This is a genomic window from Variovorax sp. YR750 (assembly GCF_900109805.1).
In the GTDB taxonomy this organism is placed as follows: Bacteria; Pseudomonadota; Gammaproteobacteria; order Burkholderiales; family Burkholderiaceae_C; genus Variovorax; species Variovorax gossypii.
On the sequence record NZ_FOBJ01000002.1, the window covers coordinates 1 to 446,987 of the forward strand.

The 446,987-nt window shown below is 68.0% G+C and carries 431 protein-coding genes, 1 tRNA gene, 1 pseudogene and 1 riboswitch (1 of these 434 running past the window's edge); of the genes and pseudogenes, 243 read left to right on the plus strand and 190 right to left on the minus strand.

Features of this window, described 5'->3' with window-relative positions:
• Positions 1-209 precede the first annotated feature (209 nt).
• Positions 210-752 carry a hypothetical protein gene (locus BMY35_RS03465; protein WP_093195621.1) on the minus strand — a complete coding sequence of 181 codons (543 nt, stop codon included), beginning with the start codon at positions 750-752 and terminating at the stop codon, positions 210-212.
• A 121-nt stretch (positions 753-873) separates the two neighbouring features.
• On the opposite strand from BMY35_RS03465, the gene BMY35_RS03470 reads away from it, so the two are divergent.
• Positions 874-1,854: a LysR family transcriptional regulator gene (locus BMY35_RS03470; RefSeq protein WP_093195622.1), complete on the plus strand. Its 981-nt coding sequence runs from the start codon at positions 874-876 to the stop codon at positions 1,852-1,854.
• A 16-nt stretch (positions 1,855-1,870) separates the two neighbouring features.
• Here BMY35_RS03470 and BMY35_RS03475 read toward each other — a convergent pair whose 3' ends face one another.
• On the minus strand, positions 1,871-2,089 hold the full coding sequence (locus tag BMY35_RS03475) for a hypothetical protein (protein WP_093195623.1): 219 nt from the start codon (positions 2,087-2,089) through the stop codon (positions 1,871-1,873).
• Between the two features lie 80 nt (positions 2,090-2,169).
• Here BMY35_RS03475 and BMY35_RS03480 point away from each other — a divergent pair, with 80 nt between their 5' ends.
• Complete coding sequence (locus BMY35_RS03480) at positions 2,170-2,985, plus strand: metallophosphoesterase (RefSeq protein WP_093195624.1); 816 nt, start codon at positions 2,170-2,172, stop codon at positions 2,983-2,985.
• Between the two features lie 72 nt (positions 2,986-3,057).
• Positions 3,058-4,566: an amidase gene (locus BMY35_RS03485; protein ID WP_093195625.1), complete on the plus strand. Its 1,509-nt coding sequence runs from the start codon at positions 3,058-3,060 to the stop codon at positions 4,564-4,566.
• 24 nt (positions 4,567-4,590) lie between these two features.
• On the opposite strand, the gene BMY35_RS03490 is transcribed toward BMY35_RS03485, so the two are convergent.
• Both BMY35_RS03490 and BMY35_RS03495 read right to left on the minus strand, forming a co-directional pair.
• Positions 4,591-5,208 carry a TetR/AcrR family transcriptional regulator gene (locus BMY35_RS03490; RefSeq protein ID WP_093195626.1) on the minus strand — a complete coding sequence of 206 codons (618 nt, stop codon included), beginning with the start codon at positions 5,206-5,208 and terminating at the stop codon, positions 4,591-4,593.
• Positions 5,209-5,317: 109 nt separating this feature from the next.
• Positions 5,318-6,052 (minus strand): GntR family transcriptional regulator, encoded by a 735-nt coding sequence (locus BMY35_RS03495; RefSeq protein ID WP_093195627.1) that lies wholly within the window; start codon positions 6,050-6,052, stop codon positions 5,318-5,320.
• A 262-nt stretch (positions 6,053-6,314) separates the two neighbouring features.
• Here BMY35_RS03495 and BMY35_RS03500 point away from each other — a divergent pair, with 262 nt between their 5' ends.
• The 8 genes from BMY35_RS03500 (at position 6,315) to BMY35_RS03535 (ending at position 14,221) form a co-directional block, all read left to right on the plus strand.
• The gene (locus BMY35_RS03500) at positions 6,315-7,652 is read left to right on the plus strand and encodes an aromatic ring-hydroxylating dioxygenase subunit alpha (RefSeq protein ID WP_093195628.1); all 1,338 of its coding nucleotides are present in this window, start codon (positions 6,315-6,317) and stop codon (positions 7,650-7,652) included.
• Between the two features lie 23 nt (positions 7,653-7,675).
• Complete coding sequence (locus BMY35_RS03505; protein WP_093195629.1) at positions 7,676-9,124, plus strand: glutamine synthetase family protein; 1,449 nt, start codon at positions 7,676-7,678, stop codon at positions 9,122-9,124.
• 118 nt (positions 9,125-9,242) lie between these two features.
• Positions 9,243-9,566: a 2Fe-2S iron-sulfur cluster-binding protein gene (locus tag BMY35_RS03510; RefSeq protein WP_093195630.1), complete on the plus strand. Its 324-nt coding sequence runs from the start codon at positions 9,243-9,245 to the stop codon at positions 9,564-9,566.
• 111 nt (positions 9,567-9,677) lie between these two features.
• Complete coding sequence (locus tag BMY35_RS03515) at positions 9,678-10,871, plus strand: ABC transporter substrate-binding protein (RefSeq protein WP_093195631.1); 1,194 nt, start codon at positions 9,678-9,680, stop codon at positions 10,869-10,871.
• A gap of 51 nt (positions 10,872-10,922) precedes the next feature.
• Positions 10,923-11,783, plus strand: a complete 861-nt coding sequence (locus tag BMY35_RS03520) for a branched-chain amino acid ABC transporter permease (protein WP_093195632.1) — start codon at positions 10,923-10,925, stop codon at positions 11,781-11,783.
• Positions 11,780-12,742, plus strand: coding sequence for a branched-chain amino acid ABC transporter permease (locus BMY35_RS03525; protein ID WP_093195633.1), 963 nt, complete (start codon positions 11,780-11,782; stop codon positions 12,740-12,742). Before BMY35_RS03520 ends, BMY35_RS03525 begins: the two co-directional genes overlap by 4 nt.
• On the plus strand, positions 12,739-13,524 hold the full coding sequence (locus BMY35_RS03530) for an ABC transporter ATP-binding protein (RefSeq protein WP_093195634.1): 786 nt from the start codon (positions 12,739-12,741) through the stop codon (positions 13,522-13,524). The genes BMY35_RS03525 and BMY35_RS03530 overlap by 4 nt, the downstream gene beginning before the upstream one ends.
• Positions 13,517-14,221, plus strand: a complete 705-nt coding sequence (locus tag BMY35_RS03535) for an ABC transporter ATP-binding protein (RefSeq protein WP_093195635.1) — start codon at positions 13,517-13,519, stop codon at positions 14,219-14,221. Before BMY35_RS03530 ends, BMY35_RS03535 begins: the two co-directional genes overlap by 8 nt.
• 106 nt (positions 14,222-14,327) lie before the next feature.
• On the opposite strand, the gene BMY35_RS03540 is transcribed toward BMY35_RS03535, so the two are convergent.
• From BMY35_RS03540 to BMY35_RS03555, 4 genes are all read right to left on the minus strand, one after another.
• Positions 14,328-15,488, minus strand: coding sequence for an ABC transporter substrate-binding protein (locus BMY35_RS03540; RefSeq protein WP_093195636.1), 1,161 nt, complete (start codon positions 15,486-15,488; stop codon positions 14,328-14,330).
• Positions 15,489-15,582: 94 nt separating this feature from the next.
• A complete protein-coding gene (locus tag BMY35_RS03545; protein WP_093195637.1) occupies positions 15,583-16,893 on the minus strand; it encodes a cytochrome-c peroxidase in 1,311 nt (436 codons plus the stop codon).
• A 2-nt stretch (positions 16,894-16,895) separates the two neighbouring features.
• Complete coding sequence (locus BMY35_RS03550; protein WP_176947422.1) at positions 16,896-18,464, minus strand: metallophosphoesterase; 1,569 nt, start codon at positions 18,462-18,464, stop codon at positions 16,896-16,898.
• A gap of 130 nt (positions 18,465-18,594) precedes the next feature.
• Positions 18,595-20,175 (minus strand): phospholipase D family protein, encoded by a 1,581-nt coding sequence (locus BMY35_RS03555; RefSeq protein WP_093195639.1) that lies wholly within the window; start codon positions 20,173-20,175, stop codon positions 18,595-18,597.
• A gap of 72 nt (positions 20,176-20,247) precedes the next feature.
• Between BMY35_RS03555 and BMY35_RS03560 the strand changes: the two genes are divergently transcribed.
• The gene (locus BMY35_RS03560; protein ID WP_093195640.1) at positions 20,248-21,477 is read left to right on the plus strand and encodes a nucleoside recognition domain-containing protein; all 1,230 of its coding nucleotides are present in this window, start codon (positions 20,248-20,250) and stop codon (positions 21,475-21,477) included.
• Here the strand turns inward: BMY35_RS03560 and BMY35_RS03565 are convergent.
• Positions 21,459-23,465: an alkyl/aryl-sulfatase gene (locus tag BMY35_RS03565; protein ID WP_093195641.1), complete on the minus strand. Its 2,007-nt coding sequence runs from the start codon at positions 23,463-23,465 to the stop codon at positions 21,459-21,461. The two genes, BMY35_RS03560 and BMY35_RS03565, sit on opposite strands and share 19 nt — an antisense overlap.
• Positions 23,466-23,538: 73 nt before the next feature.
• Between BMY35_RS03565 and BMY35_RS03570 the strand changes: the two genes are divergently transcribed.
• Genes BMY35_RS03570 through BMY35_RS03580 form a run of 3 tightly spaced genes read left to right on the plus strand, consistent with a single transcriptional unit; the run spans position 23,539 to position 25,523 of the window.
• Complete coding sequence (locus BMY35_RS03570) at positions 23,539-24,459, plus strand: LysR family transcriptional regulator (RefSeq protein ID WP_093195642.1); 921 nt, start codon at positions 23,539-23,541, stop codon at positions 24,457-24,459.
• A gap of 6 nt (positions 24,460-24,465) precedes the next feature.
• On the plus strand, positions 24,466-25,011 hold the full coding sequence (locus BMY35_RS03575; protein WP_176947421.1) for a flavin reductase family protein: 546 nt from the start codon (positions 24,466-24,468) through the stop codon (positions 25,009-25,011).
• Positions 25,008-25,523: a BON domain-containing protein gene (locus tag BMY35_RS03580; protein ID WP_093195644.1), complete on the plus strand. Its 516-nt coding sequence runs from the start codon at positions 25,008-25,010 to the stop codon at positions 25,521-25,523. The genes BMY35_RS03575 and BMY35_RS03580 overlap by 4 nt, the downstream gene beginning before the upstream one ends.
• 18 nt (positions 25,524-25,541) lie before the next feature.
• Here BMY35_RS03580 and BMY35_RS03585 read toward each other — a convergent pair whose 3' ends face one another.
• From BMY35_RS03585 to BMY35_RS03600, 4 genes are read right to left on the minus strand one after another with little or no spacing between them, the layout of a single operon-like run.
• Positions 25,542-26,345, minus strand: coding sequence for an ABC transporter permease (locus tag BMY35_RS03585; protein WP_093195645.1), 804 nt, complete (start codon positions 26,343-26,345; stop codon positions 25,542-25,544).
• A 10-nt stretch (positions 26,346-26,355) separates the two neighbouring features.
• The gene (locus BMY35_RS03590) at positions 26,356-27,129 is read right to left on the minus strand and encodes an ABC transporter ATP-binding protein (RefSeq protein ID WP_093195646.1); all 774 of its coding nucleotides are present in this window, start codon (positions 27,127-27,129) and stop codon (positions 26,356-26,358) included.
• On the minus strand, positions 27,126-28,088 hold the full coding sequence (locus BMY35_RS03595; protein WP_093195647.1) for an ABC transporter substrate-binding protein: 963 nt from the start codon (positions 28,086-28,088) through the stop codon (positions 27,126-27,128). The genes BMY35_RS03590 and BMY35_RS03595 overlap by 4 nt, the downstream gene beginning before the upstream one ends.
• Entirely contained in the window at positions 28,085-29,209 is a 1,125-nt protein-coding gene (locus tag BMY35_RS03600; RefSeq protein ID WP_093195648.1) for an aryl-sulfate sulfotransferase, read from the minus strand. Before BMY35_RS03600 ends, BMY35_RS03595 begins: the two co-directional genes overlap by 4 nt.
• A 112-nt stretch (positions 29,210-29,321) precedes the next feature.
• Here BMY35_RS03600 and BMY35_RS03605 point away from each other — a divergent pair, with 112 nt between their 5' ends.
• The 3 genes from BMY35_RS03605 to BMY35_RS03615 all read left to right on the plus strand — a co-directional run bounded on the left by BMY35_RS03605 (position 29,322) and on the right by BMY35_RS03615 (position 32,213).
• Positions 29,322-30,275, plus strand: coding sequence for a LysR family transcriptional regulator (locus tag BMY35_RS03605; RefSeq protein ID WP_093195649.1), 954 nt, complete (start codon positions 29,322-29,324; stop codon positions 30,273-30,275).
• Between the two features lie 88 nt (positions 30,276-30,363).
• Positions 30,364-31,272 carry a DMT family transporter gene (locus BMY35_RS03610; RefSeq protein WP_093195650.1) on the plus strand — a complete coding sequence of 303 codons (909 nt, stop codon included), beginning with the start codon at positions 30,364-30,366 and terminating at the stop codon, positions 31,270-31,272.
• Positions 31,269-32,213: a glutaminase gene (locus tag BMY35_RS03615; RefSeq protein ID WP_093195651.1), complete on the plus strand. Its 945-nt coding sequence runs from the start codon at positions 31,269-31,271 to the stop codon at positions 32,211-32,213. The genes BMY35_RS03610 and BMY35_RS03615 overlap by 4 nt, the downstream gene beginning before the upstream one ends.
• A gap of 10 nt (positions 32,214-32,223) precedes the next feature.
• On the opposite strand, the gene BMY35_RS03620 is transcribed toward BMY35_RS03615, so the two are convergent.
• Positions 32,224-33,222, minus strand: coding sequence for an NAD-dependent epimerase/dehydratase family protein (locus tag BMY35_RS03620; RefSeq protein WP_093195652.1), 999 nt, complete (start codon positions 33,220-33,222; stop codon positions 32,224-32,226).
• Between the two features lie 96 nt (positions 33,223-33,318).
• Between BMY35_RS03620 and BMY35_RS03625 the strand changes: the two genes are divergently transcribed.
• The 13 genes from BMY35_RS03625 to BMY35_RS03685 all read left to right on the plus strand — a co-directional run bounded on the left by BMY35_RS03625 (position 33,319) and on the right by BMY35_RS03685 (position 46,200).
• Positions 33,319-34,257: a LysR family transcriptional regulator gene (locus BMY35_RS03625; RefSeq protein WP_093195653.1), complete on the plus strand. Its 939-nt coding sequence runs from the start codon at positions 33,319-33,321 to the stop codon at positions 34,255-34,257.
• A complete protein-coding gene (locus tag BMY35_RS03630; protein WP_093195654.1) occupies positions 34,254-34,748 on the plus strand; it encodes a hypothetical protein in 495 nt (164 codons plus the stop codon). The genes BMY35_RS03625 and BMY35_RS03630 overlap by 4 nt, the downstream gene beginning before the upstream one ends.
• Before the next feature lie 379 nt (positions 34,749-35,127).
• Entirely contained in the window at positions 35,128-36,321 is a 1,194-nt protein-coding gene (urtA, locus tag BMY35_RS03635; RefSeq protein WP_093195655.1) for an urea ABC transporter substrate-binding protein, read from the plus strand.
• Positions 36,322-36,326: 5 nt separating this feature from the next.
• The gene (urtB, locus tag BMY35_RS03640) at positions 36,327-37,229 is read left to right on the plus strand and encodes an urea ABC transporter permease subunit UrtB (RefSeq protein ID WP_093195656.1); all 903 of its coding nucleotides are present in this window, start codon (positions 36,327-36,329) and stop codon (positions 37,227-37,229) included.
• 2 nt (positions 37,230-37,231) lie between these two features.
• Positions 37,232-38,287, plus strand: a complete 1,056-nt coding sequence (gene urtC, locus BMY35_RS03645) for an urea ABC transporter permease subunit UrtC (RefSeq protein WP_093195657.1) — start codon at positions 37,232-37,234, stop codon at positions 38,285-38,287.
• Positions 38,288-38,301: 14 nt separating this feature from the next.
• The gene (gene urtD / locus BMY35_RS03650; RefSeq protein WP_093196157.1) at positions 38,302-39,084 is read left to right on the plus strand and encodes an urea ABC transporter ATP-binding protein UrtD; all 783 of its coding nucleotides are present in this window, start codon (positions 38,302-38,304) and stop codon (positions 39,082-39,084) included.
• A 16-nt stretch (positions 39,085-39,100) separates the two neighbouring features.
• Positions 39,101-39,790, plus strand: a complete 690-nt coding sequence (gene urtE / locus BMY35_RS03655) for an urea ABC transporter ATP-binding subunit UrtE (RefSeq protein ID WP_093195658.1) — start codon at positions 39,101-39,103, stop codon at positions 39,788-39,790.
• 38 nt (positions 39,791-39,828) lie between these two features.
• Positions 39,829-40,866, plus strand: coding sequence for an aliphatic amidase (locus BMY35_RS03660; protein WP_093195659.1), 1,038 nt, complete (start codon positions 39,829-39,831; stop codon positions 40,864-40,866).
• Between the two features lie 11 nt (positions 40,867-40,877).
• The gene (locus BMY35_RS03665) at positions 40,878-41,888 is read left to right on the plus strand and encodes an alpha/beta fold hydrolase (RefSeq protein ID WP_093195660.1); all 1,011 of its coding nucleotides are present in this window, start codon (positions 40,878-40,880) and stop codon (positions 41,886-41,888) included.
• Positions 41,885-42,703, plus strand: a complete 819-nt coding sequence (locus BMY35_RS03670; RefSeq protein ID WP_093195661.1) for a CbbQ/NirQ/NorQ/GpvN family protein — start codon at positions 41,885-41,887, stop codon at positions 42,701-42,703. The genes BMY35_RS03665 and BMY35_RS03670 overlap by 4 nt, the downstream gene beginning before the upstream one ends.
• Positions 42,700-44,346, plus strand: coding sequence for a nitric oxide reductase activation protein NorD (locus BMY35_RS03675; protein WP_093195662.1), 1,647 nt, complete (start codon positions 42,700-42,702; stop codon positions 44,344-44,346). The genes BMY35_RS03670 and BMY35_RS03675 overlap by 4 nt, the downstream gene beginning before the upstream one ends.
• A gap of 49 nt (positions 44,347-44,395) precedes the next feature.
• Positions 44,396-45,550, plus strand: a complete 1,155-nt coding sequence (locus tag BMY35_RS03680; protein ID WP_093195663.1) for a transporter substrate-binding domain-containing protein — start codon at positions 44,396-44,398, stop codon at positions 45,548-45,550.
• A gap of 32 nt (positions 45,551-45,582) precedes the next feature.
• Positions 45,583-46,200 carry an ANTAR domain-containing response regulator gene (locus tag BMY35_RS03685; RefSeq protein WP_256228249.1) on the plus strand — a complete coding sequence of 206 codons (618 nt, stop codon included), beginning with the start codon at positions 45,583-45,585 and terminating at the stop codon, positions 46,198-46,200.
• An 18-nt stretch (positions 46,201-46,218) separates the two neighbouring features.
• Here the strand turns inward: BMY35_RS03685 and BMY35_RS03690 are convergent, their stop codons facing one another.
• Positions 46,219-47,112, minus strand: coding sequence for a LysR family transcriptional regulator (locus tag BMY35_RS03690; RefSeq protein WP_093195664.1), 894 nt, complete (start codon positions 47,110-47,112; stop codon positions 46,219-46,221).
• Between the two features lie 104 nt (positions 47,113-47,216).
• Here BMY35_RS03690 and BMY35_RS03695 point away from each other — a divergent pair, with 104 nt between their 5' ends.
• From BMY35_RS03695 to BMY35_RS03705, 3 genes are all read left to right on the plus strand, one after another.
• Complete coding sequence (locus BMY35_RS03695; RefSeq protein WP_093195665.1) at positions 47,217-47,411, plus strand: YjiS-like domain-containing protein; 195 nt, start codon at positions 47,217-47,219, stop codon at positions 47,409-47,411.
• A gap of 70 nt (positions 47,412-47,481) precedes the next feature.
• Positions 47,482-49,167: a hypothetical protein gene (locus BMY35_RS03700; RefSeq protein WP_093195666.1), complete on the plus strand. Its 1,686-nt coding sequence runs from the start codon at positions 47,482-47,484 to the stop codon at positions 49,165-49,167.
• 19 nt (positions 49,168-49,186) lie between these two features.
• Positions 49,187-49,513, plus strand: coding sequence for a hypothetical protein (locus tag BMY35_RS03705; protein ID WP_093195667.1), 327 nt, complete (start codon positions 49,187-49,189; stop codon positions 49,511-49,513).
• A gap of 12 nt (positions 49,514-49,525) precedes the next feature.
• Here BMY35_RS03705 and BMY35_RS03710 read toward each other — a convergent pair whose 3' ends face one another.
• Positions 49,526-50,566: a LacI family DNA-binding transcriptional regulator gene (locus BMY35_RS03710; RefSeq protein ID WP_093195668.1), complete on the minus strand. Its 1,041-nt coding sequence runs from the start codon at positions 50,564-50,566 to the stop codon at positions 49,526-49,528.
• Between the two features lie 130 nt (positions 50,567-50,696).
• Here BMY35_RS03710 and BMY35_RS03715 point away from each other — a divergent pair, with 130 nt between their 5' ends.
• From BMY35_RS03715 to BMY35_RS03745, 7 genes are all read left to right on the plus strand, one after another.
• Entirely contained in the window at positions 50,697-51,563 is an 867-nt protein-coding gene (locus tag BMY35_RS03715) for a dioxygenase family protein (protein WP_093195669.1), read from the plus strand.
• A 23-nt stretch (positions 51,564-51,586) separates the two neighbouring features.
• Complete coding sequence (locus BMY35_RS03720) at positions 51,587-52,351, plus strand: SDR family NAD(P)-dependent oxidoreductase (RefSeq protein ID WP_093195670.1); 765 nt, start codon at positions 51,587-51,589, stop codon at positions 52,349-52,351.
• Positions 52,348-53,238, plus strand: a complete 891-nt coding sequence (locus BMY35_RS03725) for a beta-keto acid cleavage family enzyme (RefSeq protein ID WP_093195671.1) — start codon at positions 52,348-52,350, stop codon at positions 53,236-53,238. The genes BMY35_RS03720 and BMY35_RS03725 overlap by 4 nt, the downstream gene beginning before the upstream one ends.
• A gap of 3 nt (positions 53,239-53,241) precedes the next feature.
• Entirely contained in the window at positions 53,242-54,249 is a 1,008-nt protein-coding gene (locus BMY35_RS03730) for a quinone oxidoreductase family protein (RefSeq protein WP_256228161.1), read from the plus strand.
• A 26-nt stretch (positions 54,250-54,275) separates the two neighbouring features.
• Entirely contained in the window at positions 54,276-54,632 is a 357-nt protein-coding gene (locus tag BMY35_RS03735; RefSeq protein WP_093195672.1) for a cupin domain-containing protein, read from the plus strand.
• Between the two features lie 67 nt (positions 54,633-54,699).
• Entirely contained in the window at positions 54,700-55,689 is a 990-nt protein-coding gene (locus BMY35_RS03740; RefSeq protein ID WP_093195673.1) for a tripartite tricarboxylate transporter substrate binding protein, read from the plus strand.
• Position 55,690: 1 nt separating this feature from the next.
• Complete coding sequence (locus BMY35_RS03745) at positions 55,691-57,367, plus strand: amidohydrolase (protein ID WP_093195674.1); 1,677 nt, start codon at positions 55,691-55,693, stop codon at positions 57,365-57,367.
• A 7-nt stretch (positions 57,368-57,374) separates the two neighbouring features.
• Here BMY35_RS03745 and BMY35_RS03750 read toward each other — a convergent pair whose 3' ends face one another.
• From BMY35_RS03750 to BMY35_RS03760, 3 genes are all read right to left on the minus strand, one after another.
• The gene (locus BMY35_RS03750; RefSeq protein ID WP_093195675.1) at positions 57,375-57,950 is read right to left on the minus strand and encodes a uracil-DNA glycosylase family protein; all 576 of its coding nucleotides are present in this window, start codon (positions 57,948-57,950) and stop codon (positions 57,375-57,377) included.
• Positions 57,951-57,954: 4 nt separating this feature from the next.
• Positions 57,955-58,782 (minus strand): isocitrate lyase/PEP mutase family protein, encoded by an 828-nt coding sequence (locus BMY35_RS03755; RefSeq protein WP_093195676.1) that lies wholly within the window; start codon positions 58,780-58,782, stop codon positions 57,955-57,957.
• Positions 58,783-58,843: 61 nt separating this feature from the next.
• Complete coding sequence (locus BMY35_RS03760) at positions 58,844-59,761, minus strand: LysR substrate-binding domain-containing protein (protein ID WP_093195677.1); 918 nt, start codon at positions 59,759-59,761, stop codon at positions 58,844-58,846.
• Between the two features lie 138 nt (positions 59,762-59,899).
• Between BMY35_RS03760 and BMY35_RS03765 the strand changes: the two genes are divergently transcribed.
• Both BMY35_RS03765 and BMY35_RS03770 read left to right on the plus strand, forming a co-directional pair.
• Positions 59,900-60,772 (plus strand): fumarylacetoacetate hydrolase family protein, encoded by an 873-nt coding sequence (locus BMY35_RS03765; protein ID WP_093195678.1) that lies wholly within the window; start codon positions 59,900-59,902, stop codon positions 60,770-60,772.
• A gap of 35 nt (positions 60,773-60,807) precedes the next feature.
• Positions 60,808-61,422 (plus strand): VOC family protein, encoded by a 615-nt coding sequence (locus BMY35_RS03770; RefSeq protein WP_093195679.1) that lies wholly within the window; start codon positions 60,808-60,810, stop codon positions 61,420-61,422.
• 22 nt (positions 61,423-61,444) lie between these two features.
• On the opposite strand, the gene BMY35_RS03775 is transcribed toward BMY35_RS03770, so the two are convergent.
• The 3 genes from BMY35_RS03775 to BMY35_RS03785 are packed head-to-tail and all read right to left on the minus strand — an operon-like array spanning position 61,445 to position 65,391.
• Positions 61,445-62,830, minus strand: a complete 1,386-nt coding sequence (locus BMY35_RS03775) for an L-serine ammonia-lyase (protein ID WP_177213580.1) — start codon at positions 62,828-62,830, stop codon at positions 61,445-61,447.
• On the minus strand, positions 62,827-64,017 hold the full coding sequence (locus tag BMY35_RS03780) for a M20 aminoacylase family protein (RefSeq protein WP_093195681.1): 1,191 nt from the start codon (positions 64,015-64,017) through the stop codon (positions 62,827-62,829). Before BMY35_RS03780 ends, BMY35_RS03775 begins: the two co-directional genes overlap by 4 nt.
• Positions 64,018-64,047: 30 nt before the next feature.
• Positions 64,048-65,391, minus strand: coding sequence for a DUF3100 domain-containing protein (locus BMY35_RS03785; RefSeq protein ID WP_093196160.1), 1,344 nt, complete (start codon positions 65,389-65,391; stop codon positions 64,048-64,050).
• Positions 65,392-65,519: 128 nt separating this feature from the next.
• On the opposite strand from BMY35_RS03785, the gene BMY35_RS03790 reads away from it, so the two are divergent.
• Positions 65,520-66,521 carry a LysR family transcriptional regulator gene (locus tag BMY35_RS03790; RefSeq protein WP_256228162.1) on the plus strand — a complete coding sequence of 334 codons (1,002 nt, stop codon included), beginning with the start codon at positions 65,520-65,522 and terminating at the stop codon, positions 66,519-66,521.
• A gap of 47 nt (positions 66,522-66,568) precedes the next feature.
• Positions 66,569-67,027 (plus strand): CopD family protein, encoded by a 459-nt coding sequence (locus tag BMY35_RS03795; RefSeq protein WP_093195682.1) that lies wholly within the window; start codon positions 66,569-66,571, stop codon positions 67,025-67,027.
• Here the strand turns inward: BMY35_RS03795 and BMY35_RS03800 are convergent.
• From BMY35_RS03800 to BMY35_RS03820, 5 genes are all read right to left on the minus strand, one after another.
• Complete coding sequence (locus BMY35_RS03800; protein ID WP_093195683.1) at positions 67,024-67,431, minus strand: hypothetical protein; 408 nt, start codon at positions 67,429-67,431, stop codon at positions 67,024-67,026. The two genes, BMY35_RS03795 and BMY35_RS03800, sit on opposite strands and share 4 nt — an antisense overlap.
• A gap of 270 nt (positions 67,432-67,701) precedes the next feature.
• Positions 67,702-68,115: an organic hydroperoxide resistance protein gene (locus BMY35_RS03805; protein WP_093195684.1), complete on the minus strand. Its 414-nt coding sequence runs from the start codon at positions 68,113-68,115 to the stop codon at positions 67,702-67,704.
• Between the two features lie 219 nt (positions 68,116-68,334).
• Positions 68,335-68,766 carry a VOC family protein gene (locus tag BMY35_RS03810; RefSeq protein ID WP_093195685.1) on the minus strand — a complete coding sequence of 144 codons (432 nt, stop codon included), beginning with the start codon at positions 68,764-68,766 and terminating at the stop codon, positions 68,335-68,337.
• 18 nt (positions 68,767-68,784) lie between these two features.
• Positions 68,785-70,023 (minus strand): CaiB/BaiF CoA transferase family protein, encoded by a 1,239-nt coding sequence (locus tag BMY35_RS03815; RefSeq protein ID WP_093195686.1) that lies wholly within the window; start codon positions 70,021-70,023, stop codon positions 68,785-68,787.
• Positions 70,024-70,030: 7 nt separating this feature from the next.
• Entirely contained in the window at positions 70,031-71,230 is a 1,200-nt protein-coding gene (locus BMY35_RS03820) for an acyl-CoA dehydrogenase (RefSeq protein ID WP_093195687.1), read from the minus strand.
• Positions 71,231-71,415: 185 nt separating this feature from the next.
• Here BMY35_RS03820 and BMY35_RS03825 point away from each other — a divergent pair, with 185 nt between their 5' ends.
• Together BMY35_RS03825 and BMY35_RS03830 are read left to right on the plus strand one after the other, a co-directional pair.
• Positions 71,416-72,318: a LysR substrate-binding domain-containing protein gene (locus BMY35_RS03825; protein ID WP_093195688.1), complete on the plus strand. Its 903-nt coding sequence runs from the start codon at positions 71,416-71,418 to the stop codon at positions 72,316-72,318.
• 7 nt (positions 72,319-72,325) lie between these two features.
• Entirely contained in the window at positions 72,326-73,246 is a 921-nt protein-coding gene (locus tag BMY35_RS03830) for an AraC family transcriptional regulator (protein WP_218152973.1), read from the plus strand.
• Positions 73,247-73,262: 16 nt separating this feature from the next.
• Here BMY35_RS03830 and BMY35_RS03835 read toward each other — a convergent pair whose 3' ends face one another.
• Genes BMY35_RS03835 through BMY35_RS03850 form a run of 4 tightly spaced genes read right to left on the minus strand, consistent with a single transcriptional unit; the run spans position 73,263 to position 75,740 of the window.
• Positions 73,263-74,063: a 2-keto-4-pentenoate hydratase gene (locus tag BMY35_RS03835; RefSeq protein WP_093196162.1), complete on the minus strand. Its 801-nt coding sequence runs from the start codon at positions 74,061-74,063 to the stop codon at positions 73,263-73,265.
• A gap of 5 nt (positions 74,064-74,068) precedes the next feature.
• Positions 74,069-74,575, minus strand: coding sequence for a GFA family protein (locus tag BMY35_RS03840; protein WP_093195689.1), 507 nt, complete (start codon positions 74,573-74,575; stop codon positions 74,069-74,071).
• Complete coding sequence (locus BMY35_RS03845) at positions 74,572-75,396, minus strand: zeta toxin family protein (RefSeq protein WP_093195690.1); 825 nt, start codon at positions 75,394-75,396, stop codon at positions 74,572-74,574. The genes BMY35_RS03840 and BMY35_RS03845 overlap by 4 nt, the downstream gene beginning before the upstream one ends.
• Positions 75,393-75,740, minus strand: a complete 348-nt coding sequence (locus BMY35_RS03850) for a hypothetical protein (RefSeq protein ID WP_256228163.1) — start codon at positions 75,738-75,740, stop codon at positions 75,393-75,395. Before BMY35_RS03850 ends, BMY35_RS03845 begins: the two co-directional genes overlap by 4 nt.
• A gap of 117 nt (positions 75,741-75,857) precedes the next feature.
• On the opposite strand from BMY35_RS03850, the gene BMY35_RS03855 reads away from it, so the two are divergent.
• Positions 75,858-76,571, plus strand: a complete 714-nt coding sequence (locus BMY35_RS03855; RefSeq protein ID WP_093195691.1) for a 2OG-Fe(II) oxygenase — start codon at positions 75,858-75,860, stop codon at positions 76,569-76,571.
• A gap of 222 nt (positions 76,572-76,793) precedes the next feature.
• Positions 76,794-78,746: an adenylate/guanylate cyclase domain-containing protein gene (locus tag BMY35_RS03860; protein ID WP_093195692.1), complete on the plus strand. Its 1,953-nt coding sequence runs from the start codon at positions 76,794-76,796 to the stop codon at positions 78,744-78,746.
• Between the two features lie 7 nt (positions 78,747-78,753).
• Here the strand turns inward: BMY35_RS03860 and BMY35_RS03865 are convergent, their stop codons facing one another.
• Both BMY35_RS03865 and BMY35_RS03870 read right to left on the minus strand, forming a co-directional pair.
• Positions 78,754-79,200, minus strand: a complete 447-nt coding sequence (locus BMY35_RS03865; RefSeq protein WP_256228164.1) for a YbaY family lipoprotein — start codon at positions 79,198-79,200, stop codon at positions 78,754-78,756.
• A gap of 8 nt (positions 79,201-79,208) precedes the next feature.
• Positions 79,209-81,212, minus strand: coding sequence for an acetoacetate--CoA ligase (locus BMY35_RS03870; RefSeq protein ID WP_093195694.1), 2,004 nt, complete (start codon positions 81,210-81,212; stop codon positions 79,209-79,211).
• 100 nt (positions 81,213-81,312) lie between these two features.
• On the opposite strand from BMY35_RS03870, the gene BMY35_RS03875 reads away from it, so the two are divergent.
• From BMY35_RS03875 to BMY35_RS03910, 9 genes are all read left to right on the plus strand, one after another.
• Entirely contained in the window at positions 81,313-82,065 is a 753-nt protein-coding gene (locus BMY35_RS03875) for a TetR/AcrR family transcriptional regulator (protein WP_093195695.1), read from the plus strand.
• Positions 82,062-83,006 (plus strand): ABC transporter substrate-binding protein, encoded by a 945-nt coding sequence (locus BMY35_RS03880; RefSeq protein ID WP_093195696.1) that lies wholly within the window; start codon positions 82,062-82,064, stop codon positions 83,004-83,006. The genes BMY35_RS03875 and BMY35_RS03880 overlap by 4 nt, the downstream gene beginning before the upstream one ends.
• On the plus strand, positions 83,003-83,860 hold the full coding sequence (locus BMY35_RS03885; protein WP_093195697.1) for an ABC transporter ATP-binding protein: 858 nt from the start codon (positions 83,003-83,005) through the stop codon (positions 83,858-83,860). Before BMY35_RS03880 ends, BMY35_RS03885 begins: the two co-directional genes overlap by 4 nt.
• On the plus strand, positions 83,853-84,623 hold the full coding sequence (locus BMY35_RS03890; protein ID WP_093195698.1) for an ABC transporter permease: 771 nt from the start codon (positions 83,853-83,855) through the stop codon (positions 84,621-84,623). The genes BMY35_RS03885 and BMY35_RS03890 overlap by 8 nt, the downstream gene beginning before the upstream one ends.
• Complete coding sequence (locus BMY35_RS03895; RefSeq protein WP_093195699.1) at positions 84,620-85,408, plus strand: ABC transporter permease; 789 nt, start codon at positions 84,620-84,622, stop codon at positions 85,406-85,408. The genes BMY35_RS03890 and BMY35_RS03895 overlap by 4 nt, the downstream gene beginning before the upstream one ends.
• A 54-nt stretch (positions 85,409-85,462) precedes the next feature.
• On the plus strand, positions 85,463-86,269 hold the full coding sequence (locus tag BMY35_RS03900; protein WP_093195700.1) for a cyclase family protein: 807 nt from the start codon (positions 85,463-85,465) through the stop codon (positions 86,267-86,269).
• 13 nt (positions 86,270-86,282) lie between these two features.
• The gene (gene fahA, locus BMY35_RS03905) at positions 86,283-87,608 is read left to right on the plus strand and encodes a fumarylacetoacetase (RefSeq protein ID WP_093195701.1); all 1,326 of its coding nucleotides are present in this window, start codon (positions 86,283-86,285) and stop codon (positions 87,606-87,608) included.
• Positions 87,609-87,703: 95 nt separating this feature from the next.
• Positions 87,704-87,844, plus strand: a complete 141-nt coding sequence (locus BMY35_RS38240) for a hypothetical protein (RefSeq protein WP_177213570.1) — start codon at positions 87,704-87,706, stop codon at positions 87,842-87,844.
• Positions 87,845-87,949: 105 nt separating this feature from the next.
• On the plus strand, positions 87,950-88,990 hold the full coding sequence (locus tag BMY35_RS03910) for an RNA ligase (ATP) (RefSeq protein ID WP_177213571.1): 1,041 nt from the start codon (positions 87,950-87,952) through the stop codon (positions 88,988-88,990).
• Between the two features lie 52 nt (positions 88,991-89,042).
• Here BMY35_RS03910 and BMY35_RS03915 read toward each other — a convergent pair.
• The 3 genes from BMY35_RS03915 to BMY35_RS03925 form a co-directional block, all read right to left on the minus strand.
• Positions 89,043-89,118, minus strand: a tRNA-Gly gene (locus BMY35_RS03915).
• Between the two features lie 72 nt (positions 89,119-89,190).
• On the minus strand, positions 89,191-90,096 hold the full coding sequence (locus BMY35_RS03920; protein ID WP_093195703.1) for an NAD(P)/FAD-dependent oxidoreductase: 906 nt from the start codon (positions 90,094-90,096) through the stop codon (positions 89,191-89,193).
• Entirely contained in the window at positions 90,086-90,547 is a 462-nt protein-coding gene (locus BMY35_RS03925) for an RrF2 family transcriptional regulator (protein ID WP_093195704.1), read from the minus strand. Before BMY35_RS03925 ends, BMY35_RS03920 begins: the two co-directional genes overlap by 11 nt.
• 283 nt (positions 90,548-90,830) lie before the next feature.
• Between BMY35_RS03925 and BMY35_RS03930 the strand changes: the two genes are divergently transcribed.
• Positions 90,831-91,295 carry an adhesin gene (locus BMY35_RS03930; RefSeq protein WP_093195705.1) on the plus strand — a complete coding sequence of 155 codons (465 nt, stop codon included), beginning with the start codon at positions 90,831-90,833 and terminating at the stop codon, positions 91,293-91,295.
• A gap of 87 nt (positions 91,296-91,382) precedes the next feature.
• Here BMY35_RS03930 and BMY35_RS03935 read toward each other — a convergent pair whose 3' ends face one another.
• The 5 genes from BMY35_RS03935 to BMY35_RS03955 all read right to left on the minus strand — a co-directional run bounded on the left by BMY35_RS03935 (position 91,383) and on the right by BMY35_RS03955 (position 97,599).
• On the minus strand, positions 91,383-91,826 hold the full coding sequence (locus tag BMY35_RS03935; protein WP_093195706.1) for a MaoC family dehydratase: 444 nt from the start codon (positions 91,824-91,826) through the stop codon (positions 91,383-91,385).
• Positions 91,827-91,836: 10 nt separating this feature from the next.
• Positions 91,837-93,129, minus strand: coding sequence for a benzoyl-CoA 2,3-epoxidase subunit BoxA (boxA, locus tag BMY35_RS03940; protein ID WP_093195707.1), 1,293 nt, complete (start codon positions 93,127-93,129; stop codon positions 91,837-91,839).
• Positions 93,130-93,259: 130 nt separating this feature from the next.
• Complete coding sequence (gene boxB / locus BMY35_RS03945) at positions 93,260-94,687, minus strand: benzoyl-CoA 2,3-epoxidase subunit BoxB (RefSeq protein ID WP_093195708.1); 1,428 nt, start codon at positions 94,685-94,687, stop codon at positions 93,260-93,262.
• A gap of 31 nt (positions 94,688-94,718) precedes the next feature.
• Positions 94,719-96,395 (minus strand): 2,3-epoxybenzoyl-CoA dihydrolase, encoded by a 1,677-nt coding sequence (gene boxC / locus BMY35_RS03950; RefSeq protein WP_093195709.1) that lies wholly within the window; start codon positions 96,393-96,395, stop codon positions 94,719-94,721.
• A gap of 259 nt (positions 96,396-96,654) precedes the next feature.
• Complete coding sequence (locus BMY35_RS03955; RefSeq protein WP_093195710.1) at positions 96,655-97,599, minus strand: helix-turn-helix transcriptional regulator; 945 nt, start codon at positions 97,597-97,599, stop codon at positions 96,655-96,657.
• Between the two features lie 163 nt (positions 97,600-97,762).
• Between BMY35_RS03955 and BMY35_RS03960 the strand changes: the two genes are divergently transcribed.
• The 11 genes from BMY35_RS03960 (at position 97,763) to BMY35_RS04010 (ending at position 110,135) form a co-directional block, all read left to right on the plus strand.
• On the plus strand, positions 97,763-98,257 hold the full coding sequence (locus BMY35_RS03960) for a 4-hydroxylaminobenzoate lyase (protein ID WP_093195711.1): 495 nt from the start codon (positions 97,763-97,765) through the stop codon (positions 98,255-98,257).
• 123 nt (positions 98,258-98,380) lie between these two features.
• Complete coding sequence (locus BMY35_RS03965) at positions 98,381-99,931, plus strand: 3,4-dehydroadipyl-CoA semialdehyde dehydrogenase (RefSeq protein ID WP_093195712.1); 1,551 nt, start codon at positions 98,381-98,383, stop codon at positions 99,929-99,931.
• A gap of 31 nt (positions 99,932-99,962) precedes the next feature.
• Positions 99,963-101,582 carry a benzoate-CoA ligase family protein gene (locus BMY35_RS03970; RefSeq protein WP_093195713.1) on the plus strand — a complete coding sequence of 540 codons (1,620 nt, stop codon included), beginning with the start codon at positions 99,963-99,965 and terminating at the stop codon, positions 101,580-101,582.
• 148 nt (positions 101,583-101,730) lie between these two features.
• The gene (locus BMY35_RS03975) at positions 101,731-102,534 is read left to right on the plus strand and encodes an alpha/beta fold hydrolase (protein ID WP_093195714.1); all 804 of its coding nucleotides are present in this window, start codon (positions 101,731-101,733) and stop codon (positions 102,532-102,534) included.
• Positions 102,531-103,712, plus strand: a complete 1,182-nt coding sequence (locus BMY35_RS03980; protein ID WP_093195715.1) for an ABC transporter substrate-binding protein — start codon at positions 102,531-102,533, stop codon at positions 103,710-103,712. The genes BMY35_RS03975 and BMY35_RS03980 overlap by 4 nt, the downstream gene beginning before the upstream one ends.
• 146 nt (positions 103,713-103,858) lie before the next feature.
• Positions 103,859-104,731 carry a branched-chain amino acid ABC transporter permease gene (locus BMY35_RS03985; protein ID WP_093195716.1) on the plus strand — a complete coding sequence of 291 codons (873 nt, stop codon included), beginning with the start codon at positions 103,859-103,861 and terminating at the stop codon, positions 104,729-104,731.
• A complete protein-coding gene (locus BMY35_RS03990) occupies positions 104,728-105,687 on the plus strand; it encodes a branched-chain amino acid ABC transporter permease (RefSeq protein ID WP_093195717.1) in 960 nt (319 codons plus the stop codon). Before BMY35_RS03985 ends, BMY35_RS03990 begins: the two co-directional genes overlap by 4 nt.
• Before the next feature lie 124 nt (positions 105,688-105,811).
• The gene (locus BMY35_RS03995) at positions 105,812-106,558 is read left to right on the plus strand and encodes an ABC transporter ATP-binding protein (RefSeq protein ID WP_093195718.1); all 747 of its coding nucleotides are present in this window, start codon (positions 105,812-105,814) and stop codon (positions 106,556-106,558) included.
• A 1-nt stretch (position 106,559) separates the two neighbouring features.
• On the plus strand, positions 106,560-107,261 hold the full coding sequence (locus BMY35_RS04000; RefSeq protein ID WP_093195719.1) for an ABC transporter ATP-binding protein: 702 nt from the start codon (positions 106,560-106,562) through the stop codon (positions 107,259-107,261).
• An 8-nt stretch (positions 107,262-107,269) separates the two neighbouring features.
• Complete coding sequence (locus BMY35_RS04005; protein ID WP_093195720.1) at positions 107,270-108,148, plus strand: helix-turn-helix domain-containing protein; 879 nt, start codon at positions 107,270-107,272, stop codon at positions 108,146-108,148.
• A gap of 106 nt (positions 108,149-108,254) precedes the next feature.
• On the plus strand, positions 108,255-110,135 hold the full coding sequence (locus tag BMY35_RS04010; protein ID WP_093195721.1) for a tannase/feruloyl esterase family alpha/beta hydrolase: 1,881 nt from the start codon (positions 108,255-108,257) through the stop codon (positions 110,133-110,135).
• A 66-nt stretch (positions 110,136-110,201) separates the two neighbouring features.
• On the opposite strand, the gene BMY35_RS04015 is transcribed toward BMY35_RS04010, so the two are convergent.
• Positions 110,202-110,597: a hypothetical protein gene (locus BMY35_RS04015; protein ID WP_093195722.1), complete on the minus strand. Its 396-nt coding sequence runs from the start codon at positions 110,595-110,597 to the stop codon at positions 110,202-110,204.
• A 13-nt stretch (positions 110,598-110,610) separates the two neighbouring features.
• Positions 110,611-111,024 (minus strand): hypothetical protein, encoded by a 414-nt coding sequence (locus tag BMY35_RS04020; protein ID WP_093195723.1) that lies wholly within the window; start codon positions 111,022-111,024, stop codon positions 110,611-110,613.
• Positions 111,025-111,185: 161 nt separating this feature from the next.
• Here BMY35_RS04020 and BMY35_RS04025 point away from each other — a divergent pair, with 161 nt between their 5' ends.
• Positions 111,186-113,117, plus strand: coding sequence for a sigma-54-dependent Fis family transcriptional regulator (locus tag BMY35_RS04025; protein WP_093195724.1), 1,932 nt, complete (start codon positions 111,186-111,188; stop codon positions 113,115-113,117).
• A gap of 11 nt (positions 113,118-113,128) precedes the next feature.
• Here the strand turns inward: BMY35_RS04025 and BMY35_RS04030 are convergent, their stop codons facing one another.
• Positions 113,129-114,349: a glycosyltransferase gene (locus tag BMY35_RS04030; protein WP_093195725.1), complete on the minus strand. Its 1,221-nt coding sequence runs from the start codon at positions 114,347-114,349 to the stop codon at positions 113,129-113,131.
• On the minus strand, positions 114,346-115,014 hold the full coding sequence (locus BMY35_RS04035; RefSeq protein ID WP_143080641.1) for a TetR/AcrR family transcriptional regulator: 669 nt from the start codon (positions 115,012-115,014) through the stop codon (positions 114,346-114,348). Before BMY35_RS04035 ends, BMY35_RS04030 begins: the two co-directional genes overlap by 4 nt.
• A 252-nt stretch (positions 115,015-115,266) precedes the next feature.
• Here BMY35_RS04035 and BMY35_RS04040 point away from each other — a divergent pair, with 252 nt between their 5' ends.
• The gene (locus tag BMY35_RS04040; RefSeq protein WP_093195727.1) at positions 115,267-117,069 is read left to right on the plus strand and encodes an NAD(P)/FAD-dependent oxidoreductase; all 1,803 of its coding nucleotides are present in this window, start codon (positions 115,267-115,269) and stop codon (positions 117,067-117,069) included.
• Between the two features lie 53 nt (positions 117,070-117,122).
• On the opposite strand, the gene BMY35_RS04045 is transcribed toward BMY35_RS04040, so the two are convergent.
• Positions 117,123-117,830, minus strand: coding sequence for a Crp/Fnr family transcriptional regulator (locus BMY35_RS04045; RefSeq protein ID WP_093195728.1), 708 nt, complete (start codon positions 117,828-117,830; stop codon positions 117,123-117,125).
• Positions 117,831-117,892: 62 nt separating this feature from the next.
• Entirely contained in the window at positions 117,893-118,276 is a 384-nt protein-coding gene (locus BMY35_RS04050; protein ID WP_093195729.1) for a DUF1090 domain-containing protein, read from the minus strand.
• Between the two features lie 152 nt (positions 118,277-118,428).
• On the opposite strand from BMY35_RS04050, the gene BMY35_RS04055 reads away from it, so the two are divergent.
• The 4 genes from BMY35_RS04055 to BMY35_RS04070 are packed head-to-tail and all read left to right on the plus strand — an operon-like array spanning position 118,429 to position 123,365.
• A complete protein-coding gene (locus tag BMY35_RS04055) occupies positions 118,429-119,349 on the plus strand; it encodes a beta-keto acid cleavage family enzyme (protein ID WP_093195730.1) in 921 nt (306 codons plus the stop codon).
• Between the two features lie 38 nt (positions 119,350-119,387).
• Complete coding sequence (locus BMY35_RS04060; RefSeq protein ID WP_093195731.1) at positions 119,388-120,599, plus strand: ABC transporter substrate-binding protein; 1,212 nt, start codon at positions 119,388-119,390, stop codon at positions 120,597-120,599.
• The gene (locus BMY35_RS04065) at positions 120,596-121,546 is read left to right on the plus strand and encodes a 3-hydroxyacyl-CoA dehydrogenase NAD-binding domain-containing protein (protein WP_093196164.1); all 951 of its coding nucleotides are present in this window, start codon (positions 120,596-120,598) and stop codon (positions 121,544-121,546) included. The genes BMY35_RS04060 and BMY35_RS04065 overlap by 4 nt, the downstream gene beginning before the upstream one ends.
• 1 nt (position 121,547) lies before the next feature.
• A complete protein-coding gene (locus BMY35_RS04070) occupies positions 121,548-123,365 on the plus strand; it encodes a feruloyl-CoA synthase (protein WP_093195732.1) in 1,818 nt (605 codons plus the stop codon).
• A gap of 21 nt (positions 123,366-123,386) precedes the next feature.
• On the opposite strand, the gene BMY35_RS04075 is transcribed toward BMY35_RS04070, so the two are convergent.
• Entirely contained in the window at positions 123,387-124,301 is a 915-nt protein-coding gene (locus tag BMY35_RS04075; protein WP_093195733.1) for a LysR family transcriptional regulator, read from the minus strand.
• Between the two features lie 150 nt (positions 124,302-124,451).
• Here BMY35_RS04075 and BMY35_RS04080 point away from each other — a divergent pair, with 150 nt between their 5' ends.
• The 3 genes from BMY35_RS04080 to BMY35_RS04090 are packed head-to-tail and all read left to right on the plus strand — an operon-like array spanning position 124,452 to position 127,610.
• Positions 124,452-125,819, plus strand: a complete 1,368-nt coding sequence (locus BMY35_RS04080) for an MFS transporter (RefSeq protein WP_093195734.1) — start codon at positions 124,452-124,454, stop codon at positions 125,817-125,819.
• Between the two features lie 16 nt (positions 125,820-125,835).
• A complete protein-coding gene (locus BMY35_RS04085) occupies positions 125,836-126,351 on the plus strand; it encodes a GAF domain-containing protein (RefSeq protein ID WP_093195735.1) in 516 nt (171 codons plus the stop codon).
• Positions 126,348-127,610, plus strand: a complete 1,263-nt coding sequence (locus tag BMY35_RS04090) for a metal-dependent hydrolase family protein (RefSeq protein WP_093195736.1) — start codon at positions 126,348-126,350, stop codon at positions 127,608-127,610. Before BMY35_RS04085 ends, BMY35_RS04090 begins: the two co-directional genes overlap by 4 nt.
• A 16-nt stretch (positions 127,611-127,626) precedes the next feature.
• On the opposite strand, the gene BMY35_RS04095 is transcribed toward BMY35_RS04090, so the two are convergent.
• Positions 127,627-128,409: a PaaX family transcriptional regulator gene (locus BMY35_RS04095; protein ID WP_256228172.1), complete on the minus strand. Its 783-nt coding sequence runs from the start codon at positions 128,407-128,409 to the stop codon at positions 127,627-127,629.
• An 82-nt stretch (positions 128,410-128,491) separates the two neighbouring features.
• Here BMY35_RS04095 and BMY35_RS04100 point away from each other — a divergent pair, with 82 nt between their 5' ends.
• A complete protein-coding gene (locus tag BMY35_RS04100) occupies positions 128,492-129,274 on the plus strand; it encodes a crotonase/enoyl-CoA hydratase family protein (RefSeq protein ID WP_093195738.1) in 783 nt (260 codons plus the stop codon).
• Positions 129,275-129,289: 15 nt separating this feature from the next.
• On the opposite strand, the gene BMY35_RS04105 is transcribed toward BMY35_RS04100, so the two are convergent.
• Positions 129,290-130,684, minus strand: coding sequence for an aminotransferase-like domain-containing protein (locus tag BMY35_RS04105; RefSeq protein WP_093195739.1), 1,395 nt, complete (start codon positions 130,682-130,684; stop codon positions 129,290-129,292).
• 157 nt (positions 130,685-130,841) lie between these two features.
• On the opposite strand from BMY35_RS04105, the gene BMY35_RS04110 reads away from it, so the two are divergent.
• Genes BMY35_RS04110 through BMY35_RS04120 form a run of 3 tightly spaced genes read left to right on the plus strand, consistent with a single transcriptional unit; the run spans position 130,842 to position 134,025 of the window.
• The gene (locus BMY35_RS04110) at positions 130,842-132,128 is read left to right on the plus strand and encodes a hydroxymethylglutaryl-CoA reductase, degradative (RefSeq protein ID WP_093195740.1); all 1,287 of its coding nucleotides are present in this window, start codon (positions 130,842-130,844) and stop codon (positions 132,126-132,128) included.
• Between the two features lie 59 nt (positions 132,129-132,187).
• Positions 132,188-132,640, plus strand: a complete 453-nt coding sequence (locus tag BMY35_RS04115) for a hypothetical protein (RefSeq protein ID WP_093195741.1) — start codon at positions 132,188-132,190, stop codon at positions 132,638-132,640.
• Positions 132,637-134,025 carry a tripartite tricarboxylate transporter permease gene (locus BMY35_RS04120; protein ID WP_093195742.1) on the plus strand — a complete coding sequence of 463 codons (1,389 nt, stop codon included), beginning with the start codon at positions 132,637-132,639 and terminating at the stop codon, positions 134,023-134,025. The genes BMY35_RS04115 and BMY35_RS04120 overlap by 4 nt, the downstream gene beginning before the upstream one ends.
• 7 nt (positions 134,026-134,032) lie before the next feature.
• Here the strand turns inward: BMY35_RS04120 and BMY35_RS04125 are convergent, their stop codons facing one another.
• Positions 134,033-135,406, minus strand: coding sequence for a hypothetical protein (locus tag BMY35_RS04125; RefSeq protein ID WP_256228177.1), 1,374 nt, complete (start codon positions 135,404-135,406; stop codon positions 134,033-134,035).
• A gap of 93 nt (positions 135,407-135,499) precedes the next feature.
• Between BMY35_RS04125 and BMY35_RS04130 the strand changes: the two genes are divergently transcribed.
• The 5 genes from BMY35_RS04130 to minE all read left to right on the plus strand — a co-directional run bounded on the left by BMY35_RS04130 (position 135,500) and on the right by minE (position 139,527).
• Entirely contained in the window at positions 135,500-135,922 is a 423-nt protein-coding gene (locus tag BMY35_RS04130; protein ID WP_093195743.1) for a hotdog fold thioesterase, read from the plus strand.
• Between the two features lie 165 nt (positions 135,923-136,087).
• Positions 136,088-137,371 (plus strand): solute carrier family 23 protein, encoded by a 1,284-nt coding sequence (locus BMY35_RS04135; protein WP_093195744.1) that lies wholly within the window; start codon positions 136,088-136,090, stop codon positions 137,369-137,371.
• 227 nt (positions 137,372-137,598) lie between these two features.
• On the plus strand, positions 137,599-138,357 hold the full coding sequence (gene minC / locus BMY35_RS04140) for a septum site-determining protein MinC (protein ID WP_093195745.1): 759 nt from the start codon (positions 137,599-137,601) through the stop codon (positions 138,355-138,357).
• A 72-nt stretch (positions 138,358-138,429) separates the two neighbouring features.
• Positions 138,430-139,245 carry a septum site-determining protein MinD gene (minD, locus tag BMY35_RS04145; RefSeq protein ID WP_093195746.1) on the plus strand — a complete coding sequence of 272 codons (816 nt, stop codon included), beginning with the start codon at positions 138,430-138,432 and terminating at the stop codon, positions 139,243-139,245.
• Positions 139,246-139,248: 3 nt separating this feature from the next.
• Complete coding sequence (minE, locus tag BMY35_RS04150; RefSeq protein WP_093195747.1) at positions 139,249-139,527, plus strand: cell division topological specificity factor MinE; 279 nt, start codon at positions 139,249-139,251, stop codon at positions 139,525-139,527.
• Here minE and BMY35_RS04155 read toward each other — a convergent pair.
• Positions 139,484-141,151: a rhodanese-like domain-containing protein gene (locus tag BMY35_RS04155; protein ID WP_093195748.1), complete on the minus strand. Its 1,668-nt coding sequence runs from the start codon at positions 141,149-141,151 to the stop codon at positions 139,484-139,486. The genes minE and BMY35_RS04155 overlap by 44 nt on opposite strands.
• 28 nt (positions 141,152-141,179) lie before the next feature.
• Positions 141,180-142,160 (minus strand): Bug family tripartite tricarboxylate transporter substrate binding protein, encoded by a 981-nt coding sequence (locus tag BMY35_RS04160; protein WP_093196166.1) that lies wholly within the window; start codon positions 142,158-142,160, stop codon positions 141,180-141,182.
• Positions 142,161-142,344: 184 nt separating this feature from the next.
• Here BMY35_RS04160 and BMY35_RS04165 point away from each other — a divergent pair, with 184 nt between their 5' ends.
• A complete protein-coding gene (locus BMY35_RS04165; protein WP_093195749.1) occupies positions 142,345-143,280 on the plus strand; it encodes a fatty acid desaturase in 936 nt (311 codons plus the stop codon).
• A 26-nt stretch (positions 143,281-143,306) separates the two neighbouring features.
• Here BMY35_RS04165 and BMY35_RS04170 read toward each other — a convergent pair whose 3' ends face one another.
• Both BMY35_RS04170 and BMY35_RS04175 read right to left on the minus strand, forming a co-directional pair.
• The gene (locus BMY35_RS04170; protein WP_093195750.1) at positions 143,307-144,224 is read right to left on the minus strand and encodes an alpha/beta hydrolase; all 918 of its coding nucleotides are present in this window, start codon (positions 144,222-144,224) and stop codon (positions 143,307-143,309) included.
• Positions 144,225-144,446: 222 nt separating this feature from the next.
• Positions 144,447-145,049: a TetR/AcrR family transcriptional regulator gene (locus tag BMY35_RS04175; RefSeq protein ID WP_093195751.1), complete on the minus strand. Its 603-nt coding sequence runs from the start codon at positions 145,047-145,049 to the stop codon at positions 144,447-144,449.
• A 180-nt stretch (positions 145,050-145,229) separates the two neighbouring features.
• Here BMY35_RS04175 and BMY35_RS04180 point away from each other — a divergent pair, with 180 nt between their 5' ends.
• Both BMY35_RS04180 and BMY35_RS04185 read left to right on the plus strand, forming a co-directional pair.
• Entirely contained in the window at positions 145,230-146,174 is a 945-nt protein-coding gene (locus BMY35_RS04180; protein WP_093196167.1) for a CysB family HTH-type transcriptional regulator, read from the plus strand.
• Between the two features lie 127 nt (positions 146,175-146,301).
• Positions 146,302-146,571 (plus strand): hypothetical protein, encoded by a 270-nt coding sequence (locus BMY35_RS04185; protein WP_093195752.1) that lies wholly within the window; start codon positions 146,302-146,304, stop codon positions 146,569-146,571.
• Positions 146,572-146,651: 80 nt separating this feature from the next.
• Here BMY35_RS04185 and BMY35_RS04190 read toward each other — a convergent pair whose 3' ends face one another.
• Both BMY35_RS04190 and BMY35_RS04195 read right to left on the minus strand, forming a co-directional pair.
• On the minus strand, positions 146,652-147,071 hold the full coding sequence (locus BMY35_RS04190; RefSeq protein ID WP_093195753.1) for an RcnB family protein: 420 nt from the start codon (positions 147,069-147,071) through the stop codon (positions 146,652-146,654).
• 127 nt (positions 147,072-147,198) lie between these two features.
• Entirely contained in the window at positions 147,199-147,789 is a 591-nt protein-coding gene (locus BMY35_RS04195; RefSeq protein WP_093195754.1) for a dihydrofolate reductase family protein, read from the minus strand.
• Between the two features lie 102 nt (positions 147,790-147,891).
• On the opposite strand from BMY35_RS04195, the gene BMY35_RS04200 reads away from it, so the two are divergent.
• Positions 147,892-148,314 (plus strand): winged helix-turn-helix transcriptional regulator, encoded by a 423-nt coding sequence (locus BMY35_RS04200; RefSeq protein WP_093195755.1) that lies wholly within the window; start codon positions 147,892-147,894, stop codon positions 148,312-148,314.
• 19 nt (positions 148,315-148,333) lie between these two features.
• Positions 148,334-148,738: a VOC family protein gene (locus BMY35_RS04205; RefSeq protein ID WP_143080642.1), complete on the plus strand. Its 405-nt coding sequence runs from the start codon at positions 148,334-148,336 to the stop codon at positions 148,736-148,738.
• A 17-nt stretch (positions 148,739-148,755) separates the two neighbouring features.
• Here the strand turns inward: BMY35_RS04205 and BMY35_RS04210 are convergent, their stop codons facing one another.
• The 6 genes from BMY35_RS04210 to BMY35_RS04235 form a co-directional block, all read right to left on the minus strand.
• Positions 148,756-149,676, minus strand: coding sequence for a VOC family protein (locus BMY35_RS04210; RefSeq protein ID WP_093195757.1), 921 nt, complete (start codon positions 149,674-149,676; stop codon positions 148,756-148,758).
• 42 nt (positions 149,677-149,718) lie between these two features.
• Complete coding sequence (locus BMY35_RS04215) at positions 149,719-150,573, minus strand: ABC transporter ATP-binding protein (RefSeq protein WP_256228179.1); 855 nt, start codon at positions 150,571-150,573, stop codon at positions 149,719-149,721.
• Complete coding sequence (locus BMY35_RS04220; protein WP_093195758.1) at positions 150,570-151,433, minus strand: ABC transporter ATP-binding protein; 864 nt, start codon at positions 151,431-151,433, stop codon at positions 150,570-150,572. Before BMY35_RS04220 ends, BMY35_RS04215 begins: the two co-directional genes overlap by 4 nt.
• A complete protein-coding gene (locus BMY35_RS04225) occupies positions 151,417-151,995 on the minus strand; it encodes an OsmC family protein (protein ID WP_093195759.1) in 579 nt (192 codons plus the stop codon). Before BMY35_RS04225 ends, BMY35_RS04220 begins: the two co-directional genes overlap by 17 nt.
• A 14-nt stretch (positions 151,996-152,009) precedes the next feature.
• The gene (locus tag BMY35_RS04230) at positions 152,010-153,839 is read right to left on the minus strand and encodes an ABC transporter permease (protein WP_093195760.1); all 1,830 of its coding nucleotides are present in this window, start codon (positions 153,837-153,839) and stop codon (positions 152,010-152,012) included.
• A 151-nt stretch (positions 153,840-153,990) separates the two neighbouring features.
• On the minus strand, positions 153,991-155,172 hold the full coding sequence (locus BMY35_RS04235) for an ABC transporter substrate-binding protein (protein WP_093195761.1): 1,182 nt from the start codon (positions 155,170-155,172) through the stop codon (positions 153,991-153,993).
• 185 nt (positions 155,173-155,357) lie between these two features.
• Between BMY35_RS04235 and BMY35_RS04240 the strand changes: the two genes are divergently transcribed.
• Entirely contained in the window at positions 155,358-155,996 is a 639-nt protein-coding gene (locus BMY35_RS04240; protein WP_093195762.1) for a GDSL-type esterase/lipase family protein, read from the plus strand.
• Here BMY35_RS04240 and BMY35_RS04245 read toward each other — a convergent pair.
• From BMY35_RS04245 to BMY35_RS04260, 4 genes are all read right to left on the minus strand, one after another.
• Complete coding sequence (locus BMY35_RS04245; protein ID WP_093195763.1) at positions 155,974-156,501, minus strand: class IV adenylate cyclase; 528 nt, start codon at positions 156,499-156,501, stop codon at positions 155,974-155,976. The two genes, BMY35_RS04240 and BMY35_RS04245, sit on opposite strands and share 23 nt — an antisense overlap.
• Positions 156,502-156,612: 111 nt before the next feature.
• On the minus strand, positions 156,613-156,978 hold the full coding sequence (locus tag BMY35_RS04250; RefSeq protein WP_093195764.1) for a hypothetical protein: 366 nt from the start codon (positions 156,976-156,978) through the stop codon (positions 156,613-156,615).
• Positions 156,975-157,559 carry a cob(I)yrinic acid a,c-diamide adenosyltransferase gene (locus BMY35_RS04255; protein WP_093195765.1) on the minus strand — a complete coding sequence of 195 codons (585 nt, stop codon included), beginning with the start codon at positions 157,557-157,559 and terminating at the stop codon, positions 156,975-156,977. The genes BMY35_RS04250 and BMY35_RS04255 overlap by 4 nt, the downstream gene beginning before the upstream one ends.
• A gap of 28 nt (positions 157,560-157,587) precedes the next feature.
• Positions 157,588-158,091: a DinB family protein gene (locus tag BMY35_RS04260; RefSeq protein ID WP_093195766.1), complete on the minus strand. Its 504-nt coding sequence runs from the start codon at positions 158,089-158,091 to the stop codon at positions 157,588-157,590.
• Positions 158,092-158,164: 73 nt separating this feature from the next.
• Here BMY35_RS04260 and BMY35_RS04265 point away from each other — a divergent pair, with 73 nt between their 5' ends.
• A complete protein-coding gene (locus tag BMY35_RS04265; protein ID WP_093195767.1) occupies positions 158,165-159,589 on the plus strand; it encodes an FAD-binding oxidoreductase in 1,425 nt (474 codons plus the stop codon).
• A gap of 88 nt (positions 159,590-159,677) precedes the next feature.
• On the opposite strand, the gene BMY35_RS04270 is transcribed toward BMY35_RS04265, so the two are convergent.
• From BMY35_RS04270 to BMY35_RS04310, 9 genes are all read right to left on the minus strand, one after another.
• Complete coding sequence (locus tag BMY35_RS04270; RefSeq protein ID WP_093195768.1) at positions 159,678-160,574, minus strand: CsgG/HfaB family protein; 897 nt, start codon at positions 160,572-160,574, stop codon at positions 159,678-159,680.
• A 115-nt stretch (positions 160,575-160,689) separates the two neighbouring features.
• A complete protein-coding gene (locus BMY35_RS04275; RefSeq protein WP_093195769.1) occupies positions 160,690-161,658 on the minus strand; it encodes a ParB/RepB/Spo0J family partition protein in 969 nt (322 codons plus the stop codon).
• Positions 161,658-162,203, minus strand: coding sequence for an RBBP9/YdeN family alpha/beta hydrolase (locus BMY35_RS04280; protein ID WP_093195770.1), 546 nt, complete (start codon positions 162,201-162,203; stop codon positions 161,658-161,660). Before BMY35_RS04280 ends, BMY35_RS04275 begins: the two co-directional genes overlap by 1 nt.
• A gap of 42 nt (positions 162,204-162,245) precedes the next feature.
• Positions 162,246-163,166, minus strand: a complete 921-nt coding sequence (locus BMY35_RS04285; RefSeq protein ID WP_093195771.1) for a ParA family protein — start codon at positions 163,164-163,166, stop codon at positions 162,246-162,248.
• A 22-nt stretch (positions 163,167-163,188) separates the two neighbouring features.
• Positions 163,189-163,803, minus strand: a complete 615-nt coding sequence (locus tag BMY35_RS04290; protein WP_093195772.1) for a LysE family transporter — start codon at positions 163,801-163,803, stop codon at positions 163,189-163,191.
• Positions 163,804-163,952: 149 nt separating this feature from the next.
• Entirely contained in the window at positions 163,953-164,594 is a 642-nt protein-coding gene (gene rsmG / locus BMY35_RS04295) for a 16S rRNA (guanine(527)-N(7))-methyltransferase RsmG (RefSeq protein ID WP_093195773.1), read from the minus strand.
• Positions 164,591-166,540 carry a tRNA uridine-5-carboxymethylaminomethyl(34) synthesis enzyme MnmG gene (mnmG, locus tag BMY35_RS04300; RefSeq protein ID WP_093195774.1) on the minus strand — a complete coding sequence of 650 codons (1,950 nt, stop codon included), beginning with the start codon at positions 166,538-166,540 and terminating at the stop codon, positions 164,591-164,593. Before mnmG ends, rsmG begins: the two co-directional genes overlap by 4 nt.
• A gap of 175 nt (positions 166,541-166,715) precedes the next feature.
• A complete protein-coding gene (locus BMY35_RS04305; RefSeq protein ID WP_093195775.1) occupies positions 166,716-167,603 on the minus strand; it encodes a transglutaminase-like domain-containing protein in 888 nt (295 codons plus the stop codon).
• Positions 167,603-167,788, minus strand: a complete 186-nt coding sequence (locus BMY35_RS04310; protein ID WP_056574793.1) for a DUF1328 family protein — start codon at positions 167,786-167,788, stop codon at positions 167,603-167,605. The genes BMY35_RS04305 and BMY35_RS04310 overlap by 1 nt, the downstream gene beginning before the upstream one ends.
• 188 nt (positions 167,789-167,976) lie before the next feature.
• Between BMY35_RS04310 and gstA the strand changes: the two genes are divergently transcribed.
• The 7 genes from gstA to BMY35_RS04345 all read left to right on the plus strand — a co-directional run bounded on the left by gstA (position 167,977) and on the right by BMY35_RS04345 (position 174,325).
• A complete protein-coding gene (gene gstA, locus BMY35_RS04315) occupies positions 167,977-168,585 on the plus strand; it encodes a glutathione transferase GstA (RefSeq protein ID WP_093195776.1) in 609 nt (202 codons plus the stop codon).
• A 165-nt stretch (positions 168,586-168,750) separates the two neighbouring features.
• On the plus strand, positions 168,751-169,536 hold the full coding sequence (locus BMY35_RS04320; protein WP_093195777.1) for an enoyl-CoA hydratase/isomerase family protein: 786 nt from the start codon (positions 168,751-168,753) through the stop codon (positions 169,534-169,536).
• Positions 169,533-171,359, plus strand: coding sequence for an acyclic terpene utilization AtuA family protein (locus BMY35_RS04325; RefSeq protein WP_093195778.1), 1,827 nt, complete (start codon positions 169,533-169,535; stop codon positions 171,357-171,359). The genes BMY35_RS04320 and BMY35_RS04325 overlap by 4 nt, the downstream gene beginning before the upstream one ends.
• Positions 171,360-171,444: 85 nt before the next feature.
• The gene (locus BMY35_RS04330; RefSeq protein WP_093195779.1) at positions 171,445-172,548 is read left to right on the plus strand and encodes an alkene reductase; all 1,104 of its coding nucleotides are present in this window, start codon (positions 171,445-171,447) and stop codon (positions 172,546-172,548) included.
• 75 nt (positions 172,549-172,623) lie between these two features.
• A complete protein-coding gene (locus BMY35_RS04335) occupies positions 172,624-173,109 on the plus strand; it encodes a RidA family protein (protein ID WP_093195780.1) in 486 nt (161 codons plus the stop codon).
• A complete protein-coding gene (locus BMY35_RS04340) occupies positions 173,106-173,561 on the plus strand; it encodes a GNAT family N-acetyltransferase (protein ID WP_093195781.1) in 456 nt (151 codons plus the stop codon). Before BMY35_RS04335 ends, BMY35_RS04340 begins: the two co-directional genes overlap by 4 nt.
• 8 nt (positions 173,562-173,569) lie before the next feature.
• On the plus strand, positions 173,570-174,325 hold the full coding sequence (locus BMY35_RS04345) for an SMU1112c/YaeR family gloxylase I-like metalloprotein (protein WP_093196169.1): 756 nt from the start codon (positions 173,570-173,572) through the stop codon (positions 174,323-174,325).
• Here the strand turns inward: BMY35_RS04345 and BMY35_RS04350 are convergent.
• The gene (locus BMY35_RS04350; RefSeq protein WP_093195782.1) at positions 174,322-175,725 is read right to left on the minus strand and encodes a sensor histidine kinase; all 1,404 of its coding nucleotides are present in this window, start codon (positions 175,723-175,725) and stop codon (positions 174,322-174,324) included. The genes BMY35_RS04345 and BMY35_RS04350 overlap by 4 nt on opposite strands.
• Before the next feature lie 7 nt (positions 175,726-175,732).
• Positions 175,733-176,422, minus strand: a complete 690-nt coding sequence (locus BMY35_RS04355; RefSeq protein ID WP_019653620.1) for a response regulator transcription factor — start codon at positions 176,420-176,422, stop codon at positions 175,733-175,735.
• Between the two features lie 137 nt (positions 176,423-176,559).
• Between BMY35_RS04355 and BMY35_RS04360 the strand changes: the two genes are divergently transcribed.
• The 5 genes from BMY35_RS04360 (at position 176,560) to BMY35_RS04380 (ending at position 180,808) form a co-directional block, all read left to right on the plus strand.
• Positions 176,560-177,420, plus strand: coding sequence for an alpha/beta hydrolase (locus BMY35_RS04360; protein ID WP_093195783.1), 861 nt, complete (start codon positions 176,560-176,562; stop codon positions 177,418-177,420).
• Between the two features lie 44 nt (positions 177,421-177,464).
• Positions 177,465-177,761: an acyl carrier protein gene (locus tag BMY35_RS04365; RefSeq protein WP_093195784.1), complete on the plus strand. Its 297-nt coding sequence runs from the start codon at positions 177,465-177,467 to the stop codon at positions 177,759-177,761.
• A gap of 61 nt (positions 177,762-177,822) precedes the next feature.
• Complete coding sequence (locus BMY35_RS04370; protein ID WP_093195785.1) at positions 177,823-179,106, plus strand: beta-ketoacyl-[acyl-carrier-protein] synthase family protein; 1,284 nt, start codon at positions 177,823-177,825, stop codon at positions 179,104-179,106.
• A 33-nt stretch (positions 179,107-179,139) separates the two neighbouring features.
• Positions 179,140-180,270: a sterol desaturase family protein gene (locus BMY35_RS04375; protein ID WP_093195786.1), complete on the plus strand. Its 1,131-nt coding sequence runs from the start codon at positions 179,140-179,142 to the stop codon at positions 180,268-180,270.
• A 10-nt stretch (positions 180,271-180,280) separates the two neighbouring features.
• A complete protein-coding gene (locus BMY35_RS04380; RefSeq protein ID WP_143080643.1) occupies positions 180,281-180,808 on the plus strand; it encodes a GNAT family N-acetyltransferase in 528 nt (175 codons plus the stop codon).
• 18 nt (positions 180,809-180,826) lie between these two features.
• On the opposite strand, the gene BMY35_RS04385 is transcribed toward BMY35_RS04380, so the two are convergent.
• Complete coding sequence (locus BMY35_RS04385) at positions 180,827-183,064, minus strand: heavy metal translocating P-type ATPase (protein ID WP_093195788.1); 2,238 nt, start codon at positions 183,062-183,064, stop codon at positions 180,827-180,829.
• Positions 183,065-183,196: 132 nt separating this feature from the next.
• Here BMY35_RS04385 and BMY35_RS04390 point away from each other — a divergent pair, with 132 nt between their 5' ends.
• Entirely contained in the window at positions 183,197-183,391 is a 195-nt protein-coding gene (locus BMY35_RS04390) for a heavy-metal-associated domain-containing protein (RefSeq protein WP_019653627.1), read from the plus strand.
• Positions 183,388-183,789: a Cu(I)-responsive transcriptional regulator gene (gene cueR, locus BMY35_RS04395; protein ID WP_093195789.1), complete on the plus strand. Its 402-nt coding sequence runs from the start codon at positions 183,388-183,390 to the stop codon at positions 183,787-183,789. The genes BMY35_RS04390 and cueR overlap by 4 nt, the downstream gene beginning before the upstream one ends.
• Before the next feature lie 114 nt (positions 183,790-183,903).
• Here cueR and BMY35_RS04400 read toward each other — a convergent pair whose 3' ends face one another.
• Positions 183,904-184,866 (minus strand): YcjF family protein, encoded by a 963-nt coding sequence (locus BMY35_RS04400; RefSeq protein WP_093195790.1) that lies wholly within the window; start codon positions 184,864-184,866, stop codon positions 183,904-183,906.
• 570 nt (positions 184,867-185,436) lie between these two features.
• Here BMY35_RS04400 and creB point away from each other — a divergent pair.
• Positions 185,437-186,228 carry a two-component system response regulator CreB gene (gene creB, locus BMY35_RS04405; protein WP_093195791.1) on the plus strand — a complete coding sequence of 264 codons (792 nt, stop codon included), beginning with the start codon at positions 185,437-185,439 and terminating at the stop codon, positions 186,226-186,228.
• Positions 186,229-186,352: 124 nt separating this feature from the next.
• On the plus strand, positions 186,353-187,792 hold the full coding sequence (gene creC / locus BMY35_RS04410) for a two-component system sensor histidine kinase CreC (RefSeq protein WP_093195792.1): 1,440 nt from the start codon (positions 186,353-186,355) through the stop codon (positions 187,790-187,792).
• 4 nt (positions 187,793-187,796) lie between these two features.
• Here creC and BMY35_RS04415 read toward each other — a convergent pair whose 3' ends face one another.
• From BMY35_RS04415 to creD, 4 genes are all read right to left on the minus strand, one after another.
• Positions 187,797-188,417 carry a hypothetical protein gene (locus BMY35_RS04415; RefSeq protein WP_093195793.1) on the minus strand — a complete coding sequence of 207 codons (621 nt, stop codon included), beginning with the start codon at positions 188,415-188,417 and terminating at the stop codon, positions 187,797-187,799.
• A 98-nt stretch (positions 188,418-188,515) separates the two neighbouring features.
• Complete coding sequence (locus tag BMY35_RS04420; RefSeq protein WP_093195794.1) at positions 188,516-190,921, minus strand: penicillin-binding protein 1A; 2,406 nt, start codon at positions 190,919-190,921, stop codon at positions 188,516-188,518.
• A gap of 17 nt (positions 190,922-190,938) precedes the next feature.
• Positions 190,939-192,231: a glycoside hydrolase family 3 N-terminal domain-containing protein gene (locus BMY35_RS04425; RefSeq protein ID WP_093195795.1), complete on the minus strand. Its 1,293-nt coding sequence runs from the start codon at positions 192,229-192,231 to the stop codon at positions 190,939-190,941.
• Entirely contained in the window at positions 192,228-193,706 is a 1,479-nt protein-coding gene (creD, locus tag BMY35_RS04430) for a cell envelope integrity protein CreD (protein ID WP_093195796.1), read from the minus strand. Before creD ends, BMY35_RS04425 begins: the two co-directional genes overlap by 4 nt.
• 204 nt (positions 193,707-193,910) lie before the next feature.
• Between creD and BMY35_RS04435 the strand changes: the two genes are divergently transcribed.
• The 8 genes from BMY35_RS04435 (at position 193,911) to BMY35_RS04470 (ending at position 202,456) form a co-directional block, all read left to right on the plus strand.
• Positions 193,911-195,971, plus strand: a complete 2,061-nt coding sequence (locus BMY35_RS04435; protein ID WP_093195797.1) for a VIT and vWA domain-containing protein — start codon at positions 193,911-193,913, stop codon at positions 195,969-195,971.
• A 24-nt stretch (positions 195,972-195,995) separates the two neighbouring features.
• Positions 195,996-196,925 (plus strand): exosortase Q, encoded by a 930-nt coding sequence (gene xrtQ, locus BMY35_RS04440; protein WP_093195798.1) that lies wholly within the window; start codon positions 195,996-195,998, stop codon positions 196,923-196,925.
• A complete protein-coding gene (locus BMY35_RS04445; protein ID WP_093195799.1) occupies positions 196,906-197,478 on the plus strand; it encodes a hypothetical protein in 573 nt (190 codons plus the stop codon). The genes xrtQ and BMY35_RS04445 overlap by 20 nt, the downstream gene beginning before the upstream one ends.
• 11 nt (positions 197,479-197,489) lie before the next feature.
• Entirely contained in the window at positions 197,490-198,758 is a 1,269-nt protein-coding gene (locus BMY35_RS04450) for a biosynthetic peptidoglycan transglycosylase (protein WP_093195800.1), read from the plus strand.
• Complete coding sequence (locus tag BMY35_RS04455) at positions 198,758-199,528, plus strand: GNAT family N-acetyltransferase (protein ID WP_093196170.1); 771 nt, start codon at positions 198,758-198,760, stop codon at positions 199,526-199,528. Before BMY35_RS04450 ends, BMY35_RS04455 begins: the two co-directional genes overlap by 1 nt.
• A gap of 84 nt (positions 199,529-199,612) precedes the next feature.
• On the plus strand, positions 199,613-200,509 hold the full coding sequence (locus BMY35_RS04460; protein WP_093195801.1) for a pirin family protein: 897 nt from the start codon (positions 199,613-199,615) through the stop codon (positions 200,507-200,509).
• 99 nt (positions 200,510-200,608) lie between these two features.
• A complete protein-coding gene (locus tag BMY35_RS04465) occupies positions 200,609-201,682 on the plus strand; it encodes a flavodoxin family protein (RefSeq protein WP_093195802.1) in 1,074 nt (357 codons plus the stop codon).
• Between the two features lie 204 nt (positions 201,683-201,886).
• On the plus strand, positions 201,887-202,456 hold the full coding sequence (locus BMY35_RS04470) for a Spy/CpxP family protein refolding chaperone (RefSeq protein ID WP_093195803.1): 570 nt from the start codon (positions 201,887-201,889) through the stop codon (positions 202,454-202,456).
• A gap of 89 nt (positions 202,457-202,545) precedes the next feature.
• On the opposite strand, the gene BMY35_RS04475 is transcribed toward BMY35_RS04470, so the two are convergent.
• Positions 202,546-202,977 (minus strand): serine/threonine protein kinase, encoded by a 432-nt coding sequence (locus BMY35_RS04475; protein WP_093195804.1) that lies wholly within the window; start codon positions 202,975-202,977, stop codon positions 202,546-202,548.
• Positions 202,978-203,209: 232 nt separating this feature from the next.
• Between BMY35_RS04475 and BMY35_RS04480 the strand changes: the two genes are divergently transcribed.
• The 3 genes from BMY35_RS04480 to BMY35_RS04490 are packed head-to-tail and all read left to right on the plus strand — an operon-like array spanning position 203,210 to position 206,323.
• A complete protein-coding gene (locus BMY35_RS04480) occupies positions 203,210-204,022 on the plus strand; it encodes an endonuclease/exonuclease/phosphatase family protein (RefSeq protein ID WP_093195805.1) in 813 nt (270 codons plus the stop codon).
• A gap of 11 nt (positions 204,023-204,033) precedes the next feature.
• Complete coding sequence (gene clsB, locus BMY35_RS04485; protein ID WP_093196171.1) at positions 204,034-205,338, plus strand: cardiolipin synthase ClsB; 1,305 nt, start codon at positions 204,034-204,036, stop codon at positions 205,336-205,338.
• A 19-nt stretch (positions 205,339-205,357) separates the two neighbouring features.
• Entirely contained in the window at positions 205,358-206,323 is a 966-nt protein-coding gene (locus BMY35_RS04490) for a lysylphosphatidylglycerol synthase domain-containing protein (protein WP_177213572.1), read from the plus strand.
• Positions 206,324-206,332: 9 nt separating this feature from the next.
• On the opposite strand, the gene BMY35_RS04495 is transcribed toward BMY35_RS04490, so the two are convergent.
• Entirely contained in the window at positions 206,333-206,911 is a 579-nt protein-coding gene (locus BMY35_RS04495) for an acyloxyacyl hydrolase (RefSeq protein ID WP_256228196.1), read from the minus strand.
• Between the two features lie 213 nt (positions 206,912-207,124).
• Here BMY35_RS04495 and BMY35_RS04500 point away from each other — a divergent pair, with 213 nt between their 5' ends.
• Complete coding sequence (locus BMY35_RS04500) at positions 207,125-207,625, plus strand: polyhydroxyalkanoate granule-associated phasin (protein WP_093195808.1); 501 nt, start codon at positions 207,125-207,127, stop codon at positions 207,623-207,625.
• A 6-nt stretch (positions 207,626-207,631) separates the two neighbouring features.
• On the opposite strand, the gene BMY35_RS04505 is transcribed toward BMY35_RS04500, so the two are convergent.
• From BMY35_RS04505 to BMY35_RS37560, 8 genes are all read right to left on the minus strand, one after another.
• The gene (locus BMY35_RS04505; RefSeq protein ID WP_177213573.1) at positions 207,632-208,822 is read right to left on the minus strand and encodes a metallophosphoesterase; all 1,191 of its coding nucleotides are present in this window, start codon (positions 208,820-208,822) and stop codon (positions 207,632-207,634) included.
• Between the two features lie 194 nt (positions 208,823-209,016).
• Entirely contained in the window at positions 209,017-209,508 is a 492-nt protein-coding gene (locus tag BMY35_RS04510; protein WP_093195809.1) for a hypothetical protein, read from the minus strand.
• 125 nt (positions 209,509-209,633) lie between these two features.
• Positions 209,634-210,155: a hypothetical protein gene (locus BMY35_RS04515; protein ID WP_093195810.1), complete on the minus strand. Its 522-nt coding sequence runs from the start codon at positions 210,153-210,155 to the stop codon at positions 209,634-209,636.
• Between the two features lie 766 nt (positions 210,156-210,921).
• The gene (locus tag BMY35_RS04520; protein ID WP_143080645.1) at positions 210,922-211,149 is read right to left on the minus strand and encodes a hypothetical protein; all 228 of its coding nucleotides are present in this window, start codon (positions 211,147-211,149) and stop codon (positions 210,922-210,924) included.
• A 26-nt stretch (positions 211,150-211,175) separates the two neighbouring features.
• Positions 211,176-212,390 (minus strand): radical SAM protein, encoded by a 1,215-nt coding sequence (locus tag BMY35_RS04525; protein ID WP_093195812.1) that lies wholly within the window; start codon positions 212,388-212,390, stop codon positions 211,176-211,178.
• The gene (locus BMY35_RS04530) at positions 212,387-213,598 is read right to left on the minus strand and encodes an MFS transporter (RefSeq protein WP_177213574.1); all 1,212 of its coding nucleotides are present in this window, start codon (positions 213,596-213,598) and stop codon (positions 212,387-212,389) included. The genes BMY35_RS04525 and BMY35_RS04530 overlap by 4 nt, the downstream gene beginning before the upstream one ends.
• Positions 213,595-214,542 carry a radical SAM protein gene (locus BMY35_RS04535; RefSeq protein WP_093195814.1) on the minus strand — a complete coding sequence of 316 codons (948 nt, stop codon included), beginning with the start codon at positions 214,540-214,542 and terminating at the stop codon, positions 213,595-213,597. The genes BMY35_RS04530 and BMY35_RS04535 overlap by 4 nt, the downstream gene beginning before the upstream one ends.
• A gap of 46 nt (positions 214,543-214,588) precedes the next feature.
• Positions 214,589-214,801, minus strand: coding sequence for a hypothetical protein (locus BMY35_RS37560; RefSeq protein ID WP_143080647.1), 213 nt, complete (start codon positions 214,799-214,801; stop codon positions 214,589-214,591).
• A 461-nt stretch (positions 214,802-215,262) separates the two neighbouring features.
• Between BMY35_RS37560 and BMY35_RS38680 the strand changes: the two genes are divergently transcribed.
• Positions 215,263-215,496 carry a hypothetical protein gene (locus tag BMY35_RS38680; RefSeq protein ID WP_256228198.1) on the plus strand — a complete coding sequence of 78 codons (234 nt, stop codon included), beginning with the start codon at positions 215,263-215,265 and terminating at the stop codon, positions 215,494-215,496.
• Between the two features lie 412 nt (positions 215,497-215,908).
• Here BMY35_RS38680 and gyrB read toward each other — a convergent pair whose 3' ends face one another.
• From gyrB to dnaA, 3 genes are all read right to left on the minus strand, one after another.
• Positions 215,909-218,515, minus strand: coding sequence for a DNA topoisomerase (ATP-hydrolyzing) subunit B (gene gyrB / locus BMY35_RS04545; protein WP_093195815.1), 2,607 nt, complete (start codon positions 218,513-218,515; stop codon positions 215,909-215,911).
• A 134-nt stretch (positions 218,516-218,649) separates the two neighbouring features.
• A complete protein-coding gene (gene dnaN / locus BMY35_RS04550; protein WP_093195816.1) occupies positions 218,650-219,756 on the minus strand; it encodes a DNA polymerase III subunit beta in 1,107 nt (368 codons plus the stop codon).
• A gap of 95 nt (positions 219,757-219,851) precedes the next feature.
• Entirely contained in the window at positions 219,852-221,231 is a 1,380-nt protein-coding gene (dnaA, locus tag BMY35_RS04555) for a chromosomal replication initiator protein DnaA (RefSeq protein ID WP_093195817.1), read from the minus strand.
• 317 nt (positions 221,232-221,548) lie between these two features.
• On the opposite strand from dnaA, the gene rpmH reads away from it, so the two are divergent.
• The 7 genes from rpmH to BMY35_RS04590 all read left to right on the plus strand — a co-directional run bounded on the left by rpmH (position 221,549) and on the right by BMY35_RS04590 (position 227,353).
• A complete protein-coding gene (gene rpmH / locus BMY35_RS04560) occupies positions 221,549-221,683 on the plus strand; it encodes a 50S ribosomal protein L34 (protein WP_007834827.1) in 135 nt (44 codons plus the stop codon).
• Between the two features lie 101 nt (positions 221,684-221,784).
• Positions 221,785-222,204, plus strand: coding sequence for a ribonuclease P protein component (locus BMY35_RS04565; RefSeq protein WP_093195818.1), 420 nt, complete (start codon positions 221,785-221,787; stop codon positions 222,202-222,204).
• On the plus strand, positions 222,201-222,488 hold the full coding sequence (gene yidD / locus BMY35_RS04570; RefSeq protein WP_093195819.1) for a membrane protein insertion efficiency factor YidD: 288 nt from the start codon (positions 222,201-222,203) through the stop codon (positions 222,486-222,488). Before BMY35_RS04565 ends, yidD begins: the two co-directional genes overlap by 4 nt.
• A complete protein-coding gene (gene yidC, locus BMY35_RS04575) occupies positions 222,485-224,179 on the plus strand; it encodes a membrane protein insertase YidC (protein WP_093195820.1) in 1,695 nt (564 codons plus the stop codon). The genes yidD and yidC overlap by 4 nt, the downstream gene beginning before the upstream one ends.
• A 72-nt stretch (positions 224,180-224,251) precedes the next feature.
• Positions 224,252-225,658 carry a tRNA uridine-5-carboxymethylaminomethyl(34) synthesis GTPase MnmE gene (mnmE, locus tag BMY35_RS04580; RefSeq protein WP_093195821.1) on the plus strand — a complete coding sequence of 469 codons (1,407 nt, stop codon included), beginning with the start codon at positions 224,252-224,254 and terminating at the stop codon, positions 225,656-225,658.
• Between the two features lie 100 nt (positions 225,659-225,758).
• On the plus strand, positions 225,759-226,220 hold the full coding sequence (locus BMY35_RS04585; RefSeq protein WP_093195822.1) for a Crp/Fnr family transcriptional regulator: 462 nt from the start codon (positions 225,759-225,761) through the stop codon (positions 226,218-226,220).
• 137 nt (positions 226,221-226,357) lie between these two features.
• The gene (locus tag BMY35_RS04590; protein WP_093195823.1) at positions 226,358-227,353 is read left to right on the plus strand and encodes a zinc ribbon domain-containing protein; all 996 of its coding nucleotides are present in this window, start codon (positions 226,358-226,360) and stop codon (positions 227,351-227,353) included.
• Positions 227,354-227,395: 42 nt separating this feature from the next.
• Here the strand turns inward: BMY35_RS04590 and BMY35_RS04595 are convergent, their stop codons facing one another.
• The gene (locus tag BMY35_RS04595; RefSeq protein WP_093195824.1) at positions 227,396-229,381 is read right to left on the minus strand and encodes a monovalent cation:proton antiporter family protein; all 1,986 of its coding nucleotides are present in this window, start codon (positions 229,379-229,381) and stop codon (positions 227,396-227,398) included.
• A 118-nt stretch (positions 229,382-229,499) separates the two neighbouring features.
• Here BMY35_RS04595 and BMY35_RS04600 point away from each other — a divergent pair, with 118 nt between their 5' ends.
• The 4 genes from BMY35_RS04600 to BMY35_RS04615 are packed head-to-tail and all read left to right on the plus strand — an operon-like array spanning position 229,500 to position 232,508.
• The gene (locus BMY35_RS04600; RefSeq protein ID WP_093195825.1) at positions 229,500-230,501 is read left to right on the plus strand and encodes a KpsF/GutQ family sugar-phosphate isomerase; all 1,002 of its coding nucleotides are present in this window, start codon (positions 229,500-229,502) and stop codon (positions 230,499-230,501) included.
• The gene (locus BMY35_RS04605) at positions 230,501-231,049 is read left to right on the plus strand and encodes a KdsC family phosphatase (protein WP_093195826.1); all 549 of its coding nucleotides are present in this window, start codon (positions 230,501-230,503) and stop codon (positions 231,047-231,049) included. The genes BMY35_RS04600 and BMY35_RS04605 overlap by 1 nt, the downstream gene beginning before the upstream one ends.
• Positions 231,046-231,708, plus strand: a complete 663-nt coding sequence (lptC, locus tag BMY35_RS04610) for an LPS export ABC transporter periplasmic protein LptC (protein ID WP_093195827.1) — start codon at positions 231,046-231,048, stop codon at positions 231,706-231,708. Before BMY35_RS04605 ends, lptC begins: the two co-directional genes overlap by 4 nt.
• Positions 231,709-231,722: 14 nt before the next feature.
• A complete protein-coding gene (locus tag BMY35_RS04615; protein WP_093195828.1) occupies positions 231,723-232,508 on the plus strand; it encodes an SDR family oxidoreductase in 786 nt (261 codons plus the stop codon).
• An 85-nt stretch (positions 232,509-232,593) separates the two neighbouring features.
• Here the strand turns inward: BMY35_RS04615 and BMY35_RS04620 are convergent, their stop codons facing one another.
• Positions 232,594-233,121 carry an RNA recognition motif domain-containing protein gene (locus tag BMY35_RS04620; protein WP_093195829.1) on the minus strand — a complete coding sequence of 176 codons (528 nt, stop codon included), beginning with the start codon at positions 233,119-233,121 and terminating at the stop codon, positions 232,594-232,596.
• Positions 233,122-233,394: 273 nt separating this feature from the next.
• Positions 233,395-233,572, plus strand: a riboswitch (yybP-ykoY riboswitch).
• Between the two features lie 17 nt (positions 233,573-233,589).
• On the opposite strand from BMY35_RS04620, the gene BMY35_RS04625 reads away from it, so the two are divergent.
• The 4 genes from BMY35_RS04625 (at position 233,590) to BMY35_RS04640 (ending at position 236,690) form a co-directional block, all read left to right on the plus strand.
• Positions 233,590-234,153 (plus strand): TMEM165/GDT1 family protein, encoded by a 564-nt coding sequence (locus BMY35_RS04625; protein ID WP_093195830.1) that lies wholly within the window; start codon positions 233,590-233,592, stop codon positions 234,151-234,153.
• 176 nt (positions 234,154-234,329) lie between these two features.
• Positions 234,330-235,493, plus strand: a complete 1,164-nt coding sequence (locus tag BMY35_RS04630; RefSeq protein WP_093195831.1) for a homoserine O-succinyltransferase MetX — start codon at positions 234,330-234,332, stop codon at positions 235,491-235,493.
• Entirely contained in the window at positions 235,490-236,080 is a 591-nt protein-coding gene (metW, locus tag BMY35_RS04635) for a methionine biosynthesis protein MetW (RefSeq protein ID WP_093195832.1), read from the plus strand. Before BMY35_RS04630 ends, metW begins: the two co-directional genes overlap by 4 nt.
• Positions 236,081-236,102: 22 nt before the next feature.
• Entirely contained in the window at positions 236,103-236,690 is a 588-nt protein-coding gene (locus tag BMY35_RS04640; RefSeq protein WP_093195833.1) for an IMPACT family protein, read from the plus strand.
• Here BMY35_RS04640 and BMY35_RS04645 read toward each other — a convergent pair.
• Entirely contained in the window at positions 236,635-237,576 is a 942-nt protein-coding gene (locus tag BMY35_RS04645) for an ion transporter (protein ID WP_093195834.1), read from the minus strand. The two genes, BMY35_RS04640 and BMY35_RS04645, sit on opposite strands and share 56 nt — an antisense overlap.
• Positions 237,577-237,691: 115 nt before the next feature.
• Between BMY35_RS04645 and BMY35_RS04650 the strand changes: the two genes are divergently transcribed.
• Positions 237,692-238,213, plus strand: a complete 522-nt coding sequence (locus BMY35_RS04650; protein ID WP_093195835.1) for a bactofilin family protein — start codon at positions 237,692-237,694, stop codon at positions 238,211-238,213.
• A gap of 110 nt (positions 238,214-238,323) precedes the next feature.
• Here the strand turns inward: BMY35_RS04650 and BMY35_RS04655 are convergent, their stop codons facing one another.
• Positions 238,324-239,094 carry a DUF72 domain-containing protein gene (locus tag BMY35_RS04655; RefSeq protein ID WP_093195836.1) on the minus strand — a complete coding sequence of 257 codons (771 nt, stop codon included), beginning with the start codon at positions 239,092-239,094 and terminating at the stop codon, positions 238,324-238,326.
• A gap of 95 nt (positions 239,095-239,189) precedes the next feature.
• Between BMY35_RS04655 and BMY35_RS04660 the strand changes: the two genes are divergently transcribed.
• Together BMY35_RS04660 and BMY35_RS04665 are read left to right on the plus strand one after the other, a co-directional pair.
• On the plus strand, positions 239,190-240,701 hold the full coding sequence (locus tag BMY35_RS04660) for a M20 family metallopeptidase (RefSeq protein WP_093195837.1): 1,512 nt from the start codon (positions 239,190-239,192) through the stop codon (positions 240,699-240,701).
• The gene (locus BMY35_RS04665) at positions 240,698-241,555 is read left to right on the plus strand and encodes an alpha/beta hydrolase (RefSeq protein WP_177213575.1); all 858 of its coding nucleotides are present in this window, start codon (positions 240,698-240,700) and stop codon (positions 241,553-241,555) included. Before BMY35_RS04660 ends, BMY35_RS04665 begins: the two co-directional genes overlap by 4 nt.
• On the opposite strand, the gene BMY35_RS04670 is transcribed toward BMY35_RS04665, so the two are convergent.
• From BMY35_RS04670 to BMY35_RS04695, 6 genes are all read right to left on the minus strand, one after another.
• On the minus strand, positions 241,527-242,711 hold the full coding sequence (locus BMY35_RS04670) for an MFS transporter (protein WP_093195838.1): 1,185 nt from the start codon (positions 242,709-242,711) through the stop codon (positions 241,527-241,529). The genes BMY35_RS04665 and BMY35_RS04670 overlap by 29 nt on opposite strands.
• A complete protein-coding gene (locus tag BMY35_RS39045) occupies positions 242,708-245,641 on the minus strand; it encodes a DUF4132 domain-containing protein (protein ID WP_093195839.1) in 2,934 nt (977 codons plus the stop codon). The genes BMY35_RS04670 and BMY35_RS39045 overlap by 4 nt, the downstream gene beginning before the upstream one ends.
• Positions 245,642-245,743: 102 nt before the next feature.
• On the minus strand, positions 245,744-246,205 hold the full coding sequence (locus BMY35_RS04680; RefSeq protein WP_206169463.1) for a YidB family protein: 462 nt from the start codon (positions 246,203-246,205) through the stop codon (positions 245,744-245,746).
• Between the two features lie 100 nt (positions 246,206-246,305).
• Entirely contained in the window at positions 246,306-247,664 is a 1,359-nt protein-coding gene (locus BMY35_RS04685) for a M20/M25/M40 family metallo-hydrolase (RefSeq protein ID WP_093195841.1), read from the minus strand.
• Positions 247,665-247,780: 116 nt separating this feature from the next.
• Positions 247,781-248,503 (minus strand): 16S rRNA (uracil(1498)-N(3))-methyltransferase, encoded by a 723-nt coding sequence (locus BMY35_RS04690; protein WP_093195842.1) that lies wholly within the window; start codon positions 248,501-248,503, stop codon positions 247,781-247,783.
• 69 nt (positions 248,504-248,572) lie between these two features.
• A complete protein-coding gene (locus tag BMY35_RS04695) occupies positions 248,573-249,757 on the minus strand; it encodes an aminoglycoside phosphotransferase family protein (RefSeq protein WP_093195843.1) in 1,185 nt (394 codons plus the stop codon).
• Between the two features lie 234 nt (positions 249,758-249,991).
• Here BMY35_RS04695 and BMY35_RS04700 point away from each other — a divergent pair, with 234 nt between their 5' ends.
• The 3 genes from BMY35_RS04700 to rsmA all read left to right on the plus strand — a co-directional run bounded on the left by BMY35_RS04700 (position 249,992) and on the right by rsmA (position 254,917).
• On the plus strand, positions 249,992-252,577 hold the full coding sequence (locus tag BMY35_RS04700) for an LPS-assembly protein LptD (RefSeq protein ID WP_093195844.1): 2,586 nt from the start codon (positions 249,992-249,994) through the stop codon (positions 252,575-252,577).
• Positions 252,578-252,598: 21 nt separating this feature from the next.
• On the plus strand, positions 252,599-254,008 hold the full coding sequence (locus BMY35_RS04705; protein WP_093195845.1) for a peptidylprolyl isomerase: 1,410 nt from the start codon (positions 252,599-252,601) through the stop codon (positions 254,006-254,008).
• Positions 254,009-254,149: 141 nt separating this feature from the next.
• On the plus strand, positions 254,150-254,917 hold the full coding sequence (rsmA, locus tag BMY35_RS04710) for a 16S rRNA (adenine(1518)-N(6)/adenine(1519)-N(6))-dimethyltransferase RsmA (protein WP_093195846.1): 768 nt from the start codon (positions 254,150-254,152) through the stop codon (positions 254,915-254,917).
• Positions 254,918-254,995: 78 nt separating this feature from the next.
• Here the strand turns inward: rsmA and BMY35_RS37570 are convergent, their stop codons facing one another.
• From BMY35_RS37570 to BMY35_RS04725, 4 genes are all read right to left on the minus strand, one after another.
• Entirely contained in the window at positions 254,996-255,238 is a 243-nt protein-coding gene (locus tag BMY35_RS37570) for a hypothetical protein (protein ID WP_143080648.1), read from the minus strand.
• Complete coding sequence (locus tag BMY35_RS04715) at positions 255,217-255,642, minus strand: barstar family protein (RefSeq protein ID WP_086011111.1); 426 nt, start codon at positions 255,640-255,642, stop codon at positions 255,217-255,219. The genes BMY35_RS37570 and BMY35_RS04715 overlap by 22 nt, the downstream gene beginning before the upstream one ends.
• Positions 255,643-255,692: 50 nt before the next feature.
• Positions 255,693-256,106: a guanyl-specific ribonuclease gene (locus BMY35_RS04720; protein WP_093195847.1), complete on the minus strand. Its 414-nt coding sequence runs from the start codon at positions 256,104-256,106 to the stop codon at positions 255,693-255,695.
• Between the two features lie 181 nt (positions 256,107-256,287).
• Positions 256,288-258,636: an NADP-dependent malic enzyme gene (locus BMY35_RS04725; protein WP_093195848.1), complete on the minus strand. Its 2,349-nt coding sequence runs from the start codon at positions 258,634-258,636 to the stop codon at positions 256,288-256,290.
• Between the two features lie 180 nt (positions 258,637-258,816).
• Here BMY35_RS04725 and BMY35_RS04730 point away from each other — a divergent pair, with 180 nt between their 5' ends.
• The 15 genes from BMY35_RS04730 to BMY35_RS04800 all read left to right on the plus strand — a co-directional run bounded on the left by BMY35_RS04730 (position 258,817) and on the right by BMY35_RS04800 (position 280,059).
• On the plus strand, positions 258,817-259,869 hold the full coding sequence (locus BMY35_RS04730) for an SPFH domain-containing protein (RefSeq protein ID WP_093195849.1): 1,053 nt from the start codon (positions 258,817-258,819) through the stop codon (positions 259,867-259,869).
• A gap of 106 nt (positions 259,870-259,975) precedes the next feature.
• Positions 259,976-261,457 carry a DUF4178 domain-containing protein gene (locus BMY35_RS04735; protein ID WP_093195850.1) on the plus strand — a complete coding sequence of 494 codons (1,482 nt, stop codon included), beginning with the start codon at positions 259,976-259,978 and terminating at the stop codon, positions 261,455-261,457.
• 51 nt (positions 261,458-261,508) lie between these two features.
• Positions 261,509-261,727 (plus strand): DUF350 domain-containing protein, encoded by a 219-nt coding sequence (locus BMY35_RS04740; protein ID WP_019653703.1) that lies wholly within the window; start codon positions 261,509-261,511, stop codon positions 261,725-261,727.
• Entirely contained in the window at positions 261,724-263,280 is a 1,557-nt protein-coding gene (locus tag BMY35_RS04745) for a polyamine aminopropyltransferase (RefSeq protein ID WP_371287130.1), read from the plus strand. Before BMY35_RS04740 ends, BMY35_RS04745 begins: the two co-directional genes overlap by 4 nt.
• A 128-nt stretch (positions 263,281-263,408) precedes the next feature.
• Positions 263,409-265,055, plus strand: coding sequence for an FAD-dependent oxidoreductase (locus BMY35_RS04750; protein ID WP_093195851.1), 1,647 nt, complete (start codon positions 263,409-263,411; stop codon positions 265,053-265,055).
• Positions 265,052-266,197 (plus strand): saccharopine dehydrogenase family protein, encoded by a 1,146-nt coding sequence (locus tag BMY35_RS04755; RefSeq protein ID WP_093195852.1) that lies wholly within the window; start codon positions 265,052-265,054, stop codon positions 266,195-266,197. The genes BMY35_RS04750 and BMY35_RS04755 overlap by 4 nt, the downstream gene beginning before the upstream one ends.
• Positions 266,178-266,684, plus strand: a complete 507-nt coding sequence (locus BMY35_RS04760; protein ID WP_093195853.1) for an SRPBCC family protein — start codon at positions 266,178-266,180, stop codon at positions 266,682-266,684. The genes BMY35_RS04755 and BMY35_RS04760 overlap by 20 nt, the downstream gene beginning before the upstream one ends.
• The gene (locus BMY35_RS04765; RefSeq protein ID WP_093195854.1) at positions 266,681-267,058 is read left to right on the plus strand and encodes a DoxX-like family protein; all 378 of its coding nucleotides are present in this window, start codon (positions 266,681-266,683) and stop codon (positions 267,056-267,058) included. The genes BMY35_RS04760 and BMY35_RS04765 overlap by 4 nt, the downstream gene beginning before the upstream one ends.
• Positions 267,055-267,525 carry a DUF2269 family protein gene (locus BMY35_RS04770; RefSeq protein ID WP_093195855.1) on the plus strand — a complete coding sequence of 157 codons (471 nt, stop codon included), beginning with the start codon at positions 267,055-267,057 and terminating at the stop codon, positions 267,523-267,525. Before BMY35_RS04765 ends, BMY35_RS04770 begins: the two co-directional genes overlap by 4 nt.
• 137 nt (positions 267,526-267,662) lie before the next feature.
• The gene (locus BMY35_RS04775; RefSeq protein WP_093195856.1) at positions 267,663-273,686 is read left to right on the plus strand and encodes an alpha-2-macroglobulin family protein; all 6,024 of its coding nucleotides are present in this window, start codon (positions 267,663-267,665) and stop codon (positions 273,684-273,686) included.
• A gap of 143 nt (positions 273,687-273,829) precedes the next feature.
• Positions 273,830-276,133, plus strand: a complete 2,304-nt coding sequence (gene pbpC, locus BMY35_RS04780) for a penicillin-binding protein 1C (RefSeq protein WP_093195857.1) — start codon at positions 273,830-273,832, stop codon at positions 276,131-276,133.
• 87 nt (positions 276,134-276,220) lie between these two features.
• Positions 276,221-277,573, plus strand: a complete 1,353-nt coding sequence (locus BMY35_RS04785; protein ID WP_093195858.1) for an esterase-like activity of phytase family protein — start codon at positions 276,221-276,223, stop codon at positions 277,571-277,573.
• A 148-nt stretch (positions 277,574-277,721) separates the two neighbouring features.
• Positions 277,722-278,039: a DUF3649 domain-containing protein gene (locus BMY35_RS04790; RefSeq protein ID WP_093195859.1), complete on the plus strand. Its 318-nt coding sequence runs from the start codon at positions 277,722-277,724 to the stop codon at positions 278,037-278,039.
• Entirely contained in the window at positions 278,036-279,700 is a 1,665-nt protein-coding gene (locus BMY35_RS04795) for a PepSY-associated TM helix domain-containing protein (protein ID WP_093195860.1), read from the plus strand. The genes BMY35_RS04790 and BMY35_RS04795 overlap by 4 nt, the downstream gene beginning before the upstream one ends.
• On the plus strand, positions 279,700-280,059 hold the full coding sequence (locus BMY35_RS04800) for a DUF3325 domain-containing protein (protein WP_093195861.1): 360 nt from the start codon (positions 279,700-279,702) through the stop codon (positions 280,057-280,059). Before BMY35_RS04795 ends, BMY35_RS04800 begins: the two co-directional genes overlap by 1 nt.
• On the opposite strand, the gene BMY35_RS04805 is transcribed toward BMY35_RS04800, so the two are convergent.
• Together BMY35_RS04805 and BMY35_RS04810 are read right to left on the minus strand one after the other, a co-directional pair.
• On the minus strand, positions 280,049-280,645 hold the full coding sequence (locus BMY35_RS04805) for a short chain dehydrogenase (RefSeq protein WP_093195862.1): 597 nt from the start codon (positions 280,643-280,645) through the stop codon (positions 280,049-280,051). The genes BMY35_RS04800 and BMY35_RS04805 overlap by 11 nt on opposite strands.
• Positions 280,642-281,709, minus strand: coding sequence for an aldo/keto reductase (locus tag BMY35_RS04810; protein ID WP_093195863.1), 1,068 nt, complete (start codon positions 281,707-281,709; stop codon positions 280,642-280,644). Before BMY35_RS04810 ends, BMY35_RS04805 begins: the two co-directional genes overlap by 4 nt.
• 141 nt (positions 281,710-281,850) lie before the next feature.
• On the opposite strand from BMY35_RS04810, the gene BMY35_RS04815 reads away from it, so the two are divergent.
• Complete coding sequence (locus BMY35_RS04815) at positions 281,851-282,849, plus strand: LysR family transcriptional regulator (RefSeq protein ID WP_093196174.1); 999 nt, start codon at positions 281,851-281,853, stop codon at positions 282,847-282,849.
• Here the strand turns inward: BMY35_RS04815 and BMY35_RS04820 are convergent.
• From BMY35_RS04820 to speD, 4 genes are read right to left on the minus strand one after another with little or no spacing between them, the layout of a single operon-like run.
• Positions 282,803-283,378, minus strand: coding sequence for a hypothetical protein (locus BMY35_RS04820; RefSeq protein ID WP_093195864.1), 576 nt, complete (start codon positions 283,376-283,378; stop codon positions 282,803-282,805). The genes BMY35_RS04815 and BMY35_RS04820 overlap by 47 nt on opposite strands.
• Before the next feature lie 13 nt (positions 283,379-283,391).
• Entirely contained in the window at positions 283,392-284,792 is a 1,401-nt protein-coding gene (locus BMY35_RS04825) for an aminopeptidase P N-terminal domain-containing protein (RefSeq protein WP_093195865.1), read from the minus strand.
• Positions 284,789-285,505, minus strand: a complete 717-nt coding sequence (locus BMY35_RS04830) for a nucleotidyltransferase family protein (RefSeq protein ID WP_093196175.1) — start codon at positions 285,503-285,505, stop codon at positions 284,789-284,791. The genes BMY35_RS04825 and BMY35_RS04830 overlap by 4 nt, the downstream gene beginning before the upstream one ends.
• Before the next feature lie 20 nt (positions 285,506-285,525).
• Entirely contained in the window at positions 285,526-285,906 is a 381-nt protein-coding gene (gene speD / locus BMY35_RS04835; RefSeq protein ID WP_093195866.1) for an adenosylmethionine decarboxylase, read from the minus strand.
• Positions 285,907-286,070: 164 nt separating this feature from the next.
• On the opposite strand from speD, the gene tkt reads away from it, so the two are divergent.
• The 3 genes from tkt to BMY35_RS04850 all read left to right on the plus strand — a co-directional run bounded on the left by tkt (position 286,071) and on the right by BMY35_RS04850 (position 289,905).
• Positions 286,071-288,125: a transketolase gene (gene tkt / locus BMY35_RS04840; RefSeq protein WP_093195867.1), complete on the plus strand. Its 2,055-nt coding sequence runs from the start codon at positions 286,071-286,073 to the stop codon at positions 288,123-288,125.
• Between the two features lie 64 nt (positions 288,126-288,189).
• On the plus strand, positions 288,190-289,191 hold the full coding sequence (gap, locus tag BMY35_RS04845; protein ID WP_093195868.1) for a type I glyceraldehyde-3-phosphate dehydrogenase: 1,002 nt from the start codon (positions 288,190-288,192) through the stop codon (positions 289,189-289,191).
• A gap of 114 nt (positions 289,192-289,305) precedes the next feature.
• A complete protein-coding gene (locus BMY35_RS04850; protein WP_093195869.1) occupies positions 289,306-289,905 on the plus strand; it encodes a hypothetical protein in 600 nt (199 codons plus the stop codon).
• A gap of 18 nt (positions 289,906-289,923) precedes the next feature.
• Here BMY35_RS04850 and BMY35_RS04855 read toward each other — a convergent pair whose 3' ends face one another.
• The 3 genes from BMY35_RS04855 to BMY35_RS04865 all read right to left on the minus strand — a co-directional run bounded on the left by BMY35_RS04855 (position 289,924) and on the right by BMY35_RS04865 (position 291,594).
• A complete protein-coding gene (locus BMY35_RS04855; RefSeq protein WP_093195870.1) occupies positions 289,924-290,514 on the minus strand; it encodes a hypothetical protein in 591 nt (196 codons plus the stop codon).
• Between the two features lie 25 nt (positions 290,515-290,539).
• Positions 290,540-291,133: a hypothetical protein gene (locus BMY35_RS04860; RefSeq protein ID WP_093195871.1), complete on the minus strand. Its 594-nt coding sequence runs from the start codon at positions 291,131-291,133 to the stop codon at positions 290,540-290,542.
• Positions 291,134-291,285: 152 nt separating this feature from the next.
• Positions 291,286-291,594: a putative quinol monooxygenase gene (locus BMY35_RS04865; RefSeq protein ID WP_093195872.1), complete on the minus strand. Its 309-nt coding sequence runs from the start codon at positions 291,592-291,594 to the stop codon at positions 291,286-291,288.
• 117 nt (positions 291,595-291,711) lie between these two features.
• On the opposite strand from BMY35_RS04865, the gene BMY35_RS04870 reads away from it, so the two are divergent.
• Entirely contained in the window at positions 291,712-293,040 is a 1,329-nt protein-coding gene (locus BMY35_RS04870) for an Nramp family divalent metal transporter (RefSeq protein WP_093195873.1), read from the plus strand.
• 3 nt (positions 293,041-293,043) lie between these two features.
• Here the strand turns inward: BMY35_RS04870 and BMY35_RS04875 are convergent, their stop codons facing one another.
• From BMY35_RS04875 to BMY35_RS04885, 3 genes are all read right to left on the minus strand, one after another.
• Positions 293,044-293,385 (minus strand): protealysin inhibitor emfourin, encoded by a 342-nt coding sequence (locus BMY35_RS04875; protein ID WP_093195874.1) that lies wholly within the window; start codon positions 293,383-293,385, stop codon positions 293,044-293,046.
• The gene (locus tag BMY35_RS04880; RefSeq protein ID WP_093195875.1) at positions 293,382-294,458 is read right to left on the minus strand and encodes a M4 family metallopeptidase; all 1,077 of its coding nucleotides are present in this window, start codon (positions 294,456-294,458) and stop codon (positions 293,382-293,384) included. Before BMY35_RS04880 ends, BMY35_RS04875 begins: the two co-directional genes overlap by 4 nt.
• An 89-nt stretch (positions 294,459-294,547) precedes the next feature.
• Complete coding sequence (locus tag BMY35_RS04885; RefSeq protein ID WP_093195876.1) at positions 294,548-295,477, minus strand: LysR family transcriptional regulator; 930 nt, start codon at positions 295,475-295,477, stop codon at positions 294,548-294,550.
• Positions 295,478-295,599: 122 nt separating this feature from the next.
• On the opposite strand from BMY35_RS04885, the gene BMY35_RS04890 reads away from it, so the two are divergent.
• The 3 genes from BMY35_RS04890 (at position 295,600) to BMY35_RS04900 (ending at position 298,219) form a co-directional block, all read left to right on the plus strand.
• The gene (locus BMY35_RS04890) at positions 295,600-296,691 is read left to right on the plus strand and encodes a tartrate dehydrogenase (RefSeq protein WP_093195877.1); all 1,092 of its coding nucleotides are present in this window, start codon (positions 295,600-295,602) and stop codon (positions 296,689-296,691) included.
• 83 nt (positions 296,692-296,774) lie between these two features.
• On the plus strand, positions 296,775-297,788 hold the full coding sequence (locus tag BMY35_RS04895) for a Bug family tripartite tricarboxylate transporter substrate binding protein (RefSeq protein WP_093195878.1): 1,014 nt from the start codon (positions 296,775-296,777) through the stop codon (positions 297,786-297,788).
• 140 nt (positions 297,789-297,928) lie between these two features.
• Entirely contained in the window at positions 297,929-298,219 is a 291-nt protein-coding gene (locus BMY35_RS04900) for a YciI family protein (RefSeq protein ID WP_093195879.1), read from the plus strand.
• A 4-nt stretch (positions 298,220-298,223) separates the two neighbouring features.
• Here the strand turns inward: BMY35_RS04900 and BMY35_RS04905 are convergent, their stop codons facing one another.
• Together BMY35_RS04905 and BMY35_RS04910 are read right to left on the minus strand one after the other, a co-directional pair.
• Positions 298,224-299,309 carry a pirin family protein gene (locus tag BMY35_RS04905; protein ID WP_176947414.1) on the minus strand — a complete coding sequence of 362 codons (1,086 nt, stop codon included), beginning with the start codon at positions 299,307-299,309 and terminating at the stop codon, positions 298,224-298,226.
• Between the two features lie 169 nt (positions 299,310-299,478).
• A complete protein-coding gene (locus tag BMY35_RS04910; RefSeq protein WP_093195881.1) occupies positions 299,479-299,895 on the minus strand; it encodes a VOC family protein in 417 nt (138 codons plus the stop codon).
• A 201-nt stretch (positions 299,896-300,096) separates the two neighbouring features.
• On the opposite strand from BMY35_RS04910, the gene BMY35_RS04915 reads away from it, so the two are divergent.
• Positions 300,097-301,680 carry a CYTH and CHAD domain-containing protein gene (locus tag BMY35_RS04915; protein WP_093195882.1) on the plus strand — a complete coding sequence of 528 codons (1,584 nt, stop codon included), beginning with the start codon at positions 300,097-300,099 and terminating at the stop codon, positions 301,678-301,680.
• Positions 301,681-301,720: 40 nt separating this feature from the next.
• Here BMY35_RS04915 and BMY35_RS04920 read toward each other — a convergent pair whose 3' ends face one another.
• Both BMY35_RS04920 and BMY35_RS04925 read right to left on the minus strand, forming a co-directional pair.
• Positions 301,721-302,197: an FKBP-type peptidyl-prolyl cis-trans isomerase gene (locus tag BMY35_RS04920; RefSeq protein WP_093195883.1), complete on the minus strand. Its 477-nt coding sequence runs from the start codon at positions 302,195-302,197 to the stop codon at positions 301,721-301,723.
• Between the two features lie 62 nt (positions 302,198-302,259).
• Positions 302,260-303,162 (minus strand): LysR family transcriptional regulator, encoded by a 903-nt coding sequence (locus BMY35_RS04925; protein WP_093195884.1) that lies wholly within the window; start codon positions 303,160-303,162, stop codon positions 302,260-302,262.
• A gap of 86 nt (positions 303,163-303,248) precedes the next feature.
• Here BMY35_RS04925 and BMY35_RS04930 point away from each other — a divergent pair, with 86 nt between their 5' ends.
• The 16 genes from BMY35_RS04930 (at position 303,249) to BMY35_RS05005 (ending at position 317,838) form a co-directional block, all read left to right on the plus strand.
• Entirely contained in the window at positions 303,249-303,635 is a 387-nt protein-coding gene (locus BMY35_RS04930) for a DoxX family protein (RefSeq protein ID WP_093195885.1), read from the plus strand.
• A 38-nt stretch (positions 303,636-303,673) separates the two neighbouring features.
• Positions 303,674-304,258, plus strand: coding sequence for an NADPH-dependent FMN reductase (locus BMY35_RS04935; protein ID WP_093195886.1), 585 nt, complete (start codon positions 303,674-303,676; stop codon positions 304,256-304,258).
• Complete coding sequence (locus BMY35_RS04940; protein WP_093195887.1) at positions 304,255-305,109, plus strand: pirin family protein; 855 nt, start codon at positions 304,255-304,257, stop codon at positions 305,107-305,109. The genes BMY35_RS04935 and BMY35_RS04940 overlap by 4 nt, the downstream gene beginning before the upstream one ends.
• An 80-nt stretch (positions 305,110-305,189) precedes the next feature.
• A complete protein-coding gene (locus BMY35_RS04945) occupies positions 305,190-306,395 on the plus strand; it encodes a M20 aminoacylase family protein (protein WP_093195888.1) in 1,206 nt (401 codons plus the stop codon).
• A 52-nt stretch (positions 306,396-306,447) separates the two neighbouring features.
• Positions 306,448-307,428 carry a tripartite tricarboxylate transporter substrate-binding protein gene (locus BMY35_RS04950; RefSeq protein ID WP_093195889.1) on the plus strand — a complete coding sequence of 327 codons (981 nt, stop codon included), beginning with the start codon at positions 306,448-306,450 and terminating at the stop codon, positions 307,426-307,428.
• A 94-nt stretch (positions 307,429-307,522) separates the two neighbouring features.
• Entirely contained in the window at positions 307,523-308,038 is a 516-nt protein-coding gene (locus BMY35_RS04955; protein WP_093195890.1) for a helix-turn-helix domain-containing protein, read from the plus strand.
• Between the two features lie 20 nt (positions 308,039-308,058).
• Positions 308,059-309,360, plus strand: coding sequence for a HipA domain-containing protein (locus BMY35_RS04960; RefSeq protein ID WP_093196176.1), 1,302 nt, complete (start codon positions 308,059-308,061; stop codon positions 309,358-309,360).
• A gap of 91 nt (positions 309,361-309,451) precedes the next feature.
• The gene (locus BMY35_RS04965; RefSeq protein WP_093195891.1) at positions 309,452-310,174 is read left to right on the plus strand and encodes a glycine zipper 2TM domain-containing protein; all 723 of its coding nucleotides are present in this window, start codon (positions 309,452-309,454) and stop codon (positions 310,172-310,174) included.
• A 173-nt stretch (positions 310,175-310,347) separates the two neighbouring features.
• Positions 310,348-311,262 carry a dihydrodipicolinate synthase family protein gene (locus BMY35_RS04970; protein ID WP_093195892.1) on the plus strand — a complete coding sequence of 305 codons (915 nt, stop codon included), beginning with the start codon at positions 310,348-310,350 and terminating at the stop codon, positions 311,260-311,262.
• A gap of 84 nt (positions 311,263-311,346) precedes the next feature.
• A complete protein-coding gene (locus BMY35_RS04975) occupies positions 311,347-312,486 on the plus strand; it encodes a branched-chain amino acid ABC transporter substrate-binding protein (protein WP_093195893.1) in 1,140 nt (379 codons plus the stop codon).
• A 31-nt stretch (positions 312,487-312,517) separates the two neighbouring features.
• Positions 312,518-313,456, plus strand: a complete 939-nt coding sequence (locus tag BMY35_RS04980; protein WP_093195894.1) for a 4-hydroxyproline epimerase — start codon at positions 312,518-312,520, stop codon at positions 313,454-313,456.
• 11 nt (positions 313,457-313,467) lie between these two features.
• Complete coding sequence (locus BMY35_RS04985; protein WP_093195895.1) at positions 313,468-314,571, plus strand: NAD(P)/FAD-dependent oxidoreductase; 1,104 nt, start codon at positions 313,468-313,470, stop codon at positions 314,569-314,571.
• Entirely contained in the window at positions 314,568-314,816 is a 249-nt protein-coding gene (locus BMY35_RS04990; RefSeq protein ID WP_093195896.1) for a (2Fe-2S)-binding protein, read from the plus strand. The genes BMY35_RS04985 and BMY35_RS04990 overlap by 4 nt, the downstream gene beginning before the upstream one ends.
• On the plus strand, positions 314,813-316,102 hold the full coding sequence (locus BMY35_RS04995) for an NAD(P)/FAD-dependent oxidoreductase (RefSeq protein ID WP_093195897.1): 1,290 nt from the start codon (positions 314,813-314,815) through the stop codon (positions 316,100-316,102). The genes BMY35_RS04990 and BMY35_RS04995 overlap by 4 nt, the downstream gene beginning before the upstream one ends.
• Positions 316,099-316,803 carry a GntR family transcriptional regulator gene (locus BMY35_RS05000; protein ID WP_176947413.1) on the plus strand — a complete coding sequence of 235 codons (705 nt, stop codon included), beginning with the start codon at positions 316,099-316,101 and terminating at the stop codon, positions 316,801-316,803. Before BMY35_RS04995 ends, BMY35_RS05000 begins: the two co-directional genes overlap by 4 nt.
• 105 nt (positions 316,804-316,908) lie before the next feature.
• Positions 316,909-317,838 (plus strand): fatty acid desaturase family protein, encoded by a 930-nt coding sequence (locus tag BMY35_RS05005; RefSeq protein ID WP_093195898.1) that lies wholly within the window; start codon positions 316,909-316,911, stop codon positions 317,836-317,838.
• Here BMY35_RS05005 and BMY35_RS05010 read toward each other — a convergent pair.
• Positions 317,835-318,725, minus strand: a complete 891-nt coding sequence (locus tag BMY35_RS05010; RefSeq protein ID WP_093195899.1) for an EamA family transporter — start codon at positions 318,723-318,725, stop codon at positions 317,835-317,837. The genes BMY35_RS05005 and BMY35_RS05010 overlap by 4 nt on opposite strands.
• Positions 318,726-318,806: 81 nt before the next feature.
• Between BMY35_RS05010 and BMY35_RS05015 the strand changes: the two genes are divergently transcribed.
• A complete protein-coding gene (locus BMY35_RS05015; RefSeq protein WP_093195900.1) occupies positions 318,807-319,694 on the plus strand; it encodes a LysR family transcriptional regulator in 888 nt (295 codons plus the stop codon).
• On the opposite strand, the gene BMY35_RS05020 is transcribed toward BMY35_RS05015, so the two are convergent.
• The 4 genes from BMY35_RS05020 to BMY35_RS38245 form a co-directional block, all read right to left on the minus strand.
• Complete coding sequence (locus BMY35_RS05020; RefSeq protein WP_093195901.1) at positions 319,631-320,848, minus strand: acyltransferase family protein; 1,218 nt, start codon at positions 320,846-320,848, stop codon at positions 319,631-319,633. The genes BMY35_RS05015 and BMY35_RS05020 overlap by 64 nt on opposite strands.
• A gap of 34 nt (positions 320,849-320,882) precedes the next feature.
• Positions 320,883-321,917, minus strand: a complete 1,035-nt coding sequence (locus BMY35_RS05025) for a MerR family transcriptional regulator (protein ID WP_093195902.1) — start codon at positions 321,915-321,917, stop codon at positions 320,883-320,885.
• A gap of 19 nt (positions 321,918-321,936) precedes the next feature.
• Complete coding sequence (locus tag BMY35_RS05030; protein WP_093195903.1) at positions 321,937-322,257, minus strand: hypothetical protein; 321 nt, start codon at positions 322,255-322,257, stop codon at positions 321,937-321,939.
• A gap of 105 nt (positions 322,258-322,362) precedes the next feature.
• Entirely contained in the window at positions 322,363-322,533 is a 171-nt protein-coding gene (locus tag BMY35_RS38245; RefSeq protein WP_164546861.1) for a hypothetical protein, read from the minus strand.
• Between the two features lie 59 nt (positions 322,534-322,592).
• Here BMY35_RS38245 and BMY35_RS05035 point away from each other — a divergent pair, with 59 nt between their 5' ends.
• The gene (locus BMY35_RS05035; RefSeq protein WP_093195904.1) at positions 322,593-324,038 is read left to right on the plus strand and encodes an MATE family efflux transporter; all 1,446 of its coding nucleotides are present in this window, start codon (positions 322,593-322,595) and stop codon (positions 324,036-324,038) included.
• Here the strand turns inward: BMY35_RS05035 and dbpA are convergent.
• The 3 genes from dbpA to BMY35_RS05050 all read right to left on the minus strand — a co-directional run bounded on the left by dbpA (position 324,013) and on the right by BMY35_RS05050 (position 327,429).
• Complete coding sequence (dbpA, locus tag BMY35_RS05040; protein WP_093195905.1) at positions 324,013-325,437, minus strand: ATP-dependent RNA helicase DbpA; 1,425 nt, start codon at positions 325,435-325,437, stop codon at positions 324,013-324,015. The two genes, BMY35_RS05035 and dbpA, sit on opposite strands and share 26 nt — an antisense overlap.
• A gap of 85 nt (positions 325,438-325,522) precedes the next feature.
• Positions 325,523-325,810, minus strand: a complete 288-nt coding sequence (gene infA / locus BMY35_RS05045) for a translation initiation factor IF-1 (protein ID WP_093195906.1) — start codon at positions 325,808-325,810, stop codon at positions 325,523-325,525.
• A gap of 362 nt (positions 325,811-326,172) precedes the next feature.
• A complete protein-coding gene (locus BMY35_RS05050; RefSeq protein WP_093195907.1) occupies positions 326,173-327,429 on the minus strand; it encodes an MFS transporter in 1,257 nt (418 codons plus the stop codon).
• 87 nt (positions 327,430-327,516) lie between these two features.
• Between BMY35_RS05050 and BMY35_RS05055 the strand changes: the two genes are divergently transcribed.
• The gene (locus BMY35_RS05055) at positions 327,517-328,977 is read left to right on the plus strand and encodes a MocR-like pyridoxine biosynthesis transcription factor PdxR (protein ID WP_093195908.1); all 1,461 of its coding nucleotides are present in this window, start codon (positions 327,517-327,519) and stop codon (positions 328,975-328,977) included.
• A 3-nt stretch (positions 328,978-328,980) separates the two neighbouring features.
• Here the strand turns inward: BMY35_RS05055 and BMY35_RS05060 are convergent, their stop codons facing one another.
• Positions 328,981-329,463 carry an Lrp/AsnC family transcriptional regulator gene (locus BMY35_RS05060; protein WP_164546862.1) on the minus strand — a complete coding sequence of 161 codons (483 nt, stop codon included), beginning with the start codon at positions 329,461-329,463 and terminating at the stop codon, positions 328,981-328,983.
• 120 nt (positions 329,464-329,583) lie between these two features.
• Here BMY35_RS05060 and BMY35_RS05065 point away from each other — a divergent pair, with 120 nt between their 5' ends.
• Complete coding sequence (locus tag BMY35_RS05065) at positions 329,584-330,882, plus strand: aspartate aminotransferase family protein (protein ID WP_093195910.1); 1,299 nt, start codon at positions 329,584-329,586, stop codon at positions 330,880-330,882.
• Here BMY35_RS05065 and BMY35_RS05070 read toward each other — a convergent pair.
• Positions 330,879-331,934, minus strand: a complete 1,056-nt coding sequence (locus tag BMY35_RS05070) for a sugar phosphate isomerase/epimerase family protein (protein ID WP_093195911.1) — start codon at positions 331,932-331,934, stop codon at positions 330,879-330,881. The two genes, BMY35_RS05065 and BMY35_RS05070, sit on opposite strands and share 4 nt — an antisense overlap.
• 140 nt (positions 331,935-332,074) lie before the next feature.
• Here BMY35_RS05070 and BMY35_RS05075 point away from each other — a divergent pair, with 140 nt between their 5' ends.
• A complete protein-coding gene (locus BMY35_RS05075) occupies positions 332,075-332,962 on the plus strand; it encodes a gamma-glutamyl-gamma-aminobutyrate hydrolase family protein (RefSeq protein WP_093196178.1) in 888 nt (295 codons plus the stop codon).
• A 16-nt stretch (positions 332,963-332,978) separates the two neighbouring features.
• On the opposite strand, the gene BMY35_RS05080 is transcribed toward BMY35_RS05075, so the two are convergent.
• The 3 genes from BMY35_RS05080 to BMY35_RS05090 are packed head-to-tail and all read right to left on the minus strand — an operon-like array spanning position 332,979 to position 336,101.
• A complete protein-coding gene (locus BMY35_RS05080; RefSeq protein ID WP_093195912.1) occupies positions 332,979-333,563 on the minus strand; it encodes a hypothetical protein in 585 nt (194 codons plus the stop codon).
• A 34-nt stretch (positions 333,564-333,597) separates the two neighbouring features.
• The gene (locus BMY35_RS05085) at positions 333,598-335,238 is read right to left on the minus strand and encodes an acyl-CoA dehydrogenase family protein (protein ID WP_093195913.1); all 1,641 of its coding nucleotides are present in this window, start codon (positions 335,236-335,238) and stop codon (positions 333,598-333,600) included.
• A gap of 23 nt (positions 335,239-335,261) precedes the next feature.
• Positions 335,262-336,101 (minus strand): thioesterase family protein, encoded by an 840-nt coding sequence (locus BMY35_RS05090; RefSeq protein ID WP_093195914.1) that lies wholly within the window; start codon positions 336,099-336,101, stop codon positions 335,262-335,264.
• Between the two features lie 75 nt (positions 336,102-336,176).
• On the opposite strand from BMY35_RS05090, the gene BMY35_RS05095 reads away from it, so the two are divergent.
• Complete coding sequence (locus BMY35_RS05095; protein ID WP_256228241.1) at positions 336,177-336,803, plus strand: TetR/AcrR family transcriptional regulator; 627 nt, start codon at positions 336,177-336,179, stop codon at positions 336,801-336,803.
• Positions 336,804-336,815: 12 nt separating this feature from the next.
• Here BMY35_RS05095 and BMY35_RS05100 read toward each other — a convergent pair whose 3' ends face one another.
• The 4 genes from BMY35_RS05100 to BMY35_RS05115 form a co-directional block, all read right to left on the minus strand.
• On the minus strand, positions 336,816-337,112 hold the full coding sequence (locus BMY35_RS05100) for a hypothetical protein (protein WP_093195916.1): 297 nt from the start codon (positions 337,110-337,112) through the stop codon (positions 336,816-336,818).
• Between the two features lie 95 nt (positions 337,113-337,207).
• Positions 337,208-337,399, minus strand: a complete 192-nt coding sequence (locus BMY35_RS05105) for a hypothetical protein (RefSeq protein ID WP_093195917.1) — start codon at positions 337,397-337,399, stop codon at positions 337,208-337,210.
• A gap of 112 nt (positions 337,400-337,511) precedes the next feature.
• Entirely contained in the window at positions 337,512-338,495 is a 984-nt protein-coding gene (locus tag BMY35_RS05110) for a Bug family tripartite tricarboxylate transporter substrate binding protein (RefSeq protein ID WP_093195918.1), read from the minus strand.
• A 3-nt stretch (positions 338,496-338,498) separates the two neighbouring features.
• A complete protein-coding gene (locus BMY35_RS05115; protein ID WP_093195919.1) occupies positions 338,499-341,462 on the minus strand; it encodes a DNA topoisomerase III in 2,964 nt (987 codons plus the stop codon).
• Between the two features lie 178 nt (positions 341,463-341,640).
• On the opposite strand from BMY35_RS05115, the gene BMY35_RS05120 reads away from it, so the two are divergent.
• The 3 genes from BMY35_RS05120 to BMY35_RS05130 are packed head-to-tail and all read left to right on the plus strand — an operon-like array spanning position 341,641 to position 343,365.
• Positions 341,641-342,339 (plus strand): SET domain-containing protein, encoded by a 699-nt coding sequence (locus BMY35_RS05120; protein WP_371287132.1) that lies wholly within the window; start codon positions 341,641-341,643, stop codon positions 342,337-342,339.
• 2 nt (positions 342,340-342,341) lie between these two features.
• Complete coding sequence (locus BMY35_RS05125; protein WP_093195921.1) at positions 342,342-343,160, plus strand: biotin--[acetyl-CoA-carboxylase] ligase; 819 nt, start codon at positions 342,342-342,344, stop codon at positions 343,158-343,160.
• A 4-nt stretch (positions 343,161-343,164) separates the two neighbouring features.
• Positions 343,165-343,365 (plus strand): sporulation protein, encoded by a 201-nt coding sequence (locus BMY35_RS05130; protein ID WP_093195922.1) that lies wholly within the window; start codon positions 343,165-343,167, stop codon positions 343,363-343,365.
• 28 nt (positions 343,366-343,393) lie between these two features.
• Here the strand turns inward: BMY35_RS05130 and BMY35_RS05135 are convergent, their stop codons facing one another.
• From BMY35_RS05135 to BMY35_RS05145, 3 genes are all read right to left on the minus strand, one after another.
• A complete protein-coding gene (locus tag BMY35_RS05135) occupies positions 343,394-344,836 on the minus strand; it encodes a sensor histidine kinase (protein WP_093195923.1) in 1,443 nt (480 codons plus the stop codon).
• 55 nt (positions 344,837-344,891) lie between these two features.
• Positions 344,892-345,563: a response regulator transcription factor gene (locus BMY35_RS05140; RefSeq protein ID WP_093195924.1), complete on the minus strand. Its 672-nt coding sequence runs from the start codon at positions 345,561-345,563 to the stop codon at positions 344,892-344,894.
• 73 nt (positions 345,564-345,636) lie between these two features.
• Positions 345,637-346,122, minus strand: coding sequence for a MarR family winged helix-turn-helix transcriptional regulator (locus tag BMY35_RS05145; protein ID WP_093195925.1), 486 nt, complete (start codon positions 346,120-346,122; stop codon positions 345,637-345,639).
• Between the two features lie 146 nt (positions 346,123-346,268).
• On the opposite strand from BMY35_RS05145, the gene recA reads away from it, so the two are divergent.
• Genes recA through BMY35_RS05160 form a run of 3 tightly spaced genes read left to right on the plus strand, consistent with a single transcriptional unit; the run spans position 346,269 to position 348,276 of the window.
• Positions 346,269-347,363: a recombinase RecA gene (recA, locus tag BMY35_RS05150; protein ID WP_093195926.1), complete on the plus strand. Its 1,095-nt coding sequence runs from the start codon at positions 346,269-346,271 to the stop codon at positions 347,361-347,363.
• 42 nt (positions 347,364-347,405) lie between these two features.
• Positions 347,406-347,864, plus strand: a complete 459-nt coding sequence (recX, locus tag BMY35_RS05155) for a recombination regulator RecX (protein ID WP_093195927.1) — start codon at positions 347,406-347,408, stop codon at positions 347,862-347,864.
• Positions 347,848-348,276 (plus strand): polyketide cyclase, encoded by a 429-nt coding sequence (locus BMY35_RS05160; protein ID WP_093195928.1) that lies wholly within the window; start codon positions 347,848-347,850, stop codon positions 348,274-348,276. The genes recX and BMY35_RS05160 overlap by 17 nt, the downstream gene beginning before the upstream one ends.
• 24 nt (positions 348,277-348,300) lie before the next feature.
• Here the strand turns inward: BMY35_RS05160 and BMY35_RS05165 are convergent, their stop codons facing one another.
• From BMY35_RS05165 to BMY35_RS05200, 8 genes are read right to left on the minus strand one after another with little or no spacing between them, the layout of a single operon-like run.
• Positions 348,301-349,410 (minus strand): mandelate racemase/muconate lactonizing enzyme family protein, encoded by a 1,110-nt coding sequence (locus tag BMY35_RS05165; protein ID WP_093195929.1) that lies wholly within the window; start codon positions 349,408-349,410, stop codon positions 348,301-348,303.
• 5 nt (positions 349,411-349,415) lie between these two features.
• Positions 349,416-350,243 (minus strand): transporter substrate-binding domain-containing protein, encoded by an 828-nt coding sequence (locus tag BMY35_RS05170; protein WP_093195930.1) that lies wholly within the window; start codon positions 350,241-350,243, stop codon positions 349,416-349,418.
• A 32-nt stretch (positions 350,244-350,275) separates the two neighbouring features.
• Entirely contained in the window at positions 350,276-351,004 is a 729-nt protein-coding gene (locus BMY35_RS05175) for an amino acid ABC transporter ATP-binding protein (protein WP_093195931.1), read from the minus strand.
• Positions 350,988-351,635 (minus strand): amino acid ABC transporter permease, encoded by a 648-nt coding sequence (locus BMY35_RS05180; RefSeq protein ID WP_093196179.1) that lies wholly within the window; start codon positions 351,633-351,635, stop codon positions 350,988-350,990. Before BMY35_RS05180 ends, BMY35_RS05175 begins: the two co-directional genes overlap by 17 nt.
• Positions 351,636-351,657: 22 nt before the next feature.
• Positions 351,658-352,341, minus strand: coding sequence for an amino acid ABC transporter permease (locus BMY35_RS05185; protein WP_093195932.1), 684 nt, complete (start codon positions 352,339-352,341; stop codon positions 351,658-351,660).
• Between the two features lie 59 nt (positions 352,342-352,400).
• The gene (locus BMY35_RS05190; RefSeq protein WP_093195933.1) at positions 352,401-353,633 is read right to left on the minus strand and encodes a UxaA family hydrolase; all 1,233 of its coding nucleotides are present in this window, start codon (positions 353,631-353,633) and stop codon (positions 352,401-352,403) included.
• Between the two features lie 14 nt (positions 353,634-353,647).
• Positions 353,648-353,974 carry a UxaA family hydrolase gene (locus BMY35_RS05195; protein WP_093195934.1) on the minus strand — a complete coding sequence of 109 codons (327 nt, stop codon included), beginning with the start codon at positions 353,972-353,974 and terminating at the stop codon, positions 353,648-353,650.
• Between the two features lie 10 nt (positions 353,975-353,984).
• Positions 353,985-354,656, minus strand: coding sequence for an RraA family protein (locus tag BMY35_RS05200; protein ID WP_093195935.1), 672 nt, complete (start codon positions 354,654-354,656; stop codon positions 353,985-353,987).
• 231 nt (positions 354,657-354,887) lie between these two features.
• Between BMY35_RS05200 and BMY35_RS05205 the strand changes: the two genes are divergently transcribed.
• Together BMY35_RS05205 and BMY35_RS05210 are read left to right on the plus strand one after the other, a co-directional pair.
• Positions 354,888-355,658 carry an SDR family oxidoreductase gene (locus BMY35_RS05205; RefSeq protein ID WP_093195936.1) on the plus strand — a complete coding sequence of 257 codons (771 nt, stop codon included), beginning with the start codon at positions 354,888-354,890 and terminating at the stop codon, positions 355,656-355,658.
• A gap of 10 nt (positions 355,659-355,668) precedes the next feature.
• A complete protein-coding gene (locus BMY35_RS05210; RefSeq protein ID WP_093195937.1) occupies positions 355,669-356,523 on the plus strand; it encodes an IclR family transcriptional regulator in 855 nt (284 codons plus the stop codon).
• Between the two features lie 39 nt (positions 356,524-356,562).
• On the opposite strand, the gene yiaA is transcribed toward BMY35_RS05210, so the two are convergent.
• Positions 356,563-357,000 (minus strand): inner membrane protein YiaA, encoded by a 438-nt coding sequence (gene yiaA / locus BMY35_RS05215; protein ID WP_093195938.1) that lies wholly within the window; start codon positions 356,998-357,000, stop codon positions 356,563-356,565.
• A 128-nt stretch (positions 357,001-357,128) separates the two neighbouring features.
• Between yiaA and BMY35_RS05220 the strand changes: the two genes are divergently transcribed.
• Complete coding sequence (locus tag BMY35_RS05220; protein ID WP_093195939.1) at positions 357,129-357,872, plus strand: hypothetical protein; 744 nt, start codon at positions 357,129-357,131, stop codon at positions 357,870-357,872.
• Positions 357,873-357,905: 33 nt separating this feature from the next.
• On the opposite strand, the gene argC is transcribed toward BMY35_RS05220, so the two are convergent.
• Positions 357,906-358,829, minus strand: a complete 924-nt coding sequence (gene argC / locus BMY35_RS05225) for an N-acetyl-gamma-glutamyl-phosphate reductase (RefSeq protein WP_093195940.1) — start codon at positions 358,827-358,829, stop codon at positions 357,906-357,908.
• A gap of 205 nt (positions 358,830-359,034) precedes the next feature.
• Here argC and sucC point away from each other — a divergent pair, with 205 nt between their 5' ends.
• The 10 genes and pseudogenes from sucC (at position 359,035) to BMY35_RS05280 (ending at position 369,749) form a co-directional block, all read left to right on the plus strand.
• Positions 359,035-360,201 carry an ADP-forming succinate--CoA ligase subunit beta gene (gene sucC, locus BMY35_RS05230; protein ID WP_019653821.1) on the plus strand — a complete coding sequence of 389 codons (1,167 nt, stop codon included), beginning with the start codon at positions 359,035-359,037 and terminating at the stop codon, positions 360,199-360,201.
• A gap of 10 nt (positions 360,202-360,211) precedes the next feature.
• On the plus strand, positions 360,212-361,105 hold the full coding sequence (gene sucD / locus BMY35_RS05235; protein WP_093195941.1) for a succinate--CoA ligase subunit alpha: 894 nt from the start codon (positions 360,212-360,214) through the stop codon (positions 361,103-361,105).
• A gap of 114 nt (positions 361,106-361,219) precedes the next feature.
• Entirely contained in the window at positions 361,220-361,903 is a 684-nt protein-coding gene (locus BMY35_RS05240; protein ID WP_093195942.1) for a TerC family protein, read from the plus strand.
• A gap of 31 nt (positions 361,904-361,934) precedes the next feature.
• On the plus strand, positions 361,935-362,744 hold the full coding sequence (locus BMY35_RS05245; protein WP_093195943.1) for a Stp1/IreP family PP2C-type Ser/Thr phosphatase: 810 nt from the start codon (positions 361,935-361,937) through the stop codon (positions 362,742-362,744).
• 66 nt (positions 362,745-362,810) lie between these two features.
• Positions 362,811-363,470 (plus strand): FHA domain-containing protein, encoded by a 660-nt coding sequence (locus BMY35_RS05250; protein ID WP_093195944.1) that lies wholly within the window; start codon positions 362,811-362,813, stop codon positions 363,468-363,470.
• A 51-nt stretch (positions 363,471-363,521) separates the two neighbouring features.
• On the plus strand, positions 363,522-365,780 hold the full coding sequence (locus tag BMY35_RS05255; protein ID WP_093195945.1) for a CHASE2 domain-containing protein: 2,259 nt from the start codon (positions 363,522-363,524) through the stop codon (positions 365,778-365,780).
• Positions 365,781-365,810: 30 nt separating this feature from the next.
• Positions 365,811-366,614: a 3',5'-cyclic-nucleotide phosphodiesterase gene (locus BMY35_RS05260; protein ID WP_093195946.1), complete on the plus strand. Its 804-nt coding sequence runs from the start codon at positions 365,811-365,813 to the stop codon at positions 366,612-366,614.
• Between the two features lie 207 nt (positions 366,615-366,821).
• A complete protein-coding gene (locus tag BMY35_RS05265; RefSeq protein WP_093195947.1) occupies positions 366,822-367,385 on the plus strand; it encodes a pilin in 564 nt (187 codons plus the stop codon).
• Positions 367,386-367,447: 62 nt separating this feature from the next.
• Positions 367,448-367,999 (plus strand): pilin, encoded by a 552-nt coding sequence (locus BMY35_RS05270; protein WP_093195948.1) that lies wholly within the window; start codon positions 367,448-367,450, stop codon positions 367,997-367,999.
• A gap of 600 nt (positions 368,000-368,599) precedes the next feature.
• Positions 368,600-369,749 (plus strand): annotated as a pseudogene (locus BMY35_RS05280) (IS3 family transposase).
• A 103-nt stretch (positions 369,750-369,852) separates the two neighbouring features.
• Here the strand turns inward: BMY35_RS05280 and BMY35_RS05285 are convergent.
• The 6 genes from BMY35_RS05285 to BMY35_RS05310 are packed head-to-tail and all read right to left on the minus strand — an operon-like array spanning position 369,853 to position 376,761.
• Positions 369,853-373,377, minus strand: a complete 3,525-nt coding sequence (locus tag BMY35_RS05285) for a pilus assembly protein (RefSeq protein ID WP_093195950.1) — start codon at positions 373,375-373,377, stop codon at positions 369,853-369,855.
• Between the two features lie 30 nt (positions 373,378-373,407).
• Positions 373,408-374,106 (minus strand): pilus assembly PilX family protein, encoded by a 699-nt coding sequence (locus BMY35_RS05290; protein WP_143080650.1) that lies wholly within the window; start codon positions 374,104-374,106, stop codon positions 373,408-373,410.
• The gene (locus BMY35_RS05295) at positions 374,103-375,239 is read right to left on the minus strand and encodes a PilW family protein (protein ID WP_093195952.1); all 1,137 of its coding nucleotides are present in this window, start codon (positions 375,237-375,239) and stop codon (positions 374,103-374,105) included. The genes BMY35_RS05290 and BMY35_RS05295 overlap by 4 nt, the downstream gene beginning before the upstream one ends.
• Positions 375,240-375,242: 3 nt before the next feature.
• A complete protein-coding gene (locus BMY35_RS05300; RefSeq protein WP_093195953.1) occupies positions 375,243-375,665 on the minus strand; it encodes a type IV pilus modification PilV family protein in 423 nt (140 codons plus the stop codon).
• Positions 375,666-375,721: 56 nt separating this feature from the next.
• Positions 375,722-376,309 carry a GspH/FimT family pseudopilin gene (locus tag BMY35_RS05305; protein ID WP_093195954.1) on the minus strand — a complete coding sequence of 196 codons (588 nt, stop codon included), beginning with the start codon at positions 376,307-376,309 and terminating at the stop codon, positions 375,722-375,724.
• Positions 376,306-376,761: a type IV pilin protein gene (locus BMY35_RS05310; protein WP_093195955.1), complete on the minus strand. Its 456-nt coding sequence runs from the start codon at positions 376,759-376,761 to the stop codon at positions 376,306-376,308. The genes BMY35_RS05305 and BMY35_RS05310 overlap by 4 nt, the downstream gene beginning before the upstream one ends.
• A 193-nt stretch (positions 376,762-376,954) precedes the next feature.
• On the opposite strand from BMY35_RS05310, the gene BMY35_RS05315 reads away from it, so the two are divergent.
• The 7 genes from BMY35_RS05315 to BMY35_RS05345 all read left to right on the plus strand — a co-directional run bounded on the left by BMY35_RS05315 (position 376,955) and on the right by BMY35_RS05345 (position 386,771).
• Positions 376,955-378,613 carry a PglL family O-oligosaccharyltransferase gene (locus BMY35_RS05315; protein WP_256228242.1) on the plus strand — a complete coding sequence of 553 codons (1,659 nt, stop codon included), beginning with the start codon at positions 376,955-376,957 and terminating at the stop codon, positions 378,611-378,613.
• Positions 378,614-378,833: 220 nt separating this feature from the next.
• Complete coding sequence (locus BMY35_RS05320) at positions 378,834-379,409, plus strand: GspH/FimT family pseudopilin (RefSeq protein WP_093196180.1); 576 nt, start codon at positions 378,834-378,836, stop codon at positions 379,407-379,409.
• A gap of 12 nt (positions 379,410-379,421) precedes the next feature.
• Positions 379,422-380,045 (plus strand): type IV pilus modification protein PilV, encoded by a 624-nt coding sequence (gene pilV / locus BMY35_RS05325; RefSeq protein ID WP_093195957.1) that lies wholly within the window; start codon positions 379,422-379,424, stop codon positions 380,043-380,045.
• Positions 380,042-381,046, plus strand: a complete 1,005-nt coding sequence (locus BMY35_RS05330) for a PulJ/GspJ family protein (protein WP_093196181.1) — start codon at positions 380,042-380,044, stop codon at positions 381,044-381,046. Before pilV ends, BMY35_RS05330 begins: the two co-directional genes overlap by 4 nt.
• 38 nt (positions 381,047-381,084) lie before the next feature.
• Positions 381,085-381,675: a pilus assembly PilX family protein gene (locus BMY35_RS05335; protein WP_218152974.1), complete on the plus strand. Its 591-nt coding sequence runs from the start codon at positions 381,085-381,087 to the stop codon at positions 381,673-381,675.
• Positions 381,676-381,678: 3 nt separating this feature from the next.
• The gene (locus BMY35_RS05340) at positions 381,679-386,295 is read left to right on the plus strand and encodes a pilus assembly protein (RefSeq protein ID WP_093195959.1); all 4,617 of its coding nucleotides are present in this window, start codon (positions 381,679-381,681) and stop codon (positions 386,293-386,295) included.
• The gene (locus tag BMY35_RS05345; protein ID WP_177213576.1) at positions 386,292-386,771 is read left to right on the plus strand and encodes a type IV pilin protein; all 480 of its coding nucleotides are present in this window, start codon (positions 386,292-386,294) and stop codon (positions 386,769-386,771) included. The genes BMY35_RS05340 and BMY35_RS05345 overlap by 4 nt, the downstream gene beginning before the upstream one ends.
• 34 nt (positions 386,772-386,805) lie before the next feature.
• Here the strand turns inward: BMY35_RS05345 and moaC are convergent, their stop codons facing one another.
• Complete coding sequence (moaC, locus tag BMY35_RS05350; RefSeq protein WP_019653841.1) at positions 386,806-387,288, minus strand: cyclic pyranopterin monophosphate synthase MoaC; 483 nt, start codon at positions 387,286-387,288, stop codon at positions 386,806-386,808.
• Positions 387,289-387,342: 54 nt separating this feature from the next.
• On the opposite strand from moaC, the gene BMY35_RS05355 reads away from it, so the two are divergent.
• Complete coding sequence (locus BMY35_RS05355; RefSeq protein WP_093195961.1) at positions 387,343-388,908, plus strand: M48 family metalloprotease; 1,566 nt, start codon at positions 387,343-387,345, stop codon at positions 388,906-388,908.
• A gap of 38 nt (positions 388,909-388,946) precedes the next feature.
• On the opposite strand, the gene BMY35_RS05360 is transcribed toward BMY35_RS05355, so the two are convergent.
• The 3 genes from BMY35_RS05360 to BMY35_RS05370 form a co-directional block, all read right to left on the minus strand.
• On the minus strand, positions 388,947-389,303 hold the full coding sequence (locus BMY35_RS05360) for a phage holin family protein (protein ID WP_093196182.1): 357 nt from the start codon (positions 389,301-389,303) through the stop codon (positions 388,947-388,949).
• A 96-nt stretch (positions 389,304-389,399) separates the two neighbouring features.
• Positions 389,400-389,864, minus strand: a complete 465-nt coding sequence (locus BMY35_RS05365) for a hypothetical protein (protein ID WP_093195962.1) — start codon at positions 389,862-389,864, stop codon at positions 389,400-389,402.
• A gap of 79 nt (positions 389,865-389,943) precedes the next feature.
• A complete protein-coding gene (locus BMY35_RS05370) occupies positions 389,944-390,693 on the minus strand; it encodes a TerC family protein (protein ID WP_093195963.1) in 750 nt (249 codons plus the stop codon).
• A 494-nt stretch (positions 390,694-391,187) separates the two neighbouring features.
• Here BMY35_RS05370 and BMY35_RS05375 point away from each other — a divergent pair, with 494 nt between their 5' ends.
• On the plus strand, positions 391,188-391,670 hold the full coding sequence (locus tag BMY35_RS05375) for a DUF3717 domain-containing protein (protein ID WP_093195964.1): 483 nt from the start codon (positions 391,188-391,190) through the stop codon (positions 391,668-391,670).
• 2 nt (positions 391,671-391,672) lie between these two features.
• Positions 391,673-391,978 carry a putative signal transducing protein gene (locus BMY35_RS05380; RefSeq protein WP_093195965.1) on the plus strand — a complete coding sequence of 102 codons (306 nt, stop codon included), beginning with the start codon at positions 391,673-391,675 and terminating at the stop codon, positions 391,976-391,978.
• A 20-nt stretch (positions 391,979-391,998) separates the two neighbouring features.
• Here BMY35_RS05380 and BMY35_RS05385 read toward each other — a convergent pair whose 3' ends face one another.
• The 4 genes from BMY35_RS05385 to purB form a co-directional block, all read right to left on the minus strand.
• Positions 391,999-392,559: a YaeQ family protein gene (locus BMY35_RS05385; RefSeq protein ID WP_093195966.1), complete on the minus strand. Its 561-nt coding sequence runs from the start codon at positions 392,557-392,559 to the stop codon at positions 391,999-392,001.
• Between the two features lie 50 nt (positions 392,560-392,609).
• Positions 392,610-394,745, minus strand: coding sequence for a TonB-dependent receptor family protein (locus BMY35_RS05390; RefSeq protein ID WP_177213577.1), 2,136 nt, complete (start codon positions 394,743-394,745; stop codon positions 392,610-392,612).
• A gap of 95 nt (positions 394,746-394,840) precedes the next feature.
• Positions 394,841-395,977: a PepSY-associated TM helix domain-containing protein gene (locus tag BMY35_RS05395; RefSeq protein WP_093195968.1), complete on the minus strand. Its 1,137-nt coding sequence runs from the start codon at positions 395,975-395,977 to the stop codon at positions 394,841-394,843.
• Between the two features lie 131 nt (positions 395,978-396,108).
• Positions 396,109-397,488 carry an adenylosuccinate lyase gene (purB, locus tag BMY35_RS05400; RefSeq protein WP_093195969.1) on the minus strand — a complete coding sequence of 460 codons (1,380 nt, stop codon included), beginning with the start codon at positions 397,486-397,488 and terminating at the stop codon, positions 396,109-396,111.
• Between the two features lie 129 nt (positions 397,489-397,617).
• On the opposite strand from purB, the gene BMY35_RS05405 reads away from it, so the two are divergent.
• Positions 397,618-398,229 (plus strand): glutathione S-transferase N-terminal domain-containing protein, encoded by a 612-nt coding sequence (locus BMY35_RS05405; RefSeq protein WP_093195970.1) that lies wholly within the window; start codon positions 397,618-397,620, stop codon positions 398,227-398,229.
• A 35-nt stretch (positions 398,230-398,264) separates the two neighbouring features.
• Here BMY35_RS05405 and BMY35_RS05410 read toward each other — a convergent pair whose 3' ends face one another.
• The 4 genes from BMY35_RS05410 to BMY35_RS05425 form a co-directional block, all read right to left on the minus strand.
• Complete coding sequence (locus BMY35_RS05410; RefSeq protein ID WP_093195971.1) at positions 398,265-399,485, minus strand: SAM-dependent methyltransferase; 1,221 nt, start codon at positions 399,483-399,485, stop codon at positions 398,265-398,267.
• Positions 399,482-400,291 (minus strand): DUF1365 domain-containing protein, encoded by an 810-nt coding sequence (locus BMY35_RS05415; protein WP_093195972.1) that lies wholly within the window; start codon positions 400,289-400,291, stop codon positions 399,482-399,484. Before BMY35_RS05415 ends, BMY35_RS05410 begins: the two co-directional genes overlap by 4 nt.
• Positions 400,288-401,634: an NAD(P)/FAD-dependent oxidoreductase gene (locus tag BMY35_RS05420; RefSeq protein WP_093195973.1), complete on the minus strand. Its 1,347-nt coding sequence runs from the start codon at positions 401,632-401,634 to the stop codon at positions 400,288-400,290. The genes BMY35_RS05415 and BMY35_RS05420 overlap by 4 nt, the downstream gene beginning before the upstream one ends.
• A 287-nt stretch (positions 401,635-401,921) precedes the next feature.
• Positions 401,922-402,542, minus strand: coding sequence for a glutathione peroxidase (locus BMY35_RS05425; RefSeq protein WP_093195974.1), 621 nt, complete (start codon positions 402,540-402,542; stop codon positions 401,922-401,924).
• Between the two features lie 128 nt (positions 402,543-402,670).
• Between BMY35_RS05425 and BMY35_RS05430 the strand changes: the two genes are divergently transcribed.
• The 3 genes from BMY35_RS05430 (at position 402,671) to BMY35_RS05440 (ending at position 405,071) form a co-directional block, all read left to right on the plus strand.
• Positions 402,671-403,528, plus strand: a complete 858-nt coding sequence (locus tag BMY35_RS05430; RefSeq protein WP_093195975.1) for a ferritin family protein — start codon at positions 402,671-402,673, stop codon at positions 403,526-403,528.
• Between the two features lie 93 nt (positions 403,529-403,621).
• Positions 403,622-404,512: an RNA polymerase sigma-70 factor gene (locus BMY35_RS05435; RefSeq protein ID WP_093195976.1), complete on the plus strand. Its 891-nt coding sequence runs from the start codon at positions 403,622-403,624 to the stop codon at positions 404,510-404,512.
• A 97-nt stretch (positions 404,513-404,609) separates the two neighbouring features.
• The gene (locus BMY35_RS05440) at positions 404,610-405,071 is read left to right on the plus strand and encodes a carboxymuconolactone decarboxylase family protein (protein ID WP_093195977.1); all 462 of its coding nucleotides are present in this window, start codon (positions 404,610-404,612) and stop codon (positions 405,069-405,071) included.
• 12 nt (positions 405,072-405,083) lie between these two features.
• On the opposite strand, the gene BMY35_RS05445 is transcribed toward BMY35_RS05440, so the two are convergent.
• Positions 405,084-406,286, minus strand: coding sequence for a septal ring lytic transglycosylase RlpA family protein (locus BMY35_RS05445; RefSeq protein ID WP_093195978.1), 1,203 nt, complete (start codon positions 406,284-406,286; stop codon positions 405,084-405,086).
• Positions 406,279-409,092: a bifunctional [glutamate--ammonia ligase]-adenylyl-L-tyrosine phosphorylase/[glutamate--ammonia-ligase] adenylyltransferase gene (gene glnE, locus BMY35_RS05450; RefSeq protein WP_093195979.1), complete on the minus strand. Its 2,814-nt coding sequence runs from the start codon at positions 409,090-409,092 to the stop codon at positions 406,279-406,281. Before glnE ends, BMY35_RS05445 begins: the two co-directional genes overlap by 8 nt.
• A 25-nt stretch (positions 409,093-409,117) precedes the next feature.
• On the opposite strand from glnE, the gene BMY35_RS05455 reads away from it, so the two are divergent.
• The 4 genes from BMY35_RS05455 (at position 409,118) to BMY35_RS05470 (ending at position 416,978) form a co-directional block, all read left to right on the plus strand.
• On the plus strand, positions 409,118-413,314 hold the full coding sequence (locus tag BMY35_RS05455) for a YhdP family protein (RefSeq protein ID WP_093195980.1): 4,197 nt from the start codon (positions 409,118-409,120) through the stop codon (positions 413,312-413,314).
• Positions 413,311-414,126: a carbon-nitrogen hydrolase family protein gene (locus BMY35_RS05460; RefSeq protein ID WP_093195981.1), complete on the plus strand. Its 816-nt coding sequence runs from the start codon at positions 413,311-413,313 to the stop codon at positions 414,124-414,126. The genes BMY35_RS05455 and BMY35_RS05460 overlap by 4 nt, the downstream gene beginning before the upstream one ends.
• A gap of 133 nt (positions 414,127-414,259) precedes the next feature.
• On the plus strand, positions 414,260-416,305 hold the full coding sequence (locus BMY35_RS05465; protein WP_093195982.1) for an ATP-binding protein: 2,046 nt from the start codon (positions 414,260-414,262) through the stop codon (positions 416,303-416,305).
• A 43-nt stretch (positions 416,306-416,348) separates the two neighbouring features.
• Positions 416,349-416,978 carry a response regulator transcription factor gene (locus BMY35_RS05470; RefSeq protein WP_093195983.1) on the plus strand — a complete coding sequence of 210 codons (630 nt, stop codon included), beginning with the start codon at positions 416,349-416,351 and terminating at the stop codon, positions 416,976-416,978.
• A 103-nt stretch (positions 416,979-417,081) separates the two neighbouring features.
• On the opposite strand, the gene BMY35_RS05475 is transcribed toward BMY35_RS05470, so the two are convergent.
• The 3 genes from BMY35_RS05475 to BMY35_RS38250 form a co-directional block, all read right to left on the minus strand.
• A complete protein-coding gene (locus BMY35_RS05475; protein ID WP_093195984.1) occupies positions 417,082-417,645 on the minus strand; it encodes an OmpA family protein in 564 nt (187 codons plus the stop codon).
• An 89-nt stretch (positions 417,646-417,734) separates the two neighbouring features.
• On the minus strand, positions 417,735-418,394 hold the full coding sequence (locus BMY35_RS05480; RefSeq protein ID WP_093195985.1) for a YiaD family glycine zipper/OmpA-like lipoprotein: 660 nt from the start codon (positions 418,392-418,394) through the stop codon (positions 417,735-417,737).
• Positions 418,395-418,591: 197 nt separating this feature from the next.
• Positions 418,592-418,756, minus strand: coding sequence for a hypothetical protein (locus BMY35_RS38250; protein ID WP_176947409.1), 165 nt, complete (start codon positions 418,754-418,756; stop codon positions 418,592-418,594).
• Between BMY35_RS38250 and BMY35_RS05485 the strand changes: the two genes are divergently transcribed.
• Positions 418,755-419,903 carry a murein transglycosylase A gene (locus BMY35_RS05485; RefSeq protein ID WP_093195986.1) on the plus strand — a complete coding sequence of 383 codons (1,149 nt, stop codon included), beginning with the start codon at positions 418,755-418,757 and terminating at the stop codon, positions 419,901-419,903. The genes BMY35_RS38250 and BMY35_RS05485 overlap by 2 nt on opposite strands.
• Positions 419,904-420,071: 168 nt before the next feature.
• On the plus strand, positions 420,072-422,324 hold the full coding sequence (locus BMY35_RS05490; RefSeq protein ID WP_093195987.1) for a PhoX family protein: 2,253 nt from the start codon (positions 420,072-420,074) through the stop codon (positions 422,322-422,324).
• Positions 422,325-422,461: 137 nt separating this feature from the next.
• On the opposite strand, the gene BMY35_RS05495 is transcribed toward BMY35_RS05490, so the two are convergent.
• The gene (locus tag BMY35_RS05495) at positions 422,462-422,935 is read right to left on the minus strand and encodes an Lrp/AsnC family transcriptional regulator (protein WP_093195988.1); all 474 of its coding nucleotides are present in this window, start codon (positions 422,933-422,935) and stop codon (positions 422,462-422,464) included.
• A gap of 105 nt (positions 422,936-423,040) precedes the next feature.
• Between BMY35_RS05495 and mdeB the strand changes: the two genes are divergently transcribed.
• From mdeB to BMY35_RS05550, 11 genes are all read left to right on the plus strand, one after another.
• Complete coding sequence (mdeB, locus tag BMY35_RS05500; protein ID WP_093195989.1) at positions 423,041-425,707, plus strand: alpha-ketoglutarate dehydrogenase; 2,667 nt, start codon at positions 423,041-423,043, stop codon at positions 425,705-425,707.
• 76 nt (positions 425,708-425,783) lie between these two features.
• The gene (locus BMY35_RS05505) at positions 425,784-426,560 is read left to right on the plus strand and encodes a FadR/GntR family transcriptional regulator (RefSeq protein WP_093195990.1); all 777 of its coding nucleotides are present in this window, start codon (positions 425,784-425,786) and stop codon (positions 426,558-426,560) included.
• A 124-nt stretch (positions 426,561-426,684) separates the two neighbouring features.
• Positions 426,685-428,010, plus strand: coding sequence for an MFS transporter (locus BMY35_RS05510; protein WP_093195991.1), 1,326 nt, complete (start codon positions 426,685-426,687; stop codon positions 428,008-428,010).
• Positions 428,011-428,034: 24 nt separating this feature from the next.
• Entirely contained in the window at positions 428,035-428,961 is a 927-nt protein-coding gene (ltnD, locus tag BMY35_RS05515) for an L-threonate dehydrogenase (RefSeq protein ID WP_093195992.1), read from the plus strand.
• Positions 428,958-429,854 (plus strand): alpha/beta fold hydrolase, encoded by an 897-nt coding sequence (locus BMY35_RS05520; RefSeq protein WP_093195993.1) that lies wholly within the window; start codon positions 428,958-428,960, stop codon positions 429,852-429,854. The genes ltnD and BMY35_RS05520 overlap by 4 nt, the downstream gene beginning before the upstream one ends.
• Positions 429,855-429,879: 25 nt before the next feature.
• Positions 429,880-430,896: a D-erythronate dehydrogenase gene (gene denD, locus BMY35_RS05525; protein WP_093195994.1), complete on the plus strand. Its 1,017-nt coding sequence runs from the start codon at positions 429,880-429,882 to the stop codon at positions 430,894-430,896.
• A gap of 16 nt (positions 430,897-430,912) precedes the next feature.
• Entirely contained in the window at positions 430,913-432,184 is a 1,272-nt protein-coding gene (gene otnK, locus BMY35_RS05530; protein WP_093195995.1) for a 3-oxo-tetronate kinase, read from the plus strand.
• Positions 432,181-432,846 carry a class II aldolase/adducin family protein gene (locus tag BMY35_RS05535; RefSeq protein ID WP_093195996.1) on the plus strand — a complete coding sequence of 222 codons (666 nt, stop codon included), beginning with the start codon at positions 432,181-432,183 and terminating at the stop codon, positions 432,844-432,846. Before otnK ends, BMY35_RS05535 begins: the two co-directional genes overlap by 4 nt.
• Positions 432,847-432,858: 12 nt before the next feature.
• The gene (gene otnI / locus BMY35_RS05540) at positions 432,859-433,689 is read left to right on the plus strand and encodes a 2-oxo-tetronate isomerase (protein ID WP_093195997.1); all 831 of its coding nucleotides are present in this window, start codon (positions 432,859-432,861) and stop codon (positions 433,687-433,689) included.
• A complete protein-coding gene (locus BMY35_RS05545; protein WP_093195998.1) occupies positions 433,686-434,885 on the plus strand; it encodes an amidohydrolase family protein in 1,200 nt (399 codons plus the stop codon). Before otnI ends, BMY35_RS05545 begins: the two co-directional genes overlap by 4 nt.
• Complete coding sequence (locus BMY35_RS05550) at positions 434,882-435,367, plus strand: RidA family protein (protein ID WP_093195999.1); 486 nt, start codon at positions 434,882-434,884, stop codon at positions 435,365-435,367. The genes BMY35_RS05545 and BMY35_RS05550 overlap by 4 nt, the downstream gene beginning before the upstream one ends.
• Here the strand turns inward: BMY35_RS05550 and BMY35_RS05555 are convergent.
• The 9 genes from BMY35_RS05555 to BMY35_RS05595 all read right to left on the minus strand — a co-directional run bounded on the left by BMY35_RS05555 (position 435,360) and on the right by BMY35_RS05595 (position 445,521).
• Complete coding sequence (locus tag BMY35_RS05555) at positions 435,360-436,028, minus strand: TetR family transcriptional regulator C-terminal domain-containing protein (protein ID WP_093196000.1); 669 nt, start codon at positions 436,026-436,028, stop codon at positions 435,360-435,362. The two genes, BMY35_RS05550 and BMY35_RS05555, sit on opposite strands and share 8 nt — an antisense overlap.
• Positions 436,025-436,990 carry a PDR/VanB family oxidoreductase gene (locus BMY35_RS05560; RefSeq protein ID WP_093196001.1) on the minus strand — a complete coding sequence of 322 codons (966 nt, stop codon included), beginning with the start codon at positions 436,988-436,990 and terminating at the stop codon, positions 436,025-436,027. Before BMY35_RS05560 ends, BMY35_RS05555 begins: the two co-directional genes overlap by 4 nt.
• 31 nt (positions 436,991-437,021) lie before the next feature.
• Positions 437,022-437,618: an NAD(P)H-dependent oxidoreductase gene (locus BMY35_RS05565; RefSeq protein ID WP_093196002.1), complete on the minus strand. Its 597-nt coding sequence runs from the start codon at positions 437,616-437,618 to the stop codon at positions 437,022-437,024.
• A gap of 157 nt (positions 437,619-437,775) precedes the next feature.
• Positions 437,776-438,804, minus strand: coding sequence for an ABC transporter substrate-binding protein (locus BMY35_RS05570; RefSeq protein ID WP_093196003.1), 1,029 nt, complete (start codon positions 438,802-438,804; stop codon positions 437,776-437,778).
• Positions 438,805-438,863: 59 nt separating this feature from the next.
• Complete coding sequence (locus tag BMY35_RS05575) at positions 438,864-440,249, minus strand: FAD-binding oxidoreductase (protein ID WP_093196004.1); 1,386 nt, start codon at positions 440,247-440,249, stop codon at positions 438,864-438,866.
• Entirely contained in the window at positions 440,239-441,126 is an 888-nt protein-coding gene (locus BMY35_RS05580; protein ID WP_176947407.1) for an ABC transporter permease, read from the minus strand. The genes BMY35_RS05575 and BMY35_RS05580 overlap by 11 nt, the downstream gene beginning before the upstream one ends.
• Entirely contained in the window at positions 441,104-441,919 is an 816-nt protein-coding gene (locus BMY35_RS05585) for an ABC transporter ATP-binding protein (protein WP_093196005.1), read from the minus strand. Before BMY35_RS05585 ends, BMY35_RS05580 begins: the two co-directional genes overlap by 23 nt.
• Complete coding sequence (locus BMY35_RS05590) at positions 441,916-442,737, minus strand: creatininase family protein (protein WP_093196006.1); 822 nt, start codon at positions 442,735-442,737, stop codon at positions 441,916-441,918. Before BMY35_RS05590 ends, BMY35_RS05585 begins: the two co-directional genes overlap by 4 nt.
• 171 nt (positions 442,738-442,908) lie before the next feature.
• Positions 442,909-445,521 carry an autotransporter family protein gene (locus BMY35_RS05595; protein ID WP_093196007.1) on the minus strand — a complete coding sequence of 871 codons (2,613 nt, stop codon included), beginning with the start codon at positions 445,519-445,521 and terminating at the stop codon, positions 442,909-442,911.
• Between the two features lie 248 nt (positions 445,522-445,769).
• Here BMY35_RS05595 and BMY35_RS05600 point away from each other — a divergent pair, with 248 nt between their 5' ends.
• Together BMY35_RS05600 and BMY35_RS05605 are read left to right on the plus strand one after the other, a co-directional pair.
• The gene (locus tag BMY35_RS05600; protein WP_093196008.1) at positions 445,770-446,294 is read left to right on the plus strand and encodes a DUF1269 domain-containing protein; all 525 of its coding nucleotides are present in this window, start codon (positions 445,770-445,772) and stop codon (positions 446,292-446,294) included.
• A gap of 42 nt (positions 446,295-446,336) precedes the next feature.
• On the plus strand, positions 446,337-446,987 hold the 5' portion of the coding sequence (locus tag BMY35_RS05605) for a cytochrome c oxidase subunit II (protein ID WP_093196009.1). Its footprint extends 510 nt past the window's final position; only the first 651 of its 1,161 coding nucleotides appear in the window; the start codon lies at positions 446,337-446,339; its stop codon lies beyond the right edge, outside the window.

Consider the following 446,987-nt stretch of genomic DNA (forward strand, 5'->3'; position numbering starts at 1 on the left):
TTTTCTTCACCCCCTCCAATCACCTCCGAAGAGACCGACTGGGCCTGAACACCAGGGGTATTCAGCAGCGAAGCCCACGAGTATATGACAGATTTTGAGGTCCCGTCTACTCTTGAGCACTTTTTTGCTCGGAGGCTCTACACACCTCCCCTCATAAATGAAGAAAGCCGCCCGAGGGCGGCTTTCTTCAGTCAGCGAGACGCTACTTATTAGTAGTAGCGCGAGCTGTTCATGCGACGCATGGCTTCGTACAGCGTGGGCATACGCACTTCTTGCGAACGGGCGCTCATGCGGGCCAGTGCGTCGATCTTGGCAGCCTCGGCCGCCGGGACAGCGCCTTCAGATTGCTGGCGCCACATCGCGGCTTGCAGATCCTGCATCACGCGCGGATCGTTCTTGGCGGTTTCCAGGAAGCGGGCATCGGCACGGGCAGCAGCGCGGCGTTGTGCGGCGGCGCGCCAGGCGGTACCGATGGCACCCTGGCTGATCGAACCTGCGAACAGCGCGAACAGGCCGATGGCCGCGACGCAGAACACGGTCCAGACAGCGAGCAGGCCGCCGTCGTTCCAGTTGGAAACGAGCGATTCGGTCACCACCAGGACAGCCGCCGCGATGGCGATGATCAGCAGGGCGATGAGCGGGCGGGCGCCATTGGCACCTGCGCGGGCGGCCTGGATCTGGCCGAACAGGACTTCGGCGCGACGTACGCCGGGGTGGACGGTAGGTTGGTCAACGTGAACGAAGCTGGTCATGATGCATCCCTCCTGGGACAGTGGTAATCAGTGGTGGCGAACAAGGCCGATGTGGTGATATTAGGGCTTACCCTAGTGTTTATCCACTTTATCTTTCTGATGTTTATCATTCACAAGACTGATGGATGTCAACTTTCGCACGCTAGATCTCAACCTGCTCCGCGTCTTCGACGAGGTGATGGCAGAACGCAACCTCACGCGCGCCGCCCGAAACCTGTCGATCACACAGCCGGCGGTAAGCAACGCACTGCGACGCCTGCGCGAGGTTCTTGGAGATGAGCTGGTGCGCCGCTCGGGCGCCGGCGTGGAGCCCACGCCGCGGGCGCTCGCCCTCTGGCCGACTGTGCGGGACTCCCTGCGCCAGCTGCAGCACACGCTGGCCCCCGGCGAGTTCGATGCCGGCGTCGCCGACACCACCTTCCTGCTGGCGATGGCCGACGCCACCGCGGCCGAGCTCATTCCGGGCCTGGTCCAGATCGCCGAACAGGAAGCTCCCGCCATTTCGCTGCGCGTGCTGCCGCTGACCACGCGCGATCCGCGTCGCATGCTGGAACAGGAAGAAGTCGACATGGCCGTCGGCTACTTCCCGGCGGTGATCGCGAGCCTCGCGGCGCGGGGGCAGTCGGGGGTGGGGGTGCCGTTCGAGACCCAGCGGCTCTACCTGGGTCAATATGTATGCGTGATGCGACGGGGCCATCCGCTGGCCAATGCGCCCCTCACGCTGGACGACTACTGCGCCGCCCGTCACCTGCTGGTGAGCTTCTCGGGGCGGCCCTACGGCTTCATCGACCAGACGCTGGGCGCCATGGGGCGCGAGCGGCGGATCGTGGTGACGGTGAACCAGTTCTTCACGGCGGGCCGGGTGGTCGCCAATTCAGACCTGCTGACCGTGCTGCCCCGTCACTTCGTGACCGTGACCGGCATCGACGACCAGCTGGTGCTGCGCGACCTGCCCTTCGATCAGCCCCCGGTGCACGTCGACGCCATCTGGCACCGGCGCGCCCAGCACGGGCACTCGCACGAATGGCTGCGCAATGCGCTGCTGCGCTCGGCGGCCGCGGCTTTCGCCGGGTCGGTCCTCGGGCAGAAGGTGCCCGGCTGACCGAACCAGGACTGGATCAGCGGACGACGCTGAGCCAGGCGCTGGCTGCAGCGCGCAGTTCCTGGGCGTGATGAGCGCCGCGGCCGGCGCGCATGTCGGCGCTTTCCATCAGCGCGGCGGCGTGGCTGGCCGGGGCATTGACGCTGGAGGAACGGAAGAAACGGGCCACTTGGGCGATGAGGCTGAACATGATGGTGCGCGGCTCGTGGCTGCGCTTGAGTGGTTGATGTTCCAAGAATAAGGGTTAACCCTAGCAAATCAACCTGGGCTTTATGCGCGTCATGCATGGGGCAATTCACCTAGACTGGCCCGACGATGAAGCTGCAACTGCTGTCCGACCTGCACCTGGAGTCCCATCCCCACTTCCGCGCCGAGCCGCTGCCGGGCGCAGACCTGCTGATACTTGCGGGCGACATCGGCTCCTACCAGCAGGGCTCCCGCCTGACCGACACCGATTTCGGCCTGGGCAGGTTCTCGCCCCGCAACGGCTGGCCGGTGCCGGTGATCTACGTGCCAGGCAACCACGAGTACGACAGCGTCGACTTCGACGAGACCCACCAGCGCCTGCGCGCGCTCTGCGACGAGCTAGACATCATCTGGCTGGAGCGCGAAACCCGGGTGATCGAAGGCGTCCGCTTCGTCGGCACCACGCTCTGGGCCGATTTCGACGCACTGGCCGAGCCGACCGACAGCCTGGCCGAGGCGCTCAAGAAACGCGGCAAGGCGATGCGCGCAGCCGATTTCTATCTTGAAAAAGCGGCCACCATGCGTAACGGCGAACTTTTCCTCGCCGCACAGCTGCGCGACCAGGCGCTGGCCTGCCAGACCTGGCTCGCGCAGGCGCTGGCCGAGCCTTTCGAGGGCACCACGGTGGCCATCACCCACTTCGCGCCCAGCCTCGAAAGCGCGGATCCGCGCTACGGATTGACACCGGGCACCGCCGGTTTCTGCAATGCGCTCGACGAACTGCTGCCCCGGGCCAGGCTGTGGCTGCACGGCCACCTGCACTGCCCGTCCGACTACGTCAAGAACGGCTGCCGCGTGGTCGCCAACCCGCTGGGCTACGCCCGCAACGGCGAACAGGAAGGCTACAAGCCCCAGCTGCTGATCGAGGTGCCCGGCACCCGGTAACGGTCGGCAACGCCTTGGCAGCCGTCGCTGTGTAGACTGGCCCGATTCCATCTGATCGATGGGGAGCGCGCCATGACGCAGCAGCAGACACAACAACGACGTAACTTCCTGCAGCAGACCGCCGGCGCAGCCGCGGCCACGGGCCTGCTCTCCCTATGGCCGAGGGCCTTTGCCCAAGGATCGACGGAGCCGGCCACCGGCAGGGCCATGGGCCAGCTCTCGATGACCGAGATGTCGCGCCGCCTCGCCGCCGGCAGCCTCAGCAGCAGCCAGCTGGTGGAAGAAGCGCTGGCCGCCATCCAGAACCCCGCCGGCGAAGGCGCGCGCACCTTCATCCGGGTGCACGCCGACTCGGCCCGCGCCACGGCGGCCCGGCTCGACGCCGAGCGCAAGAGCGGCCGCCCGGCCGCCTCGCCCATCGCCGGCATCCCGATCTCGCTGAAGGACCTGTTCGACGAAGCCGGCGTCACCACGCTCGGCGGCTCGATGGTGCTGGCCGGCCAGCCGCCCGCGGCGCGCGACGCCCTCGTGGTCGAGCGGCTGCGGCGTGCCGGCGCGATCGTCATCGGACGCAGCAACACGGTCGAGTTCGCCTACACAGGGCTGGGCATCAACCCGCACTACGGCACGCCGAAGAACGTCTACGACCGCGCGACGGGCCGCATTCCCGGAGGCTCGACCTCGGGCGGCGCGATCTCGGTGGCCGACGGCATGGCGGCCGGCGCCATCGGCACCGACACCGGCGGCTCGCTGCGGATCCCGGCCGCGCTCAACGGGCTGGTGGGCTTCAAGCCGACGCAGCGGCGCATTCCGCTCGACGGCGTGATGCCGCTGTCGACCTCCTTCGACTCTGCCGGCCCGATGGCCTGGACGGTCGAAGACTGCGCCCTGCTCGACGCCGTGCTGGCCGCCGAGCTGCAGCGGCCGCTGCGCGTGCTGCCGATGCGCGGGCTGCGCTTCGCGGTGCCCAAGACCTTCTTCCAGGACGAGCTCTCGCCGCCCGTGGCCGCGGCCTTCGCGTCGGCGCTGGCCAAGCTCTCGGCCGCCGGCGCCACCGTCACCGAGCTGCCGATGACGGAGTTCGCGAAGGCGCCGGCCATCAACCCGCGCGGCATGATCACCGCCGCCGAGGCCTTCACCTGGCACCGGGAGATCATCAAGACCGGCGCGGCCAAGTACGACCCGCGCGTGCTGGCTCGCATCAAGACCGGTGAAACCATCACCGCCCCCGACTACCTGCAGCTGCAGGCGCTGCGCCGCCAGTTCATCCGCTCGATCAACACGGCCGCCATCGGCTACGACGCGATGCTGATGCCCACCACGCCCGACATCGCCCCGCCGATCGCCGAGGTGCTGAAGGACGACGACACCTACTACCGCATCAACGCCCGCATGCTGCGCAACCCCTCGGTGGTGAACCTGTTCGACGGCTGCGCGCTCTCGGTACCCTGCCACGACGCGGGCACGGCGCCCGTCGGGCTGATGCTAGCCAGCATCGGCAATACCGATCACCGCCTGCTGGCAGTCGGCGCGGCGGTGGAGGCGGTGGTGGCCCCGCGGCGCGCGCTCGTCAGCAGCTGAGGGGGCTGCCTTCTCGCCAGCCGCTCAGCGCGCGGCCAGGCCGTCGAAACAGGTCGCGAGCACCAGTTCGACGATCTGCTCGTCGGTCTGCTGTCCGCCGGCCTTCAGGAAGCCCAGCACCGGATCGCAGGCGCGCGCGAACAGCGTGTAGAGCACGGCGATCGCCGGCAGCTTCGGGTCGAGCGAGCCGTCGGCCTGCGCCGCCTGGATCCAGCCGCCGAGCCGGTCGCTGATGGTCACGAGGCGGTCGAGGTAGCCCTTGTTGCCCATCAGCGTGGCGCGCAGGCTGGAGTTCTGGTGAGGCAGCAGGGGCATCTCGCCGGCCAGCTGCACTTCCATCGCCCAGCGCACCACGGCGCGCAGCTTGGCGGCCGGCTTGTCGTCGGCCGGAACGGAGGCCAGGAAATCGAGCGTGCGCTGCATGATGCGCACCATCGCGGCGGCGGCCAGGTCTTCCTTGCTCGGAAAGTGCTTGTAGAGGCTGGCCTTGGCGATGCCGACGGATGCGGCGACCTCGTCGACCGTCATCGATTCGAAGCCCTTCTCGGCAAGCAGGCGGTTGGCGGTCTGCACGATGGCCTCTTCGCGGGCCAGCAGCATCTGTTCCTTGAACGAGGTCTTGACGGGGGCGGTGGCGCTCATGCCGGAAATTCTAGTCTTGCCCGTCGCTGGGCAGACGGCACGGATGCCGAAATACCGGCCAGTCTATTAATTACCAACCGGTTGCCTTCACTCATCCTCAGCCTCAGCCTCAGCCGCCGCGCCCCTTGGACACCAGCTTGATGCCCGGCATCAGCTCGGCTGCCAGCTCGGGCCGCTCCAGCGCGTAGTCGAGGTTCATGCGCGCGATCTCGACGTGCTCCTCGCCCAGCGCCTGCGCCCGCGAGCCCTGCCCGCGCTCGATGGCCTGCACCATCGCATGGTGCGTGCGGTGCGCCTGCCGCATCCACTGCTGGCCCTCCTCCATCGACGACTGCATCGGCAGCATGGCGCTGGGGGCGGCGAAGGGCTGGCCGCCGAGCATGTCCATCACCCGCTTGAGCGCGAGGTTGCCGCAGCCTTCGATGATCAGCTTGTGGAAGCGGTCGTTCATCTCGACGTAGGCCGCGTAGTCGTCGAGTTCCATGCTCGGCTTGTTGACGGCGCGATCGCCGTCCTCGAGGCAGTCCTTGAGGTCGCGCAGCAGTTGGCGGGGCGCGCCGTCCTCGGCCAGCAGGCGTGCGGCGAAGCCTTCGATCACGCCGCGCACGCGGATGGCGTCGGCCACCTCCTGCGAGGTGAAGCGGCGCATCTGGTAGCCGCCGCTGGGCGACTGCTCGATCAGCCCTTCGTGCTCCAGGCTGGCCAGCGCCAGCCGCACCGGAGTGCGCGAAGCCTCGAGCTTCTCGGCCAGCGGGATCTCGGCCAGCCGCTCTCCGGGCACGAATTCGCCCTTGAGGATCATGTCGCGCAGTTGCACGAGCACGCGGGATTGTTGGGAGTCCATCGGCGAATTCTAGGAGACGAGGCCGGCATTGCACGCAGCGTATTTACGCTGGCTCAGTTGTTGCATGCACTGCTTCACAAGAAGTGTCAAAAACTGACGATACGCTCAGCGTTTACCCTGATTTTCGGCTTTCAAAGCCCCAGATCGGGGCGAAACGGCAGATGAAAGTTTGACCCGGATCGAGGATCACCAACAGAATGCATACAGTTGCATGCAATAGCTGCAGACCTCTTTCCACAGTCCCAACGATGGAGCCCGCACGATGATCAGCGCAGAGCAGAACGATTTCATCACCCGCGTCGGACCCGGCGCCCCCGCCGGCAAGCTGCTGCGCCGCTACTGGCAGCCGGTGGCCCTGGCCGACGAACTGGCCGGCCCGCGCCCAGTCAAGCCCGTGAAGCTCATGGGGCAGGACTTCGTCCTGTTCCGCGACGAGAGCGGCCAGCTCGGCATGCTCGACCGAGACTGCCCGCACCGCGGCGCCGACCTCGCCTTCGGCCGGCTCGAGAACGGCGGCATCCGCTGCGCCTTCCACGGCTGGCTGTTCGACGCCAAGGGCAACTGCCTCGAGACCCCCGCCGAGCCCGCCACCAGCAAGCTGTGCAGCCGCATCAAGCAGTCGGCCTACCCGGTGGTCGAAAAGAGCGGCGTGGTCTTCGCCTACATCGGCGAGGGCGAGCCCCCCGCCTTTCCCGAGTTCGACTGCTTCGTCGCGCCCGACACCCACACCTTCGCGTTCAAGGGCCTGTTCGAGTGCAACTGGCTGCAGGCGCTCGAAGTGGGCATCGACCCGGCGCACGCCTCTTACCTGCACCGCTTCTTCGAGGACGAGGACACCTCCGAGAGCTACGGCAAGCAGTTCCGCGGCGCCTCGGCCGACTCCGACATGCCCATCACCAAGGTGCTGCGCGAGTACGACCGGCCCGACATCAGCGTCGAGCCCACCGACTACGGCTTCCGCCTGAAGGCGCTGCGCAAGCTGTCGGAAGACACCACCCACGTGCGCGTGACCAACCTGGTGTTCCCGCAGGCCTTCGTGATCCCGATGAGCTCCGAGATGACCATCTCGCAGTGGCACGTGCCGGTGGACGACACGCACTGCTACTGGTACGCCATCTTCACCAGCTTCACCGGCCCGGTCGACAAGCAGCAGATGCGCGAGCAGCGCCTGAAGCTCTACGAGCTGCCCGACTACACCTCGCGCAAGAACAAGCGCAACAACTACGGCTACAGCATCGAGGAGCAGCTCACCGAGACCTACACCGGCATGGGCGACGACATCAACGTGCACGACCAGTGGGCGGTGGAGTCGCAGGGCCCCATCCAGGACCGCACGCGCGAGCACCTGGGCAGCACCGACAAGGGGATCATTGCCTACCGCCGCGTGCTGGTGAAGGCCATCGAGGCCACGCTGGCCGGCGAAGGCGCGCCGATGGTCATCGACGCCGCGCAGGCCGGCGCCATGACCGGCCCGCCCTCCATCGACGGCATCGGCCGCAACGTCGCCGACGAAGCCTCCACCGAGGCCTACTGGCAGGACGCCGACCGCGCCCGGCGCCTGAAGTCGGACTGGGCCTCCGCACGCCTGGCCGCTGCCTGACCCGCTCACAGGACGCACGCGCCATGAGCAGCCACACATTCGTCGACCGCTTCGGCCTCTGGAGCGAAGACCAGCACGCGCAGGCCAGGGAGCTGGTGCGCCGCATCGACAGCGGCGAGGTCGATCTCGTCCGCTTCGCCTGGCCCGACCAGCACGGCATCCTGCGCGGCAAGACGCTCGTCGCCGCCGAGGCGCGCTCGGCCCTCTGGGAGGGCGTGAACCTCACCTCCACCCTGCTGGCCAAGGACACCTCGCACAAGACCGTGTTTCCGGTGTTCACCCAGGGCGGGGGCTTCGCCGTCGAGGGCCTGCAAGGCGGCGCCGACTTCACCATCGTGGCCGACCCAGCCACATTCAAGGTCCTGCCGTGGTCGCCACGCACCGGCTGGGTGATGTGCGACGCCTACATGGCCGACGGCAAGCCCTGCCCCTTCGCAACGCGGCAGATCCTGCAGCGCGCGGTGCGCCAGCTCGACGAGCTGGGGCTGGACTTCATCGCCGGCCTCGAGGTCGAGTTCCACGTCTTCAAGCTCGACGACGCGCGCATGGGCCTGGCCGACTCGGGCCAGCCCGGCGAGCCGCCGCGCGTGTCGCTGCTCTCGCACGGCCACCAGTACCTCACCGAGCTGCGCTACGACCGCGTCGACGGGCTGATGGAGCTGCTGCGCTCGCAGCTCATGGCGCTCGGCCTGCCGCTGCGCTCGCTGGAAATCGAATTCGGCCCCAGCCAGTTCGAGCTGACCTTCGGTCCCACCGCCGGCGTCATGCCCGCCGACACCATGGTGCTGCTGCGCAGCGCCATCAAGCAGGTCTGCCAGCGCAACGGGCTGCATGCCACCTTCATGTGCCGGCCGAAGATCCCGAACGTGATGTCCAGCGGGTGGCACCTGCACCAGTCGCTGCGCCGCAAGAGCGACGGCGTCAACGCCTTCATGCCGGAAGCCGCAAGCGGCCAACCGCTGAGCGAGACCGGCATGCACTACCTCGGCGGCCTCAGGGCGCACGCCTGCGGCGCCGCGGCGCTGGCGAGCCCCACCATCAACGGCTACCGGCGCTACCGCCCCTTCTCGCTCGCGCCCGACCGCGCGATCTGGGCCAAGGACAACCGCGGCGCGATGCTGCGCGTGCTCGGCGGCCCGGGCCAGTCCGCCACGCGCATCGAGAACCGCGTGGGCGAGCCGACGGCCAACCCGTACCTGTATCTCGCATCCCAGCTCTTCTCGGGCCTGGACGGCATCCGCAACCGGATCGACCCCGGCCCCTCGGCCGACGCGCCCTACGAAACGCCGGCGGAACAGCTGCCGCGCTCGCTGGGCGACGCCCTCGCCTGCCTGCGCCGCGACGAAATGCTCAACGCGCAGATGGGCAAGACCTTCGTCGACTACCTCTGCCACATCAAGGAAGCGGAGATCGCCCGCTTCAACCTGGAAGTCAGCGAGTGGGAACACCGCGAGTACTTCGACATGTTCTAGAGCCATGAGCCTCCCGGCTTTTCACTCCGCTTCGCTGCATGTAACTCCACCCCCCCGAGGGGGAGGCGCGGCCCGCCTTGGGGCGGCCCGGCGACGGCTGCCATTTCCATTGAAACCCATGCCCACGATCCACTACATCCTCAAGGACGGCACCACGCGCGAGGTCGACGCCAAGGTCGGCGCCAGCGTGATGGAGACCGCCATCCGCGGCAACGTGCGCGGCATCGACGCCGAGTGCGGCGGCTGCTGCTCCTGCGCCACCTGCCACGTCTACGTGGACGACGCCTTCATCGACATGCTGCCGCCGCCCGACGACATGGAGAGCGCGCTGCTCGATGCCGTGGCGTCCGAGCGCAGGCCCGGCTCGCGCCTGAGCTGCCAGCTCAGCATCACCGCGGCCTTCGATGGCCTCACGGTGCGCGTGCCCGATACCCAGGTTTGACGCCCCCTCGGGCATCATCGCCCGCTTTGTTTGCACCCGGTTACACGACAGCGGCGCCCGATCGGCGCATCCACTCCACCTGAAAGGCCCTTTTCCATGACGCCAACGACGATGACCAAGAGAACCCTCCTCTCGACCCTGCTGCTGGCCGGCCTCGGCTTGGCGGGCGCCACGGCGCATGCGGCCGGCGAGCCGCTGCGCATCGGCCTCATCGCCACCTACTCGGGCCCGTACGCCGACTACGGCCGCCAGTTCGACGCCGGCATCGCGCTCTACCTGAAGGAGCATGGCGGCAAGGTGGGCGGCCGCACGGTCGAGATCATCAAGAAGGACACCGCCGGCCCCGCGCCCGACGCCGCCAAGCGAATCGCGCAGGAACTCATCGTGCGCGACAAGGTGAGCGTGCTCACCGGCCTGGACTTCAGCCCCAACGCGTATGCCGTGGGCGCCATCGCCACGCAGGCGAAGATCCCGACCATCGTGATGAACGCGGCCTCGTCGGCCATCACCACCAGCTCGCCCTACGTGGCGCGCCTGTCGTTCACCGTGCAGCAGGTCACCGACCCGATGGCGCGCTACATGCTCAAGGAAGGCATCAAGGACGCCTACATCGTGGTCGCCGACTACGCCTCGGGCGTCGACGCGGAAACCGCCTTCAAGAAGACCTTCACCGCCGGCGGCGGCAAGGTCTCGGGCGAAGTGCGCACGCCGATGAACAACCCCGACTTCTCGGCCTACGTGCAGCGCATCAAGGACGCCAAGCCCCAGGCCGTGTTCTTCTTCTTCCCCTCGGGCGTGATGCCGCCGGCCTTCCTCAAGGTGTGGAAGGAGCGCGGCATGGAGCAGGCCGGCATCAAGCTCTACGCCACCGGCGAAGCCACCGACGACAGCTACCTCGACGCCACCGGCGACGTGGCGCTGGGCCTGGTCACCAGCCACCACTACTCCTTCGCACACCCTTCGCCGAAGAACCAGAAGTTCGTGAAGGACTTCGCCGCCGACAACGGCACCAAGCTGCGCCCAAGCTACTTCGCCGTGACCGCCTACGACGCGATGGCCGCCATCGACCTCGCGCTGGCCAAGACCAAGGGCGACACCGCCGGCGACAAGTTCATGGACGCGCTCAAGGGCCTGAGCTTCGAGAGCCCGCGCGGCCCCGTGGAGATCGACCCGGCCACCCGCGACATCGTGCAGACCGTCTACATCCGCAAGACCGAGCGCGTGAACGGCCAGCTGGTGAACGTCGAGTTCGACAAGTTCGACCGCGTGAAGGACCCGGCCAAGGAAGGCGCCGCAGCCAAGTAGGCGCGCCTTCGTATCCATCGTTCAGCCAGCGAGTCAGCAAGCGGGAAATTCATGGGCATCGTGATCTTCGACGGAGTGGCCTACGGCATGCTCCTCTTTCTCATCGGCGTGGGCCTGTCCATCACGATGGGGCTCATGAATTTCGTCAACCTCGCGCACGGCAGCTTCGCGATGGTGGGCGGCTACGCCGCGAGCGTGCTCATGAACCAGCTCGGGCTGGGCTTCGGGCTTTCGCTGGTTGCCGCCTTCGTGGCGGCCGCGGTCACGGGCGCGGTGCTGGAGTTTCTGTTCTACCGGCGCCTCTACCGCGCGCATCCGCTCGACCAGGTGCTGCTGTCGATCGGCGTGGTGTTCGTGTCCATCGCCGCCTTCACCTACTTCTTCGGCCCGACGATGCAGCCCTTCACGCTGCCGCCGGCGCTCGACGGGCAGGTGTCACTGGCGGGCCTGGAAGTCGGCCGTTATCGCCTCTTCCTGATCGTCTGCGGCGTGCTCGTGCTGGCCGCGCTGCTGCTGGGCCTGGGCAAGACGCGCTACGGCGCCATGGTGCGCGCGGCGGTCGACAACCAGCGCGTGGCCGGCGGCACCGGTATCCACGTGCAGCGCCTCTTCTTCCTGACCTTCTCGCTGGGCTGCGGCCTCGCGGGGCTCGGCGGCGCGCTGAGCCTCGGCATGCTGGGGCTGGAGCCCTCGTTCCCGCTCAAGTACCTCGTCTACTTCCTGATGGTGGTCTGCGTCGGCGGCGCGGGCACCGTCACCGGGCCCTTCATCGCGGCGCTGCTGGTCGGCATCGTCGACGTGGCGGGCAAGTACTACCTGCCGGAGACCGGCGCATTTCTCATCTACGTCTTCATGATCGTCATGCTGCTCGTGCGGCCGAACGGCATCGTCGCGAAGAAGGGGCTCGCATGAGAGCCCTGAACCTTTCCCCCGCGCAAATGCGCATCGCCGAAGCCGCGTTCTGGCTGGCGCTCGCGTCGAGCTTCTTCCTGCTGCCCGACAAGCTCACGCTGATGAGCCAGGTCATGATCTTCGGCCTGTTCGCCGTGTCGCTCGACATGGCGCTGGGCTACGCGGGCATCCTCACCGTGGGCCACGCGGCCTTCTTTGGCGCCGGTGCCTACGCGGCCGGCCTGCTCGCGAAGTACGGCTGGAGCGAACCCTTCAGCGGCCTCGTGTTCGCGCTGGCGGTGTGCGGCGCGCTGGGCTACGTGCTGAGCTACCTCGTGGTGCGCGGCGCCGACCTCACGCGGCTGATGATCACCATCGGCGTGTGCGTGCTGCTGTACGAGCTGGCCAACCGGCTCTCGGGCATCACCGGCGGCACCGACGGGCTGCAGGGTGTGGCCATCGCGCCGGTGCTGGGCCTCTTCGAATTCGACCTCTACGGCAAGACCGCCTTCGGCTATGCCTTCGGCGTGGTGCTCGCGATGTTCCTGCTCGTGCGGCTGGTGCTGCGCTCGCCCTTCGGGCTGGCGCTGCGCGGCATCCACGACAGCCGCAAGCGCATGACGGCCATCGGCTCGCCGGTGGAGGCGCGGCTGCGCATGGCCTACGCCTTCTCGGCGGCGGTGGCTGGCGTGGCGGGCGCCCTGCTGGCGCAGACCACGCAGTTCGTCGGCATCGAGTCGATCGGCTTCAACCGCTCGGCCGAGGTGCTCATCATCCTGGTGCTCGGAGGCACGGGGCGGCTCTACGGCGGGATGATCGGCGCCATCGTCTACATGCTGGTGCACGACTGGTTCGCGGACATGAATCCGCAGTACTGGATGTTCTGGCTCGGCATCTTCCTGATCGCGGCCGTCATGCTGGGACGCGGCGGCATCATGGGCGCGCTCTCGCGCTTCGTGCGCACGGGGAAGGCGCGATGACGAACACCACGCACTCCCTGCGCACGCAGGGCCTCGGCGTGCGCTTCGGCGCCTTCCAGGCCGTGGGCGACGTCAACCTCTCGCTCGAGCCCGGCGCGCGGCAGGCGCTGATCGGCCCCAACGGCGCGGGCAAGACCACGCTCATCAACCTGCTGACCGGCGTTCTCAGGCCCACCAGCGGCAGCATCCACATGGGCGGGCTCGACATCACCCGCCTGCCGGGCGACAAGCGCGCGCGCATGGGGCTGGCGCGCACCTTCCAGATCAACACGCTGTTCCCCAGCCTCACGCCGCTGCTGTCGGTGGTGCTGGCGATCAGCGAGCGCGAAGGGCTTGGCGCCACCTGGTGGCGGCCGCTGAAGGGCTGCACCGCCGTGTTCGACGAGGCGCATGCGCTGCTGGGCACGCTGAAGCTCGACAGCCTCGCCGACGTGCCGGTGGCCGAGCTGGCCTACGGCAAGCAGCGGCTGCTCGAGATCGCGCTCGCGCTCGCGGCCAGGCCCCGCATCCTGCTGCTCGACGAGCCCGCCGCCGGCGTGCCGGAGGACGAGAGCGGCGAGCTGTTCGAGGCCATCGCGGCGCTGCCGCAGGACATCAGCGTGCTCTTCATCGAGCACGACATGAAGCTGGTCTTCCGCTTCGCGCGCCGCATCTCGGTGCTGGTGGGCGGCCGCATCCTCACCGAGGGCACGCCTTCGGAAATCGGCGCCGACCCGCGCGTGCGCGAGGTCTACCTGGGCAGCTCGCACCTCCATCACCACCCACACGACCAACATGCCTGAAGCACTCGCCTTCGACAACGTCACCGCCGGCTATGGCAACGCCGTGGTGCTCGACCGGCTGGCTTTCTCCCTGCAGCAGGGCGAAAGCCTCGCCATCCTCGGGCGCAACGGCGTGGGCAAGACCACGCTGCTCGAGACGCTGATGGGCAACACCCGCGTGATGCAGGGCGCGATCCGCTGGCAGGGCACGGACATCGTGCGCTGGCCCTCGCACCAGCGCGTGCGCGCCGGGCTGGGCTGGGTGCCGCAGGAGCGCGAGGTGTTCCCCTCGCTCACGGTCGAAGAGAACCTCACGGTGATCTCGCGCCTGGGCGGCTGGAACCTCAAGCGCGTCTACGACTTCTTCCCGCGCCTGCGCGAGCGGCGCGGCAACTACGGCAACCAGCTCTCGGGCGGCGAACAGCAGATGCTCGCCATCGGCCGCGCGCTGATGACCAACCCGAAGCTGCTGCTGCTCGACGAGCCCATGGAAGGCCTCGCGCCGATCATCGTGGAAGAGCTCGCCGCGGCGATCCGCCGGCTGTGCGAGTCCGAAGGGCTCGCCTCGATCGTGGTCGAGCAGCATCCGGTGCTCGCGCTGGAGATGACGCACAAGGCGATCGTGCTGGAGCGCGGCACGGTGGTGCACGCGGGGCCGAGCGCGGAGCTGGCGGCCGACCAGGAATTGCTGGAAGGCTTGCTGGGCGTCGGGGTCTGATTGCAGGACACCGCGGAACCGGCTTTGCCGGGCCGCAGGTGTCGCCCCCGGCGAGGGGGGCTGGCGAAGCGACACGAAGTGCGCGAAGCCTGGGGGAGCACCTGGCCTAGCTGAGCATCTGCCCGCGGCTGCCGATCACGGCCACGTCCACGAACTGACCGCCTTCGCGGTTCGTGCGCCCGTAGTTGATCTTCACGCCGCCAAGGTCGAAGTTCTCGATGCTCGCGAGGCCCGACATCACCGAGGCGCGCGTGAGCGAACTACCGGCGCGGCGCATGCCTTCGGCCAGCACGGCGGCGTTCAGGTAGCCCTCGAGGCTGGTGAGCGAGAACTCCTTGACGCCGTTGGCCGTCATGTCGGCCTGGTAGCGGCGCACGATCTCGAACTTGGTCGAGTACGGCGAGGGCACCACGATCACGAAGCCCAGGCCCTTGGCCAGGTCGCCCATGGCCGACAGCGCGCTGGCCGTGATCGACAGGCCGTAGGCCGAGCTGCTGTTGCCCGCCTCGCGCAGCGCCTTCAGGAATACCGGCGCAGTGCCGGCCAGCCCGACCACCACCACCTGCGGCTTGGCCTTGGCGATGGCTTCGGCGGCGGGGCCCACTTCCATGCTAGTGGTGTTGGGCGTGGTCGCGATCACCGCCGGCTCCAGCTTGGCCTTGGCCAGCGCGTTCTTGAAGGCGGCCAGCACCGACTGCCCCAGCGGGTCGTTCGAATGCACGAGGCCGATGCGGCTCTGGCCGAGCACGGCGGCGGTGCTCACCAGCTTCTCGACTTCCTGGTCGTAGTTGGCGCGCACCCAGAAGGTGTTGGGCGAATTCTTCTTGCGAAGCGAGATGGTGCCGGTGATGGGGCCCACCACGGCCATGCCGGGCACCGCGTCCATCACCTCGGCCGTCTGGCGCGTGCCCAGCGGGTGCACCAGCGCGAGCACGGAGCTGTCCTTCTCGAAGGCCAGCGCGTTGGCCTTGGCCACTTCGGGCTTGAAGGTGTCGTCGGCCATCACGAGCTCGACCTTGGTGCCGTTGATGCCGCCCGCCTTGTTCAGCGCGTTGAAGAAGGCGCTCGAACCCTGGTAGAGCCCCTGACCGTTGGCCTTCTCGACGCTGCTGTTGTCGAAGGTGGTCCCGATGCGCAGCGGCCGGTTCTGCGCGAGCGCCGGAAACCCGAGGCCTGCGGCGGCGGTTGCGGCGGCCAGCCCGGTCAGTGCGCGACGACGGCTGGTGGAAAGCGGCGCAATCGACTCGCGCGGCACGGGAACGGTCATGTCGAAGTCTCCAGAAGAAAGGCGTCTGTGACAAAAGTTCACAATCTCGGAGGAAATGTAACGCACCTTCCCTCGCTGGCGATGACCCAGGCAGCTACTTCGTCGCGGGCTTCGGCATGGCCGCCACATAGCGCGCGTCGGTCAGGGTGCCGAGGAAGGCGCTGATCTCGTCGATCTCCTCGTCGGTCAGCGCCGGCGTTGTGCCGGGGCGACGGTTCATCGGCGTGGAATTGACGTTGATGTTGCCGCGATAGGCCGACGGCACGTCGTCGAAGGTCGGCTTGCCGTGGTACCACTTCGCCGGGTCGGTAGAGCGCGTGGCGTAGAACGCGACCGCGTCGCGCAGCGTGGTGAACACGCCGTTGTGCATGAAGCTCTGGCGCACCGCCACGTTGCGCAGCCCCGGCGTGCGGAAGTAGCCGCACCACTGGTTGGGCTCCGGCCAGCGCAGCTGCGCGGCCGTGCGGCACAGGCCGTTGTCGAAGCGGCGCGGATCGCGGTTGGCGGGCAACGAGCGGTTGCGCGGCACGGCGATGGCGTCATAGCCGAAGTCGGTGAAGAGCGATCGCTCGGGCCGGCTCGCGGTGTCGGACAGCGTGTGGCACGACATGCAGTTGCCCTTGTCCGGGTTCTTGAACAGCGCCAAACCGCGCATCTCCAGCGGGCTCAGCGGCGTGCGGTTGCGCAGGTAGTCGTCGAAGCGCGAGCTGAAGGGCGCCATTTCGTCGCTCTGCAGGTAGGCCTGCAGCGCCTGGCCGATGCCCTTCACCGCCTGCTCGGGGTCGCGCAGCACGCGAGGCCCGAAGGCCAGCGACATCGCGGGCGCGAGGTCGGTGCCGCGCAGCTTGCGCAGCAGGCTTCGGGGCGAGGCGTTGTTCATCTCGTCGTGATCGAACAGCGGGCCGCGCGCCTGCTCGGCCAGCGTGTCGGCACGGCCGTCGGCGAAGAGGCCGCCGAAGGGCGAGGCGAAAGGCGCGTCGTCGTCCTGGTAGAAGTGCCGGCGCGGCACGTAGCGCACGTACAGCAGCGACGGCGCGGTGCGCGCGCTGAAGTGGCCGGGGCGGCTGCCCTGCGGCGTGCGCGGGCCGGCCAGCGAAGGGGCGCTCAGCGTCGATGTGAAGGCGCGCAGCGGATCGTGGCAGCTGGCGCATGAGGTGCCCTGCGGCTGCGACAGCCGCGTGTCGAAGAAGATGCGCTTGCCCAGCGCGGCCAGCGCCGGGTCGGGCTTGAAGGTGGCGGCTGTGGGATCGATGCGCGCAGAGATCTTCGGCGTGGCGCCGATGCGATCGATCACCACGCTCGGCGGGCCGCCGGGGTTGATCTCCGCCGTGGTCGCGGCAATGGCAACGGCCGCCGTGCCCGTCCAGGCCAGGCATGCGGCCGCCATCGCCAGCGCGGCGCGCATCGTCACGGCGTGAGGAAGCCCGTCTTGTCGCAGGCCAGCGTCCGGCCGGTCTGCTCGCAGGTGGCGAGCAGCTTGCCAGCCACCGTGTAGGCCTTGAAGGTCCAGCCCACGCCGGGCGCCGCCTTGCGCTCCATCATCATGAAGCCGAAGCTGCTGTGGTGCGTGATGCGGTCGACCGTCACGTCCGGCGCAGGCGTGGTGCCGGGCGGCAGCGGATCGGGCAGCGCCACGTCGAGGTTGTCGCCGCCGTTGCCCGTCACCAGCGTGGCGGGGTGGTCGGTAGCGAAGTTGAGCGCCTGGAAGTCGTGCACGTGGCCGTGCAGCGCGATGTGCACGCCGCTCGGGTAGTAGGCCTTGGGGTTGAGGTTGCCCATCACCGACTGCAGCGCGAGGTTGCCCGATGCCGGGGTGGAGCCCGCGATCGGCGCGAAGGCCAGGATCGGATGGTGGTTGGTGAACATGGTGGTCGTGATGCCGGCCTTGGCGGCCAGCGTCGCGACGGTCTGGAACTGCTTCTGGTAGGCGATGAACTGCGGGTCGTCCGTCTTCAGCGCCGCCTTGCCGGCCTTGGCCGAGTCGAACACGATGACCTGCGAGCCCGTGCCCAGTTGCACCGCGTACGGCTCGGAATAGTTGCCGGTGCTGTCGTTGGCCGGCTCGTTGCACGAGCGCTTGTCGGAGTACGGGCGCGGATCGAGGAAGCGCATCCAGCCCTGGCCGCCGCGCGCGCATTCCTCGTGGTTGCCGCGCACCAGGATCCACGGAGCCTTGGCCAGCAGCGGCGCCGCCGGCTTGAAGAAGTCGGCCTGCCAGGTGTCCCAGCCATAGCCCCAGGGGCTGCCCTTGCAGCCGGCAATGTCGTCGGGGCAGACGTTTTCGCGGTAGTGGTAGTCGCCGATGTGCAGCACCAGGTCGGGGTTGAAGCCCGCGCCGGTGGCGGCGAGCGGCGCGAACGGCCACACGCTGCTGTCGTTGCAGGGCTGATAGGCGTTGTCGGCCTTCTTCAGGCGGCAGCCGGTGTCGGCCAGCACGAGGACGCGCTGCGGCTCGGCCTTGGGCAGCGGCAGCGCGCGGCTGCCGATGGCGGCCTGCTTCGCGTCGGCGGGCAGCGTGGTTTCGCAGGACGACACGGGAAAGGCGGAAGGCTTGGAATCGGCCGGGTCGCTGGCCGTGGTGCGCAGCGCCATGGTGCCGGCGCCTGCGCGCAAGGTCATGCGCGTCGTCTTGCCGTCCACCGTGATCTGCGGGCATGCGGCGTTGGCGTCGGCCGTGGTGGCGGAGGCCGGCGCGGTGTAGCTGGTGATGGCACGCGCGATGGCCGCGTTGTTGTCGCCGATCTCCACCCAGGTGGCCTGCAGGTTGGCATCGGCGGTGGCGGCGTCGGCTTGGGGGGCGGGTGCCGGAGCGGGGGCTGGAGCCGGCGTGCCGGCGACCGGGCCGAGAACGATCGACTGACCGCTGCCGCCGCCGTTGCAACCCTGCAGCAGGGCGGAAGCGACGGCGAGTGCGGCGAGCCACCGCAGGTCGGGCATGGCTGGCGGTGCCGGCGGCACCGGGGGCGTGAGGCGCATCTGGAATCCCTCTGGTTGTTGTGTCGTGGGACGCCGCAATCTAGAGGGGCAGTGTGCAAGCCGTATTACACGGCCGCCGGCGCGCCGCGAGCGCGCGCAGTGGAGATGAAGGCGGAGGCGGAGGCGCCTGCTACAGCAGCTCTTCGCCCACGATGGGCAGCAGCAGCCAGTTCTTGAAGCGCAGCCAGAGGAACTCGCCGGGCTCGTCCTCGTGGACGATGTCGCCGCCCGCGTCGTCGTACTCCAGCCATTGCACGCGCCTGCCGTTGGGCCCGAGCCGCAGCCGGTAGCCGAGGTTCACGCGCTCGCCCGACATGAGCTTGTTGTAGTCCTGCACGAGCTCGGGGCTGTCGATGACCAGGCCGATCTCGGTGTTGACCGCGGCCGAGCGGTGGTCGAGGTTCATCGAGCCGACGAAGAAACGCTCGTTGTCGACGATCGCGAGCTTGGCGTGCAGCCGGCTGATCGACTTGCCGAAGTCGCCGAAGCGCCCCGATCGCCCGCTGAGCGTGGGCGCGATCTCGAAGATAGTGACGCCGATCTTCAGCATGTCGGCGCGGTAGCGCTCGTAGCCCGCGTAGGCCAGTGGTTCGTCGGTCGCGCCCAGCGAGTTGGTCACGACCGTGATGCGCCCGCCCTTGGCGATGCAGGCACGCATCTCCTCCATGCCCTTCGGACCCGGAATGAAGTACGGCGAGGCGATGACCACCTCGCGCCGCGTGGCGTTGATCACGCTGAGCGCGCCCTCGGTCACGCTGCCGATGTAGGCCTCGTCGGCCTTGCGCGTGATCTTGTCCGGGTCGTCGATGAACAGCGTCGACGGCGCCCAGTAGCGGTCGATCTTGCCGGTGATGAGCTGCTCGCCCACCGGCGACTTGTTGAGCACGTCGCGCGGGCGGATGGGCACGTCGGGCACGGCCGAGCGCGCGATCTCGTCGAAGCGGCGCTGCGCCGCCTCGCGCGTCAGTCCGTGCAGCGGCGCGATGCGCTCGATGGGCCATGCGTGCGAACTGTTCCAGTAGCGGTCGAAGCCCTCGGACATCTGCCGCACGACGGGGCCGCTGGAGATCACGTCCATGTCGATGAAGTTCGCGGCCGTGCTGCGCATGAAGTATTCGTTGCCGATGTTTCGCCCGCCCGAGACCGCGAAGCTGTTGTCGGCGATCAGCAGCTTGTTGTGCATGCGGTGGTTGATGCGGCCGAAGTCGGTCAGCGACAGCAGCAGCCGCGTGCCGAGCGAACTGGCGCGCGAGGGCAGCGGGTTGAAGAGCCGCACCTCCACGTTCGGGAAGGCGGCCAGCGTGCCGAAGAGCTCGTCCTCGCCGCCGGTGTAGAGGTCGTCCACCAGCAGCCGCACCCGCACGCCCCGCGCCGCGGCCTCGCGCAGTTCGCGCAGGAAGAGCAGGCCGATGTCGTCGCGCTGCACCAGGTAGTACTGCACGTCGAGCGACTTCTCGGCATGCCGCGCGAGCGAGATGCGCGCGTCGAACGCGAATGCCGCCTCCGGCAGCAGCCGGAAGCCCGAAAGCGCGGTGGAGCCCTCGGGCGCGCCCTTGGCCGCGAGCTGCCCGAGCTCGGTCTGCGCCACGTCGGTGATCGCCGTGACGGGCGTGTGCGGCACGGGCGGCGGCAGGCTGACACAACCGGCAAGCCATGCAGCCGCCACGACCCACAGGAAGGCGGCTAGGCGACGGGCGATGGAGGCGCGCATGGGCCGAACTGTAGCTCGCGGCGGGCCCGGATGGCGGCTCTATCATCGAAGCGAAACAAAAGGAAAAGAAGCGTGCTCAACGGCTTGTGGCTGGGTTTCTTCGGGGTGGCGGCGCTGGCGGCGCTGGGGCGGTGGCTCGTCGGGGGCGACCCGACCGTGTTCGCCGCGCTGGTGGAGGCGCTGTTCGCCATGGCGCGGCTGGCGGTCGAGGTGATGGTGCTGCTGTTCGGCACGCTCACGCTCTGGCTGGGCTTCCTGCGCATCGCCGAGGCTGCGGGGCTGGTGGGCTGGCTCGCGCGGCTACTGGGGCCGCTCTTCAGGCGGCTCATGCCGGGCGTGCCGGCGGGGCACCCGGCGCTGGGGCTCATCACCATGAACTTCGCGGCCAACGCGCTGGGGCTGGACAACGCCGCCACGCCCATCGGCCTGAAGGCGATGCGCGAGCTGCAGCGGCTGAACCCCGATCCAGTGACGGCCACCAACGCGCAGATCCTCTTTCTAGTACTCAATGCCTCGTCGCTGACGCTGCTGCCGGTCACGATCTTCATGTACCGCGCGCAGCAGGGCGCGAGCGACCCGACGCTGGTGTTCCTGCCGATCCTGCTGGCCACCAGCGCCTCCACGCTGGTGGGGCTGCTGTCGGTGGCGGTGGCACAGCGCCTGCGGCTGTGGGACCCGGTGGTGCTGGCCTACCTGGTGCCGGGCGCGCTGCTGCTGGGCGGCTTCATGGCGCTGCTGGGCACGCTGTCGGCAACCGCCATCGCCTCGCTGTCGTCGCTGCTGGGCAATCTCACGCTGTTCGGCGTGATCATCGTGTTCCTGCTGGCGGGCGCCGTCCGCCGCATCAAGGTGTACGAATGCTTCATCGAAGGAGCGAAGGAAGGCTTCGACATCGCGAAGAACCTGCTGCCGTACCTCGTCGCGATGCTGTGCGCCATCGGCGTGCTGCGCGCCTCGGGCGCGCTCGACTTCGCGCTCGACGGCCTGCGCCGGCTGGTGGGCGCGGTCGGCTTCGACACCCGCTTCGTCGACGCCATGCCCACCGCGCTGGTCAAGCCCTTCTCGGGCAGCGCGGCGCGCGCGATGCTGATCGAGACCATGAAGAGCCAGGGCGTCGACAGCTTCCCCGCGCTGGTGGCGGCCACCATCCAGGGCAGCACCGAGACCACCTTCTACGTGCTGGCCGTGTACTTCGGCGCGGTGGGCATCCAGCGCACGCGGCACGCGGTGTCCTGCGCGCTGCTGGCCGAGGTGGCGGGCGTGGTGGCCGCCATCGCGGTGTGCTACTGGTTCTTCGGCTGAGCCTTCGGTTCGACGATCGGGAACATCGGCTCGAATGTGTCGAGCATCGACATCAGCTCGGCCAGCTTCGCGCGGTCGCCGTCGATCTTCACCTTGCCGGTGAGCACCGCCGCCGGGAAGCTCGTCTCCTTCAGCGTGACCGCATCGAGCACGACCCGGCTCAGCGTCACCGTGGCGTCGGCCCCAGGCTGCTGGCCGGCAATGTGCGTGAGCGCCGAGTTCTCCAGCGTCAGCACGAACTGCTGATTGGAATCGGTGAAGTTCCAGTTGATGACCATCTTCCTGCCCTCGGCCTTGGCGGCGTCGAGCCGCACGCCGAGGAAGTCGAAGAACAAGTCGTTGCTCACGGCCTTCAGCGTGTCGGCGTTGGAGCTGTTGCCGCCCGGGATCTTCGGCACGCCGTTGCGCAGCTCCATCGCGCCCACGAGGTAGGCACTGCGCCAGGTGCCGGCCTCCGACTGGTAGCCCATCTGCTCGAGCGCATCGGCGCCCAGCTCGCGGGCCGCGCGGTTGGACGGGTCTGCGTACACGAGCTGGCTCATCGCGCTGGCCACCCAGCGGAACTCGCCCTTCCTGAAATCTTCCCGCGCACGCGCCAGCACGGCGTCGGCGCCGCCCATGTACTCGACCGTCTTCTTCGCATAGGCCACCGGCGGCAGCGGGTTCAGGTTGGCTGGGTTGGCGTCGTACCAGCCCAGGTACTTCTGGTAGACGGCCTTGGCGTTGTGCCGCAGCGTGCCGTAGTAGCCGCGCGCGGACCATTCCTGCTCCAGGCTCGCGGGCATGCGCAGCGTCTCGGCGATGTCGGCCGATGTGTAGCCCTGGTTGAGCAGGCGCAGCGACTGGTCGTTGATGAACTTGTACATGTCGCGCTGCTTCTTCAGCAGGTCGACGATGCGCTCCTGCCCGAAGGTCGGCCAGTGGTGCTGGGCGATCAGCACCTCGGCCTTGCCGCCGAAGGCCACGCGGGCCTCGTCGATGTACTTCGACCACAGGTTGCCGTCGCGCACCTCGGCACCGCGGATGGTGTAGAGGTTGTGCATGTTGTGCGTCACGTCCTCCGCCATGTTGAGCACGCGGAACTGCGGCAGGTACATGAGCATTTCCGACGGCGCCTCGGAGCCCGGCACCAGCCTGAAGACGAACTGCACACCGTCTATGGCGCGCTCTTCCGTCGGCTTGTCGATGGTCGACGTGGGCGCGATCAGCGACATGGTGCCGCGCGCCAGCGCCTTGCCCAGCCCCGTGTCGACCTGCCCGCGCGGGCCGGGCGGCAGCAGCGTGCCGAACTGGTACTGCGAGCGCCGGCTCATCGCGTTGCCCGCGAGGATGTTCTCGGCCACCGCCGTTTCCATGAAACCCGAGGGCGCGAGCACCTGCACCTTGCCGGCCTTCACGTCGGCCTCGTCGACCACGCCCTTCACGCCGCCGAAGTGGTCGGCATGGCCGTGGGTGTAGATCACCGTGCCCACCGGCTTGCGCGGGCGGTGCTGGTAGTAGAGCTCCAGCGCGGCGCGCGCGGTCTCGGCGGCCAGCAGCGGATCGATCACGATCAGCGAGCTGTCGCCTTCCACGATGGTCATGTTGGCGATGTCGAAGCCGCGCACCTGGTAGACGCGGTCGGTCACCTTGAAGAGGCCATGGATCGCGTTGAGCTGCGCCTGGCGCCACAGGCTCGGGTTGACGGTGTCGGCCGGCGCGTCGGCCTTGAGGAAGTCGTAGGGCTTCATGCTCCAGACCGGGCGAGCGCCGGAGCCCGGCACCAGCGCGTCGGGCACGGTGCCGACGAAGCCGTGCATCGCGTCCTCGAAGTCCTGCCGGTTGGCGAAGGGCAGCGTCTTCGCCATGTCGGCGTTGGCCTTGAGCGTGGAGGGCTCGGGCGCCTTGGGCGCTGCCTGCGCGAAGGAGGCCGAGGGCACGCCCAGCGCGCATGCAAGGGCGACGAGCGCAGCGGAGAAGGAGGAGGAAGCTGGCGAGGAAGAAGTCATCCGGCGATTCTGCGAAGCACCAGAATCATTGGCAAATGCAAAATATGCGCTTCCTTTTGAAGCAAAACGCAAAATGCAGCTTCGCCAGCTCCAGCATCTCGTCGCCCTGGCGGACCAGGGCAGCTTCGGCCGCGCGGCCCAGGCAGTGCATCTTTCGCAGCCTGCGCTTTCCCGCAGCATCGAGAACCTGGAAGAGAACCTGCAGGCCCGCCTGGTCGACCGCGCCTACGGCAGCGTGCGCTTCACCCAGGCCGGCGAACTGGTGCTGGCGCGCGCCCGCGAGCTGCTGGCCGACGCGCAGCAGATCGCGCGCGACGTGCTGCAGCTCGAAGGCCTCGCCATCGGCAGCCTTGCTGTGGGCTTCGGCCCCTTCGCCGCCGGCACGCTGGGCCGCGCGGCGCTGTCGCTCATGACGCAGCGCCACCCGCAGCTGCAGATGCGCATGGAGGTGGCCGACACCGCCACGCTGTGCGAGCGGCTGCACCGCCGCGAGCTCGACCTGTTCGTCGCCGACACGCGCGACCTGACGAAGCAGCAGCCCGGCCTGAAGCTCGCGCGGCTGCCCAACCTGCCGGTGTCTTTCTTCGTGCGAGCCAAGCACCCGCTGCTGAAGCCCAGGCAGCAGCCGGCGACGCTCGAGAAGCTCATGGCCTACCCCGTCGCCGGCCCGCGCCTGCCGGCGGAGGTGGCGATGCAGTTCGAGCGGGTGGCCCCGCGCGGCGACCGCGGCGTGTTCAACGTGACCTGCGACGACGCAGGCACGCTGCGGCACCTGGCGCTGACGGCCGACGCGGTGATCCTCGCGCCGGTCGCGCCCGTCCCAGGCCACGACACGGACACGCTCGTTCCCCTGCCGGTGGCGGGCCTGGAGCGCATGCAGACGCACTACAGCCTCGTCACGCTGGCGGGGCGAACGCCCTCCCCGGCCGCTGCCGTCTATACCCGGCTGGTAGCAGAGTTGATGGACCCGGCCGGGCAGGCCGGCGGGCGCTGAGCCAAAATGGCCCTCCGCCTCCAAGCCATTGCTTCCTTTCTTGTGACCACTCCCCGCCGGGCCCAGCCGCCCTCCTTTTCGTCCGACGAGTTTCGCGAAGCCCTCGGCATGTTCGCCACCGGCGTCACCGTCGTGACCGCGCGCGCGGCTGACGGCACGCTGGTCGGCCTCACGGCCAACTCCTTCAATTCGGTGTCGCTGACGCCGCCGCTGGTGCTGTGGAGCCTCTCTCGCGCGGCCGGCTCGATGCCCGCGCTGAGCGCCGGCTCGCACTACACGGTGAACATCCTGGCGGCCAACCAGAAGGCGCTGGCCGAACGCTTCGCCACCAAGAACATCGACCGCTGGGCCGACGTGGCCTTCACCGAGGGCCTGGGCGGCGCACCGGTGCTGGTGGGCGCGGCGGCCAGCTTCGAGTGCTTCAACCGCAGCCGCTACGACGAAGGCGACCACGTGATCTTCGTCGGCGAGGTGGAGCGCTGCTCCCACAACGCGGGCGCTTCGCCGCTGCTCTTCCACGGCGGGCGCTTCTACACAGAGCATCCCTTGTGACCCTCCGCCCTGCGCTCCTGCTCGTCCTGCTGCTCGCCGCGCAGACCGGCACGGCGCAGGAAGCCACGGCACCGCTCAAGCAGAACTGGTTCGACGACCCGTTCTTCCAGCTGTCGTCGGGCCTGCCGGCCTGCGCAGTGCCCGAGGGCCCGTTCTACACGACCGAGGAACGCCGCCTGCAGACCCACTCGCGGCTGGAACGCGGCACCACCTGCTGGCTGGCCGGCAAGTGCGCCGACAGCAACGCCTACCGCTACGACAAGCCGCTCGCACCCAAGGTGCGCGCCGCGCTGCTGGCCGTGCCGGGCGTGAAGAAGGGCAGCGTCTGGGTCATCATCCAGCGCCGCTGGGTGTACCTGCAGGGCTGCGTGCCGGACTCGGCGCTCGCGAAGAAGCTGGAGCGCGCCGCGCGCGCGGTGGCCGACGTGGAAACCGTCGTGCCCGACCTGATGACAGGCACGCGCGGCAAGCCGCCCTACCCCGTGGCCGCCGCGGCGAAACAGGCGAAATAGGCGAAATAGGCGGCCCGGCTAGCTCCCCAGCGCCGATTCGTGCCAGTGCCGCAGCAGCAGCCGTCCGATCGCACTCACCGCCAGGAAGAAGAGAAAGCCCAGCAGCGTCGCCGCAATCACCTCGGCGAACAGCAGCGCGGTGTACATGCGCCCCTGCGCGAAGACGATCTGCACGCCCAGCCCGCCTTCGGCATTGCCCGAGCCGATGATGAATTCGCCCACGATGGCGCCGATCACCGACAGCCCCGCCGAGATGCGCAGCCCCGCGAAGATGTGCGGCAGCGCGCCCGGCAGCCGCAGCTTCCAGAACGACACCAGCCCGCTCGCGCGGTGCAGCGCGAACAGCTCCGCGAGATTGCGCGAGGTGGAGCGCAGGCCCAGCATCGTGTTGTTGATGATCGGAAAGAGCGACATGATGAAGCTCACGATCACCACCGACAGCTCGTTGTAGCCGAACCAGAGCACGATGAGCGGCGCGATCGCCACCACCGGCACGGTCTGCAGCAGCACCGCGTACGGATACAGGCTGCGCTCCAGCAGCCGCGACTGCGCCAGCACCGCGGCGCCGGCGATGCCGACGACGATGGCCAGCGCGTAGCCCAGCAGCGCCTCCTTCAGCGTGGAGAGCGTGGCGCCCGCGAGCGTTGCGGCGTTCTCGGCGGTGGCCGCCGCCACTTCCTGCGGCGAGGGCAGCAGGTAGCCCTTGCCCTGGTAGACGGTGGCGCTCAACAGCCACCAGAGGCCGATGGCGAGCAGCGCGACCGCCACCACGGGCGCGGCGTTGCGCGCGAGGGCCAATGCAGGGGAAGAAGATCGGGTCATCTCCACTCCCTCAAGCCACGGCCTGCGCGTGATGCTGCGCGCGCAGCACCGACGTCACCTGCCCCGTGAGTGCGGCGAAGTCCGCGCTGGCGCGCAGCTCCGGCGCGCGCGGGAATGCGAAGGGCACGTCGATCACGTCCAGGATGCGCCCCGGCCGCGGCGACATCACCACCACGCGGTTCGAGAGGTACACCGCCTCGTGCACGTTGTGCGTCACCAGCACGCCGGTGAAGCCGGCCTGCCGCCACAGCGACGAGAGCTCTTCCTGCAGCACGTCGCGCGTGAGTTCGTCCACCGCCGCCAGCGGCTCGTCGAGCAGCAGCAGCCCGGGTCGCAGGGCCAGCGCGCGCGCCAGCGACAGCCGCATGCGCATGCCGCCCGAGAGCTGGTGCGGATACGACTTCTCGAAACCCGCGAGCCCCACCAGCTTCAGCGCCTCCGCCGCGCGCGGGCGGTAGCTGTCGGGCGAGTGGCCTTCGAGCTCCATCAGCAGCTGCGCGTTGCGCTCCACGTTGCGCCAGGGCAGCAGCGCGGCCTCCTGGAACACGAAGGCGGTCTCGACGCCGTCCGGCCACGTGCAGCGCCCGGTGCTCGGCGCGACCAGCCCCGCCATGATGCGCAGCAGCGTCGACTTGCCGCAGCCCGAGGGGCCGACGATGGAGACGAACTCGCCGGGACGCAGCGCGAAGTCGACCTTGTCCAGCGCCAGCAGCCCGCCATCCTTGCGCGTGTCGAAGCGCTTCGACACACCCTCCAGCCCGACGGCCGCGCCCTTGTCGCTCATGGGTTGCAGCCCGGCGCCAGCGTGCGGTCGTAGCCCTGCTTCGCGTCGAAGCCCGCCGGCAGGAAGCCGACGCTGCGCAGCTGGCCCGCCAGTTCGTTCCAGCGCGCATCCGTCATGCAGCCGATGCGGCCGAGGTCGTGCGAGATCAGCGTCTCGATCATTTCCTTGTTGGCCGCGTCGTAGATCTCGGGCGTCATCTGCTTGTTCATGCCGGTGATCAGCGGCTTGAGCCCCTGCGGGTTGCGCACGTAGCCGGCCCAGCCCTTCTGCACCGCCGCGATGGTGGCCTTCACCAGCGCGGGGTTCTTGCGGATCATGTCGTCGGTGGTGAAAAGCACGTTGTAGGGCTTGTAGCCCAGCGAGGCCAGCGTGATCTGCTGCACCTGCACGCCGGCCGCGGCCATGCGCGCGGGCAGGAAGAGCGAGTAGCCCTGCTGCACCATCTTCGGGTCGTTACGGAACAGGCTGAGGTCGCCGCTCACCGGGATCTCGCGCGTGCCGGCGAGCTTGTACTGCTTCTTCGTCCACTCCCAGTAGGCATTGCCGATGTTCACCGCGAAGGTGCGGCCCTGCAGGTCGGCGATGGACTTCACGGCCGGATCGGCGTGGTAGACCAGCGTGTAGGGCACGTAGTCGAGGTGCGCGAACACCGCGCGCACCGGCGCGCCGCGCAAGCGGGCCAGCAGCACGTCGTCGGCGTTGCCGATGCCGAACTCGGCCTGGCCCGAAGCCACCTGCGGAATGGTCTGGATCTTCGGGCCGCCCTGCAGCACGCTGATCTCGATGCCGGCCTCCTTGCCGAGCTTGTCCTGCTGGGCCTGCCAGTAGCCGGCCTGGTCGGGCTGGGCGAACCAGTTGCTGAGGATGCGCACAGGCTTGGGCGCATCGGCGGCCTGCGCCGCGAAGGGCAGCGCCATGACCAGCGGAAGGGCCAGTCGGCGAAGAGCGGAAGAAATCATGATGCGGAAACCTTGAGCCAGGGAAGTTGCGCCGCGCTGTAGCGGAAGGTCTGGAACACGCTGTTCTGGCGGCCGGGCACGTACTTGCGCGCGGCCTCGTCGGGGTACTCGGCGAACCAGGGAATCACGTACTCCCACACCACCTCGCCGGCCGGCGTGACCTCGAACAGGCGCCCCGTGGCCGACTCGGTGACGTGCGTGTTGCCGTTGGGCAGGCGCTGCGCGCTGCCCATGTAGGCGGTGTAGAAGGCGTTGACCAGCTCGTCCGCGTACTGCCACACGACCTCGTTGGAGGCCGGATCGATTTCGAGAACGCGCGAGAACGCCACATGCTTGCCGGTGCGGAAGTTGCCGTTGTCGAAAGCAAGAACGTTGCCGTTCTCCAGCGCGACCGGCGCGTGCTGGTGCGACAGCACCGAGGGCGGAATGTGCAGCTTCACGCCGCGCGTGGCGCGGTCGATGCCGACGATGCCCGAGGTGGTGCGCAGGCTCATGAGCACCAGCCCGTCGGCCGTCACGTCGAGCCCGTTCACCAGCGGCCAGTGGGTGCGGCCGAAGCCGGGGTGGATGGGGAAGTCTTCCGGCGCCAGGTGCTCCCAGGCCTTCCATTCCCATACGAGCTGGCCGCCGCGGTCGACCTCGCGGATCACGTCGCCGTACATGGTCTCGTCGGGGCCGTGGGCCGTGCCGCCGGGCACGCGTTCGGCGAAACCGGCAGGCACCGGCGCGCAGCCGGCGTACAGCAGGTGGCCGTTGGCCAGCCAGCGGGCGTCGTGGTGGTGCGTCGGGTCCTGGTAGCGCCAGACGATCTCGCCCTCGGGCGTGGCCTCGTAGAAATCGCCGCCGTGCCACAGCGACCAGGCCGGGTAGATCTCGGGCGAATCGGCGTGGTTGCCGTTGTAGCCGAGGTTGCCGTTGGGCAGGATCACGGCCGCGCGGCCCGGGCGCACCGGCATCTTCCACTGGTGCGCCACGCGGCCCTCGATGTCGACCAGGTAGACGTTGCCGTCGTCGGTCTGCGGCGCGATCAGGGTGTAGCCGCCGGCGCTCAGCGCCGGGTCGTGGGCGATCAGGCCGGTGCCGCGGCGGCGCTGGGTGATCTGGTCGACGGTGGTGGTCACGGGAACGAACCTCGGGAGATTGAAGAAGGTGCGAATCTAGGCCGCATCATCCGTCAGGAAAATCTGTTTGTTTCGTACGGCGCGTATAGAAAATCCATACACTTCCGCCACCATGCGCGCCATCTCCCAGACCTTCCGCTGTTTCGACGAAGTGGCCCGCCGCGGTTCGGTGCGCAAGGCGGCCGAGGCGCTGCACCTCACGGCCGCGGCCGTCCACCAGCAGGTGCTCAACCTCGAGGAGCAGGTGGGCACGCCCCTCTTCGACCGGCTGCCGCGCGGCATGCAGCTGACCACCGCGGGCGAGATCATGGTGGCGGCCGTCCGGCGCGGGCAGCGCGACTTCGACAACGCGCTGGCCCAGGTGGAAGACCTGCGCTCGCTGCGGCGCGGGCACATCAACCTGGCGGTGCCGCATTCGTCGGCCGAGCAGCTGGTGCCCGAGGTCATCGAGACCGCCATGAAGAACTACCCCGGCGTGACCTACGGCGTGCGCTCGGGCAGCGGCGAGAACATCCTGAAATGGGTGGCCAACGGCGAATCGGACATCGGCTTCTGCCTGCGCCGCAAGCCGCCGCCGGGCGTGGAGGAGATCCGCAGCTTTCCGCAGCACCTGGGGCTGGTCACGCCGCCGGGCCATCCGCTGGCGGCGCTGGGCAAGCTGCCGCGGCTGCGCGACTGCCTGGAGCACCCGCTGATCCTCATGACGCCCGACACCGAGCTGCGCGCCATGGTCGACCAGATCGACCACCGCGAGCACCGCAAGGTGCGCCCGCTGGTGGAGACCAGCTCGGTCGCGATGGTGCGGCGCCTCGTGGCCGGCGGCACCGGCATCGGCTTTCTCATTCCCGAGAACGTGGCCGAGGACGTGGAGCGCGGCACGCTGGTGTGGACCGGCCTGGCCGACGCGGGCGCGCGCTCGTTCAGCTGCCTCTACCAGCGCTCGGGCCAGACGACCACGGTGGCCATGGGCATGTTCCTGCAGTTCCTGGAGGCCGCGCTGCAGGCCATCGGCCAGCGCTTCGAGCGACAGGCGCCGCTGCCCGCGCTGGACGCCTTTGCCCAGTGAGCCCACGCGGAATGCGCGGGCGCGATACGATCATCGGATGAATCGAGCGGCCATCCGCCGCCGCCACCCGTTCGATCGACCGCCCCGAATGATCCAGCGCAAGACCCACCTCGACAGCCTCGCCATAGGCCTGCTCATCGCCTGCTGCGCCTTCTGGGGCCTGCAGCAGATCCTCATCAAGACCACCGTGGCCGAGGTGCCGCCGATGTGGCAGGCCTCGATCCGCATGGTCGGCGCGACCGTGCTGCTGTGGCTTTGGTGCGTGTGGCGGCGCGTGCCGCTCTTCGAGCGCGACGGCACGCTGTGGCCCGGGCTGCTGGCCGGCCTGCTGTTCTCGGGTGAATTCGCCGGCATCTACCTCGGGCTGCAGCACACCAGCGCCTCGCGGCTCACGGTGTTTCTCTACACCGCGCCCTTCTGGGTGTCGCTGCTGCTGCCGCGCTGGGTGCCGGCCGAGCGGCTGCGCGGCTTCCAGTGGCTGGGGCTCTTCATCGCGTTCTCGGGCGTGGTGCTGGCCTTCAGCGAGGGCTTCGCCCACATGAGCTCGTCGCAGCTCATCGGCGACGGCATGGCGCTGGCGGCCGGCATGCTCTGGGGCCTGACCACGCTCACGCTGCGCACCACGCGCCTGGCCACGGCCAGTGCCGAGAAGACGCTGTTCTACCAAGTGGCGGTGACTGCCGCGATGTGCCCGGTGCTGTCGCTGGGGCTCGGCGAGCACTGGGGCTTCTCGTACTCCGCCTGGGCCTGGACCTCCATCGGCCTGCAGACGGTGGTCGGCGCCTTCGCCAGCTACCTCGCGTGGATGTGGCTGCTGCGGCACTACCCGGCCACGCAGATGTCTTCCTTCACCTTCCTCACGCCGCTGTTCGCGCTGGTGTTCGGCGTGGCGCTGCTGAAGGAGCCGCTCACGGCGCAGCTGATCGTGGCGCTCATCGGCGTGGCGCTGGGCATCGTGCTGGTGAACCGGCGGCCTGCGGTACAACGCACCGCATGAGCAGCAAGACCAGCAAATTCCAGCCCGTCCTCGACGAGATCGTCGCCACCCTGCGCCCGCAGCTGGGCCAGGGCGGCACCGTGGCCAGCTACATCCCGGCGCTCGCGCGCGTCGATGCGCGGCAATTCGGCATCGCGCTGCGCACCTGCGAGGGCGAGGAGGCCGGCGCGGGCGACTTCGCGACGCCCTTTTCCATCCAAAGCGTGTCGAAGCTCTTCACGCTCACGCTCGCCATGCAGCGCATGGGTGACGCGCTGTGGGAGCGCATCGGCCGCGAGCCCTCGGGCAACCCGTTCAACTCGCTGGTGCAGCTGGAGAACGAACAGGGCAAGCCGCGCAACCCCTTCATCAATGCAGGCGCCATCGCGGTGGCCGACCGGCTCGTGAGCCAGGCCAGGGCCAGCGGCGGCAGCGCCAAGGCCGACATCCTCGCGCTCATGTCGAGCCTGTGCGGCGAGCCCATCGCCTTCGACGACGAGGTGGCCCGTTCGGAGGCCGACACGGGCTTTCGCAACATCGCGCTGGCCAACTTCATGAAGAGCTTCGGCAAGATCGACAACGACGTCGAGACCGTGCTCGACACCTACTTCAACCAGTGCGCGCTGCGCATGAGCTGCCGCCAGCTGGCGCGCGCCGCGGCCTTCCTGTGCCGCGACGGCGCGCATCCGATCGACGGAGAGCCCGAGGTCACCGGCGAGCGGCAGACGCGCCGCATCAACGCGCTGATGCTCACCTGCGGCACCTACGACGCGGCGGGCGACGTGGCCTTCTCGATCGGCCTGCCCTGCAAGAGCGGCGTGGGTGGCGGCATCGTCGCCGTGGTGCCCGACAGGCTCACGCTGTGCGTGTGGTCGCCGGCGCTCGACGCCACCGGCAATTCGCTGCTGGGCATGAAGGCGCTGGAACTCTTCGTGACGCGCACCGGGCTCTCGGTGTTCTGAGCGCCGCCGGTCAGGCCGGAGCGGCCACCGGCGCCGTGGCCAGGCAGCCCATGCCTTCGAGCGAGGCTTCCACCGCCTCCTCGAGCGGCGTGTGCGGTTCGCGGCCCAGGAAGGCCACCAGCTTCGCGTTGTCCATGCCCACGGGGGTGCGCCACAGGTAGCGCATCTCGCGCATTTCGCGGAAGGTGACGACGAAGGGCGAGGCCAGCGTCAGCAGCCACCACGGAAAGGCCGACACGCCGACCCTCGTGCCGATACGGCGCGCCACCACCTTGCGGATGGCGTCGCTCATGCGCGTGCCGTCGGCGTCCCAGTGGCCGGCCATGTGGAAGCGCGCGAAGGCATCGAGCCGGTCGCGCCGCGCCAGCAGCTCGACCATGGTGCGCGCCACGTCGGGCAGGTACGACCACTGGTGGCCGACGCCGGCGCTGCCGGGGTAGCTCACGGACCTGACGGGCTGCCCCGCCTTCACCAGCCCCTGCGAGAACCAGTTGTTGCCCGCCTTCGGGCCGAAGAAGTCGCCGGCGCGCACGATCAGCACCCGCGCGCCCTGGCGGCTGGCTTCCTCCAGGCACCGTTCCATCTCGACGCGGATCGCGCCCTTGCGGGTGAGCGGGCGCTGCGGCGAGTCCTCGGCCAGCAGCGGGAAGGCGTCGGGGCCGAAGTTGTAGACCGTGCCGGGCAGCACGACGGTCGCGCCCTCGGCCTTCGCGGCGGCGATGGTGTTGTCGAGCATCGGCAGCACCAGTTCCGACCAGTTGCGGTAGCCCGGCGGATTGACCGCATGCACGATGACCGAGCAGCCCTTCGCCGCCCGCCGCACGGCCTGCGCATCCATCGCGTCGCCGGCCAGCCAGGTGATGCCCTCGCGCTTTCCTTCCTGCGCATCGCGCTTCAGTGCGCGCACCTCCCAGCCCGCATCGCGCAGCTGGCGGGCCACCTCGCCGCCGATGCCGCCTGTTGCGCCGAGAACCAGGACCGTGTCGCCGCGTGTCGTGTCGTGTGCCATGAACTGCTCCAGAAGTTGTTGCCGATGGAAGAATTCTGGAACCGCGTCGGCTCCATTGGAATTGCCGAACATGAGCTATCGGCCATACATTTATGTATGACTTCGAACATCGGCTGGGAGCTCTACCGCACTTTCCTGAGCGTGCTGCGCGAGGGCTCGCTCTCGGGTGCGGCACGCGCCCTCGGCATCACCCAGCCCACGGTCGGGCGCCACGTGGCGGCGCTCGAGGAAGCGCTGGGCACCGTGCTTTTCACGCGCTCGCAGACGGGGCTGCTGCCCACCGAGGTTGCGCTGGCGCTGCGCACGCATGCGGAGGCCATGGAAAGCACCGCCGCCTCGCTGGAGCGCGCCGCCAGCAGCCAGGGCGAAGGCGTGCGCGGCGTGGTGCGCGTGTCGGCCAGCGAAGTCGTCTGCGCGGAAGTGCTGCCGCCCATCGTGGCGGGGCTTCGCGAGACGCACCCGGCGCTGAAGGTCGAGCTGGTGTCGACCAACCGCGTGCAGGACCTGCTGCGGCGCGAGGCCGACATCGCCGTGCGCATGGTGCGCCCCAGGCAGGAGCAGCTGGTGGCGCGCCGCATCGGCAACATCGAGCTGGGCTTTCATGCGCATCGCGACTACTTGGCGCGCCACGGCACGCCGCGCAAGCTGGAAGAGCTGGCCGCGCACTCGCTGATCGGCTACGACCAGCCCACGGCCTTCGTGCGCAACGCGGGCAAGGCGCTCAAGGGCTTCACGCGCGACGCCTTCTCGCTGCGCACCGACAGCGACCTCACGCAGCTGGCGCTGATTCGCGCCGGTGCCGGCATCGGCATCTGCCAGGTGGCGCTGGCCAGCCGCAACCCCGGGCTGGTCCGGCTGATACCGCGCGGTTTCTCTCTGAAGCTGGACACCTGGGTCACGATGCACGAGGACCTGCGCGGCAGCCCGCGCTGCCGCGCCACCTTCGATGCGCTGGCCGAGGGTCTCGCGCGCCACATCGGTGGCCCGGCGGCGGAGGCGAAAATGCCCCGCGCCAGACCGACACCTACCGAATGACCGAACCGACAACAGACTCCGACATCCTCCCCCTGCAGGAAGACCGCCTCTGGCGCGACGACCGCTGGACCGCCCGCGTCATCAAGAACGAGGAAGACGACGGCTGGGCCGTCGAGATGACTCGCCACGGCGACCCCGAGCCGGCCCTCGTCGGCCCCTGGACCATGGGCCGCGACAAGAAGAACCCGAAGCCGCTCGACGCTCCCGCCTTCTCCACGCTGGTGAAGACCGCCGCCGAAGTCATCCGCCGCCACGAGCAGCAGCTGCACGCCACGCTCAACAAGAGCGTGACCGTCACTGCGCGCGACGACCGGCGCGTGCGCGTGGCGCTTTCCATCGTGCCCGACGAGGACAACCCCACGGCCACGCTCACGGCCTACGACGACGCGGACGACAGCGAGCTCGCCAGCGTGAGCGTGTCGCCCGCGTTCAGGCTCACCGCCAGCAGTGCGAGCGCGTGGATCGAGTCGGACTACGCGCGCCCGCGCTGAGCGCGAATAACACATGCGCCGCGTTTTCGCCAATTAGCGAAACAGCGTATGTTCATGCCGGGGTGAGTTGAGAAGAATCCGCCCCAACGAGCAATCGTTACCAGTCATACGACACCCGCTGCCAGTGCTGCCAGCGAGGCGTCGGGCAATAAAGCCCGAATCGGTTTAACCACCGGTTCGGGCTTTTTTGTTTTCTCGGCCGCAAGAGTGCTTTTTCGAAACGGATGCGCCGCATCCGGTGGCGGAGCCTTGCCCGGAGAAAAGCGCACTGGCAACGCAGCGTTCGTTTGCAGGGCCGCGCCGCGGGAGGAGACACCCAACGCGCGGTTCCGAAGGTCGGATCTTCCTGATGACTCGCACAAATACGAAGGAATTTGACATGACGAACGTTTTCAACCGCCGCCAGATCGTGAAGACCGGCGGCTCGATGATCGTGCTGGGCGCCGCCGGCGGCGTGGCCGGCATCGCCTCGGCGCAGGACAGCGGCCCCGTGAAGCTGGGGCTGCTGCATTCGCTCTCGGGCACCATCGCCATCGCCGAGGCCTCGCTGGTCGATGCCGAGAAGCTGGCCATCGAGGAGATCAACGCGGCCGGCGGCGTGATGGGCCGGAAGATCGAGGCCGTGGTGGAAGACGGCGCGAGCGAGAACCCGGTGTTCGCCGAGAAGGCCCGCAAGCTGCTGGAGCGCGACAAGGTGGCCGCCATCATCGGCTGCTACACCTCGGCCTCGCGCAAGGCGCTGCTGCCGGTGCTCAACCAGGCCAAGGGCCTGCTGTTCTATCCGACCTACTATGAGGGCCAGGAGCAGGACAAGCGCGTGTTCTACCCCTCGCAGGAAGCCACGCAGTCGGTGATCGCGGCAGTCGAGTGGATGGCGCGCGAGAAGGGCAAGAGCTTCTTCCTCGTGGGCTCCGACTACATCTACCCGCGCACCTGCAACAAGATCGCCAAGCCGGCCATCGCCAAGGCCGGCGGCAAGGTGCTCGGCGAAGAGTACGCACCGCTGGGCCACACCGAGTTCTCGTCGATCATCAACAAGATCAAGGCCGCCAAGCCCGACTGCATCTACAGCACCGTGGTGGGCGGCTCCAACGTGGCCTTCTACAAGCAGCTGCGCGCGGCGGGCCTGGACGGTGCCAAGCAGGTGCTGCTGTCCACCGTGGTGTCGGAGAACGAGATCGACGGCATCGGCAAGGACAACGCCGCGGGCTACTACGCCTGCATGGGCTACTTCCAGAGCATCAAGTCGCCGGCCAACGAGAAGTTCGTGAGGGCCTTCAAGGCCAAGTACGGGCAGGACCGCGTGATCGGCGACCCGATGGAGGTGGCCTACAACAGCGTGTACCTCTGGAAGCTGGCGGTGGAGAAGGCCAAGTCCTTCGACGTCGACAAGGTCACGGCGGCTGCCGCGGGCGTGGAGATCGAGGCGCCCGAAGGCACGGTGCGCGTGCACGCCACCAACCACCACGTGTGGAAGAAGGTGCGCGTGGGCCGTGCGCGCCCCGACGGCCAGTTCGACATCGTGTGGGAATCGCCCCAGCTCGTCGAGCCCAACCCCTTCCCGAAGGTCTGAACGCGATGAACTTCGACATCGCGGTGATGCAGGTGTTCAACGGCGTGAGCCTGTTCACCATCCTGCTGCTGATGGCGATCGGGCTGGCCATCGTGTTCGGCCTGATGGGCGTCATCAACATGGCGCACGGCGAGCTGATGGCCCTCGGCGCCTACATGACCTACCTGGCCGCGCGCTTCTTCGAGCACTTCGCGCCGGGCTTCATGGACCTGTACCTGTTCGCCGCGATTCCGTTCGCGTTCGCCGTGACCTTCGCGTTCGGCTACGTGCTCGAGCGCGGCTTCATCCGCTTCTTCTACGACCGCCCGCTCGACACCCTGCTCGCCACCTGGGGCTTGAGCCTGATGCTGCAGCAGGCCTACCGCTCGATCTTCGGCGCGCAGGAGGTGAGCGTGCCGCTGGCCTCGTGGCTCGCGGGAGCGTGGGAGCCGACGGCGGGCATCCAGCTGCCGCTGAACCGCATCTTCATCGTGGGGCTCACCGCGCTGGTCGCGACCGGCGTCTACCTGCTGCTGTACCGCACCTCGTGGGGACTCAAGGTGCGCGCGGTGACGCAGAACCGCGCCATCGCCGGCGCGGTGGGCATCGACACGCACCGCGTCGACGCGATGACCTTCGCGCTGGGCTCCGGCCTCGCGGGCATCGCGGGCGCGGTGTTCACGATGATCGGCTCGACCAACCCCGGAACCGGCCAGCTCTACATCGTCGACTCCTTCATCGTGGTGGTGTTCGGCGGCGTGCAGAGCCTGGTGGGCACGGCCCTCTCGGGCTTCTCCATCGCGCAGTCGCAGACCTGGCTCGAGTACCTGATGAGCGGCTCCATGGCCAAGGCGACGATCCTGCTGCTGGTGATCGTGGTGCTGTACTTCCGGCCCAACGGGCTGTTCGCGATCCGTTCGAGGAGCTGAGCATGCTGTCGAAGCTCTCTTCACAACGCAGGCGCGACATCGGCTCGATGGCCGCCGTGCTCCTGCTGCTGGCCGTGGTGCTGCCGCTCGCGCTCGATGCCTTCCGCCTGAACCTCGTGGGCAAGTACCTGGCCTTCGCCTTCGTCGCGATCGGCGTGGTGCTGACCTGGGGCTACGGCGGCGTGCTGAGCCTGGGCCAGGGCATGTTCTTCGGCCTGGGCGGCTACATGATGGCCATGTTCCTCAAGCTCGAAGCCTCCGCGCCCGAGCTGCCCGACTTCATGGTGTGGAGCAGCGTGGAGCAGCTGCCCGCGTGGTGGCAGCCCTTCCATTCGCTGGGCTGGACCGTGGTCGGCATCCTCGTGGTTCCGGCGGTGCTGGCGTACGTGTTCTCGTACGCGATCTTCAAGCGGCGCGTGAGCGGCGTGTACTTCGCGATCGTCACGCTGTCGCTCGCGCTCACGCTCACCGTGGTGGTGATCGGGCAGCAGGGCGACACCGGCGGCGCCAACGGCATCACCGACTTCCGCACGCTGCTGGGCCTGGACATCGCGAGCGACGACGCGAAGCGCACGATCTACTTCGTCGAGGTGCTGGCCGTCGGGCTGGTGATGGCGCTCTCGCTGCTCGTCGTGCGCAGCCGCTTCGGCAAGATCCTCATCGCCATCCGCGACCGCGAAGACCGCGTGCGCTTCAGCGGCTACAACACGGCGCACATGAAGGCCTTCGTGTTCGCGGTGGCAGCAGTGCTTTCGTCCATCGGCGGAGCCTTCTACAGCCTGCAGGTCGGGCTGATCGCGCCGGGCGTGATCGGCGTGGTGGCATCGGTGGAGATGGTGATCTACGCGGCGGTCGGCGGGCGGCTTTCGATTCCGGGGGCGGTGATCGGCGCGCTGCTGATCGGCTTTCTCAAGTCGTACTTGTCGGAGACCTTTCCCGAAGGCTGGCTGTACTTCCTGGGCGCGGTGTTCATCCTCGTGGTCTGGGCCATGCCCAACGGCCTTGCGGGCCTGGGCGAGAAGCTGCTGCGCCGGCGCGGCGCGGAGGCCGTGCCATGAACGCGACGATGACGATGCCCAACGGCGGCCTGCCGCAGGCCGCTTCGGCGGCGCCGCCTTCCAGCGAGCAGATCCTGCGCGTGGAAGACCTCACCGTGTCCTTCGACGGCTTCAAGGCGGTGGACGGCCTGAGCCTTGCGGTCGAGCGCAACGAGCTGCGCGTGATCATCGGCCCGAACGGCGCGGGCAAGACCACGCTGCTCGACATGGTGTGCGGCAAGACCAAGCCGAGTTCGGGCCGCGTGCTCTTCAACGGCGCCGACCTCGCCCGCATGAACGAGCACGAGATCGTGCGCGCCGGCGTGGGCCGCAAGTTCCAGACGCCCTCGGTCTATGAAGACCTCACGGTGCTGGAGAACTTCGAGATCTCGCTGCCGCGCATGCACGGCCTGCTGCAGTCGCTGACCTTCCGCCGCACCGCGGCCCTGCGCGAACGCATCGACGCGATGGCGGCCGACGTGTTCCTGCTCGACCAGCTCGACCGCCGCGCGGGCCAGCTCAGCCACGGCCAGAAGCAATGGCTGGAGATCGGGATGCTGCTGATGCAGGAGCCCGAGCTGCTGCTGCTCGACGAGCCCGTGGCCGGCATGAGCCCGCGCGAGCGCGAGCAGACCGGCGACCTGCTGCGGCGCATCGCCTCGGGCAAGTCGCTGGTGGTGATCGAGCACGACATGGATTTCGTCAAGCGCATCGCGCACCGCGTGACCGTGCTGCACCAGGGCCGTCTCTTGAGCGAAGGCACCGCCGCCGAGGTGCAGGCCGACCCGCGCGTGATCGACGTCTACCTCGGCCACTGAACACAGGAGAAAACGGATGCTCGAAGTTTCCGGACTGAACGTGGCCTACGGTGAATCGCAGGTGATCCGCGACGTGTCGCTGCATGTGGCACCCGGCGAGGCTGTCGCCGTCATGGGCCGCAACGGCATGGGCAAGACCACGCTGCTGAAGTCGCTCATCGGCTTGCTGCCGGCGCGCGGAGGCCACATCCGCCTGGGCGGCGCCGACATCACGAAGCTGCCGAGCTACCAGCGCGTGGCGCAGGGGCTGGCCTTCGTGCCGCAGGGACGCATGGTGTTCCCGTTTCTCACGGTGGAGCAGAACATCCTCTCGGGCGCGGCGAAGTCGGGCCACCGCACGGTGCCCGAGTACCTCTACCGCTTCTTCCCGGTGCTCAAGGACATGAAGCAGCGCAAGGCCGGCAACCTCTCCGGCGGCCAGCAGCAGATGCTGGCCATCGCGCGCGCGCTGATCTCCGAGCCGAAGCTGCTGATCCTCGACGAGCCGACCGAGGGCATCCAGCCTTCGATCATCAAGGAGATCGCGCAAACGCTGAACGTGCTGCGCGCCGAGCGCGGCTTCGCCATCGTGGTGTCGGAGCAGGTGCTGAGCTTCGCGCTCGACCTGGCCGACCGCTTTCTCGTCATCGACCGCGGGCGCCTCGTGCACGACGAGGCGCGCGCGACGCTCGACCAGGACAAGGTCAGGTCGTTCCTGACCGTGTAGCCATCTTTTTCCTCAACCCCTCTTTCAGGAGCAGTCCCATGAGACACGGTGATATTTCGAGCAGCAACGATTGCGTTGGCGTCGCGGTCGTCAACTACAAGATGCCCCGCCTGCACACCAAGGCCGAGGTGCTGGACAACGCCCGCAAGATCGGCGAGATGCTGGTCGGCATGAAGAAGGGCCTGCCGGGCATGGACCTGGTGGTGTTCCCCGAGTACTCCACGCACGGGATCATGTACGACGCCAAGGAGATGTACGACACGGCCGCCACCGTGCCCGGCGAGGAGACGGCCATCTTCGCCGACGCCTGCCGCCGCGCGAACGTGTGGGGCGTGTTCTCGCTGACCGGCGAGCGCCACGAGGAGCACCCGAACAAGGCGCCCTACAACACGCTGATCCTCATGAACAACAAGGGCGAGATCGTCCAGAAGTACAGAAAGATCATGCCGTGGGTGCCCATCGAGGGCTGGTATCCGGGCGACTGCACCTACGTGAGCGAAGGCCCCAAGGGCATGAAGATCAGCCTGATCATCTGCGACGACGGCAACTACCCCGAAATCTGGCGCGACTGCGCGATGCGCGGCGCCGAGCTCATCATCCGCTGCCAGGGCTACATGTACCCGGCCAAGGAACAGCAGATCATGGTGTCGAAGGCCATGGCCTTCATGAACAACACCTACGTGGCGGTGGCCAACGCGGCGGGTTTCGACGGCGTGTACTCGTACTTCGGCCACTCGGCGCTCATCGGCTTCGACGGCCGCACGCTGGGCGAATGCGGCGAGGAGGAGATGGGCATCAACTACGCCGAGCTCTCGATGGGCCTGATCCGCGACGCACGCCGCAACGGTCAGTCGCAGAACCACCTGTTCAAGCTGGTGCACCGCGGCTACACCGGCACCATCAATTCCGGCGACGGCGACAAGGGCGTGGCGGCCTGCCCCTACAACTTCTACACGAAGTGGATCAACGACCCCGAGGGCACGCGCGAGATGGTGGAGTCGTTCACGCGCAGCACGGTGGGCACGCCCGAATGCCCGATCGAAGGCATTCCGAACGAGCCGGCCAAGCATCGCTGAGCCGCCGCGCCATGGACTACGAGATCTTCGAGCTCGGCGACGTCGTGCTGCAGCGGGGCGCCACCCTGCGCGGCGCGAAGCTCGCCTACAAGACCTACGGCACGCTCAACGCCGACAAGAGCAACGTCATCGTCTACCCCACCTGGTATTCGGGGCAGCACTACGACAACGAGTGGCTCATCGGCCCGGGCATGGCGCTCGACCCGGCGAAGTACTTCATCATCGTGCCCAACATGCTGGGCAACGGGCTGTCGTCCTCGCCGAGCAACACGCCGCAACCCTACGACCTCTCGCGCTTTCCGAACGTCACGCTCTACGACAACGTGACGCTGCAGCACCGGCTGGTAACGCAGAAGTTCGGCATCGAGCGCATCGCCCTGGTGGTGGGCTGGTCGATGGGCGCGCAGCAGACCAACCAGTGGGGCTGCCTGTACCCCGACATGGTCCGGCGCATCGCACCCTTCTGCGGCTCGGCGAAGACGGCGCCGCACAACATCGTGTTCCTCGAGGGCGTGAAGGCGGCGCTCACGGCCGATGCCGCGTGGAACGGCGGCTGGTACACCACGCCGCCCACAAGGGGCCTGCGCGCGGTGGGCCGCGTGTACGCCGGCTGGGGCCTGTCGCAGCCCTTCTACATGCAGGAGCTGTGGCGCGAGCTGGGCTTCAGTTCGCTCGAGGACTTCCTGGTCGGCTACTGGGAAGGCTTCTTCCTGAAGAAGGACGCGAACAACCTGCTGGCGATGCTGTGGTCGTGGCAGCACGGCGACATCAGCGACAACCCGGTGTTCAAGGGCGACTTCAAGAGAGCGCTCGGCGCCATCAAGGCCCGCGCCATCGTGATGCCGGCCGAGCGCGACCTGTACTTTCCCGCGGCCGACAACGAATGGGAGGTGTCGCACATGCCGAACGCCGAGTGCCGCCCGATCCCGGGCGTGTGGGGCCACTTCGCGGGCGGCGGCAGCAGCCCCGCCGACACCCGCTTCGTCGACGACGCGCTGAAGGAACTGCTCGCCACGCCATGAACGCACCCGTGCACGATCCGCTCGCGGCCTACCGCATCGAGTCCGAGCCCTTCTACCGGCCCGCGGGCAACGAGGTGGCGCTCTACCGGCAGGCCTACCGCCACCGCATGCCGCTGATCCTCAAGGGCCCGACCGGCTGCGGCAAGACGCGCTTCGTGGAGCACATGGCGTGGTCGCTGGGCCGGCCGCTCGTGACGCTGGCCTGCAACGAGGACATGACGGCCTCCGACCTCGTCGGGCGCTACCTGCTCGACGCCAACGGCACCGCCTGGCACGACGGACCGCTCACGCTCGCGGTGCGCCACGGCGGCATCTGCTACCTCGACGAGGTGGTGGAGGCGCGGCAGGACACGACCGTGGTGATCCACCCGCTGACGGACGCGCGCCGCATCCTGCCGCTGGACAAGAAAGGCGAGCTGGTGCATGCGCATCCCGACTTCCAGCTGGTGGTGTCGTACAACCCCGGCTACCAGAGCAGCGCGAAGGACATGAAGCCATCGACGCGCCAACGCTTCGCGGCGCTGGAGTTCGACTACCCCGCGAGCACGCTCGAGGCGGAGATCGTCGCGCACGAGGCCGGGGTCGAGCTCGAGCTCGCGGCGAAGCTGGTGGCCATCGCGCGCTGCTCGCGCGAGCTGAAGCACCGCGGGCTCGACGAGGGCGTGTCGACGCGCATGCTGATCTACGCGGGCGTGCTGATCCGCGACGGCGTGACGCCGCGCGAGAGCTGCGAGATGACGATGACGCGCGCGCTGACCGACGACCCCGACATGGCGAGCGCGCTGCAGGGTTTCGTCGAGGCGCAGTTCGGATGAGCGAAGGGCACGGCGGCCTCGGTGCGCTGGCGCTGCTCGCGCGCGGCCTGGCCGGCATCGACGTTGAAGTGCAGGCGCTGGCCGGCGCACGCGCCGTGCTCACCGGTCGCAAGCTGCTGCTGCCGGAGAGCGCCACCGGGCCGGGCCTTCGCCGCGCGATGGTCGCGCATGCGGTCGCGCACCTGCGCCACTCGCAGCCCGCGCGCCCGGCGCACGCGCTCAGGCCCATGGGCATCGCCATCGTCTCGGCCATCGAGGATGCACGCGTCGAGCGGCTGCTGTGCCGCGACTTCCCCGGCCTGCACGGCTGGTTCGCCGCGTCGCTGCCGCCGGTGCCCGACGCGCTCGACCTGGGCTTCGCCGCGCTCGTCTCGCGCATGGACCGCCTGCTGCTGCTGCCCACCTCGCAGGACGACAACCACTGGGTGAACAAGGCGCGCCGCCTGTTCGAGGAGACCGCCGCCGGCGCGGGCCTGGAGGACTACGACGCCTTCCGTGCCATCGCCTCGATCTTCGCGAACGACCTGGGCCAGATGCGCGTGCGCTTCGAGCCCCGCGACTACGTCGTGCCCGCGCCCTGGCGCGACGACAACAGCTACCTGTGGGATTTCGCCGAAACCGATGCGGCGCCCGACGAAGCCATCGCGCTGCAGCAAGCGGGCGCACGGCCGCCACCGTCGCCATCGCCTTCCGATGCGCCGGACGAAGGCAGCGTCCCTCCCCCGGAGGCCGTGGGCGACATCGAGCTCGGCCGCTACACGTATCCCGAATGGGACCGCAGGCTCGAACGCCTGCGCCCCGACTGGTGCACGGTGATCGAGAAGCTGCCGGCATGGCAGGGCCTGCTGCCGGCGCGCGAGCAGGCAGCGCCCGGCAGCGAGCGCATCGCCCCGCTCGCCCTGCCCCGCGCGCGGCACCTCGACCGCACGCACCGCCTGCGCCGGCAATGGGAAGGCGACGACATCGACCTGAATGCGGCCATCGAGGTGCTGGTCGACCGCCGCCTCCGGCTGCGGCCCGATGCGCGCCTGTTCATGCGCCCGGGCAAGGGCCCGCGCCCTTCGAGCGTGCTGGTGCTGCTGGACCTGTCGGCTTCCGCCAACGACCCGGGGCCGCATGCGGCTTCGCTGCTCGACATCGAGAAGCAGGCCGCGCTGATGCTGGCCGCGTCGAACGCGCGCGGCGTCGACCGGCTCGCGATCCACGGCTTCTCGTCGAACACGCGCGCCGAGGTTTACTACTACCGCCTGCTCGAATCGGGCATGCCGCTGGACGCGCCGGCGCGCGCCATGATCGGCGCGCTGCGCGGGCGCTACTCGACCCGCATGGGCGCCGCGCTGCGCCATGCCACGTCGCTGATGCGCGCCGAGCCGCCGGGCCAGCGCGCGGTGCTGCTGGTGACCGACGGCGCGCCCTCCGACATCGACGTGCACGACGCGCGCTACCTGATCGAGGATGCCCGCCAGGCCGTCGCCGAGGCACGCGATGCAGGCGTGCGCGCCGCCTGCGTCGCGGTGGACGGCGCGGCCGACGTCTATGTACGGCGCATCTTCGGCTGGCGCGACTATTGCATCGCCGACGACGCGCGCAGCCTGCCCGCCCGGCTCGCGCGCATGAGCGCACGGCTCGCCGCCGCCCACTGACACCGCCGACTGAAGACTATGATGACCCGACACCCCAGGAGACTTCAGCGTGGCTGACAAGGACCCCATACGCGTCGGCATCCTCTATTCGGAAACCGGCGTCACATCGACCATCGGACTCTCGCAGCTGCAGGGCGCGCTGCTCGGCATCGAGGAGATCAACGCGGCCGGCGGCGTGGACGGCCGCGAGATCGTGGCCGTGCGCTACGACCCGCAGTCCAACCCCGCGCGCTACGCCGTGCTGGCCGAGCGGCTGATCGTGCAGGACCGCGTGAACGTGATCTTCGGCTGCTACATGTCGAGCAGCCGCAAGGCCGTGATCCCGGTCATCGAGAAGTGGAACAAGCTGCTCTTCTACCCGACGCTCTACGAGGGCTTCGAGTACTCGGGCAACGTGATCTACACCGGCGCCGCGCCCAACCAGAACAGCGTGCAGCTGGCCGAGTTCATGACCACGAACTTCGGCGCGCGCGTGTACCTGATCGGCTCCGACTACATCTACCCCTACGAGTCGAACCGCATCATGGGCGAGCTGGTGATGCAGCGCCCCGGCAGCGAGAAGCTCGGCGAGCGCTACGTGGCGCTGGACGCGGGCGAGCGCGACTACCGGGCCATCATGGACGACATCCGCGACAAGCGGCCCGACTTCATCTTCTCGACCGTGGTGGGCGACTCCACCGCGAGCCTGTACCGCGCCTACGCCGAGGCCGGCTTCGACCCGAAGACCATGCCCATCGCCAGCCTCACGACCTCGGAGGCCGAGATCTCGCAGATGGGCCACGGCGTGGCGACCGGGCACTTCACGGCGGCGCCGTACTTCCAGTCGATCGACTCGGCCGCCAACCGGCGCTGCCTGGCGATGCTGCGCGCGCGCTTCGGCGACGGCTGCGTGCCCAACCTGTGCTGGGAGGCTTCGTACTTCCAGATGCACATCTTCGCCAATGCCTACCGGCAGGCGGGCAGCGATGGCATCGCGGAGATCCTTCCGCACATCCTGGGCAGCGAGTTCGACGCGCCGCAGGGGCTGGTGAAGATCGACCCGACCAACCACCACACCTGCCTGTACCCGCGCATCGGCCGGGTCGATGCGCACGGCCAGTTCACCATCGTGCGGCAAGCCACGCGGGCGGTGTACCCGGACCCCTATCTCGTCACCCATTCGCTGGGCGACTGGACCGCCAAGCTCGACACGCTGGAGGCCTGAGCGTGGAAGGCCCGGCTCCAAAACGGCACACCCTGCGCGTGACCCCGCCGCAGCTGAAGGAGCTGCGGCTGCTGAAGATCGCGGTGATCCACCCCGACGACAGCGACGGCCGCCAGCTCACGCAGCAGCTGCAGCGCATCGGCTGCCAGGTGCAGGCTTTCTGGCCGCCGGTGCAGGTGCTGCCGGAGGGCATCGACGTGGCCTTCATGGCGGTGCAGCCCGACTTCATCAACCTGCGCTTCGAGTGGACCCGCAGCGAGGACGCGCCGGCCATCATCGCGGTGGTGACCTACGAGAACCCGACGATCATCGAGGCGGTGCTGGAGATCGGCGCCAAGGCGGTGCTGCCGTCGCCGGTGCGCTCGTTCGGGCTGTTCTCGGCGCTGGTGGTGGCGCGCGAGGCGCACAAGGAGGCGCGCTCGCTGGCCAAGCGGCTGCGAAAGGTCGAGGCCAAGCTGCTGGGGCAGCGCCGCATCGCCGAGGCCAAGGCGATATTGATGAAGACGCACGACGTGTCGGAGGGCCAGGCCTACGACCTGATCCGCGACCAGGCCATGAGCAAGCGCACGACAACGGAAGAGATCGCCACTGCCATCGTCAACGCCAACGAGATCCTCTCGCTGGGCATGCGCAAGCCCGACGGGGCCTGACACCCGACAGGCCGCCGGTCAGGCCTGGCTGAAGGTCTTCAGCACCTCGAGCACGCTCAGCGTCGCGCCGTCGAGCAGCGCATGCTGGCGGTGCGCGATACCCACGCGGCGAGTGAGCTTCGGGCTCACCGGCAGGACCTGCATGCGGTCGTTGCCCGGCGCGATGTCGGTGGACTGCTGCAGCGGCAGCAGCGCCGCACCGTAGCCGGCCGCCACCAGGCTGCGCATGGCGGCGTCGTAGTTGAGCTCGATGCGCGCGCGCGGCGCGAAGCCGGCGGCGGCAAACCATTCCATGGTGAGGCGGTACATGTGCGTGGTCGCCTCGTTGAAGATCAGCGGCTGCGCCGCCAGCCACGCGGGCGTGACGCGCTTCGGCGCCTTCCAGCGGCGCGGCACGAAGGCCATCATGGGCTGCTCGCACCAAGGCGTGACGACGATGCCGCGCAGCGGCGGCTGCGGAATAGCGACCAGGCCGATGTCGAGCGTGCCCGCCGCCAGCCGCTCCATGGCCTCGTAGGAGCCGCGGATGCTCACCTCGACGTCGATGCCGGAGTGCTCCGCGCCCAGCGCCTCCAGCACCTGCGGCAGCAGGTCGACCAGCACGCCGGTGGATGTGCCCAGCCGCACGCGGCCGATGCGCCCCTCGGCCTGGCGCTTGACCGCCTCGACCGCGTCGTCGGTGTCGCGCAGCAGCTTGCGCCCGCGCTCCACCAGCGCGGCCCCTGCCGCCGTCGGCGTGATGCGCCGGTTGCCGCGCACCACCAGCGGCGCGCCCAGGCGCGATTCGAGCTCGCTGATGTGCAGGCTCACCGTGGGCTGAGCCAGGTGAAGCGCCTGGGCGGCGGCCGAGAAGGTGCCGAGGTCGACGATCGCGATGAGGGTGCGCAGTTGGTCGAGGTTGAGCTGTCGCATGGGCAGTGCTGGTATCAGGAAGCCTGATTGCCAGGCTCAGAATTCTCAACTTCCACAATATCACGCCCGGCGGGAAGATGAGCGCACCAACCAAGGAGCCCATCGTGAATGCGCCAAAGCCAACGTCCTTTCATCAACGCCTGATCCATGCCCTGCGCGGCTGGCGCCGCCGCGTGGTGAATCGCCGCCGCGCACGCGCCGATTCGCGGCACCTCGCCGGCATGAGCGAGCACGAGTTGCGCGACCTGGGCATCGGGCGCAGCGAAGTGCCCGGGCTGCTGGACGAGCACCGCTACTGAGCACGAAGCCTTTCCGTCGCCGGCATCTCTCTTCAGGTAACGCCCCCGTTTTGAGGTTCAAATCGGGGGCGTGCCCAAGCCAGCCCCACACGCAGATCACGTTTCCATAGAGCTCACCTCGCCGCAGTCGGTGAACGGCAGGCGCGCGGCCTTCCAGTCGCTGTGGCTGCTGGTGCGCATGCAGCACGCCCACGAGGCCGACGCCGGCGTCGTGCGGCTGGCCGACCTGCGCGGCGAGGTGTCCGACGCCAGCACGCTGCGCATGGTCGTGAGCCGTGCGTTTCGCGACTTCAAGACCTGGGGCATCGACGCCGGCTGGGGCGAGGACACGCAACGCGAGCCCCGCTTCCTGAACGCCGAGCGGCGCAGCCAGGGCCCCTTCTGGCTGCCCGCCGCCGAGGCGAAGCGCGTGCGCGTGCTGGTGGAAGGCCGCGCGGCCACCGCCACCGAGATCGCGTCCTTCCTCGGACTGCGCTCCCGCAGGCATCAGCAGGCTGCCGGTTCGCCGCCGCCCGATGCGGTGCACCTGCAGGACGCGGCTTTCTGGAAGCAGCTCGTCGCCTCGCAGCAGGCGGCACGACAGGGGCGGCTGATGGCGCCCGTCGCTGGCGAGAAGGCGGGCGAGAACCTGGGCGGCAGCGCCCTCGAATCGATCCGCCTCGCCGGCACGCTGGCGGCCACCGACTTCCAGCGCGCGCTGGTCACGCTCAACGAGGCCATGCTGTGGCGCCGGCTCGGCGACAACGAACAGGCGCGGCGGCGGCTGCAGGCGCTCAAGAAGCAGCGGCTCGCGCACCACGTGGCGGGCAGCGACTACCTCGGCGCGATGGAGTGCATCGTCTCCGCGTGGTGCGCCTACACCGCGCGCGACCTGCCGCTGGCGCAGTCGCTGCTGAGCGGCATGGCCGAAGACGCAGTGCGCGGACTGGTGCTGCGCCACCACCCCGACGTGCGCTTCGAGTGGTGCAACCTGTGGGCGCTGGCCTGCCGCTCGCGCGCGCTGACGCTGTCGGCAGACGACAAGCCCGCCGCTGCCGCGCTGGCCGAGGAGTCGCTGCAACGCTTCGGCGAGGCGCTGGCGGCAGCCTTCGAGTCGCACTCCTTCGACGCGGCGCAGCACGTGGCCGCCAACATGGGCATGGCCGCGTGGCTGTTCGACCGCGTGGGCCTCTCCGACCTGCCCGCGCTGGCGCACGACGGCAACACCGACACCACACGCCGCGCGGTGCAGTGGATCGCCTTCAGCGAATGGCTCTGCGGCCACACCGACGGCCAGGGCCGTTCGGCGTGGAACGCGATCTACCTGATGCGCATCGCGCGCGGCCATTGCCGGCCCGAGCAGCAGCCCACGCTCGCGCAGTTCCGCGCGCAGAAGCCGCTGGACCCGGCCGCCATCTCGAAGCTGGCCGGCCCGCTCGCCGATGCCTTCGATGCGACCAACTGGCCGACGCGCTGGGTGCAGGTGGCGCAGGCGCGGCTGGCCGACCACCAGGCCGGACGCCGCCGCTATCCGGGCCTGCAGCACTGCAGCCTGCTGTTCGAGCACGCCTGGTACGCGGCGCATGCCGGCGACCTGAAGGCGGCCGAGCAATCGCTGGCGCTGCTGCGCGAGGCGCTGCCCCAGCTGGTGCCCAGCGACCGCGCCTACTTCACCGAGTCGTGGAACGACACGCTGCCGGCCGAGCTGGTGCTGGAGGCGAAGCCGCCGCGCCGTCCCGCCGCGCGCAGGAAGGCCGCGCCGCGCGCTGTACGCTAGGGCCTGTTTTCATCCGAGCATGTCCGACAAGCCCAACGACCCCATCGACCTGGCCGCGCACCGCGAGCGCCGCGCGAGGCTGCAGCAGCAACGCGAGAGGCAGCAGCGCACGGGCGGCTCACCGCCGGAGCCCGGTCCGGACGAAGTGCCCTGCCCGCGCTGCAAGGAGCCGATCTACGGCAAGGTGCGGCAGTGCCCCCATTGCGGCGTGCACTTCGTCGGCAGCGCGGCGGACTTCGCGCCCAGGCCGAAGATGTCGCTGCACGCCAAGTGCATCGTCGCGCTGGTCACGCTGGTGCTGCTCTACATGGGGTTCAGCGACGACATCGCCCGCTGGTGGTGGTAGGCCCGCCGCGGCTCAGCGCGTGCCGGCCGGCGCGCCGGTCGACTTGCGCACCACCAGCTCGGGGCGCAGCACCACGGTCGAGGCCGACGTCGAATGGCCGTCGATCTCCTCGAACAGCATCTCGGCCGCGCGCCAGCCGAGTTCGCGGTGCGGCAGGCGGATGGTGGTGAGCGGCGGGTCGACCATGTCGACCAGCGGCATGTCGTTGTGGCCGGTGACTGAAATGTCCTGCGGCACGCGCAGGCCCGCCTCGCGCAGCGCGTCGTAGGCGCCCAGCGCGACCAGGTCGTTGCAGCACACCACGGCCTGCGGCGCGGCTCCGGCCGCGAGCATCTGCTTCATCGCCTCGGCACCGGCCTCGCGGCTGTAGCTCGCGCACTCGACCACGCGGAAGGGCTTCATGCGGTGGTCGCGCAAGGCCTGCTCCACGCCCAGTCGGCGGCCCACGCCGGTGGGAATGGTCTGCGGGCCCGCGAGATGCGCGATGCGCCTGTGGCCCAGCGCAACGAGATGATCGACCGCGAGCTTCATCGCGAGCCGGTCGTCGCTCACCACGGCCGGCAGGCGGCCGGTCTCGTCGGCACGGTTGACCAGCACGGCCGTCATGCCCGCCTTGGTGACGAAGTCGACCAGCGGATCGTCGCGCGTGGCGGTGGCCATGACCACGCCGTCGACGCGCTGCGCCAGCATGCGCTCCAGCACCGGCCGCGCGAGCGCGTGGTCGACCACGTTGGTGACGAACACGAAATACCCGCGCGCTGCGGCGCTGGCCTCTATGCCCTGCAGGATCGGCGGAAACACCGCGTTGGTGATGTCGGGCACCAGCACGCCGATGGTGTGGGTGCGCCCCGTGCGCAGCGCCGAGGCCGCGCGGTTGGGCCGGTAGCCCAGGCGCTGCGCCGCCTCCTCGACCACGCGCAGCACCTCCTCGCTGATCAGCGAGCGCTTCTCGGGGCTGAGCGCGCGCGAGACGGTGGACACATGCACGCCGGCGGCGCGGGCGACGTCGCGGATGGTGACGGGTGAGGACGGGGCGGGTTGGTTGGCGCTCATTGATGCAAACGATTGTCACCGGGTGCAGTGGCTTCAGGCGGCTTTCTGCCATTCAGACACCCCGGATTGCCGTCATTTTACTTTTCGGCGATTTGGACTAATATCGTGCAAACGATTGCAAAGACTTGCCATGAACATCGCCACCTCCCCCCACTCGGTGCTGGGCCACGTGCTCGACGCCATGAGACATACGCCCGACTCCAGGCTGCGCACCGTGATGGAAGCGGTCACGCGCCACCTGCACGCGCTGGTCCAGGAAGTGAAGCTGACGGAAGAAGAGTTCGAGCAGGCGCTCGAATTCATCGTCGCCATCGGCCAGGCCACCGGCGAGACCAAGAACGAGGTGGTGCTGGCGGCGGACATCCTGGGCGTGTCGACCGTGGTCGCGCTGCAGAACAACCAGGACCCGCAGGGCGAGTCGCCGGCCGCGCTGCTCGGGCCCTTCTGGCGCGCGAACGCGCCGGCCTGCGCGCAGGGCGAGAGCATCGCGCGCTCGGGCACGCCGGGCACCCCGCTCGAGGTGACGGGCACGGTGCGCGACCACGAGGGCCGGCCGGTGGCCGATGCCACCGTCGACGTGTGGCAGGCCTCGCCGGTCGGCCTCTACGAGAACCAGGACCCGTCGCAGGAAGACATGAACCTGCGCGGGCGCTTTTCCACCGACGCCGAGGGCCGCTTCCACTTCCGCAGCGTGCGCCCGGCCGGCTACCCGGTGCCGACCGACGGCCCCTGCGGCGTGCTGCTGCGCGCGCAGAAGCGCCACCCGAACCGGCCCGCGCACCTGCACTTCATGGTGAGCAAGCCGGGACACAAGGTGCTCATCACGCAGGTGTTCGCCGATGACGACGAGAACCTGGAGAGCGACCCGACCTTCGGCGTGACACGCCGCTTGATCGGCCGCTTCGCGCTCGCTCCTGACGGAAAGAGCGCCTCGCTGCACCACGACTTCGAACTCGAACCCGGCGAGATGAAGTTTCCCCGCCCACCCATTCCCTGAATCAACTCTTCCGCACCACACCCATGAGCTTCGACCCAGTCTCCAGACTAGACGGCAAGGTCGCCGTCATCACCGGCGGCCTAGGCGCCATCGGCTACGCCACCGCCACGCGCCTCGCCGCGCTGGGCGCCACCTGCGTGCTGCTGCACCGCAAGGGCGACGACGCCGCGGCCCGCGCGGCCGCCCTGCCCTCGGCCAGCGGCCAGCGCCATGCGGCGATCCGCGCCGACATCGTCGACACGCCGAGCCTCGTCGCCGCCGCGGCCGAGGTGAAGGCCATGCTCGGACGCTGCGACATCCTGGTCAACAGCGCGGGCCACACGAAACCGGTGCCGGCCGCCGACCTCGACGCGCTGACCGACGAGCTCATCGACGACATCGTCCGTTCCAACTTCCGCGGCGTGTTCGCCACCATCCGCGCCTTCGCGCCGCTGCTGAAGGCGAGCGGCGACGGCCTCGTGGCCAACATCTCGTCCATCGCGGGCTTCACGGGCGTGGGCAGCAACCTCGCCTACGTGGCGGCCAAAGCCGGGCTCGACGTGGTGGGCGATGCGCTGGCCAAGGCGCTGGCACCCGTCGTGCGCGTGGTGTCGGTCTCGCCGGGCGCGGTGGAATCGGGCTTCGTGCCGGGGCGCGGCGCGGAGTTCGCCAGCAAGATGGCCGGCACCACGCCGCTGGGCCGCATCGGCCAGCCCGAGGACGTGGCCGCCACGGTCGAGGCGCTGGCCACCACCATGCGCTTCGTGACCGGCACGCGCATCGTGGTTGACGGAGGGCGCCACCTGTGAGCACCACCAAGACACTCATCACCTGCGCCGTCACGGGCAACCTCGTGAAGCCGGAGCAGACGCCGCACCTGCCGATCACGCCGGTGCAGATCGCCGACGAATGCCTGGCCGCCGCCGAGGCCGGCGCGAGCCAGGTGCACATCCACGTGCGCAACCCCGAGACCGGCAGGCCCTCGATGGAAGTCGAGCTCTACCGCGAGGTGGTGGACCGCATCCGCCGCGGCAACCGCGAGCTGATCGTCAACCTCACGACCGGCCCCGGCGGGCGCTTCATTCCCAGCGAGGACGACCCGAAGATCGCCGCGCCCGGCACCACGCTGCTGCCGCCAGAGAAGCGCGTGGAGCACATCGCGCTCATCAGGCCCGACGTGTGCTCGCTCGACCTGAACACCATGAACTCCGGCCCCGACGTGGTCATCAACACGCCGAAGAACGTGCGGCGCATGGCGAAGGTGATGCGCGAGGCGGGCGTGAAGCCCGAGCTGGAGATCTTCGACTCGGGCGACATCAACCTCGCGCTCGACCTCATCGCCGACGGCACGCTCGAGGGCCCCGCCATGTGGACCTTCGTTCTCGGCGTGAAGTACGGCTTCGCGCCCACGCCCGAGACGCTGCTCTATGCGCGCAACATGCTGCCGCGCGGCGCCTTCTGGAGCGCCTTCGGCATCGGGCGCATGGAGTTCCCGATCGTCGCGCAGGCCTGGCTGCTGGGCGGCCACGTGCGCGTGGGAATGGAAGACAACATCTACCTTGAGAAAGGCGTGCTCGCCGAGAGCAATTCGCAGCTGGTGGCGAAGGCGCGCGACGTCCTCGTGAGCCTGGGCGGCGAAGTCGCCAACCCGCGCGAGGCCCGCGCGATGCTGGGCCTGCCCGATGCGAGGAGCTGAACGATGAGCGCAGCAGCCATGCACCCCGCCCACAGCTCGCGCGCACTGCGCGTGAACGAGAAAGCCGCCGACCTCGACGCGTTGCGGCTCGAAGCGGCGCCGCAGGCCGAGCCGGTGCCGCCGCCCGGCCATGCCGTGGTGCGCGTCGCGGCCGCCGCGGTGAACCCCAGCGACGTGAAGGCCACGCTGGGCATCATGCCGCAGGCGGTCTGGCCCCGGACGCCGGGCCGCGACTTCGCGGGCACCGTGGTCAGCGGCCCTTCGGAATGGATCGGCCGCGAGGTCTACGGCTCCGGCGGCGACGTGGGCATCACGCGCGACGGCTCGCATGCGCGCTACCTGGTGCTGCCCGAGCAGGCGCTGCGCGCCAAGCCCCGCGGCATCTCGATGGACGAGGCCGGCGCGGTCGGTGTGCCCTTCGTCACCGCCTACGAGGGTTTCCGACGCAGCGGCATGCCGCAGGCCGGCCAGACGGTGCTGGTGCTGGGCGCCAACGGCAAGGTCGGGCAGGCGGCGGTGCAACTCGCCTCCCAGGCCGGCGCGCGCGTGATCGCGGTGCACCGACACGCCGGCCCTTTCCAGGGCTTCGCGGCCGGGCCGGTGGACACGATCGACGCGCGCCACCACGCCGAAGTGGGCGCGCAGGTGCGCGAGCTCACCGACGGACGCGGCGCGAACATCGTCTACAACACCGTGGGCAGCGCCTACTTCGAGGCCGCCAACAAGGCGATGGCCAAGGGCGCGACGCAGATCTTCATCGCCACGCACGACCGCGCGGTGCCCTTCGACATCTTCGCGTTCTACCGGGGCATGCACACCTATGTGGGCATCGACTCGCTGGCGATGGACTGCATTGCCAGCACCGCGCAACTCGACGCGATGCGCGAGGGCTTCGAGCGCGGCACGCTGAAGCCCTTTCCGGTGGCGCGCCACTTCACGCTCGACGAGGCGCACGACGCCTACCGGCTGGTGCTCTCGGGCAGCACCGACCGCGTCGTGCTGCGCCCCTGAGTCCTTTCCTTTCCGGAGCACACCCCATGCACGTGACCCGCTTCAGCGAGGCGCCGCACTACGAGGCGCCCAACCATTTCGACATGCGCTGCCTGCGCCTGCAGGGCAAGGAAGCCGGCCCCTCCACGCAGATGTGGATGGGCATGAGCCAGATCCTGCCCGGCGGCCACACCGGCCTCGACGGCTCGCCGATGGAAAAGCTCTACCTCGTGCTCGAGGGCCAGCTGCACGTGGTCGGCGAGATCGACGGCACGCGCCAGGAAGAAGTGCTCGGCCCCTACGACAGCTGCCGCTTCGCGCCCGGCGAGAAGCGCCAGCTGGAGAACCGCGGCAACCGGCCGGTGCTGGTGGCGCTGGTGATGCCGAACGCGCCGCCGGCGTAGCACGGCCCCCTTCTCTTTTTCCCGGTCATTCATCGCTCAACCAAATAGATCAACGGAGACAAGACGCATGAAGAAGACTTTCAACCGGAGCCGCCGCCAGACGCTGGCGATGGCGGCAGCCCTCGCAGCCTGCGCGCTGACGGGCGCGCACGCGCAAGGGCCGTGGCCCGGCACGCAGGCGGTGAGGCTGGTCGTTCCTTTCACGGCAGGCAGCGGCACCGACATCGTCGCGCGCCTCGTGGCCGAGAAGCTCGGGCCCGCGCTGGGCACCAGCGTGATCGTGGACAACAAGCCCGGCGCGGGCGGCACGCTGGGTGCGGCCATCGTGGCCAAGTCGCCGGCCGACGGCTACACGCTGCTGGTGCACTCGGCCGGCCACCTAGTGAACCCGTGGATCTACAAGGGCCTGTCGTACGACACCATCAAGGACTTCACCGGTATCACGCCGATGGCCAGCCTGCCCAACGTGCTGGTGACGGCGCCCTCTCACTTCGCGGATGTGAAGGACCTCGTGGCCAAGGCGAAGGCCAAGCCAGGTGGCTTCAACTACGCCTCTGCCGGCAACGGTTCGGCCACGCACATGAACGCCGAGGTGTTCCGCCTCGCGGCCGGCGTCGACGCGCAGCACGTGCCCTTCCGCGGCACGCCCGAGGCCATGACCGAGGTGATGGCCGGGCGGGTCGACTGGTTCTTCGCGCCCATGGTGTCGGCCCTGCCGCTGATCCAGACCGGCAAGCTGCAGGCGCTGGCCGTGGGCACGGGCAAGCGCTCGTCGGCGCTGCCCAACGCGCCGACGACTGTGGAAGCCGGCGTACCGGGCTCCGAGTACCTGTTCTGGGTCGGCCTGTTCGCGCCCGCGAAGACACCACAGCCGGTGGTCGACCGGCTGCAGGCCGAGGTCGCGAAGATCATGGCGTCGCCCGATCTGAAGGAGCGGCTGGAGAAGCTGGGCGCCGAGCCGTTCACCATGCCTTCGGCGCAGTTCAACAAGTTCATCGTCGACGAGACGGCGAAGGCTCAACAGGTCGTGAAGGCCGCCAGCATCAAGGTCGACTGACATGGCACGCGCACTCCTTTCGGCGGCGGCCATCGCCGCCAGCCTGCTGCTGCCCGCTGCCGCGCAGGCACAACCAGCAGACCTCGTCGTCACCAACGCGAAGATCGCCACGCTCGACGCCGCTGGCACCATGGCGCAGGCCATCGCCGTACGCGACGGCCGCATCGTTGCCGTGGGCAGCGCGGCGCAGATGGGCGCTTTCACGAGCCCCGCGACACGCACGGTCGACGCGGGCGGCCGCACCGTCATTCCGGGCCTGATCGACTCGCACATGCACGCGGTGCGCGCTGCGCTGAGCTACTCGACCGAAGTCAACTGGATCGGCGCCGGCACCATCGCCGAGGCGATGGCGCGCATTCGCGTCGCCGCGGCGAACGCGCGTCCCGGCGGCTGGCTGATCGTGGCCGGCGGCTGGACCGAGCAGCAGTTCGCCGAACGCCGCCGCCCCACGCTGGCCGAGCTGCAGGAGGCCGCGCCGAACAACCCGGTGTACGTGCAGCTCTTCTACGAGGCGGTGGTGATGACACCCAAGGCGCTGGAAGCGCTGGGCGTCGCGCCCGGCACGCTGCCCGCGGGCATGAAGCCGACGCCCGACGGCGCGCCGGGCTGGATGAGCGGCGACATCGTCGGCATCTCGGCGCTCTTCGACAAGCTGCCCAAGCCCACCTACGACGACAACGTGGCCGGCACGCGCGCCTTTTTCACCGAGCTGAACCGCCTCGGCATCACCGGGCTGGTGGACCCGGGCGGCTTCAGCATCGCGCCATCGCAGTACGCGGCGCTGTTCGAGCTGTGGCGCGAGAAGGCCCTGACGCTGCGCGTGGCCTACAGCGTGTTCGCGCAGAAGCCGGGCGCCGAGCTGCAGGAGTTTCGCGATCTCACGCAGATGCTGCCGATGGGCTTCGGCGACGACATGCTCAAGTTCAACGGCCTGGGCGAACGCGTGACGCTCGCGATGTACAACAACAACTTTCCCGACGAGGCTGCGAAGGCGAAGTTCTACGAGCTCGTCAAATGGGCCGCGCAGCGCAAGCTGGCCGTCACCATCCACTGGCAGGAGAACGGCTCGGTCGACCACCTGCTGGGGCTGTACGAGAAGCTGAACGCCGAGGTGCCGATCAAGGACCTGCGCTGGTCCATCGCCCACCTGGACGACGCCTCGCCCCAGACGCTCGCGCGCATGAAGGCGCTGGGCATCGGCTGGACCATGCAGGACGCGATGTACTTCCAGGGCGACCGCGCGCTCGCCATGCGCGGCGAGGCCGCACGGCGCATGCCGCCCATAGGCACCGCGCTGCGCTCCGGCGTGAACGTGGGCGCCGGCACCGACGCGCACCGCGTGGCCTCGTACAACCCCTTCGTCGCGCTGCAGTGGATGCTCGACGGCAAGACGGTGAGCGGCAAGGCCATGCGCGGTGCCGACGAGACGCCCACACGCGAGCAGGCGCTGCGCCTCTACACACAAGGCAGCGCGTGGTTCAGCTTCGACGAGAACAGGCGCGGCACGCTCGAAGTGGGCAAGCTCGCAGACTTCGCGGTGCTCGATCAGGACTTCTTCGCCGTGCCGCTGGAGCGCATCGGCAAGACGACATCGCTGATGACGGTGGTGGGCGGGCGCGTCGTGTACGCGGCGCGGCCGTTCAGCGCCGCGGGTGCCTCGGTGGCTTCCGCGCCCTGAAGCTTGTTCAGATCCCCAGCGCGTGCCGCACCCGCTCGCGCAGCACCGGCAGCACATCGCTCTCGAACCACGGGTGGTGCTTGAGCCAGCCCGTGTTGCGCGGCGACGGATGCGGCAGCGGAATGAAGCGCGGCGCGTAGTCGGCGAAGGCCTGCACGGTCTCGGTGACACCGGCGTTCGCCTTCTTGCCCAGAAAGTGGCGCTGCGCGTACTGGCCGATGAGAAGCGTGAGCTCGACCTGCTTCATCTGCGCGAAGAGCCTGTCGTGCCAGAGCTCGGCGCACTCCCTGCGCGGCGGCAGGTCGCCGCTCTTGCCTCGCCCGGGGTAGCAGTAACCCATCGGCACGATGGCCACACGCGCGGCGTCGTAGAACACCTCGCGGTCGATGCCGAGCCAGCGGCGAAGCTGGTCGCCGCTCCTGTCGTTCCACGGCACGCCCGTCTGGTGCACCGTGAGGCTGGGCGCCTGCCCGACGATCAGCAGCCGGGCGCTCGTGCTGGCCTGCACCACCGGCCGCGGCCCCAGCGGCAGGTGCGCCTCGCACACGCGGCAGGCGCGCACCTCGGCGAGCAGCGCGTCCACGGCCTCAGCTGGCGAAGGGCTTGAAGAAGGCGTTGAGTTCTGCACCCGGTGCTGCGTCGGCGAAGCCGTCGAAGCGACCGTCGGCCAGCGTGCGTGCGGCGCGGATGAAGCCGCCCCAGGCCGCGCGCGCCAGGCCGCCGCCCACGCTCACGCGGCGCACGCCGAGTTCGGCGATGTCCTTCATCGTGAGTTCGCTGGGCGCGCCCACGAGCAGGTTGACCGGCTTGCCTCCGGCAGCGGCGACCACGGCGGCGATCTGCTCGCGGGTCTTGATGCCGGGCGCGTAGAGGCAATCGGCGCCCGCGCTCGCATAAGCCTTGAGCCGCGCGATGGCGTCGTCGAGGTCGGGCCGGCCCACGAAGAAGTTCTCGGCGCGGCCGACCAGCAGCACGTCGGCGCCCGATGCATCGATGGCCTTGCGCGCGGCGCGCAGGCGCTCGACAGCCACGTCGACGGGGAAGAGCGGATCGGCGGCATTGCCCGTCGAGTCCTCGATGGACAGGCCCGCCACGCCCATCTCGACGGCGAGGCTCACGCTCTCGGCCACGCCCCGCGCGTCGGCGGCAAAGCCGTTCTCGAAGTCGGCGTTCACCGGCAGGTCGGTGGCTTCCACGAGTTCGCGCAGGTGCGCCAGGATGTGCTCGCGCGACATCGCGCCGTCCGCATGCCCCTGCGACCAGGCGAAGCCCGAGCTGGTGGTGGCCAGCGCCTTGAATCCCAGCCCTTCGAGAAAGCGCGCGCTGCCCGTGTCCCAGGGGTTCGGAATGACGAAGCAGCCCTGTTCGTGGAGGGCACGGAAGTCGGCGCGTTTCTGGGCGATGGTGCGGGTCATGGCGGAGTTCGGCTTTCTTTCTTGTTGCGTGGGTGAGAAAACAGGACGGCGGGAAGGGCGGTCAGGATACGCCGGCCCCCGGTTCCGCAGCGCCCGGCGGGTTTTGCAGCAAGTGGTCGATGAAGGCGCGCACCGCCGGCAGCATGCCGCGGCGCGAGGCGAAGGCGGCCTGGATCTCGCTGGCCGCGCAAGCCCACTCGCCGCACAGGCGCAGCAGCCTGCCGTCGGCGAGGGCATCGCGGCACATGATCTCGGGCAGCAGCGCGAGCCCCATGCCCTGCTCCGCCAGGTGCCTCAGCGCGAACATGTCATCGGTCACGAAGTGCGGCGTGAAAGCGAAATCATGCGACTGGGCACCGCGCTCCAGTGCCCAGCGGTAGCGCTCGTTCTCCGCGGGCAGCGACAGCACGGGCCACGCAGCCAGGTCGGCGAGCGACTGCGGCATGCCCAGCCGCTCCACCAGCGCGGGGCTCGCCAGCAGCACGTCGACGGTGCCGCCCAGCGGGCGCGCGACCAGGCTCGAATCCTCGAAGGGCGGGCGCCGCACGCGCAGCACCACGTCGATGTTCTCCTGCAGCGGGTCGACGCGGCGGTTGCTCACCTCCAGCTGCAGCCGCACGCCGGGAAAGGTGCGCATGAAGGACGGAATCAGCGGCGTGAGCCAGAACTGCGCGAGCGTGAACGGGCAGCTCACGCGCAGCAGGCCCTGCGGCTGCGCGGTGGCCTGCCGCGCCACGTCGAAGGCTTCCTCGCCGGCCGCCACGGTCGCCTGGCAGCGCTCGTAGAACTGCCGGCCCACGCTGGTGAGCAGCAGCCGTCGCGAACTGCGCTGCAGCAGGCGCACGCCGATGCGCTCCTCGAGCAGCGAGACGCGCCGGCTCAGGCGCGACTTGGGAATGCCCAGGTGCCGGCTGGCGGCACTGAAGCCCTGCTGCTCGACCACGTGGGCGAAAAGGGCGAGGTCGTTGAAGTCTTCCATGTCTCTTCCGGTCTTTTCAGGTCTTCTTCGTTCTGCTGGCGGAACGATCCGTTCTTTCATGGCGAATTGTTCCGCGTTCGTTCCACCAGCATCATCGATCGACCACCTCCCGGTCAACCACCTGCCCGCGCACACGCCATGAAACTCGCCAGCTTCCACCACCGCGACACGCTTCGCTTCGGCGTGGTCCGAAACGACGATGAAGTCGCCGACCTGAGCGCACGGCCCGGCGCGCCCGCGGGGCTGCTCGAACTGCTCGCGCGCGGCGACGAAGGCATGGCCTGGCTGCGCGCGGCGCTGGCCGATGCGCCGCGCCTGGCCTTGTCCGAGGTGCGGCTGGCCGCGCCGATTCCCGCGCCGCGCAAGTTCCTCGGGCTCGGCGGCAACTACGCCTCGCACCTCGAGGAAGCCGCGAAGCTCGGCCTGACGCGGCCGCCGGGGCAGGTGTGGTTCAACAAGCAGGTCTCATGCGTGGCCGGCCCCTTCGACGCGGTGCACAAGCCGCGCGTGTCCGGGCAGTTCGACTACGAGGGCGAGCTGGGCGTGGTGATAGGCCGGCGCTGCCGCCATGTTCGCGCCGAGGACGCAATGGCGATGGTGGCCGGCTACGTGGTCGTGAACGACATGAGCGTGCGCGACTGGCAGATGCGCGCGCCGACGCACACGCTGGGCAAGTCCTTCGACACGCACGGGCCCTTTGGCCCCTGGCTGGTGACGCGCGACGAGATCGCCGATCCGCACGCGCTGCGGCTGCGCACCTGGGTCAACGGCGAGCTGCGCCAGGACGGCAACACGGCGCAGATGATCCACCGCATCGAGGCGATGCTGGTCGAGCTGAGCACCGCCTTCACGCTGGAGCCTGGCGACGTGCTGAGCACCGGCAGCCCCGCCGGCGTCGGCGGCCTGATGGACCCGCCGCGCTACCTGGTGCCGGGCGACGTGGTGCGCGTGGAGATCGAGGGCATCGGCCACATCGAGAACCGCGTGGTGGCCGAGCCCGACGCCACCTGAACGCACCGCCCTTCGAAGAAGAAAAGGAGACACCCATGAACGACGAACTCGCCCTGCCCGCGCGCCGCCCCCTGCCCGACTTCGCGCACGCCGCGCTGCGCCCAGTCAAGCTCGCGCACGTGGTGCTGCGCGTGGGCGAGCTCGAGCGCTCGCGCGACTGGTACCTGGAGGTGCTGCAAGCCCGCGTGGCCTTCGAGAACGAAATGCTGTGCTTCCTGAGCTACGACGACGAGCATCACCGCATCGGCCTGATCGCGCCGCCGGGGCTGAAGCACGAGGCCGACGCGAGCACGGGGCTGGAACACATCGCCTTCACCTACGGCTCGCTCGGCGAGCTGCTGGCCAACCACCGACGGCTGGCGGCCCGCGGCATCCTGCCCTACTGGTGCATCAACCACGGGCCGACGATCTCGATGTACTACCGCGACCCCGACGGCCACCGGCTGGAGCTGCAGCACGACGTGTTCGAGACGGCCGAGGAAGTCGACGCCTTCTTCGCGGGCGGCGCCTACGCCGAGAACTTCATGGGCGTGGTGTTCGACCCCGTCGAGCTGGCCGCGCGCTACGAGGCCGGCGAGCCGCTGGCTTCGCTCACCGCGCGGCCGCGGCTGCCGACAGGCAAGGGGCCGTGGGACATGTTCGTGCCCTGAGCCCGGCGCGACCTGAGGGCGCTCAGCACTCCACCACGTTCACCGCGAGGCCGCCGAGCGAGGTTTCCTTGTAGGTCGCCTTCATGTCCTCGCCGGTCTGCTTCATGGTGCGGATCACCGCGTCGAGCGACACGTAGTGGCTGCCGTCGCCGCGCAGCGCCATGCGCGCGGCGTTGATGGCCTTCACCGCGCCCATCGCGTTGCGCTCCACGCACGGTATCTGCACCATGCCGCCGACCGGGTCGCAGGTGAGGCCCAGGTTGTGCTCCATGCCGATCTCGGCCGCGTTCTCGACCTGCGCCGGCGTCGCGCCGAGCACCGCGGCCAGCGCGCCGGCCGCCATCGAGCAGGCCACGCCGACCTCGCCCTGGCAGCCGACCTCGGCGCCCGAGATGGAGGCGTTGGTCTTGTAGAGCATGCCGATGGCGGCGGCGGTGAGCAGGAAGTCGACGATGCCTTCGTCGCTCGCCTGCGGCACGAAGCGCTGGTAGTAGTGCATCACCGCGGGCACCACGCCGGCCGCGCCGTTGGTGGGCGCGGTGACCACGCGGCCGCCGGCGGCGTTCTCCTCGTTCACCGCCATCGCGAAGGCGTTGACCCAGTCCATCGCCGCGAGCGGATCGGCTGCGCCGGCCTGTGCGAGCAGCTCGCGGTGCAGTTCGGGCGCGCGGCGGCGCATGCGCAGCGGGCCGGGCAGCGCCTGCGCCGCCAGCGGGTTGTCGATGCCGAAGCCGCGCTGCACGCACTGCTGCATCACGCCCCAGATGCGCAGCAGGCCGCTGCGCACCTCGGGCTCGGGCCGCCACACGCATTCGTTGCGCATCACCAGCGCGGCCACCGACAGGCCGTTGTCGCGGCATTGCGCCATGAGCTCGTCACCGGTCGAGAAGGGATGCGGCACGGCGGCGGTGGCTGCCACCGTGGCGGCCACGGCCTGCCCGCCCTCGACGACGAAGCCGCCGCCGACCGAGAAGTACCTGCCCTCGGCCAGCGTGACGCCATCGGCCGCGAAGGCGGTGAAACACATGGCGTTCGGGTGCTCGGGCAGCGACTCCTCGCCGCGGAAGGCGATGTCGCGCACGCGGTCGAAGTCGATGGGCGTGGTGCCCAGAAGGCTCAGCCGGCCGGTGCGGCGCAACTCCTCCAGCCGGGGCTGCACGGTCTCGGGCCGCACTGTGTCGGGCGCGTCGCCGAAGAGGCCGAGGATCACGCCCTGGTCGGTCGCGTGGCCGTGGCCGGTGGCGCCTAGCGAACCGAACAGGTCCACATGCAGCCGTGCCACCTGGGCGAGCACGCCGCGCCGGTCGAGCGACTGCGCGAACATGAGCGCCGCGCGCATCGGCCCGACGGTGTGCGAGCTGGAGGGGCCGATGCCGATCTTGAAGATGTCGAAGACTGAGAGCATCAGCGCATCATGCTCTCATCTCTTGATGCAGGAAGCTGCTGTTTGACCAGTGCCACCCAGTAGGCCGCCCCCAGCGGCAGGATGTTGTCGTTGAAGTCGTAGTACGGGTTGTGCACGTTCGGGTCGTTCGGGCCCTCGCCCGCGCCGATGCCGATGTAGGCGCCCGGGCGCTTCTGCAGCATGAAGGCGAAGTCTTCCGAGCCCATGGCGGGCGGGATGTCGATGTGCACCTGCGCAAGCTCCACCAGGCTGGCTGCCGCGGCGATGGCGGCGTCGGTCTCGGCGGGCGTGTTGACCACGCCGGGGTAGCCGCGGCGGTAGTCGAGCGCCACCTTCGCGCCGTGCGTGGCGGCCACGCCGTCGCAAATCTGCTGCATGGCGGCCTGGGTCTGGTCCTGGATGCCGGGGTCGAGCGTGCGCACGGTGCCGCGCAGCACCACTGTCTCGGGGATCACGTTCCAGGTGTCGCCGCCGTGGATCTGCGTGACGCTCACCACGGCCGAATCGGTGGCGCCGGTGCGGCGGCTCACGATGGTCTGCAGCGCGTTGACGAGCTGGGCCGAGACCACCACCGAGTCGATGCCGGTTTCGGGCATTGCGCCGTGGCTGCCCTTGCCGGTGACGACGATCTCGAAGGTGTCGAGAAAGGCCGTCATCGTGCCCTTGCGGATAGCGAACCGGCCGCGCGGCAGGCTCGGGAAGTTGTGCATGCCGTAGACGGCGTCGGCCGGGAACTGCTCGAACAGGCCCTCGTCGACCATCACGCGGCCGCCACCCTCGTTCTCCTCGGCGGGCTGGAACACGAAGTGCACCGTGCCCTTGAAGGGCTTGTGGCGCGACAGGTGCTCGGCCGCGCCCAGCAGCATCGCGGTGTGGCCGTCGTGGCCGCAGGCGTGCATCTTGCCCACGCACTTCGAGGCGTGCGGCTGCGTGCCCAGCTCCTGCATGTTCAGCGCGTCGAGGTCGGCACGCAGCGCGATGCTCGGACCCTCGCCGTTCTTCAGCGTGCCGACCACGCCGGTGCCGGCCAGGCCGCGGTGCACGGACAGGCCCATCAGCATCAGCGCGTTGGCGACGACGTTGGCGGTGCGGTGCTCCTCGAAGGCGGTCTCGGGGTTGGCGTGGATGTCGCGGCGCCAGGCCAGCATGCGGGCGCGGGTGTCTTCGGCGATTTCGGGGTCGCGGTACATGGTTCTTTTCAGCTCTCTCGCGGAATGGGGTCAGTGGAAGAATTCGGCGATCACCGTGGCGCCGAGGAAGGTGCCGGCGGTGGCGGTAAGAGACACCACAACGATGCGCCAGCCCAGCTGGCGGAACACCGGCAGGTCCTTCGCGACCGAGAAGCCGGCCAGCGCGAGCACCGGCGTGGTGAAGGCCAGGAAATTGAGCTTGCCGGTGATCGCAATCAGCGCGTCGGAGAAAGGAAACAGCCCCGGAATGCCCGCCACCGTGGCCACCACCGACAGCACCAGCACCATCGGCAGGCGCGGCACGAGGCGCTTGATGCCCTCGACGATCAGTGCGATGACCACCACCGCAGCCAGGCCTTCGAGCGACACCAGCACCGGCACCTTGTAAGTCAGTGAATTGCCGATGAGCACGCCGCCGCCCACCACCGCCCAGGCGATGAGCGTGTCGCGCAGCGACATCGCGCCGCCATGGCCGACGCTGGCCTGCGAGACGGCCGCCGTGCCCGCGTCCTGCGAGCCGCGCTTCGAGAAGCGGCCCAACACCGGCTCCAGCTTGCCGTAGAGCCACGAGCACAGCGGCAGAGACAGGAACAGCGTGAAGTAGAAGCCCACCACTGTGGTCAGCAGGTTCGACGCGGCGGCAATGGCGGTGAGCTGCGGCAGCATCTCGGCCGGCTGCTGCGCGGCGATGGCGCCCAGCGCCGCCGCCATCAGGCTGCCCGAACCCACGCCGGCGCCCATGGCCAGCGAGCGCGGATCGAAGACGTGCAGGCTGGCGACGAAGCCCGCCAGCACCGCGATGAAGAGCGCGCCCAGCACGGTGCCGGTGATGTACTCGGCCAGCACGCCGCGACCCTCGGGCGAGGCCATGCCGTACTTCTCTCCGATGATCACGAGGTTGCCCTCACGGCCCACCGAGAAGGTGGCACCCACCGCCTCGCGCTTGATGCCCAGCAGCAGCGCCAGCGGCAGGCCCAGCGCCAGAGTGCCGAGCGCATGGCCGAACTCCTGGAACAGCAGCGCCCAGCCGGCCTGCTTCACTTGCGGCAGCGCGGCGCCGACCGTGAGGCCCAGCTTCACCACGAAGAGCAGCAGGCCCGCGTTCAGCAGGCCGCCGGCGAAGGACTGCTCGGCGGTCGCCACCCGCACCACGCCCGGCACGCGGCGGTGCGCGATGCCCCATGCGGCCGCAATCAGCAGCGCCCACAGCATCGGCAGCAGCGCCACCTTGCCCGGGCCGACGCTGAACTGCACCGGGCCGATCAGCTCGGCCGCGGCCACGACGGCCAGGGTGACGAGCGCGAGCCTGAGTTTTCCGGAAGCCGAGGAAGAAGGGGCAGCGGCGGCGAGCGTGGTGGAGGCGGCGGATGTCATCGCGTGGGGCATCGTGTGGCGCAGGACCTGCGGGGTGCCGGCGAGTTTGGGGTTGCCGGCCTCTTGCATCAATGACCGTGAATCGACATATTTGTTGCATTGAATGCAACACTCAGGAGACGAAGGCCATGGACGACAGGCTCGACACGCGCCGCGTGCGCTACTTCATGCAGGTACTCGAGAGCGGCTCCGTGCGCGGCGCCGCCGAGGTGCTCGACATGGACCCGTCGGCCGTGAGCCGGGCCATCGGCATCCTCGAGCAGGAGTGCGGGCTGCCGCTGCTGGAGCGCCACGGGCGCGGCGTGATCGCCACCGACGCGGGCCAGATGCTGGCCGGCTACGTGCGGCGCCAGAACAGCCAGAAGCAGCACCTGATGGCGCAGATGGACGGCATCCGCAAGATCGAGCGCGGCCACATCGACATCGTGGCCGGCGAGGGATACGTCGACTGGCTCATGCGCCACAGCCTGCGCGACTTCATGACCACGCACCCGCGGATCACCATCGACCTCGACGTGGCGAGCACCGACGAGATCGTGCAGCGGGTGGTGGAGGAGCGGGCCCACGTCGGCCTGCTGTTCCAGCCGCCCAAGGACGAGCGGCTGACCTCGCACCATTCGCACCCGCAGCCGATCCAGGCGCTGGTGCTGGCTTCGCATCCGCTCACGCAGCTGGGCCGCCCGCTCAAGCTGAGCGACCTGCTGCCCTACGCGGGCGCCACACTGCACCGAAGCTTCGGCGTGCGCCAGCACATCGAGGCCGCCGAGATCAGCGAAGGCGTGCGCCTGCCCTCGCTGCTGACCACCACCTCGTTCAGCGCGCTCGGGCACTTCGTGTCGGCGGGGCTGGGCTATGCGCTGGGCACGCGCATCTCGCTCACGCCCAACGCGAGCAATCCGGAACTGGTCGAGCTGCCGATGAAGAACCCGTTGCTGTCGCAGGGCCGCTCGCACATCGTGTCGCGCCACGGGCGCATGCTGTCGCCGGCGGCCGCGGAGCTGCTGCGCTGCGTGGTGGCCGACATGCGCCGCTATGCCTCCGGGGGCGGCGGCGAGGAGAAGCCGGAAGGGACGGGCAAGGCGGACAAGGTCGAAAAGGCGGCCAGGAAAACCGGGAAGCGCGGGGCATGAGGCACGACATTGCGCGCCACGCCCCTTCGGTGTTCTGATCGGGCCCCATGTCCTACGTCATCCCGCTCTTCATCCACCTGCTCTGCGCCGCCTTCTGGGTCGGCGGCATGGCGACCATGCACTTCGCGGTGCGCCCCTCGGCCGTCGCCACGCTGGAGCCGCCGCTGCGCCTGCGCATGATGGCCGCGACGCTGCGGCGCTTCTTCGTGGGGGTGGACGCATCGGTCACGCTGCTCTTCGCGACCGGCGTGGCGATGATCGTCGCGGGCGGCGGCTTCCGCGGCCTGCACTGGCGCATCGAGGCGATGATGAGCATCGCGATCGTGATGCTCGCCATCTACGTCTACATCCGCGCCTCGGTATTCAGGGCCATGCGGCGCGCGGTGGACGAAAGCGCCTGGCCAACGGCGGCCGCGCGGCTGAACACCGTGCGCAAGCTGGTGACGGTGAACCTCGTGCTGGGCGTGATCGTGTTTGGCGTGGCGACTATCGGGCGGGCAGCCTAGCTTTTGCGGTACTCCGGCTCAATCCGCGGCTCACCGATGCAAAGAACGGAGACGCATTCGGCCACGCTGGTCACCAGGTATTCACGGACATCGCCATAGAACAATCCGATGCAACTGCCAGGGCGAGTGGACTCCTGTGACAGCCACCCACCAGATTGAATTGAGAACACCGAGCAGTTCGGAGAAGAGCAGGCTGGCCAGTATTCGGCAAGATCGCGCTCATCCATGACCCTGTAGGCCACGACGTCGTCGAATCTGATACCGATCAACGTGTTGCTCTTGGGAGCCCGCGCGACGACTGTGAGCTTTCGCGCTGCATAGTCGATGCGCACGATCTCACTGACATCGTGGTCGTCGACCGCGACAGGCAACGCGACCGCCTCGACCTTTGTCGGCTGAGTCATGGCGCGGTCCGCTCCAACACGACGTGTATCGCACAAGAGCGTTCAGACATCGAAATCTCCCCAAGGACCGTTCTGCGCAATATGGCGCTCACCGATTCTCCGCCAGGCTCCGCGATGAAGGTGGCCGTCCAAGCGCATCACCAGCGCCAGGCTTTCAATGCCTACAGCGCTATCTTCAGCTCACCAAAAAGGGAGGTCGCTTGAGTTGCAGGGAAGCGCAATCCGTGCGCGAGCCTGCCTAGCGCCACTGGCGCCGGCAGGCCGCACCGCTCAGACCAAGTTCAACTCCACGTCGATGTTGCCGCGCGTGAGCTTCGAGTAGGGGCAGGTCTGGTGCGCGGTGTCGACCACGGCGCGCGCGGTTTCGCGGTCGAGGCCGGGCAGGCTGATGTTCAGGCGCGCCTGCAGGAAGTACTGGCCCTCCTGGAGCACGAGGTCGACCTCGGCGTCCACCGACAGGTCGGCCGGCAGCTTGACCTTCAGCGTGCCCGCAGCCTTGCCCATGGCGCCGATGAAGCAGGCCGACCAGCCGGCCGCGAACAGCTGCTCGGGGTTGGTGCCCGTGCCGTTGCCGCCGGGGGGCGAGAGCTGGATGTCCAGGTGGCCGTCGCTGCTGCGCGATGCGCCGAGGCGGCCGCCGGTGGTGTGGGTCTTGCCGGTGTAGAGGACTTGCTTGTCGGTCATGGAGATTCCTTTGGACTGGAAGGTGGTTCGAAAGACTTGGTTGTGGGCTCCATCGCCTCGTCTGCGTGCGCATCGTTGGCGATGCGGGAATTACATCGACGGGCTGTATCCGCGATGTGTCGAACCACCGGCCGGTTTGCATGCGCGTGTGTCCGCTGCGCCATGCAGACACAGTGGCGTACAAATCTCCGGACGGAGGGGATCAGGAAGAAGGAAGGCTCAGGCCGCAGGGCCCTTGAGCTCGACGCTGTTGCCGTCGGGATCGGCGATGTAGATCGAGGGGCCGTTGCCCTCGGCGCCGAAGTTGTTCTGCACCTCGCCGTGCACCGCGACGCCGTTCTGCGCCATTAGCGCGCGGATGGCCGCCTCGTCGAAGGGCTCGATGCGCAGGCAGAGGTGGTCGACGTTGCGGCCTTCGGTGCCGGCGAGCGCCCCGCCCTGCCTGCCCAGCGGGCCGTCGGGCGTGACGAGGTCGATCAGGCTGGCCCCGGCGCGCAGGTGCACGAGCCCCAGGTCGTCGCGGCGTTTCTCGACGGTGCAGCCCAGCACGCCGCAGTAGAAGGCGATGGAACGCTCGGCGTCCTTCACGCGCAGCACGACGTGGTCGATGCGCAGCACCGAGAACGGTGGCTGGCGCATCGGGTTCGTCATGCGGGCCTGCTCATCGGTTCAGACCACGCCGGCCGAACGCAGGGCCTCGAAGCGGGCCGCGTCGATGCCCATTTCCGCCAGCACCTCCTGCGTGTGCTGGCCCAGCGCCGGCGGTGCATGGCGCAGCACGGGCGGCGTGCCCGAAAGGCGCAGCGGGCTCGCCACGCCGGTGATGCTGGCGACGCCGTCGCCCGCGTCGCGCGGCAGCGTGACCGCGAGGCCTCGCGCCTTGACCTGCGCGTCGTCGAAGGCCTGCGCGATGTCGTTGATCGGGCCGCAGGGCACGGCCTTGTCTTCGAGCAGCGTGACCCACGCGGCGGTGGTGCGGGTGCGCGTGAGCTCTTCCATCATCGGAATGAGCACGCCGCGGTGCTTCACGCGCAGGGTGTTGGTGGCGAAGCGCGCGTCGGTCGCCCATTCGGGGTGGCCGCCGGCCTCGCAGAAGCGCGCGAACTGCCCGTTGTTGCCGATGGCCAGCAGCATCGCGCCGTCCTGCGTCGGGAAGTCCTGGTAGGGCGCGAGGCTGGGGTGCGTGTTGCCCTGGCGCCCGGGCGCCTTGCCGGTATTGAGGAAGGCGCTCGCCTGGTTGGCGAGGATGGCCATGCCCACGTCGAGCAGCGCCATGTCGATGTGCTGGCCTTCGCCGGTGCGATCGCGCACCTGCAGCGCGGCCAGGATGGCGGTGCTGGCGTAGACGCCGGTGAACAGGTCGGTCAGCGCCACGCCCACGCGCAGCGGGCCACCGCCGGGCACGTCGTCGGGACGGCCGGTGATGCTCATCATGCCGGTCATGGCCTGGATCATCAGGTCGTAGCCCGCGCGCTCGGCATACGGGCCGTCGTGGCCGAAGCCGGTCACGCTGCAGTAGATGAGGCGCGGGTTGGCCGCGCGCAGGCTCTCGTGGTCGAGGCCGTACTGCTTGAGGCCGCCGGTCTTGAAGTTCTCGACCACGATGTCGGCCTGCGCCGCCATCTGCTTCAACAGCGCCTGCCCGTCGGGTGTGGCCATGTCGACCGTGACCGAGCGCTTGTTGCGGTTGCAGGCGGTGAAGTAGCTGGCCTGGTCGGTGTCGTTGCCGTTCGCGTCCTTGATGAAGGGCGGGCCCCAGGTACGCGTGTCGTCGCCGACGCCGGGGCGCTCGATCTTGACGACGTCGGCGCCCAGGTCCGCGAGGATCTGCGTGCACCACGGGCCCGCGAGCACGCGGGAGAGGTCCAGAACCTTGATGCCGTCGAGTGCTGCGGGCTTGCCGGTCATGCGCGGATCAGTTCGAGAAGGCGGCGATGCCGGTGATGGCGCGGCCCAGGATCAGCGCGTGGATGTCGTGCGTGCCTTCGTAGGTGTTGACCACTTCGAGGTTCACCAGGTGGCGGGCCACGCCGAACTCGTCGCTGATGCCGTTGCCGCCCATCATGTCGCGCGCCATGCGGGCGATGTCGAGCGACTTGCCGCAGTTGTTGCGCTTCATGATCGAGGTGATTTCCACCGCGGCGATGCCCTCGTCCTTCATGCGGCCCAGGCGCAGGCTGCCCTGCAAGCCCAGCGTGATCTCGGTCTGCATGTCGGCCAGCTTCTTCTGGATGAGCTGGTTGGCGGCCAGCGGGCGGCCGAACTGCTTGCGGTCGAGCGTGTACTGGCGGGCGCGGTGCCAGCAGTCTTCGGCGGCGCCGAGCGCGCCCCACGAGATGCCGTAGCGGGCGCTGTTCAGGCAGGTGAAGGGACCCTTCAGGCCCTGCACTTCGGGGAAGGCGTTCTCTTCAGGGCAGAACACGCCGTCCATCACGATCTCGCCGGTGATGCTGGCGCGCAGGCCGACCTTGCCGTGGATGGCGGGGGCGCTCAGGCCCTTCATGCCCTTCTCGAGCACGAAGCCGCGGATCGGGCCGACGGCACCGCTCTCGCTGACTTCCTTGGCCCACACCACGAACACGTCGGCGATGGGGGAGTTGCTGATCCACATCTTCGAGCCGGTGAGCGAGTAGCCGCCCGGAACCTTCTTGGCGCGCGTGGCCATGCTGCCGGGGTCGGAGCCGTGGTCGGGCTCGGTCAGGCCGAAGCAGCCGATCCATTCGCCGGTAGCGAGCTTGGGCAGGAACTTCTGCTTCTGGCCCTCGGAGCCGAATTCGAAGATCGGCACCATCACCAGCGAGCTCTGCACGCTGGCCATCGAGCGGTAGCCGGAGTCGACGCGCTCGACTTCGCGGGCGATCAGGCCGTAGGCCACGTAGTTGAGGCCGGGGCCGCCGTACTGCTCGGGAATGGTCGGGCCCAGCAGGCCGAGGGCGCCCATTTCGCGAAAGATGGCGGGGTCGGTCTCGCCGGTGCGGAAGCCTTCGAGCACGCGGGGAGCCAGGCGCTCCTGGCAGTAGGCATTGGCCGCGTCGCGGATCATACGTTCTTCGTCGGTCAGCTGCTGGTCGAGAAGAAGGGGGTCGTCCCAGTGGAATTGCGCTTTGGCGGCCATGTGGCTGTCTCCGGAAAAGGGGAAAAAGAGAAAAGAGGGGGAATGGGGCGATGCTAGCCACGCGGGGGCCATGACGCAAACGAGGATTCCGCACCCAGATATGCGTTCGTAGAATGTCTTGCAAGATGTTCGACCGGCTTCTCCATTGACGAACCATCGAATCCATACATACAGCCGAGGCATACATGCGCCGCAAGATCCCGCCCCTGCAGACCCTCGTGTGCTTCGACGCCGCCGCGCGCCACGAGAGCTACACCCGCGCCGCGCAGGAGCTCGCCCTCACGCAGAGCGCGGTGTCGCGCCAGATCGGCACGCTCGAGGCCTTCCTGGGCGTGGCGCTGTTCCGCCGCACGCGGCACGGCGTGGCGCTCACGGCCAGCGGCACGGCCTACGCGCGGCAGACAGCCAAACGGCTGGAGGCGATGGAGCGCGACACGCTCGACGCCATGGCGCACCAGGGCGAAGGCGGTTCGCTCTCGCTCGCGGCCGTGCCCACCTTCGCCACCCGCTGGCTGATGCCGCGCCTGAAGGGCTTCGCGGCGCTGCAGCCCGACGTGGTGGTGCACATCGAGACGCGCACCCGGCCTTTTCTCTTCGCCGACGCGGAGTTCGACGCCGCGCTGTACGCCGGCACGCCCGCGCAGGTCGAGAACTGGGCCGGCACGCGCGCGCTGCTGCTGATGCACGAGGACGTGGTGCCGGTGTGCAGCCCCGCCCTGCTTCCGCGCGGCAAGGCCGTGACGCCCGCCGCCATCGCGAAGATGCCGCTGCTGCAGCAGAGCACGCGCCCCGACGGCTGGCGCCAGTGGTTCGACGCGCAGCAGATCGATGCGCCCAACGCGCGCGGCGGGCCACGCTACGAGCTGTTCTCCATCCTCGCCGCCGCCGCGTCGCACGGGCTCGGCGTGGCGCTGATGCCGACCATGCTGGTGGCCGACGAACTAGCGCGCGGCGAGCTGGTGGTGGCCTGCGCGCGGCCGCTTTCGGGCGAGCGCAACTACTACCTCGTGACGCCCGAGCGGGCCGACCAGCGGCCGCTGCTGAAGTTCTTCAGCGACTGGCTGCTGGAGCAGGCGCGGCAAGGCTGAGTACGCCATGAAGCGAGACAGCCGGTCCGAATACGAATGGCGCATGCACAAGGTGCTGACGCACATCGACGAACACCTGGACGAACCGCTCGAACTCGCCGAACTGGCCGACGTGGCGCATTTCTCGGCCTATCACTTCCACCGGCTGTTCGCGGCCTGGGCCGGCGAGACGCTGGGCGACTACGTGCGCCGCCGGCGCGTGGAAGTCGCCGCGTTGCGGCTCGCGACGCAGCCGCGCGTGTCGGTGCTCGACGCGGCGCTGTCGGTGGGCTTCGGTTCGGGCGAGGCGTTCTCGCGGGCGTTCCGCGCACGCTTCGGCAGCTCGCCAACGGCATGGCGCGCGGTGCACCGCTGGTCACCGGCCGACACGGAAAGCAATCCTGATCAGATCGCCTTGCACGGCTTCACGAAGAATGAGCCTTCACCGCGCGACACCGCGCCAACGGAGGCCATGCCCATGAACGTCGAACTCATCACCCGCCCGCCCGTCACCATCGCCTACCTGCGCTACGTGGGCCCGTTCGGCGCGCCCGTGGGCGTCTTCTGGGAAACGAAGGTGGCGCCGTGGATCGGCGCCCGCAAGCTGTGGTCGAACCCGCGCTACGGCATCAGCCACGACGACCCAAGCATCACGGCGCCGGAGCAGTCGCGCTACGACGCCGCCGTGGAAGTGCCCGAAGACTTCGTGCCGGACGGCGGCTTCCAGAAGACGGTGCTGCCCGGCGGGCGCTATGCGGCGATGAAGTTCAAGGGCCTGCCCCAGGAGATCAACGAAGCCTGGGCGAGGGTGCTGCGCGACTGGCTGCCAGCCAGCGGCTTCCAGATCGACAACCGGCCGGCGTTCGAGTACTACCCGCCGTGCGGTGCGTTCGACGAAAAGACCGGCGCCTTCGAATGCGACATCTGCATTCCGATCGCGCCGCTCTGAACGGCACGAGCCGTTGCTAGCGCAGCGTGATGCCGAGCGAATCGAAGGGCGCGTCGAACTCGGCGCGCCATGACTGGCCGGGCTCCAGCGGCCAGGCATCGGTCCAGGTGCCGGTGGTGACCACGTCGCCGGGCATCAGCGCCGGCGCGCCGGGGCAGCGCTGCAGTTCCTGGTTGAAGTGGTGCAGGGCATGCAGCGGGCCATCGAGCACGTTGGCGCCCTTGCCTTCTTCGATAAGTTCATCGCCGCGGTAGAGCCTCACGCGAGCGCGGCCAAGCAGTTCGTCGAGCGCATGGGCGCTGGTGGCGAAGCGGCCGACCGGCGTCTCGCGCCCGATCAGCAGGCGCGCATGCAGCCCGCCGTCGGCCACGGTGTCCGCGGCGGTGAACTTCCAGCCGGGCAGGTGCGACTGCACGATCTCGAAGCCCGGTGCGAGCCATGCGATGCAGCCGAACAGGTCTTCCAGCGTGGCGTCGCGCGGCGGCGTCGCGGCGATGCCGAAGACGACCTCCGGCTCCAGGCGCGGCTGGCAGAGCCTGTCGAGGCTCACTTTGCCCGTGCCGCCGCTGCTGCGCGCGAGCGTGGTGTGCCACACGGTGCCCCAGATGGGCGCATAGACCTCGTAGCGGGGCCAGATCGTGCGGTTGGTGAAGCCGATCTTGTAGCCCACGGGCCGTTCGCCGCGAGCGGTGCGCAGCGCGCGCAGGGCCAGCGCCTGCTGGTATGCGGCGTCGACGTCCGCCGCGATCGGGAGCGGGCGATCGGCGGGCCACAGCAGCCCCCGGTCGTAGTGGTCGAGAACGGCCTGGGGTGTCATGCGCATCACCTCTTCGCGGGCCGGACGCCTTCCCGGGCATAGGCCTCGACCAGCGCCGGAAAGGCGTCGAAGGCGGGCATGGTGCCGAAGCTGTGCTTCGCGGGCGTGGAGGCCCACGGCAGCTTCTCGTCGGCCCAGGTCTCGATGAAGGGCTCGACCCATTCATGCCGGTCGAGCATGCTGGGGCGCAGGTTGACGAAGTCGTCGAGCCCTTCGGCGCGCGTGAACATCCAGCTCTTGCAGTGCGGGCAGAAGTAGTGGTGCGAGTCGGCGCCGTGCAGGCCACCGATGACGGGCTCGCCCGACACCACCTCGAAGCCCGGCGTGGGAATGGCCAGCGAAAGCGAGAAGGCGCTCGCGCTCATGGCCTGGCAGCCGGTGCAGTGGCAGGCCATCGACAGCAGCGGCGGCGCGCTGATGCGCAGGCGCACCTGGCCGCAGCGGCAGCCGCCGGTCCAGGGAAGTTGCCAGTCGCCGGCGGCTTGATCGGAGGATGGGTTCGAGGTGCTCATGGGGTGCTGCGGTCCTTCTGCTGTTGCTTCGGTGCGGTCTCGGCGGTCTTCTTCGGCTGCGGGGCGCGCGCCGGCCTGAACGGCCCCGTGACCTTCTCGAGCCATGGGTCGCATACGGCACGCAGCTCGGGGTCCACGTCGAACTGCGGATCGCGCGCGTCGAAGAGAACCGATTTCTTCGCCTGCGCGCGCACCAGCGCGAAGGCGTTCTTCTCGGAGCGGCTGTTGTCGAACATCAGCGTCATGTTCGCGATCTGCGCCGCGTGGCCGACGGCCGCCTGCGTGCGGGGAAAGCGCTCGACGAGCTTCTTGCGGTCCACGTCGTGGCCGCCCTGCTGCTTTCGCGTGCTCACGCGGAAGACGGACATGTCCACAGAGACGAGGCCGACGAAGAGCAGCACGACGAAGTAGCCGGCCTCCTGCATCGCGCGGATGTCGTCGGCCTTCGACTCGTGGCCGCCGCCGGGCAGCGGCTTCCAGTGCGAGAAGACGGTCTCGAAGGCGAAGGGCATGCGCTGGTCCATCACCAGGCTCTTGAAGGCGCGCACGCCCTTCTGCGAGAGGATCTGCCAGCGCTCGTCGTCGTCGCGCAGGCGTTGGGCCCAGCCAGGGATGTGTCCGGTGGCGGGATTGGCGTCGGGCAGGATGGACATCATCATCCGGTCGGCATTGACCAGCGGCAGCCGCAGCGACGGCGCGAGGCGCGAATACCAGAGCGTCGATTTGCCGGAGCCGTTGTGGCCGGCCAGCACGAAGGCCACCGGACGCGGCCCCTGCGTCTGCTCCAGCAGCTTTTCGAGCTTCGGCGGCCGGCTGCTCACGCCTTGCTCGCGCGGAACCTGCCGTCGACCATGCGGCCGATGACCTTGGTGCCGTCGGCCGCTTCGCGCACGACCTTGGTCGGGTCCTGCGGATAGGCGGAGTAGGCGTAGACCTTGGCCGCGTTGGGCCCGCGGAAGACCACCGAACGGTCGATGCCGGGCTTGTTGAGCGCGCGTGCCGCCTTCTTCAGCAGCACGGTGGTGTTGTCCTCGGGGCGCACCGCCGGACGCGGCGCCTTGCCCACCTTGACCAGGGCCATGCCGCGCCCCAGCACGGCGACCGACCGGCCCTGGACCAGTTGCCCCGTGGCGGCTTCGCGTGCAGCGGTTTTTTCTCTTGCCATGAGCGCATGATCGCTCAAAACGGATGACGGCCGCCCCGCCTCGCCGCAAAGCCCGCGCGGGAAAGCCGCGTCCGGAAACGGCGAGCCCCGCGCGCCCGGAAGCGGGACACTGCGTCCATGACAACCCCCGCCTCCCTGGTCGACGCCCTCGACTGGCCCCGCATCGAAGCCGACATCGCCGCCCGCGGCTGCGCCACCACCGGCACCGCGCTCTTCACCCCGACGGAATGCGCCGCGCTCGTGGCGATGTACGACCGGCCGCGCCACTTCCGCAGCCGCGTCGTGATGCAGCGCCACGGCTTCGGCCAGGGCGAGTACCAGTACTTCACCTATCCGCTGCCGCCGAAGCTCGCGGCATGGCGCGGCGCGCTGTACGAGCGCCTCGCGCCGCTGGCCAACGCATGGGCCGCGGCAATGGGCCAGCCGGCCGACTATCCGGCGGAGCACGCCGCATATCTCGCGCGCTGCCACGCGGCCGGGCAGGAGCGCCCCACCCCGCTGCTGCTGCGCTACGACGAGGGCGACTACAACTGCCTGCACCAGGACCTGTACGGCGACCTGCAGTTTCCGCTGCAGCTCACGGTGCTGCTGAGCGAGCCGGGCAGCGATTTCACCGGCGGCGAGTTCGTGCTGACCGAGCAGCGCCCGCGCATGCAGTCGCGCGCCGAGGTGGTTTCGCTCGCGCAGGGCGAGGCGGTGATCTTCGCGGTCAACCAGCGGCCGGTGGCCGGCACGCGCGGCAGCTACCGCGTGACGATGCGACACGGCGTGAGCCGCGTGCGCTCGGGGCGGCGGCACACGCTCGGAATCATCTTCCACGACGCGCGCTGAGGGGCCGCCTCCTTTTACGCAGCTTCCCCGGACTGGTCTAGACAGGTCCGGGCCACGGCGGCGCTGTGCAGTACCGCACGGAACGCCGAACTCAGGCGAAAATCACGCCCGCTTCCGAGCAGCCACAGGACCCCGACGCCAATGATCGGGGCCGTGGGCCTGCCGGAAGCCGGCCCGCGGCTTCGGCTCAGCGGGCGCGTCGAGTGGTTGCCAGGGAGCTGTATGAACAAGAACTCGTCCGGGAATCCGGAAGCGGCTGGAAAGCCGTCGGTCAAATCTGTCACAGGAGCGTCGCCGCCCGCGGCTGCGCTCGTCGCACCGCCCGGGCGCTCGCGCCGATTCCGGGTGGACGTGGGCACCATCGTCAGCGCGGTTGCGCTGGCCCAGTCGCTGCTGCTGGTGTCGCTGGGCTATTGGGGCTCGCAGCGGCTGGTGTCGCGCGTCGGCGTGTCGGCGCACAAGGCCAACCACGACCGCACCGAGGACAAGGTGCGGGCCTTCCTGCACAAGGCGGAATCGGTCATCAACGCGGTGGGCACCGCGCCCAGCCTGCGTCCTGCGGGCGAGCAATCGGAGAAGACGGCGGAGCTGCTCTGGACGCTGCTGCAGCAGTCGCCCGAGCTGGACAGCATCTACGTGAGCAACGAGAGGGGCCAGATGCTGATGGCCCTGCGCTACCCGGTGCCGGCCATGCGCCACATCGAGCTCGACGAAGGCTTCACCACCGAGACCTGGCAGTACAAGCTGCCGCTGGACGCCGAGGCCAACGTGCAGCAGCGCTACGCCACCCAGCGCCTGGGAGCCTTCCGCAGCGACTACAACCCGACCAGGCGCAGCTGGTACCTGCAGGCCTCGAAGGCAGGCGGGCCGGTCTGGACGCAGCCCTACGTGTTCGCCGCCGCGCAGGAGCTGGGCGTGACGTACGCGCTGCCCAGCCAGCGCAACTACCCGGGCGGCGCGCAGAAGCTGGTGGTGGCAGGCGACGTTTCGCTCGGCCGGCTTTCGGAATTCGTGCGCCAGTTCAACAACGACGGCTACGGCGACAGCGCGCTGCTGAGCGCCGACTTCCGCGTGCTCGCACGCAGCGACCTGCCCGGCGTGCTGCACAAGCTGGAGTCGCCCAGCGGCGTGCTCGGCGCATTGCACGCCCACATGCAGGCCGCCGGCACGGCGGGCAGCGGCAACGACACGGAGTTCTCCTTCGCCTACGAAGGCCGCCGCTATCTGGTTCAGACCTCGCGCATCCCGAGCACCGGCTGGCAACTGGTGAGCTGGGTGCCGGAGGACGTTCTCCTGGGCGACCTGCGCCGTGCGGTGCTCCTGGGACTGGGGCTTGCGGTGGCTTTCCTGATGATCGCGCTGTTCATGTCGCTGAAGCTGTCGAAGCTGGTGACCGCGCCGGTGGAGAACCTCTCGCACATCGCGCGCCGCATCGGCCTGCTGGAACTCGACAACCTCCCGCGCGAGCCCAGCCGCGTGCTCGAGATACAGCACCTCGACCAGGCGCTGGACGACTCGGCCCGCAGCCTGAAGGCCTTCAGCAAGTTCGTGCCGGTGGACGTGATCAACCAGCTGATCGACGAAGGCCACGCGCTCGGCCCTTCCGGCTCGCCGCGCCGCGTGACGGTGATGTTCACCGACGTGGAGGGCTTCACCTCCATCTCGGAGTCGCTGGACACCGACGTGCTGGTGGGCATGCTGACCGAATACTTCAACCTGGCGACCGGCGTGTTCGCGCGGCACGGCGGCGTGGTCGACAAGTTCATCGGCGACGGCATCATGGTGCTGTGGGGCGCGCCCTCCGACCTGAAGGACGCGGAGTACAAGGCCTGCCTGGCCGCGCTGGAGCTGCACGTGGAAATGGACGAGCTCAACCGCAAGTGGGTCGAGCAGGGCCTGCCCGAGTTCCGCACGCGCGTGGGTATCCACACGGGCACGGTGATCGCGGGGGTGCTGGGCTCGAACGACCGGCTGTCCTACACCGCCTTCGGCGATGCGATCAACGTGGCGAGCCGCATCGAGGGCATCAACAAGCAGCTGGGCACGCAAGCGCTGATTTCGGAAACCACCTTCGCCGGGCTCGATGGCCGGCTGCATGCGCGGCGCATCGAGGAACAGGTGGAACTGCGCGGCCGGCAGACGCGCATGGTGCTCTACGAGCTGGTGATGTCGTGATCGGCGGCTAGCGCGGCGCCTGGGTGACGCGCACCAGCACGAGGTCGGCGCTGGTGCCGCCGCCCTGCGTGAGCACGGAGTACTGCGTGTCGTTGATGAACAGGAGCTGGTCGCCGCGCGAGATGCGCGCCGACACGGCATAGCGCATGCGCGGATCGATGCGCGCGGCGTCGACCTTCAGCTCGTAGGCGAAGGGCACCTGCCTGCCGTTGGCCTTGATGCGCTGTTCGGCGAGCACCACCGACGGCGCGTCCATGCGCGACACGTCGAGAAGCTGCACCTGGATCTCGGCCGCCGGGTCGAGCGCGATGCGCTCGCGGTAAGTGACGGTGCCGCTCACGCGCAGCTGCGCCGCGCTGCCGCCCGCCGACGGCGAGGAAGGCACGGCGCAGGCACTCAGCAACGAGGCACCCGCGATGGCGGAGAACATGAGGAGGCTGGTTCGTCTTTTCATGCGTCCCATTATGCGGAGGCGGCCTCCGCGCGCCGCGCGGCAAAAGCCACGAACCAGTCAAGGCTTCCCGGATTGGCCATGGCCTCGCGGTTGACCACCTTCTCGATGGGCTGGCCCAGCAGCAGCTTCTTGATCGGCAGCTCCTGCTTCTTGCCCGACAGCGTGCGCGGTATCTCGGCCACCTGGAAGATGTCGTTGGGCACGAAGCGCGGCGAGAGCGATGTCTTGATGGCGTTGTTGATCCTCGCGCGCATGGCGTCGTCGAGCGCCACGCCGGGGCGAAGCACCACGAACAGCGGCATGTAGCTCTCGCGGCCCAGGTATTCGAGGTCTACCACCATGGAGTCGAGCACCTCGGGCAGGCCCTCGACGGCGCTGTAGATCTCGCTGGTGCCCATGCGCAGGCCCTGGCGGTTGATCGTGGCGTCGCTGCGGCCGTAGATGATGCAGCCGCCGTCCTCGCCAATCCTGATCCAGTCGCCGTGGCGCCAGACGCCGGGGTAGGTGTCGAAGTAGCTCGAGAGGTAGCGCGCGTTGCCCTCGTCACCCCAGAAGTACAGGGGCATCGACGGGATGGCCCTGGTGCACACCAGCTCGCCCACTTCGCCGATGACGGGCTGGCCCTGTTCGTTCCAGGCCTCGACCGCGTGGCCGAGCTCGCGGCACTGCATCTGCCCGGGCACTTCGGGCAGGTCGCGGTTGCCGCCGACGAAGGCGCCGCAGAAGTCGGTGCCGCCGGAGATGTTGCACCACCACACCTCCTTCGAGCCCGCGTCGAGGATCTGCTTCGAGCCCCAGCGCTGCACTTCCTCGGGCAGCGGCGAGCCGGTGCTGCCCAGCGCGCGCACGCGCGAGAGGTCGCCGCAATCCTTCGCCACGAGGCCGGCCTTCATGCAGTTGGTGAAGTAGGCCGCGCCGGCGCCGAAGAAGGTGACCTCGTGGCGCGCCACGAAGCGCCACAGCACGCCCCAGTCGGGCTTTTCCTTGCTGCCCGCCGGATTGCCGTCGTAGATGCAGATGGTGGCGCCGAAGGCCATGCCCGAGAGCTGCGAGTTCCACATCACCCAGCCCGTGGAGCTGTACCAGTGGTAGCGCTCGCCGAAGTTGTTGGTGCCGTAGCTCGCGCCCACGTCGTTGTGCAGGCCGCAGGCATGCATGGTGAGGATGATGCCGCCCTGCCCGTGCACGATGGGCTTGGGCAGGCCGGTGGTGCCGCTCGAATAGACGATCCAGATCGGATGGTCGAAGGGCAGCCACTCGGGCTCGAAGGCGGCGACCTCGTCGTCGTCGCGGCCGATGGCCTGCGTCCAGTCGGCGTCGTGCGGCACCGCGCCGGCGGCGTACGGCGACTTCACGAGCAGCAGCTTGCGCACGCTCGGCAGCTGTGCGCGCAGCTCCTGCAGCACGGCGCTGCGGTCCAGCGGCTTGCCGCCGTAGTGCACGCCGTCGACGGCGATCAGCACCTTGGGCTCGATCTGGCTGAAGCGGTCGGCCACGGCGGCCGTGCCCATGTCGGGCGCGCACACGCTCCAGATCGCGCCGATGCTGGAGCATGCGAGAAAGGCCACCATGGTCTCGGGCACGTTGGGCATGTAGGCCGCGACGCGGTCGCCGCGCTTCACGCCGAGCGACTTGAGCGTGAGCGCCACCGACGCGACCTGCCGGCGCATCTCGGGCCACGACATCTCGCGCACCTGGCCCAGTTCGTTGTCGCTCACGATGGCGGGCATGCCGGCTGCATGGGCGGCGTCGACATGGCGCAGCACCTCGCGCGCGTAGTTGACCTGGGCGCCGGGGAACCAGCGCGCGCCGGGCATGCGCGATTCGGCGAGCACCGCGGTGTGCGGCGTGGGCGACTGGATGCGGGCGTAGTCCCAGATGCTCTGCCAGAAGGCGTCGAGCTCGGTGACGGACCAGCGCCACAGGGCGTCGTAGCTGTCGAAGGAAAGGCCGCGCGTCTCGCGCAGCCATTCTCGGTAGAGGCGGATCTGGGGGATGTTGGGAGCGGGCATCGCACGAGGTTAGCGCTGCGAACGACCGTGCTCAATGAGGGTTGACCTCAGGGTTTGTACGCGTGTTCAATGTTTTTGTACAAGTGTTCAATACGCCCCGATGAGTACCCGCACACCCACCGCAAGGCACCGCGCCTCGCGCGCTCCGGCGCAGGCCCTGGCAGAAGTCGCCATCGAGACTGCGCGCCCCGACCGCAAGCAGGCGATCCTGCTGGCGGCGGAGAAGCTTTTTTCGCAGCACGGCTACCACGTCGTGACGATCCGCCAGATCGCCGAGGAGGCCGGCGTGCCGCTGGCGCTGGTGGGCTATTACTACGGCCAGAAGCACGAGCTCTTCCACGCGATCTTCGAGCACTGGTCGCACTCGATCGATGCGCGTCTCGCGGGCCTGGCCGCCGTGAACATCGACCCCGACGATCCGCGCACGCTGCAGCGCATCATCGACGCCTTCACCGCGCCCGTGCTGGCACTGCGCGCGAGCTCCGAAGGCGAGTACTACGCGCTGCTGGTGGCGCGCGAGCTCTATCACGCCACCGAGGAAGCCGACCGCGTGCTGCGCGCCTACTTCGACCCGCTGGCCGAGGCCTACATCGACGCGCTGCACGTCGCGCTGCCTCACGCCACGCGCAGCCAGGCGGCCTGGGGCTACCAGTTCGCGCTGGGCGCGCTGCTGCACCACCTGAACGACAGCCGCATCGAACGGCTCACGCTCGGCGAGAACAAGCGCGCCGACCCGGCCGTGGCGCCGATGCTCGTGAACTTCATCGTCGGTGGCCTGCGCGCGGCGCTGCCGCGCCCGAAGACCGCCCGCCCCACGCAGAAGAAAACCACCCCCAGGAGACAGAAGACATGATGAAACGACGCACCCTGCTGTCGGCGCTCGCCGCGGCATCGGCTGCCGCCGCGCTGCCTTCGCGCGCACAGTCCGCCACGAAGATCGTGTTCGGCTACACGGCCGTGACCGACTTCGCCTCGGTGTTCGTGGCCGCCGAAGAGGGCTACTTCAAGAAGCGCGGCCTCGACGTCGAGCTCAAGTTCATTCCGCTGAACTCGACGATTCCGGCCGCGCTGCAGTCCGACTCGCTGCAGATCGGCGGCCCCACGCCCTCGGTGTTCCTGCAGGCGGTGGACGGCGGTCTCGACCTGGTGCTGGTGGCCGGCGGCGGCCTCACTTCGAAGACCATCACCGGCTTCGGCCTGGTGGCGCGCGCGGGCTCTGGCATCAAGAGCGCGCAGGACTGCGTGGGCAAGAAGATCGGCGTGCCGGGCCTGGGCGCCTTCCTGCACGTGACCTTCCGCGCCTGGCTGAAGGACAGCGGTGTGGACTACCGCAAGGTCAACTTCGTCGAAGCCGCGTTCCCGCAGCATGCCGACCTGCTGCGCGGCGGCTCGGTCGACGCGGTGGTGTCGGCCGACCCGTTCATGAGCCGCATCACCGAGAGCGGCGCGGGCTACGTGGCCTCGTACTACTCGACCTTCCTGCCCGAGAACAACCAGACCATCGTGCACGCGGCCAAGCGCGAGTGGGTGGCAAAGAACCCGGCGGCGGCGCGCGCCTTCCGCGAGGCATTGGTCGAGGCCGCATCGTTCATGCAGCAGCCGAAGAACGACGCGAAGGTGCGCGCATCGATCGGCAGGTACATCAAGCTGCCGCCCGACGTGCTGGCCAAGGTGCAGGTCTCGCCGCCCGGCCCCGTGGTGACGGAGAAGCAGCTCGCCTACTGGACCGGGCTGATGAAGGAGCAGGAAATGCTCAAGACGAACATCGACGTGGCGAAGCTGGTGGCCAAGTGATCGCCGCACCTTCTCCCGTCACCACGCGCGCCGCACTGCCGGCGGGCGCCTTTCATCCGCCAGCCGGCTCCGCGATGCAAGCCACTCCCTTCCTGCGCTTCGACGGCGTGACCATCCGCCTCGGCGGGCGCGAGATCCTCTCTCCCACGTCGTTCGACGTGGCGCGCGGCGAGTTCGTCTGCATCGTCGGCCCCAGCGGCTGCGGCAAGACCACGCTGCTGCGCGCGGCCAGCGGGCTGGTCACCGCGAGCGCGGGAGAGGTGCGGCGCAACGGCGTGAAGATGACCGAGCCCTCGCGCGAGGTGGCTTTCGTGTTTCAGGACTATGGCCGCGCCCTGCTGCCCTGGCGCACGGTGGAAGGCAACGTGAGCCTCGCGCTCGAAGCGGCCGGCGTGCCCGCCACCGACCGTGCACCGCGCATCGCCGACGTGCTCGGCAAGGTCGGGCTCGCGAAGCACGGCCACAAGTTTCCGGTGCAGCTGTCGGGCGGCATGCAGCAGCGCGCGCAGATCGCCCGCTGCCTCGCGCAGAAGCCCGAGCTGATGATGATGGACGAGCCCTTCGGCGCGCTGGACGCGCTCACGCGGCAGAGCCTGCAGGACGAGCTCGCTCGTCTGGTGCGCGAGGACGGGCTCACGGTGCTGTTCGTCACGCACGACCTGGAGGAGGCCATCTACCTCGGCGACCGCGTGATCGCGCTGCAGGCCAATCCAGGCCCGGGGCGGCCCAGCCTCGCGCGGATGATCGACGTGAAGATCCCGCGCCCGCGCGACCAGCTCTCGACCAAGGAGCACCCCGAATACCTGCAGCTGCGCCGCGAGCTGTTCGCCTTCATCGAGCAGGGCCATGACTGAGAACCGCCTCTTCCGCTGGCTGCGGCCGTGGGTGTTTCCCGTCGTGCTCATCGGCGCCTTCGAGTGGTACGCACGGCGCGCGGCCGCGCTGGGCAGCGATGCGCTCGCACCGCCGAGCGCCGCCGCCAAGGCCTTCGCGGGCGCCGCGCTCGACGGCTCGCTCTGGCAGGCCACCGGCTTCACGCTCGGCACTGCGGCGCTAGGCCTGCTGCTGGGCGCGGTGCTCGGCATTGCATTGGGCGTGGTGCTCGGGCTCTCGCGCCGCGCGGCGCAGCTCGGGTCGGTCTCCATCGAGGTGCTGCGGCCCGTGCCTTCCGTGGCGCTGATTCCGCTCGCGATGCTGGGCTTCGGCTTCGGCGTGCGCATGGAGCTGGCCATCGTCGCCTTCGCCACCTTCTGGCCGCTGCTGGTGCTGGTGCAGGCGGCGGTGCAGCAGGTCGAACCGCGGCTGCTCGAGGTCAGCCGCGTGCTGGGGCTTTCGGCGCGCGAGCGTGCCTTCAAGATCGTGCTGCCGGCCATCGTGCCGCGCCTGTTCGTCGCGTTGCGCCTGGGCGTTGCCGTGGCGCTGGTGGTGGCCGTGACGGTGGAGATCGCGGCCAATCCCAACGGCATGGGCTACGCGATGATGATCGCGCAGCAGAGCTTCGACCCGGCGCTGATGCTGGCCTGGCTGGGCTGGATCGGCGTGGTGGGCTTCGCGGTCAACGCGGGCATGCTGGTGCTGCAGCGCGCGGTGTCGCGGCGCATGGGGGTCCAGGCATGAACGGCAACGACAACCGCGTCGGCGTTTACCGGCTCGGATCGCTGGGCGTGCTGCTGGCGCTCGTCGCGCTGTGGTGGGTGGCGAGCAACGCGGGCTGGGTCAGCCGCGTGTTCCTGCCGACGCCGCAGGCCACTTTCGCCAGCCTGCTCGAGGGGCTGAATCTTGCGGGCGGCGACGGCAACGGCGAGCTGCTGGCATTCACGCGCGCCACCGTGGGCCGCATGGTCGAAGGCTGGCTGCTCGCTTCGCTCTTCGGCGTGCTGCTGGGCGCGGCCATCGGCGTGTCGCCCCAGGTGCGCGCATGGGTGCAGCCCACGCTCGAATTCATCCGCCCCCTGCCCGCCTCGGCACTGCTGCCGCTGGCCATCTCCATCTTCGGGCTGAACCCCGGCATGGTGCTCTTCGTGGTCGCGTTCGGCGCGATGTGGCCGGTGCTGCTGGCCACGGTGCACGGCTTCGCGGCCGTGGAGCCGCGCCTTTCGGAAGTGGCGCGCTGCCTGCAGATGTCGCGCGCCGCATACATCTGGAAGATGGGCCTGCCCAACGCGATGCCCGACATCCTGGCCGGCATGCGGCTCGCGCTGACCATCGCACTGATCGTCGCGGTGGTGGGCGAGATGATCGCCTCGCAGAGCGGCCTGGGCCAGGCCATCCTGCTGGCCGCGCGCGCCTTCCGCGCGAGCGACCTGTTCGCCGGCATCGTGCTGCTGGGGCTCATCGGCTTCGTGAGCAACGCATTGCTGGCCTTCGCCGAACAACGCCTGCTGCGCTGGCAGCGCCCCTGATTCCTTCGTCTTCCTGCCCTCCTCCAACACGTACACCCCACAAGGAGCCTCTTCATGCCACGCAAATTCGTCGACCTCTCGATCTTTCTCGAGAACGATGTGCTCTCCGACCCGCCGGCCTTCGCGCCGAAGATCCAGTACTTCACGCACGAGCAGACCTACGAGCAGATCGAACCCTTCTTCCCCGGCCTGAAGAAGGAAGACCTGCCCGACGGCGAGGGCTGGGCCGTGGAGCTGGTGCAGCTGTCGACGCACAACGGCACGCACCTCGACGCGCCCTATCACTTCCACTCGACCATGGACAAGGCGCTGGGTGAGAAGAAGCCCGCGATCGCCATCCACGACGTGCCGCTCGAATGGTGCTTCCAGCCCGGCGTGAAACTCGACTTCCGCCACTTCGCGGACGGGTACGTGGTCACCGCCGACGATGTCGAGGCCGAACTCAAGCGCATCGGCCACACGCTGAGCCCGCTGGAGATCGTGGTGGTCAACACGCGCGCCGGTTCGCGCTACGGCCATCCCGACTACGTGTCCGCCGGCGCGGGCATGGGCTACGAGGCGACGATGTACCTGCTGGAGCGCGGCGTGCGCCTCACCGGCACCGACGCGTGGAGCTGGGACGCGCCCTTCGTGCACACCGCCAAGAAGTACGGCGAGACGCACGACGCCTCGCTGATCTGGGAAGGCCACAAGGCCGGCCGCGACATCGGCTACTGCCACATCGAGAAGCTGCACAACCTGGAGGCGCTGCCGCCCACGGGCTTCTACATCAGCTGCTTCCCGCACAAGATCCGCGGCGCGTCGGCCGGCTGGACCCGCGCGGTCGCGATCTTCGACGACGCGCTGATGGCATCGGCCTGAGGTTCCGTTCACCATGAGCATCGCACTCAACCATACGCACGACGTTCACGCGCGCAGCTGGGTCGAATCGGCCAACGCGCAGGGCAGCGACTTCCCGATCCAGAACCTGCCGCACGCGGTGTTCCGCCGCGCCGGCAGCAACGAGGCATTTCGCGGCGGCGTCGCCATCGGCGACCAGGTGCTGGACCTGGCGGCGCTCGCGAGGCTGCAGCAGCTCGACGGTCTCGCCCTCGACGCGGCGAAGACTGCCGCGCAGCCCGCGCTGAACGACTTCTTCGCACTCGGCCCCGCCGCATGGAAGGCACTGCGCCACGCACTCTTCGCCCTGCTGAAGAACGACGCGCCCGTCGCCGCGGTGCAGGCCGTGCGCGACTGCCTCGTGCCGCAGGCCGAAGCCGAGTACATCGTGCCCGCGCGCATCGGCGACTACACCGACTTCTATACCTCGATCGACCACGCGCTGAACATCAGCCGCCTGATGAATCCCGACGGCGATGTGACGCCCAACTTCCGCTGGATCCCGATCGCGTACCACGGGCGCGTATCGACCATCGGCGTGAGCGGCCAGCGCTTCCGCCGCCCGATGGGGCAGGCGATGGCGCCGGGCGCGAAGGCGCCGACCTACCAGGCCTGCGCGCGGCTCGACTACGAGCTGGAGCTCGGCGTGTGGATCGGCACGGGCAACGCGCAGGGCGAGCCCATTCCGCTCGAGCGCGCGGAAGAGCACATCTTCGGCATCTGCCTGCTCAACGACTGGTCGGCGCGCGACATCCAGTTCTGGGAAATGGCGCCGCTCGGCCCCTTCCTCGCGAAGAACTTCGCCACCACGATCTCGCCATGGATCGTGACCATGGAAGCGCTCGCGCCCTACCGGCAGGCATGGACCCGCCCGGCCAACGAGCCGCAGCCGCTCGCGTACCTGGAAAACCCGGCGAACCGCGATGGCGGCGCGATCGACATCCGGCTGGAGGTGTGGCTGGAGAGCGAGAAGGCCCGCAGCGAAAAGACCGGAGCGTCGCGGCTTTCGTCGACCAGCTTCCGGCATCAGTACTGGACCGTGGCGCAGATGGTGACGCACCACACGATGGGCGGCTGCAGCCTGAACCCGGGCGACCTGTTCGGCAGCGGCACGATCTCGGGCCCCGGCGAAGGCGAGGCCGGCGCGATCATCGAGCTGACACGCGCCGCGCAAAGCCCGGTGACGCTGGCCAACGGCGAGCAGCGCGGCTTCCTGGAAGACGGCGACGCGGTGCTGCTGCGCGGCTGGTGCGAGAAGCCGGGGCATGCGCGCATCGGGTTCGGGGAGAGCCGGGGGACTGTGTTGCCGGCGAGGGGTTGACGCCGGCATAAACACTCTTTACAGTCCGGCTCCCTTCGCGACATCGCTGCGAAGATCCCGGACAACACCATCCGCATTTATCCGAAATCCACTCCGTGAGCACCGCACTGGTCATCGCCAAGAACGTCAACAACGCGAACCCGACAACGGGTCACGCGTTCGCGTACGTCGCGGGCCATGCAATCGGCCAGCAGCAAACGGGCAACCAGGCCTCACCGGGTGGAGTCGGCGCATAGCGCGCACCGCTTCAGAACTCTTTCTTTTCAAAGAGGCCCGGACACCGAATGGTTCCGGGCCTCTTTTCTTTTTGCGTCACCATCAACCACAGGGAGAAAACAATCATGCGCAAACTCGTCACCGTCCGCACCGTCGACGTCGTACGCCCCATCCCCGGGGCCGACGCCATCGAATGCGCCGTCGTCGAAGGCTGGAGCGTCGTCATCAAGAAGGGGGAGTTCGCCGTTGGCGATCGCTGCGTCTTCTTCGAGATCGACGCGTTCCTGCCGCTCGACGACCCGCGCTTCGCCTTTCTCGAAAAAGCCGCGATCACCTGGAACGAACAGCGCGGTGTTCGGCTTCGCACGATGAAGCTGCGCGGCCAGATTTCGCAGGGACTGATCCTGTCGCTGTCGCAGTTCCCGGAGATCGACGCGCTCGCGCTGGCCGATCCTGACCTACGCCACCGCGATTGGGCGGAGCTGCTGGGCATCGGCAAGTGGGAGCCTGTGATCCCGGCCTGCCTGTCTGGCGAAGTGGAAGGCCCGTTCCCTTCTTTCATCTCGAAGACCGACCAGGAGCGCATCCAGAACCTGCCGGAAGTGCTTGCAGCGAATGACGGGCTTGCGTTCGAGGTCACGGTCAAGCTCGACGGATCGAGCATGACCGCGTTCCACAACGCAGGTGCTGTCGGCGTATGCGGGCGCAACTGGCAGCTGCGCGAAACCCCGGGCAACAGCCTGTGGCGCGTGGCGCGGGAAGACCGCCTGCTGGAAGCGCTCGCGACGCTGGGCCGCAACCTGGCGCTGCAGGGCGAGATCATCGGAGAGGGCATCCAGGGCAACCCCGAGAAGCTGCGCGGGCAGCAGTTCCACGTCTTCGATGTATTCGACATCGACCGTGGCGCTTACTGCGGCATGGACGAGCGCAACGCAGTGATCGATGCACTGCGCGTGCTGGGAGCGACGGTGCGCAGCGTGCCGCTGCTCGAAGTGGCCGCGCTCGACCGCTTCGATGGATCGATGGCCGGGGTGCTGGCGTACGCCGAAGGGCCGTCGCTGAACCCGGGCACTTCGCGCGAAGGGGTGGTGTTCAAGCGTCTGGACGGCGGGCTGTCGTTCAAGGCGATCTCGAACACCTACCTGCTGAAGCACGCGGACCGCTGAACAGGCGCCCAAATGAAAAAGGCCACCGATGAGGTGGCCTTTTTCTGCAATGTGGAGCGGGAAAAGAGTCTCGAACTCTCGACCTCAACCTTGGCAAGGTTGCGCTCTACCAACTGAGCTATTCCCGCGTGAGCCTCAGATTATAGGGTGATTTGGGGCCGATTTTTCCGAATCACCGAAAAAAGTTCTTTTTCTCCCCTTCAGACGTCGAAGACCATCGACCGGTGCATCGATACGCCAGCAGACAATCCGTCCGCCGAGGCCAGCGTGGCGTTGGAGAACATCATCGCGAGATCGCCCGCGGCGTAGACGCCGGGCACGGTAGTCATCTTCATGGCGTCGACGCGCAGCACCCGGCCGAGCGGGCCGTCGTCGAAGGCGCAGCCCAGCTTCTCGGCCAGCGGGCTCGCCGGGCGCGTGCGCGGTGCGACGTAGAGCGCCTCGATGGGCAACAGCCGGCCGTCGTCGATACGCACGCCGGTCAGGCTGCGCCCCTCTCCTTCCAGACCCGCGATGCGACCCGGCTCGATCGTCACGCCTCGCGCCTGCAACTTCGCACATGCCTCGGCATCGGGCGCCTCGCCGCCGTTCAGGAAGAGAGTGGTCGGGCCCCATTCGGCGATCAGCAGCGCGTGGTCCGGCGGTTGCACTCCGTGGTGATAGAGCACGCCCAGCTGGCGCCCGCTGAACTCGTAGCCGTGGCAGTACGGACAGTGCAGCACGCTTTCGCCCCAGCGCTCGCCGAGGCCGGGAACCTCCGGCAGCCCGTCCTGCACGCCGAACGCCAGCAGCAGCTTGCCGGCCGCGTGGCGTTCGCCATTGCTCAAGGACACCGTGAATCCCGCTGCGCCGTCGACGCTCGCTTCCACCACGCTGGCGCTGACGAACTCGACGGTGGGATACGCGAGCAGCTTCTCGCGCGCATCGGCAATCATCTTCAGCGGCGGCACGCCGTCCTGCCCGAAGAAGCCGTGCGACGCGGCGGCAAAGCGGTTGCGCGGCGCGCCCGCGTCGACGACGCAGACCTTGCGTCGCGCCCGGGCGAGCTGCATGGCGGCGGAAAGGCCGGCGAAGCTGCCGCCCACGATGAGAGCGTCATGACGCATGTTCGATGTCCTTCAATGTGAAGCCGCCGCCAGTCATGCGGCGATGAAAGTCCCTGGAGAGATCCGCCAGCGTGATGCTGTTGAAGCGCCTGAGCAGCAGCGCCTCGGCCTCGTCGCACACGCCGTCGAGTGCCGCGTTCACGGCCTGCTCGACGATGCAGCCCGGGCTCTCGGTGCGGTTTCCCATCGCCAGCAGCGCGGGCGCGCCGACGGCGTTGTGGATGTCGCCCAGCGTCACCGCCGACAAGGTGCAAGACAGCACCCAGCCGCCGCCATGCCCCTTGGCGGAACTCACGAACCCCGACTGCCGCAGGCCGGCCATGAGCCGGCGCACCACCACCGGATTGGTCTGCATCGCGATCGCGAGCGACTCGGAGGTGACGGGCGTCTTCATCTCGGCCATGTGCAGCAGCACGTGCAGGACGGCTGAAAGCTTGCTGTCTCGTTTCATGCAACATTATGAGTTGCATGTGATTGACGTGACCGGCCAAAGGGGCTTTCGAAGACGAAGACGCATCGGCCGTCGCCTCGCATGTCCTGCGCCCCGGCCCCTGGGCAATGAGGCGGGGGCTAACGTCCGAGCCCCCGATTCCGCCGACAGCCGATTCCCACACGTTCGGGCGACTGTGGCGCACATGGCGACAGATCCCGACCCGGCCATGGTTGCCCCCGAACCGATCGAACCCCGGTCGGTTCATTGAAACGTGACCATGCAACGAAAGGAACAGTCACCCATGAAGCAGCAAAAGCAACACAACCGCATCGTCCTCGGCGCCCTGCTCGCAGGCCTGCTGGCCATCGGCGGCGCAGCCCAGGCGCAAGGCGTCGGGGTCGGCGTCGGGGTCAATGCCGACGTGAATGCGTCGGGCTCCGGCACGGGCGCACGCGGCAACGCGGGCGCGGCGACCGGTGCCAATGCGGGTGCCAGCGCGAACACGAATGCCGGCGGCGCTGCAGGCGGCGCGGGCAATGCAGTCGGCGGCCTGGTGAACGGTGCGACCGGCGCCGTCGGCGGTGCCACCAATGCGGTCGGTGGAGCCACGAACGCCGTGGGCGGCGTGACCAACACCGTGGGCGGCACGCTCGAGGGCGCAACCGGTGCTGTCGGCTCGGCCGGCGGCGCGGTGAAGGCACCTGCCGTCGGCACGAAGGCTCATGGCAAGGCCCAGGGTTCGGGCGCGGTCGACATCAAGAAGTAACGACGACTTCGGCCCGATGAGAAAGGCCCGCGGTGCCGGTGCGCCGCGGGCCTTTTTCTCGTTGTTTCGTCTCGTTGCTTCTTTCTGTCAGTCGGCCGGCTTGAGCTTGAACAGGCTCGTGACCTCAGCGTCGAGCACCATCAGCTCGCGCTGGTTGAAGAGCCGCCAGCGCCAGCGCAGGATGCCGAGCGTCGGGCGCTTCTCGGAGCGGCGCACCTCGATCACGTCCGCCACCAGCCGCAGCGCGTCGCCCGGCCTTGCCGGGTTGGGCCAACGCACGTGCTCCAGTCCCGGCGACGCGAAGGATTCGGAACCGGCGAGCGCAGCCCCCACCACCAGCTTCATCGCGATGGAACAGGTATGCCAGCCGCTCGCGATGAGCCCGCCGAAAGGGCTGTCGGCAGCCGCGTCCGCATCGGTGTGGAACCACTGCGGGTCGTAGGCCCGCGCGAACTGCACGAGCTCGGCCTCCGTGAGCACATAGGGCCCGGCCTCGATGACCTGGCCCGCGTGGAAGTCGGCGAACTTCATTCGCCGCAGCTCAGTACGTTTCGAGGTGCAGGCGGCCTTCGCGCTTCAGCGCGGCGCCCACCGTGTCCCAGTCGAGCCCCGCATCTTTGGCCACGTCGCGCAGCGCGAGCACCACGCCCTCTTCCATGCTCTTCAGGCCGCACACGTAGAAGTGGCTGGCGCCGTCCTTGAGCAGCGCGGCCAGGTCGGCGGCGCGCTCGCGCATCAGGTCCTGCACGTAGCGCTTGGGTTGCCCCGGCGTGCGCGAGAACGCGAGGTTGATGTCGATGAAGTCCTTGGGCAGCGACTGCAGCGGGCCGAAGTACGGCAGCTCCTGCTGCGTGCGCGCGCCGAAGAACAGCATCAGCTTGCCGCCCTCGAACTTGCCGCTCTTGCGCAGGCGGCGGCGCCACTCGGTCATGGCGCGCATGGGGGCGCTGCCGGTGCCGGTGCAGATCATCACGATGTGCGAGCGGGGATGGTTCGGCATCAGGAACGAGGAGCCGAAGGGCCCCACCACCTGCACCGTGTCGCCCACCTTCAGATCGCACACGTAGTTGGAGCACACGCCGCGCACCGGCTCGCCCTCATGGTCCTCGGTCACGCGCTTCACGGTGAGCGAGACGTTGTTGTAGCCGGGCCGCTCGCCGTTGCGCGGGCTGGCCACCGAATACTGGCGCGCATGGTGGCGCTTGCCGATGGCGTCGACGCCCGGCGGCACGATGCCGATCGACTGGCCTTCGAGCACCGGGAACGGCAGCACGCCGAAGTCGAGCACGATGTGGTGCGTCTCGCTGTCGAAGCCGGCCTCGGTGCAGTTGAAGTTGCCCACCACGGTGGCCGTGGTCGGAGTCTTCGGCGGAAAGAGGTTGGTGTAGGCGTGCGCCGCCGACCAGGGCGGCACGGTGGCGCCGTACTGCGCGGAGTTGAAGGCCGGCTCCAGCGATTCGACCGCCGCCTGGGCCTGTGCCTGCGTCTGCGCGGGCACCGCGGCTTCAGGGTCGCCCGCCACATCCGCCGAAACGCCGGCCGCCTCGAGCTCTTCAGGCGAAAGCTCCGCCGGCAGCGATTCCCACGTGAACTGCTCCTCGATGGAATACGCACGCACCAGCGGCATGGTTCGCCAGTTGTCGATGGAGCCCGTCGGGCACGGCGAGATGCAGGCCATGCAGCCGTTGCAGATGTCGGCCCGCACGACATAGTTGTTGTCGTCGTGCGTGATCGCGTTGACGGGGCAGGTGGCCTCGCAGGTGTTGCAGCGGATACAGATCTCGGGGTCGATCAGGTGCTGCTTGATGATCCCGGCTTCGACGGCCATGTCCATGTTGTTCTCCTAGAGCCCTCCCCCGCTGGGGGAGGGTTGGGTGGGGGCACGCGGCGCTTGTCGTGGTCACGCTGCTTGCCCCCATCCCAGCCTTCCCCCAGAGGGGGAAGGAGCAATACCCAAATACCAATCAACCGAAGCGCACGTACTCGAAATCGACCGGCTGCCGATTGATGCCCATCACCGGCGGCGAGATCCAGCCCGCGAACTTGCCCGGCTCCACCACGCGGCCCATCAACGATGCCACGAAAGCGAAGTCTTCGGCACTGGGCAACCACTCGTCGCGCTTGGCGGCCCATTCCATGTCGTTCACCACGCGGCCTTCCGGCGACATCTTGATGCCGGCGAGCGCGCCGATCTGGCGGTTGAAGGCCTTGTGCGGCACCACCAGGCGGGTCGGGATGCCGGCCTTTTCCAGCACCTTGTTCCAGCGGCCCACGCCGGCCACCGAGTCCTTGATGAAGTCGTCGCGCAGCACTTCGTTGAGCGCGTTGAGCATCGGCACGTCCTTCTCGACGAGCTGGCCGTCCTTCACCTCGAGCACCTTGTAGGTCTGGCCCTTGAGCACGTGGTCGTCGGTGCGCTTGCCTTCCTCGTAGCGGCCCTTCAGGCCCGAGCTGTAGAAGATGGCGGCGTTGCTCGACTGGTCGGCGCCGAACAGGTCGATGGTCACGCTGTAGTGGAAGTTCAGGTAGCGCTGGATGGTGCCCAGGTCGATGCAGCCGGCCGCGCGCACCTTCTGCGGGTCGTCGGTCTTCAGTTCGTTCATGACCTGCGCGGTGCGCGCGATGACGCGCGACACGCCGCTCTCGCCCACGAACATGTGGTGGGCTTCCTCGGTCAGCATGAACTTCGTGGTGCGCGCCAGCGGATCGAAGGCGCTCTCGGCCAGCGCCGACAGCTGGAACTTGCCGTCGCGGTCGGTGAAGTACGTGAACATGAAGAACGCGAGCCAGTCGGGCGTGCGTTCGTTGAAGGCGCCCAGGATGCGCGGGTTGTTCTCGTCGCCCGAGGTGCGCTGCAGCAGGGCCTCGGCTTCCTCGCGGCCGTCGCGGCCGAAGTGCTTGTGCAGCAGGTAGACCATGGCCCACAGGTGGCGGCCCTCTTCCACGTTGATCTGGAACAGGTTGCGCAGGTCGTACATGCTGGGCGCGGTCAGGCCCAGGTGGCGCTGCTGCTCCACCGACGCGGGCTCGGTGTCGCCCTGCGTCACGATGATGCGGCGCAGGTTGGCGCGGTGCTCGCCCGGCACGTCCTGCCAGGCCTTCTCGCCCTTGTGGTCGCCGAAGTGGATCTCGCGGTTGGCGTCGCCCGGGTTCAGGAAGATGCCCCAGCGGTAGTCGCGCATCTTCACGTGGCCGAACTGGGCCCAGCCCTGCGGGTCGACGCTCACGGCCGTGCGCAGGTACACCTCGTGGTTGGTCGAGCCCTCGGGGCCCACGTCGTCCCACCAGTTGATGAAGTTCGGCTGCCAGCCCTCGAGCGCGCGCTGCAGCGTGCGGTCTTCGCCGAGGTTGACGTTGTTGGGGATCTTCTCGCTGTAGTTGATCGTGCTCATCGTTGTTCCTTGGGTTGTGCGGACTGCCAGTTCAAACGCGGTTCAGGTCGAAGCCAGCCTTCTGGCCGGTGCCGTAGACCTTCAGCGCGCCCTTCTCGCCGACTGCGTTCGGGCGGTTGAAGATCCAGTTCTGCCAGGCCGAGAGGCGGCCGAAGATGCGGGTGACCATGTTCTCCTTGCTCGCGAAGCGCAGGTTGGCTTCCAGGCCGGTGAGCGAGTCGGGCGACATCGCGGCGCGCTCCTCGATGGCGATGCGGATCTCGTCGTCCCAGTCGATGTCGTCGGGCGCTGCGGTCACCAGGCCCAGCTTCAGCGCCTCGTCGGCGTCGAGCGCCTTGCCGGCGGCGGCGCGCGCGGCTTCCAGCGGCGCGGCCTCTTCATAGAAGCGGCGTTGCAGGCGGCTCTGGTCGTTCACCATCGGGAAGAAGCCGAAGTTGAATTCGTCCAGCGTGAGCTTCGGAGCGCGCTCGGCGTCGTCGGGCAGTGCGAGCATGTAGGTGCGGTCGGCCGCGAAGGCCAGCTCGGCCAGCGTGCCGGCGAAGCACGAGCCGGCGTCCACCAGCGCGAACAGGCTGCGCGAAGAAACATCGAGGCGAGCCAGCGTGCGACGCAGCGCGCCGATGGTTTCGCGCACCAGCCAGTGGTCCTTGTTGGCGAGCATCACCGCGTCCGAGGCGAGCACGGCGGCGGCGTCGCCCTCGGTCTTGAGCAGCCAGGTGCCGACGTCGAGCTCGTTGGTGCGCAGGTTGAGGATGGCGTCGTCGAGCTCGCGGCACATCGCGAGCGGCCACCATGCGGCGCCCGCCGCCTCGATGGCGGCGATGTCGGCCGGCTGCGCGCCGGTGGGCGCCTTCACCGTGATGGTGGCGGTGCGCTTGCTGCGGTCGATCTGCACATCGACGTTCGCATACGAGATGCCGTCGGCGCTGTCGGTGCGTTCGATGCGCGTCAGCGCCACGCCCTTGCCGTTGGCGGGGCGGTCGCTGCCGGCGGCGAGCTGCGAGGCGCGTTCCTGCACGGCGGCGGCGAACTGCGCGGGCTTGGCCACGGCGTCGACCAGGCGCCATTCGACAGCGCGCTGTCCGCGCACGCCTTCGACGCTGGTGCAGAAGATGTCGGCGAGGTCATGGCGCACGTGGCGCTTGTCGGTCACGCGGGTCAGGCCGCCGGTGCCGGGCAGCACGCCCAGCAGGGGCACTTCGGGCAGCGACACGGCGGAGGAGCGGTCGTCCACCAGCAGGATCTCGTCGCAGGCCAGCGCCAGCTCGTAGCCGCCGCCCGCGCAGGCACCGTTCACGGCCGCGAGGAACTTCAGGCCCGAGTGCTTCGAGGAGTCTTCGATTCCATTGCGCGTCTCGTTGGTGAACTTGCAGAAGTTGACCTTCCAGGCATGGGTGGAGACGCCCAGCATGAAGATGTTGGCGCCCGAGCAGAAGATGCGGTCCTTGCCGCTGGTGACGATCACGGTGCGCACCTCGGGGTGCTCGAAGCGCACGCGGTTGAGCGCGTCGTTGAGCTCCACGTCCACGCCCAGGTCGTAGCTGTTGAGCTTGAGCTTGTAGCCGGGGCGGATGCCGCCGTCTTCCGCGATGTCGAGCACGAGGCGCGCGATGGCGCCGTCGAAGCTCAACGACCAGTGGCGGTACTGGCCGGGTTCGGTGCGGTAGTCGACGCGCTGGGGCGCCTGGAGCGTGGTGGTGTCGGTCATGCGGAAGTCTCCTGTGGGGCAGTGTTCGGAAACCGTGAACAGGAAAGATAGTGCACTTTCTTGCTCCGATGACATGCATCATGCTGCATGCAATCAGGCAAGTCAATGCCTGCTGCACTTTTTTTCAGATTTCAGCCCGATTCAGGCTCCCGGGGACTTTTCCAGGAACACCGCGGAACCGGCTTTGCCGGGGCCGCTGGTGTTGCCCCCGGAAGGGGGTTGGCGTAGCGACACGAAGTGCGCGAAGCCTGGGGGTGAGCTAAGCGAGCCCCATGGACTGCCGGGCGACCGCCCGGAGTGCCTGGAAGCTCTGCGACAGGGTCTTGCCGCTGGTGTCCACCGACAGGTCGGCCTTCGAATAGAAGGCGGCGCGGCCATTCAGGATGCGGCGCAGGTCTTCCATCGCTTCCTTGCTGGCGGCCATCGGGCGGGTGTCGCCCTGGGCGGCCACGCGGCCCATGTGCTCCTCGGGCGCGGCCTGCAGCCACACGGTGGTGCAGTGCGCGAGCAGCTCGTTGAAGGTGGCCGGGTCGGAGACGATGCCGCCGGGCGTGGCGATCACCACCTCGCTGTAGATCTGCACCGCCTCTTCCAGCGCGCGGCGCTCGTAGCGGCGGTAGGCGTTGGTTCCGTACAGGTCGTGGATCTCGCGCACGCTGCAGCCAGCGAGCTTCTCGATCTCGCGGCTCAGCTCGATGAAGGGAATCTCCAGGTCCTCGGCCAGCATCTGGCCCAGCGTCGACTTGCCCGCGCCGCGCAGCCCAACGAGCGCGATGCGCCGGTGCCGCGCCGGGTCGACCGAGGCGGTGCCCAGCAGTTCGCCGATCGCCACGCGCACGCGACGCAGGTCGGCTTCGCTGCGGTTCTCGAGCAGCTCGCGGATCAGCAGCCACTCGGGCGAACTGGTGGTCACGTCGCCCACCAACTCGGCCAGCGAGCAGTGCAGCGCGCCGGCCACCTGCTGCAGCACCAGGATCGACGCGTTGCCGATGCCGTATTCGAGATTGGCGAGGTGGCGCTCCGACACGTCGGCCGCGATGGCCACCGCCTTGCGCGTGAGGCCGCGCTGCGCACGCAGGTTGCGCACGCGGTCGCCCAGCGCCGCGAGCAGCGGATTCTTCGCCTCCCCGGCGGGCACGGCACCGTTGCCGCCATTGCCGCCTTCCAGCGCGGCGGCCAGCGCCGCGTCTACATGCTCATTCATGCAATTCCTCGTTCTTCGCCGGGATTGTGCTCGCTCAGGGTAAACACCATAGATGCACTATATTGCTTGACACTCATTGTCTCGATGCTTATTGTTCGGCCACACGCAAGATACTGCACACACAGTGATCCTGCAAGGTAGTTCCAAAGTTCGAGGCCCCACGATGTCCGACAGCAGCAGCACTCCCGCCTCCGGCAAGGAAGCATTCCACCAGCTGATCGCCGGCCTGACCGCCGAAATTGCCGGCAGGCCGCTCGACGGCGAGCTGGACCGGTGGCTCAACGCCAACCACGGCGCCGGCAGCGCCAGCTTCGATCGGCTGCGCCAGGCTTGCATCGGCGGCGTCGCCGAAGGCTGGCTCTGCGAGCGCGAAGGCGGCGGCATCAAGTACGGCCGCGTCTTCAAGGCCGAGGACGCCCTGCACCGCTTCTCGGTCGACGTGGTCGACATGCAGGACATCGCCGGCCCGCACCACACGCATCCCAACGGCGAGATCGACCTGATCATGCCGCTCGACGGCGCTGCCGCCACCTTCGACGGCCGGCCCGCGGGCTGGTGCGTCTACGGGCCCGGCACCGCGCATCGCCCGACCGTGGCCAGTGGCCGCGCGCTCGTCCTTTATCTACTGCCCGAGGGGCAGATCAAGTTCACCGTATGAAGCACTCCCCCAGGCTTGCCCACTTCGTGTGGCCGCCAACCCCCTCGCCGGGGGCAACACCAGCGACCCGGCAAAGCCGATTCCGCGGTGTTCCCCGAATCCGCCCACGTTGAGACCCATCGAATGACCGAGCTTCTTTCCAACTACGTCGCCGGCCGCTGGCAAAGCGGAACGGGCGCCGGCACTCCCCTGTTCGACCCGGTGCTGGGCACCGAGCTCGTGCGCGTCGACGCCACCGGCCTAGACCTCCCCGCCGCCTTCGCCTTCGCACGCGAACAGGGCGGCAATGCGCTGCGCGCCCTCACCTACCGCCAGCGCGCGGGACTGCTCGCCGCCGTCGTGAAGGTGCTGCAGGCCAACCGCGACGCCTACTACGAGATCGCCACCGCGAACTCGGGCACGGTGAAGAACGACTCGGCCGTGGACATCGACGGCGCGATCTTCACGCTCGGCCAGTACGCCAAGTGGGGCGACGCGCTCGGCGACGTGCGCGCGCTGCGCGACGGCGACGCCGTGAAGCTCGGCAAGGAGCCGGTGTTCCAGTCGCAGCATCTGCAGGTGCCGACGCAGGGCGTGGCGCTCTTCATCAACGCCTTCAACTTCCCCTCGTGGGGCCTGTGGGAGAAGGCCGCGCCCGCGCTGCTGTCGGGCGTGCCGGTGATCGTGAAGCCTGCCACCGCCACCGCCTGGCTCACGCAGCGCATGGTGAAGGACGTGGTCGACGCGGGCGTGCTGCCCGCCGGCGCGCTCTCCATCGTCTGCGGCAGCTCGGCCGGTTTGATGGATGCGCTGCAGCCCTTCGACGTGGCCTCGTTCACCGGCTCGGCCGAGACGGCGGCCGTGATCCGCTCGCACCCGGCCGTGGCCCAGCGCTCGGTGCGCGTGAACATCGAGGCCGACAGCCTCAACAGCGCCCTGCTGCTGCCCGGCGCCGCGCCCGGCAGCGATGCCTTCAACCTGCTCGTGCGCGAAGTGGTGCGCGAGATGACGGTGAAGTCGGGCCAGAAGTGCACCGCCATCCGCCGCATCCTGGTTCCCGCTGAGCTGTACGACGCCGCGGCCGAGGCCATCGGCGCGAAGCTCGCGGGCATCAGCGTCGGCAATCCGCGCAACGAGAGCGTGCGCATGGGTTCGCTCGTGAGCCGCGCGCAACTGGACTCGGTGCGCGAGGGGCTGGACGCGCTGGCCGCGCAGACTACCGTGCTGCACGACGGCCGCGACAAGCCCCTGGTCGACGCCGACCCGACCGTCGCCGCCTGCATCGCCCCCGTGCTGCTGGGCGCGCGCGACGCCGACGCCGCGCAGCGCGTGCACGACGTCGAAGTGTTCGGCCCCGTCGCCACGCTGCTGCCATACCGCGACCTCGCACACGGCATCGCGCTCGCCCACCGCGGCCAGGGCTCGCTCGTCACCTCTCTATATGGAAGCGACGACGCGGCGCTGGCGCAGGCCGCGCTCGCCGTAGCGCCGAGCCACGGCCGCGTGCACGTCATCACGCCCGAGGTGGCGCAGGCCCACACCGGCCACGGCAACGTGATGCCGATGTCGCTGCACGGCGGCCCCGGCCGCGCGGGCGGCGGCGCCGAGCTGGGCGGACTGCGCGCGCTCGATTTCTATCACCGCCGCGCGGCGGTGCAGGCAAGCCCCGGCGTCCTCGCCGCGCTCGGCCTCTAGAAGAAGAAACACGGCCGAAGGAGACAAGACCATGACACTGCCCCCACGATTCAACTTCGCCGGACATCTGTTCGACCTCAACCGCGAGCGCGCCGCGCGCGCCGCCTACATCGACGACCGCGGCACGCTGAGCTACGGCCAGCTCGAAGACCGCTCGCGCCGGCTGGCCGCTGCCCTGCAGGCCGCCGGCATCCGGCGCGAGGAGCGCGTGCTGCTGCTGATGCTCGACGGCAACGACTGGCCCGTGAGCTTCCTGGGCTGCCTCTATGCCGGCGTGGTGCCGGTGGCGGTCAACACGCTGCTCACGTCCGACGACTACGCCTACATGCTCGACCACAGCCGCGCTCAGGCCGCGCTGGTCTCGGGCGCGCTGCTGCCCACGCTGCAGGAGGCGATGTCGCGCGGCGGGCACGAGGTGCGCGCGCTGTTCGTGTCGCAGCCCACCGGTGCGCTACCCGAGGGTGCGCAGGAGTTCGACGCAGCGCTCGCCGCCGCAGAGCCGCTGGCGGCCCCGGTGACGACCGCATCCGACGACCCGGGCTTCTGGCTGTATTCGTCCGGCTCCACCGGCAAGCCCAAGGGCACGGTCCACACGCACGCCAACCTGTGGTGGACGGCCGAGCTCTACGGCAAGCCGGTGCTCGCGCTGACCGAGGACGACGTCTGCTTCTCGGCCGCCAAGATGTACTTCGCCTACGGCCTGGGCAATGCGCTGACCTTCCCGCTCTCGGTGGGCGCCACCGTGGTGCTGATGGCCGAGCGCCCCACGCCCGACGCCACCTTCCGGCGCTGGGTCGGAGATACGGGCCCCCAAGGCGCTTCGCGCCTGCCCCCCGAGGGGGCTGCATCGGCTTGGGGCGGCCCGGCGCCGATGCGGCCCACCGTGTTCTTCGGCGCCCCCACCGGCTTCGCCGGCATGCTCGCCTCGCCGAAGCTGCCGGCGCGCGAAGCGGTGGCGCTGCGCATGTGCTCCTCGGCCGGCGAGGCACTGCCCGGCGAGATCGCCCAGCGCTTCAAGCAGCACTTCGGCTGCGAGATCATCGACGGCATCGGCTCCACGGAGATGCTGCACATCTTCATCTCCAACCGCCCCGGCGACGTGCGCTACGGCACCACCGGCCGGCCGGTGGAAGGCTACGAGGTCGAGCTGCGCGGCGAGGACGGCCGCCCCGTGCCCGACGGCGAGGTGGGCGACCTCTACATCCGCGGCCCCAGCTCGGCGCTGATGTACTGGAGCAACCGCGAGAAGTCGCGCGAGACCTTCCAGGGCGGCTGGACCAAGAGCGGCGACAAGTACACCCGCGACGCCGACGGCTACTACACCTACGCCGGGCGCAGCGACGACATGCTCAAGGTCAGCGGCATCTACGTCTCGCCCTTCGAGGTCGAGGCCACGCTGATGCAGCACCCCGCCGTGCTCGAGGCGGCGGTGATCGGCAAGGAAGACGCCGACGGCCTGACCAAGACCAAGGCCTTCGTGGTGCTGAAGGACGGCAGCACGGCCACCGAGGAAGAGCTGAAGGCCTTCGTGAAGGAACGCCTGGCGCCGTACAAGTACCCGCGCTTCCTGGAATTCGTGGGCGAGCTGCCGAAGACCGCCACGGGCAAGATCCAGCGCTTCCGCCTGCGCGAGAAGGAAAAGCAGGCATGACGCGCGCCCTTTCTTTCTCCCTCCCCCTCTGGGGGAGGGCCGGGGTGGGGGCATCGGCCCTCGTACACGCACAGCCTTTGCAGGCGCCGCTTGCCCCCATCCCAGCCTTCCCCCAAAGGGGGAAGGAGAAACAGCCGGGAGCAACACCATGAGCACGGAGTTCGCCAGCATCGACTGGCGCGGCCGCACCGTGCAGATCGAGTGCCAGTGGATCGCCCCCGAGCGCAGCGATGCACCGCTCGTCGTCTTCCTGCACGAGGGCCTGGGCTCCGTCGCGATGTGGAAGGACTTTCCCGCGCGCGTCTGCGAAGCCGCCGGCGTGCGCGGCCTCGTCTTCTCGCGCCCCGGCTACGGCCGCTCCACTGCGCGCGCCGACGATGAAATCTGGGACGTCGACTTCATGCACCGCCAGGCGCACGAAGTGCTGCCCGCACTATTCGCCGCGCTCGGGCTCGGCCACGAGAAGCCCTGGCTCTTCGGCCACAGCGACGGCGGCTCGATCTCGCTGCTGTACGCCTCGCGCTTTCCGGACAAGGTGGCGGGCCTCGTGGTGCTGGCGCCGCACATCTTCGTGGAGGACGTGACCGTCGCGAACATCGAGAACGCGCGCACCGCCTACCTCGGCACCGACCTGCCGCAGAAGCTGGGCCGCTACCACGACAGCGCCGACTCGGCCTTCTGGGGCTGGAACCGCATCTGGCTGCACCCGCCATTTCGCGACTGGAACATCGAGAAAGAACTCGACGCCATCCGCTGCCCCGTGCTCGCCGTGCAGGGCATCGACGACGAGTACGGCACCCTCGCGCAGATCCGCGGCATCGCCGCGCGCGTCAGTGGTTGCGAGCTGCTCGAAATCCCTGAATGCGGGCATTCCCCGCATCGCGATCAGCCGGATCGTGTCATCGTCGCGGCCACTTCCTTCATCACCAAAAACCGGAGAGAGACATCATGACCATTCGCACCGCCTCGACCATCCGCCTGGCCCTCACGGCCATCGCATTCGCCTCGCTGGCGACGGCCGCTGCGGCCCAGGGCACAGGCAAGCTCAAGGTCGGCCTGATGCTGCCCTACAGCGGCACCTACACCGCACTGGGCGTGGCCATCGAGAACGGCTTCAAGCTCTACGTCGACGAACAGGGCGGCAAGCTCGCCGGCCGCGAGATCGAGTACTTCAAGGTCGACGACGAGTCCGACCCCGCCAAGGCCACCGACAACGTCAACAAGCTCATCAAGCGCGACAACGTCGACGTGATCGTCGGCACCGTGCACTCGGGCGTCGCGATGGCCATGGCCAAGGCCGCCAAGGAAAGCGGCACCGTGCTGATCGTGCCCAACGCCGGCGCCGACGCCGTCACGGGCCCGATGTGCGCGCCCAACATCTTCCGCAGCTCGTTCAGCAACTGGCAGCCGGCCTACGCCATGGGCGAAGTGGCGGCCAAGCAGCAGGGCAAGAAGAAGGCGATGACCATCACCTGGAAGTACGCGGCCGGCGACGAGTCGGTCAACGGCTTCAAGGAAGGCTTCGAGAAGAACGGCGGCAAGGTCGACAAGCAGCTCACCCTGCCCTTCCCCAACGTGGAGTTCCAGGCGCTGCTGACCGAGATCGCGGCGGCCAAGCCCGATGCGGTGTACGCCTTCTTCGCGGGCGGCGGCGCAGTGAAGTTCGTCAAGGACTACCAGGCCGCCGGCCTGAACAAGACCATTCCGCTGTACGGCCCCGGCTTCCTGACCGACGGCACGCTCGACGCGCAGGGCGAATCGGCCCAGGGCATGCTCACCACGCTGCACTACGCCGACGGCCTGAACACCGCGCGCGACAACGCCTTCCGCGTGGCGTACGCCAAGTCGTTCAAGCTGCAGCCCGACGTGTATGCCGTGCAAGGCTACGACGCGGCGCAGATGCTGGGCGTGGGCCTGAACGCCACCAAGGGCGACATCTCGAAGAAGGCCGAGTTCGCGGCCGCCGTCGAGAAGGCCAAGATCGACAGCCCGCGCGGCACCTTCACCGTGAGCAAGGCCCACAACCCGGTGCAGGACATCTACCTGCGCAAGGTCGACGGCAAGGAGAACAAGCTGGTGAGCACCGCGATCAAGGGCCTGGCCGACCCCGCTCGCGGCTGCAGGATGTAAGGCTCACCCCCAGGCTTCGCTCACTTCGTGTGCTGCGCCAACCCCCTTGCAGGGGGCGACACCTGCGGCCCGGCAAAGCCGGTTCCGCGGTGTCACGCGCAATGCACTCCCATTGAACAACGATCCCGCCCAGAGAGAACCTCCACGTGGATTTCGGAACCTTCCTGGTCCAGTGTCTGAACTCGGTTCAGTACGGACTGCTTCTTTTCCTCGTGGCCTCGGGGCTGACGCTGATCTTCGGGATCATGGGCGTCATCAACCTCGCCCACGGGAGCTTCTACATGATCGGCGCGTACATGGCGTTCTCGCTCGCGCCTGTATTCGGCGATCAGTTTTTGCTGATGCTGGTGGCCGGCGTGGTGCTGGCGGCCGTCTTCGGCTACCTGCTCGAATGGGCCTTCTTCAGCTACCTCTACCAGCGTGACCACTTGCAGCAGGTGCTCATGACCTACGGCCTGATCCTGGTGTTCGAGGAACTGCGTTCCATCCTCGTGGGCAACGATGTGCACGGCGTGAAGGTGCCCGCGTGGCTCGACGGCAGCTTCGCGCTGGGCAGCGTGATGAGCTATCCGTGGTACCGGCTCTTTGCCTCGGCCGCCTGCATCGTGCTGGCCGTGGGCCTCTATTGGGTCGTCAACCGCACGCGGCTGGGCATGATGATCCGCGCCGGCGCGAGCAACCGCGACATGGTGCGCGGCCTCGGCATCGACGTGAAGCGGCTCTACCGCATCGTGTTCGCCGCGGGCGTGGCGCTCGCGGCGCTGGCCGGCATGATCGCCGCGCCGATGTCCTCGGTGTATCCCAACATGGGCGCGAGCGTTCTCATCATCTGCTTCGTGCTGGTGGTGATCGGCGGCATCGGCTCCATCACCGGCGCGCTGGTGGCCTCGCTGCTGGTGGGCTTCGTCGACACCTTCGGCAAGGTGTTCTTCGCCGACTTGAGCGGCATCGGCATCTACCTTCTGATGGCCATCGTGCTGATCTGGAAGCCCGAGGGGCTGATGGGGAGGCGGCCATGACAGCCATGAAGAAGGGAGCGTTCCTCCTGCCCGTGGCCTGCGCGGTCGCCATCGGCGTCGCCGGCCCGTTCATGGGCAACTACGCATCGGACTTCATCGTGAAGGTGATGATCCTGTCGATCTTCGCGCTGAGCCTGGAGCTGCTGGTGGGCATGACCGGCCTCGTGAGCCTGGGCCATGCGGCGTTCTACGGCATCGGTGCGTACGTCACCGTGCTGGCCTCGGGCAACGAGGGCGGCAACTTCGCGCTGCTGCTGCCGGCGGCCATGGGCGCGGCCGGGCTCTACGCGCTCTTCGTCGGCGCGCTGAGCCTGCGCACGCGTGGCGTGTACTTCATCATGGTGACGCTGGCCTTCGCGCAGATGGCCTTCTTCGTTTTCCACGACACCAAGGTGGGCGGCGGCAGCGACGGCATCTACATGTACGTGCGGCCCGCCATCGGCGCGCTCGACATGGAGAACCGCACGGTGCTGTTCTACGTGGTGCTGGGCTCGCTGGTGTTCACCTACGCGCTGCTGGCGCTCATCCGGCGCTCGCGCTTCGGCGCGGCGCTGGCGGGCATCCGCGTGAACGAGCAGCGCATGCGCGCCGCCGGCTTCGCGGTGTACGGCTACAAGCTCGCGGCCTTCGTGCTGGCGGGCGCGCTGGCCGGGCTCGCGGGCTTCCTGCTGGCCTCGCGCGACGGCGTGGTCAACCCGGAGCTGATGGCCTGGCACAACTCGGGCGAGGTGCTTCTGATGGTGATCCTCGGCGGTCTCGGCCACCTGCGCGGCGCGGTCATCGGCGCGGTGGCGTTCACGCTGCTGAAGGAGATCTTCTCCACGCATGCCGTGATGGGCCCGCTGGCCGACCACTGGCAGCTGACGCTGGGGCTGACGATCATCGTGTTCGTGGCGCTGCTGCCCAAGGGCCTGATCGGCCTGGTTCAGCGCCTGTCGCCGAAGGGGGCTGCATGACTTGCACGATGACTTCCTCCCTCCCCCGCTGGGGGAGGGCCGGGGTGGGGGCACGCGGCGCCTCCATCGAGCGCCCTGCCTGCCCCCATCCCAACCTTCCCCCAAAGGGGGAAGGAGCAAGATCATGAGCGCACTTCTCTCCGTCGAAAAACTCACACGCCGCTTCGGCGGCCTCACCGCCGTCAACGCCGTCACGCTCGACCTGCACGTGGGCGAAGTCCACGCCGTGATCGGCACCAACGGTGCCGGCAAGTCGACGCTCATCAACATGCTCTCGGGCGAGATCGAGGCCAGCGAGGGCCGCATCACGCTGGCCGGCACCGACATCACCGCCCGCGCGCAGTGGAAGCGCGCACGCGACGGCGTGGGTCGCAGCTACCAGCGCACGACCATCTTCCCGGAGTTCAGCGTGCACGAGAACTGCCGGCTCGCCGCGCAGGCCGCGACGCCGAAGCCCTGGGCCTTCTGGCAGTCGTCGCAAAGCTGCGCCACCAGCAGCGCCTCGGCCGACGCGGCGCTGGAGGCCGCCGGCCTCGCGCACGAGGCGCAGCGCGTCGCCGGCACCATGAGCCACGGCGCGCAGCGACAGCTCGAAGTGGCGATGTGCCTCGCCACCAACCCTCGCGTGCTGCTGCTCGACGAGCCGCTCGCCGGCATGGGCGCCGAGGAAACCGACCGCATGCTCACGCTGCTCGCGCGGCTGAAGGCCACGCACGCGATCCTGCTGGTGGAGCACGACATGGACGCCGTGTTCCGCATCGCCGACCGCATCACGGTGATGGTGAACGGCACCGTCATCGCCACGGGCAACCCGACCGAGATCCGCGAGAACCCCGAAGTGCGCACCGCCTACCTGGGGGAGGACCACTGACATGCTGATAGTGCGCGACCTCAACACCTACTACGGCAACAGCCACATCCTGCGCGGCGTGCATGCCGGCATTCCGGCGGCCACCTCGGTCGGCCTGCTCGGGCGCAACGGCATGGGCAAGACCACGCTGATCCGCACCATGATGGGCTACGTGCGCCCCGCCTCCGGCGAAGTGCAGGTCGACGGCCGCACCGTCACCGGCCTGCCGCCCGAGAAGATGGCGCGTCTGGGCATCGGCTACGTGCCCGAAGGGCGCGGTATCTTCCCGAACCTGTCGGTGCGCGAGAACCTCGTGATGAGCGAGCGCGCGGGCATCGACGGCCGGCGCGAGTGGACCTTCGACCGCGTGATGGCCACCTTCCCGCGCCTGGCCGAGCGCCTGTCGAACGGCGGCCAGCAGCTCTCGGGCGGCGAGCAGCAGATGCTGTCCATCGGCCGTGCGCTCATGACCAACCCGCGCCTGCTGATCCTCGACGAGGCCACCGAAGGCCTCGCGCCGCTGATCGTGGCCGAGATCTGGCGCGTGATCGGCGAGATCCGCGCCACGGGCATCGCCACGCTGATCGTCGACCGCGACTACCGCAAGGTGCTCGCGCACACCGACCTCGCGGTGGTGATGGAGAAGGGGCAGATCGTGCGGCACGGCGCATCGGCGGACCTGCTGGCCGAGCCGCACGCGCTGGAGGAACTGCTCGGCGTGTAGGCCTCGCCATGACGCGCGAGATCAGCCTCCTCGACGCATCGGGCAAGCCCCTGCCCTTCGACGGCAGGATGCTGATGAATGCGCAGGCCACCTCGTGGCAGGGCTTCGCGCTGGAGGTGCGCGCGATGTCGGGCGACGGCGAGAACCCGGCCTGCTACAACCCGCATCCGCTGATCGGCCTGTGCGTGCGCGGCCATGTGAAGGGCGCGATGACGCGGGGGCGGCGCGTCCACTCCTTCGAGGCGCATGCCGGCGGCATGTTCATCTTCGAGCAGGGCTACGAGGTCGACCGCGCGACGTGGAGCGGCGAACTCACCGAGACGATCGTGCTCGAGATACGGCCCGAGGCGCTGCGCAGCCTCATGCCCGAGGGCGACGGCGAGCTGCACCTGCAGACGCACCTCTCGACCACCGACGCGACGCTGTCGGCGCTCGTCATCGCCATGCGCGACGAGGTGGAGCGCGGCTGCAGTTCGGGCCGCCTGCATGCGCAGGGCCTGTCGATGGCGCTCGCGAGCTACCTGCAGAACCGCTACGGCGCCACGGGCAACACGCGGCGTCCGCGCGGACGGCTCTCGCAGAGCGACCTGCGCAGGGTGTACGACTGGGTCATGCAGCACCTGTCGGAAGACTTCGGCATCGACGAGCTAGCGGCCGAGCTGCAAATGAGCGCGGTGCACTTCACCAGGCTCTTTCGCGCCAGCACGGGCTCGACGCCTTACCGCTACGTGATGGAGCAGCGCGTGCGCCATGCGCTGTCGCTGCTGGGCGGCAGCCTGTCGCTCGCGGAGATCGCGCAAGCCGTGGGCTTCTCGAGCCAGGCGCACTTCACGCAGGTGTTCCGCCAGATGGTGGGCACCACGCCGGCACGCGCGCGGCGCGGGTAAGTCCCGGTGAGGGGTGAAGGAATCCTGCAAGCGGTGATCGCATGTCGATATACCGCGGCGGAGGGCGCGGGCAAATTCATGTCTCTACATAACAGGAGACGAGAAGATGCCAACACCCACGCCAGCCGCCCGCGCGGCGACCGCCCTCGGCCTGAGCCTCGCAGCAGCGGCCGTGCTCACCGCATGCGGCGGCAGCAGTTCGTCCGGCCCCGCCGTTCTGCCTTTCGTTCCCGCGCCGGCGCCGCCTGCCGCCGCACCGGTGGCGCTGGCCTGCGACGAAAGCCTGAAGACCGCGTTCAAGCCCGATGCGGACACCACCGTGACCGTGGTGAAGCAGTTCAGGAAAGGCGACGACCTGAACCTCGACGGCAAGGCCTCGGGCACGGTGGCGACCAGCGACGTCTGCATGGTCAAGCTCAACGTCGGACCAGGCCACGCCGGTCCGGCCGATGCGCCCTCGACCTCGCCGGGCATCGGCATCGAGGTGTGGCTGCCTTCGCAGGCCTCGTGGAACAACCGCATCCGCGTGCTCGGCGGCGGTGGCTTCGTGGGCGATGCGGGCATCAGCGCGAAGACTCAGATCGGCGGTGCGAACGCTGCCGCGATCGCAGCCGGTGAAGGCTCGGTGAGCGCGATGACCGACGCAGGCCATGCGTCGAAGGCCCCGCTGCCGTCGGTGGACGGCTCGTTCGCGATGAACCCCGACGGCACCATCAACACCACGCTGTGGACCGACTTCGCGAGCCGCGGCATCCACCAGATGGCCGTCAAGGCCAAGGCACTCGCGGCCGGCTTCTACCAGCGCGACGCGAAGTACGCCTACTGGGACGGCTGCTCCACCGGCGGCCGCCAGGGCCACATGCAGGCGCAGGTGAACCCTGACGACTTCGACGGCATCCTGGCCGGCAACAGCGCGATCAACTGGACCAGCTTCATCACCGCCGAGCTCTATCCGCAGGTCGTGATGCAGCGCGACCTCGGCGGCACGCCGCTCACGCCCGACCAGCTGGCGCTGGTGTCCTCGTCGGCGGTGAGCGCCTGCGACAGCACGCTCACCGGCCAGCACGACGGTTTCATCAGCGACCCCGCCGCCTGCAAGTACGACCCCGCGCAGGACACGGCCGTGCTGTGCACGACCAGCGGCGGCGTCAACACCACCGCCGCATGCCTGAGCACGGCGCAGGCACAGGCCATCAACAAGATCTGGTACGGCCAGACGCGCGACGGCAGCGCACCGGCGCCCGCCAGCGACATCGGCTACGGCGCCACGCTGGCGTCGAACCAGCTCTGGTACGGCCTCACCCGCGGCACCGCCCTCAACAGCCCCGGCGCCCCGGGCTTCTCGCTGGCCGACTCGGTGGGTGGCGTGCCCGCCCCCTTCCACATCGCCGCGCACCAGGTGGCGCTGAACCTGCAGGACCCGACGCTGGCCACGCCGGACTTCATCAACGCCACCGGCAACGGTGCGGACAAGTGGAAGGGCCTCTCGTACGCGCAGCTCGCCAACGCGAGCGACCGCGGCAAGGCGCTGCAAACGGCGTTCGCGAACATCAACGCCGACAACCCCGACCTCGCGCGCTTCCGCGACCGCGGCGCCAAGCTGCTGACGTACCACGGGCTCGCCGACCAGCTGATCCCGAACTCGGGCACCGCCAATTACTACGAGCGCACGGCCAAGGCGATGGGCGGCATCGATGCACTGCAGAAGTTCTACCGCTACGTGGAGATTCCGGCGATGGGCCATTGCGCCGGCGTGGGCTCGGTCAACGGCCTCGCGGGCACGAGCCCCACGGCCAACCCGCCGCTGCCGGCGCAGAACCAGCTGTTCACGGCACTGACCGACTGGGTCGAGAAGGGCATCGCGCCCGACAGCATGGTGATGCAGAACACCGACAAGTCGCTCGCGCGGCCGCTGTGCACCTATCCGAAGAAGATCGCCTACCTGGGCGGCGATGTGACCAAGGCCGAGAGCTTCGCCTGCCGCTAAGGGAGCCGGCGCACGCGCTGGAAGAACTGCTCGGTGTCTGAAGACCAGTACCGGGGTGCTCGAGAGTCAGTCGTCATTTCTTTCCGAGAGCCTTCGTATCTCCGCTTCGGCAATTTCGCGGTGATGTGTTGACTCTTCGAGCAACAGATACTCTTCGTACTTTTCGATGGCCCGTCCGAACTCCCCTGCATCTTCGAACTGGCACGCTTCGAACATGAAGCGCGTCAGCAGCCTGTTGGAATCCGGATATGGTGAAGGCGAGTTCAGATAGGCCGGCTTCAGCTCAGGTCGAAGCAGGTATATCTGCTGTTCGATCTCGAATATCCTGGCAAGGATCTCGCCGATTTGTCCTATGTTTTCACGCACGGGTTCGAGCTTGGCGTCCCGTATCTCGGAAGCCGCACTGTCGAGCAATCTCGCTGCCACGGTAAGAAGCTGATGGATGGATTCCGGCGACGCCATATCAACTGCCGATTCAATAGATCACTTGCGAGGCAGCATCGACTGGCGCTCGCAACCAATAGCACTCCCCCGCCCCCGGGATGGTGCGCACAACGAAGCCTCGTCTCTCCAAGACACGCCGAAGCTTGAGGTTGGGGTTCGCACAATGCACCGCATGAACCCGCCATTCGATGAAAGCCAGGCCCTCACGCCTGGCATAGCGGTTGGCCAGTGATGCCACGCTCGGTAACGCCCCTTCTCCACCGCCATCAATGTGCGCAAGCTCCATGACCAACGCGTCGCCATCCACCTTGAACCGGCCAAGCATGTTGGCACTGCCTGCCTTGAATACGAGCGGCTCATCTCTCAGAACGATGCCCTGAAGCTCTTCATTTGGCAATTGAAGCACTTCGTCGACGGTGTAGCCCTCCAGCAGGATCAGTGACATGCGCGAACTTCCTCAGTAGCTGAAACAGGTAATCGTCAGGAAGCGTAACCGAAGGGTTCCACCACCGGGTTTCACCTCTGTGCTGCGACAGTGCGACAGCCGAATGATGCTTGGCTGCACGGCCTCGGCGTGGCCGTGCCCATCCACTCGCGAGGCTGCGCATGACGTCCCTGCAATCGCGTCACATCGACAACGTCTATTCCATCGCCACCGGCGCGGCGCTGGCCGATCCGGCCCGGAGCCTGGTCCACAAGTCGTGGGCGCGATGCGTGCGCGACCACGGGCTCGATCCGTCGAAGCCGAGCCCCGCGCGCATCCTTCCGGCGCAGGAGGTGCGCGCGCACCAGCAGCAGCTGGAGCACTTCCTGCGCGCCGCGCGCTCGGGCATGGAAGACATCTACCGCCGCGTGGCCGACCTCGGCTACATGGTGCTGCTGACCGACGCGGAAGGCATCACCGTCGACTACATCGGCAACCCCGCGTGGGACGACCAGCTGCGCAAGGCCGGCCTCTACCTCGGCGCCGACTGGAACGAGGCGCACGCGGGCACCTGCGGCGTGGGCACTTGCCTGGTCGAGCGCCAGCCGATGACCTGCCACCAGACCGAGCACTTCGACGCCACGCACATCGCGCTGACCTGCACCACCGCGCCGCTGTTCGACCACAGCGGCAAGCTCACGGCCGTGCTCGACGTGTCGGCGCTGCGCTCGCCCGAGGCCAAGGAAAGCCAGCACCTCGTGCGGCACCTGGTGGCCATCTACGCGCGAATGATCGAGGACGCCGACTTCCTGCGTGCCTTTCGCGGCCACTGGATCCTGCGGCTGGGCAGCGCCTTCGGCCTGGTCGACGTGGCGGGCGAGGTGATGCTGGCCTTCGACGAAGGCGGTACGGTGGTAGGCGCGAACGGCGGCGCGCGGCAGGCTTTCTCCGGGCGCCCGCCGGGCGGCCCGGTATCCGAATGGCTGCACATGCCGATGGATGCGATCTGGCGCATAGGCAACGGCGGCGCATCGGCCATGCCCTTCGCCCACACGGTGCTGCTGCCCGGCGGGGGTGAGTACCACGCGTCGCTGCTGGCGCCGCGCGTGCGGCGCGCCGCCACCCCGGCATCCGCGACGCCGGCCCCACGCCCCAGCGACCGCCTGCCGCCGCTGGAGCGCATCGCGGGCGACGACCCGCAGATGCAGAAGCTGCTCGCGCAGGCACGCCGCCTCGTGGATCGCGGCATCCACGTGCTCGTCGAAGGCGAGACCGGCAGCGGCAAGGAAGTGCTGGCGCGCGCGCTGCACGGCGCGAGCAGCCGCGCGGCGATGCCTTTCGTGGCGGTGAACTGCGCGGCCATTCCCGATTCGCTGATCGAGAGCGAGCTGTTCGGCTACACGCCCGGCAGCTTCACCGGCGGCCGCGCCAAGGGCATGAAGGGCCTGATCGCGCAGGCCGACCGGGGCACGCTGTTCCTCGACGAGATCGGTGACATGCCGATGGCTTTGCAGACGCGGCTGCTGCGCGTGCTCTCCGAAGGCGAGGTGCTGCCGCTGGGCGCCGAGTCGCCGCAGCGCGTGGACATCGCGGTGGTGGCGGCCACGCACCGGCACCTGCCCGGGCTGGTGGCCTCGGGACGTTTCCGCGAAGACCTCTACTACCGCCTGTGCGGCGCGGTGCTGAAGCTGCCGCCGCTGCGCGCGCGCGGCGACATGCGCTACCTGATCGAGGGCATGTTCAACGAGGAAGCCGCGGCGATGTCTTCGCCGGCTCGGCTGTCGGAAGAGGCGATGCAAAGGCTGCTGGCGCACGACTGGCCGGGCAACCTGCGGGAGCTGCGCAACGTGCTGCGGCTCGCGCTGGCGCTTTGCACCGGCGCGAGCGTGAGCGCGCAGGACCTGCAGTTGCAGCCGCGCGCGGACTCTATGGCCAGCGGCAACTGCGACACGGAACCAGATGAAGACGCCGCCGCCGAAACCGGGCGACTGCTCGACGCGCTGAAGCGCCACCGCTGGCATGTAGCGCGCGCGGCCGACGAGCTCGGCATGAGCCGCGCGACCGCCTACCGTCACATGAAGCGGCTGGGCATCGTGGTGCCGCGCCGCGGGTAGCTGCAACAGTCTCAGGTCGCGGCAGGCACGAAGCGCTCGATCGCGGCGACGGCCTGGCCAAGGCCATCTTCCGTGCGCATCCGTTCGCCCAGCGCCCCGGCCCGCGCGCGAACATGTTCATCCTCCGCGAAGGCGATGCCGCGCGCGAGATCGTCCGCCTGCAGGCGCCCACCCGCCACCGCCGCAGGCGCGACGCCGGCCTCCGTCAGCTGGTGCGCCCAGAAAGGCTGGTCGCCCGCGAAGGGCACGACGACCGAGGGCACACCAGCGCGCGCAGCCGAATGACTCGTACCTGAGCCGCCGTGATGCACAACCAGCGCGGTACGCGGGAAAAGCCAGTCGTGCGGCGTGTCGCCCACCACATGGAAATTTGAGGGCAGCTCCTGCGTGTCGATGCCACCCCAGCCGGCGTACAACAGCGCGCGGCGGCCGGCGACGCCGTCGATCACCGCTGTACGCAATCGCTGCCTGTCGAAGCCCGTCATGCTGCCGAAGCCCACGTAGACCGGCGGCTCACCCGCGGCCAGAAAGGCCTGCAGTGCTGGCGGCGCCTGCCAATCCTGCACGGGCGGAATCCATTGGCCGCAGACCATGGCGTTGTCGGGCCAATCGGTCGGCCGTGGCACGAGGCTCGGGGAAACGCCGTAGAGCATCGGGTGCGTGTTCCACATCGCGCGCCGCGGCGGCAGCCTGGCGACCTCCGCGCGCGCGGCGTTGATCGCCGGCCGGAAAGCGCGCCAGAGCATCGCGTTGATGAAATGGTGGCTCATGCGGCGCAGCAGGCGCGGCAACCTGGCAGGCGGCAGGAATGGCGAAGCGAAGGCCGAAGTTGGCGTGAGCGGAAACATGCCCGCCCCGATGGCCGGCACGCGCAGCGCCTCGGCCGCCGAGAGGCCGGTGAAGGCCGCGAGCCCGGAACACACGATCGCATCGCAGCCGCTCGCCGCCTCGATGGTCTGGCGAAGCCACGCCGTGGCATTGGTGTTGGCGATGTCGGCCAGCGCCTTCATGGCCGCCGCCGGACGGTCGCCGAGCGCGATCACGTTTGCCAGCGTGCCCTGGATGTCGCCGGCCAGCGCATGGGAGCGCACGCCCAGCCGCTGCGCCGTGCCGAGCGTGGAGGCATCCGCCAGCAGCACCGAGCTGTGGCCGACATCGTCGAGCGCGCGGCACAGCGCCGCGAGCGGGCGCGCGTCGCCCTCGGTGCCGTAGGTGACGACGGCGATCTTCATGGCTGCGGCCTCCTCCGCGCAGCCTTCGCATCCTTGCCTGCCTGCGCGCCGGCGACGAAGAGATCGGCGATCACCTCGAACTCCTCGCGCAGCACCAGCCCGGGCAGCGTGAGCCAGCGCATCAGCGCGCCGAAGTACAGGTGATGCAGCAGCGAGGCAAGGTGCGCGGACGAGACGTCGGTGCGCAAGGTGCCGTTCTTCTGGGCCGCGGCGATCAGTGCGTCGAAGAGGCCGATGAGATCGCGCGGGAGGTCGTCGCCGTTGCCGCTCTCCGCGCCGCCACCCTGGAGCTCGCTCTCGATGTTGAGAAAGCGGAAGCGGAAATAGTCGAGCAGGTAGTCGCGGTGCTGCCCGGTCCATTCCGCCGACTCCTCGAGCAGGCGGGAAAGCTGCTCGCCGAAGCCCGCCTGCCAGTCGATGGCCGCATGCAGGCGCCGGGTGTCGTCCGCGAGCTTCAGATGCACCCAGTGCGCGAGGATCGCGTCCTTGGTCGGGAAGTGGTTGTAGAGCGTGCCCTTGGCAAGGTCCGACTGCTGGGCGATCTGCTCCATGGTGGTGGCGTCGTAGCCCTGCGACTCGAAGAGGCGCATGGCGATGGCGGCCACGTGGTCGAGCGTCTGGGCGCGCCGGCGTTCGCGGCGGCCTGGGAGTTCGGGTGCTGGCAAGTTGTTGCCCTCTAAATTTGAACGTCGTTCAAGTTTATACGATGCTCAAATTCTGGTGTCCGGCCTTGCTGCGTCGCAGATCCGTCGCAAGACCGTCTCATCCGCGCCGAGACGGCGTGCGACCGATGCGACAAAAACACCGCCAAGTGCTTGATCCGCCGTCACCGGCACCGCGGCACGGAAGCTGCGCAGCCGGCATCGCGCCGCACCTGCCGTGCCGCGCATCCATCAACGACGCTACGGAGACATGCAATGACAGACCCGACCACCGGCCCGACCAAGGCCGCCGCCCAATGGCTCGCCGACTTCGCCGCTGCCCTCGCGCGCGGCGACATCGACGCGGCCGTCTCGCTGTTCGAGCCCGACAGCTTCTGGCGCGACCTCGTCGCCTTCACCTGGAACATCCGCACGCAGGAAGGCCTCGAGGCCATCCGCGAGATGTTGCGGGCGCGGCTGGCCGACACGCAGCCCACGGCCTTCGCGGTGGAAGGCGAGGCGACCGAGGCCGGCGGCGTGGTCGACGCTTGGTTCAGCTTCGAGACGCGCGTGGCGCGCGGCCGGGGCCACCTGCGGCTTCGCAACGGCAAGGCCTGGACCCTGCTCACCACCATGACCGAGCTCAAGGGCTTCGAGGAGAAGACGGGCGACAACCGCATCAAGGGGGCGGAGCACGGGGTGCACAAGGGTCGCAAGAACTGGCTGGAAAAGCGCCGCGACGAGGAGGCCGCGCTGGGCTACACCGAGCAGCCCGAGGTGGTGATCATCGGCGGCGGCCAGGGCGGCATCGCGCTGGGGGCGCGGCTGCGGCGGCTGGGCGTGCCGACCATCATCGTGGAGCGCAACGCGAAGGCCGGCGACTCATGGCGCAAGCGCTACAAGTCGCTGTGCCTGCACGACCCGGTCTGGTACGACCACCTGCCCTACATGCCCTTCCCCGACGACTGGCCGGTGTTCGCGCCCAAGGACAAGATCGGCGACTGGCTGGAGATGTACACGAAGATCATGGAGCTCAACTACTGGAGCTCCACCAACGCGAAGAAGGCGCGCTTCGACGAAGCCTCGCAGCGCTGGGAAGTGACGGTCGAGCGCGAGGGCAAGCCGGTGGTGCTGCGGCCGAGGCAGCTGGTGTTCGCGCTGGGCGTGTCGGGCTATCCGAACGTGCCGAAGGTGGCGGGCGCCGAGAATTTCAAGGGCGACCAGCATCACTCCAGCCAGCACCCCGGGCCCGAGGCCTACGCGGGCAAGAAGTGCGTGGTGCTGGGCTCGAACAACTCGGCGCACGACATCTGCGCGGCGCTGTGGGAGCACGGCGCCGACGTGACGATGATCCAGCGCTCGTCGACGCACATCGCGCCCTCGCAGTCGCTCATGGAGCTGGCGCTGGGCGGGCTCTACTCCGAGCAGGCGGTGAAGAGCGGCATCGACCACCACAAGGCCGACCTGATCTTCGCGTCGGTGCCCTACAGGATCATGCACACCTTCCACATCCCGGTGTACGAGGAGATGAAGAAGCGCGACGCCGACCTGTACTCACGGCTGGAAAAGGCTGGCTTCCTGCTCGACTTCGGTGCCGACGGCTCCGGCCTCTTCATGAAGTACCTGCGGCGCGGCTCGGGCTACTACATCGACGTGGGCGCGTCGGAGCTGGTGGCCAACGGCAGCATCCACCTGAAGAGCGGCGTGAACATCGAGCGGGTGAACGAGCGCTCCGTCACGCTGACCGACGGCACCGAGCTACCAGCCGACCTGCTGGTGTACGCCACCGGCTACGGCTCGATGAACGGCTGGCTCGCCGACCTGATCTCGCCCGAGATCGCCGACAAGGTCGGCAAGTGCTGGGGGCTGGGCTCCGACACGCCGAAGGACCCGGGGCCGTGGGAGGGCGAGCTGCGCAACATGTGGAAGCCGACGCAGGTCGACAACCTCTGGTTCCACGGCGGCAACCTGCACCAGTCGCGGCACTACTCGCAGTTCCTGGCGCTGCAGCTGAAGGCGCGGATGGAAGGCATCGACACGCCGGTGTACGAGCGGGCGCCTTCGCATCACGTGCGCTGAACGGGTGTCGTCCCCTCTCCCGCAAGCGGGAGAGGGAGAGGGAGCAAGTCCTTTCACTCGATGAAGCGTCGCAGCCCTTCGATGTCGATCACGGTGATCCCTCCGTACTCGATGCGCAGGAAGCCCGCCTCCTTCAGCCGGTTCAGCGCCGCGTTGCAGCGCTGGCGCGACACGCCCGAGAGATTGGCGATCTCTTCCTGCGAGGTCTGCAGGTGCGGCTCGCTGCCCGGGTGCAGCCAGGGGTGGAACAGCCCCGCCAGTGCACGCGCGACCTGGCTGTCGGTGTCGAGCAGGCGGTGCGCCGCGTAGTTGCCCATGAACCAGTGCAGCCGCTCGTTGATCTGCTGCAGCAGGAAGTGATCGAAGCCGCGCTGCGTGCGGTGCAGCCACTCGAAGGTTTCCAGCGGCAGCGCCGCCACCCGGCTCGGCCGCAGCGCGATGATGTCGGCCGAACGCGGCAGCGCGCGCAGCAGCGTGCCCTCGCCGAACCAGCTGCCCACCGAGAGCCCGCCGAAAGTCACGGAGCGTCCGTCGCTGGAGGTGATCGACCACTTGAGCAGGCCCTCGAGCGTGCCGTACCAGTGCATCGGCGTGTCGCCGCGCCGGCACAGCGCGGAGCCGGCGGCCACCTCGACCTCCCGCATCTCCTCGAGCACGCGTTCGCCCGCGCTCACGTCGAGCAGCGGAAACCAGGCCGAGCCTTGCAGCAGTTGGGGGATCGTCAGCGATGCCGAACGGGGGGCCGGCTTGGTCGTGGGCATGGGATGGGAAACGGATGGCTCGGCGAGCCCCTGTCGTGTTCTGTTCTTCTTTGCTTTCTTCTCTACTGCGCGCCCTTGAGCTGCTGCAGTTCCGCCTGCGCCTCGCGCAGCTTGTCCTCGCGCCTGGCCACCTTGTCGGCGCCGCCGTTGCGCCTGGCATCGCGCAGGTCGCGCTCGCGTTTCGCCACCTCGCGCTCCTGGTCGCGGATGCGCCGCTGATGCTCCGCCGCCAGCTTCGCCTCGGTGCAGTTGCGGCGCACTTCGGCGAGCGCCTTCTCGAGCCCGCGCAGGCGCTGCTTCTGGCCCCGGGCCTTGGCCTCCTCGATGTCGCGGCCGATGGCCTCGCGCTTGGCCTCGCAGGTGGTGGGCGCCGGCGCCGGTTGCGCGGCGGTCCAGGTCGAGGCCAGCGCCGCCGAGGCGGCCAGGAGGATGGGCAGCAGTTTCATGAGGTCTCCTTGAAGCGCGCGATGGCGCAAGGGCGACTTTAGCCGGTGGCGCAGGTAAACCCTGCCCTCAAATGTCGTCGCGATGACTGAGTACGAACGCGTTCAAAAAAATAATTGCGCGCCCCCATGAAAGACTCCAGGAGCCCCCGAGCATGTCGAAGCGCAAAGTGATCGTGACCATCGCCCCCACCGGCGGCATGGCGCACAAGTCGCAGAACCCCCACCTCCCCACCCAACCCGCCGAGATCGCCGCCGACGTGCTGCGCTGCTGGAACGCCGGCGCCAGCGTGGTCGCCATCCACGCGCGCCGCCCGGACGACGGTGCCACCTGCGACGCCGAGGTGTACCGCGACATCAACAGCCGCATCCGCGCGGGCGGCTGCGACATCGTCATCAACAACTCCACCGGCGGCGGCGTGCACGGCGACATGGTGAAGCCGCTGGCCGGCGATCGCTGGGAGATCGCGTGGGAAGAGCGCATCAAGGGCATGGACGCCGGCGCCGAGATGTGCACGCTCGACGCCACCACGCTCAACCTGAGCTTCGAGGGCAAGCAGATCCTGATGGACACGCCCATCACCCGCGGCCGCGAGCTCGCCGCCGGCATGAAGGCGCGCGGCATCAAGCCCGAGTGGGAGGTGTTCAGCCCCACGCACATCCTGCAGGACACGACCACGCTGATCGGCGAAGGCCACGACGACGAGCCCTACTTCATCAACCTGGTGATGAACGTGCACCGCAACTTCCAGAACGCGATGCCGTATTCGCCGCGCTTCCTGCAGATGATGGTCGACACGCTGCCCAAGGGCAGCATCTTCTGCGTGAGCGGCATCGGCCCCTCGCAGCTCGAGGCCAACGTGGCGGCGCTGCTGCTGGGCGGCCATGCGCGCGTGGGCCTGGAGGACAACCTCTACTTCCGCCAGGGCGAGCTGGCGACCAACGTGCAGCTCACCGAGCGCATCGTGCGGGTGATCCGCGAGCTCGACATGGAAGTGGCCACGCCCGCCGAGGCGCGCCAGATGATGGGCCTGCCGCGGGTGGGCACGCCGAGGCCCGAGTTCGCGCTGGGCTGACGGCGCACGACAAGAAAAAAGCAACCGGAGACAAGCACATGAGCACTCTTTCCCGCACCGTTCTCGCCACCGCGCTCGGCATGGCATTCGCCGCCGGCGCATCGGCCCAGGTGTCCGACGACACGATCCGCATCGGCTTCATCAGCGACATGTCGGGCATCTACCGCGACTACGACGGCCCGGCCGGCGCCGAGGCCATCCGCATGGCGATCGCCGACATGGGCGGCGCCATCGGCGGCAAGAAGATCGAGTTGGTCACGGCCGACCACCAGAACAAGCCCGACATCGCGGCCGCCAAGGCGCGCGAGTGGTTCGACGTGCAGAAGGTCGACATGCTGATCGGCGGCGTCAATTCGGGCGCTGCCATCGCCATGGCGGGCGTGGCGGCCGACAAGAAGAAGCCCTACTTCGTGGTGGGCTCGGGCGCGTCCAGCCTCACCAACGAGTACTGCTCGCCCTACACGGTGCACTACGCCTACGACACGGTGGCCATGGCGCGCGGCACCGCGAGCGCGGTGGTCAAGGCCGGCGGCAAGAGCTGGTACTTCGTGGCGGCCGACTATGCCTTTGGCGCCGCGCTGCAGAACGACGCGACCAAGACCGTGCTGGCGAGCGGCGGCACGGTGGCCGGCTCGGTCAAGCATCCGCTGGGCGCGAGCGATTTCTCTTCCTTCATGCTGCAGGCGCAGAACTCGAAGGCGCAGGTGCTGGCGCTGGCCAACGCGGGCGGCGACACGGTCAACGCCATCAAGTCGGCGGCGGAATTCGGCATCGCCAGGAACATGAAGCTGGCGGGCATGATCATCACCATCAACGACGTGCACGCGCTGGGCCTGAAGGCGTCGCAGGGCATGTACCTCACCGACAGCTGGTACTGGAACCAGACCCCCGAGGCACGCGAGTGGTCCCGCCGCTTCTTCGACAAGCACAAGCGCATGCCCTCCTCCTTCCATGCCGGCGACTACTCGGCCGCGCTGCAATACCTGCAGGCGGTGAAGGCCGCGGGCAGCGACGACGCCGACAAGGTGATGGCCCAGTTGCGCAAGACGAAGTTCAATGACATGTTCGTCAAGGGCGGCTGGCTGCGCGACGACGGGCTGATGGTGCACGACATGCACCTGATGCAGGTGAAGGCGCCGGCCGAGTCGAAGGAACCCTGGGATTACTACAAGGTGGTCGAGCCGATCCGCGGCGAGGCCGCATGGACCACGAAGGCGGAGAGCCGCTGCGCGCGGTGGAAATCGACATGAGCACATCCTCGTTGGAAATCAAACGCGTGGCGGTGGTCGGCACCGGCGTGATCGGCGCGAGCTGGGTCGCGCACTTCCTCGCGCACGGGCTGGACGTGAACGCGACCGACCCCTCGCCAGGCGCGGAAGAGAGGCTGCGCGAAGCCGTGGCGCGGCACTGGCCGACGCTGGAGCGCTTCGGCCTGGCTCCGGGCGCCTCGGTGGACCGCCTGCGCTTCCACGACAGCCTGGAAGATGCCGTCTCGGTGGCCGACTTCGTCCAGGAGAACGGCCCCGAGCGCATGGATTTCAAGATCGACCTGTTCCGCCGCATGGACGCGGCCGCGCCGCCCGAGACCATCCTCGCCTCGAGTTCCTCGGGCCTGGCGATCAGCGGCGTGCAGTCGGGCTGCGCGCATCCGCAGCGCGTGGTGCTAGGGCATCCGTTCAACCCGCCGCACCTGATCCCGCTGGTGGAAGTGATCGGCGGCGAGCAGACCTCGGCCGAGGCCATCGAACGCACGATGGCGTTCTACGCGGCCATCGGCAAGCGGCCGATCCACGTGAAGCGCGAGGTCAAGGGCCACATCGCGAACCGGCTGCAGGCGGCGCTGTGGCGCGAGGCCTTCCATCTGGTCGACCAGGGTGTGGCCAGCGTGGCCGACATCGACGCGGCCATCGCGCACGGGCCCGGCCTGCGCTGGGCGGTGATGGGGCCGTTCATGAACCTGCATCTGTCGGGCGGCGCGGGCGGCATCGAGCATGTGCTCGCGCACCTGGGCGGGCCGATCGAGGACTGGTGGAAGGACCTGGGCGCGCCATCGATGACGGCCGAGCTGAAGCAGCAGGTGGCGCAAGGCGTGGCCGAGGAGCTTGGTCAACGCCGTACGGCAGATCTCGAATCCGCCCGCGACACCCTGCTGTTAAACCTGATTCGCGCCAAGAGCGACACCGGCAGACTCGACTGAAATGACCGACTTCCTCCTCGATGAAAGCCTGATCGCCCCGCCCCGCACGGTGCGCATCGACTTCGACGACGACTCCTTCGCGCTGCGTTCGCCGATGGCGCTGAAGCCTTATGCGCGCTGCATCGGCGAATGGATCGAGCGCTGGGCGGGCGAAACGCCCGACGCGCTGGCCTTCGCGGAACGCGACGAGAGCGGCGAAGGCTGGCGCAGGCTGGACTACCGTGCGCTGCGCCATGCGGTGGGCACGGTGGCGCAGGGGCTGCTCGACCTGAACCTGCCGGCGGGACAACCGGTCGTGATCCTCTCGGACAACGCCATCGACCACGCGGTGCTGATGCTCGCGGCCATGCACATCGGCCGCACCGCCTGCTCGCTCTCCAGCGCCTACTCGCGCATGGCGAAGGACCCGTCGCGGCTGCACGGCATGCTGCAGACGCTGAAGCCGGGGCTGATCTACGCATCCGACGCGAAGGTGTACGGCGGCTCGCTCGCGGGCTGCGGCGTCGAGGCGGTCACGGTGTTCAGCCGCAACGCCGATGCGCATCCGGGCGCGCTGGCCTTCGACAGCCTGCTCGCGGCGAAGGAAACGCCCGCCGTCATGCAGGCCTTCGCCAACGTGCTGCCCGATACGCACGCCAAGTACCTGCTGACCTCCGGCTCCACCGGCAAGCCCAAGGTGGTCATCAACACGCACCGCATGCTGTGCGCCAACCAGCAGATGATGGCGCAGACATGGCGCTTCCTCGCGCACGAAAAGCCGGTGCTGGTCGACTGGCTGCCCTGGAGCCACACCTTCGGCGCCAACCACAACCTGCACATGGTGCTGTGCCACGGCGGCGCGCTCTACATCGACGAGGGCCGGCCCGCGCCGGGCCTGATCGAAAAGACGGTGCGCAACCTGCGCGAGGTGAAGCCCACGCTGCTGTTCAACGTGCCGCGCGGCTTCGACATGCTGCTGCCCTTCCTCGAGGCCGACGATGCGCTGGCTGCCGAAGTGCTCTCGCGGCTGCGCCTTGCCTTCTACGCGGCGGCGGCGCTCGCGCCCTCCACCTGGCAGAGGCTCGAGGCGGTGGCCCGGCGCGTGCGCCCCGAGCGGCCGCTGTGGCTCACCACCTCGTGGGGCGCGACGGAGACATCGCCCGCCATCACCTCGGCGCACTGGAAGCTCGACGGCGCCGGCTGCATCGGCGCGCCGCTGCCGGGGCTGGAGCTGAAGTTCGTGCCCAACGGGGAGAAGCTGGAGATGCGCGTCAAGGGCGTCTCGGTGTTCCCCGGCTATCGCGACGCACCGCGCGAGACAGCGCAGGCCTTCGACGAGGAAGGCTACTACCGCATCGGCGACGCCGGCTTCCTGGCGAACCCGGCACAGCCCGCGCAGGGCGTGATCTTCAACGGCCGCGTGGCGGAAGACTTCAAGCTCTCCACTGGCACCTGGGTGTCGGTGGGCACGCTGCGCGTGAAGCTGGTGTCGCTGCTCGCGCCGCATGTGCAGGACGTGGTGCTCACGGGCCACGACCGCGACGAGATCGGCATGCTGGTGTTCGCCAGCCCACAGGGTGCCGCGCTTGCGCCGCAGGCCATGGGAGAGCGCATCGCAGGCGTGCTGCGCTCGCTGCGCGACGAAGGCGCGGGATCCTCGCAATGCCCGGCCTGCGCGCTGGTGCTGGCGGAACCGCCGAGCCTCGACGCGGGCGAGATCACCGACAAGGGCTACATCAACCAGCGCGCCGTGCTGACGCGGCGCGCGGCCGAAGTCGAGCGGCTGCATGCGCGCTCGCCCTCCGGCGCCGATGCGCTGGTGGTGCGGCTCGAAGGCTGATTTCCCGGCGGGGGCAGGCGCTCAGGCCTGCTCGAACAGGTCCAGCAGCGTGTTCTTCAGCCACCGGTGCAGCCCCGAGCTCTCGTTGCGCTGGTGCCAGAAGAGCTCGATGATGCGCGGCGGCGCCTCCAGCGGCACGGGCATCTTGCGCAGGCCCGTCAGGCGCGGAGGCTCGAACTTCTCGGACCACGGCAGCACGGCGATCAGGTCGGAGCGGCGCACCACCTCGTATGCCGCGCCGTAGTGGTTCACCGTCGCGACCAGGTTGCGCTGCAGCCCGCGGCTGCGCAGGAACAGGTCGTAGGTGGGCGTGGTCTTGCCGACCAGGCTCACGTCCACGTGGCGGGCGGCGAGAAACTTCTTCAGCGGAATCCTGTCGGCGCGCGCCAGCGGATGGCCCGCGCGCATGATGCAGACGAAGTCGGGCGACCACAGCGCCCGCGACTTGAGGAACGCCGGCCGCCGCACCTCCTCGTTGTAGACGCTGATCGCGAAGTCGGCCTTGTTGTCGGCCAGCACCGGGCCGAAGTCGACCAGCGTGTTCGGAATGGCGTGGACCTGCATCGACGGCGCGACCTTGCCCAGCCTCTGCGCCAGCCGAGGCACCACGATGGACGACACGTAGTCGGACATGGCGATGCTCACGCTCGCGGTGCTGCGCAACGCGTCGAAGTGCTCGATGTCCATCGTCGCGCGGATCGCCTGCAGCGACTGCGACAGCGGCTCCCACAGGTCGATGGCGCGCCGCGTCGGGTTGACGCCTGCACCGCTGCGCACGAAGAGCGGATCGTCGAAGGTGTCGCGCAGCCGGCGCAGCGCGTTGCTCACCGCCGGCTGCGTCAGCGACAGCTTGCCGGCCGCACGCGTGACGTTGCCCTCGGTCATGAGCGCCTCGAACACCTTCAGCAGGTTGAGGTCGGCGTTGCGGTAGTTCATGGCGTGCCCCGATCGTTCGTTCGTCATTTCATTCACTGGGTCAATGAACACAATCACGCATATAAATTTGTCGTGATATCCACGCGATCCTACGATCTGCCGCTTCGTCACCGTTGCTCTTCAACGCTCCACCGAAGTCGAGGGATTCACATGACCATGCTGTCGGCCCGCATCGAGCGCCTGCCGTTCTCCGGCTTCCATCGGCGCCTGCTCCTCATGGGAGGACTGGGCTACACCTTCGATGCGATGGACGCCGCGGTGATCGCGTTCGTGCTGCCGGTGCTGCGCACCGAATGGGGGCTCGGCAGCGTGCAGATCGGCGTGCTGGCCAGCGCGAACTTCATCGGCTTCTTCTTCGGCGCGCTCGCGGCCGGCACCTGCGGCGACCTGTTCGGGCGGCGCAAGGTGATGATGTCGGCGCTCGCGATCTACTGCGTGGCCTCGCTCTTCAGCGGCATGGTCGACAGCTGGACGCTGTTCCTGGCCCTGCGCATCGTGGCCGGCTTCGGCGCGGGAGCCGAAAGCGCGATCATCGCGCCCTACCTGTCGGAATTCGTGGCGCGCCGCTACCGGGGCACCTTCACCGGCGCGCTGGCCGGCTTCTTCTCCTTCGGCTTCGTGGCGGCGGCGTTGCTGGGCTATTTCATCGTGCCGGCACACCCGCAGGGCTGGCGCATCGTGATCTTCATCACCGCGCTGCCGGTGCTGCTCCTGCTGTGGTGGCGCCGCGCGCTGCCGGAGTCGCCGCGCTGGCTCGAAAGCCAGGGCCGGCAGGCAGAAGCCGACACGATCGTCGACGCGATGGAGTCCGACATGGCGCGCCGCGGCCTCGCGCTGCCCGCCCTCAACGAGGAGGACGTGGCCGCGCCGCCGCCCAGCAGCAGCCGCGGCAGCCTGCTGAAGAACTACGCCACGCTGGTGTCGCGCAGGCTGATGCGCATCAGCGTCATGACCTGGCTGATGTGGCTGTCGATCACCTTCAGCTACTACTCGTTCTTCACCTGGATCCCGAGCCTGCTGATCCAGAACGGCATGACCATCACCAAGAGCTTCGGCTATTCGCTGGTGATGTACCTGGCGCAGATCCCGGGCTACTTCTCGGCCGCATGGCTCAACGAGAAGATCGGCCGGCAGGCCACCATCGTGGGCTACATGCTGCTGGGCGGACTCTCGGCGCTGGGGCTGGCCTTCACGCACAGCGACACGCAGATCATGGCGGCGGGCGTGCTGCTGTCCTTCTTCATGAACGGCACCTACGCGGGCGTCTACGCCTACACGCCGGAAGTGTTCCCGACGCAGGTGCGTGCCACCGGCGCGGGGCTGGCATCGGCCATCGGGCGCATCGGCGGCATCACGGCGCCGATCCTGGTCGGCTTCGTGTATCCGACATTGGGCTTCGCGGGCGTGTTCGGCATGACGACGGCCGTGCTGCTGCTGGGCGCCGCGGCCGTCACCTTCATGGGCATTCCCACGCGCGGCCGCTCGCTGGAAGACATCGCGGCGGCCGAGCTTTCCTGAACGACAAGCGACATTCATGCAACCAAGGAATCTTCTTCTGGACGAATCGCTGTCGGCCGTCGCCCTCGCGCACGCCGACACGCAGCAACCCCAGGCCACTTTCGACGCGATCGACAAGGCGCTGGCCGCGACCATCGGCCACAGGCTCTTCACCATCCTGGTCCACCATCGCGAGGCGCGCGAGTCGGAGCGCATCTACACCAACATGCGCGACGCCTACCCGGTGGGCGGACGCAAGCCGATCACCGATTCGCCGTGGATGCGGCAGGTGATGCAGCGCGGCCTGCCCTACATCGGGCGCACGGCCGACGACATCCGCGACGTGTTCTTCGACCACGAACTCATCGTGTCGCTGGGCTGCCGCAGCGTGCTGAACATTCCGCTGCGGTGGCGCGGCGAGACGCTGGGCACGCTGAACATGCTGCACGAGGAGAATTGGTACGACGACGGACACGTCGAGACCGCGCGCGTGTTCGCGCAGCTGGCGGTGCCCGCCGTGATGGAGCAACAGACCAAGGAGTCGCCCGCATGACGAACGCAGTGCTTTTCAGCAACGCCCACCTGCTCGACACGCAACGCGCCGAGCTGCTGGAAGACCATCACGTCCTCGTCGAGGACGGCGTGGTCCGCGAGGTTTCCGACAAGCCGATCCGCAGCGCCTCGGCACGCGTCATCGACGTGAAGGGCAAGACCGTGATGCCCGGCCTCATCGACCTGCACGTGCACGTGATCGCGGTGGAGCTCAATCTCTCGCGGCAGGTGCACATGCCCAACGTGCTGGTGACGCTGCGCAGCGTGCCGATATTGCGCGGCATGCTGCGCCGCGGCTTCACCACGGTGCGCGACGCGGGCGGCGCGGGCTTCGCGTTCAAGCAGGCCATCGACGCCGGGCTGGCGCAGGGCCCGCGCCTGTTCGTCTCGGGCCGCGCACTGAGCCAGACCGGCGGCCACGGCGACATGCGCGCGCGCTCCGACTACCTGAGCAGCAACAACGACGGCGCCTGCGCCACCTGCGTGCGCGTCGGCGCGCTGGCGCGCGTGGCCGACGGCGTGGACGCGGTGCGCAAGGCGGTGCGCGAGGAACTGCAGATGGGCGCCGACCAGATCAAGATCATGGCCTCGGGCGGCGTGGCCTCGCCCACCGACCCGGTGGGCGCCTTCGGCTACAGCGAGGACGAGATCCGCGCCATCGTCGCCGAGGCCGAGGGACGCGGCACCTACGTGATGGCGCATGCGTACACCGCCGCGGCCATCGCGCGCGCGGTGCGCTGCGGCGTGCGCACCATCGAGCACGGCAACCTCGTCGACACCCCCACCGCGGGGCTCATGGCGCAGCTGGGTGCGTACGTGGTGCCCACGCTCGTCACCTACGACGCACTGGCCACCGAGGGCGAGAGCCTCGGCCTGCCTCCCGAGAGCGTGGCCAAGGTGGCCAGCGTGCGAGAGGCCGGCCTTCGCTCGCTGGAGATCTACAAGGCCGCGGGCGTGAAGATGGGCTACGGCTCCGACCTGCTGGGCGAGTCGCAGCGCTTGCAGAGCAACGAGTTCCGCCTGCGCGCGGAGGTGCTGTCGCCGGCCGAGGCCATCGCCAGCGCGACCACGGTGGGCGCCGAGGTGCTGGGCATGGGCGACCGGCTGGGCCGGCTGGTGCCCGGCGCTCTGGCCGACCTGCTGGTGGTGGACGGCAATCCGCTGCGCGACATCGGCTGCCTGCTGGGCCAGGGCGAACGCATTCCGCTGGTCATGAAGGAAGGCGTGGTGCAGTTCGACGAACTGGCCGCCGCGCGCTGAAGCGCCGCCGCGGGGACTACGGCTGCGCCAGCCACTTGCGCCACAGCACCAGCGCCTTGTCCTGGTAGCGCCGGGTGGCGGCCAGCAGCGCCGCGCGCGGCTCGGGCGACATGAGTTCGGCCGGCAGCAGCGGATCGCGAATGAGATGCCCGATCACGGCCCGCCCCAGCATCAGAGACTCGCGCGTCGCGGTTTCGAGCTTCTGCGTGCGCAGGCGCTTCTCGCTGCGCTCCAGGCCCGTCTGCAGGCGGCGATAGCCGGCCTCGAGCGTGCGCACGTTCCACAGCTTGCGCGCGGCGGCCTGCGCGGCATCGTCGAGGTCGGCCAGCCGGAACACCAGTGCGCTGGACGCGAGCCCCAGCGCCACCAGCTGCGCGCGTTCGGCCTCCAGCCCTCCCGCGAGGTTGTCAGGCCGGATGTGCAGGCCCGGCCGCAGCGCCGCGAATCCGCGCAGCGAGAGCGCGAGCGCGTGATGGCGCCATGCGGTCTTGTCGGTGCGCGACACGCCCGCGTCGTGCACCGCGAGCCAGTCGCCGCGCCACGCGACCGCCTGCGCCTGCTTGTGCCGCCAGTCGTCGACCGCGCGCGAGAGCGCCGCGCCGCGCCGGTCGAGCGAATAGCTGCCGCGCTCGCCGCGGGCGATCTTGCCCTCGGCCGCCAGCCGCGTCAGGCCCACGCGCAGGGTCGACTCGCCGATGCCCATGAGCGCGCCCGCGCGGCACAGCGACTGCGCGCTGAGCGTGCCGCCGTCGGCCACGAGCAGGTCGAGGATCAGGTCGGGGGCGCTGGGGATCGCCACCGGTACATTACATATTTTGTCCATCGTTGCGAAATGAAGAAATATTTCCTACGATGGGATTTTGCCCCGGAAGGAGCTGTGCATGGCCATGCAATACGTGAGCTGCGACACAGATGGCGGCGTCTTCACCATCACCCTGAACCGGCCCGACAAGCGCAACGCGGTGGACGGCCCCGTGGCGGCCGAACTGCGCGAGGCCTTCGGCCGGTTCGAGGCCGAAGATGCGCTGCGCGTCGCGGTGCTGACCGGCGCGGGCGGCAACTTCTGCGCGGGCGCCGACCTCACGGCCGTGGGCGACCCGGCCCGCCGCAACGAGCTCGACCCCGAAGGCGGCGGCAGCGGCCCGATGGGGCCGACGCGCATGGCGCTGTCGAAACCGCTGATCGCGGCGGTGAACGGCTTCGCGGTGGCGGGCGGTCTCGAGCTCGCGCTGCTGGCAGACCTGCGGGTGGCCGACGAGGACGCCGTGTTCGGCGTGTTCTGCCGCCGCTGGGGCGTGCCGCTGATCGACGGCGGCACCGTGCGGCTGCCGCGCATCGTGGGCATGGGGCGCGCGCTCGACATGATCCTCTCGGGCCGCCCGGTGGGCGCGCCCGAGGCGCTGGCGATGGGCCTGGTCAACCGCATGACGCCGCCCGGCGGCGCGCTGGCCGCCGCACAGGAACTGGCACAGCAGCTGTCGGCCTTTCCGCAGCAATGCATGCTGGCCGACCGCCGCTCGGCCTACGAGCAATGGGACATGCCGCTCGCGCAGGCGCTGCGCCGCGAGGGCGCCCAGGGCGTGCCGGTGGTCTTCGCGGAAGGCAGGGACGGTGCCGCGCGCTTCGCCGGCGGCGAGGGCCGGCACGGGGAGTTCGGGCGCTGACGACGCCGCGGGCGCTCAGCCCGCCTGCCGGCGCAGCGCGACGCGCAGCGCCTTGGCGAAGCGCGGGTCGGCCATGGCGCCCACGTTGAAGCGCGACCAGCGCGACACCTGCGTCGAGTCGACGCTGAAGATTCGCCCCGGCGCCATCACGATCTTGCGCGGCAGCAGCTCCTTCGCGAAGGCCAGTGAATCCGCCACGCCGGGCAGCGCGGCCCACACGTAGAGCGACTGCGGGGTGCGCGCGAACACCTCGGCGTCGACCGATTCGAAGAGCCTGATCGCATTGCGCGTGGCCTCGCCCAGCCGCGCCTGCAGGCGGTTGAGGTGCCGCTGGTAGTGGCCCTCGCTCAGGATGACGTCGACCGTGCGCTCGCAGTATTCCGAGCTGCTCACGTGGATCAGCGCCTTCAGGTCGGCGAGGTCGCTCGCGAGGTCCGCGCCGCAGGCGATGAAGCCCACGCGCAGCGCCGCCGAGAACGACTTGGAGAAGCTGCCGATGTAGATCGTGCGCTCCAGCTGGTCGAGCGCGGCCAGGCGCGGCAGCGAGGTGGGCTTGAAGTCGGCCAGCGGATCGTTCTCGACGATCAGCAGGTCGTGCTTCTGCGCGAGCTGCAGCACGCGGAATGCCTTGGCGGGCGAGATGTCGGAGCCGGTGGGGTTGTGCGCGATCGACTGCGTGAAGAACAGGCGCGGCCGCTCGGCGACGAGCAGTCGCTCCAGCGCCTCGAGGTCGGGTCCGTCGGCCAGGCGCGGCACGCCCAGCACCTGGGCGCCCGCCAGCTTGAGCTTGCCGAACAGCGGGTAGTAGCCCGGGTCGTCCACCAGCACCTTGCCGCCGGGCGGCACGAAGTAGCGGATGACGATGTCCATCGCCTCGTTGGCGCCGTGCGTCAACACGATCTGCCGCGGCTCCGCGCCGATGCCGAAGTCGGCGAGCTTGCGCACGAGGTGGTCGCGCAGCGGCGCATAGCCGAAGCGGCTGCCGTATCGGAAGAGCGCGCCCAGCCCCGTGCGGACCACCTTGGGGTGGTACTTGTCGAGCCGCACGTCGGCCAGCCATGCGATGGGCGGGAAGCCGTCGCCCACGGCGATCGCGTCGGGCTGGGTCTTGAGCTGCTCGCGCATGAGCCAGACGATGTCCATGGCGCGGCCGAGGCTGCCGGCGTCGTCCTCCGCAGGCTTCGCGGCCTGTTGCTGCTGCGGGGGTCGCACGAAGTAGCCCGAGCCGCGCCTGGGCTCCACCAGTCCGCGCGACACCAGCAGCTCGAAGGCGGCCACCACGGTGTTCTTCGCGTAGCCGTGGAGCTGCGCCAGTTCGCGCAGCGAAGGCAGCTTGTCGCCGGCCTTGTAGGCGCCGCTCGCGATCTGGCGCTCGATGGCGTTGGCGAGCGAATCGGCAATGGTCGTCATGGGCTTCGACTGTGACACAGCGGGCACGGATGGCCGCCTGCTGTCCGCACTGTCCCGACAAACTGTACCTTCCGCCGGCGGTACAGCCGACCTAAATTGCCCGCTCCCGAAACCGACTCCAGAACCTCCTTTCTTTCGTACGAAGAGACACGCAACGATGGTCGCCGACTCCCGCATTCCCAATTTCCGCGCACTCACTCCCGCGCAGCGCCTCGAACACCTCGCGCGCGCCGCATCGCTCGCCGTCGACGAGACCGCCCTGCTCGAAGCACCCGGCGCCCTCGGCGTGGAACGCGCCAACGGCATGGTCGAGAACGTGATCGGCACCTTCGAGCTGCCGCTGGGCGTGGCCGGCAACTTCACCGTGAACGGCCGCGACTACCTCGTGCCGATGGCGGTGGAAGAGCCCTCGGTGGTGGCCGCGGCTTCCTTCATGGCCAAGCTGGCGCGCGAAGGCGGCGGCTTCGAGGCCTCGAGCACCGGGCCGCTGATGCGCGCGCAGGTGCAGCTGATCGGCGTTGCCGACCCGTACGGCGCGCGGCTTGCGCTGCTGCGGGCGCGCGAACGGATCCTCGAGGTGGCCAACAGCCGCGACAAGGTGCTCATCGGCCTGGGCGGCGGCTGCCGCGACATCGAGGTGCACGTGTTCGACGACACGCCGCGCGGCCCGATGGTGGTGATGCACCTGGTCGTCGACGTGCGCGACGCGATGGGCGCGAACACCGTCAACACGATGGCCGAGGCGGTGTCGCCGCTGGTCGAGCAGCTCACGGGCGGCACGGTGCGCCTGCGCATCCTCTCGAACCTGGCCGACCTGCGGCTGGCCCGTGCGCGCGTGCGGCTCGAACCCGCCGTGCTCGCCACGCGCGAGCGCAGCGGCGAGGAAGTGGTGGAAGGCGTGATCGACGCCTACACCTTCGCGGCCGTCGACCCCTACCGCGCGGCGACGCACAACAAGGGAATCATGAACGGCATCGACCCGGTGATCGTCGCCACCGGCAACGACTGGCGTGCGGTGGAGGCAGGCGCGCATGCGTACGCCTGCCGCAACGGCCGCTACACCTCGCTCACGACCTGGGAGAACGACAACCGCGGCGCGCTCGTCGGCACCATCGAGATGCCGATGCCCGTGGGCCTGGTGGGCGGCGCGACGAAGACGCATCCGCTGGCGCGGCTCGCGCTGAAGATCCTCGACGTGAAGTCTGCGCAGGAGCTCGGCGAGGTGGCCGTGGCGGTGGGCCTCGCGCAGAACCTCGGCGCGCTGCGCGCGCTGGCCACCGAGGGCATCCAGCGCGGCCACATGGCGCTGCACGCCCGCAACATTGCGCTGGTGGCGGGCGCCACAGGCGACGAGATCGACGCGGTGGCCAAGCAGATGGCCGCCGAGCACGACGTGCGCACCGACCGCGCGGTGGCGCTGCTCGAGGCGCTGCGCAGGAAGTAGGCGCAGGCGCGACGGACGACCACAAACACAACCACAACCACAGACGGAGACAACGAGAAATGAACGCAGAAGAAGCAGCGCCCGCCCGCTGGCGGCTGGTGGAGATATGGGGCGACACGGCCGACCTGGGCCACCTCGCATGGTCGATCGTGATCGGCGTCGCGGTGAGCCTCGCGGGCTACCTCGTCGCCAGCCGCGTGCTCGCGGGCACGGTGGGCACGCCCGAGCTGGCGCGGGCCTACGCCATGCTCGCCGGCCTGGGCGGCTGCGTGGTGTCGGGCCTGATCTGCGCGCGGCTCTTCGAGCCGAAGCGCGAGGTGGTCGAGGGCACGGCGGCCGACCCGCGCTGGCGCGAGGAGGTGCTGGCCGAACTCGCCGCCGAACACGGCGGCCTGGGCTCGATGGACGACCTGCCGCCCGTGGTGGTGCGCGAGATGAAGGAACTCGAGATTCACGAGCTGTTCGCGTCGTACGAGCCCCGCGCCCGGCGTATCGAAGGAGCCGCGCAATGATCGACGCCGCGCTCCTGAACCAGATCCTCGTGGCCACGGGCATGGGCCTCGTGGGCGCCGTGGTGTTCGCGGCCATCGGCCTCGTGTCGGGCACCGACGAGACCACCACGCTCGCGCCGCTCACCCTGCTGGTGGTGCTGCTGGGCGTGCCGCCGGTGGGCGTGTTCACCTTCTTCCTGGCGGCGGCCGTGGCCAAGCACATGACGCACGCGGTGCCGACCGCCCTGCTGGGCATTCCGGGCGACACCATGGCCACGCCGCTGCTGCAGGACGCCAACGTGCTGCGCAACCTGGGCGTGCCGCACATCGCGCTGCGCAAGATGGTGTCGGGCGCGATCATCGCGGCCTTCATCGCGGTGCCGCTGGCCGTGCTGTTCGCGGTGCTGCTGGCGCCCTACGGCGCGGCCATCACCAAGGCGGCGCCGTGGATCTTCGTGGCGGCGGCGGTGGCCATCGCGTACTTCTCCAGCGGACGCTGGGCCTCGGTGGCGACGCTGGTGCCCTTCGTGATGGTGATCGTGGCGCTGCAGGCGCTCACCGGCAAGTACGGCGTGAAGCTCAGCATCAGCTACTTCCTGGGCATCGCCATCGGGCCGCTGGTGGCCGACCTGTTCTCGGTGATCTCGCCCGCCGCGCGTGCCCGCATGAAGCGCGACAAGGTCCGCACCTTCTCGCTGGCGCCCGACGTGAAGGGCTGGTCGGGCTACTTTCCCAACCCGTTCAAGGTGCTCGACCGCGGACAGGTGAAGTGGACCTTCGCGACGGCGGCGGTCTCCAGCGCCACCTTCGTGTTCAGCCCGGTCGCGATGACGGTGGTGCTGGGCGAGCTGGTCGGCTCGCGCATCAGGCATGCGTACCACCGGCTCACCACCACGCTGGCCGCGCGCAACGGCGTGACCGAGGCCACCTACATCGCCGAGGCGCTGATCCCGCTGATCGCCATCGGCCTGCCGCTGAGCCCGGTGGCCGCCGGGCCGGCCGCGCCCCTCTTCAACGCCCCGCCGGTGTTCACCATCGACGCGGCCAGCGGCCAGACGCACAACCTGCACAACCTGCTGAACCACTGGGAGTTCCTGGGCTACGGCATGCTGGCGGTGATCCTGGCCGCGCTGGTGGCCTATCCGTTCACCATGAACTTCGCGCGCCGCGCGGCGCTGTTCATCTCGCGCAAGGTGAGCCACGAGGCGATCATCGCGACCTTCGTCGGGCTCATCGTGGTCATCAGCGTCTGGGAAGGCCAGCTGCTCGGGCTGCTGGTGATCCTGACGATGGGGCTGCTGGGCGGGCTGCTGTCGCGCGCGATCGGGTTCAACACCGGCGTGCAGTTCATGGGCTACTACACGGCGGTGCTGACGGTGCCGGCGGCGATCAAGGCCTTTGCCTAGAGTCCGGCTAGGGTCGGGGCTGGGGCCTGGCCTTGGGCACGGGCTTCGGCGCCGGCTTCTTCGGCTTGTCCCCGCCGAGGAGCTTCTCCACCTGCTGCCCCAGGCGCGCCCCGATGGCGGTGCCCACGCCGGGCAGCACCGCGCTGCCGATGGCCGCGCCGGTGAGCGCGGCGCCGGTCAGCGAAAGCTCGGGGTCGCTCGCGGTGCCGCCGATCTTGAGCGGCACGCCGACCACGCCGTCGACGAGGTCCACCGCGATCTCGCCGTCGAGCTTGCGGTTGAAGAGCTTCAGGTTGCCGCTGGCCGTGAGCACGCCGGAGCGGGCCTTGAGGTTGCTGTACTGCATCACCACGCCGTCTTCCGTGCCCTGGGTCTCCAGCGTGCCGCTGAGTTCTTCCAGCGAGGTGGTGCCTCCGCGGCTGATTCCGACGGTGGTGACGGCCTTTGCGACGTCCAGCCTGGTGAGGGTTGCGGGCTGCACCGAGAAGGTGGTGCGGGTGCGCAGGCTGCGGATCAGCGCGCCGAGCTCGTCCGTGCTCGCCGCCTCGGCCGAGAGCGTGGTGGTGCCCGAGAACTTGCCCGCCACCGAGGTGCCGCGCCCGAAGGCCTGCGCCAGGCTCTCGATGTCGATCTGGCGCGGCTCCAGGTCGGCCGAGAGCTGGAGCTTTCCGTCGGGCTGGGTCTCGAGCCGGAAGACGCCGTTCCAGGTGCCGCCGCCCGCGTCGATGCGGGTGCGCCAGCGGTCCTGCCCGGCCTGGCGGTCCAGCCGCAGGCGCACGGGCTGGGCCGGCGGCTCCAGGCCGGCGCGCTCGAGCCTGGCCTGGCGCGGGCGCCAGCCGGGGTCGAAGCGGATCTCGCCGTCGTAGGCCAGCGCGATGTCGCGCCGGTCGATCCAGGTCACGTCGCGCCAGCGCAGCTGTTCCACGGGCACGGGAGCGAGCGTCCACGGCGCGGGCAGCGCGACGATGCCCCCTCCTCCGCCTTCCTGCGGCCTGGGCCCCTTGCCCCGGAACGCCCGTACCGAGGCGCGCGGCAGCACCAGGCCTTCAACCTCGATCTCGTCCACCGCGATGACGCGCTGCAGCAGCGGCGCGGGATCGAGCCGCAGGGTGACGCGACGCAGGGTGATGGGGCGCGGCTGGTCGGTGGCGATGTCGGACAGCACCAGCACGGGCACCGGCAGCAGCGTCCAATGGGCCCCGCCGACCTTCAGGGCGACGCCGAAGCGCTTCTCGAAGGCCTCGGCGATCTTCGCGGCCACCTCGTCGTCGGTGGGAAGGCGCGTGCTCACCACCCACGCCAGCGCGCCCAAGCCCAGCAGCACTGCGGCGGCAATGCCGATGAGCCAGTGGCGCAGAGGGCGCTGCAGAGGGCGCTTCATCGGCGCAAGGTAGCACGCAAAGGCGACTCGGTTTGTCAGTCGCCATCGCTATAGTTTTGGCCACTGTTACAGGCAAGAAGAAAGAAGCACCGAATGCGTATCTGGAAAAAAGAGATCTCCGTCGAGGCGCTGACGCGCAACCACGTGGGCACCGCCGTCTCGACGCTGGGCATGGAGTTCCTGGAGGTGGGCGACGACTTCATCCGCGCCCGCTGCCCGGTGGACGAGCGCACCCGCCAGCCCTACGGCATCCTGCACGGCGGGGTGTCGGTGGTGCTGGCCGAGACGCTGGGCTCCTGCGGCGCCCACTACTCGGCCCCCGAGGGCGACCGGGCCGTGGGCCTGGACATCAACGCCAACCACATCCGCTCGGTGACCAGCGGCTGGGTGATCGGCACGGCACGGCCGGTGCACCGGGGGCGCACCACGCAGGTCTGGCAGATCGACCTGACGAACGAGGCGGGCGAGCTGACCTGCGTGTCGCGCATCACGATGGCGGTGCTGCAGCCGCGCTGAGGGCGAAGGCGGCCGCCTTCCCGCCCTCCTCTTCCTCTTTCTCCGGCACAGGGTGCGTGCCGGTGTTCAGGCCCGGGTTCATCGCCCACAATCACGCCCCGGGAAAGCCGGAGCGTCCGGGGCCCCACCGCGCACAACACCCCAACAAGAGGAGAAAGAAAAAAAATGTTCAACTGGACTGAACGGCCCGCGTCCGCGCTGGCCAACGGCGCGGTCATCGCGCCCGACGAGCGGCTGCCCTGGCTGCAGACCGGCGCCATGGGCGTGCAGCACGTCATCGCGATGTTCGGCGCCACGGTGCTGGCGCCGATCCTGATGGGCTTCAACCCCAACATCGCGATCCTGATGAGCGGCATCGGCACGCTGATCTTCTATCTCGTCACCGGCGGCAAGGTGCCCAGCTACCTGGGCTCGAGCTTCGCCTTCATCGGCGTGGTGATCGCGGCCAGCGGCTACGCGGGCAAGGGCCCCAACGCCAACATCGCGGTGGCGCTGGGCGGCATCGTGGCCTGCGGGGTGGTGTACATCCTGATCGGGGCCATCGTGCAGGCCGTCGGCACGGGCTGGATCGAGCGCTTCATGCCGCCGGTGGTCACCGGCGCGGTGGTGGCGGTGATCGGGCTCAACCTGGCGAGCGTGCCGGTCAAGAACATGGCGGCCGGCAACTTCGACGCCTGGATGCAGGCCGTGACCTTCCTCTGCGTGGGCCTGGTGGCGGTGTTCACGCGCGGCATGCTGCAGCGCCTGCTGATCCTGGTGGGGCTGATCCTGGCCACGCTGGTCTACGCCGCGCTGACCAACGGCATGGGTATGGGCAAGCCGGTGGACCTGAGCGGCATCGCCAACGCCGCCTGGTTCGGCATGCCGACCTTCACCGCGCCGGTGTTCACGGCCAACGCGATGCTGCTGATCGCCCCCGTGGCGATCATCCTGGTGGCGGAGAACCTCGGCCACCTGAAGGCGGTGACGGCCATGACGGGCCGCAACCTCGACCCGTACATGGGCCGCGCCTTCATCGGCGACGGCATCGCCACCGTGGTGAGCGGCGCGGCGGGCGGCACGGGCGTGACCACCTACGCCGAGAACATCGGCGTGATGGCGGCCACGCGCATCTATTCCACCGCGGTGTTCGTGGTGGCCGCCGTCATCGCTCTGGTGCTGGGCTTCAGCCCCAAGTTCGGCGCTCTGATCCAGGCGATTCCGCTGCCGGTGATGGGCGGCGTGAGCATCGTGGTGTTCGGCCTGATCGCCATTGCCGGCGCCAAGATCTGGGTCGACAACAAGGTCGACTTCTCGCAGAACAAGAACCTGATCGTCGCGGCCATCACGCTGATCGTCGGCACCGGCGACTTCACGCTGAAGTTCGGCGACTTCGCGCTGGGCGGCATCGGCTGCGCGACCTTCGGAGCCATCATCCTTTACGCGCTGCTGGGTCGCTCGAAGAACTGAGCCGAAGGCGAACCTTCCAGGGATACCGTGGAACCGGCTTTGCCGGGCCACCGGTATCGCCCCTGCAAGGGGGTTGGCGAAGCGGTACGAAGTACCGCGAAGCCTGGGGGTTGGCTTGGTAACCTCATGAAAGAAGTGTTTGCCGGAGGGCCTGAGGGAGTGCCCCTTCACCGGCGTTTGGCCCGCGCCCGTTAGACTCCAACGCTTTTCGCACCGACGTTTTCCCAATGGCCGATGTCTCCGCCGCGCGCACCAAGGCGGTTTTCGAATTCAAGAGCGCCACGCTGCCGCTGATCGCAGTGATCCTCAAGACGTCCGACCTGGACGTGCTGGCCGAGGCGCTCGACGCCCAACTGGCGGATTCGCCCGACTTCTTCGAGCAGGAGCCGGTGGTGATCGACCTCTCGCTGCTGCAGGAGACCGAGGGCGGCGGCGACATCGACTTCGCCGCCCTGCGCGGCCTGCTGGCGCGCCACCAGACCCAGCCCATCGCGGTGCGCGGCGGCAACGACGCCCAGAACGCCGCCGCGCGCGCGGCCGGCCTCTCGGTGGCAGCCATGCCCGCGGCCCCCGCGCCCCGCGCCCCGGCCCCGCCGGCCGAGCCCCCCGCTTCCGAAGCCCCTCAGATCGTGCGCGAGGTGCCCGTGCCGGCCAACGGCACGCTGCTGATCGACAAGCCGCTGCGCTCGGGCCAGCAGGTCTACGCCCGGGGCGGCGACGTGGTGGTGACTGCCGTGGTGAGCTTCGGCGCCGAGGTCATCGCCGACGGCAACGTGCACGTGTACGCACCGCTGCGCGGCAAGGCCATTGCCGGCGCGCGCGGCAACACCGAGGCCCGGATCTTCTCGACCTGCATGGAAGCGCAACTGGTGGCCATCGCCGGCACCTACCGGACCAACGAGGTGCCGCTGCCCGACTCGGTGCTCGGCAAGTCCGCCCAGGTACGCCTGGACGGCAAGAAAATTGCGATCGACCCGATTCCCTGACCGGACGAACCCGATCACGGAACGCGGCGACCCTGACAACCAACAACTGAATCGAAACAAGAAGGAATGGCCATGGCCAAAATTGTGGTGGTGACTTCGGGCAAGGGCGGCGTCGGCAAGACGACGACGAGCGCCAGCTTCGCGTCGGGCCTCGCGCTCGCGGGCAAGAAGACGGCCGTGATCGACTTCGACGTGGGCCTGCGCAACCTCGACCTGATCATGGGCTGCGAGCGCCGCGTGGTGTACGACCTGATCAACGTCATCCAGGGCGAGGCCAACCTGAGCCAGGCGCTCATCAAGGACAAGCAGTGCGACAACCTGTTCGTGCTGGCCGCCTCGCAGACGCGCGACAAGGAAGCGCTCACGCAGGAAGGCGTGGAGAAGGTGCTGACCGACCTCGCCGCGATGGACTTCGAATACATCGTGTGCGACTCGCCCGCGGGCATCGAGACCGGCGCCATGATGGCGATGCACTTCGCCGACGAGGCGCTGGTGGTCACCAACCCCGAGGTCTCCTCGGTGCGCGACTCGGACCGCATCCTGGGCATGCTCAGCAGCAAGACCAAGCGCGCCAAGGAAGGCGGCGAACCGATCAAGGAGCACCTGCTCATCACCCGCTACAACCCCAACCGGGTGGCGGGCGGGCAGATGCTGTCGCTGGAGGACATCCAGGACATCCTGCGCATCAAGCTGATCGGCGTGATCCCCGAGTCGGAAAGCGTGCTGCATGCCTCCAACCAGGGCGTGCCCGCGATCCACGACAAGGACACCGACGTGGCCCAGGCCTACAGCGACGTGGTCGCGCGATTCCTGGGCGAGGAGAAGCCGATGCGCTTCGTCGACGCGGAGAAGCCGGGCTTCTTCAAGCGCATTTTCGGGAGCAAGTAGCCCATGTCCTTTCTCTCGTTCCTGCTGGGCGAAAAGAAGAAGACTGCGAGCGTCGCGAAGGAGCGGCTGCAGATCATCCTCGCCCACGAGCGCTCGAGCCTCAGCGGCAAGAAGCGGCCCGACTACCTGCCCGAACTCCAGCGCGAGCTGGTGGCGGTGATTTCGAAGTACGTGTCGATCAACGCGGATGACATCAAGGTGAACCTGGAGACCCAGGACAACCTCGAAGTGCTCGACATCAAGATCGAGCTGCCCGATCCGGTTCCGGCGCCGGGGCGCTGAGCGGAAAGAAGCGAAAGCGCACGGACGGGTCCTGCAGGACCCGTTCGGACAGTGCGCGCTCCCACGCGAGGTAGTCGGCCCAGGCCGCATCGCGGCGCGGACCGAAGACGCGCATCACCGAGCCCCAGTCGTCGTCGAAGGGGGTGAGCAGCTGGGCCGGCACGAAAGCCGCGGTCAGCGGCCTGCCGGAAGCCTTCCAGCCCTGCGTTCCGCCCTGGAGCCAGGAGAACACCGCCCCTGAATCCGGCCAGCGCCGGTGCGCGTCGCGCGCCACGCGGGCGGCCGCCGTGCCGTCGGGCGAAGCGAAGACCAGCGTGCGGCCGGCCACCGCGTGCGAGGCCAGCGGCGCGAGCGAGGCCGGCAGCATGTAGAGCGCGCCCGGCAGGTGTCCGCGCTCGTAGTCGAGGCTGGGGCCCACGTCGATCACGGTGACGGCGCCGTTCCTGCGCAGCTGCGCGAGGGCGTCGGGGTCCAGCGGCGGCGGCGCGCCGTCGACGGCGGCCGAGGAGTCCGGCGGGGCCTGTGGAGGCGTGAACTCGCCGTCGTACACGTACACCTCGGCCTGGCCCAGCTGCGTGAGCCAGAAGGCGGTGATGGCCGCGCGCAGGCGATGGGCCGGGTCGTCGACCAGCACGATGCGCGCGCCGCGCGTGCCCACGAGGTTCTCGAAGTGCATCAGCAGCTGGCCGCCCGGCACCTGGCGCAGGCCGCTGCCCGCGAAGGCGGGATCGGGTTCGGGCCGCACGTCGAAGACGTAGAGGGTGCGCTTGCCGTCCTCACGCCATTCGGCGAGTCGGGCCGCATCGGCGACGGGCAGCGCGAAGCGCGCGAGTAGCTCGTCGGCCAGGCCGCGCAGCACCTCGGGTGATTCGGGCGGCAGCTCGTCGTCGGGCGCCGCGTTCTGCACGGTGGGCGCGCCGCGCAGGCCCCAGTCCATGACGCCGTCCTCGACGAACACCGCCTCGCTCGCGCGGCCGAGCAGCCGCAGCGTGGTCGCGCCGACGATGCCGCGCGTGCGGCTGAAGCAGTTGATGGCCCACAGGTGGTCCGGCCCGTCGGTGCCCCGCTGCTCGAAGCGGCGCAGCGCCAGCTCGGTGCCCGGGTGGTTGCGTGCGCCGGGCAGCGAGAGGAATTCGAACTCCGCGCGCGGCCGCGCGTCGACCAGCGTGGTCGGACGGCCTTCGCGCAGGCGCGAGCGCAGCGCCTCCACGGGCAGGCCGGGCGTTCCGTAGTGCAGCCGTGCGCGGTCGCCGAAGGCCTTCACCAGCGTGCCGTAGCCGTCAATGGCGGGCAGGCCCTCGGTCACCCAGCGCTGCAGGCCGCCGTCGAGCGTGCGCACGTCGGTGTAGCCCAGTCGTCCGAGCACGGCCGATGCCGCCTGTGCCGCGCCGTCGGGCGCGTCGTAGTCGTCGTAGAGCACCACCGGCGTGGAACGGCGCGGCACCAGCGCGCCGACCTGCAGCTCGAGCCCGCTGAAAGGTGCGTTGCGCGCGAGGTTCAGGTGGTGCTGCACGAACCAGCGCGTCTCGCGCACGTCGAGCAGGGCGAGCTCGGTCGCGGGCTCCGCGAGCAGCAAGGCCCACAGCCCGGCTGGCGCGACGGCATTCTTCGGGGGCGTGCTCATGCGCGCATTCTCCAGGGCCTGTCGCTCATCAATTGGGCTGGATGCCGGCCTGCTTCACCACCGCGGTCCACTTGACGGTCTCCGACTGGATGAAGCGCGCGAAGTCTTCCGGCGAACTGCCCACCGTGAAGGCGCCGATGTCGTCGTAGCGCTTCCTGAATTCGGCCGTCTGCACGATGTCGCGCAGCTCGCGTGACAGGCGCTGCACCAGCGGCGCGGGCGTGCCGCTGCGCACCACCACGCCGTACCACGAGGTGACCTCGAAATCGGGCAGGCCGGCCTCGGCGGTGGTGGGCACGTCGGGCAGCCAGGGCGCGCGCGTGCGATAGGCCACGGCCAGCGGCTTGAGCGTACCGGCCTTCACGAAGGGAATGGCCGTGACCACTTCGTTGAAGATGAACTGCGTCTGCCCCGCGAGGAGGTCGTTGATCGCCGGGGCGCTGCCCTGGTAGGGAATGGCGGTGAAGTCGGCGCCGGTCTGCGTCTTCAGCAGCTCGCCCGCGAGGTGCGAATAGGCGCCCACGCTGATGCCGTAGTTGACCTTGCCGGGATTCTTCTTCGAATAATCGATCAGCTCGCGCGGGCTGGCCACCGGCAGCTTGGGGTTCACCAGCAGCACCTGCGGCGTCTGCACGAGCAGCGACACGGGCGTGAAGTCGCGCGAAAGGTCGTAGCTCAGCTGCTTGAAGAGCGCGGGCTGCACGGTGAGGTTGGAGGCCGGCGCGAGCAGCAGCGTGTAGCCGTCTGCCGGCTGGCGCGCGACGTATTCGAAGCCGATGTTGCCGGCCGCGCCGCTGCGGTTCTCGACCACCACCGCCTGCTTGAGCCGCTGCTGGAGCTGCTCGGCGACCTCGCGGGCGATCTTGTCGGCGATGCCGCCGGCCGGATACGGCACGACGAGGCGGATGGTCTTGGCCGGATAGTCGTCCAGCGTGGCGGCGTGGATCTGCACGTCGACGGACAGCGCGGCGAGCAACGCCAGTGCGAGGCGGGTGAGGAGTTTCTTCATGGGAGGCAGCGGAAAGGCCGGCACGCGGCTGCTGCGAATGCGCAGCCGGCAGGAGTGCGGCAAAGCCGTGAAGCGTAGGCCTCGCCCCGCCCATGGCGGAACTAAGTTTCGCGCCGATGCTTATGCGAAAAGCGCGCATGCAAGCGGCCGCTTGCTACCTAGCATCGCAGTCCCGTTCATCGCCATGACATCGACTGCCGCACCCCTTACCCAGAAAGCAGCTGCCCGCCGGCACTGGTGGTGGCACTACGAGCTGCCCACGCTGCTGCTGGCCGCCCTGCTCTACGCCGCATGGGGCGCGCTGGTGTGGTGGCACGCGGTGCTTCCGGGCTGGGCCCTGTTCATCGTGGGCGGCTTTCTCGCGCAGCTGCATTTCTCGCTGCAGCACGAGAGCATCCATGCGATGCGCCACCTGCCGAAGTGGCTGCGCCACGCGGTGGTGTGGCCGCCGTTGAACCTCTGGCTGCCCTACCCGTTCTACAACCGCGGCCACAGCACGCACCACGTCAACTTCCACCTCACGCACCCGGAGCGCGACACCGAGAGTGCCTACCACTCCGCGCCGGCGTGGGAGGGCTACGGCCCGGTGTGGCGATGGATCTACATGGCCAACCAGACGATCGCCTTCCGCGTGGTGCTGGGCCCCTTCCTGCGGCTGTGGAAGCTGCTGCGCTTCGAGGTTGGATGCGTGCTCGCGGGCGATTTCTCGCGCCTGCCGACCTGGCTGTGGCATGCGCTGAGCGTGGCACCGGTGCTCTACTACGTCGTCGAGGTCTGCGGCATGGGCATCGGCGAGTACCTGCTGTACTTCGTGTACCCGGGGATGATGCTGGGCTCGCTGCGCACGTTCACCGAGCACCGCTGGGCCGACACGCCGCACGAGCGCGTGGCCATCGTGGAATCGAACCTCGTGTTCGGGCTGCTGTACCTCTTCAACAACCTGCACCACGTGCACCACCGCGCGCCGACCATGCCCTGGTACGAGATCCCGGTGTACTTCCGCAGGCACCGCGCGGCGGTGCTGGAGGCGAACGGCAACTTCTACTACCGGGGCTACGGGGAGATCGTGCGCCGGCACCTGTTCAAGCCGGTGTTCACCCCGATCCACCCCAACTGGTAGCGACCCGGCAGCGAACGCGAACGGGATCAGTCCTCCGTCACGAAGCGCGCCACCTGCTCCAGCACCTCGGCCTCCTTGAGGATGCGGCGGTGCCCCAAGCCCTGCGTGGCGACGAGGCTGGCTCCGGCGATCGCGTCTCGGTAGGCCTCCGCGTCGGCGAAGCGGTTCACGCGGTCGTCGCGGTCATGCACGATCAGCGTCGGCTGCGCGATGCGCGGCCCCACCGCCGCCGGCTCGAGCTGCTGCATCAGCACGCCCTCGCGCGATTCGAAGAGCCGCTGCATCGCCAGCCGCGTGGCTTCGCTGAGGCCGAAGGTGTGGGCGAAGTAGCGCGTGTAGTCGCGCGGCGAGGCCGGCGGCGCGAGCAGCACGATGCGCTCCGCCGGCAGGCCGCGCGCGGCGGCCAGGGCGAGTCCGTTCGCCCCCAGCGAATGGGCGATGGCAGCGCGCAGCACGTGGCCGTCCGCCGCGAGCCGCGCCGCGACGTATGCGATGGCGCGCGCGAACTGCGGCGAGTTGCTCATCACGCCGGCGCTGCGGCCATGCGCAGGCAGCTCGAGCAACACGGGCCGCAGGCCGGCGGCCGCCACGGCCTGCGCGAGCGGCAGCATCTGGCCCGCGTGCCCGCCCCAGCCGTGCACCAGCAGCACCACTGGCGCCGACTCGGCACCGGAGTCCTGCGCGGCAAGGTGGTAGATGCCGACGCTCGCGTCCTCGAAGGCCCAGCTCTCGCGCCGCCAGTCGGCGCCGGGGCCCTGGCCACGGTAGAGCCACTTGGGCGGCAGCGGCGTGCCGAAGACGCGGTAGGCGGCACGCACGCCCAGGGCCGGCCAGAGGCGCTGGGAGGCGGTCAGTCCGAAGCGCAGCGCGCGCATGGCGCGACTGGGCCGGTAATAGTTCGACTGCGCGGCGTGCGCGGCGGCCGGAGAGGAAGTGCTCGTCATGGATGTGCGTTCCTTCCTGGCCTTCAGTACCAGACCCAGTCGCGGTTGCTGCGGGGCAGGCTGCGCAGGGTGTCGCGAAGGCCCCTGACGCCGAGGACGGCCGCATAGGCGGCGAGAAAGAGGGCGATGATCAGCATGGTGCTTCTCCTGTTTATCGCACGGTTGTGCGAAATTCTGGCAAATCGAAACGCGTGAATCCGGCCTGCTTCGCGAAGGAGCCGTTCAGGCGAGGTAGCTGGAAAGAAGCCGCTGCCACGTTTGCGTGGCGCGGTCGGCGGCCTGCGGGTCGCGCAGGAAGCGCGCGTCGTGCAGCTGGGTCATGGTCAGGCCGTTGATCTCGCTCACGAGCTGGGCGGGGTCGGTATCGGCCTTGAGCTCGCCGGTCTCGATGGCCTGCAGCACGGTGCGGCGCAGCGCAGCGCGCCAGCGGGTGATTTCGCCCAGCAGCATCTCGCGCAGCTCGCCTTCGCGGTCGTCGAACTCGAAGGCGCCGGCGGTGTAGAGGCAGCCGGTGTGCATCTCGACGTCGCGCATGCGGGCGATCCAGCGCGCCACGATGTCGTTGAGCCGGGGCAGGCCCTTGGGCTTCTGCATGGCGGGCACGAACACGTCGGCCAGGAAGCCCCGGCCGTACTCCTCGATGACGGCCTTCTGCAGCGCCTCGCGCGAACCCACGCGCGAGAACACGCCGCTCTTGGACAACCCCAGCCTGCTGGCCACGGCCTGCAGCGTGATTGCTTCCAGGCCTTCGGCCAGCGCGAGGTTCATCGCCGCGCCGACGATGGCGGCGCGGGTGAGTTCGCTTTTCTGGGTCTTGGCGTCCATGCGGCGAACTTTAGCACAGTCGTGCGAAATAACAAGCGGCCCACGAAAAGCAGCGCTTGGACTGCCTTAAAGATGTTTTGCTCATGTGAAACCAACAAACGCATCGTTCCCCGAATAAGCGCTTCTGCCGAGAATCGCCGGTCGGCCCCAGCCGGGGCTTCGATGACTCTTCCGCGCCAGATGAACTTCCAACAACTGCGCTCGGTACGCGAGGCCGTTCGTTGCGGCTTCAACCTGACCGAAGTCGCCCATACCCTTCACACCTCCCAGCCCGGCGTGAGCCGGCAGATCCGCGAGCTCGAGGAAGAGCTCGGCATAGAGCTCTTCGTGCGCGCCGGAAAGCGGCTCACGGGGCTCACCGAGCCCGGCGGGCACGTGCTGCCGATCATCGAGCGCATGCTGATGGAGAGCAGCAACCTCAAGCACGCGGGCCAGGAGTTCGTCGCGCAGCAAAGCGGCCTGCTCTCGGTGGCGGCCACGCACTCGCAGGCGCGCTACGCGATGCCGGTGGCGGTGCAGGAATTCCGCGCGCAGTTCCCCAACGTGAAGCTGCACCTGCACCAGGGCTCGCCCAAGCAGATCGCGCAGATGCTGCTCGACGGTGAGGCCGACGTGGGCATCGCCACCGAGGCGCTGGGCGACTATCCGCAACTGGTGGCCCTGCCCTGCTACCGCTGGACGCATTCGGTGATCGTGCCGCCCGGGCACCCGCTGCTCGACGCGCCGCTGACGCTCGAGGCGCTCACGCGCTATCCGCTGATCACCTACGACACGGGCTTCACAGGCCGCTCGCGCATCGACGAGGCTTTCGAGCAGCGCGGCCTGCAGCCCAACATCGTGCTGGCCGCGATGGATGCCGACGTGATCAAGACCTACGTGCAACTGGGCCTGGGCATCGGCATCGTGGCCGGCGTGGCCTACGAGGCCGAGCGCGACACGCAGCTGCGCGCGCTCGACGCGGGGCGACTCTTCGGCATCAACCTCACCAAGCTGGCCGTGCGGCGCGGCACCTACCTGCGCAAGTACGTCTACGCCTTCATCGAATCGTTCGCGCCCACGCTGACGCGCGCGGTCGTCGAAAAGGCTCTGGGAGACGAAGCCAAGGCCTCGCACTACGAAATCTAGGGCTTGTCCAGAGCCTGTTGCGCGGTGTGTACTGCGGACGACAGAAAGGTTAAAAAAGAAGAATGCAGCTTCACACAGGCGGCGTACATTCGGGTTAATTCCCTGGCTTCCTGGAAATGGATCAGCAATGGCATCGTCGACCTCGCAGCAGCAAGCGCAACAGCAAACAAGGGCTTCCCAGAAGGCGGCCGATGCAGCAGAGCGGCGTGAACGCCTGAGACGGGCCCTGCCCGCCACGGTCGAGCTGCTGCAAAGCCGCCAGGCCGACCGCATCGACGACGCCGACATCGACGCGTACGTGAACCTCAACTGGCTCGAATGGCACGGCGGCGGCCTCCGCCTGACCATCACGGGGCGCAACGTCTGCGCCCAGTCGGTGCCCTCGGCACTGGTCTGAAGACCGGCTCCAGCGTTCGCTTCAAACAAAAAAACCGCCACGGTTGCCCATGGCGGTTTCGTCGCTGTGCGAGCCCCTGCTTACTGGCCGGCGATGATGTTCGCGATCACGCCGGTGGCGATGGCAGCGAGCACGAAGTCGCCGCCCACGCCCACCCACTGATAGCCACGGGGCGGCTGCTGGAGCCTGTAGGCACGCCAGTCCTGCACCACGTAGTTGCGGCCGCGGTACTCCTGCGGCACGCGGCCGCCGCGGCGCCAATCGGCATGCGGCTGCGGGAAGCCACGGCGGTCGAACTGGCGGCCGTCGCGGAAATCCTGGTTGCCGCGATAGTCTCCGTGCGGACCGCGGCGGTCGAAATTGCGATCGCGCTGCTCGTAGCGACCATCGCCGGGGCGGCCGTTGTCGAAGCGGCGGTCTTGCGCGAAGGCGCTTCCCGCGGCCATGCACATCGCGAGTGCCGCGGCTCCCACGGCCATGATCTTCGAGTTGGTGTTCATCCGGAACTCCTTCATGCGTTGATGACGAGTCCATTGTGTGCACCGCATGTGTCCGTTTTCGCCGCTTCAGGTCGCGGTCAGGTGAAATCAGGTAAGCACTGGTATCCGCGCGGCGTCTTGTCCTGCATCAGCCCGGCGCGTAGCGGTTGACCACCATCCCGCTCTCGTAGGCCGTCGAGCGCAACAACCGCAGCCTGTGGCCCTTGCGCTGGTCGTGGAACACCGAGCGTCCAGCCCCCACGGCCGTGGGGTTCACGAAGAACTGGAACTCGTCGACCAGTCCCGCAGCAACCAGCGCCGACGCGAAGCCCACGCCGCCGATGCTGATGATGTCCTTGCCCGGCTCTCGCTTGAGCGCATTCACCTCCTCGGCCATGCCGCCGCGCGCGACCACGGTGCGCTCCCAGCGCGAGGACGCGAGCTTGCCGGTGAGCACGACCTTGCGCGCTTCGACGATCCTCTGGGCGAAGGCGTAGTGCGGGTTCGCGGGAAAGTTCTTCGCCGCGCGGCCCCAGTGGTCGAGGTAGCCCTCTTCCGCGATCGGCCGGCTCAGCAGGATGGTGTCGATGCCTTCGAAGACGGCGTTGAAGTCCTGCTTCAGGCGATCGTCCCAGCCCCAGCGCTCGCCCCAGCCCCACAACTGCCAGTCGAGGCTGCCATTGGCCGGCGACACGTAGCCGTCGACCGACATCTGCATTTGCAGGATGAGCTTTCTCATGCCGGTATCTCCTTCGGATACTGCTTGCCAAATGCAAGCGGTTGAAGTGTTCGGCAACCGATACGAAAATGCAAGCAGTTTTTCAAAGAGATCGGAAAGAGCATGGCCTCCAGCGAAAAGTCGGCGTGTCCGATCAATCTCGCGCTCGAAGTCTTCGGCGACCGGTGGAGCCTGCTGATCGTTCGCGACATGATGTTCGCGGGCAAGCGCCACTTCCGCGAGTTCCTGCAGTCCGAGGAAGGCATCTCCTCGAACATCCTCACCGAGCGTCTCGGCAAGCTGGTCGAGTACGGCGTTCTCTCCAGGGCAGACGACCCGACCCACAAGCAGAAGGCCATCTACAGCCTCACGCCGATGGGCATCGACCTGCTGCCGGTGGTGGCGCAGATCGGCATCTGGGGCCGCAAGTACCGGCCCGTGACCGAGGAGAGCGGCGCTTCCGCCGAAGCGCTGGAAAAGGGCGGGGCTGCTCTGCAGAAGAAGATGCGGGCCGGGCTGCGCAAGGCGCATCTCGGCGGACACTGAAAGCCATCGAGAGGAACGCATGCCTGAACACGCAACACACGCAACACCGGCAGCCGCCGTGATCTACGCCAAGGACGTATCGCGCCTGAGCGCGTTCTATGAAGGTGTCGCGGGCCTCGCGATCATGCACGCGGAAGCCGGCTACGCGAGCCTGGAGTCGGCGTCACTGCAGCTTTTCATCGTCGCGATGAACCCGGACATCGCCGCCCGGGTGCAGATCGCCCAGCCGCCCGTGCCGCGGGAGAACACGGCGCTGAAGTTCATCTTCCCGGTGGCCGACATTGCAGCCGCACGCCAGCTCGCGACCGAAGCCGGCGGCATGCTGAAGCCGGCCTCCGCCGAATGGGAGTTCAACGGCTACCGCCATTGCGACGGGCACGATCCCGAGGGCAATGTGTTCCAGCTGCGCATGCGCGCAGGCTGAACGACAGGATCGACGGCTCAGCCGCCGACGGCGCTGTTGACCTGGTAGCCGCGCGAGCCACTGCCCTGCCTGGCGTGGCGGTCCAGCGGCGGCAGGTCGAGTTCGATCAGCGCGCCGTGCGCCCTGGCGAGATCGAAGGTGCCTGTGGCTTGCGGCCTGTCGGTGTGCAGCACGAGCGCATAGGGACCCTCGCCGCGCGCCGCGAGGCGTTGCCCCAGGCTGCCGCCGCCCTCCCCTTCGTTCGACGACGCACCGCCGCGGCCGTTGCCGTTCTCTCGCGGCGACGAGAGCACCAGCACGCTTTGTCCCAGCGCGACGACAGCCAGGCGCACGTTGCTGCCGGGCAGCACGACAGGCTCGCCGATGTGGGTGTCGGCATCGTCGGACACGCTGCTGCCGAGCAAGGCCCGGTACCGCGCCAGCGTCGCGTCGAGGTCGCGCACCGCAACGGCCAGGCTCGCCACGCCCAGCACGCCGTTGGCATGCACGCGCACGTCGCCCTCGGGCACGCGCAATGCGCGCGGCGTGAGATCGCCGCACAGGAAAGGCAGGTCGGCCGATGTCGAACGCGCCGTCTGCCAGCGCAGGCGTTCGCCGTCGGGCCGCACGCGGCCGCCGTCGAGCGGGCCTTCGAGCGCGAGGCCTCGCGCCTTCGCGTCGGCCACCGTGGTGGCGGTGTCGCGCGGCAGCAGCGCGAAGTCGACGATGCCTTCGCCGTGCTTCTGCAGGAGCTGCCACCAGCGTTCGGTGGGCGAAGGCTCGCGCCACGCGATCAGCTCCAGGTAGCTGCCGTCGGCGAACACCACCAGCGCGTTGTGGGTGGCGCGCCCCGGATGGTCGCCGCCGCGCAGCACGTGGAAGCCCAGCGCGCCGTAGTCGGCGATGGTGCGTTCGAGGTCGTGCACCGCGATCACGATGTGGTCGAGTTTCAAAGGCATTCGTGTGTTCTCCCGTGGATGTTTGCTGCTGATCTCATCGGCTCAGGAGGCGGTGCGCGCCGCGCCGTCGCCGCCGAGGTAGGCGTCGCGTATGCGCGTGTCGGCCAGCAGCTCGCGCGCCGGGCCCGAGAGCACGATGCGCCCTGTCTGCAGCACGTAGCCGTGGTGCGCGATCTGCAGCGCGAGGCTCGCGTTCTGCTCGACCATGAACACCGACACGCCCTGCGCGTTGATGCGCGCGATGAGCTCCAGCACCTTGTCGACGTACAGCGGCGACAGGCCCATGGTCGGCTCGTCCATGCAGATGAGCTGCGGCCGGCCCATGAGCGCGCGCGCCATCGCCACCATCTGCTGCTCGCCGCCCGAGAGCGTGCCGGCCTGGAACTCGATGCGCTCGGCCACGCGCGGGAACAGCTCCAGCATGCGCTCGAGGTCTTCGGCCACGGCCTTGCGGTCGCTGCGCGCATAGGCGCCCATCAGCAGGTTCTCGCGCACCGTCATCGCGGGGAACAGGCGGCGCGCCTCGGGCACCGAGCCGATGCCCTTGCGCACGATCTGCGGCGTGCTCAGCCCGAGCGTCGATTCGCCGTTGAAAAGCACCTCGCCCGAGCGCGGCTTGAGCAGGCCGAGCACGATCTTCATCGTGGTCGACTTGCCGCTGGCGTTGCCGCCGAGCAGGCTGACGATCTGGCCCCTGCGCACTTCGATGTCGAGATCGAAGTGCGCCTGCACGGGGCCGTAGAAGCTGTTGATCTTGCTCAGCTGGAGCAGCGGTTGCTGTTGCGGCCGCTCATTGGAAGCAGGCGCCGCGCCGCGTTCAGGCAGCTGCCCCTCACCCCGACCCTCTCCCCAGAGGGGCGAGGGAGCTAGACCGGTGCGGGCGACGGTGGCGATCATGCGGGCACCGCCTCTTCCCGTTCGTGCGGCACATCCGCCGAACCCACGTGGCGATGGCCGAGATACGCCTCGATCACAGCCGGGTCGTTGCGCACTTCGTCCGGCAGCCCTTCGGCGATCTTGCGGCCGTCGTCGAGCACGGCCACGCGGTCCGACAGCTGCATCACCAGGTCGAGCTTGTGCTCGATCAGCAGGATGGTCTGGCCGCGCGCCTTCAGGCCGCGGATGATCTCCAGCATCTCGGCCGTCTCGCTCTCGTTCATGCCGGCGGTGGGCTCGTCCAGCAGCAGCAGGCGTGGCTTCAGCGCGAGCGCGCGTGCGATCTCCACGCGGCGGCGGTTGGCATACGAGAGGCTGTAGGCCGGGTGGTCGATGCGCGGCGCGAGGCGCTGGCCGAACAGCGCGATGATCTCGCGCACCTCCTCGCGCAGCGCCTCTTCCTCGCGGCGCACCGCCGCGGGCTGCAACAGCGCGAGCGTGAGCTCGGCCAATGCACCGAGCCCCGGCACGCCGCCCGCGCGCGGTTTCACGGCGCGCAGCCGCGTGTGTGCGCCGACCAGCACGTTGTCGAGCACCGAGAGGTTCGCGAACACGCGCCCGTGCTGGAAGGTGCGCGCCAGTCCGCGCTGCGCGAGTTGCTGTGCCGGCAGGCCGGTGATGTCGTTTCCGTCGAACAGCACCTGCCCTTCGTCGGGCCGGTCGAGTCCGGTGACGAGGTTGAAGAGCGTGGTCTTGCCCGCGCCGTTCGGCCCGATCACGCTCAGCAGCTCGCCCTCGCCCACGTGCAGGTCGACGGCATTGACGGCCGTGAGTCCGCCGAAGCGGCGCACCAGGCCGCGTATCTCAAGCAGCGATGGCATCGTCCTCTTTCCGCGATGCGTTGGCAGCTTCGGCCTTGGAATCGACGAGCTTCACCTCGGCACGGATGGTCTGCGGATTGCGCAGCAGGTTGAGGATGGGGCAGTTGCGCTCCACCGCCTCGAACAGCGCGTCGATCTCCTCGCGGCTCGCGGGCGAGTCGATGTGCACCGTGTAGCCGATCTCGTGCGGCCAGATGGGCGTCTTCTCGTGGCCCGGCTTGCCGCCGCGCGGATCGATGATGCCCGTCACCTCCACCTCGAGGCTTTCGAGCGGCACCTGCCGTTCGGCCGCCTGGATCAGGAAGATGTGCGTGACGCAGGTGCCGAGCACGCCCAGCTGCAGCTCGGGCGAACTGGGCCCGAGGTTGTAGCCGGCGAAGTCCGGCGGGCTGTCGCTGATGACCTGGTGCTCGCGGATGCGCAGGCGGCGCACGCCGCTGCGGCCTTCGGCCTTCACGCTGGCCTTGAGCTGCACGGGCTGCGCGGTGCCCGCTTCGACGGCTGCATTGCGCGCCAGTACGGCGGCGCGCTTCTCGGCGAGGTATTCGTTGAGGTGGCTCATGGTGATGTGTTCTTTCAGACAGTGCCCAGCAAACCCTGCGGGCGGAAACGAATCAGCAGGAGAAGCGCGACGCCGTAGATCAGCATCCGGTACTCGGCAGTCACGCGAAACAGCTCCGGCAGGCTCACGAGCGCGACCGCGCCCAGCAGTGCGCCGCTGATGTTCCCGAGCCCGCCGAGGATGACCATCGTGAGCGCGAGGATCGAGATCTGCGAGCCGAAGGTCTCGTGGTTGATGTACGAGTACATGTGCGCGGTGAAGGCGCCGCTCACGCCCGCCGCGAAGCCGCCGAAGCCGAAGGCCAGCGCCTTGTAGCGGTCGGGGCTCACGCCGTAGGCGCGCGCGGCCACCTCGTCCTCGCGCACCGCACGGAAGGTGCGGCCCAGGTGCGAGCGCAGCAGGCGCCACTGCAGCAGCGCGAGAAGCACCATCGCACCGAAGGAGGCCCAGTAGAGCGCCTCGTTCGACGAAGCATCGCGCCCGAACAGCGACAGCGGCGGAATGCCCGACACGCCGATGGGCCCGTGCGTGAGGCTTTCCCAGTTGAGGATGGTGAGCGCCACGATCTCGCCGATGCCCAGCGTGGCGATCGACACGTAGTGGCCGCGCAGCCTGAATGCCGGGAAGATCAGCGCCGTGCCGATCAGCGAAGTGAGGATGCCCGCGAGCACGATGCCCGTGCCCACCGGCAGGCGCAGGTCGAGCACCAGCAGCGACGACGCGTACGCGCCGATGGCCAGCAGTCCCGCATGGCCGAGCGAGATCTGCCCGATGGTGCCGGCCACCAGCGTGAGGCTCAGCGCGAGCGCGCCGTAGAGCCATGCGTTGGTAAGCGTCTGCAGCAGGTACGGAGACGGGTCGAAGAGCGGCAGCGCCAGCGCCGCGACGAACAGCGCGAGCAGCAGGCCGCGCGGCACATGCCACGGCTTGCTGGGCGCGATGAAGGTGCCCGTGAGCGGCTCCGGCGGCAATGCGCGCTTGCGCCCGAACAGCCCGTTGGGCTTCCACAGCAGGATCACGAGCAGCAGCGCGAAGGCGAAGAGGTTGCGGTACGGCGTGCCGAGGATCGCCACGCCATAGCTCTCGATCAGCCCCAGCAGCAGGCTGCCCGCGATGGCGCCCGGCACGCTGCCCACGCCGCCGACCACCGTGGCCACCACGCCCTTGAGCGTGGCCTGGAAGCTCATCGCCGGGCTGATGTTGTTGTAGTACATGCCCACCAGCAGGCCCGAGAGGCCGCCCAGCGCGGCGGCGATGGCGAACACGGTCTGGTTCACGCGGTCGACGTCCACGCCCATCTGCTGCGCCGCGTCGCGGTCTTGCGCGGTGGCGCGCACGGCCCAGCCGAGTTTCGTGAAACGCAGGAAGCCGAAGAGCACCGCCGCGCTCGCGAGGCCGATGCCCGCGATGAGGATGTCGAGCGCGCCGATGGTGCCGGTGCCGATGCGCAGGCGCCAGTCGGGCAGCTGCGTGGGCAGCGAGCGCGGATCGGGGCTGAACACCAGCTGCACGAGGATGTCGAGCACGAAGCTGATGCCGATGGTGGCCAGCAGCGGCGCGATGCGCGCCGAGCCCTGCAGCGGCCGCAGGCCCACGCGCTCGATCAGCATGCCCAGCGCGCCCGAACCCAACACCACCAGCGCAATGGTGACGGGCAGCGGCGTGTGCAGCCAGGTGATCGACGCCCATCCGATGTACGCGCCCACCGTGTACACCGAGCCGTGCGCGAAGTTGATGAGGTGCGAGACGCCGAAGATCAATGCGAGGCCGACCGCCAGCAACGCGTAGATGTTGCCGATGATCAGGCCGTTGACGGTGTAGTCGAAGAAGGAAGTGAAGCTCATGGCATGCCGGCTTTGCTCCCTCTCCCGCGTGCGGGAGAGGGTTGGGGTGAGGGTGCAGCGGCCGATGCGAGGGACTGCTGTTTTGCGAAGGCCCCTGCCCTCACCCTAGCCCTCTCCCGCAAGCTGGAGAGGGAACAACGCGGAAGACGGCTCACTTGGAAGCGGCGAGCGCCGCCTTCTCGTCCAGCTGTGCCCACTTGCCGTCCTTCACGACGAGGTTGACGCTCTTCACGCCGACCACGCGGCGCGTCTGCGCATCGAAGTTCGCCTTGCCGAAGATCACGCTGGGCACGTCCTTGATCTTGTAGAACGCGTCGCGCACGGCCTTGCGATCAGCGTTCGGGCCGGCCTGGCGCAGCGCGGCGGCCGCGTACACCACAGCGTCGTAGGCGTAGGCGTTGAAGGCGTCGGGCTCCTTGTCGTACTTGGCGCGGAAGCTCTTCACGAAGTCGCGCACCTCGGCGCGCGGCTCGTCGGGATAGAAGGCCGTGTTGGTGTGGATACCGTTCACGGCCGCGCCGCCGAGCTCGATGAACTTCGGCGAATACACCGAGCCCACCGCGGCGATGGGCTGCTTCAGGCCCACGCTGCGCACCTGGCCCGCGATGAGCGCGCCGTCGGGGTAGTAGGAGATGAGCACCAGCCCGTCGGGGTTGGCGTCGCGCACGCGCACCAGGGTCGAGCGGAAGTCCTTTTCGTCTGGCTGGTAGCCCTCGGCAATGGCGACCTGCGCGCCGCGCTCCTGGGCGGCCTTCACGAGCACGTCCTTGCTGGTGCGGCCCCAGTCGGTGTTGAGATACAGCACGGCGAGGCGCTTGAAGCCCAGCGTCTTCACCGCGAGCTCAGCCAGCAGCGGCTGCGCGTCGGCCTGGCTGATGGAGGGGCTCCAGATGTAGTCGCCGCCCTTGGTGAAGTCGGGGTGCGAGTTGGTGAAGCCCAGCTGCACCAGGCCCGCGCGCTGGTAGATGGGCGAGGCAGCCATGGAGGCGGGGCTGGAGAAGTCGCCCAGCTCGATGAGCACGCGCTTGTCGTTCACCAGCTTCTGCGCGATGGCCACCGACTGGCGCGGGTCGCTCTGGCTGTCCTCGAAGTTGTAGGCCAGCGGGCGGCCGTGGATGCCGCCCTGCGCGTTGATGTGCTCCAGCGCGAGGTCGAAGCCCGCCTTCCACTGCGCGCCGTACTGTGCGTTCTGCCCGGTGAGCGGGCCGCTGACGCCGAACCACACGGGCTCGCCGGTGGCGGGCGCGGCCAGGGCGGAGAGCGGCGCGGCCAGCAAGGCCATGGAGAGTGCGGCCACATGACGCAGGAAGCGGTGGCGGGTGAGCGTCGGCATGGTGTCGGATCCCGGGATGAATGAACGGAACGAAGAAGCAGGCAAGCAGGCAGCCAGGGCCTGCAGGCGATTCTTCGCCCGCCTCCATCGCCGGGGAACTAACAAAAACGGGGAGGCTTATGCGCTTTCCGAGCAAAGGGGAAAGCGCCCGCGCGGCTGTGGGCTGCGATTAAGCTGCGCGCCACATGAAGAGACGACACCTCCTCCATCTGCTGGCGGGCGTACCCGCGGCGACCCTGCTGGCGGCCTGCGGCAGGCGCAAGTCATCGGCCGCGGCGTTGAAGCCCGGCGCCCATGTGCTGGCCCTGGGCGACAGCCTGACCTTCGGCTACGGCGCATCGCCCGAGGCCTCGTGGCCGGTGAAGCTGGGCGAACTCACGGGGTGGCAGGTCGAGAACGCCGGCGTCAACGGCGACACGTCCGCGGGCGCGCTGCAGCGCCTGCCGGGTCTGCTGAACGGCGCGAGCTACGACGCGATCCTGATCGGCATCGGCGGCAACGACATGCTGCGCGGCGTGTCAGCCGCGGCCACGCGCGACAACCTCGTGGAACTGATCACCCAGGCGCGTGCGCACACGCCCTACGTGGCAGTGCTGGCGACGCCCTCGCCCGACGCGATGCGCGCGGTGGTGGGCTCGCTCAGCGATGCGCCGTTCTACGAGGAGGTGGCGAAGGCGCAGCAGACGCTGCTGGTGGCCAATGTGTATTCGAGCGTGCTGTCGGACTCGTCGCTGCGATCCGACCGCATCCATGCCAACGCGCGAGGCTACGAGAAGATCGCGCAGCTCCTGGCGGAGCAGTTCACGTCCGCTGGCTGGCGTTGATCAGGTCGACGTAGGCGCCCTGCAGGAGCTGGTCGGTGCCCACGCCCAGTTGCGCCATGAGGGCGTGCGCCTCGGCGACGCCGGCTTCGGCCGATTCGCCCTCCTCCAGCACCACTTCGAGTTCGAGGAACTCGCCCAGGCCCTCGACGCGGTCGAGGTGCACGCGCGTGCGGCCCACGAGGAACAGCCTCCGCTGCTTGCGCACGCGCCCCGCCTGGCCCCATGCGAGCGTGAGCGAGTCACGCAGCACGTCGGGCGTGCTGCAGGGCGTGATCAGGTAGAACGATTCCTTCGGGCCGGCGCTGTTCGCGCGGCGGTAGAAGATCAGCTCGGCGCGGTCGGGCGCGAAGGTGCGCAGCTTGAGGCGGTCTGCGGTGTCGCTGCAGCGGAAGAAGGTGTCGTCCTGGGCGATCTCGATAGGGCCCTTGTCGGCCAGTGTTGCCGCGACGGCTGCGACGCGTTCCACGCTGTCGATGCGGGCCTTGATCTCGATGTTTCGTGCCATATCAGGTTCTCCCCCAGGCTTCGCGCACTTCGTGTCGCTTCGCCAACCCCCTTCCGGGGGCAACACCGGTGGCCCGGCGAAGCCGGTTCCACGGTGTTCCTGGATTGATGATCAGGGCGCACTGCCCTGCGGACCCACCGACGGCGGTGCAGCCCGCCCGCTGGACCCCGGCGATAGCTTGCGCCCGAAGGCCTCGCCCACGTTGCGCACCGGCCTGCTGGCCTTTTCCGACACGTTGTTGATGCCACGCCGCGTGGCAGCATCCGCGCGATTGACGCCACGGCCTGCGGCGTTGGTGCCGCGCTGCACGCTGCCCACGACCTTGCCGCCACGCGAGGGCGACTTGATGGTGTGGGCGCGCTGCGCCTGCGGCGGGTTGTCGGCGCTCTGGGCCTGTGCCGCACCGGCAGGCAGCCAAAGGGCTGCGGCCATCGTCGTGGCGAGCGCCGTGTGAAGAAGGGTGTTCGACGGTTTCATGGGGTCTCCTTGGTGTCTGCAGCGGCCGCGCGTGCCATGCGCTCGCTCTTCCAATAAACGTCGTCGCCGCCGTTCATTCTGTTGAGCACGCGCGCGAGCACGAAGAGCAGGTCGCTGAGCCGGTTGAGGTATTGCCGCAGCGCGTCGTTGAGCTGCTCGGTGGCGCCGAGCGCCACCACGGCACGCTCGGCCCTGCGTGCCACGGTGCGGCACACGTGCGCGAGCGAGGCCGCGCGCGTGCCGGCGGGCAGGATGAATTCGGCCAGGCGCGGCAGCGCGGCGTTGTGCTCGGCGAGCGCGTTGTCCAGCTGCAGCAGGGCCTCGGCCTTCAGCAGCGTGAAACCCGGCATCGACAGCTCTCCGCCGAGGTTGAAGAGCTGGTGCTGCACGTCGACCAGCAGCTCGCGAACGGGCTCTGGCATGGGCTCGCACAGCAGCACGCCGATGTGCGAGTTGAGCTCGTCCACGTCGCCCATCGCGTGCACGCGCAGGTTGTCCTTCGACACGCGCGTGTTGTCGCCGAGGCCGGTGGTGCCGTCGTCGCCCGTGCGGGTGGCGATCTGGGAAAGTCGGTTGCCCATGGAGGCTCCTTCCTGTTCCTATTCCTGCTCAGCGATCGACGACGGTCGATGCGTCGATCTTGCCCGCCAGCCACTGCAGGCCCGCGAGATGCTGCTGGTCGTGGCTGCACAGGTAGTGGATGAGGCTGCGCATCGTGAGCGGACCGTAGCCTTCGAACACAGCCGTGCGCGCGAGCTGGGCGTCGCTCAGGCTGGAGATGATCTCCATCGTCTGCGCGCGCGCCATGCGGAAGTCGGCCAGCACCTTCGCCGGGTCTGCCACGCCGTAGTTGCGCTCGATGGCGAGCGGTTCGCTGTCGATGGAGGCGAGCGTCGGATGGCTTTCGGCCAGCGTGCGCCGGAAGCGCACGTGGTAGCCCTCGATCTCGATGTCGCGCACATGGCACAGCTGCTCGATGGCGGTGAAGGCCTCGCTGGGCACGCCTTCCCACGAGGGCGGCGCCCAGTGCCTGGAAGCCGTGGGAATGGCCGCGAAATGGGCCTCCAGCTGCGAAGGGAAGGCCGCAAGGGCGCTGAGTGTGGTGGGGTTCATGTTTTTACGAAGCGCATTATGGTGCTCGCTCCGTAGAATGGCCGATCCCCCTCACCCCGCCAGGAGACTCCCGATGAACGCCCCGACCCAAACCTCGCACCTGCTGCCGGAGCTTCATCTGCGCGAAGTGCCGGAGAGCCTGATCGAGGCGCTGAAGGCACGCTTCGGCGCCAACTGTTCCACGGCGATGGCGGTGCGCACGCAGCACGGCCGCGACGAGTCCTCCTTCGACGCGCCGCCCCCCTCCGCCGTGGTGTTCGCCGAGAGCACGCAGGATGTTGCCGATGCGGTGAAGCTCGCGAGCGAACACAGCGTGCCGGTCATTCCCTTCGGCGTGGGCTCCTCGCTCGAAGGCCACCTGCTGGCGGTGCAGGGCGGCATCAGCATCGACGTGTCGCGCATGAACAAGGTGCTGTCGGTCAATGCCGACGACCTCACGGTGACGGTGCAGCCCGGCGTCACGCGCAAGCAGCTCAACGAAGAGATCAAGAGCACGGGCCTGTTCTTCCCCATCGACCCGGGCGCCGACGCCTCCATCGGCGGCATGACCGCCACGCGAGCGAGCGGCACGAACGCGGTGCGCTACGGGACGATGCGCGAGAACGTGCTGGCGCTCGAGGTAGTGACGGCCGCGGGCGAAGTCATCCGCACCGGCACGCGCGCGAAGAAGTCGTCGGCCGGCTATGACCTCACGCGCCTCATGGTGGGCAGCGAAGGCACGCTGGGCGTTGTCACCGAGATCACGCTGCGCATCTACCCGCTGCCCGAGGCGGTGTCCGCGGCGATCTGCTCGTTCCCGAGCATCGAGGCCGCGGTGCGCACGACCATCGAGACCATCCAGCTCGGCGTGCCGATCGCGCGCGTGGAGCTGATCGACGTGAACACGGTGCGCATGGTGAATGCCTACGCCAAGCTGAACCTGCGCGAAGAGCCGATGCTGTTGATGGAATTCCACGGCTCGCCAGCCGGCGTGAAGGAACAGGCCGAGACGGTGCAGGAGCTCGCGAGCGGCCACGGCGGCAATGCCTTCGAATGGGCCAGCACGCCGGAAGAACGCACGCGCCTGTGGACCGCGCGGCACAACAGCTACTTCGCGGCGGTGCAGTCGCGTCCGGGCTGCCGCGTGATCTCGACCGACACCTGCGTGCCGATCTCGCGCCTGGCCGACTGCCTGCTCGACTCGGTGGCCGAAGCCGATGCCAGCGGCATCCCCTACTTCCTCGTCGGCCACGTGGGCGACGGCAATTTCCACTTCGGCTACCTGCTCGACCCGAACATCCCCGAGGAGCGCGTGAAGGCCGAGGAGCTGAACCACGCGCTGGTGAGCCGTGCGCTGGCACTGGAAGGCACCTGCACCGGCGAGCACGGCGTGGGGCTGCACAAGATGGAGTTCCTGGTGAATGAAGCGGGCGCGGGCGCGATCGACATGATGCGCACGATCAAGCGCGCGCTCGACCCGAAGAACATCATGAATCCGGGGAAGATCTTCAGCCTCTGATTCCGAGCTCAGGCACCCAATGAAAAAAGCCCGGGGCTCTTGCGAGCCGCCGGGCTTTTTGTTTGTTCGACTGAAGGTTGCCGTGCGATCAGTTGCTGCGACGACGTGCCGGTGCCTTCTCTGCCGGCACGTAGGTCTGCGACGGCGCCGCGCCGCCATCCACGCCCAGTCGGCCGCCGCCGCCGAGGCCTTGGCCGCGCACCGTCTGCGCCTTGTAGTTGCGCAGCGAACGGACCATCTGGTTGAAGGCGTCCATGAAGGCAGCGGCAATCACCTTGCCCTGGGCCGTGTTGGTGTAGCCGCCGAGGCCGCCGCCAGCGCTGCGGCCGGCCAGTGCACCGAAGGCGCCGAAGTCGGTCTTGGAGGCGCTGCCTTCGGAAGCAGCAACCTGCACGCCCGAGCGGTTGTCGATCAGGGTCAGAAGCGCGCTGGCTTCCTTGGTCTGCATGCTGCCGCCGATGGCCGCGAGGGCACGGCCACGGCCGCCGCCCACCAGGCCGCCGAGCGCACCGCCGACGCCGCCGGCGTCGCTGTTGCTGAACACGATCTCGGGCGACAGGCCGTAGTCGGAAGCCACCATCTGGCCGCGGCCGAAGTTGCTGCCGCCGCGCATTTCGCCCGACTGCTGCAGTGCGCGTTCGCGCGTCATGGCGTTCATGCCGGCAGCGCCGCGCTCGACCACGATGAAGCAGTTCGACTGTTGCACCAGCAGGCGCAGCAGGTTGGCCGTGGGGGGCAGGCGGTATTCGCCGGTGAGGATGGTGTACCAGCCCGCGCTCTGGTTCTCGATCAGGGAGACCGTGCCGAGCGGCGATTCGCAGCGCTCGAGCTGGCTGCTCGCGTTGTCGGTGGCGCCGCCTGCCGCGCTGCCGGTGGCCATGGTCTTGGCCGACTGGCTGCCCATTTGCATGTCGGTCGTGGCGCAACCGGTTAGAAGAAGTGCGCCGGCGGCGATGGCCGCGAGCGGGAACCTGGTGAGCTTCATGGATGACTCCCTCTGTTTGTTCAGAGATCTGAGGTTGGAAAAACCAGCGGTCGAGGATACGCGCAAAGGATTGCAGGAATCAATCAAACGAACGCCCGCCCCCGGGTTCACAACACTAGGCCGTTCGGCGGATGCGTTCGATCAATCCGTTGAGCGCCTCGATGGAGCCGAAGTGGATCGCGAGCTCGCCGCTTTCCTCGACGCGGCCGCCACGCTTGCTGCGCTTCTTGATGCGCACCTCGACCTCGGCGGTGAGCAGGTCGGCCAGTTCTTCTTCGACGCGCAGCAGGTCGCGCGACTTCTCGCCGTCGTTGCTGCGGCGCGAAGGCGTGAGCGTGAACTCGGCCGCGAGCTTCTTCACCAGCGACTCGGCCTCGCGCACCGACATCTTCTTGGCCGCGATCTGGTTGGCGGCCGTGATCTGCGTGCCGCGGTCCAGCGACAGCAGCGCGCGGGCGTGGCCCATGTCGATGTCGCCGGCCATCAGCATCTGCTGCGCGGGCTCGGCCAGGTTCAGCAGGCGCAGCAGGTTGCTGGCTGCGCTGCGCGAGCGGCCGACAGCTTGGGCCGCCTGTTCGTGAGTGAGCCCAAACTCGGTCACCAAGCGTTGCAGGCCCTGGGCTTCTTCGAGCGGGTTGAGGTCTTCGCGCTGGATGTTCTCGATGAGAGACATCGCCGCCGCGGCCTCGTTCGGCACGTCGCGCACCAGCACCGGGACGCTGTCGAGGCCGGCGAGCTTCGCGGCACGGAAGCGCCGTTCGCCCGCGATGATTTCGTATTCGGCGTTCTTGGCCGCGGCCGATTCGGGATCGAGCCGCCGCACCAGGATCGGCTGCATGATGCCCTGCACCTTGATGCTCTCGGCCAGCTCGTAGAGCGCGCCTTCGTCCATGCGCGTGCGCGGCTGGTAGACGCCGGCGACCATCTGGTCGAGCATCAGCGTGCTCGGGTTCCGTTGCGCGCCGCCCTCCTCCGCATCGGCGGCGCCGGCACCGCCGCCGCTGTTGTCGGCGGAAGGCGCGGCCGTCGGGCCCAGCAGCGCTTCGAGGCCGCGTCCCAGTCCCTTGGGTTTCTTGGTCGCCATCAGTTCTTTTCTTTCGAGATTTCGTTCAGGAGTTTGCGGCCTTCGGGCCAGTCGCCCAGGCCCGATTCGGCGTTCAGGTGGCCGCCCGCGCCGGCGTCGACGAAGCGCGCGCCCCAGTCGGCGGCAAGCTGCCGCGAGCGGGTGATCTCGCAGTACGGGTCGTCGTTGGCGGCGATCAGCACCGCCGGGAAAGGCAGCGGCTTGCGCACGATGGGAGCCCAACCCGGAATCGACTGGCGCAGGCTGTCGCTCTCCACGTCTCCAGGCGCGACCAGCAGCGCACCGCGCACCTTGTGCGTGTTACGCGAATGCGCGGCCCAGGCGGCGACGAGGATGCAGCCGAGGCTGTGCGCCGCGAAGACCACCGGGCCGGGCGAAGCCAGCACTTCTTCCTCGAGCCGCGCGGACCAGTCGCCGCGCAGCGGTCGCATCCATTCGTGCTGCTCGACACGGTGGTCGCCATGGACGGATTCCCAGCGGGTCTGCCAATGGCCGGGGCCGCTGTTCTGCCAACCGGGCAGCAGCAGGATGCGGGGAGCTGTCATTTGCTACTGATTTGATAGCGACTTGCGAAGCGCAAGCGCATGTCAGGCGTTGTTTTCACTGGTGGAGTCTGCAGCCGGCGCGGCGGCGGGCGCCATGACGTCGTCGGGAATGGGCAAGTCCGGCGTGATGCGCGCGACCGGCGCAATCGGCGGAGCCACCGCACCCGAGGCAAAGGCGCTCGCGGGCGGCATCTTGTCGACCAGCTCCTGGGCGAAGGCAATGAAGGCCTGGCTGCCGCGCGCGGCCGGATCGAACACCACGCCCGGCAGGCCGTAGCTCGGCGCCTCGGCCAGCCGCACGTTGCGCGGGATCACGGTGTCGAACACCTTGTCGCCGAAGTGGGACTTGAGCTGCTCGCTCACCTGCTGCTGCAGCGTGATGCGCGGATCGAACATCACGCGCAGCAGGCCGATGATCTGCAGGTTCTTGTTGAGGTTGGCGTGCACCTGCTTGATGGTGTTGACCAGGTCGGTCAGGCCTTCGAGCGCGAAGTACTCGCACTGCATCGGCACGATCACGCCGTGGGCGGCGCACAGGCCGTTCAGCGTCAGCAGGCTCAGGCTGGGTGGGCAGTCGATCAGCACGAAGTCGTACTCGGCACCGACGGCGGCCAGCGCGGTGCGCAGGCGCTTCTCGCGGCGGTCGAGCGCGACCATTTCCACTTCGGCACCGGCCAGTTCGCGGTTGGCACCCAGCACGTCGTAGCCGCAGCCGCCCTCCACCAGCTTGTCGGCCTTGACCCGCGCCTCGGCGACCGAGGCCGATTCGAGCAGCACGTCGTACACCGTCAGCTCCAGCTCGCGCTTGTCGATGCCCGAACCCATGGTGGCATTGCCCTGCGGGTCGAGGTCGATCATCAGTACCCGCTGGCCTACCTTGGCCAGGCCGGCCGCGAGGTTGACGGTGGTGGTGGTCTTGCCGACTCCGCCCTTCTGGTTGGCGATGCAGAAAATCTTGGCCATGTGAGTACCGGGGGTCGATCGATCAGCGCGAGATTGCGAGCTTGACGCCGAAGGCGATCAGGAAAGTGCCGGCAAGCTTTTCGAGCGTGGTGGAAATGCGGGGATTGGCGCGGATGCGCTCGGCCAGGAAGTGCGTGAGCAGCGTCGAGGTCAGGCCGTACAGGAAGGTCAGCGCGGCGATCGTCACGGCCATGGCGCCGAAAGTGATCAGGCCCTGGTGACGGGCTGGGTCCACGAACAGCGGGAAGAAGGCCATGTAGAACACGATGGCCTTGGGGTTCAGCAGCGTGATGGTGAAAGCCTGGCGCATGAAATGGCTGGGCTTGATGTTGAGGATGGGGGCCGAACCGGGCTTCGCCATCAGCATCTTGATGCCCATCCAGGCCAGATACGCAGCGCCCAGCCACTGCACGGCCTTGAAAGCGGCCGGGTAAGCAGCCATGACGGCGGACACTCCGGCAACCGCAGCCCACAGCAGGAACTGGTCGCCGATGATCACGCCGGCCGTCGCGGCCAGTCCACCGCGGATGCCGCCCTTGCTGCTCGAGGTGATCAGCGCCAGATTGCCCGGGCCGGGAATCAGGAGGAACAGGACGATGGCGGCGACGAATGCGCCGTAGTCAGCAATGCCGAACATGGGATTTGCCTCGAAAAAGCGAGCCGGGAAAGGGACCAGAGGGAGGCATCGAGTCTAAGCGAGCACACCGTCGCCGGGACTGCCCTGACACCGGCTTTTACCGGTGTCGTCGCTTCTTTTGCAGATTCGAGCGCCGATTCAGGCGCCGATCAGATGGATTCCTTGCGCGCCCAGACGATGCAGCGCTCCGCATCCAGGCCGGGAACCGTCAGTTGTTCCACGTGAAACACAGACACGCCCTTGGGCACGACCGCGAGTTCGTCCGTCGGCATCTTGCCCTTCATGGCGAGCCACACTCCCCCCGGGGCCAGCAGGTTCATCGAGCCGTTGAAGAAATCAGGCAGTGATGCGAAGGCACGGGAGCTGATGACCTCGTAGCTGCCGGCCAGCGATTCGACACGGGCATGCAGCCCGCGCAGGTTCGGTAGCTCCAGCTCGGCAGCAACCTGCTGGACGAAAGCCGCCTTCTTGGCGACCGCGTCGAGGCAGCTGACTTCCAGATCGGGCCGCATGATCGCGATCACCACGCCGGGCAAGCCGCCACCGGAACCCACGTCCAGCAGCTTGCCCTTCCCTGCCCACTCGCGCTGCAGCGGCGCGATGGCCGCAAGGCTGTCGAGCAGATGGTGCGTCAGTACGCTGGCCGGGTCGCGCAGCGCCGTCAGGTTGTAGACCTTGTTCCACTTGAGCATCAGCGTGCCGTAGGCCAGCAGGCGCTCGGCCTGGGCATCGGACAACGCCACGCCCATGGCGGCCGCGCCCGAGCGCAGCGTGTCGATCGGCGCCGTCATTCGGCGGCAGCTTCCGTGGCGGGGTCGGCGTCCTTGGCAAAAGCCTTGTGACCGCCCTTTCGCAGATGAATCATCAACAGCGAGATGGCCGCCGGGGTCACGCCGGAAATGCGCGAGGCCAGGCCCAGCGTTTCCGGTCGATGCTTGTTCAGCTTCTGCCGCACCTCGAAGCTCAATGCCTTGACCTGGCTGTAGTCGAAATCGGCCGGCAGCTTCAGGTTCTCGAAGTGCGCGGCACGCTCGACCTCGTCGTGCTGGCGCTCGATGTAGCCGGAGTACTTGGCCGAGATCTCGATCTGCTCGATCTCGGTTTCGCTCAACGTGGCCGGGGCACCGTACTTGCCGCCGTCCAGCGTCATGAGCGTTTCGTAGCTCACGTCGGGCCGGCGCAGCAGGTCGGCCAGGTTGTATTCGTGGTCGATGGCCTTGCCCAGCACCCGCTCCGACTCCGAAGCCGGCAGGTTGCGCGGGTTCACCCAGATCGACTTGAGGCGCTCTGTTTCACGTGAAACAGCATCGCGCTTCCGGCTGAAGGCGTCCCAGCGTTCGTCGTCCACCAGGCCCAGCTTGCGGCCGGCTTCGGTCAGACGCATGTCGGCGTTGTCTTCGCGCAGCTGCAGACGGAACTCCGCGCGGCTGGTGAACATGCGGTAAGGCTCGGTCACGCCCTTGGTGATCAGGTCATCGACCAGCACGCCAAGGTAAGCCTCGTCGCGGCGCGGCAGCCAGGCATCTTCGCCACGGCATTGCAGCGCGGCATTGATGCCGGCGAACAAGCCCTGGGCTGCGGCCTCCTCATAGCCGGTCGTGCCGTTGATCTGTCCGGCGAAGAACAGGCCCTTGACCGACCGCGTCTCGAAACTGCTCTTGAGCTCTCGCGGATCGAAGTAGTCGTACTCGATGGCGTAGCCTGGCCGCAGGATGTGCGCGTTCTCCAGTCCGGGCATCGAGCGCACCAGTTGGTACTGGATGTCGAACGGCAGGCTGGTCGAGATCCCGTTCGGGTAGTACTCGTTGGTGGTCAGGCCTTCGGGCTCCAGGAAGATCTGGTGGCTTTCCTTGTCGGCAAAGCGATTGATCTTGTCTTCCACGCTCGGGCAGTAGCGCGGCCCCACGCCGTCGATCTTGCCGGTGAACATCGGGCTGCGGTCGAAGCCCGAGCGGATGATCTCGTGCGTGCGCGCATTAGTGTGCGTGATCCAGCAGGGCATCTGCTGCGGATGCATGTCCGCGCGACCCATGAAGCTGAACACCGGCATCGGCCCTGCCCCACCAGGCATGCCGTCGCCGGGTTGTTCCGTGCACTTCGAGAAATCGATGCTGCGACCGTCGAGCCGCGGCGGCGTACCGGTCTTGAGCCGGCCCTGCGGCAGCTTCAGTTCCTTGAGCCGAGCCGACAGGCTGACCGCCGGCGGGTCGCCAGCACGGCCGGCCTGGTAGTTGTCGAGGCCGACGTGGATGCGGCCATCGAGGAAAGTGCCCGCAGTCAGCACGACGGTGCGCGCGCGGAATGCGATGCCAACCTGCGTGACGGCGCCGACCACGCGATCGCCCTCCACCATCAGGTCGTCGACCGCCTGCTGAAACAGGCTCAGGTTCGACTGGTTCTCGAGCCGGCGGCGAATGGCGGCCTTGTACAGAACGCGGTCCGCCTGGGCGCGGGTCGCGCGCACGGCAGGGCCCTTGCTCGAGTTGAGGATGCGGAACTGGATGCCGGCCTCGTCCGTCGCGATCGCCATCGCACCGCCGAGCGCATCGACCTCCTTCACCAGGTGGCCCTTGCCGATGCCGCCGATCGACGGATTGCAGCTCATCTGCCCCAGCGTCTCGATGTTGTGGGAGAGCAGCAGCGTCTTGGCGCCCATGCGCGCGGCGGCGAGCGCGGCCTCGGTGCCGGCATGGCCACCGCCGACGACGATCACGTCGAATTCTTCGGGGTACAGCATTTGGAAATGGGGGCGCACAACTGACGCGTGCGCGGCGCAAAAGGGGCACTGATTTTAATCGGCCAGGCCCATCTGCGCCCCCTGTGTGGACAAGCTAGAGGGCCATGCCAAATTGCCCGCCAACTCCCATCGATTCTCGATAGTTTGCTATGTTTTTAATAGCAAGCTATCCGCGTCAGTCCGTCGCTTCCACCGTCTGTGACAGCGGCACCGGCTTCTCGATGCCGATCAGCTCGCCGCTGGGCGGCGGCGCCACCGAGGGCTGCATGCTTTCATCCTGCAGCTCGCGAACGGCGAGCTTCTTGTCCGTCATGCGCACATCGCCGAAGATCGTGCAGAAGGCCACGTCCTTCGCATCGCGCCCCGTGCCCACTCGCACCAGCCGGTCGACCGGCGCCATGCGCGTCGGATCGAACAGCACCCATCGCCCGCCGAGCCAGGCTTCGAACACCGCGTGGAAATCCTGCGGCGGCTCGTCGAACCACACGTAGCCGACCACCAGCCGCGCCGGTATGTTGAGCGCGCGGCAGAAGGTGATGCCCAGGTGCGCGAAATCGCGGCACACGCCCGCGCGCGACACGAACACCTCTCGCGCGGTCGTGGTCGAGTCGCTGCTGCCGGGCTCGTAGGAAATGCTTTCGTGGATCCAGTCGACGATGGCCTGCACCCGGCCGATGCCGGGCGGCAGGTCGCCGAAGAGTTGCAGGGCGCAACGCGACATCAGGTCCGACTCGCAGTACCGCGTCGGCATCGTGTAGTGCAGCACCTCGTCGGGCACCTCGCTGACCGGCATCTCGCGCAGGTCGGTCGGCACCACAGCGTGCGCACGCTGCACGCTGGCCCTGTAGCGGATCTTCAGCGGCCCTGGCTTCGCGTCGAAACGTATGAAGCGGTTGCCGCTCCCCTCGTCGCAGAACAGCCGCATCGGGGTCGCCGGCTCGATCGCCAGCTTCTCCCCGATCACGGTCTGCATGCCCGAGCGCGCCGCCTCGATGTTGAGCAGCATGTGGGCCGGCGCCACGACCTCGTAATCGAGCTGCGCCTCGATGTGCGAGAGGTGCATCAGTCGATCGCTTTCTTCACCGCGCCCACGCCGAGCGCCGCCAGCACCACGAACAGCACCGCGAGCACCAGGAACAGGCCGAACAGCAGCTTGGCGATGCCGGCCGCGCCCGCCGCGATGCCACCGAAGCCGAGCAGGCCGGCCACGAGGGAGATGACCGCAAAAATGATCGCGTACTTCAACATCCTGGTACTCCTTGCAGCAGGCCCTGCCCGCCGTGCGAGGCAGCTTAGGAAACGCGTCCCGTGCGCCCGATAGTCACCGCGCGCATGCGGCCGTAGGACAAAAACGCGAGGCCGCCAAACCCGCTAGCATCCGCTGCGGTCTCTCACAACAATCAATCAACCAACCTCGTCATCACTGGAGTTTTCGAATGAAGCTGTACTACTCGCCCGGCGCCTGCTCGCTCTCGCCCCATATCGCTCTGCATGAAGCGGGCATCGCCGTCGAACCCGTGCTGGCCAGCACCAAGAGCCACAAGCTGCAGGACGGCACCGACTACTACGGCATCAACCCGCTGGGCTACGTGCCGATGCTCGAGCTCGACGACGGCACCCGCCTGCGCGAAGGCCCCGCCATCCTCCAGTACATCGCCGACCTGGCGCCCACCAAGAACCTCGCACCGGCCGCCGGCACCATGCAGCGCTACCGCCTGCAGGAATGGCTGACCTTCATCGGCACCGAAGTGCACAAGGGCTTCAGCCCGCTGTTCAACCCGAACATGCCCGACGAAGCCAAGGGCATCTTCAAGGACAAGCTCAAGTCGCGCTTCCAATGGCTCGACAAGGAACTGGCCAGCAAGGAATACCTGATGGGCGAGCACTTCAGCGTGGCCGACGGCTACCTGTTCACCGTCACCAACTGGACCAAGCCCACCGGCGTGGACATCTCCGACTTCCCCAACCTGCTCGCCTGGCATGCACGCGTGGGCGCCCGCCCGGCCGTGCAGGATGCGATGAAGGCTGAAGGCCTGCTGAAGTAATACGAAGCTCGCAAAAGAGACTGAAAGCAAGCAGAAGCAGCCAAGCGGCCTGGGCCCCTCCTAGGGAAAACCCGGGCCGCTTCAGCCACAAGCCGCACGATGCGGCTTTTTTTTCGCGCGACGCTACGGGCAGAACTCCAGCCGATCGAAGAAGGAATCCGCGCCATGCCCGAAACCCCTCCGTCCGCCGCCGAACTGCGCGAAGAGATGCGCGGGCCCGTCATGTGGCTCACCATCGAGCGCGAGGAGCGCCGCAACGCCATCAACGCCGCAGTGCTGGCCGGCCTGGGCGATGCCATCGCCCGCGCCAACAACGACAGCGCCGTGCGCGCAGTGGTCATCACCGGCGCGGGCACGCGCGCCTTCTGTGCGGGCGCCGACCTGCAGAGCGGCACCTCCTTCAAGTTCGACTACGCCGCGCCTTACCAGGGCTTCGCCAATCTCTTCCGACAGGCCAGGCAATCGACCGTGCCGCTGGTCGCGCGCGTCAACGGTGCCTGCATGGCCGGCGGCATGGGCCTCATGGCGATGTGCGACATGGCCGTGGCCAGCAGACAGGCGGTGTTCGGCCTGCCCGAGGTGAAGGTCGGGCTCTTCCCCGCACAGGTGCTCAGCGTGCTCGGCGGCCTGCTGCCGCGCCGCGTGCTGGCCGAGATGTGCATCACCGGCGAACCCATCGACGCCGCGCAGGCGCTCGAGCTCAACCTCGTCAACCGCGTGAGCGACGACGTCGACGAAAGCGTCGACTGGCTGCTCGGCCGCATGCTCGACAAGTCACCCGCCGCCATCCGCCGCGGCCTCTACACCATGAAGAAGATCGAGGCCATGGCCTTCGAGGAATCGATGGCCTTCACCGAAAGCCAGATCGGCCTGTTCGCGCTCACCGAGGATGCAGCCGAAGGACAGCTCGCCTTCCGCGAGAAGCGCAAGCCGCAGTGGAGCGGACGATGAGCAACAGCAACAGCGAACGCATCGTCCGTATCGGCGGCGCCTCCGGCTTCTGGGGCGACAGCAGCGTGGGCGCGCCGCAGCTCGTCGGCAGCGGCCAGATCGACTATCTCGTGTTCGACTACCTCGCCGAGCTCACCATGTCGATCCTCGCGGGCGCGCGGCTCAAGAAGCCCGAGCTCGGCTATGCGACCGACTTCGTCTCGGTGGCGATGAAGTCCGTGCTGAAGGACGTCGTGAAACAGGGCATCCGCGTGGTGAGCAACGCGGGCGGCGTGAACCCGCAAGGCTGCGCCGACGCACTGGCAGCGCTCGCGGCCGAGCAAGGCATCGCGCTGAAGATCGCCGTGGTGAGCGGCGACGACGTGTCGCCGCTGCTGCCGCAACTGCGCCAGTCGCAACCGCCCGTGCGCGAACTGCAGAGCGGCGCCGCGCTGCCCGAACGCGTGCTCACCGCCAACGCGTATCTCGGCGCACAGCCCATACGCGCCGCGCTCGACGCGGGCGCGCAGGTCGTCATCACCGGCCGCTGCGTCGACTCGGCCGTGACGCTCGGCGTGCTCATGCACGAATTCAAGTGGCAGCCGAACCAGCTCGACCTGCTTGCCGCAGGCAGCCTCGCGGGCCACATCATCGAATGCGGCTGCCAGGCCACCGGCGGCCTGCACACCGACTGGGACACCGTGCCCGACTGGCCCAACATCGGCTACCCCATCGTCGAGTGCGGCGCCGACGGCAGCTTCGTCGTCACCAAGCCCGCCGGCACCGGCGGCAAGGTCACGCCCGCAGTGGTGGGCGAGCAGATGCTCTACGAGATCGGCGACCCCGCCGCCTACCTGCTGCCCGACGTGGTGGCCGACTTCACGCAGGTGCGCATCGAGCAGGCCGGCGAGCACCGCGTGCGCGTGCACGGCGCGCGCGGCCGAGCGCCCACCGCGAGCTACAAGGTCAGCGCCACCTACGTCGATGGCTTCAAGACTGCGGCTCAGCTCACCATCGTCGGCTTCGACGCGGTGGCCAAGGCGAAGCGAACGGGCGAGGCCATCCTCGCGCGCACGGGTGCGCTGTTCTCGCAGTATGGCTTCGGCCCCTACAGCGGCACGCAGATCGAAGTGCTGGGCGCGGAGTCCTGCTACGGCCCGCATGCACGGCAGGCATTGCAGACGCGCGAGGCGGTGCTGCGGCTCGCGGTGACGCATCCGCGAAAGGAAGCGCTGGAGCTGTTCGCGCGGGAGGTCGCACCCGCAGGCACGTCGTGGGCACCGGGCACCACCGGCGCGGGCGGCGGACGGGCCTCGGTGTCGCCGTCGATCCGGCAATACGCGTTCCTTCTGGACAAGTCGCAGGTCGAGGCATCGGTGAGCGTCGACGGAGAGCGCATCGATGTTCCACGCATGGACAGCGCACCCGCCGACGAAGCGGCCAATGCCATCCCTTCGCCTGCCAGAGCCATCCGGACGACGATCGACACCGCCGCCACCGACAGCATCGAGGTGCCGCTGCTGCGCCTGGCCTGGGCCCGCAGCGGCGACAAGGGCGACACATCGAACATCGGCGTCATCGCACGCCACCCTGCCCTGCTGCCGCTGCTGCGCGAGCAGCTCACCGAGGCACGCGTGGCCGAGTGGCTCGCGCACCTGGTCAAGGGCCGCGTCACGCGCTACGAGGTGCCGGGCATCGACGCCTTCAACTTCGTCTGCGAACAGGCGCTGGGCGGTGGCGGCATGGCCTCGCTGCGCAACGATCCGCTGGGCAAGGGCATGGGGCAGATCCTGCTGGCCGTTCCCATGCGGGTGAGCCCCGCCTTGCTGGCATTGCTTGCCTAGCACCAATCCGTCAACCGTGCGACAGCAGGGTTGAGGCGGCGCGCTTAGCCTTGCGCCCCGTATCAACTCTGCTTTCGATCGCACGATGTCCACCCTTTTCGATCCCGTACAGGCCGGCGACCTGAAGCTCGCCAACCGCGTCGTCATGGCGCCGCTCACGCGCAACCGCTCGCCGAACGCCATCCCGCCCGACATCGCCGCCACCTACTACGCCCAGCGCGCCAGTGCCGGCCTGCTCATCACCGAGGCCACCGCCATCAGCCACCAGGGCCAGGGCTATTCCGACGTGCCCGGCCTCTACGGCACCGAGCAGCTCGACGCCTGGAAGCGCGTGACCGACGCCGTGCACGCCAAGGGCGGCAAGATCGTGGTGCAGCTGTGGCACGTGGGCCGCGTCTCGCACAACGAACTGCAACCCGGTGGCGGAAAGCCCGTCGCCCCCTCGGCCATCACCGCCAAGACCAAGACCGTGCTCATCAAGGACGGCGTGCCCACCTTCGTCGACACCTCCGAGCCGCGCGCGCTCGACGCGAGCGAACTGCCCGGCATCGTGCATGCCTACGCGGTGGCTGCGCGCAGCGCGGTGGAGACCGCAGGTTTCGACGGGGTCGAACTGCACGGCGCCAACGGCTACCTGCTCGACCAATTCCTGAAGGACGGCAGCAACAAGCGCACCGACGACTACGGCGGCAGCATCGAGAACCGCGCCCGCCTGCTGCTCGAATCCGCGCGCGCCGTGGTCGATGCGGTCGGCGGCGGCAAGACCGGCATCCGCCTGTCGCCCGTCACGCCCGCCAACGACGCCCACGACAGCAATCCGCAGCCGCTCTTCACCTACGTGGTGAAGCAGCTCGCATCGCTCAACCTCGCCTACATCCACATCATCGAAGGCGCCACCGGTGGCCCGCGCGAGATCGAGGACCGTCCCTTCGACTACGAAGCCCTCAAGGCCGCCTACCGCGAAGCCGGCGGCAAGGCCGCATGGATGGTCAACAACGGCTACGACCGCCCCCTCGCCGAAGAGGCCCTGAAGGAAGGCGACGACCTCGTGGCCTTCGGCAAGCCCTTCATCTCCAACCCCGACCTCGTGCGCCGCCTGCGCGAGAACGCACCGCTGAACCCGGTCGACAAGGCCACCATGTACGGCGGCGGCGCGAAGGGCTACACGGACTATCCGGCGCTGGCCTGAGCCCGAAGCAGCAGCGAGGGCCATGGCAAGATGCGACGGACGCTTCGTGTCCGTCGCATCAAGGAGAGAAATGCCATGGCTCGCATCGAGCAACGACTGGCCGCGCTCGGCCTCGTCCTTCCGCCCGCAGTGACGCCGCCACCCGGCGTCGTGCTGCCTTTCCAGTTCGTACGCATCGTCGGCCGCCGCGCGCTGATCTCCGGCCACGGCCCGCTCAATGCCGACGGCACCATCGCCGCTCCGCTGGGCAAGCTGGGCCGCGAGCTGGGCGTGGAACAGGGCTACACCGCCGCGCGCCTCACCGGGCTCGCGATGCTGGGCAGCCTGCAGCGCGCACTGGGCGACCTGGACCGCATAACCGCATGGACGCGCGTGTTCGGCATGGTTTCCTGCGCACCGGGCTTCGACAGGCAGCCGGCCGTCATCAACGGCTTCTCCGATCTCATCCTCGAAGTCTTCGGCCCCGACATCGGCGCACATTCGCGCAGCGCGGTGGGCATGGCGGAACTGCCGTTCAACATTCCCGTCGAGATCGAGGGCGAAGTGGAAATCGACGCATGACGGCATGGACCATCAGGCGCGCCACGGAGGACGATGCAGCCTCCATCGCCGACTGCGCCGTCGAGGCTTTTCGCCACTACATCCCGCGGCTGGGCCTCACGCCGACGCCGATGACCAGGGACTACGGCGCGTCGATCGCGAACGCGCAGGTCTGGGTCGCGCAACAGCAGGAGCAGATCGTCGCGGCGTTGGTGCTCGACGTCACCGACGAGGGCTTCCTGATCGACGTGATCGCGGTGCGCCCCACGCAGCAGGGCACCGGTGTGGGCCGCGCGCTGCTCGAGCTCGCCGAGCGCGAGGCGCTGCGGCAAGGCCACGACTCGATCTACCTCTTCACCAACGAGAAGATGAGCGAGAACCGCGCGCTCTACGAGCGCATCGGCTATGTCGAATACAAGCGCCTCGCCTTCGCGGAACGCACGCGCGTCTTTCTTCGCAAGCAACTGAAGTGACGGCCACGATGCAGCTCGAACGCATTCACCACGTCGCCATCATCTGCTCCGACTACCCGGCGTCGAAGCGCTTCTACACCGAGGTGCTGGGCCTGCGCGTGATCGCAGAAAACTACCGCGCCGCGCGCGATTCGTACAAGCTCGACCTGGCGCTGCCCGACGGCTCGCAGATCGAGCTCTTCTCCTTTCCCGATGCGCCCGCGCGCCTCACGCGACCCGAGGCGCAGGGGCTGCGCCACCTGTCCTTCGAGGTACCCGACGTGCAGGCCGCGGCCGCCGAACTCGCATCGAAGGGCATTGCCGTCGAGCCGCTGCGCACCGATGATTTCACGGGCAAGCGCTTCACCTTCTTTGCCGATCCCGACGGCCTTCCACTCGAACTCTACGAGGCCGCACCGGAGGAAGACCTGGATGCACTGCTGCTGAAGCTCGAAGGCGCGCTTCATCTTCGCGAGGTCCGCGCAAGCGCCGCGCGGCTCGAGGAGCTGCTCGACGACGACTTTCACGAGCTCGGTGTCTCGGGCACGGTGTGGACGCGCGACGCCATCATCGAGGCACTGCGCGACGAAGCTTTCTCGGAACGCACGATGTCGGACTTTCGCGTGCTGCGCATGGGGCCGGACGTGGCGCTGGTCACCTATCGCGCGCACCGCGAAGCCATTCCACAACGCCCCGGCGCAGACTCGCTGCGCAGCTCGCTCTGGCGACGACGCTCGGGCCGCTGGCGCATGGCGTTCCACCAGGGCACGCCGCTGCCGCTCTAGATCGCTTCGCCGAAGGCCACGCTCACGCGAAGGCCAGTGGGCTCCGCTGCTTCGAGCCGCAGCTCCGCGCCCAGCAGCTCCGCATAGCGAGAGACGATCGACAGGCCGAGCCCCGAGCCCTGCCCCAGCTTCTCCCCCGCGGGCCCTTGGGCCCAGCGCCGCATCAGGTCGCGCTGCGCCTCCAGCGGGATGCCGGGGCCGTCGTCGATCACGCTCAGCGTGTGGCCCGCGAGCTCGACCGTGATGGTGCGCCCGCCGTAGCGCAGCGCGTTGTCGATCAGGTTGTCGAGGATGCCCTCCACCAGCGCTTCGTTGGCGCTCACGACCACGCCGTCGTCGAGGCCGCGCGCGCCCAGGTCGACGCCTCGCGCATCGGCTCGCGCGAGGTGCCGCAGCACCGTCTGCTCCGCCAGCACGTCGAGCCGCACGGGCACGCGCTTGAGCTCGGTGCGCGCCTCCTCGGCCAGCGCGAGCGCGAGCAGCTGATCGATCAGGTGGCTGGCGCGCGCCTGGCGCTCCGACACGCGCTCCAGCTGTTCGCGCCATACGTTGGTGTCGTGCTGCGCCAGCCCGTACTCGGCCAGTGCGCGGATGCCCGCCAGAGGCGTGCGCAGCTCGTGCGCCACGTTGCCCACGAACTCGCGCTGCGCCTGCACGCTGTTGCCCAGCCGCTCGAAGAGCGAGTTGACCGCATTGCCCAGGCGCTGGATCTCGCGCGAGGTCTGCGCCACCGCCACCGGCGAGAGGTCGCGCACGTCGCGCCGGTCGAGCGCGCGCTGCAGCTCGCCGAGCGGGCGCAGGTCGCTGCGGATGCCGTACCAGAGCCATACCGCGAGCAGGATCAGCAGCACGATCTGCGGCGCCAGCGCATAGCCCAGCAGCTGACGCACCAGCGCCGTGCGGCTCAGCGTGGTCTGCGCAATGATCACGCGGTAGGGCATGCTGATGTCGGGTTCGGCGTCGTGCTCGAGCACCACCGCGCGCAGCGTGCTGCCCTCGTAGTCGACATCGGAGAAGCGGTAGCGCGAGCCGTCCACCGGCAGCGGCGCCTTCAGGCCCGACTGCCCCGAGATCAGCGTGCCGTCGAGCCGCTGCACCGCGAAGTAGACCTTGTCGACCTGGTCGAAGAGCACGGTGGCCACTTCGCGCGGCGTGAGCAGCAGCTCGATGCCGCGCTCGCCCGCCTGCACGTTGGCCGACAACGCATACGCGTCGTCGAGCATGCCGCGGTCGAAGGCCTGCTCGGAGAAGTAGTTGGCGATGACCAGCGCGATGACCGCGCCGACCATCCACGTGAGCGCCAGCGGCACCAGCACGTTGCGCAGCACGCGCCGCGTGAGCGACGGCGCGCGCACTGTCGCCGCCGGCTGCGATTCGGTGGTCTGCTCCTGGCCGGTCACGCGCGGATCAGACCTCGGCTTCGAGCAGGTAGCCGATGCCGCGCAGCGTGCGGATGCTCGCGCCGGTGCCCTGCAGCTTCTTGCGCAGGCGGGAGATGAAGGCCTCGAGCGCGTTGTCGCCGAGCGATTCGTCGAAGCTGGAGAGCTTGTCGGACAGCGCACGCTTGCTCACCGTGCGGCCCGGCGGACTCATGAGCTCCCACAGCACCTCGAATTCGCGCGCCGGCAGGTCGAGCGGGCCGTTCGCGGTGGAGAAGCGGCGTGCCTTGCGGTCGAGCTTCAGCTGCCCCAGCAGCACGATGTCTTCCGTGCCCTTCGCGCGGCGCACCAGCGCACGCAATCGCGCCTCGACCTCGGCCAGGTCGAAGGGCTTGCCCAGGTAGTCGTCGGCACCGGCATCGAGGCCGGCGATGCGCTCCTCGGTGCGGCCACGCGCGGTGAGCACGAGCACCGGCGTGCGGTCGCCGCGCGCACGCGCCTGCCGCAGCGCGGTGAGACCGCTCGCGAGACCGCTGGTGGGGCTCGCCGTGGCCGGCAGGTTGAGATCGAGCAGCACGGCATCGAAGGGCTGCACGCGCCACAGGTGGTCGGCATCTTCGACATTGGTCGACACGTCCACGCGATGGCCGGCATCAGCGAGGCTGCGCACCATCACGTCGCGCAGAACGGTGTCGTCTTCGACGAGCAGAATTCGCATGGTCTTTGAATGGTTGGGGGTAATCTGCCTTGCGAACGACGGGTCAGCGGCCGGTCAGTCGCTCCAAGCGATAAACGCCACATGAGCATACGACAGCAACACGAAACGCGGGCCATTTTCATGGCCTGCGCCACGCGATGAGTGCGCGCGAACCCTCCGATCTGCTGAGCCTGGTTCCTCCGGAAGTGCAGCGCACCGCCGTGGTCCTGCTGCATGGTTTATGCAGCACGCCTGACGAGTTGCTGACCGTGCAGTCGGCGCTGCGCAGCCGCGGCTATCCGGTGTATCCGCTGTCCATCGAAGGCTACTCCTTCGACGCGGGCGCGCCGCTGCAGCGCGCGGCACCGTACGAATGCTGGCTCGACGCCATCCAGGCACAGGTGAAGGCGCTGCGCGCGCGGCACGACCGCGTGATGCTGGTCGGGATCTCCGCTGGCTCTTCGCTGGCGCTGGGTGCAGCCATCCGCTGCGGCAGCGACGTCGATGCGCTGGTGCTCATGTCGACCACGCTGCGCTTCGACGGCTGGGCCATTCCGCGCACGCAGTTCCTGCTGCCGCTGGCCTTCTACACGCCGCTGGGCCGGCTCTGGCAATACCGCGAACGCCCGCCCTACGGCGTGAAGAACGAACGCGTGCGCGCCTGGATCGAGCGCGAGCTGCGCCACCGCAAGGTCTCGCGCGCGGGCAGCTCCGTCATCGGCGTGGGCCACCTGCGCGAGCACGACAGGCTCATCCGCCACGTGCGCCGCAACCTCGGCAGCGTGCAGTGCGCCAACGTGCTCGCGCTGCATGCCCAGCAGGACGAGGTGGCCAGCGTGGCCAACCTGGGCATCCTCGCGCGCGGCCTCCGCTGCCGCGCATTCCGCGCCGTGGTGGTCGCCAACAGCTACCACATGATCACAATCGACAACGATCGTCAACAGGTTGTGAGCGAAACAGTGTCGTTCGTCGATGCAGTAGCGCATGGCACGATGCCCGAGCATCCGCTGTACGCCTGACCTCTTCGAACCCGTTCGACCACGCCTGAAAGGAAAGCATTCCCATGTCTTCTTCCGACGCATCCACCCCCACCTTCAACAGCATCGCGGCGATCCTCGAGACCGACTTCCGCGTCGATCGCTCGGCCATCTCGCCTGCCACCGTGCTGACCGATCTCGGCCTCGACTCGCTCGCGCTGATGGAATTCGTCTTCGCCGTCGAGGATGCCTTCCACCTGCGCATCCCGGAAGACCGCCTCGATCCGCGCGAAGCCGGCATCACGCTGCAGCGCCTGTGCGAAGTGATCGACGCGGAAAGCGCCGGCATCACCGCGGGCCAACCGGCGGAAGCAACGGCATGAGCGCCGCGCCGGGCCGCCCCAGGCAAGCTCGCACCGCAGCGCGAAGCGCGGAGGCCTTCCAATGAGCAGTGGTGCCGCCCACGCCGTGCTCGCCGCCTCGGCTGCACGCGCCGCATCAGCGCCGGTGCGCGTGAGCGGCATCGGCTTCGTCACGCCCATCGGCCGCACCGTCGAGGCCTTCGACGAGGCCCTGTTCGCGGGCCGTTCGGCCGTGCGCGCGCAGACGCTGGAGATCAAGGGCATGGACCCGATGGCGCTCGCCGTCGCCGCCTGCGACTTCGACTCGAACGGCGTGCGCAGCACCTCCCGCCTGCCGCTGGACCGCGGCACCGCCATGGCGCTGGCCGCCGCGCAGGACGCGGCCGGCGAAGCGAAGCTCGACCCCGACACCATCGACCGCGACCGCCTCGGCATCTTCTGGGGCAGCGGCCTCGCGGGCGCCGGCACCTTCGACAACACCACCAGCACGCTCTACGGCGAACAGCGCCGCATGCGCCCGACCACCGTGCTCACCGTGATGCCCAACGCGGCGGTGGCCGAACTGGCGCTGCACTTCGGCGCGCGCGGCTCGGCCATCGCGTACGCCTGTGCCTGCGCCTCCTCGGCCGTGGCCATCGGTGAGGCGATGCGCGCGATTCGCGGCGGCTGGATCGACGTCGCCATCGTCGGCGGCCACGACGCCATGCTCACGCCCGGCGTGATGGCCAGCTGGCACGCCATGCGCGTGATGGCACCGCCGCCGGCGGATGCACCGTCGACCGCATGCCGTCCCTTCTCGGGCGACCGCGCGGGCTTTGCCATCGGCGAAGGAGCGGCCGCGCTGGTGCTCGAATCCGAAGCGCACGCAGCTGCTCGCGGTGCCGAAGCCGCGCCCTTCGTGCTCGCGGGCTACGCCACCAACTGCGACGGCACGCACATCACCAACCCCGACACCGCGGGCCAGGTGCGCGTGATGCGCGCCGCGCTGCGCGACGCGGGCATCGAAGCCGGCGAAGTTGGCCACATCAACGCCCACGGCACGGCCACCTCCGCAGGCGATGCAGCTGAAGCGGCATCGATCCGCGAGGTGTTCGGCAACGCCGTGCCTGTGAGCGCGACCAAGGCCATCCACGGCCATGTGCTCGGCGGCGGCGGAGCGATCGAGCTCGTCGCGACGCTGCGCGCGCTGGCACGCGAAGCACTGCCACCCATCGCGAACCTGCAGGCACCCGACACCGCGTTCGATCTCGACTTCGTGCAGGGCGAAGCGCGCGAGGCCAAGGGCATCCGCTATGCGCTGTCGAATTCCTTCGCATTCGGCGGCACCAATGCGGTCATCGTGGCCGGCCGCGCGTCCGATCGCTGAAGATTCGCTGAACGCTTCCTGAAAAATCGCGCGGTGCATCGGCTGGTCGTTCTCGTCGTGCCGGTGTTCGCGCTGCTCATGGCGTGCGAATTCGCCTGGGGCTGGCTGAAGCGGCGCAACACCTACCGCTTCGCCGACACCATCGGCAGCCTGAGCCAGGGCCTCTTGAGCCAAGCGCTCGCGGTGTGCACCCAGCTCTTCCAGATCGGCCTCTACGCGATGGTCTATCCGCTGGTCGCGATCTGGACCCGGCCCGCGTTCTGGGACGGCGCCATGGGCTGGATCGCCGCCGTGCTGCTGTTCGACTTCTTCGACTACTGGCTGCACCGCGCGGGGCACGAGTCGGCGGTGTTCTGGGCCGCGCACTCGGTGCACCACCAGAGCCAGCACTTCAACTTCTCCACCGCGCTGCGGCAGGAAAGCACCGTCGCTTTTCTCGGCTGGGTCTTCTACCTGCCGATGGCGGTGGTGGGCGTGCCGCCGGAACAGTTCGGGCTCGCAGGGCTGATCGTGCTGGTCTACCAGTTCTGGATCCACACCGAACACATCGGCAAGCTCGGCTGGTTCGACCGCGTGTTCTCCTCGCCTTCCAACCATCGCGTGCATCACGCGGTGAACGACGGATACGTCGACCGCAACTACGGCGGCATGCTCGTGGTGTGGGACCGGATGTTCGGCACGTTCGCGGAAGAAACCGAGCGCTGCGTCTACGGCACGCGCAAGGCGCTTTCGAGCTTCGATCCGATGCGCGCCATCCTCGGCCCCTACGCGCCGCTGCTGCGCGACGCCTGGCACACGAAGCGCTGGCGAGACAAGATCGCCGTGTGGTTCAAGCCGCCGGGCTGGCGGCCGGCCGATGTGGCGGCGCGTTTTCCGGAACCCGCGTTTTCGCTGGAAGAATCCATGCACATCCACGACCCCGCGCTCACGCGAGCGCAGGTCACCTCGGCCGCACTTCACTTCGCATGCTGGGTCGGCGTGACGCTGGCCTTCCTCTGGCGCTCGGACGACCTCGCCTTCCAGACCGGGCTGACGCTGCTCGCGATGGCAGTCGGCGGCTTCTGGTCCATCGGCGCGGTGCTCGATTCGCGGCTGCGGCTGCGATGGGCCTGGTGCGCGCAGGCGGCGCTGCTGGCGATCTCGGCGGTACTGCTCTTCATCTGATCGCCCGGGCATGGCCCGCTATGCTCTGCGCCTTCATCGTTGCGGGGCATCCATCATGCGCAGGCTGGCCACTCCCGAGGACATCGACACCGTCTTCGCCCTCTACATGCACGAGAAGGTCGTGCCCTACCTTGGCTACGACCCGATGCCGCTCGAGGACTTCCGGCCGATCTACCGGCAGCTGCTCGACGGGCGCGACTTCTTCGTCTACGAGCGCAACGGAGGCATCGCAGGCTTCTATCGCGCCTCGCGCTATCCCGGCCGCGTGCGCCACGTGGCCAGCCTCGGCACGCTCGCGGTGAACCCCACGCTGCACGGCCAGGGCATCGCGCTGGCCATGGTGACGGATGCGATCGAGCGGCTCAGGTCGGAAGGCGTCGAGCGCATCGAACTCATCGTCGAGAGCGACAACGCACCGGCGCTGCGCTTCTACGAAAAGCTCGGGTTCGAACGCGAAGGCACGCTACGCAAGTTCTACAAGCGTGCCGGCGATGCGCAGGCCATCGACGACCACGTCATGGCGCTGCTCTTCGACTGAGCGACCAGCACCACAGGCTCAAGGCTTCCAGCGCCGCAGCAGCAGCGCATTCGCCATCACGCTCACGCTCGACAGCGCCATCGCCGCGCCGGCCACCACCGGGCTCAGCAGGCCGAAGGCCGCGAGCGGAATGCCGGCCACGTTGTAGGCGAAGGCCCAGAACAGGTTCTGCCGGATCTTCGCCACCGTGCGCGCCGAAAGCTCGAAGGCCTGCGCGACCAGAGCGAGATCTCCGCGCATCAGCGTGATGCCAGCTGCTTCCATCGCCACGTCGGTGCCGCCGCCCGAAGGCGCCATCGCAATGCCCACGTCGGCCGCGGCCAGTGCGGGCGCATCGTTGGCACCGTCGCCGACCATCGCTACGACGTGGCCGTTCTTCCTCAACGCGGCGACCTGCGCAGCCTTGTCGGCCGGCAGCACGTCGGCGCGCACATCCTCCGCCGCGATGCCGAGCCGAGCCGCCATCGCCTGGGCCGCGCGAAGGTTGTCGCCCGAGATCATCACCACGCGAAGGCCCCGGGCACGCAGCGTGCGGATCGCTTCCGCGGCCTGCGGCTTGGGTTCGTCGGCGAAGGCGAGCAAGGCCTGCACATGCGCGGCGCCGGCATCGTCGAAGCGCAGCAGCGCGGAGACTGTTGCGCCTTGCGACTGCAGGCGATCGACTTCCGCATCGTCGGGCATCGCGTCGAGCTCGCGGCACCAGCGCAGGCTGGCGATGGCCCATTGGACGCCCTCGACTTCTCCGCGCACGCCACGACCCGGAAAGGCTTGCATGACTCCGAGCGCGGGGACCTGCAGATTGCGCTGCGCCGCCGCCGACAGCACCGCCTTTGCCAGCGGATGCTCGCTGCCTCCCTGCAGGCTCGCGGCAGTGGCCAGCAACTGGTCTTGCGAAGCAGCGGCACCCGCCACGGGCACCAGCGCGGTCAGCACCGGACGCCCGATGGTCAGCGTGCCTGTCTTGTCGAATGCCACGGTGTCGACGCGGTGCGCGATCTCCAGCGAACGCGCGTCCTTGATCAGCACGCCATGCCGCGCCGCCACGCCGGTGCCCGCCATCACGGCCACCGGTGTCGCGAGGCCCAATGCACAGGGACATGCGATGACCAACACCGCCACGGCATGGATCAGCGTCGTCTCGATGCCGGCCCCCGCCACCATCCAGGCCGCGAAGGTGGCCAGCGCGATCAGCAGCACCACCGGCACGAACACGGCCGCGACCTTGTCCACCAGGCGCTGGATCGGCGCCTTCGCGGCCTGCGCGTCTTCCACCAGGCGGATGATGCGCGCGAGCACGCTCTCGGCGCCGATCGCGCTCACCTCGATGACCATGCGGCCGTCGCCATTGACTGCGCCGCCGGTGAGCGCATCGCCCGGTCCCTTGGCCACAGGCAGCGGCTCGCCGGTGAGCATGGATTCGTCGACCTCGGACTGCCCTTCGATCACCCGTGCGTCGGCCGGCACGCGCTCGCCGGGCCGCACCGCGAGACGGTCGCCCACCATCACCTCGGCCAATGGCACGTCGCTTTCCTTGCCTCGGGCGCCGATCAGGTGCGCCACTTCAGGCCGCAGCTGCTGCAGGGCGCGGATCGCGGAAGTGGCCTGGCGCTTGGCGCGCGCCTCCAGCCACTTGCCGAGCAGCACCAGCGTGATCACCACCGCCGAAGCCTCGAAGTACAGGTGCGGCACCATGCCGTGGCCCGCATGCTCGCCGGTGGACGCACGCCACCAGAGCCAGAGCGAGAGACCGAAGGCCGCGCTGGTGCCCAGCGCCACCAGCAGGTCCATGTTGCCGGTACGCGCCTTCACCGCATGCCAGCCGGCGCGATAGAAGCGCGCGCCCAGCCAGAACTGCACAGGCGTTGCGAGCAGCAGCTGCACCCACGGCGGCAGCATCCAGTCGAGCCCGAAGAGATCGCCCAGCATCGGCGCCATCAACGGAATCGACAGCGCGAGGCCGATCGCGACCGGGCCGAAGCCGGCCCATGGCGAGAGCGCTGCTTCGTCGGCCGCACTGTCCGGCGTACGAGGCTCGTAGCCGGCAGCGCGCACTGCGCGACGCAGGCGGGCATCCATGTCTTCGCTGCCGCCCGTCACCACGCGGGCCGATTCGGTCGCGAGGTTCACGCTCACGTCCTGCACGCCCGGAACGTTCTTCAAGGCACGCTCGACACGCATGACGCACGAGGCGCAGGTCATGCCGCCCACCGAGAGGTCGAAGGTGGAAAGAGAGGGGTTCGACTGAAGTTTTTCCATGTACGAAGGCTAAAGCCTCACACCATGTCAAGGTCAAGCGGACGTTTTCAGAGCCCCTGCCCTGGACATTGACATCGTGAGAGGGTTCAAACTGTGGCCTCTCGATATCCCTCATTTTCAAGGAGCTACACGATGAGCCAGAAATTCCAGGTCACGGGCATGAGTTGCGGCCACTGCGTCAACGCAGTACAGAACGCGGTGCAGACGGTGGATCCCGAAGCGCAGGTCACGGTCGATCTGGAGACGGGTCATGTCGACGTGCTGAGCGAGCAGCCGCGCAAGGACATCGTGGCCGCCATCGAGAACGCGGGGTACGCGGTTCAATGACGGTGGGCAACGTCACCATCGGTGAAGCGGCGCGGCGCTCCGGCGTTTCGGCCCGCATGGTCCGCCATTACGAGGGACTGGGCCTGCTGCCGGCGGTGGCGCGCACCGAGAGCGGCTACCGCCAGTACGGCGAAGCCGACATCCACACGCTGCGCTTCATCAAGCGCTCGCGCGACCTGGGTTTCTCGATGGAAGAGATCGCCGAGCTGGTCGGACTGTGGAACAACCGGCGGCGCACGAGTTCGAGCGTGAAGCGCATCGCCGAGAAGCATCTTGGCGAACTGGAGCAGCGCATCGCGGACATGCAGTCCATGCGCAACACGCTGGCGCATCTGGTCCACTGCTGCCACGGCGACGCCCGCCCGGATTGCCCGATCCTGGACGACCTCGCAAATTAGGTACTCCCCCAGGCTTCGCGCACTTCGTGTCGCTGCGCCAACCCCCTCGCCGGGGGCAACACCTGCGGCCCGGCAAAGCCGGTTCTGCGGTGTTCCTGGAAGGGGGCGGCGCTTTCAGGCGCCGCGCACCAAGGACAGCACCTTGCCCGCATCCAGCGTGCGGGCCTTCTCCTGGATGGCGGGCAGATATTGCGTCTGCAGGTTCTGGCCTTCCTTCACCACGCCGGAGAAAGTGTCCTTCAGCATCTGCGTCGAAAGCGTGCGGCCGCCGGCGTAGTAGCGCTTGGCGACGTGACCGAGTGCGTAGGTCGACGCGAAGCTCATGCCCGAGCTCACGGCCTGGTTGCCCAGCCCGCGCAGCAGGCCGCCGCCGACCTTTCCGAGCAGGCCTCCGAGCAGCTTGCGCCCGGCCTGTTCCAGGTACTGCGAGGTGAGACCCACGCCGACCGTGGCCAGGAAATCCTTGATGTGGCCGCTGTCGAGCTCGTAGCCGTACGACTTGCCGATGCGGTAGACCAGCTTCATCTGCAGCGGAATGATGGCCATGGTCGATAGCGTCTCGGGCAGCAGCTCGAGCGCGCCGTTGAGGATGGAGGCGTTGAGGATCGACTTGTCCAGCTCGGCCGTATCGGGAGTGTTCGGCGCCGACGGCGCCACGGCGACGGCTCCCGCTGCTCCAGCGGTTGCGGCCGCTGCCGCCGGCACCGCGGCCGCGATGTCTTCCGCCTGCTGCGAAAACGCCGCTGCCGAGGCATCCAGCCCCAGCGAGGTACGCACGTCCGCCAGGAACATGCGCTCCGCCTCCGACTGCGTGCCGTCCGCGTCGCAGACGCACACCGCCATCTCGTAGGCCAGCTGCCTCGCCTCGGGACTTTTCAGCTCCCCTGCCACCGAGGCCAGCGACACGCGCTTCATCAGCACGTCCTGGTAGAGCGTCGGCAGGTTCAGGCCGTCGGCCTGCGACAGGCCTTCCGCGATGCGCTTGATCTCCGCGCGCTCCCGCTCGTGCTTCTCGCCGTCGACGAAGGCGGCCAGCAGGCTCAGGGTAACTATCGACTTTGTTTCAGAAGGTGTCATGTTCGCTATTTCCGCAATTTCAACGACCCGGTGGGGTCGCGGCCCGCGCCAGAAGGTTCCTTCGCCCGTTCTCCCCACAAACCTTGGGCAACTCTGTGGATAACGTCGGCACTTCTGTGTAGGGGTCTCGCAAGCCGTTGATTTAAAAGAAGAATCCTTAGTCTGCCCATTTTTTCGGCAATGAATTTCTCCGGGCAAAAACCGCTTTCGCAGATTTTCGAAGGGCCGTCAAAGGACAAGTCTGGGGACATTTTTTGAACAAGGCATGGTTTATCCACAGGCCCGAAGGGTTACCCAATGTTGTCCATGTCGCGGGTACAAACCGGAAGCGCAGCTGCGCACAGTGACAGCGGCATGACAAGTGCTTGTCGCATAACGAAAAAAGCGGCATGTCCACAGAGGGACGCGACCCTTATCTACTACTACTAATTTGAATAATAAAAACAAGAGATAGGGAACAAGAGAAACCGCGCCCCGAAAAAAAACGCAGCGAACGGCCGCGCCGGTCCCGAACGCCGCAGGCGAAACCGGTCCTCCCGGATTCCTCCTCCCCCTCGCTAACATTCGCGGATGAGCTTCAAACCCCGGATCCTGATCGCCGAAGACGAATCGGGCATCGCCGACACGCTGCAATACGTCCTGAAGAGCGACGGATTCATCCCGGTCTGGTGCGCCACGGCCGAGGAAGCCATCGCCCAGTTCGCGCAGGAACCGCCGGCGCTGGCCATCCTGGACATCGGGCTGCCCGATCTCAACGGTTTCGAGCTCTTCAAACGCCTGCAGGCGCTCAATCAGTCCATGGGCGGGCCGGAGGTACCCATGGTGTTCCTCACTGCCCGCAGCGACGAGATAGACCGCGTGGTCGGCCTCGAGCTGGGCGCGGACGACTACATTGCCAAGCCTTTCTCGCCACGCGAGCTCGTCGCACGCGTACGAACCATCCTGCGGCGCAGCGCCAGAAACGGCCCAGGAGCCCCGTCAACGGGCGTGGGCGGAAACCAAGGGGTCCCCCATCAGATTTCGGGCCACGCGCCTCCTGCGACCTCTCAAGTGCCTCCAATGCCCTTCGCGCTGGACAGCGAGCGCATGCAGATCCGCTATTACGGACGCCTGCTGGAGCTCTCTCGCTACGAATACGGCTTGCTGAAACTGCTGGTGCAGCGACCCGGCCGCGTCTTCACGCGCGACGAGCTGCTCGAACTCGTCTGGGACGACTCCAGCGACAGCTTCGACCGCACGGTCGACGCGCACATCAAGACCCTGCGCGCCAAGCTCAAGGCGATCGCGCCGGAAGTCGAGCCGATCCGCACGCTGCGCGGCACCGGCTACGCACTGAACGAAGAACTGCCGTCAAAGGCATGACGCCGCCCCTGGCCTGCCTTGTCGCGGAATACCGCGGAACCGGCTTTGCCGGGCCGCAGGCATCGCCCCCGGCGAGGGGGTTGGCGGCCACACGAAGTGGGCAAGCCCGGGGGAGAGCCAGGCCTTGACCCGGCGCACGCGCATCTTCATCGGCATCCTGCTGATCTACACGGCGGGTATCGCCTTCCTGCTGTACCGCGTCGTCTCGGACATCGATCCGCGCTACCGTGAATCGGCGGAGGAATCGCTGGTCGAAACCTCGCAACTGGTGGCCAGCCTGGTCGAGCAGGACGTGATCGCCGGCGCCATCAACACCGCGCGGCTGGAACCGCTGTTCCGCACGGTCTACGCGCGCGAGTTCTCGGCGCAGATCTACAACCTGCACAAGAGCCGCGTCGAGCTGCGCGTGTACGTCACCGACCGCAACGGCCGCGTGATGTTCGATTCGCTCGGCAGGCACCTCGGCGCCGACTATTCCAAATGGAGCGACGTGAGCCGCACGCTCGCCGGCCTGTACGGCGCGCGCACCTCACGCGACGTCGACGGCGATCCGCGCACCTCGGTGATGTACGTGGGAGCGCCGATCCGCTGGAACAACGAGATCGTCGGCATGGTCAGCGTCGGCAAGCCGGTGCAGAGCTTCGGCCAGTTCGTGGAGGACGCGCGCGTGCGCACGATCTGGGTCGGCGTGGGTTCGGCGCTGGCGCTGCTGCTGCTCACGCTGATCGTCTCGGTCTGGCTGGTGCGGCCCTTCGGCCTGATCCGCGACTACTGGACCTGGGTGCGCGCCCAGCGCAGCCTGAGCCTTTCACGCATGGCACGGCGCGCGGTGGACGGCGTGCGCACCGGCTTCAGCGAAATGCGCGACGCGCTCACCGGCCGCAACTACGTGGCCGACTATGTCCAGACCTTCACGCACGAGGTGAAGAGTCCGCTCTCCGCCATCCGCGGCGCGGCCGAGCTGCTGCAGGAACCCTCGATGCCGCACGCCGAGCGCGAGCGTTTCCTGAAGAACATCGAGCGCGAGACGCAGCGCATCCAGGAAATCGTCGACCGCATGATGGAGCTCACCGCGCTCGAGACCCGGCGCGCGCTCGACCGCACGGAACCGGTGTCGCTGGCCGCGCTCATCGACGACATCGCCGCCAGCGCGCAGCCCGCCGCCGCCAAGCGCAGCATCAGGCTGCTCGTGAACATCCGCAACGAAGCGCGAACCGAGGGCGATCCCTTCCTGCTGCGCAGGGCGATCAGCAACCTGCTCGACAACGCCATCGATTTCTCGCCGCGCGACAGCGAGGTGCTGCTCACGCTGGAAACGACGTCGAAGCTCGCCCGCGTGAGCGTGCGCGACCACGGGCCCGGCATTCCGGAATACGCACAGGAAAAAGTCTTCGAGAAGTTCTATTCGCTCGCCAGGCCGCACAGCCAGAAGAAGAGCACCGGACTCGGGCTGGCATTCGTGAAGGAGATCGCGGCCCTGCACCACGGCCGCATCGACCTGGGCAATGCGTCGCGCGGCGGCGCGGTGGCCACGCTCACGCTGCCGCTGTCGTCACATCACTGAACCATCACCGGGGAACGTTGGTCCGACCGATCAGCGCGCGATAGGCTTCGCGCGTTTCCGGACTCACCGCCCCGAGGGCCTGCAGGTACTGCGTCTGGTGCTGGCCGATCATGCGTGCCGAGGCCACCGTCTTCGAACGGCAATACCAGTGGCAGGTGTGCTGCATCAGGAACAGCTCGGCCGACATGGTGTAGGCCTTGGACTTGGGCGTACGGCCCGCTTCGTTGCGCATCACGCCGGCGATGCCGCGCGCGTGGATGAGCAATGCCTGTCGCATGTCGAAGCTCGCGGCCGGAAAGAGCTGGGTGAAGAGCGGAATGGCCACCGGCAGCTTGCTGACGCGCGTGATGGCTTCGGGCATGCGCGAGAACTCGGCTGCGAAGCCGTCGACCTGGCTCGAGAGCTTTTCCTCGGTGGTGTCGAGCAGTTGCCAGATCTGGCGGCGGCGCTCGGCATCGTCTTCGCCGAGGCAGCGCATGTAGCCGGAGGTGAGGCTCTCCATCAGCTTCTCGATCTGATAGCGGCCGAGGTGGCTGGCCAGCAGCGCGATACGTATGCGCTGTTCCCTGGACTTGAGGATGTAGAAGCCGGCGGCGAAGAGCGCCACCAGGGTGAGGATTTCCATGAATGCGAGAAAGAGGAAAAAAAGAGAAGGCGGGAAGCAGCACCGAGTGTAGGCACCGCGACCCGCCTTCTCTTTTCAACTTCGTGAAGAGCGCCTGGCTACCGGAAGAAATCGAGGATCCGGTTGCGCTCTTCGGGCGGAGGCGGTGCACCGACGGGCGCGCCGGTGAGCTGCTCCACCGGCAGCGGAACTGCCTCGGCGTTCTCCACGCCAAGGCTCGCCACGTTGTGGCCCGGCGTGAAGTCGTCGAAGTACCACTCGCCGTCGAGGTTCACCACGCCTTCCGGCTGGGCGGGGCGGGTCACGGGCACGCCCTGCAGCGCGGTCTGCATGTAGCCGGTCCAGATCGGCAGGCTCAGGCTGCCGCCGGTCTCGCCGCGCACGCCGAGTTGGCGCGGCGTGTCGTAGCCGACCCATGCGATGCCCACCATGGTCGGCTGGAAGCCGGCGAACCAGGTGTCGAAGGAATCGTTGGTGGTGCCGGTCTTGCCGTAGAGGTCGTCGCGCTTGAGTGTCTGGTAGGCCTTGAAGCCGGTGCCGTTGCGCACCACGCTCTGCAGCAGCGAATCCATGATGAAGGCATTGCGCTGCGGAATGGCGCGGCGCGTTTCGTCGAGCACCGGCGGCTCGGTTTCCATGATGACCTTGTCCCGCAGGTCGGTGACGCGCGTGACCAGGTACGGATTGACGCGGTAGCCGCCGTTGGCGAACACCGAATAGCCCACGGCCATCTGCATCGGCGTGACCGAGCCGGCGCCCAGGCCCATCGGCAGGTTGGCGGGGTGCTTGTCCTTGTCGAAGCCGAACTTCGTGACCCAGTCCTGCGCGTAGGGCGCGCCGATCGACTGCAGCACGCGCAGCGTGACCAGGTTCTTCGATTTCATCAGCGCGGTGCGCAGCGGCATCGGGCCTTCGTAGGTGCCCTCGAAGTTCTTCGGCTCCCACGGCTGGCCGCCGTTGGCGCTGGCATCGAAGTACAGCGGCGCGTCGTTCACCACGGTGGCGGGCGTGAAGCCCTTTTCGAGGGCGGCCGAGTAGATGAAGGGCTTGAAGCTCGAGCCCGGCTGGCGCCAGGCCTGCGTCACGTGGTTGAACTTGTTCTTGCCGTAGTCGAAGCCGCCCACCAGCGCCTTGATGGCGCCGCTGCGCGGATCCATGCCGATGAAGGCGCCTTCCACCTCGGGCAGCTGCGTGATCTCCCAGGTGTTCTTCGGCGTCTTCGCCACGCGGATCACCGCGCCGCGGCGGATCTTGATGTTCTGCGGCGCCTTAGCGGCAAGGCCCGACTGCGCGGGCTTCAGGCCGTCGCCCGTGATCTGGATGGTCTCGCCATTCGCGCGCACGGCGCTGATTTCCTTGGCGCTCACATCGAGCACCACGGCCGCGATCACGTCGCCGTTGTCGGGATGCTCGGCCAGGGCATCGTCCACTGCCTCGTCGATTTCCTTCTGTTCCGTCGGCAGGTCGACGAAGCGCTCGGGCCCGCGATAGGGCTGGCGGCGCTCGTAGTCCATGATGCCTCTGCGCAGCGACCTGTAGGCGGCTGCCTGGTCGGCCGCGACGATCGAGGTGTAGACCTTCATGCCGCTGGTGTAGATGCTGTCGCCGTACTGCGCGTACATCATCTGGCGCACCGTCTCGGCCACGTATTCGGCATGCAGCCGGTTCGGATCGGCCGCGTCGCGCAGGTGCAGCTCTTCCTTCTTCGCGGCCGCCGCCTGTTCGGCGGTGATGAAGCCGGTCTCCTGCATGCGGTCGATCACGTACAGCTGGCGCGCACGCGCGCGGCGCGGGTTGGCCACCGGGTTGTTGGCGCCGGGCGCCTTCGGCAGGCCGGCGAGCATCGCGGCCTCGGCGATGGTGATGTTCTGCAGCGGTTTGCCGAAGTAGGTCTCGGAGGCGGCGGCGAAACCGTAGGCCCGGTTGCCCAGGTAGATCTGGTTCAGGTAGATCTCGAGGATCTGGTCCTTCGTGAGCTGCTGCTCGAGCCGCATCGCCAGCAGGATCTCGTAGGTCTTGCGGCTCATGGTCCGCTCGGAGGTCAGGTACACGTTGCGTGCCACCTGCATGGTGATGGTCGAGGCGCCCTGCTTGCGGCCGCCCTTCAGGCTGGCGACGGCGGCGCGAAGGAAGCCCTTGTAGTCGACGCCGCCGTGGTCGTAGAAGCGCGCGTCTTCCACTGCCAGCACCGCGTCCTTCATCACCTTGGGAATGTTGGCGAAGGGCGTGAGGTTGCGGCGCTCTTCGCCGAACTCGCCGATCAGCTGGCCTTCGGTGGAGTACACGCGCAGCGGCAGCTTGGGACGGTAGTCGGAAAGCTCCGAGACGTCGGGCAGCTTCGGGTAGATGGTGACCACCGCGACGATGGCCGCGACCAGCACCACCAGCGCGCCGGAGCCGACACCGATGGCCCCCCAGCCGGCGATGCGCTTCCAGTTGAGGCGGGAATCGCGAGTCGCCGCGCCGTCGTCGCCGGAAGCCTTGGAATTTGAGCGTTTGAACATGGGAAATGCCTGTTTGGCTAGCGAAAGGATTGGAGCCGCCGCGCGTTGCCGCGTTCCAGCATCCGGAAGTCGAGCGTGCCCTGCCGCGCAGCCCGCTGCGCGCAATGCATGGCATCGAAATACTTGTCGTGGTCGAAGGCGATCAGCAGGAGGTCCACGCCGGCGTTCAGGGCGTGGACGGTGGCGTCGCAAAGACCGCGGTTGTAGGCCGCGCCCATCGTGAGATCGTCGGTGACGAGCAGGCCCTGGTAGCCCCATTCGCCTCGAATCACCCGCTGCACGATTTTGCGCGAGAAAGAGACCGGATATCCGGCGTCGAGTTCCGCAAGGATGACATGGCCCAGCATGATTGCCGCATCCGAATGTTTCGACACGTCTTGAAACGGCTTCCAGTCGTGCGCCGCGAGCCGGGCGACCGGCGTGCGCAGTTCGGCGGCGAAATGGTGGGTGTCCTCGGTCACGCCGGCAAGGCCGGGAAAGTGCTTGAGCGTGCCGCGTACCCCAGCGGATTCAAGGCCCAGTTCGTAAGCGAGCGCCACCTGCGCGGTGACGGCCGGGTCGGCCGAGATGGCCCGTTCGTCGATGCGGGTGTGCAGGTCCCAGCGGCCCGGCGCGCGGCCGGTGCGCAGGTCGACCACCGGGCTGAAATTGAGAGTGATGCCCAGGTCGGCGAGAGCCCTGCCCTGCCGGGCTCCGTAGGCATGGGCGCGTTGCGCGAGTTCGTCGTCGGGCAGGTCGGCGCCGAGCAGCGAGGCCAGCGAGGGCTGGCGCTCCACGAGCGGCGACAGGCGCGAGACGGCGCCGCCTTCCTGGTCGGTCGCGACGACCAGCGGTGGCAGGCCGGCCGTGCGGCGCACCGCCTGCAGACTTGCGATCTCGTCGCGCAGCTCTTCGGCCGTACGTCCCTGGACATTGCGACCGGTTACGAAGATGCCGCCGATCAGCCCCTTGCTGGCCAGCTCCCGAAGATTTTTCGCATCGTCGTAGCCGACGATGAAGTGCGCGCCCAGCGCCTGTGCGAGCGGGCCCTCCGACGCATTCACCTCGGCACGGTGTCGGTGCGAGGCGGCCTCGTTGCACAAGGCGGTCAGCAGGGCCGCGAATGCCAGCCCGAGCGCTACCGGGCGCAGCCTGCCGCGCGCGAGCCGCCACGCAATCGCTATGGTTGCCACCAGCATCGCCAGCAGCAGGGGCAGTTCCCATGCGCGCATGAAGCGCAGGTGCGGATCCTTCAGGTGCCAGGCCCAGAACCACAGCGTGGCCAGAGCCAGCCAGCCCGCGGCACCCGCGATGACCCGCAGCAGCCTCATGCCGCCTGTGCTTCCTGTGCCGCGACCGGCGCCGGCTCCGTGCGCCGCGAGAGCGCATACCAGTCGACCTTGCGCGTCACGAGCATCAGCACGGACAGCATGCCGAAGATCAGCAGCGCGCCCAGCAGCAGTGCGTTGCTTTCCGAAGCCAGCAGGCCGTAGAGCGCGCCATACAGCAGCGCAACGAAGGCGCCGAACGACAGGCCGCGCCGCCAGCCACCGAGCACCGCGCTGAAGTACACGGCCAGCAACGCGACGCTCGCCGAGGCGGCGCCCGCGTAGGCCATCCAGAACGCGAACTTCTCCGACAGCGCCAGCAGCAGCAGGAAGAACAGCGCGATCGACAGGCCGACCAGGCCGTACTGGATCGGATGCAGGCGCAGCTTGCGGAACAGCTCGAACATGAAGGCGGCCATCAGCACGAGGCCGATGAAGAGCACGCCGTACTTGCCCGCACGCGTGCTCATCGAATAGACGTTGATCGGCTGTGCGAGCGATACGTCGAAGGTCTGCAGCGGGCCCATGTTGCGGCGTGCCGGAACGACCGCTGCTGCCGGGTGGGCGCTGCCCGCCACGTCCGCCGAGCCGCCCTGGCCAGAGAGACCCGCACGCACCTGTTCGCGCGCCGAGGTCACGAGCGAGGAAACGCGCCAGTGCGCGTCGAAGCCCTGGGGCGTCACGCTGCGCTCGGCCGCGAGAAAGCGGCCGCCGAAGCTGGGATGTGCCCAGGGCGAACGCAGATGCGCGGTCGTCTCCTCGGCGATGGGCGCAATGGCCAGCGTGTCCTGCCCGACCAGGCCCAGCTTCATCTCGAAGGGAATCGGCTTGCCGGCTTGCCAGGCCGCGAGAGCGGCGCCGGTGACCGGCGCGTGGATGCCGTCGGCGAACCAGGCATCGTCGGCCAGGCCCGGCACGCGCTGCCTGAAGCGAAGGTCCTCGCCGCCCATCGTCATGGTCGGCGAGCCGTCGAGGCCGCGCAGGTCGCTCACGTTGAAGGCGATGAGGGGCGCCTTGAACTCGATCTTCGAATCGGTCTCGCTGTGCGACACGGCCTTGGGGTCGAAGGCCGCGAAGCCGCCGCTGAGCGTGGCGTCGAGTGTGTAGAAGGGAATCCTGAAGATGCCGCGGTAGCGTTCCTGCGGCGCCATCGAGCCTTCGATGTGCAGCTTGTCGGGGAACACCACGTGGGCCATCTCCTTGCTGCGCGGTTCCTGGCCGATCACCTTGCCCTGCGCGTTGCGCAGCGGCTCCATCCACTTCTCCACGTACGGCACCAGCAGCAGCGGGCCGACCATCGTCTGGCGGCCCGCATAGGTGGCGGCGAGCTCGGCGGCGGCTTCGCGCTGGCTTTCGCCGCGGGCGCGGTTGATCGAATCGATCTCTCCCAGCGGAATGCACAGGAGCAGCAGCAGGAAGAACAGGCCGGCGACTTTCGCCAGCATGGAGCTCTGGAGCGCCTTCAACAGCTGAAACATCTTTTTCTCTCCTCGTCTGTAGCGATGGCCGCGATGCTCGCTGCCCGACCGGAAGGCCGTGTGAAGCGCCCGCGGCGCCTCGCTTCACACAGACTTCACACAGCGGGCGCGGGCTGCAAGCGACTTCAAGGGGCCTTCCAACTGCCTTCTCGCGCAGTGATGAAAGTTGCGGCCGTGCAAGTTCGCACGGACAAGGACCCCGCCATGGATGCCCAAACCACCACACGTCCCGGCCGCTGGCTCTGGCTCGCCACCGTGAGCCTGGCGACCGCGGGCTTCATCGCCATGGGCGTGCGCCCGGCGCACGCGCAGGAAGCGCCCGCCGGGCCGCGCCTGAAGACCGAAAGCCCCTATTTCTTCGTGAAGAGCGACGACCCTTCGGTCGACCGCCTGCCGCTCAAGGGCACCGAGGTCTCGGTGAAGATCTCGGGCGTGATCGCCGACGTGACGGTCACGCAGACCTACCGCAACGAAGGCCAGCGCGCCATCGAAGCGAAGTACGTCTTCCCCGGCTCCACCAAGGCGGCGGTGAGCGGCCTCAACGTGCGCCTGGCCGACCGGCTCATCACCGCGCAGATCCGCGAGAAGCAGCAGGCGCAGATCGAGTACGACACCGCCAAGAAGGAAGGCAAGACCGCAGCGCTGCTCGAGCAGCACCTGCCCAACGTGTTCCAGATGAACGTCGCCAACATCCTGCCGGGCGACGACGTGAAGGTGGAGCTGCGCTACACCGAGCTGCTGGTGCCGCAGTCGGGCAACTACCAGTTCGTGTTTCCGACCGTGGTGGGCCCGCGCTACAACTCGCCGCAATCGGAGAACGCGCAGGCCAAGTGGGTTGCCCAGCCCACGCTGCGCGCAGGCATGGCCGCTGGCACCGCTTTCAAACTCAAGGCCACCATCGACACGCCGATGGGCATCAAGGAAATTCGCTCGGCCACGCACGCCATCGACGTGAAGAAGAGCGACGAGGACCAGCACGCCGACATCGTGCTCGCCGCCGACGGCCGCCCGGCCGACAACCGCGACTTCGTGCTCGACTACCGCCTCGCGGGCGAGAAGATCGAATCGGGCCTGATGCTCTACAAGGGCCAGGGCAACAACGCCGAGAACTTCTTCCTCGCGATGGTCGAGCCGCCCAAGGCCGTGGCCGCCAGCGCGATCTCGCCGCGCGACTACATCTTCGTGGTCGACATCTCGGGCTCGATGCACGGCTTTCCGCTCGACACCGCGAAGACGGTTCTCGAACGCCTGATCGGCGGCCTGCGCCCGAGCGACACCTTCAACGTGCTGCTGTTCTCGGGCAGCAACAAGATGCTGTCGCCGAAATCGGTGCCGGCCACGCGCGCCAACATCGAGCAGGCGCTGGCCACCATCAAGAACTACAGCGGCAGCGGAAGCACCGAGCTCATTCCGGCGCTCAAGCGCGTTTACGCCGAGCCCAAGGAAGAGAACGTGTCGCGCACGGTGGTGGTCGTGACCGACGGCTACGTGACGGTCGAGCGCGAGGCCTTCGAGCTGGTGCGCAACAACCTTTCGAAGGCCAACGTGTTCGCCTTCGGCATCGGCTCGTCGGTCAACCGCAGCCTGATGGAAGGCATCGCGCGCGCCGGCATGGGCGAGCCCTTCATCATCACCGACCCGATCCAGGCGCCCGAACAGGCTGCGCGGTTCCGCCGCATGGTCGAGTCGCCGGTGCTCACCAACGTGAAGGCCACCTTCGGCGGCCTCGACGTGTACGACGTGGAACCGCAGGCGCTGCCCGACGTGCTGGGCGAACGCCCGGTGATCGTGTTCGGCAAGTGGCGCGGCGAAGCCAAAGGCCGCGTGATCATCGAAGGCCAGAGCGCGAGCGGCCCCTACCGCCAGGAAGTGCGCATCGACGGCAGCACCCGCCAGGACACGGCCGCGCTGCGCACGCTGTGGGCACGCTACCGCATCCAGAGCCTGAGCGACCAGGAGACGCTGGAAGGCGGCACGGCCCTCAAGGAACGCATCACCGAGCTCGGTCTGAAGTACAGCCTGCTCACGCAATACACGAGCTTCATCGCCGTCGACAAGGTGGTGCGCAACGTGGCGCCGCAGGACAGCGTGGGCGTGAACCAGCCGCTGCCCCTGCCGCAAGGCGTGAGCGAGCTGGCGCTCGGCGCCGAGGTGCCGAGCACGCCCGAGCCCGAGTCGCTGGGTGCCATCGCCGTCGTGCTCTCGATGCTCGCCATGCTGCGCCGCCGCGCGCGCCGCAACGACGCGCGCCGCTTCACCGCCTGATCCATCCAGAAGAAAGAAAAAAGAATGTCATTGGCAATGCTTGCCCACCGCCATCCGCGCATCGTGGACTGGGGCATCCACATCGACCGCACGCCGGCCGCCGGCTGGATCGGACTGCAGTTCGTCGCGCTGATGCCGACCTGGGTCTGGATGGCCCAGCGCATGCGCGACGGTTCCGACGATCCGCTGGGCCTGCTGGCGCTGGTCGCGCTCGCGGCGCTGGCCTGGAGCCGCCGGCGCGAGCTGCGCGCATCGCCGCGCCTGGGCTGGCTCGCGCTGGCCGGTGCGGGCACGGTGCTCGCGACCCTGCTGCGCACGGGACTCGGCTTGGTGCCCGCGCTGCCGCCGCTGGCGGCGGGGCTGATCGCCGTGCTGGCGCTGGCCTGCGGGCTGCTGGCCTTCCTGCCGCGCAAGGTGGCGGCGCTGCCGGTGGCCGGCCTGGCGGTGCTCGCGCTGCCGCTGCTTTCGTCGCTGCAGTTCTATGCAGGCTATCCGCTGCGCGTGGTGACGGCCGAGATCAGCCGCTGGCTGCTGTCGCCCGGCTTCGAGGTGGCGCGCGAAGGCGCGAGCCTGGTGGTCGACGGCCGCCTGGTGATCGTCGATGCGCCCTGCTCCGGCGTGCAGATGGTGTGGCTGGGCTACTTCACGGCCTGCGCGGTCGCGCTGTGGGCATCGCGCAGCGGCCGGGCCTTCATGGCGCGGCTGCCGATGGTCGGGCTTCTCGTGCTGGCCGGGAACATCGTGCGCAACAGCGTGCTGATCGCCTTCGAAGGCGCGGGCCATCCGCTCGCGCCCTGGGCTCACAACGCGCTGGGTCTCCTGCTGCTGGCCGTGGTGTGCGGCGCCATCGCCCGGCTGATGGTGCCGGACCGTCCTGCGCCCGAGCCCGCCGACCTGCCCATTCCAGGCCTGATCACGACCCAGGGAGGCCGCCATGTCGACACCGTTCTTTGAGCGCTGGTTTGCGAACCATTTCATCAATCGCATCGGCCACAAGACAGCCTTCGCGCTGGCGATGTTGCTGTGCATGCTGTGGTCGACCAGCGCGGCCCTGCGCGCGCCGGCCGAAACGATGCCGGCCGCCGTGGCCTCGCACGAATGGCCGAGCCAGTGGGACGGCGTCGCGCTGCGCCCTCTGGCCCTGAGCGACGTCGAGCAGCGCTTCGCCGACCGCTTCCCCGGCGCCATCGGCCGGATGACCGACGGCACCCAGACCCTGGTGATGCGCGAGGTGAACCAGCCCACGCGCATGCTGCATCCGGCCACGGACTGCTACCGCGCGCTGGGCTATCGCATCGAGCAGGCGCGCCTGGAACGCGACGCGCAGGAGCGCATGTGGCGCTGTTTTGTTGCTCAACGGCACGGAGCGCAAAAAATCCGCGTCTGCGAGCGCATCGTCGACGCCCAGGGCACGGCTTTCACAGACACTTCAAGCTGGTACTGGGCAGCCGCCAGCGGCCAATCGCATGGGCCGTGGCAAGCTGTCACCGTAGCGAGACCGATCTGAGAAACCTGCCTGTGAAGAAGACCCTGCGATTCGTGCTCTATGGCCTGCTGGCCCTGGTCATTACGGCCTGCGTGGCTATCTTTCTGATAGTCAAGCTGGCGCTCGCGCCGGCCTCCGGCGAGTGGAGCACCACGGTCAAGGCGGGGCCCCTGAATTTCGAGATCGGCGTGCCAACCGCGGTGCGCGTCGCCACCTCCGCATGGTTCGCGCCCTACCTCGACGGGCGCTCGCTCGACACCCGCTTCGGCACCATGCGCTTCGCCTGGAAGCCGGCCGGCGAGCTGCTGGAAATGCAGTGCGCGCCCTGCAGCGCGGAGGTGCCGGCGCTCGGCACCCAGCCGATCCGCGTGGAGCGCCTGGTCGCCACCGTGAAGCGCGACGGCAACACGCTCAACGGCAGCTTCGAGGCCACGCCGCGGAGCACCGACACCTCCCGGCTGCAGGGGCAGTGGGACGGCAAGCTCATGCCGAAGAACATCCATCTGAACGCCAGCGTGCAGGACGCGCCCATCGAGCGCTGGTACGCCGTGCTGGTGCCCGCGCTGCCCGAGCTTCAGCGCGCGCGCATCGGCGGCACGCTTGCGCTGCGCGGGCAACTGGTGCTGCCCGAGGCCACCTTCGCGGTGCAGCCCGTCATCAGCCAGTTCACCGTCGAGGGGCTGGGCACCGAGGCCATGCTGGGCGCGCGCACCAGCTGCGGCCCGTCGGCGAAGCTGGCCAACGACAGCTGGCTGGCGCGCGCCGTCATCGCCGCGGAAGACCAGCGCTTCTTCACCCACGGCGGCTACGACCTGACGGAGATCCTCGCTTCCATCGACAACAACCAGAAGCCCGGCCAGACGCGGCGCGGCGGCAGCACGCTCACGCAGCAGCTCGCCAAGCTGCTGGTGACGGGCAGCGACCGCACGGCGGAGCGCAAGCTGCGCGAGCTGCTCTATGCGGTCGAGATGGAGCAGACGCTGGGCAAGGCCCGCATCCTCCAGCTGTACCTCGACAACGCTCCCTGGGGCGGCAACCTCTGCGGCGCCGAGGCCGCGGCGCGGCGCTACTTCAAGCGCGGTGCGCGCACGCTCGAGCCGGCGCAGGCCGTCTGGCTCGCGGCCATGCTGCACAAGCCGCAGGCCGTGCTCGAGCAATGGCGGCGCGACGGCCAGATCGACGCCGACCGCATCAAGTGGATCGCCGAGGGCATCCGCGGAATCAGCCGCAACCAGCGCGAGGCGCTGCTCAAGAGCGTGGCCGCGGCGAAATTCATGGCACCGGAGGCCGCCACGCAATGATGAACACAGCCGCCCTGACCGTTACCGATATCGAAGCCATCGAACGCGCCACCATCGCCGCGGTGTCGCCCGACCTGACCGAGGAGCTCGACGGCTGGCTGCTGCCCTTCGCCGGCGGCACCGTCAAGCGCGCCAAGTCGGCCGTGCCGCTGCACCGGGGCCCGGTCGACCACGCCACGCTAGACCGCATCGAGGACCGCTACGACAGCCGCCAGGCGAAGCCCGCGCTGCGGCTGGCCGATGCACCCTGCTTCGACGGGCTGCGCGCCGAGCTCGAGCGGCGGCACTACGTCGCCGACAGCCCGACCTGCGTGCAGGTGACGTCGGTGCGGCGCATGCGGGAGGTGGTCGCGCCGGATGGTGCCCTGGCCGACGTCGATCGCGCGCCCGATGCGGCCTGGTCGGCGCTGTTCCTCGGCGAGGGCTTCGACCCGGTCGATGGTGCCCATCGCGTGCGGATGTTGTCGCGCGCCAAGGGCACGCTCTATGCCAGCGTGCGCGAAGGCGGCCGTACCGTGGCCGCCGGCGCGATGGCCTTCGGCCACGGCTGGGCCAGCGTGCACGGCATGCGCACCGACCAGGTGCAGCGTGGCCGGGGCCTGGCCGGGCGTGTGCTGGCCGGGCTGGCGCAGGCTGCGGTGGAACGCGGCTTCGAGCGGGTGTTCCTGCAGGTCGATGCGGTCAACCACCCGGCGCTCGCGCTCTATCGCCGCGCAGGCTTCGAGACGCAGTGGAAATACAGCTACTGGCAGCGCCAGCAGTGGCCCTGAGGCCGGAATCCGCCCCGATATCTCGGGCCGCCGGCTGACAGCCAGCGGGTGGCGCGGCGGGCGCGTTAGTGCCACCATGGACGCATGACGAACGCCAACCACCACGCCAACCACCCCACCGATCCCGTCGCCACGCCGCGCGGCATCGACCACATCGTGGCCGGTGTTTCCACCAGCGATGGCGACGGCGTGAAACTCACCCGCGTGCTGCAGCAGCCCCTGCAGAAGCGGCTCGACCCCTACCTCATGCTCGATGCCTTCGGCAGCGACAACCCGGGTGACTACATCGGCGGCTTTCCCAACCACCCGCACCGCGGCTTCGAGACCGTCACGTACATGATCGCGGGCCGCATGCGCCACCGCGACAGCGCGGGCCACGAAGGGCTGCTCGAGAACGGCGGCGTGCAGTGGATGACCGCCGGCCGCGGCCTCGTGCACAGCGAGCTGCCCGAGCAGGAGGAAGGAATGATGGAAGGCTTCCAGCTCTGGCTCAACCTGCCGGCCCGGGACAAGATGCGCGAGCCCTGGTATCGCGACATCCAGAGCGCGGAGATTCCTGAATTCACCACCACCGGCAGAGCGCGCGTGCGCGTGATCGCGGGCGCCAGCCACGGCATCGAAGGCGCCGTGCGGCGCGAGCACACCGAGCCGCTCTACCTCGACATCGAGCTGCCGCCGGGCGCCGAGTTCGCGCAGCCGCTGCCCGACGACCACAACGCGCTGGTCTACGTGTTCCGCGAATCGCTGTGGATCGCGGGCAGCGAGATCCCGACGCGGCGCATGGCCATCCTCGCCAACGACGCCGGCAGCGACGGCGTGGTGCTGCGTGCCGGCGCAACCAACCACAGCCCGGCGCGCGCCCTGCTCATCGCCGGCAAGCCGCTCAACGAGCCGATCGCGCAGTACGGGCCCTTCGTGATGAACACCTCCGAGCAGGTCAGGCAGGCGGTGCACGACTTCCAGAACGGAAAGCTGGGCTGAACGCTCCGGCTTTCGGGCGAGGGCTGTAGTCGCCCGCCTACCGGAAATCGGCATCGCGTACATGCCCCGGCCGCGGCGCGGGCGGCCTAGATTGCGCACATGCCCCCCACGATCCGGAAAGGACAGGCGCCAGAGACGCTGCAGCGCGCCGAGTTCCATGAACGCTTCATGCAGCCCTTTCAAGACCCGGCCTTCCGCGCCGAGTCCGATTCGCTGCGGCGCATCGAACTCATCGCGTGGCAGGCCTACGAGGAAGGCCGCAAGGCGCCCGTCACCCGCAAGGCCGGGCCCGGCTATGCCGACCCCGAGTACGAACTTTCGGTCGACTGGCTCGAGGCCAAGGCGCGCATCGACGCTGCGCAGGCCGCCTGGGGCCAGCCGCAGACGCCTTCGCGCGTGCTGCTGGTGAACGGCTCGCCGCGCAACGACGGCACCTGCCCCGGCGAAGTCTCCAAGACCTGGCGGCTGGCCCAGATCGCGCGCGAGGTGCTGGCCAGCAACGGCATCGAGACCGACATGCTCGACCTGAGCCTACTCACTTCCGAGTACGGCCGGCAGATCCACCCCTGCAAGGGCTGCGTCTCCACCGCCATGCCGCTGTGCCACTGGCCCTGCAGCTGCTATCCGAACCATTCGCTGCGCCAGACCGGCGACTGGATGAACGAGATCTACGAGCGCTGGGTGGCGGCGCACGGCGTGATCCTGCTCACCCCCACGCACTGGTACCAGGCCACGAGCCCGCTGAAGCTCATGATCGACCGCCTGGTCTGCGCCGACGGCGGCAACCCCGACCCCACCAGCACGCACGGCAAGAAGCCCGACGAGGCCAAGGCGCTGGAGCTGGAAGGCTGGGGCTACCCCCGGCACCTCGACGGCCGCGTCTACGGCGTGGTGGTGCACGGCGACGTGGCCGGCATCGAGAGCGTGCGCCGCAATCTCTGCGACTGGCTCGACTGGATGGGCCTGATCGAGGCCGGCACGCAGTCGCGGCTGGACCGCTACATCGGCTACTACGGACCCTACGCCACCAGCCACGACGCGCTCGATGCCGACGCGGACGTGCAGGAGGAAGTGCGCCAGGTGGCCCGCGCGGTGGTCAAGGCGGTCACCGAGCTGCGCGCCGGCAGGCTGCAGGTGCCCGACCGGGGCCTGAAGCGGCCGCGGCCCAAGTAGCGCCGGGGCAGCTGAGGCAGGCGGGGCGGGCAAAGCGGGAGGAAAAGAGTCAATAAATCACGCCGGAGGCCGCTTCAGGAGGGCCTGTTCATCATTCTTTACGCAAGCTCACGCCGGGCTAACGGATGCGATACAGAGCTCTTCCACACTTCGTCTCACCTGCTGCCCATCGGCGGCGGGCTTCTTCGAAAGGAAGCACTTCTCATGATTTCTCTCCGCCAACGCATCGTCTGGGCCAGCCTGCTCGGTTCGGCCGCCCTCGCCTCTTCGGGCGCCTTCGCTCAAGCGCCGGCAGCCGCTCCCTCCGCAGCCGCGCCCACCGCCGCGGTGGCCCAGGCCGACAACGCCGCAGCGCCCAAGGCCCAGCACAAGCGCATGGACCCGGCCCAGCGCATGGAGCGCATGAAGGAACACCGCGCCAAGCGTCTCGCGGCCCTGAAGGAAAAGCTCAAGCTCACCTCGGCACAGGAAGGCGCATGGAGCACCTTCACCAGCGCGACCCAGCCGCCCGGCGGCCCGCGTCCGCACATGGACCGCGCCGAGTTCGCCAAGCTGACCACGCCGGAGCGCCTGGAACGCATGCAGGCCCGCCAGGCCGAGCGCAGCGCGATGTTCGCCAAGCGCGCCGAAGCCACGAAGACCTTCTACGCCACACTGTCGCCCGACCAGCAGAAGACCTTCGACGCCGAGACCGCCCACTTCGGCGGCCCGCGCGGCCATCGTGGCCATGACGGCGGCCACCGCGGTGCGCCGCCGGCTCCCGCCAAGAGCTGATCGATCGCCGCGATCATTGCGCGGCGAAGCAACCCAAAAAAGCCCGCGACGCGAAAGCGCCGCGGGCTTTTCTCATGGGGCCTTCGGACTTACTTCGGCGTACCCGTCTTGTCCGTCGGATTCGTCACCACGTCCGGGCGCTCGCCCTTCTGGCCGAACTGCGGCTTCACCTTGCGCCCGGTCTGGCTCACTTCTGCGCGCGACATCTCGCCTGTAGGCTGCGGCATGGCGTTGGGCTGGTGGTTGACCGTGGTCGTCACCTCGCCCTTGGGCACCGGGTTGTTGGCGTTGTTGCGGTTGTGCGCGCGGGCCTCGGCCTTCACCGATTCGCGCGACATCGGCATCGAGTTGTCGGGGCGCTGCGGCGGGTTGGCGACGCCGGCCGGCGTCATGGTGCTGGCTTCGCCGCCCACCGAGGGATCGGGCTGGGCGGGAATGGAAGTGGTCTGCGCCATCGCGATGCCCGCTGCGCCCAGCAGCGCGGCAAGAACGGTGGCGTGGAAAGCGGCCTGGTGTTTCATGGGTGTGCTCCTTGTGGCTTGTTCCTCGAAAAGGCGGGCTGCCTTTTCCTGAACCGTGAATTCACCGTAGGAGCCCCGCGATTCCGCCCGTGTGGGGGTGCGGCAGGCATGCCTGTAGGAACCGGCCGTCCGGGCACGAAGGCGGCTGGGGATGGCGGCGGGAAGACGGGGGAAAGAAGTTGGCGCGTTCCTACAGTCAGGACGGGCGCGGCCACGTACAACATGGATGACGATGTCTTCCTCGCCCATCATTCCCGAAGCCACCGCGCCCGATGCCGAGTCGGCGACGCCTGTCACGCCGACCTCGCTCAAGGTCATGACGGTGAACACCCACAAGGGTTTCACCGCGCTCAACCGCAGGTTCATCCTGCCCGAACTGCGCGACGCGGTGCGCACGGTGGGGGCCGACGTGGTGTTCCTGCAGGAGGTGCTGGGCACGCACTCGCGCCATTCGCGCAGGGTGAACAACTGGCCCGAGGCGCCGCACTATGAATTCCTGGCCGACACCATGTGGCCGCAGTTCGCCTACGGCCGCAACGCTGTGTACCCGAAAGGCCACCACGGCAATGCGGTGCTCTCGAAATTCCCGATCGTGCATTTCCGCAACCACGACGTGTCGGTGAGCGGCCCCGAGAAGCGCGGCCTGCTGCACTGCGTGCTGCGGCTGCCGGGCCGAGTGGTCGACGTGCACGTGATCTGCACCCACCTCGGGCTGGCCGAGGCGCACCGGCAGCAGCAGCTGGAGCTGCTGTGCCACATCGTGCGCGACGAGGTCCCTTCCGAGGCGCCCCTGATCGTGGCGGGCGATTTCAACGACTGGCGCGGGCGCGCGCACGAGATCCTCGAAAAGGGCGCTTCGCTGCGCGAAGTGTTCGTGCACGCCACCGGCCGCGCGGCACGGACCTTTCCGGCTCGCTTTCCGGTGCTGTCGCTGGACCGCATCTACGTGCGCAATGCCGGCGCGCACGCGCCCGTGGTGCTGCCGCGCCGGCCGTGGTCGCACCTGTCGGACCATGCCCCGCTGGTGGCGGACATCGACCTGTGAGCGACGCTGCCATGAGCGAAAACGGCATCAACGGCAGCAATGGCAACGGCCACTGGATCGCCGGCAACCGCATCGGGCTGCTGGAGAACGGCGAGGAATTCTTTCCGCGCGTGTTCGAGGCCGTGCGGCAGGCGCGGCGCGAGGTGATCGTCGAGACCTTCATCCTGTTCGAGGACAAGGTCGGCCTGCAGCTGCACGCCGCGATGCGCGAGGCGGCGCAACGCGGCGTGAAGGTCGACCTGATGATCGACGGCTTCGGCTCGCCCGATCTCTCGCGCGAGTTCATCGAGGGGCTGACCTCGGCGGGCGTGAAGGTGCGCGTGTTCGACCCGGGCCGCCGCTTCATGGGCCAGCGGCTCAACGTGTTCCGCCGCATGCACCGCAAGATCGTGGTGATCGACGGCGAGCACGCCTTCGTCGGCGGCATCAACTACTCGGCCGACCACCTGCTCGACTACGGCCCCATGGCCAAGCAGGACTACGCGGTGGAGCTCCAGGGGCCGGTCGTGGGCGAGATCCACCAGTTCGTGCTGCGCGCGATCGCAATGGGGGCACTCGGCGGCAAGGGCGCGGGATGGTTCCGTCGCAGGCTGCGCCAGGTGCCCGCGGCGGTGCACTCGCAGCCCGCGGGAACGGCCGATGCCATGTTCGTCACGCGCGACAACCGGCGCCACACCAACGACATCGAGCGGCAGTACCGCGCTGCCATACGCGCGGCGCGCGAGCGCATCGTGATCGCCAACGCGTACTTCTTTCCGGGCTACCGGCTCATCAAGGAACTGCGGCGTGCGGCGAGGCGCGGCGTGGACGTGCGGCTCATCCTGCAGGGCGAGCCCGACATGCCCATCGTGAAGACCGCCGCGAGCATGCTGTATCACCACCTGCTGCACGCGGGCGTGCGCATCTATGAGTACTGCGACCGCCCGCTGCACGGCAAGGTCGCACTCATGGACGACAGGTGGAGCACGGTGGGCTCGAGCAACCTCGATCCGCTGAGCCTTTCGCTCAACCTCGAAGCCAACGTGGTCGTGCGCGACGAAGCCTTCAACAGCCTGCTCGGCGAGCGCATGGACCGGCTGATGGAGTGCAGCTGCAAGCAGGTGCAGGCCGCCGATCTCGCCAGCGAATGGAGCGGCTGGCGGCTGGTGCGAAGCTTTTTCGTCTTCCACATCCTGCGCTGGTATCCGGCCCTGCTGGGCCGCCTGCCGCGCCACGTGCCGCGCCTGACGCCGGCGGAGGCCACCGACCTCGCGAGCCGGCGCGACACCGGGCGCAGCGATCCGGCCGGCGGCGCCACGCAGACGGAAGCCGCCTGAGCCCGGAGGGAGCATCGCGATGAGCACCATGGCCCTCTCGCGCCACAGCTGGTGGCCCTGGGCCCGCCGTGCGGCGGTGTGGGGCTTCTTCGCGCTGATCGCGTGGCTGCTGGTGCGGCAGGCGCGCACCATCGAGTGGGAGGACGTGCTCGACGCGATCCGCGCGCTGCCCGCCACGGCCCTGCTCGCGGCCGCCGCGCTGGCGGCATGCAGCTTCACGCTCTACAGCACCTACGACCTGCTCGGCAGGCATCTCACGCGGCACAGGCTCGGCACGGGCACTGTGATGGGCGTGACCTTCATCAGCTACGCCTTCAACCTCAACCTCGGCTCGCTGGTGGGCGGCGTGGCGTTCCGCTACCGGCTCTATTCGCGCCTGGGGCTTGCGAACGACACCATCACGCGCGTGCTCGGCTTCAGCATGCTGACCAACTGGCTGGGCTACCTGGTGGTGGCCGGCGCGGCCTTCTGCTTCTGGCCGATGACGCTGCCGCCCGACTGGAAGATCGACAGCGAAGGCCTGCGCATCCTCGGCGCGGTGCTGCTGATGGTGGCCCTGGCCTACCTGGTGCTGTGCGCCACGTCGCGGGGACGCGCGTGGCGCGTGCGAGGCCATGAGCTCAGGGTGCCGGGGCTCGCGATGGCGCTGCTGCAGCTGGCGATGTCGTGCGCCAACTGGTCGCTGATGGGTGGCGTGATCTGGTTCCTGCTGCAGGGGCAGGTCGAGTACACGCAGGTGCTCGCGGTGCTGCTGGTGGCGGCGGTGGCCGGCGTGGTCACGCACGTGCCGGCGGGGCTCGGCGTGCTGGAGGCGGTGTTCGTGGCGCTGCTCTCGCACGAGGTGCCGCAGGCGCAGCTGCTCGGCGCGCTGCTGGCCTATCGCGGCCTGTACTACCTGCTGCCGCTGGGGGTGGCCACGCTGGGCTATCTGGTCACGGAGGCGCGGGCCAGGCGGCTGCGCGCGTCGCAGCGCCGGAGCCGCTAGCGCTCAGGCCTAGAAGTGGTACGTGTAGCGCAGCCGGACGAAGTTCTCGCCCGGGTTGGGCTTCTTGATGCCGCCGTTGGAGAAGTGCTGCAGCCGCAGCGAGAGTTCGTGTTCTCCATGTTCGCCGAAGCTGCGCCCGATGCCGATCACCTCGGTGAACTGGAAGGCAGTGCTGAAGCTGCGGTCTGGCGTGCGGTAGACGTGGTCCATCACGCTGCCGCCGACGCCGCCTTCGGCAAACCAGGGCGAGCCGCCGCGGTCGAAGCGGTAGTGCCAGGTGTAGATCGCGCCGATCTGCGCGTAGTCGTGCGGGCCGTTGCCCAGCGCCGGCGCGTGCCAGTTGCTCAGGAAGACGTCCCAGTAGGTGGTGAGCGCGCCCTCGTGCACCGGCTGGCGCAGCGACCAGGGAATGGTCATGCCCACGGTGGCCGAATTGGTGCTGCCCATGTCGCCGTGCGGGGCGCGGCCGCCTTCGACATAGAAACCGTGCGCGCTGTCTTCGAACGCGTGGGCCGCCGTGCCCGACAGGCCGAGAAGGCCCGCGAACAGGGCCGCTGCGGCAACGGACGCGCAAGTTTGGAATCTCATGATGCGAGGTGTGAACGCACTAAGTGGAAATGAGGAGGTCATCTTCAATTTCCGCCGCATGCGGCATCCGCCCGGCACGTAATTTCCACATCGGAAAGCAGGACTTGATCAACAAAAATGCAGATCCATTCCTGGTGTGCGCAAACCGCCGCCGCCCGGCCGCGCCTATAGTGGCCCGACCCCTTTTTCACGCGCTCGAGCGCGGCCTCACCCATGTCGTCTACAAGTTCCGTTGCCAGCCTCCCGGGCCCGCTCACGCAGCAGTGGCTAGAACTGGCGTTCAAGACCCACGAGATGCTGCTGTCGTCCGGCCTCGTGATCGGCATGCGCACCGGGCGCATGGCCCGCGCGGGCCTCGCGCCCAGCGCGGACGACATCGCCGAGTTTCAGCTCATGGGACAGGAAAAGCTCGAGGCCGCGAGCGAATCGGGCATCGCGATGGCCAGGCAATGGCACAGCAGCCATTTCTCGCTCGCCAACCGGGTGCTTCAGCAATGGCTGCAGAGCACGACGGCGTTCTTCTCGCTGGCGGGCAGCGTCACGCCAGCACAGGCGGCCGCACATGGCGATGCCTTCGTGCAATCGGCTGCGGATACCGTCGATGCGGCGAGCGAACTGCCCGCGATAGCGGCACGCATCGCGCGCCAGGGGCTGAAGCCCATTCATGCCGCCGCAACTTCCAACGCGCGCCGGCTGTCGGGGCTGGACTCCTGAGATTCCTCAGTTCTTCGCGGTCACCAGCGTCAGCAGCGTGATCTCCGAGGGCGCGCCGAAGCGCTTGGGCGGGCCCCAGTAGCCGGTGCCCCGGCTCACGTAGACCCACATGTCGTGCAGGCGGTGCAGGCCCGCCGTGAAGGGCTGCTGCATAGGCACGAAAAGATTCCAGGGAAAGAACTGGCCTCCATGCGTGTGGCCCGACAGCTGCAGCTGATAACCGGCCGCGGCCGCCAGCGGCGCGCTGCGCGGCTGATGCGCGAGCAGCACGCGCGTGTGCACCAGCGGCGGCGCGTCGTGCAGTGCCAGGTGCGGATCGCTCGCATGAGCCGCGTCGAAATGTCCGGCGGTGAAGTCAGTCACACCGGCCAGCACCAGCGCGCTCTCGAAGAGTTCTTCGTCGGTCTGCGCGCCGCGCACGTTGCGCGTCTGCAGCACCACGTGCTCGTTGAGCAGCACCTTCAGGCCCAGCCGGCGCAGCTCGTCGATCCAGGCATGTGCGCCCGCGTAGTACTCGTGGTTGCCGGTGACCACGAAGGTACCGTGGCGTGCGCGCAGCCCGGCCAGCGGCGCGATGTGCTCGCGCAGCTCCGGCACGCTGCCGTCGACCAGGTCGCCGGTGATCGCGATGGCGTCGGCGCCGAGTCGGTTCACCGCGTCGACGATGCGCTGGATGTAGCTGTTGCGGATCGTCGGACCCACGTGGATGTCGCTGAGCTGCGCGATCGCGAAGCCTTCCAGCGCCTGCGGCAGGCCGCGGATGGGCACTTCCACCCGCTTCACGCCGGCGGTGCGGCGCGCGTTGAGGAAGCCGATCGCCGAGGTGGCCGTGGCCATCGCCAGCACCGCCAGCGCGCTCCACGGCAGCAGCGCGTTCCATTGCACCTGGACGCCGCCGAGCGCGCCCGCGAGCCAGGTCAGCATCAGGCCGGCGTCGCGCACGAGCGTCAGCACGAACATCGAGGAGAACCAGCCCATGCTGATCAGGCCGACCCACTTGAGCAGGTTGCTGTTGCCGGCGCCCTCGCGCCCGCGGCGGTGCGACATGAAAGGCAGGGGAATCGTCGCCGCCGACACCACCAGCGCGAGCAGCGCCAGCGGCCATGCGGGCGTGAGCACGGCCAGCGCGGGCAGCAGGCGCAGCGCGATATAGACGTGCAACAGCGCGGTCAGGGCGCTCAAGGGACGGATCGGCATCGGGGCAATGGGGTCGGGCACTGCCCGGGGACAGGCTATGTGCAAGGCGCATGCCGCGCATTCAAGATACCGCGAGGCGCGTCGGTCGCTATTTTTTCTATAGCGGACGGCGCCCGGATAGCAAGCCTTGTGGCATGGCTCAACCCGTGAATTGTGCGCCAGCCGGATGCGTGCCGGCGCTCACTTGCCCGGCGCTACTGCACCGGCCGCGTGCCGGCCGAGGCCATGTCGGTGCCGGCGGGCCAGACGAAGGTCGCCTTGGTCGGCGCGCCCTGCAGCACGTGCAGCTCCTGCTTCAGCACCTGGCTGCCGATCCGCGCCTCGACCTCGTAGTTGCCGGGGTCCAGCCGCGCCACCATGAACGGGCCGCCCGATACCACGTTGTCGAGCAGCGCCGTGCCGCTGCTGTCGCGCACCGTCACGTGCACGTTGGCCGCGAAATCGGCGCCCTTGTGATCCTTGATCGCGAATTCGAAGGTCGCGGGCCAGCGTGGCGATACCGTCTCCATCAGCTGGGCCTCGTCGCTGCCGATGCCTCCGCTCATGTACTCGACGCCGTGCGCCATGTAGATCGGCGGGTTCACCGTTGCCTGGGCCGTCGAGAGCGCGCCGAACAGGACAGCACCGCAGAACATCGCGGCCGCCAGCGGCCGTGCGGTGCGCAGTGATGGAAAACGGGGGGTCATGGTCAGAGTCCTTTCTTTCCTTGCATGGCGGGAAGCCACGGTGCCACTTTGCGGCGCGCGGCTTAGGAAAGGCTGACCTGGAAAAGGAGCGGGCACGCCGTGCGGCGTGCCTGCCTGCTTGCCTCTCAGCGGGCAGCGGAAGAAGTCTGCGCCAGCGTCTGCGTTTGCGGCGGCATCACCGACGCCATGTCGAAGTTCGACGGCCAGACGAACGATGCGCGCGCCGGCACGCCGGCAATCACCACCAGCGACTGCGTCAGCGTGAGGCCACCGAGCGTCACGTTCACGTCGTACGCGCCCGGATTGAGGCGCGCGAGCATGTAGGGGCTCTGCGATTCCACGTTCATCACGACCTGGCCGGTGTATTTCTGGCGCACCTCGATGCCCGCCTTGGCGGGGAAGCCGGGCCGCTGCGCACCCCTGCCGTCGCTGATGCCGAGTTCGATGGTCGCGGCCCAGCGCGGCGACACCATTTCCATGAACGCGGCCTCGTCCTTCGCGGCGCCGCCGCACATGTATTCGATGCCCTGCGCCACCTGGATGGGCGGGTTCGAGAACGCATGGGCCGAAGTCACGGCCCCGAGGAAAGCTGCGGTACCGCCCAAAACCAGCGCGGCCAGCGGCCGGCGGAGACGCATAGGGTTCATTGCTGTGTGGTCCTCGATCTTGCGTGACGTGAAATCCGTCGGGGATTTTGCTTAGCAAGAGTCGGGCTAGATATAGCGTTTACGAGGAACGATCTGCGGATCGAAACTGAATGCTATTGTTTTCATAGCTGATGACGCCCGTGTGACGGGCCTGTCGGCTACTTTTATTAACAAACCTCAGGGAAACCCTGATCTGCCTGGGTTTGGGGCGCGTCCGGCGGAAGTGCGTGCCGGGAGCGCACAGCACGGATACTGCAGTTCAGGCTGAGGTGCCCTCAGCAGCAGCCGTGAAGCTTGACCGGAAGCCGCGCTCAGGCGATGGAGAAGAAGGCGGCGAAGGCAGCCGGAGCATCTGCGATCAGAGCGTCGTTGACCTTGTACGAGCTTCCCTTGTGAGCATCGAACGTTTCCCCGGGACCGATGCTGTTACCGCAAGTCGCTAAGCCCGCCCGCCTCGCTGTGTTTCCTTTGAACACCGTGGGAAAGAATGTAGGGATGTCTTCGAAGGGGGATCGCCGCAGCTTCTCAGCAACCGTTCTTGGCACGATGACCTCCAAGTGTCCTTCACTGATCTTGTTTGGATGAGTTCCACGGTCGCGGCATCGTCTGCGAGCAGATCGTAGATGTTCGAGTCGAGCGCAACAGATGTGGGCATGCGATTTTTTGTGGTGATTGCCAGCTAGATCGCCGATGTCCCCGGGCAGCGCTCGGGACCATGAAGGTCCGGCTCTTTCCAAGACCAACGAAGGAACCTCCGGCAGCGACGCTACGACTCGCTGGATGTCATCGACCTGAGAAGGATCTGTTGCTCGACGCAGTCTTCGATGAATGTCTCCAGTTGCTCACGCAGTTCTTCCGGGCACAACTCATACAACTGTTGCTCTTCGACCGCTCCGATCTCTTCAAAGGCCTTGATCAGTTGAAAGCCGATATCGTTGAAAAAGCTGGCGGCCGCCTCGGCTGGGTTGAACACGCAAAGATCCTCTTCACGCATGGGGAAGGAATTGATTGTGAGCTTCATTAAAAAATATAAAATTTTGCACGAATGGCTTTCGCCATTTTTGCGGTGAATTCTGAATCCTCGAGGCAGTTGGCAAGCGCGATCCCCGCTGGATCCAGGTAGTCGGCAAGGCGGTCGATCAACCACCCGTTGGCTGCACGCTCGGCCGCCAAATAATCATGATCGGTCTGCGTGCTGATCTTCGACAAAGTGCGTGTCTCTATGTGACCGATTTCATGCAGGATATTCAGTTCACGAACGATCGGTGGCAGATTTCTTTCCAAGAAAATATGGTAGGCATTGCCATGGGAAAGCACCGCCGCAGCCGCCTTGTGCTCGAGATCCGTATCGTAGAAATTCACCTTCCTGCTGAGACGAAAAATGCTTTCATCGATGATTTTTTGAAGAAAAGAAATTTTCTTAACCTCGACGTAGTCTGCAAAGCGCCGAGCTATCAGGGGCTCGTCGATGCGGCAGATCATTTTGGAAAAATCGCTCGAAGTTACATTGCCATCCGCGCTGACAACCAACTCTGGCATCGAATACCGCATCCGCACAGCTTTGATCAAGTCGTAGTCGGGCAGGGCCACCCATTCTGCCACGGGGCGCGTCGTTGCCCGAAGATTTGAAATTCTTCCAGCAAGCGCTAGCTTTTGCACTTCCGAGACACTCCAATCCTCGGCCAGTCCGTCGGACTCCCAAAAAACCAATTTCAGCTTGAACACCCCGATCCGATCCGCGAGAAAAACCATCGCCTCCATCTGTTCGATATTGCCCCTCGTAACGCAGACCGACAAATTGGACTTGATGTTTTCTTTTGAAATTCTCTGAATCATCGCCAAAGTTGCTTCAAAACTTCCCTTGCCCCGGCTCCGGTCGTGATCCACGTCAAATGGAGAATCAAGGCTGAACTGTACGGTTTTTATTTTCAGTTCCTTGAGCAACGGAATTTTCAATTCAAATTCCTTCGAAGGATTGCACGCAAGCAGTGGCAGCATCTTGAGATCGACGATTTTTCGGATTATCTTCTCGATGTCAGGATGCAAAAACGGATCGCCTCCGGCCAGCGCAATCAATAAAACCTTGTTCCTCGAGAGTTGCTCCAAATAGGAAGTCACTTTCTCCTTTGACAAATGTGCTGACTGCAGAAGTTGCCTGCGCGTCAAAAAACAATGAGGACACCGGTGCTGACAATGATTTGTCAGATAGACGGTCGCAATCGATGGGAGCGTCATTGCTGTGAATCGGCAGGGCTGAGCAAGCGACCGATCAGTTGATAGGTGATCACCGACAACCCCATGGCAAGCGTGCAGAACGCGACGACGTCAATTTGAGGAAGATATTGCTGCCAATATCCAACTACCGTTTGAAGTGTGGCAGAGAATATTGCAGAAAGAAATGCAAACACTGAAAAAATCGTCGTCCTGAATTCGTGTTCCGGCCCCACGATGGAAAGAATAGAATTTGTGACGACTATGCCAAAGATTGCGACCAAAAGCGCATTGGCTGAAAACAAAAAAATACTCGACCCGGAAAATCTCCCAATCCCCAAAAAACAGGATAGTGCTGCTGCAAGGCACAACAAACAGCAAAACCAGATCAATCCGTTTCTCATGCGACTGTTGGAACTGGTTTTGCCAAAAGCAAATCCCCCAAGTGCCCCGATCAGGAACATGCTGGACGACAGATATCCAAGATGCCTGATCTCGAACCCGGCCGCTGTCAGGATAGGTTGAAAAAAATTGAAGTTCGAGCGTTCGATTGCGGGGGCAAGGGCGCCCATGAGCAGAACAACGAAGAGCCATTTCGACCGCCTGAAGTTCATGTTCTTCAAGGTGCGTTTCAAGGAGTCGACTAAGCCTCGTCCCAGTTGCTGGTTGGATGAATTGGGAAGACAAACTCCGACGATCAGCGTATACGCGATCAGAATGGCAATGTCGATCTTGAAGGGCAGACTCAGATCTATTTCTCCGATATATCCCGCTGCGATGCTGGCTGCGAACATCACCAGATAGCTGGTGGCTTGTCCATACGAAATGACTTTTGGCAGATGATCTCCCAAGTTCATGGAGGCCAATGCGTCCTGAACAATGGGGTACAGGTTTCCGCTGCTCAGAGAATTTCCTAGTCCCCAGAGGACTCCGAGGCCGAGCAAGGCTGCCTTCGAGCCTGGGAGCAACAAGAGGCCGAGCATGGCAGTCGCAGCGAGCGCTTCCCCCAATACCAGCATCGCCTTTCTTCCATATCGGTCCGAGAGCAGCCCGGCGGGAATTTCCGTAAGACCTTTCGCTACGAGGATCAGAGAGAAGAACTGTGTCATCTCCTGAAAGCTCAGCCCCAGGGATTTTGTATAAAAAAGAACTAATACCGGACCTACGAAGCTCTCTGGCACGAGAACAAATGCGGCGGCCACTCCTAGAAACGTTTTTTTTCTATCGGTCATCTGAATAGGTCCTGCCGGTAGTTTGTATACGCCAAGTGGCAGTGGTGCTGGTGTACCTCCTTGAAGAGAGGATCGGATGACTCTCCACGCCATTTCTTGAAAACCGCCGAATTCATCCACAAATCCCGCATTTCGCGAGGATCGGACATTGGTTTTGTGCGTTCACGTTCTATATCTATGTCGCATGGAGAGAGCGACAGATCTGCGTTGATAGTGAAACTGTGGGTAGCTGCACCACAACCAAGCGTGTGCGATTGATGTTTTTCTTTGTGAAGAAAAATACTGTCAATCGGCAGGCCCGCGCTCAGAGCGGATTTTTCGAGCACCTCCCTGACGTGCAGGACGATCTCTCTATTCAACTTGTACAACGCTTGATTCAGGTCGCCCGTGCCGACCGGGATGAATGCGGAAAATCGCATCAAGTCCACCCCCACAGATCGGGCCATCCTGAGCATTTCCTCGATCTGCATGTAATTTCTTTTGCTTATCGTCAGATTGAGAATGACGCGTCCACCAGAAGATTTTATTGCATCAACACCGTTCAAAATCTTTTCGAAAGTGTCCCGTCCTCTGACAGCGTCCGACAACTCCGGCGAGTGGCCTTCCAAACTGACTTGATACTGCGTGCATCCGGCAGTCACCAGCAATTTAATTCGATCCTTTGTCGCGAGAATCCCATTTGTCGCGATGGATGGTGAAATTTTTTTTGACGATATATATTTGACAATCTCATCCAGATTGCTCATCGCCAAGGGTTCACCTCCGAGTAAATAGACCCCAGCGACCCCCATTGCCTGAAGTTCGTCGACGATGGAAAAAGCCAAGTTCCTGGGTGTCTCCTTGGTGTAATCCGTGAGATAACAATGCGTGCACCGAAGGTTGCACTTCGTGGTGATGTACCAGTTTGCATAGAGCGGCTTTTTTAGCCACAGGATTTTTTTCATCGCCTCTCCATTTCAAAAAGGCCGCGCGAACGCGGCCTCGAGACTTTTAACGGAAAGGACCGACAATCCGCGACGAGCTGAGACAGCCGTCGAGGCTGACCTTCTTCACAGTCGGCGCCGACTGACCTTTGGCGGCACTCTGCAAGATAGCTTGCAGGGTGGCAAACTTAGGATCTTTCATTTCATTCCTTAAGCGCGTGACGACATTGTCACGCCACCATTCTGCCTTGAAAATTTTTATTTGCGACTGATTTTGCAATTGTTGACTTTCATTCCAATGCAATTAATATTTTTGTGATTGAGTTTGCAATTGCTGACCTTTATCCCAATGCAATTAATATTTTCTTAAGCATGAAATGAGCGTCCAGTCATCCCATCTTGACGGGTCGCACGCGGCTCACGTGGACTGCAACTGTGCTACGACGTAGGCCACGCATTCCACGAGGTCGAGGGCGGCCAGCAGCAGGTATTTCTCGGCGTCGGTTCTCACGCGCAGCAGGTCGTGCTCGCCAAGGTGGTGTGCCTCGGACCTCGCCGAGCAGATGATCACAAAGTTCTGCGCCGACCATTCGGGGCGCTACCTGCTTGCGTTCGTGTATCACCCTCGGTGAACTCCACCGTCGCAGTCAGCCGCTGCAAGCAGGTTTTCTGGACGTCTTCAGAGATCGTCGGCTAGGCGTGTCCGCAGTGCTTCATGGCTTGGAAGGCGACCAACAGAGCATGGATCGGCACCTCAAGTTGCAGCGTGTCGACACCATTGCGAGGCAACACGAGGATGGAGGCCAGCAGGTTCGGCTGCTGGACTTAGATTTCGTCAGCCAGCTCAACCTTCTGTTGCGCGCTCATGCGGTCGACGTCGATGCTCGCTCAGACCATCACGGCTTGCGTGAGCAAGGTCATGATGGCGCGTCGGGCGCTGGCTGCCATCGGTGCGGCAGCAGGTCCTCGATCTGACTGCTGCGTTGTGTGGGTAGGCGAATAGCGATGGTGCTTGAGTGAAGGAGAGCGGCCGATGAGCCGCCCTCTTTCAGCAAGCGAAGACAGATAGCCGCCAGTGGTTGAACAAGATGGCGTCGCGGGGTCGTAACGTGTGGCCATTTTTAGCGCCATGAGATCCCCTCAAGAACGAGATAGGTCAATCCCGCACGCAGAGTTTCAAGATAGCTGGGAGCCATTTCAGCCTCGGCGATCCGCGGTGAGCGGAGCGCGCCGGGATGATTCAGAACACGTTCGTCGCACAGGCTGTTGAGCTTCTGTTTGCCAAAAAAATGCGGTTGATTTAGCCGCATTTCTTTAACTTTTCGTGTCAGTAGTTCTTCACTTACCTGGCACAGTTTTCACTTTCTATGGCAACCGACAACAACCATCAGACGTCGATATTCGCCGCCCGCAGCGCGTTCTGCTCGATGAACTCCCGCCGCGGTTCCACTTCGTCGCCCATCAGCATCGTGAACACGCGATCCGCTTCGATCGCGTCGTCGATCTGCACCTTCAGCAGGCGGCGCACGTTCGGGTCCATGGTGGTTTCCCACAGCTGCTCGGGGTTCATCTCGCCCAGGCCCTTGTAGCGCTGGCGCGAGGTGGCGCGTTCGGCTTCGCTGATGAGCCACTTCATGGCTTGGCGGAAGTCGTCGACCTTTTCTTCCTTGGTGCGGTCACCCTCGCCGCGCTTCACCAGCGCGCCTTCGGGGCTCAGCAGGCCGCGGAAGGTGTTGGCGGCTTCGGCGAGCGCGGCGTAGTCGGCGCCGTGCACGAAATCTTGCGTGAGCACGCTGCTCTTGATGTTGCCGTGGTGGCGGCGGCTGATGCGCAGCAGCGGCTTGTCGGTGCGGGCGTCGAACTCGCTGCTCACCTCGGCCGGCACGCCGGTCGTGTTGAGCTCGCGCAGCTTGGCCTGCAGCGCGACGGCCGAGGCCTCGGCGGCGGGCGTGGTGTCGAGGTCGAGCGCCACGCCGTCGGCGATGGCGCGCAGCGCCTCGGCGTCCATGAAGTTGCGCAGGCGCGCGATGACGGCCTCGGCCACCTGGTGCTTGCGCGCCAGTTCGGCCAGGGTGTCGCCGCTGAGCGTGGTCGAGCTGGCGCCGCCGGTCTCGATGCGCGCGTCCTTCAGCGCCACCTTCAGCAGGAAGGCGTCGAGCGCGGGGCCGTCCTTCAGGTACTGCTCTTCCTTGCCGACCTTCACCTTGTACAGCGGCGGCTGCGCGATGTAGATGTGGCCGCGCTCGACCAGCTCCGGCATCTGCCGGTAGAAGAAGGTCAGCAGCAGCGTGCGGATGTGGGCGCCGTCGACGTCGGCGTCGGTCATGATGATGATGCGGTGGTAGCGCAGCTTGGCGACGTTGAAGTCGTCCGCGCCGCCGCCCGGCGTGCTCGCGCCGGCGCGGCCGATGCCGGTGCCCAGCGCGGTGATCATCGTGAGGATTTCGTTGCTGGTCAGCAGCTTCTCGTAGCGTGCCTTCTCGACGTTCAGGATCTTGCCGCGCAGCGGCAGGATGGCCTGGAACTTCCGGTCGCGGCCCTGCTTGGCGGAGCCGCCGGCGGAGTCACCCTCCACCAGGTAGACCTCGCACAGGGCGGGGTCCTTCTCCTGGCAGTCGGCCAGCTTGCCGGGCAGGCCCATGCCGTCGAGCACGCCCTTGCGGCGCGTCATTTCGCGGGCCTTGCGCGCGGCCTCGCGGGCGCGGGCGGCCTCGATGATCTTGCCGCAGATGATCTTGGCGTCGTTCGGGCGCTCCTGCAGGTAGTCGGTCAGCAGGCGGCCGACGATGTCTTCCACCGGTGCGCGCACCTCGCTGGACACCAGCTTGTCCTTGGTCTGACTCGAGAACTTGGGCTCGGGCACCTTCACGCTCAGCACGCAGCACAGGCCTTCGCGCATGTCGTCGCCGGAGACTTCGACCTTGGCCTTCTTGGCCAGCTCGTTCTCCTCGATGTACTTGTTGATGACGCGGGTCATCGCAGCGCGCAGGCCCGTGAGGTGGGTGCCGCCGTCGCGCTGCGGGATGTTGTTGGTGAAGCAGAGGACCTGCTCGTTGTAGCCGCTGTTCCATTGCATCGCCACTTCGACGCCGATGTGCGTGCCGGGGATGCCGCCGTAGGTGTCGGCCGGGCGCTCGCCCTCGGCGTAGAACGAGTTCGGGTGCAGGACGGTCTTGCCCTTGTTGATGAACTCGACGAAGCCGCGCACGCCGCCGGCGCCGGAGAAGTCGTCTTCCTTGCCGCTGCGCTCGTCCTTCAGGCGGATGCGCACGCCGTTGTTCAGGAAGCTCAGTTCGCGCAGGCGCTTGCTGAGGATTTCGTAGTGGAAGTCCGAGTTCTCCTTGAAGATCTCGGTATCGGGCAGGAAGTGCACCTCGGTGCCGCGCTTGTCGGTGTCGCCGATGATCTTCATGGGCGAGACCTCGACGCCGTTCACCGTCTCGAGCAGGCGGTTCTGCACGAAGCCGCGGCTGAACTCGAGCTCGTGGATCTTGCCCTCGCGGCGCACCACCAGGCGCAGCATGACGCTCAGCGCGTTCACGCAGCTCACGCCCACGCCGTGCAGGCCGCCCGACACCTTGTAGCTGTTCTGGTTGAACTTGCCGCCCGCGTGCAGTTCGGTGAGCGCGATCTCGGCGGCCGAGCGCTTGGGCTCGTGCTTGTCGTCCATCTTCACGCCGGTGGGAATGCCGCGGCCGTTGTCGGTGACGGAGATCGAGTTGTCGGTGTGGATGGTCACGACGATGTCGTCGCAGTGGCCGGCCAGCGCTTCGTCGATGGAGTTGTCGACCACCTCGAAGACGAGGTGGTGCAGCCCGGTGCCGTCGGAGGTGTCGCCGATGTACATGCCGGGACGCTTGCGCACGGCTTCAAGCCCTTCGAGGATCGTGATCGAACCTTCGCCATAGCTGGTGTCGGCGGGCACGGTGTCGATCTCGGGGATGTAGACGGGCTCGGTGTGCGGCACGTCGGGCTTGTTTTCTTCAGCACTCATTCGGATATTCCTCTGTCTCTCACGGCATTCGCGTGATTTTTCGGGCTCTCAAAAGCTCAATTCGCCGCCTCTTGAAAGCGCAAACCCGCGGAGGGCCGCGGGTCGTGTGCGCAAGGCGCCGTGTGGTGTGTCTTCTAGATTCGCATCGGCATCACGACGTACTTGAAGGATGCGTTCTCGGGAATGGTCAGCAGCGCCGAACTGTTGGAGTCGGCCAGGTCGAGCTTGACCATGTCCTGGTCCATGTTCGACAGCGCGTCGATCAGGTAGGTCACGTTGAAGCCGATCTCGATGGTGTCGCCGCCGTAGTCGATGTCGAGCTCGTCCTGGGCTTCTTCCTGCTCGGCGTTGTTCGACGCGATGCGCAGCGTGCCCGGCTCGATGTTCAGGCGCACGCCCTTGAACTTCTCGCTGGTCAGGATGGCGGTGCGCTGCAGGCTCGCCAGGAGCGGCGCGCGGCCCAGCGTGACGGTGTTCTTGTGGTTCTTCGGGATGACGCGGTTGTAGTCGGGGAACTTGCCCTCGACCAGCTTGGTGACGAACTCCATGCCGCCGAAGCCGAACTTGGCCTGGTTGTTAGCGAACTGCATCTCGATGGCGCCTTCGGCATCGGACAGCAGGCGCTGCATTTCGAGCACGGTCTTGCGCGGCAGGATCACTTCCTGGCGCGGCACTTCCACGTCGAGCGTGGCGGAGGAGAAGGCCAGGCGGTGGCCGTCGGTGGCGACCAGGCTCAGCTGCTTGCCTTCGGCGACGAACAGGATGCCGTTCAGGTAGTAGCGGATGTCGTGCACGGCCATCGCGAACGAGACCTGCGAGAGCAGGTCCTTCAGCGTCTTCTGCGGCACGCTGAACACGGGGCCGAAGTTGGCGGCTTCCTGCACCAGCGGGAAGTCCTCGGCGGGCAGCGACTGCAGGGTGAATCGGCTCTTGCCGCCCTTGAGTACCAGCTTGCTCGCGCTCGACTCGAGGCTCACGGTCTGGTCGGCCGGCATGGTGCGCAGGATGTCGATCAGCTTGCGCGCGCCGATGGTGGTGGTGAAGTTGCCCTCGTCCCCGCCGAGCTCGGCGGTGGTGCGGATCTGGATTTCGAGGTCGCTGGTGGTCAGCTGCAGCTGGCCGCCGGTCTTGCGGATCAGCACGTTCGCCAGGATCGGCAAGGTGTGACGCCGCTCCACGATGCCCGCGACCGACTGGAGCGCGGCGAGGACCTTGTCCTGGGGTGCCTTCAAAACGATCATGTCTTCTTCCTCTTCTATCTCTTTGAATCAGCTTGCAAGGCGCCATTCTCCGCTGTCGCGAGGGGCTCCCTTGATGACATTCGGCTTCTTTCCGGTCAGCCCTTGAGGGTCTGCTCGAGCACGTGGAGCTGCTGGTTGAGCTCGGTGAGCTGCTGGCGCTCGCCCGAGATCTTGCGCACCGCGTGCAGCACCGTCGTGTGATCGCGCCCGCCGAACAGCTCGCCGATTTCCGGCAGGCTCTTCTGCGTGAGCTCCTTGGCCAGGTACATCGCGATCTGCCGCGGCCGCGCGATGCTGGCCGGGCGTTTCTTGCTGTACATGTCGGCGACCTTGATCTTGTAGTAGTCGGCCACCGTCTTCTGGATATTCTCGACGGAGATCTGCCGATTCTGGATCGACAGCAGGTCGCGCAGCGCTTCGCGCGCCAGGGCGATCGAGATCTCCTTCTGGTTGAAGCGCGAGTACGCCAGGATCTTGCGCAGTGCGCCTTCGAGTTCGCGCACGTTGGAGCGCACGTTCTTGGCGACGAAGAAGGCCACTTCCTCGGGCATTTCGGCCGATTCGGCCCGCGCCTTGTTGATCAGGATGGCCACGCGCATCTCGAGCTCGGGCGGCTCGATGGCGACCGTGAGGCCGGAGTCGAAGCGCGAAACCAGGCGCTCGTGGATGTCCGCCAGGCCCTTCGGATAGGTGTCGCTGGTCATCACGATGTGCGACTTCTTGGCCAGCAGGGCCTCGAACGCGTTGAAGAATTCTTCCTGCGTCCGGTCCTTGTTGGCGAAGAACTGCACATCGTCGATCAGCAACAGATCGAGCGAGTGGTAGCGCTCCTTGAACTCATCGAAAGTCTTGCGCTGATAGGCTTTGACCACATCCGATACAAATTGCTCGGCGTGGATGTAGAGAACTTTGGAATCCGGCTTGTCGGTCAAGAGCCGGTTACCCACAGCATGCATCAGATGGGTCTTGCCCAGGCCGACGCCGCCGTAGATGAAAAGCGGGTTGTAAAGATGCCCCGGCATGCCGGCCACGTGCATCGCCGCGGCGCGCGCCATGCGGTTGGCCGTGCCCTCGACCAGGGTGTCGAAGGTGAGGCCGGAATTCAGGCGGTTCTTGAAGCCGGCGGCGGCCGGCTCCTCGCCCGGGCCGGCCACGTCGCGCGGCACGTCCGTTTCGGTCATGACGGCCACGGGCGCAGCACGCACGGGGATTTCGCGAGGAGCAAGCGCTAACTCGATGGCGACCGGCTGGCCATACATCTTCTCCGCCATGGCAGCGATCTTGCCGGCGTACTGGGCACGGATCCAGTCGAGCTTGAACCGGTTTGCGACGAACACGGTCATGCGGGACAGGTCGTCGGCGACCTGTGCCGTCAGGGGTTTGATCCAGGTGTTGAACTGCTGCTCGGACAGCTCCTGCGCGAGCTGGTCGACGCAGGCTTGCCAGAGGCTCTCGCCGATGCCGTCAGTCGACATGGGCGTATGAAAAAGTGATGAAACCCTCGGGCATTTTTTGGTATAGGTATTGTGGATATTCTCTGCTGGAAGGCGCCCGGCATTCTAACTTGTCAAAACCTTATCCACACGCTGCCCGGCACTTCGAAAGGCCCGCAAATCCGCTCGAAGATTGTTCCCGGGGCCAATGTTTGCGATAATTGCGGGTTTCCCTGAAAACCTCTTTGCGTCTTTCGGGGGTCATCCGAAACACGCTCGCCCCGGCGCCCCGCAGGTACTTCATGCTTTCAGTGCGAAAGCGCGAAGGGCCAGCGCGAACAGGGAAATAGGAAATCACCATGAAACGCACCTACCAAGCATCCAAAGTCCGCCGCGCCCGTACCCACGGCTTCCTGGTCCGCATGAAGACCCGCGGCGGCCGCGCCGTCATCAACGCACGCCGCGCCAAGGGCCGCAAGCGCCTGGCCGTCTGACGGCAACCCACCTGCCGTTGCCAGCAGCCGGCTCGTCAGCGCCCACTCCAACAGCCAGCGCGCCTGGCCCGAACAGGCGCGACGCAAGCGGCCCGGCTTCCATGCAGCGGCTCAAGACCCGCGCGCAATTCCAGGCCGTCCTCGCAGGTGCCACCGTGGCGCGCACTGCTCATTTCGCATTGCATCGCTGTGCGCTCGATCTCGCATCGAGCGCACAGCCTTTGTTCGCGTCCGACGATGTCTGGCTGGGCGCCATGGTGCCCAAGCGCTGGGCACGCCGCGCGGTCACGCGCAACGCCATCAAGCGCCAGATTTATTCCGTGAGCGCCGAATCGGGCGCCGGGCTGCCCCGTGCCGCGCACGTGGTGCGGCTGCGCGCGGGCTTCGACCGCAAGGAATTCGTGAGCGCCTCCTCGGACAAGCTCAAGGCCGCCGTGCGCGCCGAACTCCAGCAGCTGCTGGCCCGCGCCGCGCGCGCTCCCGCGGCGGGCGCGGCAGCGCCCTCTTCTTCCTCGCCATGAAACGCGTGCTGATCGGCCTCGTGAAGGCCTACCGCCTGCTGCTGAGCCCCTGGCTCGGCCAGTCGTGCCGCTTCACGCCGACCTGCTCCGTGTATTCGATCGAGGCGCTCGAAGTGCACGGCGCGCTCAAGGGCAGCTACCTCACCCTGCACCGCATCGCGCGCTGCCAGCCCTGGTGCCAGGGCGGCCACGATCCGGTTCCACCGAAATCGCAGCGTCGCACTGACAGGTCAGGATCGCTGTTTTCGTCTCTTCTCTCTTCCGACAAGAAGTCTTCGTCATGAACGATATCCGCCGCACGATACTGTGGGTGATTTTTGGTTTCTCGCTGGTGCTGCTGTGGGACCAATGGCAGGTCTTCAACGGCAACAAGCCGACTTTCCTGCCGTCGACCAAGCCGGCCGCCACGGCCGCGGCTCCCGCCGGCACCCCGGCGGCCAACAACGGCGTGCCGACCGCGTCCGGCAGCACCGGCGGCAACGCGGGCGTCGTGCCCACGCAGCCCGTTGCGGCCACGCCGCGCGAGCAGGTCAAGGTGACCACCGACCTGTTCAAGGCCACGATCGACAGCGAAGGTGCCACCGTCAACTACCTCGAGCTGCTGAAGTACGACGAGGCTGACCGCACCAAGCACGTGGTGCTGTTCGAGAACGGCTCGCCCGCCACCCGCTACATCGCGCAGACCGGCCTGCTGAACCAGGTCGACACCGGCGAGCGCTTCCCCAACCACCTGACGCAGATGACGCCGAAGGCCGGCCCGCGCGAGATGGCCGATGGCCAGAACACGCTGGAAGTGGGCTTTGAAAGCGCCCCTGTCGGCGGCCTGAAGTACATCAAGACCTATGTGTTCCACCGCGGCGACTACGTCATCGGCGTGCGCCACGAAGTGGTCAACGTGAGCGACCAGCCGCGCGACGCGCAGCTGTACCTGCAGCTGCTGCGTCACGGCACGGTGGCCGCCGGCACCATGTTCGGCACCAACACCTTCACGGGCCCCGCTGCGTACACCAACGAGAAGAAGTTCCACAAGCTCGACTTCAAGGACATTGCCAAGGGCAAGATCGAACCGCCGCCGCCGGCCAATGACGGCTGGATCGCGATGGTGCAGCATTACTTTGCGTCGGCCTGGCTGCTCAAGGGCGACCCGGCCAGCGAACAGCTGCGCCGCGAGTTCCGCGTGAAGGACCTGGGCGACAACCTCTTCACCGTCGCCATGGTGGCCACGCTGCCGAAGATCGCCCCGGGTGCCACGCAGGTCGTGAACAGCGCGTTGTTCGCCGGCCCCGAGGAAGAAAAGAAGCTCGAAGCCATCGCCCCGGGCCTGGACCTGGTGAAGGACTACGGCATCTTCGCGATCATCTCCAAGCCGCTGTACTGGCTGCTCACCCAGCTGCACGGCATCCTGGGCAACTGGGGCTGGTCGATCGTCGCGCTGGTGGTGCTGCTGAAGGCGGCCTTCTACTGGCTCAACGCCAAGGCCTACGCCAGCATGGCCAAGATGAAGGCCATCAACCCGAAGATCATGGAAATGCGCGAGCGGCTGAAGGACAAGCCGCAGGAAATGCAGCAGGAAATGATGCGGATCTACAAGACCGAGAAGGTCAATCCGATGGGCGGCTGCTTCCCGATCCTGATCCAGATCCCGGTGTTCATCGCGCTCTACTGGGTGCTGCTGTCGTCGGTCGAGATGCGCCACGCACCGTGGATCGGCTGGATCACCGACCTGTCGGCCCCCGACCCCTGGTACATCCTGCCGATCGTGATGACGGCCACCTCGCTGTTCCAGACCTGGCTCAACCCGACGCCGCCCGATCCGATGCAGGCCAAGCTGATGTGGATCATGCCGCTCGCCTTCAGCGTGATGTTCATCTTCTTCCCGGCCGGCCTGGTGCTGTACTGGATCACGAACAACGTGCTGTCGATCGCGCAGCAGTGGTTCATCAACAAGCGCCTGGGCGTGCTCGGCACCAAGTAGCCGCACTGCACTCCAGCCATCCTTCAAAGGGCCGCGTCAGCGGCCCTTTTTGCTGAAAGAATCCGCACCACCATGCTCGCCCGCACCTCCGATCCCATTGTCGCCATCGCCACCGCCTCGGGGCGCGGCGCGGTCGGCATCGTGCGCGTGTCGGGCGCGAGGCTGGCGCCGCTGGTCGACGCGATCTGCGGCCGCGCGCTCAAGCCGCGCGAGGCCACCTACCTGCCTTTCCGCGACGCGGACGGCGAACCCGTCGACCACGGCCTGGCCATCCACTTTCCCTCGCCGAACTCCTTCACCGGAGAAGACGTGCTCGAGCTGCAGGCCCATGGCGGCGCGGTGGTGCTGCAGCTGCTGCTGGCGCGCTGCCTCCAGGCGGCGGCCGAGCCCGACCCGATCACCGGCCGCCCCCGCCTGCCCGGCCTGCGCGTGGCCGAGCCCGGCGAGTTCAGCCAGCGGGCCTTCCTCAACGGCAAGATCGACCTGGCGCAGGCCGAGGCCATCGCCGACCTGATCGACGCCAGCACCGAAGCCGCCGCGCGCAGCGCAGGGCGCTCGCTGTCGGGGGCCTTCTCGCGCGAGATCCACACGCTGCGCGACGCACTGATCCACCTGCGCATGCTGGTGGAGGCCACGCTCGACTTTCCCGAGGAGGAAATCGACTTCCTGCAGAAGGCCGATGCGGCCGGGCAGCTGGCGAAGCTGCAGTCGCAGCTCGCCGCCGTGCAGCAGCGAGCGCGCCAAGGCGCCTTGCTGCGCGAGGGCATCAAGGTCGTGATCGCGGGGCAGCCCAATGCGGGCAAGAGTTCGCTGCTCAATGCGCTGGCCGGCGCGGAGCTGGCCATCGTGAGCGCGGTGGCGGGCACCACGCGCGACGTGGTCTCGCAGACCATCCAGATCCACGGCGTGCCGCTGCACGTGGCCGACACCGCCGGCCTGCGCGAAAGCAGCGATGAGGTCGAGCAAATTGGCGTGGCGCGCGCCTGGGGGCAGATCGAGAGCGCCGATGCAGTGCTGTTCCTGCACGACCTGACGCGCGCGCACCTCGAAGACTACGCCGCCGCCGACGCGGAGATCCTGGCCGGCCTGCGGCAGAAGCTGCCTGCGAGCGTGCCGGTGCTCGACGTCTGGAACAAGCAGGATGCGGCGCCCACGGCCCACGCCGAACAGGGCATCGCCCTTTCCGCCAAGACCGGCCTGGGCATCGAGGCACTGCGCGAGCAGCTGCTGGCCATGGCCGGCTGGCAGGCCGTGCCAGAGGGCGTGTACCTCGCGCGGGCGCGCCACGTGCAGGCGCTGGCGCGGGTCGAGACGCACCTGGCGCTGGCCGCCGACCATCTCGCGGCGCAGGCGCAGCTGCTCGACCTGCTGGCCGAGGAGCTGCGGCTGGCGCAGAACGCCCTGAACGAGATCACCGGCGAGTTCGGCGCGGACGACCTGCTGGGAGTCATCTTTTCGCGCTTCTGCATTGGCAAATAGCCACAGATAGCGGCAGCGGCGCCGAAAAGCGTAATCAGTTGTAGCCGAAGTTCGTGGCCATCGCGGATACTTCGGCACACATGCGGGGGCCGAGAAACACATGTCAATCCAGAACTTGAGCCGCGCCATCGCGGAGAACATCAACACCGACGCGTTCGCGTTGACGTTCAACGTCCAGCAGTGGGAAACGCTGGCGGGTTACCTGCAGCCGATCGAGACCGGCGTGGGCGACGTGCTGATCGAACAGGGCACGCCCGACCGTTCGGTGTTCTTCGTCGAGAGCGGCGCCATCAGCGTGCACCGCGTCAGCAGCAAGGAACAGATGAAGCTCGCCGTGCTCACCTCGGGCGCGGTGGTCGGCGAAGGCTCGTTCTTCTCGCGGCAGCCGCATTCGGCCAACGTGGTGGTCACGGGCGCGGGCCGCGTGTGGCGGCTCACGGCGATCCGCTTCGCCGAGATGAGCAACCGCCAGCCCAACATGGCTCTGGAGATCGCGATGGCGCTGGGCGCCGTGATCGCCAAGCGCATGGCGCATCGCTCCAAGCGCGTCGCGGTGACCTGAAGAAAGAGGCACCTCCCGATTTCCCACATCGTCCGCCGCCGGATCGGTCTTCCGGATGCGGCCCGGCAAGCCAGCCAGTCAACCAACCAGTCAGCCGGTTTCCGTTCCGGACCCCGAGAGTAGTCAGTAAGTAAGCCATGGCCTTGATTTGTCCGGTCTGCAGCACGGAGAACCGTGACGGCGCGAATTTCTGCAGAAGTTGCGGCATCAGCCTGTCCGCCGCAGGAGACCGGATTCCGCCGCCGCCGAGCCCCGAGCGCGAATGGGCCACCACTGCGCCCGCACAGCTGCGCGCACCGACCATTCCGGCACCGCTGGACGAGCCCCCCGCCGCGCCGCCGCCGGCACGCCAGTCGTTCTTCAGCAGGTCGCCGGCCTCCGCGCCGCGGCACGACGACGAGGAGCAGACCGTCTTCATGCTGCACGACGACGGCTCGCAGCGTTCGTCCACATCGGCCAATTCACCCGATTCGCCTGCCTCGCCGCCCGGACTGGAATCGAGCTGGGCCATGGCGCCCGAAAGAACGAAGCGGCCACGCCGGGTCAAGATGCGGCGGCCCGCGCCGGTCGAACGCTCGCCGCGCCGGCGCGTCATCCTGCTGTGGCTGGGCCTGCTGGTGGTCGCGGTGGCGATGATCGTCGCGGGCTGGTACGGCTACGGAACGCGAAAGGCGCCCGCGGCCGTTGAAGAGGCCGCGCCGGCCAGCGCGCCGGCGGCCCCCGCGGTGGTACCGCCGCCGCCGACCGAGCCGCCACCTCCCCCGCCCGAGGCCCCCGCCGCCGCGGCAGATGCCCAGGTGGCCGACCAGGCGACCACGCCCGCCGCGGAAGCCGCGCCGGCTCCGGCGCCCAAGCCGGCCGCCAAGCCGCGCAAGCAGGCGACTCCCACCGCGCAGCCTTCACCGGCCGCACCCGACGCCGCGCCCCAGGCAGCCGCTCCGGCTCCGCCGCCGGCACCGGCCGCCCCGGCCGAGCCCGCGGCCATGTGCGGCGACCGCAACTTCATCGCCAGGGCGCAATGCATGGCAGCGCAGTGCCTGAAGCCCGAGTACAAGGCTCACGCGCAGTGCGAAGCGGTGCGCCGCCAGCAGCGTCTCGAAGAGGAAAAGCGCAATCCGACGCTGATCAACTGAGGGCGCGAAAAGAGCGAGGGCGCCCGCCCGCCCGCTCGTCGATCAGCCCTTCTGCAGCCGCTCGACCGCCATCGCCAGCGCGGCCGGCTTGCCCGACAGCACCAGCGTGTCGCCGTCCGACAGCACCGTGTCGTCGGCCAGCGCAAGCGGCTGGCCGTCCTGCCGGCGCAGGCTGGCGACGCGCACGCCCAGCGTGTGCAGCGCCAGGCGCTCCAGCGTCTGGCCGACCGCCCTTGCACGGGCATCGAGCGTGAAGCTGTTGAGCCGCTCGTGGTCGATCTCGTCGGCGTTGTCGTCGTCGGCGCCGTGGAAGTAGCCGCGCAGCAGGTTGTAGCGCGCGTCGCGCTGGTCCTGAACCACGCGGATCACGCGCCGCATCGGCACGCCGACCAGCGCCAGCGCATGGCTCGCGAGCATCAGCGAGCCTTCGATGGCCTCGGGCACCACTTCGGTTGCGCCGGCGGCCTGCAGCTTCTCGAGGTCGTGATCGTCCTGCGTGCGCACGATCACCGGCACGTGCGGCGCGTGGGCGCGCGTGTTGGCCAGCACCTTCATCGCGCCGGGCACGTCGAGGTAGGTGACGACCACCGCGCTGGCGCGCGCCAGGCCCGCGGCCATCAGCGCCTGCAGCCGGGCGGCGTCGCCGAACACCACCGAGTCGCCGGCGGCGGCGGCCTGACGAACGCGGTCGGGGTCGAGGTCGAGCGCCATGTACGGAATGCCCTCGCGCTCCAGGATGCGCGCCAGGTTCTGGCCGCAGCGCCCGTAGCCGCAGATGATCACGTGCTGCGCCGTGTTGATGGTCTTGCGCGCGATGGTCGTCATCTGCAGCGACTGCTGCAGCCAGTCGCTGGCCACGAGCTTTCGCACGATGGCGTTGCTGTACATGATGATGAAGGGTGTCGCCAGCATCGACAGCACCATCGACGCCAGCACCGGGTTGGCCAGCCACGGCGGCAGCAGGCTGCGTTCCTGCGCCAGCGTCAGCAGCACGAAGCCGAACTCGCCGGCCTGCGCGAGGTAGAGGCCGGTGCGCAGCGATACACCCGAGGTGGCGCCCAGCACCCGCGCCAGCACCGTCACCAGCCCCAGCTTGAAGGCCAGCGGCACCAGCAGCAGCACGCCCACCAGCAGCCAGCGCTCGACCACGATGTGCCAGTCGAGCGACATGCCCACGGTGATGAAGAACAGCCCCAGCAGCACGTCGTGGAAGGGGCGGATGTCGGTTTCGACCTGGTGCTTGTATTCGGTCTCCGACACCAGCATGCCCGCGATGAACGCGCCCAGCGCCAGGCTCAGGCCGGCCAGTTCGGTGAGCCAGGCCAGGCCCAGCGTGATCAGCAGCACGTTCAGGATGAAGAGCTCCTCGCTGCGGCGCCGCGCCACCAGCGTGAGCCACCAGCGCATCACGCGCGGGCCGCCGTAGAGCAGCACGCCGATCAGGAAGCTCGCCTTCAGCAGCGCCAGGCCCAGCGCCTTGGCCAGCGCCTCGGGCGGCGCGCCCAAGGCGGGAATCAGCACCAGCAGCGGCACCACCGCCAAGTCTTGAAACAGCAGCACGCCCATCACGCGCTTGCCGTGCTCGCTCTCCAGCTCGAGCCGCTCGGCCATCAGCTTGACCACGATGGCCGTGCTGCTCATGGTGAGCGCGCCCGACAGCGCCAGCGCGGTCTGCCAGCCCAGGTGCCAGGCGGGCGGCAGCAGCCGGGCCAGCAGCAGCGCGCCGATGGTGGCGAGGGCCATCGTCAGCAGCACCTGCAGCAGGCCGAGGCCGAACACGTGCTTTCGCATCGCGCGCAGCTTGGGCAGGCTGAATTCCAGCCCGATCACGAACATGAGGAACACCACGCCGAATTCGCCCAGGTGCTGGATGCCTTCGGTGTTCTGGGCCAATGCGAAGGCGTGCGGCCCGATCAGCACGCCGGCCGAGAGGTACCCCAGCATCGGCGGCAGCTTGAGGGAGCGGCATGCCACAACGCCGATCACCGCGGCCAGCAAGTACAACAGCGTGAGATCGAACGAAGACATAGGCGCCGATGCTAGAGCAAGAGCCGTGCGCGACGGGCCCGGGAGGACACCGAGTGCCGCTCCGGGGTTGCCCCGGGGCCGGGCGTGGGGCAACCCCCTCTCCCCGTAAAATCCGGCGATGAGCTCCCGTCCCGCCCCGGCCCCCGTGGTCGACCCCGAAGCCATCCTCGCTCGGGCACGCCTCACCTTCGACATCGAAGCCGAAGCCGTCTCCGGCCTGAAGACCCGCGTCGGTCCCAGCTTCGTCGAGGCCGTGCGCAAGATCCTCGAGGTGCGCGGCCGCGTGGTCGTGATGGGCATGGGCAAGAGCGGCCACGTCGGCCGCAAGATCGCCGCCACCCTCGCCTCCACCGGCACGCCCGCGATGTTCGTGCACCCGGCCGAGGCCAGCCACGGCGACCTCGGGATGATCAAGGCGGTCGACCTGGTGCTCGCCATCTCCAATAGCGGCGAGGTCGACGAGCTCACCGTCATCCTGCCGGTCGTCAAGCGCCAGGGCGTGCCCCTGATCGCCATGACCGGCCGCCCCGAATCCACCCTCGCCCGCCATGCCGACATCGTGATCGACGCAGGCGTGTCCAAGGAAGCCTGCCCGCTCAACCTCGCCCCCACCGCCAGCACCACCGCCCAGATGGCGATGGGCGACGCGCTGGCCGTGGCGCTGCTGGACGCGCGCGGCTTCGGCTCGGAAGACTTCGCGCGCTCGCACCCGGGCGGCGCGCTCGGACGCAAGCTGCTCACCCACGTGAGCGACGTCATGCGCTCCGACGAAGACGTTCCTCGCGTGGCGCCCGACGCCGGCATCGGCGAACTGATGCGCGCCATGAGCAACAAGGGCTTCGGCGCCGCGGCGGTGGTCGCGCCCGACGGCCGTGCGCTCGGCATCTTCACCGACGGCGACCTGCGCCGCCTGATCGAGGCCGGCGCCGACCTGCGCAGCCCGAAGGCGGCCGAAGTGATGCACCACAACCCGCGCACCATCCGCGTCGACGCGCTGGCGGTGGAGGCGGCCGAGCTCATGGAGCAATGCGGCATCACCCGCCTGTTCGTGATCGACGGCGAGGGTGTGATCGTCGGCGCCATCAATACCAACGACCTGATGCGCGCGAAGGTCATCTGATGCCGCTCGAGTTCCAGGCCGAGACATTGCTCGCCGCGCAGGACGTGCGCATCGTCTTCTTCGACATCGACGGCGTCCTGACCGACGGCGGCGTGTACTTCACCGAGCACGGCGAGACGCTCAAGCGCTTCAGCATCCTCGACGGCTACGGCCTGAAGCTGCTGCGCAAGGCGGGCATCGTGCCGGCAGTGATCACGGGGCGCGATTCCAAGCCGCTGCGCGTGCGGCTCGAGGCGCTGGGCATCGAGCACGTGCGCTACGGCACCGAAGACAAGCTGCCCGCTGCGCAGGCCATGCTCGACGAACTCGGCTTCACCTGGGCGCAGGCCGCGGCCATCGGCGACGACTGGCCCGACCTGCCGGTGCTCCTGCGCGTGGGCTTCGCCGCGGCGCCGGCCAATGCCCACGCGGAAGTGCGCGGCATCGCGCGCTACGTCACCCGCGCGCGCGGCGGCGAAGGTGCGGCGCGCGAGTTCTGCGACCTGCTGCTCACGGCCTGCGGCCAGTACCGCGTCATGCTCGACGCAGCCAGGGGCCCGAATACATGAACAACGCGAAACGCGCATGGGGCATGGTGCGCGACGTCCTCGACCGCGCCACGATCTACCTGCCGATCATCCTGACGGCCGCCGTCGCGCTCGGCACCTACTGGCTGGTGCGCAACGCGCCCAAGCTGCTGGAGCCCGCTCCCAAGGTCGCGCCCACGCACGAGCCCGACTACTTCATGCGCGACTTCGTCATCAAGAACTTCCTGCCCAACGGCGACCTGCGCAGCGAGTTGCACGGAGTCGAGGGCAGGCACTTCCCCGACACCGACACCATCGAGATCGACAAGGTGCGCATGCGCTCTGTGTCGCCCGAGGGGCTCGTGACGCGCGGCAGCGCCGACCGCGGCCTGTCGAACTCCGACGGCAGCGAAGTCCAGCTGTTCGGCAACGCGATCGTCATCCGCGATCCCTCCGTGACACCGAGCGGCAAGCCGACGCCGCGCCTCGAATTCCGCGGCGAGTTCCTGCACGCCTACGTCGATACCGAACGCGTCACGTCGAACAAGCCGGTCACGCTCATTCGGGGCACCGACCAGTTCACCGGCGACACGCTCGACTACGACAACCTGAGCGGCGTGGCCAATCTCAACGGTCGCGTGCGCGGCGTGCTGATTCCGTCGGCGGCCACGGCTGCTCCCACTCCTGCGAAGAAGCGCTGAGGACGACTTTTCTCATGGCCAACGGCTCCCCGCTCGTCTTCATCACCGGCGCCTCCAGCGGCATCGGCCAGGCGCTGGCCGCGAGCTTCTACGACGCGGGGTACCGCCTGGCGCTGGTTGCCCGGCGCACGGGAGAAATCGAGGCATGGGCGAGCGCCCGCCAGTTGGACGCGGACCGCTACCGCGTCTACGGTGCCGACGTGGCGCAGACCGACAGCATCGTCACCGCCGGCAGGGCCTGCATCGAGCAGCAGGGGCTGCCCGACGTGGTGATCGCCAATGCCGGCATCAGCGTGGGCGTCGATACCGCGGAGCGCGAGGACATCGACGTGATGGCGCGCACTTTCGCGACCAACAACGTGGGCCTGATGGCCACCTTTCATCCCTTCGTGCGGGCGATGGTCCAGCGCGGCAGCGGGCGGCTGGTGGGCATCGGCAGCGTGGCTTCGATCCGAGGGCTGCCGGGGCATGGCGCCTACTGCGCCAGCAAGGCCGGCGTGGTGGCGTACTGCGAGAGCCTGCGCGGCGAACTGCACAACAGCGGCGTCAAGGTCGTCACCCTCTGCCCGGGCTACATCGACACGCCGCTCACGCAGGGCAACCGCTATGGCATGCCCTTTCTAATGAAGGCGGAAGATTTCGCCGCCCAGGCGCTGCGTGCCATCGAGGCCGGCACCAGCTATCGCGTGATTCCCTGGCAGATGGGCGTGGTCGCCAAGATCATGCGCATGCTGCCCAACGCCGTGCTCGACCGCGCGGTGCAGGGGCGCGAACGCAAGAAGCGGAGCGGCGAAGCCTGAGCGCCGGCTGCGACTGGATCGACTATTGAAAAAGGCTCCCAAAGGAGCCTTTTCTCTATGTGTGCTTTTCTGGAGTGTGCAGGGTTCAGTAGCCGCTGTTGCCGCCGCCGTAACCACCGCCGCCACCGCCCGAACGGCCACCGCCGCCGCCACGGGGACCAGCGCCGTAGGGGCTGCGGAAACCGCCATCGCCACCACCGCCGCCGCCGCCACTGCGGCCACCGCCGCCGTAGCCGCCGCCACCGCCGGAGCGACCGCCACCACCGTAGCCGCCACCACCGCCGCCGTAGCCACCGCCACCACCGCCGCCATAACCACCACCGCCGCCGCCGTAGCCGCCACCACCGCTGCGCGGGGGACGTGCTTCCATCGGGCGTGCTTCGTTGACGACGACGCTGCGGCCACCCAGGGGCTGGCCGTTCATGCCGTTGATTGCGGCCTGTGCTTCCGCGTCACTGCCCATCTCGACGAAGCCGAAGCCCTTCGAGCGGCCGGTGTCACGTTCCATCATGACCTTGGCGCTGGTCACTGCGCCGAACTGCCCGAAGGCTTGTTCGAGATCTCCGTCGCGCACCGAGTAAGGCAGGTTGCCGACGTACAGTTTGTTGCCCATCAAGGGACTCCTATAAACACATCAAGAAAAGCGATGGAGTCCCGAAAGCATCACTCAAACGAGAGCCGTCGAGTCGCGCGAAACTGACCGATCACCGAACTGCCCCCCGACCAAATTGAAGAGGGAGGCTCGTGCATTATGGGTGAAATATCCGAATTGCAAGCGGGAATTTGCTTCTTGAGGTAGCACCTGTCAAAACTATTCGAAAGCTAGTGCCTACTTGCATGATTGAGCGAGGTCCTTCGCCCTACATCCGTGCGTCCATGTAGAATTCCGCCCGTCATTGGGGAGTAGCCGCCTTCCGATCTGCGAGAAGGGCCCGCGTCAACAGACTTGTCCTGTCCCACCAGGATATGGCGCGTGCAGTGAACACACCTGGCGAGACCTTTGACCGTGCAACTTCGGGAATATGGCCGAAGGTGTTGCACGGTCAATTGCGTCCTTCGGCCCAAGGAACCCCACGTCATCATGGAAGCTTTTCTCGTAGCAACGGGCGTCGTCGCGCTCGCGGAAATGGGCGACAAGACCCAGCTCCTGGCCCTCCTGCTCGCCGCCCGCTTCAGGAAACCCTGGCCCATCGTCCTCGGCATCTTCGCCGCCACAGTCATCAACCACGCGCTGGCGGGCGCCGTCGGCAACTACCTCACGCGCTGGCTCGGGCCCGAGGTGCTGCGGTGGATATTGGGCGGCTCGTTCATCGCCATGGCCGTCTGGATGCTCATCCCCGACAAGCTGGACGACGACGATGCCCCCGGCACATCGAAGTTCGGCGTCTTCGGCACCACGGTGATCGCCTTCTTCCTCGCCGAGATGGGCGACAAGACCCAGATCGCCACCGTCATGCTTGCAGCCCGCTTCACGCACGACTACTTCTGGGTGGTCGTGGGCACCACGCTCGGCATGATGCTGGCCAACGCGCCCGTGGTGTGGCTCGGCGAGAAGATCGTGCGTCGCGTGCCGATCAAGCTCGTGCACGGCGTCTCCGCAGCGATCTTCCTGGTGCTCGGCGTCCTCATGATCGTCGGCATATAAAAGCAAACCCGGCCCCCTTTCCAAGGGGGTTGACGAAGCGACAAGCAGTGCGCGAAACCTGGGGGCTATACTTGCCCTGCGCCGATTTGCTTCAGCTTGCGGGCGCTTTATAAATCCAGCTAAAGACAGGCGCGGCAGACCCGGCTCGTTTTTGGCGAGGCCGGGTTTTTTCATTCATGTCGTCGTCACCACCTCTGGTCGTCACTCCGCAGTCGATGCAGTTCGCAGGCCCGCTGGCCCTGCGCAGCGGCGCATCGATCAGCGACTACACGCTCGCCTACGAAACCTACGGCACCCTCAACGCCGAGCGCAGCAACGCCGTGCTCGTGTGCCATGCGCTCAACGCCTCGCACCACGTCGCGGGCGTCTACCAGGGCCAGGCGCGTTCAGAAGGCTGGTGGGACAACATGGTGGGCCCGGGCAAGCCGGTCGACACCGACCGCTTCTTCGTGATCGGCGTCAACAACCTCGGCTCCTGCTTCGGTTCGACCGGCCCGATGCACGTCAACCCCGCCACCGGCCGTGTCTACGGCGCCGACTTCCCCGTGGTGACGGTCGAGGACTGGGTCGACGCACAGGCCGCTCTGCTCGATGCGCTCGGCATCGAGACGCTCGCCGCCGTCATGGGCGGCAGCCTGGGCGGCATGCAGGCCCTCTCGTGGACGCTGCAGTACCCCGAGCGCGTGCGCCACGCCGTCGTGGTGGCCAGCGCCCCCAACCTCACGGCCGAGAACATCGCCTTCAACGAAGTGGCGCGCCGCGCCATCGTGACCGACCCCGACTTCCACGGCGGCCACTTCTACGAGTACGGCGTGGTGCCCAAGCGCGGCCTGCGCATCGCGCGGATGATCGGCCACATCACCTACCTCAGCGACGACGTGATGAACGCCAAGTTCGGCCGAATCCTGCGCAGCGCTGTCGAGGGCGAGGTGGTAGGCGCCGACTACCGCTACTCCACGCAGGACGTCGAGTTCCAGATCGAGAGCTACCTGCGCTACCAGGGCGACAAGTTCAGCGAATACTTCGACGCCAATACCTACCTGCTGATCACCCGCGCGCTCGACTACTTCGACCCTGCGCGCAGCCACGGCGGCAAGCTCAGCACCGCGCTGGCACAGGCCACCGCCAAGTTCCTGCTCGTGAGCTTCAAGACCGACTGGCGCTTCTCCCCCGCGCGCAGCCGCGAACTCGTGAAGGCCCTGCTCGACAACCGCCGCAACGTGAGCTACGCCGAGATCGACGCACCCCACGGCCACGACGCCTTCCTGCTCGACGACGTGCGCTACATGGGCGTGGTGCGCTCCTACTTCGACCGCGTCGCCAAGGAGTTCCAGCAATGAGCGACCTCGAACACCAAAGACTCATCGCCGAACTGGTGCCCCAGGGTTCGCGCGTGCTCGACCTCGGCTGCGGCGACGGGGCCCTGCTCGACATGCTTCAGCGCGAGCGCGGCTGCACCGGCTACGGCGTGGAGATCGCCGACGGCAACGTGCTGCAGTGCATCCGCCGCGGCGTCGACGTGATCCAGCTCAACCTCGACGAAGGCCTCGCGATGTTCGACGACGCCTCCTTCGACGTGGTGCTTCAGATCGACACGCTGCAGCACCTGCGCAACGCCGAGGTGATGCTGCGCGAGACCGCGCGCGTGGGCCGCATCGGCATCGTCGCCTTTCCCAACTTCGCGCACTGGCCCAACCGCATGAGCGTGGCGCGCGGGCGCATGCCCGTCACCCGTCGCCTGCCCTACCAGTGGTACGACACGCCCAACATCCGCGTGGGCACCTTCAAGGACTTCGAGGTGCTGGCCGGCAAGAACAACCTGCGCATCCTCGACGCCTTCGGCCTGCAGGACGGCCGCGACGTGCGCTGGCTGCCCAACGCGCGCGCCAGCACGGCGGTCTTCAAGTTCGAGCGCGGCGGCGGCTGATCGCCGTGAAGCGCACCGCCGCATGAGCTTCACGCTCGCACAGCCGGTCCACAGCGAGCTCGTCATCAAGAAGAGCCGCTTCATCGGCTGCGTGCAGCCTGTGGCCGATCGCGCCGCGGCACTGGCCGTGGTCGCCTCCCTTCGCGCCGAGCACCCTGCGGCCGCGCACGTGTGCTGGGCCCTCATGGCCGGCGGCCAGTCGGCCGCGAACGACGACGGCGAGCCCGGCGGCACCGCGGGACGGCCGATGCTTGAAGTGCTGCGCCACCAGCAGGTCGAAGGCGCGCTCGCGACCGTGGTGCGCTACTTCGGCGGCGTGAAGCTCGGCGCGGGCGGCCTCGTGCGGGCCTACACGGATGCGGTCGCGCAGGCCCTGCTCGGCGCCACGTTGGTGCCGCTGCGGCGCCAGCGAAGCCTTCGCTGCTCGGTGCCCTATGCGCTAGAAGGACTGGTACGGCGCGAACTCGCGGCCGCCGGCGCGGTGCTCGAGGCCGTGGAGCACGGCGACGACGTGGCCTTCGCCTTCTCGCTGCCCGAGCCCGATGCCGATGTCTTCATCGCGCGCCTCGGCGATGCTGCGCAAGGGCGCGTCGCCTGGCTGCAGGAGTGAGCCTCTTCGCCGGTACCGCGGGTGCCGGCTCCGCTATCGCGAGAATGCCGCGCGGAGCCAGCGGCACCGCGGCAGATTCGTCGTCGGCGCCGCGTCGCGCCATCTCGGCGGTCACGATGCCGGTCGGCACCGCGAGCACGCCCCAGCCCACGAGCATCATCACCGAGGCGATCGCGCGGCCCAGGTCGGTCTTGGGCACGAGGTCGCCGAAGCCCACCGTGGCCATGGTCGAGATCGCCCAGTAGATCGCCACCGGAATGCTCGTGAAGCCGTGCTGCGGCCCCTCGACCACGTACATCAGCGTGCCCATCACAAGCACCACCAGGATCACGAAGCCGACGAACACGGTGATCTTTCGCCGGCTCGCCGCCACCGCCGACACCAGCGCGCGGTACTCCGCCGAGTAACGCGATAGTTTGAAGATGCGGAACACGCGCAGCAGACGCAGCACGCGCACGTCGATGAGGTAGCCCAGCCCCATTTCCGGCGCGAAGACCACGAGGAAGGTCGGCAGCAGCGCGAGCAGGTCGATCACGCCGTAGAAGCTCAGCGCATAGCGCAGCGGCTTGTTCACGCAGCACAGCCGCGCGATGTACTCCAGCGTGAAGAGGATGGTGAAGACCCATTCGAGCACGTTGAAGACCGAGCGCCACTGCTCGCGTATGGACTGCACGCTGTCCAGGATCACCACCAGCACGCTGGTCACGATCACCGCGATCAGCGCCAGGTCGAACATCAGGCCCGCGCGCGTGTCGGCCTCGAAGATCACCGTGAAGAGAGTGCGCCGCCAGCCGTGCGCGGGCTTGTCGAAGCGCGAGTCCGTGGTGGACGAGATGGCGCGCGAAGCGTGCGTGTCGGAAGGAGATGCGGCGTTCGGACGGGTCATGGCGCCACATTGTCATGTGCGCGATCGACTTATTCAGTTACGCTTATTGCGCAATGAAGTGCCGCAGGCCGTGAGTGCGTTCTTACGATAGTCCCCTTTCTTGAGGAGCTCCCCTTTGGCTACACAGTCCCCCTTCTTCGGCAAGCGTGATCGAGACACCGACTCGTTGACATCGCGCCCCGCGCCGCTCGTCGGCTCGGGCACCAACCTCTCCGGAACCCCCGTCAATCCCTCTTCGCTCACCGCACAGCAAGGCGGCCTGAATGCTGCGGCGGCGAACGCGCCGGCGAAGGAAGGCGGCAGCAAGCTCACCGTCGGCCCGAACATCAAGCTCAAGGGCGTGGAGATCACGGACTGCGACACGCTCGTGGTCGAAGGCCTGGTCGAAGCCACCATGGACTCGCGCCTGATGCAGATCGCCGAACAGGGCGCGTTCAAGGGCTCGGCCGAGATCGACATCGCCGAGATCCGCGGCGTGTTCGACGGCAGCCTCACCGTGCGCGAGAAGCTCGTCATCCACTCGACCGGCAAGGTCACCGGCAAGATCCGCTACGGCAAGATCGTGATCGAGGAAGGCGGCCAGATCTCCGGCGAGATCGGCTTTGGCGCCAAGACCACTCTCCAAGCTGCTGCCTGAAGTCGGCCCCCCGGCTTTTCACTCCGCTTCGCTGCGTGTAACTCCACCCCCGAGGGGGAGGCGCGGGCCGCCCTGGGAGCGGCCCGGCTGCGCCCGCAGGCGCTCTTTCCTTACACGGCAGGCGGGGTCCAGCCAAGACGCTCCAGCAAGGCACCGGCCGCGGCCGGTGCCTTTTCTTTGGCGCCGTTGATGAAGTAGACGAACACGTCGCGCTTCTTGGGCGACACGGCCCAGCCCTGCGCGCGTTCGGCCCATGTGTCGAGCGCCTTCGGCGCATAGCCCGTCTTCAGCTTGGCGTCGGCCATCATGAGCCGCGCATAGGCGAAATCGCCTTCGGGTTCCTCGAAGGACGGAAACTTGTCGGCGTCTGTGAACACCGTCGACACCTTGTACTTTTTCGCTAGCGCCTTGTAGGCGGGCACGATGAAGCTCTCGTGCCGCACGTCCATCACGTGCCGCAGCACGCGGCTGCCCTCCTTCTTCGGCAGCAGCGCGAGAAAAGCCTCGAAGTCCTCCGCATCGAACTGCTTGGTCGGCATGAACTGCCACACGATCGGCCCCAGCTTGTCGCCCAGCTCGGCCACGCCGCTGTCGATGAAGCGCTTGATGGAATCGCCCGCGCCCGAAAGAAGCTTGCGGTTGGTCGCGAAGCGCGAGGCCTTCATCGAGAACATGAAGTCGTCGGGCGTGTCGTCGTGCCACTTCCGGAAGGTCTCGGGCTTGAAGGTGCTGTAGTAGGTGCCGTTGATCTCGATGGCGCTGACCTTGCGGCTCGCGTAGTTCAGCTCCTTGGCGTGCGCGAGTCCCTTGGGGTAGAAGTTGTCGCGCCAGGGCTCGTAGGTCCAGCCGCCGATGCCCACCTTGATGTTTGCCTTGCTCACGTGGCCCTCCGGGTTGAGATCGCCCGCACTCTACGCGCGGTCGCTCCAAGGCGCAAAATGCGTCCTTTCTTTCGTCACCCGCGGAGAACCCACCGATGAACGCCCCCCTGCACCGCGAAATGCCCGCCGGCACGCTCGACGCCGAGCGCGCCCTGTCCGACGTCACCGCCCGATGGGACGGCGACATCGTCAAGCAACTCACCGACTACATCGGCATCCCCGCCAAGTCGCCCGGCTTCGACAAGGACTGGTCGGCCAACGGCTACCTCGAGACCGTGCTGCGCAACGCCGCCGCCTGGGTCGAGGCGCAGAAGGTCGAGGGCCTGAAGCTCGAGATCGTGCGCCTCGAGGGCCGCACGCCGGTGCTGTTCTTCGAAGTGCCGGCCTCCGGCACCGACATGGGCGAAACCGTGCTGATGTACGGCCACCTCGACAAGCAGCCTGAGTTCACCGGCTGGCGCAACGACCTCGGTCCCTGGACGCCCAAGTACGAGAACGGCCTGCTCTACGGCCGCGGCGGCGCCGACGACGGCTACGCGGTGTACGCCAGCATCGCCGCGCTGCAGGCGCTCAAGAGCCAGGGCGCGGCGCACCCGCGCATCGTCGGCCTGATCGAGACCTGCGAGGAAAGCGGCTCCTACGACCTGCTGCCGTATGTCGACGCGCTGCGTCCGCGCCTGGGCAACGTCGAGCTGGTGATCTGCCTCGACTCCGGCGCCGGCAACTACGACCAGCTGTGGCTCACCACCTCGCTGCGCGGCATGGCCAGCGGCACGCTCAAGGTCGAGGTGCTGACCGAAGGCATCCACTCGGGCGACGCTTCGGGCCTCGTGCCCTCGAGCTTCCGCATCATGCGGCAGGTGCTCGACCGCCTGGAAGACAGCGCCACCGGCCGCCTGCTGCCCGCGAGCTTCCACTGCGAAGTACCGGCCGACCGGCTGGCGCAGGCCAAGGCCACCGCCGCCATCCTCGGCGAAGAGGTCTACAAGCGCTTCCCGTGGGCGCACTACGACTGCGGCGGCTCGACCGTGTTCGCGCTGCCCACCACCACCGACCCGGTCGAGGCCCTGCTCAACCGCACCTGGAAGCCCACGCTGTCGGTGACCGGCGCCGAAGGCTTCCCGGCGCTGAAGGACGCGGGCAACGTGCTGCGTCCCTACACCGCATTCAAGCTGTCGCTGCGCCTGCCCCCGCTGGTCGACGCGGCCGAGGCGGTGCAGAACCTCAAGACGCTGCTCGAGGACAACGCGCCCTACCAGGCCCGCGTGACCTTCGAGAGCAACGGCGGCGCCACCGGCTGGAACGCACCCACCATCACGCCGTGGTTCGAGGACGCGCTCAACAAGGCTTCGCGCGCGCACTTCGGCGCCTCCTGCGGCTACATCGGCCAGGGCGGCACCATTCCGCTGATGAACATGCTCAGCGCCGGCTTCCCGAAGGCGCAGATGATGGTCTGCGGCGTGCTCGGCCCGAAGAGCAACGCGCACGGCCCCAACGAGTTCCTGCATGTGCCCTACGCCAAGAAGCTCACCGCGGCCGTGGCCGAAGTGATCGCCGCATTGCCGGCCGCGCACCGCGCAGCAGCATCGGAGCCGGTGGCCGCTTGAGCGAGGCGCTGCCTCTGCCGCAGCGCGTGTCGCTGTCCATGCCCGACGGCGAGACGCTCGCACTGCGCCGGCTGCCGGCGCCCGGCCTGGCGCGTGCCGTGGTCGTCGTGGTCCACGGGCTTGGCGAGCACGCGGGCCGCTACCACGGGCTGGCCGAATGCCTGCACGAATGGGGCTTCGCGGTGTGGGCGCACGACCACTACGGGCACGGCGAATCCAGCGGCCCGCGCGGCGGCCTGCCGAGCGAACTGCGGCTGGTGGACGACCTCGCGCTGGTCATCGACGACGCGCGCCGCGAGAACCCCGGCCTGCCGGTGGTGCTGCTGGGCCACAGCCTGGGCGGGCTGGTCGTGGCGAGCCTCGTCGCGCGCGGCGTGCGGCATGTCAACGCGCTGGTGTTGTCCTCGCCGGGGCTCGACCCGGGCCTGAGCGGCTTCCAGAAGATGCTGCTCGCGGTGCTGCCGCGCATCGCGCCCGGCCTTCGCGTGGGCAACGGCCTCGACGACAACTTCCTCTCGCACGATCCGGCCGTGGTGCAGGCCTACCGCGACGATCCGCTCACGCACGACCGCATCGGCGGGCGCCTCGCGCGCTTCCTCGCGTACGAAGGCGAGACCGTGCTGCGGCAGGCCCCGAACTGGCCCGTGCCGACGCTGCTGCTCTACGCCGGCGACGACCGCCTCGTGCGGCCCGCCGCGAGCCGTGCCTTCGCCGCGGCCGCCGCGCCGGGCGGCAAGGTCGAGGCGCACTGCTTCGACACGCTGTACCACGAGATCTTCAACGAGCTCGAAGCCGATCCGGTCTTCGAAGCCCTGCAGCGCTGGCTCAACCGGCGCTTTCCGCCGCTGGCCTGACGGCGCGCATGCGGCGCGCCAGCCAGAGCAGCGCCGCGCCCGTCAGCACCACCGGCACCAGCGAGCCGAAGTTCAGCAGCCGCCAGCCCTGCGTGGTCACCAGCACGCCCGAGGCGAACGAGGTCAGCGCCAGCGTGGCGAACACGCAGAAGTTGAGCGCGCCCTGCGCGCGGTCGCGCTCCTCGGGCGCGTAGGCCGTGAGCGAAAGCGTGGTGCTGCCGGTGAAGAGGAAGTTCCAGCCCACGCCCAGCAGGAACAGCGCCACGATGAAGTGATGCAGTTCCACGCCCGAGAGCGCGATGGCGATGCAGCCGAGGTTGAGCAGCAGCCCCGCGCCCATCACCGGCAGCACGCCGAAGCGGCGGATCAGGTGGCCGGTGAAGAAGCCCGGCGCGAACATGCCGATCACGTGCCATTCGAGCACCAGCGCGGCGTCGGAGAACGGCAGGCTGCAGATCTGCATTGCGATCGGCGTCGCGGCCATCAGCAGGTTCATCACGCCGTAGCCCAGCGCGCCCGCCGCGGCCGCCACGACGAACACCGGCTGCCGCGCGATCTCCGCCAGCGAGCGCCCGCCGCCCGATTCCTTGCGCGAGGGCGCGGGCGGGAATTCGATGAAGTGCATCACCGCCATCGACAGCAGCGCCACCGCGGCCAGTGCGATGTAGGCACCGGCGAAGGGCACGGCGAAAGCCTCGCGCGTGGCCTTCGCGAGGTTGGGTCCGGCCACGGCGCCAATCAGCCCGCCGGCCATCACCATCGACACCGCCTTCTCGCGCCACTCCGGCGCCGCCAGCTCGGCCGCGGCGAAGCGGTAGAGCCCGGCGTTGGCGTTGTAATAGCCCGCGATGACCGTGGCGAAGCACAGCAGCCAGAAGTTCCTCGTGACTGCGGCGAAGCAGCACAGCAGGGCCGACACCAGCGCCACCGCCAGCCCGGTCTGGAACGAGCCGCGCCGGCCGAAGCGCTGCTGCGTGCGCGCCACCAGCCCGGTGGAGAGCGCGCCGCCGATCACGTAGCTCATCACCGGCAGCGTGGCCATCCAGCCGTGCGGCGCGATGGCCAGGCCCACCAGCCCGTTGATGGCGATGAAGGTGACGTTGTTCGTCAGCAGCAGGCCCTGGCAGATGGCGAGCAGCCACAGGTTGCGGTTCATGGCGCAGTCTCCCGTATAGCGCGCTGCAGGTCGCGCTCGATCTCGCTGAAGGCGATGGGCGGCAGCTCGCCGAGCGTGCCTTCCTTGCCGTCGAGCACTACCCCGCGCACGGTCTGCAGTTCCTTGCCGTCGGGGCTGTCCTGCACGAACCAGCCCTCCTCCAGCACGAGGCAGATGCGCCCGCTGCCGGGCAGCGCCTTGTTGAAGCTGTTCACCATGCCGCCGTCGCCCACCTCGCGCTGCCAGCCGCGCGTTTCCAGGCCCATGAGGGCGGCGTTCGACACCGCGCGGCCGGCCCAGTGCGCAAGCTCGCGGCGTTCGCGCAGCGCCTCGTCGAGCATGAAGGACTGGCGCCCCAGCTGCTCGAAGGGCTGCAGGATCTCGTAGTCGGCCAGCACGGCGGCCCATGCGGCCGCGAGCGACGCGTCGAGCGCGGCGAAGTCCAGCGGATGCGGCAGGCCGATGCGCGCGTCGTCGGGCAGCTTCACCGGGTCGTCGTGAAGGTCCGTCAGTTCGCCTTCGGCCGTGACGCGGAAGGTGCCCTGGAGCCTGTCGGATGCGTCGAACAGCCCCCAGACCAGCGGCCGGCTGAAGACCCGCAGCACCGGGTGGTTGGCGAAGAAGGGCATGAATTCGTCGGGGCCCCAGCGCCGCTGCGCGCACATCGCGGTCTCCAGCCGCCTGATCTGCGTGGCGGCGACGGTCTTCGCGAGCTTGCGCAGTTCCTTGAGCTGGGTGGCCGCTGCGGCGGCCTTGCCGGCATCGTCGTTCGCGCCGGCCTTGGGCAGCGTCTTCAGCGCCTTGCCCCTGGCGTCGTGCACCACGGGCTGGAAGCCGTCGTCCATGCGCACCTCGAAGCTGCGCGAGCCGAAATCGAGCGTGAGCCGCGCGCGGGCGTCGAGGCCGAGGTCGGGCACGGTGCGGTCGGCCAGCTGGTCGAGGCTCAGGCCGCGCTGCTCGGCCACTTCGCCGAGCATGCGGTCGGCGCGGGTGCGCAGGTCGTCGTAGCGGGTCTGGCGTGAGAGCTCGGCCAGGTGCATCAGCGCGGCGTCGCTGCCGATCTCGCCGAGCATCGCCATCGCGTCGTAGGCGCGCACGCGGTCGAGCCCCGCGCGCCACTGGCGCAGCAGGCTGTAGAGCTGGCGCGCGGTTTCGCCGTCGCCGAGGCGGCCCTGCAGCGCGAACATCCAGCGTTCCTTGGGCGGCCGGCCGTTGCCGATCCACCAGGCCAGCAGAGCGCGGCCGAAGCGCGCCAGCGAGTCGGGCGCGAGCGCGTCCAGCAGCGGGGCGAGCCCCGGATAGGGTGCGTCGGCCTTGCCGAGCATCATCGCCATCAGCACGTCGGGCACCACGGCCTGCGGCAGCGCGAGGCCGCCTTCCTTGAGGATCAGGCGGGGCAGCGATTGCAGGGGCAGCGTCTTCGGCACGACGGGCAGGCTGTCGGGCAGCACGTCCTCGGGTGCGATGGACAGCAGCTGCGTCACCGCGCCGGCGGCTTCGGCGCCGTAGGCGAGCGCCTGCGTGCGCACCGCGTCGGCGTGGCCCGTGTCGTGCAGCCAGCGCAGCGCGGCCTGGGCCGATTCGTGCGCGGGGCCGGGCTCGCCCAGCGCGATGGGAACGAGGCCGCGCGCGGCCGCATCCGGATAGCGCTCCAGCCAGCCGGTCGCCTCGCGCCGCACCCAGCGGTTGGTGTGGAAGCCCTTGGCGATCCAGCCGGCGAGCGGATCCCACTCGATGACCGACGCCAGCTCGAACATCGCGCGCGAGCCCTGCTTGAGGAAACGCGGCAGCCCTGGCAGCGCATCCGCGCCGAGGGCATGGAGGATGGGCCGCACGCGCGCCACGTCGCCCATGAAGTGCTCGACGGCCGGCCCGTGCGTGAACGCCGCGACGGCCAGCGGCGCGGGCAGCTGCCAGATGTATTCGGCGACGCCCCAGCGCGAGCCCGGCAGCTGGCCGAAGTCCTCGGGGCCGGCGATCTCGTGGCGGCCGGCGATCGTGTCGTCGATGAGCTCGGGGCGCAGGCCCAGCATCCACAGTGCCTTGTGCGCGCTGCCGCCCTCGCGGATCGAGTCGGGGGCATCGGGCTGGTTGCGCGCGAACTCCTTCATCCACTGGTCCGAGCGCTCGCGCGAGACGCGCACTTCGCGCGCCATCCAGTCGGACGACTCGCCCGTGGCCTGCAGGTATTGCGGCGGCTTCAGGTCGGCCCAGTGCAGCCGCGCCACCGGAGGCAGCGGCTGCAGCGCCAGCACCGGGATGACGGGCAGCGCCTGCCGGTTCTTCCATGGCGGGCGGCGCAGCAGCGCGGGCCAGGTATCGGCCGGGGCATCGGCCACGCCGCCGGAGCTGTCTTCCTGCAGCCGCGCGAGCGTCTTGCGCTGGGCCTCGTCGCAGGAGGCTTCGAGCGGCTTCTGCCACTCGGGGTTTGCGGCCAGCAGCTCCAGGATCAGCGCCGCGCCGGCCTGGTGCCGCGCCGGGTTCGCCGACAGCAGCTCGCGCAGCACGAAAAGAGGCCAGCGGGCCGCCTGTTTGACGAGCGCGTTCTTGCAGTCGATCTGCTTGACCTGGGCCACGAAGAAGCGCACCACCTCCGCGTCATGGATGGCCAGCAGATCGGTAACGGCTTCCTTGTGCGGCGAGGGCTCGAAGAGCAACTCCGCCGCCGCGGCGCCGTGCATCTCGAGCATGCGCAGCCGCGCGGCGCGCGGCGGATAGAAGCTGGAGCGGTGGCGGCGGAAGAAGTCGAGGCTGTCGGCCAGGCTGCGCTCGTCGGAGAGCGAGCCGCCGCACTGGCCGCAGGGCCGGTCGTTGAACCGCGCGAGCGCCTCGCGCATGGCCTTGGACCACCGCACCTTGCCGTCGGGTCGCGCGTCCAGGCCGCCCTCTTTCTTCTCTTCTTCTTCCTTCGACTTGCGACTGCCCGCCATGCCATTGCTCTCCGTTGATGCCGCAGGGATTGTCGGCCAACACGCGCGGGGCAAAAAAAAGCGCCCTCGCGGGCGCCTGAACTCTGGAGAAGGCAGTCCGGTTCAGGACTGCTTGCCTTGCAGCAGACCGCTGAGCGAGCCCAGCAGGTCGTCGTGGTTGCCGAGGCCCTGGTCGGGAATCTTGCCGTGCGGCGTGAGCTGGTCGATGAGCGCCGGCAGCATGGTGGCCAGCATCGGCAGCAGCGTCTGCGCGTTGATGCCGAGCTTGGACGCGATGGACGCGATGGTGTCGCTGCCCAGTGCGTTCTGCAGCTGGTCGCCCGAGACGGGCTGGTTTTCTCCCTTGCCGATCCACGAGCCGATGACGTCGCCCATGCCGGCCTGCTCGAACTTCGAGACCAGGCCGCCGAGGCCGCCCACGCTGCCGTTGTTGGCGAGCAGGCCGCCCAGCGCGCCGGCCAGGCCTCCCAGATCGCCCAATCCGCCGAGGCCTCCACCTTGCGGTTGCTGCTGTTGCGCAGCTCCTCCGAGCACTTGACCGAGTACCGAATCGAGCAATCCCATGGCTGTTTCCTTGGTGTGTGACAGAACCGTCAGCATTGTTAAATGCCGCGGACCGTAAGTCGAAAGTGGCACGCCACTTTCGAACTGGCAACGTGACAAATTACTTGGTACGCGCCGTCCGCTTGGTGAGCAACGCGGGACTGACCCCCTGCACGCCCACCAGGCCGAGCACGGTGACCAGCGAATTCTGCGCGCCTTTCCATGCATCTGTCATGTCAATGGACTCGTTCAGCGAGTGGAATCCAGAGGCCTTGCCGCCCCCGCCCACGATGATGGCCGGCACTCCCAGCGAGATCGGCACGTTGGCGTCGGTGCTGCCGCCGCGCAGCAGCGTCTTGTGGCCGAAGGCCGCGTTCGAGCGGACCGCGGCCTCGACGATCGCCGAGTCCGGCGGCGTGCGGCCGCCGGGGCGCTCGCCGATGAGCCTGATGCTCACGCCCAGCGTGCTCACGTTCCAGCGTTTGTTCTCCTCGGCCACGGCTTCGTCGATGGCGGCCAGGATCTTCTTCTCGGTCTCGAGCAGCGAGCCCATGTCGTCCGAGCGGATGTCGATGGCCATGCGCGCATCGGGCGCGATGGTGTTCACGGAGGTGCCGCCGCCCACGGTGCCGACCGTGAAGGTGGTCTTCGGGAAGCTCGGCGTGCGGATGTCGGCGATCTTCGCGATCGCGCGGCCCATGCCGTGGATCGCGCTGGGCACCAGCCCGAAGGCGCCGAAGCTGTGCCCGCCCGGCCCCTGGAACGTGACCTCGTAGCGATGGCTTGCGGTGCCCAGCACCAGCACCGAGCCCGGTGCCGAAGGCTCGAGCCCCACCATGCCGTCGATGTCGAGGTGGTCGCGGAAGATCGCCTTCATGCCGCGCAGGTTGCCGAGCTCCTCCTCGCCGACGTTGGCGACGAACATCAGGTCGCCCACCGTCTGCACCTTGTTGTCGTTCAGCACCTTGAGCCACGACAGCAGCACGGTCAGTCCGCGCGTGTCGTCCGCGATGCCCGGCGCGTGGAGGCGGCCGTCGCGCTCCTTCACCTTCACGTCGGTGCCGGCGGGGAACACGGTGTCGAGGTGGGCCGAGATCAGCAGCTTCGGGCCGTTGCCCGTGCCCTTGCGCACGCCGACCACGTTGCCTTCGGCGTCGATCTTCGCGCTGGTCAGGCCGAAGGCCTTCATGCGCGCGAGAAAGGCCTCGGCGCGCTTCTGCTCCTTGAAAGGCGGTGCCTCGATCTCGGTGAGCGCCTTCAGGTCTTCCACCGAGCGTTCATGGTCGGCCTTGACCGCATCCAGCAGCTTCTGGATGGCGGGCGAGGCCATCAGCTGGGTGTAGGCCCTGTCGACTTCCGGACTGACCTGCGCGGGCGTCGGAGCGACGGCCGGACTCTGGGCGAGCGCGCCCTGCGTGGCGCACAGCAGCGCCGCAAGAACAAGGGGAGCAAGGCGCAGCGGGCCGGTCGGCTTGGACATGGGCTCAAAAGTCCTTCTTTTGTCTTAAAGAAGTAACGATTGTTTCCCAGGCTTTCCGCGCGCGCGTCGCGGAAAACACTCACCGGAACGGCGTTCCGGGTCTTTCCGTCCGGAGCCTAGAGGCCGGCCAGGGACACCAGCGCGGCCAGCGCCGCCGTTTCGGCGCGCAGCACGCGCGAGCCCAGGGTGACGGGGGCGAAGCCCCGGGCGATGGCCTGCTGCTCCTCGGCGGCGCTCAGGCCGCCCTCGGGGCCGCTCAGCACGGTCACGCCCTGCCCGTCCACGCCGATGCCGGCGAGGCTTCGCGTGCCCTCGGCGAGGCTCAGGATGAGGCGCGCGGCAGGAGCTTCGGGGCCGCCCTGTGTCTCGAGCCAGGCGGAAAAGGATTGCACCGGACGGATCGCCGGCACGCGGTTGCGCCCGCACTGCTCGCAGGCCGCGACCGCGATGGCTTCCCAGTGCGCCCGCTTCTTCTCGGCGCGCTCGCCTGCCAGGCGCAGCACGCCGTGGGCCGTGGCCAGCGGCTGGATGCTCGCCACGCCGAGCTCGGTGGCTTTCTCGACCAGCCAGTCCATGCGCTCGTTCGCGGGCATGCCGACCGCGAGATGCACGGCGCGCGGCGCCTCGCGCTCCACGGCGAGGTGCGCGTCGACCGTCACCGAGACGTCGCTGCGGCCCATGCGCTCGACCGTGGCCGCGTACTCGCCGCCCGCGCCGTCGAACAGCGTGAGCGCGTCGCCGGGCTGCATCCGCAGCACCTGCACATGGCGGGCGGCGCCGGCCGGCAGCGCGAGGCTGGCGCCGGCGCTCAGGGGCACGGAGCAGTGAAAGCGCGGCATGCTACGAAATCGATAGCTGCGAACGACCGTTGCGCGGGCGTCACAGGGTGGTGCTTTTTCAGTTTTCCTTCAGACACGGCCGTAGGCGAAGCCGGTGATGGCCGAGTTGCCCTCGACTTCGTCGATCACGCGCGAGAGCGGCGTCAGCTCGGTGTAGCGGCTGGCGGTGGCGCGGATGTAGGCAATGAAGCGCGGCGTGTCGGCCAGGTACTTGGGCTTGCCGTCGCGCAGCGTGAGGCGCGCGAAGATGCCGGCCACCTTCAGGTGGCGCTGCAGGCCCATCCATTCGACCGCGCGGTAGAAGGCGCCGAAGTCCTCGTCGACCGGCAGGCCGGCCTTGCGCGCCGCCTGCCAGTAGCGCACGGTGATGTCGAGCACGAACTCCTCGTCCCAGCTCAGGAAGGCGTCGCGCATCAGGCTGGCGATGTCGTAGGTGATGGGGCCGTAGACCGCGTCCTGGAAGTCGAGCACGCCCAGGGCCGCGCTCGAGCCGCCGCCGGGCCGCCCCAAGGCGGCGAGCGCCCCCTCGGGGGGCAGCGAGGACACGCCAGTGCCGAGCGTGGGGGCCTCACTTGCTCCGACCATGAGGTTGCGCGGCATGAAGTCGCGGTGCACGTAGACGCAGGGCGACGCGAGGTTGCTCTCGACGATCAGATTGAAGCTGCGGTCGAGCCGCTCCTTCAGCTTGCCCTCGACGGCGATGCCGCGGTGGCGGCCGATGTACCACTCGGGGAAGAGCGACAGCTCGCGTTCGAGCAGCGCCCGGTCGTAGGGCGGCAGCACGCCGGGCCTGGAGGACAGCTGCCAGCGGATCAGCGCGTCGATGGCCCGGTCGTAGAGCGGACGGGCGGCGCGGGGGCTGGCCGGGTCGATCACGTCCAGCATGGTCTGGCGGCCCAGGTCGTCGAGCAGGAGGAAACCGTTGGGCTTGTCCCATTCGAGCACCGTGGGGGCGAGCACGCCGGCGGTGGCCATCAGCTGCGCCACCTGGACGAAGGGGGCGCTGTTTTCCTTCTCGGGCGGGGCGTCCATCACGATGCGCGTGGGCGCGGCCGGGTCGGTGGTGTCGAGGCGGAAGTAGCGGCGGAAGCTCGCGTCGACAGAGGCGAGCCGCACGGTCTCGGGCAGCAACCGGTGGGCGGGCGCGATGGCTGCCAGCCAGGCCCTGAACACTTCGGCTCGCTGCGGATCGGTCCAGGAAATGGGTTCGGCGAGGCTTGGGGCCAATGCGGCCGGGGGCGGGGGTGCTGTCATGGATAATCGATTCTACAAATCCGCCTGGCGCGGCAATCCCCCTTGGCCGGCCTCCGGCCGATGCGGATCGCCGCCGGCCCCTGCAACCCGCCGGCCTGCCGCGCCGTCCCCGACGACCTTTCGTTCCGAACCGATGCCTACGACCCAAAGCCCCCACGCTTGGCACCTTGTGCGCTCGCTGCTCTCCGCGGGAGAGTCGCCGGCATCCCTCGGAACCGTCGGGCGGGAGGCCTGATGAGCCGACGTCGTGTCGTCCTGCGGCGCTCCGGCCCGCCGCCGCTGCCGCTGGCAGTCCTGTCGCTGGCGCTGATGCACGCGCATGGCGCGTCCGCGCAGCCGGCCGGCAACCTCGAGGGGCCGCTCACGCTCAAGCGCACGCCGCTGCTGACCGAGACCCTGACGCCCGCCGATCGCAGCCAGATGCCCAGCCTGGTCACCGGCGACCGCATCTCCGGCCGGCCCGACCTCGAGACCGTGGTCGAGGGCAATGCCACGCTGCGGCGCGGCGCGGTGTCCATCACCGCCGACCGGCTCGAGTACTACCAGCCCGACGACCGCGCCAAGGCTACCGGCAACGTGCGGGTCAATCAGGCCGGCAACATCTATGAAGGCCCCGAGCTGCAGCTCAAGCTCGAGACCTTCGAGGGCTTCTTCAACAACGTGCGCTACAAGTTCCTCGCGAACGAGGCGCACGGCGAGGCCAAGCGCATCGACTTCGTCGACGCCAACGTGTCGATCGCCCGCGAAGCCACCTACACCACCTGCCGCCGCGAGGACTTCCCCGGCTGGATGCCGGCCTGGCTGCTGACCGCGACCTCGATCACCACCGACACCGAGGAAAACGAGGGCGTGGCCAAGAACGCGCGCCTGAGCTTCATGGGCATCACCACGCCGCCCATTCCGAGCGTGAGCTTCCCGCTGTCGAACGATCGCAAGAGCGGCCTGCTGCCGCCGACCATCGGCATCGACAACACCAACGGCATCGAGATCGCGCAGCCGTACTACTGGAACATCGCGCCGAACCGCGACGCGACGTTCACGCCGACGATCATGAGCAAGCGCGGCATCAATTTCAGCAACGAGTTCCGCTACCTCGAGAAGGAATACAAGGGAACGATCCGCTTCGACCTGATGGGCAGCGACCGCCTCGTGGGCGACCGCTACAACGAACTGCGCGCCAGCCAGCTCCAGCAGCTGATGAACGGGCAGATCACCGCCAGCAGCCTGACTCCCGCACCCAAGAACACGCGTCGCTGGGGCCTGTGGCTCAACCACCACCAGGACTTCGACGCCAAGGCGCTGGGCCTCGATTCGCTGTCGGCCAACATCAACATCAACCGGGTGAGCGACAACGACTACTGGCGCGACTTCACCCGCACGCCCTCGCTCGCGCAGCGCCAGCTGCCCAACGACGCGTCGCTCAACTGGAGCAAGGGCGACTGGAGCGGCATGGTCCGGGCGCTGAAGTACCAGAACCTGCAGTACAACCTGTCGCCGATCGTGCCCGCGTACGACCGGATGCCGCAGATCACGGCCAACTACAACAAGTACGACTGGCACGGCTTCGACGTCGCGCTGAACCTGGACTACACGCGCTTCCGCGTGAACAGGCTCGCGGTGGGCCAGCTCGGCTATGACGTCACCCAGCAGTCGCAGCCCGACGGCGACCGCGCCATGGCCGTCGCCACGATCAGCCGGCCGTTCATCACGCCGAGCACGTACGTCATTCCCAAGCTGATCCTGAACGGGGCTTCGTACAACTACTACCTGCCGCAGGCGGACATCCCGAAGCTCACGATCAACGGCGTCCAGTACGTCAACGGTCAGGTCTACAACCCGAGCTCGCTGTATTTCTTCCCGACTTCCAGCAACCGGGTGGTGCCGACGTTCAGCCTCGACAGCGGCCTGACCTTCGAGCGGGACGCCAGCTACTTCGGGCGCGCCTTCCGCCAGACGCTGGAGCCGCGCGCGTACTACGTCTACACGCCGTACCGCAACCAGAGCATGCTGCCGAACTACGACTCGGCGGCCAACGACTTCAGCTTCGCGACCATCTACACCGAGAACGCGTTCTCGGGCGGCGACCGCATCTCGGACACCAACGCGCTCACGCTGGGCGTGACCTCCCGCCTGATCGATCCCGATACCGGCGCCGAGGCCGCGCGCTTCGGCATCGCGCAGCGGTTCCGCTTCAGCGACCAGAAGGTCACCCTGCCGGGCGGCACGCCGGTGACCGACCGCGCGAGCGACCTGCTGCTGGGCGCCACGATCAACTGGACGCCCAAGTGGAGCCTGGACACCCTCGTCCAGTACAACCCCGACACCCGCAAGTCGGAGCGTTCGGCCATCAGCGCGCGCTACAACCCCGAGCCGTACCACAACCTGAGCGCCGCCTTCCGCTACCAGGCGCCCACCACCCCGACGGCGACCGACGGCAACAAGTCGATCGACGTGGGCTGGCAGTGGCCGATCAACGACCTGTGGGGCGACAAGGGCAAGAACCTCGGCCCCGGCAAGGGCCAGGGCGGCGGGCGCTGGTACGCGGTCGGTCGGCTCAACTACAGCCTGCAGGACAAGAAGCTCACCGACGGCGTGCTCGGCTTCGAGTACGACGGCTGCTGCTGGATCGGTCGCGTGGTGCTGCAGCGCACCACCACGGGCCTGGTGACGGCGAACACCCGCATCATGTTCCAGCTCGAATTCGTCGGCTTCTCCAGCATCGGCTCGAGCCCCATGCAGACCCTGCGGCAGAACATCCAGCGCTACGAACCCCTGCGCCAACCGGGCGAAGCGCCGAGCCGCTTCACCAATTACGACTGAGACGACTGACTGAGCGACGCAATGAAACACATCCGTTCCATCATCACCCTGGGCTGTCTCGCGGCAATCGCCGCCACGGCGGGGGCGCAGGGCTATCGTCCCGGTACCGGCATCACCGACATCATGCGCGCCGGGCCGCGCCTGGGGCCGCCGGCTGCGCGCCCCTCCGCCGCCGCTCCCGCGGCGCCGCCCGTGCAGCGCTCGGCCGAGTTCATCGTCGCGCTGGTCAATTCGGAGCCGATCACCAACACCGACGTGCAGACGCGCGTGTCGCGGCTGATCAAGGAGAACCCCGACGCCGAGCGCGTTCCCCGCGGCGAGCTCACGCGCCTCGTGCTCGAGCGGCTGATCACCGAGCGCGCGCAGCTCCAGCTCGCGAAGGAAAACGGCATCAAGGTCGACGAAGTGGCCATCGACCAGGCCGAGCAGACCGTGGCGCGCCAGAACGAGATCAGCCTGGTCGAGCTGCGCCGCCGCGTGGCTGCCGAAGGCATCGCGCAGCAGGATTTCCGCAACGACCTGCGCGACCAGCTGCTGCTCACGCGCCTGCGCGACCGCGAGGTCGAGGCGAAGGTCAAGGTCAGCGACGCCGAGGCCGACGAATACCTGCGCGACCAGCGCAACACCTCCGTCAAGAACGCCGCGCTCGAGAACCTGAACCTCGCGCAGGTGCTGGTGGCCGTTCCCGAGAACGCCACCGATGCGCAGGTGGCCACCGCGCAGAAGAAGGCACAGGACGTCGCCCAGCGTGCCCGTGCCGGCGAAGACTTCGCCAAGCTGGTGCGCGAGAACTCCGATTCGCCCGACCGCGCCAACGGCGGCGCCATCGGCATGCGCAGCGCCGACCGCTATCCGTCGCTGTTCGTCGAGGCCACGCAGTCGACCGCCGTGAACGGTATCGCCGGCCCGGTGCGCTCCAGCGCGGGTTTCCACGTGCTCAAGGTGCTGGCCAAGGCCCAGATCGGCTCGGGCGACGTCACCGTGACCCAGACGCAGGTGCGCCACATCCTGCTGCTCAACGATCCCAAGCGCACCACGGCGCAGGCGGTTGCGCAGCTGGCCGAATTCAAGCGCCGCATCCAGGCCGGCTCGGCCGACTTCGCCGGCCTCGCCCGCGACAACTCGCAGGACGGCAGCGCCAAGGACGGCGGCGACCTCGGCTGGTCGCGCCCGGGCCAGTTCGTGCCCGAATTCGAGGAAGCCATGGACCGGCTCTCCCCGGGCCAGATCAGCGACCCCGTGGTGTCGCGCTTCGGTGTGCACCTGATCCAGGTGGTGGGCCGTCGCGACTCCAAGCTCAGCCAGTCGGAACAGCGCGAAGCCGCGCGCGCCGCGCTGCGCGAACAGCGCGTGGAAGAGGCCTTCACCACCTGGGTGCAGGAAGTGCGCGCGCGCGCCTACGTCGAGTACCGCGAGCCCCCGCAGTCCTGATGGCACACCCCCAGGCTGCGCGCACTTCGTGTCGCTTCGCCAACCCCCTTGCAGGGGGCAACACCAGCGGCCCGGCAAAGCCGGTTCCGCGGTGTTCCTGGCACAGCATCCCTTTCTTCACATCGACGGTGGCTTGACGACATGGCGCAGCACATCGCCAGGAAGCGGTTCGGGCAGCATTTCCTGTCCGACGGCGGGATCATCGATGCGATCGTGCGCGAGATCGCGCCGCAGCCCGGCGATGCGATGGTCGAGATCGGCCCGGGGCTCGCGGCGCTGACGCAGCCGCTGGTGGAGCGGCTGGGCCGCCTCACCGTGATCGAGCTCGACCGCGACCTGGCCAAGCGCCTGCGCGAGCATCCGCAGCTCGACGTGGTCGAGTCCGACGTGCTCAAGGTCGATTTCGCCGAACTGGCCGCGAGGTTCCCGGGCAAGCCGCTGCGCGTGGTGGGCAACCTGCCCTACAACATCTCCACGCCCATCCTGTTCCATCTACTGGGCTGCGCCGGCCTGGTCGCCGACCAGCACTTCATGCTGCAGAAGGAAGTGATCGACCGCATGGTGGCGAAGCCCGCCACTTCGGACTACAGCCGCCTGAGCGTGATGCTGCAGTGGCGCTACGAGATGGAGAACGTGCTGTTCGTGCCGCCGGAGAGCTTCGATCCGCCGCCGCGCGTGGACAGCGCCGTGGTGCGGATGGTGCCGCTGGCGGTGCCGCCCGCTGTCGACGCACAGCTGCTGGGCGAGATCGTGCAGGTGGCTTTCAGCCAGCGCCGCAAGCTGCTGCGCCACACGCTGGGCAAGTGGCTGCAGGAGAAGGGCTTTGCCGGCGACTTCGACACCCAGCGGCGGGCCGAGGAAGTGCCGGTGGCCGAATACGTGGCCCTGGCGCAGGCCGTGGCCCCATGAAAAAAGCCCGTCTGTGACGGGCTTTTTTCTTTCAGCGGGACTGGCAGGGCGGGGTTGCCGCTGCCTTGCGCAGGTCGGTCAGGCCGCGGCGAGCCAGTAACCTGCGTTGAAGGGGCTGCTCATGCGCAGCGCCAGGGGCGAAACGTCGACCAGTTTGTCGGTCGGCATCTTTTCGCCGGCCGGTTCGGTGGCGGCAGCAGCAGCTGCCGCCGCGGTGTTCACTTCGATGCCATCGAGGGTTTCAGCGTTCGGCTGAGCCTCGTTCGCCCGTTCTGCTTGGCTGGTGGATGCAGAACGGGCTACAGAAAAGAATAGAAGCACCGGAACGGGACCTTGCGGTCGCCCCAGTAGTCCGAGGCATCGCGGAAGATGTCGAGCAGCTGCTCGCGGGCTTCCTTGTCGAACTTGGCGTTGGCGGGGATCTGCTCCAGCACAATGACGAATCCCGGCTGCGGGCCCGATTTATGCAACGGGTCGGTCATGCAGTCGTACAGCGCGTCGAAGTTCTTCCCGAAGTGGGCCGGGAACGTGAACTGCTGCGCGATCAGGTCGAGCACGTCCTGCTTGGTCTGGGCGTTGCCCAGGTTGGCGTACAGGAAGTGCTGGCCGGCCGCGTTGGCTGCGTCCTGCAGGTCGTTCACGCGGAACGCGCGGATCGATTGCACGATGTTCGGGCGTACGGCACGAAGGGATAAGGTCATCTCCGCTGGTCTTTCCATAGTCATCATCATTTCTTCGGGGCGCTTCGAGGCGCCGCTCAGGTCGTTTTCATCGCTCATGGCGCAATCCGTCTGAAGCTCGCGTAGTGGTCTGCGGTGTACCAGCAGGCCTCGGGCGCGGTGCGCTGCTCGCCGCCGCAGACGATCCGCCTTGCACCACGGTTGCGCGAACCGGGCGTCGTCACCGTGTATTCACGGTAGTGGCCGCGGCGTGCCGGCGGCAGAAGACGCTCGCGATTGCCGAACACCGTGCCGTCCTTGTCGTACCTGAAGGGGCCGCCATCGAGGATGGCGCGGTAGGTCTGCTGGCCCTGCGCCGGCAACTCTGCCAGCGCGATCGTTTCCTCGGCGGACGTTTTCCCGGTGCCGAACCATCCGCGGGCCTCGGCCCCCGTCGTCAACGCGACCAGCATCAGACTGGTGAGCGCAAACTTTGTGACAGAGGACGTGATCGAGGCGTAAGCCGCCATGGGGCACCACAAGAAAAGAGCGGGGGGTTCGAATTGGCGATCAACGTCGGGGTTAACCCGCAAATTCAAGCCCGCGAGTGTGCACCACGCTGGCGAAAATAGCAAGCGACTGCCCAAAGTTTGAGCAGTCGCGAGGGTATCGAATGGCTTTTTAAGTTGGCGGCCACTCTCGCCAAATGGCCTATCTCTCCGCGTTTGCGTCGGCGACTGTCAAGGCTGTCATGTTCACGATGCGCCGAACAGTCGCGCTCGCCGTGAGAATGTGCACAGGTTTGGCCGCACCGAGCAGAACCGGGCCGATGGCGATGTTGCCGCCCGCCGCCGTCTTGAGCAGGTTGTAGGAAATGTTGGCCGCGTCGATGTTCGGGAAAACCAGCAGATTGGCGTCGCCCGCCAGTGCGCTGTGCGGCATGACGACGGCGCGCTGCTTGCTGTCCAGCGCCACGTCGCCGTGCATTTCGCCGTCCACCTCGAGCCAGGGCGCCTGCACGCGCAGCAGGTCGAGCGTCTTGCGCATCTTGATGGCGCTGGGGCCGTTGCTGGTGCCGAAGTTGGAGTGCGACAGCAGTGCCGCCTTCGGCTTCAGGCCGAAGCGCATCATTTCCTCGGCCGCCATGGTGGTGATCTCGGCCAGTTCCTCGGGCGAGGGGTCGTAGTTGACGTGCGTGTCGACCAGGAAGACCTGGCGGTCGGGCAGCAGCAGGCCGTTCATGCAGGCGTACACCGGCACGTCCTGCGGGGTGCTTTCGCAGCCGCCGGGGCGCTTGCCGATCACCTGGTCGATGTAGTGCAGGTGGTTGGCCGTGGTGCCCCAGGTGCCGCAGATCAGGCCGTCGACCTCGCCCTTGTGCAGCAGCATCGAGCCGATCAGCGTCAGGCGCCGGCGCATCTCGATCTTGGCGACCTGTACGGTCACGCCCTTGCGCTCGGTCATGCGGTGGTAGGTCTGCCAGAACTCGCGGTAGCGGTGGTCCTGCTCGACGTTGACCACGTCGTAGTCCAGTTCTTCCTTCAGGCGCAGGCCGAACTTTTCGATGCGCTGGGCGATGATGGCCGGCCGACCGATCAGCGTCGGGCGCGCGACGCCTTCGTCCACCACGATCTGGGCGGCGCGCAGCACGCGCTCTTCCTCGCCCTCCGAATAGGCCACGCGCTTCTTGCTCGCGCGCCTGGCGGCTTCGAAGATGGGCTTCATCGTGGTGCCCGAGGCGTAGACGAAGCTCTGCAGCTTGTCGCGGTAGGCGTCCATGTCCTTGATGGGGCGCTGCGCCACGCCGCTTTCCTCCGCCGCCTTGGCCACGGCCGGCGCGATCTTCATCATCAGGCGCGGATCGAAGGGCTTCGGAATCAGGTATTCGGGGCCGAAGGACAGCTTTTCACCGACGTAGGCGGCGGCCACGCGCTCGCTCTGCTCGGCCTGCGCCAGGTCGGCGATGGCGTGCACCGCGGCGATCTCCATCTCGTCGGTGATCGTCGTCGCGCCGCAGTCCAGGGCGCCGCGGAAGATGTACGGGAAGCACAGGACGTTGTTGACCTGGTTCGGGTAGTCGGTGCGGCCGGTGGCCATGATCACGTCGTCGCGCACCGCATGGGCGTCTTCCGGAGCGATCTCGGGGTTGGGGTTGGCCAGCGCGAAGATCACCGGACGCTTGGCCATCTTCGCCACCATGGCGGGCTTGAGCACGCCGCCGGCCGACAGGCCCAGGAACACGTCGGCGCCCTCGATCACCTCGGCGAGCGTGCGGGCGTCGGTCTTCTGCATGAACAGGCGCTTGTCGTCGTCCATCAGCTCGGTACGGCCTTCGTAGACCACCCCGGCCAGGTCGGTGACGAACACGTTCTCGCGCTTCAGGCCGACCTTCAGCAGCAGGTTCAGGCAGGCCAGCGCCGCGGCGCCGGCGCCCGAGGCGACCAGCTTGACTTCCTCGATCTTCTTGCCCGCGACCTTCAGGCCGTTGACCATGGCGGCCGCCACGGTGATGGCCGTGCCGTGCTGGTCGTCATGGAACACCGGGATCTTCATGCGCTTGCGCAGCTCGCGCTCGACGTAGAAGCAGTCGGGGGCCTTGATGTCTTCCAGGTTGACGGCGCCGAAGGTGGGCTCCAGCGACGCGATGATGTCCACCAGCTTCGCCGGGTCCTTCTCGTCGATTTCGATGTCGAACACGTCGACGCCGGCGAACTTCTTGAAGAGGACGCCCTTGCCTTCCATCACCGGCTTGGAGGCCAGCGGGCCGATGTCGCCCAGGCCCAGCACGGCGGTGCCGTTGCTGATGACGGCCACGAGGTTGCCGCGGGAGGTGTACTTGAAGGCGTTGGCGGGGTCCTTGACGATCTCCTCGCAGGGAGCGGCCACGCCGGGCGAGTAGGCCAGCGACAGGTCGCGCTGGTTGACCATCTGCTTGGTCGCCGCGATGGCGATCTTGCCGGGAACGGGAAACTCGTGGTACTCGAGGGCGGCACGGCGCAGTTCTGCGCGTTTGTCTTCGGGCGTGGGAGTCGATGAGGTCGAGGGGGTCGAATCTGACATGTGCCGTAGCTCCTGGTGGCGCTTCTTCTGGGGGCGCCGATTGTAGACCTCGCGCATGACGCCATACGCCGCATGGCCAGTGGGGCCCATGACCAATAGCACGGGTGTTTCTCAATGCCGGTGTGGCAATATGCACAGTTCGGACAAAACCTGAAAAAACCTGACGAGGAGCGACCGATCATGGCCCTGATGGATTTCATCAAGAAGCAGTTCATCGACATCATCCAGTGGACCGAGACGGGCGACGGCACGCTCGCCTGGCGCTTCCCGATGGCGGAGATGGAAATCCAGAACGGCGCCTCGCTCACCGTTCGCGAGTCGCAGGTTGCCGTCTTCGTCAACGAAGGCAAGGTGGCCGACGTGTTCGGCCCCGGCATGTACAAGCTCACGACGCAGACGCTGCCCGTGCTCACGTACCTGAAGAACTGGGACAAGCTCTTCGAGTCCCCCTTCAAGAGCGACGTCTACTTCTTCAGCACCCGCCAGCAGGTCGACCAGAAGTGGGGCACGCCCCAGCCGATCACCATCCGCGACAAGGACTTCGGCGCCGTGCGCCTGCGCGCCTTCGGCAACTACTCCTTCCGCATCGGCGACGCCAAGGCCTTCCACACCGAGATCTCCGGCACGCGCGACATCTATTCCGTGGCCGACCTCGACGGCCAGCTGCGCGGCCTGGTGCTGCAGAACATCAGCAACGCCATCGCCTCCAGCGGCGTGCCCTTCCTCGACCTCGCGGCCAACCAGATCCAGTTCGCGCAGGCGCTCGCTGCCCAGCTGGTGCCCGAGTTCGAGAAGATCGGCATCAAGCTCGAGAACATCACGGTCCAGAACGTCTCGCTGCCCGAAGAGCTGCAGAAGATCCTCGACCAGAAGATCGGCATGGGCATGGTCGGCAACGACATGGGCAAGTTCATGCAGTACCAGACGGCGCAGGCCATTCCGAAGTTCGCCGAGGGCGCTGCCGCCGGTGGCAGCGGCATCGCGGGCGACGCGATGGGCCTGGGCGCCGGCGTGGCGCTCGGGCAGGTGCTGGCGCAGAACCTCGCGCAGGGCCTGAGCCCCAACGCGGCGGCTGCCGCCGCGGCGCAGCAGCAGCAACCCGCGGTGGCCGTGGTGAGCGCCGCCGACGTGATGACCACGCTCGAGAAGCTGGGCGAGCTCAAGACCAAGGGCATCCTGACCCAGGAAGAGTTCGACGCCAAGAAGGCCGAACTGCTGAAGAAACTGGTCTGACGCGGCGCCATGTTCCGCATAGCGCCTGACGCCCCTTCGACGGGCGTCGGAAGCCTCGTTGGCTTGAAATACTCGTGGCCGCCCGTGCCATGGCTGATGAGACGCCATGGCTGAGGAAACCGGCAACCAACGCTACTACCGAGCGCCCTGCCCCGGCTGCGGGGCGCCGGTCGAATTCCGCTCGGCGCAATCGACGCACGCGGTCTGTCCCTACTGCCAGAGCACCGTCGTGCGCCAGGGCGACACGCTCGCGCGCACCGGCAAGATGGCGGAGCTGTTCGACGACTTCAGCCCGCTCCAGCTGTTCGCCGCCGGCCGCATCCAGGACAAGCCCTTCACGCTGATCGGCCGGCTGCAGTACACCTACCCCGGCGGCCGCTGGACCGAATGGATCGCGTCGCTCGACGGCGACCGCACCGGCATCCTCAGCGAGGACAACGGCGCCTACGTCTTCGCCCTGCCCTTCGACCTGCAGCGCGCCGCGCCCCCGCCGGTCGACCTGCGTGTGGGCGCCACCAGCGCCTTCGCCGGCCAGAGCTACACCGTCACCTCGAACGAGCAGGTGGCGCTGACCTCGGCCCAGGGCGAACTGCCGCACCTGCCGGAGTTGGGCCGCCAGTTCGCGATGGTCGAACTGCGCAACGACCGCGGCCTGGTGCTCAGCATCGACTACGGAACGGCCAAGCCCAGCGCCTACCTCGGCCGCTCGGTGCAGCTCGAGGACCTGCAGCTCACCGGCCTGCGCGCCGAGTCCGCCAAGGACGAGAAAGGCCGCAGCTTCAACTGCCCGAACTGCGGCTCGCCCGTCACCGTCAACCTGGCCGACAGCAAGAGCATCACCTGCGGCTCGTGCAACAGCATCATCGACCTGTCGCAGGGCATCGGCGGCGAGCTGAAGCACGCCACGCAGGACGAGCCCGTGCGCCCGCTCATCGCGCTGGGCACCATGGGCCAGCTGCAGGGCGCGCAGTGGCAGGTGGTGGGCTTCCAGCATCGCATGGGCAGCGAGCCCGGCGACGACGAGCAGTTCGGCTGGGACGAATACCTGCTCTACAACAAGAAGCGGGGCTTCAGCTTCCTGGTCGACGCCGAGGACGGCTGGAGCATGGTCAAGCCGACCACCGGCGCGCCGGTGATGGCCGAGAACGGCAGCAGCGCCACCTACCTCGGCAAGCGCTACCAGCAGCAGTACGCCTACAACGCCGAGACCACCTACGTGGCGGGCGAGTTCTACTGGCAGGTCGAGCGCGGCCAGAAGACCTTCAACCGCGACTTCGCCAGTGGCGGCGCGCTGCTGTCGATGGAGCGCTCGACCAACGAGCTCACCTGGTCGTCGGGCAGCAAGATCGACAGCGGCGCGGTCGCCACCGCCTTCAAGCTCGACGCGAAGAAGGACATGTTCAAGCGCGCCGACGCGCTGCCCGTGAGCGCGGCCTCGAGCCTGGGCTGCGGCACGATCATCCTCATCATCGTGGTGATCATCATCCTGCTGATCATCCTGAGCACCTGCAGCAGCAGCTCGTCGGGCGGCTACCGCAGCTCGGGCGGCTCCTACGGCGGCTATTCGAGTGGCGGCGGCCACAAATGACGGCGAAGATGCACGCGATGTCTCTCATCATTACTACGACTGGAGGTCCCCATGGGATTTGAATGGCTGAAACCGGGCGTGGTCCTCGGATCGCTCGTGTACGCGCTGATCGGCGTCGTGATCTTCTGGCTCTGCTTCCTGATCATCGACAAGATCACGCCCTACGACCTGTGGGGCGAGATCGTCGAGAAGCAGAACGTGGCGCTGGGCCTCGTCGTGGCGGCAATGAGCCTGGGCATCAGCATCATCGTGGCTGCTGCAATCCATTGAGCGACGCGGCCCTGCCCGCGCGCACCCCGGACGCGCGGGGGCCGCAACCGATCGAGATCGCGCTGCTCGCCAGCGTGTTCGTGGTCGCCGCCTGCGGACTCGTCTACGAGCTCACGGCGGCCGCGCTCAGCTCCTACCTGCTGGGCGACTCGGTGCTGCAGTTCAGCACCATCATCGGCACCTACCTGTTCGCGATGGGCGTGGGCTCCTGGCTCTCGCGCTATTTCGACCGCCAGCTGCCGGCGCACTTCCTTCGCATCGAACTGCTGGTTGCGCTGATCGGCGGCGCGCTGCCGGCGATCCTGTTCCTCGCCAACGCCTACGTGCCCGGCGCCTTCCGGCTGCTGCTGTACGGGCTCGTGATGGTCGTGGGCACGCTGGTGGGGCTCGAGATCCCGCTGGTGATGCGCATCCTCAAGCGCAACATCGTGCTCAAGAACCTGGTGTCGCAGGTGCTCACCTTCGACTACCTCGGCGCGCTGGCGGTGTCGGTCGCCTTCCCGCTGATCCTGGTGCCGCAACTGGGCATGATCCGCACCGGCCTGCTGTTCGGCTTCATGAACGCGGCCGTGGCGGTCTGGGCGCTGTGGCTCTTCCGCCATGAGCTGCGCCGCGTGGGCGCGCATGCCGTCGCCTGCTTTCTCGCGCTGGCCGCGCTGGTTGCGGCCTTCGTCGGGGCCAACCACATCACCACGCTGGCCGAGGACAAGTTCTACCAGGACCGCATCGTCTTCAGCGCCACCTCGCCCTACCAGCGCATCGTGGTCACGCGCGGGCTGCTGGGGCACCGGCTGTTCCTCAACGGCAACCTGCAGTTCGCCGAGCGCGACGAATACCGCTATCACGAGGCGCTGGTGCATCCGGTGATGGCGGCGCAGGGCGCGCCGAAGAAGGTCGCGGTGCTCGGCGGCGGCGACGGCATGGCGGTGCGTGAAATTCTCAAGTACCCCTCGGTCGAGTCGGTCACGCTGGTGGAGCTCGATCCGAACATGACGAAGCTCTTCACCGAGCACGAAACCCTGGCCGCGCTCAACGGCCATTCGCTCTCCTCGCCGAAGGTGAAGATCGTCAACACCGACGCCTTCCAGTGGCTGCAGCAGCCGGGCGACATGTTCGACGTGATCGTGGTCGACTTTCCGGACCCGACCAACTTCGCCATCGGCAAGCTCTACACCAACAGCTTCTACTCGCTGCTCGAGAAGCGCCTGTCGGCCAGCGGCTATGCGGTGATCCAGACCACCTCGCCGCTGGTGGCGCGCAAGAGCTACTGGACCGTGGCGGCCACCATCGAATCGGTGGGCCTGCGCGCCACGCCGTACCACGCGCACGTGCCCAGCTTCGGCGAATGGGGCTACATCATCGCGAGCCGCCGGCCGTACCGCATGCCCGATGCCCTGCCGACGGGCCTGCGATTCCTTTCCCCGACCACTCTGCCGCTGATGTTCGACTTTCCGCTCGACATGGCGCGCGTGCCGGCCGAAGTGAACCGGCTGTCGAACCAGATCCTCGTCACCACCTACGAACAGGAGTGGGGCAAGGTCATGGCGCACTGAATGATGCACTCCCCCAGGCTTCGCGCACTTCGTGTCGCTTCGCCAACCCCCTCGCCGGGGGCAACACCTGCGGCCCGACAGGGCCGGTTCCGCGGTGTTCCTGGAACACGCCGAACAGGCAGGTGCGGATGAGGCGGCGCGGATTTCTCGGGGCTGCGGCGGGGGCCGCGGGTGCTCTCGCGCTCGCGGGCTGCGAGGCGCCTGCGCCGCCCATCGAAGGCGGCTTTACCGGCATCGACGTCAATCGCGGCCACGCGATGCGCGATGGCGCTCTCGGGAGTACGACGCCCGCCACGGTTAAGCGCACTCGCGTCGTCATCGCCGGCGGCGGCGTCGCGGGCCTCGCCGCGGCCCGTGCGCTGCGGCTCTCGGGCATCGACGACTTCGCGCTGCTCGAACTGGAGGACACCGCGGGAGGCAACGCGCGCGGCGGCATGGTCAACGGCATCGCTTGCCCGCTCGGCGCGCACTACCTGCCGGTGCCGGGCGACGACGCGCGCGAGGTGCAGGATCTGCTGGAAGAACTCGGCCTGCGCCGCCGCGTGGCGGGCCGCTGGGAATACGACGAGGTCACGCTCTGCCACAGTCCGCAGGAGCGCCTGTTCTTCCACGGCGAATGGCAGGACGGGCTGCTGCCCGTGCACGGCGTGGGCGAAGCCACGCTCGCGCAGTACCGCAGGTTCGCGCAGCGCATGGATGCGTTGCAGCACGCCGCGCACTTCGCCATTCCGACGCTCAAGGTCGCCATCACGCCCGAGCTGCTGGCGCTCGACGCCCTCAGCTTCGAGAGCTGGCTCGACACCGAAGGCTTCAGCGACGTGCAGCTGCGCTGGTACCTCGACTACTGCTGCCGCGACGACTACGGCGCCGGCATCGGGCAGGTGTCGGCCTGGGCCGGCATCCACTATTTCGCGAGCCGGCACGGCTTCCACGCGCCCGGCGATCCGACGGGCAGCGTCAACGATTCGAGCCCCGAGCGCGACGGCATCCTCACCTGGCCGGAAGGCAACGGCTGGCTCACGAAGCAGCTTGCCAGGCCGCTCGGCGAGCGCCTGCGCACCGGCAGCGTCGTCACGCGCATCGCCGAAGTGCGCGACGGCGTTGAGGTCGATGCGTGGGACGCGGCATCGAAATCCATGGTGCGCTGGCAGGCCGAGCGCTGCATCGTCGCACTGCCCGTGTTCATCGCCGCGCGCGTGGTCCAGAACCCGCCCGAGGTTCTGAAGAACGCCGCGGCGCACGTGCGCTACGCGCCCTGGCTGGTGGCCAACATCCACCTGCGCGGCCCGCTGGCCGACCGCGTGGGCGCAGCGCCGAGCTGGGACAACGTGATCTACGGCACCAGGGGCCTCGGCTATGTCGACGCGCGGCACCAGACGCTGGACCCCACGCCGCGCGGCACCGTGCTGAGCTGGTACCGCCCGCTGGGCCCGAGCGGCTACGACACCGCCGACGGCCGCAAGCTGTTGCTGGAGCGCCCCTGGACCGGCTGGCGCGACGACCTGCTCGCAGAGCTGTCGGTGCCGCACCCCGACCTGCCCTCGCTGGTCTCGCGCATCGAGATCACGCGCTACGGGCACGCCATGTCCATCCCCAGGCCCGGCCTGCTGGCGCAGATCGGCTCGCAGCGCAGCGCGCCTGATGCGGCGCACCGCGGCAGCGTGGCGGCGGGCCGGCTGTCGTTTGCGCATGCGGACTGGTCGGGCTACTCGATCTTCGAAGAAGCTTTCACGCGCGGGCATGTCGCTGGAACGGACGCGGTGGCGGCGGCATGAAGGTCGTGGTGCTCGGCGGCTACGGCAACTTCGGCGCGCGCATCAGCCGCGCGCTGGCCGGCAGCCCCGGCATCGAACTGCTGGTGGCGGGGCGCGACGCTCAGCGCGCCACGGCCTTCGCGTCATCGCTGGGCGCGGCCGCGAGCGGCGTACGCATCGACGTGCAGGCCGCCGATCTCGCCGGCACCCTGCGCGGCCTTGGCGTGGAGCTGGTGATCCACACCGCCGGCCCCTTCCAGAACCAGGACTACCGCGTGCCGCAGGCCGTCGCGACGGCGGGTGCGCACTACATCGACCTGGCTGACGGACGGCGCTTCGTGTGCGGCGTTCCTGCTGCTTTGGACGCCGCCTTTCGCAGCGCCAGCCGCACCGCGGTGAGCGGCGCCAGCACCGTGCCTGCACTGTCGTCCGCCGTGGTCGACCATCTCGCGGCCGGCTGGCAAGGCGTCCGCAGCATCGATATCTGCATTGCCCCGGCGCAGGGCGCGTCGCGCGGCGAGGCCACGCTGGCCGGCGTGCTCGCGTACTGCGGCGAGCCGATCCGCGTCTGGCAAGAAGGCGGCTGGGTCGAGATGCCCGGCTGGGCCGATCCGGTGAAGGTCGAGTTCGCGCGCATGAAGCCGCGGCGCGGGGCGCTTTGCGACATTCCCGATCTGGAACTCTTTCCGGCGCGCTACGTTGGAGTGCAGTCGGTGATGTTCCGCGCTGCGCTCGAAGTCGGGCTGGCGCAGCGCGCCTTCGCCTTCCTGGCCTTCATGCGCCGCGCGGGACTGCTGCCGGCGCCGCAGAGGCTGGCGCCCCTGCTGCATTCCGCCGGTGGCGTGTTCGACGCGTTGGGCACGGCGCTGGGCGGAATGGTCGTGCGCGTCGAAGGCACCGATGCACAGGGCCGGCCGGCACGCCGTGCCTGGCACATCGCGGCCGACGACAACCATGGGCCGGAAATCCCGTGCATGGCCGCGATCCTGCTGGCGCGCCGGCTCGCGAACGGCGATTCAGCGCTGCCCGTTGGCGCGCATGCCTGCATGAGTCTGCTGGCTTTGCCGGAGTTCGAGCCGGAGTTCGCGCGCTGGGGCATGGTGACCGACGTGGTCGAAGAAGCGCCAATCACAGTGGCAGGCCATGGCGCACCGGCGATTTGAGTTCGACATGCCGGCGCCTGCCGACGTGGTATTCGACGCTTTCCACTACCACCTGTGGCGCGCACGCTGGGACTCGCTGGTCGGCAACGCCCGCGTGGTGGGCGGCGCGCCCTGTCCTTTTGTCGGGGCCGAGACGGAGAATACGGGCCACGGCTGGTTGCGCGGCTTGTCGATGCGAACGCGCTTCGTGAGCTTCGACCGACCGCATGTGGCTGCGGCCTCGATGGTCGGTCGCTCTTTCCCCTTCAGCCGCTGGGCCGCTTCCATGCGGCACCGCGATGCGCAGCCGGGCCATTCGGTTCTCATTTATGTCTACACCATCGAGGCGGGGCCGAAGGCGTTGCGCTGGTTGCTGGAGCCTGTGGTCGCGTGGGTCTTCGCACGGCAGACGCGGCGGCGCTTCGCGCGCATGCATGCGTTCCTGGCTAAGCATGCGCATGAAGTCGTTGCGTGGCAGCGCACTGAGCACGGAGGCTCCTCCACGTGAAGGATTCCGCTGCGGAGGAACGCCTGCTGCGCTACAGCCTCGTCGCCGTCTGGCTGGTCACCGCCGTGGTCAGCGTCGTCGAACTGAACGGCCAGAGCCGTGACGTGCTGGCTGCCGCGGGCATCGCGTCGCCGCAGTGGCTGGTGCAGGGGCTGGTCGTCGGCGGCGCGGCGGCCGATCTCGCGGTCGGCATCGCGCTGTTGCGGTGGCCCGGGCGCGCCAGCTATGCCGCGGCCCTTGCCCTGATGCTCGTCATGACGCTGGTGGCAACCGTGCTGCAGCCCGGCCTGTGGCTGCATCCGCTGGGCCCGCTGCTGAAGAACCTTCCCATCGCCGCCCTGCTGTGGCACCTGCTTCGTCGCGCCGCGCCATGAACACCTACCTCGTCCTCAAGTGGCTGCACATCGTCTCCAGCGTGCTGATGGTCGGAACGGGGCTGGGCTCCGCCTTCTACATGTTCTTCGCCAACCGCAGCGGCAGCGTGCCCGCGCAGGCGGTGGTGAGCCGGCTGGTGGTGCGCGCCGACTGGTGGTTCACCACGCCCACCGTCATCCTGCAGCCGGCCACCGGCTTCGCGCTGGCGCACATGGCGGGCTTTCCGCTGTCCACGCCGTGGCTTGCGCTGTCGCTGGCGTTGTTCGTCTTCGCGGGCGCCTGCTGGCTGCCGGTGGTGTGGCTGCAGATCCGCATGGCGGCCATCGCGGCGCAGGCGCATCGCAATGCGGCGCCCTTGCCGCCGCTCTATGCGCGCTACCAACGCTGGTGGGAACTGCTGGGCTATCCGGCCTTCGCGGCCATGGTGGTCGTGTTCTACCTGATGGTGACCAAGCCCCAGCTATGAGCCGTTGAAATGAACTGATGAAAGAAGGCCCGGCGCGGGCCTGTGCGGTTTTCACGAAGACTTCACACACAGCGCGATTGCTTCACAGATGGCTCGCACACTCGCGGGCGCCAACAAAAAAACAGTGGGGAGCTTCCATGCTTCAAGTCGCCAACAGAAAACTCGCGTCGATCAGCGACGTGCTCTTCACCGGGCTGGGCCGCGCGCTCGGCTTCCTGCGTCCGCTGGCCCGCGGGCTCATCGGTTCCTGGCGACCCCCGGGGTGGCTGCGCATCCTGGGCGCCTTCCTTCTTCTGGGACTTCAATGGCTGCAGCAGCGCCTCGCGTGGCTCGTGGTGCTTGTGCTGCTCGCACTGGCCGGCTGGATCGCCCATCCCCATGTGATGAAGTGGTGGCACGGCCTCACGCCCGATCGCGTCGAACCCGTGGTCGCCACCGCGAAGGCCGATTCGCCGCAGCGCACGCAGATCGAATTCGACAAGGGCCCCAACCCCTACGTCATCAACTTCTCGGCCTCCGTGGCGCCCATTGCGCGCGTCGGACAGGAAGCCACCGGTGTCACCATCGAGCCCGCCATCGCCGGTCGATGGACGTGGACAAAGCAGAACCGGCTCGAATTCCTGCCCGCCCAGGACTGGCCCGTCGGCCAGCCCTACAAGGTGCAGATTGCCGACAGCGCCCTCGCGCCGCACATCGAGCTGGCGCAGCGCAAGTACGAGTTCACTTCGCCCGAGTTCACCGCGCAGTTCATAGGTGCCGAGTTCTACCAGGACCCGGTCCAGGCCAACGTGCGCCGCGCGCTCTTCCAGGTGCGCTTCTCGCACCCCGTCAACACGGCCGAGTTCGAGAAGCGCCTGGTGCTGACCTACGACCAGCCCTGCAGCAGCTCCTTCTTCAGCGTGGGCAAGTGCGCGAGCGAGAAGTTCACCGTCAGCTACGACAAGCTGCGCCTCATCGCCACGCTGCAGTCGGAGCCGCTGCCCATTCCCGAGAAGACGCGGCCCGCGATCCTGAGCCTCACGGCCGGCACGGTGGCGCAGAAGGGCGGACCGGCGCTTCGCAACGACCAGTCGCGCGCGGTCGACATTCCGGGCCTCTACAGCCTGTCCATCTCCGGCATCGAGCCCACCATCGTCACCGGCGAGAACGGCGAGCCCGAGCACGTGATGCAGGTCACCGCCTCCATGCCGGTGCATGAGCGAGAGATGGCTCGCGTGGTGCAGGCCTGGCTGCTGCCCGTGACGGAAGAAGCCAAGGGCGATCCCGACGAGAAGTTCGACTGGTCCGCCGATCCGTCGAAGGTCACCGACGCGGTGCTGCGCCGTGCGAAGAAGCTCAACCTGCAGCCCATCGCCAGCGAGCGCGAGGTGACCGAGATGGTCAGCTTCCGCATGCCGCAGGCGGAGGGCGGGCGCTACCTGCTGGTGCGCGTGGCCAAGGGCCTGAAGACGCCCGGCGGCTACCAGCTGGGCGCCGCGCGCCAGGACGTGCGCCTGCTCAAGACCTTCGCGCCCGAACTCACCATCATGAGCCAGGGCTCGCTGCTCGCGCTCTCGGGCGAACGCAAGCTGCCGATTCTCGTGCGCGACCTGCCCGGCATCCGCCTCGAAATCGGCCGCCTGCTGCCGCAGCAGCTGCAGCACCTGGTGACGCAGACCAACGGCGACTTCGCGCATCCGCAGTTCTACGGCGGCCTGCAGTCGGACAACCTCGTCGACCGCTTCCAGAAGGAGATTCCGCTGAGCATTCCCGCCGGCAAGGCGCACTACGAGACCGTCGACTTCGCCGAATACCTGCGCAGCGACGCGACCGATCGCCGTGGCGTGTTCCTGCTCAAGGTGCAGGGCTACGACCCCAAGGCGAAGAAGAAGCCGGAGGGCGAAGGCCAGCCGGAGGACGCGCAACAGCAACAGGAAGAGCAATCCTCCGAAGAGGAAGGCGGCGGCGACAACGGCGAAGGCGGCAGCCCCGAGCAGCAGGTCGACCAGCGACTGGTGCTCGTCACCGACCTGGGCATCGTCGCCAAGAAGTCGCTCGACGGCACGCGCGACGTGTTCGTGCAGAGCATTGCCAGCGGCCAGCCCGTGGCCGGCGCGCTGGTGGAGGTGTGGGGCCGCAACGGCATGATCGTCGCGTCGCAGGCCACCGACGCGACGGGCGCGGCCAAGCTGCCCAACCTCGCCGGCTACCAGCGCGAGAAGGCGCCGGTGGTGCTGGTCGTGCGCAAGGACGGCGACCTGAGCTTCCTGCCCTTCAACCGCAGCGACCGCACGCTGGACATCTCCCGTTTCGACGTCGGCGGCCTGCGCGCGGCCGGCGTGCCGAACCAGATGACGGCTTATGTCTTCAGCGACCGCGGCATCTACCGCCCCGGCGACACCATGCACATCGCGATGATGGTGAAGGCCGGCAACTGGGGCACTTCTCTGCGCGACCTGCCGCTCGAAGCCGAGATCATCGACGCGCGCGGCCTCAGCGTGCGCCGCGAGAAGCTTCGGCTCGGCCCCGGCGGCGCGGCGGAGATCGCCCACACCACGCAGGACACCTCGCCCACCGGCAACTACGCCGTCAACCTCTACCTGCCGCGCCAGTCGTCGCCCGGCGCGCCCGAGGTCGAGAGCCTGCTGATCGGCAGCACCACCGTGAAGGTGCAGGAGTTCCTGCCCGACCGCACCAAGGTCACGGCCAAGCTCAGCAATGAAGTCGCCGAAGGCTGGGTGAGCCCCAAGGACCTGAAGGCGCAGATCGACGTGCAGAACCTCTTCGGCACGCCCGCGCCCGACCGCAAGGTGGAAGGCACGCTCACGCTGAGCCCCGGCTTCCCGGTGTTCCGTGCCTTCACCGACTACGCCTTCTTCGACCCGCAGCGCGCCACCGAGAAGCAGGTGGACGACCTGGGCAGCGTGCAGACCAGCGCCGACGGCAAGGCCGAGTTCGACCTGCGCCTCTCGCGCTTCGACGCCGCCACCTACCAGGTGCACGTGCTCGCCAAGGCCTTCGAGCCCGAGGGCGGGCGCAGCGTGTCGGCCGAGGCGCAGACGCTGGTGAGCGACATGCCCTACCTCATCGGCGTGAAGGTCGACGGCGACACCAGCTACGTGAGCAAGGGCGCCACGCGCAACGCCACCGTGATCGCCATCGACCCGCGCGCGAAGAAGACGGCTGTGGCCGACCTGAAGATCGAGCGCGTCGAGCGCAAGGTGCTGTCGGTGCTCATCAAGCAGGACAACGGCCTGTACCGCTACGAGTCGCGCCGCAAGGAGATCGTGCTCGACGAGAAGCCCTTCGCCATCGCCGCGGTCGGCAACAACGTGGTGCTGGACACCGCCGCGCCCGGCAACTTCGCCTACGTGGTGCGCAACGCGCAGGGGCTGGAGCTCAACCGCGTGGAGTACAGCGTGGCGGGCAACGCCAACGTGTCGCGCTCGCTCGACCGCAACGCCGAGCTGCAGCTCACGCTCGACCGCAAGGACTACGAGCCGGGCCAGGAGATCTCGGTGAGCATCCGCGCGCCGTACGTGGGCGCGGGCCTCATCACCATCGAGCGCGACAAGGTGTACGCGCATGCATGGTTCAAGACCGACAAGACCGCATCGGTGCAGAAGATCACCGTGCCCAAGGACTTCGAGGGCACCGGCTACATCAACGTGCACTTCGTGCGCGACCCGGCCTCCGACGAGGTCTACATGAGCCCGCTGTCGTACGGTGTGGTGCCCTTCGCCACCGCGCTGACGAAACGCACCGCCAACCTGCAGCTCACCAGCACCGAGCTGGTGAAGCCGGGGCAGACCGTGAAGATGAAGCTCACCAGCGACAAGCCCACGCGCGCCGTGGTGTTCGCGGTGGACGAAGGCATCCTGCAGGTGGCGCGCTACAAGACGCCCGATCCGCTGAAGCACTTCTTCCAGAAGCGCGCGCTCGAAGTCGGCACGCTGCAGACGCTCGACCTGATCCTGCCCGAGTTCAAGAAGCTCATGCAGGGCGCGGCGCCCGGCGGTGACGGCGAAGGCGAGCTCGGCAAGCACCTGAACCCGTTCAAGCGCAAGCGCGACAAGCCGGTGACCTACTGGTCGGGCCTGGTGGACGTGAACGGCAGCCGCGAGTTCAGCTACACCGTGCCAGAGAGCTTCAACGGCAGCCTGCGCGTGATGGCCGTGGCCGTGAACGACGAGACCACCGCCGCCAAGAGCACCCGCACCGTGGTGCGCGGCGACATGGTGATCCTGCCGAACGCACCGCTGGCCATGGCGCCCGGCGACACCGTCGAGGTGGGCGTGGGCCTGGCCAACAACATCGTGGGATCGGGCAAGGAAGCACCCATCGCGCTCACGCTCACCGCATCGGGCGGGCTCGAAGTGGTGGGCGAGGCCACGCAGACGCTCAAGGTCAACGAGCGCGGCGAAGCCAGCACCAGGTTCAACGTGCGTGCCAAACCGGGCGAGCAGGCGGTGCTGGGTTCTTCCGCGCTGGTGTTCACCTCGACGCACAAGAACTACAGCGCGCGCCTGTCCACCGAGGTGAGCGTGCGGCCCGCGTCGCCCTTCGTCACGCTGGTGCAGGCCGGCAGCTTCCAGCGCGCGGGAGAAATCTCGAGCCAGGCCGACCTGTATCCGAACTTCCGCCAGAGCGACGTGGCCGTGTCGGCCGCGCCCTGGGCCTTCGCGACCGGCCTCATGCAGTACCTGGAGGCCTATCCGCACGGCTGCACCGAGCAGATCACGAGCCAGACCTTTCCGGCCGTGCTGCTGTCGGGCCGCCCCGAGCTGGTGAAGGAAATGTCGCGCGGCCGCACCGCGGAGCAGGGCCCGCTGCCGGAGGCGCGCAAGACCTTCGAACGCTACCTGGTGCAGCTGCGCGCGCGGCAGACGGCCGACGGCGGCTTCTCGTTGTGGCCCGGCGCCGGCACCGACCCCTTCGCCACGCTCTATGCGGTGCAGCTGCTGGTCGAGGCCAAGGACCACAAGCTGCCCGTGCCGCAGGACCTGCTGCAGAAGGCCGACACATACCTGCAGGGCTGGCTCGGCAGCGGCGACAACACGCTCGACGGCTGGCGCCAGCGCACGCAGGCGGCCTACCTGCTGACGCGCCAGGGCATCGTCGCGCCGGCCGCGCTGGCCAACCTGCGCGAAGCCCGCCGCAACCAGCTGTCGCGGCAGGGCGCGGGCTGGGGCGACGATCTCGGCGCCGTGTATCTCGCCGCGAGCTATCAGCTCGTGAAGCAGGAGCAGGTGGCCAACGAGCTGCTCGACCCGGTGTGGGCCGACCTGCTCGCGCGCAGCGAGAAGAAGCAGCGCCGCAACGTCTGGGGCTCCTACTACGACCCGCTGGTGCACGACAGCATGACGCTGCACCTGGTGGGCCGCCACTTCCCCACGCGGCTGAAGACGCTGAAGCCCGCGGTGTGGGAAGGCATGGCCGAGATGGTCCGCGACGGCTGGTACAACAGCCTGTCGTCGGCCTCGATGCTGCTCGCGGTCGACTCGTACTTCGAGGCGGTCGGGCAGAACGTGGAAGGCAAGCTCTCGGCGAGCACCGTCAACGCGCAAGGCCAGGCCGCGGCGCTCGCGCTGGGCGCGGTGAACCCGATCACGCGCGCCGCGGTGCCGGCCGGCACGGCGAAGCTGAGGCTGTCGAACGACAGCGACTTCAACCTGTACTACAGCTGGGCCGAACAGGGCTTCGAGCGCAACGTGCCCGCCACGCCGGTGAACAAGGGCATGGAGATCTTCCACGAGGTGCTCGACGCCAAGGGCAACCCCGTCACCAAGGCCAAGCTCGGCGAAGAGGTCACGGTGCGGGTGCGCGTGCGCAGCCTGGAGCGCGCGCAGATCAACGACGTCGCCCTGGTCGACGTGCTGCCGGGCGGCCTGGAGCCGGTGCTGCAGGCCGTGGGCGACGACGATGCCGCCAACGCCGACGCGCCCATCTGGAAGAAGCGCCTGGGCGGCGGCGGATCGTGGAAGGTGCAGTACGCCGACATCCGCGAGGACCGCGTCGTGTTCTACGGCGGCATCGGCAAGGACCTGCTCGAGGTGACCTACAAGGCGCGCGCCACCAACGTGGGCGACTACGTGGTGCCGGCGGCGTACGGCGAGGCGATGTACGACCGGCGCGTGCTCTCGCGCTCGGCCGGTGCGCGCTTCCAGGTGGTGGCGAACTGATCATGACGCGCTCTTGCCTTGTCCCCTCTCCCGCTTGCGGGAGAGGGTTAGGGTGAGGGGGCGGTACCACCATGGCTCCCGCGCTCGATCCATCGCCGATGCCCTCACCCCAACCCTCTCCCGGAGGGAGAGGGAGGAAGAGAATGGCCATCGCCTTCGCAGCCGTCGTCTTCCTGCTCGCGCTGCTGCGCCTGTGGCCCCACGCCCCGCTGAGCGAAACCGTCGGCAGCTCGCGCGCGGTCTATGCGCAAGGCGGCGAGCTGATGCGGCTCACCCTTGCGGCCGATGAGCAGTACCGGCTCTGGGTGCCGCTGGAACGCATCTCGCCCACGCTGGTCGATGCGGTGCTGCTTTACGAGGACCGGCGCTTCTACGCGCACCCCGGCGTCAACCCGGCCGCGCTGGTGCGCAGCGCGTGGCGCATCGCGAGCGGCGAGCGCAGGCAGGGCGGCTCCACGCTCACGATGCAGCTCGCGCGGCGCGTCTATGGCATCGACAGCCGCACGCCCACAGGCAAGGTCGCGCAGATCTTCGCCGCGCTATGGCTGGAGGCGCGCTTCAGCAAGCACGACATCCTGGAGGCGTATCTCAACACTGCGCCCTATGGCGGCAACATCGAGGGCGTGCAGGCCGCGAGCCTCATCTACTTCCGTAAGGACGCCGCCAAGCTGAGCCTGCCCGAGGCGCTGACGCTCGCGGTGATTCCGCAGAACCCCGTCAAGCGCATCGCCGAGCGCGGGCGCAATGCCGAGCTGCAGTCGGCACGAGAGCGTCTTTGGGCGCTGTGGGCCGAGCGCGACCCGACGGCGAAGCAGCACGCGCCCGACGCGCAGCTCGCGCTGTCGGCGCAGTCGCGCGGCAGCCTGCCCTTTCTCGCGCCGCACGCCACCGACATGCTGCTTGCGCAGGAGCGAGGCGTGCAGGAGGTGCGAACCACCATCGACCTGCGCATGCAGGCTACGCTCGAACGCGTGATGGCGCAGTACCTGCGCGCGCATGCCGACGTGGGCATGACGAACGCGAGCGCCCTGCTGCTCGACGCCTCGACCATGCAGGTGCGCGCGCTGATCGGCTCGGCCGACTGGCACAACGACGCCATCGCGGGACAGGTCAACGGCACGCAGGCCAAGCGCTCGCCCGGGTCCACGCTCAAACCCTTCATCTATGCGCTGGCGCTCGACCAGGGGCTGCTGCATCCGAAGACGATGCTGAAAGATGCTCCAACCTCCTTCGGCCCCTACACGCCCGAGAACTTCGACCATCGCTTCGCGGGGCCGCTGCCGGCGCAGGAGGCGCTGATCCGCAGCCGCAACGTGCCCGCGGTGGCGGTGGCCGCGAAGCTCTCGAAGCCGGGGCTCTATGACTTCATGCGGCTTGCGGGCGTGCAGAAGCTGCAGAGCGAACAGCACTACGGCCTCGCGCTGGTGCTGGGCGGCGGCGAGGTCACACCGGAAGAACTGGCCGGCATGTACGCGACGCTGGCCAACGGCGGCGTCTCGCAGCCCATCCGCTACACGCAGCCCGCGCCCGACGAGAAGCCCGTGCAGCCGCTGCACCTGCTGAGCGAAGAGGCATCGTTCATCACGCTCGACATGCTGCGCCACACGCCGCGTCCCGACACCACGCTGCCCGCGCGCCCCGCCATCGCATGGAAGACGGGCACCTCGTGGGGCTTCCGTGATGCCTGGACCGCCGGCGTGTTCGGCCGCCACGTGCTGGTGGTGTGGGTCGGCAACTTCGATGGAAGCAGCAACCCGGCGCTGGTAGGCGTGGATGCCGCCGCTCCGCTCTTCCTGCGCATGGTCGACGCGCTGCGCGCCGAGCGGCTGGACCCCGGCGAGATGGCGTCGCGCCGACCGCCCGACCTGCGCCAGGTCGAAGTCTGCTCGGCGACCGGCGGCCTGCCCGACGCGCTGTGCCCGGTGCGCACCATGACATGGTTCATCGCCGGCAAGTCGCCGATCCAGGTCAGCAACCTGCATCGCGCGGTGTGGGTCGACGAGACGACGGGCAAGGTCGTCTGTGGCCCGCAGCCCAACGCGCGGCAGCAGGTGGTGGAGCAATGGGGCAGCGACATGCGCCGGCTGTTCCGCCAGGCGGGGCTGCCGCGAGCGAGCGCGCCTTCCGACGGCTGCGAGAAGGCGCAGGGCGGCGAAGGCGATGCGTCCTCGGACAGCGCGCCGCTCATCACATCGCCGCTGCGCGGCGTGCGCCACCCGCTGCGCGTGAAGAAGCCGGAGCCGCTGGTGCTGCGCGCCGAGGCTGCGGCCGGCACGCAGGCGATCTACTGGTTCGCGGACGACGCGCTCATCGGCCGCGCCGCGCCGGGCGAAGGCATCACCTGGATGCCCGATCTCGCGAGCTCGGGCCGGCGCTACCTGCTGCGCGCGGTCGATGACCAGGGGCGTGCGGAGTCGCGGGAAGTGACGGTCGACATCGCTCCCTGAAAGGGCGGTGGCGGGACGGCGATGTCATGGTTGTGTCATGCCCCGCCGGCATGGTCACGCGTTTTCCACTTGAACACTTTTCCGCTCATGACGCGCCTTGCCTCCCTGTCCTTCGTCGCCCTTGCTGCCGCCTTCGCATGCAGCGGTGCCGCGGCACAGACCGCCTTCCCCGCCACGCTCGCCGGCCATGCCGTGTTGCCCGCGCAGAGCTTCGTCGCCGCGCCCAAGGACGCGCCGGCCGACCTGCAGGTCAGCGGCAAGTTCACCACCGGCAAGCGCGTCGAGGTGCCCGGCTCGGTCGAAGGCCTCTCGGGCGGCCGCGGCACCGGCGTGTCGCTGCCCTTCAAGGGCCAGCCGCTGCAGGGCCACTCGGGCATCAAGAAGATGGACGACGGCAGCTTCTGGATCCTCACCGACAACGGTGCGGGCGCCAAGGCCAACTCGCCCGACTTCATGCTCTACCTGAACCACTACAAGGTGGACTTCAAGAGCGGCAAGTTCAACCGCATCGATACCGTCTTCCTGCACGACCCCGACAAGAAAGTGCCCTTCCGCATCGTTCACGAAGGCACCAAGCAGCGCTACCTGACGGGCTCCGACTTCGACCCCGAGAGCTTCCAGTTCGCCGGCGGCGCGCTGTGGATCGGCGAAGAGTTCGGCCCCTTCCTCATCAAGGCCGACCTCAAGGGCAAGGTGCTCGCGGTGTACGACACGCTGGTCGACGGCAAGGCCGTGCGCTCGCCGGATCATCCGGCCGTGACCACGCCGGGCGCGCCGGGCGGTGCGGTCGACTTCCAGATCAAGCGCTCCAAGGGTTTCGAAGGCATGGCCTCGTCGAAGGACGGCAGCAAGCTGTATGCGCTGCTCGAAGGCCCGGTGTGGAACGCCGAGGCCAAGGACTACGAGAAGGTCGAGGGCAAGGAAGCGCTGCGCGTGCTGGAGTTCGACGTGGCCACCGAGAAGTGGACCGGCCGCCACTGGAAATACGTGCTCGAGGCCAACGGCAACGCCATCGGCGACTTCAACATGATCGACGGCACCACCGGCCTCATCATCGAGCGCGACAACGGCGAAGGCACGAGCGACAAGGCCTGCCCCGAAGGCCAGAAGCGCACCGACTGCTTCCACGACATCGCGAAGTTCAAGCGCGTCTACAAGGTCGAGCTCAGCGACGCGAACGTGGGCGGCCCGGTGCGCAAGATCGGCTACATCGACCTGCTGAACATCGCCGATCCGGGCAAGCTCGCGCGCAAGCCCCTGAACGACGGCGTGCTGAAGTTCCCCTTCTTCACCATCGAGAACGTCGACGTGGTGGACGCCACGCACATCGTGGTCGGCAACGACAACAACCTGCCCTTCTCGAGCAGCCGCGAGCCGAACAAGGCGGACGACAACGAGCTGGTGCTGCTGGAGGCGGGAGCGCTGTTGCAGGCGAAGTGATTCGTGGATCCGGGGCTTGAATGCCCCGGATCGCAGGTGGAGTGAGCGGGAAGGTCTTTATCAGATGAGTATCATTCTCATCTTCTAGAGCCTTCTTCCTCGTTCCCATGAATCTCCGAACGACCTCGCACGCCGTCCGGCGCGCGTCGTGAGCGCTGGCGTTCGCCATCGCCTCGGCGTGGCTTCGCGTGCGATTGCCGCCATCGCGGGCGGCTACGGCGTCGCGGCGCTGTCTTCCATCGTGCTCGCCGTGTGCCTGCCTGCCCTCTTCGGCATGGCACGCAGCGAAGCCACGATGACCGGCATGCTCGCCTCCTTCGCCATCTTCGCGCTCGCGGTGATGTGGGTCTTCGCCGCGCGCACCGCGTTGCGCGCCTGGCTCGGCCTTGCCGTCGTGGCGACGGCGCTGGGCCTGCTGCTGCTGCTGCTGCTGCTGCTCATGCATTCCACCGGAGGCGCAGCATGAAGGAGGGCTTCCGCCAGTCGATGGCCTGGCTGCACACCTGGTCGGGCCTGCTGGTCGGCTGGGTGCTGTTCATGGTGTTCGCGGCCGGGACGGCCTCCTACTTCAAGGACGAGATCACTTTCTGGATGAAGCCCGAGCTGCATGCGGTCGCGCAGGCCCAGGTGCCGCCGCTGCAGGCGGCCGAGGGCGCGGTGGCCTATCTGCAGAAGCATGGGGCGAGCAGCCCGCGCTGGTTCATCAACCTGCCGACCGAGCGCCAGCCGTCGACCGACGTGTTGTATCTCGCCACCCCCACCTCGGGCGCCGCACCCGGCGACAAGCCGCGCCGCCGCTTCGACCGCGCCTCGCTCGACCCAGCCACCGGCGAGGCCCTCTCCGCTGCCCGCGTCACGCGCGGCGGCGAGTTCTTCTACCGCCTGCATTTCGACCTGCACTACATGCCCGCGCTGTGGGCGCGCTGGATCGTCGGCTTCTGCGCGATGCTCATGCTGGTGGCGATCTTCAGCGGCATCGTCACGCACAAGCGCATCTTCAAGGACTTCTTCACCTTCCGGCCGAAGAAGGGCCAGCGCTCCTGGCTCGACGCGCACAACGCGACGGCGGTGCTCGCGCTGCCCTATCACCTGATGATCACGTACACGGGCCTCGTCACGCTGATGTTCATGTACATGCCATGGGGGCCGCAGGTGGCCTACAAGGATCGCGGTGGCGAGCAGGCGTTCTTCTCCGAGGCGTTCCCGGGAACGGGCCGCGACCAGGTCAAGGCTTCGGGCAACAAGGTGCCGCTCGCGCCTATCGCGCCGATGATCGCGCAGGCCTCCGCGCACTGGAACGGCGCCGCCGTGGGCCGCATCACCGTGCACCAGCCCAACGACGCCAACGCGGTCGTCGCGATCACCCGTGCCGAGGGCCCGCAGATCTCGTACGAGAAGCCTTCGATGATGTTCAACGGCACCACTGGCGCGCTGATCGGCGCGTTCGGCGACGTGCCCAAGTCCGCGGCCCAGACGCGCGGCGTGCTCTACGGCCTGCACATCGGCCGCTTCGGCGATCCGCTGCTGCGCGCGCTGTTCTTCCTCTCGGGGCTCGCGGGCTGCCTGATGGTGGCGACGGGGCTGCTGCTGTGGGCCGTGAAGGAGCGCCAGAAGTTCGCGAAGACGCTCAAGCAGGGCGGGCGCGTCAGCTTCGGCCTGCGGCTGGTCGACGGGCTGAATCTCGGTGCCATCGCCGGCCTGCCCGTCGCGATGGCCGCCTTCTTCTGGGCCAACCGCCTGCTGCCGGTGGGCATCGCGGAGCGCGGAGAGGCGGAGATCCGCTGGTTCTTCATCGTCTGGGGCGCGGCCGCGGTGCTGGGCCTGCTGCGGCCTACCCTGCGCATGTGGCAGGCGCAACTGGCGGCCGGTGCGCTGCTGTTCGCGCTGCTGCCGGCGCTCAATGCCTTCACCGGCCCGACGCCGCTGACCGTGAGCCTGCGCTCGGGTCCGACCGCGGTGGCGGGCTTCGATCTGGTCACGATCGCGCTGGGCCTCGGGCTCGCGGGCGCGGTGTGGATCGTGGAGCGCAAGCGGCGCAAGTCCATCGCCGCCAGGCAGCAACAGGCGGAGAAGAAGGCGCCGCCATCGCCGCAGTCGGCGCTCGCCGCATCGGGCCAGGGCTCATGATGGCGATCGATTCGCTGCTCCTCGGCCTCGTCTTCGCCGCCTCGCTCGCGGGCTTCTGCGCGCTGAGCCTCGCGATGGACCGCCACAGCGAAGACGTCTTCGGCCGCGGCAGCACGCCGGGTGCGTGGCGTCGCTGGCTGCAGCTGGGCGGCGCGGTGCTGCTGTGCCTTTCGCTCGGCGCGAGCCTGCAGGCGGCGGGCAGTTCGATCGGCTGGGTGCTCTGGCTGGGCGCGCTCACGGCGGCGGCGCTGTCGACGGTGGCGCTGCTGAGCTATGCGCCGCGACGCTTCCACTGGATCGCGTTCGCGGCCACGGGCGTCGCGCTGTGCAGCCTGCTGCTCGCTTCGATCACGTCGTGACGAGGGCGCGCAGCGCCTGCCCGCTCATCGCCCCTTCCACTGCCTGCACGTAGAGCTTCGCCACTTCGCGCGCCGGTGTGCCTCTGGGGCCTTGCAGGTCCAGGGCATCCAGCGTCTCCCGCACCCAGCCGGGCGCGACGACGTTCGCGCGCAAGCCTCGCGGCAGTTCGGGCGCGGCCTGTGCCACGAAGGCTTCCAGCCCCGCGTTCGCGAGCGCGCCCGCGCTGCCGCCCGGCAGCACGCCGTCGAAGCTGCCTCCGGTCAGCGTGACGGAGCCGCCCTCGCGCAATCGCGCCACGGCGCGTTGCAGCAACGCGATCTGTCCGAAGAGCTTGGCCCGCAGCGCGTGCGCGAGTTCTTCATCGGACAGCGTGCCGAAGCGCGCCAGCCTCACGCTCGCCGCAGTGGACACCACCGCATCGACCTCGGGTACGGCATCGAACAGCGCGTCGATGGTCTGCGGCTCCGCGAGATCGATGCCCGGCGAACTGCGGCGTGAGACGGCGATCACCTCGTGCCGATCCGCCAGCGCAGCAGCCACCGCGCGGCCGATGGTGCCGCCCGCGCCGATCAGCACGATCCTCATGCCGGCCGCCGCACCGAACTGCCGCCCGAGAGCACCCCTTGCGTCATCGGCAGCGCCATGAAGTCGTGCGGGAAACCCAGCGAAATGGTGCTGGCCGCGTCGAGACGCTGAAGCGCCTCGCCGTCGAGCTGTACCTCGAGCGCGCCGAGGTTGTCCTCGAACTGCGCGAAGGTGCGCGCGCCGATGATTGGCATCACCGTCGGCGCACGACGATGCAGCAGCCACGCCAGCGCGATCTGCGCGCTCGAGCGGCCCTGCTCCTTCGCGATCTGCGCCACCGTCTCGGCGATGTCGAGCGAGCGGGCGGTCAGTGCGCCGTTGCCCACGGCCACGTCCTTGCGCGAACCCGTCACGCCCGAGCCCGGGTCCTTGCGATGGTCGAGGTCGGCGCGCGTGTACTTGCCCGAGAGCACGCCGCTGCCCAGCGGCGACCACGCCAGCACGCCCAGGCCCAGCTCCTGCGCCATCGGCAGCAGCTCGCGTTCCACGGTGCGCTCGATCAGGCTGTACTCGATCTGCAGCGCCACCAGCGGCGCCCAGCCGCGCAGCTCGGCCAGCGTCTGCATGCGCGCGATCTGCCAGGCCGGCGTGTCGGAGATGCCCGCGTACAGCACCTTGCCCGAGCGCACGAGGTCGTCGAAGGCGCGCATCACTTCATCGAAAGGCGTGAGGTTGTCCCAGATGTGCAGGTACAGCAGGTCGATGTAGTCGGTGCCCAGGCGCTTCAGGCTGGCTTCCACCGAGCGGACCATGTTGCGACGGTGGTTGCCGCCCGCGTTCGGGTTGCCCGGCTGCATGTTGAGGGAGTACTTGGTGGCTACCACCACCGACTCGCGCCGGTCGGCGATGAACTGGCCCAGCAGCTGCTCCGAGCTGCCGTTGGTATAGAAGTTGGCGGTGTCGATGAAGTTGCCGCCGCGCTCCACGTAGGCGTCGAACATGCGGCGCGATTCGCCCGCGTCGGCGCCCCAGCCCCATTCCTGGCCGAAGGTCATGGTGCCCAGCGACATGGGGCTGACGCGCAGGCCCGAGCGGCCGAGGGTGATGTAGTCGTCCAGCTTCATGATGCAGATTCCTTTCGTTTCGAGGTGAGGGCGGCGACGCGAGCACCGCATCGCCATGGCCTCGAAGGTATTTGCGCGATTGCTTCGGAAAAAGCCGGCTGAGACGAATGCTTTATGAAGCCAGTCTTCATAATGGCCGCCATGTCGCCCGAACTGCTGCCTGCCATTGCCGCCTTCGCCCGCGTGGCGCATCACGCCAGCTTCACTCGCGCCGCGGAAGAACTCGGCGTGTCGCCATCGGCCCTGTCGCAGACCGTGCGCACGCTCGAGCAGAAGCTCGGCGTGCGCCTGCTCGACCGAACCACGCGCCGCGTCGGCGTGACTGAGCTGGGCCAGCAATTCCTGGCGGGTGCGCAGCAGGGGCTGGCAACGCTGGCGCAGGCGGTCGAAGGCATCGACGAGGCGCGCGACAAGCCCGCCGGCCTGCTGCGCCTGAACGTCTCGCGCGTGGCGGCTGAGCTGCTCTTCTTCCCGCACTTCGGCGCGTTCGCTTCCGCCTACCCCGACATCACGCTCGAGTTCGTCTGCGACAACCGCATGGTCGACCTGGTGGAAGGCGGCTTCGACGCCGGCATCCGTTTAGGCGAAAGCCTCGCGCAAGACGTGGTGGCCGTTCCCGTGGGCGGGCCGCTGCGCATGGTCACCTACGCGGCGCCCAGCTACCTGAAGGGGCGCAAGCTGCCGCGCACGCCCGAAGACCTGCGCGAGCACCGGTGCCTGAACTACCGCCTGACCACCGGCGGCCTCTATCGCTGGGAATACGCGCAGGACGGGCGCGTGCTCGACGTGGAGCTCGCCGGCCCGCTGATCAGCAACGACAGCGACCTGCTGCTCGCGGCCGCGCGCTCCGGCGCGGGCATCGCCACTTCCTTCGAGGGCGCGGTGCTGGAAGATTTCGCGAGCGGCCGTCTCCTGCCGCTGCTGGAACCCTGGTGGCCGACCTTCCCGGGCTTCTATCTCTACTACCCGAGCCGCGCGCAGATGCCGCGCAAGCTGCGGGTGTTCATCGATTTCCTGCAGGCGCGGCATGCGCCGCCGCCGGTGTCGCAGCGGGCGGTCAAGAATGCCTCGGCCCCGCGATCGCGTCGGCCCGCTAGAGCTCGCGCGCAGCGCGCGGCAGCCGTTCGCCCAAAATCGTGACCAGTGAATGCGCTTCGGCTTCGTCGAGCGAAGGCGCGATCCTGAAGGTGCGCTGCCCGTAGTCGAACGCGATCGGCCCCACTCCCGCGCCGAAGAGCGGCGGCATCACCGTGCGCTGATTGCGGAAGACATCGAATGAGAACTCCACGACCCGCAGGCGTGCAATCGCGTTGACTGCATAGGCGCGCGTGCGTCCCAAGCCCCAGATTTCCACGCGATGAACCAGCGATCCCTCTTCGACCGAAATGAGTTCGCGGCCGAAGAGCTGCCACAGCAGGCACAGGAACGCCCACGCACCAGCCGCGGTCCAGCCCGCGAACCAGAGGGCAAGGAACCATCGATCGTTGTCGCGGCGGCTCGGATACAGCAGCTGGTTCGCTGCGGTGAATTCGCCGAAGCACCAGCCGGCCAGCCACACGCCCATGAAGATCAGGAACAGCCAGTGCTTTCGTGCGGGCACCACGGCCCGAAGCCCACCTCCGGATGTCGTCTCGATGGCGTAGCGGGCGGCCAGCGGCTTGACGTGCATGGCGGCCGGGCGGTCAGCCCCGCATCAGCGCCTCGATCTCGTCCGCCTTCACCGGCACGCCGCGCGAAATGAGTTCGCAGCCGGTGGCGGTGACGATCGCGTCGTCCTCGATGCGGATGCCGATGTTGTGGAACTGCTCGGGCACGCCGTCGGCGGGCCGCACGTAGATGCCGGGTTCCAGCGTGAGCACCATGCCGGGGTGCAGGATGCGGCTGGGCCGGTTCTTGATGACTTCGTTCGACAGCGGATCTTTCCGCTCGCTCACTTCGCCGACCTGCGTGGGCTCGACGTAGCTGCCGCAGTCGTGCACGTCCATGCCGAGCCAGTGGCCGGTGCGGTGCATGTAGAACTGGAAGTAGGCGCGCGTGTCGATCACGTCGTCGACGCTGCCGACCTTGTTGGCGTCGAGCAGGCCGAAGTCGAGCATGCCCTGCGCCAACACCTTCACCGCCGCGTCGTGCGGATCGTTGAAGCGGTTGCCGGCCTTGGTGGCGGCTGCGGCCGCGTCCTGGCTGGCCAACACGAGGTCGTACAGCGCGCGCTGCGGACCGGTGAACTTGCCGTCGGCGGGAAAGGTGCGCGTGATGTCGCTGGCGTAGCCGTCGAGTTCGCAGCCCGCATCGATCAGCACCAGCTCGCCCTTGCGCACGGGCGCGGCATCGGCGCGGTAGTGCAGCACGCAGGCGTTGGCGCCGGCCGCGACGATGGAGTAGTAGGCCGGGTACTGCGAGCCGCCGAGGCGGAATTCGTGCAGCAGCTCGGCGTCGAGGTGGTACTCGCGGGCGTCCTTGCCTTCGCGCAGCATGCGGGCCGACAGCTGCATCGCGCGGACGTGCGCACGGGCGCTGATCTGCGCGGCGCGGCGCATGATGTCCTGCTCGTGCGCGTCCTTGACCAGGCGCATCTCGTCGAGCGGACCGCACAGGTCGCGCTGCTCGTCGGGGCACAGCGCGCCGTAGCGCACGCGCGCGCGCACCGATTGCAGCCAGCCGTCGACGCGGCTTTCCAGGCCCTTGTGAATGGCGAAGGGAAACCACACGGTGGCGCGGTTCTCGAGCAGCTTGGGCAGCTTCGCGTCGAGTTCGGTGACAGGAAATGCCTCGTCGACGCCCAGCGCCGCGGGCGCCGCGTCGGGGCCGAGGCGGTAGCCGTCCCAGATCTCGCGCTCGATGTCCTTGGGCGCGCAGAACAGCGTGGCGCGGCCGTCGCCCGCCAGCACCAGCCAGGCGTTGGGCTCGGTGAAGCCGGTCAGGTAATAGAAGTAGCTGTCGTGGCGATATAGGAAGTCGGTGTCGCGGTTGCGCGGCCGCTCGGGCGCGGTCGGGATGATGGCGATGCCGTCCTTGCCGAGTTGCGAGGCGAGGCGTGCGCGGCGCTCGGCGTAGATCGTGGTGGCGATGTCTGCTGCGGTCATCTTGTTGGCGTCGTGTTCAGTTGGGCGAGCCGTTCGGGCGTTCCCACATCGGTCCAGGGGCCGGTGTAGAGCTCGGCGCTCACGAGTTCATTGTCCATCGCGGCGCGCAGGATCGGGGCCAATGGGGCTTTGCGGCCGGCGGGGTTGCCGGTCGGGATGTCGCAGTAAGGCGGCGCGAAGAGCGCGGCGCGGTACAGGCCGATGGTCGAGAAGGTGAACTTTTCGGGCGCGGTGTTGAGCGCGAGGCCGTCCGCGGAAAGGCCGAAATCGCCCTTGGGGTTGTGCGCGGGGTTGGGCACCAGCCAGAGGTGCGCGAGCCTGCCGCTGGCGACGAAACGCTCGAGCGAGGCCTGCGTGAAGGCGAATCCGGGCGCGAACACGTCGCCGGCTGCGACCCAGAAAACATCGCCCAGCAGGGGCAGCGCACGCACGATGCCGCCGGCTGTTTCCAGCGCGCCGCCGAAGTCGCGGCCTTCGTCGGAGTATGAAATCGATAGCGCAGGGAGCCCATCCAGCAAGGGGTTTGGGCCGAAGCGGTCAGAAATCTGCGCGCCGAGCCAGTCGGTATTGACGATCAGCTCGGTGAAGCCGCCGGCGGCCAGCGCCTCCATCGGCCATTGCATCAGGGGCTTGCCGCGCACCTCCAGCAGGGGCTTGGGGCAGGTGTCGGTCAGAGGCCGCATGCGCTCGCCGCGCCCGGCGGCCAGGATCATGGCCCGCACCGCGTTGCCGCTCACGCCGCGACCCGTCCGCGCTGCAGCTCGTTGCGTTCGCTGTGCAGGGGCTGGAACACCGACACCAGGCACTCCATCAGCGCATGGGCCTTGGCCGAGTGGTCGCCGCTGAAGTTGCAGACGTACACGTCGAGCGTCACGCCGCGCTGCTCGGGCCAGGTGTGGATGCACAGGTGCGACTCGGCCAGCAGCACCGTGGCCGTGACCCCGCCCGGGCCTTGCGGCGTGGCCGGAAAGCCGTGGATCAGCTTGCCCACCGCCTGCAGCCCGGCGGCGCTCACCGCCTTGAGGCAGACCGCGCCCAGGGCGTCGCGGTCGGTGAGCCACTGCAGGCCGCATTGGCAGTCGTGGAGGTCGGCGGTGAGGTGCAGCCCGTGCATGGGTGGCAACTCTAGCAGTCCGTCCGGAGGGCGACACACGTGGGAACGCACAGAAGCATCGGAAGGGTGTTCAGGCCGTATCGGGAGCGTCCGGGGCTCGCCCGGTAAAATCGCGGGTTCTCCCCACCCCAATCCTCCCTTTTCCCTCCGAAAGTCCACCGCACATGGCAAACCACGCCCTGATGGCCAACGCAATCCGCGCACTGGCCATGGATGCCGTCCAACAAGCAAATTCCGGACATCCGGGCGCACCGATGGGCATGGCCGACATGGCCGTCGCACTCTGGGGCGATCACCTTCGCTACAACCCCGCCAACCCGCACTGGTTCGACCGCGACCGCTTCGTGCTCTCGAACGGCCACGCCTCGATGCTGCTGTACTCGGTGCTGCACCTGACCGGCTACGACCTGCCGATCGGCGAACTCAAGAACTTCCGCCAGCTGCACAGCAAGACCGCGGGCCACCCCGAAGTGGACGTGACCCCGGGCGTCGAGACCACCACCGGCCCGCTGGGCCAGGGCATCACCAACGCCGTGGGCTTCGCGCTGGCCGAGAAGCTGCTGGCTGCCGAGTTCAACCGCAAGGACCACGCCGTGGTCGACCATCACACCTACGCCTTCCTGGGCGACGGCTGCATGATGGAAGGCATCAGCCATGAAGCCTGCGCGCTGGCCGGCGCCTGGCATCTGAACAAGCTGATCGCGCTGTACGACGACAACGGCATCAGCATCGACGGCCAGGTCAAGCCCTGGTTCATCGACAACACCGAAGAGCGCTTCAAGGCCTACGGCTGGAACGTCATCGGCCCGATCGACGGCAACGACGCCGCGGCGGTGTCCAAGGCCATCGCCAAGGCCAAGAAGGAAGAGTCGAAGCCCACGCTGATCGTCTGCAAGACCGTCATCGGCAAGGGCAGCCCGAACCGCGCCGGCACCGCCAAGGCGCACGGCGAGGCGCTGGGCGCGGAAGAAATCGTGCTTACCCGCGAAGCCATCGGCTGGCCCTACCCCGCCTTCGAGATCCCGGCCGATGTGTATGCCGACTGGGACCACAAGGAAGCCGGCGCCAAGACCGAAGCCGCCTGGAACGACAAGTTCGCCGCCTACGCCGCCGCCTACCCCGAGCTGGCCGCCGAGTTCACCCGCCGCATGAAGGGCGAGCTGCCCAAGGACTTCCACCAGGTCGCGTTCGACACCGTGGTCGCCGCCCACACCAAGGGCGAGACCGTCGCCAGCCGCAAGGCCAGCCAGCTCGCGCTGGAAGCCTTCACGGCCGCGCTGCCCGAAATGCTCGGCGGCAGCGCCGACCTGACCGGCTCGAACCTCACCAACACCAAGAGCACGCCCGCGCTGCGCTTCGACGCCGCCACCGGCGCCGTGGTCCGCACCGAGCCCTCCGAACAGCACCCCGAAGGCCAGATCGGCCGCCACATCAACTACGGCGTGCGCGAGTTCGGCATGGCCGCCATCATGAACGGCGTGGCGCTGCATGGCGGCTACATCCCCTACGGCGGCACCTTCCTCACCTTCAGCGACTACAGCCGCAACGCCATCCGCATGGCCGCGCTGATGAAGCGCCGCGTGATCCACGTGTTCACGCACGACTCCATCGGCCTGGGCGAAGACGGCCCGACGCACCAGTCGATCGAGCACGCCGCCTCGCTGCGCCTCGTTCCCAACCTCGACGTCTGGCGTCCGGGCGACACGGCCGAGACGGCCGTGGCCTGGGCCGTGGCGCTGCAGAACCAGTCGCGCCCCACGGCGCTGCTGCTGAGCCGCCAGAACATCGCCTACGCGCCGAAGAGCGAACTCGGCGACATCAGCCGCGGCGCCTATGTGCTCGCGGAGCCTGAAGTCGTCGGCCTCAAGAGCAAGAAGACGGCTGCCGTCATCATCGCCACCGGTTCCGAAGTGCCGCTCGCGCTGGCCGCGCAGAAGCTGCTGGCCGAGAAGAAGATCGCCGTGCGCGTGGTGTCGATGCCCTCGACCACCACCTTCGACCGCCAGGACCTCGCCTACAAGAAGAGCGTGCTGCCGAAGAAGCTGCCGCGCATCGCAGTCGAGATGGGCTGCACCGGCGGCTGGTGGAAGTACGGCTGCGCGGCAGTCGTCGGCATCGACACGTACGGCGAATCGGCACCGGCACCGGCGCTGTTCAAGCACTTCGGATTCACGGCGGAGAACGTCGCCGCCACGGTGGAAGCCGCGTTGCGCGACTGATCGGTCAATCCGATCTCTCGCCGGTTCACGACAAACAAGTTTTTCAACCTTAGGAGCAAGTCAGATGGCTATCAAACTCGGTATCAACGGCTTCGGCCGCATCGGTCGCAACGTGCTGCGCGCAGCGGTGCAGAACTTCAAGAACGACATCGAGATCGTTGCCATCAACGACCTGCTCGAGCCCGAATACCTGGCCTACATGCTCCAGTACGACTCGGTGCATGGCCGCTTCAAGGGCGAAGTCACGGTCGAAGGCAACACGCTGATCGTGAACGGCAAGAAGATCCGCCTCACGCAGGAACGCGACCCCGCGCAACTGAAGTGGAACGAAGTTGGCGCCGACGTCGTGCTGGAATCGACCGGCCTCTTCCTCACGAAGGAAACGGCGCAGAAGCACATCGACGCGGGCGCCAAGAAGGTGATCCTGTCGGCACCGTCGAAGGACGACACGCCCATGTTCGTCTACGGCGTGAACGACAAGAAGTACGCCGGCGAAGCCATCGTCAGCAACGCCAGCTGCACCACCAACTGCCTGGCCCCGCTGGCCAAGGTGCTGAACGACAAGTGGGGCATCAAGCGCGGCCTGATGACCACCGTGCACGCCGCCACCGCCACGCAGAAGACCGTGGACGGCCCGAGCAACAAGGACTGGCGCGGCGGCCGCGGCATCCTGGAAAACATCATTCCCTCGAGCACTGGCGCTGCCAAGGCCGTGGGCGTGGTGATTCCCGAGCTCAACAAGAAGCTCACCGGCATGAGCTTCCGCGTGCCGACCTCCGACGTGTCGGTGGTCGACCTGACGGTCGAGCTGGTGAAGGAAGCCACGTACAAGGAAATCTGCGCCGAGATGAAGGCACAGAGCGAAGGCGCGCTCAAGGGCGTGCTGGGCTACACGGAAGACAAGGTGGTCGCCACCGACTTCCGCGGCGACCCGCGCACCTCGATCTTCGACGCCGAAGCCGGCATCGCGCTCGACGGTACGTTCGTGAAGCTCGTGAGCTGGTACGACAACGAATGGGGCTACTCGAACAAGTGCCTGGAGATGGTGAAGGTCGTGTCGAAGTAAGGCTTCGCGGCTTCAATGAAAAAACGCGCCCGAGGGCGCGTTTTTTACTTGGAAGACAAAGGGCCTCTTGTCCGCTTCTAGAATCGAATAACAATTTATTACGAGGAGAAGCGAGTGATTGCGAAACTGCTTGGCATTGGCCTGGGCGCCTTCTTGATTGTTGGCTGTGCCCACAAAGTGGATGTCGGGAGCACCTCGGCGGCGTACGAAGTGCGTCGCGACAGGGTTCAACCCACCAAGGCCTATGTGGCGGTATCCAGCGATCTGGCCACCCTCGAGAAAGTCGTCAAGCCAGGGCAGATTTGCGGCGCACATAGCTACCCTGTCAGCTTGGGGCCCGCCATCAAGACATCCATCGTGCGTACTGTCTCCGCGGCGCATCAATCGGTGGTGCCGGTCCAGACCTCCGGCGAGTCCGGCAAAGATGGAGTGCTGTACACCTTCGCGCTTGACGACTTCAATCCGCGACTGCGCTTCCAGCCTGGTTTCTTCGTGGGCACCGCAGATGCAAGCGTTGAAATTTCCATCAGGACTACCGCTGTGTCACCCGAAGGGCGAGAACTCGCGACCACCACGGTTCGTGGTTACGGACAGGAATCCATCGAGGGGGAGTGTGCGGTCGGTGCGCAAGCTCTCGGCAGGGCGACGGAGAAAGCCGTGCGCGTGTCCCTCGAGAATTTCGTCGCGCGGGTGATCAACCAGCGGCTGGACTGACGCCTGCGTGCGAGAAGCTCAACGCAGCAGCTTCTCGTTCCTTCGGATCTCGCTGCTCAACTGCGACGTCAACCGCGTTGCGGCCCTTCGCGCCGCCAGTCCGAAGTCGCCCTTGAACTCGCCGAACTCCGCCGTGCCGTTGCCCACGGCACGCACGCGTGAAACCTCTGCGCCAGCTGCATCGGTCACCACGCACGACACCTCGGCCGTGAACGAGGTCGGCGGCCAGCTGATGAGAGAGGATGAGCTCGAGTCGGTCTTGATGCGCGGCGAGAACACCAGCGACACGCCGGCCGCCTCGTTCGCCTTCGCGTCGCCGGCGGTGCGCAGCACCACCACGTCGCGGTACACGGCGCGCAGCGCATCGCGGATCGACTTCTCCAGGTCGCGGTACGGGTAGTAGCTCACGCGGTCGCCGCTGCCGCCGGGCGTGACCACTTCGAGGTCGCGGTCCGCGTCGGTCATCACGTAGGCGACCTTCTTCGGAACGAGGTGCGCCTGCGAACGCGCCGGCGCGGTCTCGGTGATCATGGTGATCGGGTGCACGCAGCCGGCGAGCAGCAACAGGGCCGACAGCGCGATGGTCGCTGGACGAAAAAGGAACTGCATCGAAGCGCCTCCTGGCCTCTGGGGATCAACGGCCGATGGCGGCCACGAACTGCGGATCGGCATACACCTGCCGCAGCAAGGCACGCACGAGGCGCGGATACGCGGCCTGCCCGGCGGGCACGGCGACGATGCTGGCGTAGCTCGAATCGAAGGCGGTCTCCGCGCGGTAGGTCTTGCGCAGGCGCTGCGTGGTGTCGCGCGTGACGGTGATCTCGACTTCCATGCGGCCGCTGCCGTTGATCACGCCCAGGTCGATCTCGTTGACCAGCACGCGCGCCGCGATGCGCGTGGGCGCCTTCGGGTCGTAGACGGAGATCTCGCCGAGGTCGCGCATCATCGCGTCCTGCAGGTACTGCGCGAAGCTGCCGCTGGGCGACAGCAGCCTGGCGCTGCGCAGGCGCACGGTGTTGACCTTCTCTTCGGCGTCGGTCGGCTGCGCCTTCGCGAGGGCCACCATGCCGGGGCGCGTGGCCTCCAGCTTGTCGAGGGTTTCGTAGTCGGCCGCGTAGGGCGGCGCCAGCAATGGCGCGCAGCCGGTGGCTAAAACGGCGGCTGCCAGCGCGCCGGGCAGGAACAGGCTGCGCAAGCGCCAGCCTTGCTGCGAACTAAAGATCGCCATGCCTTCGGTTCCCCTCTCTCCACGAGGCCCGCGATGCATGCATCGTGCATCGGTGGTGCGTGCTCCCGGCGCGACGGTAGCACGCATCGCGCCGCGCGCGAATGCATGAAGCCGCGAAACCGAAGGGTGCGCGACGAGGTTGGAGGCGAGCCTCAGACCGGCTCGAGCACGTGGATCAGCTTGCCCTCGGTGAATTCCTTCGTCTTCTCGCTGTGCGCCTTCATGTGCGGCGCGACCGCGTGCGCCTGCAGGTGCGCCAGCGTTTCCCACTTCTCGATCACGACGAAGGTGTCGGGGCCGAAGCTGGCCTTGGACGTGGGAATGCCCTGCGCGTCGACCGTGGCGCCGTACTCGATGCAGCCCTCCTCGGCCAGCACGGCCGCACGGTTGGCGGCGAAGGCTTCGAGCAGCTTGGCGCGCTGGCCCGGCTTGGCGGTGATGACGGCGACGACGTGGATCATTGAAAGGGTCTCCGGTTGAGTGAGTGGTGAATACGACGGTCGAATCTAAGAGATTTGGCGCGACCGTGCCGGTCAGGTCCGCGACAACGCCACGGCCTTGTCCCTATCATCGCCCGCATGTTCTTTCCGCTGCCCTGCACGGCCACCGCGCCCTTCTGTCCTTCCGAAGTCAAGGGCAGCGTGGCTGTCCCGCAGGACCTGCCCTTCTTCAAGAAACTGATGCGCTACGCGGGCCCGGGCCTGCTGGTGTCGGTCGGCTACATGGACCCGGGCAACTGGGCGACCGACATCGAGGCCGGCTCGCGCTTCGGCTACGGGCTGCTGTTCGTGGTGCTGCTCGCGAGCCTGGCCGCGATGCTGCTGCAGACGCTGTGCGTGCGGCTGGGCATCGTCGCACGCAAGGACCTGGCCCGCGCCTGCCGCGAGCACTACTCGCCGCGCGTCAACCGGCTGCTGTGGCTGGGCGCCGAGCTGGCCATCGTGGCCTGCGACCTCGCCGAGGTGCTGGGCAGTGCGCTCGCCCTGCACCTGCTGTTCGGCGTGTCGATCCCGGTGGGCATCGCCATCACGGCCTTCGACACGCTGTTGGTGCTGGGCCTGCAGGGCGCGGGCTTCCGCCGCGTGGAGGCCATCGTGCTGGGGCTCGTGGGCACCATCGCGGCCTGCTTCGTCGTCGAGCTGGCGATGTCGCCGCCCAACTGGTTCGGCGTGGCGATGGGCTTCGGCCCGAGCCTGGAGCGGCTGCACCAGCCGGGCGCGCTGTACCTGGCCATCGGCATCGTCGGCGCGACGGTGATGCCGCACAACCTGTACCTGCATTCCTCCATCGTGCAGACGCGCCTCGTGGCCGACACCGAGCCCGCGCGCCGCGAGGCGGTGCGCTTCTGCACGCTCGACGCGGTGGTGTCGCTCTCGCTCGCGCTGCTGGTCAACGCGGCCATCATGGTGCTCGCGGCCAGCGCCTTCCACGCAACCGGCCACCGCGAGGTGACGGAGATCGACGATGCCTACCGGCTGCTGGAGCCCATCGTCGGCAGCGCGGTCGCGGCCACGCTGTTCGGCATCGCGTTGCTGGCCTCGGGGCAGAGCTCGACCTTCACCGGCACCATCGCGGGCCAGATCATCATGGAAGGCTTTCTCGACCTGAAGATCCCGTGCTGGCAGCGCAGGCTCATCACGCGCGCGCTGGCGCTCGGGCCGGCATGGCTGGGCGTCTGGTGGTTCGGCGACGGCGGCGTGGGCAAGATGCTTGTGCTCAGCCAGGTGGTGCTGAGCTTCCAGCTGCCGTTCGCGATGTGGCCGCTGATCCGCTTCACGAGCAGCCGCGCGCTGATGGGCGACTTCGCCAACGGCGCGGTGGTGAAGTCGCTGGCGTGGCTGCTGTTCGGCGTGATCGGCGCGGCCAACGTGTGGCTGATCGCGTCGGTGGTCCTGGGCGGCGCCTAGGCCTCAGCGCTTGCCCGCTTCCTTCCACAGGTGCACCAGCGCCTCCGGCGCCTCGGCCTCGGGCACATCGAAGCTTACGAAGATGTCCTGCTGCTCGCCGGCGCTGCGCACGAGCACCTCGACGCGGTAGAAGCGCTGGTCGCCGCCCGACACCGTTGCGCCGGCCTGCTGCCCGGCATGTGGCACGGCGCTCTCCAGCGCATCGCCGATCTGCCGGCGCAGCTCCTGCGTGCAGTCGCCGAGCTGGAAGCTGCGCGGCTGCGCGAGACCCGGCACGTAGGCCACGCCGCCCTCGCGCGTCACGCGCACGGTGGTCGCCTCGTTCAGCGGTGGCAGGCGGATCATGGCTCGATCACCCCCACGGCCTGCCAGGCGTCGGCCACCGCCTTGCGGACCGCGCTGCCGGCACCGAAGCGCTGCGACGCGACATCGACGCTGAGCGTCGCGAAGGCCTCGAAGTCGGCGTCCTGGCGCAGGCGCCTGTCGCGCAGCGTGTCGTACCAGACGCGTCCCGCGGTCTCCCAAGCCGGTCCGCCGATGGCGACGGCCGCCAGATGGAAGGCGCGGTTCGGAATGCCCGAGTTGATGTGCACGCCGCCGTTGTCCTGCGAGGTGACGACGAAGTCTTTCATGTGCGCGGGCTGCGGGTCCTTGCCGATCACCGGGTCGTCGTAGGCGGTGCCGGGCTCGGCCATCGAACGCAGGGCCTTCGCCTTCACGCTGGACATGAAGAGCCCGGCGCCGATGAGCCAGTCTGCCTGCTGCGCGGTCTGCTTCAGCACGTGCTGCTTCACGAGCACGCCGAACACGTCGCAGATCGATTCGTTGAGCGCGCCGGGCTGCCCCTGATAGACGAGCCCGGCCTCGTGGTCGATCACGCCGTGCGTGAGCTCGTGGCCGATGATGTCCACCGCGATGGTGAAGCGGTTCATCACCTCGCCGTCACCGTCGCCGAACACCATCTGCGTGCCGTTCCAGAAGGCGTTGTCGTAGTCCTTGCCGTAGTGCACGCTGCCGGTCAGCGGCATGCTCGCGCCGTCGATGGAGTCGCGCTCGTACACGTCGTGGTACAGCCGCCAGGTCGCGCCCAGGTGGTCGTAGGCCTCGTCGGCCGCGATGTCGCCGGTGGCGGGCCTGCCTTCGGTGCGCACCAGCTTTCCGGGCAGCACGGTCTTGTGGACCGCGTCGTAGATCGCGCGTTCCGGCGAGTTGGGCCGCGCCGCGCGCGGCGGCACGGCAGTCGCGCCCTGCACCACCGCCGGCGGCACGAACCCGCGCAGCGCGCGGTGCTCGCGGTCGATCGTCAGCGTGTTCACCGCGCGTTCGCTGAGGGGCGCGCTGGCGTTCTCGGCGAGCCGGCTCAGCAGGTAGGGCGGCACGAAGGCGGGCGGCAGGGTCTGCAGCGTGCGCGATGGCATGAAACGGCCTTTCGTCGAGGAGCGATCAGGAGCGATCGGTTCGAAAACACCGTAGCAGAAACACGGCCCCGCGCCTGTCGGATCGTGGCTCAAGCCCTGGGCGGCATGTCGTCTTTTCCGAGCGCGGCGGCCATGAAGTCGACGAAAGTTCGCACGCGCGCCGACAGCTGGTGGCGCTGCGGGTATACCGCGTAGATGTCGGCGTCGGGCGTGCGGTAGTTGGCCAGCACCTGCACCAGCCGGCCGCTGCGCAGGTAGCGCGCGATGTCCCACTCGGCGCGCATCAGGATGCCGTGGCCGTCGAGTGCCCAGTTGACCGCGATCTCGCCGTCGTTGGTGCTGAGCATGCCGCGCGTCTTCACTGCCTCGGTGCGCTGTGCAGTGCCGCGCCCGCTGCTCAGCCGCCAGATGCCGTAGCCCTCGTCGCCCTGGCGGATGCCTATGCAGCGATGGCGCGTGAGGTCGTTGGGCACCTTGGGCTGCCCCGCGCGCGCGAGGTAGGCGGGCGAGGCGCACAGCAGGCGCCGGTTCGACGCGATGCGCCGCGCGATCACGCGGGCCTCGGGCGGCGCGCCGAAGCGGATGCAGACGTCGAATGCGTCGTCGGTCAGCGGCGGCGGGTTCACCGAAAGCTGCAGCTGCACTTCGACCTGCGGATGCTTGCGTGCGAACTTCGAGATCAGCGGCGCCACGTGGCTGCGCCCGAAGCCCAGCGTGGCGTTCACGCGCAGCAGCCCCTGCGGCTCGCCCTTCGCACCACCGAGCAGCTGCGCCATGTCGTCGATCTCGCCGAGGATGCGACGCGCGTGCGCCACGTAGAGCTCGCCCTCGGGCGTGAGGCTCATGCGCCGCGTGGTGCGGTTCACCAGCGTGACGCCCAGGCGGGCTTCCATCTGCGCGAGGCGCTTGCTGACCGCGGGCGTGCTGATGCCGAGCTCGCGCGCCCCTGCGCTCAGGCTGCCGCTGGCCGCGAGCGTGGAGAAAAAACCGAGGTCGGCGGGTTGGACCGGGGTTGCCATGGGTGATTCGATTGTTGAATTCAGGTTAACGATGGATTCACTTTCGGCGTGAATCGTTCGATGCGGTCGATCCTACAGTGGGAGCCCGACAGAGCACATACACACGAACGAGGACATCGACGATGAGCAGCTACAGCATTGCCACCATTCCCGGCGACGGTATCGGCAAGGAAGTGATCCCGGCAGGCCGCCAGGTGATGGAGGCGCTGGCCGCGGCCTCCGGCGGCGCGCTGAGCTTCAGCTTCGAGGACTTCGGCTGGGGCGGCGACTGGTACCGCGAGCACGGCGAGATGATGCCGGCCAACGGCCTCGACGCGCTGCGCAAGAAGGACGCCATTCTTTTCGGCTCCGCGGGCGACCCGCACATTCCGGACCACATCACGCTGTGGGGCCTGCGCCTGAAGATCTGCCAGGGCTTCGACCAGTACGCCAACGTGCGGCCCACTCGCATCCTGCCCGGCATCGACGCGCCGCTGAAGCGCTGCAGGGCGGAAGACCTGAACTGGGTGATCGTGCGCGAGAACTCCGAGGGCGAGTACGCCGGCGTCGGCGGCCGCGTGCACCAGGGCCATCCGATCGAGGCGGCCACCGACGTGAGCATGATGACCCGCGCGGGCGTCGAGCGCATCATGCGCTTCGCCTTCGGGCTGGCCCGCTCGCGGCCGCGCAAGCTGCTCACCGTGGTCACAAAGAGCAACGCGCAGCGCCACGCGATGGTGATGTGGGACGAGATCGCACTGCAGGTCTCGAAGGAGTTCCCCGACGTGAGCTGGGACAAGGAACTCGTCGACGCCTGCACCGCCCGCATGGTCAACCGGCCGGCCTCGCTCGACACCATCGTCGCCACCAACCTGCACGCCGACATCTTGAGCGACCTCGCGGCCGCGCTCGCGGGCAGCCTGGGCATCGCGCCCACCGGCAACATCGACCCGGAGCGGCGCTATCCGTCGATGTTCGAGCCGATCCACGGCTCGGCCTTCGACATCATGGGCAAGGGGCTCGCCAATCCGGTGGGCACCTTCTGGTCGGTGGTGATGCTGCTCGAGCACCTGGGCGAAGCCGAGGCGGCGCGCCGCGTGATGGCCGCGGTGGAGCACGTCACGGCCAACCCTTCCCTGCACACGCGTGACCTGGGCGGCACAGCGACCACCGAGCAGGTGACGCGCGCGGTGTGCGCGCACATAGCGGCCGAGCCGCTGCGGCTGGCGGCCTGATCCGCCGCCCCGGGCGAACGAGCGATTCCACGGTATCCGCGCGCCTCGATGCGCGCACCACTACAACGAGCCGGAGACAAACCATGAACGCTTCATCGAACGCGCGCCGTCGGCGCACCGTACTGAGTGCCGCAGTCCTCGCAGTGGGGTTGGGCACTACGGCCTTCGCCTTTGCGCAGCAGCCTCAGCCCACTCCAGGCTGGCCAGCGCGGCCCATCAGCCTCGTCGTGCCCTTCCCCGCCGGCGGCACCACCGACGTGCTGGCCCGCGCGCTGGCCGACAAGCTCTCGCAGTCGCTCGGCCAGCCGGTGGTGGTCGAAAGCAAGCCGGGCGCCGGCGCCACGCTGGGCGCCGACTACGTGGCCAAGGCCAAGCCCGACGGCTACACGCTGCTGATGGGGGCGGTGCATCACACCATCGCCACCAGCGTGTACAAGAAGCTGCCCTACGACTTCCAGAAGGACCTGGCGCCCATCACCGTCGTGGCCATGGTGCCGAACGTGCTGGTCATCAACGCCGCGAACACGCCCGCGAAGAACGTGGCCGAGCTGGTGGCGCTCGCCAAGGCCGCGCCCGAGAAGCTGGCCTACGGCTCCAACGGCAACGGCACGGCGCAGCACCTGATCGGCACGCAGTTCCAGGCGAGCACCGGCGCGAAGCTGCTGCACGTTCCCTACAAGGGCAGCGGGCCGCTCACCACCGACCTGCTCGGCGGTCAGGTGGCGATGTCCTTCGACACCATCACGCCGGTGCTGCAGCACATCAAGGGCGGCAAGCTGCGCGCGCTGGCCGTGACCACCGCGCGGCGCTCGTCGGTGCTGCCGGACGTGCCGACGCTGGACGAAGCGGGGCTCAAGGGTTTCGACATCGGCACCTGGTTCGGCGTGCTCGCGCCGGCGGCCACGCCGAAGGAGATCGTCGCGCGCCTGAACGCCGAGATGGTGAAGATCATCCATTCGCCCGACTTCGCGCAGCGCATGCAGGCCATCGGCGCCGAGCCGCTGGGCGGCACTCAGGAAGAGATGGCGCGGCAGATCCGCGAGGAGACGGCCAAGTTCGCGAAGCTGGTGAAGGAAGGCGGCGTCGCGATCGAGTAAGTCGAGTAAGTCGAGCAGGTCGAATAAGAAAGAAATACGCGTCCGGCGTGATACCGGTTACGACCGCGCACACCTGCGGTCGGCGAGTGCCCCGCCGAGGTCATAGGATCGGGGCTTCCGAATTCACCGCCGCCGCGCCCATGTTCATCGTCACCCTCACCTACATCCGCCCGCTCGAGGAAGTCGACGCGCTGATGGATGCGCACATGGTCTGGCTCAAGAAGCACTACGAAAGCGGCCTTTTCGTGGCTTCGGGCCGGCAGGTGCCGCGCCAGGGCGGCGTGATCCTCGCGCGCTCGGGCGATCGCGAGGGTCTGGAGGCGGTGCTGGCGCGCGACCCCTTCGTGCAGGGCGGGGTGGCGCGCACCGAGGTCATCGAGTTCGTGCCGCGCATGACGGCGCCGAGCGTCGAGATCCTCAAGACCTTCTAGGGCCTCAGCTTCCGCCGGAGCCCGCCGGCACTTCCTCGCGCCCGCCGGGGTGCCGGGCGAAGCGCGGGGCGTCGTGGCCGTGCACCGGCGCCGGATCGTCCCAGGGCCAGCCGCCGAACTGCGTGCGGCGGTAGTCGGCCATGGTCTGGCCGATCTCGGCCTGCGTGTTCATCACGAAGGGGCCGTACTGCGCCACTGGCTCGGCGATCGGACGGCCCTGCAGCACCAGGAACTCGCCGGTCCCGGCCTCGCCGTTGACGATGTCGACCGCCTCGTTCGCACGCAGCTCGACGGCCGCCGGGCCCTCGACGCGTTCGCCGGCAATGCGGGCAACCGCTCCCTTGAAGAAGTACAGCATGCGCCGTGTGCCCTCGCCGGTGGCGGCGGGCAGCGTCCATTGGGCGCCGGGCGTCATCTTCAGCGTCCAGATCGCCACGTCGGCATCGGCCTGCGCGGCCCACGAGTCGGGCGGCGGCGCCAGCGGCTGGATCGGGGCCCTGCCGTTGACGGGGTCGTCGCCGAGCCGGCCCGCGATCACCGCGACTTCGGTGCGGCCGCCCTTGGCGTCGTCGGAGACGAAGCGCGGAATGGCCTCCGACCAGAACATCGTGAAGTGCGGCTCGGCCATCTTGTTCTTCGCCGGCAGGTTGAGCCAGATCTGGAACAGCTCCAGCGGGTTCGCCGCGGCGTCGTCGAGCAGCGGGAACATTTCCGAATGCACGATGCCCTTGCCGGCCGTGAGCCACTGCACGTCGCCGCCGCCGAAGCGCGCGGTCGCGCCCAGCGAGTCGGAGTGGTCGACCAGGCCCTTGCGAACGATGGTCACGGTTTCGAAGCCGCGGTGCGGGTGCGAGGGAAAGCCCGGCACCGTGTCGCCGTGGTACATGCTCCAGCCGTCCTTGCGGCTGAAGTCCTGCCCGATCTGGCGGCCGGCCAGCGAGGCCTCGGGGCCCATGCGGCCGTTGGCCTTCGGGTAGGCGTCGTCGTGATAGACGCAGAAGAGGAACGGGTCGATCGTCTGCCACGGGAAGCCCAGGGGGGCGATCCGCACGATGGGGCTCTTGCTGACGCTGCTGTCGTTGTCGGTCATGTCGCTGCTGTTCCTTTCCAGGTGGGGCGCGGCCGATGATGCCGCGCCAGTGCCTGGAATATCGGGGCGCCGCCGCCTTGCGGTAGGTGCCTTCCGTGCAACGGTGAAGAGCGCGTATGGAACGATGGGCATCGATCGTTCTCCCCTTCGGCGGTCTGCCTGCCGCGCCTTACTGCTTCGGCATCTCGGCGTTCGGGTCCATGTAGACCAGCTCCCACAGGTGGCCGTCGAGGTCCTGGAAGCCGTGGCCGTACATGAAGCCGTAGTCCTTCGGCTCGGTCGGGGTGGTGCCGCCGGCGGCCTTGGCCTTGGCCACGAGCTCGTCGACCTCGGCGCGGCTCTCGCACGAGAGGCACAGCAGCACTTCGGTACTCTTGGCGGTGTCGGTGATGCTCTTGGTGGTGAAGGTCTTGAAGAACTCCTCGACCAGCAGCATGACGTGGATGCTGTCCTTCTGGACGACCATGCACGCGGCATTGGCGTCGGTGAACTGCTCGTTGAAGGTGTAGCCCAGCGCGGCGAAGAACGCCTTGGTCTTGTCGAGGTTCTTGACGGGGAGGTTCACGAAGATCTGCTTGGTGGCCATGGTGTCGTCCTTTGGAGGAAAAAGAGTGGATGTGGGTTGAGTCCGGTGTCCTGTTTCGCCATGTGTTGTGTACACCGTCCACAAAAGATATCAAAGAAAATGGACGGCGTCCACATCTTTTTTCGAGCAGGCGAAATCCGACCCTCGGCGGCATGGGGGCCGGCATTGCATGCGGTGAAAGGGAGCGGGCATCATGGCCTCATGGAAATCGAGTTCAAGTTCTGCATCCCCCCCAGCCGCCTGAAGGCGGTGGAAGCCGCCCTGAAGCGCGGCACCGTCGTGCGCACCCGCCTGCAGGCCCGCTATTTCGACACCGCCGACCAGCGCCTGGCCGCCGACGGCATGGTGCTGAGGCTGCGCAAGGAAGGGCGGCGCTGGGTGCAGACCGTGAAGGCCACCGGCGACAACGCCCTGCACCGGCTGGAGCACAACGTCGACCTCGGCACGACGGGGCCGGCGTCGCAGATCGATCCGCAGCGGCACCAGGGCACGCCCGTGGGCGAGCGGCTCGCGAAGCTGCTGGCTGATGGCGGGGGCATGCCGCTGGTCGAACGGCAATCGACCGACATCGTGCGGCTCACGCGCGACCTGCGCGTCACCGGGCCCGGCGGCGCGGTGGTGGAAATGGCGCTCGATGTCGGCAAGGTCGTCGCGCATGCCGGCACGCCCGAGCAGCGCGAATCGCCGGTGTGCGAGCTCGAACTGGAGCTCAAGCGCGGCGACGTGCAGGGCCTGGTCTCGCTAGCGCGGCGCTGGTCGCAGCAGCATGGGCTGTGGTTCAGCACCGTGTCGAAGGCCGAGCGCGGCGCGCGCCTGCTGGCGGCGCAGGAGACGGTGGAAGCCGTGAAGGCCGAGCCGCCGCGCTTCGCCGCCCGGCAGCCGGACGGTTTGGCCATCCGGCAGGCCGTGGTGGCGTCGTGCCTTGCGCAGATGCTGCCGAACGCGAGCGAGATCGCCGCGGGCAGCACCGACGAGGAGCAGATCCACCAGCTGCGCATCGGCATCCGCCGGTTGCGGACGGCCCTGCGCGAGCTTGCCGAACTCGACCCCGCCTCGGGTGCTGCCGAAGCCGCCGAATGGGAGCCTCCGCTCGTCGAGGCCTTCCGCGCGCTCGGTGCGTTGCGCGACCGCGAGCAGGTCGTGAAGCTGGCCCAGCCGCGCTTGCGCGAAGCCGGCGCGCCCGACTTCGACCCGCTGGCCGCCGACGATGCCGCCGCAGCCGATGCGCCCTCTCCCGGCGATATCGTGCGCGCGCCAGCCTTCCAGAACGTGCTCGTCTCGCTGATCGGCTTCACCGCCGCGAAGCCCGCGGAACCAGCACCGGCGCTCGCCGCTGAAGAGGGCCAGTCAGCCCCGCCAGCCCCCCCGCCCGTCGGCGCCAACGCCGCTCGCCGCCTGCTGCGCCAGCGGTTGCAGCACTTGCACAAGCAGGTGCTGCGCGACGGCGAGCGCTTCGAATCGCTGGACACCGAAAGCCAGCACCGCGTGCGCAAGCGCCTCAAGCGCCTGCGCTACCTCGCCGAATTCGTGGCACCGCTGTTCGACGAGAAAGAAGAAGGCGCCGCCAGCCGCTACCTGAAGGCCCTGCGTCCCGCGCAGGACGCACTCGGCGAATACAACGACGAGGCCGTCGCGCTTGCGCTGTATCGGGAGGCCACCGCGCGCGACGCGCGCGCGTGGTTCGCCGTGGGATGGTTCACAGCGCGACATGCGGCCGGCGCGAAGGCCTGCCGCAAGGCGCTGGAAAAGATCGAGGACGCGCCGAGGTTCTGGAAGAAGAACTAGCCGTCGGAGGGGCGGCAGCGAGAACGGGAGAGCCGATGCCTCAGTGATGGTGCCCGTGCGCCCCATGAACATGTCGGTGCTCGATCTCCACCGGCTGCGCCGCGCGCACGTCCGTCACCTGCAGGCTGAACTTCAGTGCCTTGCCGGCCCACGGGTGGTTGCCGTCGAGCAGCACGACCGGGCCCTTGATCTTCATCACGGTGAAGACGTGCTCGCGGCCGTCGTCGAGGCGGCCCTGCAGCTGGCCGCCGACCTTCACGCCGGGCGGGAAGTCGGTCTTGGGGATGCTGCGCACCAGCGACTCGTCGCGCTGGCCGAAGGCGTCTTCGGGCGCGAGGTTCAGCACGGTCTGGTAGCCCTTTTCCTTGCCGTCGAGCGCTTCCTCGATCTTGGGCAGGGTGTTCTCGTATCCACCATGCAGGTAGGCCATCGGCTCGGGGCTCGCCTCGATGAGCTTGCCCTGGGCGTCCGAGACTTTGTACTTGATGGTGACGACGGTGTCTTTTGCGATTTTCATGGGGTCGCATTCTCAGCCGAAACCCGAAAGCACTGGCGGCCGGGCCTTTGCCGGCGGCCCGGCTACTTGAACGCGTCCATCTGGTCGAGCTTGCCCATCACCAGCCCGATGAAGGCCGACACCGCCAGCGGAAGGTGCTTGCGGCTCGGATAGACCACGTTGAGCCCCCGGCCCCTGTATTCGTATTGCGGCAGCACCCGCACCAGCAGGCCCGCCTGCTCGTCGCGCGTCGCCATCGCGGGCGGCAGCTGCGCGATGCCCAGCCCGGCCAGCGCCGCCTTGCGCAGCGCCTGCGCGGTGTTGCCGGTGAAGCGGCCGGTGACCTGCACCTCCTCATCCACGCCGTCGGGGCCGGTGAGCTGCCAGATGGCGTGGCCGGAGGGGCTCGAGGGCGTCACGCAGTCGTGATGGGCCAGGTCCTGCAGGCTGCGGGGCTCGCCGCGCCGTTCGATGTAGGCGGGGCTCGCCAGCAGGCCGCCGCTGCGGGTGATGAGCCGCCGGCCCACGTAGCCCGAGTCGCGCAGCACGCCGCCGCGGAAAGCCACGTCGATCTGTTCCGCGATCAGGTCGGCGGCCGCGTCGCTGAGCACGAAATCGAGCTTGACCAGCGGATGCTCGGCCAGGAAGTCGGCCACCCATTCCATCGGGAAGAAATCGAAGAAATCCGCCGGCGCGGCCACGCGCACGAGGCCGCTGGGCTCCTGGCCCCCAGCCGCCAGCGCCTGTCCGGCGGCAGCCAGGCCGTCGACCAGACCCGCGCACTGGTCGTGAAAGGCCTGCCCGGCGCTCGTCAGCGTGAGCTTGCGCGTGGATCGCTGCATCAGCCGGGTGCCGAGCTGCGACTCGAGCTGCTGGATGCGCCGGCTCACGGTGTTGGGCGGCAGGCCCAGCCTGCGGGCCGCCTCGGCGAAGCTGCCGTGACGGACCACCTGCACGAACATGGCGACGTCGTTCAGATCGAGCATCGGGGGCAATTCCTTCTATTTTTGGACGAGTGCAATCCGACTCTACCGCCTAGTCGATCAATGGGTGCGTGCCTAACCTTGTGGCCATGACTACTTCATCCCTTGCTTCTCCCACGCAGCGCCGCATCGTCTGGGGCGTCCGCATCCTGCTGGCGCTGGCCTTTGGCGCCGCGGGCGCGGCCAAGCTGGCCGGCGCGCAGCAGATGGTCCAGGTGTTCGACGCCATCGGCTTCGGCCAGTGGTTCCGCTACCTGACGGGCCTGGTCGAGGTCGGCGGCGCGCTGCTGCTGCTGGCGCCCGCGACCGGTTTCCTCGGCGGCCTGCTGCTGGCCGCGACCATGGTCTGCGCCGTGGCCACGCACCTGGTGCTGATCGGCGGCAACCCGGCGCCGGCGGTGGTGCTGGCGCTGCTGTCGGGCTTCGTCGCCTGGCGCCTGCGGCCTCTGCCCCAACCCGCCGTCACGGCGGCCTGACCTGATTTCCCTTCTTCCAACTTTCCCGGAGTACCCCCATGACCCAGCAACAACCCCGCATCGGCATCATCCTCGGCTCCACGCGCGAAGGCCGCTTTGGCGAGAAGCCCGCGCAGTGGATCCACGACATCGCCAAGCAGCGCACCGACCTCGCCTTCGAGCTGGTCGACCTGCGCGACCACCCGCTGCCCCTTTTCAACGAAGCCGGCGCGCCGGCCTGGGGGCCGGTGAAGAACGAGGCCGCGCAGCGCTGGCAGGCGAAGCTGGCCACCTTCGACGGCCTGATCGTCGTCACGCCCGAATACAACCACGGCCCGAGCGCGGTGCTGAAGAACGCCATCGACTGGGCCTACAAGGAATTCATCCGCAAGCCGATCGGCTTCGTGGGCTACGGCGGGGTGGGCGCGGCGCGCGCCGTCGAGCAGCTGCGGCTGGTGGCCGTCGAGATGCAGATGGCACCGGTGCGCCACGCGGTGCACATCGGCATGGTTGAGTTCCTGGGCATCTGGCAGCAGGGCAAGAGCTTCGCCGACTTCCCGCACCTGGCGCAGGCGGCGACCGCCCTGCTCGACGACATCGCGTGGTGGACCAAGGCGCTGAAGACAGCGAGGGAGGCCGCATGACCGCCGCAGTCGCAACGCAGGCCCGCGCCATCGTCTACCGCACGCGCGGCTCGCGCCACGGCGGCATCACGCGGCTGATGAGCCCCGGTGACCTGGGCGAATTCCTCAAGCCCTTCGTGTTCCTCGACCTGTTCGGCTTCGACGTCACGGGCGGCCACAAGGGCTTTGGCCTGCATCCGCACTCGGGCATCGCCACGCTGACCTGGCTGATGGAAGGCGACACGCTCTACGACGACACCACCGGCGAGCAGGGCACGCTGCACGGCGGCGGCGTCGAATGGATGCGGGCCGGCAACGGCGTGTGGCACACGGGCGCGCCCGCGCCGGGCGTGGAGCGCGTGCGCGGCTTCCAGCTGTGGGTGGCGCTGCCGGCCTCGGAAGAGAACGCGCCGGCGCAGAGCATGTATCTCGCGCCCTCGCAGGTGCCGACGGAAGGGCCCGCGCGCGTGCTGCTCGGGCGCTACGGCTCGGCGCAGAGCCCGATTCCAGCGCCGTCGCCGATGAACTACCTGGCGGTGAAGCTGAAGGACGGCGAGCGCTGGAGCTACGTGCCGCCGGCCGGCCACACCGTGGGCTGGGTCGCGGTCAACGAAGGTGGGCTCGAGAGCGGCGACAACAGGGGCGGCCCCATCGGCGCGGGCGAGCTCGCGGTGTTCGAGGAATCGGGCGCGGCCATCGACTTCGTCGCGCACGGCGACACCTCCTTCGTGCTGGGCTCGGCGGTGAAGCATCCGCACGAGCTGGTGCTGGGCCACTACTCGGTGCACACGAGCCGCGCGACGCTCGACCAGGGCGAAGCGGAGATCCGGCGCATCGGCGCAAGGCTGAGGCAGGAAGGCCGGCTCTCGTAATCCAGCGTGCGCCCGGCGGGCGGCTGCGCCAGAATCGTTCGCTTCATCTTTGAACGATTCCGCAGCCAGCAGCCCCCGCCATGAACATCGCCGACTCCTTCGTCACCAACGCCGCCCGCTTCGTCGAGATCCGGCGCGACATCCACGCCCACCCCGAGCTCGGCTTCGAAGAGCACCGCACCTCCGAGAAGGTGGCGAAGCTGCTCGCCGAATGGGGCATCGAGGTGCATCGCGGCATCGCGGGCACGGGGCTCGTCGGCGTGCTGCGCAAGGGCACGGGCAGTCGCACCATCGGCCTGCGCGCCGACATGGACGCTCTGCCGCTGCACGAAGCCAACGAATTCGCCCACAAGTCGACGAACCCCGGCCGCATGCACGCCTGCGGCCACGACGGCCACACCACCATGCTGCTGGCCGCCGCCTGGCACCTGTCGCAGCAGGGGCCCGACGACTTCGACGGCACGGTGAATTTCATCTTCCAGCCCGCCGAGGAGATGGGCAAGGCCGGCGCCAAGAAGATGATCGACGAGGGCCTGTTCGAGCGCTTCCCGTGCGACGCGGTCTTCGGGCTGCACAACTTCCCGGTGGGCGACGTCGGCCGCTTCGCGCTCAACGAAGGCGCGCTGATGGCCTCGAGCAACACCTACATGATCACCGTGCGCGGGCGCGGCACGCACGCCTCGATGCCGCACACGGGCATCGACCCGGTGGCTGCGGTGGTCACGCTCGCGCAGCAGCTGCAGACCATCGTGGCGCGCACCATTCCGAGCACCGAGCGCGCGCTGCTCGCGGTCACGCAGCTTCAGGGCTCCGACGCGCCCAACGTCATTCCCGACGTGGCCACCGTGGGCGGCACCATCCGCACCTTCTCGATCAACGCCATCGACAAGCTCGAAGCCCGCCTGCGCGAAGTGGCCGCGGGCGTGGCGGCGGCGCACGGCTGCACGGCCGAGGTGTTCTTCAAGCGCTCCTCGCCGCCGACCGTGAACCACCCGGCCGAGGCGCGCTTCGCAGCGGGCGTGATGCGCGAGGTGGTGGGCGACGACATGGTCACCGACGACTTCCCCGCCGTGATGGGCGCGGAAGACTTCGCGCACATGCTGCTCGCGCGGCCCGGCTGCTACGCCTTCCTGGGCAACGGCGACGGCGACCACCGGCTCGACGGCCACGGGCCCGGCCCTTGCATCATCCACAACACCTCGTTCGACTTCAACGACGAGATCATCCCGATCGGCGCCAGCTACTTCGTGAAGCTGGTGCAGCGCTGGCTGCCGGCGCGCGCCTGATCGGCGTTCCCTTCCCTCTGTTGATGATGAAGAAAAGAAAGCGGCCACCAGGATGACCACGACCCCGTTCACCCGACGTTCCCTCGCAGCCTTGTTCGCGACCACGGCCGCGGCCCTCGTGCTCGGCGTTCCGGCGCATGCGCAGCAGCGCGTGATCCACATCGTCGTGCCCTTCGGCACCGGCGCGGTGCAGGACACGGTGGCGCGCGCCTTCAACAACGAGCTGGGCGCTGCGCTGAACGCCAGCGCCATCGTCGAGAACCGCGCGGGCGCGGGCGGCACCGTGGGCGCGGCGATCGTGGCGCGCGCGCCGGCCGACGGCAACACGCTGATCCTCGCCGCCGCGAGCCACAACATCGCGGGCTTTCTCTACAGCAAGCTCAGCTACGACCCGCTGAAGGACTTCGTCGGCGTGGCCAACGTGGGCAACGCGGGCTACGTGCTCGCGGTGGCCAGCGGCATGGGCGTGTCGAGCACGGCCGACTTCATCAAGGAGGTCAAGGCCAACCCCGGCAAGTACAACTACGCCTCGGCAGGCAACGGCAGCGCCACGCACCTGGCGATGGCGTCCTTCCTCGCGAAGGCGGGGCTGCAGATGACGCACATCCCGACCAAGTCGACCGGCGAGGCCGTCAACGAGGTGCTCGCGGGTCGCGTGCAGGCGGTGATCTCGTCGAGCATCGGCGTGATCGGCTTCCAGGACGACGCGCGCATGAAGCTGCTGGCCTCCACCGGCCAGTCGCGCAGCCCCTTCCTGCCCAAGCTGCCGACCGTGGCCGAGAGCGGCCTGCCGGGCTACGCCTTCGATTCGTGGATCGGCCTGCTCGCACCGGCCGGCACGCCCAAGGCCGAGGTCGAGCGCCTGAACGTCGCGGCCAACAAGGTGCTGGCCGACCCGGCGATCCAGGAACGCTTCAAGCGCCTGGGCGTGGAGCCGCGCAGCCAGAGCGCGGAGGAATTCCAGAAGCTGCTGCGTTCGGACTGGGATGCGATGGGGGCGGTGGTGAAGGCTTCGGGGGCGAAGATCGATTGAGTCACGCTTTATAAGCTTGAGCCAGTAATGTGTCGGTATTGGCTTAAGCCGATATATTGACAAAATAAGCCAGGGCCGATATGTTGATTGCAACATGGACTATCCCCTGCGCTTCGTCGACCAACTACGGCCGCACCTCAAGGCGCTGCGAAAAAGGCGCGGCCTGACGCAGGCTCAGGCCGGTGCGCTCATCGGCGTCAGCCAGGCTCGGGTCGCCGAGATCGAAGCCGGTCCGGGCGCGGTGAGCTTCGAGCAGCTGATGAAGTTGCTGTCGGCGCTCGGAGCCTCGTTCATCCTGCGAGAAGACGAGCCTTCGGCCTCGATGCCCGATACCGTGGACGAACAAGGGCGTGCCCACGACGTGCTGCCGGACGACGATGTGAAACTCCCGCAGGGGCAGGGAAAGTGGACCGTCCGCAGGATGAGCGACCAATCGGTACTGGCCAGCCTTGTGCCGGAAGACCTCGCCGATCCTGCTGAAGGCGTCGCCGCGCAAAGGCCTGGCATGGGCGCATTGCTGCGCGAGCTTCGTGCGCTCAATCCCGACAAGACCGTGGAGCCGACATCACGGCGGAATTTCCTGATCCGGGCGAAGAGGGAAACGTGGTGACGCAGGCGCTGAATGCATGGATGAACGGCGAATTCGTCGGCACGTGGTCCGTCGATCGCGACTCCCATTCGTTCCGGTATGACCCCCGCTGGCTGACGTTGCCCCGGCACCGCTCGTTGTCGCTGTCGATCCCGATCAACCCGGCGCTCGAAGTGCGGGGCGAGGTGGTGAAGAACTACTTCGACAACCTGCTGCCCGACAGCGACAGGATTCGCGCGCGTCTGCGCAGTCGCTTCAGGCTCAAGGACGCCAGGACCTTCGACCTGCTCGAAGCCATCGGCCGCGACTGTGTCGGGGCCGTGCAGTTGTTGCCCCAGGACGCAGTGCCCCAGGGCTGGGACACCGTGAACTGCGAGCCTCTGGACGAAGAGCAGATCGCGGCGCTGCTCCAGGCCATTCCGTCCGAGGACACCCCGGAAGGCATGCAGGACGAGGACCTGTTTCGCATCTCCCTTGCCGGCGCGCAGGAGAAGACCGCCCTGACCTTCTGGAACGGCAGGTGGTGCCGGCCGCACGGCGCCACGCCCACCACGCACATCGTCAAGCTGCCGCTCGGACTGATCGGCGGCTCGAAGCGCGTGGACGCCTCCGATTCGGTGCAGAACGAATGGCTGTGCGCGCAGATCGTCGAGGCACTCGGCCTGCCTGTGGCGCCGACCTCCATGGCCTCTTTCGGCGGACAGACGGTTCTTGTCGTGGAGCGATTCGATCGCGAGCGGATGGGCGGCGGCGCCTGGATCGCGCGCCTGCCGCAGGAAGACTTCTGCCAGGCAATGGGCCTGCCCTCCGACAAGAAATACGAGCAGCACGGTGGCCCCGGCATGGGCAAGTGCCTGCAGCTTCTGCAAGGCAGCGGGAATGCCGGCGACGGCACTCGGTTCCTGCTCGCGCAACTGGCGTTCTTTCTGCTCGCCGCCACGGACGGCCACGCCAAGAACTTCTCGATCCGCCTGCTGCGCGGCGATGCCTACGAAATGACGCCGCTCTACGACGTCATCTCGATGTGGCCGTACTTCGGCAACGGACCCAATCAGTTCCAGCCGCGCAAGGCGGGCCTGGCCATGGCCATCCGGTCGAAGAACCCGCACTATCTCCTTCACACCATCCAGGCTCGCCATTGGCATGGATTGGCCATGAAGCACGGTGGCATCGACGTCTGGAATGCCATGCTGGAGATGGTGGCTTCAGTGGATGACGCATTGGACGAAGTCGAGGCCCTGCTGCCTGCGGACTTTCCTGAATGGACCTGGGAGTCCATCTCGCGCGGCATGCAAAGCGAGAGCGAGCGGTTTCTCAGGGAGGTGGCTCACATCGCCGTGTAGGACGCCGGTCAATTGACAACGCGCCCGCCGCATTCATGCTTCCTCGTGGGTTCCGGGGCATTCCGCCCCGGTCCGCGAAAGGAGCTTTTTCATGGATCCGACGTCGCCATTCAATCCGCCTCCGGGCCAGCCGGTGACCAGGTCGCCCAAGGCGCTGTGGGCAGTGATCGGCGCTCTCTCGGTGGCCGTGGTGGCGCTTGGCGGGGTGCTGCTGCACCGGCAGCAAGGGCCGGATGCGGCTGCGAGTGTCCCGCCTCCCGTCGTCGTCGCCGCGGCTCCGGCCACGCCCAACGCGCCGGACGACTTCAAGCCTGAAGCGCTGCAGGCGCCGCCCGCAATGCCTGCGCCCGTTCCGGCAGCGGCGCCTGTCAGGGCGCCCGAACCCGCGCCGGTCCAGGCGATGCAACCGGCAGTGCCGCAGGCGCCCTTGCCAGCCGCAGCACCGGTTGCTGCCGCGCAGCCCGCTCCACCGCCGTGCGCGGTCTGCGGCCGCGTGGAATCGGTGCACCCGGTACAGCGCGCGCAGAAGACCACCGGTGTCGGCGCCGTCGCGGGCGGCGTGGTCGGCGGCCTTGTCGGCAACCAGTTCGGCCATGGCAACGGGCGCGTCGCCACCACGGTGCTGGGCGCGGTGGGCGGCGGTTTCGCCGGGAATGCCGTCGAGAAGCACGTGCGCACCGTCACCGTCTACGAGGTGGGCGTGCGCATGGACGACGGCGCGCTGCGCACCGTCGAGACGAAGACCGCGCCGCCTGTCGGCAAGCCGGTCACGCTCAGGCGCGGCGTGCTGCGCCCCGCCGACGGGCACAGGTAGCCGGTCGGAAACCGCTGTCGCGGGCCCCGCCGCGGGGCTCGGCGCCTTGCGCCGCCGATATCACAGAAGAACCTCGCCCGGAAGAGCGCTTGCCCGACGGATATCTTGACCGTATATCTTTAATATATTTAAAGTGCGACGCTTCCACACCGCACACCAAAAGGAGCGATCAAGTGAGCAATCCCCGCTGGCAAGGCATCTTTCCCGCCGTCACCACCAAGTTCAACGCCGACGAGAGCATCGATGCCGAGGGCACGGCCCGGCACATCGACTTCCAGATCCGCAACGGCATCCACGGCCTCGTCACCTGCGGCTCGCTCGGCGAAGCCAGCACGCTGACGCTGGAGGAGAAGCTGCAGGTCGCGAAGATCGCGCTGGAGGCCGCCGACGGCCGCATCCCGGTGCTGGCCAACGTGTCCGAGACCAGCACGCGCGAGGCGCTGCGCTACGTCGACGGTGCCAACAAGCTCGGCGTGGCCGGATTCATGGTGATGCCCTCGGTGATCTACGTGGCCGACGCGCGCGAGGCCATGCTCAACGTGCGCACCATCGCCAATGCGGCGCAGAAGCCCATCATGGTCTACAACAACCCGGTGGCCTACCGCGTCGACCTCAAGCCCGCGCACATGGTCGAGCTGGCCGACTGCGAATGGATCGCGGCCATCAAGGAAAGCACCGACGACATCCGCCGCATCACCGACCTGCGCAACACCGTGGGCGACCGCTACCAGCTCTTCCTCGGCGTCGACGACCTTGCCTACGAGGGCCTGGCTCTGGGTTGCGACGGCCTGCTGGCCGGCGTGGGCTGCGCCTTCCCGCGCGAGACCGTGGCGCTCTACGACCTGATGAAGGCCGGCAAGTTCGCCGAGGCGCTCAAGCTCTACCAGTGGATGACGCCGATGCTGCACCTCGACGTGTCCACCAAGCTCGTGCAGAACCTCAAGCTCATCGACGCGCTGGTGGGCGTGGGCACCGAGCACATGCGCCGCCCTCGCCTGCCGCTCGTCGGCGCCGAGCGCGAGTTCGTCGAAGGCATCGTGAAGAAGGCGCTCGCGACGAGGCCTGTTCAATACCAGTCGGTCATGTAATAAACCGACGGCGCGCTGGCGCCGGCTTACCCGTCGGTCGCCGGCAGCGTGTTTTTCATCGTCCCCAACCCAGCAGGAAGAAGCATGAAGACAAAAGCAAGCATGGTTTCGTTTCCCGGCCTCGCCGTCATCGCCCTGGCCCTCGCCGGCCAGGCGCATGCGCAGGAGCAGGTGGTCAAGATCGGTCACAGCGGTCCGCTGTCGGGCCCTAATGCCTTCGCGGGCAAGGACAATGAAAACGGCGTGCGCCTCGCCATCGAGGAGCTCAACGCGAAGAAGCTCGTCGTCGGCGGCAAGACGCTGAAGTTCGAGCTGGCCTCGGAAGACGACCAGTGCGACGCCAAGACCGGCGTGAGCGTGGCGCAGAAGTTCGTGGATGACGGCGTGAAGTACGTCATGGGCCCGTACTGCTCGGGCGTGGCCATCCCGGCCTCGCGCATCTACAGCGACGGCGGCACCATGGTCTCCACCGTGGGCACCAACCCGAAGGTCACGCAGGGCGGCTACAAGAACCTCTACCGCATCATCGCGAGCGACAACCAGATCGGCAGCGCCATGGCCGTGTACGCAGCCAAGGAGATGAAGGTGAAGAAAGTCGGCGTGATCGACGACCGCACCGCCTTCGGCCAGGGCCTCGCCGAAGAGTTCACCAAGGAAGCGAAGAAGCAGGGCCTGACCGTCGTCGGCCAGGAGTTCACCACCGACAAGGCCGTGGACTTCACCGCCATCCTGACCAACATGAAGTCCAAGGCGCCAGAGGCCATCTTCTTCGGCGGCTACGCGCCGCAGGCCGCGCCCATGGCGCGGCAGATGAAGCAGCTCGCGGTGCCCGGCAAGCTGCTGGGCGGCGACACCGTCTGCAGCCCCGCCACCGGCAAGCTCGGCGGCGACGCGGTCAACGACCTGGTGTTCTGCGCGCAGGGCGGCTCCATCCTCGAGAAGGCGCAGAGCGGCCCGGCCTTCAAGGAGAAGTTCAAGAAGCGCTTCAACGCCGATCCCGACGCGTACGCCGCCTCGTACTACGACCAGGTGCTCTTCATCGGCGAGTCGATGAAGAAGGCCAACTCCATCGATCCCGACAAGGTCGGCGCCGAGCTCTACAAGGCCACCTACAAGGGCGTGGCCGCCACCTACGCCTACGACGACAAGGGCAACATGAAGCAGGCGCCGATCACCGTGTTCACCTTCAAGAACGCGGCCCCGGTGCCCATCGCGAGCTACTGAGCCGAAGCGAAGAAGAAAGAAGAAGACGAGCATGCAGCGCATCCAGGTCATCGACTCACACACGGGCGGCGAGCCCACGCGCCTGGTGATCGGGGGCTTCCCCGACCTGGGCAAGGGCAGCATGGCCGAGCGTCGCGCGCTGCTGGCCGACCAGCACGACAAGTGGCGCGCCGCCGCCGTGCTGGAGCCGCGCGGCAGCGACGTGGTGGTGGGCGCGCTGCTGTGCGAGCCGGTCTCCGCCGATGCGGCGGCTGGCGTCGTCTTCTTCAACAACGCCGGCTATTTGGGCATGTGCGGCCACGGCACCATCGGGCTGGTCGCGAGCCTCGCGCACATGGGGCGCATCGGCATCGGCGAGCACCGCATCGAGACGCCCGTGGGCACCGTGACCACCACGCTGCACGAAGACGGCTCGGTGAGCGTGCGCAACGTGCCGGCGTATCGGCACCTGCGGCAGGCGGCGGTTGAACTGCCGGGCCACGGCGTCGTGCGCGGCGACGTGGCCTGGGGCGGCAACTGGTTCTTCCTCGTGAGCGAACACGGCCAGCGCGTGGCGAGCGACAACCTCGCCGCGCTCACCGACTACACCGCCGCATTGCGCCGTGCGCTCGCGGCACAGGGCATCACCGGTGCCGACGGCGCCGAGATCGACCACATCGAACTCTTCGCCGACGACAGCGAAGGCGCCGACAGCCGCAACTTCGTGCTGTGCCCCGGCAACGCCTACGACCGCTCGCCCTGCGGCACCGGCACCAGCGCCAAGATCGCCTGCCTCGCAGCCGACGGCAAGCTCGCGCCGGGCGAGGTGTGGAAGCAGGCCAGCGTGATCGGCAGCGTCTTCGAGGCCAGCTACGCGCTCGACGGCGAAGGCCGCGTCATCCCCACGCTGCGCGGCCGCGCGCACATCAGCGCCGAGGCCACGCTGCTGATCGACGACGCCGACCCTTTCGGCTGGGGCATACGGCTCTGACATCGGGCGGAATGAACGCGGACGTCATCGTCATCGGCGCCGGCATCGTCGGCGCCGCGTGCGCGCATGCGCTCGCCGGTGCCGGCGCGAAGGTGCTGGTGCTCGACGCTGGCATCGGCGGTGCCACCGGCGCGGGCATGGGGCACCTCGTGGTGATGGACGACAACCCGGCCGAGCTTGAACTGAGCCGCCGTTCGATCGCGCAATGGCGCGAACTCGCGCCGCGCATGGGCGAAGACTGCGCGTACAGCGCCTGCGGCACCTTGTGGATCGCCGCGAACGACGAAGAGATGGCCGAAGCCGAGCGCAAGCTGCAGCGGCTGCGCGCCGATGGCATCGACAGCCGTCTGCTCGACGCGAATCAGCTCGCGGCCGCCGAACCGGCGCTGCGCAAGGGCCTCGCGGGCGCGCTCGAAGTGCCGAGCGACGGCATCCTCTACGCATCCAACGCGGCACGCTGGCTGCTCGCGCAACACGAGGCATCGATCCGCGTCGAGCACGCGAAGGTCGAGGCCATCGACGACGACGGCTCGCTGCGCCTCGCAGACGGCACCCGCCGCGCCGCGCCGCAGGTCGTGCTCGCCAACGGCATCCAGGCGACGACGCTGTGCCCCGAACTGCCGATACGCCCGAAGAAGGGGCACCTGCTCATCACCGACCGCTATCCGGGCACGGTGCACCACCAGCTGGTCGAGCTCGGCTACGTGACCAGCGCACATCACAGCGAGGGCGACTCGGTCGCCTTCAACGTGCAGCCGCGTCCCACGGGGCAGCTGCTGATCGGCTCCTCGCGCCAGTTCGACACCACCGATCCGGCGGTCGAGGCGCCGATGCTGGCGCGCATGCTCCGCCGCGCGCTCGACTACCTGCCGGGGCTCGCGAACCTCAACGCCCTGCGTTCGTGGACCGGCATGCGCGCGGCCTCGCCCGACGGGCTTCCGCTTCTGGGCAAGCATCCGTGGCGCGAGAAGCTCTGGCTTGCCGTCGGGCACGAAGGCCTCGGCGTGACCACGGCGCCTGGCAGCGCGCAACTGCTCGCGGCGCTGATGACCGGTTCGACACCCGATTTCGACGCTGCGCCGTACGCGCCTCGCGGACTGCGGGAGGCTGCATGAGCGCCCACACGCTGCTGAACATCGACGGCCGTCTGGTCCGTGTGAAGGCGGGCAGCTCGGTCGCTGCAGCGCTGCGCGTGGCAGGCGGCATGGGCGTGGCACGCACGTCCGTCAGCGGCCAGCAGCGTGCGCCCTTCTGCGGCATGGGCGTATGCCAGGAGTGCCGCGTGCTGATCGACGGCCGGCGCAGGCTCGCGTGCCAGACCGTCTGCACCGAAGGCATGCGCGTGGAGACTTCGGAATGAGCGGCGTCGTGTCGGAGCGCTGCGACGTGCTCGTCATCGGCGCCGGCCCGGCCGGCATGGCAGCCGCCGTGGCCGCCGCGCCGAGCGGCGCATCGATCGTCGTGATCGACGACAACCCCGCGCCCGGTGGACAGATCTGGCGCGACGGCCCCGGCGCCAGGCTGCCGCCTGCCGCGCGCAGGTGGCGCGACGCGCTCGAACGCCACGCCAACATCCGCGTGCGCAGCGGCACGCGCGTCGTCGCCGCACCGGCGCCTGGCGAACTGTTGCTCGAAGACGCGGAGGGCGCCACGCGCATGCGATGGGGCAAGCTCATCCTCTGCACCGGCGCGCGCGAACTGCTGTTGCCTTTTCCGGGCTGGACGCTGCCCGGCGTGACCGGCGCGGGTGGCCTGCAGGCACTCATCAAGGCCGGCCTGCCGGTCGCGGGCGAGCGCATCGTCATCGCAGGCAGCGGGCCTCTGCTGCTTGCCACCGCCGCCACCGCGCGCGCGGCAGGCGCCAAGGTGTTGCGCATCGCCGAGCAGGCATCGTTCGCCTCGGTCGCGCGCTTCGGCGCCAGCCTTGCGCGCTGGCCGGGCAAGGCCGCACAGGCGGTGACGCTGGCCGATCCGCAGTACCGCACCTCGTCGCGCATCGTCTCGGCGCAAGGCACGACTCAGGTCGAGTCGGCGCGACTGCTGCAGGGCAACGGAACGGAGGCCGAAATCGCCTGCGACCGCATCGCCTGCGGCTTCGGCCTCGTGCCCAATACACAGCTCGGCCGCATGCTCGGTTGCACTCTCGCGCCTGCGGGCGGCCTGTCGGTGGACGCGCTCCAGGCCACCAGCATCGCCGGCGTCTACGCGGCAGGCGAGTGCACCGGCTTCGGCGGCAGCGAGCGCGCGCTTGCGCAGGGCGCCATCGCCGGCCACGCAGCGGTGGGCGACGAACGCGCGGCGAAAGCCCATGAAGGCGAGCGCGACCGCTGGGATGCCTTCGCCGCGCAGCTGCACCGCGGCTTCGCGCTGGCCGCCGACATCCGGACGATGCCGAAGGCCGACACGCTCGTCTGCCGCTGCGAAGACGTGCCTCTGTCCTCGCTGCAAGGCTGCTCCGGCTGGACCGACGCCAAGCTGCACCGCCGCTGCGGCATGGGCGCCTGCCAGGGCCGCGTCTGCGGCGACGCCGCGCAGTTCCTCTTCGGATGGACGCCGCCCGCGCCGCGTCCGCCGCTGTCGCCGGTGCGCATCGCGACGCTCGCGGGCCTCGGCGAAGCCGCGACCGACGCGGACGCCCGACAATGACGCCGCAGCATCCGCAGAAGAAGACCATGGCCTCCCCGAAGAACCCCGCCGCATCCCGTCCACCGCCCAAGCGCCGCGCCGCCGACGAGGCCTACGACGCCATCGAGACGCTGCTGTCGACCATGCAGCTGCAGCCCGGCAGCCAGATCGTCGAGGCCGATCTTGCGGAGCGCACCGGGCTGGGCCGCACGCCGGTGCGCGAGGCGCTGATGCGCATGGTGTCCATCGGCCTCATCGTGCAGCAGCCGCGGCGCGGGCTGCTGGTGTCGACCATCGACCTGGCCGACCACCTCGATGTGATCCAGACCCGGCGCGTGCTCGAGCTACTCATCGCCGCCTGCTCCGCACGCCGCGCCACCGCGCAGCAGCGCAAGGAGATCGTGCGCTGCGCCGAGATGATGGTCGAGGCCGCGGGCCGCGGCGACCTCAACGACTACATGCAGGCCGACCGCGCGCTCGACCTCGTCAACCACCAGGCGAGCCACAACGATTCGGCGGTGCGCGCGGTGATCCCGCCCATCGTGCAGTGCCGGCGCTTCTGGTACGCCTACCAGCACGAGGGCGAGATCGTCGAGGGCGCGAACGCGCACCTCGAACTGGCGCAGGGCATCGCCACGGGCGACGAGGCGGCCGCCATCGCGGGCGCCAACCGGCTGATGGACTACCTCGAAGTCTTCGCGCGCAAGATCATCGACAACTAGCACGCAGGCAGGGGGCGCAAGTAGGCCGAATGGCCTCGCCCCTCGCTCCCGGCCTCCGGGCAATTCCGCGTGTTCCGAGGCGGCCTCGCGGCGCATACTGGCCCGATGGCCGTCGCACCCCGAGCCCAACCCGAAGACTTCTTCACCACCGAGGAGTGGCAGTCGCTCACCGCGCGTTCGTCGTGGAAGGGCCTGTGGCTGGTGCTGCATTGCTGGGGCGTGATCGGCGTGGCGATGCTCGTGGGCATCGTGTGGCCGTGGACCATTCCGCTCGTGGTGCCGATCGTCGGGGCCCGGCAGCTGGGCCTCTTCATCCTCATGCATGACGCCGCGCACGCGGCCCTGCACCGCAACCGCAAGGTCAACGACTGGGTGGGCTACTGGCTGTGCTCGTCGACGCTGCGCGACTACCGGCCCTATCACCTGCAGCACCACCGCTTCGTGCAGCAGACCGAAGACCCGGACCTCGTGCTGTCGGCGCCCTTCCCCATCACGCGCGCCTCGATGTGGCGCAAGGTGGTGCGCGACCTGAGCGGGCAGACCTTCTACAAGCAGCGCTTCGGGCACATCGCCGAGGGCATCCGCAAGCGCGCGCCAGGCGAGTCGGCGCTGAAGGCTTTCGGCCGCGAACTCGCGAAGGACCGGCGGTTCCTCATTGCCAACGGCCTGGGCTTTCTCGCCCTCGCGCTCGCCGGCTACTGGTGGGCATGGCTCGCGATGTGGCTGCTGCCGATGGCGACCTGGCTGCCGCTGGTGAGCCGCGTGCGCAACATCGCCGAGCATGCGCTGGTCGCGCAGAACGAGGCCGATCCGATGCGGCAGGCCCGCACCACGCATGCCGGCTGGCTCGAACGCACTCTGGTGGCACCCTACTGGGTCAACTACCACTGCGAGCATCACATGTTCACCAGCCTGCCCTGCTGGGCGCTGCCGAAGGCGCACCGGCTGCTGCGACGGCAGGACGCCATCGCGCGCATGGAAGTGCAGCCGGGCTACCTGAGCCTGCTGAAGCGCGCCACCGCGCAGGCTGTCTAGCGCGCGGCCGCTGCGGCGGGCCTCGCCGCCGGCTGTCCGCCGCGCTGCGCGTGCTGGCTCAGCCAGATGCTCGCGATCACGATGAAGATGCCCAGCACCTGCCAGGTCGATAGCGCCTGGCCGAGCAGCGCCCAGCCGAGGATCACGGCCGTCACCGGGCTCAGGAAGGCCAGCGGCGCGATGGTCGAGGGCTCCAGCCGGGCCACGCCGCGGAACCACACGATGTAGGTCAGCGCGGCGCCCACCAGGCCCAGCCAGCCGAAGCCGATCCAGTTGTGCAGCGTGAGCGCGGGCAGCGGCGGCTCCAGCAGCAGCGCCACCGGCAGCAGCAGCAGGCCGCCGGCGGTGAGCTGCCACGCGGTGAAGGTCAGCGCCGACACCGGCGGCTGCCAGCGCCGGCTCAGCACCGTGCCGAAGGCCATCGACGTCGCCGCGGCGATGGCGGCCGCGATGCCCAGCGCATCGAGCGCCGCGTTCGGCGTCAGCACCAGCAGGGCGACACCCCCGATGCCGACCACCGCAGCCGCCACGGAGAGCATTCGCACCGGCGAGCCCAGGAAGATGCTGGCGAGGAACACCACAAAGAGCGGCTGTACCGAGGTGATGGTGGCCGCCACGCCGCCCGGCAGCCGATAGGCCGCGAGAAACAGCATCGCCCACAGCACCGAGAAGTTCAGCGCGCCCAGGATGAAGATGCGCCCCCACCATGCCCGCTCGGGCAGCTGCCGCACGATTGCCAGCAGCAGCAGGCCCGCCGGCAGCGCGCGCAGCAGCGCCACCGTCAGCGGGTAGTTCGCGGGCAGCAGCTCGGTGGTGACGATGTAGGTGCTGCCCCAGATGGCGGGTGCCGTTGCGGTGAGAAGGATGTCGGTGGTGCGGCTGGTCATGCCTCGAATCTAGTGAGTTGACCGGTGGTTGTGAATGTCCGAATAATGAATTGATTCTTTACCGGCAGTCGTCAATCAGGCATGGACCACCTCACCGCCCTCAAAGTCTTCCGCACAGCCGCCGCCACGGGCAGCTTCGCCGGGGCGGCGCGGCAGATGGGGCTCTCGGCCGCGGCCGTCAGCAAGAACATCGCGGAGCTGGAGGCGCACCTGAAGGTGCGGCTCATCAACCGCACCACGCGGCAGATGAGCCTGACGGAGGCGGGCGCGGCGTACTTCGAGCGCCTGTCGCGCATCCTCGACGAGCTGAGCGAGGCCGACGCGGCGCTGGCGCCCATGGGCAGCAGCCCCGGCGGCGTGCTGCGCGTGAGCGCGCCACTGACCTTCGCGCTCACGCTGCTGTCGCCGGCCATTCCCGAGTTCATGGGCCGCTATCCGAACCTGCGGCTGGAGTTGAACCTGCAGGACACCCGCTCGGACATCATCGGCGAGGGCTACGACCTGGCCATACGCGGCAGCGACCGCCTGGAGGATTCGAGCCTCGTCGCGCGCAAGCTCATGACCATGCATCACGTGCTGTGCGGTTCGCCCGCCTACTTCGCCGCCGCCGGCCGGCCCGCGCAGCCCGAGGACCTGAAGGCCCGCGAGTGCGTGCAGTTCACGCTGTCGGGCCATGCGAACAAATGGACCTTCACGCGCGGCGGCCGCAGCGTGGCGGTGCCCATCGACGGGCGCTACAAGGTCAGCTCCAGCATCGCCGTGCGCGACGCGTTGCTCGCGGGCTTCGGCCTGAGCCTGATCCCGCGCATCTACGTCGAGGCCGAGCTGGCCTCGGGCCGTCTGGAGGCGGTGCTCGAGGACTGGCAGGCGGACGAGACGTCCGTGTACGCCGTCTATCCCTCGCGTCACCTGGCGGCGAAGACGCGGGCCTTCGTCGACTTCCTGGTCGAGCGCTTTTCCGCGCGCTGACCGTTGAGCAGCCTGCCCACGAAGGTGCGGCGCACCAGCAGCTGGTAGCTGGCGAGCGCCACCAGCGACGTGGCCAGGATGTTCAGGCCCATCTTCGCGACCACACCGAGCGGTGCATGGAACAGCAGGATGCCGAAGCCGATGGTGCCGAGCATGTGCACCAGGTACACCCAGTACGCGCTTTGCGACAGGTAGGCCAGCACCGCGTTCTGGCGCGGCAGGTAGCGCACGAAGGCGCCGACGAGGGCCAGGCTCCAGAGCCACGCGGTCGCGTTGTAGGCGAAGGCGATCCAGAACTCCGGATGCGGCAGGCGATGCGCACCGGCGCCGCGCGAGGCGCCAAGAAGCATCACCGTCGCGACGAGGAACACCAGCCCGGCCGCCGCGTAGCCCTTGCAGCGCGCCGCGAAGAGCGCCAGCAACCGCTCCCGCTGGCCGTGCACATGCCAGCCGACCAGGAAGAACAGGCCGCTCTGCACCCATTCGCCCAGCGGCGGCAGGAACGAACCGCTCACCGTGACCATGCCCGACGGGTAGAAGGCTCCGACGACCGCCAGCGGCAGCGCGAGCACCACGAAGCCCCAGCGCCGTTCGACGAGCGTCGTGAAGCCACCGGCCAGCGCATCGCGCAGCCGAGCCGGCACGAAGCGCTGCAGCCGCACGGCGGCCCATGCCAGCACGCAGAGCCAGAGCAGCTGATAGAGAAACCACAGGTGCATGGTGTTGAAGGGCGACCCGCCGGGCTGCCGCGCCGGCGTCAGCGTGGGGTCGATACCCGGCACGCCGCGCACCGTGAGATGGATGTAGACCATCGCCAGCACGGTGGTCGCCGCGAACAGCAGTGGCCAGAAGATCGCGAAGGGCAGCGCCAGCCGCAGGCCGCGGTTCTTCAGCATGCCGTTCGCGCCGCGCCGTTCGACCAGCAGCGCGGCGAAGAAGCCGGCCAGCAGGAAGAACACCGGCATGCGGAAGCTGTGGATGAAGAGCACCAGCAGGTCGGCCGCCGGCGATGTCTTCGGGTCGCGCCAAGGCAGCGGCGATTCGATCGTGAGATGGTTGACCGCCACGTGCAGCACGATGCCGAGCCACATCATCAGGGCGCGGAGGTTGTCGAGCGCGTGGAGCCTTTGCGAAAGGGGTTGTGCGTTGTTCATGCGGCCCACTGTCGGGCCTCACGCAACGTCAGGGTCAAGCGCTGGCGGCGGGCGGCGGCGGATTTTTCTGCTGCAGCACGGCCATGGCACGCAGCAGGTAGTCGCGCACTTCGGGCGTCGTCACCGCGGCGGCCTGCAGCACCGGCTCCGCGTTCATCGCCTGCATCAGGCGGGCTGCCAGGCCGGGGTCGTGGCCGGTGAAGGCGTCGAACAGGCGCGCCCATTCGCGCGCGATGGCCTGCACCCGCTCGTCGTCGGACGGAACGCCGCGCGCCTTCAGCGCGGCGAGTTCGCCCGCCAGGCGCCGCCATTCGTCTTCGGGCGGGCGGCTCAGGTGCGCGAGATCGTCGGTGGTCAGGTGGCGCAGCAGCGCGGCCATGCGTATGCCGATGGCTTCGCCGATGTAGTCCAGCAGTTCGGCGGGAGGCCCGTCGTCACTGCGCGCCACGGGCTCGCGCCGGTACATCTCGCCCCAGCGCGTGATGAGGTCGAAGCTGCCGTCCATCCACTGGCCCATCAGCATCATCCAGCGGGCGGCCAGCGGCTGCACCTCGGGGGCGCTGGCCGGCACGCCGCGCGATATCAGCGCGGCCACCTCGGCCACCAGCGGCGGCCACCGGTCGGCCACGGTCTTCCAGTTGGCCATGAACGACCTGATCTCAGCGGGGCTGAAATAGCGCCCGTAGGTGGTCATCTTCTCGAGCGTGTCCAGCCAGTCCTTCATGTCGGGCTGGGCGCCTTCGTCCAGGCGCTGCTGCAGCAGGCCGAGCCGCTCGCGCAAGGCGGTGGCCTGCGCGATCTGCTGGTCGAGCGATTCGATCTGCCGCGCGATGATGGCGGGCATCGAACCGCCCTCCTTGCCCAGCAGGGCGCCTATCTCGGCCAGCGGCAGGCCCAGCAGCCGCAGCGCCTGGATGGCGTGCAGGCGGGCGACGTCGGCCGCGTCGTAGAGCCGGTAGCCGGCCTCGGAGCGCGCGGAGGGCGCCAGCAGGCCGATGGCGTCGTAGTGGTGCAGCGTGCGCACCGTGAGGCCGGTGTGCCTGGCGAGTTCCCCGACCTTGAGCAGCATTGCCGGCTCCCGCTGGGGCTCAGTCGGCGCCGGACATCGGCCCGGGGTCTTCCCAGCCCAGCAGTTCGGCCAGCCGCCGCACGACCCATTCGGCCTCGGTAGGCGACACGCCGGATTCGGGTGTGGCCAGCCCGGCGTGGATGCGCCGCAGGATCTCGCTCTCGACCGGCACCTCGGTGTGGTGCTGGATCTGCGCATGGCCCACGAGGTGGCTGGCGAGGTCTTCGCAGATCTCGTAGCGCTCGCGCACCACGCCGACCGGCTCGCTCAGGCGCTGTCGCGCATCGGAGTAGACGGCGGGGAACGAGGGCGGGATGAGGATCTGGTTGTCGTCGGACATCGCGGGTCTAGGGGGAGGTCTGGGCACGGCGGCCCCAATGACAAAACGCGCCCGGGGGCGCGTTCGTCGTGGCCCCTTCGGGGAGCCGGCAGGCCGAAGGCCGGATCAGCCGCCCTTCTTGGCGCGCTTGCCGGGGTTCTTCTTGCTGCGCGTTGCGGTGCCGCGTTCGAGGCTGACCTTCTGGCCGCCACCGGAGCGCGGCACGGTGTAGCCGGGCAGCGGCGTCGGCTTCGGGGTGGCAACGCGTTCGGCTTCGGTACGGAATGTCTTGGGCATGAAAAGCTCGGGTAAAAGTGATGTTCGAACCTGCAATTAGGCCACATCGGGAATTTCATATGCCAATAACCGCAACGGCGGGTGGTGTCGGGCGCGCACGCTTCGTTTCGGGCTCGCTGATGCGCCACGTCTGCGTGATGGCGGGCACGGGGGCCATCGGGCTGATCGCGGTGTTCGCGGTCGACCTCATCAACCTCTTCTACATCTCGCTGCTCGGCGAAAAGGAGATCGCCGCGGCGGTCGGCTTCGCGGGCGTGGTGGGCTTCTTCCATGCCTCGCTGTGCATCGGGCTGACCATCGGCATCGCGGCGGTGGTGTCGCGCACGGTGGGCGCGGGGCGAGCCGAGGATGCGCGCCGCATCGGCACCTCCAGCCTCGTGCTGATGACGGCGCTGTCGGTGGTGGCGGGCACGGGCACCGCGTTCTTCCTGCATCCCGCGCTGCATGCGCTCGGCGCCGAGGGCGAGACGGCGCGGCTCGCGCATCGCTACCTCTCGGTGACGGTGCACACGCTGCCGCTGCTGGGCATCGGCATGGCGACCTCGGCGCTGCTGCGTTCGGTGGGCGACGCGCGCCGCTCGATGACGGTGACGCTCGCGGGCGCCTTCGTGACGGCGGTGCTCGATCCGATCCTGATCTTCGGCTTCGGCCTGGGGCTCGACGGCGCGGCCATCAGCGCGGTGGTCTCGCGCACGGTGCTCGCGGCCATCGGCCTGCACGGCGTGGCGGTGAGGCATCGCATGCTCGGGCGCTTCGAGCCGTCGCGGCTGGCCGGCGATGCGCGCGCGCTGGGCTCGGTGGCCGGGCCGGCGGTGCTGACGAACCTCGCGACGCCGGTGGGCGCGGCCTTCGTCACGCATTCGGTCGCGCAGTTCGGGCCCTCGGCGGTGGCGGGCGCCGCCACCATCGACCGTCTGACGCCCGTTGCCTTCGGTCTGGTCTACGCGCTCAGCGGCGCGGTCGGGCCGATCCTCGCGCAGAACCTGGGCGCCGGGCAGTTCCGTCGCGTGCAGGAGGGGCTGCGCGACAGCCTGCTCTTCATGGTGGCCTCGGTGGCCGTGGCGTGGCTGGTGCTCGCGCTCGGGCAGGGCGTGATCATCCGCGCGTTCTCGGCCGACGGGCAGGCGGCGCAGCTGATCTCGCTCTTCTGCAGCTGGCTGGCCGCGAGCTTCTTCTTCGCGGGCGGGCTGTTCGTGGCGAACGCCTCGTTCAACAACCTCGGGCATCCGCTGCTGTCGACGGGCTTCAACTGGGGGCGCGCCACGCTGGGCACCATTCCGTTCGCCTGGTGGGGCTCGCACTACGGCGCGGCCGGCGTGCTGATCGGCCAGGCCGTGGGCTCGTCGATCTTCGGGCTGCTGGCGGTGATCGTGGCGTTCCGCCTGGCCGCGAAGCTGGCGCGGCAGGAGGTGCCGGCGCCGGGTGCCGCCCCGGCTCCTGTGCTCGACGCGCCGGTGGCGCCGACCTCGGCGCAGGCGGCTACTGCTCCAGCAGCCGCACCTTGACCGACTTGCCCTTCACGCGGCCGGCGGAGAGCTTGCGCACCGCCTCGGCTGCGATCACGCGGTCCACCGCCACGTAGGTCGAGAACTCGTTGACGTTGATCTTGCCGACCTGCTCCTTGGCATAGCCACATTCGCCGGTCAGCGCGCCCAGCACGTCGCCGGCGCGGATCTTTTCCTTGCGCCCGCCGACGATCTGCAGCGTGGCCATGGGCGGCTGAAGCGGCGCGCCCTTGCCCGGCGTGAGCTCGGCCAGCTCGTGCCATTCCGATTCGCGGCCCTGCAGCTGCTCGATCTTTCCGACGCTGCCCATCTCGTCCATGCTGGCCAGGTTCAGCGCAAGGCCTTCCGATGCGCCCTGCTGCCCCACGCGGCCGGTGCGGCCGACGCGGTGGATGTGCACTTCGGCATCGGGCGTCACGTCGACGTTGATCACGGCTTCGAGCTGCGCGATGTCGAGCCCGCGCGCCGCCACGTCGGTGGCCACCAGCACCGAGCAGCTGCGGTTGGCGAACTGCACCAGCACCTGGTCGCGCTCGCGCTGCTCCAGCTCGCCGAAGAGGGCCAGCGCACTGAAGCCCTGGCCGCGCAGCACGTCGACGAGGTCGCGGCACTGCTGCTTGGTGTTGCAGAAGGCCAGCGTGCTGACGGGGCGGAAGTGGTCGAGCAGCAGGCTCACGGCATGCAGCCGCTCGTTGTCTTGCACCTGGTACCAGCGCTGGCGGATCTTGCTGCCTTCGTGCTGCGACTGCACCGCGATCTGCTCGGGGTTCTTCATGAACTGCTGCGCGAGCTTGGCGATGCCTTCGGGGTATGTCGCCGAGAACAGCAGCGTCTGGCGCTCCTTCGGGCACTGGCGCGCCACCTTCACGATGTCGTCGAAGAAGCCCATGTCGAGCATGCGGTCGGCTTCGTCGAGCACCAGCGTGTTGAGCGCTTCCAGGTCCAGGTTCTCGCGCTCGAGGTGGTCCATGATGCGCCCCGGCGTGCCCACCACGATGTGCGCGCCGTGCTCCAGGCTGGCCACCTGCCCGCGCAGCGCGACGCCGCCGCAGAGCGTGACCACCTTGATGTTCTCCTCGGCGCGCGCCAGGCGGCGGATCTCGGTCGTGACCTGGTCGGCCAGCTCGCGCGTGGGGCACAGCACCATCGCCTGCACGGCGAAGCGGCGCGGGTTCAGATTGGAGAGCAGCGCGAGAGCGAAGGCGGCGGTCTTGCCGCTGCCGGTCTTGGCCTGCGCGATCAGGTCCTTGCCGAGCAGCGCCGGCGGCAGCGCTGCTGCCTGGATCGGCGTCATCTGCGTGTAGCCGAGCTGCGTGAGGTTGGCCAGCATCTGGGGCGAGAGCGCCAGCGTGGCGAAGCCGTTGTCGCCGTTGCCGGCCGTGGAATCGGGGGTGGTCATGGTTCGATGGCCGGCAGGACGCACGAATGACAAAGGCCTTGCGGCGCCCTATGTGAGCGCTGCAAGGCCTTCGGTCGGTCGGGTATCAGCGGCGGGGTGCGTTGTTGTTGCCGGAGCCGCCGGAACCGGAGTTCGTCGGCGGCGGGCCGCGACGTTCCAGGTGACGGAAGGTGATGCGACCCTTGGTCAGGTCGTAGGGCGAGAGCTCGAGCGACACCTTGTCGCCGGCCAGGATGCGGATGTGATGCTTGCGCATCTTGCCGCCGCTGTAGGCGATCAGCTGATGGCCGTTGTCCAGCGTGACGCGGTAGCGCGAGTCCGGCAGGACTTCGGTCACCGCGCCGTTCATTTCGATGAGTTCTTCCTTTGGCATCTGTGCTTACCTCTGAATCGTTCGATGTGTGTTGGAGATTGAATTGGTGTGATTGTTTCAGCCCGCGTACGGGAGCGCGAGACGGACGCGCGGTTCGCTTCAACAGGAACGACGGCAGTGGTGGCCATCATGGGCGCCGGTCTTCTGGCACTCCAACACACTGTGAAAGCCGGCTTGCCGAGCGGGGAGGCCTGGAGAATTTCCGAGGCGGCGCAGGTTTGCCGGCGGTAATGACGAAATCTTCTTCGCCGTGGTATCGAAACGAACCCGACATTATAGCTTGCGGGGCATGACAGTTGCTTGTCTTAAAGCAACGCCCAAAAGAAAAAGGCCCCGAAGGGCCGTCGTGCAAGCGCTTTTTGCTATCGAAAACATAGTTCTGTCGGTGTGGCACAGGCAGCGCGCGCCCGGCGTGCGGCGCGCAGCAGCAGCATCAGGCCGGCGAACTGGCAGGCCGCGCCCACCCAGCCCACCGTGCCGACGCCGAACAGGTCGATCGCCACCCCGCCCAGCCCCGAGCCCGCCGCGATGCCCAGGTAGATCGCCGAGGCGTTGAGCGACAGCGTCATCGGCGCGCGTTCCGGCGCCAGCCGGATCAGCCGCACCGCCTGCGCCGGCCCGAAACCCCAGCCCGCGAAGCCCCACAGCGCCGACAGCCCCACGATCGCCGGCAGCGCCAGCCCGCGCGGCAGCATCTGCGCCGAGAGCGAGAGCCCGCCCAGGATCAGCACCAGCATCAGCGCGAAGCCCTGCGCCATGCGGTCGGCGCCGAAACGGTCGGTGGCCCAGCCGCCGGCCGCGGTGCCAACGGCCGCCGCCACGCCGATGGCGAAGAACACCGCGCCCGTGCCCTCGGCGCCGAAGCCCAGCGTGCTCGACAGGAACAGCGCGATGTAGGTGTAGAAGCTGAAGCCGCCCGTGGCCCACAGCAGGCTGACCAGCAGCCCCGGCAGCACGCCCGGCTCGCGGGCTACCGCGAAGGCAGGCGTCTGCTTCCCGGCGGCCGGTGCCTGCGCCAGTTCGCGCGGCAGCCCCAGTGCGAGGCCCCAGGTGGCGAGCGCCGCCACCGCGGCGATCAGCATGTAGGCCGTGCGCCAGCCGCCCCAGCCCGCGATCCACGCGCCCAGCGGCACGCCGAGCGCGACCGCCACCGTGCCGCCGCCGGTCACGATGGCCAGCGCCCGGCCGCGCAGCGCGGGCGACACCATCACCGCCGCCACCGCGCTCGCCGTCGGCAGGAACACGCCGGCCACCAGTCCCAGCGCGACGCGCGCCAGCGCCAGCTGCATGAAGCCGTGCGCCATCGACGCGGCCAGCGTCAGCCCGGAAAAGATCGCGAGGCTCGCGACCAGCAGCCGCCGGCGCCCGAAGCGCGCCAGCAGCGCCGCCATCACCGGCGAGCCGATGGCATAGCTCAGCGCGAACAGCAGCACCAGCTGCCCCGCGCGCGCGGCGCTGACATGCAGGTCGGCCGCAAGCACCGGCAGCAGCCCCGCGACCATGAAGCTCTCGGTGCCGATGGCGAAGGCGCCCAGCGCGAGCCAGCCCAGGCTCAGCGGCAGGCGCCCGGCCGGCTGCGGCGAGGACGAGGGGGAGGAGGAAAGAGCCGTGCTGTTCATGACGAATGACTCCGTGGAAAGTGTGTTCAGTGCCTCCAGAATAGGTTTGCAATTGGCTCTTCAAAAGAACCACAATCAGCGAAGTTCATGGAGCCACTTTTCGAACTCGCCATCCGCCTGCCGCCAGCCGGCTCGCGCGACCTGCTGCGTGAGCTGCATCGCCAGCTGCGCGGCGCCATCCTCGACGGCCGGCTGCAGCCCGGCGCCCGCCTGCCCGCCACGCGCGCGCTGGCGCAGCGTCTTGGCGTGTCGCGCAACACCATGCTGGCGGCCTACGACCTGCTGCTGAGCGAGGGCTACCTGCTGGCCCGCCCCGGCGCCGGCACCTACGTGGCCGACACGCTGCCGGCATCGCGGCGCGGCCGCGCCCCCCGAAAGTCCCTGGCGCTCCGGCGCGACCCCCGGCTGGTGCCGCCGGGCGTGCCGGGCGCCGACCTCGCCCCCACCCTGCAGCCGCAGCCCGCGCGCGACGACTTCCGCGTCGGCCTGCCCGACGTGAGCCTCTTTCCCTTCGACATCTGGCGCCGCCTGAGCGACCGCGCCTTGCGCCGTATCGCGCGGCAGACGGCCGACTACGCCGATCCGCAGGGGCAGGCCGCGCTGCGCGAGGCGATCGCCGGGCACGTGTCGTTCACGCGCGCGGTCGGCTGCACCGCCGACGACATCGTGGTCACGGCCGGCGCGCAGCAGGCCTTCGGGCTGCTCGCGCGCATCCTGGTCGTGCCGGGGCGCACGGTGGTGGCGGTCGAGCAGCTCTTCTATCCGTCGCTGCGCGAGGCCATGCTGGCAGCCGGCGCGAGGGTGGTGACGGTGCCCACCGACGCCGAGGGCGTGTGCGTGGACCGCATCCCGCCCGAGGCGCGCGTGGTGTGCGTGACGCCGTCGCACCAGTTCCCCACCGGCGTCGCGATGTCGCCGCAGCGCCGCGCCGCACTGCTGGCCTTCGCGCGGGAGCGCAACGCCGTCGTCGTCGAGGACGACTACGACAGCGAATTCCGCTTCGCCGGCCGCCCGCTCGACGCGCTGCAGACGCTGGACCGCGCCGAGTCGGTCTTCTACATCGGCACCTTCTCGAAGAGCCTGTTTCCTGCTCTGCGCCTGGGCTTCGTGGTGGCGCCGCCCTGGGCCCGCGCGGCGCTGGTTCGGGCGCGCGAGCTTGCCGACTGGCACGGGCCGGTGCTCGGGCAGGAGGCGCTGGCCGCCTTCATCGCCGAAGGGCACCTGGCGCGGCACATCCGCAAGATGCGCAAGCTCTACGCCGCGCGGCGCACCGTACTGCTCGACGCGCTGGCACGCCACGGCGCGGGCCGGCTGGAAGTGATTCCTTCCAGCGCGGGGCTGCACCTGTCGGCCTGGCTGCATGGCGGTACGCGCGACCACGTGGTGGTGGAGCGCGCCGCCGTGGCGGGCATCACGCTGCCGCCGTTGTCGCGCTACGCGCCGGAGTCGAACGCACCCGATGCGCCCAACGGCCTGGCCTTCGGCTACGGCCTCATCGGCGAGTCGCAGATCGACGGCGCCATCCGGCGGCTGGCGGCGTTGCTTTAGCGCTCAGGCCCTGTCCAGCGGCAGCTGCGTGGTGAACTTCGTGGTCGACAGCACCACGTCGCTCGAGTAGTTCTCCAGCTCCAGCGCGTCGCCCAGCTGCTCCTGCGCGAAGGCCTGGTACTCGGGCAGCGAGCGCGCGCAGATCACGAGCACGAAGTCGGTGTCTCCCGCCACGCAGTGGCACTGCAGCACCTGCGGCAGCGCATGCACCTTGCGCTCGAAGGCCTGTATCGCCTCGCGCGTGGTGCTGCGCAGCGCGACCCGCGAGATCACCAGCACCGGAAAGCCCACGCGCGCGGCGTCGAGGATCGCCACCTCCTCGCGGATCACGCCCGCGCGCCGCAGCCGCTGCACGCGCTTGAGGCAGGCCGAGGGCGAGAGGTTTACGCGCTCGGCCAGCGTCTGGTTCTGCAGGCCCGCGTCGGCCTGCAGCTCGGCGAGGATGCACTGGTCGATGCGATCGAGATCGAGGGTGCCGGTTTTCATGGTGCCGCCAGTGTGGCGCAACGCCCGGGCAATCGGATTCGCTTTGGGGCCCTCACAACGACACCGGATTCTCCGGCCGCTGGCTACGCTGCCCGCATCCCCCACGAAAAGGAGCATCCGATGGCAGAAGGCGCAACCTACGACCCCGTGGCCAGCAGGCACCTCGTGCGGTACGGCATGGGGCTCAGCTCGCACGTGATCGTCAAGGCGCGCGGCGCCACGCTGTGGGACCAGCACGGCCGAGAGATCCTCGACTTCACCTCGGGCCAGATGTGCGCCACCATCGGCCACAACCATCCGCGCATCGTCGCGGCCATCCAGAAGGCCTGCGAGGGCGCGCTGCACCTCTACAGCGGCTTCGTCGGGCCGGCCGTGCCGGCGCTGGCCGGGCGGCTGGCGTCGATGCTGCCGCCGTCGCTGTCGAAATCGATCTTTCTCTCGACCGGCGGCGAGGCCAACGAGGCCGCGGTTCGCATGGCGCGGGTGACCACCGGCCGCTACGAGATCGTGGGCCTGAACGGCGGCTGGCACGGCGTGACCGGCGGCATCGCCTCGCTCACCTTCGCCGGCCGGCATCACGTGGACTACGGGCCGCGCAAGCCCGGCACCATGTCGATTCCGGCGCCCAACTGCTACCGCTGCCCGGTGCGGCATTGCCGCGACGCCTGCGACACCACCTGCCTGGACGTGGGCTTCGACATGGTCGACGCGCAATCCAGCGGCTCGCTAGCCGCCTTCATCGCAGAGCCGGTGCTCAGCTCGGGCGGCGTGATCGTGCCGCCCAAGGGCTATTTCCCCAAGCTCAAGGAGAAGTGCCGCGAGCGCGGCATGCTGCTGATCCTCGACGAGGCGCAGACCGCCTTCGGCCGCATGGGCGCCAACTTCGCCTTCGAACAGGCCGATGTGGTGCCCGACATCCTCACCGTGTCGAAGACGCTGGGTGGCGGCGTTGCCATCGGCGCGGCCATCACCAGCGAAGCCATCGAGCAGGACTGCCACGACAAGGGCTTCGTGCACGTCACCTCGCATGTGTCCGACCCGCTGCCGGCCGAGGTCGCGCTGGCCGTGCTCGACGTGCTGGAGGAAGAAGACCTCGCCCGCCGCGCCGCCCAGATGGGCAAGCGGCTGCGCCAAGGCCTGGAGACGTTGAAGGCCCGGCACGAGGTGATCGGCGACGTGCGCGGCCATGGCCTGCTGCAGGGCGTCGAACTCGTGAAAGACCGCGAGACCCGCGAACCCGACGCCGAGCGCGGCCGGGCCATCACCGACGCCTGCATGGAGCGCGGCCTGAGCATGAACATCGTTGCCGTCGGCGGCATGGCGGCGGTGTGGCGCATTGCGCCGCCGCTGAACGTGACGGAGGCCGAACTCGACCGTGGGCTCGAGATGCTCGACGACGCGATCCGCTCGACGATCTAGCCGATCCCCAGCATCCGCTTGTTGGCCGCCACGTCCACGCCGCCCGCCGCGAAGTCGTCGAAGGCGCGGTCGGCCACGCGGATGATGTGGTCGGCGATGAACTTCGCGCCCTCGCGCGCGCCGTCTTCCGGGTGCTTGATGCAGCACTCCCACTCCAGCACCGCCCAGCCCGGGAAGTCGTACTGCGCCATCTTCGAGAAGATGGCCTTGAAGTTCACCTGACCGTCGCCCAGCGAGCGGAAGCGCCCTGCCCTGTTGATCCAACTCTGGAAGCCGCCGTACACGCCCTGCTTGCCGGTCGGATTGAACTCGGCGTCCTTCACGTGGAAGATCTTGATGCGCTCGTGGTAGTGGTCGATGTAGGCCAGGTAGTCGAGCTGCTGCAGCATGAAGTGACTCGGGTCGTACAGCAGGCAGGCGCGCGGGTGGTTGTTCACGCGCTCCAGGAACATCTCGTAGCTCACGCCGTCGTGCAGGTCCTCGCCGGGGTGGATTTCGTAGCCCACGTCCACGCCGGCGGCGTCGAAGGCGTCCAGGATGGGCCGCCAGCGGCGCGCCAGCTCGTCGAAGGCTTCCTCGATCAGGCCCGGCGGGCGCGGCGGCCACGAGTACAGGTAGGGCCAGGCCAGCGCGCCCGAGAAGGTCGCGTGCGCCGTGAGCCCGAGGTTGGCCGAGGCCTTGGCCGCAAGGTGCAGCTGCTCGACGGCCCACTGCTGCCGCCGCACCGGGTCGCCGCGCACCTCGGGCGCCGCGAAGCCGTCGAAGCCCGCGTCGTAGGCCGGGTGCACCGCCACCAGCTGGCCCTGCAGGTGCGTCGATAGCTCGGTGATCTGCAGGCCGTGGCTCGCCAGCGTGCCCTTCACCTCGTCGCAGTAGGTCCTGCTTTCGGCCGCCTTCCTCAGGTCGAACAGGCGGGCGTCCCAGCTGGGAATCTGCACGCCCTTGTAGCCCAGGCCGGCAGCCCAGCCGGCGATGCCGTCGAGGGTGTTGAAGGGGGCGGTGTCTCCCGCGAACTGGGCCAGGAATATGGCTGGGCCCTTGATGGTTTTCATCGGCTTGTCTTCCTTGTACGTTGGGGCAGCGTTGAAAGCATACTTGGCGTGTCGTCCGACCCCGTGCGAGAGGCCAACGAGCCAAAATGGACTTTCCTTTTCGCATCACCCGTCCGGTTCCCACCGACGACAGTCCAGCGATGACACAACCTGTTTCCGCCAGGCTCAAGATCGGCCTGTCCGCCTGCTTCTCGCATGCGGACCCGGCCCGCTCGCTCTTCACCAACAAGACTTTGCAGTACGTCGAGCAGTCGATCGCGCACTGGCTCATGTCCGCCGGCGCGATGGTCGTGATGGTGCCCTGCCCCACCGGCGAGACCGCGCGCGGCGACACCAAGCTGTCGCACTACGCCGAATGGCTCGACGGCGTGGTGATGCACGGCGGGGCCGACGTCTGGCCCGGCAGCTACGGCGAGGTGCCGCTGAAGGACGCCTGGATCGGCGACCGCATCCGCGACCTCTACGACCTCGCGCTGGTCGAGGCCTTCGAGCAGGCCGGCAAGCCCATCTTCGGCGTGTGCCGGGGGCTGCAGCTCATCAACGTGGCCTTCGGCGGCACGCTCTACCAGGACATCGAGGAACAGCACGGCCACCCCCAGACGCTGAAGCACCGCGACCCGGTGACCTACGACCAGAACTTCCACGACATCGAGATCGTGCAGGGCACGCGGCTGTCGAAGCTCTACCCCGAGGTGCGCACCGCGCGCGTCAACAGCATTCACCACCAGGGCATCAAGGGCCTCGCGCCGGGCTTCGAGGTCGAGGCCTGGAGCCTGCCCGACCGCGTGCCCGAGGCCATCCGCCGCCGTCCCGAGAAGGGCCGCAGCTACATCTCGGCGACCCAGTGGCACCCGGAGTTCCACAAGTACGGCAGCACCGAGACCGTGGACGACACGCCGATCCTGCACGACTTCCTGTGGGCCTGCGCCACCGCCAAGGTCGCGCCCAAGACCACGCCGCGCTCCGGCTCCGGCAAGATCCGCGACCGCGCCGCGCGGGTGCTGCGGCAGGCGCTGCTGCGGCGCTGAGGAGGAAGTTCGCGGGCTAGGTCCGGCCCACGAAGGTGGCCGCCGGCACGTTCGTTCTCCAGAAAGCCTCGTCGCGAACGGGTGCGCCCCAGGCTTCCAGATAGTCGAGCACAAGCTCTCGCGTCAGGCGGTCCCTGACAAGCCTCGATGCATAGCGCTCGGTCCGTTCGAACCCGAACGGGCTGCCTTCCTGGAAGAAGTCCCAGCGATCGTCCTTCATCGCGCGCACCATGCGCCTCGGCTTGCCGTCCGCATCGACCTCGAACGAGTTGATCGGGTCCTCCGCTTGAGGCGAAGTGCTCCGCACCTCGGCGACGTCGAACAGGAAGCGGGTGCAGTACGAGCGGAAGAAGTAGTCGCTCGACGCGGCGTGCGGCATGAAGGCCGTGAGATGCGGGGCGGCTTCCGGCACCCAGAGCAGCATGGTGGAGCCTTCCCCGATGTACGACTGGGATGGAAAGGCGAATGGCGCGGCCGCCACCTTCACCTTCATCGGGGGATGGCCGTCGAAGGCGCGCGCCACCTCGATCAAGGGAGCGCGAACGACAACGAGATTGAAATACGCCCGGTCCAGCACTCCGGGTTGCGCCGCAATGGTCATGGGCGCGATTCTCAACTGCTGGACAGGCGTCTGGTCAGCGCCAGGCAGCACGCAGCAGCGCCGCCGGATCCGAAGTGCCGGCGCTGATGCCCGTCACAGGCCCCCAGTCGGGATCGAAGCGGCTCGAAAGGAACGCGGCCGATTCCTCCGCGCTCGCGTGCTCCAGCATCAGGCAGGCCTGCGCGGCCAGCACCAGCCGCTGGGTGAAGCGGCGGGCCTGCTGTTCCAGCTCCTGAGGCGGCAGCTGCGTCATCCGGCGCACGGCCTGCAGCGCGTCGAGCACGCGGGGCTCGCCGGCGGCGACTTCCTGCAGGTGATCGAGCACGAGGTGCGCGTCGTCGGGGTTGCGCGAGACGGCGCGCAGCACGTCCAGGCACATCACGTTGCCCGAGCCTTCCCAGATCGAGTTCACCGGCGCCTCGCGGAAGAGTCGGCCCATCGGGCCCTCCTCCACGTAGCCGTTGCCGCCGAACACTTCCATCGCCTCGCCGGTGAGTGCCACTGCGCGCTTGCAGTTCCAGAACTTCGCGGCGGGCGTGAGCAGCCGGCGCCAGGCCGTGTCCAGCGGCGCCGCGGAGCCGAAGCGCGAGGCCAGCCCCATCGCCAGCAGCGTGGCGCTTTGCGATTCGAGCGCCATGTCGGCCAGCAGCGCGGTCATCACCGGCTGGTCGGCCAGCGCCTTGCCGAAGACGTGGCGGTTGCGCGCGTAGTGCAGCGCCTGCGCGAAGGCTTGGCGCATGAAGCCGGCGCTGGCCAGCGCGCAGTCCAGCCTCGTCACGGTCGCCATCTCGATGATGGTCGGGATGCCGCGGCCCTCGTCGCCCACGAGCACGCCCCAGGCGTCCTTGAACTCGACCTCGCTGCTCGAATTGGAGCGGTTGCCGACCTTGTCCTTCAGCCGCTGGATGTGGATCGCGTTCTTGCTTCCGTCGGGCCGCCAGCGCGGCACGAAGAAGCACGAGGAGCCGTGCTCGTCGGTCTTGGCCAGCACCAGGTGGCCGTCGCACATCGGTGCCGAGAAGAACCACTTGTGGCCGGTGATGAGGAACTCCTCTCCCCAAGGGCCGCTTCCGGCCGGCACGGCGCGCGTGGTGTTGGTGCGCACGTCGCTGCCGCCCTGCTTCTCGGTCATGCCCATGCCGACGGTGATCGAGGTCTTGCCCTCGAGCGGGATGTCGCGCGCATCGTGGTCGTTCGACGCCAGCTTGTCGCGCAGCGCGGCGTACAGCGCCGCGTTGCGGCGCACGACCGGGATGCAGGCCTTGGTCATGGTGGTCGGGCAGGTCGAGCCCGACTCGATCTGGCTGTGCATGTAGAGCGACGCGCCATAGCCCACCCAGGCCGAGGGCCGCTCGTCGAAGAACGGCAGGTTGGCGATGCCGTTGCGCCGGGCGATGGTCATCATCGTGTGCCAGGCCGGATGGAAGCTCACCTGGTCGATGCGCTCGCCGGTGCGCGAATGGGTGTGCAGCTCGGGCTCGTGGTGGTTGGCGTCTTCCGCGGCGCGCAGCGTGGCCTCGGCGCCGTACTCCGCGCCCTGGCGCGCCAGCTCCTCGTCGCGCCAGGCCGCGCCGCCGCGTGTCACTGCGCCGCGCAGCGTGGGGTCGCTGGTGTAGACGTTGTAGTCCTTGAGCTCGGGGACCTGGTTGTCGGGGTGGATGCCGGTGGTGGTCATGGTCGTTTCTTCCGGTTGAAGGCTCAGGCTTCGGGGCGCCGCTCGCGCAGCACCAGCGTCTGGGTGGCGAGGCCGATGGGGCCGCTCTCGTCGTAGAGGTGGGACACGACGAGGCCCGCGCCGGCGCCGTGGGCCTCGGTGACCGAGCTCACGCCGATCCACTCGCCCTGCGGCACGCGGAACAGGTTCATGCTCATGTCGGCGTTGGTGAACAGGTAGCGCTCGGCCGGCAGCACCCAGCTCAGGCCGTTGCCGAAGTCGGCGGCGGCCGCAGCGCGCATCGCGGGCGAAGTGGCCGCGCCGTGCAGCAGCGGCACCGCGAGGCGGAACCACGCGCCGCACGGGCCGGGCCGGGCGGCGTCGCCTTCGGCCACGCGCGTTTCCATGGCCGTGCCGTAGAACGACACGCCCCTGGGCAGCCCCGGGATGCGCACGGGCTCCTTGCAGTCGCGCGGCAGCGGCAGCATCTGCCGCCGCGGCCAGCCGGGCAGATCGGGCGGCAGCGCCAGCTGCTGTTGCGCCAGCAGCAGCAGGACATTCGCCCGCGCCACCAGCACCTCGCCGGCGAGCAGGTCGATGCCCACGCGCACGGTCGAGCGCGAAGCCTGCACCTGCGCGCGCGTGGTCAGCGGCGCCACGGGCACCGGCTTCACCAGCTCGGTGGTGAGCCGCGCCAGCTGCCAGCCGGGACCGGGCGCGGCCCGCTCGGCTACGTACGCGAGAAGTGCGCAGGGCGCGCCGCCATGCTGCGCGCGCGGGTCCCAGGGGCCGCGCGAGAGTTCGCTCGGCAGCCAGGCGTCCTCGCCCTGCGCGGTGTAGACGGCGGGGTGGGAGCCGTCCGGATCGATGTCGTCTTGAGCCATTGCAGAATGCCGTTCGATGGGTCAAAAAATTCTAGGAACAACCCGCCCGCGAGGTGTTCGGGTTCGGCTGCGCTGATGGCTGCTCCCCGCGCCGCCGCCGCCCCGAGGAGAAAGCCGCGCCAGTCCCGCGCGCTCCACACCTCGCAGGCGCTGCAGGAAGCCTTTGTTCGGCTTTTGGTCGAGAAGGGCTATGCAGCCATCACCATCCGCGAGATCGTGTCGGTGGCCGGCACGGGGCTCGGCAGCTTCTACGAATACTTCGCGAGCAAGGAAGACCTGGCGCGCGTTGTCCTGCACCTGCGCTCCAAGGCGCTGCTGCTGGACATGCGCGCGGCCGTCGCCGCGCACGCGGGGCGGCCGCTGGCGGAGATCGTCGACGCGGTGATCGACGCACAACTGGAGGCGCACCGCGCGCAGCCCCTGGCCTGGGGCGCGCATTACCTGCTGGAGCGCCACCTCTCGGGTCCGGAGGCCTATCGCAAGATGTACGACCGCTTCGTGGGCGAATGGGTGGGCGTGCTCGACGCGGCTGTTGACCTGTCGCCGGACTGCCAGAAGAAGGAAGTTGCCCGCGTGTGCCAGACCATCATCTACGGCCTGTTCGCGCACCTGCACATCGGCACCGGCGGGCGGCCCGACCTGCAGGCGCTGTCACGGCAGCTGCGTGCCGCACTGCACGGCTACCTGGCGGGCGTGGCCTGATCGGGCCAGATGCTATCGGTCGTAGACGGCCAGCCCCGCCAGTTGCCGAAAGCCCTCGGCAGTCAAGGAAAGCAAGGCTCCAGCGAGCCCTCCCCGGAACAGCCAGCGCTTCCTGCGCCCGGACACGCCGAATGCCGAAATCAGCACGGCAAGCGACAGGAAAAAGAGCCCCATCAACTGCGAGTCGGGCGGCAGCAAGGTGACTGTCTGACTGTTGCGCCCCGGCCGGTACGTGTAGCTGCCGGACAAGAGAACCCAGATGCCGAAAAGCGCTGAGCCCAATGGCAGCAGCGGGGCCAGATATCGCAAGACGAACGACGGTCTTTGCGGGTCTAGGGGCGCTTTCACGGCTCAGGCGCCGCCCATTGTGGAATGCAGGAACGCACGCTGCGAATCGCCGGATCTCAGCGCGAATTGTTCTTGTAGCCGCTGACGCTGGCATCGATGGTGCCGAACACCGTGACGCCGCTGCCGCTGGTCGGCGTGGCGGCGGAGGAGCCGGCATTGCCGTTGCCGGCCGAACCCGTGCCGGCGCAACCCGTGGCCAGCACGCCCATTGCGATCGCGAATGCGGCGGCGATGAAAGACGACTTCAACGGAATCTCCTGGATGGTTGGACCGGGGCCACTATAGGCCGGCCGCGTAAAGCGGCCTGTAACAGCACACCCGGCGCCGTCAGGGTTGTTGGCGCCGCCTGCCCCCTCCTGCTTATTCGGGCTTGGCGCCCGAGGCCTTCACCGCCGCGCCCCACACGCCGATCTCGCTCGCCACGAAGCGGTCGAACTCGGCCGGGGTCGTCGGTGCGGGCTCGGAGCCGCGCTCGCGGATGAAGCGCGCCATCTGCTCGCTCTTCAGGATGTCGGTCACCTCGCGGTTGAGGCGCTCGACGATGTCGGGCGGCGTGCCGCGCGGCGCCATCAGGCCGAGCCAGCCCACGGCCTCGAAGTTCTTCGTGCCCGCCACGCCGCTTTCGCGCACGGTGGGTACGTCGGGCAGCTGCGAGGAGCGCGTGGCCGAGGTCACGGCCAGCGGTACCGCCCGGCCCGACTTGATGTGCGGCAGCGCGGCCGTCACGGAGTCGATCATCAACGGCACCTGGTTGCCCAGGAAGTCCGACTGCGCCGGGCCGCTGCCCCGGTACGGAATGTGCGTGACGAAGACATGCGCCGCCGCTTTGTACATCTCGCCCGACAGATGCTGCGTGCCGCCGATGCCGGCGCTCGCGTAGCTCAGCCGGCCGGGCTCGGCCTTGGCGCGCGCGGTGAGCTCGGCCAGCGTGCGGATGCCGCTCTCGGGCGTGGCCAGGAACACCAGCGGCACCTTGGCGATGAGCGAGATGCCGACCAGGTCCTTGCGCGGATCGAACCCTGGCTTGGCGTAGAGCGTCTGGTTCACCGCCATCGCGCTGCCCGCCACCACCAGCGTGTAGCCGTCGGGCTGCGAGCGCACCACGAATTCGGTGCCGATGTTGCTGCCGGCGCCGGCCTTGTTGTCGACCACCACCGGCTGACCCAGCCGCTTGCCGAGCTGTTCGGCGATGGCGCGGGCGAAGATGTCGGTGGCCTGTCCGGGCGGGAACGGCACGACCAGCTTGACCGGCTTGTCGGGCCACGCGGCGGCGTGCGCCAAACCGCTGCCGCCGAGCACCGCCACGGCCAACGCCACGCTCGTCGCGAAGTGTCTGCGCAGCATGGCTCAGGGCGCCGAGAGGTGCTTGCCCACGATGCCCGCGAGCTCGAACATCGTCACCTGGTCCTTGCCGAACACCGGCTTGAGCTTGGCGTCGGCGTTGATCGCGCGCTTGTCCTTCGCGTCCTGCAGGCCGTTGGCCTTGATGTAGTCCCAGAGCTTCTTCACCACCTCGGTGCGCGCGACCGGCTCGTTGCCGATCACCGCCGCCAGGGCGTCGCTGGGCTTCAGGCCCGCGCCGGGCTTACGTGGCGCGGCGGCCTTCTTCGCTGCCGGGGCCTTCTTGGCCGCGGGCGTCTTCTTCGCCGCCACCTTCTTCGCGGCAGCCGTCTTGCCGGCCGGCGCAGCCTTGCCGAAGGTCTTGCGCGGCGGGAACTTGCTGCCGCCCTCGCGCGGCGCGAACTCGAAGGTCACCTTGCCCTCTTCGGCGTTCCAGGTCAGGAAGGCCTTGAAGGCGCGGCGCGTGCGCATGCTCACGAACTTGTCGAGCAGGTCGGTCTTGCCGGTGGCGAGCAGCTTTTCCATCTGCGCGCGCTCCACCGGCTGCTGCAGGATGATCTTGCCGGTCTTGAAGGTGCAGCTCGGCGTGGGCTGCGAGTTGGTCGGCACCGACTTCTCGCAGACGTAGTTGCTGCCATGCTCGAACACCGGCGCGCCGCACACCGGGCACGGGCCCACGGTGTCCTGCTCGCTGAAGTCGACGATCTCGCCGCTTTCCTCGTTCTTGTCGTCGCCGAAGTCGAACTCCAGCTTCCAGTTCTTCGCTTCGTCGTCGTACTTGATGACGATCTCGGAGGTGAAGGGCCAGCCGGCCTTGGAGCGGAAGCCTTCCAGCGGGCCGATGTGCTTGTCGTGCAGCAGCGCCTCGGCCTCGGCCACCTCGAAGGTGCGCCCGGCGGGCGACTTGCCGAACGAGAAGCCGCAGGCGTCCTCGCCCGTGCCGCTCTTGCCGGTGCAGGCGTAGCGGCGGTAGTTCTCGCGCACGATGCCGCCGCAGTTGGGGCACGGCGTGCGCAGAGTGGCGTAGTCGCCCGGCACGGTGTCGCGGTCGTACTCCTTGGCCTTCTTGACGATGTGCTCCGTCATCTCGGCAATCTCGCGCATGAAGGCGTCGCGGCTGAGCGCGCCCTTCTCCATCTGCGCGAGCTTGTATTCCCACTCGCCTGTGAGCTCGGCCTTGGAGAGTTCCTCCACGCCCAGGCCGCGCAGCAGCGTCATGAGCTGGAAGGCCTTGGCCGTCGGAATCAGCTCGCGGCCTTCGCGCAGCATGTACTTCTCGGTGATCAGGCCTTCGATGGTGGCCGCGCGCGTGGCTGGCGTTCCCAGGCCCTTCTCCTGCATGGCCTCGCGCAGCTCGTCGTCGTCAATGGTCTTGCCCGCGCCTTCCATGGCGCCGAGCAGCGTGGCTTCGGAATAGCGTGCCGGCGGGCGCGTCTTCAGGCCCTTGATGTCGGCCGACACAGTGTTGACGATCTCGCCCGGCTTCACCGGCACGAGGCGCTTGCCGTCCTTGTCGTCTTCCTTCTCGTCGTCCTGGGCTTCCTTGCCGTAGATGGCGAGCCAGCCCGGCTTCACCAGCACCTTGCCGTCGGTGCGGAAGGCGTATTTCTTTCCGCCCTGCTCCACCGTGCTGATGCGCGTGGTCACCTGATATTCGGCGCTCGGGAAGAACACCGACATGAAGCGGCGCACCACGAAGTCGTAGAGCTTCTGCTCTGCTTCACTCAGGCCGCTCGGTGCCTGCAGCGTCGGGATGATCGCGAAGTGGTCCGACACCTTCGCGTTGTCGAAGATGCGCTTGTTGGGCTTGACGTAGTTGCCGTCCACCGCCTGCTGGGCGAAGGGCGCCAGGTGCTTCATGCCGCTGTTGGCGAGCATGCCCATGGTCTGCTTGACCACCGGCAGGTAATCTTCAGGCAGCGCGCGCGAGTCGGTACGCGGATAGGTCAGCGCCTTGTGGCGCTCGTACAGGCTCTGCGCCAGCGCCAGCGTGGTCTTGGCGCTGAAGCCGAAGCGGCTGTTGGCCTCGCGCTGCAGCGAGGTCAGGTCGAACAGCAGCGGCGATGCCTGCGTGGTGGGCTTGCTCTCTTCCGTGACGGTGGCGGGCTTGCCGCGCGAGGCGTCGGCGATGGCGCGGGCTTCCTGCTCGTTCCACACGCGGTCGGCGCGCTGCTCGGGGTCGGGTTCGCCGTTGGGCAGGAGCGGCGCGTTGGCCTTCTTCCAGTCGGGGTTGAACCACTTGCCCGGGTACTCGCCGGCCTCGGCGCCGAAGGTGCCGTGGATTTCCCAGTAGTCGCGCGAGACGAACTTGCGGATCTGTTCCTCGCGCTCCACCACGACGGAGAGGGTTGGCGTCTGCACGCGGCCCACGGTCGTGAGGAAGAAGCCGCCGTCGCGCGAATTGAAGGCCGTCATCGCGCGCGTGCCATTGATGCCCACCAGCCAGTCGGCCTCCGAGCGCGAGCGCGCGGCGTCGGCCAGGCCCTGCATCTGCTTCTCGGTGCGCAGCGCGTCGAAGCCGTCGCGGATGGCCTGCGGCGTCATCGACTGCAGCCACAGGCGCTTCACCGGCTTGTTCAGGCCCGACTTGCCGCCCGCGTACTGCTCGATGAGCCGGAAGATCAGCTCGCCCTCGCGTCCCGCGTCGCATGCGTTGATGAGCTGCGTCACGTCCTTGCGCTTGGCCTGCTTGACCACCGCGTTCAGGCGGGTCTTGGTCTTGTCTACGGGCTTGAGGTCGAAGTGCGGCGGGATCACCGGCAGGTTGGCGAAGCTCCACTTGCCGCGCTTGACGTCGAATTCCTCGGGCGCCTGGATTTCGACCAGGTGACCGACAGCGCTGGTCACGACATAGCTGTCGTTCTCGAAATGCTCGTCATGTTTGTCGAATTTCCCTGCCACCGGCGTGAGAGCGCGGACGATGTCCTGCGCCACCGACGGCTTTTCTGCGATTACCAACGTCTTCATCAACAGTTCCTAAAAAAATTCAGGCCGGCGCCGGGCCGCCCCAAGGCGGCCTGCGGCCCCCACGGGGGGCAGCGACGACACGCAGTGCGGGAGCGTGGGGGCCACATACAATCTGCGGCTTCCCGCGTGCGCACGCGCACACGCGCATGTGTGTGCATATTCAAACTAACAGACTTCGGCGATGCCTTCCAAATCCCCACTTCCGGCCGGTCGTGATACGCAGGCCACCGCGCTCCCCGAGGCTGATGCGCAGCCCGCCGCCAAGGAGCGTTCCGGCCGCCGCCGCATCCAGATGCGACGCTCCGATGTCCACGGCAACGGCGTGTTCGCCGTGCAGGACCTGGCCGAAGGCGAGACGCTGATCGAATACAAGGGCGAGGTCATCAACTGGAAGGAGGCGCTGCGCCGCCATCCGCACGACCCGACCCAGCCGAACCACACTTTCTACTTCCACATCGACGACGGCCGCGTGATCGACGGCAACGTCAAGGGCAACGATGCACGCTGGATCAACCACTCGTGCGAGCCGAACTGCGAAGCCGACGAGGTCGATGGGCGCGTTTATATCAAGGCGCTGCGCAACATCGCCGCCGGCGAAGAGCTCAACTACGACTACGGCCTGATCATCGACGAGCCGTACACGCCGAAGCTTCTTTCCGAATTTCCCTGCTGGTGCGGCTCGGAGCAGTGCCGCGGCACGTTGCTGACGCCCAAGGACGAGGACGAAGAGAAGAAGAAAAAGAAGAAGGCGAAGAAGAAAGCCGAAAAGAAGAAGGCCGAGAAGAAAGAGGCCAGGAAGGCGGAAAAGAAAGCCGAGAAGAAGGCCGAGAAAAAAGCGGAGAAGAAATCCGCGAAGAAGGACAAGTCCGCGAAGGACTGACCATGGACAACAGCAGCACGGCCGACTGGTTCCAGGACCGGATCGCCGCGGCGATCACGCCGCTGCTGCCCGGCTTCGCCGTCGAGGCCGTGGCCGAGATCGACTCCACCAACACTGAGCTGATGCGCCGGGCGCGCGCAGGTCGCGTCGAGCCCGTTTTGCTCGTGACCGAGCGCCAGACGGCCGGGCGTGGCCGTCTGGGGCGGCCCTGGCAGAGCGGCGACGCGCGGCAGGAGGCGTCGGCCTCGCTCATGTTCTCGCTGGGCCTGCCGCTGGCGCCGGCCGACTGGTCGGGGCTCTCGCTGGCCGTGGGCGTCAGCGTCGCCGAAAGCCTCGATCCTTCCGGCGCGCAGAAGGTCGGCCTCAAGTGGCCCAACGACGTGTGGGTCAACGATCGCAAGCTGGTCGGCATCCTCGTGGAGACCGCGCTGCCGGCCAATGGCCGGCCCGATGCCTCGCGCTACCTCGTGATCGGCATCGGCGTGAACATCGGCGCGCGCGAGGCCGACGGCATGCGCACGCCGCCGGCCTGGGTGCATCAGTGGCGTCCAGGCGTCAGTGCGCCCGAGGTGCTGGGCGAGCTGGTCTTGCCGCTGGTGCGCACGGTGCTCGACTTCGAGACCCGCGGCTTCGCGCCCTTCGCCGAGCGCTTCGCCGCGCGCGACGTGCTGCGCGGGCGCGAGGTGACGCTCAGCGACGGCACCGCCGGCCTGTGCGAAGGCGTGACCTGGGGCGGCGAGCTTCAGGTGCGCACCGACGCCGGCCTGCAGCTGATCTCGAGCGACGAAGTGAGCGTGCGCCCTCGCGGCATGGCTTTCTGAGCATATGAAGCTGCGCCTGCTCCTCGTATTCCTGCTGCTGGCCAACGCCGGCTACTTCCTCTGGACGCGCGGCGATCTCGCCGGCTTCGGCCTGGCGCCGGCCGGCCTCAGCGAGCGCGAGCCGCAGCGCATGGCGCGCCAGATCCATCCCGAATTGCTGCAGATCCGCAAGGAAGCGGCGAAGCCCGCCGCGCCGGCGCCCTGACGACCGACGAGCCCTTCTGCGGGGCTGCTCAGGGGGGCGGCTCGTTCTCGAAGCGCACCGTGAACAGCGCCCCCGGCGGATGCCGGCCCGGATGCGCGTCCTCCAGCTTCACCTGCGCGCGATGCTGGTTCGCGATCTCCAGCACGATCGGCAGCCCCAGCCCCGAGCCGTCGGCCTCGTTGCCGAGCACGCGGTAGAAGGGCTCGAACACCAGCTCGCGATCGGCTTCGGCGATGCCGGGGCCGTTGTCCTCCACCTGCAGCAGCAGCACGTGGCCGAAGGGGTCGGCGAGCACGCGCACGGTGATCAGGCCGGGACGCTCGGGCGTCGAGAGCGTGTAGTTGATCGCGTTGTCGACCAGGTTGCGCACCAGTTCCTTCAGCAGCGTCGCGTTGCCGTCGAACACCACGCCCGGCGCGCCAGGCTCGACGCCGTCGTAGCCCAGGTCGATGCGCTTCTCGATCGCGCGCGGCACAGCCTCGCGCACCACCTCGATGGTCAGCTTCGCCAGGTCGCAGGGCTGGTGGTGCGCGTTGGCGCTGTTGCCCTCGGCGCGCGCCAGCGACAGCAGCTGGTTCACCGTGTGCGTGGCGCGCTTGCTCGCGCGGCCGATCTGCTTGAGCGACTGCTTCAGCTCGTCGGCGTTGGCGCCCTCGCGCTGCGCCAGGTCGGCCTGCATGCGCAGGCCCGCCAGCGGCGTCTTCAGCTGGTGCGCCGCGTCGGCCAGGAAGCGCTTCTGCGTGCCGATCGAATCGTTGAGCTTGTCCAGCAGTTCATTCACCGACGACACCAGCGGCACCACTTCCAGCGGCACCGAGGATTCGTCCAGCGGGCTCAGGTCGCCCGGTCGGCGCTCGCGGATGCGCGCCTCCACCACCGACAGCGGCTTGATGCCACGCACCAGCGCCAGCCAGATCAGCAGCACTGCCAGCGGCAGTATGGCGAACTGCGGCAGCAGCACGCCCTTGATGATCTCGGCCGCCAGCACCGACTGCTTCTCGCGCGTCTCGGCCAGCTGCAGCAGCGTGGGCGGCACGTCGTCGGTGCCGCTGGCGATCCACATCGAGGCCACGCGCACCGGCTGGCCGTGCACGTCGCTGTTGTGCAGGAACACCTGGCCGGGCGGCAGCGGCTCGTCGAGGCCGGGCTGCGGAATGTCGCGCTCGCCGCTGAGCAGGTTGTCGTAGCCGTCGAGCAGCTGGTAGTACACGTGGCCGCTCTCGTCGGCCCGCAGGATCTCGCGCGCCGACTGCGAGAGCACGAACTGCGCGTGCCCTTCCTTCATCGTCACCAGTTCGGCCAGCGCCTTCACGTTGTGCTCGAGCGCGCGGTCGAAGGGCGCGTTGGCGATGCCCTGCGCCACCAGCCAGGTGACGCCGATGCTCACCGGCACCAGCAGCAGCAGCGGCGTGAGCATCCAGTCGAGGATCTCGCCGAAAAGGGAGCGCTGCGCGCGCTGGAACAATTTCATCGCGCCGGATCCCCCGGCGTGCCGCCGCTCGCGCGTGGCGGCTGCCGCGTCGTCGTCACTGGATCTTTTCGAGGCAGTAGCCCAGCCCGCGCACCGTCGCGATGCGCACCGGGCCCTTCTCGATCTTCTTGCGCAGGCGGTGGATGTAGACCTCGATGGCGTTGAGGCTCACCTCCTCGCCCCACTCGCACAGCCGGTCGACGAGCTGGTCCTTGCTCACCAGCCGGCCGGCGCGCTGCAGCAGCACCTCGAGCAGGCCGAGTTCGCGCGCCGACAGCTCGACCATCTTGCCGTCGATGGTGGCCACGCGGCCGGCCTGGTCGTACACCAGCGGGCCGTGGCGGATGGTGTTGCTGGTGGCGCCCATGCCGCGCCGCGTGAGGGCGCGCACGCGCGCTTCCAGTTCCTGCAGGCTGAAGGGCTTGGCCATGTAGTCGTCGGCGCCGTGGTCCAGGCCCTTGACGCGCTCCTCCACGCTGTCGGCCGCGGTCAGCACCAGCACCGGCAGCTGCGAGCCGCGTGCACGCAGGCGCTTCAGGATCTCGATGCCGTGCAGGCTGGGCAGCCCGAGGTCGAGGATCAGCAGGTCGAACTCGTCGTGGGTCATGAGCGCGGTGTCGGCCTGCGAGCCGTTCGCCACGTGGTCGACCGCCGCGCCCGAGGTGCGCAGGCTGCGCAGCAGGGCATCGGCAAGCACCTGGTCGTCTTCGGCAATCAGAATCCGCATGCTTCACCTCCGGCCTGTTTCGGGTGTCGGGGCGCCGGGCCGGCGCCGTTCACATTTGTCTCTGCGCCGGAGTCTAGCCCGCCGTATAGGCTTCGAGTCCGATGGTTACCACGGTGGCGATCTCGTCGCCCACGCTGCTCCTGAACTCCTGTTCGGCCTGCGTCACCGCGCCGCGGAAGGCATCGAGCCAGGCCAGCCCGTCGGCGGTGAAGAGCACGCGCCGCGCCCGCGCGTCGAGCGGATCGGGCCCGCGGGTGACCAGCCCCCAGGCCTCGCACTGGTCGACCAGCGCGCCCATCGCCTGCTTGGTCATGCCGGCGCGCTCGGCCAGCTCCGTGAGGCGCGAGCCCTCGCGCGACAGGTGCCGCGTGATGTGGATGTGCGCCGCGCTCACCTGCGCGCGGGCGGCGAGGTTCGACAGGGCCAGCGGCACGTCGACGTCGTGCGCCATCAGCTCCAGCACACGCTCGTCGAAACGGCGCATGGCGTGGCCCAGCAGGCGACCCAGGTGGGTCTGGCGCCAGGCGTCGTGATCAGTGGGAAAGGCGGCGTCGACCATGGCCTGAAATAGTAAAGCAAACTGACCAAAAAACAGGTTTACGCCGAAGCATCAGCCCCTACACTACTGTTCAAGCATCCAGCCTGTAGTTAAACGCAGATGGATGGTGTCACACACAAGTCATTGATTTTCAAGGAGATTTCCACATGGACGCAGTCGTCAAGGGTTCGAGCATCGGTGCCAACAGCGAAAAGGCCAAGGCCCTGCAGGCCGCGCTGGCCCAGATCGAAAAGCAGTTCGGCAAGGGCACCATCATGCGGCTCGGCGAGGGCGAGGTGCTGGAGGACATCCAGGTGGTCTCCACCGGCTCGCTGGGCCTGGACATCGCCCTGGGCGTTGGCGGCCTGCCGCGCGGCCGGGTGGTCGAGATCTACGGCCCTGAATCGTCGGGCAAGACCACGCTCACGCTGCAGGTCATCGCCGCCATGCAGAAGCAGGCCGGCACCTGCGCCTTCGTCGACGCCGAACACGCCCTCGACGTGCAGTACGCCCAGAAGCTCGGCGTGAACCTGTCGGACCTGCTGATCAGCCAGCCCGACACCGGTGAGCAGGCCCTCGAGATCGTCGATTCGCTGGTGCGCTCCGGCGCCGTCGACCTGATCGTGGTCGACTCGGTCGCCGCGCTCACGCCCAAGGCCGAAATCGAAGGCGAAATGGGCGACTCGCTGCCCGGCCTGCAGGCCCGCCTGATGAGCCAGGCGCTGCGCAAGCTGACCGCCACGATCAAGAAGACCAACTGCATGGTCATCTTCATCAACCAGATCCGCATGAAGATCGGCGTGATGTTCGGCTCGCCCGAAACCACCACCGGCGGCAACGCGCTGAAGTTCTACGCCTCGGTGCGCCTGGACATCCGCCGCATCGGCACCATCAAGAAGGGCGACGAGGCCATCGGCAACGAGACCAAGGTGAAGGTGGTGAAGAACAAGGTGTCGCCTCCGTTCAAGACGGCCGAGTTCGACATCCTGTTCGGCGAGGGCATCAGCCGCGAGGGCGAGATCATCGACATGGGCGTGAACGCCAAGATCATCGACAAGTCGGGCGCCTGGTACGCCTACAACGGCGAGAAGATCGGCCAGGGCCGCGACAACGCCCGCGAGTTCCTGCGCGAGAACCCCACGCTGTCGCGCGAGATCGAGAACAAGGTGCGCGAGTCGCTGGGCGTGCCGCTGCTGGCCGCCGATGCCGACGACACGCCCGAGAAGCCGCAGAAGGCGGCCAAGGCCGACAAGGGCGAGTAAGCACAGGCGCGGCTCCACGGGGGCCGCGCGAGCGACCCCCGCATGGCATTCGACGCCCCATCCCTCAAAGGCCGCGCGCTGCGCCTGCTGAGCCAGCGCGAGCATTCGCGCGCGGAGCTGGAGCGCAAGCTGGCCAGGCACGAGGAAGAGCCCGGCACGCTGGCGAAGGCGCTCGACGAGCTGGCGGCCAAGGACTTCATCAGCGAGCCGCGCGTGGTGGCCTCGGTGCTCAACCAGCGCGCGGCCCGCTCGGGAGCGCTGCGGGTCAGGCAGGAGTTGCAGGCCAAAGGCATCGCGCCCGAGGCCATCGCCGAAGCCGTGGCCAGCCTGCAGGAAACCGAAGTCGAGCGTGCCACGGCCCTGTGGCGCCAGCGCTTCGCCGGACCGCCCGCCGATGCGAAGGAGCGGGCGAAGCAGATGCGATTCCTGATGGCGCGCGGTTTCTCCGGCGCTGTCGTGTCAAAGGTGCTGAGGAGCGATTTCGATGAAACCGACGAATGAGCACTCCCCCGCGCAGTCGCGCGTCGTCACGCTGCGCGTGGCTTGCGACTGGCGCCGAGCCTATGTATTGGCGGCCGATCCGAAGCGCCTGCCCGACTGGGCCAGCGGCCTCGCGAAGAGCGCGCTGGTGCCGCACGGCGACCACTGGATCGTGCGCACGCCCGAAAGCGGCGAAGCCCGCATGCGCTTCGCGCCGCGCAACGACTTCGGCGTGCTCGACCACTGGGTGGCGCCCGAGGGCGTGCCCGAGGTCTACCTGCCGTTCCGCGTGATCGGCGTCGCACCGGACGCCTGCGAGCTGCAGTTCACGCTGCTGCGCCAGCCGCACATGGACGACGCGGCCTTCGAGCGCGATGCGCAGTGGATCGCCCGCGACCTGCGGACCTTGCGCGACCTGCTCGAAGCCGACTGATTGCCGACCGACCGGCGCGCGGGTTCAGCCGCGCAGCACGATCGGCGCGAACTTGCGCCGTGCCTTCAGCTGGTCGGCATCCCACTCGATGCCCAGCCCCGGCGTTTCGGGCGCCACGGCATGGCCGCCCTCGATGCGCAGCCGGCTCGTCGTGAGGTCGTCGAGCTGCGGGATGTATTCCACCCAGCGCGCATTCGGCACCGCCGCGCACAGGCTCACGTGCAGCTCCATCAGGAAGTGCGGGCACATCGCGATGTTGTGCGCCTCCGCGAGGTGCGCGATCTTGAGCCACGGCGTGATGCCGCCCACGCGCGCCACGTCGGCCTGCACGATGGAGCAGGCGCCCTGCTGGATGTACTCGGCGAACTGCGACGGGTGGTACATCGACTCGCCCACCGCGATCGGCACGCTGGTGCTCTCCAGCAGCTGCGCATGCGCGCGCACGTGCTCGGCCGGCATCGGCTCCTCGAACCAGGCGAGGTCGAGCGGCGCGTACTGCCGCGCGCGGCGAATGGCTTCCGCCACGGTGAAGCTCTGGTTGGCGTCGACCATCAGCTCGAAGTCCGCTCCCACGGCCTCGCGCACGGCCGAGAGGCGTGCGATGTCCTGCGCCACGTGCGGCTTGCCGACCTTGATCTTCGCGCCGAGGAAGCCGTCGGCCTTGGCGGCCAGCGTCTGCTCCAGCAGCTGCGCGGGCTCCAGGTGCAGCCAGCCGCCCTCGGTGGTGTAGACCGGCACGCGCTCCTGCGCGCCGCCGGCCAGTTTCCACAGCGGCAGGCCCGCCGCGCGCGCGTTGCGGTCCCACAGCGCGGTGTCGATGGCCGCGAGCGCGAGGCTGGTGATCGCGCCCACGGCGGTGGCGTGCGTGTGGAAGAAAAGGTCGCGCCAGATGGCCTCGTACTGCTGCGGGTCGCGCCCGATCAGACGCGGCGCCAGGTGATCGTTCAGCAGCGCCACGATGGACGAGCCGCCCGTGCCGATGGTGTACGTGTAGCCCATGCCAGCCGAGCCGTCGTCGCAGCGCACGGTGACCATCACCGTCTCCTGCGTCACGAAGGACTGGATGGCGTCGGTGCGCCGGACTTTCGGCGCGATGTCGATCTGCGAGATCTCGACCTGGTCGATCTTCGCCATCGTGCTCAGCCTGCGTTGCGCGTCACGTCGGCCGGCAGGTCCGCGCCGTGGAACTTCTTGTAGATGTTGTTGAGCTCGCCGCTCTTGAGCTGCGCCTTCACGAACTCGTCGAGCTTGGCCTTCAGGCGGGGCTCGTTCTTGCGCATGCCGATGGCCAGCATGTTGACCTTCATCGTGAACTTCGGCTCCATCTGCTTGGCCGGGTTCTTCTCGTTGATGGTCTTCAGCAGTGGCGGCGCGGTCGCGAAGATGTCGGCCTGCCCGCTCACCACCGCGGTGATGGAGGTGGCGTCGTCGTCGAAACGCACGATCTGCGTGCCGGCCGGCAGGATCTTCGTCACTTCCTGGTCGTTGGTGGTGCCGCGCGTGGCGATCACCTTCTTGCCCGCCAAGTCGGCCGGGCCGGCGATGTTCATGCTCTTGGGCGCACCCACCACGGCCAGGATGGCGGCGTAGGGCACCGAGAAGTCGACCACCTTCTCACGCTCCGGCGTGACCGACATGCTGGAGATCACGATGTCGGCCTTGTCGGTCTGCAGGAAGGGAATGCGGTTGGCGCCGGTGGTCGGCACGATCTCCAGCTCGAGGCCCAGGCTCTTGGCCAGCAGGCGCGCGGTCTCGACGTCGGAGCCGGTGGCGTTGAGCTTCTCGTCCTTCAGGCCGTAGGGCGGCACGGCGAGGTCGATGGCCACGCGGATCTTCTTGGCGGCCGTGATGGTGTCGAGCTGGTCGGCGTGCGCCGATGCGCTCGCGAAGGCGAGCGGCAGGGCCAGCGCGAGGGCCGACAGCAGGGCGCCGCGGCGCTTGAGCGAAAGCGAGAGAGAAGAAGTCATCGAAAGTCTCCTGGAGTTGTCTGAACGGAAAATCAAAGCCCTGTGCCGATGAACTGGCGCAGCTCCGGCGTCTGCGGGTTGCTGAGGATGCTGGCGTCGCCCTCCTCCCACACCAGTCCCTGGTGCATGTAGATGACCTTGTCGGCCACGCCGCGCGCGAAGGCCATCTCGTGCGTGACGAGGATCATGGTCATGCCCTCGGAGGCGAGCTTCTCCATCACCTTGAGCACCTCGCCGGTGAGCTGCGGGTCGAGCGCGGAGGTGACTTCGTCGAACAGCATCAGCTGCGGCTTCATCGCGAGCGAGCGCGCGATCGCCACGCGCTGCTGCTGGCCGCCCGAGAGCTGCTCGGGGTAGGAGTCGGCCTTTTCCGCCAGGCCCACGCGCTCCAGCACTTCCATGGCGATGGCGCCGGCTTCCGAGGCGCTCATCTTCTTCACCGACTGCGGCGCGAGCGTGATGTTCTGCTTCACCGTGAGGTGCGGGAACAGGTTGTAGCTCTGGAACACGATGCCCACGTCCTTGCGCAGCGAGCGCAGCTCGAGCGCCGGGTCGTGCACCGCGTGGCCGCAGCACTGGATGGTGCCGCTGTCGATGGTCTCCAGCCGGTCGATGCAGCGCAGCGCGGTGCTCTTGCCCGAGCCGCTCTGCCCGATGATGGCCACCACCTGCCCGCGCGTCACCGAGAACGACACGCCCTTGAGCACATGCAGCTTGCCGAAGTGCTTGTGGACGTCGTTGAGTTCAACCACGGGCTGCATTGAGCTTCCTTTCAAGGGCGCGACTCCATCGCGAGAGCGGATAACAAAGGGCGAAATAAAGAAGCGCCGCGCAGCCGAAGTACAGGAAGGGCTGGAAGGTCGAGTTGTTCAGAACCTTGGCGTTGTAGGAAAGCTCGGCGTAGCCGACCACCAGCGAGGCGATCGAGGTGTTCTTGATGATCTGCACCAGGAAGCCCACCGTCGGCGGCGTGGCGATGCGCAGCGCCTGCGGCAGGATCACGCGGCGCATGCGCTCCAGGCGCGTGAGCGCCAGGCACTCGGCGGCTTCCCACTGGGCGCGCGGCACGGCCTGGATGCAGCCACGCCAGATCTCGCCGAGGAAGGCGCTCGCGTAGACCGTGATGGCCAGCGCTGCCGCGGCCAGCGCCGGCACCGAGCCGATGCCCACGATGTTCGGGCCGAAGAAGCACACGCCCATCAGCACCAGCAGCGGCGTGCCCTGGATGACCTGGATGTAGCTCGCGGCGGCCACGCGCACCGCCTTCACGGGCGACACGCGCGCCAGTGCCAGCGCGAGGCCGACGAGCCCGCCGCCGATGAAGGCCAGCGCCGAGAGCTGCACCGTGCCCCATGCGCCCATCAGGAGGAAGCCGAGATGCTCGGCCGGCATGAATTTCATGTCCGCGCCCTCCTCACAGCGGCGTGCCGAGCTTGCGCCGGCGCGGGAAGACCAGCATGCCCAGCAGCCAGAAGCCCAGTCGCATCGCGTACGACAGCGCCAGGTACACCACCCACAGCACGATGAAGATCTCGAAGTTGCGGAAGGTGTCCGACTGGATGCGGTTGGCCACGCCGAAGAGTTCTTCCGCGCCGATCGACGACATGATGCTGGAGGCCAGCATCAGCAGCACGAACTGGCTGGCGAGCGCCGGGTACACGCGCTCCACCGCCGGGCGCAGGATCACGTGCCAGAACACCTGCACCTTCGACAGGCCGAGGCACTCGGCGGCCTCGAGCTGGCCCTTGTGGATCGACTCGATGCCCGCGCGGATGATCTCGCAGCTGTATGCGCCGATGTTCACCACCAGCGCGAGCACCGCGCCGACCATGATCGGCATCGTCACGCCCGCGCTCGACAGGCCGAAGATCAGGAAGTAGCTCTGGATCAGCAGCGGCGTGTTGCGGATCGCTTCCACGTAGCCGCCCGTCAGGCGCTGCAGCCAGCCGTGACGGCTGTTGCGGCCCAGCGCGCAGACGGTGCCGAGCATGAAGCCCAGCACGGTGGCGAGAAAGGACAGCTGCACGGTCGTCCACGCGCCTTCGAGCAGCAGCGGCCACTGCTCGAGCACGGGCATGAAGTCGAACTGGTAGTTCAATGCGTTGGGCTCCGGAAGTCCAATGAATGCAGGAAAGAAGGAAGAAAGGAAAGAAGCGGCTACGCGGCGCGCACGAGCGGCAGGCACGAGGGCCCGAGCGGCTCGAAGGCCTTGTAGGTCAGGATGAATTCGCGGTGCCCCAGCGCCTCGGACTTGGTGGCTGTGCCGTCTGCCACGCTGCGAACCGCGTCGAAGATCTCCTCGCCCACTTCCTGCAGCGTGCCGCGCCCTTCGAGGATGCGGCCGGCGTCGACGTCCATGTCCTCGTGCAGGCGGCGATAGGTGTCCGGATTCGCGCAGACCTTGATGACCGGCGAGACGGCCGAGCCCACCACCGAGCCGCGCCCCGTGGTGAACAGGATCACATGCGCGCCGCAGGCGATGAGCTCGACGATCTCCGCGTTGTCGCTGATGTTCGGAAAGCCGAAGCGCGGCTCGCCGTCGGGCACCACGTCCAGCAGGTAGAGGCCGCCCTGCGGCGGCACGTCGCCGGGCTTGACGATGCCATTGATGGGCGAGGCACCGCTCTTGGCGTACGCGCCCAGCGACTTCTCCTCGATGGTCGAGAGCCCGCCGTCGGCGTTGCCCGGCGCGAAGCTGCCGTGGCCCATGGTGCTGTAGTAGCGCGCGGCCTTGTTCACGCATTCGACGATGGCCTCGCCAAGCTCGGGCGTGGCGGCGCGGCGCTTCATGTGGAACTCGCAGCCGATCAGTTCGCCGGTTTCCTCGAAGATGCAGCGCGCGTCCTGCTCGATCAGCAGGTCGAAGGCGCGGCCCACGGCCGGGTTGGCGGTGATGCCGCTGGTGCCGTCGGAGCCGCCGCAGATGGTGCCCACCACGAGCTCGCTCATGGCCATGGGCACGCGCTGCTGCTGCGCGAGTTCGGCCAGCGCCCACTGCACCCACTGCGTGCCTTCGCGGATCGTGCTGCGCGTGCCGCCTTCCTGCTGGATGGTGAGCGTGTGCACCGGCCGGCCCGAGGCGGCCACCGCCTGCTCGAGCTTGCGCTTGTTCATGCTCTCGCAGCCCAGCGAGATCAGCAGCGCCGCGCCGACGTTGGGGTGCGTGGCGATCGCTTCCATCATGCGTTCGGCGTATTCGTTCGGGTAGCAGCCGGGAAAGCCGACGAGGTGCACTTCCGATTCACCGTTCTGCCGGCGGAAGTTCAGCGTGATCTCGCGCGCCACGTGGTGCGCGCATTCGACGAGGTAGGCCACGACCACGACATTGCGGATGCCCTTGCGGCCGTCGGCGCGCGGGAAGCCCTGGATCTGGAGGTTGGGAGCGTTCATGCGGGGAGGGCGCTTCAGGCGTGGCCGACGAAGGTCTTGCCCTCGTCCAGCGTGTAGGTCGGCGTGTAGTCGCTGTCGAGGTTGTGCGTGTGGATGTGCTCGCCGGCCGCGACCGGCGCGTGCAGGCTGCCGATGACCGCGCCGTACTTCAGCACCTGCTCGCCGGCGGCGATGGCGTGGCGGGCGAGCTTGTGGCCCAGGCCGATGTCCTTGGCCAGCGTGACGGCGCCGCTTTCGAGTTGCACGGCCGTGCCGGCGGCAAGGTGCGTGCAGGCGATCAGGCAGTTGTCGCCGGGCGAGAGCAGCACCAGCCGGCTGTCGATGGATTGCGGGTTCGGCATCCGGCGGCGCTCAGAACTTGCGGTACTTCAGGTAGGCCTCCTGCGGGTCGGTGCCCGCGAGGATGGCGGTGCGCACGAGGTTCTCGCGGCCCATCATGTGTTCGGCCTCGGCAACGATGGCCTCGGCCTGCGCGATCGGCAGGCGGATCACGCCGTCGGTGTCGGCCAGCAGCAGGTCGCCGGGGTTCACCGTCACCTCGCCGATGCGCACCGGCACGTCCATCGCCTCGGGCAGCCAGTAGCCCACGATGTCGCGCGGCGTGAAGTAGCGGTGCCACACCTGGAAGCCCTGCTGGATGATGAATTCGGCGTCGCGCACGCCGCCGTCGGCGATCACGCCCAGCACGCCCTTGCGGCCCAGCGTCTCGGCCGAGAGCTCGCCCATGTGCGAGACGGTCGAGTCGTTGGGCTGGATCACCGCGATGTGGCCGGGCTTGGCGCGCGAGAGAAAGCCGGTCCACGCCATCAGCGTCTCGTGCGGATCGGCCGTGGGATCGACGCGGCCGTTCACCGTGAACGCCGGCCCGCAGAGCTTCTGGCCGGGAATCAGCGGGCGCAGCGTGGGCGGCAGCGTGAAGTCGCGCAGCCCCGCGGCGCGCATCACGTCGTGGAGGATGCCCGTGTAGCAGGCCTGCAGGCGGGTGAGCAGCGAGGCTGCCGGGTCGTCGGGAGTTTGGGCCATGGGGTGAATCTTGTTTTCTTAGATAAAAACACTTTTCATGAATGAGATTAACAGTGGAGCCCTCGTCGGAAGCTGGGGTTTGCGCTGATTCGAGGGTAACTACCGAGCCGATGGCTGGCGAATGCGGGTTCTGGCGGGGGTGACAACGCGCGCGGCTCGCGTATATTTGATTTCATCAGTGAAATATCTATTTCACATGTGCGTCACAACTCTCAACCAAAGGACATCGCAGTGACTTCACGCGTTCAAGGAAAGAACATCCTCGTTACCGCAGCCGGCAAGGGCATCGGACGCGCCAGCGCGCTGGCGCTGGCCCGCGAAGGCGGCACCGTGTGGGCCACCGACGTGGACGAGGCCGCGCTGGCCGAACTCGCCGTGCTGGCCCGCGAAGAGGGGCTGGCCGGCCTGAAGACCGCCACGCTCAACGTGCGCGACAACGCCGCAGTGCAAGCTTTCGCGCAGGTCACGGGGCGGCTCGACGTGCTCTTCAACTGCGCCGGCTACGTGCATGCCGGCAACATCCTGGCCTGCGAGGAGGCGGATTGGGACTTCAGCATGGACCTCAACGCGAAGTCCATGTACCGCACCATCCGCGCCTTCCTGCCGGCGATGCTGGAGCGCGGGGGCTCGATCATCAACATGGCCTCGGCCGCATCGAGCGTGAAGGGCGTGCCGAACCGCTTCGTGTACGGCGCCTCCAAGGCCGCCGTCATCGGGCTGACCAAGGCGGTGGCGGCCGACTTCATCCAGCAGGGCGTGCGCTGCAACGCGATCTGCCCCGGCACCGTCGAGTCGCCCTCGCTGCGCGACCGCATCGCGGCACAGGCCGAGCAGGCCGGCACCGACGAGGCCGCTGTGCGCGCCGCCTTCGTGGCGCGCCAGCCGCTGGGGCGCGTGGGCAAGCCCGAGGAAATCGCCGCGCTGGTGGTGTACCTGGCTTCCGACGAGTCGGCCTTCACCACCGGCGCGATCCATATGATCGACGGTGGATGGTCGAACTGAACGGGGAACGATGAAGCAAGCAGCACCAGCGCCGGAAGAACAACAGGGCCAGGACGCCGACGAAGGAGCCGCGCCGGAAGGCGAGGGCGCGCTGCGCTATGCCGCGCCGGCCCTGGAGAAGGGGCTGGACATCCTGGAGGCGCTGGCCGACAGCGTCTCCGGCTACACGCTCAACGAGCTGGCGCAGAAGGTCGGGCGCAAGGTCAGCGAGATCTTCCGCATGGCGGTGACGCTGCAGCGGCGCGGCTTCGTGCAGGTCGACGAGAACGACCGCTACACGCTCACGCTGCGCATGTTCGAGCTGGCGCATCGCCAGCAGCCGCTCAAGAGCCTGGTGAGCGTGGCGCTGCCGCTGCTGCGCGAACTGGCCAACCGGTCGCGCCAGTCGTGCCACCTGGCCATGTACCAGGGCGGGCGCGTGGTCGTCATCGCGCAGGTCGAGAGCCCGGAGCGCTGGTCCTTCGGTCTGAAGGTGGGCGTGGTGATGGGGCTGACAGATACCTCGTCAGGCCACGTGCTGCTGGCCTTTCGCGACGAGATCGACCGCGCCCGCATGCTGCGCGCCCACATCGGCGTGGAGGGCGAGCTCGAGATGGATCCGGGCGAGCTCTTCGCCATCCTGCAGGACGTGCGCGAGCGCGGCTACTCGGCCATGCCGAGCAAGCAGACGCGCGGCATCACAAACATCGCGTTTCCGGTGATGGGGGCGGCCGACCACGTGATCGCGTCGATCAACGTGCCGTACATCGAGCGCATCGACCAGAAGTCGGCGCCCGACGTCGCGCAGGTGCGCGGCATCGTGGGCAACATCGCCGGGCGCCTGTCGGCGCTGATGGGGGCCAGCGGCTACAACGACAACGAGTAGCGCCGGCCCGCGGGAAGCAAGGGCGGGTGGGACGCTCGCTCAGTTGGCGTCGGGAGCCTCGTCGAGCTGGGGCGTCTCGCTCTTGTGCGCGGCGATGTCGCGCACGTTCTTCTGCACAGCCACCGCGCCGAAGAGGCTCAGCAGGAAGGCCATGGCGTAGAAGCCCTTCTCGCTGGAAGCCAGCGTGGCGTTGAAGAGGCCGACGGCCAGCAGTGCCACCGACAGCAGCAGCGAGATCCAGCACAGGCCGTAGTAGATGCCGGTGACCTGGATGCCCTCGAGGCGGTCGCGCACCGTCTTCTGCAGCGACACGGCGGAGAAGAGGCCGTACATCAGCACGGTGAAGTAGTAGCCCTTCTCGTTGAGCTGCATGGCCGCGTTCCACAGCCCGATCAGGTAGACGACGGCGCCGATGAACAGCGCTGCCCAGGAAGCGGCGACGAACGCCGCGGTCGGTTTCTGGAATCGGACGGCCATGGGATTCTCCTCGTATGGTTTGCGCGCGATTATGGTGGAGCGGCGCCGATGGCATGATCCGCGGCAGGCCGCCGGATCGCACGGCAATCGCACAAGGCGGCCGCCAACAACAACGGAGGAGTTTCCATATGTCGTCAACCGACCCCGCGGCCCAGCAGCCGTCGCTCGTGCGCACCGGTGCCAAGGCCGGGCTGTCCTTCGCCGGTTCCGTCATCAAGGGCGGCCTGCTCGGCGTGTTCCTGGGCGGCGGTGTTTTCTTCTTCTACCTGGGCCAGCTGCAGGGGCCGGGCAACGTCGCCGCGCGCGCGGGCGGCGTCGGCGCCGTGCTCGCGCTCATCACCTCGCCGCCGCTGCTGGTGGCGCTCCTGCTGCTGTTCTTCGTGGTCGTCTACGTGGCGCTGGGCGTGCAGCAAGGGCGTGCGCGCGCGATGCAGCATCTGGTGGAGGCACGCGGGGAGGCCGTGTCGCAGCGGCTGGGTGGCGCGATCGCCGGCCGCATCGAGGCCATGCCGCGCACCCACGGCGCGCTGCAGCGCGTGGCCGACTGGCTTTCGGTCGATGCGCTGAGCAAGCAGCTCGCGCCGGTGCTGGGCGAAGGCAGGGCGGTGCGCGCGGTCGTGGCCTTCGTGATCGACAGGCTGCCCCTGAGCGAGATGCTGGCCGAATGGCAGCAGGGCCGCGCGGAGCATGGCGAACAGCCGGTGGCGGCGGGGGAGGGCGGCGCGCCCCAGGACCCGGCGCTGCGCGCGCTGCTCACGCGCCGCATCCACGAGACGCTTCAGGACATGTCGACGCCCTCGCGCAAGCCGCTGTACATCGCGCTGGGCGCGCACGCGGCCCTGCTGGGCCTGGGGCTCTGGCTGGTGAACTGACCGGCGGCGGTTACCGCTGAGGAAGCGGGGCGCTCAGAGCCCCAGCATCAGCTTCAGGTTCTGCACCGCGGCACCGCTGGCGCCCTTGCCGAGGTTGTCGAGGCGGGCGATCACCACCGCGTGGCGATGGTCCTCGTTCGGGAACACGCGGATCTCGAGGTTGTTGGTGTCGTTGAGCGCCAGCGCCTCGAGCTTGCCGTCTTCGGTCGGCGGCAGCACCTTCACGAACTTCTCGGGCGTGTTGCTGCGCGCGTAGTGCGCGGCCAGCGCGTCCTGCAGGTCGCCGGCCTTCGGCTTGCCGGGCAGCAGGTCGAGGTGCAGCGGCAGCTGGACCAGCATGCCCTGCTTGAAGTTGCCCACCGACGGAATGAACACCGGCCGGCGGGTGAGGCCGGTGTAGGTCATGATTTCGGGGATGTGCTTGTGCTTGAGGCCCAGCGCGTAGATCTCGAAGGCCGGGGCCTCGCCCTTCTCGTAGGCCTCGATCATGGTGCGGCCGCCGCCCGAGTAGCCGCTCACGGAGGGCAGCGAGATGGGGAAGTCGGCCGGCAGGATGCCCGCGTCGACCAGCGGGCGCACCATGGCGATGGCGCCGGTGGCGTAGCAGCCGGGGTTGCCGACGCGCTCGGCCTTGGCCACGGCCTGCCAGTGGCCTTCGGTGAGTTCGGGGAAGCCGAACACCCAGCCGGGGGCGATACGGTGCGCCGTGGAGGCGTCGATGATCTTGGGTTTGTTGCCGGGCAGCTGGTCGATCAGCGCGACCGATTCGCGCGCCGCGTCGTCGTGCAGGCACAGCACCACCAGGTCGACGCCGGCCATCAGCTCGCGCTTGGCGTTGGCGTCCTTTCGCAGCTCGGGCGCGATGCTCACGAGTTCGATCTGCGGCATCGCCTGCAGACGTTCGCGAATCTGAAGGCCGGTGGTGCCGGCTTCGCCGTCGATGAAAACCTTGGCCATGATGGAAGTGCCCCAGGGTAACTAGTAGGAAGTACGTATTGCCCGCAACCCCACTTACAGCATTGGTGCGGCGCACCATGATACAGTCCGCGGTTGTTCGCCGCCCCCAGCCGTCAGGCTGCCGTCGCCCGCGAACAACAGAGCATAGACCCTCTCAGCCCGATCTCCCGATTTCTCAACTTCCTCCTTCCGAGAGACATCCCTCATGAAGATTCACGAGTACCAAGGCAAGGAAATCCTTGCCAAGTTCGGCGTGCCGGTGCCGCGCGGCATCCCGGCCTATACGGTCCAGGAGGCGGTTGAAGCCGCCCAGAAGCTTGGGGGCCCGGTCTGGGTCGTCAAGGCCCAGATCCACGCGGGTGGCCGCGGCAAGGGCGGTGGCGTCAAGGTCGCCAAGTCCATCGAGGACGTCAAGAAGCTCGCCGGCGAGATCCTCGGCATGCAGCTCAAGACGCACCAGACCGGCCCCGAAGGCCAGAAGGTCCGCCGCCTGTACATCGAGGACGGCGCCGACATCCAGAAGGAATACTACGTTTCGGCCGTGACCGACCGCGCCACCCAGAAGGTGGCCTTCATCGCTTCCAGCGAAGGCGGCATGGACATCGAGGAAGTGGCCCACTCCTCGCCCGAGAAGATCATCACCGTGTTCGCCGACCCGGCCCAGGGCCTGACCGACGAACAGGCCAAGCAGATCGCCGACGGCATCGGCATCCCGGCCGACTCCACCGCGCAAGCCGTGGACATCTTCAAGAAGCTCTACACCTGCTACATGGAGACGGACGCCTCGCTGGTCGAGATCAACCCGCTCAACCGTGACAGCAAGGGCAACATCATCGCCCTGGACGCCAAGTTCAACTTCGACAGCAACGCGCTGTTCCGCCACCCCGAGATCGTCGCCCTGCGCGACCTCGACGAGGAAGACGCGGCCGAAGTGGAGGCCTCGAAGTTCGACCTCGCCTACATCTCGCTGGACGGCAACATCGGCTGCCTGGTGAACGGTGCCGGCCTGGCCATGGCCACCATGGACACCATCAAGCTGTTCGGCGGCGAGCCGGCCAACTTCCTGGACGTGGGCGGCGGCGCCACCCCCGAGAAGGTCACCGAGGCCTTCAAGATCATGCTGAAGAACAAGAACGTCGAGGCCATCCTCGTCAACATCTTCGGCGGCATCATGAAGTGCGACACCATCGCCACCGGCGTGATCGCGGCCTGCAAGGCCGTGAACCTGCAAGTGCCGCTGGTCGTGCGCATGAAGGGCACCAACGAAGTCGAAGGCAAGAAGCTGCTGGCCGAATCGGGCCTGCCGATCATCAGCGCCGACACCATGGCGGAAGCGGCCCAGAAGGTCGTGGCAGCAGTCAAGAAGGCCTAAGGAACAAGTCATGTCGATCTACATCAACAAAGACACCAAAGTCATCACGCAGGGCATCACCGGCAAGACCGGCCAGTTCCACACCGAGAAGTGCCAGGAATACGCGAACGGCAAGAACGCCTTCGTGGCCGGCGTGAACCCGAAGAAGGCCGGCGAGTCGATCTTCAACATCCCGATCTTCGGCTCCGTCAAGGAAGCCGCCACGCAGACCGGCGCGACCGTGTCGGTGATCTACGTGCCGCCGGCAGGCGCCGCGGCCGCCATCTGGGAAGCCGTCGAGGCCGACCTGGACCTGGCGATCTGCATCACCGAAGGCATCCCGGTCCGCGACATGCTCGAAGTGCGCAACAAGATGAAGGCCAAGGAAGCGGCCGGCGGCAAGAAGACGCTGCTGCTGGGCCCGAACTGCCCCGGCCTGATCACGCCCGACGAAATCAAGATCGGCATCATGCCCGGCCACATCCACCGCAAGGGCCGCATCGGCGTGGTCTCGCGCTCGGGCACGCTGACGTACGAAGCCGTGGCTCAACTGACGGAAATCGGCCTGGGCCAGTCGTCGGCAGTCGGCATCGGCGGCGACCCGATCAACGGCCTGAAGCACATCGACGTGATGAAGGCATTCAACGACGATCCGGACACCGACGCCGTCATCATGATCGGCGAAATCGGCGGCCCGGACGAGGCTGACGCAGCCCGCTGGTGCAAGGACAACATGAAGAAGCCGGTCGTCGGCTTCATCGCTGGTGTCACCGCTCCTCCCGGCAAGCGCATGGGCCACGCCGGCGCGCTGATCTCGGGCGGCGCCGACACGGCCGAGGCCAAGCTGGCCATCATGGAAGAATGCGGCTTCACCGTGACGCGCAACTTCTCGGAGCTCGCCAAGCTGCTGAAGGCAAAGCTCTAAGCGACAAGAAAAAGACGGTAGCGGTTCGCCGCGAAGCCGACCACGCAGAAACAAAAAAGCGCCCGCACTGGATTGCGGGCGCTTTTTTCAATAAAACACAGTGGGATCAGAGACATGGAATTTCTTCAAAGCACAGATTTCTGGATAGGTCTGCTCAAGATCATCTGGATCAACATCATCCTGTCGGGGGACAACGCGGTGGTGATCGCCATGGCGGCGCGCTCGCTGCCGCCCGCGCAACAGAAAAAGGCCGTGCTTTTCGGCTCGGGCGCGGCCGTGGTGCTGCGGATCGTGCTGACGGTGGTGGCGGCCAAGCTGCTCGCCCTGCCTTACCTGCAGATCATCGGCGGCCTGCTGCTGCTGTGGATCGGCCTTCAGCTGCTCGGCGAGGAAGACGAGGGCGACGGTGAATCCAAGGAGTACGGCAGCATGATGGTGGCCGTGCGCACCATCCTGCTGGCCGACCTGGTGATGAGCCTGGACAACGTGATTGCCGTTGCGGCCGCCGCACAAGGCAGCATGGTCCTGCTGATTCTCGGCCTGGCGATAAGTATTCCCTTGGTGATTTTCGGCAGCACGCTCATGATCAAGCTCATGGAACGTTTCCCGATCATCGTGATGCTGGGCGCCGCGCTGATCGGCTGGGTCGGCGGCGAAACCATCGTGCAGGACACCGTACTGCGCGAAACGCTGGTGGCCAACCCCTGGTTGCACTACGCGGCTGCCGCCGCCGGTGCCCTGTTCGTCGTGGCCGCCGGCCGCCTGATGCAGCGGCGCGCGCAAGCCGCTGCGCACTGAGCAGTTCGAGAGAGATCGGCGCTGACAGACCATGGCGAGTGTCGGCGTCTCCCTTTTCTCCACCCGCCCTCCGCTGACCTGGGAATTCGCCTTCCTGACCGACGTCGGTCGGACGCGCTCCCATAACGAAGACGCCGTTCACGTGGATCCAGCCCTCGGGCTGGCCCTGCTGGCCGACGGCATGGGCGGCTACAAGGGCGGCGAGGTGGCGAGCGCCATGGCCGTCTCGCTGCTGCACGCGAGCTTCGGCCGCTGGTTCGCCCAGGCAGGCATGCAGGCGCCGTCCCGCGTGGTCCGGCGGGCGCTGCAGGCGGCCACGGACGAGGCCAACAGCTCGATCCTGCAGGCCGGCACGACCAATCCCGAGCTCCAGGGCATGGGAACGACCCTGGTGCTGGCGGCTTTCCGGCCGCAGCGCGTGGTGGTCGGCCACATCGGCGACTCGCGCTGCTACCGCGTGCGCAACAACAAGCTGGAGCTCCTCACCCGCGACCACTCGCTGCGCCAGCAGCAGCTCGACGCCGGCGCCATCACCGCCGAGGAAGCCCTGAATTCGCCCACCCGCAACCTCGTGACGCGCGCCGTCGGCGTGGAGGCCCAAGTCTTGCTGGAAATGCACGAACACAGCGCAAGACCGGGCGATCTCTATATGCTTTGCTCCGACGGGCTCAGCGAGATGGTTTCGGATGAGCAGCTTTTCACGCTTCTAGGACACGATGTCGGGCTTCAGAAAAAAGCATCACTTTTGGTTGCAATTGCCAATGACAATGGCGGACGGGACAACATCTCCGTTGTCCTGGCCAGCGCGAGCGTTGCGGAAACGCCCCGCACGGGCAGGTAACAGGCTCCGGGGGCGGCTTTCCGGCGTGCCTGCCGTCTTTCAAGCTTTGGATTCGGGGAGTCGGCAATGCCGAAGATGATCATTTCGGTCGATGGCGTTGTCATCGGGCAAGTGGCGCTCGCCAAGGAACGCACGACGCTGGGACGCCGTGCCTACAACGACATCGTGATCGACAATCTGGCGGTCAGCGGCGAGCACGCCGTGCTGCACATGAGCGGTGGCGAAGTCGAAATTGAAGATCTCAACAGCACCAACGGCACCTACGTCAATGCGCTCGCCATCCAGCGGCAGGCGCTCAAGGACAACGATGTCATCGAGGTGGGGGGCTGCCGAATCCACTTCCGCGCGCGCAGCAACCTTGACCCGGCCATCGGCGCCGGTTCGGTTCGCGCCACCTCGGGCGAATACACGTCGGGCGCCATGCCGCTGTCGTCGGCACCCACCGAATCGGGCGCGCTGGTCGAGCTCGGCATCCCGGTGCTGCGTGTGCTGTCCGGCGCCAACGAGGGGCAGGACGTCGGACTGCAGAAGGTCGTCACCACCATCGGCAAGCCGGGCGTGGCTGTGGCGGTGGTCACGCGCCGGCGCCAGGGCTACGTGGCGGCGGGCGTCGAAGGCAGCGTCACGCTCAACGGGCTGCAGCTGGGCACCGAGGCCGTCGCGCTGCAGGAGCGCGACGTGCTCGAGCTGGGCGGCGCCACGCGCATGCAGTTCGTGCGCATCTGAGCCGCCTTTTCCCTTGGCTTGCCGCGGTCACGCCCGCACGGACCCGGCGCCGTGAGAGAAGAGCTGCGGCGGCACTGGCCGCGCATCGCGATCACCCTGCTGCCGGTGCTTCTGGCGCTGGCGCACGCCACCGGCGCCTGGCGGCTCACCGCCCTCGAACGCCTTGACCAGCTGATCTACGACGTCCGCCTGCGCGCCACCATGCCGGGCACGCCCGACGCGCGCGTGGTGATCGTCGATGTCGACGACGCCAGCCTGGCGCGCCAGGGCCAGTGGCCCTGGCCGCGCGACAAGATCGCCCGCCTGACCACCGAGCTGATGACACGCCAGCAGGCGGCCGTGCTCGGCTTCGACGTCATGTTCCTCGAGCCGGACCGCAGTTCGGGCTTGGAAAGGCTGAGGCAGATCGCGAGCGGCCCGCTGAACGGCGTGCAGGGCCTGGCCGCCGAGGTCGAGCGGCTCGCCCCTTCCCTCGATCACGACGCCACGCTCGCCGCGGCGCTGGGCGGCCAACGCGTGGCGCTGGGCTACTACTTCACGCGAACCGGGACGCCGAGCGCCAAGGGGCAGCTGCCCGCGGCGCCGCTGCTGACGGAAGGCGCTTTCCCGCCGGGTGGTACCTACGCCACGGGGTGGAACGGCTTCGGCGCCAGCCTGCCGGAGCTCGCGAAGGCCGCGCCGGTGGCGGGCTTCCTGAACACGCTCGTCGGCGCGAATGCCGATGGCGTCATCCGCAGTGTGCCGCTCATTGCCCGCTACGACGGCGACAAGGCGCAGCCGGGGTACTACGAGTCGCTGGGGCTCGCGGTCTATCGACTGGCGAATGGCTCCCCGCCCGTGCAGCCGGCCTTCGCGTCGGGCGCGGGCGCCATGCCGCAGCTCGAGTCGCTGCGGGTGGGGCGGCTTCGCATTCCGGTCGACGGCACGGGCAGCATGCAGGTGCCATTTCGCGGCCCCGGCGGCTCGGATGGCGGATCGTTCCGCTATGTGCCCGCCTCCGATGTGCTCGAGGGGCGGCTCGGCCCCGGCGAGCTCAAGGGCAGGATCGTGCTCGTGGGCGCCACGGCACCAGGCTTGCAGGATCTGCGTGCCACGCCGGTCGAGGCGGCGTTCCCCGGCGTGGAGGTGCACGCCAACATCGTCTCCGCGCTGCTCGACCAGCGTCTGCTCAGCGTGCCCGACTACGCGCCCGGCTACGAAGTGCTGCTGGTCGTCGTCGCGGGGCTCCTGCTGGCCTTCGGGCTCTCGCTGCTGTCGGCGCCGCGCGCCGTGCTGCTGGCCGCGGGCGTGATCGTCGCGCTGATCGGCCTCAACGCCTGGCTGTACGTGGGCTTCAGCCTCGTGATGCCGCTGGCTTCCGCGCTGGCCATGACGGCGCTTGCCTTCGCACTCAACATGAGCTGGGGCTACTTCGTCGAATCGCGTGCGCGGCGCGGGCTGGTGCGGCTCTTCGGCACCTATGTGCCGCCCCAGCTCGTCAACGAGATGATGGCGCACCCCGACCGCTACAGCATGCGCGCCGAGAGCAAGCCGATGACCGTGATGTTCTGCGACATGCGCGACTTCACCCGCCTGTCGGAGCAGATGGCGCCGGCCGAGCTGCAGGCCTTTCTCAACACCGTCTTCAGCCGGCTCACCAACGTCATCAGCGCGCACCGCGGCACCGTCGACAAGTACATGGGCGACTGCGTCATGGCCTTCTGGGGCGCGCCCATCGACACGCCCGACCACGCCACGCTCGCCGTGCGCGCCGCGCTCGACATGGCCGATGCCGTGCGCGACATAAACCGTATCCATCGCGCCAGCGGCCGGCCCGAGATCAGCGTGGGCATCGGCATCAACAGCGGCGTGATGAGCGTGGGCGACATGGGATCGGCGGCACGCCGCAGCTACACCGTGGTCGGCGACGCGGTCAACCTCGCGTCCCGCCTCGAGGGGCTGAGCGGACACTACGGCGTGGAAGTGGTCGCCAGCGGCGCGACGCGCGAACTCGCGCACGACTTCATCTGGCAGGAACTCGACAGCGTGCGCGTCAAGGGAAAGGCACAAGCCGTTGCCGTTTTTACGCCCCTTGCCGCGCGCACGCCCGAAGCGATGGAGCAGGCTCAGCAACTGCTCGAACGCTGGAGCGAAGTGCTCGCCGCGTACCGCCGCCAGGACTGGGCCATGGGCCGAAACTTGCTCGCGCCCCTGCTCGCCGCGGATGCGAAAAAAGTCCTTTACCAGCTCTACGCCCAGCGTTTAGCCTCGATGGCGTTGCGACCGCAAGACCCGAACTGGGATGGCGCGACCCGGTTCGAGACCAAATGACGACAGACACATACAAAGGGGTCTTTCACAATGCAGGTTCGTGTGCTGGGTTGCTCGGGCGCCATCGCCAAAGACTGCCGCACCACCTCGTTTCTGGTCGACACGGATCTGCTCGTCGATGCGGGCACAGGTGTCGGAGACCTCACGCTCGATGAAATGGTCTGCATCGACGACGTGGTGCTCACGCACAGCCATCTCGATCACATCGCCGCACTCCCCCTGATGCTCGACGCTATAGGCGGCCGCCGCACGCAGCCGCTGCGCGTACACGCGCTGAGCGCCACCATCGATGCGCTGCGCACGCACGTCTTCAACAACGTCATCTGGCCGGATTTCGAGAGCATTCCCAGCCTCGAGGCGCCGTTCGTGAGCTTCCACGACATCGCGGTCGGACAACGGCTGCAGCTGGGCAGCCGCGAGCCCAAGGTGGTCGAAGTGCTGCCCGCGTTCCACACCGTGCCGGCCTGCGGATTCGCCGTGCGGAGCGCCGAGGGTGGCGCCCACTGGGTGTTCAGCGGGGACACCGAGCGAAATGCGCCCTTCTGGGAGCGGGTGAACGAACTCGACGTGGCGATGCTGGTGATCGAAACGGCATTCAGCAGCCGCGAGCAGGCGCTGGCCGAGCGCAGCCTGCACCTGTCGCCCGCCGTGCTGGCCCAGGAGCTAGCGCACATCGGGCCGGACAAGCACTACCCGATCTACATCACGCACACCAAGCCAGCCGAAACCGACGAGATCATGAGCCAGATCGAGGGGCTGGTGGAGGAGCAGGTGGCGGGGCTGGCGCAGCGGGACATCCGCTGGCTGAAAGCGGATGGCATCCTGACCTTCTGACAGCCGGTGACGCATTGGCATGACAAATTTGTCACCGTGTGTAGCGTATTCAGGCGGATTCTGTCACATCGTGTAACGCCAAAGTGGGTAGAGGTGACGTGTTCGGTCGGTGGGAGGCCTTGGGGACGGGTGGCACAGATGCTGCGGAAGGTACTTCGCTCCGGGCAGGTTCCCGGGCGTAACAACCAACCTACCTGGAGTTAGTTAATGAACCGTCGTTCCATCGCACGTTCCGTGCAAAAGGGTTTCACCCTTATCGAATTGATGATCGTTGTGGCGATCGTCGGTATCTTGGCCGCAGTTGCACTGCCTGCATACCAAGACTACACCGTTCGCGCAAGAATCACTGAAGGCTTGAATTTGGCTGAAAGCGCCAAGCAAGCAGTTGCTACTGATGGAGCTACTTCCGCAAATGATCTTGCTACTACCGTAGCTACTTGGAATGCGCAAAACGGTGGGACCAATGGCACTGGTATCAACAGCAAATATGTCTCGTCTGTTCAAATGGCAGCTTCGGGTGAAATCACCGTCACCTTCATTCCCGCCGCTGTCGGCCTGAAAACCGGTGAAACCACGCTTGTTCTCGCTCCTTATGTTCGTGCTGCTGGTGGTACCGCGTCGACGCTTGCTGCAGCACAGACTGCTGGGACCAGTGGTGTGGTTGACTGGGGTTGCGCCTCTGTTACCCAAACGACGGCAACTAATGCTGGCATGACGGGTATCACGGCCGGCACCCTGCTCGCCAAGTACGCTCCCTCTGCCTGCCGTTAATTAGTTTTCACAAGCAACTCTTAGGACCGCCATCGAGCGGTCCTTTTCATTTGAGGACCAAAATGAAAACAATTGCCTTGGGAGCGGGCAAAAGTCGCATTATTGGGTTCACCTTGATTGAGTTGATGATTGTGATTGCTGTTGTTGGCATCTTGGCTGCTGTTGCCTTGCCGATGTATCGTGATTACATAATCCGGGCGCGCGTTATTGAAGGTCTTAATCTGGTTCAGGGCGCAAAGGCAGTGCTAGCGACCGATGTTGCAACGCCTTCGCAGTTGTCATCAATGGTTGTAGAGTGGAATGCCCGAAACCAGGGCGTCGGTAACGCATCCAAATTTGTGTCCAGCGTCCAAATGTCGGAGTCGGGCGAAATTGCTGTTACGTACAACGCTTCCGCTGTAGGCCTTGAGCCAAACGCGAACATCTTGCGATTGAACCCTTTCGTGCGCTTTGGCGGGAGCGCTAGTCAACTTGCGGCAGCGCTCGCTGCCGGTGCAACTGGGTCGCTGGATTGGGCATGTGCTTCCAATCAACAGGCATTCGCAGCTAGCCGTGGCCTCGCGGCAACCCCCGGGACTTTGAGTGCGGAGTACGCACCACCTATTTGCCGATAGTGTTGACCTTGCTTCTAAATGAGTTGCCTTGAGCTTCCCTAGATGCTGAGTTGCAGTAGGCTATTCCCACCGAGATGGGAGGTTGGGGGCCTTTAGCCTAACGCCGAAAAAGACCTTCGGACGTTGTAGTGGCTCAGGAAGGCAGGTAGCTAGGCGATGCGCTTGAGGCTGCCGGTTCAGTCGCAGTCATCGGTTCACTCTAGCAAGCCAGTCTGGATGGAGTGCTAGGCCTTGCCATTGGTTTAGGGCTGATACGAAAATTTGCTCGGTGCTCGGTGCTCGGTGCTCGGTGCTCGGTGCTCGGTGCTCGGTGCTCGGTGCTCGGTGCTCGGTGCTCGGTGCTCGGTGCTCGGTGCTCGGTGCTCGGTGCGGCGTGGTGGGTCGACAGGAAGGTCACGGCCGAGTTCTTCCGCTCAATGGCGGGCATTTGCACGAAGCCGGCTTGAGCGAACTCCAACACGTGCCATGTGTATGAGCACGTCAATCGCTCGTGGCGCAATCGCCCGTCACTCCGCGATGCGCTCGAGCTTCTTGGTATGAATCGCCCCGGGTTTTCTAGACACCTCTGAGCCTCAAACCTGAGGCCCAATAGGAGGTGCCATGAGTAAGCAGAGATATCCCGAAGAATTCAAGGCCGAAGCAGTCAAGCAGATCACCGAGCGCGGCCACAAGGTGGCCGATGTGTCGGCCCGGCTGGGCGTGAGTCAGCACAGTCTTTATCAATGGATCAAGGCCCAGCGCGTGCCCGCCGGTGATCGGCAGGCGCAGGTGTCGCAGACAGACGAACTGCGGCGGCTGAAGGCCGAGCTCAAGCGTGTGACCGAGGAGCGCGACATCCTAAAAAAGGCCGCAGCGTACTTTGCCAAGCAGTCCGGGTGAAGTACGCATTCATCGAGCGCCATGAAGGCGAGCACAGCGTTCGCAGGCTGTGCAAGGTCATGGCCGTTCACCCCAGCGGCTACTACGCCTGGAAGGTCGAGCCGATGAGTTTTCGTGGCAAGGACGATCAACGTCTGCTGGGCCTTCTCAAGCACGCCTGGCTGGAGAGTGGCGGCGTCTATGGCTACCGCAAGCTGACCATGGACATGCGCGATCTGGGCGAGACATGCGGCAAGCATCGCGTGGCTCGTCTGCTCAAACTCGAGGGGCTGCGCTCCCAGACGGGCTACCGCCGACGGCCTGGGAGTCGTGGTGGCAAGCCTGCCGTAGTCGCCCCCAATCACCTGCAGCGACGCTTCATCGTCAGCGAGCCCAACCAGTCCTGGGTCACGGACATCACCTACATCCGTACCCACGAGGGCTGGCTGTACCTGAGCGTGGTGATCGACTTGTCCTCGCGCCATGTCATCGGCTGGTCCATGGGGCACCGCATCGATACCGAATTGGCCCTCAATGCTTTGTTGATGGCTTTGTGGCGGCGCCAACCCAAAGCGACGGTCACCCTGCATTCCGACCAAGGCAGCCAGTTCACCAGCCATGACTGGCAAGGTTTCCTGCGCGATCAAACCTGGTGAGCAGCATGAGCCGGCGCGGCAACTGCCATGACAACGCAGTCGCAGAGAGCTTCTTCCAATTGCTCAAGCGAGAGCGCATTCGCCGAAAGATCTATTCGACGCGCGATGAGGCCAGGGCCGATGTCTTCAACTACATCGAGATGTTCTATAACCCCAGGCGTCGCCACAACACCGCTGGCGACTTGTCGCCCGTAGAGTTCGAGCGACGCCATTTCCAACGGCTCAAGAGTGTCTAGGGAAGCCGGGGCGATTCACTAGCCAGCGGCGATGTCGATAGAGGAGCAGTCTTTGCTTCTAGGCGGAAAAGAACTGGATACAGAGCTAAGTCCCTACTTAATCTCAATTCGTGATGACCTCTCTCCACATGATCCGAGTAGGTGTAGTCGAAGACGGCACCGCCACGTCATAGACCTTGGTCTTCCCATCCGACGTGCGCACGAGGATCTTTATCGCACCATTCGGCAGTCCCTCAGGCTGCACCCGGCTCGCCAGCACATTGCCAATATAACGACTGCTCAGATTCGGTATGGACCCGCCGTTGGCGTAGTTCAGAAAATAGAGATTCGAACTTCCGCCTGGCGAGCAGGGGTCGCTGGAAGGGATGTTTGTGGTAAAGGCAAGAACGCCTTGGAACAGCACAGGACTGGTGTAGGCCCGTTCACCAACCGGAGTCGTCGCGAAGTTCAGCACCCAGCCCTTCTTGGCCGTGAGATCCAGCGGATTGCTGGTCACATTGATGTTTGTCCCTGACATCGTGGCCGTTTGCTGCACGAGTTGCGTGCGCAACGGAGTGATCGTGGGGTTCGAGGATTGGTCGTCCAGCAAGCCGTAGAACGATTGCGCCTGTGAGGCATTGGCATTGGCGCCCGTGCCGGGAATATCGGAGGCACCAAGGTATTGGCCCGTGCCGACAAAGACCATGCGCTTGTTCTTCACCACGCCCAGCTCAGGCGTGCCCGTGACCGGTTGAGGGTTGCCGCTGCTGTCGACCAACGTCGCCAGCCGCTTCACGTTCCAGTTGGCAGTCGAAGCATCCGACAGATCGAAGCGCCATACGTTGCCAAGCAGGTCGCCGCCGTAGACGTAGTCGGCTGTATCGTCCACGCCGGGGTTCACGAGGAAGGCGCTGATCTTTGCCAGCCCGCTAGGAGCAGAACTCGTGCCGACACCCGTGCTCAAGTCCTTGATCAGGTTGCCTGTCGCTGTATCGAGCACGAAGAGATGGCCTGCGCCATCGCCGCCGGTGTCAGATCCATTGTTGTAGCCCGAAGTAACCAGCGTCACCCAGCCAGCCGCCTTGGTCTTCACATTGAGCGGTGAACCGTAGGTGTAGCCGATGTTCTTCGCCACAGCGGCTGCGGTGCTGGCATTGGGAAATTCCCACATCACCTTGCTGGCCACAGTGGCATCAGAGGTTGCGGTGGGATCGGTCACATTCAAAGCGTAGTAGCCTCGACCGCCCTTGGCCAACCCTCCCGTCAAAACCGTGGCCCAGTTGGCCGCCGGCGGCGTGGGCTGGTGGGCGACAGTATTGCTGAGATCCACGTCGGTCGCGATAGGTGTACCGTCCACGTAGAAGCGATGCTGGAATAGAGACTGCTGCGTCAGACCCACTAGGGCGCTGGTTGAGGTGTAGCTGGTGGAAAGATTGGTGTCGAAGAGGCGGCCAGGTACATAGGCCCACAACTCGCTGCCCGTACCTGCGTCGAAGGCGTGAAGCATGCCGTCGTTGGCGCCCTGGTACACGATCTTTGCCCGGTTGGCCGCGGCCCCTCCCTTGAAGGCAGAGTAACCCGAGTCGGTATAGCTGGAACGTGGCGCTGGCACGTATATTGGCTCTGAGTTCACGATGTCACCCAACACGTGGGTTCGTGTCCGATACGGCTGCGCGCTGTTGCTGCCGTTGCCTTCACCCGTACGGTCGCCGCGCAGATACGCAATCACGGCCGTACTGTCGCTCGGCCCGGGAGGGCTGCTCGGTGAATTCAGTCGCGATAGTTGAGTTGCCGAAAGGCCGGTTTTCGTAAAAGGCACGCCGCTGCTGCCATTGAAGCTGGCGATGTAGCGCGAACTGGTCGCCTGTTTGTCCAGCAATGCCTGGGCCGACCACAGCGGTGTGTCCTGCAGCAGGCCAGTGGTCAGGTCGATCGAGAAGGCCTGGAGGTCTCCATACCAGGAGCCTGAGTTGAAGCTGGATGCAAAGGCCGTGTTGTCGCCCGACTTGACGTTCGGGTTGCTGACAGCCACCGAAGCCGCCGCACCGGTGCGATTGACAATGTCGTTGAGGATGGATGCCAGCGCGGTTTGCAGCTTGGCCGGATCTTTGGTGTTGAAGTATTGGCCGTGACCATTGAGTGCCGCATGCCAGAGGTCGTCAATGGCCGTGGCGCTATCCGCCTGCGGCGTCGGCCAGGTGGCTGAGCCGGTCGGCACGCTGGACAGAGTACCGGAAGCACCCAAGCCGATGGTGTAGGTCACCATGTGTTGCCAGTTGGCGGGATCGAACTTGTTCGGTGCGACCTGCTTCGAGGAAGAGCCAGTGAGGTCGGTGATCCAGTAATACATCGCCACGTCGGCGAGGCTGTTCGAGGCGCTGTTCCCGTCGTAAAACGGAGCAGGGAATTTCTGCCCTGCTACGAGTGGTACTCCGGCGATGGGATCGTTGATCGGCGCTTTGGTGTCTGGGTCTAGATAAACGTTGTCGGGCAAGGTCGGGACAGTCGTGTCCTGATTGCCTACCGATGCACTTGCACTTCCGTTCCAGTAGCCGTCCGTTGAGAGGATTGTGTAGTTGGGTGTACAGGAAAGCGGAACGGTTGTGGTTCGCGCCGTAGTGCTTGCGCCTGGCATAGTGCCGGTTCTGTAGTACCGGCCTGCCCGATCAAGCGCTGGAATCAGCGGCGTACCGCCGCTGGGGCTGATAGCGTAGACTTTGGAATACCAAGTCTGCTTTTGCGAACTACCAAAATCTGCGAGCGGGACGAAGTTCGTTGCGCTTGTATTGTTGTTCGAATTGTTGTCGTTGATGGTCGAGAAGCCGACACGAGATTTGGAGTCGAGCACTGAAAATGCCAAACCCAGTGAAGTCTTCGCAGTCTGGATGCGAGTGCGATAGTACGAGAACCAATTGGCAAAGTTCTGTATCTCCTGCGCGTAGGTGCAGGTGGTGCCCGTGCCGCAATCTGTCCGTGTTGCGGCTTTGGCATAAGTGGGCGTGGTGCTCATTATTTCCACGCGCGTGTAGTTGCTGTCCGAGTTCTGGCCGGAGGTTCCGTCTTCTGTCCCGGAACCTTTCCACACATAGTAGAAAGCATACAGCGCATATGCCGTGGAGTTCGTCTTGTTCGAAGACGCTGCGCAGGAGCTGCCAAGAGCGAAAGAGCTTGCGTTGTAACGCGGCAGCGAAGGCGGCGTTGAGGTGGCGTAGCACAGCTGAGTCAGGTCGACGGTATCTGTCTCCCCTCCTGTTGTCGGGTAAGGGTCGATCCGCGCGTTATTGATGGGGCTGTTGCCCATTGACGACGTGTAGTTGGTCGTCGTCGCTCCGCTGTTGTATTGGACGCCAGGCAAATAGGTGATTGCCGGGTTGTAGTACAGCTGATTGAAGGTAGGCGAATAGTAGGCACGCGTGTTCTTGCTGCCGCTGGTGTATTCCCGCGTCGCATCGGTCCCCGTGATGGAGCCCCAGACCATACTGCCGGAGTTGTCCAGGGTGAACAGTACATTGGGCTTCACACTGCTTTGCACGACCAGCGGCACATCCGTCAGGTCGGTGGCCGCAAATGCCGCGAAGGGCTGCGCAACCAAGGACACCACCATCACTGCGATGATGCCGCGCGTCGTATTTTTGAACTGTGGATACATGCTGAATACTCGCTGTGGATCCGGCCGAAATCAGCCGAAGGGCAATTCGATGGTCGTCTGGACAATGCTGACGGTGGAGCGCGGCCCGAGGACGCGAACGGTCACCCGGTAGTGGATCGTGGGTCGTGTCGGCGGTGGAGGTGTCAGGCTGCCGAAGACGTTGGTGGTCTGCGCATGGCTGTTGTTGTCGCTGCCCGCCGCATCTCCTCCCGCGGAGAACGGCTGGCCTGCCACGCATTTGCTGGTGAGCAGGGTCAACGGGTCCGTGGTCGAGGGAGCGATGGTGCACAGCCTGTCGATCACGTACTGCACTCGATAGAGAGACTCGTCCGTGCAGTCGATCGCGGCGCTGCCACCTGCGGTGTCGTAGCAGGGCACGCTGGCCCAGTTGTTGATCGTGCTGGGAACTCCGGCGGTGTCCACCGGCTGTATGAGGCGGAAATACGTGTTGGCGACGTCCACATCGTTCTTGGCAAGCGTGGGCAACGCATTGAAGGCACGCTCGGCACCGGTGTCGGCGGCGGCTGTGGCAGCTTCCTTGAAGGCCACGTTCCCTGAAATCACGCCGGCGGTATCGGTCGATCGCAACAGCGCGACGGCCGCCAGGGAAAGGACGAGCACCGCGATGAGTGCGATGAAGACGACAACGCCGTCTTGCCGCCGGGTGCGACGGCGGGGCCACGCGGGGAGGCATTCCCCTGTTGCACGGATAAGGGGGAAGAGAGTCATGACAGATTGGCCCAAAGAACGTTGCGAAGAGGCACCACGGTCTCGAAGGAGCGATAGCGGTAGCAGCGCCAATCCGGGTCATTGCTCAGATCGATGACCGGGCCGCTCGGCCAGCTCACGGGCGCTGCCGTCGTGATCGCGCAAGCAGTGGCGCCGTCTGGCAGTCTCTCTTTCAACGGACTGCGAACGACCACCGAGATGCGCACAGCCTTGATGCGCTTGAGGTCCGTCACGGAGGGGGTCGCCCAAGCACCCGTCGCACTGACCCAGTTGTTGACGACCTGGCTCCCTGCGTCGCTGATGCCGTAGCGAGCCTTGAAGCTGACGACGTTGTTGGCGACCTGGATCTGGGCGGTCGAGCTGAAATAGTCTTGCGACATCAGCGAGCCACCAGCGACGTAGTAGGTGCGCTGTGTGAGGGTGCCCAGATCAAAAATGCGCGGGTTCGTGTTGTAGCTGACCGGCCATCCTTGAGCGGTCATATAGCTCGCCGGCGGGTTGTAGACGGGTTGCGTCGACGAGCCCGTTCCGGGGTCGTGCGAAAGAATGACCGTGCCAGGGCTCGCTGGGTTGGGCGCTGTGCCGGTGATGCGCGTCAGTGCGCAATTTCCGACGTCGTCCGTCAGCGAGACGAAGCCCCCGATCGATGACAGCGCGACGCTGGTCGTCGGCTGCAGATTGGACGCAGGGGTGCCTGTGGGATTGGCCGTGACATTCTGCAAAAGCGCATTGCGCACATTTGCGCGCACCGAGGAGCCCCAAAGCACGGTGATGCTGTCGGAGGCGCCAGCGGCGGTGCCGCCATCGATGATTCGCACCGGAGTGCTCGGGAAGTTCGGCACAGGGCCATTGATCGTGCCGTCGCTGAAATAGGTGAAGTACCGGCTGCAGGGCATGAGGTCTGCTGTTGGAATGCCCCAGCCCGCTGCGCGAACGTCTCTCTCCATGGTCGAGAGACTGAAGATGCCGTTCTGCTGGGTGTCCGCACCGGAAGTGGTCGTGCGCTTGACGCCTTCGTAGGTCGATATCACCTGGTAGATGATGATCGTGACGACGAGGCCGACTGCCATGCCGACAAGAATTTCGACGAGGCCGAATCCTCGCTGACGATGAGTTTGCTCGAGTGACGGCATGGATCAGCCTTGAATCTGCGTCTTCAATGCGAAGTTGTGCGGGGCCGTGTCTTGCGGGCTCTTCCAGCACACTGTCACGGTGACAACGTTGTTGGGTTCCACGAGGATCTGCTGCTGGTAGTCCGCCGCACCGGGCAGGGAGCCCGGGTTGGTCGCATCCGTGAGGCCGCTGAGCCAGCTGGTGACGACCGGGTTGGCTGCCGCATTCGCGCCTGCAGTGCAGGCTGCGTTACCGGCGTTCAACGCGTAGGTCGGCACGTTGAAGCGGTCGACCCACATCTGCCCGACGATCTGGTGGGCGAAGAGGCTGGCCTTGACGCGATAGTCCGCATCGCGCACCGTGCGGATGGAGGTCGCTTGAAGACCCATGATGCCTAGGACCGCAAAGGAAAAAATGGCAATTGCGACGAGCGCTTCAATCAGCATGACGCCGCGCTCCGATCCGGGCTGCGAGCGAGTTGCTCGGCGAAGAGACTTTGGCTTCATGAACAACCTTGGGGATTGGTCGCTAGAGACAGCAAGGGATCGCAGAGCCTGACATCGCCGCCAGGTGCGAGAACGATGGCCAGCCGGCGCGCTCCGGTTGCGCCAGTGATGTCGATCTGACGCACTGTCGTCGCACTGTTCAGTCGCCCCATTCCGGTAAACAGGATCGTGGCCGGCAAGCCGGCACCGGGCGCTGCCGCGGCGCTGCTGGTCGCATTTGCAACGCCGACGCGAGCATTGGACGTGGTGGAGTTTTCTTGGCGGGTTTGCACCAGCTGACTGAATGTCGTGGGCGCTGCTGCGGTAGAGGCCCGGACCGACCAGTCAGTACCACCGGTCACGGCCGCACCGCTGGAGGTGTTGAGCAGCTGGAACTGGGTGTTCACGTTCCTGCGGATGGCTTCAGCGCGTGCGAGCTGCAAGCCATTAATCATCGATTCCGCTGCAGTGCGAATCTGTGCGTTCTGGATGTAGCTCGTGTAGCTTGGATACGCGAAGGTGAGCAATAAAGCGAACAACGCGACGGCCACGATCAGCTCAACCAGCGTGAAGCCTTTCGCTCGATTGAGCATCATCGGGCTCATTGCTTGCGCAAAACCCAGTAGGACTGGGTGCCACTGAAGTTCCAGGCGCAGCCGTTGCAGGTCGTTTGCTGGCTGTTGGTCTGATTGATGCTGTATGCAAGGCCTCTGACCAAGCTGCCGGTGTTCCCGGTGGCCGTTGCCAAGTAACTCTGGCCCGAGTTGGTGCAGGTCCAACTGAAATTTTTCGGAGCCGGCGCGGCGACGCCGCAATTGGCGCCTGTACCGTAGTTGCGGTTGTCCTGGTAGTACTGCTCCATCCGGGCGCGGAAGTCGGCCAAGACTCCCGGCGCCTCCTGCGCTTGGCCGCGCCTCAGATAGTCCGTGTAGCTCGGGTAGGCAATGGAGGCAAGGATGGCCACGATCGCGATCGTGATCAGGACTTCGATCAGGGTGAAGCCGCCAATGCCGCGCCGTGCGCTGCTGGGAGGACATTGAACTGTCTGCAATTTCATGAAAAGACACCTTTGGATCTGGCCGCGGTCGCCATGTAAACAATTGGAACCAAGAATGTCTCCAAATGTGTCTTTTCGCAAAACCGCTTGTCTGCCGTCGACCGCCACTCGTCGGTGTCTGCCTGGTCGTCACAATCGGTAGATGACGCCTCGTAACGCTGCGCCGGGGGTTGCGCCCTCCAAGGTGAAGTCTGTGGAAATCGTTCGCGCCGGGCTTCTCGCGCTGCCGTTCCTGTCCCCTCTTGTGGCCGGTCCTTCCGTCGTTGCCTGGCAGTCGCTGGTGACGGGGGCATGTATCGCCGGCTTGTTGATCTCCGTCCCCGTGGCGGGGCTCGCGAGGCCACTCCTCATGTGGTTGCTGGCCGGGGGATTGATGGTCTCCGTCTCGGCTCTTTCCCACGGCATGCCCTCGACGCTCGCGACTCTTTTTGCGATCGCAGGCGTTGGCGCCATGGCCTTCGTTGGTTCCGGCATGTCGCGAGGAGGCACGCCTGCCAGTGCGAAGCCGCTTGCAACGGGTGTGTTGGTCGCCGGGCTGGTCAGCGCGGTTATCGGCCTGCTCCAGTATTACGGCTACGCCGAATGGCTTGTCCCCTGGACAACCTCTCCCACCCTGGGCCAGGCCTACGGCAATCTCCGCCAGCGCAACCAGTTCGCCACATTGATCAGCATGGCGTGGATCGCGGTGCTATGGCTTCATGTCATGAGTCCAACGGTGCGTGCACGGCGTGGATTGATGGCGGCGGCGTTGCTGTTGCTTGTGGCTGCCGCAGCCGCGACATCGCGCACGGGACTGCTGCAGTTGCTGACCATCGTAGGCGTGGCGAGCTTCATCGCCAGGCGCGAGCGCCAAGGTTGGCGTGCCGAAGCCGGAGCGCGGGTGCAATTGCCCTCGCCGCTGCTCCTGCTGGCAACCATCCCGCTCTATTTCGTCATCGCCTGGGTGTTGCCTCAACTCGTGGGTGGACCGGGTGGGGCCGTCGAGAGCATGCTGCAACGCCTGCACACCGGCGCGCCCGAAGACCACAGCCGCCTGATCCTGTGGCGCAACGTGCTCACGCTGATCGCCCAGCACCCCTGGACCGGCTGGGGATGGGGCGAGCTCAGCTTCGCGCACTACAGCACCCAGTACGACGGCGCCCGGTTCGTCGAAATCCTCGACAACGCCCACAACCTTCCGCTGCACCTGGCGGTGGAGCTGGGCATTCCCGCCGCCGTGCTGATCTGCGGCGGCTTTCTCTGGATGGTGATTGCCGCGCGGCCCTGGCGTGAACGCGATCCGGCTCGCCTGATGGCCTGGGGCATGCTGGGCGCGATCGTGCTGCACAGCCTGCTCGAGTACCCGCTCTGGTACGGCCCGTTCCAGCTGGTGTTCGGCCTGTGCCTCGGCATGCTTTGGCCGGGCAGGGGTAGTTTTGCGATCCGACCTGCGCTGTCATCTCTGGTGGCGGGCGTCATGCTGCTGGTCGTGGGGCTCGCCGGCTGGGACTACGTGCGCGTCAGCCAGATCTATCTGCCGCCCGACGAACGGCTCTCAGCGTACAAGGAAGACACGCTCGCCAAAGTGCGGGGAACGTGGTTGTTCGCGCGTCAGGCCGAGTTCGCGGAGCTGACGCTGACCACCGTGACGCCCGCGAATGCCGCCGAGGTGCATTCGCTGGCGCAGCGTGTGATTCATTTCTCACCGGAACCGCGCGTCATCGTCAAGCTGATCGAAAGCGCCGAACTGCTCGGCCGCGAGCGCGAAGCCGAGGCGCAGGCGGAACGTTTCCACGATGCCTTTCCGCAGGAGTTCGCGCGCTGGCTGAAAGAGGCCGATCGGGATCCTGCGCGACTGGCCGCGCCGCAATAGAAGAAGACCTCGAGACGAGGCTCTGCACGCACTGCCGTCGGCGCATCGTGCGTCAGGCACCTGCCGGCGGCACCCGATTTCTCTCAGCGGCGTTGCCCGGAATACAGCGAAGGCGTCGAGCGGTCGCGTGCGGGTGACAAACGGCGATTTAGTACTTTCAAACTCATTTAGCATCGAGAGACACATATAGACACAACGTTGCGAGGGGAGGATTCCAGCCATGTACTGGAAGCGCAAGGTGTTTCATTCAGGCGGCTTCACGCTCGTCGAACTCGTCGTCGTCATCGCGATGATGGGCGTACTGCTCGCATTGGCCGTGCCGAGTTTCGTTGCGATGCAAAGGAACTCCGCAGCCGCAACGCTCGGCAACGAATTCGCCATGGCGGTCGGCTTTGCGCGCTCGGAGGCCATCGCGAAGAACAAGTGCGTCACCGTCTGTGCGCCCGAGGACATCACCGTCGCCGACCCGACCTGCGCCGACGAGGGGCGCGAATGGAGCAGCGGGTGGATCGTGTTCTCGAATCCCAAATGCGACAGCGTCGCCACCGACGACACGGCGGAGTTGCTGAAGTTCTATATCGGCAGGACGGGCGGCCCCACGCTGACCGCGCCCACCAGCAAGGTCGCGACGCTGCGGTTCGACGCGCGCGGCCGCTCGAGTCTTCCCGGGCAGCAAGCGCTGGATCTCGCTCCCGCGGGTAGCTCAGCCACCAAGCTCGTGTGCCTGGACATGATGGGGCGCGCCCGGATCGGCAACGTCGGCGCCATCAGCTGCAACGACAGCAATCAGAACTAGGTGGGAGTGCGAATGATGATGACGTATCGCGCTCGGCAATCGGGTGTGGCGCTGATCGAGGCGCTGGTTGCTCTCCTGATCTTTTCGCTCGGCTTGGTTGCCATCGCAGGCCTGATGGCCGCCGCCGTGAAGTACCAGACCGGCAATGAAGCCCGGCTGAATGTCTCGGCCGCGATCAACGACCTGTCCGAGAGGCTTCGCATCAACGCGCCCGGAGCCAATGGATATTCGGGGGTCATCGGAGGTGCGCGGGCGACCGGGACGGGCTATCAGTTGACCGAGACCTACTCGGAGCAGGTCGCCGAGGCAGTCGCGGATTCGCCGACGGATTGCGGGCAAGTCGTCTGTTCACCGGCCGAGCTGGCCGTCTTCGATCTCGCCAGCTGGAAGAACATCCTGCGCACCGCTTTTCCGGGCGGAGCGGGCTACATCACCGGGGACGTCAGGTCGGGCTTCGATGTCAGCGTCATGTGGTTCGACAAGAGCGCGGTGGATGAAAAGGGCGCCGCCGTGCAACAGGCCAGCTGCACCGGCAAGGTCAAGGATCAGCAAACGGTATCTGCACGCTTCTGCTGCCCCGAGGGAGCAGAAGCGCCGGCTGGAGTGCGTTGCTACACCGCGAGGGTTCTTCCATGAAGACGCGTGCCTGCAGGTCACGCGGCCTCACATTGGTCGAGCTGCTGGTCGCGATCGCGCTCGGGCTGCTGCTCGTCGCTGCGGCCGGCTACCTGCTCGTCTCGACGACGCGAGTTTCAAGGGCCGTCGACGCCAACGCCCAGCAGCAGGAAGCCGCCAGCGTCGTGCTGGACATCATCGGCCGCGACCTGAAGAACGCGGGCTTCTATCCGGCCAGCTTTCCTGTTTCGGTCGAATCCTCCAGGTTCCAGGGGACCTACTCGAACGTCGTCTCGACTTCGGTCGAGGCGTTCGACCAGGGAATCTTCGGATGCAGCGAAGGGCTGTTCGACGTCGCGAATGGCACCTGCCCTGCATCCAAGTCAACGGAGCCCGATTCGCTCGTCGTCAGCTACTTCTCTGCCGACAACTTCGAGGTCGAAGGCGTCGGCACGAGAAAGGACTGCCTGCGCCAGGACGTGGAGCTCGCCGAGTTCAGTGGAGCCAGGTACAACGAAGCCCGCGCCGGCTCGGGAGCCAAAGGCACTGGAACCGTCGCGCTGCCGCTCTTCATCAGCAACGTCTACGGCCTCGGGGCAAGCTACACCTACAAGCAGGATGGCCGCTCCATCTCGACGCGAAGCTTCCGCTGCGCCGGCAACGGGCCCAACACCAAACCCCATCAGCCCATCGTCTCCGGCGTCACCCAATTGAGGTTTCGCTACGGGGTTTCGGAGGCCGATACCCTCGAAGCTCCCGCACGTTTCTTCACGGCAGCGGAAGTCGGCGGTCTTCCGGTCGCCACCATCAACGGGGAGCGCAAGACCGCCTGGCAGCGCGTCGTCGCCGTGCAGGTTTGCGTCGTGACCAAGACGCTCGACGCCACCGTGAGGCAGACGTCGAGCGGCAGCTATGTGGACTGCGATGGCGCGTCCGTCGCGTTCGCCGATTCCGATCGCGCCGTCTACAAGCAGCAGACCCGCATCTTCGGCGTTCGCAACAATCTCACGAGGACATTTTGAAGACCTCGCGCCACCCGGCCGCCGAGCGTGGACTTGCCATGGTCGTCGTGCTGGCCTTCATCCTGATCCTCTCGGGCGTTGCCGCCTTCACCGTGCGGCGCGTGATGTTCGGCGAGCACGTTGCACGCAACGTGCTCGACATCGAAATCGCCAGGCAGGCGGCCGAGGCTGCCTTGCGCGATGCGGAGCGGGACATCTCCCTGACCGCCGACGTCGCAGGCGCGACCTGCGCCCGTGGCGACGATCGTCCGATCAAGTCGGCCTACAGCGAACCGAACTTCGGTACGGATTGCCCCCGCGGCCAGTGCCGTTTCGGCGAGCAAAGCCCCGCAGCCTATTACGCAGCCAGCAACTCCAAGGCCGAGACCAACCCCGAGCCTTGGTGGCCTGCGGACAAAGGGGGCGTCGGCTGGAAGGCGTCCCCGCCATCCGGTTGTTCGTTCACTGGAGCGGTGCCTCTCGGCACCTTCACCGGTACGCCAGGCGTCAAGGGCGTGTCGCGTCAACCCGAATATCTGATCGAGTACATGCAGCGCGGGGAAGACATCTATTTCAGGAATACCGCGCGTGGCTGGGGCCTCGATCCGAATACGGAGATCGTGCTGCAGAGCTATTTCAAGCGAAGCTGAAAAATGAAATCATCGATCCTGAAGTTTGCAGCGATGCTGGCGCTGCTTGGAAGCGGGGCCGCCAACGCCCAGATCCAGGCGATTCCGCCCAACGTGAGTCCGGCTCCGAATCTCCCGATGGTCGTGCTGAACGTGTCGAAGGACTACAGCATGTTCAGCCGTGCCTATACGGACTATGAAGACCTGAACTTCGACGGCAGCATCGACTACTTTTTCTTGCCGTACTTCAAGTACTACGGCTACTTCGATCCCACGAAGTGCTACAGCTACAGCACTCAAAGCGGTAACTTCGTGCCGGATTCCTTTGCAGACAGGGAGGCGGTTGCCGGGGATCCAGCGGGCTCGAAAAGGTATTACTGCGCCGCTGCATCGGCGACTACTTCAAATCTCTGGAGCGGCAATTTCCTGAACTGGGCCACCATGTCCCGGATGGATGTCCTGCGCAAGATACTTTACGGGGGCTTGCGCTCCACGGACGAAGCCGGCTCATCGGGAGGCTCCGGAAAAACCGTGCTCGAGATGGCCTTCGTCCCGAGAAACAGCCAGGCCTATGCGAAGTACTACAACGGCAGCGACCTGATTCGCCTGACGCCGTTCTCCTATTCCAGAGGGCTCACCCTTTGCCGGCGACATGAAAACCCGGGGAGCAGCGATACACAGGAATCGCAGGTATCCAGCTTGCGTCCGGTAATTCGTGCGGCCGAAGGCAACTACATCCTCTGGAACATGACGGAAGTGCTGAGCTGCAACTGGGCGGGAGAAAACGGCTACACGTGGCAGGTTCCCACGGTCAGGTTCATGACCGACAACTACGTGGGAGCTGGCGGTGCGTCGACCCACAGCAGCAGCATTCCTTCCGTGGCTGGCGAGTACCTGGCCCGCGTGGAGGCTTGCAAGAAGGACCTCGTCGGAGAAGAGCGCTGCAAGCAGTATCCGAACAAGAACCTGAAGCCGATCGGCCTGCTGAATGAATTCGGTGAAAGCGACGACTACGGACGGCGCGCGGCCAGGGCCGAATTTGCGATGTTTCTCGGCTCCTTCGATACCAATCTCGATGGCGGCGTGCTTCGCAAGAACATGTCCGAAGTCAACGATGAAATCGATGCGCAGACCGGCGTATTCAAATCTTCGTCCGATGCCAATGAGCGGGGCATCATCTATTCGTTGAATCAGCTGAGGCCCTTTGGATACAACCCGAAGACGGGCAAATACTCGAAGAGCTGCACTTCCGACAACATCAAGAACGGAGATTGCCCGGCCTGGGGAAACCCCATCGGCGAGATCCTCCTGGAAGGGCTTCGCTACTACGCCGGAAAGGCTCCCCTCTACAGCGGTGGAAGCAATGACGCGCAGCTCGGGCTTCCGTCTCCCGCCTGGATCGATCCGCTTAAGGCAAATCCGACCCATGCGGACTCGAACAAAACGAGAGAAGGGCTCTACGGAAAGAACATCTGCCGGCCACTCAACATGGTCACCATCTCCAGCGGCGTGGCGACGTTCGATGGAGACAAGATGAGCGCACTGGACGACCGCTCTTCGGGCATGGGCGCACCGCGGAGTGCCGCCTACTACACGAATCTGATCGGCGGCTCCGCGCAGGAAGGTATTTCAAGCACGACCCGGCTGGCAGGCTCCAACGGGACGGCCGTTGACGGCATCTGCACCGGCAAGCTCATAGGGGACCTGAGCCTCGTGGCAGGCCTTTGTCCCGAGGCACCGAACATGCGGGGCACTTACCTCGGTGCCGGTGCCGCTTACTACGCGCACGTGAACCGCATCCGCTCGGATCTCACTGTTCCTGCGGACGCGAACTCCAACGTGCTGAAGGTCCGGCAGTACGCGGTGACGATGTCGGGCGGATCCGCGTCCATCCGCATTCCGGTTCCGAGGTCCAATCCGCAGAAGTACGTCTTCATCACTCCTGCCAGCATCGATTGGAGCGGTGCGACTCCTCTTCCAGGCAACATGGTGGACTTCAAGGTCTTGAGGCGCGGCGCGAATGGCGAGTCCGGGACCTTTCTCGTGCTTTGGCAGCACCAGGCGCTGGGCGAGGACCAGGATCAGGACATGTTGGGGTCCATCCGGTACGAGACCGATTCGAGCACCACCCCGCCCACGCTGCGTGTCTTTACGCAAACGCTGGAGTCGAACACCGGGGTCTCCAAGCCGTTCGCCTTCGGCTACACGATGGTGGGCAGCGACAAGGATGGAAGCCACTTCCACAGCAGCATCAACAACTATGTCTCCAGCGAGTCGACTGCGACCTACGCCGCGTCGAGCGTGCAGACCGAGCCCAGGAATACGGAAGAAAAATGCTATCTGAACGATGACGGGAGCAGGCCGAGCGGATGGAGCTACGCCAGGGCACCGCGCCTGTGCGTGAAGATCGGCAGCAACTTCGTGAAGGGCGAGACCCAGCTCAGCTACCAGATGCTCGGCTCGAGCGACGCCGTGATCCAGGATCCGCTCTGGTACGTTGCCAAGTACGGTGGCTTCAGGGACGACGAGAAAAAGCCGACCGGACTGCCAGACGCCGTGTCCAAGTGGGACGCCAAACGTGCCGATGGCGCTGCCTGCGGGGCCGCCGGTCAACCCGGTTGCAACGACGGCATTCCGGACAACTATTTCCTGGCACGGCGCCCGGACCTGCTTGAAGAATCGCTGCGGCAAGTCTTTGCGGACATCACCGGAAACTCGAACTCTGCCCCTGCCGTATCCCGGCCCGACCTGCGTGCCGGCGACTTCAAGTACGTCGCGAACTTCTCGGCGTCCGATCTGCACGGCGAGTTGCTGGCGTATCGACTGGACACCGCGGGAAATTTTGTCGGCACGCCTGCCGCAAAGGGGCACGTCAACCTGACGAACGCGGGGACTCGCGCGATCATCACGAACCTCGGAACTGCCGGGGTGCCGTTCACTTATGTGGGCCTGGATGTGCCTGCAGGCGCCGGATACCTGGCCGAACTCGATGCCTCCTCGACAAGCGTGCGGCGAGACATCATCAATTACATGCGCGGCACTCGCACCAAGGAGAAGCTGTCCGGAGGTACTTTCCGCGACCGGAATTCGGATTCGATCATGGGTGGCGTGGTGAACTCCAACCCCTGGCTGCAGGACTTGCCCGTGGCCAACTTCTTCGGCCCAGCCTTCCCGGGCTACGGCAAATTCAAGTCCGTGCAGAAGTCGCGGCCCAAGCTGGTCTGGGTTGGGGCGGGAGACGGCATGTTCCACGCCTTCACGGCCGACGCGCTGATGCCGGTGATGTCCTATGTGCCGCAGGCACTCGCCTCGCGCCTCAAGGAGATTCCGAACGCGACGGTGACCGACATGCGCGCCTATGCGGACGGCTCCCCCTTCACCGCGGATGTGATGACTTCCGCCAGGACGGATCCGTGGAAAACCTATCTGTTCTCCAGCCTGGGGCGTGGCGCGAAGGCGATCTTCGCGCTCGACGTGACGTCGCCGGGCCGGCTCACCGAGGGAAATGCCGCCGAGACCTACAAGTGGCAGTTCACCGCCGCGGACGATGCCGATCTCGGCTATGTGATCTCCGAAGGGGGAACGCATCCGGCAAGCAATCAGGCTGCTCAGGTCGCCAAGATGGCGAATGGCAAGTTCGCGGTGCTCTTCGGCAACGGCGTGTCCAGCACTTCGGGCAAGACCGTGCTCTACATTCTTTTCGTGGACGGCCCGAATTCCGACGGCAAGTGGGTCAACAACACCCACTACAAGCGCCTGGAAGTCGGCACGGCGGGCGGCAACGGATTGATGCAGCCGACCTGGCTCGACACGAACGACGACGGCATCGCCGACGCGATCTACGCCGGCGACCTCAAGGGCAACATGTGGAAGTTCGATGTCTCCAGTGCCGAGGTGACAGAGTGGAAGGAGGCCTACGGCAAGCCGCTGTACGTCGCCCTGGACGCGTCGAACAACAGGCTCCCGATCACGACCGCGCCGGCACTGCGCTTTCACCCCAACGGCGGGCAGATCGTGGTCTTCGGCACGGGGCAGTCGATATTTTCCGGAGACTTCCCCGACACGGGACGCAGTCACCGCATCTTCGGAATCTGGGACAAGGCGAGCTATGCCGCGAACCCCGGCACCATCCCCTCGGGTGTGACCGATCTTCAGGAGCGCAGCTGGAGCCTCGATGCGAAGACCGATGCGGTCGTCCAGAACGCCACCAGTGCCGTCGACTGGAGCACCAGGAAGGGTTGGTATGTGGGCATTCCGATGCCTTCGGGGATGGTGCTGAGCAATCCGAAAGCTACCGGCAAGGACGTCAACATTCCCATCGTCTACAAGAAAGCGGCGGAGGGCGTCGTGTGCGCCGCGAGCGCGGCGGGGGCGGACGTGCAGGTGAATGGGGTCACGGGAGTCTCCACGACGAACCTCTTCGGCATTGCCGGCGCCGCGGGCGAGGTGATCGGCATCGTCGGCCTCGACCAGCGCTTCGCCATTCCCGAGGACTCGACCAGCCGATGTGCGGCGGGCCTCTCCTGCTCCCGGATAGTGGGGCCGAACACGGACGTCACGATGAGGAAGAACACCACCCAATCGCGAATCTTCTGGCGCGAGATCCCTGGCCTGAAGACAACCGTGGAGAAGCACCGATGAGCGCGGCGCGCAAACGTGCGGGAGGCTTCACGCTGATCGAGGTGATGATCACGGTGGTCATCATCGCGATCCTCAGCGCCATCGCCTACCCGAGCTACAGGGAGCAGATTGCCAAAGGCAAGCGCGCCCAGGTGAAGGCTTCACTCTCCCAGGCCCAGCAATGGCTGGAGAGGCACTACAGCGAAAACTACAGCTACGCGAAGGCGGCAAATGGAACTGACGTCAACCAGGATGGCGGAGCGTTCAAGACGCAGTTCGGCACTTCGCCCTTGCCAGGCGAAGGCGCCGCGAACTACAACATCGCGCTGACACCCACCGGCAAGGGGACCGGCTACACCCTGAAGGCAACGCGCACGGGCTCGATGAACGGCGACCGTTGCGGCGACTACGTTGTCACCAGCACGGGACGGAAATCGGTCGAGAACTACACGGGCTTCAACGCTGCGCTGGCGGCAGCGAGCGAGTGCTGGAACTGAGCCGCGGTTCCTGCGAAGGCCTTGCGAAGGCGGGCTACCCCGCCACCCAGCTCCCCGACTTCCCCCCATGCTTTTCCAGCACATGCACATCGGTAATCCGCATCCCCCGATCCACCGCCTTGCACATGTCGTAGATCGTCAGTAGCGCTACCTGCACCGCAGTCAGCGCCTCCATTTCCACCCCTGTCGGCCCCACGGTTTCGACGGTCGCGGTGCAAACCACCTGCGGCGCGCTTCCCGCATCGGCCAGTGCGAAAGCCACCGCCACCCGCGTCAGCGCCAGCGGGTGACACAGCGGAATCAGGTCGCTGGTCTTCTTCGCCGCCTGGATGCCTGCGATGCGCGCGATGCCCAGCACGTCGCCCTTCTTCGCCGTGCCGGACTCGATGAGCGCCAGGGTCGCCGCCTGCATCTCGATGCGGCCCGTGGCGACCGCCACGCGGTGGGTTGCCGGCTTGGCGGCGACGTCGACCATGTGGGCCTGGCCCTGGGCGTCAAAATGGGTGAGGGTGCTCATGGGTGAACGATCAGGTTGGAGGTGCATCATACGAGCCCGAGCCACAGACGAGGAATGCCGCGCTTGACTCCCCAACGCCACTCCAGAAGCCAGCCAACGCCCGCCCTGCGAGCGTTATGCGCTAGCGTTTTGATAGCTTCACAGGTGCTGATGCCGGTACCCGCGCTGGCGCAGATCCAGCAGGTGCTTCCCGGCATGGGCGATGGCGGCGAGATGACCGCCAGCGCCGAGCGCCATCTGGGCGACCAGATCGCCCGCGAGCTGTACCGCGACACCGACTACATCGACGACCCCGTGATCGCCGCCTACGTGCAGGAGATCTGGCAGCGCCTGCTGGTCGCCGCCCGCGCGCGCGGCGAGCTCACGCCGGAGCTCGACGAGCGCTTCGCCTGGACGATCCTGCTGGGCCGCGACCGCAACATCAATGCCTTCGCGCTGCCCGGCGGCTACCTGGGGCTCAACCTGGGCCTGGTGGCCGCGGTCGGCAGCCGCGACGAACTGGCGACGGTGCTTGGCCACGAGCTCTCGCACGTCACGCAGCGCCACATCTCGCGCATCATGACCCGCCAGGGCAAGCAGATGCCGCTGATGATCGCCGGCCTGATCCTGGGGATGATCGCCGCCAGCAAGAGCCGCAACGGCGACGCCGGCCAGGCCATGATCATGGGCAGCCAGGCGATGTTCGCGCAGAACCAGCTGAACTTCTCGCGCGACATGGAGCGCGAGGCCGATCGCATCGGCTTCGGCGTGATGACGCAGGCCGGCTTCGCGCCGCAGGGCGCGGCCGCGATGTTCGAGAAGCTGCAATACGCCTCGCGCCTCAACGACAACGGCTCGTACCCTTACCTGCGCAGCCACCCGCTGACGACCGAGCGGATCTCCGACATGCAGGGCCGCTTCCAGTTCCGCATGGACGCCGCGCCGCCGCTGCCGCTGGCGATGGACCACGCGATGATCGCCTCGCGCGCCCGCGTGCTGACGCGCCCGGGCGTCGACGTGCTGCGGCTGTGGATCGATGCCGCCTCCAGCGGCGAGTTCGCGAAGAGCACCCCGGCGCAGCAGGCCGGCACGCTGTACGCGGCAGCGCTGTCGGCGAAGGAGATGCGCGACTACAAGGCCGCGCGCGCGCTGGTCGAGCGGCTGGCCGCGCGCACGGCGGACGATCCGGCCGCGGCGAAGCAGGCGCGCTGGCTGAACGCGGAGATCGAGCTCGCCGCCGGCGGGGCGCCCAAGGCGGCTTCGCTGCTCGACGTCAAGTCGAAGGAGCGGCCCGAGATGCTGCTCGCCGCCGAGGCTGCCACCGCAATGCGCCAGCCCGCGCCGATGATTCCCGTGCTGCGCGACTGGGTGGCCGCGAATCCGCGCGATGCGACCGTGTGGCGCGCGCTCGGCAACCTCTATGGCGCGCAGAACGACACGTTGCGCGCGGTGCGTGCCGACGCCGAGGCGAACGTGGCGATCCTCGACTACCCGGCGGCGCGCGACCGCTTCAAGGCGGCGCAGGAACTCGTTCGCCAGTCCAGGGTGGTCGATCACTACGAGGCGTCGATCATCGACACCCGGGCGCGAGCGGTGGAAGTGCTCGTGAAGGAGCAGGCGGCGGAGCCGCCGTTGAAGTAGGAGCAGGCGGCAGCGGCAGTTGCCGCTGCTACTGATGCTCAGCGCCGGGAGGAAAGCAGCCCGCCCAGCGCGGACTCGATCAGCAGCCCCAGCAGCGAGTACAGCAGCGAGCCGATCAGCGCGGCCAGGAAGCCGTTCACGTGGAAGCCGCCCAGCAGCCCCGAGGCAGCCCAGAACAGCAGCGCGTTGATGACGAACAGGAAGAGCCCGAGCGTGACGATGGTGACCGGCAGCGTCAGCACCACTAGCACGGGCCGCACGATCATGTTGAGCAGGCCGATCACTGCGGCCGCGATGAGCGCGGAGCCGAAGCTGTTGACCTGGACACCGCTGTAGAGATAGGCCACCGCCAGCAGCGCCACGGCGCTGAGCAGCCATTTGAGGATGATGCGCATGGCGGCAGGATACCCCAGCACCCGCAAAAGACAACGAGCCCCGGTGCGTTGCCGCGCCGGGGCTCGTCGGGGAAGTTTCTTCCTGCGGTTGCGGTTTTACTCGGCCAGCTCGTTGGCCAGCACCAGCAGCGCTCCCATGCCCATCACTGCGCCGGGAAAGGCCCAGCCCGACTGATGGGGCGGCGTCTGGTCCGGCGTCACCGGCTCCAGGTCGACGCCGATCTTCGGGCGGCGTGCATCGACCACGTGAACGGCCGAATGCTCGCGCTTGAGCTGGGCGGTGAGTTCGGCCAGCGGGCCCTTGGCCAGCACCGGTGTCACCTGGCCGCCGTTGCGCTCCAGCAGCGGCGTCATCTGCGCCTGCACCTTGCTGAACCACTTGGCGCGCCAGTTCTCGCGCGCACTGTGGCTCACCCACTTGCTGATGCGATGCGTCATGCGCGGAGCGCAGGCCACGAGCACCCAATGGCGCGCCACGACACTGTTCGCATCCGGCGCGAGTTCGGCGAACTGCTCGCAGGCATAGGTGGCGTCGTCGACGTAAAGAATGATCTTTTCCATTGCGTGCTCCTTCAGGTAGTTAGAGTGACAGAGACTGGTTTGGACAGGAAGTTCGTGGCAGGGCAGCGACTCACGGCGCTCAGCCGGTCGTCACCGCTGATTCTTCGGGCTTGCTGCGGGCGTGGCGTGCGGCCACCCACTTGCCGATCACCAGCACCAGCAGCGCACCGATGACGCCGGCCGCGTACTTGATCGTGTCGGTCTGGGGCAGCTTCGGCACCCAGGTCCAGGCAGCGGTGTTCGCCAGGGCGGGGTCGGAAACGGCCATCGTGCCGGCGATCCAGCCGAGCAGCATGCCGCCGGCGGTGATGATCATCGGGAAGCGGTCCATCAGCTTGATGACCAGCTGGCTGCCCCAGACGATGATCGGGATGCTCACGAGCAGGCCGAAGATCACGAGCGGCATCTGGTGGCTGTCGCCGGCACCTTGGGCGGCGCCCGCGATGGCGATCACGTTGTCGACGCTCATCACGAGGTCGGCCACGATCACGGTCTTGACCGCACCCCACAGCTTGTCGCTGCCGCTGATGTTGCCGTGGCCGTCATCGTGCTCGGGGGCCAGCAGCTTCACGCCGATCCACACCAGCAGGATCGCGCCCACCAGCTTCAGGAACGGAATGGCCAGCAGGGTCAGCGCGAAGAAGATCAGGATCACGCGCAGCACGATCGCGCCCGCGGTACCCCACAGGATGCCTTGGGTGCGCTGGTGCGCCGGGAGCTTGCGGCAGGCCAGCGCGATCACCACGGCGTTGTCGCCGCCCAGCAGGATGTCGATCATGATGATCTGACCGACTGCGACCCAGAACTCCGGGGCCATGAACATTTCCATAGGTTTCCTCTTTGTCTTCGCGCCCCTGCCTCTCCCTTCGGGGACGACGACGGAAGGCGCATGGCTATGCGTTTCGATTCATCCTGTGCGGGCGAGTCGAAAGCGAGGAATGAAGTCCGGGTGATACCGGGAGCTTGCGAACGCTTCGACCAAACCTGCACAGGTTCAAATCGAAGGTCTTGCTCGGCAGCGCGCGCGCAAGAAAACGCGCGTACGTTGCCCGGCAGGCCGGAAGTGTTTTGCTTCGTATTGACGACCTGACGATTCGCGCTGCCGTGAACGACAGCGGTCGGGAGCTACTCCCCTTCGTGCGCGGATTAGAGCATCGATGCTCTCGGCGGCGCAATCGAAAGTTTTCAGAAATTTAAAGAGAAGCGCTTCGGAATGCCCATGGATACAAGGTGCGATGCTCTTGTTTTCATAGCGAAGATGCCCCTTCGGCGCTTCGGGACATTGCCGGACTATGATCGCCGTCCGCTGTTTTTTCACGCTCCATGGCCGCCATACACATCACCGACATAGAGGCCGCCATCAACTACTGGCGCGAGAAGACGCCGTCGCCCGACGGCGTCACGCTGGGCCCCGAATTGCGGGCGCTGGCCGAGGTCTACGCGCTCATGGTCTTCCACCACGAGGACGAGGTCGACGAGGTCGGCTTCCCGTCCAAGGCCTGGGCCGCCTGGATGGCCTGGTACGACAGCACGCCCGACACGCCCTGCATCGCGATCTGTTCCACCAGCCAGGGCGACGACGAGTGCAAGGGCTGCGGCCGCAGCTTCGACGAGGTGCAGTTCTGGCCCGGCATGTCGCCCGTCGAGAAGCGCGCCACATGGCGCCGCATCACCATGGAAGACTCGGCCTGGCGCTTCAACCGCTATGCCGAGCGCGCACGCGAGGCGGAGCGCGACACGTCGTCGTCGCCATCGGCCGACGAACCCGAGTTCGATCCCGACGACGAGAAGAACTGGGCCCCCTGACCATGCGCCGCCTCGCGCAAGCGCCCAACCTCGCGATCGCGACCGTGTGGGCGCACGCCCTGCGTGAAGAGGGCGTGGCGGCTTCGGTGCAGCGCGAGTTCCTCGGTGCGGTGATGGGCCAGCTTCCGCCCGACCAGTGCCTGCCCGAGATCTGGATCGACGACGAGACCCAGTTCGAGCTTGCGAAGCGCCTGCTGCACGAGCTGCAGCATCGTCCGCAGCGCAGCTGGCGCTGCGTGTGCGGCGAGCAGGTCGAGGGCGGCTTCGAGCAGTGCTGGCAGTGCGGCCGGATGATGCCGGCCGTCTAGCCTTCAGCTGCGCCGGAAGCTCATCGCCAGCGCAGCGGTTCGATGTCGACGCTGTTCGCGCCGTCGCCCAGAGTCAGCGTGTTTTCCTGAATGGTCGCCTGCAGCTGCATGCTGCGCTGCGCGAGCGCGGCCAGCGCTTGAGAGGCAGCCGTCGGCACGCGATACACCTTGAGGTTCTGCGGCCGCGTGAGCTTGTTCTCGATACCGCGCCACCAGATCTCGGCCGCGTGGTTGAAGGCATAGACGATCACCTCGTCGGCCTTGTTGCAGGCCTTGATGACGGGCTTGTCTTCCGGCTGGCCGACTTCGATCCAGAGCTTGACCTCGCCCGTGAAGTCGCGAAGCCACACGTCGGGCTCCTCGACGTTCGACAGGCCTGCACCGAAGGCCAGCGTGCCGTCGCCGTTGCACACGTCCTGCAGTTGGTGTGCGTTGAGCGCGAGCGCGACGAGGCGGATCATCATCCGCTCGTCGGTCTCGCTGGGGTGGCGCGCCAGGGTCAGCGCGTGGTCGGCGTAGTAGCCGTGGTCGATGTCGGCCACCGCGAGGGTGGCCTTGAAGATGGTGGATTTGAGGGCCATGGGTGCGCGAGTTTAGGCCCCGCGCCTGCCCGCGTGCTCCAGGCGGGCCATCAGAACGCCACCGAGGCCTGCAGGTAGACCGTGCGCGGCTGCCCCACGTACTTGCCGCCGTTGTTGTCCACCGAGCGGTTGAAGTAGCGGCGGTCGAACAGGTTCTTGACGCCCACGGCGACCTTCAGGTTGCTCATCGACGGCCCGAAGTCGTAGGCGGCGCGCAGGTTCATCGTGGCGTAGCCGGGAATGTCGCCGAGCCGGCCGGTCGCGTCTTCGAGCGTGACGTACCTGGCGCCGTCGTCCGGCGAACCCGGCGAGCGCTGCTTCGACTGCGCGTAGATGTCGGCGTTGAAGGTCCACGGCCCGCGCTCGTAGCGCGCGCCCAGCGTCGCCACCTGGCGCGAGTAGAAGGGCAGGTCGCGCCCGGCGAATGCGCCGGCCTTCGAGGTCGCCTGCGTGTACGTGTAGGTGCCCGACACCGACAGCCCCTTGAGCGAGTCGCTCAGCGTGCCGAGGTCGTAGCGCAGCGCCGACTCCAGCCCGCGATGGCGCGTCGCGCCCAGGTCGGTCCACTGGCCGACGTCGCCGGTGATGGAGCGCGCCAGCTGCAGCTCCTTGTCGAAGTTGATGTTGAACAGCGTGAGCTCGCCGCTCCAGGCCTCGCCCTTGTAGTGCGTGCCGATCTCGTAGGTCTTGGCCTTCTCGGGATGCAGGCCGGTGGTCGACTGCGCGAGCTGTGCGTACTGCTGCGGCCCGAACGACACGCCGGCGTTGGCGAACACCGACCAGCGGTCGCTCATGCGGTAGAGGACCGACAGCGTGGGCAGCCACTCGTCGGAGTCGATCTTCGGAAAGATCGCGCTGGTGGCCCGGCCGTTCGTGATGGTGTAGACGTCGTTGAACGAGCGGATCGATTCGTGGCGCACGCCGGGCGTGATGGTCCAGTTGCCGAAGTCGATGCGGTCGTCGATGTAGAAAGCATGTGCGGTCGTGCCGCCCTTGCTGGTCTGGTACGCGGGGTTGGCCAGGCCGAAGGCGTTGAAGCCCGGGCGTGGCTGGTAGTAGGCGCTGCGCGTCGCGACTTCCGATGCCTCTTCCTTCAGGTAGCGGTAGCCGAAGCTCGCTTCCTGCACCACGCTGCCCGAGTCGATCAGGCGCGAGTAGCGGGGCTCGACCGCGAAGGTCTTGTAGTTGCGCGGCGCGGAGGTGAGGCGGCGCCTGCCGTTGTTGGCGCCGGTGCCTTCCTGCTCGAGGAAACTGCTGCGGTACGAGTCCGTGTAGTAGGTCAGCATCTCGAACTTGTTCACGCCGTCGTTGTGCGTGTACTTCACCGAGCCGTCGGTGCGGCGGCCGGTGAACTCGTCGAAGGGGCGGTCCGACTGGAAGGGGTTGGCCGCGAACTGCGCCGTGGTCAGGCCGCCGGGCATGCGGCCCTTGCCCTCGAAGTGATGCAGCGTGACGGCGATGTCGTCGGTCTTCGAGATGCGGTAGGCGCCCTTGAGCATCAGGTCGTCGATGCTCGTGTGGTCGTTGCTCTGGCGGAAGCCGTCGCCGTGCGTGCCGGAGTACAGCAGCGCCAGGCCCAGGCCGTTCTCGTTCGTGCCGCCGATGAACAGGCTGGGCGTGGTCTTGGTGCCGCCGCCGTGGCCGGCGCTTTCGACTCCCACGCTCACCTCGCCCGAGAACTGCTTCGGGATCGAGCGCGTCACGAAGTTGATGATGCCGCCCACGTTCTGGGGGCCGTAGCGCACCGAGCCCGCGCCGCGCACCACGTCGACCGCCTCGAGGCTGCCCAGCGACAGCGGCGCCAGCGAAAGCTGCGGCTGGCCGTAGGGCGCGTAGGCCAGCGGCACGCCGTCCAGCAGCACGGTGGAGCGCGGCGACAGGCGCGAGGTCAGGCCGCGCACGCCCACGTTCAGCGAGATGTCGCTGCCGCCGGTGCCGTTGCTCTCCTGCACCTGCACGCCGGGCACCTGGCGCAGCACGTCGCGCACGCTGGACGAGCCGCTTTCCTGGATCTGCTTGCGCTCGATGATGCTGCGGGCGCCCGGGTGCTCGAGCACCTTGGTTTCGCTGGGGCTGCCGAGCCAGTCGCCGGTGACGGTGATGGTTTCGAGCGACTTCGATGCATCGGCGGCCGTGGGCTCGGCCTCGGCGGCGAAGCCCTGCAGGCTCAGGGGAAGCAGCGCCATCGCGATGGCTGTGCGTTTGTGCGTGAACAAAAGAGATCCCTCCTACGGGTTTTCTGATGGTGATGAAACTGGGTGCGGGCGCGGCGCGGAATCGCTCAAAGCATCGTCGTGCCGCTGGAAAGCCGGCTGTCGTTGTCGCGGGCCGCTGCGGCCATGGCGCGCCGGCGCCACCAGAGCCAGACGCCGCTCAGGGCCAGGCCCGCGAGCGCAAGGCCCAGCAGCGCCGTGACTGCTTCATGCAGCGGGCCGCCGAGTTCGCCGGTGTGCAGCGGATAGATCACCGCCACCGCGCCGTTGCCGGCGTCGAGCTCCTGCCACTTGCGCGCGGCCAGCACCTCGCCGGTCACCGGGTTCAGCCACACCGAGCCGATGCCGTTCGGATGCGGGTCGTCCGACAGGCGGAAGCGCACGCGCATCGGACGGCTGGTCTTGGCGGGCACCTGGATGTAGCCGATGGGCTGGCCCGGATAGGCCTGCTGCGCGCGGGCCACGAGTTCGTCCAGCGGCAGGCGCGGGCCGGTCGCGGCACCCTTGGCGATCACCGGCGGCTTGATGGGCTGCTGCCCCATGGCGCTCGAGATGAAGTTGCCCAGCGGTCGCCAAGCCATGTACGCGCCCGTGGCCACCGACACCGCGATCAGCAGCCCGAGCACCGCGCCGCCGGTGCGATGCAGATCGAACAACCCGCGCAGCAGGCCGCGGTTCAGCACGATGCGCAGCGACGGCGGCCAGCGCACCGGCCACCAGAGCACGATGCCCGTGACCAGCAGGAACAGGTAGGCGAGCGCGGCGAAGGCGAGCACGCCCTTGCCGGTGTCTTCCAGCAGCAGGCTGCTGTGCAGTTCGAACAGGACGTTGTAGGCGCCCTCGTGCGTGCCGCGGCGTCCCTGTTCCGCGCCGGTTGCGGGGTCGAGGTAGAGCGTGCCTTCCCACTTGCCGCGCACCAGCACCCACAGCGTGTCGGTGGGCTTGCGTGGCGGACGCAGCGTGAAGTTGGCGTCGGGGCCGAATTCGGCGGCGAGGCGCTGGCGCAGCGGCTCCAGCGGCAGCGCGGCCCGGGTCGCATCACCCGCGGAACGGGCGACGAAGAAGGCCGGATGCGCGGCCCGGTCGAGCGGCAGCGCCACGACCAGCACGGCGCCGAGCAGCGCGGTGAGGGCGAGGATCGGACCGAGCGTGAGGCCGATCCAGCGGTGGACCTTGAGCCAGAGGCGTCTCAGAGGGGCGCGCATGACCAACGGGGACGGCGAGTCCCTCGACAAGAGTTGTTGGCTGGCGCCCGTGGCGGGCGTTGGCTGGAAAAAAGATAACCACCGACGCAAAACAGCCGCCTTCAGGCGGCTGTTGCATCGGTATGGGAGGCCTAGATTCTACTGGCGAGCTCTGCTGCCTTGCCCACGTAGCTGGCCGGTGTCATGGCCAGCAGGCGGGCCTTTTCCTCTTCGGGAATTTCCAGCGAGCGGATCAGCCCGTGCAGCGCCTCGGCCGTCACGGTCTTGCCGCGCGTCACTTCCTTGAGCTGCTCGTAGGCGCCCTGCACGCCGTAGCGGCGCATCACCGTCTGGATCGGCTCGGCCAGCACTTCCCACGAGGCGTCGAGGTCGGCCGCCAGCGCTTCGTCGTTGAGCTCGAGCTTGCCCAGGCCGGTGGCCAGGCTGGCATAGGCCAGCGTGGCGTAGCCGAAGGCCACGCCGATGTTGCGCAGCACAGTGCTGTCGGTCAGGTCGCGCTGCCAGCGGCTGATGGGAAGCTTCTCGCTCAGGTGGCGCAGCACCGCGTTGGCCAGGCCCAGGTTGCCTTCGGCGTTCTCGAAGTCGATCGGGTTGACCTTGTGCGGCATCGTCGAGGAGCCGATCTCGCCCTTCTTCAGGCGCTGCTTGAAGTAGCCCAGGCTCACGTAGCCCCAGATGTCGCGCGAAAAGTCGATGAGGATGGTGTTGGCGCGGGCCACCGCGTCGAACAGCTCGGCCATGTAGTCGTGCGGCTCGATCTGGATGCTGTAGGGCTGGAAGCTCAGGCCCAGGCCCAGCGGCGCGGGCGTCTCGACGACCTTGCGGCTGAAGGCTTCCCAGTCGAAGTCGGGCCAGGCGGCCAAGTGAGCGTTGTAGTTGCCGACCGCGCCGTTCATCTTGCCCAGCAGCAGCACCGCGGCGATCTGCTCGCGGGCCTTCGACAGGCGCACCGTCACGTTGGCGATTTCCTTGCCGACGGTGGTCGGGCTGGCGGTCTGGCCGTGCGTGCGCGAGAGCATCGACACGTTGGCGAACTGGTGCGCCATCTCGCGCAGCTTGGCGATCAGGCCGTCGATGGCCGGCAGCACCACCTTGTCGCGCGCGGCCTGGATCTGCAGGGCGTGGCTGGTGTTGTTGATGTCCTCGCTGGTGCAGGCGAAGTGCACGAACTCGGCGGCCGCGAGCAGTTCGGGACGGGCCTCGAACTTCGACTTGATCCAGTACTCGACCGCCTTCACGTCGTGGTTGGTGGTCTTCTCGATCTCCTTGATGGCCAGCGCGTCGGCCTCGGAGAAGTGCGACACCAGGCCCAGCAGGTACTTGCGGGCGCCGCCGGTGAGGGGCTTGAATTCGGCGAAGCCGCAGTCGGACAGCGCAATGAACCACGCCACCTCGACTTGCACGCGCCGGTGCATATAGCCCTGTTCGCTCATCAGCGGACGCAGTGCCGCGAGTTTGGCCGCGTAGCGGCCATCAAGGGGGGAAAGGGCGGAAACGGTGGAAAAGCTCATGCCCGAATTTTAGGCGGCCGCCGGCCCGTGGGGCAGGCATCGTGCTTTGGGGGCGATTCGGGCCCGGTTTTCCCGTTCACCTAAAATGACTATTAACAAACGTCATCAATGCATAGGGAGAGAGCCTTCATGAAACTGATCGGATCCGCCGCCAGCCCCTACGTGCGCAAGGTGCGCGTGGTGCTGGCCGAGAAGCGGCTCGATTACCAGTTCGTGATCGAAGACGTCTGGGCTGCCGACACCACCATCTCCAACTCCAATCCGCTGGGCAAGGTCCCCTGCCTGATCATGGAAGGCGGCGAGGCGATGTTCGACTCCCGCGTGATCGTCGAATACCTGGACACCCTGTCGCCGGTCGGCAAGCTGATTCCGCAGCAGGGCCGCGAGCGCGCCGAGGTCAAGACCTGGGAGGCGCTGGCCGACGGCGTCATGGACGCCGGCGTGCTCTGGCGCCTCGAAGCCACCTGGTCCGGCCGCAGCGACGGCGAGCGCAGCGCCGCCTGGATCGAGCGCCAGCGCGCCAAGGTCGAGGACGGCGTCGCCGCCATGTCCAAGGGCCTGGGCGACAAGCCCTTCTGCAGCGGCATCCACCTGAGCCTGTCGGACATCGCGGTGGGCTGCACGCTGGGCTGGCTGGACCTGCGCTTTCCCGAGATCGACTGGCGCGGCGACCACGCCAACCTCGCGAAGCTGTACGACAAGCTGATGCTGCGGCCCAGCTTCATCGACACCAAGCCCTGATGAAAAGGCGCCCTCGGCGCCTTTTTCTTTTCCGCTCAGGCCTGGCGCCTGCGCAGCGTGTACTGCACCACGTCGATGTTCGCTTGCGAGAACGCCGCCTCGCAGTAGGCCAGGTAGAACTCCCAGATGCGCATGAAGCGCTCGTCGAAGCCCTGCTGCAGGATGCGGCCTCGCTGCCCGAGGAAGCTCTCGCGCCAGCGGCGCAGCGTCTCGGCGTAGTCGGCGCCGAAGGCGAATTCGTCCACCACCTCCAGCCCCGCGGCCTCGGCCTCGCGGCGGAACTCGCGCGGACAGGGCAGGCAGCCGCCCGGGAAGATGTACTGCTGGATGAAGTCGGTCGAGTCGATGTAGCGGTCGAACAGCGCGTCGTCGATCACGATGCTCTGCACGCAGGCCCGGCCGCCCGGCTTGAGCAGGCGGCTCACGGTCCGGAAATAGGTCGGCCAGTACTCGCGGCCCACGGCTTCCACCATCTCGATGGAGCAGATCGCGTCGAAGGGCGCGTCGTCGATGTCGCGGTAGTCCTGCAGGCGCAGGTCGGCCGCCAGCCTGGCGGTGCGCTCGCGGGCGTAGGCGAGCTGCTCGGTGGACAGCGTCACGCCCGTCACCGAGGCGCCGAAGTCGGTCGCCGCCATCTCGGCGAGCGCGCCCCAGCCGCAGCCGATCTCGAGCACGCGGTCGCCGGGCTTCACGTCCGCCAACTGCAGCGCGCGGCGCACCTTGGCGCGTTGCGCCTCGGGCATGGGCTTCGACAGGTCGCCCTCGAACCAGGCCGACGAATAGTTCATCGTCTCGTCGAGCCACAGCCGGTAGAACGCGTTGCCCAGGTCGTAGTGCGCGTGGATGTTGCGCGAGCTGCCGGACCTGCTGTTGCGGTTCATGAGATGCCGCACGCGGTACAGCAGGCGGCCGAGCCAGCTGCCGTACATCATGTCCTCGATGGCGCGGCGGTTGGCGATGAACACCTTGATCAGCTCGGTGAGGTTGGGCGTGGTCCAGTCGCCGGCGATGTAGCTCTCGGCGAAGCCGATGTCGCCCGACTTGAGCGCGGCCCGGCAGGCGTTCCAGTTGCGCAGCGTGAGCGAGGCCGTCGGGCCGCTGCCCGGCGTGGCGCCGAAGTGCCGCACCGAGTCGTCGGGCAGGCGCACCGTGAGCGAACCGTAGGACAGCCGCTGCAGCAGGCCGAGCACGGTTCGCGCGGCGGCCGGCGCGTCCTGGGGCAGCGAGAAGCGGGAGGCGGTGGTGGTGCTCGTCATGGGTTCGCCTGCTGCTGCTGCTGGGGGTGGTTGTCTCGCGACACGAAGTGGACAGGTGCCGCCGGCTTGGCGACGAAGGGCACGCGCTTGAGCCACAGCTTCGCGGCCTGCCAGTGGATGCGCGCGATCAGCCCGAAGGTCATCGCCGGGTAGCGCCAGAGGGCGCGCCTCGTGCTGGCGGCGGTCATCGGGCCGAGTTCGCCGCTCACGCTGGTCTGCAGCAGCGGGCCGTCGGCGTCGTCGTGGTCGATGCGCACCACGGTGCGCGCGAGGCCGGAGTCGACGAAGAAGCGGAAGCGGTAGCTGCCGTCGACGCGGCAGAAGGGCGAGACGTGGAAGGCCTTGGTCGCGCGGAGTTCGGCGCCGTACGCGGGGCGGTCCAGCAGGTAGCAGTGGCGCTCGCCGAAGGTGTTGTTGACCTCGACCACGATCGCCCGCAGGGCGCCCTCGGGCGTGTGGCAGTACCAGAAGCTCACGGGCTTGAAGGTGTAGCCGAACACGCGCGGGTAGCAGTGCAGCCAGGCTTCGCCGCCGGCGTCGTCGATTCCGTGGGCGGCCAGCAGCTCGTCGAGCCAGGCCAGCGCGCCGCCGCGTTCGGGCGGCCGGCCGTCGCCGTGATCGACATCGTGGAAGGAAATGGCTGCCGCGCGGTTGAGCGCGAGCGTCCTGCTGCCCCCGGCGCGCAGGGTGCGCATCGGCAGCATCAGGAAGTAGGTCGGGTAGACGAAGGCATTGCGTGCCGGGCGCAGGCGCGTGTGGCGGACTTCGCCGAAGCCCATCAGCGGTACGGCCTGCGCGGGGGTCATGCCGCCAGCCTTGCTTCAGCTGTCGTGTTGCCCTCGCCGGCGGACGACAGCCGCGCCCGCAGGCCCTCGGCCACGGCCAGGCCGGCCTTCAGGCCGTCCTCGTGGAAGCCGTAGCCCATCCACGCGCCCGCGAACCAGGTGTTGCGCAGGCCCTGCAGGGCTGGCACCTGGGCCTGCGCGCGGATCGCGGCGAGGTCGAGCACCGGGTGGTCGTAGTCGTATTCGGCCATGACCTGACTACGCGCGATCTCCCGAACCGGATTCAGCGAGACGACCACCGGCTGTTCCCACGGCAGCGGCTGCAGCTTGTTCAGCAGGTAGTGCAGGCAGACGCGGCCCGACTCGAGCTCGCCGGCGGCCGCGCGCTCGTAGTTCCAGGCGGCCCAGGCCGCGCGGTTGCGCGGCAGCACCGAGGCGTCGGTGTGGAGCACGGCCCGGTTGGCCTGGTAGCGGATGGCGTCGAGCACGGCGGCTTCGGCGGGGCTCGCGTCGGCCAGCATGGCGAGAGACTGGTCGGAGTGCGTGGCCAGCACCACGTGGTCGAAGCGCTCGGTGCCGGCGTCGGTGGCCACCAGGACTTCGCCGCCGTCCCGGGTGATGCGGCGCACGCGGGTGTTCAGGCGCTTGTCGGGCAGGCCGGCGACGATTTTTTCGACGTAGTGCCGCGAGCCGCCGCGCACGGTGCGCCACTGCGGCCGGTCGGCGACCTGGAGCAGGCCGTGGTTGTGGCAGAAGCGGATCATGGTCGCCACCGGGAACCTCAGCATCCGCGTGGTGGAGCAGCTCCAGATGCAGCCCATCATGGGCAGGAAGTACCAATCGCGGAATGCCGTGCCGAAGCGGTGCGCGTCGAGGAACTCGCCCAGCGGCTGGGCCAGTTCGCCCTCGGTGCCGGCTTCGGCGATGCGCGTGGTCAGGCGGTTGAAGCGCAGCAGGTCGGCCAGCATGCCCAGGAAGCGGCCGTCGACGAGGTTGCGCCGCTGCGCGAACACGGTGCCGAGGTTGTTGCCGCTCCACTCCAGTCGGCTGCCGTTGGCGCGGGTGGCCTGCACCGAGAACGACATGTCGGACGGGGCCGTCTCGACGCCGAGTTCGGCGAAGAGCCGGATCAGGTTGGGATAGGTGCGGTCGTTGTAGACCAGGAAGCCGGTGTCGACGCCATGGGCGACCGAAGTGGCATCGGCGGACGAGCGCGGAAGCTCGATCGTTGCCGTATGAGCGTGGCCGCCGAAGTAGTCACTGGCTTCGAAGAGAGTGATGGAGGCCGCATCGCGCAGCGAGTGCGCCGCGGCCAGTCCCGAGATGCCGGCGCCGACGATGGCGATGCGAGGAGGCCGCGTCATCGCGAACCCTCGTCCCGGCTGGAATACAAAAATGCTGCGAGGCGCCCCGACGCGAAGGAGGGAGGGAGGGAGGAGGAGAAGAATCGCCTCGGGATTTCGACCGGACGGCAGGCGCCCGGAAGACCTCGCAACATGAAAACCGTAGGGCACTTACTGCCCACGCGAATTAGGAGCGCTGCATCCGCGGCACGGTTCCCGTCCGTTTCGTAAACGTTTGTGTCGCCGAGTTCACAATGGGTTAGACGCATCGGTGAATAATATTACCGATGCGTTTTCTTGTGAACTGATCAGTTTTGATTTGCTCCGAGCTGCTTCTCGATGACGCTCACGAAACCGTTCTCGTCGGGCGCCGTCATGCTCGACCACGCCTGCACGACCTTGCCGTCGCGCCCGATCAGGTATTTGTAGAAATTCCATTTCGGGGTGGTGCCCGAGGCCTGCGCGAGCTGCTTGAAGAGCGGATTGGCATCGGTGCCGCGCACCGAGGACTTGGCGAACATCGGGAATTTCACCCCGAAGGTGCTTTCGCAGAACTCGGCGATCTCCTTGTTGGAGCCCGATTCCTGGGCGAAATCGTTCGACGGGAAGCCCAGCACCACGAGCCCGCGCGAGCGGTACTTCATGTCCAGCGACTCCAGGCCCTTGTACTGCGGGGTGAAGCCGCAGAAGCTGGCCGTATTCACCACCAGAACGACCTTGCCGGAGTACTGGCACAGAGACTGGGGTTTTTCATCCTGCAGCCTCGGGAAGGTGTGTTGCAGGATCGCCGGGCATCCTGCGGCCTCCGCCGGGGCAGGCGCGGCGGCCGCCGTCTGGGCGTGCGCCGGAAGGGCCGAAACGAGGCTCGCCACGAGGGAAACTGCAGGGGCGCAGCGCCACAGCGTCGACAATCGGAAGGGGGTTCGCATCGCGGGCTCCTGATTCAAAAAGGGGGTGCGCATCCATGCCGCAAGGGCGCGCGTATCCGCATCATCGCGCGTCTGTCACGGGCGCGCCAAACGGGCCGACTAAAATCGACGGCCTTAGAAAGATATAGATGCTCTATCCGGAACTCTTCAGACAACTCGAATCCGTCCGCTGGGACATGGACAAGGACATTCCCTGGCAGTCGTTCGACGCTTCCTTGCTGTCGGAAGAGCAGGCGCAGACCATCAAGATGAATGCCATCACCGAGTGGGCGGCACTGCCGGCTACCGAGATGTTCCTGCGCGACAACCGCCACGATAGCGACTTTTCCGCTTTCATGTCGATCTGGTTCTTCGAGGAGCAGAAGCACTCGCTGGTGCTCATGGAGTACCTGAAGCGCTTCAGCCCCAAGCACGCGCCCACGGAAGAAGAGCTGCACGAAGTGCGCTTCGACTTCGACCCGGCTCCGCCGCTCGAAACCCTCATGCTGCATTTCTGCGGCGAGATCCGCCTCAACCACTGGTACCGCCGTGCCGCCCAGTGGCACACCGAGCCGGTCATCAAGCACATCTACACCACGCTGAGCCAGGACGAAGCCCGCCACGGCGGCGCCTACCTGCGCTACATGAAGCGTGCAATGGAAAAGTTCGGCGACGAGGCCCGTGCCGCCTTCACCAAGGTCGGCGTCCTGATGGCCAGCGCCCGCCGCACGGCGCAGGCCCTGCATCCGACCAACCTGCACGTCAGCAAGGCGCACTTCCCGCGCGACACCGTCCAGAGCCGCATGCCCGACCCCGACTGGCTCGAGCACTGGCTCGACAAGCAGATCAAGTTCGACGCCGTCTGGGAAACCAAGGTCGGCGAGCGCATCCTGCACAACCTGAGCCTGCTGATGAACCGCAGCTTCAAGACGGTCCAGGAGCTGAACCGCTACCGCAAGGAACTGGCGGCCACCCTCGGCCCCAAGCCCGAATACCAGGGCGCCTGAGCCCGAGAGCACACAAAAAAACGCCCCGCATGCCGGGGCGTTTTTTTTGCAGAATCCATGTCACAAACCGGGGACGCCAGCCGTCTGGCCCGTATGGACGACGCAACCCTCACCTTCGACCGCCACCGCCCTCGCCTGCAGGGCATCGCCTACCGCATGCTCGGCTCCATGGCCGAGGCCGAGGAGGTCGTGCAGGACGCCTGGCTGCGCTGGCATGAGGCCGCGAAGGACACCCTCGACAGCGCCGAAGCCTGGCTCGTGACCGTGGTCACGCGCCTGTCGATCGACCGGCTGCGTGCCGCCAAGATCCAGCGCGAGCACTACATCGGCGCCTGGATGCCCGAGCCCACGCTCACCGGCGCGCCCGATTCGCCCGCGACGCCCGAGCAGCTGCTCGAGCGCGCCGACAACATCTCCGTCGCCTTCCTCGCCGTGCTGGAGCGTCTCGCGCCCGAGGCGCGCGCCGCCTTCCTGCTGCGCGAGGTGTTCGACGCCGACTACGACGAAATCGCCCTCACCCTCGGCAAGACCGAGGCCGCCTGCCGCCAGCTCGTGCACCGCGCCAAGCTCCAGGTGCAGGAAGGGCGCCCGCGCTTCAGCGTGCCGCGCGAGACCCACGAGCGCCTGCTGCGCGCCTTCGCCGACGCCGCCGCGCGCGGCAGCCTGCAGGAGCTGAAGGCGCTCATGTCCGAGGACGTCGAGCTCATCGGCGACGGCGGCGGCAAGGTGCAGACCTTCAGCAAGATCCTGCGCGGCAGCCAGCGCCTCGCGCAGCTGTACTACTCGCTGTGGCGCCGCATGGGTCCGGCCGTGCGCATGGAGCTCGTCGACATCAACGGCGAGCCCGGCATGCTGCGCTTTCTCGACGGCGAACTCGAGTCGGCCCAGACCTTCGAGATCGAGAGCGACCGCATCGTGCGCATCCGCGCGCAGCGCAATCCCGACAAGCTCGCACGCATCGCGCAGCTCTTTTCCTCGAAATAGTTCGCGCGGCGTGTCACAGGGCGACCGGCTCGCCCGTCTTCAGTGGGTAAGCAGATCGATTCCATCGCAACCTGTCCCTCACCCACTGGAGAAAACCATGAACACCACCGCACGCCTGAACTGGTTCAAGCTCGTCCCGAAGTCCTTCGAGGCCATCCTCGCCGTCAACACCACCATCGAGTCGAGCACGCTCGGCAAGGTGCTGGTCGACTACGTCTTCGCCCGCGTCTCGCAGATCAACGGCTGCGCCTACTGCCTCGACATGCACGTGCGCGACCTGCGCAAGCAGGGCGAGGAATGGCAGCGCATCAACAGCCTGGCGACGTGGCGCGAGGTGAGCTTCTTCAACGAGCGTGAACGCGCGGCGCTGGCCTGGGCCGAATCGCTCACGCGCCTGGCCGACCGCTACGACGCACGCGAGGCCGAGTTCGCGGCGCTGAAGGCCAACTTCAGCGACCTGGAAATTGCCGAGCTGTCGGTGGCGATCGCGCAGATCAACACCTGGAACCGCCTCAACGTCGCCAGCGGCATCCCGGTGGCGGTGAAGCCGCTGCTCTGATCGGACGCGGAGCTACCTGCGCTCCACCACCATCGGCGCGATGCGCAGGCTCTCGCGCAACTGCGTGACCGCTTCGCCGGCTGCGTTGCGCGAGGCGAAGGGCCCTGCCTGCAGCCGGTGCGTTCCGGCTTCGCTGAACACGTGCAGCTGCGGCGCCAGCGAGGGCAGGCCGCGCGCGGCCTGGTTCAGCAGGCTCTCGGCGCCGTCCCGCTCGCGGAACGCGCCTAGCTGCACCCAGAAACCAGGGAGCGCCGCGGCGGACCGCTGCGAGATGTTCGCGGGCAGCGGCGTCGGTTGTGGAGCCGCTGCCGCCTGCAGCGGAGGCAGCTCGTTGACCACGATGGCCTGCCGGCCCGGTGGAATGTAAGGCGGCGACTGCGCCGATTCCGGCTCCGCCCCCGTTCCCGGAGGCAGGGCCGTGGTCATCGGCGTCTGAGGCGCGACGGGCATCGTCGATGCCGGCTGGGGCATGTCGTTGCCGGCCGTCGCGACAGGCGCCACCCACTCGGCCGGCACCCGCACTTGCTGCTGTTGTTGCGGCTGCGGTGCGCTCGCCACGCGCACCGGTGCCGTACGCACGGGCGCGGCCATGGGAGCTTCGGCCGCGGCATACGCAGTCCCAGAATCGCGTCGCCAGGCGCCGGTGCGGATGTCCTCGTTCGTGATCCGCTCGATCTCCACCGGTGCCACGCCGCGCAGCAGGTCGAGCTTGAGCGCGGCCGTGTAGCTCAGGTCGATGACGCGGCCGTCGACGAAGGGCCCGCGGTCGTTCACGCGCACGATCACTTCGCGACCGTTGGCCGGGTTGCGCACGCGCACGTAGCTCGGCAGCGGCAGCGTCTTGTGCGCGGCCGTCATGGCATACATGTCGTAGGGCTCGCCACTCGATGTGGAAGCCGCGTGGAACTTGCGCCCGTACCACGAGGCCAGCCCCGATTCGCGGAACGGCCGGTCGTCGGTGATCGGCGCGTAGCCGCGGCCCAGCACCGTGTAGGGCTTGCTGGTGCCGCCGCTGGTGCGGATGGGCTCGATGCGAGGCTCGGCGTCGGGCACGTTGGCGAGGTCGGGCGGAATGTTGGTGCCCGGGCCGTCGCGGCCGCTGGCCACGCCGCCTCCGCTGCGCGGACCGCTGGCGCAGCCCGCGAGAAGAATGGCGACGGCTACCGCACACGCCGCCAGCGCGGTGGTGGCTGGGGAACGGGCGCCCTCAGCCAAATACTGCCTTCCACAGCGCCAGCATGGCGTCGCGCTCGGCCGCCAGCGCGGGCGGCGTGACCTGTGTCGGCTCTTCGTTGAGTCGTGCGCGATGCTGCACGCGGCGCAGTTCGCGATACGCCCTCGCCGCGCCGCGGCCCACGCCCTCGGGCAGCAGTCCAGCCAGTTCGGCGCGCAGAAGCAGGGCGATGTTGCCCACGTTCGGAATCAGCTCGGGATGCTCGGCCGAAGACGACAGCACCAGGAACTGCACCGCGAACTCGGCATCGACCATGCCGCCGGGACTGTGCTTCACGTCGAAGCGGTCGGCCTTCACCGGCCGCGCGCCGCGCAGCTTGTTGCGCATCGCGATGATCTCGGCCTTCAGCGCCTCGCGGTCGCGCGGCGCCACCAGCACGGCCTCGCGCACCTGGTCGAAGCGCGCGCCCAGCTCGGCGCCGTGGTCCTCGCTGCCCAGCACGAAGCGCGCGCGCGTCATGGCCTGGTGCTCCCAGGTCCACGCGGTGTTGCTGCCGCGGCCGAGCTGGTACTTCTCGTAGGCTTCGAAGCTGGTGGTCAGCAGGCCCGAGTTGCCGTTGGGCCGCAGGGCGGTGTCGATCTCGAACAGGTCGCCCTCGCGCGTCTTCACCGTGAGCCAGTTGATGAGCTTGCGCACGTAGGCCGCATAGACCTCGCCGGCTCGCTCGTCGTCATCGTCGTAGACGAACACGATGTCGAGGTCGCTGCCGTAGCCCAGCTCCTTTCCGCCCAGCTTGCCGTAGCCGATGATCGCGAATTGCGGCACCTCGCGATGCCGGTTGCGCACGTGCGGCCAGCACCAGCGGGCGGTCACGCGCAGCGTGGCGTCGGCCAGCGCGCTGAGGTCGTCGGCCACCTGCTCGACGGTGAGGCGGCCGTCCACGTCGCGCGCCAGCGTGCGGAACACCTCGGCGTGATGCGCGTGGCGCAGCAGGTTCAGCAGGCGCTCTTCGTCGGCTTCGCCGGTGCGGGTGAGCGATGCGTGGCGCGCGTCGAGCTCGCGCTCGAACTCGGCGGCGACGAAGCGGCCCGAGAGCATTTCGTCGCTCGCCAGTTCGTCGATCACGCCGGGGTGCTGCATCAGGTAGCGTGCCGGCCACCTGGCCGCGCCCAGCAGGCGCAGCAGGCGTTCCTGCACGGCGGGGCGCTCGACCAGCAGCGCCAGGTAGCTCTCGCGGCGCAGCAGCGGCTCGATCCAGTCGGCCCAGCGCATTGCGGCGTCGACGTGGCGCGGGGTCTGGCCCGCGCCGTCGCCGTCGGGCTCCTTGAGCCACTGGCCGGTGCGCTGCACCAGCTGGCGCAGCCGCGCGCGCGTCTCTTCGCGCAGGGCCAGCACGCGGGGCTGCTCGCACCAGTCGCGGATGCGCTCGGCGAAAGCCGGCGGCAGGTCGTCGAGCAGGTCGGCCAGGTCGGCGGGTGCGGCGGCCTTCTTGCCGTTGCACTTGCCGTTGCAGGGCTTCTCGCCGCCGAGCAGCTTGTCGAACTCCTGCGCGACGAATTCGCGATGCGTGTCGAGCTGCTCGAGGAAGGGGCAGCAGCTGGGGTAGCCCATGGTCTGGGCGATCCAGCGCAGGTCGTCGTCGGACACGGGCAGCACGTGCGTCTGCTGGTCGTCGAGGTACTGGATGCGGTGCTCGACGCGGCGCAGGAACTCGTAGGCCGAGGCCAGCGCATCGGCGGTTTCCTGCGGCATGAGGTTGGCGCGCGCCAGGCGCTGCAGCGCGTCGAGCGTAGGCCGCGTGCGCAGCTCGGGGAACTGGCCCCCGCGCACCACCTGCAGCAGCTGCACGGTGAACTCGATCTCGCGGATGCCGCCGCGCGAGAGCTTCACGTCGTTGGCGCGCTCGGGGCGCCCGGCGCTGCGGCGCGCCGACTGCTCGCGGATCTGCCGGTGCAGCACGCGCAGCGAATCGAACACGCTGTAGTCGAGATAGCGGCGGAACACGAAGGGCAGCACCGCGCCGCGCAGGCCCTGGGCCTGGCCCGCGAGCACGATGTCGCGCGGCGCGACCACGCGGCTCTTCATCCAGGCGAAGCGCTCCCACTCGCGGCCCTGCACCTGGAAGTACTCCTCGAGCGCATCGAGCGAGACCACGCTGGGGCCCGAGTTGCCGTTGGGCCGCAGCGCCAGGTCGACGCGGAACACGAAGCCGTGCTCCGTGGTGTCGCCCACCAGCGCGTAGATGCGCTTCACGGCGCGCGCGAAGTACTCCTGGTTGGCCAGCCGGCCGCGCCCGTCGGCGTCGCCCTTGGTCTCGCCGTCCACGTCGTAGAGGTAGATCAGGTCGATGTCGCTCGACACGTTGAGCTCGCGCGCGCCGAGCTTGCCCATGCCCACGATCCACAGCTGCGCGCGACGGCCATCGGGGCCCAGCGGGGCGCCGTGCGCCGCGTCGAGTTCGCGACAGGCTTCCTGGCACGCAATATCGAGTGCCAGCTCGGCCAGCTCGGTGACGGCGGTGGTCACCACGGCCAGTGGAGCCTGCTCGTCGCAATCAAGAGTTACAAGCCGCTCCATCACGAGCTGCCGCACAATCCGGAGTGCATCGCCGACACCGTCCCCGCGCTGGCGCAGTGCCTCGTAGGCCATCGTCATCGATTCGCGCCGCGGCGCGCCGGGGGGAAGCAACGAAAGCTCGGCTGCATACCTGCGGCGCAGGCGCTGCACGAACCTCGAATACGAAGAGAAGGCGTCTTTCGGCGCCGAAGAAATGGGAGAAATGGTGTCTGGCAACTGGTTCACACCGATGCTGGTTTCCGTGGAACCCGTCTGAAAGCTGGCGGTCATAATTCCCGACACAGCGCGATCCTCAATGAACGACACGGCGTCTACCCCTTCACGTCTGCTCAAAATAACCGCTGTGACGGCGCGCTGGCTGCTGGGTCTGTTGATCGCTGCATGGCTTCTGCTGGCGCTGTCAGTCGTTGTCCTACACGCGTGGATTGTGCCGCGAATCGGCGATTTTCGTGATGCGCTCGAGGCACAGGCTAGCAAGGCCATCGGCGTGCCGGTTCGCATCGGATCGATCACCGCCCGCTCCGAAGGGCTTTTCCCGGCCTTCGAATTGCGCGACGTGGTGCTGCAGGACGCGGACAAGAGAGAGGCCCTGCGCCTCGCGCGCGTGGTGGCCAGCGTGTCGCCGCGCTCGCTCTGGCGGCTCAACTTCGAGCAGCTCTACATCGAGGGCCCACAGCTCGACGTGCGCCGCGACACTCAGGGAAAACTCCATGTGGCTGGTTTGCACATGCCCACCGATACCACCGGAGAGACCCGCGGTGCCGACTGGTTTTTCGCGCAGCGCGAGCTGGTCATCGAAGGCGGCACCGTGCGCTGGACCGACGAGCAGCGCCAGGCCGAGCCTCTGCTGCTGACCGACGTCCGCTTCGTCGCGCGCAACAGCGCCAGGCGCCACGGCCTGCGGCTCGATGCCACGCCGCCCGCGGGCTGGGGCCAGCGCTTCACGCTGCGCGGCCAGTTCCGCCAGCCGCTGCTGTCCATCCGCAGCGGCCACTGGCAGACCTGGGACGGCCAGCTCTATGCCGACCTGCCCTACATCGACGTCACCCGGCTCGGCCAGTACGTCTCGCTCGACGCCCGCATCCGCGAGGGCAACGGCGCATTGCGCCTGTGGGCCGACGTGGACGACGGCCAGGTCGTCGGCGGCGCGGTCGACCTGGGGCTCGACAAGGTCGACGTCTCGCTCGACAAGGGCCTCCAGCCGCTGGTGCTGCGTGCCGTCACCGGCCGCATCTCGGGGCAGCTCACCGAGGAGACGCTGGAGTTCGCCACCACCGCGCTGCAGTTCGACACCACCGACGGCATGCGCTGGCCCGGCGGCAACCTGTGGCTGCAGCACACGCCGAACCGGGGCCGCACGCCCGAGCACGGAGCTTTGCGCGCCGACCGCCTCGACCTGGCCGCGCTCGCCCTCATCGCCGACCGGCTGCCGCTGGGCGATGCCACGCACCGCATGCTCGATGCATACGCGCCGCGCGGTCTCGTCGAGCACGTCGACCTGAACTGGCAGGGCTCGCTGGGCGCGCCGAGCCGCTACCAGGCCAAGGGCCGCGTCAGCGGGCTGCGCATCGCTTCCCAGCCGGCCAAGGCGGATGCGGCAACCACGACCACCGCTTCCTCCAATGCCTCCGGCACGGCCACGCCCCAGCCGAAGATCCACACCGGCACACCGGGCCTGAGCGGCGCCACCATCGACTTCGACGCCACCCACACCGGCGGCACCGCCACGCTCGCCATCGCGCGGGGCACGCTCGAATTCCCGGGCGTGTTCGACGAGCCCGTCATTCCCGTCGACCGGCTCTCGACGCAGCTGCAATGGAAGCTCGACAGCGGCAACGGCAGTGCCCAGCTGCAGATGTCGAAGCTCAGCTTCGCCAACGCCGACGCCGAGGGAGAAGCCCAGGCCAGCTGGCGCACCAGCGATCCCGCAACCTCGAGCAGCAAGGCCCGCTTTCCCGGCGTGCTCGACCTGCAGGGCAAGCTGACCCGCGCCGACGGCACGCGCGTGTTCCGCTACCTGCCGCTGGACATTCCCCAGCACACGCGCGACTACGTGCGCGAGGCCGTCACCAAGGGCATCGCCAGCAACGTCGACTTCCGCGTGCGCGGCGACCTGCACGACATGCCCTTCAAGGACCCGAAGCAGGGCGACTTCCGCATCGCGGCCAAGGTGGCCGACGTCAACTACGCCTATGCGCCGCCGTCGATCACGGCCGCCACGCCTTCGCGCAACGGCACTCCCGCGCGCATCTGGCCGGCGCTCACCGGCCTCTCGGGCGAGCTGGTGTTCGAGCGCGACAGCATGCTGGTGCGCAACGCGCGCGGTCGCCTGGCCGGCACCGCCGGCGTCGAGGTGACCAGGGGCGAGGCGCTGATTCCCGAGCTGTCGCACCACGCGCAGGTGCTGCGCGTCGATGTGCAGGCCAAGGGCCCGCTGGCCGAGGTGCTGCGCGCGGGCGCGCCGCTGGCCGGCACCGAGGCGGGAGGCGTGGGCGAGGTCATGCAGGCCGCGCGCGCCACCGGCTCGGCCGACTACAAGCTGCACCTCGAGCTGCCCCTGGAGGCCATGGACAACGCCAAGGTGCAGGCCAGCGTGGTGCTGGCCGACAACGAGCTGCAGGTGGTGCCCGAGGCGCCTTCGTTCACGCAGACGAAGGGCACGGTCAACTTCACCGAAACAGGCTTCTCGCTGGCCGGCGTGCAGGCGAAGCTGCTGGGCGGCGACGTCCGCCTGGAAGGCCGCGGCCGTTTCACCGGCCCCAACCGCGAGGTGGCCCTGAAGGCGCAGGGCACGGCCAGCGCCGACGGCCTGCGCGGCGCGCGCGAGGTCGACTGGCTCGCCCGCCTCGCGAAGAAGGCCACCGGCAGCACGCCCTACGCGGCCACCTTCTCGGTGCGCGACGGCGCGACCGAGTTCTCGCTCAGCAGCAGCCTGCAGGGCCTCGCGCTGCAGCTGCCGCCGCCGCTGGTGAAGACGGCCGAGGAGCAGATGCCGCTGCGCATCGAGAAGAAGGTGCTCGCGCGCGAAACCACGAAGCAGGGCGCGACGGTGGCCACGCAGGACCAGCTCTCGCTCGACCTCGGCCGCGTCGGCGCCGTGCAGTACGTGCGCGACCTGCTGGCCAACGGCGAGGCGCGCGTGGTGCGCGGCAGCATCGGCGTGGGCCTCGCGCAGGGCGAGACGGCCAGCCTGCCCGACAAGGGCGTGTTCGCGAACGTCAACGTCGCCAAGCTCGACATGGCCGCATGGCAGTCGCTGCTCGGCGAGACCGGCAGCCCGGGTGCCGAATCCTCCGAGCACCCCGACGATCCGTCGATGGCCTACCTGCCCACGCGCATCGCGGTGCGCGCGCAGCAGCTGGGTGTCGCGGGCCGCACGCTGCACAACGTGGTGCTCGGTGGCACGCGCGACGGCGCCGTCTGGCGCGCCAACATCGACGCCACCGAGCTCAGCGGCTATGCCGAATATCGCCACGCGCAGGCCGGGCGCCTCTATGCGCGGCTCGCGCGGCTGAAGATCGCTCCCTCCGAGGCCAACCAGGTCGAGGCCCTGCTCGACGAGCAGCCCGGCACCCTGCCGGCGCTGGACATCGTGATCGACGACTTCGAACTGCTCGGCAAGCGCCTCGGCCGCGCCGAGATCGACGCGGTCAACCGCGGCGGCGCGGGGCGCGAATGGGCGCTCAACAAGCTCACCTTCACCATGCCCGAGGCCAGCTTCGCGGCCAAGGGCACCTGGGCCGCGGTGCCCGGCGCGGCGGCCGGCCAGCGCCGTACCGCCATGACCTTCAGGCTCGACATCGCCGATGCCGGCGAGCTGCTCACGCGCTTCGGCATGCCGGGCGTGCTGCGGCGCGGGCGTGGGCGGCTCGAGGGCGACGTCAACTGGCGCGGCTCGCCGTTCTCGCTCGACTACCCCAGCCTGGGCGGACAGCTGCAGGTCGACGTGGAGCAGGGCCAGTTCCTCAAGGCCGACCCGGGCCTGGCCAAGCTGCTCGGCGTGCTGAGCCTGCAGGCGCTGCCGCGCCGGCTCACGCTCGATTTCCGCGACGTGTTCAGCGAGGGCTTCGCCTTCGACTTCATCCGCGGCGACGCGAAGATCAACAAGGGCATCGCCAGCACCAACAACCTGCAGATGAAGGGCGTCAACGCCGCTGCGCTGATGGACGGTTCGGCCGACATCGTGCGCGAGACGCAGGACCTGCGCGTGGTGGTCGTGCCCGAGATCAACGCGGGCACTGCGGCGCTGGTGGCCACCGCCATCAACCCGGCCGTGGGCCTCGGCACGTTCCTTGCGCAATGGGTGCTGAGCAAGCCGCTCGCGGCGGCGGCCACGCAGGAGTTCCATATCGAAGGCACCTGGGCAGACCCCAAAATAGCGAAGGTGCCGCGCACGCTGCAGCTGCTGCCGCAGAGCATTCCCGGCATTCCGGGGCTGCCGCCTGCCTCCAGGACCGCGGACGAAGGCAAGAAAACGGAGACCAAGCAATGAAAGTCGCAGCCATCCAGATGGTGTCGGCCATCGCCCGCGAAGCCAATCTCGCGCGCGCCCACGACCTGCTCGCGCAGGCTGCCGCGGCCGGCGCCGAGCTCGCGGTGCTGCCCGAGTATTTCTGCATGATGGGCGCGCGCGACACCGACAAGCTGGGCCTGCGCGAGACCGCCGGCGCGGGCACGGTGCAGGGCTTCCTGGCCGACGCGGCCCGCGAGTTCGGCCTGTGGATCGTCGGCGGCACGCTGCCCATCGAGAGCACCGACGCCGAGCACGTGTTCAACAGCTCGCTGGCCTTCTCGCCCGACGGCCGCTGCGTGGCGCGCTACGACAAGATCCATCTCTTCTTCTTCGACAACGGCACCGAGCGCTACGACGAGCGCCGCGTCATCGCACCCGGCGCGAAGCCGGTGGTGTTCGATCTGCCCTCGCGCGACGGCCACCGCTGGCGCGTGGGCATGAGCGTGTGCTACGACCTGCGCTTTCCCGAGCTGTACCGCGCGCTCGCCAAACAGGGCGCCGACCTGCTGCTGGTGCCCAGCGCCTTCACGCGCACCACGGGTGCCGCGCACTGGGAGGTGCTGCTGCGTGCCCGCGCCATCGAGAACCTGGCCTGGGTGGTCGCGCCCGCGCAGGGCGGCACGCACGAGAACGGCCGCCAGACCTGGGGCCAGTCGCTGGTCGTCGACCCGTGGGGCACGGTGGTGGCGCAGCAGGCCTCCGAAGAAGGCGTGGTGCTGTTCGACATCGACGCCGCGAGAGTGCAGAGCACGCGCACGCAGCTGCCCGTGCTCTCGCACAGCGTTATTTAGATGACCCCCAGGCTTGCCCACTTCGTGTGGCCGCCAACCCCCTTCCAGGGGGCAACACCGGCGGCCCGGCAAAGCCGGTTCCGCGGTGTTCCTGGAATAAGCCCCGTACCTCGCGTGCGGCGGTGTTACCGGCATGTCTGATGCGCTGCTGACCGTCGCACCGCAGCGGTGGGCGCTGCTGGCGTACGCGCGGCTGCGCTCGCTGTGGCAGCGCTGGTTCCTGTGGCTGCTGCTGGCGGTGCTGGTGTCGGTGCTGCTGGTCACCGTCGTGTGGCTCGCGGGCCGGCACGAGGTCGAGCAGGTGCAGGCCGCGCTCGATCGCGACACCTCCGACGCAGTCTCCGACCTGCGCAGCGGCTTCCAGCGCAATGCGCAGAGCCTGCGCGCCACGCAGGCGCCGGGCGCCGATGCCTCCAAGTGGTCGGAGGTGGCCGCGACGCTGCTGCGCGAGCATCGCGAATGGCTGCGGCTCGAATGGCGAGACGCCGCGCTGCGCCCGCTGCAGGCCGTCAACACGCCCTACCGCATGCGCGTGCTCGACGAGGACACGCGCGGCCAGGAGCAGTCCGACGTGACGCTGGCCTGCGCCGCCGCGCGCAAGCTCGGCGCGCCGGCCTACTCGCCGAGCCACTACGTGCCCATCGCGGGAGGCGGCGGCATCGAGGTGATGGAGCTGTGCGTGCCCATCGACGCCGGCGGATACCTCGTTGCGAGCTATTCGCTGCGCGACGCGCTGATCGAACTCGTCGGCCCCACCCTCACGCGCGGACAGGAAGTGGCCTTCACCGAGGCCGACGGCACGCGGCTGGTGGCGCTGGGCAGCTCGCGGCGCACCGGCACGCGGGTGTTCACCTCGCAGCAGCTCATCGACCTGCCGGGCACCGCGCTGATGCTGCGCGTGGACGGCTGGCGTGCCGCGCCCGACCTGTTCCCGAACATGCTCACGGCGCTGGTCACGGCGATCTCGATCGCGCTGGTGTCGGTGCTGGTGCTGCTCGCGCGCGACACGCGTCGCCGCCTGCGCGCCGAGCGCGACCTGGCCGACGCGCTGGCCTTCCGCAAGGCGATGGAAGACTCGGTCATCACCGGCCTGCGCGCGCGCGACCTGCAGGGCCGCATCACCTACGTGAACCCGGCCTTCTGCGAGATGGTCGGCTTCAGCCCCGAGGAGCTCATGGCGGACAACGCCGAGGCCCCTTACTGGCCCACCGAGCTGGCTCACGAATACCAGCAGCGGCAGGCGCGCCGGCTGGCGGGCGGCATGCCGCCGCGAGAGGGCTTCGAATCGGTCTTCATGCGCAAGGACGGCACGCGCTTTCCGGTGCTGATCTTCGAGGCGCCGCTGATCAACGCGCACAAGGTGCAGACCGGCTGGATGAGCGCGTTCATCGACGTGAGCGAGCAGCGCCGCATCGAGGAGCTCTCGCGCGCCAGCCAGGAGCGCCTGCAGGCCAGCGCACGGCTGGCCACCGTGGGCGAGATGGCTTCGCTGCTGAGCCACGAGCTCACGCAGCCGCTGGCGGCCATCGCCAGCTACGCGAGCGGCTCGCTCAACCTGCTGGGGCCCGAGGCCAAGGGCGACCAGGGCGAGGTGGCGATGGCCGTGAAGCGCATCGCCGAGCAGGCCGACCGCGCGGGGCAGGTGATCCGCAGCGTGCACGACTTCGTGCGCCGGCGCGACCGCACGCGCGAGGCCGTGGCGCCGCAGGCGCTGATCGACGCTGTGCTGCCGCTGGTGCGGCTGCAGGCGCGCAAGCTGGGCGTGATCATCGAGGTGGTGCTGGAAGACCGCCTGCCCGCGGCCATGTGCGACCGCACGCTGGTCGAGCAGGTGCTGCTGAACCTCGCGCGCAACGCGATGCAGGCCATGGACAGCCCCGACAATGTCGGCAGCCGCGTGCTGCGGCTGCGCGTGGCGCGCGCCACGGCGGTGGGCGGCGCGGTGCAGGAAGACGGCAGGCGCTGGATAGAGTTTTCGGTGGCCGACCTCGGCAGCGGCATCGACGCGGATGTGGCCGAGCGGCTCTTCACGCCCTTCTTCACCACGCGCGCCGATGGCATGGGGCTCGGCCTGAGCCTGTGCCGCACGGTGGTCGAGCAGCACGGCGGGGCGCTCGTGTACGAGCCCAACAAGCCGCGCGGCACGGTCTTCAGGTTCACCCTGCCGGCGGCTGCCTGAGAACGCTTTTTTCGACGGACAACTTTTTGCTGGACTTCATCGCATGCAACCGCTGATCGACGGCTTGATCTTCATCGTGGACGACGACGCCAGCGTGCGCGAGGCGCTGGCATGGCTGCTGCGCTCGCGCCGCCTGGCCAGCGAGCACTTCGCGAGCGCCGAGGCGTTCGAGCAGTTCCTCGACCAGGGCCCGTTGCCCCAGCAGCCGCTGTGCCTGCTGCTGGACGTGCGCATGCCCGGCACCAGCGGGCTGGTGCTGTTCGACCGCATCGTCGAACGCGGCCTGCTGCCCGCGATGCCGGTGATCTTCCTCACGGGCCATGCCGACGTGCCGACGGCCGTCGACGCGGTCAAGCGCGGCGCCTTCGACTTCTGCGAGAAGCCGTTCTCGGACAACGCGCTGGTCGACCGCATCGAGCATGCGTTGAACGCGTCGCTGCAGGCGCTGGAAGTGCAGCGCGCGCGCCGGGGCCTGGCCGAGCGCATCGGCGAGCTGACCGAGCGCGAGCGCGACGTGATGCGGCTGGTGATCGAAGGCCTGCCCAACAAGCTCATCGCCGACCAGCTCGCGATCAGCGTGCGCACGGTGGAAGTCCACCGCGCGCGCGTGTTCGACAAGATGGAAGTGAAGTCGGCCGTCGAGTTGGCGAACCGCCTGAGAGAACTGGGCTAACCCCCAGGCTTGCCCACTTCGTGTGGCCGCCAACCCCCTTGCAGGGGGCAATACCAGCGGCCCGGCAAAGCCGGTTCCGCGGTATTTCTGGAAGGGGCCAGGATCAGGCCTTCTCCGCCACGAAGATCTCGACGCGGCGGTTCTGGGCGCGGCCGGCGGCCGTGTTGTTGTCCGCCAGCGGCTCGCGCGAGCCGCGGCCGTCGGTGGTGATGACCGTGGTCGAGACGCCGCGGCTCACGAGGTGGTTGCGCACGCTGTCGGCGCGGCTCACCGAGAGGCGCTCGTTGCCTTCCTCGCTGCCCACGCTGTCGGTGTGGCCGACCACGCGCACGCTGGCGGCGGTGGCGCTCTTCAGGCCTTCGGCCACCTTGTCGAGCACCTGCGCGAGGTTGCGCTTGACGTTGGAGCGGCCGGTGTCGAACGACAGCTCGTTCGGGATCACCACGTGCAGCTGGTTGTCGGTGGTCTGTTCGATCACCACGCCCGTGCCCTTGGTCGAGGTCTCGAGGTCGGTCTTCAGGGTGGCCAGGCGGGCTGTCCAGCTGTTGGCCGGTGCGGCCGGAGCGGCTGCGGGCGCGGGGGCCGGCGGCGGCGCCGACTGCGATGCGCAGCCCGCGATGAACAGCAACGCGGCGGCGGCCGCACCAGAAACAACAAACTTCCTCATGAGATTCCCTCTTAATGGACCAATGGAACGGTAATGGCGGGAACCGGCCTTTCAGCGCGGCCGGTTTCCCTTCGTGTGCTGGAGATCGTTCAGCCTTGCGGCCCGCGCTCGCCCACGTAGATTTCGACACGGCGGTTCTGCGCCCGGCCCGCGTCGCTGTTGTTGTCGGCGACAGGCTCGCGCGAGCCGCGGCCCTCGATGCGGAAGGCCGCCGCGTTCACGCCGCGCGCCACGAGGTAGTCGCGGGTGCTGGTCGCGCGTTCGACCGACAGCGGGTTGTTGATGGCGTCCGAGCCGGTGCTGTCGGTGTGGCCGATGATGCGCACCTCGGCGTTCGGGTTGTTGCGCAGGCCGCTGGCGAACTGGTCGAGCACCGGCGCGAAATTGGGCTTGATGTTGGCGCGGCCCACGTCGAAGGACACGTCGCTCGGGATCTGCAGCTTCAGCTCGTTGTTGGGCGTCTGCGTGACGGCCACGCCGGTGCCCTGCGTGGCGGCTTCCATCTGGCGCTTCTGGTTTTCCATGCGCTGCGACCACAGGTAGCCGCCCAGCGCGCCGGCCGCCGCACCCAGCACCGCGCCCGTGCCGATGGCGCCGCGGTTGCCGCCGGTGGCCGAGCCGATCGCGGCGCCGCCGAGCGCGCCGATGCCGGCACCGATGCCGGTGTTGCGCTGCGTGTCGGTCATGCCGCCCGCGCAGCCGGAAAGAACGAGTGCGGCGGCGGTGGTGGCGAGTACGAACTTTTTCATGGCGATCCCTTTCAAGGTTGAATCAGGCGGGGCACAGCTTAGCCTTCGGGGAGTGCGTGATGGTACGGGCTCAAAGCCCTACGGAAAATAAGAAAAGTTTCGCCTTCGCGCATGAATGCTGCAATGATTGCTACTAAAGCAATAGCAATTGAGTGCTTGTCCGACAGTGCCGCGCGCCGCGGGACTGCACGAGCAATTCACGGATTGGGCGGCGGCTTCCGGTCGGCGGTGTCGCGACCGGCTTCGGGGCCGTCGTCGTCATCGTGCAATTCACCCTTTTTGCGGCCGGAGAACATGGTCCACCAGATGATCAGGATGAACACGAGTCCCGCGGCGAGGGCTTCAAGCAGAATCAAACCCATGAGAAATGGACTCCAGTGGCTGGTCGGGCTTGCGATCGTAGCAACGCTCGCCGCCTGTTCCACCGGCCCGCGCACGCCCGAGGCCCCCATCCGCCCACCCGCCACCCAGCCGCGCGACCTCGGTCCGCTCACCGGCTCGCTCGCGCATCCCAAGAGCCGCTGGGTGCCGGTCGGCTGGGGCGAGCTGCCGGGCTTCGGCGAAGACCCGCTGCACGAGGCCTGGATCGCGCTGCTGGCGAACTGCTCGCGCCCCAATGCCGCCTTCGCGCCGCTGTGCCGCGACGTGCGCCAGCTCGCCATCGCCACTCCCGAAGAGCAGCGCCAGTGGATGACCGACCGGCTGCAGCCCTACCGCGTCGAGGCGCTGAACGGCCAGACCGAAGGCAAGCTCACGAGCTACTACGAGCCGGTGTACGAAGCCTCGCGCGTGCCCACCGCCACCTTCAGCGTGCCGATCTACCAGGCGCCCGACGGCCTAGTGCCGCGCCGCCCCTGGTACACGCGCCAGGAGATCGAGACCCTGCCCGAGGCCCAGGCCGCGCTGCGCGGGCGCGAGATCGCGTGGATGGCCGACCCGATCGACGCGCTGATGCTGCACATCCAGGGCTCCGGGCGGCTGCGCATCACCGAGGCCAACGGCTGGCAGCACACCGTGCGCATGGCCTTCTCGGCGACCAACGAGCAGCCTTATCGCAGCGTGCAGCAATGGCTGATGAGCCAGGGCGTGACCAAGGTCGGCAAGTGGCCCGACGACACCAAGGCCTGGGCCGCGCAGAACCCGCAGCGCGTGACGCAGCTGATGTGGAGCAACCCGCGCTACGTGTTCTTCCGCGAGGAGACCATGAGCGAAGTCGACGCCGCCTTCGGCCCGCGCGGCGCGCAGGGCGTGCCGCTCACGGCCGGCCGCTCCATCGCGGTCGACCGCGAGAGCATCCCGTACGGCACGCCGGTGTGGCTTGCATCCAACGGACCGGCGGCGCAACTGCAGAAGCTGGTGGTGGCGCAGGACACCGGCAGTGCCATCCTCGGAGCGGTGCGGGCCGACTACTTCGCAGGTACCGGTGCCGATGCGGGCCGCTTCGCTGCGAGCATGAACCAGCCGCTGCGGCTGTGGGCGTTGTGGCCGCGGCAGCTGCCGGCACCCTGAACGAGACGGGCCGATACGGCCCGCGCTGGTCTGAACGGTTGATGAAGGGATGCTGAAAAGACCCGATTCAACCTGACCTGAACCTGAGCAATTCACGGAGTCGTCATACGAAGTGCCTAACTTCGCGGGCTGGTTTTCCTTTCCAACCCACGAAGAAAGACATTGCGCATGACCGCAAACACCCGCACCGACGATCGTCCGGTCGAAATCGAAGACATCGGCACCAACCCCACTTCGAATCCCTCGTTCAACGACCTGATCGCCTCGCGCCTGAGCCGCCGCCACCTGTTCGGCCTGGGCGTCGGCACCGCCGGTACCGCACTGCTCCAGGCATGCGGCGGCGGTGGTGGCGGCGGCACCGCCTTCCCCGTCCTGCCCCCGGCACCGGCTCCTGCTCCCGCGCCGGCTCCCGCTCCTTCTCCCGCTCCGATGAAGCTCGGCTTCAACGCCGTCGCCAAGAGCCTCGCCGACGTGGTCACCGTGCCCGCCGGCTACACCGCCAGCGTGCTCTACCGCCTGGGCGACCCGATCGCCTCGGGTGTCGCCGCCTACAAGAACGACGGCACCGACGACGCCACCACCTACGACCGCCGCGCCGGCGACCACCACGACGGCATGACCTACTTCGGCATGAACGCGTCGAACAAGTGGGACGCCGCCGGCGCTTCGCGCGGCCTGCTCGTGATGAACCACGAGGCCATCACGCCGCTGTTCCTGCACCCCACCGGACAGACCATCACCGGCACCGGCAATGCGGCCGCACGCACCGTCGCGGACGAAGTGCTGCGTGAGTTCTACCTGCACGGCGTGAGCGTGATCGAGGTCAACAAGAGCGGCAGCACCTGGAGCTACAAGCAGGACTCGAGCCTCAACCGCCGCGTCCACACGCTCACCGAGATGAGCTTCTCGGGTCCGGCCGCCAAGACCGACTACCTGAAGACCAAGTACTCGACCGACGGCAGCAAGACCCGCGGCACGCTCAACAACTGCGCCAACGGCACCACGCCTTGGGGCACGTACCTGACCTGCGAAGAGAACTGGGCCGGCTACTTCCGCCGCATCGCCGCCAACGACGACGGCAATCGCACCGCCAAGGACCTGGCTTCCTTCAGCCGCTACGGCGTGGCCAGCACCGGCCGCGAACTCTGGGCCACCGTCACGCCCGACACCGCCGAAGGCCTGTACGGCCGCTGGAACACCGAAGTCGTCGCCACGAGCGGCACCGCTGTCGATGACTACCGCAACGGCGCCAACACCTACGGCTGGGTGGTCGAGATCGACCCGTTCACCCCCTCCAGCACGCCGAAGAAGCGCACCGCGCTGGGCCGCTTCGGCCACGAAGGCGCCTGCCTGGGCCCGGTCGTGGTCGGCAAGCCGCTGGTCTGGTACATGGGCGACGACTCGCGCAACGAGTACATCTACAAGTTCGTGTCGACCAAGAACTGGGACGCTGCCGACATCGGCGGCGGCATGGCTGCTGGCGACAAGTACATGGACGACGGCAAGCTCTACGTCGCCAAGTTCAAGGCCGACGGCACGGGCGACTGGCTCGAACTCAAGCTGGGCGTCAACAACATCAACGCCAGCTATTCGAAGTACGCCTTCGCCGATGCAGCCGATGTCGTGATCAACGCGCGCCACGCAGCAGATGCGGCTGGCGCCACGAAGATGGACCGCCCCGAATGGACGGCCGTGAATCCGAAGACCGGCGAGGTCTATGTCACGCTGACCAACACCAACGCCGGCTCGCGCCCGATTGGCAGCACTGACGCAGCCAACCCGCGTTTCTACAACGACAAGACGACCGGCGGCACCGACCAGAAGGGCAACCCGAACGGCCACATCGTTCGCTTCGCGGATGCCGGCGGCGACCCCGCGGCCGTCACCTTCAAGTGGGACGTGTACCTCTTCGGCGCGCGTTCGACCGCATCGGCCGACGTGAACCTGTCCGCCCTCGGCGCTGACAACGACTTCTCCAGCCCCGACGGCATGTGGTTCAGCCAGGCGGCGCCCGGCCTGCTGTGGCTCGAGACCGACGACGGCGCGTACACCGACGTGACCAACTGCATGCTGCTGGCCGCCCTGCCGGGCAAGGTCGGCGACGGCGGCGCGAAGACCATCACGAACGTCGACGGCTCCACCACCGCCACGCAAGCCACCTTCGTCGGCAAGGCCCCCGGCACCGATGGCCTGCGCCGCTTCCTGGTCGGCCCGATCGATTGCGAAATCACCGGCATTGCCGAATCGGGCGACGGCCGCGCGCTGTTCGTGAACATCCAGCACCCGGGCGAGAACACGGCCAAGGGCAACATCTCCGATCCCACGAAGTTCCTCAGCCACTGGCCCGACGGCGGCATTACCCGCCCGCGCTCGGCGACCGTGGTCATCACGAAGAACGACGGCGGCCTGATCGGTCTCTGATCGGCTGGCAGGGGCGGGACCCCGGCCCCTTTCTTCACGGGAGACACCGCGGAACCGGCTTTGCCGGGCCGCAGGTGTCGCCCCCGGCGAGGGGGTGGCGTAGCGACACGAAGTGCGCGAAGCCTGGGGGCGTGCTACTACCCTGGCGCTGCCGGCAACGGCAGCGCCGTTTTGTATCGGACTTGCTTGAGCGCAAAGCTCGAGCGGATCTTCTCGATCCCCGGAATCGGCGTGAGCTGTTCCAGGATGAATTTCTCCAGCGCCGCCATGTCCGCCACCGCGATGCGGATCAGGTAGTCGCTGTCGCCCGTCATCAGGTAGCACTCCATCACCTCGTCGTGCTCGGCGATGCGCTGCTCGAAATCGGCGAGCGACTGCTTGCTCTGCGTCGTGAGGCTGATCGATATGAACACGTTGAGGCCCAGGCCCAGCGCCTTGGCGCTTGCGAGCGCGACATAACGGTCGATCACGCCGTTGGCCTCGAGCACCTTCACGCGCGACAGGCAGGGCGACGGCGAGAGGTGCACGCGTCGCGCGAGCTCCACGTTCGACAGCGCGCCGTCGCGTTGCAGCTCGTCCAGAATGCGCAGGTCGATGGCGTCAAGTTGCATGAAATGCCGCTCAGTTTGAATTTGGCGGAATTTTATGCTGCGACGCGAACGCGGATTTGGCTTCGCCGGTAGCTAATTCTCCGCATTGCGGCCTAAAGTGCCGGTATGAACGCCCCGATTTCGCCCGACCAGATGCGCGCCTTGCTGCTGGATGAAACGCAGCTCTCGCACGACCCCGACCCCGCCGAGACCGCTGAATGGCGCGATGCCTTCGTGGCGATGGCGCAGACGCAGGGGCCGCAGCGCGCGCGGCAGATGCTGGTCGAGCTGGCGCGTCTCGCGCGGCAGCAGCGCATCGGCTGGCAGCCCGAACTCGCCACGCCGTACGTCAACACCATCGCGGTGGAAGACCAGCCGCCGTTCCCCGGCGACCTCGCCATCGAGGAAAAGCTCGCCTCGCTGATGCGCTGGAACGCGCTCGCGATGGTGGCCAAGGCCAACCAGGCGTACGGCGAACTCGGCGGCCACATCGCCAGCTACGCCAGCGCGGCCGACCTGTTCGAGACCGGCTTCAACCATTTCTTCCACGCGCGCAGCGAGCACCATCGCGGCGACCTCGTTTTCTTCCAGCCGCACAGCGCGCCGGGCGTCTACGCCCGCGCGTACCTCGAAGGCCGCCTGAGCGAGGAAGACCTGAAGCACTACCGCCAGGAACTCACCGCGCCCGCGTTCGTCGACGGCAGCGGCGCGCGCGGCCTGTGCAGCTATCCGCATCCGTACCTGATGCCGGACTTCTGGCAGTTCCCGACCGGCTCGATGGGCATCGGCCCCATCAGCTCGATCTATCACGCGCGCTTCATGCGCTACCTCACGCACCGCAACCTGCTGAACTGCGAAGGCCGCAAGGTGTGGGGCGTGTTCGGCGACGGCGAGATGGACGAGCCCGAGTCGATGAGCGCATTGACGCTCGCCGCGCGCGAGAAGCTCGACAACCTCGTGTGGGTGGTCAACTGCAACCTGCAACGCCTGGACGGCCCGGTGCGCGGCAACGGCCGCATCATCGACGAGCTCGAGAAGCTCTTCGCCGGCGCGGGCTGGAACGTCATCAAGCTCGTGTGGGGCAGCGACTGGGACGGCCTCTTCGCGCAGGACCTGAGCGGTGCGCTGGCCCGCGTGTTCGCCAACACCGTCGATGGCCAGATGCAGACCTTCGCGGCCAAGGACGGCCGCTTCAACCGCGACAACTTCTTCGGCCAGAACCCCGAACTCGCGCGCCTGGCCGAAGGCATGACCGACGAGCAGATCGACCGCCTGAAGCGCGGCGGCCACGACCTCGTGAAGATCCATGCCGCCTACGCGGCCGCCGCGGCGCACCGGGGCCAGCCCACCGTGATCCTCGCCCACACCAAGAAGGGCTACGGCATGGGCAGCGCCGCGCAGGGCAAGATGACCACGCACTCGCACAAGAAGATGGGCGACGTGGACCTCATCGAATTCCGCGACCGCTTCAACCTGCCGCTGACCGACGCGCAGGCCACCGCGATGGACTTCTACCGCCCGGCCGAAGACAGCGCCGAGATGCGCTACCTGCGCCAGCACCGCGAGGCGCTCGGCGGCGCCATGCCGCGCCGCGAGACCGCCTGCGAGGTGGTGGCCAAGCCCGACATCGCGAGCTATGCGCAGTTCGCGACCGTCGCCGCCGGCAAGGAGATGAGCACCACCATGGCCTTCGTGCGCATGCTGGGCAACCTCATGAAGGACAAGGCCCTGGGCCCGCGCATCGTGCCCATCGTGGCCGACGAGGCGCGCACCTTCGGCATGGCCAACCTGTTCAAGCAGGTCGGCATCTATTCGAGCGTGGGCCAGCGCTATGCGCCGGAAGATATCGGCTCGGTGCTGAGCTACCGCGAAGCCACCGACGGGCAGATCCTGGAAGAGGGCATCAGCGAGGCCGGCGCCATCGCGAGCTGGACGGCCGCGGCCACCAGCTACAGCGTGCACGGCCTGGCGATGCTGCCCTTCTACATCTACTACTCGATGTTCGGCTTCCAGCGCGTGGGCGATGCCATCTGGGCCGCGGCCGACCAGCGCGCGCGCGGCTTCCTGCTGGGCGCCACCTCGGGGCGCACCACGCTCGGCGGCGAGGGCCTGCAGCATCAGGACGGCAGCAGCCACCTCGTGGCCGCGACCATTCCCAACTGCAAGGCCTACGACCCGGCTTTCGCTGGCGAGATGGCGGTGATCGTCGACGCGGGCATCCGCGAGATGATGGTCGAGCAGCAGGACGTGTTCTATTACGTCACGCTCATGAACGAGAACTACGCGCAGCCCGACGTGCCGGCCGGCGCGGAGGGCGACATCCTGCGCGGGTGCTATCGCTTCGGCACTTACGCGCCCGCATCGGGCGGCAAGGCAAAGAAGAAGGTCACGCTGATGGGCTCGGGCGCGATCCTCACCGAGGTCGTCAAGGCCGCGCAGCTGCTGGCCGACGAAGGCATCGAGGCCGAGGTGTTCAGCGTCACCAGCTGGAGCGAACTCGCGCGCGACGGGCTGGCCTGCGAGCAGCGCGCGCTGGCTGGCGAGGCCGACGCCGGCACGCCGTTCATCGCGCAGCAGCTCGGCAAGGGCGCAGGCAAGGCGCCGATCATCGCCGCCACCGACTACGTGCGCGCCGTGCCCGAGAGCGTTCGTGCCTTCCTGCCCGAGGGCCGCCGCTACATCACGCTGGGCACCGACGGCTTCGGGCGCAGCGACACGCGCGCCGCGCTGCGCGGCTTCTTCGGCGTCGATGCGCAGAGCATCGCGAACGCCGCGCGCCACGCATTGAGCTGAGTCGGCCTGAGCCTTGGGCGGCCGCGAAAGTGGCGGGCCCTGCGTTAGAGTCGCAGGCCCCACCACCTTCGCGCCCATGACAGCCCGCTTCCAATCCATCGCCCCCGCCGTCCGCCTGGCCGACCAGGTCGCCGATGCGCTCGCGGCCGAGGTGCGCAGCGGGCGTTTGTCCGAAGGCGACCGGCTGCCCACCGAGACCGCGCTGGCCGAGCAGTTCGGCGTGAGCCGCACCGTGGTGCGCGAGGCGGTGTCGCGGCTCAAGTCGCTGGGGCTGCTGGATTCGCGCCAGGGCAGCGGCGTGTATGTACGCGCCGCCGCAGTCGAGCCGCTGCGCTTCGAGATGCCGCACGTGGCCTCGCGCGAGGCGGTGATCCAGATGGTCGAGCTGCGCCGCGCGCTCGAAGCCGAGGTGGCCGCGCTGGCCGCCGAGCGCCGCACGGACGAGGACGTGCAGCGCATCCGCGACGCCATCGCCGCACTGCACGCGGCGGTCGAGGCCGGCGGCAACGGCGCAGACGAGGACGTGCTCTTCCACCGCGCCATCGCAGAGGCGGCGCGCAACCCGTTCCTCATCGGCACGCTGCAGTACCTGCGGCAGTTCCTGCACGGCGCCACCCGCGTCACGCGCGCCAACGAGGCGCGCCGCGCCGACTTCGCGCGCGAAGTGGCGCAGGAGCATGCGCGCATCGTCGAGGCCATCGAGGCCGGCGATCCGCTGCGCGCGCGGGAAGCAGCCAAGAACCACATGGACAACGCGATCCGCCGCATCGAGCTGGCCGATCCGGTGTTCTGGCAGCAGGAAGGCGAGCAGCTCGCCCGTCCGCTGGTCGAAGGCTGGCCCGTCGGCGGCTGAGCCGACACACAAAGACACCAGAAAGTCGCCGGAAGACGCTTTTTCCGAGGGTTTACCCGGGTCGGTCAGCAAAACTCAAATTTGTATGATGACCTGACAAATCACCCGAGACATAGCCTCCCTCATGACTTCCTCGACCCTCCAGGCCGGCGCCGCGTCGCTCGCCGCCTCAGATGCCGCGCTCGAAAAGCGCACCTACTCCAAGGTGTTCTGGCGCCTCGTGCCCTTCCTCATGCTCTGCTACGTGATCGCGTACCTCGACCGCGTGAACGTCGGCTTCGCCAAGCTGCAGATGGGCCAGGACCTGGGCTTCAGCGAAACCGTGTTCGGCCTGGGCGCCGGCATCTTCTTCCTGGGCTACTTCCTGTTCGAGGTGCCGAGCAACCTGCTGCTCAACCGCGTGGGCGCGCGCATCTGGATCGCGCGGATCATGATCACCTGGGGCCTGCTCTCGGCCTGCTTCATGTTCGTGAAGACGCCCACCAGCTTCTACATCCTGCGCTTCCTGCTCGGGCTGGCCGAGGCGGGCTTCTATCCGGGCGTGATCCTCTACCTCACGCACTGGTACCCGGCGCACCGGCGCGCGCGGATCATCGCGGTGTTCATGTCGGCCATTCCGGTCGCGGGCATCTTCGGCAACCCGCTCTCGGGCTGGATCATGGACAGCTTCCACGGCGTGTCGGCCATGAGCGGCTGGCAGTGGATGTTCCTGATCGAGGCCATTCCCGCCGTGCTCATCGGCCTGGCGGTGCTCTTCTATCTCGACAACGGCATCGCCCAGGCGCGCTGGCTCAATGCCGAGGAAAAGGCGCTGCTGCAGCGCGAGGTGGCGAGCGACGCCGCCCACGGCGCGAAGGGCCCGCACTCGGTGGCCGGCGTGTTCCGCGACGCGCGCATCTGGTGGATGGCGTTCATCTACTTCGCTTTCGTCATGGGCCAATACGCACTCACCTTCTGGCTGCCCACGCTGGTCAAGGCCACGGGCGTGCAGGGCAACCTGAACATCGGGCTGCTCAGCGCCATTCCGTTCCTCTGCGCCATCGTCGCGATGAATCTCTTCGGCCGCAGCGCCGACCGCCGCCAGGAGCGCCGCTGGCACCTGATCGTGCCGGCCATGATGGGCGCCGTGGGCTTCACCGTCGCAGCCTCGTACACGCAGAACACGGCCGTGTCGCTGGCCTTCCTCTCGCTCGCAGCCGCCGGCGTGCTGACCTGCGCGCCGCTCTTCTGGTCGCTGCCCACTGCATTCCTCACGGGCACGGCCGCCGCCGCCGGCATTGCCGCCATCAACTCGGTGGGCAACCTCGCGGGCTTCGTGAGCCCGTACCTCATCGGCTATCTGAAGGACCTCACGGGCAGCACGCAGATCGGCATGTACGTGCTGGCCGGTGCGCTGGTGCTCGGCGCCATCGGCGTGTGGTTCACGCCGAAGCAACTCGTCAACCGTTGACCGATCATTCGAAAGAACTCCTGCATGACTTCCAGCAACAACACCCCCGTCGTCGGCCTCGTTGGCCTGGGCGCCATGGGCGCCGGCATGGCGCAGTCGCTGCGTCGCGCGGGCCACGCGCCGCATGTGTTCGACATGCGCCGCGAGGCCGCCGAAGCCTTCGCGCGCGAGGGCGGCACCGCCTGCGGCACGCTGGCCGAACTCGGCGCGCAGTGCGACATCGTGGTCAGCGTGGTGGTGAATGCCGCGCAGACCGAATCGGTGCTGTTCGGCGACGGCACCGTGCCCGGCTGCGCCGCGTCGATGAAGCCCGGCAGCGTCTTCGTGATGTGTTCCACCGTCGATCCGAACTGGTCGGTGGCGCTCGAAGCGCGCCTGGAGAAGCTGGGCATCCTCTACATCGACGCGCCCATCTCCGGCGGCGCAGCCAAGGCCGCGAGCGGCCAGATGACGATGATGACCGCCGGCAAGCCCACCGCCTACGAGAAGGCCGGTGCCGTCCTCGACGCCATGGCCGCCAAGGTCTACCGCCTGGGCGACAGCGCCGGCGCGGGCAGCAAGGTGAAGATCATCAACCAGCTGCTGGCCGGCGTGCACATCGCGGTGGCGGCCGAGGCGATGGCGCTGGGCCTGCGCGAAGGCGTGGACCCGGCGGCGCTGTACGAAGTCATCACGCACAGCGCGGGCAACAGCTGGATGTTCGAGAACCGCATGGCGCACGTGCTCGCGGGCGACTACACGCCGCTGTCGGCCGTGGACATCTTCGTGAAGGACCTGGGCCTGGTGCTCGACGTGGCGCGCGCGAGCAAGTTTCCGCTGCCGCTGTCGTCCACCGCGCACCAGATGTTCATGCAGGCCTCGACCGCGGGCTATGCGCGCGAGGACGACAGCGCCGTCATCAAGATCTTCCCGGGCATCGAGGTGCCGGCGCCGAAGGGGAAAGCCCCGTGAGCGAGCCGCAGGCCAGGTTCGTCGACACGCCGCTGCTGCGCATCGGCTACGAGGAGTGGAACCCCGCGGGCAAGGCCACCGCGGTGCTGGTGCACGGCTGGCCCGACAGCCCGCGCTGCTGGCACGGCGTGGCCGCGCGGCTCGTCGAAGCCGGCTGGCGCGTGCTGCTGCCCGCCCTGCGCGGCTTCGCGCCCACGACCTTCCTGCATGCCGATACGCCGCGCAGCGGACAGCTCTCGGCGCTGGGCCGCGACCTGCTCGACTTCATCGACGCGCTCGGCCTGCAGCAGCCTGCGCTGGTCGGCCACGACTGGGGCGCGCGTGCGGTGGGCAATGCCTGCGGGCTTCGGCCCGGCGTCGCGAGTTCGCTCACGCTGATGTCGGTCGGCTACGGCACCAACGCGCCCGACCAGCCGATGCCGCTCGAGCAGGCGCGCAACTACTGGTACCACTGGTACATGGCCACTCCGCGCGGCGAACGCACCGTGCACGACGACCGCATCGCCTTCACGCGAATGATGTGGGACACCTGGGCACCGGCCGGCTGGTACGAGCCCTCCGAGTTCGAGGCCACCGCTGCCGCCTTCGAAGGCGACGACTGGGCGCGCGTGGTGGTGCATTCGTACCGCCATCGCTGGGGCCACGCGCCGGGCGACCCGCACTATGCGGCCGACGATGCCGTGCTGAACCCCGCGCCAGTGCTGTCGGTGCCCACGCTGGTGCTGCACGGCGCGGCCGATTCCTCCAATCATCCGGACACCTCGGCAGGCAAGGAGCGCTTCTTCAGCGGCCCCTACCGCCGCGAGCTGCTCGACGGCGTGGGCCACTTCCCGCAGCGCGAGGCGCCGCAGGCGGTGGCGGATGCGCTGCTGCGCTTCCTGCCCGCGCTCTAGAACAAGTACGAAAGACAAGACGACCATGAACATCCTCATCACCGGCGGCTGCGGCTTTCTCGGCGCCCGCCTCGCACGCACGCTGCTCGCCGGCGGCAATCTCGCACTGGCCGGCGGCGCCGCGCAGCCCGTCTCGCGCATCACCCTGGCTGACCGCGTGCCGCCGCCCGCCGACCTGGCGGCCGACGCGCGCGTGCAGTTCGTGCAGGGCGACCTGCTGGAGCAGCTCGCCAACGGCGCACTGCCCATCGCCGACACGCAGCTCGTCTTCCACCTCGCCGCCGCAGTCAGCGGCGAATGCGAGGCCGACTTCGATCTCGGCATGCGCAGCAACCTCGACGCCACGCGCGGCCTGCTCGAAGCGGCGCGCCGTGCGGGCCACTCGCCGGTGTTCGTGTTCTCAAGCTCGGTGGCGGTGTTCGGCGATTCGCCCGAGCAGCGCCTGCCGGCCGTCATCGAAGACACCACGCTGCCGACGCCGCAGAACAGCTACGGCATCCAGAAGTTCATCGGCGAGCAGTTGGTGGCCGACTTCACGCGCAAGGGCTTCGTGCAGGGCCGCAACGTGCGGCTCATGACGGTGTCGGTGCGCCCCGGCCGGCCCAACGGCGCGGCCTCGAGCTTCCTCAGCGGCATGCTGCGCGAACCGCTGGCCGGCGAGCGCGCGCGCTGCCCCGTGTCGCCCGACACGCCCGTCGCGCTGGCCTCGCCCGGCAATACCGTCGCCGGCATCGTGCGCGCGGCCACCGCTGGCGCCGCCGAGTGGGGCGCGCGCACGGCGGTCAACCTGCCCGCGCTGACCACCACCGTGCGCGAGATGGCGCAGGCGCTGGAGCGCATCGCCGGCAAGGACGCCACCGGCCTGATCGACTGGGAGCCCGATGCCGCCATCGCGAAGATCGTCACCAGTTGGCCCAGCCGCATCCACGCCGCGCGCGCCGAGGCTCTGGGCCTGAAGGCCGACGCGAGCTTCGACGCGATCCTGCGCGACTACGTGCGCGAGAACGCCCAGGCCGTGAAGCTGCCCGTCGCCAAGGACTGAAGAAGGACCGAACACCATGGCAAAGCTCGTGCTCGGCTGCATCGCCGACGATTTCACCGGCGCCACCGACCTCGCCAACAACCTCGTGCGCGCCGGCATGCGCGTGGTGCAGGCCATCGGCGTGCCCGAGGGCCCGCTCGATGCCGACGTGGATGCGGTGGTGGTCGCGCTCAAGTCGCGCACCATCGCGCCGGCCGAAGCCATCGCGCAGTCGCTCGATGCATTGCGCTGGCTGCAGTCGCAGGGCGCGAAGCAGATCTACTTCAAGTACTGCTCCACCTTCGACAGCACGCCGCAGGGCAACATCGGCCCGGTGACCGAGGCGCTGATGGACGCGCTGCAGTGCGACTTCACCATCGCCACGCCCGCCTTCCCCGACAACAAGCGCACCGTGTTCAAGGGCTACCTGTTCGCGGGCGACGTGCTGCTCAACGAGAGCGGCATGCAGAACCACCCGCTCACGCCGATGACCGACCCGAACCTCGTGCGCGTGCTGCAGGCGCAGTGCAAGCGCAAGGTGGGGCTCGTCGACTACGCGGTGGTGGCGCGCGGCGCAGCCGCCGTCGAGGAGCGCATCGCGCAGCTCAAGGCCGAGGGCGTTTCCATCGCCATCGTCGATGCGGTGTCGAACGACGACCTGCTGCGCATGGGGCCGGCGCTCGCGAAGATGCCGCTGCTCACGGCGGGCTCGGGCGTGGCCATCGGCCTGCCGGCCAACTTCGGCCTCGCTCCGTCGTCGCAAGCCAGCGCACTGCCCAAGGCTGGCGGCAGGACGGCGGTGGTCTCGGGCAGCTGCTCGCTGGCCACCAACCGCCAGGTGCTCGACTTCATCCAGCGCGGCGGCGCGGCGATGGCCATCGATCCGCTGCGCATCGCGGCGGGCGTGGATGTCGCCACCGAGGCTCTGGCGTGGGCCGCTCCGTTGATCGACAAGGGCCCCGTACTCGTCTACTCGACCGCCGAGGCCGGTGCCGTGAAGTCGGTGCAGGGCCGCCTGGGCGTGGAAGAAGCCGGCGCGATGGTCGAGCGCACCATCGCCGCCATCGCGCGCGGCCTGGTCGAGCGCGGCGTGCGCCAGCTGGTGGTGGCCGGCGGCGAGACCTCCGGCGCCTGCGTACAGGCGCTGGGCATCGCGCAGATGCAGATCGGCCCGCAGATCGACCCCGGCGTGCCGTGGTGCCATGCGCGCTCCGAAGCCGCACCCGAGGCCGGCCTGCACATCGCGCTGAAGTCCGGCAACTTCGGCAGCGACGATTTCTTCACCAAGGCATTTACAGTGCTCGCATGACCGAGAACGAAGCCCGCGAGGAAATCTGCCGCGTCGGCCGCAGCCTGTTCGAGCGCGGCTACGTGCACGCCACGGCCGGCAACATCAGCGTGCGGCTGGACGACGGCTTTCTCATCACGCCGACCGATGCCTGCCTCGGTTTTCTCGATCCGGCACGGCTCGCGCGGCTAGACGCGCAGGGCAAGCAGACCGGCGGCGACCGCGCCAGCAAGACCATCGCGCTGCACACGCGCATCTACGCCGCCGCGCGCAAGTTCGATGCAGGCACCGCCTGCGTGATCCACACGCACAGCACGCACTGCGTCGCGCTCACGCTGCAGGCTCCGGGCGACGAACTGCTGCTCGCGCTCACGCCCTACTTCGTGATGAAGGTCGGCCACGTGCCGGTCATTCCGTACCACCGCCCGGGCGCGCCCGAAGCGGCCGAGCAGGTGGCGCAGGCCATCGGGCGCTTCGGCGCCGCCGGCACGCCGATTCGCGCCGTGATGCTCACGCGCCTCGGCCCCAACGTCTGGCACGACACACCGGCCGCCGCCATGGCCGTGCTCGAAGAGCTCGAAGAAACCGCACGGCTCCAGCAGCTCACGCAGGCCGCAAGGCCCGAGCCGCTCGATGCCGATCAGATCGATGAACTGCGCCGCACTTTCGGTGCGCGCTGGTAGTAAAAACACCCCATGCCCCAATTCGCAGCCAATCTCTCGATGCTCTATCCGGAGCTCGCCTTTCTCGACCGCTTCGACGCCGCAGCGAAGGACGGCTTCAAGGCCGTGGAATACCTCTTCCCCTACGACTTCACGAAGGAAGAAATCGTCGCGCGGCTGAAGCACAACGGCCTGCAGCAGGTGCTGTTCAACGGCCCGCCGGGTGACTGGAACGGCGGCGAGCGCGGCCTGGCCTGCCTGCCGGGGCGCGAAGCCGAGTTCCGCGAAGGCATCGCGAAGGCGATCGACTACGCCGTGGCGCTCGACTGCCCGCGCATCCACGTCATGGCCGGCCTCGTCCCCGCCGTCCCCGCGGGACAGCAGCGCGACGCGCTGCAGCCGGTGTACGTCGACAACCTGCGCTGGGCCGCGGCCGAGGCCGCCAAGGCGGGCCGCGACGTGCTGATCGAGCCGATCAACACGCGCGACATCCCGGGCTTTTTCCTCAACCGGCAGGACCATGCGCACGAGATCGTCGAGACCGTCGGCGCGCCCAACCTCAAGGTGCAGATGGACCTCTACCACTGCCAGATCGTCGAGGGCGACGTGGCGATGAAGATCCGCAAGTACCTGCCCACCGGCCGCGTCGGCCACATCCAGATCGCGGGCGTGCCCGATCGCAACGAGCCCGATATCGGCGAGCAGAACTACCCGTACCTGTTCGACGTGCTCGACGAGGTGTCGGCGCAGTGCGGCTGGCAGGGTTGGGTCGGCTGCGAATACAGGCCGAAGCGCGGCGCGGAGCCTGGCGGCACCTCGGCCGGACTCGGCTGGCTGCGTACCTGGAAGCAGCAGCACGCATGAGGCTCGAAGCGCTGCGCATTCCGGCGCCGCTGCGTGCATTCGCGGCGGGCGATGCGCAGCTGTTCGACGTCGTGCTGGCTGGCGACAAGGTCGCCTCCATCGTGCCCAGCGCCCGGCAGCAGCACGCGAAGGGCACGCTGCTGAGCGCACTCGTCGAGGCGCATGCGCACATCGACAAGAACTACACCGTGCAGGACGTGGGCGCGGCCGAGGGCAACCTCTTCGTGGCCATCGAGCGCATGAACCGGCACCGCGAGAGCTGGACCGGCGAATCGCTGCGCCTGCGCATGGAGCGCGCGCTGCAAGACGCCTGGCGATCGGGCACGCGCGCGCTGCGCACGCACCTCGACTGGGTTCAGCCCGAGCCGCCGGCCGCGCTGGAAGTGTTCGAGGCGCTGCGCGAGGAATGGCGCGGCCGCGTCGAGCTGCAGTTCGTTTCGCTCACGCCGCTCGACCTGTTCGCCGACATCGCCGCGGGCGAGCGCATCGCGCGCGAGGTGAAGCGCGCGGGCGGCGTGCTCGGTGCATTCGTCTATCGCAACGAGGGCATCGTCCACAAGCTGGGTCGAGTGTTCGACCTCGCGCAGCAGCACGGACTGGCGCTCGACTTCCATGTCGACGAGGGCCTGGACATCGAGGCCACCGGCCTGCTCAGCATCGCGCAGCTGGTGCGTGCGCGCGACTTCAGGCTGGGCGTGGTCTGCGGCCATGCGTGTTCGCTCTCGGTGCAGGAAGACGCCGTTGCCGCCGAAACGCTCGCGCTGTGCGCCGGCGCGGGCATCCATCTCGTCGCGCTGCCCACCACCAATCTCTACCTGCAGGGCGCATGGGACCGCACGCCGGTGCAGCGCGGCATCACGCGCATCCGCGAGGCGGCGGCACGGGGCTTGCGTGCGAGCCTGGCAACCGACAACGTGCAGGACGCCTTCTATCCCTACGGCAGCTACGACCTGCTGGAGACCTTCGGCCTCGGCGTGCAGGCAGCGCACCTCGCGCCCGCATCCGACTGGCTCGACACCGTCACCGTGAATCCCGCGAAGGCGCTGGGGCTCGCATGGGACGGGCGCATCGCGCCGGGCTGCCCGGCCGACCTGCTGGTACTGTCGGCCACCGGGGAACACGAACTGATCGGCCCGCGCGGACGGCAACGCACCGTCATCCGCGCCGGCCAACCACTGGAGAGCAACGAGCAATGAGCATGGGCAAGCCGATGGCCAACTACGCCGCCGCCAAGCGCGTGGGCGATTTCGTCTTCATGAGCGGCGTGGTCGCCGTCGATCCGGCCACGCGCCGCGCGGTGGCCGGCTACGACGCCATTCCGGAAGAAGCGCGCACCGCGCTGCAGAGCCTGGGCTATGCCACCGGCCAGATGTCGGTGGACGTGTTCGAGGCGCCCATCGTCGCGCAGAGCTGGTTCGTGCTGGAGCGCATCCGCCAGATTGCCGCCGAGCACGGCGGCACGATGGAAGACGTGGTGAAGCTGGTGCAGTACTTCCGCCACCTGCCGCACTACGCCTTCTACAACCGCGTGCGTGGCCTGTTCTATCCGGGCGAGCCGCCGGTCAGCACGGTGGTGGAGGTGTCGCGCTTCCTGCCGGGCGACGAGGTGCTGGTGGAGGTGGAAGCCACCATGTACCTGCCCCGCACCACCTTTTCTTTTTCGCCGTCTTCTACCTGACGCCCGCGCCCTTGAGCAGGAACTCCGTGACCTGCTCGATCAGGTAGCGCCGGTCCTTGTCGTCGCCTTGCTGCGCGGTGTCGCGGAAGTAGGCGGCCTGCGTGGCGTGGTCGGCATAGAACTGCGTCACGGCCCAGATGTGGAACAGCACCAGCATCGGGTCGGCCTCGTCCATCAGGCCCTGGTTCATCCAGTTGCGGATCACGGCGGCGGCCTGGTCGGTGCGCTGCTTGCTCGTGTCCATCATGCTGTTGAGCACCGGCGCGCCGCGCATCATCTCGGCAGTGAAGATGCGCGATCGCAGCGGGTGCTCGAACGAGAACATCATCTTGCGCCGGATCAGGTCGCCCAGCACCTTGCGCGGGCCGAAGGCCTCGTCGCTGAAGCCGAACACCACGATCCAGTCGTTGAGGATGTCCTGCAGCACCTGCCGGTACAGCGCCTCCTTGCTGTCGATGTAGTAGTGCAGCTGCGCCTTCGACAGGCCCGCCTTGTCGGCGATGGCCTGCGTCGAGGCGCCGGCCAGCCCAACGCTTGCGAACACCTCGATGGCGGCCTGGTTGATGAGGCCGAGCACCTGCGTGTACTTGCGCGAGCGCCCCCGCGTGGCGGGCGCCTCCGCGTCGCTCTCTTCGTTGATGGAAGCAGGCCGCGCACTCACAGCTGCAGTTCCAGTTCCAGTCCCTTGGCGCGCGAGCAGCACAAGGCCACCTTGTGGCGGCGCTCGCTGCCCGTGAGGCAGAAGTCGCGGTGCTCGGCGCCCTCGCCGTCGCCCTCGACCACGCAGGTGCCGCACAGGCCCTGCTGGCACGACACCGGAATGTCGATGCCGACCTCGTGCAGCGCGTCGACGGCGGTCTGGTCGGCGGCCACCGGCACGGTGATGCCGCGTCGCGCGAGCTTCAGCGTGAAGGGCAGGCCGGCGGCGGCACCGGCGTCGGTGGGCGCCGCGAAGTATTCGGCGTGCAGCGCGTCCTCGGGCCAATGCGCGGCGGCGTCGCGCACCGCCTGCATGAAGCCGCCGGGGCCGCACACGTAGAGATGCGTGCCGCTCGCGCGCTCGGCCAGCAGCGAGCGCAGGTCGATGCGCTGCGAGGCATCGCCCTGGTCCAGGTGCAGGCGCAGGTACGGCGCCAGCGACGGCGCGTGCAGCGCATCGGCGAAAGCCAGGTGCTCCTCGCTGCGCGCGAACACGCACAGCGTGAATGCAGCGCCGCGCGCCGCGAGCGCCTGCGCCATCGCCAGCAGAGGCGTCATGCCGATGCCGCCGGCCAGCAGCAGGTGGTGCGTGGCTTCATCGCGCAGCGGGAAGGTGTTGCGCGGCGCGCTGATCGGCAGCAGGTCGCCCTCGCGCACGCGCTCGTGCATCGAGGCCGAGCCGCCGCGGCTGGAAAGCTCGCGCTTCACGCCGATCACGTAGCGGCCCGTGTTAGCGGCCGAGGGCGCCCGCGCCAGCGAGTACTGGCGCGAGAAGCCGCCGGGCATGTGCACGTCGATGTGCGCGCCGGCCTCGTAGGAAGGCAGCGGCCGGCCCCACGGGTGGGCCAGCTCGAAGGCCAGGATTTCCGGCGTCTGGCGCGAGATGCGTTCGACGCGGACGGTGAGCGTGCGTTCGAGGCTCATGGTGTCGTGTCTCCCTCTGGAGTCTGTGGCTCTACTGCTGGATGCTGCTCAGCTTGCGCGAGACGCGTTCGATGAAGTGGGTGCGGTCGTTCGCGGTGACGGCGTTCATGTCGTGCAGCTGCAGCCATGTCACCTTGCAGCGCCACGCGAAGAGCGCGCGCAGCGCTCGCGTGAAGAGCCGCCTGCCCGGGTCGCCGATGACCATCACGAACCAGCGCGGCGAGCCGCCGGTGGTGACCACCGTGAGCCGCCTGATGTGCCGCATGCCCGACTTCGCGAGCTGCCCCTTGCGTTCCGCCGGCAGGAAGGCCACGCCGGGCAGCCACACCCGTTCGAGCCAGCCCTTGAGCATCGACGGCGGCCCGTGGAACCAGGTGGGAAACACGAACACCAGGTGCTCGGCCCACAGCAGCGCTTCGACGTGGGGTTTCACACGTTCGCGTATCAGGTCGGGGTTGTCGAGGTAGGCGATGCGCTCTTCGCATGTCAGCGTGGGGTCGAAGCCCTCGGCGTACAGGTCGATGGCCTTGACGGGATGTCGCGGCTGGAGCGCCTCGAGGGCGGTGCGGTAGAGCGCGTGGTTGAAGCTGTCAGGATTCGGATGGCAGTGGACGACTAGCGTTTTCATGGTTGAGGGCCGGTTCGCCCAGGACTTGCGTCGCTGGCGAGACGGGGTCAGAGCCCAAGGAATAAAAGGCCGCGCAGTGCCTTATGGCAACCCAGGCGCCGGCATCTGACCCCGGCGCAAGCCCCGCGCGACCCACGGGAGAAACTTTCGAAGCGACTTACTTGCCGGTGAGCTTCTTGCGGACGTCGATGCCGACGCCCTTGTTCACGAACTGCGTGGTGACGACCTTCGACAGGTCGACCTCGCCGGGCTTGTACAGGCCCGCCTTGACCATCTTGTCGTAGAAGTCCTTCACGCGGGCCTCGTCCATCGCGCCGATGCCCTTGGTGAGCGATTCGCCGCTGTCGACGATGCCCATCTTCTTCATCAGCTCGATGGAGCCCTGCGAGGAGGCCACGGGCGAGTCGGGGTTGATCTTGGCGATCATCTCGTTGGCGGCCTTGTTGTCGCCATAGAGGTAGTTGTTCCAGCCGATGATCGACGCCTCGATGAACTTGCGCACCGTCTCGGGCTTGGTCTTCACCAGGTCGGCGCGCGTCTCGATGGTGGTCGAGTAGGTCGAGAAGCCGTTGTCGGCCAGGAGCTGCACCACCGGGTCGAAGCCGGCCTGCGCCTTGATCGACAGCGGCTCGGAGATGGCGTAGCCCTGCTGGATCGATTTCTTGTCGGCCAGGAACGGGCCCACGTTGAAGGTGTAGGGCTTGAGCTGCGAGTCCTTGAAGCCGTGCTCCGACTTCATCCACTGCCAGAAGCTGAACTGGCCGTCCTTGCCGATGAAGGCCACCGGCGCCTTGGTCATGTCCTTGAAGGTGTCGAAGCCCTGGCCCGGGTGGGCGAACATGGCCTGCGGGTCCTTCTGGAAGAAGGCCGCCACCACCACGGTGGGCACGCCGTTCTTCACGTTGTCGAAGGACTGAAGCAGGTTGCCGGTCATCAGGAAGTCGACCTTGCCGGCCGGCAGCATCGGCCGGTTGTTGACCATCGGGCCGCCCTGCTGGATGTCGACGTCGAGGCCGTACTTCTTGTAGGTGCCGTCCACCAGCGCCTGGTAGAAGCCGCCGTGGCCGGCCTGCGCCTTCCAGTTGGTGGCGAACACCACCTTTTCCTGCGCCTGCACGGCGAAGGCGGCGCCCGCGAGGGCCAGGCCGAAGACAAGCGGGCGGAGATCGAAAGCGGGGATGCGCATGGGAACGTGCTCCTGTGGAGGTTTCGTTGAAAAGTACGGGATGCGGAGACTAAGGCTTTTCAGCGCCCGACGGCCATGTCGGGGCGCCAGCCGCGCGTTTTTCCGGGGTTCATCAGGCCCATCGGGTCGCTGCGCTTCTTGAACTCGATCTGCTGCGTGTCGATGGTCTTCATGCCGCCGTCCTCGATGGTCACGACGTGCGGGTTGAAGATCACGCAGCCGCCCTGCGATTCGATCTCGCGGATCACCTCGTACTGGTGCGCCTCACCCTTCCAGCGCACCAGCAGGATGCCGAAGGTGCCGCATTCGCCGTTGGCGCGCGCGAAGTCCTGGTGCTGCAGCACGTCGTCGCCGAAGATCTGCAGGTGCCGCTCGACCACGGCCGGGTCGAAGGGCTGGGCGTAGGCCACCTGCAGGTAGGTCCAGCTGCGGTCGGCCTTCAGCGCCTGCAGCGTGGTGTGGTTGAAGGCGCACTCGTAGGCCGGCGGCAGGCCGTCGGCGAGCAGCTCTGTCTCGGTGCCGGCCACCGAGATGGTGCCGCCCTGCGCCGCGGCGAGCGCGCGGAAGTCCGCCATCGATTCGGGCGAGACCATCGCGAACACCGCATGCCGGTCGGCCGGGAAGCGGTCGCGCATGGCCGTGTAGTAGGGCGAGAAGCGGGCCTCCACCGTCGACAGCAGGAAGATGTCGAGCGAAGGCGCCTGCGCGGCGATGCCGAAGTCGAGCGCGCCGCGATACGTGTCGAACAGCACCGTGCAGTGCACCCAGTCGACGGCGGGGCTCAGCGCCACTTCCACGTCGAGGATCACGCCGTTGGTGCCGTAGGCGTGGTGCACCTGCTGGATCTCGTCGCCGTGCAGTTCGATGACGCGCGGCTCGCGCTCCACCGTCATCACGCGCGCGCGCAGCAGGTTGCCGGGGTCGCGCAGGATGCCGTGGCGGAACGAGCCGATGCCGCCGAAGCCGCCCGCGATGAAGCCGCCGATGGACGCCACATGCCAGGTCGAGGGCCACATGCGCAGCGCCTGCCCGGTCTCGCGCGCGGCGAGGTCGATGTCGTGCATGCGCGCGCCGGCCTCGACGCGGATGCTGCCCGGCTGGATGTCGAGCACGCGGCACATCTGCGTCACGTCGAGCACGATGCCGCCTTCGAGCGGCACGCACTGGCCGTAGTTGCCGGTGCCGCCCGCGCGCACGGTGAGCGGCAGCTTCCATTTCGCGGCCACGGCCGCGGCCTGGCGCACGTCGTCCTCGGTGCCGACCTTCACCACGAGGTCGGCCACGCAGCCCGCGAGCTGCGCGGTGAGGATGGGGCTGTACCAGTAGAAGTCCTTCGACAGCTGCTTGCGCTGGCCGGGCGCGGTGATCACGTTGAGGCCGCGCAGGTCCTCGCGCACGGCGTCCCAGTCGACGGCCGGTGCAGGGGTTGGAGTCCTAGCGTTCACGACGCATCTCGCTTTCGTGCCAGTGGCCGAGCACCAGCCGAGACAGGGCCGCGAACACGATGAAGATCACGATGCCCAGCAAGGACACCAGCAGCAGCGCCGCGAACATCATCGGGATCTCGGTGCGGAAGCTCGATTCGAGGATGCGCGAGGCCAGCCCCGTCTCCTTGCCCGCCGTGCCGGCCGTGAACTCGGCCACCACCGCGCCGATCAGGCTCAGGCCGCCCGCGATCTTCAGGCCGGCCATGAAGTACGGCAGCGCGCTGGGCGCGAGCAGGTAGCGGAAGGTCTGCCAGGGCGAGGCCTTGTAGAGCTGGAACAGGTCGCGCAGGTTGCTGTCGGCGCTCTTCAGACCGATGACGGTGTTCGACAGGATCGGGAAGAAGGCCACGATCCACGCGCACAGCAAGAGCGCCGCCGTGGTGCTCGACACGTAGATCAGGATCAGCGGCGCGATCGCGATGATCGGCGTGACCTGCAGGATCACCGCGATCGGGAACAGGCCGATCTCCACCCACTTGAAGAGCGCGAAGGCAATGGCCAGCAGCACGCCGCCCACGATGGCCGCGACCAGCGCCAGCAGCGTGAGCTTCACCGTGAACCACAGCGCACTCGACAGCGATTCCCAGTTGTCGAACAGCGTGCGGATGATGAGCGAGGGCGCGGGCAGGATGTAGTGCGGAATGTTGTTGGCGCGCACGGTCCATTCCCACGCCAGCAGCAGCAGCGCGACGATGGCCGCGGGCACCACGATGCGCAGCATCGACTCGCGCCGGCGCAGCCGGTCCTCGTGCGCGCGCAGCGAGGCCTCGGAGGGTGCCGCGTCCGCATCTGCCGTGACGGCGACGGCGGGTTCAGTGATCGATGTCGACGCCATGCAGGGCTCCGTGCAGGGATTGCGACACCGCGGTGCAGTGCGCGTTGTAGCGGGTCGAGGTGCGGAAGTCTTCTCCGCGCGGGTAGGGCTCGTCGATGCGGATCTCGTCGATCACGCGGCCGGGCCGCGCCGCCATCACCACGATGCGGTTCGACAGATACACCGACTCGTACACGCTGTGCGTGACGAACACCACCGAGAAGCGGTGCTCGCGCCAGATGGCCAGCAGGTCGTTGTTGAGCTTGATGCGCGTCATCTCGTCGAGCGCGGCGAAGGGCTCGTCCATCAGCAGCAGGCGCGGGTGCGTGACCAGCGCGCGGGCGATCGACACGCGCATCTTCATGCCGCCGGAAAGCTCGCGCGGGTACACGTCGGCGAAGCGCGAGAGGCCGACCATCTCCAGCGCCTGCTTCACCACCGGCGCGGCGGCGTCGCGGCTGGTGCCTGCCAGCTTCAGCGGCAGCCAGACGTTGTCGAACACCTTGGCCCAGGGCATGAGCGTGGGTTCCTGGAACACGAAGCCCAGGTCGCGGTCTGTCTTGCCGTTCTTGTTGCCTGCGGCTGCGGCACCGGACCAGTGCATGTCGCCCGAACTCAGGCGCGTGAGCCCCGCGATGAGGCGCAGCGCCGTGCTCTTGCCGCAGCCCGAGGGGCCGAGGAAGCTGATGAAGTCGTGCTCGCCGATGTCCAGCGACATGCCCTGCAGCGCGAGCGTGCCGTTGGCGAAGCGCTTGCTGACGTTGCGCAGGCTGACCAGCGGCGCGCTGGCGGCGGTGGTGGCGTCGGCGCTCATTTCCAGGCGGGCTGGTTGGCCAGGCGCGAGAGCGGGAAGCGGTCGATTTCCTGCAGCAGCTCGACGAAGCGTCGGCCCACGTGGTCGAGCACGGCGGCGCCCTTCTCTGCGGTGGCACGCGTGGCGTCGCCGGCGGCGCCCGCGGGGTTGATGTCGTGCATCTGCCAGCCGAGCTTGCCGCTGGGAGTGATCGAGAGGAACTTGTTCTCCGCGGCGAGCTGCTCGGTCATCGAGCTGAAGTTCTGGAACTGGTCGCGGCGCACGTAGTCGGGCGTGAGGTGCAGCATCACCGAGCTTTCGAGGTCGCCGGCGTGGATGCCGTGCTTGCCCTCGTGCGCGGTGAACAGGCCCTCGGGCAGGCCCAGCGTGTACCAGTTGGCTGCCACGACCATCATGTCGTGCTCCTCGCGCAGGTCGCGCGCGACGATGTCCATCACGCTCATCTGGCCGCCGTGGCTGTTGTAGAGCACCAGCTTGCGCACGCCGGCCTTGGCGACGCAGGAGCCGATGTCCTTCCACATCGAGATCAGCGTGTTCGCCGACACGGTGAGCGTGCCGGGGTAGCGCGAGTGCTCGTTGCTCTTGCCGTAGGGCACGGTGGGCAGGAACAGCACCGGCAGGTCGTCGGGCAGGTGCGGCAGCGTGGCGCGCACCATGCCGTCGATGGTGGCGGTGTCGGTCGACATCGGCAGATGCGGACCGTGCTGCTCGGTGGCTCCCACCGGCAGCACGGCGATTAGCCGTTCGCGGTCGAGGCGGGAGAACTCTTCGCTGGTCAGGTCGGACCAGAAGCGGCTGCGCAGGGGAGGCGGATTCATCGCGGTGGTACCTCGTGGCGCCTGTTGTGGCGGTGGCTTAAATTATCCATACGGTCAAAAAAGACAGGCTATCCGTGGATACCCGGCGATTTTCACTCATGCAAGCCGCGTGCCATCAAATTCACCCAGTTGGTCAAAAATTGACCATTCACGGGCAAACCGCCGCTGCCTTCACCAGCGCAGGCGCATCCCGACCTGCCCCTGCCAGCCGGTCTGCTGGGTGTTGCCCACGGCGCTGGTGTAGGCCAGGCCGCCGTAGACCGCCAGCTTCCTGTTCAGCTGCCCCACGATGCCGCCGCCCGCCTCGAGCGCGCCCGAGTTGCGGCGATTGACGACCTGGTCGGTGGGCCCGAGGTAGATCGCGTTGCTGCCGCTGAAGGTGTGCCACAGGTTGAGCTTGAGGTACGGCTTCCACACGCCGCCGCCGGCCTCGAAGCGGCCTTCGAGCCGCGCGCCCAGCCGGCCGGTGACGGCGTTGTCGCGCTGGAAGCGCACGGAGGAGATGCCGTCGTCGAAGCTGTCGAGCGAGCTGCGCTGCCAGATCAGTTGCACCTGCGGCTGCAGCGTGACGCTGTCGCTCAGCGCCAGCGGGTAGCCGGCCTCGATCGACGCGGTCACGCTGGTGCCGTGCGGACGGCCGCCGCGCCCCAGCGTGGAGCGCGCATCGGCCTTGTAGCGGGTGGCCAGCAGCACGGCGTCGCTGTACCAGCCGCTGCTCGCGATGCGGGTCCAGTAGGCGCCCAGGCTGTAGCCCTCCACGGTGATGCGGCCGACCGCCTCGTTGGTGGCGCCGTCGGCGATGCCGCTCGCGTTGCCGCTGGCGCGCGTGTAGCCGCCCAGCACGCCGACGCGATGGCGTCCGCCCGATGCGTCGGTGGCGGCCAGGAAGTCGTGGCCCAGCTGCAGGCCGCTGACGCTGCCGTCGAACTGCGGATTCGCGTCGCCGCGCAGGCGCTGGCGCGTGCTCTCGCCGAACACGCGGCCCCACGAGGCCTGCCGGCCTTCGCTGCCGGTGTCTTCCGCGTCGTTCGCGAGCAGTTGCTGGTCGCCCTGCCGGTCGTGGAAGGTGCCCAGTTGCGCCAGCCCGAGGCGGCGCACCGCGATCGGCAGCGCGCTGTAGAGCGGAATCTCGGGGCGGTAGAGCTTGACCTGCTCCACCGGCATCGGCCTGCCCGAGGCTTCCGCCTCCTCGATCGCCTCTTCCAGCGAGCCCACCACATGGCCGTCGACCAGGTAGCCGTTGTTGCGCAGGTACCAGTTGTCGGGGTTGCCGCCGGTCGCGCCGCCGCGGAAGAGGCGGTAGCTGTAGGCACCGGCTTCCACCGCCTGGGTCAGCGAGAAGGCGCTGTCGGCCGTGGTGGCGCCGTTCACGGCCTGCACCACCAGGATGCCGTCGGCCAGCCTGGGCGCGCCCATGCCGCCGCGGTTGACCACGCGCAGGCTGGTGGCGCCCGAGGCGGTGCCGCCGTCGATCACCAGCCTGTCGGACGGCGAGTTGTCGCCCGCCAGCACGGTGTTGACCTGCATCAGCGCGCCGCTGCCGCCGAAGTAGTTGCCGCGCACGGTGAAGGCGCCGAAGTTCGTGCCGTCGTTCGGGCCTGGCAGCAGCGTGCCCTGGTTGGTCACGTTGCCGGCGAAAGTGCCGGTGCCGGCCACCGTGGCGCCGGGAAGCACGGTGATGACGGGGCTCGTGAGCGTGGCCGGAAGGGTGAAGCGCCCGGACTCCACGCGCACAGAGTCGGAGAAGTTCGCGTCGGTCAGCCACGACCACGCGGTGCCGCGCATCGTGAGGTTCTGGAAGTTGCGGAAGGCGTTGTCGACGGTGCCGCTGCCTTCGAGGAAGGTGCTGGCGGTCTTGCCGACGCCGCCGTCGGCCCCGCCGCGGATGACCGATCCGGTCTGCAGGATCAGCGTGCCGAGGCCGAGCGCGCCCATGTAGATCGCGTCGGTGTTGCCCGCGCCGCCGTGTCCCTCGATGGTGCCGGCGTTGACCAGTGTGTCGTTGCCGTTCTGGCCGCGGTAGCCGTAGCCGTTGGCGCTCGACAGCGTGGCGCCGGCGCGGTTCTCCACGCGCGAGAAGAAGCTCGTGCCCAGCGTGTTCGCATGCACCGCATCGGCGCCGCCCGAGGGCGAGTTGGCGCCGGTGGTGGCGATGCTGCCGGTGTTCACCAGCAGGTTGGCCACGAGGTTGCCGCCCTGCAGGTAGACGCCCTTGGCCGAGTTGCCGCTGGTCGCGATGCTGCCGTTGTTGACGACGGTGTTGCCCGGCCCCAGTGTCGAGATGCCGTGCGAGCTGCCGCCCGCGGTGGAGATGCTGCCGTTGTTGGTGATGAGCGTGCGCGTGCTGCTGTTCGACGTGACCAGGATGCCCGAGGTGCCGCTGCTCGTCGTGCGGATCGTGCCGTTGTTGGTCATTGTGTTGTCGTTGCCCGTGGCCACCATGGCCGCGCGCGCCGAGCCCGAACCGCCCGAGACGGTGATGGTGCCGTTGTTCGTGATGGTGCTGGCGTCGCGCACCAGCAGCGCCTGCGTGGCGTTGGTGGTGAGCGTGGCGCCGTTGTCCACCGTGATGCTCACGCCGGTGCTGCCCGGCGTTGCGATCACGCTGTCCGAGCCGGCGGTCGTTCCGCTGCAGATCACGCTGTCGCCGGTGCCCGGCGTGGCGGTGGGGTCGCATGCCGCGTTCGCGGCGCCGCCAGCCAGCCCCGCGAGGGCGGCCACGAACAAGGGGATGGGGTGCGCCGGAGTGCGGCGTGACGATCGGGTCGGGCGCTCGAGGTGCATGTCTCTCCTCTTGTTCTTGTTCGCGGCCGTGGGGTCGGGAGCGACCCATTATTCAGGGGAATCGGCAATTCAGAAACCGATGAACTTCCGTATTCGTCGGAGCCCCCGAGCGGAAGAAGACCGGGATGCCGCCCGCTGATTCCGCTTGGCCGAAATAGGCTCTGTGCACGCCGCTTGATACCGGCTTCCCTTGGGCATATAAGTCACCCATGGATCCTTGTCTCGTCGCAAGACGGAAAGGGGATGCTATGAAAAGACGCATTTACTGGCTGATGCCGGACCTGGCCAGCGCCAGGAGCGTGATGCACGATCTGGTGCGGGCGCGCGTCGACATCGCGCGCATTCATTTCACCGGGCCGGAAGGCATGGACATGACCGGGCTCCATGCGGCCAACGTGTGGCAAACCTCGGACCTCGTCCACGCAGCCAAGACCGGGCTGGTGGTCGGCAGCGCCTGCGGCGCAGTCTTCGGCCTCGTGGCCGCGCTGCTCTTCCCGATCGTCGGCGACGACCCCGAATGGGAGGTGGCAGTGCTGCTGGCCATCCTGGGTGGCGTGGTCGGCGCCTGGTCGGCCAGCATGATCGGCATTTCCATCCCGAGTCCACGCCTGCGGCGCTTCGAGAGTGCCATTGCGCAGGGCCGGATCCTGCTGATGGTGGACTTGCCGCGTTCGCGCGTGCGGGACATCGAGGCGCTGCTGCAGTCCGCGCATCCCGAAGCCCGGTTCGAGGGCGAGGAGCCGCAAGTCCCGGCGCTGCGCTCGAGCGCATGAGCCCCCGCACCCCTGAACCGATGACGAACCGAGGGGCTGCACATGATCATGGCCGTCGCCCTGTTGCTCATCGTGGCAGCCTCGGTGCTGTTTCACGTCGTCAATCCGTGGTGGACGACACCCCTTGCCTCGAACTGGCGGCAGATGGACGACACCCTGACCATCACGCTGGTGATCACGGGCCTCTTCTTCGTCGTCATCAACGTGTTCATCGCCTACACGCTGGTGCGCTTCCGTCATCGCGAGGGGCACCGCGCGGCGCATGAACCCGAGAGCAGGAAGCTCGAGCGCTGGCTGATCGGCGGCACCACCGTCGGCATCATGGCGCTGCTGGCGCCCGGCCTCGTGGTGTACGCGAACTATGTGAAGGAGCCTCGCGACGCTCTCGTGCTGGAAGTGCTGGCCCAGCAGTGGCAATGGCGCTTCCGCTTCCCGGGTGCGGACGGCAAGCTGGGCGCGACCGATGCGCGCTTCGTCAGCGCCGCCAATCCGTTCGGGATCGATCCCGGCGACCCGGCCGGGCAGGACGATCTCCTGGTCGCCGGCAACGAGGTGCATCTGCCCCTCGGCACGCCGGTGCTGGTGCTGATGCGCTCGAACGACGTGCTGCACGACTTCTTCGTCCCGCCCTTCCGCGCGCGGATGAACATCGTGCCGGGGCAGGTCAGCCGCTTCTGGTTCACGCCGACCGTC

Coding starts and splice junctions, on each gene's coding strand:
- BMY35_RS04505 (WP_177213573.1), bottom strand. CDS start 208,822: ATGCCGATCCGTCCCTTGAGCGCCCTGACCGCGCTGTTGCACGTCTAT.
- BMY35_RS04275 (WP_093195769.1), bottom strand. CDS start 161,658: ATGGCGACCAAGAAACCCAAGGGACTGGGACGCGGCCTCGAAGCGCTG.
- metW (WP_093195832.1), top strand. CDS start 235,490: ATGAGCGACCTCGAACACCAAAGACTCATCGCCGAACTGGTGCCCCAG.
- denD (WP_093195994.1), top strand. CDS start 429,880: ATGAACATCCTCATCACCGGCGGCTGCGGCTTTCTCGGCGCCCGCCTC.
- BMY35_RS04940 (WP_093195887.1), top strand. CDS start 304,255: ATGACCGCCGCAGTCGCAACGCAGGCCCGCGCCATCGTCTACCGCACG.
- BMY35_RS04495 (WP_256228196.1), bottom strand. CDS start 206,911: ATGAGATTCCAAACTTGCGCGTCCGTTGCCGCAGCGGCCCTGTTCGCG.
- BMY35_RS05060 (WP_164546862.1), bottom strand. CDS start 329,463: ATGAAAACCGGCACCCTCGATCTCGATCGCATCGACCAGTGCATCCTC.
- BMY35_RS05085 (WP_093195913.1), bottom strand. CDS start 335,238: ATGACCACCACCGGCATCCACCCCGACAACCAGGTCCCCGAGCTCAAG.
- BMY35_RS03465 (WP_093195621.1), bottom strand. CDS start 752: ATGACCAGCTTCGTTCACGTTGACCAACCTACCGTCCACCCCGGCGTA.
- BMY35_RS03925 (WP_093195704.1), bottom strand. CDS start 90,547: ATGAAACGAGACAGCAAGCTTTCAGCCGTCCTGCACGTGCTGCTGCAC.
- BMY35_RS05395 (WP_093195968.1), bottom strand. CDS start 395,977: ATGCGCGCCCCTCTGAGACGCCTCTGGCTCAAGGTCCACCGCTGGATC.
- BMY35_RS03865 (WP_256228164.1), bottom strand. CDS start 79,200: ATGAAAAGACGAACCAGCCTCCTCATGTTCTCCGCCATCGCGGGTGCC.
- creD (WP_093195796.1), bottom strand. CDS start 193,706: ATGTTTCAGCTGTTGAAGGCGCTCCAGAGCTCCATGCTGGCGAAAGTC.
- BMY35_RS05505 (WP_093195990.1), top strand. CDS start 425,784: ATGACAGCCCGCTTCCAATCCATCGCCCCCGCCGTCCGCCTGGCCGAC.
- BMY35_RS05290 (WP_143080650.1), bottom strand. CDS start 374,106: ATGACTCTCTTCCCCCTTATCCGTGCAACAGGGGAATGCCTCCCCGCG.
- gap (WP_093195868.1), top strand. CDS start 288,190: ATGGCTATCAAACTCGGTATCAACGGCTTCGGCCGCATCGGTCGCAAC.
- BMY35_RS04890 (WP_093195877.1), top strand. CDS start 295,600: ATGAGCAGCTACAGCATTGCCACCATTCCCGGCGACGGTATCGGCAAG.
- BMY35_RS05015 (WP_093195900.1), top strand. CDS start 318,807: ATGGACCACCTCACCGCCCTCAAAGTCTTCCGCACAGCCGCCGCCACG.
- BMY35_RS04980 (WP_093195894.1), top strand. CDS start 312,518: ATGCAGCGCATCCAGGTCATCGACTCACACACGGGCGGCGAGCCCACG.
- BMY35_RS05430 (WP_093195975.1), top strand. CDS start 402,671: ATGCTCTATCCGGAACTCTTCAGACAACTCGAATCCGTCCGCTGGGAC.
- BMY35_RS05305 (WP_093195954.1), bottom strand. CDS start 376,309: ATGAGCCCGATGATGCTCAATCGAGCGAAAGGCTTCACGCTGGTTGAG.
- lptC (WP_093195827.1), top strand. CDS start 231,046: ATGAACAACGCGAAACGCGCATGGGGCATGGTGCGCGACGTCCTCGAC.
- BMY35_RS03575 (WP_176947421.1), top strand. CDS start 24,466: ATGGCCCTCCGCCTCCAAGCCATTGCTTCCTTTCTTGTGACCACTCCC.
- infA (WP_093195906.1), bottom strand. CDS start 325,810: ATGCCAAAGGAAGAACTCATCGAAATGAACGGCGCGGTGACCGAAGTC.
- BMY35_RS04220 (WP_093195758.1), bottom strand. CDS start 151,433: ATGCCATCGCTGCTTGAGATACGCGGCCTGGTGCGCCGCTTCGGCGGA.
- minD (WP_093195746.1), top strand. CDS start 138,430: ATGGCCAAAATTGTGGTGGTGACTTCGGGCAAGGGCGGCGTCGGCAAG.
- BMY35_RS04335 (WP_093195780.1), top strand. CDS start 172,624: ATGGCTCGCATCGAGCAACGACTGGCCGCGCTCGGCCTCGTCCTTCCG.
- moaC (WP_019653841.1), bottom strand. CDS start 387,288: ATGAGCACCCTCACCCATTTTGACGCCCAGGGCCAGGCCCACATGGTC.
- BMY35_RS04170 (WP_093195750.1), bottom strand. CDS start 144,224: ATGACGAGCACTTCCTCTCCGGCCGCCGCGCACGCCGCGCAGTCGAAC.
- BMY35_RS03840 (WP_093195689.1), bottom strand. CDS start 74,575: ATGAGCACCTCGAACCCATCCTCCGATCAAGCCGCCGGCGACTGGCAA.
- BMY35_RS04600 (WP_093195825.1), top strand. CDS start 229,500: ATGAGCTCCCGTCCCGCCCCGGCCCCCGTGGTCGACCCCGAAGCCATC.
- xrtQ (WP_093195798.1), top strand. CDS start 195,996: ATGTCATTGGCAATGCTTGCCCACCGCCATCCGCGCATCGTGGACTGG.
- creB (WP_093195791.1), top strand. CDS start 185,437: ATGAGCTTCAAACCCCGGATCCTGATCGCCGAAGACGAATCGGGCATC.
- BMY35_RS05140 (WP_093195924.1), bottom strand. CDS start 345,563: ATGCGGATTCTGATTGCCGAAGACGACCAGGTGCTTGCCGATGCCCTG.
- BMY35_RS03935 (WP_093195706.1), bottom strand. CDS start 91,826: ATGAAGTTCGCCGACTTCCACGCGGGCCAGGTCATCGAGGCCGGGCCC.
- rsmA (WP_093195846.1), top strand. CDS start 254,150: ATGGCGCAGCACATCGCCAGGAAGCGGTTCGGGCAGCATTTCCTGTCC.
- BMY35_RS04855 (WP_093195870.1), bottom strand. CDS start 290,514: ATGCAGTTCCTTTTTCGTCCAGCGACCATCGCGCTGTCGGCCCTGTTG.
- BMY35_RS04585 (WP_093195822.1), top strand. CDS start 225,759: ATGTCAATCCAGAACTTGAGCCGCGCCATCGCGGAGAACATCAACACC.
- BMY35_RS04215 (WP_256228179.1), bottom strand. CDS start 150,573: ATGATCGCCACCGTCGCCCGCACCGGTCTAGCTCCCTCGCCCCTCTGG.
- mnmG (WP_093195774.1), bottom strand. CDS start 166,540: ATGCTGTACCCCGAAGAATTCGACGTGATCGTCGTCGGCGGTGGCCAT.
- BMY35_RS03805 (WP_093195684.1), bottom strand. CDS start 68,115: ATGACCGACAAGCAAGTCCTCTACACCGGCAAGACCCACACCACCGGC.
- BMY35_RS05495 (WP_093195988.1), bottom strand. CDS start 422,935: ATGCAACTTGACGCCATCGACCTGCGCATTCTGGACGAGCTGCAACGC.
- BMY35_RS04025 (WP_093195724.1), top strand. CDS start 111,186: ATGACGTCCCTGCAATCGCGTCACATCGACAACGTCTATTCCATCGCC.
- BMY35_RS04805 (WP_093195862.1), bottom strand. CDS start 280,645: ATGAGGATCGTGCTGATCGGCGCGGGCGGCACCATCGGCCGCGCGGTG.
- BMY35_RS04210 (WP_093195757.1), bottom strand. CDS start 149,676: ATGCCTTTGAAACTCGACCACATCGTGATCGCGGTGCACGACCTCGAA.
- BMY35_RS05420 (WP_093195973.1), bottom strand. CDS start 401,634: ATGACGCGGCCTCCTCGCATCGCCATCGTCGGCGCCGGCATCTCGGGA.
- BMY35_RS04420 (WP_093195794.1), bottom strand. CDS start 190,921: ATGTTCAAACGCTCAAATTCCAAGGCTTCCGGCGACGACGGCGCGGCG.
- BMY35_RS03920 (WP_093195703.1), bottom strand. CDS start 90,096: ATGCGTCATGACGCTCTCATCGTGGGCGGCAGCTTCGCCGGCCTTTCC.
- BMY35_RS04670 (WP_093195838.1), bottom strand. CDS start 242,711: ATGAACCGCAACCTGTGGCTGCTCGCCATCTGCCAGGGCCTGCTGCTG.
- BMY35_RS04400 (WP_093195790.1), bottom strand. CDS start 184,866: ATGACACCTTCTGAAACAAAGTCGATAGTTACCCTGAGCCTGCTGGCC.
- BMY35_RS03780 (WP_093195681.1), bottom strand. CDS start 64,017: ATGTACCGCGACCCCGAAATCGCCGAAGACACCCGCGCCCGCATGCTG.
- BMY35_RS05410 (WP_093195971.1), bottom strand. CDS start 399,485: ATGACGAGCACCACCACCGCCTCCCGCTTCTCGCTGCCCCAGGACGCG.
- BMY35_RS05440 (WP_093195977.1), top strand. CDS start 404,610: ATGAACACCACCGCACGCCTGAACTGGTTCAAGCTCGTCCCGAAGTCC.
- BMY35_RS05160 (WP_093195928.1), top strand. CDS start 347,848: ATGAAACCGACGAATGAGCACTCCCCCGCGCAGTCGCGCGTCGTCACG.
- BMY35_RS05570 (WP_093196003.1), bottom strand. CDS start 438,804: ATGCGCATCCCCGCTTTCGATCTCCGCCCGCTTGTCTTCGGCCTGGCC.
- BMY35_RS05125 (WP_093195921.1), top strand. CDS start 342,342: ATGGACAACAGCAGCACGGCCGACTGGTTCCAGGACCGGATCGCCGCG.
- BMY35_RS03910 (WP_177213571.1), top strand. CDS start 87,950: ATGCGCAAACTCGTCACCGTCCGCACCGTCGACGTCGTACGCCCCATC.
- pbpC (WP_093195857.1), top strand. CDS start 273,830: ATGGCCATCGCCTTCGCAGCCGTCGTCTTCCTGCTCGCGCTGCTGCGC.
- BMY35_RS03965 (WP_093195712.1), top strand. CDS start 98,381: ATGACCGAGCTTCTTTCCAACTACGTCGCCGGCCGCTGGCAAAGCGGA.
- BMY35_RS04475 (WP_093195804.1), bottom strand. CDS start 202,977: ATGAAACACCAGGCCGCTTTCCACGCCACCGTTCTTGCCGCGCTGCTG.
- BMY35_RS03705 (WP_093195667.1), top strand. CDS start 49,187: ATGTCCGACAAGCCCAACGACCCCATCGACCTGGCCGCGCACCGCGAG.
- yidD (WP_093195819.1), top strand. CDS start 222,201: ATGAAACGCGTGCTGATCGGCCTCGTGAAGGCCTACCGCCTGCTGCTG.
- BMY35_RS04530 (WP_177213574.1), bottom strand. CDS start 213,598: ATGACCGATAGAAAAAAAACGTTTCTAGGAGTGGCCGCCGCATTTGTT.
- BMY35_RS04285 (WP_093195771.1), bottom strand. CDS start 163,166: ATGGCCAAGATTTTCTGCATCGCCAACCAGAAGGGCGGAGTCGGCAAG.
- BMY35_RS04265 (WP_093195767.1), top strand. CDS start 158,165: ATGAACGCCCCGACCCAAACCTCGCACCTGCTGCCGGAGCTTCATCTG.
- BMY35_RS03970 (WP_093195713.1), top strand. CDS start 99,963: ATGACACTGCCCCCACGATTCAACTTCGCCGGACATCTGTTCGACCTC.
- dnaA (WP_093195817.1), bottom strand. CDS start 221,231: ATGTCGACTGACGGCATCGGCGAGAGCCTCTGGCAAGCCTGCGTCGAC.
- mdeB (WP_093195989.1), top strand. CDS start 423,041: ATGAACGCCCCGATTTCGCCCGACCAGATGCGCGCCTTGCTGCTGGAT.
- BMY35_RS03565 (WP_093195641.1), bottom strand. CDS start 23,465: ATGACTTCTTCCTCGCCAGCTTCCTCCTCCTTCTCCGCTGCGCTCGTC.
- BMY35_RS04615 (WP_093195828.1), top strand. CDS start 231,723: ATGGCCAACGGCTCCCCGCTCGTCTTCATCACCGGCGCCTCCAGCGGC.
- boxC (WP_093195709.1), bottom strand. CDS start 96,395: ATGACCGACACCACCACGCTCCAGGCGCCCCAGCGCGTCGACTACCGC.
- BMY35_RS04455 (WP_093196170.1), top strand. CDS start 198,758: ATGAACACAGCCGCCCTGACCGTTACCGATATCGAAGCCATCGAACGC.
- BMY35_RS03995 (WP_093195718.1), top strand. CDS start 105,812: ATGAGCGCACTTCTCTCCGTCGAAAAACTCACACGCCGCTTCGGCGGC.
- BMY35_RS04685 (WP_093195841.1), bottom strand. CDS start 247,664: ATGTCCAAGCCGACCGGCCCGCTGCGCCTTGCTCCCCTTGTTCTTGCG.
- BMY35_RS04995 (WP_093195897.1), top strand. CDS start 314,813: ATGAGCGGCGTCGTGTCGGAGCGCTGCGACGTGCTCGTCATCGGCGCC.
- BMY35_RS04515 (WP_093195810.1), bottom strand. CDS start 210,155: ATGAACCCTATGCGTCTCCGCCGGCCGCTGGCCGCGCTGGTTTTGGGC.
- BMY35_RS05180 (WP_093196179.1), bottom strand. CDS start 351,635: ATGCCGGCCGAGCATCTCGGCTTCCTCCTGATGGGCGCATGGGGCACG.
- BMY35_RS03875 (WP_093195695.1), top strand. CDS start 81,313: ATGAGTACCCGCACACCCACCGCAAGGCACCGCGCCTCGCGCGCTCCG.
- BMY35_RS04160 (WP_093196166.1), bottom strand. CDS start 142,160: ATGAAGAAACTCCTCACCCGCCTCGCACTGGCGTTGCTCGCCGCGCTG.
- BMY35_RS05270 (WP_093195948.1), top strand. CDS start 367,448: ATGAAAACAATTGCCTTGGGAGCGGGCAAAAGTCGCATTATTGGGTTC.
- BMY35_RS04885 (WP_093195876.1), bottom strand. CDS start 295,477: ATGGCAACCCCGGTCCAACCCGCCGACCTCGGTTTTTTCTCCACGCTC.
- BMY35_RS03975 (WP_093195714.1), top strand. CDS start 101,731: ATGAGCACGGAGTTCGCCAGCATCGACTGGCGCGGCCGCACCGTGCAG.
- sucC (WP_019653821.1), top strand. CDS start 359,035: ATGAAGATTCACGAGTACCAAGGCAAGGAAATCCTTGCCAAGTTCGGC.
- BMY35_RS05405 (WP_093195970.1), top strand. CDS start 397,618: ATGAAACTGATCGGATCCGCCGCCAGCCCCTACGTGCGCAAGGTGCGC.
- BMY35_RS04155 (WP_093195748.1), bottom strand. CDS start 141,151: ATGAGCACGCCCCCGAAGAATGCCGTCGCGCCAGCCGGGCTGTGGGCC.
- BMY35_RS05360 (WP_093196182.1), bottom strand. CDS start 389,303: ATGCGCATCATCCTCAAATGGCTGCTCAGCGCCGTGGCGCTGCTGGCG.
- BMY35_RS05065 (WP_093195910.1), top strand. CDS start 329,584: ATGGCAGAAGGCGCAACCTACGACCCCGTGGCCAGCAGGCACCTCGTG.
- BMY35_RS05425 (WP_093195974.1), bottom strand. CDS start 402,542: ATGCGAACCCCCTTCCGATTGTCGACGCTGTGGCGCTGCGCCCCTGCA.
- BMY35_RS05345 (WP_177213576.1), top strand. CDS start 386,292: ATGAGCGCGGCGCGCAAACGTGCGGGAGGCTTCACGCTGATCGAGGTG.
- BMY35_RS04435 (WP_093195797.1), top strand. CDS start 193,911: ATGGATGCCCAAACCACCACACGTCCCGGCCGCTGGCTCTGGCTCGCC.
- BMY35_RS05220 (WP_093195939.1), top strand. CDS start 357,129: ATGTCGTCAACCGACCCCGCGGCCCAGCAGCCGTCGCTCGTGCGCACC.
- BMY35_RS04895 (WP_093195878.1), top strand. CDS start 296,775: ATGAACGCTTCATCGAACGCGCGCCGTCGGCGCACCGTACTGAGTGCC.
- BMY35_RS04340 (WP_093195781.1), top strand. CDS start 173,106: ATGACGGCATGGACCATCAGGCGCGCCACGGAGGACGATGCAGCCTCC.
- BMY35_RS05580 (WP_176947407.1), bottom strand. CDS start 441,126: ATGGCGTCGACATCGATCACTGAACCCGCCGTCGCCGTCACGGCAGAT.
- BMY35_RS04955 (WP_093195890.1), top strand. CDS start 307,523: ATGGACTATCCCCTGCGCTTCGTCGACCAACTACGGCCGCACCTCAAG.
- ltnD (WP_093195992.1), top strand. CDS start 428,035: ATGACTTCCAGCAACAACACCCCCGTCGTCGGCCTCGTTGGCCTGGGC.
- BMY35_RS05200 (WP_093195935.1), bottom strand. CDS start 354,656: ATGGCCCAAACTCCCGACGACCCGGCAGCCTCGCTGCTCACCCGCCTG.
- BMY35_RS03605 (WP_093195649.1), top strand. CDS start 29,322: ATGCGCGCCATCTCCCAGACCTTCCGCTGTTTCGACGAAGTGGCCCGC.
- gstA (WP_093195776.1), top strand. CDS start 167,977: ATGAAGCTGTACTACTCGCCCGGCGCCTGCTCGCTCTCGCCCCATATC.
- yiaA (WP_093195938.1), bottom strand. CDS start 357,000: ATGGCCGTCCGATTCCAGAAACCGACCGCGGCGTTCGTCGCCGCTTCC.
- BMY35_RS04235 (WP_093195761.1), bottom strand. CDS start 155,172: ATGCCGACGCTCACCCGCCACCGCTTCCTGCGTCATGTGGCCGCACTC.
- BMY35_RS04085 (WP_093195735.1), top strand. CDS start 125,836: ATGCAACCAAGGAATCTTCTTCTGGACGAATCGCTGTCGGCCGTCGCC.
- BMY35_RS04055 (WP_093195730.1), top strand. CDS start 118,429: ATGTCGAAGCGCAAAGTGATCGTGACCATCGCCCCCACCGGCGGCATG.
- BMY35_RS05120 (WP_371287132.1), top strand. CDS start 341,641: ATGCCTTCCAAATCCCCACTTCCGGCCGGTCGTGATACGCAGGCCACC.
- BMY35_RS04390 (WP_019653627.1), top strand. CDS start 183,197: ATGAGCCAGAAATTCCAGGTCACGGGCATGAGTTGCGGCCACTGCGTC.
- BMY35_RS04070 (WP_093195732.1), top strand. CDS start 121,548: ATGACCGACTTCCTCCTCGATGAAAGCCTGATCGCCCCGCCCCGCACG.
- BMY35_RS05585 (WP_093196005.1), bottom strand. CDS start 441,919: ATGAGCGCCGACGCCACCACCGCCGCCAGCGCGCCGCTGGTCAGCCTG.
- tkt (WP_093195867.1), top strand. CDS start 286,071: ATGGCAAACCACGCCCTGATGGCCAACGCAATCCGCGCACTGGCCATG.
- boxB (WP_093195708.1), bottom strand. CDS start 94,687: ATGAGCACGATCAACTACAGCGAGAAGATCCCCAACAACGTCAACCTC.
- mnmE (WP_093195821.1), top strand. CDS start 224,252: ATGCTCGCCCGCACCTCCGATCCCATTGTCGCCATCGCCACCGCCTCG.
- BMY35_RS04810 (WP_093195863.1), bottom strand. CDS start 281,709: ATGAAGCTGGACGACTACATCACCCTCGGCCGCTCGGGCCTGCGCGTC.
- BMY35_RS03625 (WP_093195653.1), top strand. CDS start 33,319: ATGACTTCGAACATCGGCTGGGAGCTCTACCGCACTTTCCTGAGCGTG.
- BMY35_RS04360 (WP_093195783.1), top strand. CDS start 176,560: ATGAGTGCGCGCGAACCCTCCGATCTGCTGAGCCTGGTTCCTCCGGAA.
- BMY35_RS04110 (WP_093195740.1), top strand. CDS start 130,842: ATGGTCGCCGACTCCCGCATTCCCAATTTCCGCGCACTCACTCCCGCG.
- BMY35_RS04725 (WP_093195848.1), bottom strand. CDS start 258,636: ATGTCAGATTCGACCCCCTCGACCTCATCGACTCCCACGCCCGAAGAC.
- BMY35_RS03880 (WP_093195696.1), top strand. CDS start 82,062: ATGATGAAACGACGCACCCTGCTGTCGGCGCTCGCCGCGGCATCGGCT.
- BMY35_RS04965 (WP_093195891.1), top strand. CDS start 309,452: ATGGATCCGACGTCGCCATTCAATCCGCCTCCGGGCCAGCCGGTGACC.
- BMY35_RS04605 (WP_093195826.1), top strand. CDS start 230,501: ATGCCGCTCGAGTTCCAGGCCGAGACATTGCTCGCCGCGCAGGACGTG.
- BMY35_RS03520 (WP_093195632.1), top strand. CDS start 10,923: ATGGGCATCGTGATCTTCGACGGAGTGGCCTACGGCATGCTCCTCTTT.
- BMY35_RS04860 (WP_093195871.1), bottom strand. CDS start 291,133: ATGGCGATCTTTAGTTCGCAGCAAGGCTGGCGCTTGCGCAGCCTGTTC.
- BMY35_RS04195 (WP_093195754.1), bottom strand. CDS start 147,789: ATGAGAAAGCTCATCCTGCAAATGCAGATGTCGGTCGACGGCTACGTG.
- BMY35_RS05320 (WP_093196180.1), top strand. CDS start 378,834: ATGTACTGGAAGCGCAAGGTGTTTCATTCAGGCGGCTTCACGCTCGTC.
- recX (WP_093195927.1), top strand. CDS start 347,406: ATGGCATTCGACGCCCCATCCCTCAAAGGCCGCGCGCTGCGCCTGCTG.
- BMY35_RS03815 (WP_093195686.1), bottom strand. CDS start 70,023: ATGACCGGCAAGCCCGCAGCACTCGACGGCATCAAGGTTCTGGACCTC.
- BMY35_RS04365 (WP_093195784.1), top strand. CDS start 177,465: ATGTCTTCTTCCGACGCATCCACCCCCACCTTCAACAGCATCGCGGCG.
- BMY35_RS04800 (WP_093195861.1), top strand. CDS start 279,700: ATGGCGATCGATTCGCTGCTCCTCGGCCTCGTCTTCGCCGCCTCGCTC.
- BMY35_RS05025 (WP_093195902.1), bottom strand. CDS start 321,917: ATGCTGCTCAAGGTCGGGGAACTCGCCAGGCACACCGGCCTCACGGTG.
- BMY35_RS04750 (WP_093195851.1), top strand. CDS start 263,409: ATGAGGCGGCGCGGATTTCTCGGGGCTGCGGCGGGGGCCGCGGGTGCT.
- BMY35_RS03755 (WP_093195676.1), bottom strand. CDS start 58,782: ATGACCCGCACCATCGCCCAGAAACGCGCCGACTTCCGTGCCCTCCAC.
- BMY35_RS04205 (WP_143080642.1), top strand. CDS start 148,334: ATGCCTGAACACGCAACACACGCAACACCGGCAGCCGCCGTGATCTAC.
- fahA (WP_093195701.1), top strand. CDS start 86,283: ATGAGCATCGCACTCAACCATACGCACGACGTTCACGCGCGCAGCTGG.
- BMY35_RS05005 (WP_093195898.1), top strand. CDS start 316,909: ATGGCCGTCGCACCCCGAGCCCAACCCGAAGACTTCTTCACCACCGAG.
- BMY35_RS03490 (WP_093195626.1), bottom strand. CDS start 5,208: ATGAGCGCCACCGCCCCCGTCAAGACCTCGTTCAAGGAACAGATGCTG.
- BMY35_RS03855 (WP_093195691.1), top strand. CDS start 75,858: ATGACAACCCCCGCCTCCCTGGTCGACGCCCTCGACTGGCCCCGCATC.
- BMY35_RS04445 (WP_093195799.1), top strand. CDS start 196,906: ATGTCGACACCGTTCTTTGAGCGCTGGTTTGCGAACCATTTCATCAAT.
- BMY35_RS03505 (WP_093195629.1), top strand. CDS start 7,676: ATGAGCAGCCACACATTCGTCGACCGCTTCGGCCTCTGGAGCGAAGAC.
- BMY35_RS03540 (WP_093195636.1), bottom strand. CDS start 15,488: ATGACCGTTCCCGTGCCGCGCGAGTCGATTGCGCCGCTTTCCACCAGC.
- BMY35_RS04620 (WP_093195829.1), bottom strand. CDS start 233,121: ATGGGCAACAAACTGTACGTCGGCAACCTGCCTTACTCGGTGCGCGAC.
- BMY35_RS03800 (WP_093195683.1), bottom strand. CDS start 67,431: ATGACTCAGCCGACAAAGGTCGAGGCGGTCGCGTTGCCTGTCGCGGTC.
- BMY35_RS03860 (WP_093195692.1), top strand. CDS start 76,794: ATGAACAAGAACTCGTCCGGGAATCCGGAAGCGGCTGGAAAGCCGTCG.
- minC (WP_093195745.1), top strand. CDS start 137,599: ATGGCCGATGTCTCCGCCGCGCGCACCAAGGCGGTTTTCGAATTCAAG.
- BMY35_RS04370 (WP_093195785.1), top strand. CDS start 177,823: ATGAGCAGTGGTGCCGCCCACGCCGTGCTCGCCGCCTCGGCTGCACGC.
- BMY35_RS03810 (WP_093195685.1), bottom strand. CDS start 68,766: ATGACGAACCCGATGCGCCAGCCACCGTTCTCGGTGCTGCGCATCGAC.
- BMY35_RS05335 (WP_218152974.1), top strand. CDS start 381,085: ATGGTCGTCGTGCTGGCCTTCATCCTGATCCTCTCGGGCGTTGCCGCC.
- pilV (WP_093195957.1), top strand. CDS start 379,422: ATGATGATGACGTATCGCGCTCGGCAATCGGGTGTGGCGCTGATCGAG.
- BMY35_RS04920 (WP_093195883.1), bottom strand. CDS start 302,197: ATGAAAATCGCAAAAGACACCGTCGTCACCATCAAGTACAAAGTCTCG.
- BMY35_RS05070 (WP_093195911.1), bottom strand. CDS start 331,934: ATGAAAACCATCAAGGGCCCAGCCATATTCCTGGCCCAGTTCGCGGGA.
- BMY35_RS04120 (WP_093195742.1), top strand. CDS start 132,637: ATGATCGACGCCGCGCTCCTGAACCAGATCCTCGTGGCCACGGGCATG.
- BMY35_RS03480 (WP_093195624.1), top strand. CDS start 2,170: ATGAAGCTGCAACTGCTGTCCGACCTGCACCTGGAGTCCCATCCCCAC.
- sucD (WP_093195941.1), top strand. CDS start 360,212: ATGTCGATCTACATCAACAAAGACACCAAAGTCATCACGCAGGGCATC.
- BMY35_RS03550 (WP_176947422.1), bottom strand. CDS start 18,464: ATGCGCCTCACGCCCCCGGTGCCGCCGGCACCGCCAGCCATGCCCGAC.
- BMY35_RS05535 (WP_093195996.1), top strand. CDS start 432,181: ATGACCGAGAACGAAGCCCGCGAGGAAATCTGCCGCGTCGGCCGCAGC.
- BMY35_RS04100 (WP_093195738.1), top strand. CDS start 128,492: ATGGCCATGCAATACGTGAGCTGCGACACAGATGGCGGCGTCTTCACC.
- BMY35_RS05330 (WP_093196181.1), top strand. CDS start 380,042: ATGAAGACGCGTGCCTGCAGGTCACGCGGCCTCACATTGGTCGAGCTG.
- BMY35_RS04030 (WP_093195725.1), bottom strand. CDS start 114,349: ATGAAGATCGCCGTCGTCACCTACGGCACCGAGGGCGACGCGCGCCCG.
- BMY35_RS04465 (WP_093195802.1), top strand. CDS start 200,609: ATGCCCCCCACGATCCGGAAAGGACAGGCGCCAGAGACGCTGCAGCGC.
- BMY35_RS04270 (WP_093195768.1), bottom strand. CDS start 160,574: ATGAAGCTCACCAGGTTCCCGCTCGCGGCCATCGCCGCCGGCGCACTT.
- BMY35_RS03630 (WP_093195654.1), top strand. CDS start 34,254: ATGACCGAACCGACAACAGACTCCGACATCCTCCCCCTGCAGGAAGAC.
- BMY35_RS03525 (WP_093195633.1), top strand. CDS start 11,780: ATGAGAGCCCTGAACCTTTCCCCCGCGCAAATGCGCATCGCCGAAGCC.
- BMY35_RS03715 (WP_093195669.1), top strand. CDS start 50,697: ATGAACATCGCCACCTCCCCCCACTCGGTGCTGGGCCACGTGCTCGAC.
- BMY35_RS03615 (WP_093195651.1), top strand. CDS start 31,269: ATGAGCAGCAAGACCAGCAAATTCCAGCCCGTCCTCGACGAGATCGTC.
- BMY35_RS04645 (WP_093195834.1), bottom strand. CDS start 237,576: ATGACCCGTCCGAACGCCGCATCTCCTTCCGACACGCACGCTTCGCGC.
- BMY35_RS04060 (WP_093195731.1), top strand. CDS start 119,388: ATGAGCACTCTTTCCCGCACCGTTCTCGCCACCGCGCTCGGCATGGCA.
- BMY35_RS04385 (WP_093195788.1), bottom strand. CDS start 183,064: ATGGAAAAACTTCAGTCGAACCCCTCTCTTTCCACCTTCGACCTCTCG.
- BMY35_RS04380 (WP_143080643.1), top strand. CDS start 180,281: ATGGCCCGCTATGCTCTGCGCCTTCATCGTTGCGGGGCATCCATCATG.
- BMY35_RS04490 (WP_177213572.1), top strand. CDS start 205,358: ATGAGCACCATGGCCCTCTCGCGCCACAGCTGGTGGCCCTGGGCCCGC.
- purB (WP_093195969.1), bottom strand. CDS start 397,488: ATGAGCTTTTCCACCGTTTCCGCCCTTTCCCCCCTTGATGGCCGCTAC.
- BMY35_RS05145 (WP_093195925.1), bottom strand. CDS start 346,122: ATGGTCGACGCCGCCTTTCCCACTGATCACGACGCCTGGCGCCAGACC.
- BMY35_RS03670 (WP_093195661.1), top strand. CDS start 41,885: ATGAACGCACCCGTGCACGATCCGCTCGCGGCCTACCGCATCGAGTCC.
- BMY35_RS04320 (WP_093195777.1), top strand. CDS start 168,751: ATGCCCGAAACCCCTCCGTCCGCCGCCGAACTGCGCGAAGAGATGCGC.
- BMY35_RS03555 (WP_093195639.1), bottom strand. CDS start 20,175: ATGCGCGCCTCCATCGCCCGTCGCCTAGCCGCCTTCCTGTGGGTCGTG.
- BMY35_RS05390 (WP_177213577.1), bottom strand. CDS start 394,745: ATGGCGCTGCTTCCCCTGAGCCTGCAGGGCTTCGCCGCCGAGGCCGAG.
- speD (WP_093195866.1), bottom strand. CDS start 285,906: ATGCACGGGCTGCACCTCACCGCCGACCTCCACGACTGCCAATGCGGC.
- BMY35_RS05545 (WP_093195998.1), top strand. CDS start 433,686: ATGAGGCTCGAAGCGCTGCGCATTCCGGCGCCGCTGCGTGCATTCGCG.
- BMY35_RS03760 (WP_093195677.1), bottom strand. CDS start 59,761: ATGGAAGACTTCAACGACCTCGCCCTTTTCGCCCACGTGGTCGAGCAG.
- BMY35_RS04015 (WP_093195722.1), bottom strand. CDS start 110,597: ATGGCGTCGCCGGAATCCATCCATCAGCTTCTTACCGTGGCAGCGAGA.
- BMY35_RS04460 (WP_093195801.1), top strand. CDS start 199,613: ATGACGAACGCCAACCACCACGCCAACCACCCCACCGATCCCGTCGCC.
- BMY35_RS05310 (WP_093195955.1), bottom strand. CDS start 376,761: ATGAAATTGCAGACAGTTCAATGTCCTCCCAGCAGCGCACGGCGCGGC.
- BMY35_RS04565 (WP_093195818.1), top strand. CDS start 221,785: ATGCAGCGGCTCAAGACCCGCGCGCAATTCCAGGCCGTCCTCGCAGGT.
- BMY35_RS05195 (WP_093195934.1), bottom strand. CDS start 353,974: ATGCCGAACCCGCAATCCATCGACAGCCGGCTGGTGCTGCTCTCGCCC.
- rpmH (WP_007834827.1), top strand. CDS start 221,549: ATGAAACGCACCTACCAAGCATCCAAAGTCCGCCGCGCCCGTACCCAC.
- BMY35_RS05055 (WP_093195908.1), top strand. CDS start 327,517: ATGGAGCCACTTTTCGAACTCGCCATCCGCCTGCCGCCAGCCGGCTCG.
- BMY35_RS04175 (WP_093195751.1), bottom strand. CDS start 145,049: ATGGACGCCAAGACCCAGAAAAGCGAACTCACCCGCGCCGCCATCGTC.
- BMY35_RS05600 (WP_093196008.1), top strand. CDS start 445,770: ATGAAAAGACGCATTTACTGGCTGATGCCGGACCTGGCCAGCGCCAGG.
- boxA (WP_093195707.1), bottom strand. CDS start 93,129: ATGGACATGGCCGTCGAAGCCGGGATCATCAAGCAGCACCTGATCGAC.
- BMY35_RS05050 (WP_093195907.1), bottom strand. CDS start 327,429: ATGAACAGCACGGCTCTTTCCTCCTCCCCCTCGTCCTCGCCGCAGCCG.
- BMY35_RS05020 (WP_093195901.1), bottom strand. CDS start 320,848: ATGAACAACGCACAACCCCTTTCGCAAAGGCTCCACGCGCTCGACAAC.
- BMY35_RS04470 (WP_093195803.1), top strand. CDS start 201,887: ATGATTTCTCTCCGCCAACGCATCGTCTGGGCCAGCCTGCTCGGTTCG.
- BMY35_RS04180 (WP_093196167.1), top strand. CDS start 145,230: ATGAACTTCCAACAACTGCGCTCGGTACGCGAGGCCGTTCGTTGCGGC.
- BMY35_RS04425 (WP_093195795.1), bottom strand. CDS start 192,231: ATGAGGCTGCTGCGGGTCATCGCGGGTGCCGCGGGCTGGCTGGCTCTG.
- BMY35_RS05340 (WP_093195959.1), top strand. CDS start 381,679: ATGAAATCATCGATCCTGAAGTTTGCAGCGATGCTGGCGCTGCTTGGA.
- BMY35_RS04740 (WP_019653703.1), top strand. CDS start 261,509: ATGGGATTTGAATGGCTGAAACCGGGCGTGGTCCTCGGATCGCTCGTG.
- BMY35_RS04135 (WP_093195744.1), top strand. CDS start 136,088: ATGTTCAACTGGACTGAACGGCCCGCGTCCGCGCTGGCCAACGGCGCG.
- gyrB (WP_093195815.1), bottom strand. CDS start 218,515: ATGAGTGCTGAAGAAAACAAGCCCGACGTGCCGCACACCGAGCCCGTC.
- BMY35_RS03620 (WP_093195652.1), bottom strand. CDS start 33,222: ATGGCACACGACACGACACGCGGCGACACGGTCCTGGTTCTCGGCGCA.
- BMY35_RS03955 (WP_093195710.1), bottom strand. CDS start 97,599: ATGAATGAGCATGTAGACGCGGCGCTGGCCGCCGCGCTGGAAGGCGGC.
- BMY35_RS04715 (WP_086011111.1), bottom strand. CDS start 255,642: ATGACTATGGAAAGACCAGCGGAGATGACCTTATCCCTTCGTGCCGTA.
- BMY35_RS04185 (WP_093195752.1), top strand. CDS start 146,302: ATGGCATCGTCGACCTCGCAGCAGCAAGCGCAACAGCAAACAAGGGCT.
- BMY35_RS04870 (WP_093195873.1), top strand. CDS start 291,712: ATGTTCTTTCCGCTGCCCTGCACGGCCACCGCGCCCTTCTGTCCTTCC.
- BMY35_RS03770 (WP_093195679.1), top strand. CDS start 60,808: ATGAACGACGAACTCGCCCTGCCCGCGCGCCGCCCCCTGCCCGACTTC.
- BMY35_RS03500 (WP_093195628.1), top strand. CDS start 6,315: ATGATCAGCGCAGAGCAGAACGATTTCATCACCCGCGTCGGACCCGGC.
- BMY35_RS04200 (WP_093195755.1), top strand. CDS start 147,892: ATGGCCTCCAGCGAAAAGTCGGCGTGTCCGATCAATCTCGCGCTCGAA.
- BMY35_RS03710 (WP_093195668.1), bottom strand. CDS start 50,566: ATGAGCGCCAACCAACCCGCCCCGTCCTCACCCGTCACCATCCGCGAC.
- BMY35_RS05165 (WP_093195929.1), bottom strand. CDS start 349,410: ATGGCGAAGATCGACCAGGTCGAGATCTCGCAGATCGACATCGCGCCG.
- BMY35_RS04020 (WP_093195723.1), bottom strand. CDS start 111,024: ATGTCACTGATCCTGCTGGAGGGCTACACCGTCGACGAAGTGCTTCAA.
- BMY35_RS05035 (WP_093195904.1), top strand. CDS start 322,593: ATGCCAATAACCGCAACGGCGGGTGGTGTCGGGCGCGCACGCTTCGTT.
- BMY35_RS04500 (WP_093195808.1), top strand. CDS start 207,125: ATGTCGTCTACAAGTTCCGTTGCCAGCCTCCCGGGCCCGCTCACGCAG.
- BMY35_RS04945 (WP_093195888.1), top strand. CDS start 305,190: ATGAACATCGCCGACTCCTTCGTCACCAACGCCGCCCGCTTCGTCGAG.
- BMY35_RS04510 (WP_093195809.1), bottom strand. CDS start 209,508: ATGACCCCCCGTTTTCCATCACTGCGCACCGCACGGCCGCTGGCGGCC.
- BMY35_RS03470 (WP_093195622.1), top strand. CDS start 874: ATGGATGTCAACTTTCGCACGCTAGATCTCAACCTGCTCCGCGTCTTC.
- BMY35_RS03570 (WP_093195642.1), top strand. CDS start 23,539: ATGCAGCTTCGCCAGCTCCAGCATCTCGTCGCCCTGGCGGACCAGGGC.
- BMY35_RS04930 (WP_093195885.1), top strand. CDS start 303,249: ATGACTACTTCATCCCTTGCTTCTCCCACGCAGCGCCGCATCGTCTGG.
- BMY35_RS03745 (WP_093195674.1), top strand. CDS start 55,691: ATGGCACGCGCACTCCTTTCGGCGGCGGCCATCGCCGCCAGCCTGCTG.
- BMY35_RS04520 (WP_143080645.1), bottom strand. CDS start 211,149: ATGCGTGAAGAGGATCTTTGCGTGTTCAACCCAGCCGAGGCGGCCGCC.
- BMY35_RS05415 (WP_093195972.1), bottom strand. CDS start 400,291: ATGACCCCCGCGCAGGCCGTACCGCTGATGGGCTTCGGCGAAGTCCGC.
- BMY35_RS04730 (WP_093195849.1), top strand. CDS start 258,817: ATGGCCCTGATGGATTTCATCAAGAAGCAGTTCATCGACATCATCCAG.
- BMY35_RS03795 (WP_093195682.1), top strand. CDS start 66,569: ATGTCCTACGTCATCCCGCTCTTCATCCACCTGCTCTGCGCCGCCTTC.
- BMY35_RS38250 (WP_176947409.1), bottom strand. CDS start 418,756: ATGGGTTTGATTCTGCTTGAAGCCCTCGCCGCGGGACTCGTGTTCATC.
- BMY35_RS04230 (WP_093195760.1), bottom strand. CDS start 153,839: ATGAGCTTCACTTCCTTCTTCGACTACACCGTCAACGGCCTGATCATC.
- BMY35_RS04130 (WP_093195743.1), top strand. CDS start 135,500: ATGCGTATCTGGAAAAAAGAGATCTCCGTCGAGGCGCTGACGCGCAAC.
- BMY35_RS04700 (WP_093195844.1), top strand. CDS start 249,992: ATGAGCCGACGTCGTGTCGTCCTGCGGCGCTCCGGCCCGCCGCCGCTG.
- BMY35_RS05295 (WP_093195952.1), bottom strand. CDS start 375,239: ATGCCGTCACTCGAGCAAACTCATCGTCAGCGAGGATTCGGCCTCGTC.
- BMY35_RS05190 (WP_093195933.1), bottom strand. CDS start 353,633: ATGAACGCTCCCAACCTCCAGATCCAGGGCTTCCCGCGCGCCGACGGC.
- cueR (WP_093195789.1), top strand. CDS start 183,388: ATGACGGTGGGCAACGTCACCATCGGTGAAGCGGCGCGGCGCTCCGGC.
- BMY35_RS04325 (WP_093195778.1), top strand. CDS start 169,533: ATGAGCAACAGCAACAGCGAACGCATCGTCCGTATCGGCGGCGCCTCC.
- BMY35_RS04065 (WP_093196164.1), top strand. CDS start 120,596: ATGAGCACATCCTCGTTGGAAATCAAACGCGTGGCGGTGGTCGGCACC.
- BMY35_RS04785 (WP_093195858.1), top strand. CDS start 276,221: ATGACGCGCCTTGCCTCCCTGTCCTTCGTCGCCCTTGCTGCCGCCTTC.
- BMY35_RS04625 (WP_093195830.1), top strand. CDS start 233,590: ATGGAAGCTTTTCTCGTAGCAACGGGCGTCGTCGCGCTCGCGGAAATG.
- BMY35_RS05375 (WP_093195964.1), top strand. CDS start 391,188: ATGGCCGCCATACACATCACCGACATAGAGGCCGCCATCAACTACTGG.
- BMY35_RS04660 (WP_093195837.1), top strand. CDS start 239,190: ATGAACGCCCCCCTGCACCGCGAAATGCCCGCCGGCACGCTCGACGCC.
- BMY35_RS04770 (WP_093195855.1), top strand. CDS start 267,055: ATGAACACCTACCTCGTCCTCAAGTGGCTGCACATCGTCTCCAGCGTG.
- BMY35_RS03535 (WP_093195635.1), top strand. CDS start 13,517: ATGCCTGAAGCACTCGCCTTCGACAACGTCACCGCCGGCTATGGCAAC.
- dnaN (WP_093195816.1), bottom strand. CDS start 219,756: ATGATCGTTTTGAAGGCACCCCAGGACAAGGTCCTCGCCGCGCTCCAG.
- BMY35_RS05210 (WP_093195937.1), top strand. CDS start 355,669: ATGAAGCAAGCAGCACCAGCGCCGGAAGAACAACAGGGCCAGGACGCC.
- BMY35_RS04525 (WP_093195812.1), bottom strand. CDS start 212,390: ATGACGCTCCCATCGATTGCGACCGTCTATCTGACAAATCATTGTCAG.
- BMY35_RS04225 (WP_093195759.1), bottom strand. CDS start 151,995: ATGAGCCACCTCAACGAATACCTCGCCGAGAAGCGCGCCGCCGTACTG.
- BMY35_RS04680 (WP_206169463.1), bottom strand. CDS start 246,205: ATGGGATTGCTCGATTCGGTACTCGGTCAAGTGCTCGGAGGAGCTGCG.
- otnK (WP_093195995.1), top strand. CDS start 430,913: ATGGCAAAGCTCGTGCTCGGCTGCATCGCCGACGATTTCACCGGCGCC.
- BMY35_RS04305 (WP_093195775.1), bottom strand. CDS start 167,603: ATGCACCTCTCGCACATCGAGGCGCAGCTCGATTACGAGGTCGTGGCG.
- BMY35_RS03820 (WP_093195687.1), bottom strand. CDS start 71,230: ATGGCCGCCAAAGCGCAATTCCACTGGGACGACCCCCTTCTTCTCGAC.
- yidC (WP_093195820.1), top strand. CDS start 222,485: ATGAACGATATCCGCCGCACGATACTGTGGGTGATTTTTGGTTTCTCG.
- BMY35_RS04240 (WP_093195762.1), top strand. CDS start 155,358: ATGAAGAGACGACACCTCCTCCATCTGCTGGCGGGCGTACCCGCGGCG.
- clsB (WP_093196171.1), top strand. CDS start 204,034: ATGAGCGAAAACGGCATCAACGGCAGCAATGGCAACGGCCACTGGATC.
- BMY35_RS38680 (WP_256228198.1), top strand. CDS start 215,263: ATGGATCGGCACCTCAAGTTGCAGCGTGTCGACACCATTGCGAGGCAA.
- BMY35_RS04690 (WP_093195842.1), bottom strand. CDS start 248,503: ATGCCGCGCTTTCACTGCTCCGTGCCCCTGAGCGCCGGCGCCAGCCTC.
- BMY35_RS05475 (WP_093195984.1), bottom strand. CDS start 417,645: ATGAGGAAGTTTGTTGTTTCTGGTGCGGCCGCCGCCGCGTTGCTGTTC.
- BMY35_RS05355 (WP_093195961.1), top strand. CDS start 387,343: ATGCCGCGCTTGACTCCCCAACGCCACTCCAGAAGCCAGCCAACGCCC.
- BMY35_RS04045 (WP_093195728.1), bottom strand. CDS start 117,830: ATGCCCACGACCAAGCCGGCCCCCCGTTCGGCATCGCTGACGATCCCC.
- BMY35_RS04935 (WP_093195886.1), top strand. CDS start 303,674: ATGACCCAGCAACAACCCCGCATCGGCATCATCCTCGGCTCCACGCGC.
- BMY35_RS03825 (WP_093195688.1), top strand. CDS start 71,416: ATGCGCCGCAAGATCCCGCCCCTGCAGACCCTCGTGTGCTTCGACGCC.
- BMY35_RS03765 (WP_093195678.1), top strand. CDS start 59,900: ATGAAACTCGCCAGCTTCCACCACCGCGACACGCTTCGCTTCGGCGTG.
- BMY35_RS04695 (WP_093195843.1), bottom strand. CDS start 249,757: ATGACAGCACCCCCGCCCCCGGCCGCATTGGCCCCAAGCCTCGCCGAA.
- dbpA (WP_093195905.1), bottom strand. CDS start 325,437: ATGACCACCCCCGATTCCACGGCCGGCAACGGCGACAACGGCTTCGCC.
- BMY35_RS03590 (WP_093195646.1), bottom strand. CDS start 27,129: ATGAGCGACAAGGGCGCGGCCGTCGGGCTGGAGGGTGTGTCGAAGCGC.
- BMY35_RS04090 (WP_093195736.1), top strand. CDS start 126,348: ATGACGAACGCAGTGCTTTTCAGCAACGCCCACCTGCTCGACACGCAA.
- BMY35_RS03870 (WP_093195694.1), bottom strand. CDS start 81,212: ATGCCCGCTCCCAACATCCCCCAGATCCGCCTCTACCGAGAATGGCTG.
- BMY35_RS04280 (WP_093195770.1), bottom strand. CDS start 162,203: ATGACAGCTCCCCGCATCCTGCTGCTGCCCGGTTGGCAGAACAGCGGC.
- BMY35_RS03735 (WP_093195672.1), top strand. CDS start 54,276: ATGCACGTGACCCGCTTCAGCGAGGCGCCGCACTACGAGGCGCCCAAC.
- BMY35_RS04000 (WP_093195719.1), top strand. CDS start 106,560: ATGCTGATAGTGCGCGACCTCAACACCTACTACGGCAACAGCCACATC.
- BMY35_RS03900 (WP_093195700.1), top strand. CDS start 85,463: ATGCCACGCAAATTCGTCGACCTCTCGATCTTTCTCGAGAACGATGTG.
- BMY35_RS04125 (WP_256228177.1), bottom strand. CDS start 135,406: ATGAAGCGCCCTCTGCAGCGCCCTCTGCGCCACTGGCTCATCGGCATT.
- BMY35_RS04795 (WP_093195860.1), top strand. CDS start 278,036: ATGAAGGAGGGCTTCCGCCAGTCGATGGCCTGGCTGCACACCTGGTCG.
- BMY35_RS05240 (WP_093195942.1), top strand. CDS start 361,220: ATGGAATTTCTTCAAAGCACAGATTTCTGGATAGGTCTGCTCAAGATC.
- BMY35_RS04590 (WP_093195823.1), top strand. CDS start 226,358: ATGGCCTTGATTTGTCCGGTCTGCAGCACGGAGAACCGTGACGGCGCG.
- BMY35_RS04900 (WP_093195879.1), top strand. CDS start 297,929: ATGTTCATCGTCACCCTCACCTACATCCGCCCGCTCGAGGAAGTCGAC.
- BMY35_RS04190 (WP_093195753.1), bottom strand. CDS start 147,071: ATGAACACCAACTCGAAGATCATGGCCGTGGGAGCCGCGGCACTCGCG.
- BMY35_RS04115 (WP_093195741.1), top strand. CDS start 132,188: ATGAACGCAGAAGAAGCAGCGCCCGCCCGCTGGCGGCTGGTGGAGATA.
- BMY35_RS05135 (WP_093195923.1), bottom strand. CDS start 344,836: ATGAAATTGTTCCAGCGCGCGCAGCGCTCCCTTTTCGGCGAGATCCTC.
- BMY35_RS05595 (WP_093196007.1), bottom strand. CDS start 445,521: ATGCACCTCGAGCGCCCGACCCGATCGTCACGCCGCACTCCGGCGCAC.
- BMY35_RS04245 (WP_093195763.1), bottom strand. CDS start 156,501: ATGGCACGAAACATCGAGATCAAGGCCCGCATCGACAGCGTGGAACGC.
- BMY35_RS03665 (WP_093195660.1), top strand. CDS start 40,878: ATGGACTACGAGATCTTCGAGCTCGGCGACGTCGTGCTGCAGCGGGGC.
- BMY35_RS03890 (WP_093195698.1), top strand. CDS start 83,853: ATGACTGAGAACCGCCTCTTCCGCTGGCTGCGGCCGTGGGTGTTTCCC.
- BMY35_RS04255 (WP_093195765.1), bottom strand. CDS start 157,559: ATGGGCAACCGACTTTCCCAGATCGCCACCCGCACGGGCGACGACGGC.
- BMY35_RS04595 (WP_093195824.1), bottom strand. CDS start 229,381: ATGTCTTCGTTCGATCTCACGCTGTTGTACTTGCTGGCCGCGGTGATC.
- BMY35_RS04630 (WP_093195831.1), top strand. CDS start 234,330: ATGTCGTCGTCACCACCTCTGGTCGTCACTCCGCAGTCGATGCAGTTC.
- BMY35_RS03510 (WP_093195630.1), top strand. CDS start 9,243: ATGCCCACGATCCACTACATCCTCAAGGACGGCACCACGCGCGAGGTC.
- BMY35_RS04825 (WP_093195865.1), bottom strand. CDS start 284,792: ATGACCGCAGCAGACATCGCCACCACGATCTACGCCGAGCGCCGCGCA.
- urtD (WP_093196157.1), top strand. CDS start 38,302: ATGCCCAACGGCGGCCTGCCGCAGGCCGCTTCGGCGGCGCCGCCTTCC.
- BMY35_RS05385 (WP_093195966.1), bottom strand. CDS start 392,559: ATGGCCCTCAAATCCACCATCTTCAAGGCCACCCTCGCGGTGGCCGAC.
- BMY35_RS03530 (WP_093195634.1), top strand. CDS start 12,739: ATGACGAACACCACGCACTCCCTGCGCACGCAGGGCCTCGGCGTGCGC.
- BMY35_RS04310 (WP_056574793.1), bottom strand. CDS start 167,788: ATGTTGAAGTACGCGATCATTTTTGCGGTCATCTCCCTCGTGGCCGGC.
- BMY35_RS03660 (WP_093195659.1), top strand. CDS start 39,829: ATGAGACACGGTGATATTTCGAGCAGCAACGATTGCGTTGGCGTCGCG.
- BMY35_RS04775 (WP_093195856.1), top strand. CDS start 267,663: ATGCTTCAAGTCGCCAACAGAAAACTCGCGTCGATCAGCGACGTGCTC.
- BMY35_RS04815 (WP_093196174.1), top strand. CDS start 281,851: ATGTCGCCCGAACTGCTGCCTGCCATTGCCGCCTTCGCCCGCGTGGCG.
- BMY35_RS04830 (WP_093196175.1), bottom strand. CDS start 285,505: ATGATCCTGGCCGCCGGGCGCGGCGAGCGCATGCGGCCTCTGACCGAC.
- BMY35_RS04005 (WP_093195720.1), top strand. CDS start 107,270: ATGACGCGCGAGATCAGCCTCCTCGACGCATCGGGCAAGCCCCTGCCC.
- argC (WP_093195940.1), bottom strand. CDS start 358,829: ATGGCCAAGGTTTTCATCGACGGCGAAGCCGGCACCACCGGCCTTCAG.
- BMY35_RS04050 (WP_093195729.1), bottom strand. CDS start 118,276: ATGAAACTGCTGCCCATCCTCCTGGCCGCCTCGGCGGCGCTGGCCTCG.
- BMY35_RS04345 (WP_093196169.1), top strand. CDS start 173,570: ATGCAGCTCGAACGCATTCACCACGTCGCCATCATCTGCTCCGACTAC.
- BMY35_RS04755 (WP_093195852.1), top strand. CDS start 265,052: ATGAAGGTCGTGGTGCTCGGCGGCTACGGCAACTTCGGCGCGCGCATC.
- BMY35_RS05490 (WP_093195987.1), top strand. CDS start 420,072: ATGACCGCAAACACCCGCACCGACGATCGTCCGGTCGAAATCGAAGAC.
- BMY35_RS05470 (WP_093195983.1), top strand. CDS start 416,349: ATGCAACCGCTGATCGACGGCTTGATCTTCATCGTGGACGACGACGCC.
- BMY35_RS03740 (WP_093195673.1), top strand. CDS start 54,700: ATGAAGAAGACTTTCAACCGGAGCCGCCGCCAGACGCTGGCGATGGCG.
- BMY35_RS04985 (WP_093195895.1), top strand. CDS start 313,468: ATGAACGCGGACGTCATCGTCATCGGCGCCGGCATCGTCGGCGCCGCG.
- BMY35_RS03980 (WP_093195715.1), top strand. CDS start 102,531: ATGACCATTCGCACCGCCTCGACCATCCGCCTGGCCCTCACGGCCATC.
- BMY35_RS04880 (WP_093195875.1), bottom strand. CDS start 294,458: ATGCCATCGCGCACGCTGCAGACCCTGCCGCCCGCCTTCGTGCCGCCC.
- BMY35_RS04080 (WP_093195734.1), top strand. CDS start 124,452: ATGACCATGCTGTCGGCCCGCATCGAGCGCCTGCCGTTCTCCGGCTTC.
- BMY35_RS05030 (WP_093195903.1), bottom strand. CDS start 322,257: ATGTCCGACGACAACCAGATCCTCATCCCGCCCTCGTTCCCCGCCGTC.
- BMY35_RS04735 (WP_093195850.1), top strand. CDS start 259,976: ATGGCTGAGGAAACCGGCAACCAACGCTACTACCGAGCGCCCTGCCCC.
- urtA (WP_093195655.1), top strand. CDS start 35,128: ATGACGAACGTTTTCAACCGCCGCCAGATCGTGAAGACCGGCGGCTCG.
- BMY35_RS03850 (WP_256228163.1), bottom strand. CDS start 75,740: ATGGCAAGAGAAAAAACCGCTGCACGCGAAGCCGCCACGGGGCAACTG.
- BMY35_RS03785 (WP_093196160.1), bottom strand. CDS start 65,391: ATGACATCCGCCGCCTCCACCACGCTCGCCGCCGCTGCCCCTTCTTCC.
- BMY35_RS04290 (WP_093195772.1), bottom strand. CDS start 163,803: ATGTTCGGCATTGCTGACTACGGCGCATTCGTCGCCGCCATCGTCCTG.
- BMY35_RS05365 (WP_093195962.1), bottom strand. CDS start 389,864: ATGGAAAAGATCATTCTTTACGTCGACGACGCCACCTATGCCTGCGAG.
- urtC (WP_093195657.1), top strand. CDS start 37,232: ATGCTGTCGAAGCTCTCTTCACAACGCAGGCGCGACATCGGCTCGATG.
- recA (WP_093195926.1), top strand. CDS start 346,269: ATGGACGCAGTCGTCAAGGGTTCGAGCATCGGTGCCAACAGCGAAAAG.
- BMY35_RS04535 (WP_093195814.1), bottom strand. CDS start 214,542: ATGAAAAAAATCCTGTGGCTAAAAAAGCCGCTCTATGCAAACTGGTAC.
- BMY35_RS05300 (WP_093195953.1), bottom strand. CDS start 375,665: ATGCTGATTGAAGCGCTCGTCGCAATTGCCATTTTTTCCTTTGCGGTC.
- BMY35_RS04040 (WP_093195727.1), top strand. CDS start 115,267: ATGACAGACCCGACCACCGGCCCGACCAAGGCCGCCGCCCAATGGCTC.
- BMY35_RS05175 (WP_093195931.1), bottom strand. CDS start 351,004: ATGCAGCCCGTGGTTGAACTCAACGACGTCCACAAGCACTTCGGCAAG.
- BMY35_RS05370 (WP_093195963.1), bottom strand. CDS start 390,693: ATGGAAATGTTCATGGCCCCGGAGTTCTGGGTCGCAGTCGGTCAGATC.
- BMY35_RS03515 (WP_093195631.1), top strand. CDS start 9,678: ATGACCAAGAGAACCCTCCTCTCGACCCTGCTGCTGGCCGGCCTCGGC.
- minE (WP_093195747.1), top strand. CDS start 139,249: ATGTCCTTTCTCTCGTTCCTGCTGGGCGAAAAGAAGAAGACTGCGAGC.
- BMY35_RS03830 (WP_218152973.1), top strand. CDS start 72,326: ATGAAGCGAGACAGCCGGTCCGAATACGAATGGCGCATGCACAAGGTG.
- BMY35_RS03790 (WP_256228162.1), top strand. CDS start 65,520: ATGGACGACAGGCTCGACACGCGCCGCGTGCGCTACTTCATGCAGGTA.
- BMY35_RS05000 (WP_176947413.1), top strand. CDS start 316,099: ATGACGCCGCAGCATCCGCAGAAGAAGACCATGGCCTCCCCGAAGAAC.
- BMY35_RS04415 (WP_093195793.1), bottom strand. CDS start 188,417: ATGGAAATCCTCACCCTGGTGGCGCTCTTCGCCGCCGGCTTCTACATC.
- BMY35_RS05435 (WP_093195976.1), top strand. CDS start 403,622: ATGGACGACGCAACCCTCACCTTCGACCGCCACCGCCCTCGCCTGCAG.
- BMY35_RS04820 (WP_093195864.1), bottom strand. CDS start 283,378: ATGCACGTCAAGCCGCTGGCCGCCCGCTACGCCATCGAGACGACATCC.
- BMY35_RS04925 (WP_093195884.1), bottom strand. CDS start 303,162: ATGCTCGATCTGAACGACGTCGCCATGTTCGTGCAGGTGGTCCGTCAC.
- BMY35_RS04990 (WP_093195896.1), top strand. CDS start 314,568: ATGAGCGCCCACACGCTGCTGAACATCGACGGCCGTCTGGTCCGTGTG.
- BMY35_RS05485 (WP_093195986.1), top strand. CDS start 418,755: ATGAGAAATGGACTCCAGTGGCTGGTCGGGCTTGCGATCGTAGCAACG.
- BMY35_RS04705 (WP_093195845.1), top strand. CDS start 252,599: ATGAAACACATCCGTTCCATCATCACCCTGGGCTGTCTCGCGGCAATC.
- BMY35_RS39045 (WP_093195839.1), bottom strand. CDS start 245,641: ATGGCGGGCAGTCGCAAGTCGAAGGAAGAAGAAGAGAAGAAAGAGGGC.
- glnE (WP_093195979.1), bottom strand. CDS start 409,092: ATGACCGCCAGCTTTCAGACGGGTTCCACGGAAACCAGCATCGGTGTG.
- BMY35_RS04875 (WP_093195874.1), bottom strand. CDS start 293,385: ATGATCCGCCTGCCACCGCTGAACGAGGCGACCACCGTGCGCGTGACG.
- BMY35_RS05110 (WP_093195918.1), bottom strand. CDS start 338,495: ATGCTGCGCAGACACTTCGCGACGAGCGTGGCGTTGGCCGTGGCGGTG.
- BMY35_RS05455 (WP_093195980.1), top strand. CDS start 409,118: ATGAACGACACGGCGTCTACCCCTTCACGTCTGCTCAAAATAACCGCT.
- BMY35_RS04165 (WP_093195749.1), top strand. CDS start 142,345: ATGACATCGACTGCCGCACCCCTTACCCAGAAAGCAGCTGCCCGCCGG.
- BMY35_RS04640 (WP_093195833.1), top strand. CDS start 236,103: ATGAGCTTCACGCTCGCACAGCCGGTCCACAGCGAGCTCGTCATCAAG.
- BMY35_RS04355 (WP_019653620.1), bottom strand. CDS start 176,422: ATGCGAATTCTGCTCGTCGAAGACGACACCGTTCTGCGCGACGTGATG.
- urtB (WP_093195656.1), top strand. CDS start 36,327: ATGAACTTCGACATCGCGGTGATGCAGGTGTTCAACGGCGTGAGCCTG.
- BMY35_RS03960 (WP_093195711.1), top strand. CDS start 97,763: ATGTCCGACAGCAGCAGCACTCCCGCCTCCGGCAAGGAAGCATTCCAC.
- BMY35_RS04105 (WP_093195739.1), bottom strand. CDS start 130,684: ATGACGACCATTGCCGATTCGCTCGCCAACGCCATCGAGCGCCAGATC.
- rsmG (WP_093195773.1), bottom strand. CDS start 164,594: ATGACGGCGCCGATCGACACGCTGCGCTCGGGCGCGGCCGCCATGGGC.
- BMY35_RS03835 (WP_093196162.1), bottom strand. CDS start 74,063: ATGACACCCCAGGCCGTTCTCGACCACTACGACCGGGGGCTGCTGTGG.
- BMY35_RS05075 (WP_093196178.1), top strand. CDS start 332,075: ATGACACAACCTGTTTCCGCCAGGCTCAAGATCGGCCTGTCCGCCTGC.
- BMY35_RS05465 (WP_093195982.1), top strand. CDS start 414,260: ATGTCTGATGCGCTGCTGACCGTCGCACCGCAGCGGTGGGCGCTGCTG.
- otnI (WP_093195997.1), top strand. CDS start 432,859: ATGCCCCAATTCGCAGCCAATCTCTCGATGCTCTATCCGGAGCTCGCC.
- BMY35_RS05090 (WP_093195914.1), bottom strand. CDS start 336,101: ATGGCTCAAGACGACATCGATCCGGACGGCTCCCACCCCGCCGTCTAC.
- BMY35_RS05170 (WP_093195930.1), bottom strand. CDS start 350,243: ATGACTTCTTCTCTCTCGCTTTCGCTCAAGCGCCGCGGCGCCCTGCTG.
- BMY35_RS04720 (WP_093195847.1), bottom strand. CDS start 256,106: ATGGCGGCTTACGCCTCGATCACGTCCTCTGTCACAAAGTTTGCGCTC.
- BMY35_RS03990 (WP_093195717.1), top strand. CDS start 104,728: ATGACAGCCATGAAGAAGGGAGCGTTCCTCCTGCCCGTGGCCTGCGCG.
- BMY35_RS05080 (WP_093195912.1), bottom strand. CDS start 333,563: ATGACCATTGCGGCGCAACCCGGAGTGCTGGACCGGGCGTATTTCAAT.
- BMY35_RS03675 (WP_093195662.1), top strand. CDS start 42,700: ATGAGCGAAGGGCACGGCGGCCTCGGTGCGCTGGCGCTGCTCGCGCGC.
- BMY35_RS38245 (WP_164546861.1), bottom strand. CDS start 322,533: ATGCCCAAGACATTCCGTACCGAAGCCGAACGCGTTGCCACCCCGAAG.
- BMY35_RS04250 (WP_093195764.1), bottom strand. CDS start 156,978: ATGAAACCGTCGAACACCCTTCTTCACACGGCGCTCGCCACGACGATG.
- BMY35_RS03930 (WP_093195705.1), top strand. CDS start 90,831: ATGAAGCAGCAAAAGCAACACAACCGCATCGTCCTCGGCGCCCTGCTC.
- BMY35_RS03545 (WP_093195637.1), bottom strand. CDS start 16,893: ATGCGCGCCGCGCTGGCGATGGCGGCCGCATGCCTGGCCTGGACGGGC.
- BMY35_RS04260 (WP_093195766.1), bottom strand. CDS start 158,091: ATGAACCCCACCACACTCAGCGCCCTTGCGGCCTTCCCTTCGCAGCTG.
- BMY35_RS04905 (WP_176947414.1), bottom strand. CDS start 299,309: ATGACCGACAACGACAGCAGCGTCAGCAAGAGCCCCATCGTGCGGATC.
- BMY35_RS05010 (WP_093195899.1), bottom strand. CDS start 318,725: ATGACCAGCCGCACCACCGACATCCTTCTCACCGCAACGGCACCCGCC.
- BMY35_RS03495 (WP_093195627.1), bottom strand. CDS start 6,052: ATGGACTCCCAACAATCCCGCGTGCTCGTGCAACTGCGCGACATGATC.
- BMY35_RS03720 (WP_093195670.1), top strand. CDS start 51,587: ATGAGCTTCGACCCAGTCTCCAGACTAGACGGCAAGGTCGCCGTCATC.
- BMY35_RS05245 (WP_093195943.1), top strand. CDS start 361,935: ATGGCGAGTGTCGGCGTCTCCCTTTTCTCCACCCGCCCTCCGCTGACC.
- BMY35_RS05510 (WP_093195991.1), top strand. CDS start 426,685: ATGACTTCCTCGACCCTCCAGGCCGGCGCCGCGTCGCTCGCCGCCTCA.
- BMY35_RS04010 (WP_093195721.1), top strand. CDS start 108,255: ATGCCAACACCCACGCCAGCCGCCCGCGCGGCGACCGCCCTCGGCCTG.
- BMY35_RS05590 (WP_093196006.1), bottom strand. CDS start 442,737: ATGAATCCGCCTCCCCTGCGCAGCCGCTTCTGGTCCGACCTGACCAGC.
- BMY35_RS05560 (WP_093196001.1), bottom strand. CDS start 436,990: ATGAGCCTCGAACGCACGCTCACCGTCCGCGTCGAACGCATCTCGCGC.
- urtE (WP_093195658.1), top strand. CDS start 39,101: ATGCTCGAAGTTTCCGGACTGAACGTGGCCTACGGTGAATCGCAGGTG.
- BMY35_RS05565 (WP_093196002.1), bottom strand. CDS start 437,618: ATGAAAACGCTAGTCGTCCACTGCCATCCGAATCCTGACAGCTTCAAC.
- BMY35_RS03690 (WP_093195664.1), bottom strand. CDS start 47,112: ATGCGACAGCTCAACCTCGACCAACTGCGCACCCTCATCGCGATCGTC.
- BMY35_RS03595 (WP_093195647.1), bottom strand. CDS start 28,088: ATGATTTCTTCCGCTCTTCGCCGACTGGCCCTTCCGCTGGTCATGGCG.
- BMY35_RS04975 (WP_093195893.1), top strand. CDS start 311,347: ATGAAGACAAAAGCAAGCATGGTTTCGTTTCCCGGCCTCGCCGTCATC.
- BMY35_RS05265 (WP_093195947.1), top strand. CDS start 366,822: ATGAACCGTCGTTCCATCGCACGTTCCGTGCAAAAGGGTTTCACCCTT.
- BMY35_RS03895 (WP_093195699.1), top strand. CDS start 84,620: ATGAACGGCAACGACAACCGCGTCGGCGTTTACCGGCTCGGATCGCTG.
- BMY35_RS04760 (WP_093195853.1), top strand. CDS start 266,178: ATGGCGCACCGGCGATTTGAGTTCGACATGCCGGCGCCTGCCGACGTG.
- BMY35_RS03485 (WP_093195625.1), top strand. CDS start 3,058: ATGACGCAGCAGCAGACACAACAACGACGTAACTTCCTGCAGCAGACC.
- BMY35_RS05095 (WP_256228241.1), top strand. CDS start 336,177: ATGGCTGCTCCCCGCGCCGCCGCCGCCCCGAGGAGAAAGCCGCGCCAG.
- BMY35_RS04960 (WP_093196176.1), top strand. CDS start 308,059: ATGAACGGCGAATTCGTCGGCACGTGGTCCGTCGATCGCGACTCCCAT.
- BMY35_RS04480 (WP_093195805.1), top strand. CDS start 203,210: ATGTCTTCCTCGCCCATCATTCCCGAAGCCACCGCGCCCGATGCCGAG.
- BMY35_RS04910 (WP_093195881.1), bottom strand. CDS start 299,895: ATGGCCACCAAGCAGATCTTCGTGAACCTCCCCGTCAAGAACCTCGAC.
- BMY35_RS04865 (WP_093195872.1), bottom strand. CDS start 291,594: ATGATCCACGTCGTCGCCGTCATCACCGCCAAGCCGGGCCAGCGCGCC.
- BMY35_RS05380 (WP_093195965.1), top strand. CDS start 391,673: ATGCGCCGCCTCGCGCAAGCGCCCAACCTCGCGATCGCGACCGTGTGG.
- BMY35_RS05285 (WP_093195950.1), bottom strand. CDS start 373,377: ATGTATCCACAGTTCAAAAATACGACGCGCGGCATCATCGCAGTGATG.
- BMY35_RS03730 (WP_256228161.1), top strand. CDS start 53,242: ATGAGCGCAGCAGCCATGCACCCCGCCCACAGCTCGCGCGCACTGCGC.
- BMY35_RS05460 (WP_093195981.1), top strand. CDS start 413,311: ATGAAAGTCGCAGCCATCCAGATGGTGTCGGCCATCGCCCGCGAAGCC.
- BMY35_RS05250 (WP_093195944.1), top strand. CDS start 362,811: ATGCCGAAGATGATCATTTCGGTCGATGGCGTTGTCATCGGGCAAGTG.
- BMY35_RS03585 (WP_093195645.1), bottom strand. CDS start 26,345: ATGACCCGATCTTCTTCCCCTGCATTGGCCCTCGCGCGCAACGCCGCG.
- BMY35_RS04075 (WP_093195733.1), bottom strand. CDS start 124,301: ATGAACTACCGCAACGCCGACCTCAACCTGCTGAAGGTGTTCGAGGCG.
- BMY35_RS05480 (WP_093195985.1), bottom strand. CDS start 418,394: ATGAAAAAGTTCGTACTCGCCACCACCGCCGCCGCACTCGTTCTTTCC.
- BMY35_RS05260 (WP_093195946.1), top strand. CDS start 365,811: ATGCAGGTTCGTGTGCTGGGTTGCTCGGGCGCCATCGCCAAAGACTGC.
- BMY35_RS04330 (WP_093195779.1), top strand. CDS start 171,445: ATGTCCACCCTTTTCGATCCCGTACAGGCCGGCGACCTGAAGCTCGCC.
- BMY35_RS04915 (WP_093195882.1), top strand. CDS start 300,097: ATGGAAATCGAGTTCAAGTTCTGCATCCCCCCCAGCCGCCTGAAGGCG.
- BMY35_RS04950 (WP_093195889.1), top strand. CDS start 306,448: ATGACCACGACCCCGTTCACCCGACGTTCCCTCGCAGCCTTGTTCGCG.
- BMY35_RS03610 (WP_093195650.1), top strand. CDS start 30,364: ATGATCCAGCGCAAGACCCACCTCGACAGCCTCGCCATAGGCCTGCTC.
- BMY35_RS05550 (WP_093195999.1), top strand. CDS start 434,882: ATGAGCATGGGCAAGCCGATGGCCAACTACGCCGCCGCCAAGCGCGTG.
- BMY35_RS05130 (WP_093195922.1), top strand. CDS start 343,165: ATGAAGCTGCGCCTGCTCCTCGTATTCCTGCTGCTGGCCAACGCCGGC.